The organism is Actinokineospora fastidiosa, from assembly GCF_014648415.1.
GTDB lineage: Bacteria > Actinomycetota > Actinomycetes > Mycobacteriales > Pseudonocardiaceae > Actinokineospora > Actinokineospora fastidiosa.
Window position 1 is genome coordinate 680,398 of record NZ_BMRB01000001.1, and the last position, 452,722, is coordinate 1,133,119.

Below are 452,722 nucleotides of genomic sequence, written 5' to 3' on the forward strand. Positions count from 1 at the left end.
CCCGGTCGCCGAAGTCGTTGAACGCGGTGATCCGGGGCCGCTTCTCCACGCCGGAGAAGATCCGCTCCAGGTCCTTGCGGGTCAGCGTCTCCTTGTCCAGCAGCTCGACCACCAGCTCGTCGAGCACGTCGCGGTAGGTGTTGAGCACGTCCCACGCCTCGGTGTGCGCTGCCTCGATCAGGCTGCGCACCTCCTCGTCGATCTCGTGCGCGACCTCCAGCGAGTAGTCCGGCGCGTGGCCCATCGACCGGCCGAGGAACGGGTCGCCCTGGTCCTGGCCGTAGCGGACCGCGCCGAGCCGCGCGCTCATGCCGTACTCGGTGACCATCGCCTTGGCGATCTTGGTGGCCTGGTCGATGTCGCTGGACGCGCCCGTGGTGGGCTCGTGGAACACCAGCTCCTCGGCCGCGCGCCCGCCCAGGGCGAACACCAGCCGGGCGATCATCTCCGAGCGGGTCATGAGCTGCTTGTCGTCCTCGGGGACGACGAGCGCGTGCCCGCCCGTGCGCCCGCGCGGCAGGATCGTCAGCTTGTAGACCGGCTCCAGGTCCGGCATCGCCCACGCGGCGAGCGCGTGCCCGCCCTCGTGGTAGGCGGTGATCTTCTTCTCCTTCTCGGAGATGATCCGGCTCTTGCGGGCCGGACCGCCGATCACCCGGTCGACCGACTCCTCCAGCGCGGCCCCGGTGATCGCGGTGCCGTTGGTGCGCGCGGTCAGCAGCGCGGCCTCGTTGATGACGTTGGCCAGGTCGGCACCGGACATGCCGACGGTGCGCTTGGCCAGGCCGTCGAGGTCGACGTCGCCTGCGAAGGGCTTGCCCTTGGCGTGCACCTGCAGGATCTTCTTGCGGCCGGACAGGTCCGGCGCGGACACCGGGATCTGCCGGTCGAAGCGGCCCGGGCGCAGCAGCGCCGGGTCCAGGATATCCGGGCGGTTGGTCGCGGCGATCAGGATGATGCCGCCGCGGGCGTCGAAGCCGTCCATCTCGACCAGCAGCTGGTTGAGTGTCTGCTCGCGCTCGTCGTGCCCGCCGCCGAGGCCCGCGCCGCGCTGGCGGCCGACCGCGTCGATCTCGTCGACGAAGATGATGCACGGCGCGTTCTGCTTGGCCTGCTCGAAGAGGTCGCGCACGCGGGAGGCGCCGACACCGACGAACATCTCGACGAAGTCCGAGCCGGAGATCGAGTAGAACGGCACGCCCGCCTCACCGGCGACCGCGCGGGCCAGCAGCGTCTTGCCGGTGCCCGGCGGGCCGTAGAGCAGCACGCCCTTCGGGATCTTCGCGCCCAGGGCCTGGTAGCGGCCCGGGTTCTGCAGGAAGTCCTTGATCTCGTAGAGCTCCTCGACCGCCTCGTCGGCGCCCGCCACGTCGGCGAAGGTGGTCTTGGGCATGTCCTTGGACAACTGCTTGGCCTTGGACTTGCCGAAGTTGAGGACCCGGTTCCCGCCGCCCTGGACGTTGTTCATCATCCACATGAGCAGCAGCAACAGCAGCGCGAACGGGATGAGGAAGATCAGGATCTGGGTGAGGAACGAGTCCTGCGTCACCGTGGTGCGGAACTCGATGCCCGGCTTGTCGATGATCGTCTCGTAGAGCTGTGACGTCGCCCCGGCCGGGTACTGGGCGATGAGCTGGGTGACCTGCTGGCCCTCGTGCTCGATCGGGTTGTTCAGGGTCAGCTTGAGCTGCTGTTCCTTGTCCCCCAGCTCGACGGCCTTGACGTTGTTGGCCTCGATCTGCGCGACGGCCTTCGACGTGGGCACCGAGGTGTAGCCACGCGTGTCGTCGAACAGCATGCTGAAGGCGAAGTAGATCAGCAACACCGCCAGGATCCACAGCAGCGGGTTGCGCAGCAGTCGCTTTCGGTCCATTACATACGGCCGTGGGGCGGCCTCGACCCTCCCTGGACGTGCACGTGAGGGCAATGACGACCATTACCCGGCCGGGCGGCGCTCCGGTCGCTCCAGAGTACCGCCCGCTTCGACACCCTCACCGATTGACAAGGGCGCCACCAAGCTCAACGGCGCACGGCCGCGTCCAGTTCCCCGGTCCGGGTCAGCGTGTGACCTCGGCCACAAGTTGACCCAGCCGGTGGCGCATCGTCTGGATGTCGGCCGGGGCGACCGTGACCCAGTCCCGCCCGTCCCGGCCGCGGCTGGTCGAGGCGAGGTAGCGGCCGTTGGGCTTGTCGAACCACGACAGCACCGGCCCCCGCGTGCGCGCGCCGTGCCGGTCGCGGGCGGTGACGCCGAACTGCCCGCCGCGCAGGTTGGGCTGCGCGACCAGCCGCGCGGCCGCCGCCCTGGGGTCGGAGTCGGCCAGGCCGCGCACCGCCCTCGGGTTCACCGCGGCGAACTCGTCGGCGGGCAGCGAGACCGAGGTCTCCGCCCCGCGCGGGGCGGCGGGCAGCAGGCCGATCACCTCGGCGACCAGGCCGTCGGCGCGGACGCGGCGCAGGTGCAGGTCGTCGCCGGACTGGGTGGCCACCACGCCCGTGCCGCCCGCGGCCGCGGCGAACACCGCGACCGCCTTGCCGGGCAGCTGGGGCATGAACAGCGCGTCGATCGCCACGTCCGGCCGGGCGAGCACGCCCAGCCAGTCCTCCACGTGCGGCTCGACGCGGCCGTACCGGTCGATCAGGCCGCGCGCGGCGAGCTCGGCGTGCATGCGGTGCCGCAGCGCGGTGCGCTCGTCGAGCGTCTCGCCGTGCGAGCGCACCTGCAGCGGGTACGGGAGGTCGCCCGCGTCCATGGCCTCCCAGAGGAAGTCGAGGGCGAGCTGGTCGAGGGTCTCCGCGGAAGGCACCGCGTCACTCCCCGATGACGGACGGCGCGGTGATCTGGTCGGTGCCGAAGGTGTCCTCCGGGTCCGGCTCGACCAGGTACGACGGCCGCTGGTGCTCCAGGTCCTCATCGCCCTGGCCGCCGCGACCGCCAGCACCGGCGCCCGCTCCGGCGCCAGCGCCGCGGCCAGCGCCGCCAGCACCCGCGCCCGCGCCGCCGGGCCGCCCGCCCGCGCCGGGGCCGCCCTGGCCCATGCCCGCGCCGAGCCCGGGCTTCGCGCCGGGTCCGCCCGCGCCCCCGGGACCGCCGGGCCCGCCGCCGAACGGGCCGCGCGGCCCGCCGGTGAGGGAACGGCCGCCGGTGGGGCCGGTCGGGCCGGTGCTGACCGGGCTGAACGGGCCGGGGCCCTGCGTCGGGCCGGGCTGCGGGCCGGGTCCGGGGGTCGGGTTGACCGTGACCGGCGGCTGCACGGGCGAGGTCTGCGGCGGGGTGTAGCCGGAGAGGTCGGTGCCGGTGTCGAGGCCGTCGTAGCCCGGGGCCGGGGGCACCGTGTGCGGGTTGGTGGCGTGGTGGCCGTCGATGAAGCCCGGCCTGCTGTCCCCGTCGCCGGTGCTGCCGCGCGGGGTGTAGGAGTCGGTGCTGCCCGTGCGGTCGTAGGTGACCCGGGTGCCGTCCTGGAAGCCGTCGCCGCCGCCGGTGTCGGTGCTGCGCGGGGGCGGCGGCACGAAGGTCGGCGTGCGCGAGTCGATCTCGGCCATCGTGTTGGTGTACTCGGTCATGTACTTGACCTGCTCGGCCTTGACCGCCCTGGCCTGCTCTTCCTTGGCCTGCATGTCGTTCATGCCCGCCACCGGGTTCGGGTTCGCGAGCGCCTTGGTCAGCTCGGCGTCGCGGTCGAACTCCATCGGCTCGGGCATGTTGCGCACGGTGGCGGCGGCGAGCGCCTGGTCGGACATGGCGGTCCCCATGTACTGCGCGGAGATCCCCGCCTGCCCGGTCCGCTGGGCCAGCGGCTTGAGCGCGTTGCGCGCGGCGTCGGCGGCCTCGCCCTGCCAGGCGTGCTCCAGCCGCGTCACCGCGTCCAACAGCCGGTTAGCCGCCTCGGCGAGTCGGTTGCCGCCCTCGGTGAAACCGCGCCCGAGCCCGTCCGCGCTGGTCGGCACGTTCTTCTCGGTGGCGGCGGCGTACAGCTCGGTGCTGGTGCGGCTCTCCCAGTTCTGCGGGACGACCACCCGGTCGTTGCCCATCTCGACGTCGGGCGCCAGCTGCTCCCGCTGGTACTCGGCGATGCTCTGCTGAAGCTCGGTGGTGGTCGACCGGTCTTCCTCAGGCATGTTCCGCATGGCGATCGAGACGTCGTCCGCCCGGTCGCCCGCGTAATCGTGCGTCTCGTAACGCGGCTGATCGCCGTTCGGCATGTCCTGCCCCCTAGCCCTTCACCTTCGGAATAACGATCTCGGCGACCTTTTTCGCCACATCACACGTTTCGTAGCCCTTGTCGCGCCCGCTGCTCAGCACACCCACACCGAAAGTCATTGCGGAACGGTCCTTGTTGAGCTTGATCCGCACCAAGCACAACCCGCTCTTCTCGGTGGTCTTGGTCAACACCGCCGGGGTTTCAGCCACCTCGATGTCCGACTTCGTGCCCTCCGCGGGGCGGACACCACTCGCATCCAACTTGAAGTCGATGGTGATCCCGAGGTCGCCGCTCCACTGGCACTGCTCGGAGCCGGTGGTGAAGCTGTTGCCCGGGCGGGGGTTCCTGGAGCCGAATTCGGCTGTCTCAGCCGCGGTCAGCAGCTCGCACAGCTCATCGCGCTGGTAATTGATCTCCCTATCGGCGGCCGTGGTGGAGGTGGCCGCGGTCGTGGGAGAGGCGGTCGTCGTGGTGACGGCCCCGGTTCCGCCGGTGGTCGGGGTGGTCGTCGGCGTCCCCGGCGCCGACCCGCACGCACTCAGCGACGCGAGCAGCGCACCGCAGGCGACCGTCACGGCGAGTGTGGAACGCACGAGCTCAGCCCCGCACCTTGGTCGCGTTGCCGTAGTCGGTGTCCTTGTAGTTGGCAATGGCCTGGTTGAGCGCGCGCTCGGCCTGGTCGGTCTGCTCCAGCAACTGGCGAACGAGGTGAAGGAAGGAGTCACCCGAGCCGTCGAAGCGCTCCATGGACTTCTTCGCCATCGCGGTGCCTACCGGGTTTGCGCCGATCTGCACCTCCGCACCGGCGGAATCCGCACCCTGCACCAGCAGCGAAAGCTCGTCCCGGACCGCGCCGATCTCCTTGATGGCCGCCTGGGCGGCGTCCGGGTCCACCGAGACCATGCCGCTGGCCGCGGCGCCCGCGAAGGCGCCGACGGCGCCGCCGATACCGGTTGCGTCGTACACGTCTGCTCTCCCCTGGTCCCCGTCGGCTGCTCCACCCGCAGCAGTTGATCTGGAGGCTAACGCACCGAGGTACACCCGGTCAGGGGATCACGACAATTCGTGCTACGAGGTATAGACCCGCGGGTCGAGGGTGCCGATGTACGGGAGGTCGCGGTAGCGCTCGGCGAAGTCGAGGCCGTAGCCGACGACGAACTCGTTCGGGATGTCGAAGCCGATGTACTTCACCGGCACCTCCACCTTCACGGCGTCGGGCTTGCGGAGCAGGGAGCAGACCTCCATCGACCGCGGGTTGCGGGAGGCGAGGTTCTTCAGCAGCCACGACAGGGTCAGGCCCGAGTCGATGATGTCCTCGACGATCAGCACGTCGCGGCCCGCGATGTCGCGGTCGAGGTCCTTGAGGATGCGCACGACGCCCGAGGACGACGTGGACGAGCCGTACGAGCTGACCGCCATGAACTCCAGCTGCACCGGGACGGGCAGCGCGCGGGCCAGGTCGGTCATGAACATGACCGCGCCCTTGAGGACGCCGACCAGCACGAGGTCGGACGGGGTGTCGGCGTAGTCGGCGGCCACCTGCTTGGCCAGTTCGGTGATCTTCTCGTCGATCTGGTCCTGACTGATCAGCACGGAGGCGATATCACCGTCGTACACAGTGGTCCCTTCAAATCCCTCGCAGGTCACGGCGCGTCACAGGTCAGCCTGCCATGCGCGCGCCGCGCCACAAAGCCGCCGGGCAGCGCGACGCCGCGTTGGCCGCGCCAGTCGCCGACGAGGCCGTCGCAGGCGCGCAGGTGCGCGTCCGTCAACTCCGGGACGCCTGCCCGCAACAACCACGTCCGCAGCACCCTGCGGCGCAGCGCGGGCGGGGCCGGGGTGAGTTCGGACACAACCAGATCACCGCGGTCGCCCGCGCGGGTGAGCAGGTCGGCGGCGAGGTCGTCGAGGGCGGCGAGGTCCTCGCGCAGTTGGGCGGCCGTGCGGGCCAGCGCGGCGGCGACCCCGCCCTGCAGGACCTCCTCCATCAGCGGCAGGACCTCGGTGCGCAGCCGCACGCGGGTGAAGCGCGGGTCGGCGTTGTGCGGGTCGTGCCACGGGGTGAGCCCGAGCGCGGCGCAGGCGGCGGCGGTGGTCGCGCGCGGCAGGTCGAGGAGCGGGCGGCCCCACGGCGGGTCGAGGGCGCGCATCCCGGCGATGGACCGGGGGCCGGAGCCCCGGCCGAGGCCGAGCAGCACGGTCTCGGCCTGGTCGTCGCGGGTGTGTCCGAGCAGGACCAGCGCGCCGTCGGCCGCCTCCCGCAGCGCGGCGTAGCGGGCGCGGCGGGCGGCGGCCTCGATCCCGCCCGAGCCGGACACCGTGACCGTGAGGACGCGCGCGGGCACGTCCAGCGCCGCCATCTGCTCCGCGACCCGGGCGGCGATCCGCGCGGACCCCGCCTGCAGGCCGTGGTCGACGATCAGCGCCTCCACCGGACGCACGTGCGCGGCCGCCGCGGCCAGCGCGAGCGAGTCCGCGCCGCCGGAGACGGCGACCGCGACCCGATCCGGCTCGACCCTGGACAGCAGCGCGCGAACGGCCCTGCGGACGTCGGCGACGGCCGGGTCGGGCCTGCTCACGCGACGCGGCGCAGCCAGGCGTCCGGGTCGCCCAGCTCGGCGCGCAGCGGCAGGGTGTCCGGGGACTCCCAGACGCGGTTGAACCGCTCCATGCCGATCGCGCCCACGATGTGGTTGGTGAACTTCGCGCCCACGGCGTACTGCTTCATCTTGGCGTCCACGCCCAGCAGCGAGCGCAGGACGCGGTCGAGCAGCCCGCCGCCGCGGCGGCGCGCAGTGAACCGCTGGCGGATGGTGGCGACGCTGGGCACCACGGCCGGGCCGACGGCGTCCATGACGTGGTCTGCGTGGCCTTCCAGCAGCGTCGACAGCGCGATCAGCCGGTCGAACGCGGCCCGCTGGGCGGGCGACTGCAGCATCTCGACGATCGCCAGCGGCCCGGTGGATGCGGTGGGGTCGGGCCGCGAGCGGGCCGCCTTGAGCACCTCGGGCAGCCGCGACAGCAGGCCGGTCGCCTCGTCCTCCAGCCCAGCGATGAACCCGGCGACCTGGCCGCGGAAGTACTCGGCCAGCCACGGCACCGCGGTGAACTGGAGGCGGTGGGTGCTCTCGTGCAGGGCGACCCACAGCTGGAAGTCCTCGGCGGGCACGTCGAGTGCCCGCTGGGCGGCGACGATGTTGGGCGCGACCATCATCAGCCTGCCGTCGGCGCCGCCGTAGGGGTCGTACTGGCCGAGCACGCGGCTGCCGAGGTAGGCCAGCACCATCCCGGCCTGCACGCCCGCGCTGCCGGCCAGCACGCCGCCGACCCGGCCAGACCGCGCGGGCAGCGCGCCGTCGGTGAGCGTTGCGATGCCCTGGGCTGCGGCCTCGATCCAGCCGTCGCGGTCGACGACGTCGCCCTCGCGCACCGGCAGGCCGTGCCCCATGCCGGTCAGCCCGCGCACGTGCTCCTCGGCGACGACGGTGGCCGCGCGCAGGTCGGCGACGATGCGCTCGGCCTCGGCCAGCGACACCACCGGCCCCGGCCGGACCAGCCGTTTGGCCGTCGACGTGGCGAGGTCCCAATCGACGGGTGCGGGCCCGGTCCGGGTAGCGGGGTTCACGCCCCGAACGCTACCCGCTCACTCACAGCCACACTTGTGCAAAGCGGCGGCCACGGCGTCGAGCGCGGGCCGGGCGTCCAGGGGATTGGTCCCGTTGGACATCAGGGCGAACACCAGCAGGCGGCCGTCGCTGTCGAGGACGACGCCTGCCAGCGAGTTCACCGCGGAGAGCGTGCCGGTCTTGGCCCTGACCCAGCCCTTGCCCGCCGCGGCCGGGCCGTCCAGGTACCGCTTGTCCAGCGTGCCGTTGCCGCCCGCGACGGGAAGCCCGGACAGCAGCGGCCGGAGCTTGGCGGTGCGCGGGTCGGCGCCGTCCGGGGCGGCGGCGGCCTTGAGCACCTCGCCGAGCAGCGCGGAGGTGACCCGGTTCTCCGTCGACATCCCGCTGCCGTCGCGCAGGACGAGGCCGTCGACGGCGAAGCCGTTCTCGCGCAGGACGTTGACCACCGCGGTGGTCGCGCCGGTGAAGGACGGCTCCTGCCCGGTGGCGATGGCCAGCTCGCGGATCAGCGTCTCGGCCAGCACGTTGTCGGAGCGCTGCACGGCGGTGTGGACCAGTTCGGCGATGGGCGCGGACTCGACCTCGCCGAGCACGCGGGCGTCCGGCTTCGCCGTGGTCTGCGCCTCAGACGGCACGGTCGCGCCTATGCGGCGGGCGAACTCCTCGGCCAGCGCGCGGCCGGGGTTGTTCGAGCGCGGGCTGACGGCGTCGGTCGGGTCCTGGCGGGCCGCGTCCATCATCGCCGGGACGATCGGGGTGATATGGCCAGCGGGGACGTCGGCGGGCAGCCAGCCGCGGGCGAGGCCGTCGCCGGTGTAGCGGCTCAGGTCGACCAGGACGGTGTCGACGGGGCCGGTGGCCTTGACCTGCGCGACCAGTTCGTCCAGGTGCGCCGCGCCGGGGAAGACGGAGTCCTTGCCCTCGGGCAGCGACGACAGCGTGGGGTCCCCGCCGCCGACGATGATCACCGTGCCCGGCTCGTCCCCCGCGACGACCTTGGTGACCAGCCGCTCGGTGTGCGGGAGGGTCAGCAGGACGGCGGCGGTGCTGAGCAGCTTGGTCGTCGACGCCGGGACCAGCGCGGTGTCCGGGTCGCGGCTGAACAGCGTCTGCCCGGTCACCGGGTCGATCACGACGCCGGTGAGCGTGCCGAGGTCGGGATCGTTCGCGGGCCCGGCCAGCGCGCTCGCTACCCCTTCGGCGCTCGGCGGCGTCACTCCCTCCCGGGGCCCCGCGAGCACCGGCTCGAACCGCACGGCCGCGGGCGGCGGCGCGATGGCCACCTCATCCCCGTCCACCAGCCCCAACCGCTCGGCGATCCCGGGCACGGCGAACACGACCCCGGCGGCGACCGCCACCACCACGGCCGCGGCGACGGCCACGATGAGCCCGGTCCGCCTGCGCCGCGGCCTGCCGCCGTCCGGCTGGGGCTCGCCCGGACCGTCGTCCACCGGCGGGTCGACGTGCCCCTTTCCACCAGAACGGTCGGCGGCGCCCGTCTCCTCGGCGAAGGGCGCGGCCTCCTCCGGACGCCGCTGCTCACCCCGGATGAACCGCGTCTCCTCAGCCGGATGCGCCCCCGACGCCCCCACCGGCCGCCGCCCGTGCGGCCCGGCCTCACCCGCGGAACGACCCCCTTGCCGCGCCTGCGCCCCGGGCCCATCGCCACGACGGGGCAACTCGGCCGAAACGAACCGCGTCTCCTCCGCCGAACGCTGCCCGTCGCCCTGCCCGAACCGCGCCCCCTCGCCCAAGCGCTGAGCCTCAACCTGGCCGAACCGCCTCTCGGCCGAAGGCTGCCCGTCACTCGGAACGAACCGCGTCTCCTCCGCCGAACGCTGCGCATCGCCCTGCCCGAACCGCCCCTCGCCCGAGCGCTGGCCATCGGCCTGCCCGAACCGCGCTCCCTCGGCCGGTTGTTGAGCGTCGCTTGGAACGAACCGCGTCTCCTCCGCCGAGCGCTGCGAGTCGCCCTGACCGAATCGCGGACCCTCGGCCGAGCGGTGGGCGTCGGCATGGCCGGGCCTCGTCCCCTCGTTCGAGCGCTGCGCGTCAGCTGGGACGAACCTCGTCTCCTCCGCCTGGGCATCAGCCGGGGCGGGCCTTGACTCCTCGTCGCCAGCGGGTCGGTCGGTCGCGACCGGGCGGACGAGCATGGTGCGCTCGGCCGGGTTCTCCGGGCGGGTGAGGCGCGTCGTCTCCGCGCCCTCGAACGACCGCGGGCGGGCGGTCGGCTGGGTGCGGTCGGCCGGGGCCATGCCCGGGTGGGTGTCCTCACCGGACGGTGCGGGGTCGACGGCGGGGATGCCGGGAGCGGTGTCCTCGGCCGGACGCTCCGTCCGCGCGACCGGGCGCATGACCCGGGTCGCCTCGGCGGGCGGGGTGGGCAGTTCGGTCGTCGGGCCCGGTTCCTCGTCGGGCCAGGCCGGTTCACCCGGGGGTGTGACGCGCGGCTCGCCGTCGGCGACGTGGGTCTCGTCACGTAACGGGGTGGCAACCGCTGGCGCGTCCTGGTCGTCGGTGTCGGTCCCCGGCCAGTCCTCGGCGTCGGCGCCGGGCCAGGCGATGTCCGTCGGCTCCGAGTTCTCGCGCTGGTCAGGACCGCTTTCGCGGGCTCTTCCCCGCTCCCCCGACGATGTCTCGCCCACCTGTCGCCCTCCCGAAGCCCCCGTCGTCGGCCGCCCACCGCAGGTGCGGGCCACCGGCATACCGTGGTCCACACTAAGGCCTCAACGAGGACAGCCGAGACGAGCGAGGAACGGCGTGGAGTTCGACGTCACGATCGAGATCCCCAAGGGGAGCCGGAACAAGTACGAAGTGGACCACGTCACCGGGCGGCTGCGGCTCGACCGGACGCTGTTCACCGCCACCCAGTACCCGGCGGACTACGGGTTCGTGGAGAACACCCTCGGCGAGGACGGCGACCCGCTGGACGCGCTGGTGCTGGTCCAGGAGCCCACCTTCCCCGGCTGCCTCATCAGCGCCAGGGCGATCGGCATGTTCCGCATGACCGACGAGAAGGGCGGCGACGACAAGGTGCTGTGCGTGCCCGCCAACGACCCGCGCAGCGAGCACCTGCGCGACATCCACCACCTCGCCGAGTTCCACCGCCTGGAGATCCAGCACTTCTTCGAGGTCTACAAGGACCTGGAGCCGGGCAAGAGCGTCGAGGGCGCCAACTGGGTCGGGCGCGCCGAGGCCGAGGCCGAGATCGTGCGCTCCTACGCCCGCCTGAAGGAAGCCGCCCCCGCGGAGCACTAGCGCAGGCGCCAGCTGAGCACGCCGTCCGCACCGATCGCCGGGAGATACGCGCCGGTGCGGCGGCCCTCCAGCACGTCCGCCGTCTGCTCGACCAGCAGCGCGAGCGAGTCCGCGGCGATGCCGCCCGCCGCGCCCGGCGAGTGCTCCCTGACCCGTCCGTCGGGGTCCAGGTAGAGGTACCAGCCGCCGTTGTCGCGGGCGAAGGGGATGCCGTCGCCGTCCCAGCCGCCGTCGGCGGCGCAGAGCTTGCCCACGTCGGCGGCGATCTCGCCGGTGGACATCGGCGCGTAGAACGGCGCGAAGGTGAAGCCCGCGGCCCGGACGCCGTTGTGCCTGCGCAGGCTGGCGACGAGCTCGGGCGGGAAGGCCATGCCCGCGGCCCGCTGGGCGCGCGCGATCGCGGCGTCGTCGGCTGGCGGGTTCCACACGACCGGGACCGGCACGCTCGCGGCCAGCCACTTCTCGACGCGCTCCCACGAGCGGTCCACGCCCGCCTGCACGTCGGCGGGCACCGGGGCGATCTCCTCGGGCCCCTCGCCGTCGGCGCAGTCCGGCTCGGGCGGCGGGGCGGTCGGCGCCGACGACGGCGCCGCGCTGGTCTCGGGTACGCCGAGGGCCGCGGGCGGGCCCGGCTGGTGCGAACGGCCGCCCACGACGTACGCCAAGGCGATCACCAGACCGCCCACCAGAAAGATGGCGAGGACGACGCGCACGGCACCCCCAAATGTCGGTGCCCACTATCCCAGATGGCGGCACGCTCGGTGCACGTCTGTTGCCTACGCGAGACCACCCGGAAGCGAAACCGTGGTCCCCCGACCGGATCGGGGGACCACGGTCACACGCTCAGTGCGCGATCGCGGGCACCTTGTCGGCGTCCTCGTCGGCGACCCGCTGGATGCCGGACTTGTCGGCCAGCGGCACCTCCTTGAGGAACCACACGGCGGCGAACGCCACGGCCATCACGATGCCGCCGACCAGGAACACCGTGCTCAGCGCGTCGGCGAAGCCGACCAGGATCGGGCGGGCCAGCGCCGGGTCGATCTGGGTCAGGAACGCGGTGTTGTTCAGGTCGATCTGCCCGGGCGTGAACTGCGGGTTCTGCTGCAGCGCCGCCAGGAACGCCGGGTCGGTGCGGGCGGCGTCGATGGAGCTCTGGATGCGCCCGCCGACCACGGTGAACAGGATCGACAGGAAGGTCGCCGTGCCGACCGTGCCGCCGATGGACCGGAAGAACGTGCCCGCCGAGGTGGCCACGCCCATGTCCCGGACCGGGACGTCGTTCTGGATGGCCAGGATCAGCGTCTGCATGCACAGGCCCAGCCCGGCGCCGATGACCACCATGATCAGCATGGTCGTCCAGAGCGGGGTGTCGACGCCGATCAGGGAGAACGCGATCAGCGACACCGTGGTCAGCCCGAGGCCGACGATCGGGAACACCCGGTAGCGGCCGGTGCGGGCGATGGCCTGCCCGCTGGCCATGGCCGAGACGATGATGCCGAAGGTCAGCGGCAGCGTCATCAGGCCGGACTCGGTCGGGCTGGCGCCCTTGACGATCTGCAGGTACAGCGGCAGCGACATCATGGCGCCGAACATGCCCATGCCCATGATGAAGTTGACCAGGTTGGCCACGGTGAACACCGACCGCCGGAACAGCCGCAGCGGCAGCAGCGCCGCGTCGCCCATGCGCCGCTCGACGGCGATGAACGCGGCGATCCCGACGACGCCGAGGGCGTAGGCGGTCAGCGCCGCGGGCGAGGCCCAGCCCCACTCGCGGCCCTGCTCGGCCACGATCAGCAGCGGGACGAGACCGATGGTCAGCGTGATCGCGCCCAGGTAGTCGACCTTCTGCGGGACCCGCTTGTGCGGGACGTTGAGGTTGCGGGCCACGACGAACAGGCCCACCAGCGCGATCGGCACGTTGATCAGGAACACCCAGCGCCACCCGTCGATCCCGGCGACGGTGTCGATGCCCGCGAAGAACCCGCCGACGACCGGGCCCGCCACGCTGGACAGGCCCCAGACGGCCATGAAGTAGCCCTGGTAGCGCCCGCGCTCGCGCGGCGAGGTGATGTCGGCGATGATCGCCAGCGCCAGCGACATCAGACCACCGGCGCCGAGGCCCTGGACCGCGCGGTAGGCGGCGAGCTCGTACATCGAGTCGGCTATGCCGCACAGCACCGAGCCGATCAGGAAGACCGTGATCGCGGTCAGGTACAGCGGCTTGCGGCCGAGGATGTCGGAGAGCTTGCCGTAGAGCGGGGTCGAGATGGTGGCGGTGATCAGATAGGCGGTGGTGGCCCACGCCTGGATCGTCTGGCCGTGCAGCTGGTCGGCGATCGTCTTCATCGCCGAGGACATGATGGTCTGGTCGAGCGCGGCGAGCAGCATGCCCAGCATCAGGCCCGACAGGATCACCAGGATCTGCCGGTGGCTGAGGTGGTTGCTCGGTGGCGCTTCGGCGTTGGTGGTCAAGGTTTCCCCCCACATTCAGCGATCAAGTTCGGCATGTACTTCTCGTGGTCGGCGATGAACCGCTCGAACAGCCCCACGAAGGTGTCGAGGTCGTCCGGGTCCCAGTCGCGGACCATCCGGGCGATGGAGTGGGCGAACCGGGCCCGCTGGCGTTCCAGCACGCCCAGGCCCTCCTCGGTCGGCACCAGCAGGCTGGCGCGGCCGTCGTCCGGGTCGGCCTGCCGGGTGACCAGGCCCTCTTTGACCAGGGCGGCCACCTGGCGGGAGACGGTCGAGGGGTCGGAGTGCACGGCCTCGGCCAGGGTGCCCAGCCGGGCGGGTCCGAGCGCGACCAGGTTCTTGAGCAGGACGATCGCCGAGCGGTCGACCCCCGCCCTGCTCAGCCGGGCGGCCACGGTCGCCTGCTGCTTGCCGAAGGCGAACAGCACGGACGCCAGCCGCTTGCCGTTCTCCAGCTCGGCCTCGGTCAGCTCCATCGCCCGACTCCCATTGCTTGCATCACCCAAGTAGTTGGTCCATACAAGGATGCACATCGAGCAAGATCGAAGACAACCGGATTAACTGTGAGTTGTGGCGCAGCGAAGTTACCGACGGGTAATGTGTGCGCCATGAGCGAGTACGACTGGGTCGCCGAGACGATCTCCGCGACCGTCCCCTGGGTCAAGACGGCCAGCGTCACGTTCGAGTCGGTCACCCCGTCGCGGGTCGTGTGCTCGCTGCCCGACCGACCTGACCAGCGCAATCACGCGGGCGGCCCGCACGCGGCGGTGATGTTCGGCCTGGCGGAGACCGCGTCAGGCGCGGTGGCGCTGGCGGCGTTCGCCGCGGAGATGGGACGCGCGACGCCGCTGGTGGTGCGGTCGGAGATCCGGTACCGGAAGCTGGCGCTCGGAGCCCTGACGGCGGAGGCGGTGCCGTCGCGGGAGGTGGCGGAGGTACTGGCGGAACTGGACGCGGGAACGCGGCCGGAGCTGCCGGTGGAGTGCGTCATTCGAAACGCTGACGGGGTGACCACGGCTGAGATGACTGTGGTGTGGACGCTGAAGGCTGTGCGCGCTTAGAACGCGACTTTCTTCGTGGGTGTCCGATGGGGTGAACTCACATTCGCGGGGCCCCTAAGCGAAGCGGCGCGGGCGTGAACAAAGGGCGGAGCGGCGAAGCCGTCCACGCCCGAGCGAGGGTAGCACCGCTTCGCTCCCCACGAATGCGAGTCCACACCATCGGACAGTCGGTCGAGGCGTGTTGCGTTTAGTGGGTGGTCGCTCTGCTTCCCCGACTGCTCTTGCCAATGCTTCCGCTGGCCGCAGGCCCTCTCGCCTTCCGTCCCGCCGGCTCCCCGGCTCTCTGGCCTCCTGCCCTACGGCCCCTCGCCCTCGGTCTTCTTGCCCTCCGGACCTCTGACTTCCGGCTCTCGCCCTTTCGTTTCTCGGTCCTTCTAGCCTTCGGACATCTGACTTCCGCTCTCCGGCCTCTCGCCCCTCGGCCCTTCTTGCCTCCGGACCTTTGGCTTCCGCTCTCCGGCCTCTCGCCTTCCGGCCCACTCACCTTCGGGCCCTTCGCTCTTCCCCCTTCTCCCCTACTTCGGCCGGCTGGGGCGGGGTAGGGCCAGGGCGGCGTCCAGGTCCGCATGGGATTCCGGGTGTTCGTCCCACCAGCGGGCGTATCGAGGGTTTCTGTTCACGATTGACCTATAAGCGTGAGCCACGCACGCGAAAACCTCGTGTTTCCTGCCCGCCAACAACCCATCCGAGCGGGTCACCAGGACGACCGGTAGGCGTAGGGGGCTGTCGCGTAGGGGGCGGATCACGAATCCTGGGCCGCCCAAAGAAGCGGGCTGGGCCAGGCATACCGCCCCAGCCGCGCAGAGGGCCATCGCTGTTCTGGCCTCGGTGACGTGATGGGTGATGCGCGGGGTGAACCCGACGGATTCGCAGACCTCTCGAAAGCGCAGGCGCATGGCGTCCTGGTCGGGAGGGGGGACCACCCAGTCCATGTCCGCCAAATCCGCCAGTTCGACCTGTTCACCCGCCGCCAAGGGGTGGTCGGCGGCCAGGGCGACGAATTGGGGTTCCTCGACGATCGTGCGGATCTCGACGTCCGGCAGGGAGCGTTGTTCGAGGCCCTCGAAGCGTTCGAAGACGGCGAGGTCGGCTTGTTTGGCGACCACCAGGTCCAGCAGCGCCGGGCCCGAGCTGTCGATCTGCGTGCGCAGCTCCGAGCAGCGGAACCACGCGCGCAGTTCGCCGATCAGGGCGCTGGTGAACAGCATGGGGCTCGACGCCAGGACCAGCGGCGACTCCCCCGGCACGGGCGCGTCGGTGCGGGCCGAGGCCATCAGGGCGGCCATGTCCTGCAGGACCACCTTCGCCGAGCGGACGACGCTGCGGCCGAGTTCGGTCGCCTCGCTGCCGTTGGGCGAACGGCGGAACAGCTCGCCGCCCAGGATGCGCTCGATGGAGCGCAGCTGGGCGGTCAGCGCTGGCTGGGTGACGCCCAGTCTGCTGGCCGCCTTGGAGACGCTGCCCTCCTCGGCGATGGCGCAGATCGCCCGGAGATGCCGCAGCTCAAGCTCTGCCATAAGGGCCATTGATACCCCGCTCGGATGTGATGCGGGTAATGCCAAGCGGCCATAGTGCGGATATCGGAGCCGACCGATAACGGATAGTCATCACCCTGCACTCACTCCCGCGCCCGGCGTCCCACGGGAGCACACGGGGGTGGAAAGGACACGCCAACCATGCGATTCGGCAAGATCGCACTGGGCCTGGCGGTCGCGGCGACCGTCGTTCTGGGACCGCCCGCCACCGCCGCCCCGCCACCCGATGACGGCGCCGTCGCCCCGATGATCATCGGGGGCCGCCCGGCCAGCCAGGTCTACTCCTTCATGGTCTCCCTGCAATCCAGCGGGGGACACACCTGCGGCGGCTCACTGATCACCAGCCAGTGGGTCGTCACCGCCCGCCACTGCGTCGGCAGCCTCGTCCGGGCGCGCGTCGGCACCACGACGTGGAGTTCCGGCGGCACGCTCGTCGGGATCGCCTCGCAGCACCACACGCCCTCAGACGGCAAGGACATCGCGCTGGTCAAGCTGGCCCAGCCGGTGACGCAGGCGCCGATCCCGATCTCGGCGTCCGCGGGCCCGACCGGCACCGTGACGCGGCTGATCGGGTGGGGCCAGACCTGCCCGACGCGCGGCTGCGGCGGACCGCCGAGCACGCTGCAGGAGATCGACGTCAAGGTGCTCGCCTCCGGCTGCACGGCGGGCTACGACCCGGCCAAGGAGCTGTGCCTCGGCGACCGCCAGGGCACCGGCGCCTGCTACGGCGACTCCGGCGGCCCGGCCGTGCGCAACGTCGGCGGCCGCTGGGAGCTGACCGGCGCCACCAGCCGGGCGGGCCAGGGCCAGCCGACCTGCGGCCAGGCCCCGGCGATCTACATGAACGTCCCCGCCTACAAGAGCTGGATCGACTCGGTCACCGGCGGCACGACCCCGCCGGACGACCCGCCGGACCCGCCGGAGGGGTGTGATGGCGTCCCCGCGTGGAACGCCGAGACGCTCTACAGCCCGGGCGACGAGGTTTCCCACAACGGGCACCGCTGGGAGGCCACCTGGTACGTCCGCGCCTGGGAGCCCGGCAACAGCGCCTACGCGTACTGGACCGACCTGGGCGCCTGCTGATCGACCCGTGAGCCCCCGGCCCCGCGCCGGGGGCTCACACCTGCTCGATGCCGCGCGCGTGCCTGCGGGCCAGCTCCTGGTAGATCGCGGCGTTGTGGTCGACCCACACCTTGGGCGTCCCCTCCAGCGGCACCTGGCGCTTGGCGGGCACGCCCATCGCCACGACCTCCGGCGGGATGATCGTCGCCGGTCCCACCATCGCGCCCGCCGCGATCAGCGCGCGCTCGCCGATGACCGCGCCGTCCTGGACGGTGGCGCCGTTGCCGATGAGCGCGCCCGCGCCGATCGTGCAGTCGTGGATCACGCACAGGTGCCCGATCGTGGCGCCCTCCCCGATGTCCACACCCTGCTGGACGTGGACGACGGTGTTGTCCTGGACGTTCGCGCCCTCGCGGATGAGCACCGGGCCGAAGTCGGCGCGCACGACCACGCCGTACCAGACCGAGGCGTTCGCCTCGACCGTCACGTCGCCGATCAGCGTCGCGGTCGGCGCGATCCACGCGGACGGGTGGACCACCGGCTTCTTGCCCTCAAAGGAATACAACGGCATTACCACACAGTAATGTCATCGGGCATGAAGCTGGACTCCGGTGGTTACGCCGAGACCGTGTCCGAGGCGGCCGCCGCCGTCGCCGCCGCGGAGACCGCGGGCTACGACGGCGCGTGGGTGGCCGAGACCAAGCTCGACCCGTTCGTGGCGCTGGCCGTTGCCGCCGAGCGGACCAGCCGGATCGACCTGGTCACCGGCATCGCCGTCGCCTTCGCCCGCAACCCGATGACGGTGGCCGTGGCCGCCAACGACCTGCAGCTGCACTCCGGCGGCCGGTTCGTGCTCGGGCTGGGCTCGCAGGTCAAGCCGCACATCACCAAGCGCTTCGGCATGCCGTGGTCGCGGCCAGCGCAGCGGATGCGCGAGTTCGTGCTGGCCGTGCGCGCGATCTGGGCGGCGTTCGAGACCGGCGAGCGGCCCGGCTTCACCGGCGAGTTCTACACGCACACGCTGATGACGCCGTTCTTCAACCCGGGCCCGAACCCGCACGGCAACCCCAGGATCTGGCTGGCCGCCGTCGGCCCGCTGATGGCCGAGGTGGCGGGCGAGGTCGCCGACGGGCTGCTGTGCCACAGCTTCAGCACCGAGCGGTATCTGCGCGAGGTCACCCTGCCCGCGGTCGAGCGCGGTCGGGCCAAGGCGGGCAAGACGCTCGACGGTTTCGAGATCAGCGGGCCGTCCTTTGTGGCCACGGGTTCGACCGACGCCGAACTCGAGGCCGCCATCGCCGAGACCAAGAGCCAGATCGCCTTCTACGGCTCCACCCCGTCCTACCGCCCGGTCCTCGACCTGCACGGCTGGGGCGGGCTGCAGGACGAGCTGAACGCGCTGGCCAAGCGCGGCCGGTGGGCCGAGATGCCCGGGCTGGTGACCGACGAGGTCCTGCACGCCTTCGCGGTGGTCGGCGACCCGGCGACCGCGGCGGCGGAGATCGGCCGCCGCTACGGCGACGTCGTCCAGCGCATGACGCTCACGACGTCCGGCCCGCCGGACCCGCAGCGCTGGGCGCCGGTCTTCGCCGCACTGCGCTAGGCGAAGCGGATCATCGCCGCGCCCGCGAGCACGAAGAACACGAGCACGACCAGCGCCGTCGAGCCGCCGCCGGTCGAGCTGGTGACGAGTTGGTCGACCGAGCCGGTGAGCACGACGCCGCACTCGGCGACCACCATGTGCCTGCCGGGCTCGACCCGGGTGAACTCGACGGCCGCGGTGAACGCGCCCTCGGCGTCGGCGGTGGTCTCGCCGACGGTCTCGCCCTTGGACGTGAGCCGCACCGTCGCGTAGGGCTCGCAGCCCTCCCCGCTGGCGGACAACGGGTCGCCGGGCTGGATGGTCTCGCGGTCCAGGGTGAGGCCGCCGTCGTCGGGCTCGTCGGCGGTGGTGGCCGTCGTGGTCGGTGTGTCCGTTGTGGTCGGTGGCGTGGTGGTCGTCGTCGGCGGCGCGGTGGTGGTGGTCGTCGTGACCGGCGGGGTCGTGGTGGTCACGGGCGGACGGGTCACGACGGGCGGGCGGGTCGTCGTGGTGACCGGCGGACGCGTTGTGGTCGTGACCGGTGGGTTGGTTGTCGTCGGGATGACGCCGCGGACGGTGAACCGGGTGCCGGACTTGGCGTTGTAGCAATGGAGGCTGATCGGGTGCGTGCCCTGCTCGGCCTCGCGGGGCACGGGCACGCTGAACGCGCCCGAGAGGTCCGTGCGCGGCTGCTCGTACTCGCCGTACGCCCAGGACAGGTACATCGTGGTGCACGCCCGGGCCGGATAGGCGATCGTCCACTCGACCTGGAACGTGCCGCCCGCGGGTCCAGACGACGGCACGGCGCGCGCGGACAGGGTCGTCTGCTGCTGCGCGGAGGCGGGTGTCACAACCGCCAGCGCCACCATCACGACGGCGGCGGCAACCGCGATGCCCACGATGCGTCCTAAAGCGCGCACAGTCCACATCCCTTGTCCGTTGTCCGGAAAGCGACGCCCGGCGGGTCCCGGCCCGCTGTAGCATTCCGCCTCGTTCGGGCCCGTACCTACCGGGGGTCACCCATGGGACGTCTCACCGTCGTCGCGGTTGCGCTTGTGGGGATCTCCCTGATGGGAACCCCCGCGGCGGCGGCGCCGAGCGCGCCGCTGGAGGTCATCGTCACCGTCGACGGCGGCACCGTCACCGGCCGCACCGTCACCCTCGACCCGGCCCGCCCTGCCGAGCTGCGCGTCACCGCCGTCAACCCGACCGGACAGGCCAGACAGGTGCGCGTCATCCGGGTCTCCGGTGTGGCGCTGGCGCTGACCTTCTTCGCCTACGACACCGCGATCCCGTTCGAGGTGCCCGCGCGCGGCGAGGCCACCCGCACCTTCCCGCTGGACGTGCGCCACCTCGACGGCCAGGCCATCGGCCTGCTCCCCGCCTCCGTCGAACTCCTCGACGACGACCGCGCGGTGCTCGGGAGCGTGGACACCGTGACCGACGTGCGCGGCTCGCTGTGGTCGGTCTACGGCGTGTTCGGCATCGCCATGGCCCTGCTGACCGCGCTGACCTGGGCGAGCGCGCTGCTGGCGCTGGCCAGGCACCGGCTGTCCCCCAACCGCTTCCGCCGCGCGCTGCGCTTCCTGCCCGCGGGCGTCGGCACCGGCCTCGTCGCCGTGGTCACGCTGTCCGTGCTGCGGCTGGTCCCGCCGGAACCGGCCGTCGAGATCCCGATCGTGCTCGGCGCGGCCGTCATCGCGATGCTGCTCGGGTTCCTCACCCCGCACCCGGCGCCCGCGCCCGCCGACCCGGTCGACGGGCCCACCGTCGGGCTGACGACCAGGCCGCTGGCATGACCGCGGACGTGGGCGCGGCGCTGCCGCAGTACGCCGTCGGGAACAAGATCGGCTCCGGCGGCATGGGCGTGGTGTTCGAGGGCGTGCACCGTTCGCTGGGGCGCGCGGTGGCGATCAAACGGCTGGTCGCGGGCGACCCGGACGTCAACGTCCGCTTCGACCGGGAGGCGCGGGTGCTGGCCAGCCTCGACCACCCGCACATCGTGCCGGTGTACGACTACGTGCAGACCGGGCAGGACAACCTGCTGGTGATGGAGAAGCTGGACGGCGGCACCGTCTACAGCCGCTTCCACGGCGCGGGGCTGACCGGCGAGCAGTCGTGCGCGATCGCGCTGGCGATGCTCGCCGGGCTGCACGCCGCGCACCAGGCTGGTGTGCTGCATCTGGACGTCAAGCCGAAGAACCTGCTGTTCACCTCGGCCGGGGTGATGAAGGTGGCCGACTTCGGCATCGCGCAGGTGGTCAGCGAGGGCGCGACGCTGGTGACGCACGGCGGCGAGGTGCTGGGCACCCCCGCCTACATCGCGCCGGAGCAGGCGATGGGCAACCCGCTCACCCCCGCCGCCGACATCTACGCGGCGGGCACCGTCCTCTATGAACTGCTGTCGGGCGATCTCCCGTTCGACCGGACCCGGGGCGCGGTCAGCATGATGCGCCAGCGCGTCTTCACCGATCCCCGCCCGCTGTCGGGCATTCCCGCACCGCTGTCCACTGTGGTCATGCGCAGCCTCGCCCGCGACCCCGCCGAGCGCTACCGCGACGCCGAGGCGTTCGCGGTGGACGTCGCCGGGGCGGCCACGGCGGTGTTCGGCCCCGGCTGGCTGGACCGCGCGGGCGTGCCGGTGCACCTGGCGCCGCGCGTGCTGACGGCCATCACCCGGCAGTCCCGGCCCGACGCGCCGACGGTGGCGACACCGCCGATCCGCGGCGCGGCGCCGGAGCCGACCCGCACCTTCGACCCGCACGCGCTCAAGGGCATGCGGCCCGCGCGTGACCTGCTGCGCACCGCGCCGTCGCCGCTGTGGCCGGGGCTGGTCGCCGCGTTGGCGCTGGTCGTCATGGCCGTCCTGCCGTTCCTGGCGGCCCCGACCGTCGACCATCCCACGACCCTCCGCGATGTGACCGTGAACGGCCAGGACGTCAGCGGTCCCGTCACCGTGGACCTCAGCGAGCCGGTGGCGATCACCGGGGCGCCGCCGTCGTTCACGCTGAACGCCGCGGGCATCCCGCTCGGGTCGGTCGAGGCGGGCGAGCCGGGGCCGCTGCTGCGCTGGCTGGTCGGCGGCGCGGTCACCGGCGAGATCACCGAGGACGGGCGCGTCCAAGCGTTCACCGTGCTGACCCGTCAGCACCCGATGGCGAGCGCGATGGGCGCGGGGAGCCTGTTGCTGGCGCTGTTCGCGTTGGCGTACATCGAGTCCCTGGCCCGCGCGCTGCGTCGCGGTCACCGCAGGCCCGCCGCGCCGGTCGCCGCGGTCCCGCTGGGGGCGCTGCTCGGGGCGTCGGTGTGGATGCTGGTGTCCGCGCTGACCGTCCGGGAGCCCGTCGCGGCGTACGGGATCGGGGCGGCGGCGGCGGGCGCGGTGGCGGCGGCGGCGCTGGTGCTGGCTACGGCGTGGGCGGCGCGCAGGCGCTGACCGCCGCGCGGACGAAGTCGACGACGACCGGGTCCGCGTCGACGGGCCACGCGACGGCGACCTGACTGGGGCTCACGCCGACGACCGGCCGGTAGACCACGCCCGGGCGCGCGTAGAACCGCGCCGCCGACGCCGGGGCGAGCGCGACGCCGTAGCCGTTGGCGACGGCCTGCAGCCAATCGTCGGGCTGGTCGGTGACCGCTCCGACGCGGGGCGGCCGGTCGCGTTCGTCGGTGGCGAGCCAGTAGTCGCGCCAGGGGCCCGTCTCGGCGGGGGCGGCGACGAACGGCTCGTCCCACAGGTCGCGGAAGGCGATCTCGGCGCGGTCGGCGAGCGGGTGTGCGGCGGGCAGCACGACCCAGCGCGGCTCGGTGAGCAGGACCTCGACGCGGAAGCCGTCCATGCCGGGGAACGGCAGGCGCACCAGGGCGGCGTCGACGTCGCCGCCCGCCAGCCCCGCCGTCGGGTCCGACCAGGCGGCCTGCCGCATGTCCACCCGCCAGCCCGGCCGCGCCTGGCCGAAGCGCTCGATGATCAGCGGCGTGGCCTCGTTCGCCGCGCTGGCGAGGAACCCGACCCGCAGCACGCGCGCCGCGCTCTTGGTCTCCCGCACCGCGTCGTCCCATGCGGCCAGCACCGTTGGCGCGCGGTCGGCGAGCGCGCGCCCGGCGTCGGTGAGGGTCATGCCGGTGCGGGTCCGGTGGAATAGGCCGACGCCGAGCTCGTCCTCCAGGCGTCTGACCTGTTTGGTCAGCGCGGGCTGGGACACGAACAGGCGCCGGGCGGCGCGGGTGAGGCTGCCCTCCTCGGCGACGGCCAGGAAGCAGCGCAGCAGCCGCGTGTCCATTCCGGCAGGTTATAGCCGCAGGTATTGGACGTCATCACCGCCCCTGGAGCAGAGTCGACAGCGTGTCCACCGCATACGTCGTCGTGGCGATCGTGACCGCCGCGGCCAACATCGCCGCCGCCGTCGCCGACTTCCTCCGTGCCGAGTGGATCGTCGGGAACCTGGCGAAGTACGGGCTGCCGGAGTCGTGGCTCGGTCCACTCGGGATCGCCAAGGCCGCGGGAGCGCTCGGGTTGGTGGCGGGTCTGGTCGTTCCGGCGCTGGGCATCGCGGCGGCGGCCTGCCTGACGCTCTACTTCGCCGGGGCCGTCATCACCGTCGTCAGGGCGCGCTGGTACTCGCACCTGGTGTTCCCGTCGGCGTTCCTCGCGCTCGCCGTCGCATCCCTCGTCACCGCCTGGTAGGACAGTCCGCGGAGCAGGTCTATCCTGCGAGGACCGCCCGCCGGGGCACTGCTCCATTAGAGTGATACTTGACGGTTCAAGTAACGGTGGGTCGTCGACCTGTCGACCTCCCCCACGAGTGCACCCGTGCGCGAGGGGACCACATGACGAGAGCGCGCCCGACCCGTTCGCGACTGACCACCGCGACGGCCGTCGTCGGCGCGTGCGCCGTGGTCTGGCTGGGCAGCGACCTGAGCCGGACACGGCCCACCTCCGCACAGCTCACCCCGGCGAGGCCCGCCACCACGATCACGTCCCCGACCCCCACCGCACCGTCCGCGCCGGCGAAAGCCACGGTGTCCCGGGTGGTCGACGCCCGAACCGTCCTGACCTCGGCGGGCGACCGGATCGTGGTGGCGGGCCTCGCCCCACCCGGCCCGTGCTGGGCGGCCGCCGCCACCGACTTCGCCACCGTCACCCTGCTGGGCACGGAGGTCACGATCGTCGACCCGACCCCGATCCTCGCCGCCCACCTACCTGCCGAACCCCCCACCGACACTGGCCGCTCCAGCACCCTGTCCGCCGACGACCCCGGCCGCTCCGCCACCCCGTCCGCCGACGACACCGCGCGCTCCGCCACCCTGTCCGCCGACACCGCCCACTCCGCCACCCCGTCCGCTGGCAACGCTGGCCGCTCTGCCACTCCGTCCGCCGACAACGCCGGCCGCGCCGCCACCTCGTCGGCCGACAACGCCAGCCGCGCCACCGCACTGTCCGCCGACGACGAAGTCAGCGCCGTCACCGCGGCCCTGACCCTCCCCGACGGCAGCGACTACGCCGCCACCGCCCTGCACCTGGGCCACGCCAAACCGACCCCGGACGCCGCCACCACCCACCACGCCGCCGCCACCGCCGCGGGCGCCGCCCTCCAGGGCCTCTGGGGCCAACCCTGCCTAGGCGACGACATCCTCCACGTCCAAGTCCCCCCACCCGCGCCGAACCCGACCACCGCCAACCGGACGCCCCCAGCCCCCAAGGGCGACCCCAAGAACTACTACCGCAACTGCGCCGCCGCCCGAGCCTCCGGCAACGCCCCCATCCCCCACGACGCCCCCGGCTACCGCCCGGCCCTCGACCGCGACCACAACGGCCTCGCCTGCGAGCGGTGAATCCCCCTGCGACGCAGAAGGCCCGTCCCCACGGGGAACGGGCCTTCGACCTGCGAGCCGCCTAAGGGAATCGAACCCTTGACCTGCTCATTACGAGTGAGCCGCTCTGGCCGACTGAGCTAAGGCGGCAGGTGGGGCCAAGTGTAGCGGGCTCACTCCATCGGGGGTGGGGGTGGGGTCGGGGGTGGGGGGTGCGTCACTCCGGCGGGGTAGCGTCGTTTACTTCTTGCGTGCGTCTGAACGCCGCGCACGTGGTGAGGGAGGGGCCCGAAGATGGATCGTCGTCTCCTGGCGGTGCCGATGTCGGTCGCGCTGCTGGTGCTGTGCGCCGGGCCGGTGGGCGCGCAGCCGACCACGCCGGTGCCCTCGCCCGCCAACCCGAGCGCGCCGCCGCCGAGTGCGCCGATCGGGCCGCAGCCGTTGGGGCACGCGGTGGGCGACGCCGGGACCGGGCTCGCGGTGATCCGGATCGCGCCGAACTCCCAGCCCACCGAGTCGATCATTCCGGGGGCCGAGGACAAGCTGCCGAAGCAGGCCGCCGTGGAGCTCGGGTTCGGGCTGGCCAGCGCGCAGGCCAACTCCGAGGCGTACCTGTCCTACGAGAAGGCGGTCGCGCAGGCGGCGCCCGGGGGCATCGCCGTGCAGGGCAGCAGCCCGCAGGCGCCCGGGTCGCTGGCGCAGACCGCGCCGCCGAACAACACCGAGCCGCGCGGCGGGGGCATCAACCCGCCGTCGACGCCGCTGGACACGCTTCTCAAGGTCGGTGTGCTCAACGGCAGGGTGCACGCCCAGTGGAGCGACACGCTCGGCCCCTGCGTGGACACCATCGCCGACGCCTCCACCGAGCTGGCGAGCCTGTCCGCGCTCAACGCCATCCCGACGCTGCCCAGCGCCCAGGACCTCTCCGGCGTGTTCGACGCGCCCAACCTCGACGCCGCGGGCGACAAGGCGCTCATCGAGGGGCTCAAGGAACTCGGGGGACCGCTGAGCACCCTCGGCGGCGTGCTGGGTGGGCCGGGGTCCACCGGGTCCGGGTCGCTGCTGAGCCTGCCGAACACGCTCTCCGCGCGGTCGGTCGTCAAGCTCGTCGACATCCCCGGCTCGAAGAACAAGGCCGTGCAGTCGACCTCGACGCTGCAGGTGGCGGCGGTGAAGCTGCTGGCGGGCACGCCGTTCGAGATCACCGTCAAGGTGGTCAGCCAGCCGACGCTGCAGGTCACGTCGACCGGTGACAAGGCGACCTCCACCGTCGCCTACACCGCGCCGGTGCTGGAGGTCACGCAAGGCGGCAAGAGCCTCGGCAGGCTGGACGCGGCCAACCCGAAGCTGGACATCCCGGTCGGCATCCCGCTGCCCGGCGCGGACGCGCTGCCCGGCCTCAAGGACCTGCCGATCATCGGCGGCGTCCTCGGCGACGGCAGCCCGCTGGCCGACGCGGTGTCCGACGGCCTCAAGAAGCTCGACCTCGGCGTCCTGCGCCTGTCGGTGGCCGGGCTGACCCAGAAGGGCGAGCAGGCCACGACGCCGTTCAAGGGCTACCAGCTCGGCGCGTCGGCCCGCATGCTCGACCTGCAGGTCCTGCCGACCGACGCGCTCGGCCTGCCGAACCTGCCCTCCGCGCTGGCCCAGATCTCCCTCGGCGAGCAGGTCGCCCGCGCCTACGCCCCGACCGGCGGCGTGGTCTGCGGGACGGCGACCCAGCAGCCGCAGGAGCCGCCCGCGCCCGCCCCACAGGGCAAGGCCCCGCCGCAGCTGGCCTACACCAACGCCGCCTACCACTCGGTCCCGATCTTCTGGACCGGCACCGCCCTGCTCCTGCTCGGCGTGATCATGGTGGCCGCACTGCCCGCCCGCAGGCGCACCCGCTGACGCGCTAGGCCCTCGGGTTCCGGCCTCGCACTGAGACCGCGCGCTGAGACCGCGGGCTGAGACCTCGCGCTCAGGCCCGCGGCTCCGACCTCGCACCTCGTGCTGAGGCCGCCCCCGGTGGCTCGCCCTGCGCCGGAGCCGCCCATTTTCAGATGACGGCATCATATGATCGCACCATCTGGATGATGCGATCATATGATCAGATCATCTGAACTCAGCCGCGGTAGAGGGCCGAGACCATCGCCTCCACCGCGATGCGCGGCTTGACGTTCTGCTCCAACGCGTCCCGGCAGGCCAGCACGGCCTCCAGCCGCCGCAGGATGGACTCCGGGGGCCAGGAGTTGGCCGCCTGGGCCGCCGCCTCCGCGTGGTCGGGGTGGTTCAGCGTCGCCTCCGACCGCGCCCCGACGACCAGCGCGTCCCGGTAGAAACCCGCCAGGTCCACCAGCGCCAGGTCCAGCGAGTCGCGCTGCGTACGAGTGGCGCGGGACCGCTGCCGCCTCTCCAGGTCCTTCAACGCCCCCGCGCTGCCCCGAGTCGCCGCCGCCGCGCCCTTGCCGGTGCCGCCGTGGCCCATCGCGGTCCGCAGGGCGTCGCGTTCGACCTCGTCGCGGCTGGCCGAGACCTCCGCCGCGTCGGCCTCCGCGGCCTTCACCAGGTCGTCGGCGCTGTCGAAGACGTGCGTCAGCGTCGGCAGGTGCAGGGGGATGCGCAGCACCCGCTCCCGGCGCTCCCGGGCCGCCGGGTCCGTCGCGAGCCTGCGCGCCCGCCCGACGTGCCCGCCGCAGACCGACGCCGCCCACCGGGCCGTCTCCTGGTCGACGCCGTCCCTGCGGTGCAGCACCTCGGCGATCGCGTCCGCGGCCGGGGTGCGCAGCGGGACAGCGCGGCAGCGGGACCGGATGGTGACCGACACGTCGTCGGGGTGGTCCGACGGCGCGCACAGCAGGAACACCGTGCGGGCTGGCGGCTCCTCGACGGCCTTGAGCAGGGCGTTCGCCGCGCCCTCCGTCAGCCGGTCGGCGTCGGTGATGATCACGACCTGCCAGCGGCCGCCGGTCGGGCGGCGCGCCGCGGTCTGCACGAGCGCGCGCATCTCGCTCACCGAGATCGACAGGCCCTCCGGCTCCACCACCCGCACGTCGGCGTGGGTGCCCGCCATGCTCGTCCGGCAGCCGGAGCACTCGCCGCAGCCCGCCTGGCCGGTCGTGCACTGCAGGCCAGCGGCGAACGCGCGCGCCGCCACCGAGCGCCCCGAGCCGGGCGGGCCGGTGAACAACCAGGCGTGCGTCATCCCGGCAGCGTCGCCGGTGCCGTCGACGAGCGCGGCGGCCGCCCGGGCCGCGGTGCTCAGCGTGGCCACGGCCTCCGGCTGGCCCACGAGCTCCGACCAGACCGTCATGCCGCGTCCGTCGGGACGGGGAGCAGGTCGCCCAGCTTGCGGTCGGCCAGCGCGGACCGCACGGCGACCCGCACGCGCTCGGCGACCGCGTCCTCCGGGCCGTCGCCGTCGACGACGATGTAGTGGTCGGGGTCGGCAGCGGCCATGTCGGTCAGCAGCTTCTGCACGTGCCAATGATGCTCGGTCGCGGGCGAGCGCGGCGGCAGGGTGCCCGGCTCGCGGTCCAGCAGCACCGTCAGGTCGGGGCGCAGTCGCGAGGTGGCCCAGTCGGCCAGCCCCTCCAGCTCTGCGGTGTCCAGGCCCGCCTTGGCCGACAGGTAGGCCAGCGGGCTGTCCACGAACCGCTCCAGCACGACCAGCGCGCCCCGCTCCAGCGCGGGCCGGATCTCGCGTTCCACCAGGTCGGCGCGCACGGCGGCGGCGACAAGGGCCTGGGCGCGGGCGCTGGAGAGCTGCGCGCCCGTCAGCACGGCCCGCAGCCTGCCGTCGTCCAGCGCGGGGTCCTCGGCGAGCAGGATCTCCTTGCGGCCGGGCTTGCGCAGCCAGTCGACCAGCAGCTGGGCCTGGGTGCTGGTGTCCAGTCCGGCGGCGCCCTCGACGGCGATGAGCAGCCCGGTCGTGCGCCGCGGCGACCGGCGCAGCGTCGCGAGCAGGTCGGTGAGGATCTTCTCCGAGCGGCGGTCGTCCATCTGCCGGTACGCCACCACGCCCACCAGCGTGGCGATCACGCCCGCGCCCAGCAGCACCGGACGCGTGCCGTCGATGAGCATGTCGCGCCCGAACAGGCTCACCTGCCGGGGGCTGACCAGGCCGACCAGCACCGGCGTCGCGGCCATCGCGCCAGCCAGGATGATCTTCATCAGGGACTGGTACACGGCGTTGATCCGGCCGCGGATGGCGTCCTCGACCTGCGTGCCGATGATGGTCACGCCGGTCAGGAACGCCGCGCCCGCGCCTGCGCCGAGGACCGACACCGCGATCAGGGACACGATCAGGTGCGGCGACAGCGCGATGACCGACAGCACGATGCCCGCGATCACGATCGCCACGCCGAAGAGCCGGTTGTGCGGCAGGGTGCGGGCCAGTTTCGGCGCGCCGCCCATGCCGGTGGCCAGGCCGATGAACAGCGCCACGAACAGCCAGCCGAACGCCGACTCGCCGCCGCCGAGGCTGTCGGCGTAGAGCTTGGCCGAGCCGATGAGGGCGCCCGCGGCGGCGAACGCGCCGATCATGCCGATGAGCAGGCCGCGCACCAGCGGCGTGGTGCGCACGAAGTGGGCGGCGTCGCCGATCATCGCGCGGAAGCCCGGCTTGGCCTCGGTCTCGGCCCGGACCGTGTCGTCCGCCCGCCGCGACAGCTCGGGGATCCGCGTCGCGATGATGATCGCGCTGGTCAGGTACAGCGCGCCGTTGAGCAGCAGGATGATCTTGGCGATGCCGAACCCGGACGGGTCGAGGTGGAACGCCGAACTGGTCCCGGTGATCAGCGCGTAGAGCCCGGCGCCGCTGATGACCGCGATGCCGTAGGTCATCACCATGCCCAGCTGGTTGGCCGTCTCCACCTGGTCGGGGCGGCGCAGCAGGTTGGGCACCGCGGCGTCCTTCGACGGGATCCACAGCAGCGCGCAGCAGCCGATGAGGAAGTTGCCGATGAACAGCCACAGCGGCGAGCCGACCACCGCGATCGAGACGAACAGCCCGCAGCGGGCGACGTCGGCCAGCGCCATCACCTTGCGCCGGTCGAACCGGTCGGCGAACAGCCCGCCCAGCGGCGCGAACAGCAGACCCGGCAGCAGCTGCGTCAGCACGACGCCCGCGAAGGCGAAGCTCTGCGCGCGGTAGTCGTCGAGGAACGTCGTGACGAGTCCGGTCAGCGCGAGCAGCGAGAGCCAGTCACCCGTGCTGCACAGGTAGGTGACGCCCCACAGCCTGCGGAAAGGCCGGATGGACAGCACGCTGCGCACGCGGTGGGCCATCGACGCCTCGGCGTCGGCGTGGCCCACCACCTGCCCGTTCAAGCCTGCGCTGATCGCCCTCCACCCCAATCCACACCGACGGCGTCCCAGCGTAACCACCTGGCCTGCGCCGTTCAGGTGACGCTGGCGTGGTTTGTCCAGGTTAGCCACCCGGCCGCAGGTCGGGGGTGACTTTCGGTAAAACCCGTCGCCCGGGCGCCTGACTGGGATTGTCCTGGACCGGCGCCCGGCGCACCGGGCGAATCAGGCCTTCGACTTCGCCGTGGACTTCTTCGCCGTCGACTTCGCCGCGGTCTTCGCGCCGGTCTTGGCCGTCGACTTCGCCGCCGTCTTGGCCGGGGTCCGCCGGGTCGGGGTCCGCTTCGGGGCCGGTCCCTTGGCCCGCTTCTCGGCCAGCAGCTCCGAGGCGCGGTCCACCGAGATCGTCTCGACGCTGTCGGACTTGCGCAGCGAGGCGTTGTGCTCGCCGTCGGTCACGTACGGGCCGAACCGACCGTCCTTGATCACCATCGGCTTGCCCGAGACCGGGTCGGGGCCCAGCTCGCGCAGCGGCGGCTGGGCGGCGGCGGCGCGCCTGCCGCGCTGCTTGGGCTCGGCGTAGATCTTCAGCGCCTCGTCCAGGGTGATCTCGAAGATCTGCTCCTCGCTGGTCAGCGAGCGCGAGTCGGTCCCCTTCTTCAGGTACGGCCCGTAGCGGCCGTTCTGGGCGGTGATCTCCTCGCCGCTGGCCGGGTCGGTGCCCACCACGCGCGGCAGCGACATCAGCCTGAGCGCGTCCTCCAGCGTCACCGTGTCCAGCGACATGGACTGGAACAGCGAGCCGGTGCGCGGCTTGGCCTTCGCCTTGGCCTTCTTCTTGCCCGGCTCGGGCTCCTCCTCCGGCAGCACCTCGGTGACGTACGGGCCGAAGCGGCCGTCCTTGGCCACGATCTCGTGCCCGGTCACCGGGTCGGTGCCCAGGGAGCGGCCCTCCATCGGCACCGAGAACAGCTGCTCGGCCACATCGGGGGTCAGCTCGTCCGGCGGCAGGTCCTCGGGCAGGTTGGCCCGCTGCGCCTCGCCGTCGACCTCGCGCTCCAGGTACGGCCCGTACCGGCCGACCCGGACCACGACCGGGCGGCCCTCGGTGTCGGTGAACACCGGGATGGAGTTGACCTCCTTGGGGTCGATCTCCTCCACGCCCGAGCCGACCAGCTTCTTGAGCCCGCCGGAGCGCCCGACCGAGCCCTCCGGGCCGACCGGGCCGCCGAAGTAGAAGCCGGACAGCCAGGTCGTGCGCTCCTGGTCGCCCACGGCGATGCGGTCGAGCTCGTCCTCCATCGCGGCGGTGAAGTCGTAGTCGACCAGCCGCTCGAAGTGCTGTTCCAGCAGCCCGACCACGGAGAACGCGATCCACGACGGGACCAGCGCCGAGCCCTTCTTCCACACGTAGCCGCGGTCCTGGATCGTCTTGATGATCGAGGTGTAGGTCGACGGGCGGCCGATGCCGAGGTCTTCCAGCTGCTTGATCAGGCTCGGCTCGGAGTAGCGCGGCGGCGGGCTGGTGGCGTGCCCGTCCGCGGCGAGCTCGGCCGCGGTCACCGGGTGGCCCTTGGCCAGCCGGGGCAGCCTGCGCTCGGCGTCGTCGGCCTCGCCGCCGGTCTCGGTGTCGACCGACTCGACGTAGGCGCGCAGGAAGCCCGCGAAGGTGATCGTGCGGCCGCTGGAGGAGAAGACGCACTCCTCGCCGGAGGCGGCGTTGCCGGTGATGCGCACGGTCATCGTGGTGCCGCGCACGTCGGCCATCTGGGAGGCGATGGTGCGCTGCCAGATCAGCTCGTAGATGCGGAACTCGTCGGCCTCCAGCTCGCGCGCGACCTCGCCCGGGGTGCGGAACACCTCGCCTGCCGGGCGGATGGCCTCGTGCGCCTCCTGGGCGTTCTTCACCTTGCGCGTGTACTGGCGCGGCTGCGGCGAGACGAACTCGCCGCCGTAGAGCTGGGTGGCCTGGGCGCGCGCGGCCTGGATCGCCGTCTCCGACAGTGTCGTGGAGTCGGTACGCATATAGGTGATGTAGCCGTTCTCGTACAGCCGCTGCGCCGCGCGCATCGTGCGGTCGGACGAGAAGCGCAGCTTGCGGCCCGCCTCCTGCTGCAGCGTGGAGGTCATGAACGGCGCGTATGGCTTCCGCGTGTAGGGCTTCTCCTCGACGCTGGTGACCGTCAGCGCCGCGCCGCGCAGGCCCTCGGCGAGGCGGCGGGCCTCGGCCTCCTCCAGCAGCAGGACTGCGCCGTCTCCCCTGGGGCTACCGCCCTTCAGCCGCCCGTCCGGACCGAAGTCCCGGCCGGTGGCCAGGCGGGTGCCGTCGACCGACAGCAGCCGGGAGCCGAACGGGCGCGGCTCGGCGTCGGCGCCCGCGTCCAGGGTCGCGGAGATGTCCCAGTACGAGGCGGACACGAACGCCATGCGCTCGCGCTCGCGCTGCACGACGATGCGGGTCGCCACCGACTGCACGCGGCCAGCCGACAGCCGCGGCATGACCTTCTTCCACAGCACGGGGCTGACCTCGTAGCCGTAGAGGCGGTCGAGGATGCGGCGGGTCTCCTGGGCGTCGACCAGGTCGCGGTCGAGCTCGCGGGTGCTCTCCGCCGCGGCGCGGATGGCCGACTCGGTGATCTCGTGGAACACCATCCTGCGGACCGGCACCTTCGGCTTGAGCGCCTCCAGCAGGTGCCAGGCGATGGCCTCGCCCTCGCGGTCGCCGTCTGTGGCCAGGTAGAGCTCGTCGACGTCCTTCAGCAGGCCCTTGAGCTCGGTGACCGTGGACTTCTTGTCCGGGGTGACGATGTAGATGGGCTCGAAGCCGTTGTCGACGTTGACGCCGAGGTTGGACCAGGCCTTGCCCTTGAACTTCTCCGGCACCTCGGCCGCCTTGCGGGGCAGGTCGCGGATGTGGCCGCGGGAGGACTCCACCACGAAGTCGCGCCCCAGATAGGAGGCGATCTTCTTGGCCTTGGCCGGGGACTCGACGATCACGAGCCGCCGCCGTCCACCCCCGGCGCTGCTGTTGGTCTTCGTTCCGGCCACGGATCCCGCTCTCTCTGTTACCGCTCGACAGCCTGAGTCCCTACCACCCTGCCATCGGCCACCAATACACGTTCATGACACCACACGCATCTCCGTGCCGGTGGGCCACTGTGCGTCGCACCCTAGTCCCGGAGAGCGACCCACGAGTTCCCCAAGCCGGGCGAGCCTACGCCGTCCCCGGATGCGCAGGCCGCCGGAATACGCCGACGCGGGCAGGCCGCACCGGCCGAGGGCGGCCACCAGAGCGTCCCGAGTATGCGGCGCGAGCCCGTCGGTGCCGAGCAGGTACCCCCCGTCCGTCCAGCGGCCTGCCGCCAGCGTCCACAGCCGCAGGGTGTTGCCGTCGGGGGTGAAGTCGTCCGGGACGCGCTTGCGCTGACCCCACTCCAGCGCGAGCGGCGCCAGGTCGGCGCGGAACGCGGTGCGCAGCTCAAGCTCGCCGGTGTACTCGCAGATGTGCCTGCTGACCGCGACCCCGCGCAAGCCCAGGGCGCTGACCAGCGCTTTCGCCCGCGCCTGACCGGCGACCGGGACGGTCAGCCGGGCGGTGCCCCTGGCGAAGAGGCGGATCCGGCCCGGCCCGCAGAGCAGCCCCGCCAGGTCGGCCATGGCAGGGGTCGACGCCTCGGCGGAGTAGAAGGACAGCTGCTCCACGGCGGCCAGGTTAGAACAGAAGTTCGACCAGCGGAAGCGTCGGCGACCACGGAGCGCGGTCGCCTCGTCACGTGGCGAACGTCACGAGGTCGTGGTCGGGGTCGGCGGCGCCGAGGGCGTCGGCGACCCGGTCACGCTCGGCGTCGTCGAGCCGGACGGGTCGGAGCCCGCGAGCGTGCGGCAGGACGGGGCCTTCTCGAACGCGGCGTCGAGCTCCTCGTTGCCGCGCAGCCCCGCCATCGGGTTCTCCAGCTCGGAGAGCCGCTGCAGGTCCTCGCCGACGTTGGTGAACGCTTTCTGGAACGCCGCCTGGTTGCTGACGTCGGCCGCGGCGAGCTCGGTGCGCGACTGCTCGACCTGCGTCTTGGCCTCCTGCAGGGTCTGCATGGCCCGGTCGGCGGCGACCTCGCCGTCGGGCACCGGCGGCGCGCCGGCGTCGCGGATGGCCGCTGTCATCCGATCGAGCGCGGCGACCAGCGTGTCGAGGTAGGCGACGAGGTTGGTCTTGGCCGCCTTCGGGTCGTTCGGGTCGATGTCCGGCCCGGCGCTGAGCTTCTTCACCTCGGGCGCGACCGACGAGCAGACCCGCTCGGCCCATGCGACCGCGTCGCCGGTCGTCGTGGTGGTGGTCGCCGGGGGCTGCGGGGCGGGCTCGGGCGCTGCGGGTTCGTCGTTGCCGCACCCCGCCAGGACCAGAGCGACGGCTGCGGCGATCAGGGGGCGGCGGACCATGGCGGGGCTCCTCGGGCTGCTCGGGTCGGCGTCGCCGATCCTTCCACGCGGCGCAGCCGCCCGCAGGCCGAATAGCGCAGGGCAGGCTCAGCCTTTCGGCTGAGCCTGCCCCGGCGAACAGCGTCAGGACACGCCGTTGGAGACGGGCGTCTCCACCGGGGTGTCGGCGATCGCCGTCGTGCGCCGCTTGGAGACGACGACCGCGACCACGATCAGCGCGGCCGCGACCAGCGCGATGGCCAGCCGGACGCCGGTGGAGGCGTCCGCGCCGACCGACAGGCCGACGATCGCGGGCGCGATCAGCACCGAGACCAGGTTCATGACCTTGATCAGCGGGTTGATCGCCGGGCCCGCGGTGTCCTTGAACGGGTCGCCGACGGTGTCGCCGATGACCGTCGCGGCGTGCGCGTCGGAGCCCTTGCCGCCGTGGTTGCCGTCCTCGACCAGCTTCTTCGCGTTGTCCCACGCGCCGCCGGAGTTCGCCAGGAACACCGCCATCAGCGTGCCCGCCGCGATCGCGCCGCCGAGGTACCCGGCCAGCGGGCCGACGCCGAGGCCGAAGCCGACGGCGATCGGGGCCAGCACGGCGAGCAGGCCGGGGGTGGCCAGCTCGCGCAGCGAGTCGCGGGTGCAGATGTCGACGACCCGGCCGTACTCGGGGCGGGTGGTGCCCTCCATGATCCCGGGGATCTCGCGGAACTGGCGTCGGACCTCGAAGACGATGGCACCCGCCGCCCGGGTGACCGCGTTGACCGCCAGGCCGGAGAACATGAAGACCACGGCGGCGCCGATGATCACGCCGACGAGCACGTTCGGGCTGAACACGGTGAAGATGTCGTTGGAGAACTCGTTCTGCGCCTTGGCGAACGCCGCCTTGATCGCGTCGAGGTAGGACCCGAACAGCGCCGTCGCGGCCAGGACCGCGGTGGCGATGGCGATGCCCTTGGTGATGGCCTTGGTGGTGTTGCCCACCGCGTCGAGCTCGGTCAGGATCGCCGCGCCCTCGCCGTGCACGTCGCCGGACATCTCCGCGATGCCCTGCGCGTTGTCCGACACCGGGCCGAAGGTGTCCATCGCGACGATGACGCCGACGGTCGTCAGCAGACCGGTGCCCGCCAGGGCGATGGCGAACAGCGCGACGGTGATCGAGCCGGAGAGCAGGAACGCGCCGTAGACCGCGCCGCCGATGACCAGCGCGGTGTAGACGGCGGACTCGAAGCCCACCGAGATGCCCGCGAGGACGACGGTGGCCGGGCCGGTGAGCGCGGTGCGGCCCACGTCCTTGACCGGCTTGTAGTCGGTGCCGGTGAAGTAGCCGGTGAGCCAGAGGATGATGCCGGCCAGCACGATGCCGATGATCACCGCGACTGCGGCGACCAGCGCAGGGCTGCCGGCGATGTTGGTCTCCGACGCGCCGGTCAGCTCCGAGAACGAGGTCGGCAGGAAGATGAACGCCGCCGCCGTGCACAGCACCGCCGAGACGAGCGCGGAGATGTAGAAGGAGCGGTTGATCGCGGTCAGGCCGCTCTCCCCCGCCTTCGCCTTGGTGATGTAGACGCCGAGCATCGCGGTCAGCACGCCGAGCGCGGGGACGATCAGCGGGAACAGCAGGCCCTGCACGCCGAACGCGGTGCTGCCCAGGATCAGGGCGGCGACGAGCATGACGGCGTAGGACTCGAACAGGTCCGCGGCCATGCCTGCGCAGTCACCGACGTTGTCGCCCACGTTGTCGGCGATGGTCGCGGCGTTGCGCGGGTCGTCCTCGGGGATGTTCTGCTCGACCTTGCCGACGAGGTCGGCGCCCACGTCGGCGGCCTTGGTGAAGATGCCGCCGCCGACCCGCATGAACATCGCGATCAGCGCGGCGCCGAAGCCGAAGCCCTCCAGCACCTTCGGGGCCATGCCGGTGTAGACGAGCACGACGACCGCGGCGCCGAACAGGCCGAGGCCGACGGTGGCCATGCCGACCACGCCGCCGGTGCGGAAGGCGATCCGCATGGCCTTCTCCCGGCCGCCGTCCTCGACGGACGCCGCGGCGACGCGCAGGTTGGCCTGGGTGGACAGCCACATGCCGAGGTAGCCGATCGCGAAGGAGAACGCCGCGCCGACCAGGAAGAACAGCGACCGCCCGATCAACTCCGCCGTACTGTCCGCGGGCAGTGCGAAAAGCAGCAGGAAGACGATGCTTCCGAAGATCAGCAGCGTGTTGCGCTGCCGCTTGAGATACGCCGCCGCGCCCTCCTGCACCGCCTTGGCGATGTCCTGCATCTTGGCGGTTCCCTGACCTGCGGCCAGAACCTCCTTGAGCAGCACATACCCGACGGCAAGAGCGGCGAGGGCGATCACGGCGACCACGACGACGACACCGCGATCAGCGCCGGTGAGCGTCAGGTCCGCCGCGAGGAAGTGCCCTTGCATCCGTCCTCCTGTTGATCTGCCTGTTCCGGAGCCGACGTCTGCTGGACCGACTCCGTTACCGACGTGTGCACCACCACATTCAGTGGGATGGGCGCGGAGTCTATTGGTAAAGCAGTTCCGACTCGCCAGCCGTCCCGCACCGTGCACGGTCTGTAGTGGTTCATCAAACTGATTGTGACCAACATCTCGCGGATTTCCGGGAGTGTCGGTCGGCTGTGCGAAGCTGCGGGGATGGGCGAGCACCGGGGCGATCTGCTGCTCAAGCGTGTCGTGGCGGGGCTGCCGCCGGGTGAGGACCCGATCACCCACGTCGCGTCCCTGCCCGCCCGGCCCGCCGGGGTCGCGCCCTGGCCGTCGTGGACGCCGCCGGAGCTGGTGGCGGCGTTCGGGTCGTGCGGGGTGCCCGCGCCGTGGGCGCACCAGGCGAAGGCGGCGTCGCTGGCGCACTCCGGGCGCCACGTGGTGCTCGCGACCGGGACGGGCTCGGGCAAGTCGCTGGCCTACCAGCTGCCGGTGATCACCGCCCTGCTGTCCGACCGGCGGGCGACGGCGCTGTACCTCTCGCCCACCAAGGCATTGGGCGCCGACCAGCTGCGCGCGGTGCAGGGCCTGGGCCTGGCGGACCTGCGCGCGGCGTCGTACGACGGCGACACGCCGATGGCCGAGCGCGACTGGGTGCGCGCCCACTCGCGCTGGGTGTTCACCAACCCCGACATGCTGCACAGAGGTGTGCTGCCGTCACACGCCCGATGGGCGCAGTTCTTCCGGCACCTGCGGTACGTGGTGATCGACGAGTGCCACTCGTACCGGGGGCTGTTCGGCTCGCACGTCGCGCTGCTGATGCGCCGCCTGCGCCGGGTGGCCGCGCGCTACGGGTCGTCCCCGGTGTTCGTGCTGGCCTCGGCGACGGTGTCCGACCCGGCGGTGTCGGCGTCGCGGCTGTGCGGGGCCGACTGCGTGGCGGTCACCGACGACCGCTCGCCTCGGGGCGCGCGGACGGTGGCGCTGTGGGAGCCGCCGCTGACCGAGCTGACCGGCGAGAACGGTGCGCCGATCCGGCGCTCGGCAGGCGCGGAGGCGTCGCGGATCATGGCCGACCTGGTCATCGAGGGCGCCCGCACGCTGGCGTTCGTCCGGTCCCGGCGGGGCGCGGAGCTGGCCGCGCTCGGGGCGCGCCGGATCCTGTCCGAAGTGGACCCGGAACTGGAGCCGAGGGTGGCCGCCTACCGGGCGGGCTACCTGCCCGAGGAGCGCCGCGAGCTGGAGGCCGCCCTGGCCACGGGCGAGCTGCTGGGCGTGGCGTCGACGAACGCCCTGGAACTCGGCGTCGACATCGCGGGCCTGGACGCGGTGGTGGTCGCGGGCTACCCGGGCACGCTGGCCTCGTTCTGGCAGCAGGCTGGCCGCGCGGGCCGCGGCGGCGACGGCGCGCTGGTGGTCTTCGTCGCCCGCGACGACCCGCTCGACACCTACCTGGTGCACCACCCGGCCGCGGTCCTGGACCGGCCGGTCGAGGCCACGGTGACCGATCCGGGGAACCCGTACGTGCTGGCCCCGCAGCTCGCGTGCGCGGCGGCCGAGCTGCCGCTGACCCCGGCGTGCCTGCCCGCCTTCGGCCCGACCGCCGAGGCCGTCCTCGCCGACCTCACCCGCGACGGCGTCCTCCGCAAGCGCCCGACGGGCTGGTACTGGACGTCCCCCGACCGCCCGCACGCCGACGTCGACATCCGCGGCTCCGGCGGCGAGCAGATCGCCCTGGTCGAGGCCGACTCGGGCCGCATGCTGGGCACCGTCGGCGCGGGCAGCGCGTGCGCCACGGTGCACCCCGGGGCGGTGTACCTGCACCAGGGCGTGTCCTTCGTGGTGGATGAGCTGGACCTGGACGCGTGCCTGGCCATGGTCCACCAGGAGACGCCGGACTGGTCGACGTCACCGCGCGAGGACGTCGACATCGTCGTGCTGAACGTGCTGTCCCGCGCGGACTTCCCCGGGGGTGTGACGGTGTGCTTCGGCGAGGTCGCGGTCACCTCCCAGGTGGTCGGCTACCTCCGCCGCCTGCCGTCCGGGGAGGTCCTGGACCAGATCCCGCTCGACCTCCCCCCGCAGACCCTCCACACCCGCGCGGTCTGGTACACCCTCCCCGAAGCCCTCCTGGCGAGCGCGGGCGTCCAGCCCCACCGCATCCCCGGAGCCCTCCACGCCGCCGAACACGCCGCGATCGGCCTGCTGCCCCTCTTCGCCACCTGCGACCGCTGGGACATCGGCGGCGTCTCCACCGACTGGCACCCCGACACGGGCCACCCCACGGTCTTCGTCCACGACGGCGCCCCCGGCGGCGCGGGCTTCGCCGAACGCGGCCACACCGCCCTCACCGCCTGGCTGAGCGCCACCCACGAGGCGATCACGTCGTGCGAATGCCTCCTGGGCTGCCCGTCGTGCGTCCAGTCCCCCAAGTGCGGCAACGGGAACGAGCCGCTGGACAAGGAGGCGGCCGTCGCGGTCCTCCACGCCGTCCTCACCGCCATCGCCGGTGATGCTCTCGACGCTTGATCGCTGGCCGGGAAAGGTGTCGCTCGTCCTGGTCCGCCGACCAGCCGGCCGTAGTCGCGGCACGCCGCGCTAGCGGCCCGGGCTACGGCGGCGATCACCGCACGGTGATCGCCTCGGCTGGATGTTGGTCCGACTTGCTGCTCCCGGGGATGGCGTTCCCGCCAGCTCCAGCCGAACGTCTCACCCATGCTGCTCGACTGGATGGCGATTCCTCGACTCCCGCCCAACCTCCCTCATCAGCCTTTGCTGGTCGGCTGGATGAGGTCCCACCTGTTGCCGTAGAGGTCGCGGAAGACGGCGACTGTGCCGTAGGGCTCGTGGCGGGGCGGTTCGTCGAAGCGGACCCCGGCGGCCTGGAAGCGGGCGTGGTCGCGGGCGAAGTCGTCGGTGGTGAGGAACCAGCCGACCCGGCCCGCGGTCTGGTCGCCGATGCGGTCCCGCTGCTCCGGGGTGGCGGCCCTGGCCAGGAGGAGGCCGGTGCCGCCGCCGGGCGGGTCGACGACCACCCACCGCTTGCCCGGCTGAGGCGTGTCCTCGCGGAGGGTGAAGCCCAAGGCGTTGACGTAGAAGTCGATCGCCTCGTCGTAGTCGCGGACGATGATCGCCACCAGGTCGAGCATGGGGACATCCTGCCGCACAGGGCGGCGCGCCGGGGCGCGTCGGGGTTCGGGTCCGACGCGCTTCCCGGCGCGCTGCGGTGCCGCCGAGGAGCTGGCGAGGCGCCTGCTACCTGGAGTCCACTGTGGTCTCTTCGGGCGAGTCGGCGTCGGGAGCCGCGCGCGCTTGCCGTCGTCGGGCAGCGGCGCGCGGTCCCGGGGCGGGTCGCCGACCGCGACCGGGCGGAGGCCGCGTCGTCGTCCGGTGGCCACGAGTGGTCTGGGAGGCGCATCCCCCAGCATGCTCTCGGCTGGCCGCCTGTCCCCGGCGCCGCCACCGAGGGCGGGAGTGTGGCGCGGCGCGAGCGGACAGGCTGGTTCTGCGGCCGGGCAGGGGAGTTACGGGAGGAGGCCTCACCCCACCCGGCCGCAGTGGTCCACTATGGAGTTGTCAGGTCCGTGACCGGTCAGTCGGCGGCGACGAGCGCGGCCGCCCGGCTGTCCACCGGCGCGTCGAGCGCTTCCAGCAGGGCGTCCTGGACGATGCGGGAGTCCGGGAGCACCCAGTTGCACACGTCCGGCTTGACCCGCCAGTGCACGACACCGTGCCTGCCAGGGCTCGGCGGTAGCGAGACCCACTCGCCGTCGGCGCGCAGCGTCACGTCGTGCTCCCCGAGGTCGCGGTGCAGCCGCCCGCCGGAGCGGGTCAGGAAGAACCAGCGGCTCTCCGGCGTCGCCACGATCGGCACCGGCAGGCCGAAGGTCCGCAGCACCCGGGCCGCGCGCCTGCCGAGGTCACCGTCGACCTCGATGGCGTCGACCCCGGCCCCGGTGGCCAGCAGCAGGCTGTAGGGCTGTCCCGCCCACCAGGTCGCGACCTGCGCCGCGTCGGTGCCCACGCGCTGCCGCCAGTCGGCGTGCACCGGCACCGGCCCGTCGGCCTCGACGCCGTCGCGACCGGCCCATCCCTGAGCCGTCGGGTAGGTGCCGGGCAGGACCGACCAGCCCTGGAACGCCAACCCGATGGCCTCGGCACGCAGTTCCGGCCGGAACGCCCGGCGCCAGGTATCGGACCTTTCGCTGCTGTCCAACATCTTTGGTGGAGCCTCCTCGCGATGCGGACCCGAAGTCTCGGCGTCCTGTGACCTACTCAACGGCATCACCCCACCCTCGGGAAACTTGCAGTCGACAACTGGTCGTTATGACGGGGTGAAGTGCGAGCAGGCCACCGGGCAGCCGAACACCCGACAACCGGTTACCGCGCCCACCCGGCTCACACGTCCGGGTAACCGCATTATCCGACCATTCTCGACTCCCCCCGCCCCGGAAACCCTGATGACCAGCACGAACGGCCCTCTACGCAGAGTGTGCCCACCCACACCCCACGACGAGGGGCACCCGACGCCCCTGCCGCTCACCGTGCGGCAGCAACCGCTTGCCCCCGCCGGAAGGCGATCAACGGCCGGATAACGGCCGAACCGCCCTTCGGCAGGGCCGAACGGCCACCTCCGCCCGACCGCTGGCAGCGGCACTCGCCTCCGCTGGCTCGCACGAACTCCGGCCAGCCTCCCGACACGGACTCCCGCCCGCACGGGATCTCGCGCGGCAGCCACCGCCCGGAGCATCCCTCGGCCGCGCCGGAATCCGGTTCGGCGCGATCGGGACAGTTCCTCGCCTCCCCCTGAACCTGCGATCGCAGCCCCGATTCGGAGTACCCGTCACCTCCACCCGAACCGTGACGGCAGCCAACCGCCTTGCGTCGTCTCCTCCCATTCCTGCGCACTGCCCCGGCGTCCGCCGAGCCAGCCCACGTCTCTCTCGGTCCTCTAGTGCCGCGATGCCGCCACGGCGTCCACTGGGCCTGCGCGCGCTGTTGCCTCAGCCCACCCGAATCCCGCGAACGGGCGCGCGACGCGGATGGTGATCTCCAGGCCCGTCAGCTCGCATGCGCGTACCTCGCTGCCCGTTCGGCTCGCGACGTCGGTCGCGGTCGCGCAGGCGACCTCCGGTCCAGACCACGCTTGGGCCGCTCCGGCGAGTGCGGCCAGGTCGGCGGCGGCGGCGGCCCGGTGGCGGGCGGCGACGGCCGCGCCGAACCCGACCACCGCCGCCAGCAGGGCGGCCAGCGCGGTGATTACGATGGCCGCCCAGACCGTGGCGACGCCGTCGTCACGGTGGCGCGGCATCGGTTTCCCCTTGCCGCGCCCCGGGTTCGAGCACTGCTCGCGCGTCCGCGACCAGCGTCAGACCCGGCAGTGGACCGGTCGACTCGACGTGAGCGTCGACCGTGTCCCCGGCGTAGCTGAGTCGGACGGTCGCGCCGGACGGCGCCAGCTCGGCTGCGGCCGCATGAGCGTCGGGATCGCCCCGCGCGGCCAGTCGGGCGGCTTCCCGCGCGGCGTCGACGCACCGGATCTGGTTGATCGCCGCCGAGCCGCCCAGCAGGACGAAGCCGAGGACGACCACCAGGCCGACGACCGCGACGGCGGCCTCCACGGTGACCGCGCCCCGGTCGTTCACGGCTCCTCCAGTGACCCGGAGATCAGCGAGGTCATCCGTTCGAGGATGTGGTCGCCGGTGAGGATGCCGTAGAGCAGCGCGGCGAACGCGGCGGCGGCGACCGTGCCGAGGGCGTACTCGGCGGTGGACATCCCGCTGTCGCGGCGGAGGAGTCGGTACAGGAACAGATACATGGGTTTGTCCTTTCAGAGGAGGGTTGTCGCCATGCCGATCACCACCGGGGCGATGCCCAGGCAGAGGAAGGCAGGCAGGAAACACAGGCCGAGCGGCCCGGCGATCAGCACCGCCGCCCGCTGCGCCCGCGCCTCGGCCGCGTCGACGGCCTGTTCGCGGGCACGGCGAGCCAGGCCGCGAGCCAGGTCGGCCAACGCCGTCCCGGACCGCGCGCTGCGGCTCGCCCCGCGGGCCAGTGGGGCGATCTCCGGACACGCGACGGCCGACCACGCGTCGCGCGGTGCCGCGCCGAGGGCGAGCAGATCGGCGGCACCGGTGAGCGCGGCGGCGACGTGCGGCGGGAAGTGCCCGGCGACCACGCGGACCGCCGTCGGCACCGGCATCCCGGCGGCGAGGCACGCGGCCAGCAGGTCGAACCCCGCGGCGGTGGTGAAGCCGAGCGTGGGTGCCCGCCCTCGGCGGAGCCGGTGGACGAGCAGCCAGGCGGCAGGCCCGGCCGCGAGTCCAGCCAGCGGGTGCGCGAGTGCGGAGGCGCTTGCGCCGGTCGCCACACCCACGGCCACCGCCCGCGTGATGCGCGGCGGGGACCGCTTGGGCATGTCGAACAGTCGTCTCAGGCGAGCCGCCGCCGGTCGGTGCGGTGTCCAGAGGAGGAGAGCGGCCGCGAGGGCGAGGAGAGGGGTGGTCATGTCGGCCTTTCCGTTATGCGGGTGATGTGTTCGGACCAACGCAGCCCGACGGCGGCGAAGGCGGCGCCGACGAGGAGCAGCAGCTGGCCGAGCGTGGTGTCGGCGAGCACGGCCAGCGGGTCGGCGCCTGCGGTCTGCCCGAGCAGGAGCGCGACCCCGGGAAGGCAGACGAGCACGCACGCACTCGCCCGCGTCCCCGACATCCGCGCGTCAACCTGCCGCGCGAACCGCGTCCGCTGCTCGAGGTCGACCCTGATCGCGTCGAGGACGTCTGCCAGCGGCAGACCGTGGTGGGTGGCCAGCTGCCAGACGCGGACGACCTGAGTGGCAGCGATGGAGGACTCCGGTAAGGGCGGTTGACCGCCCAGACGCGCGGCGGCCGCCGCCGACCGCAACATGACTGCGACCTCCCTCGGCGCGTCCTCGGCCGCCGACTCAGCCGCAGCGACCGGTGTCGCCCCCGCCCGCAGCTCCGCGACCATGGCGCGAAGGGATTCAGCCAACCCATCATCGGCGACGAGCGCTGCCCGCATCCGCCTGCGTCTGCGGGAGGCCCCGCGAACGAGCACGGCGAGGACGAGTGCGGAGACCGCCCCGGCGGGTCCGAGGACGGCCCAGGCCAGCAGCGCCAGCAGGACTGGGGCCAGAGCACCACTCTCGGGTAGGCGCAGAGTGCGAGGCGACGTACGGTCTCCTTGCAGAGCCCGGAGTCTGCTGCGAGCGACGTCCGCAGGCCATACGCCGATGGCGGCGGCGAGCAGTAGCGGCGCGACGGCGGCGGTCATTGGTCCTCCTGAGGATGGGGATGCGGGGAAGGCTTGGCGGAGCGAGGCAGGGCTGCGGCGTGCTTGGGGGAAGTGACGAGTAGCGGGAGAAGGGCGAGGGCGGGACAGGTGAGCGGATCGGGGGCAGACGCGGACAGAACAGAACGGTCGACCTAGCGGCGAGCGAGCTGTCGGTCCGCAAGCGGACCGTCGGTGCGCAAGCGAACGGTCGGCGCGCGGGCGGGCGAACGGCGGTGGACGGGCGGACGGTGGGTGGACGGGCGGAGGGCGGCGAGCAGACGGGCAGCGGACGGACGGTGAGTGCGCGGCGCTGGGTGTGCAGCGATGGGTGTGCAGGCGGACTGTCGGTGGGCGGGCGGACCGACGGTGCGCGGGCAGACCGACGGTGCGCGGGCAGACCGTCGGTGGGCGGGCGGACTGTCGGTGCGCGGCGGTGGGTGTGCGGGCAAGCGATGGGGTGGGATTGGTTGGGTTCATTGAGGGCCGCCGGGTTGGGGGTGGGGTGGTGACGGGTGTGGTCGGTTAGGTCATGGGTGCCAGCCGGGGTGGGGGTGGCGGTGGGATGAGTCTTGGTTGGTTGGTCGGGTCAGTAGGCGGTCTAGGAGGGGGTAGTGGGCCGTGGGGTGGCCGTTTTGCCAGACGGGGGTGGCCTGGACTGTCGTGGTGGGGCGGTGGAGGACTGCGATTTCGGTCAGGTGGCGTTGGGGGCCGGTTCTGGTCATGTGGAGTACTAAGTGGATTGCGGCGGCTAGTTGGGTGTGGAGGGCTTCTCGGGGGAGGGAGGTCAGAGCGGCTAGGGCCTCTAGGCGGGCGGGGACGTCGGTGGGGGTGTTGGCGTGGACGGTTCCTGCGCCGCCTTCGTGGCCGGTGTTGAGGGCGGTGAGGAGGTCTACTACCTCGGGGCCGCGGACTTCGCCTACGACGATTCGGTCGGGGCGCATCCGGAGGCTCTGGCGGACTAGGTCGCGTTGGGTTATCTCGCCTGCGCCCTCGATGTTGGGTGGGCGGGACAGGAGGCGGACGAATTGGGGGTGGTTGGGGTGGAGTTCGCCTGCGTCCTCGATGCAGATGATTCGTTCGGTGGCGGGGACGGCGGAGAGCAAGGCCGACAGGAGGGTGGTCTTGCCGCTGCCGGTGCTGCCGGAGACCAGGAAGGCCAGGCGGGCTTGGACGATTCTGGTCAGCAGGTCGGCGGTGGTGGGGCAGAAGGTGCCCCGGCGGACCAACTCGGGGAGGGAGTGGGTGGCGGGGCGGAGGACGCGGAGGGAGAGGTAGGTGGTGGTGGCGATGGGAGGGAGTACCGCGTGCAGGCGGACTCGGACCGGGGTGACGGATTCGGGAAGCCAGGCGTCGACGAAGGGCTGGGCGTCGTCCAGGCGGCGGCCAGCGGACAGGGCTAGACGTTGGGCCAGGCGACGGACGGCGTCGTCGTCGGGGAAGCGGGTGTCAGACCGGCGCAGGCCTCGCGGGCTGTCGGTCCAGACCTCATCGGGGGCGGTGACGAGGATGTCGGTGACGTCGGGGGTGGACAGCAGGGGGTCGAGCGGGCCTGCGCCGATGAACTCGCGGCGGAGTTCGGTGAGGGCGGTGTTCATGTCGTTCTGGCCAACGACACCGCCCGCGCATTCGCGCACTGCCTCGGCGACCATCGCCGGGGTGACGGCAGCGCTGTCGCGGCGCGCCAGCCGCAGGCGGACGCGGTCGGTGAGGTCGGGGATCATGGGTCGGCTCCGGAGGTTGTGGTTGTGGGTGGGAAACACGGCGGGAGTTGGGAAAGGCCCCACGGCTTGACGGACTTGGGTGCACGGACGGAGAGGAATCGTGCGGTGGAGGGATCGGGTTAGAGGTGGCGTAGGCGTGGCGGGAAAGCCGGGGTGGGTTCAGGAGTGACATGGGACGCGGGAGGGAGTAGCTCGAGAGGAGTGGGGCTGAGGCGAGGAAGGGGGAAGCTCGAGAGGCTGAGATCGGGGTCGTGTCGGGATACGGGAGGGACGCTCGATGGGCGGGGGGTGTGGGAAACGAGAGGGGAGCGGGCACGAGAGGACTGGGGCAGGAGTGGAGGTGAGGCGCGGAGGTGGACGCTGGCGGGGCTGGATCAGGAGTGGTGCGGGAAGGCGGGAAGGGAAGACTCGGGAGGACCCGGGGCAGAGGTGGAGTGGGACGGGAGGGAGGTCGAGGGGGCTGGGTCAGGGAGGTAGGACGCGGGGAGTTCTGGCGGGCTGCGTCGGGCGTAGGACTTGGGGACTTCGGGCTGGCTAGGTCAGGGGTAGGGCTGGGGAGTTTGGGGAGACGCGGTCAGGGGTGGCGTGGGGTGGGGGAAGCGCGGGGGGAGTTGGGGTTGAGTTCGCGGAGGACGGTTTTGGCGGCTCTGGTGAGGGAGGGGCGGGGGTGGAACAGGCCCTGGTCGATCAGGCGGGGGAGGTCGCGGTCGAAGGTGTATTTGGCGAGTAGGCGGGTGGAGAGGGTTTTGGCTATCTCCTGTGGAGTGAGGCGGGATGGGGAGGGGCCGCGGATGACCAGGGCTGGGTGGGCGCCGTGGTCGCGGAGGGTGGTCATGGTGCGGTGGGCGGCGGCGCAGGAGCGGATGTCGGCGGGGACGACCATGGCGACCAGGTCGGCGGAGGACAGTGCGGAGCGGGTGGCTTCGGTGGGGTGGCGGGGGAGGTCGCAGATGACCGTCTCGCCGGTGCGGCGGCCCGCGGCGACGACCGCGGACACCGCGTCGGCTGTGGGGCCCTCGCCTGCGCGGGCTCCGGACAGGATGGTCAGGCGGGCGTTGCCCTTGGTTCGGCCGGGGAGGGCGGCGTGCAGGCTCGCGGCGGACACGCGGCCTGACGACAGGCGGATATCCGGCCAACGGACGCCAGGTGTGGTCTCGGTGCCCAGCACCAGATCCAGGCCGCCGGAGAGAGGGTCGCAGTCGACCAGGAGGGTGGGCTCGCCCGCGTCGAGGGCGGTCAGGGCGAGGGCGGCGGCGAAGACGGACGCGCCCGCGCCGCCCGTCCCGCCGACGACCGCGAGCACCGGGCCTGCGCGGCCTGCCGGGGACTCCACGGCGTCGGCGAAGGCGCACTGGAGCCAGTCGGCGTCGTCGGGCAGGCAGACGACCCGGGTCGCGCCCGCGTCGTAGGCGGCGGAGAGGAACGCTGTCGGCGGCGGGCCTGCGTGGATCACCAGCAGGGATTCGCGTTTCGGCAGTCCGCGGCAGGACGCCGGGTCGTCGACGAGCACCAGGGGCGGGCCGCTCCAGCGGGCGCTCAGCTCGACCGGGTCGGCGACGCGGTCGAGCGGGCACTGCGCCACGGCGGCCAGGCGCAGCACCTCGTCGGCGAGGGATTCGTCGCGCAGGCAGGCGATGGGACGGGACATGGGGACCTCCTCGGATCGCGGGTTCTGACTCCACGATCCGCAGCGGCCCGCCCGGCCCGCCACCCCGATTCGCCGCCTGTGGACAGTTTGGCCGCCTGTGGACAACTCGGCGGAAACGTCGGCACCGCACGGCAAACTCGACAGACAGGGGACGACCCCCGCCAGGGGGGAGGGGCGGGGGTCGTCGACAGGTTCAGCCCCGGGGGGTCGGACTGAACCGTCCCGGCACGCGGCCGGGGTAGGAGTACTGTATCCCGTTCGCCGGGCCGGTACGCCAGATACGGTCGAAGACAGCATGATCCGCCCCCGGTCCTCGCCCATACGGCGCGCGGGTCCTGCGCCATCCGGATGAGCAGCCCGGGGTCTTTATGCTGACACCCGTGCACGAGCCCCGGATAGCGGCGTTCTTCGACCTCGACAAGACGGTCATTGCCCGCTCAAGCACGCTGGCGTTCAGCAGGCCCTTCTTCCAGGGCGGGCTGATCAACCGCCGGGGCGTGCTCAAGAGCGCCTACGCCCAGTTCGTGTTCGCCGCGTCCGGCGCGGACGCCGACCAGGTCGAGCGGATGCGGGCCCACCTGACGACGCTGTGCACCGGGTGGGACGTCGAGCAGGTGCGCGCGATCGTGGAGGAGACGCTGCACGACATCGTCGACCCGCTGGTCTACGCCGAGGCCGCCGAGCTGGTCGCCGAGCACCGGGCGAAGGGCCACGACGTGGTCGTCGTGTCCGCCTCCGGGGCGGAGATCGTCGCCCCGATCGGCCGGATGATCGGGGCGACGCACAGCGTCGGCACCCGCATGGTGGCCGTCGACGGCCGCTATACCGGTGAAATCGATTTCTACTGCTACGGCGAGAACAAGGCCGCCGCCATGCGCGAGCTGGCCGACGCGCACGGCTACGACCTCGCCGCCTGCCACGCCTACTCCGACTCCAGCACCGACCTGCCGATGCTGGAGGCCGTCGGCCACCCCAGCGTGGTGAACCCCGACCGGGCGCTGCGCCGGGTCGCGGCCGAGCGCGGCTGGCCGGTGCTCGCCTTCAGCAAGCCCATCTCGCTGCGCTCGCGGTTCACCGTCCCGTCCGGAACCGCGGTGGCCGTCACCGCCATCGGGTTGGGCGCCGTCGCGACCGCCGGAGCGGCCTGGTACGGCTACCACCGAAGGAAGAGACGCTGACCGTCCCAGACGGACAACCCCTCCGGCGGTACCACATCCAGCGGTGTTCACGGGGCGTCAGCCGTGTCTTGACCGGTGCACCCGAACGTGCCCTTGAAGTGACCTTCAGCACTGGGTAGAAAGGAGTTGCGGACTTCGGATCGGCCAGGGACGGAACGAAGAGAAGTTCCGATCCACCCCGATGGCGAACTCCGTGCGCGAGCACCAAGCACCCACGCGCAGCACGCCGCGGGAGGCATGTCGTCTAGGGACTGCGTACCGGGACGCCGGGCGCCGAGTCCAGGAATGTACGACACCGTTGCACGCTTGGTAACTTGAGTCGCTCGCGCTGCGGACTTGGGCGGTTCCACCGGTCGGTGGGGCCGCCCAATCCCTGTTCGGGGCCCGGTGGCGAGCGCGCGTTGACAACGCGCGCTTCGTGAGTAACTTCCAAGGGGAAGTCGTTCCTGGTGAACAACTTACCTCTCAGCCAGGAGGCACCGGTGCCCAGCTCCCGAACGGCGCTCGCCGCCGCGGTCACCCTGACGGCCGCCGCGATCGGCGCCGTCACGATCGCCCCGCAGCCCACGTCCGCAGCCAACTGGGTCGACGCCGCGCTCGACCGCCTGAGCCTGGAGCAGAAGGTCGGCCAGTTGTTCGTGGCGACCGTCTGGGGCAAGTCGGCGACCGAGGCGCACCCGAACAACCAGGCGCGATACGGCGTGGCCACGCCTGCGGAGGTGGTGAGCCGCTACCAGCTCGGCGGTGTCATCTACTTCAACAACAGCAGCACAGACAACGTCGACAACCCCGCGCAGCTCGCCGCCTTCTCCAACGGCCTGCAGCGCGCCGCGCTCGGCTCCGCGCCGCACATCCCGCTGGTGGTCGCCATCGACCAGGAGGGCGGCAACGTCACCCGGGTCGAGTCGCCCGCCACCGAGTACCCCAGCGCGATGGCGCTCGGCGCGGGCCGCAGCCAGGAGGACGCGCGCACGGCGGCGGCGATCAACGGGCGCGAGCTGCGCGCGATGGGCGTCAACCAGAACTTCGCGCCGGTCGCCGACGTGAACTCCAACCCGCTCAACCCGGTGATCGGGGCCCGGTCGTTCGCCGCCGACCCCGAGCTGGCCGCGCAGATGGTGGCCGCCCAGGTCCGCGGCTACCAGGACGGCGGACGCCGCACGGAGACGGTCTCGTCCTCGGCCAAGCACTTCCCCGGACACGGCGACGCCGCCACCGACAGCCACACCGGTCTGCCGAGGATCGACCGCAGCGCCGAGGACTGGCGGGCGGTGGACCTGCCGCCGTTCAAGGCCGCGGTCGACGCGGGCATCGACTCGATCATGACCGCGCACATCCAGTTCCCCAGCCTGGACCCCAGCGGCGTCCCGGCGACGCTGAGCAGGCCCATCCTGACCGGCCTGCTGCGCGACGAGCTCGGCTACGACGGCCTCATCGTCACCGACGCGCTGGGCATGCAGGGCGTGCGGGAGATGTTCGGCGACGCGGAGGTCCCGGTGCTCGCCCTGGAGGCGGGCGTCGACCAGCTGCTGATGCCGCCGGACCTGCCGCTGGCCCGCGACGCCGTCCTCGCCGCCGTGCGCAGCGGCCGGATCAGCGAGGCGCGCATCGATGAGAGCGTGCGGCGGATCCTCAAGCAGAAGTGGGAGCGCGGCATCATCACCCGTCCGCTCGTGGACGTGCGCCGCATCGGCGACCACGTGGGCACTCCCCAGAACCTGGCCGCCGTGCAGGCGCTCACCGACCGCACGGTCACCCTGCTCCGCGACGACGCCGACGCCCTGCCCCTGAGCGGGAACGTGCTGGTGGCAGGCGTGGGCGACACAGTGAACCCGACGAGGTCGCCGCAAGCGCTGGCCGCCGCGCTCGGCGGCACCGCGATGCCCACCGGCACCCGCCCGTCGGAGACCGTCATCGCCCAGGCCGAGGCCGCCGCGCGCGACGCGGACGCCGTGGTCGTGCTGACCAACAACCTCTCCGTGTTCACCCAGCAGCGGACCCTGCTGACCAGGCTCATCGCGACCGGCACCCCGGTCGTCGCCGTGGCGTCGCAGGTGCCCTACGACGCGGGCTTCGTCGACGCCCCCACCTGGCTGGCCACGTACTCCTGGCGCGGGGTCTCCATGAAGTCCCTGGCGAAGGTGCTGACCGGCGAGGTCTCCCCCAGCGGGAAGCTGCCGGTCGCGGTGCCCGACGGCGCCGACCCGACCGTGATCCGCTACCCGTACGGCCACGGGCTGGGCCGATGAGCATCCAACGCAGGCACTTCCTGGCCGCGACCGCCCTCTCCGCGCCCCTGCTGACCGCGTCGACCGCGAGCGCGGACCCGCGCCGCCAGGTCACCCCCGGCGCGGACGTGCTGGCGGGCCAGGGATGGCAGCTGCTCGACGGGCGGAAGGTCGGGGTGGTCTCCAACCCCACCGGTGTGCTGCGCGACGGCACGCACATAGTCGACGCCATGCCCCGCCCGGTGGCGGTGTTCGGGCCCGAGCACGGCTTCCGCGGCACGGCGCAGGCGGGCGGCTCGGAGGGCGACTACCTCGATCCGCGCACCGGCATCCCGGTCTACGACGCGTACGGCGCGGGCGCGGCCAAGCTCGCGGGCCAGTTCGCCAAGGCGGGCGTGGACACCGTCGTCTTCGACATCGCCGACGTGGGCGCGCGCTTCTACACCTACATCTGGACCATGTACACGGCCATGCACGCCGCCGTCATCGCGGACGCGGCGTTCATCGTGCTGGACCGCCCGAACCCGATCGGCGGCCACGCCCGCGGTCCCCGGCTCGACCCGGCGTACGCCTCGGGCGTGGGCCGCAAGCCGATCGTCCAGCAGCACGGCATGACGGTCGGCGAGCTGGCCCGGTTCTTCGACGCCGAGTACCTGCCCGCCGACGCTGGCAAGCGTTTGCGCGAGCTGACGGTCGTGCAGGTCAAGGGCTGGAAGCGCACGGACATCGACACCGACCTGCCCTGGGTCCTGCCCAGCCCGAACATGCCCACGCAGACGACCGCTCTGGTCTACCCGGGCACCTGCCTGTTCGAGGGCACGGTCTTCTCCGAGGGCCGGGGCACGACCCGCCCGTTCGAGATCATCGGCGCGCCGGGGCTCGACTGGCGTTGGGCCGAGGAGCTGAACGCGCTGAACCTGCCCGGGGCGCGGTTCCGGGAGCAGTACTTCGTCCCGACCTTCGGCAAGTTCACCCGGGTGGCCTGCGGCGGCGTGCAGGTCTACCCCGACCGCGGCTTCGAGGCGATCCGCACGGCCGTGGCGATGATCGTGACGGCCAGGCGCCTGTACCCGGACAAGTTCGCATGGCGTCCGGACAACTTCATCGATCTGCTGTCGGGCTCCGATCGCCTGCGGCGCATGGTGGACGCGGGCGCCGACACCGACGCCATCACCGGCGCGTGGGCGGACGAGCTCGCCGAGTTCAACCGGCTTCGACAACCGTATCTGCTGTACCGGTGAGGTGGAGATGCGCACAGCGGCCGTGGTCGCGACGGTGGTCCTGACGATGGCGTCCTCGGGCGCGGCGGCGGCCGAACCGGCGATGAGCCGGTTCGACCGACCACACCACGGCTTCGCCGACACGACCCTGCGCCCCGGCACACCCCAGCAGGCGGGCCTCGACCCGGCGCCGATCGACGCGGCGGCGGAGGCGATCGCCGCGTGGACGCGCCCGGCCCCGCAGCGGCCGCTGTTCTCCGGCGCGGTCGCGCTGATGGTCCACGACGGCGTGATCGTGCACCACTCCGCCCTCGGCCAGGCCCTGCGCTACGTCGACGCCGCGGGCACGGAACTACCCGCCGAGCAGCAGGTGCCCATGCGTCCGGACACGGTGTTCGACGTGGCCTCGGTGAGCAAGCTGTTCACGTCGCTGGCCGTGATGTGCCTGGTGGAGGACGGCGAGGTCGCCGTGACCGACCCGGTCGCCGAGCACGTACCGGAGTTCGCCGCGAACGGCAAGGCGGCGATCACCGTCGAGCAGTTGCTGACCCACACCTCCGGGATGGAGCCGTGGATCCCGCTGTGGCGGGACTGGCCGGACCGGGAGTCGCGGCTGCGCGCCGCGCTGGAGCGCGCGCCCCGGGACCAGCCGGGCACCCGCTACGTCTACTCCGACCTCAACCTGATCGCGCTCGGCGTGCTGGTCGAGCGGGTCTCCGGGGTCGGGCTGGACGAGTTCCTCGCGCAGCGGATCACCGGTCCGCTCGGGCTGGACGACACCGGATACAACCCCACCGACGTCGAGCGCACCGCCGCTACCGAGTACCAGGGGACCCCGCCGCGCGGGATGGTCCGGGGCCAGGTGCACGACGAGAACGCCTGGTCGCTCGGCGGCGTCGCCGGGCACGCAGGCGTGTTCTCCACCGCCCGCGACCTGGCCGTCCTCGCGCAGACGATCCTCAACGGCGGCCAGTACGGGGGCACGCGCGTGCTGAAGCCGGAGACGGTGCGCGCGATGCTGACCGACTACAACACCGAGTTCCCCGGCAACGCCCACGGGCTCGGGTTCGAGTTGAACCAGCGCTGGTACATGGGCGGTCTCAGCGGTCCGCGCACCGCGGGGCACACCGGGTTCACCGGGACCTCGCTGGTCATCGATCCGGCGTCGCGGTCGATCGCGATCCTGCTGACCAACCGGGTGCACCCGAGCCGGTCGTGGGGCTCGATCAACAAGGCGAGGGAGACCTGGGCGACCGGGCTCGCGCGCGCGATGGCCGTGCCGCCCAAGCACGGCCCGACGACGTGGTTCGCCGCGCAGGCGGACGCGAGCACCGCGACCCTGACCACGCCCGAACTGGCCCCGCGCGGACCGGTGCGGGTCGCGTTCGACGCCTTCGTCGACTCCGAGGGCACCGACCCGCTGACTGTGGAATACACCGTCGACGGCGCGGAGTGGCGGACCGCGGTCCTGCAGGCGGCGGGCCGGGGGGCGCCGCGCGGCGACCAGACCGGTTTGGCGGGCTCAGGCCACCGCAGTTGGTGGAGTGTCCACGCGGAGTTGCCGTACGCGGCAATGCTCACAATTCGGTGGCGGTCCACTACGGACGGTCGCTACACCGGACGTGGGATTCACCTCGACCGCATTCTGGTGACCGATAGTGACGGAATCCTGCTCAACGGTGAGAAACAACCTCACTTGATGCTGCCGGTCGGGTGGACGAGCGAAACTCGTTGACCTTGGAGTGCTAACAATCCGCGTTCGCGCAGCGATGCGGGTAGCAAGCCCCCGACCGGGGCGCCTGCCTCGGCGGGCACATTTCGGTAGCGTAGCTTCCGGATGTGATGCTTCGCCTTGTCCTACCCGTTAACTGTTAGTAAGTTTCCCACGTGAGTGCGAGTCACATGACGACAGAACACAGCGAGTCAAGTCCCCTGGTCCGCATTCGCTCTCTGCTGCCGGGTCTGGCCCGGGCCGAGCAGCGGGTGGCCAAGGTCGTGCTCGACAACCCCTCCAGCGTGGCGCGGCGCAGCATCACCGAGGTCGCCGAGGCGGCCGGGACCAGCGAGACCACGGTCACCCGGTTCTGCAAGGCCATCGGCGTCGGGGGCTACCCCGAGCTGCGGATCGCCCTGGCCGCCGACACCGCGCGCGCGTCGGTGCGGGCCGACCGCGATCTCGGCGGCGAGATCGCGCCGGAGGACGACCTGAAGACGGTCGTCGGCAAGGTCACCTTCGCCGACGCCCGCGCGGTCGAGGAGACCGCCGAGCAGCTCGACATCGACGTGCTGGCCCAGGTCGTGGACGCGATCGCGGGCGCCCGCCGGGTCGACGTCTACGGCGTGGGCGCGAGCGCCTTCGTCGCCGCCGACCTGCAGCAGAAGCTGCACCGCATCGGCCGGACCAGCTTCGCGTGGAGCGACACGCACATCATGCTGACGTCCGCGGCCGTGCTGACCGGCGACGACGTCGCGGTGGGCATCTCGCACACGGGCGCCACCACCGACACGGTCGAGGCCCTGCGCGTGGCCCGCACGCACGGCGCGACGACGGTGGCGCTGACGAACTACCCGACGTCGCCGATCGCCGACGTCGCCGACTTCGTGCTCACCACCGCCGCCCGGGAGACCACGTTCCGCTCGGGCGCGACGGCCAGCCGGATCGCCCAGCTCACCGTGGTCGACTGCCTGTTCATCGGCATCGCCCAGCGGCACATCGACCAATCGATCAGCGCGCTGGACGCCACCCGCGACGCGGTGTCCGGCCACCGTCTGGAGACCAGGCACGACGGCAGGCGCAAGCCCCGGGAGACCGGGAAGTGACCGGGGGTGCGCGGGAAGGGGTACCGAGATGACCGTCCCTCGACAGTCGGTGCACGTCGACTCCCCCACGGAGCGACGCAACCCGCGCACCGCCCGGATCGACACACTGCCCACAGTGGACGTCCTGCGCCTGATCAACGCCGAGGACCGGCTCGTGCCGGACGCGGTGCGCGACGCGCTGCCGCAGCTGGGCGTCGCCGTCGACCTCGCCGTCGCGGCGTTGTCATCGGGGCGCGGGGTGCACTACGTCGGCGCGGGCACCTCGGGGCGGCTGGCGACGCTGGACGCCGCCGAGCTGCGCCCGACCTTCGACGTCCCCGACGGCTGGTTCGCCGTGCACCACGCGGGCGGTGACCGGGCGCTGCGCGACGCGGTCGAGGACGCCGAGGACGACGAGGCGGCGGGCGCGGACGCCATGGCGACCGTGCGGCCCGGCGATTTCGTGCTGGGCCTGACCGCGTCCGGCCGCACGCCCTTCGTGCTGGGCGCCCTGGCCGCCGCCCACGACCGCGGCGCGAGCACCGCGCTGGTGTCGAACAACCCCAACACCTCCCAGCCCGGCTGGCTGGACGTGCTGGTCGTGGTGGACACCGGCCCGGAGGCGATCGCCGGGTCGACCCGGATGAAGGCGGGCACGGCGCAGAAGCTGGTGCTGACGTCGTTCTCCACCGCCGTCATGGTGCGGATGGGCCGGACGTACGAGAACCTGATGGTCAGCCTGCGGGCCACCAACGCCAAGCTGCGCGGCCGGACGCTGCGCATCCTGCGGGAGGCCACGGGGCTGACACAGCAGGAGTGCTCGACCGCGCTGACCGAGGCGCACGGCGACCTCAAGGTCGCGATGGTGCACCTGCTGTCCGGCGCGGAGATCCGCCGGGCCGCGGCCGCGCTCGACAGCAGCCACGGGCACGTGCGCGCGGCGCTGGGCCTGCTGAACGCCCACGCGGTCTAGCCGACGGCAGCGTCCGCGATGCTCGTCGCCTCGCGCGCGCCGTCCTGGATGCCCTCGCAGGCGAAGACGATCCAGTCCGCGAGCCGCTGCGGCTCCCCGGTCGCGAAGCCCTCGGCCAGCTCCCGGTACCGCTCGGCGCGGCGCAGGTAGAACACCTCGGGGACGCCGAGGCCCTTCGGGTCGAGGCCGGTGGCGATCATGGCCAGCCGGGCGGCCGCCCGCGCCACGACGCCGTCCGCGCTGCCGAACGGGGCCAGCGCGAGCAGTTCGCCGTGCACGACGGCCGTCACGACCGGGCCGGGCACGCGGGTGCCGCCCGCGACGAGGTCGGCGAGCAGTTCCAGCCGCTGGCCGGTGCCCGGTCGGGGCCGTCCGAGCGCGTCGGGCCCGGCGATGTCGGCCGCGGCGAGCACGTGCAGCCGGGCCAGCGCCTGCAGCGGGGCCCGTTCCCACGTCGGCAGCAGCGGACCCAGCGCCTCGGCGGCGCGCAGCGCGCCCGCCAGCACCGGGTCGGACACCTGGCCCTCGGCGGGGATGGCGGTGGGCCCGCCGTCGAGCGCGGCGGAGGCCCGGGCGGCGCGCACCGACGCCTCGGCGGCCGTCGCGGGCCAGCCGCGGCGGTTGGTCTGGTGCCGGTGCACCTGCGCGACGGCGTCCCGGGCGGCGGCGACGGCGTCCGTCACCCCGGGGAGGTCGAGCAGCGCGGCCAGGGGATCGCTCACGCCGCAGGACAGTACCGGCGCGTCAAGTGGCCTCTTGAAACTCACCAGAAGTGGACGGTGTCGGATAGCCACTTCGCTGGCTACCGTCACGGTCGTGATGGACCTGCAGCCCACCCTCGTCGGCGAGCACGTGCGCCTCGCCCCCACCACGATGGCCGACTCCCCCGGCCTCTACGCCGCGGGCGCGGACCGGTCGGTGTGGGCGTGGCTGGGCAAACGGTATCCGGAGTCCCAGGCCGATATGGACGCCCAGGTCGCCGAGGCGATCGCCGACCCGACGCGGTTCCCGTTCACCCAGTTCGCCGCGTCCGGCGAGATCGCGGGCACCACGTCCTACTACGAGGTCGACGCCAAGCACCGCGGCATCTACATCGGACACACCTGGATCGGCGCGCCGTGGCAGCGCACCGCGCTGAACACCGAGGCCAAGCTGCTGCTGATGACGCACGCGTTCGACACGCTCGGCGCGCTGCGCGTCGGCTGGCACACCGACATCCGCAACGAGCGCTCGCAGCGCGCGATCGAGCGGCTGGGCGCTCAGCGCGAGGGAGTCCTGCGCCACCACCGTTTCCGCCCCGACGGGACCATCCGCGACACCGTCGTCTACTCGGTGACGGCCGAGGAGTGGCCCGCGGTCCGCGACGGGCTCGCCGCGCGGCTCAGTGCGGGGAGTCCACTTCGGCGGGCGCGGGCGTGAGCCGGATCTGGTTGCGGCCGCCCGCTTTCGCCTCCGCCAGCGCGTCGTCGGCGTGCGTCTGCAGGGTGGCGAGGTCCGTGCCGTCGGTCGGGGACACCGCGATGCCGCCGGAGACGGTGAACTGACCGACCCGCTCGATGCCCGCGCCGCGCGTGGGCGTCAGCTCGACGGTCATGGCCTCGACCGCGCGCCGGATGCGCTCGGCGACCGCCCACGCGTCGCTGCGCCCGGTGCCGGGCAGCACGAGGGAGAACTCCTCGCCGCCCCACCGGCAGACGAGGTCGTCGCGGCGGACCATGCCGCGCAGCAGGGTCGCGAAGCTCTTGAGCACCTCGTTGGCGCCCAGGTGGCCCAGCCGGGCGTTGACCTGGCGGAAGCCGTCGAGGTCGAGCATCAGCACGGCCGTCGGCCTGCGCCTGGCCTGGTCGGCGACCAGGGCGAGGGCGGCGGCCGGGTTGAACCCGCGCTGGTTGGCCAGGCCGGTGAGCGGGTCGTGCAGCGCGTCGGCCTCGAAGCGGTCGCGTTCCCTGGCGAGTTCGGCGATGCGCTGGGTCCGCCGGGTGACCCCGGTGGCGACCGCGGCGACCGCGACCAGCGGCGCGCCGTGCCCGACGCCCGCCGACCACGCGGCGATGACCCCGAGGGCGAGCACCACGAGCAAGTCGCCGTCGCTGAGCACGCGTGTCCACGTCACGGTTCCGCGCAGCGCCCGGACCGCGCCCGGGATCACCCGCCAGACCAGCCAGAACGCCGCGACCGCTCCGGCGAGGCCCATCGCGGCGACGGCGAGCGTGGCAGGCGGCAGCGTGCCCTCGACCACCCACTCGCGGGCCGGGCTGGCGACCGCGACGGTGTGCGCGGCGACCGCGGCGGCGATGAGGGTGCAGGCGTCGACGACGTGCCGACCGCCCTCGCGGACGACCAGGCCGCGGCCGGTGACGACGATCGCGGGCACCAGCGCCAGCGCGGTGGGCAGCACCAGCGCGCCGCCGAGCACCCACGCCGCGCCGTGGTCGACCCGTTCGACCGCCAGGTGCGCGACCCTGCGGCGCTCCTGCGGCGGCCGGGTGGCCTCGGCGTGCATGAGGGCGACCGCGACCAGGACGAGGGCGAGCCACCAGGACTCGGCGTCGGGCAGCGGGCCACCGGCCGAGCGCAGTGCCCAGCCGAGGCCGACAACGGTGCAGCCCACCGCCCAGACCACCGCCGCGGATGGTCGGAAGCGGGGGCTGATCCGGCGGTCCATGGTCCCCCTTAAGCGGCGCCGACGACCCGGAGTGACCGGCGTGGCCGGATTGGCCCGCCCGGCTCCCCTCCCCAGGGAATCCGGGCGACCGCGTCCGGGCGACGGCGGACACGCGCTGTGCCCGCCGCTGCCGAACGCGGCCATACCGATCACCACGGTACGTCCTCGCCGCGTCACCGTCCGCTGATTCCGGCAAGGCCAACCGAACGGAGCACGCGGCCATATTGGTCCAAACCAATAGGGGGTCCGGGCTGTCCAGCGCCCCGGGTTGGGGCTAGATTCGCACCCGGCGTGCGAACCTGCCCCGACGAGGAGGTCACCCCATGACCGAGCTATCCGGCCCACGCCCGGCGCTGGACAACCTGTCGACCGAGACGCGGGCGTTCCCGCCGCCGGAGGCCGTGGCCGCCGCGGCGAACGTGCGGGCCGACGCCTACGAGCGCGCCGCGGCCGACCGGCTGGGCTACTGGGCCGAGCAGGCGCGGAGGCTGGCCTGGGACACCGAGTGGGACCAGGTGCTGGACTGGTCGGACGCCCCGTTCGCGAAGTGGTTCGTCGGCGGCAGGCTCAACGTCGCCTACAACTGCGTGGACCGGCACGTGGAGGCCGGGCTGGGCGAGCGGGTGGCGCTGCACTGGGAGGGCGAGCCGGGCGACACCCGCACGGTCACCTACGCCGATCTCCAGCGGCTGGTGTGCCAGGCGGCCAACGGGCTCTCGTCGCTGGGGCTGAAGGCGGGCGACCGCGTCGCCATCCAGATGCCGATGCTGGTCGAGGCCATCGTCGCGATGCTCGCCTGCGCCCGCCTGGGCCTGGTGCACAGCGTCGTCTTCGGCGGCTTCTCCCCCGCCGCGCTGCGCTCGCGCATCGAGGACGCGCAGGCCCGCGTGCTGATCACCAGCGACGGGCAGTACCGCCGCGGCGAGGCCGTCGCGATGAAGGACAACACCGACGAGGCCACCGCGCACACCCCCACGATCGAGCGCGTGATCGTGGTCAAGCGCACCGGCACCGACTGCGGCTGGACCGAGGGCCGCGACATCTGGTGGCACGACCTCATGGACGGGCAGTCCACCGAGCACACGCCGGAGGCGTTCGACTCCGAGCACCCGCTCTTCATCCTCTACACCTCCGGCACGACGGGGAAGCCGAAGGGCATCCTGCACACCAGCGGCGGCTACCTGACCCAGGTCGCCTACACCCACCACGCGGTCTTCGACCTCAAACCCGACACCGACGTCTACTGGTGCACCGCCGACATCGGCTGGGTCACCGGCCACTCCTACATCGTCTACGGCCCCCTCGCCAACGCCGCCACCCAGGTCGTCTACGAGGGCACCCCCAACACCCCCCACCAGGGCCGCCACTTCGAGATCATCGCCAAATACGGCGTCACCATCTACTACACCGCCCCCACCCTCATCCGCACCTTCATGAAGTGGGGGACGGACAACCCCGCCGCCCACGACCTGTCCTCCCTGCGCCTGCTGGGATCGGTGGGCGAGCCGATCAACCCGGAGGCGTGGGTGTGGTACCGCACCCACATCGGCGGTGAGCGCTGCCCGGTGGTGGACACGTGGTGGCAGACCGAGACCGGGGCGATCATGATCAGCCCGCTGCCCGGGGTGACCAGGACCAAGCCGGGGTCGGCGCAGGTCCCGCTGCCGGGGATCAGCGCCCAGGTGGTCGACGACGCCGGCGTGGAGGTCCCGCACGGCTCCGGTGGGTATCTGGTGTTGACCGAGCCGTGGCCGGGGATGTTGCGCGGCATCTGGGGCGACCCGGAGCGGTTCAAGGACACGTACTGGTCCCGGTATGCCGAGCAGGGCTACTACTTCGCCGGCGACGGCGCGAAGTACGACAACGACGGCCACATCTGGCTGCTCGGCCGCGTCGATGACGTGATGAACGTGTCGGGACACCGCATCTCCACCACTGAGGTCGAGTCGGCATTGGTGTCGCACCCGACGGTGGCGGAGGCGGCGGTGGTCGGGGCGAGCGACCCCACCACCGGACAGGGCATCGTCGCCTTCGTCATCCCCCGCGGCAAAGCCGCCGCCGACCGCGACAGCCACATCACCACGTTGCGCAACCACGTCGCACAAGAGATCGGCGCGATCGCCAAACCCCGCCAGATCCTCATCGTCGAGGAACTCCCCAAGACCCGCAGCGGCAAGATCATGCGCAGGCTCCTGCGCGACATCGCCGAGAACCGCGAACTCGGCGACACCACCACCCTCGCCGACCAGACCGTCATGAACCTCATCACCGAGGGTTTGAGCAACCAGAAGTCGCAAGAGGACTGATCACGTCGGGGCCCCGCGGCAGCGGGGCCCCGTCCGCGTCACCGGACCGGTGGTTCCTCGCCGCGCAGTTCGGCCAGCAGCTCGGTGATCGCGTGCATGATCCGCTTGGTCGCCTCGTTCAGCGTCTCCCGGTCGATCCCGGTCAGGTCCGACAGGTCGACCGGCGGACCGGCGACGATCTGGACCGTGCGGCGCGGGAACAGCCGGGGGAAGCGGGCGTGCGCGGGCAGCAGCTCGTGCGTGCCCCAGTTGACCACCGGGATCACCGGCGCGCCCGTCTCCATCGCCACCCGGGCGACGCCGTTCTTCACCCGGGTGGACGGCCAGTGCGAGACGTCGTCGGAGAATCCCGCCTCCGGGAAGAACATCACGCACTCCCCGCGCTTCACCGCCTCGACAGCGCCCACATAGGCCGCGCGCGCCTGGGCGGTGTCGCGGACGACGGGGATGTGCCCGCCGCCGTCGAGCACCTGCTTGATCCCCGGCACCTTCCACAGGCTGGCCTTCGCCAGGTACCGGGGGATGCGCCCGGCGGCCAGGGTGAAGGCGGTGACGGTCACCGGGTCGGCGAACGAGAGGTGGTTCGAGGCCAGCACCACCCCGCCGCGCTGAGGCAGCGAGCCCGCGAACCGCAGTCGGGCGCTGAGCGCCATCAGCGGCCAGATGAGGTCGATCGCCAGGCTGAACCAGAAGCCGCGGCCGCGCCGGGGCACGCGGAACATGAGCGTCAGGGCCCGCAGGGTGCCCATGGGTCGGTCGCTTCGCACACCCCCATCTTCGCGGCAGGAGATCGGCGGGATGCGCCCGACCGGGCGAGAATACGCAGGTGAGCACCGACAGTGAGCAGACCGGCACCCATCCGGCCGAGCCGCACCACGACAGCCTGAGCGCCCGGCTCAACTGGCTGCGGGCAGGCGTGCTCGGGGCCAACGACGGGATCATCTCGACCGCGGGCCTCGTCGTCGGCGTCGCGGGCGCGACGACCGACCGGATGGCGATCCTCGCCGCCGGGGTCGCCGGGCTGGTCGCGGGCTCGCTGTCGATGGCGGGCGGGGAGTACGTCTCGGTCAGCACCCAGCGCGACACCGAACGCGCCGCGCTGCGGACGGAGGCGCGCGAGCTGCGCGAGATGCCCGAGGCCGAGGAGCGCGAACTCGCGGGCATCTACCAGGCCAAGGGCCTCTCGCCCGAACTCGCCGCGCAGGTCGCCCGGGAGCTGACCGAGGCCGACGCGCTGGCCGCGCACGCCGACGCCGAACTGCAGATCGACCCGGACAACCTCACCAGCCCGTGGCAGGCGGCATGGGCGTCGCTGATCGCGTTCGCGGTGGGCGCGCTGCTGCCGCTGACCGCCATCGCGCTGCCCCCGGTCGAGTGGCGCGTGTGGACCTGCGTGGCGGCGGTGATCATCGGGCTCGTGCTCACCGGCACGATCAGCGCACGACTGGGCGACGCGCGCGTGGGTCGTGCTGTGCTAAGGAACGTCCTGGTAGGGACGTTGGCGATGACTGTGACGTACTTCGTCGGTGTCCTGTTCGGCGTGACCGTGGGTTAGGCTTCGAAACAGGTGTGCCGGGAAGTCTGGTCGGCGTACGGGAGACGTGTACGCCGAGCCGGGAGCAGCCCTTGACGAACCGACACACGCCGCGCCTCTCGGAGTTCGCCCGCTACCTGCGAACCGAGACCGTCGGCGGGCTCGTCCTGCTCGCCGCCACCGCGCTGGCCCTGATCTGGGCCAACTCCCCGCTCGGCGACTCCTACCGCGACCTGCGCGAGACCCGGGTCGGCACCGAGTTCCTGCACCTGAACCTGACCGTCGGCGACTGGGCCAAGGACGGGCTGCTGGCGCTGTTCTTCTTCGTCGTCGGCCTGGAGCTCAAGCGCGAGCTGGTGATCGGCGAGCTGTCCCGGTTCAAGGCCGCGCTGCTGCCGGTGATCGCCGCGCTCGGCGGCATGGTCGTGCCCGCCCTGCTGGCGCTGCTCATCGCCGCGGGCGATCCGCTGGCCGGGCAGGTCTGGCCGATCCCGGTCGCCACCGACATCGCCTTCGCCCTCGGCGTGCTCGCGCTGACCGCACGGCACATGCCCAGCAGCGCGCGGGTGTTCCTGCTCAGCCTGGCCGTGGTGGACGACCTGGGCGCCATCGCGCTGATCGCCACCCTGTTCACGTCCAAGTTCGACTTCATCGCGTTCGGCGTCTCCGTCGTGCTCCTGGCGCTGTACTGGTACCTGCAGCGCAAGCGGATCACCTCGCCGTGGCTCTACGTGCCGCTGGCGATCGGGGTGTGGATCGCGGTGCACACCAGCGGCATCCACGCGACCGTGGCGGGCGTCGCGCTCGGCCTGCTGACCCGGGTGCGGAAGGACCCGTACGAGAAGGAGGCCCCGGCGCTGCGCCTGGAGCACCGCCTCCAGCCGTGGTCGGCGGGCGTGGCCGTGCCGGTGTTCGCGCTGTTCGCCGCGGGCGTGCCGATCGGCGCTGACGCCCTCGGCGCGGTGTTCACCGAGCGGATCGGGCTGGCGATCATGATCGGGCTGGTCGCGGGCAAACTGCTCGGCATCGTGGGGTTCTCGCTGGTCGCGGTGAAGTTCAAGCTCGCGGCCATGCCCAGCGGCCTCGGCTGGCGCGACATGGGGGCGGTGGCGATGCTCGGCGGCGTCGGGTTCACCGTCAGCCTGTTGATCGCCGAGCTGTCGCTCGCCGAGGCCGACGCGGAGCTGGCGAAGGCGGCGGTGCTGATCGCCTCGGCCGCGGCCTCGCTGCTGGCGGCGGGAATGTTGGCGAAGCGGAGCAAGGCGCACGCGGATTCCTGATCCCGCCTGAGTGATCCGGTCACCTCCGGGACTTCCCGCGGTGGTCCGCTGCTCGGGTGCGGCGCGCGGGCTTGGGAGTCCGCAGGCGCTTGGCAGCTGCGGCATGGCACGATGACCCGGTGACCAGCGCACACGGAAACGGACAACGCGACGGCTTGCCCCCGGTGCCGTCCATCCCACTGGCCGACGACCGCACCATCGCCGCCGCCGACCCGTCGATCGGGAACCTGGTCAAGGACGCGACCACCCACCTGTCGACCCTGGTGCGGGCCGAGGTGGAGCTGGCCAAGACCGAGGTCGCCCGGGAGGTCAAGAAGGGCATCAAGGGCAGCGTCTTCGCGATCCTCGCCCTGGTCATCCTCCTCTACAGCTCGTTCTTCCTGTTCTTCGCGCTGGCCGAGCTGCTGGCCGACATCGGGCTGTGGCGCTCGGCGGCGTTCGGGATCGTGTTCTTCCTGATGCTGCTGATGGCGGGCTTCTTCGCCTTCATCGGCTACCGCAAGTTCCGCACCGTCCGCGCCCCGAAGCGCACCATCGACTCGGTCAAGGAGACCGCGGCGACCCTGCGCCAGCGCGGCTCCGACGAGCCCAGGGACTGAAGGCGCTGAGGCGCGCCCCGGACCCCGCCGCGGTCCGCATCGACGGGCCGTGGACGCACCGCGACGTCTACGCCAACGGCATCCGGCTGCACACCGCGGAGGCGGGCGACGGCCCGCTGGTCGTCCTGCTGCACGGGTTCGCCGGGTTCTGGTGGACCTGGCGCCACCAGCTGACCGCGCTCGGCGACGCCGGCTTCCGCGCCGTCGCCGTCGACCTGCGCGGCTACGGCGACTCCGACAAGCCCCCGCGCGGCTACGACGCCTGGACCCTCTCCGGTGACGTCGCGGGCCTGATCAGGGCGCTCGGCGCGCCCCGGGCGCACCTCGTCGGACACGGCTGGGGCGGCCTGCTCGCCTGGTCGGCCGCCGCGCTGCACCCGCGCCTGGTGGACTCGGTGAGCACCGTGTCCGCCCCCCACCCGATCGCCCTGCGCGACGAGGCCAGGCGGACCGTGCTCCGGCGACGGCCGCGCAACCAGGCACGCGCGCTGAGCCCGATGCTGCGCTCGCAGCTGCCCATCGCCCCCGAGCGCTGGCTTGTCCGCGAGGACACGCTTCCCCGGCTGTTCGGCCTGTGGTCGGGGCGGCGGTGGCGCGAGTCGCCGGACTTCGCCGACGCCGTCGCCCGGTACCAGGAGGCGATGCTGATCCCGGGCGTCGCGCACTGCGCGCTGGAGTACTACCGGTGGGCGGTGCGGTCCCAGTTCCGCAGCGAGGGCAGGCGCTACACCGAGGCGATGCAGCGCCGCATCCGCACGCCCGTCCTGCAGCTCTACGGCGCGGACGACCCCTGCGTGCTGCCGTACACGCGCACGGCGTCAGCGCCCTGGCTCAAGGGGCCTGCCGAGCACCTCGAACTGCCCGGGGTGGGCAACCTGCCCCCGGAGGAGGACCCGGCCGGGACCAGCGCGGCGATCACGGCGTTCCTCAAGTCGCACTAGCCCGCGCAGCGGCCCGTCGACACCGGCTCGGTCAGCCGGGGCGCGGCGTCGACCTCGTCGCGCACCTCCGCCCCGGTCAGCGCGAAGCCGGTCTCCGAGTCGTCCACGGCCGCGCCGAAGATCACGCCGAGCACGTCGCCGTTGGTGTCGACCAGCGGGCCGCCGGAGTTCCCGCTGAGCACCTTCGCGCGCAGCGTGTAGACGTCGCGGTCGACCGGGTTCGGTGAGTCGTAGATGTCCGGGCCGCGCAGCGGAATGCGGTCGCGCACGCGCGCGGCCTCCGCGGTGTACGGGCCGTCGAGCGGGTAGCCGAGCACGATGCCGTCCTGGCCGCTCTCGACCTCGTAGTCGGCGAACCCCAGCGGGTCGGCCGCCAGGCTCGGCACGCGCAGGACCGCCACGTCGGTGCGCGGGTCGTAGAGCACGACCTCGGCGCGCAGGGTCCGGTCGCCGGACTCGACGCTGACCTCCTCAGCGCCCGCGACGACGTGCGCGTTGGTCATGACGCGCTGCGGGGCGATGACGAACCCGCTGCCCTCCAGCGCCCGCTCGCAGGCCGTGGCCCGGGCGTTGATCTTGAGCACGCTCGGCCGCACGCGCTGCACGACCGCGCTGGCCTGCAGCGCCGGGTCCGGCGGGGCGACCTCGCGGTTGGGCGTGCGGTTGAACGGGTCGACCGCGGCCGGGAAGCCGGAGACGTCCAGCAGCTCGCGCAGCTCGTCCGGCAGGCCCCGCGCCGCCTGCGGCATGACGTCGTCGACGCCGCCGAGCACCACCGAGTTGTTGATCGCCGATGCCAGCCCAGGCAGCCCGCCGACCGTGGTCAGCGGCAGCGCGATCAGCCACGACACCAGGAACACGACCGCGCCCTGCACGACCGCGCCCAGCACGCTGTCCACCCCGGCCAGCTTCGGCGACGAGATGCGCTGGCGCAGCGTCCGCCCCGCCCACACGCCCAGGGTCTCGCCCAGGGCGACCAGCAGGACGAAGATCGCCACCGCGAACGCCACCCGGGTCGGGGTCGCCGAGATGCCCGCGACGACCAGCGGCGCGACCTTGATCCCGACGATGGCGCCCACCAGGACGCCGAGGAACGCGGGCAGCGCGGTGACCACGCCCTGCCGGGCGCCGGACACCGCGGCGAGCACGGCCAGCGCGACCACCAGAACGTCGACCCAGTTCACGCGCTGACCTCCGGACCCCGTGAGCGGACGGAGCGCCACGCTACGTCAAGATCGCGCACATCGCGCGCGTCCCACTCCCGGTGCCAGCCGCCCGCGGCCAGGACCATGGTCAGCAGACCGGCGGTGAAGCCCCAGACCAGCATGTCCGGGGCGGCGAACGCCGGGCCGACGTACCCGGACGGGTGCCTGACCCGGAACCGGTTCGCCGGGTCGGCCAGGTGCGCGATCGGGACCCGGGCCACGGCCTGGGTCTCCCGCTCCGACACCGCCCACACCCGGCTGGGCTTCTCCCAGTGCGCGACCACCGGGGTGACGTCGAAGGCCGAGACCGGGATGTGCAGGGCGGGCAGCAGCGCCACCGGCCGCACCCCGGCCGGGTCGACGCCGGTCTCCTCGACGGCCTCGCGCAGCGCGGTCGCCACCGGCCCGTCGTCCTCGGGCTCGGCCTTGCCGCCGGGGAAGCTGACCTGGTTGGCGTGGGCGTCGCCGGACGCGGCCCGCAGTTGCAGCAGCACGTCGGGCCCGTGGTGCTCGTCCTCGCCGAGCAGGATCAGCACGGCCGCCTCGCGCGCGCCCTCGCCGATCGCGGCGAAGCGGGTGAACAGGCCGACGTCGATGTCCCCGGTCGAGGCGACCAGCGTCCGCAGCCAGCCGGGCACGGTGTCGGGGTCGACCAGCGGGCCGTGGCTCATCCCAGCCCCCCGTCGACCGCCGCCCGGATCTCCTCGACGGACTCGAACACCCTGGGGTCGCTGATCAGCGTGATCGTGCCGTCGGCCCGCACCAGGTAGGACGCGGGCAGGCCGACGGGCAGCCGCAGCGCCCGGGCGACCGCGCCGTCGCCGTCGTGCAGGGTCGGCAGCTTCACCCCGACGCCGCCGAGGAAGACCAGCGCGTCGCCCTGCGGGCTCTGCACGGCGAGCGTGACCACGTCGACGGCGTCCGCGCCCGCGGCGTACTCAGCCAGCAGTGGCAGCTCGGCCCGGCAGGGCTCGCACCAGGTCGCCCAGACGTTGAGCAGCAGGTCGCGCCCGCCCAGCGCGGCGGCGGCGTCCACCGGCTCGCCGGTGCCCAGGCAGGTCGCGGTGACACCGCGCAGCGCTTCCGGCCCCGGCGTGCCGGTCGCGCAGTCGGCCAGCGCGGCCGCCGCTCGCGCGTCCGCGACGTCCGGGCCGGGCCGCGCGGTGCGGGTGGCGGGCCCGTCGTCCCTGGGCCACAGCGCGATGGCCGCGGCGACCACGAGGACCACCGCGACCACGACCCACCGCACGCGGGGGATCACCCGGTCGACCGGCCCGGCCGGTAGCCCTGGCGCACCCGCTCGGCGAGCTCCAGCAGGTGCTCGGCCTCCTCGCCCTTCACCAGCTTGGCGGCCGCCTCGTACTCGGTGGGGCCCGTGCCGTAGGAGGGGCAGTCCTTGGCCAGGAAGCAGGCCCCGCACGCGGGCTTCTTGGCGTGGCAGACCCGCCTACCGTGGAAGATCACGTAGTGCGACAGCATCGTCCAGTCCTTGCGCGGGACGAGTGCGCCGATCGCGTGCTCGACCTTGACCGGGTCCTCCAGGTCGGTCCACTGGAAGCGGCGGACGAGCCTGCCGAAGTGTGTGTCGACGGTGATCCCGGGTACCCCGAAGGCGTTGCCGAGGATGACGTTGGCGGTCTTGCGACCGATTCCCGGCAGCGTGACCAGGTCGTCGAGGTTGGCGGGCAGCTCGCCGTCGAAGCGCTCGACCAGCTCGGCGCCCAAGCCCATCAGCGACGCGGCCTTGTTGCGGTAGAAGCCGGTGGAGCGGATCAGCTCCTCCAGCTCGGCGCGGTCGGCGGCGGCGTAGTCGGCGGCGGTCTTGTACTTGGCGAACAGGGCGGGGGTGGTCAGGTTGACCCGGACGTCGGTCGACTGCGCGGACAGGATCGTGGCGACGGCCAGCTCCAGCGGGGTGGTGAAGTCCAGCTCGCAGTGGGCGTCGGGGTAGCCCTCCGCTAACGCCCTGGTCATCCGGCGAACACGCCGGGTGAGCGCGAGACTGGGTTCGGCATCCAGGGGCGGGCGTCGGGTGGTCGCGGGCACGTCGCTAGCCTACGGCCCGACGAACAACCCGAGATGTGCCCCGGACGTCCTAGCAAAGCGAGTCCATCGGAAAGTCGGACCGGGCGGGTCCGGCTGGGAGCGAGGATCTACGACACATGGCTGTCTGGTTCGTGTTCGCGGTGCCGCTGGTGATCATGTTCTTCGCGCTCTTCATGGAGCGGGTGGAGACCCGCATCCGGCACGCGGCGGTGCAGGAGACCGACGTCGAGGAGTTCCTCGAGCAGGCCAGGCCGGACGAGGTGCGGGCGCTCTACGGCCACGGCATCGGCCGTGCGCTGGAGCTTTTCCGGCTGCGCAGGCTGGGCGGACGCGCCGCCAAGCTGCGTGGTCGCAAGGGGGCCTGACTAGGCGTTATTGTTCTCCGGCTGGGCTTGGTTGAAGGATCCATAACCGACCTTGACGGCGCGCCGTGATGGCGTTAACGGGTCAGGCCCTACACTGAATGCGGTGATCGGCCGCACAGCGTCTGTGTGCGCCGGGTGGAAACGGAGGACCGAGGTGGATGAGACCCTTGCCCGCGCGGGCATTTTCCAAGGGGTCGAGCCGGCCGCGGCGGAGGCGCTCGCGCAGACGCTCGAGTCGGTGGAGTTCCCGCGGGGGCACGTGATCTTCGCCGAGGGTGAGCCGGGTGACCGGCTCTACATCATCCAGTCGGGCAAGGTGAAGCTCGGCCGCAAGTCGCCGGACGGCCGGGAGAACCTGCTGGGGATCTTCGGACCGTCGGACATGTTCGGCGAGCTCTCGATCTTCGACCCCGGGCCGCGCACGTCCACCGCCACCACGGTCACCGAGGTCCGCGCGGTCACCATGGACCGGCCCGCGCTGCGGCAGTGGATCAACAACCGGCCGGAGATCGCCGAGCAGCTGCTGCGGGTCATCGCGCGCAGGCTGCGCCGGACCAACGGCATGCTGGCCGACCTGATCTTCACCGACGTCCCCGGCCGGGTGGCCAAGGCGCTGCTGCAGCTCGCGCAGCGCTTCGGCAGCCAGGAGGCCGGGCTGCTGCGGGTGACCCACGACCTCACCCAGGAGGAGATCGCCCAGTACGTCGGCGCCTCCCGGGAGACCGTCAACAAGGCCCTCGCCGACTTCGCCCACCGCGGCTGGCTGCGCCTTGAGGGCAAGAGCGTGCTGATCCTGGACCCGGAGCGGCTGGCCCGCCGGGCCCGCTAGCCGGACGCAGAGCAAACGAAAGGCCGGGCGCCGCCCCCGACGCGGCGCACCGGCCTTTCGCCTGCGTGAACCATCCCCCGACGATCCACGCTCCCCGCCCTCCGGCCGCAGGCCCCGACCCGTTCGCCGGAGGGAGTCTCTTCAGTTGCGTTGGGCCACTCGCGGGTGACACGGAAACCATCGCACGGCACCCCACCTGCTTAACAAGCCCATTCACCCTCAAGGACTCGCTTCCCCAGGGTTCGTTGCGCGGGTTCACCGCGATTGCCGCATTCCGTTATCCGATCGAGACATACCACCGCGGCCGGTGGTTGAAACCACCCCGGTAATTACTGGTACGGACGTACCAGTCCCGGCATACTGGTACGCATGTCCCACTCCGCCGGTCTGGCCGACTACCGCGCTGCGCTCACCACCCCGGGCGCGCGCGGTCCGGTGCTGGCCTCCCTCGTGGGCAGGCTGCCGATCGCCATGGTGGGCCTGTCCCTGCTGCTGTACGTCCAGGACTCGACCGGGTCGTTCGCCACCGCGGGCATGGTCTCGGCGGGCACGCTCGTCGGCGTCGCCATCGGGTCCGTCGCCCAGGGCAGGCTGATGGACCGCGTCGGGCCGTCGCGCCCGCTGCTCGGCACGGTCGGGCTGTTCGCCCTGTTCGTGACGCTGGGCATCACCGCCGTCGAGCAGGCGGCGGCGACCTGGCTGCTGGTGGTGCTGGGCTTCGCCATCGGGTCGACCGAGCCGATGATCGGCTCCGCGTCGCGGGCGATGTGGACCCGGCTGGTCCCGCCCGGCCCGGTGCGCACGGCGGCGTACTCCTATGAGGCGATCAGCATGGAGGTCTTCTTCATCGTCGGCCCGGCGCTGTCCGGCGTGCTGGTGGCCGCGCCGTGGGCGGGCACCGGCGTGGTCCTCGGGGCGGCGTTCATGATCCTGGGCGGGGTGGCCTTCGCGCTCATGCCGACGATCCGGTCGTACCGTCCCCCGGTGCGGGCAGGCGGCGGCAGCCTGCTCGGCCCGCTGGCGTCGCCGGGGATGAAGACCGTGGCGCTCGCCGCGGCCGGGTTCGGCGTCACCATCGGGTTCGTCGAGGTCGCGGTGCCCGCGGCGGCGACGCAGGCGGGCAGCCCGCCCATGGGCGGGGTGCTGCTGGGCGTCTGGTCGGTGAGCTCGGTGCTGTTCGGCGTGTACTACGGGACGCGGCCATGGCCCCGCCCGCTGCACCTGCGGATACCGGTGCTGCTGGCCGGGTTCGCCCTGCTCCTGACGCTGCTGGCCATCCCGACGTCGCTGGTCTGGCTGGCGATCGCGCTGCTGGTCGCGGGCACGCTGGTCACGCCGCAGGCGACCGCGCACTCGGCGGCGCTGGAGCAGGTGGCCCCGCCGGGGACCATCACCGAGGCGTTCGGCTGGGTCATCACGGCGGTCACGCTGGGCCTGGCCCTCGGCCAGTCGGTCAGCGGCCAGCTGGTGGAGCACGTCGGCGTGTGGTCGGCGTACCTGGCGGCGGCGGGCGCGGGCCTGCTGATCGCGTTCGCGGTGTACCTGCGTCGGCACACGGTCCTCGCCGGTGTCCCCACCCAGCCGGTGCCCGCCCTCGTCTAGGGCTTGTCCACAGAATGTGGATAACTCCCAGACCTGTGGATAACTTTCTCGGGCTGTCGGCGGCCGGGGCTAATTTCGTGGCATGGACCTCAGCGCATCCACAGCCACCCTGGCCGCCGCCGCGGCCGACATCGTCCGCCTCGTCCCGGCCCGCTACACCGACCCGCTCCTCAGCGGCCTCCTGCTGACAGCGGGCCGGGACGGCGTCGTCCTGGCCGCCAGCGACCGGGAACGCACGGCCCGGGTGTCCTGCGACGCCCTCGTGCACACCGACGGCACGGTGCTCGTGCCAGCGAAACCCCTGGCCGAGACGCTGCGCGCGCTGGACGTCGACCGCGTCCGCCTGGTCGTCGAGGGCAGCCGCCTCGCCATCCGAGCCGACGGCGCCCGCTTCGCCCTCCCCCTCCTCGACGCCGCCCTCCACCCCGGCGTCCCCACCCCACCCCCACCCGGCGGCACGGTGTCGGGAGCGAAGCTGTCCACAGCACTGTCCACAGTGTCAGCGACGGCGTCCCGCGACGACACCCTCCCGGTCTTCGCGGGCGTCCGCCTCCGCGCCGAGGACGGCGCCCTCGTCCTGCGCGCCACCGACCGCTACCGCATGGCCATCGCCACCGTCCCCGCGACCGACCTGTCCCCCGACATCGACGTCCTGGTCCCCGCGGGCCTGCTGTCCGAAGTAGCCAAACAAGCCAGCGGTGAGGTCTCCCTGGCCACCGACCCCAACCGCTTCACCCTCTCCTGGGGCAACACCACAGTCACCACAGCGGTACTGGACGGCGTCTTCCTGTCGGAGTCGAGCCTCGTCCTGAACACAGTGGACACCTGGGTCGAAACCGACGCCGACACCCTCCTGGCCGCAGCCCGCCGAGTCGCCCTCTACACGGATGCCCGAGGCGTACTCCAGATCGAGGTAGGCGACCACGAACTCCGCCTCCGCGGCACCGACCCCCAGGCAGGCGAGGCCGAGGAGTCGGTAAAGGCCACAGTGGAGGGAGGCCGAACCAGCCCCGCCGTCCAGTCCCGCTACCTGATCGACGCCCTACGCCCCTACACCGGCACCCGCATCCGCCTCTCCATCCAACCCGGCATGCGCGCCACAGTGATCACGTCGGTGGACGAGCAGGAGGTCCCCATCAAATACCTCATGATGCCGCTCCTTCCACCACGCCAATAAACCCGCGCCGATCCCACCCACCAGCACCAGCCCCTCACGCCCCTCACCTACCGGGCGGTCACCGTGGCGTGGTCGGCCCGCGCCCACACCACCCCCTCACGCCCCCACCTACCGGCCTGGCGAACTCCCCAGCCCACCCGCAACCCACCGAACTCCGGGCCATCGCCAGCCACCGCCTCTCCCCTCCCACCGATCGACCTCACCCCCGCTGCCTGCCCCAGCCCGCTACCGGTCCCACACCTACCCCAGGCCCCGCTCTCGTCCCACACCTCCGCCAGCTGCCCACATACACCACCGCCGGTCCACAACCCACCTGTCCGAACCCATCACCTGCCCACCAACGCCCCACCTATCCACACTCCGCAGCCAGCCCCGCCCACCCAACCCACCCACGCGTTCACGGCCGCCACCCGCCCACCGCCACCTACATCAAGCCCACCGGCTGACATCACCCCACCGAATTCGGCCCGTCAGCCCGTCAGCCCGTCAGCCCGTCAGCCCGTCAGCCCGTCAGCCCGTCAGCCCGTCAGCCCGTCAGCCCGTCAGCCCGTCAGCCCGTCAGCCCGTCAGCCCGTCAGCCCGTCAGCCCGTCAGCGAAGGGAGCCAATCACGACCCCTGCCCCACAACTTCATATCTGGCCGAATCGAGTTCCGAGCTTCTCGGCATCTCGGCTCACCACCCGAAAGCGGCAATCAGCCGCGTTCCCTCAGCCAGCCACCGGCCGAGAAGCGAACTGGGCTGCCGCCCGAGAACTCGGCACGCCCAGGCCTCAGGAAGCCACCGGGCCAGACTTGATCGTCAGGCTGACTCGCGCAAGTACGCGAGTTGGGCGTGGACCGACCACTCGGCTGCCTCCCACAGGGACTGGTCGACGTCGGCGTAGACGACCTCGACTACCTGGCGGGCAGTGGCGTCCGGGCCTAGGTGCGTGAGGGCGGCGCGGATCTGGTCCAAGCGTTGTTCGCGGTGGGCCAGGTACATCGCGGCGGTCGTCGGGAGGTCGGGGAGGTCGGGGCCGTGGCCCGGGAGGACGACCGTCCCGGGCGGGCTGCCCGCGAGCAGGCGCAGGGAGTCCAGGTACTGGCCCAGGTGTCCGTCGGGTGGGGCGATGACCGTCGTGCCCCTGCCGAGCACCGTGTCACCGGTCAGGACGGCTGTCTGGTTCTCGTAAGCGATCGCCAGGCAGATGGAGTCCGCGGTGTGGCCGGGGGTGTGCCGAACCTCCAGGTCCAGGCCTGCCAGCGTCAGGACCTCGCCGTCCCGGAGCGGGCCTTCGCCCGCGCACAGGGCGGGGTCGAAGGCGCGGATCGGGGCGTTGGCGGCTCGGGCCAGCCAGGGGGCGCCTTGGACGTGGTCGTCGTGGTGGTGGGTGATGAGGATCGCCGCCACCTGACCGGCGGCCTCCAGGACGCGGCGCAGGTGGGGTTCGTCCTCGTAGCCGGGGTCGACGACCACGCACTCCGCGGACCCGGGGGCGCGCAGGAGCCACGTGTTGGTGCCGTCGAGGGTCATCGTGCCGGGGTTGTCCTCGAGCAGCACCGAGGCGAACGCGGTCACGGGGCGGACCACGCCGTAGGCGGGATGGGTCATGCCGGGTCCTCGGGCAGGACGACGCGGGTCACGCCGCCGTCGCGGACGATCTTGGGGATGATCTTGCCCAGGGTGCGGTCCGCGGCCATGGCGCTGGCGACCGTCGGGTGCTCGGCCAGGTCGGACAGGGTGACCCAGGTGGGCGGCATCAGGGCGCACTCGCCGTTGCCCCAGTCGGCAAGGGTGTCGGCGGGGCGCTGCCAGTGGGCGTGGTCGGCCTCGGTGGTCTCCCCGTCGGCGCGCTGGCCCTCGGGGAGGGCGGCGAGGAAGAAGCGGGTGTCGTAGCGGCGCGGCTCCTCGGCCGGGGTGACCCAGTTCGCCCACGGCCGCAGCAGGTCGGCCCGCAACACGAGTCCCGCGTCGGCGAGGAACCCCGCGAACGACACCTCGCGGGCGACCAACGCCGCCCGCGCCTCGTGGTACGGCCTGGCATCGGCCACCACACTGCCCGCGTCCGTCCCGGCGAGGAGAACACCGGACTCCTCGAACGTCTCGCGCACCGCCGCGCACACCAACGCACGCGCGAGCGCGGGCGAGCACCCGAACCGGTGCGCCCACCAGTCCGGGTCGGGCCCGTGCCACGCCACCGACGCGTCCACGTCCCGCTGGTCGACGCCGCCGCCGGGGAACACCGTCATGCCCCCGGCGAAGGCCATCCCGACCACCCGACGCTGCAGGAAGACCTCCAGCCCCTCGGCGGTGTCGCGCACCAACATCACGGTCGCCGCATCCCGAGGCACAGCAGGCGGCTCGGGCGGCGTCGGCGGCACGAAACCCTCGGGCAGCACCATCTCCGCAGGTAGCTCACGCACACCCCGACCCTATACGCGCCCGCCCACCACGAGGACCAGCAGGCGCAAGCCACCGACACCCACGCTGGCGCCAGCCCCTTGGCTGACGGCGAGGCAAGGGGTGGTGGCCCGGCGAGGGTGGTGAGGCGACAGTGGCCGTGAGGGCGGCGACCCAAACGACGGTGGTGGCCCGGCGAGGGCGGCCAGCGACAGCGGCGGGAAGGGAGCCAGCGGCGGCGGGCGGCGGTTCCGGGCGACGAGGGGGGTGTGGTGGCCCCGGGCAGCGACGGTGCCGCGCGGAACGGCGATCCCCGGGCGGTGGCGGCGGGTGGCGGCGACAGCTGGGTGCCGGTGGCGGGCTGCGGCAGGCGCGGAGGTGGTGGCGGCGCCGGGCGAGGCAGACGGCTGGAAGCGGTGGCCGTGGCGGGCCGGGATCACTCGGCACAGGTGGTTGCGAGGGTGAGGGCGCGGCGATGGGGCGGACCGGCGAAGGTGGTCCGACGAAGGGTACGGGTGGTCCGGCGAGGACGTCGTCGTGCGGGCGGTGGCGGCGAGGGTGTGGGGGCGGAGGGTGGCGGCGGGGCGTTGGGGTTGGTGGGGTTATTTAATGGCCGCATGGTGCGGGTTGGGTTGGTTGGGGCGGGGCCGTGGGCGCGGCGGGTTCATGGGCCGGGGTTGGTTGCGCACCCCCGTGTTGAGTTCGTGGGGGTGTGGGCTCGGCGGCCGGAGGGGGCGGTGGGGTTGGGGAGGGTGTTCGGGGACTTCGGCGAGTTGCTGTCCGAAGTGGATGCTGTGGCGTTCGCGGTGCCGCCGGGGGTGCAGGGTGGGCTTGCCGAGCGGGCGGTGCGGCGGGGGAAGCATGTGTTCTTGGAGAAGCCGGTCGCCAGCGATGTTCCAGGGGCTGAGCGGTTGGCGGGGGTGGTGGGGGATTCGGGGGTTGTGTCGCTCGTGAATCTGGTGCGGCGGTTCGCCCCGGAGACCATCGAGTGGCTTGGTGATCTGCACCGGCTCGGCGGGTGGGCCGGTGGGAATGCGCGGTGGCTGTCCGGCGCGCTGTTGGGTGGTGACTACTCCGGCTCCGCCTGGCGGCAGGAGGGCGGGGCGTTGGCGGACGTCGGGCCGCACGTGTTCGACCTGCTCGACGCCGCGCTCGGGACGGTCGTGGAGGTTCGGGGGGCGCACTTCGTCGAGCCTGATCTGTGGAACGTCGTGCTCGGTCACGACACTGGGGCGACCAGTACGGCCACGTTGTCGATGCGGTTGCCCATGCGGCCCACCATCACCGAGGTGTCGGTGTACGGCGAGCACGGGTACCGCGAGGTGGTCGGACGGGCCACCGACCCGTCCGACTCCTTCGCGATCGCGATGGACCGGTTCGTCGAGCTCATCGAGCGGAACCAGCCCGGGCACGACCTCGACGTGCGCCGGGGACTGCACCTCGCCCGGATCGTCGACGCCGTGTGGAAGGCCGGCTAGGAGCGCTGGTCCGGCGGCTGCAGCGGCACGCCGTTGACCATCGTGTTGGCCTCGTGCCAGTCGAACGGGTGGTTGCCGCCGGACAGGTCGCCCTGCCAGCCCGGCTGGGGCGCGGCGCCGTCGGCCTGCTCGCGGCGGGCGAGTTCCTCCTGCAGTTGGCGCAGCAGGTCCAGCTCGTTGTCGTTGAGCGAGTCCGACGGGCCGGTCTGCGGCGCCTCCTCCATCCAGGACGGGCCCGAGACGGGCTCCGGGTCGGGCTGGGGCGGCGCGGCCGGGGCGGCGGCGGGCTGCGCGGGCGCGGGCGAGCCGGTCGCGGGCGGCAGGGACGCGCGCTCGGCCATCACCTCGGTCGCGTACCGGACGGCGGCGTGGTGGTAGTCGCTGTGGTCGGCGCCCTCGCGGAGCACCTCGACCGACGCGGTCAGGCCCGCGCGGCGCAGCGCGTGCTGCACGCGGTACGCGGTGGCGGGCGCGAACCCGCCGGGACCGACGCCGATCAGCACGACCCGGTGCGGCACCGGGCCGGACACCGCGCCCGCGGGCGTGGTGCGCCAGACGGCCCACACCGCGCGGATGTCGGGCAGGACGTCGAGCACGCGCGCCGCGGCCTCGGCGACGCCGTCCTCGGGGGACACGCCGTCGACCCGGCCCGCGACGAAGCGGTGCCGCAGGGCGGCCGCGGTCTCCGAGACCGGGACGCGCGCGGCCACGGTGGGGTCGCAGTGGGCGGCGACCATCAGGTCGTGCAGTTCGGCCTGCTCGTCCTGGGTGAGCGCGATCGGGCCCGCCACCAGGCAGCCGACGACGAACTCCAGCGCGCGGTCGACCTCGGTGGCCGCGACCAGCTCGCGGGCCTCGGCCAGCGCGTCGTCGTCGAGTCTGCCCGCGAGCACCAGCAGCAGGTCGTGCACCCGGATCGGCAGCGCGGTCTGGGCCGACCCCTTCCCCGCGGTGACCTGTGTCACGGTCGTCCTCCCCTTGCGTCGGGACCAGTTCGGCGGCTGGTCGTGACTTGGCGGGTCTAGTGGTGGGCCAGGGCGATCAGCGGCTCGGACGCGGCCAGCGCCTCGCGGTGGTACTGCGGCACCTCGTGGCCGCGGACCAGCACCTCGACCGCGGGCTCGTCGCTGCCCAGGGCGCGCAGCACCCGCTGCAGCTCCCCGACCAGCCGCACGGGCCCCTCCGTCACGGTGACCAGCACGACGCGGGTGTCGCCGGAGCGGCCGCGGCGCCAGCTGGAGCGAGCCTCGACCACCTCGGGGCGGCCGCGCAGCAGCGCGCCCAGCACGACGGCGAGCGAGTCGCCCCGGCTGACCCATTCGGGTGATTCCGCGGTGAACGTGTAGCCGAGTTCGGGCACGTCGTCGACCCACGGCACGGCGTTGAGCCGCTCCGGGTCGGCCCCGGCGGGCACCAGGACGGCGCCGAGCGCGCGCGACTCCTCGGGGGTGATGCCGACCCGCTCGCGCAGCAGCATCAGCGGCAGCGCGCGGGCGACGGCGTCGACGGCGCCCGCGGCGACCCAGTCGCGCAGGCGCCACAGCTCGCGGTCGTCGATGCGGCCCGCGAAGCGCAGCAGCAGCTCGTGGCAGTCCTCCGCGGTGCTCATGCGACCTCGACGATCAGCTCGACCTCGACCGGCACGCCCAGCGGGAGCTCGGCGACCCCGACGGCCGAGCGGGCGTGCTTGCCGTTCTCGCCGAAGATCTCGGCGAGCACGTCCGACGCGCCGTTGATCACCCCGGGCTGCCCGGTGAACCCCGGCGCGGACGCGACGAACCCGACGACCTTGACCACCCGCACCACGGACTCCAGTCCGACCAGCGCGTCGATGGCGGCCAGGGCGTTGAGCGCGCAGATCCGCGCGAGCCCGGCGGCGTCCTCCGGCGTGACGTCGGCGCCGACCTTGCCGGTGGCGACGACCTTGCCGTCGACGACCGGGACCTGGCCCGCGGTGTAGACGAGGGAGCCGGTGCGCGCGGCGGGCACGTAGGAGCCCGCGGGCGCGGCGACCGACGGTAAGGAGATGCCCAGCTCGGCGAGGCGCTCGCGGATGGCCACGTCAGACCGCCTTCGGCCGCTTGAGGTAGGCGACGTGCTGCTCGCCGGTCGGGTTCGGCAGGACCGTGACCAGCTCCCAGCCGTCCTCGCCCCACTGGTCGAGGATCTGCTTGGTCGCGTGGATCAGCAGCGGGATGGTCGCGTACTCCCATCGAGTCATGCCCGCAGCCTAGGGCAGGCCGGATCACCCGCGGAGCTACGGTGGTCGAATGGAGGGCTGGCGGATCTTCGCGACCGTGCTGCTGGGGGCGGGCGGGCTGCTGCTCGTGCTGGTCACGATGGCGAAGGTCCGCGACCGCGCGCGCCGGTCGGGGCCGGTGGCGATGGCGGGTGCGATCGCCGTCACGATCCTGCTCCTGCTGTGCCTGCTGACCGCGACCGTGCTCGCGCCCGTGGTGGCCTGGGGCGCCGTCGTCGTCGTGTGCACCGCCGCGGCCGCGCTCACGCTCGTAGGGTGAAGCATCACAGGGCGGGACCGACAACCCGGCATTTACCCTGAACAGGTGACCTCTCCCGTCGTCGGCTGGACCGCCGAGATCGCCCGTGCGCGGCTGCACGTGGTCTCCGGCAAGGGCGGGACCGGCAAGACCACCGTGGCCGCCGCCCTCGCCCTGGCCCTGGCGCACGGCGGGCGGAAGGTGCTGCTGGTCGAGGTCGAGGGCCGCCAGGGCATCGCCCAGGTGTTCGACACCCAGCCGCTGCCGTACTCCGAGGAGAAGGTGGCCATCGCCCCTGGCGGGGGCGAGGTTCGCGCGCTGCACATCGACGTCGAGGCGGCGCTGCTGGAGTACCTGTCGATGTTCTACAACCTCGGCTTCGCGGGCCGCACGCTGCGCCGCATGGGGGCGATCGAGTTCGCCACCACGCTGGCGCCCGGCCTGCGCGACGTGCTGCTCACCGGGAAGATCAAGGAGTGCGCGCGGCGCACCGACACCCGGGGCAGGCACGTCTACGACGCGATCGTGGTCGACGCCCCGCCGACCGGGCGGATCGTGAAGTTCCTCGACGTCACCCGGGCCATGGCCGACCTGGCCAAGGTGGGCCCCATCCGCGGCCAGAGCGAGGGCGTCGTGCGGCTGCTGCACTCCGGGGACACCGCCGTCCACCTGGTCACGCTGCTCGAGGAGATGCCGGTGCGGGAGACCGTCGACGCGGTCGGCGAGCTCGACGGCGCCGACCTGCGCCCGGGCGCGATCGTGCTGAACCGGGTCCGCCCGCCGCGGCTGCCCGCCCGCTCGGTCACCCCGGCCGCCGACGGCCGGGTCGACGCGAGCCGGGTGCGCGACGGGCTGGCCGCCGCGGGCCTGGCGCTGGCCGACGACGTGCTGGACGGCCTGGTCGAGGAGACCGTGGAGCACGCCGTGCGGGTGCAGGCCGAGCAGCGGGCGCGCGCGCAGCTTGCCGAGGTGGACCTGCCCGCCGTCGAGCTGCCCGACCTGGTCGACGGCGTGGACACCGCCGCGCTCTACGAGCTGGCCGAGGCCCTGATCGATCAGGGGGTCCGATGACCACTCTCGACATGGACCGGCTGGTCGACGACCCGGCGACGCGGGTGATCGTGTGCTGCGGCTCCGGCGGGGTCGGCAAGACGACCACCGCGGCGGCGATCGCGGTGCGCGCCGCGGAGCGCGGCCGCAAGGCGGTCGTGCTGACCATCGACCCGGCGCGCAGGCTCGCCCAGTCGCTGGGCCTGCGCGAGCTCGACAACACCCCGCGCCAGGTCGAGGTCGACGGGTTCGCCCCGACGGGCGAGCTCAGCGCGATGATGCTCGACATGCGCCGCACCTTCGACGACATGGTGCTGGCGCACGCCGGGCCCGAGCGCGCCCGCGAGGTGCTGGCCAACCCCTTCTACAAGACGATCTCCTCGTCGTTCTCCGGCACGCAGGAGTACATGGCGATGGAGAAGCTGGGCCAGCTCGCCGCGGAGGGCGCCTACGACCTGATCGTGGTCGACACCCCGCCGTCGCGGTCGGCGCTGGACTTCCTCGACGCCCCGCAGCGGCTGTCCACCGCGCTCGACGGGCGCATGATCAAGCTCCTGATGGGTCCGGCCCGCGCGGGCGGGCGCGGCCTGCGCAAGGTGGTCAGCGCCGGGTTCGGCCTGTTCGCCAAGGCCGTGTCCACGGTGGTCGGCGGGCAGCTGCTGGCCGACGCGTCGGCGTTCGTGCAGGCGTTCGACAGCATGTTCGGCGGCTTCCGCGAGCGCGCCCGGCGCACGGCGGAGCTGCTGCGGTCGTCGGGCACGGCGTTCGTGGTGGTGGCCGCGCCGGAGCCGGACGCGCTGCGCGAGGCGAGCTACTTCGTCGAGCGGCTGGCGGCCGAGTCGATGCCGCTGGCCGGTCTGGTCGTCAACCGGACGCACCCGGTGCTGGCCGAGCTGCCCTCGGCGCAGGCGCTGGCCGCCGCGGAGAGCCTGGAGAGCGCGGGCACCGCGCCGCTGGCCGCGGCCGTGCTGCGCCTGCACGCCGACCGCGTTGCCCTCGACCGGCGCGAACGCAGGCTGGTCGCCCGGTTCACCAAGGCCCACCCGTCGGTCGCCCGCGCCGAGGTCCCCGCCATGCCCGCCGACGTGCACGACCTCGACGGGCTGCGGCTGATCGGGGAGCGGCTAGCCGACCTGTAGCTCGCGCGCGGTGTCGTGGCGGCGCGAGTCCTGCCGGGCGCTGTCGAGCAGGTCGCGCCAGGAATCGACCTCGGGCCTGCGGCGCAGCAGCGCGCGGCGCTCCCGCTCGGTCATCCCGCCCCAGACCCCGAACTCGATGCGGTTGTCCAGGGCCTCCGCCAGGCACTCGGTCCGCACCGGGCACGCGACGCAGACCAGCTTGGCCTTGCGCTGCTCGGCGCCTCGGACGAACAGGCCGTCCGGGTCCTCGTCCCGGCACGTCGCGCGGACTCGCCAGTCGACCTGTGCTTCGAGATACATGTATCCCCCACCCCTGTCGTCGTCGCGACCCATCAACCCGATACCCCCCGGTATCAGGTGCTTCCCGCCGGCGCGCAGATACACGGTCCGTCGAAGAAGCGCTGTCGTGAGACGTTGACGGACTCTAGCGACCGTCGGTTCCATCGAGAACACCAGGGCGCATAGACGTTACGCAATGTCAATATCGCGGCCGTGGTGATCAGGTGAGCCAACCGGGTGACGCGTACTCTGGTGCCCGTGCGTGTTGGAGACAGCCTGCTGAAGCTTCTCGGTCTCTGTCTGCTGGCCGGTGTGCTCGTCGCCGGCATGCTCTTCCCCGTGGTGGGGGCGTTGGGGGTGATGTCAAACCGAGCCAGCGACACGATCGACAGCGTGTCCGCCGACCTGGTCGCCACCGATCCGCCGCTGGTCACGCGCGTCACCGACGCGCAGGGCAAGACCATCGCGACCATCTACGACCAGTACCGGCTGCCGGTCACCCCTGACCAGATCTCGCCGACGATGACGGCCGCGCTGGTCGCCATCGAGGACCGGCGGTTCTACGACCACCACGGCGTGGACTGGAAGGGGACCATCCGCGCGGCGATCTCCAACCAGACCGGCGGCGACGTGCAGGGCGCGTCCACCCTCACGCAGCAGTACGTCAAGAACTACCTGATCAACGTCGTCAACCGGAACAACAAGACCGAGCAGAACAAGGCGCAGGAGCAGACCATCGCGCGCAAGCTGCGCGAGGCCCGCATCGCGATCCAGCTCGAGCAGAAGATGTCCAAGGAGGAGATCCTCACCGGATATCTCAACGTCGTCGAGTTCGCCTACGAGGTCTACGGCATCGGCGCGGCGTCCAACGCGTACTTCGGCACCACCCCGGACAAGCTGACCGTCGCGCAGTCGGCGCTGCTGGCGGGCGCGGTGAACAACCCCGTGCTCTACAACCCGTGGCGCAACCCGGCGGGCACGCTGGCCCGGCGCAACCTGGTGCTCGACAAGATGGTCGAGACGCAGAAGCTGTCGCCGGAGGCGGCCGAGGAGGCCAAGAAGGAGCCGCTGGGCATCCTGCCCGAGGTCCGCAAGCCCCCGGCCAACTGCGTCGGCGCGGGCCCGGAGATCGGCTTCTTCTGCCAGTACGTGTGGGTCTACCTGCAGGAGATCGGCTTCACGCCCGACCAGATCACCACCGGCGGCTACACGATCAAGACCACTCTGGACCGCCGCGCGACCGACCTGGCCAAGGCCGCGGCCGAGGCCCAGGTGCCCAAGTCGATCGAGGGCGTGGCCAACACGATGGCCATCGTCCGGCCCGGCAAGGAGCGGCACGAGGTCGTCGCGCTGGTGTCCAACCGGGACTACGGGCTCAACGGCGACAAGGGCCAGACCACCATCCCGTACCCGTACGGCGTGGAGAACAAGTTCGGCGCTGGCTCGGTCTTCAAGACGTTCACCGCCGCGGCGTACCTGGAGGCGGGCGGCGGCATCAACAACGTCATCAAGACGCCCAACCGCTACCAGTCCAGCAAGTTCCTCGGCGGTGGTGAGCGCTGTGGAGCCGCGCCCTACCCCAACACGCGCTACTACTGCCTGGGCAACTACAACGACAAGTACCCGCCGCAGATGACGCTGCAGCAGGCGCTCGCGACCTCGCCGAACACCGGCTTCGTGATCCTCGAGGAGCGCGTCGGCATGGACGCGGTCGTCGAGATGGCCAACCGGCTCGGCCTGCGCAAGACCCTGGCGTCGAACATCCTCGGCAGGACCCCGGACCCCAACGCCGAGAACAAGGACCTGCGGATCAGCCAGTCCCAGTTCTTCAAGCCCTCCGAGCACAACAAGCACGGCAACGCCTCCTTCACGCTCAGCCCCGCCCCGGTGAGCACGCTGGAGCTGGCGAACGTCGCCGCGACGATCATCAGCGGCGGTGTGTGGTGCCCGCCGACGCCGCTGATCGAGGTGCGCGACCGCAACGGCAAGAAGCTCGACTACACCGAGCAGCCGTGCGAGCAGGTCGTCGACGAGAAGCTGGCGAACAGCCTCGCGATCGGCATGAGCCACGACGACGAGGGCAGCGGCACCGCGGCGGGCGCGGCGCGGGCCTTCGGCTGGGACCGGCACTCGATCGGCAAGACCGGCACCACCCAGGCGTTCAAGTCCGCGGCGTTCATCGGGGCCACCCCGCAGCTGGCGGGGGCCGTGGCGACGTTCAACGACAGCCCGAGGCCCGAGGGCATCTGCCTCAACCCGGTGCGCCTGTGCGGGGATGACGGCATCATCACCGGCGGCTCGGTCCCCGCCAGAACGTTTTACCAGTCGATGTCCAAGATCCTGCAGGGCAAGCCGAACCTGCCGCTGCCACCGGCGACCGAGCGGTACCTGGAGGGCGGCCCCGAGGTGAAGGTGCCGAACGTCATCGGCAAGTCCCGGGAAGAGGCCACCGACATCCTGACCAGGGCGGGCTACAAGGTCGTCGCCCAGGACCTCAACTCCGAGCGCAAGCGCGGCACGGTCGTCGGGCAGTCCCCGCGCGGGGCCGCGCTGCCCGGCGAGACGATCACCATCCAGGTGAGCACCGGGTACGTGCCGCCGCCGAGGACCACGGATCCGACCGACGCGCCGCCGTCCGGGCCGAACCCGCCGCCCGGTGACCGCCCGCCGGGCGACCGGCCGCCCGGCGGACCCGGCGACAACCCCGGCGACCCGACCAACCCCGGGGGCCCGCCGGACGACGACGGACCGCCGATCACGATCGGCCCGATCCAGCCGTGAACGGCGAACGGGCGGCCACGGAACTCTCCGTGGCCGCCCGTTCGTCGTCTCGGGGTCAGCCGGTCAGGCGGGACTTGACCGCGGCGGAGAGGCGCTTGCCGTCGGCGCGGCCCGCGGCCCTGGCGGTGGCGGCCTTCATGACCTGGCCCATCTGGCGCGGGCCGGGGGTCTCGCCCAGGGCGGTCGTCACCTCGGCGATGGCCTCCTCGACCACGGTGGCCAGCTCGGCGTCGTTGAGCTGCTTGGGCAGGTAGTCGGCGAGGACGGCGGCCTCGGCCAGCTCCTGGTCGGCCTGCTCGACGCGGCCCGCGCCGCGGAAGGCGTCGGCGGCCTCCTTGCGCTTCTTGACCTCGCGGGTCAGCACGCGCTCGACCTCGTCGTCGGCCAGTTCGCGGGCGACGTCGCCCGCCACCTCCTCGGTGGTCAGGGCGGCGAGGGCCATGCGGAGGGTGGCCGTCCTCGTCTTGTCCCGGTCCTTCATCGCCGCGGTCAGGTCGGCCTGCAACCGCTCCTTGAGCTGTGCCATGGCACTCACGGTATCGCCTGGCGCACGTCAGTTTCCGACGGCGACGTACCCTCGAAGGTGTGAGCCACCACGTCCGGTCCATCGTCATCGGCGCCGCCGCGCTCGGCGCCGCCGCCCTCGCCTACGCGTCGGGGTACGAGCGCACCCGCTGGACGCTGCGCGAGGCCACCCTCCCGGTGCTGGCCGAGGGCGCCCGTCCGCTGCGCGTGCTGCACATCAGCGACCTGCACATGATGCCCGGGCAGAAGTCCAAGCAGGCCTGGGTCGCCGAGTTGGACCGACTCGACCCGGACCTGGTCGTGAACACCGGCGACAACCTGGCCCACCAGCAGGCCGTGCCCGCCGTGCTGCGCGCGCTGGGCCCGCTGCTGAACCGGCCGGGCGTGTTCGTCTTCGGCAGCAACGACTACTACGCGCCGAAGCCGAAGAACCCCGCGCGCTACCTGTTCCCGAGCGAGAAGCGCGTCCACGGCACCGCCCTCCCCTGGCGCGACCTGCGCGCCGCCTTCATCGAGCGCGGCTGGCACGACCTCACCCACACGCGCGCGCTGCTGACGGTCGACGGCCGCCCGATCGCCTTCGCGGGCGTCGACGACCCCCACCTGCGCCGCGACCGCTACGGCGACGTCGCGGGCAAGCCCGACCCGAAGGCGACCCTGCGGATGGGCGTCACCCACTCCCCGGAGCCGAGGGTGCTGGATTCCTTCGCCGAGGACGGCTACGACCTGGTCCTGGCCGGGCACACGCACGGCGGCCAGCTCCGCCTGCCGGGCTACGGCGCGATCGTGACGAACTGTGATCTCGATCGCAGCCGCGCCCGGGGCGCCTCCCGCTGGGGCGCCCACATGTGGCTGCACGTCTCGGCGGGTCTGGGCACGTCACCGTACGCGCCGGTCCGCTTCGCCTGCCCCCCGGAGGCCAGCCTGCTGACGCTGGTCCCCCGCCCGACGGGCGGCACGGCCGCGACAAGGGGTGCCCGATTCGGAGCCCGTGCGAGCGTCCGCTAGACTTCCTGACGTTCCACCGGGGTGTGGCGCAGTTTGGTAGCGTGCTTCGTTCGGGACGAAGAGGTCGCAGGTTCAAATCCTGTCACCCCGACCAGCTCAGGGCCGGTCCACAGTAGATGTGGACCGGCCCTGTGCCGTTGGTTGGGCCGATCAGCCGAGAAGGGGCGCCCGGTTGCCCGGGCGCCCCTTCGTCATCGGTGGTGCGGGTGGATCAGTTGTGGATCGACCAGATGATCAGCCGCCAGTTGCCGTACGGGGCGTAGTAGACGCACTCGGCGCCCACGTCGCCGCTGCGCCACTGGTTCGCCTCGTACTCGCAGGCGGACTGGGTGCTGTGCGTGGACACGACCCGGCGGTCGTGGTGGGCCGCCGCCGTGCCCGCGCTCGCGATCATGACACCCGCGGCGACCGACAGCCCCGCGAGAACCCCCATCGTCTTCTTCATGCCAAGATCCTCCCGCAGGGAACATGACACGTCAACCACTTGTCCTGGTTGTCCGAAAAGGACGCACCGCTAGGAGATCGCGCGCTGGTGGTCGACGTACGCCGTGGCCTGGGAGGCGAGCCAGGCGTCGAGTTTGGCCAGGTTGGTGTTGGCGGGGATGCGGTACGCGCGGGCGCGGCGGGCGTCGACGACCACGGGGATGGCGTCGGGGAGCAGGTCGAGCATGCAGACCTGCATCAGGCGGGCGGCGGCGATCGCGGTGTCGCGGGGCAGTTCCGCCTCCTTGAGGTGGAACAGGGCGACCTCGGCTCCCGTCTTCGTGCGGTACGCCAGGTGGGGGGTGACGTCGATCCGCAGGCCGCCGGTCTCCAGGACCGAGTCCCCCGCCGTCACGACGACGCCCCTGGCGCGGCGCCACCACTCCAGCAGGCCGTCGGTGGCCTCCTGGTACGCCCGCTCCTGCCCGCTCAGCTCCAGGCCCTGGGCGGCGACGGTGAGCACCGCCGTCGGGTCGGCCGAGGCCAGGGCGACCGGGATCGCCTCCAGCAGGGGCGCGTAGTACTGGGCGCCCACGTACTCGTCGGCCGGGATGCGCCGGGTCGCGACGATCTCCGTGCGCCGGGCGCGCGAGCCCGTCGCGTACTCGGCAAAGGTCAACGCGCTGAGCGTCACCAGCATGCCGTACTCCCCTCGATTTGGGCCTCCACCTGGGGAAACGTTACCGAGGGGGTACGACAGAAACAGCCGCTAAGCGAGTAGGTCCCGACCGTTCTCGGTGACCATGATGGCCAGCGCGGGACACGTCTCGGCGGCGTCGAGGACGTTCTCGTCCGGCTCGATCTCCTCGGCCGTGGGCACCGCGGCGGCGCCGTCCATGGCGAAGCGGTCGGGGGCGGTGGCGACGCACAGGCCCGATGCCATGCAGCGGTCTGCGCTCACTTCGATCTTCCAGGTCACACCGACACCGTATGCGCCGGGAACCACCCCGTCATCCTCTCCCTGGCTTTTGCGCACTCCTGGCAGGATCGGGGCGTGACCCACACTCATCCCGCCGCCGAGGTCCCCGACCGCCTCTTCGCCGACGACGCCGAGGAGGCGCGCTGGCGGGCCCGCTTCCGGGCGCCCAGGGTGACGCTGCCGGACTGGGCCCGCGAGGCCCCCGACCGCACCGTGTACGTCTCCAACGCCAGCGGCGTCTGGGAGGTCTACGCCTGGGACCGCTCGACCGACACCCACCGCCAGGTGACCGACCGCCCCAACGGCACGGTGCACGCGACCGTCTCCCCGGACGGTGAGCACGTGTGGTGGTTCGACGACACCGACGGCGACGAGTTCGGCGTGTGGCGGCGCGAGCCGTTCGCCGGGCGGCCGTCGGGCACGGCCGCCGAGATCGCCGTGCCGGGCGTGCCAGCCGGGTACCCCGCGGGCATGTCGCTGGGCGATCGCGTGTGCGCGGTCGGCGTCTCCGGCGACGAGGGCACCACGGTCTACCTCTCGCGTGACAACGGCGCGGGAGAGGTGGTCTACCGCAACGAGCACGACGCCGGGGTGACCGCGCTCTCCGAGGACGAGACGCTGCTGGCCATCACCCACTCCGAGCACGGCGACAACCGCCACCCCGCGCTGCGCGTGCTGTCGGTGGCCGACGGCTCGACCGTCGCGGAGAAGTGGGACGGCAAGGGCAAGGGGCTCGACGGCATCGCGTTCAGCCCGGTCGCGGGCGACCAGCGGCTGCTCGTCGCGCACGAGCGGCGCGGCCGCGAGGAGCTGCTGATCTGGGACGTCGTCGCCGACACCGAGACCGAGATCGTCCTCGACCTGCCCGGCGAGGTCACCGCCGACTGGTACATGGACGGGACCGCGCTGCTCATCGCGCACACGCACCAGGCGCGCAACACCCTGCACCGCTACGACATCGCCACCGGCTCACTGTCCACTCTCGACACCCCGGCAGGCACGATCAGCTCGGCCCACACGCGCCCGGACGACACCGTCGAGTACGCGTGGTCGTGCGCTGCGGAGGCCAGCGTGGTTCGCGCGCTGTTCACCGACTCCACCGACCGCGTGCTGCTCACCCCGCCCGGCGACCGCGCGCCCCGGTCCCAGCCGCTGGTGGACGCGTTCGTCGACACCCCGAACGGGCCCGTGCACGCGCTGATCGCCCGGCCGGACGGCGACGGCCCGCTGCCCACGGTGTTCAGCCTGCACGGCGGCCCGCACGCCGCCGACGAGGACCGCTTCTCGGCCTACCGGGCGATGTGGCTGGACGCCGGGTTCGCCGTGGTGCACGTGAACTACCGCGGCTCCACCGGCTACGGCTCGGCCTGGCGGGACGCCATCGAGGGCAGGCCGGGGCTCACCGAGCTGGCCGACGTCGCCGCCGTGCACGACTGGGCCGTCGCCGACGGCCTGGCCGACCCGGCGCGGTGCGTGGTCAACGGCGCGTCCTGGGGCGGCTACCTGACCCTGCTGGCCCTGGGCACCCAGCCCGAGCGCTGGGCCGCGGGCGTCGCCGCGGTGCCGGTGGCCGACTACCTGGCCGCCTACGAGGACGAGATGGAGCCGCTGCGCGCGTTTGACCGCGCGCTGTTCGGCGGTTCGCCGGACGAGGTGCGCGAGCGCTACGTCGAGTCGTCGCCGATCACCTACGTCGACCAGGTCCGCGCGCCGGTGCTGGTGCTGGCCGGGGAGAACGACCCGCGCTGCCCGATCCGGCAGATCGACAACTACCTCGACCGGCTGGCCGAGCGCGGGGTGCCGTACGAGACCTACCGCTACGACGCCGGGCACGGCTCGCTCGTGGTCGCGGAGACCATCAAGCAGTCGGCCATCGAGGTGTACTTCGCGCTGCGTGCCCTGAAGATGCGCTGAGCGCGAACTCGGCCACCTGCAGGCCGATGCGGCGCAGGGTGCTCGCGACCTTCGGGTCCGAGCACCCGCCCGCGCCGTCGAAGGTGACCTCGGCGCTGTTGACCGACGCCCCCAGCGGCGTCGGCCAGCCGCGCAGGGCGTGCACGATCGAGCGCAGGGCGGTCAGCGTGGTGACGCTGGCCTGCCAGCCGGACGCGGTGGCCACGCAGCCGACGGCGCGGCCGTCGAGGTAGGGGCGCTCGTCGGCGCGCAGGTCCTCGACGTAGTCCAGGGCGTTCTTGACCAGTCCGGAGACGGTGCCGTGGTAGCCGGGCGAGACCAGGACGACGCCGTCGGCCTCCCGCAGCTCCTCGATGAGCCTGCGGGCGGTGTCGGAGCGCTCGGGCAGCGTCGGGTCGTAGAACGGCAGGACGATGTCGGCGCCGGACAGCACGGTCGTCTTCGCCCCCGCCTCGGCCGCGCCCGCCAGGGCCAGTCGCAGGGCGCGCTCGGACTGCGAGTCCGCGCGCAGGGACCCGCCGATGCCCACCACCGTGACCGTCACTCCGCCATCCTTTCACCGCTCCCAGCACGGTACGACCTCCAGCGCGGTCGAGGTCCAGACGTGTGAGACTGGTTACCGATCGGCGCTACCGGCGGGTAACGTGCCGGTCATGTCGAAGCTGATGAGCCGCGTCCCCCTCGGCGTCCAGGCGGGCTTCGCGCGCGCCGTGTTCGCCCTGCCCGGTCCCGTCCGCCGCCTCATCGCGGGCCCGCCGATCCGCGTCGACGGGCAGGAGCTGGCGCTGGACGCGCAGTTGCTGCTGGTCCTCGACCGCCTCGGCGACCACGAGTTCGTCCGGGGCACGCCGGAGCAGGCCAGGGCCAACCTCGCCCGCACGGTGCCGCTGGTCGCGGGCCCGCCGATCGAGCCGGTCGCGGTGCGCGAGCTGAGCCTGGGCGGCGTCCCGGCGCGGCTCTACACCCCCGCCGAGGACACCGACGCGATGCTCGTCTACTACCACGGCGGCGGCTGGGTGCTGGGCACGCTCGACAGCCACGACAACACCTGCCGCTACTTCGCCCGCGAGGCGGGGGTGAAGGTGCTGTCGGTGGACTACCGGCTCGCGCCCGAGCACGCCTTCCCCGCGGCCGTGGACGACGCCGTCTCGGCGTTCCGGCACGCGCACGCCAAGGCGGCCGACTTCGGCGTCGACCCCGGCCGCATCGCCGTGGGCGGGGACAGCGCAGGCGGGAACCTGGCCGCGGTGACGTCGCTGCTGACCACGCGCGACGGCGGCCCGGCCCCGGCGTTCCAGCTGCTGCTGTACCCGGGCGCCGACTCCAGCGTGCGCAGGCCGTCGCGCGACCTGTTCGCCGAGGGCTTCTTCCTGACCAGCGCCAACATCGACTGGTTCTGCGACCACTACTGCCCGGACGTCGCCCAGCGCAGCGACCCGCGCTTCTCGGTGCTGCTGGCCGAGGACCTGACCGGGCTGCCGCCCGCCTACCTGGCCACCGCGGGCTTCGACCCGCTGCGCGACGAGGGCGAGGCCTTCGGCGCGAAGCTGGCCGATGCGGGCGTGCCGGTCACCGTCCGCCGCCAGCGCGACCTGATCCACGGCTACGCCAGCTTCCTCGGCCTGGGCACCCGGTTCCGGGAGGCGACCGCGGAGGCGGCGGGCGCGCTGCGCACCGGCCTGGCGCTGGCCCGCCCCTGAGCCGAACGGTCCACTTCGGACCAAACGCGGGGCCCGGCGATAATCGCTTGCTTTCCGCCGGGCCGCCCGGGTGGGATCGGGGGCATGCGGCAGTACCGGGCGATGTTCGCCCTTCCGGGAGTCCGCGCCCTCATGACCGTCATGTTCTTCGCGCGTGTGCCGGTGACCGCCGCTCCGATGGTGCTCACGCTGCACGTCGTCGAGGGGCTCGGCCGCGGCTACGGCGCCGCCGGTCTGGTGGGCGCGGCGGCGACCGTGGGCATCGCGATCGGGTCGCCGGTGGTGGGCCGGGTGGTCGACCGCTACGGGCTGCGCCGGATGCTGGTGGTCGTCACGGTCGGCGAGACGCTGTTCTGGGCCACCGCGCGCTTCCTGCCGTTCCCCGGCCTGCTGGCGTGCGCGTTCCTCGGCGGCATCGTGATGGTCCCGGTGATGTCGATCGGCCGCCAGGCGATCGCGGCGCTGGTCCGCGAGGAGCTGCGGCGCTCGGCGTACTCGGTGGACTCGGTGTCGGTCGAGCTGACCTACATGATCGGGCCCGCCGCAGCCGTCGCGCTGGTCACCCAGGTGTCGACGGTGGCGGCGCTGTCGGCGATGGCGGTGGCGGTCGGCGTGGTCGGGCTGGCGCTGTTCGCGATGAACCCGAGGATGCGCGCGGCCGACGAGGACGCCGAGCCGAAGGTGCCGAGGCGGGAGTGGCTGACGCCGCGCATGGTCGGGGTGCTGGCCATCGGCGCGGGCGCGGTGTTCGTGCTGGCCGGGATGGAGGTCACGGCGCTGGCCACGCTGCGCGAGAGCGGCCAGCTGAACTGGACCGGCGCGGTGTACGCCGCGATCTGCCTGGCCTCGGCGATCGGCGGGCTCGTGCACGGCGCGGTGCGCCGGTCGCTGCCGCAGCTGACCCTGATGGTGCTGCTGAGCGCGCTGGTGATCCCGGCGGGCCTCATCGGCGACGCCTGGTGGGTGCTGGCGCTGGCCCTGGTGCCGTCGAGCCTCGTCTGCGCCCCGACGGTCGCGGCGACCGGCGAGGAGGTGGCCCGGCTGGCGCCCGCGGGCAGCCGCGGCGAGGCCACCGGGCTGCAGAGCTCGGCGTTCACCCTCGGCGCGGCCGCGGGCGCGCCGGTCGCGGGCTTCGTGGTCGACCACACCGCCCCGGCCGCGGGCTTCGTGGTGGCCGGGATGGGCGGCCTGCTGGTCGCCGCGGTGGCCTTCGCGTTGTCCCGGTCGCGGTCGCTGGCCCCGGCGCCCGCCTGAGCCGACCCGGGGCGCCCGCGCGGGCGCCCCGGGTGGTTGCTCAGCTCACCAGGGCTTCGGCGATCTCGTAGGTGTTGAGGGCCGCGCCCTTGCGCAGGTTGTCGCCGCACACGAAGAAGTCCAGCGTGTTCGGGAAGTCCAGCGCCTGGCGCACGCGGCCGACGTAGGTCGGGTCGCCGCCCACCACGTCGGCCGGGGTCGGGAACCGGCCAGCCGCCGGGTCGTCCACGAGGACCACCGAGGGCTCGGCCTCGAACAGCTTGTGCGCCTCCGCCACCGTGACCGGCCGCTCGAACGTCGCGTGGACGGCCAGCGAGTGGGTGGTGACGACGGGGACGCGCACGCAGGTCGCCGAGACCTTGAGGTCCGGGATGCCGAGGATCTTGCGGGACTCGTTGCGGACCTTGAGCTCCTCGCTGGCCCAGCCGTCCTCCTTGAGCGAGCCCGCCCACGGGACGACGTTGAACGCCAGCGGCGCGGGGAACGGCGAGTCCCCGGACAGGCCCGCCGCCGCCAGCGCCTCGCGCACGTCGCCCGCGCGCTCGCCGACCTGCTTGCCCGCGACGGCGGCCGCCTCGGCGTAGAGCCGGTCGATGCCGTCCTGGCCCGCTCCCGACGCGGCCTGGTAGGAGGCCACGACCAGTTCGCGCAGGCCGTACTCGTGGTGCAGGGCGCCCAGCGCGGCCATCATCGACAGCGTCGTGCAGTTGGGGTTGGCGATGATGCCCCGGGGCCGGACGGCGATCTTGTCGCGGTTGACCTCCGGCACCACCAGCGGCACGTCGTCGTCCATCCGGAAGGCGCCGGAGTTGTCGACGGCCACCGCGCCGCGGGCGGCGGCGATCGGCGCCCACTCGGCCGAGACGGCGTCGGGGACGTCGAACATCGCCACGTCCACGCCGTCGAAGACCTCGGGGGCCAGGGCCTGGACCGTCAGCTCCTGGCCGCGGACGGTGATCTTCTTGCCCGCCGAGCGCGGGGAGGCGACCAGCCGGACCTCGCCCCACGGCCAGGTCGACCGTCCGTTGAGGATATCGATCATGACCGTGCCGACGGCTCCGGTCGCGCCCACCAGGGCCAGTGTGGGCGCCATCAGCGACCACTCCCCGCGTACACCACGGCCTGCTCGTCGCCACCGAGGTCGAAGGCGTCGTGGATCGCCTTGACCGCGTCGTCCAGCTGCGTGTCGCGGATGAGCACCGAGATGCGGATCTCGGAGGTATTGATGATCTCGATGTTCACCCCCGCCTTGGCCAGCGCCTCGCAGAACGTGGCCGTGACGCCCGGGTGCGAGCGCATGCCCGCGCCGACCAGGGACACCTTGCCGACGTGGTCGTCGTAGAGCACCGCGCCGAAGCCCAGCTCCGCGCGGATCTTCTCCAGCGCGGCCACCGCGGTCGGGCCGTTGGTCTTCGACAGGGTGAAGGTGATGTCGGTCTTGCCCGACTCGGTGCTGGAGACGTTCTGCAGCACCATGTCGATGTCGATCTCCGCGTCGGCGACGGTGCGGAAGATCCGCGCCGCGACGCCCGCGTGGTCGGGCACGGCGGTCACGGTGACCTTGGCCTCGGACCGGTCGTGCGCGACGCCGGTGATCATCGCCTGTTCCACGTTCAAGTCCTCCACTGAGCCGGACACGATGGTCCCGGGCTTGGTGCTGTACGACGAGCGGACGTGGATGCGCACGCCGTAGCGGCGCCCGTACTCCACGCAGCGCAGCATGAGCACCTTGGCCCCGCTGGCCGCCATCTCCAGCATCTCCTCGTAAGTGACCGAGTCGAGCTTGCGCGCGTCCGGCACGATCCGCGGATCGGCCGAGTACACGCCGTCGACGTCGGTGTAGATCTCGCACACGTCGGCCTTCAGGGCCGCGGCCAGCGCCACCGCGGTGGTGTCCGAGCCGCCCCTGCCGAGCGTGGTGATGTCCTTGGTGTCCTGGCTGACGCCCTGGAACCCGGCGACGAGCACGATGCGGCCCTCGTCCAGCGCGGCCTGCACGCGGCTCGGGGTCACGTCGATGATGCGCGCCTTGCCGTGCGCCGACGTGGTGATCACGCCCGCCTGCGAGCCGGAGAACGAGCGGGCCTCGGCGCCGAGGGCGCTGATGGCCATCGCGACCAGCGAGTTGGAGATGCGCTCACCCGCGGTGAGCAGCATGTCCATCTCCCGCTCCGGCGGCACCGGGTTCACCTGCTGGGCCAGGTCGAGCAGCTCGTCGGTGGTGTCGCCCATCGCGGAGCACACCACGACCACGTCGTGGCCCGCTTTGCGGGTCGCCACGATCCGCTCGGCCACCCGTTTGATGCGATCGGCGTTCTCCAGCGAGGAACCACCGTATTTCTGGACGACCAGCGCCACTGGCTGCACCCTCCTCAAGCCGCGCGGGGCGGGAGGCAGCACGTCGCTCTCGGGACGGCCGCCGTCCCTATCGAAGGGGAAGGGTACCGGTCGGCCCGTTTCCGACAGGTTGCGTCTGTGGTGTCCGCCACTGTCCGACCTGCGATGATCTGTCCGACTGCGCTCAATGGCCGAACAGGGAGGGGCACCGGGTGACAGCGACAGAGGTGGCGCCCGCGCCCGTCGCCGCCGCGCAGGCCGCCGGTTCCGGCAGGCGGCGGGTGCTGCACGCGCTGGCCCCGGCCGCGCTGTTCCTCGGCGTGCGCGAGGTCGGCCTGATCGTGCTGTCCATGATGGCCGGGCCCAACGGCACCACCGCGGGCGCGGCGCTGCGGTCCTGGGACGGGCAGTGGTTCCTCGCCATCGCAGCGGGCGGCTACGACAGCGTCCCGCCCGGCCTGGTCGACGCGTTCGGCAGGCGGACGGCCGACACCCCGCTGGCGTTCTTCCCCGGCTACCCCACCGTCGTCGGCTGGCTCTACGACCTGGGTTTCCCGCTGGTCGCCTCGGCGCTGGCGGTGACGATCCTGTCCGGGGTCGTCTGCGCGTACGGGCTGGTCAGGCTGGGCGAGCTGGTGCGCGGCGGGTCCCGGCGGACCGGGCTCGTCCTGGTGGCGCTGTTCGCCGCGGCGCCGATGTCGATCGTGCTGTCGATGGCCTACTCCGAGGCGATGTTCTGCGCGGCCGCGGTGTGGGCCCTGGTGTTCGTGCTCGAGCGGAACTGGGTCGCCGCGGGCCTGCTGACGGCCGCGGCCGGGCTGATCCGGCCGACGGCCGCGGCGCTGGTGCTGGCCGTCGGGCTGGCCGCGCTGGCCGCCGCGCTCCGGCGGCGCGAGGACTGGCGGCCGTGGCTGGGCGGCGCGCTGGCCCCGGTCGGGCTGTTCGGGTACCTGGCCTGGGTCGGGCTGCGCACCGGTGAGTGGAACGGCTGGTTCGCCCTGCAGAGCCAGGGCTGGGACTCCCGCTTCGACGGCGGCGCGGCCACCGTGCGGTTCAGCCTCCAGGTGCTCGCCGACAGCCGCTCGGTGCTGGAGGTGACCACGGTCTGGCTCATCGTCGGCGCGCTGGTCCTGCTCGCCGTCGGCTGGCGACGTCGGCTGGAGTGGCCGCTGCTGGTCTACGCCGCGGGCGTGCTGGCCATGGACCTGTGCTCCAACGGGCTGATGAACTCCAAGGCCCGGCTGATGGTCCCCGCGGTCACGCTGCTGGTCCCGGTGGCCATCGCGCTGGCGCGGCGGCGCACGTCGACGATGGTGGCCACCCTCTGCGGGGTCGGCCTGTTCGGGTCCTGGTTCGGGGCGTACGCGATCACGGCGTGGGGCTATGCGATCTGAGCCGCACCCGCTGATCGCCGCGCGGTGGAGCCCCCGCGCGCTCGACCCCGACGGCGTCGTGGCCCCGGACGCGCTGCGGCGGATGCTGGAGGCGGCCCGGTGGGCGCCGTCGTACGGCAACACCCAGCCCGCGCGCTACCTCGTCGGCCCGCGCGGGACCTCGACGTTCGACCGGATCCTGGCGCTGCTCAACACCGGCAACCGGGCGTGGGCGTTCCGGGCGGGGGCGCTGCTGGTCTCGTGCGCGCAGACGGCCAACGACAAGGGCGAGGTGCCCTACGCCGAGTACGGGGTCGGCCTGGCCACGGAGAACCTGGTGCTGCAGGCCGTAGCCGAGGGCCTGGTCGCCCACCAGATGGCGGGCTTCGACAAGGCCGGGGTCAGCGCGGAGTTCGGGCTGCCGGAGACCGTGCGGCCGCTGACCGCGATCGCCGTCGGCGTGCTCGGCCCGCCGGAGCTGCTGGCGCCGGAGAAGCGCGAGCGGGAGACCCGGCCGCGGCGGCGGGTCCCGGCGGCCGAGCTGTCGTTCACCGACGCGTGGGGGACGCCCTACCTCAGCCCAGACGCCGGATGAGCCGCGCGGCGACCGAGGAGACGACCAGCCAGAACACCGCGGCGATCCCGTAGTTCACCAGCACGGCGAGCTTGCGGTCCTCCGGGGTGAACAGGTCCTTGAACGCCAGCGCCAGCGGCTCGGCCGCGTCGGCGAAGAAGCCGGTGATCGGGTTGTCCGGGTTGGCGTTGCCCATCACCAGGACCACGTGCACGACCAGCACGAGCGCGATGAGCAGGCCCGCCCACCGCACGACCCCGGCCAGGGCGCCGACCACGCGTGCGCGGGTCGCGCCCCGGGCGGAGTCGGTGTCGGCCATACCGGGGAGTGTCGCATCAGCGGACGACGCGGGCGATCAGACCCGTCACGACGAGCCAGAAGACGGCCGCCAGACCGTAGTTGACCAGGATGTTGAGGTTGTCGTTCGCGATCGGGAACAGCCCGGGGAAGAACAGCGCCAGCGGCTTGGCGATCGAGGCCATGAACTGCACGAACGCGTTGGCCGAGTTCGCGCCGAGGAGGACCAGCAGGATGTAGACGACCTCGATGAGCGCGAACAGCGCGCCGATGCCGGTGATGATCCGGGCCGCGGACCCGCGATCGCGGTAAGCGTGCCATCGGTGAGTAGCCATGTCCGGAAAGTGCCCCCGACCTGCGAGTCCTTAACTGCTCCGAATGGCCCAACCTCCTTTCGCGGTCCAGCATGTGGACGCGCGTTTCCGAAATCGCGCCGGTCGTGACTACCCTGGCGGCGTGGCTCGCAGCCTCCTGCTTCGCTGCCGCGACGGGGCCTGATCCAGGCCGGCCCCCCGTCGCGGAGTTCGGCGTCGCCGCCGGTCGCCTTCCCGACCGCTCGCTGGGAGCCCCCGTCATGACCGACACCTTCTCCACCGGGTCGAGCCGCATCCGCAAGCCCGCCCGTGACGTGCCCTCCGACCAGCCCGCGTGGAACCGCCAACGCGGCAGCGCGATGCCCTACCACCGGTACAAGCCGTTCCACGAGTTGGTGGAGCCGGTGGTGCTGGAGGACCGCACCTGGCCGTCCAAGCGCATCGAGCGCGCGCCGCTGTGGTGCGCGGTCGACCTGCGCGACGGCAACCAGGCGCTGATCGACCCCATGTCGCCCGCGCGCAAGCGCCGGATGTTCGACCTGCTGGTGCGCATGGGCTACAAGGAGATCGAGGTCGGCTTCCCGGCGGCGAGCCAGACCGACTTCGACTTCGTGCGCGAGATCATCACCGAGGACGCCATCCCCGAGGACGTGCGCATCCAGGTGCTGACCCAGGCGCGGCCCGAGCTGATCGAGCGCACCTTCGAGTCGCTGGAAGGCGCGCACAGCGCCGTCGTGCACCTCTACAACTCCACGTCGATCCTGCAGCGCCGGGTGGTGTTCCGCCAGGACCGCGCGGGCATCAAGAAGATCGCCACCGACGGCGCGGAGACCGTGCTGGCCTTCGCCGAGAAGCACGGCGACACCGACTTCCGCTTCGAGTACTCGCCGGAGTCCTACACCGGCACCGAGCTGTCCTACGCCGCCGAGGTGTGCAACGCGGTGACGGCGATCTGGGGCGCGACCGCCGAGCGGCCGGTGATCATCAACCTGCCCGCGACGGTCGAGATGGCCACCCCGAACGTCTACGCCGACTCCATCGAGTGGATGGGCCGCAACCTGGACAACCGGGAGGCGATCATCCTGTCGCTGCACCCGCACAACGACCGCGGCACCGGCGTGGCCGCCGCCGAGCTGGGCTACCAGGCGGGCGCCGACCGCATCGAGGGCTGCCTGTTCGGCAACGGCGAGCGCACCGGCAACGTCGACCTGGTGACGCTGGGGATGAACCTGTTCAGCCAGGGCGTCGACCCGCAGATCGACTTCTCCGACATCGACGAGATCCGCCGCACGGTCGAGTACTGCAACCAGCTGCCCGTCGCCGAGCGCCACCCGTGGGGCGGCGACCTGGTGTTCACCGCGTTCTCCGGCAGCCACCAGGACGCGATCAACAAGGGCTTCGACGCGCTGCGCGCCGCCGCTGCCGACGCCGACGTGCCGGTGGACGACTTCCCGTGGGAGGTCCCGTACCTGCCGATCGACCCCAAGGACGTCGGCCGCACGTACGAGGCCGTCATCCGGGTCAACTCCCAGTCCGGCAAGGGCGGCGTGGCCTACGTGATGAAGACCGAGCACCACCTCGGCCTGCCCCGGCGGCTGCAGATCGAGTTCTCCCAGGTCGTGCAGGCCGTCACCGACAGCGAGGGCGGCGAGGTCACGCCGAAGGAGATGTGGGACATCTTCGCTGGCGAGTACCTCGACCGGGTCTCGCCGCTGCGCCTGCGCCGCAACCGCGTCTCCGACGACGGCGAGGGCCTGGACGAGATCACCGCGGTCATCGAGGTCGAGGGCGAGACGCACGACGTGGTCGGCACCGGCAACGGCCCGATCGCCGCGTTCGTCGACGGCCTGGCCAGCGTCGGCTACGACGTCCGCGTCCTCGACTACTCCGAGCACGCCATGACCTCCGGCGACGACGCCCGCGCCGCTGCCTACGTCGAGTGCGCCATCGGCAACCAGATCCTGTGGGGCGTCGGCATCGACAGCTCCATCGTCACCGCCTCCCTGCGCGCCGTGGTCTCCGCGGTGAACCGCGCGCACAAGTAAGCGGGAACGGCACAGGCCCACCGGCTTCGCGCCGGTGGGCCTGTCCGTTCTCTAGTGGTGGTCCATGACCTCGGTCATCGACGCCGGGCCGATGAGCGGGACGTCGGGGATGACGTCGGCGTCCGGGGGCTCGTACACCGGGCGCACCTCGTGCCTGGCGATGCGGCCCGCGGCGATGTCCTCCGCCCAGTGGCAGGCGACGCGGTGGCCCGCGTTGATCTCGCGCAGTTGCGGGCGCTCGGTGTCGCAGCGCGTCTCCTGCCGCCAGGGGCAGCGGGTGTGGAACCGGCAGCCGCTGGGCGGGTTGGCAGGCGACGGGAGGTCGCCGGTCAGCAGGATCTGCTCGCGCTCGTCCTCCACCAGCGGGTCCGGCACCGGGATCGCCGAGAGCAGCGCCTTGGTGTACGGGTGCAGCGGCTCCGCGTAGAGGCTGTCGGAGTCCGTCTCCTCCACCAGCGCGCCCAGGTACATCACGCCGATGCGATCGGAGATGTGCCGGACCACGGCGAGGTCGTGGGCGATCACCAGGTAGGTGAGGCCGAACTCCGCCTGCAGGTCCTCCAGCAGGTTGATCACCTGCGCCTGCACCGAGACGTCCAACGCGGACACCGGCTCGTCGGCCACGATCAGGTCCGGTTCCAGGGCAAGGGCCCTGGCGATCCCGATCCGCTGGCGCTGCCCGCCGGAGAACTCGTGCGGGTACTTGCGCAGCGCGGTCGACGGCAGGCCGACCGCGGTCAGCAGCTCCCGCAGGCGCTTCGCCGTGCTCTCCTTGCCCTTGTCCAGGTCGTGCGCGCGCATGCCCTCCACGAGCAGCGACTCGACCGACTGGCGCGGGTCCAAACTGGACAGCGGGTCCTGGAACACCATCTGCATGCGCCTGCGCATCCGCCGCAGCGGCTCGCCGCGCAGGCCGGACAGGTCCGTGCCGTCGAAGACGACCCGGCCTGCCGTGGGCTCGACCAGCTTGAGGATGCCGCGCCCGAGCGTGGTCTTGCCGCAGCCGGACTCGCCGACCAGGCCGTAGGTCTCGCCGCGCCTGACCTCGAGGCTCACCCCGTCGACGGCGTAGACGTAGCCGACCGTGCGGTCGAGCACGACGCCGCGCTTGATCGGGAAGTGCATCTTGAGGTCGTCGACGGTGAGCAGGGCATCGCCCCGCTCCGCTGGCTCGCTCACGCCCGCACCTCCTCTGCGCCCGCCCGCAGCGCGGGCTCCACGGGGTTGTGGCAGCGCAGCATCCCGCCCCGGTCGTCCACCAGCTCCGGCGTCACCTCGACGCACCGGTCCAGCGCGTTCGGGCAGCGCGGGGCGAACGCGCAGGCGTGCGTCCACGGGATGTTGTCGGCCACCGAGCCGCGGATCGGCACCAGCTTCTCCCCGCGCGGCGCGTCCAGCCGCGGGATCGAGGCCAGCAGGCCCGCGGTGTAGGGGTGCCGGGGCTCGGCGAAGAGCTCGTGCCGCTTCGCCCGCTCGACGATCCGCCCGCCGTACATCACGTTCACCTCGTCGCACAGACCCGCCACGACGCCGAGGTCGTGGGTGATCATGATGAGCGCGGTGTCGGTGCCGGTCACCATCTCCGAGAGCAGCTTGAGGATCTGCGCCTGGATCGTCACGTCGAGCGCCGTGGTGGGCTCGTCGGCGATCAGCAGCCGGGGGCGGCAGGCGAGCGCGATCGCGATCAGCGCCCGCTGCCGCATCCCGCCGGAGAGCTGGTGCGGGTACTCGTCGATGCGCCGCGTCGGGTCGGGGATGCCGACCCGGTCGAGCAGCTCGGCGCTCTCGGCCATGGCCTCCTTGCGGGAGCGGCCGCGGTGGCGCTGCAGCACCTCCGCGACCTGCAGCCCGACCGGGATGACCGGGTTGAGCGAGGACAGCGGGTCCTGGAACACCATGCCCAGGTCCCGGCCGCGCCGCTCGTCCATCGCCTTCTGCGAGAGCCCGAGCAGCTCGGTGCCCTCGAACCGCACCGACCCCGTGACCTGGTTGCCGCGCTGCGGCAGCAGGCCCATGATCGCCAGCGACGTGACGGACTTGCCGCAGCCGGACTCCCCCACCAGACCGACGGTCTGGCCGGGGTGCACGTCGAAGCTGATCCCGTCGACGGCGGCCGTGGGCTCCTCCCCCTTGCGGCGGAAGGAGACGGCCAGGTCGCGCACTTCCAGCAGCGCCATCCCCATCACCGCCGCTGCCGGGGGTCGAGCGCCTCGCGCATCGACTCGCCGACCAGGGTGAAGCCCAGCGCGACCACGACGATGCAGGCCGCTGGCCAGATGGCCAGGTGCGGCTGGCTGTCGAAGAAGTCCTGGGCGTTGCCGAGCATCTGTCCCCATTCCGGAGTCGCGTCGTCGGCGGCCCCCAGGCCCAGGAAGGACAGGGCGGCCGCGTCGAGGATGGCGATCGCCAGCACCAGGGTCGACTGCACGATCACCGGGCCGAGCGAGTTGGGCAGGATGTGCCGGAACACGATCGAGCGCCCCTTGACGCCCAGCGCGCGGGCGGCCAGCACGTGGTCGCTCTCCCGCACGCCGAGCATGGTGCCTCTCAGCAGCCGCGCGAAGATCGGGATCTGCACGATGGCCACCGCGAGGATCACGGTGAACTGGGTCTGCTGGCTGAACAGCGCCCCGATGGACACCGCCAGCAGCAGGGACGGGATGGACAGCATGACGTCCACGATCCGCATGACGAGCGTGTCCACCCAGCCGCCGAACGCGCCCGCGAGCGTGCCCAGCACGAGGCCGCCGCCGAGGCCGATCACCGTGGCGAGCACGGCGACCATCAGCGTCTGCTGCGAGCCCAGCAGCATCCGGGAGAAGAAGTCCCGGCCGAACTGGTCGCCGCCCATCGGGTGGCCCGGCTGGGCGGGCGGGATCTCGTTGCGGGCGCGGGAGACCTGGTCCTCCAGCAGCCGCAGCCCCGGGTCGTGCGGGGCGATGAGCGGGGCCAGCACCGCCAGGATCAGGAACAGCCCGATCACCACGGCGCCCACGATGAACACCGGGTTGCGCCGCAGCCTGCGCCACGCGGACGCGGCGAGGCTGAGCCCGCTGTCCGGCCCGGCGCCGTCGGGGTCCTGGTCGTCCGGGGACCGCACGGCCAGGCCGGCGAGCCTGTCAATCTTCGTCGCGCGTGCCGACGCCATGTCTCAGCTCCCCTTCTGCGCCGTGCGGATGCGCGGATCGATCACGGCGTACGACAGGTCGACCAGCAGGTTGACCAGCACGTAGGCCATCGCCGCCGCGATGATGACCACCTGGAGCACGGGGAAGTCCTTGCGCTCGAACCCGATGGCCAGCGCCTGCCCGATGCCCTGCCAGGCGAACACGGTCTCGGTGAGCACCGCGCCCGACAGCAGCGCGCCGGTCTGCAGGCCGACGGTGGTGACCACCGGCAGCATCGCGTTGCGCAGGATGTGCCGGTCGCGGATGACCCGGCCCGCCAGGCCCTTCGAGCGCGCCGTGCGCACGTAGTCCTCGTCCATGACGTCCAGCACCGACGCCCGGGTGATCCGGAAGATCACCGCGAACGGGATGGACGCCAGCGCCAGCGCGGGCAGGAACAGGTGCCGCAGCGCGTCCCACGCGGCGTCCCACTCCCTGGTGAGCAGCCCGTCGAGGACGAAGAAGCCGGTGACCCGGGTGGCGTCGATCGTCGCCGACTGCCTGCCGCCGGTGGGCAGCAGGCCGAGCTTGATCGAGATCAGGTACTTGAGCAGGAAGGCCAGGAAGAAGATCGGGATCGAGATGCCGATCATCGACCCGACGATCCCGGTGTTGTCCAGCCAACCGCCGCGGCGCCGGGCCGCGACGTAGCCGAGCGGGATGGCCGTGACCAGGGCGATCAGGACCGCCGCGATGCTCAGCTCGATGGTGGCCGGGAAGCGCTCCATGAACAGGTCCATGGCTGGCTTGCCCGGCGAGACGCCGGTGGATGTGCCGAAGTCCCCAGTCAGCGCGCGGCCGACGAATCGCAGGTACTGGACGAAGATGGGGTCGTCGAGTCCGAGCGCCTCGGTCAGTTGGGCGCGGGTCTCCGCGGTGCCCCGGTCCCCCAGGAGGGCCGAGACCGGCCCTCCTGGGAGCGAGCGCAACCACGCGAAGATCAGCACCGAGAGCACCCAGACCACGAGCACCAGTTGCAGCACCCGTCGAACGGTGTAACGCAGCACTGCTCGCCGATCAGCTCGTGACGCTGACCGGGCCGAACTCCTCCTGGGTCAGCGGGCTGGGGACCAGCCCCTGGACCTTGGAGGAGACCACGATCGCGGGCGGGGAGTGCGAGATCGGGATGGCGGGCAGGTACTCGGCCATCAGCTTGCGGTTGATGTCCTGGTACTTGGCGTCGCGCTCGCCGTTGTCGACGGTGGCGTCGGCGGCGTCGATGGCGGTGGCCAGGTCCTCGGCCCACGGGGAGCCGGAGGTCCAGAACTGGTTCTCGGTGGTGCCGAAGAAGGTGCCGATGAAGTTGTCCGGGGAGTTGTAGTCACCCGTCCAGCCCAGCAGGAACAGCTCGGCGCGCGCGACCTCGACGTCGTCGACGTAGCCACCGGCCCAGGGCTTGCTGACCGGCTCGACGGTGATGCCCGCGGCCTGCAGGTCCTCCTGGATGGCGCCGAAGATGCTCTGCGGGTTCGGCATGTACGGCCTGCTGACCTGCGTCGGCCACCAGAACTTGACCTTCAGGTTCTCGTAGCCCGCCTCGGCGAGCAGCTGCTTGGCCTTCGCCGGGTCGTGCGGGTACTCCATCACGTCGTTGGCGTAGCCGACGACGGTCGGCGGGTAGAACTGCTTGGCCACCTCGGCGCCCTCGGGGAGGACGGACTTGACCAGCGTCTCGCGGTCGATGGCGTAGGCGAGCGCCTGCCGGACCTTGAGTTCCTTCAGCGCGTCGTTGTTCTTCTGGGTGATGCCCAGGTACAGGATGTTGAACGGGTCGCGGATCATCAGGTTGTAGCCGCCCTCCTTGAGGGAGGCCCAGTCCGCGGGCGACGGCAGGTCGTAGCCGTCGATGTCACCGGCCTCGAGCGCCTGCTTGCGGGCGGTCTCGTCGGGGATGACCCGGAAGATCAGCTTGTCCAGCTTGGCCTTGTCGCCGTAGTAGGCGTCGTTGCGGGCCAGCTCGATGGTGCCGTTCGCCTCGTCGTAGGAGACGAACTTGAACGGCCCGGTGCCCGTCGGGTGGCTGCGGGCGTACTCGGAGAAGATGAAGCTGTCGCCCTGCGCCTTAACGTCGTCGGCCTTGTACTTCTCCATCGCGGTCGGGCTCTGGATGGCGAACGCCGACTGCGACAGCATGGTCGGGAACCGCGCGGTGAAGCGGGTGAGGGCGAGCTCGACCGTGCTCTCGTCCTTGGCCGTGCAGGACTTGTAGAGCGAGGGCTGCTTGCCGTCGCTGAAGCCGCCGAAGTTCTCGATCCAGTAGTAGGACAGCGCCGCCGTGGCGCCCGCGCCGGTCTGGTTGTACCAGCGCTCGAAGTTCTTGCAGACCGCGTCGGCGTTGAACGGCGTGCCGTCGTGGAAGGTGACGCCGGTGCGCAGCTTGAACGTCCAGTTCAGGCCGTCAGGGCTGGGGGTCCACTCGGTGGCCAGCTCCGGCTCGAGGTCCGCGGTCCCCGGCGTGATGCCGACCAGGCCCTCGTAGATCTGCCGCGTCACCCGGAAGGTCTCGCCGTCGGAGGCGAAGAACGGGTCGAAGTTCGACGGCGCGCCAGCCGCGCCGAACACCAGCGTGCCGCCGGTCTGGCCCTCGCCGCCGCCCGCGTCGGGACCGCGCTCGGATTCGGCACAGGCGGACAACGAGACCGCGACCGCGCCCGCCAGCCCGATCAGGGCTATGCGGCGTGGTCGGGTTACCCGCGTTTGGAGCATCTTGCCACCCCTTGAGACGTCGTCTGGTCGGTCCGCGGCCGTGTTGCGAGCGCGCGGCTATCCGGCGTGTGGTGGGGACCATAGCCGCTTATATCGGTCTGGCTTCACTACCGCAGGTCACGATCCGGCCAAGTGACATCCACAGAATTAGCTGAATGTGGTGATGCCGGTGCGATACGTGAGTTTTCGGGAGCATTCGTCCGGATAACGGACATCGATCATCCGGTGAGCGGCCGGTGTGTCGCGCGCTCGCGCGTGCCGTCCACGGCGAACCACCCGGCCTCGAACCGCTGCCACGCGATCAACTCCGGACGGCACGACTCACCGTCACGGGCGACCGCCCGTTCCAGCCGCACGGCGGGGTCGTCGACCTCGATCCACACCAAAGCGGACAACACCGGTGTTATGGCGCGGCGGCCCGCGGAGACGCCCTCGACGATGAGGACGTCCGGCGGCTCGACGTCCACCCAGGCGCCGGGGTGCGGGCGGCCTTCGGTCCATTCGGTGCGGCGATAGCGTCCGGGGCGGCCCTCGGCGAGCGGGAGGAGGACTCCGTCGCGGAGCCGGGGCCACCAGGCGACCGGGTCGTCCCAGGTGGCGAAGTCGTCGGTGCGCACGACGCGCACCCGCCCGGGCAGCTTCCGCGCCAGTTCGACGGCATACGTCGACTTCCCCGACCCCGACGGCCCGTCGACCGCCACGACCCGGACCGCCCCCAGCTTGGGCGGGCCCAGCCACGGGGTTTCAGATGATGCCGTCATATGATCGCACCATCCGGATGATGACATCATATGACGTCATCATCCGGAACTCACATGGTGCGGCGGCCGGAGAGGGCGCGGCCCAGGGTCAGCTCGTCGGCGAACTCCAGGTCGCCGCCCATCGGCAGGCCCGAGGCCAGGCGGGTGACGGTGAGCCCGGGGAAGTCGCGCAGCATGCGGACCAGGTAGGTGGCGGTGGCCTCGCCCTCGGTGTTGGGGTCCATCGCCAGGATCACCTCGGTGATCTCCTCGCCGCCGATGCGGGCCAGCAGCTGGCGGATGCGCAGCTGGTCGGGCCCGACGCCGGACAGCGGGTCCAGCGCGCCGCCGAGCACGTGGTAGCGGCCCTTGAACTCGCGGGTGCGCTCCACGGCCAGGACGTCCTTGGGCTCCTCCACCACGCACACCACCGTCGCGTCGCGGCGGGCGTCGCGGCAGATGCGGCAGGTCTGCTCGGCGGAGACGTTGCCGCAGACGTCGCAGAAGACGACGCCCTCCTTGACCTTCTGCAGTGCCTCCTGCAGCCGGGTCACGTCGGCGGGCTCGGCCGCCAGCAGGTGGAAGGCGATGCGCTGAGCGCTCTTCGGACCGACCCCGGGCAGCCGCCCCAGCTCGTCGATCAGGTCCTGGACCGGTCCCTCGTACACGGCTACATCCCGGGCAGGCCGAACCCGCCGCCCAATCCGCCCGCAAGCGGGCCCATCGTCTTCTCGGCGAGCTTCTGGGCGTTGGCGCCCGCGTCGCGGACCGCGGCGATCACGAGGTCGGAGAGCGTCTCCACGTCGTCGGGGTCGACCACCTTGGGGTCGATGACCAGGGCCTTGAGCTCGCCCGAGCCGGACACGGTCGCCTTGACCATGCCGCCGCCCGCGGAGCCCTCGACCTCGGCGTCGGCGAGTTCCTGCTGCGCGGCGAGCAGTTGCTCCTGCATCTTCTGCGCCTGCTCGAGGATCGCCTGCATGTCGGGTGTGCCGCCACCAGGGAACACTGCGACCCCTTCCAGGTCGGGAGCTGTCTCCCACCCAGCTTAGTCGGGCCATCCGCGCCCCGGTCACGGCGCTGTGACAGGGTGGAGATCATGTCCGGGATCCGGGTACTCGACGCCGCCGACCGCTTGCTGATCAGCACCGACGATGGCCTGGTCGAACTCGACACGACGGGCCGGGCGACGCCGCTCGGGCCCGCGGGCGGCGAGGCCCGCTACCTGCCCGGCACCCGCGATGTCGTCTACCAGGACGGCCCCGCGCTGATGCTGCGCGAGCGCGGCAGGACCAGGCGGTTGGTGAGCGCCGACCACGCTGTCGAGCTGCTCGGCGTGCTGCCCGGGCGGGTCGTCTACCGGGCCAACCCGCGCCACCGGCTGCTGTGGGACGTGATGATCCGCAACGTGTTCGTCGGCGAGGAGCAGGCGGTCTACACCCGAGGCGGCGACGTCCGGTCCGCGTCGGTCAGCCCGAACAGCCGCCACATCGCCATCCGCCTGCCCCGCAAGCTCGTCCTGGTCGACACGATGCCCGTCACCGAGGACGACCACGTCCGCCTGATCTGCCCGGAGCAGGCGGACGGCGGCCACCACCACCTGTCCTGGCTGCCCGACTCGGCCCGGATGATCGCCAACGCCGACGGCGAGGTCTCCCGCTACGACGTCGAGCGCGACACCTGGGAGCCCCTGGTCACCGGGCTGCCCCCGGACGCGGTCGCCGTCGCCGCCCCGGACGGCCGCCGCCTGGCGATCGTGGACGACGGCAGGGTCAGCTTCCACCACGCGGGCACCGGCGACTTCCTGCGCGCCGCCGAACTCGACGCCCACGGCGCTCCCGTGTGGACACCGGACTCGACGACGGTGGCCGTCGCCACCGCGGACGGCGCGGCCACCGTGGTCGCCCAGTCCGCCTTCGTCCGCACGATCCCGCTCTGAGTCCGGTGTGGACGGCTGACTACTTGTCGACCGGTTTCGCGCCGAGTTTGTCGGCCAGGAGTTGGAGCATGGCCTCTTCCGGGTCCTGACGGGCCTCGCCGTCGGCGGCCGGGTTCGGCGTGCGGGCGGCCTCGGCGAGCATCTCCTCCTCGTCCTCCGGCTCCGGCGGGGGCGGGTCGGGGTCCGGCGGGGGCTCGGGGGGCAGGTCGGCGGCCGGGACGTAGCGGCGCTGCGGCGGGTCGGGCCGCTGCGGCGGGGGCGCGGCCTGGCGGGCCGGGGCGGGCGGCGCCGCGGCGCCCGCGCCCGCGTGCACGCAGCGGACCTGCCAGCTGCCGCCCACGACGGAGCTGATCGCCTGGGCGATGGCCTCGGCGTTGCGCGGCTCGGTGAGGCGCACGGCCAGCGGCTGGGCCGGGTGGCCGATGACCACCGTGTTGCCCTCTACCGACTGCACGGCGGCGGGCAGCAGCATGGCGTGCGTGCTGCGGCTGGTCGCGGTCGTGCGGACGGCGGCGAGGATCTCCGGCCAGACCCGGCGGAACGCGGCGGCGTCCATCGCGCCCGCTGCGGCGGGCTCGGCGGGCGCCTGGGCCTCGGCAGGCCGGGGAGTCTGGCCCTCGGCGGGACGGGCGGCCTGGCCCTCGGCGGGCCGGGGTGCCTGGCCTTCGGCGGGCCGGGCTGCCGGGGAGCGGTCGGCCGGGGCGGTGTTCGGCCGGGCGGACTCGTCGGACGCGGCGCGCGCGGACGGGCGGGTGAACTGCTGACGGGACGCCGGGCGCTCGGCCGCCGGTTCGGCGGGCCGCTGCGGGCGGGCCGCCTCGGCGGGGCGTGGCTGCCGGGCCGCGGGTTCGGCGCTCGGCTGACGGGCCGGGGCGGCGACACCGGGCTGGCCCGCGGCCACCCGGGTCTCCAACTGCTCCAGCCGCTGCAGCACCGCCGAGTCGGCGACGGCGTCGGTCGGGACCGCGCCGGGCAGGAGCATGCGTGCGCAGAGCAGCTCCAGCAGCAGCCGGGGCGCGGTCGCCCCGCGCATGTCGATCAGGCCCGCGTGGACGATCTCGGCGTAGCGGGTCAGTGCGGCCGGGCCGAGGCGTTCCGCCTGGCCGGTCATCTTCTCCAGCTGGTCGGCTGGCGCGCTGACCAGACCGCGCGTGGCCGCGTCCGGGACCGCGCGCAGCAGGACGAGGTCGCGCAGGCGGTCGAGCAGGTCGGCGGCGAAGCGGCGCGGGTCGTGGCCCGCCTCGACCAGGGCGTCGACCGTGCCGTACACCGCCGCCGCGTCGCCGGTGGCCAGGGCGTCGACCATCTCGTCGATGAGCGCCGAGTCGGTGACGCCGAGCAGGGAGACCGCGCGCTCGTAGGTCACGCCCTCCGGGCCCGCGCCCGCCAGCAGCTGGTCCAGGACCGACTGGGTGTCCCGGGCCGAGCCGCCGCCCGCCCGGATGACCAGCGGGAACACCGCGGGCTCGACGACGGCGCCCTCGGCTGCGCAGTTGCGCTCCAGCAGCTCGCGCATCGCGCCCGGCGGGATGAGCCGGAACGGGTAGTGGTGCGTGCGCGACCGGATGGTCGGCAGCACCTTCTCCGGCTCGGTCGTGGCGAAGATGAAGACCAGGTGCTCCGGCGGCTCCTCCACGATCTTCAGCAGGGCGTTGAAGCCCTGCGTGGTGACCATGTGCGCCTCGTCGACGATGAACACCCGGTACCGGGACTGCGCTGGCGCGTAGAAGGCGCGGTCGCGCAGCTCGCGCGCGTCGTCGACGCCGCCGTGGCTGGCCGCGTCCAGCTCGACGACGTCGACGTTGCCCGGGCCGTTGGGGGCCAGCGACACGCACGAGTCGCAGGTGCCGCAGGGCTCGTCGGTGGGCCCCTGCTCGCAGTTCAGCGACCGGGCGAGGATGCGGGCGCTGGAGGTCTTGCCGCAGCCGCGCGGGCCGGAGAACAGGTAGGCGTGGTTGACCCGCCCGGCGGCCAGCGCCGTGCGCAGCGGGACGGTGACGTGTTCCTGCCCGACGACCTCGGCGAAGGTCGCCGGCCGGTACTTGCGGTAGAGGGCGAGCGCCACGCCACGACCCTACCGGGGACCACCGACGACCCCGACCGAGCGGGGCTAGCGCAGCGCGTCGAGCGCGAACGCGGCGTACGCGGCCACGCCGTGCGGGAACGCGGCCTCGTCGAACACCACCCGGTTCGAGTGGTTCGGCTGGGCGTCCACCGGGGTCGTCTCCGGCGGGCAGGCGCCCAGGAACGCCATCGCGCCGGGCACGCGCTCCAACACGTACGACCAGTCCTCCGCGCCCATGATCGGGTTCGGCATCCGGGTCGCGTGCTTCGGGCCGAGCACCGCGGCCGCGAGGTCCAGGACGCGGTCGGCCACGGCGTCGTCGTTGACCGTCACCGGGTAGCCGGGTTCGAATTGGAACGAGACGGTGCAGCTGTGCGCGGCCGCGATGTGCTCGCAGACCTTGGGGATCTCGTCCAGCATGATCTTGCGGGTCTGCTCGGACAGGGTGCGCAGGGTGCCCTTGAGCTGGGCGGTCTCCGGGATGATGTTGGTCGTCGTGCCCGCGACGATGCTGGCGATGGTGAGCACGGCGGGCTCGAACACGCTGATCCGCCGGGTCACGACGGTCTGCAGCGCGCCGACCATCTCCGCGGCGGCGGGCACGGGGTCGCAGGCGTCCGACGGCATCGAGGCGTGCCCGCCCCGGCCGGTGACGGTGATGGTGAACATGTTCGCGCTGGCCATCAGCGGGCCGGGGCGGCAGCGCACCACACCGGACTCCTCCTTGGACGTGATGTGCAGCGCGAACGCCTTCTCGACCGGCGCGTCGGCCACGTCGAGCAGGCCTTCGTCGAGCATGTGCTTGGCGCCGTGGTAGCCCTCCTCGCCGGGCTGGAACATGAACACGACCTGTCCGGCCAGCTCGGACCGGCGCTCGTGCAGCAGCCGCGCGGCGGAGGCGAGCATCGCGGTGTGGGTGTCGTGCCCGCACGCGTGCATCGAACCGTCCACTTCGGAGGCGAACTCCAGGCCGGTGTCCTCCTGCAGCGGGAGCGCGTCCATGTCGCCGCGCAGCAGCACGGCGGGCCCGGGCCTGCCGCCGTCGAGCACGGCGACGACCGAGCCGACGGACTCGCCCGTGGTGATCTTGAGGTCGAGGCCGTCGAGCGCCTCGATCACGGCCTGCTGGGTGCGGGGCAGCAGCAGCCCCTCCTCGGGGTGGCGGTGCAGGAGCCTGCGCAGCGCCACGGTGCGGGGCTGCAGGGCGTGGGCGGCTTCGCGCAGGCCGGTGAACCTGGGATCATCCGTCAACGGTGTGGTCATTCCCCGATACTGGCACCGATTCCCCGGGCGGAATACCGTGTGCCTCATGGCCGAGCAGGTGCCGGGGTTCGGGGTCGCCGTCATCCGCGAGGACGGGCGGTGGCGCTGCGCGGCGATGGACGACGCCGCCCTGCGCGAACTGGACGCGGCGATCACCGAGCTGCGCCGGATCCGGTCCACCGGGGCGGTCTTCGGACTGCTCGCCGTGGACGACGAGTTCTTCATCGTGCTGCGCCCGAGTCCCGGCGGGGTCGCCCTGCTGCTGTCGGACGCCGCCGCCGCGCTGGACTACGACATCGCCGCCGACACCCTCGACCTGCTGCGCGTCGAGCCGCCCGACGACGTCGACGACGTCTGGCCGGAGGGCTCCCTCGACCTGCTCGCCGACCTGGGCCTGCCCGCCGCGGAGATGCAGGTCATCGTGGACGAGATGGACCTCTACCCCGACGAGCAGCTGCAGATGATCGCCCAGCGGCTCGGCTTCGCCGACGAGTTCGCCAAGCACCTCGACACCATCCTGCAGTGAGGTCCGCCGACCTGGTCCGACTGGCGCTCGACGCGGCCAGGAAGGCCCCGCTGACCGGCGACGTCCCGATCGGCGCGGTCGTGGTGGACGCGGACGGCCGCGTCCTGTCCTCGGCCTGCAACGCCCGCGAGGCCACCGGCGACCCGACCGCCCACGCGGAGGTCCTCGCCCTGCGCGCGGCCGCCGCCCTCCACGGCGACGGCTGGCGGCTGACGGGCTGCACCCTCGCCGTGACCGTCGAGCCCTGCACGATGTGCGCGGGCGCGCTGGTCCTGGCCCGGGTCTCCCGAGTGGTCTTCGGCGCATGGGAGCCCAAGACGGGCGCCGTCGGCTCCCTCTGGGACGTCGTCCGCGACCGCCGCCTCCCCCACCGCCCCGAGGTCGAGGGCGGCGTCCTGGCGGAGGAGTGCGCGGCGCTGCTGATCGATTTCTTTGATGTGATTTGAGTCACAATGAAGTGGTCTGCGTGGCCGAGTTGGACACCCCTCAACCGAGGGAAGGAAGTGCACCATGAGCATGTTCGACAAGGCCAAGGACAAGGCCGAGCAGATGCTGGGCCACGCCAAGGAGAAGCTGGGCCACGCCACCGACAACCGCGACATGGAGGCCTCCGGCAAGGCCGACCAGACCAGCGGCGAGATCAAGGAAGCAGGCCACACCCTGCGCGACCGAGCCACCGGCGCGGTCCGGGACATGAAGGACCGGTTCCACCGGTAACCCACCCACGGCCCTCGAAACCCCGTTCGGTACCCTCATCGGCGGTGGCGTGTCCGAGCGGCCGAAGGAGCGCGCCTCGAAAGCGCGTGACGGGCAACCCCCGTCCGTGGGTTCAAATCCCACCGCCACCGCTCTGAACGACACGAACGCCGGTTGCCTACTTCAGGCAACCGGCGTTTTGTCTTTCCGCCCTGCCTGCGAGCCCTCGCCTTTCGTCGCTGACTCGGTCCGCACATCCGTAACTGATCCATCGCCCGTTGACGAGCCTTGCGCCCCCGTGTCCCAGACGCCACGGGCCGGGCAAACGCTGCCCGCTCCGCCTCGATCCACCCTTCGGCTCCAGGACTCCCCAGAGCCGACCCCTCGAAGCACCGCCTCTCGAGCGGCCCGCTCGACAGCAAGCGGGACAGCCCGCCGCCGCTACACAAGTGAACGAAAACCGCTGTGCCGCCGATAAGCTCGCAGGTCAGGAAGTGTCGTCCCCGCACGCGCAGGGCTGGTCCTCGAGGACCTGCTCCGCGACGAGCAACCACTGGTTGTCCCCGCACGTGCGGGGCTGGTCCCGTTTACGCGACGACCAATGCGGACCCGAATCTGTCGTCCCCGCACAAGCTGGGGCTGGTCCGGGCGCTGGCAAGAGCGAGGCGGCCGACCGCCCATCGTCCCCGTGCGCGGGGACGGTTCGGCGGGTGCGAGGGGTGGGGTTGGGCATCAGCCGCCGATCAGGTGTAGGGCGGTGAATTGCCAGCCCCTGGTGGTGTGTTCGAGGCGGGCGGCGAGGGCCTTGGCGCGGGTGGGGGTGTCGAGGGTGGCGGCCACCTCCACGGCGGTGGGGTGGACTTGGCAGACGTGGACTGAGCGGAGGCGGAGGGTTCGGGGTTGGCGGGGGAGGACGCGGAGGGCGGTTTGGGCGGGGTAGGTGAGGTGGGGGGCTAGTTGGTTGGGGCCACGGCGGCCTGCCATGGTCTCGACGAGGGCCGTCACCAGGCGGGTGAGGTAGTGGTGTGGGGGCGGGCAGCGGCGGAGGGGATGGGGGCGGCGCGCGGCGGGGGACGTGGGGCGGATCGGTGGCGGGGTGTGGTTGGGGAGCGCGGGGCTTTCGGGGTGTTGGGTGGGGGCTGGCAGTGGGGTGGGCTGGGGTCGCGCGGGCTGCTCCGACAGCGCGGTGCATTGCGGTCGCGCGGGCTCCGGCAGCGGGACGGGCTCAGGTTGGGCGGGCTGTGCGGGTCGGGTGGGGTGGTTGGCGTGTGAGGTGGGGGTGGGCAGAGTGGTGAGCATGGGGGCCTCCCTGAACGTTTCGGGTTCAGGGGGGAAGGGGCGGGTGGAGACACGGGGGGCGGTAAGTCCACCCGGGTTGGCGATCTTTCGTGAAAGGCGTGCGAGGCCGTCGGGGCTCGTGTATCGGGCCGCCTTCTACCCTGGGGGTCTACCGACCAGGTGAGGAGTGGGCATGAGCGACCGCCCGGCTCGACGTGATCCGTCGAATTTGGTGGCAGCACAGGGATTCAGGGACTTCGTGCGCGACGACTGGGGGCCTGCCGATCGGGCGGTTCGGGCGGTGGCGGGGGCGGCCGAGGCGGCGGCCGCGCATCGGGAGCGGTTGTCGCGGGCATTTCCGGGGAAGCGGATCGCCATCGCCGCGGGGCGGGCGCCCGTGCGGTCCAACGACACCGACTACCTCTTCCGCGCCGACAGCGACTTCGCGTGGTTGACCGGCTGTTACGCCGAGGGCGCGATCCTCGTCATGCACCCCGTCGGCGACGGCCACGACGCCGTGTTGCACCTGCGGGAACCCGCTGGGCCGGACGAGCCCGACTTCTTCGCCAACGCCCGGGACGGCGAGTTGTGGATCGGGGCCGCGCCCGGGCTGGCCGAGTGGTCGGCCGCGCTGGGCCTGGTCTGCCTGCCGCTGGAGGGGCTGGCGCGCTCGCTGCGCGGCCGCCTGCCCGCCGTGCTGGCCGCCAAGGGTGTCGACCCGCTGCTCGACGCCCACGTCGACGCGCACAGCGCCGAGTTGCGGACCACCCTGGCCGAGCTGCGCCGGATCAAGGACGACTGGGAGATCGGCCAGCTCAAGGCCGCCGTCGACGCCACCGTCCTGGGCTTCGCCGATGTCGCGCGCGAACTCGACACCGCCGTCCGCGGCGGTGGGGAGCGGTGGCTGCAGGGCACCTTCGACCGGCGGGCGCGCACCGCGGGCAACGGGCCGGGCTACGCCTCCATCGTCGCCGCGGGGCCGCACGCGCCCGTGCTGCACTGGACGCGCTGTGACGGGCCGGTGCCCGAGGACGGCCTGCTGCTGCTCGACGCGGGCGTGGAGCTGGACACCCTCTACACCGCCGACGTCACCCGCACCTTCCCGGTCAACGGCGAGTTCTCCGCCGCCCAGCGCCAGGTGTACGACCTCGTGCACGACGCCCACGTCAAGGCGATGGCGGAGGTCCGCCCCGGCGCGGACTACCGCGCGTTCCACCACACCGCCATGCGCGTGCTGGCCGAGGGGCTGCACGACTGGGGCCTGCTGCCCGCCTCCGTGGAGAAGGCGCTCGACCCCGACGGGCAGCACCACCGCCGCTACATCGTCTGCGGCGTCGGCCACTACCTCGGCCTGGACGTCCACGACTGCGCCGCGTCCCGGGCGGAGGCCTACCACGAGGCGAAGCTGGAGCCGGGCATGGCGCTGACCGTCGAACCGGGCCTCTACTTCCACCCGAACGACCTGACCGTGCCGCCGGAGCTGCGCGGCGTCGGCGTGCGCATCGAGGACGACCTGGTGGTCACCGCCGACGGGCACGAGGTGATCTCCGCCGCACTCCCCATCACCGCGGACGGCATCGAGAGGTGGGTGCGGGGTCACCGGGGGTAGCCTCCGGCTGACCGGGCTCGGGGGAGCCCGCTGGAGTGTGTGGAGGAAACACGTGTCGGACGACGACCGCCCGGGCAAGCACCGCGCGCCCGAGGGCGCCGAGGTGCACCCGCTGATCGACCTGTCCCGCGACCCGAACCCGGGCACGCCGGACCACGCGGCCGACGAGGACTGAGGCGTCCGCACCGCCCGCCGCCCCCGACCGGGGCGGCGGGCGGTCTTCGTTCGAACGGATGGTCGATAACTGTCGGGCCGACCCGGCATGATGTCCGCATGCGAACACATGATCGAGTCTCGGCTGCGGTGGTCGCCGCCCGGCTCATCGGGTCCGCCCAGGTCAGGGCGCGCGGCGGGGCGGCTGGGGTGCGCGAGCTCGCCGACCTCGGCCCGGCCGTCGTCGGGGCAGCGGCGGCCGCCGCGCTGACGAAGGCGCTGACCGAGCTGTGGGAGCGCGGCTGGACGCCCGCCGACGTCGCCGCCGCCGTCCCGCGCCATCTCGCCGACCTCGCGCTCGACGCCGTCGCCGCCGACACCGCCCGGCACCCGGCCGCGCACCTGCACCCGCGCTGGGCCGCCGAGTCGCGCGCCGCGGCCGAGGTGTGGTGGCGGCGCGGGGAGCCGCACCTGCCGCAGTGGGCCGAGCGCGCGGGCCTCTCCCTGGCCGACGCGCTCGACCGGCTGGTGGACGTGCTCGCCGAGTTCGCGGGCCTGCCCGCGCTGCCCGCCCTGCTGCCCCCGCCCGGCCGTCCCGGCCCGCTCGCCGAGGGCGGCGTGGACGCGCGCGTGCTCGCCAGGGTGAGGGCGTTGCTGGCCAAGGCCGAGTCCACCGCCTACCCCCAGGAGGCCGAGGCGCTCTCGGCCAAGGCGCAGGAGCTGATGGCGCGACACGCCTTCGAGGAGGCGGCGATGGACGCCCGCCCGCAGCGCGCCGCCGCGAGCCGCATCTGGCTCACCCGCCCGTATGTGACCGCGAAGGCCCAACTGGTCGACGCCGTCGCCGAGGCCAACCGCTGCCGCTCGGTGTTCTACCCCCGGCTGGGCTGCGTGGTGCTGGTCGGCCACGAGACCGACCTGGAGATCGTCGCCGTGCTGTCGGCGTCGCTGGGCGTGCAGGCCACCCGCGCGCTGTCCACCGCGCCGGGCCGCACCCGCGCCTACCGCAACGCTTTCCTCGCCGGGTACGCCCACCGCATCCGCACCCGGCTCGACCTGGCCACCGCCACGGCGACCGACGCGCGCGCCCTGCCCGTGCTGGCCCGCCGCCACCAGGTCGTCGAGGAGACCTACGCCGCGCTCTTCCCCGGCGTGCGCACCCGGCGCAGCGCGGTCAGCAGCCCGACCGGGTGGGGCGCGGGCCAGGCCGCGGCCGACCACGCCGACCTGCTGCCCGCCCGGCCGAGGGTGGCCGGGTAAACGCCGAGACGCCGGTCTGCTGACCGGCGTCTCGGTGGCGGAGGATGCGGGATTTGAACCCGCGAGGGCTTTAACACCCAACACGATTTCCAATCGTGCGCACTAGGCCACTATGCGAATCCTCCGCCGGAGAGGGTACCGGACGTCCGGGGGGCGGTTCACCACGGGTGGTCGGTGCGCGATGTTCCTGTCGTCGTCGTCACATCATGGAGAAACGGCGGAGATCCGGCCGCCGGATGGTCAAAGCTCTGGTCATCCCGGGCGTTGTCTTGCAGACTGTGGCCGGCTTCGCGGGGCGAGCAGTCGGGGGCTGCTCGAACCGCCCGTGAAATCGACTCTGGGGAAAGGAACCCGTGCACATCACTCCCACCCGACGCCCCCGCGTGGCCCGTGTCGGCATGGCCGTCCTGGCGGCCGCCCTGGTCTTCGGCGGCACGGCCGCGGGGACCGCCGTCGCGGAGACCGCGCCCACCGCCCCGAGCAAGGCCGAGCGCGCCGACGTCCTGGGGAAGACCGCCGACCGCGCGGCGCGCGTCGACGCGCGCCGCCTCGACACCCGTGCGGCCGCGGTCGCGCCGGAGAACTGCCGGACCCGCACCAACGGCGACGGGGTGACCATGCTCCGCTACGCCGGGGCGAACCGGTACGAGACCGCGGCCTGCGCCTCCTACTGGACCTGGTCGGACCACAACGACCCCACCGAGGGTGTGCTGAAGGCCAAGGCCGTGGTGCTCGCCCGCGGTGACGCCTTCCCCGACGCGCTCGCGGGCGGCCCGCTCGCCGGATACGTCGACGGCCCGCTGCTGCTGACCGTCCCGACCCGGCTGCTGCCCAACGTCAAGACCGAGATCTCGCGCGTGCTCGCCCCCGGCGGCACGGTGTACCTGCTCGGCAGCACGGCGTCGCTGTCCGACGGCATCAACAGCGAGCTCCGCGCCGCGGGCTACGCCACCAAGCGCCTCGCGGGCTCCGACCGCTTCGGCACGGCGATCCGCATCGCCCAGGAGATGCGCTCGACGAACCTGTTCTTCGTCACCACCGGCATGAACTTCCCGGACGCGCTGGCCGCGGGCACCTACGCCGCCAACTACACCCTCGGCGCGACCCAGGCCGGGCAGAAGCCGATCGCGATGCTGTTCACCGTCGACAGCAGGATGCCCACGAGCACGATGAACTTCATCGACGCGCGCGCGGCCGAGCACGGCAACGAGCTGCTGCTGATGACCGCGGGCCTCTCCGGCGACCAGGCGGTCCGCAGCGCGTACCCCCCGCAGGTCGTGGACTCCTTCGTCGGCAAGAACCGCTTCGAGACCGCGGCCGTCATCGCCGAGTCCCTGTTCCAGGACGCCGAGGGGCTGCGGGGCGCGGGCGTCGGCCTGGCCAACGGGATGAACTTCCCCGACGCCCTGGCGGGCACCAGCATGCTGATGAACTACTCGCAGCCGCTGCTGCTGTCGACCGACACCGCGCTGCCCTCGGCGACCAAGGTGTTCCTGCAGAGCCACGCCGGTGAGGTCGTCGACCCGGAGACCGGCCAGCCCGCCGCGTTCCTCGACGTGCTCGGCAGCGAGGCCGTCGTGTCCCGCTCCGTCGCGACCGAAGCGCTGATCGCCTTCTCGTAAACAACTGACGCACGACCAGTGGCGCCGGGTGAGTCGCGGACGACTCGCCCGGCGCTCCTGCTCTGAAGGGAAACAGGAACACCATGCGCTATCGACACTTCCGCGCGCTCGCGGCCTGCGCCGCCACCGCCGCGGTGCTCGCGGGCGGGGTCGCGGCGGGCGCGGGGACCGCGGCCGCGGCCGTCGACGACACCTGCCGGACCGCGGACAAGGTCGGCACGACCACGGCGCTGCGCTACGCGGGCCGGGACCGGTACACGACGGCCGTGTGCGTCTCGCGGGGCACGTGGGCGGACGCCGCGACGGCGGACGCCAAGGAGCCGTACCTGGCCAAGGCGGTCGTCCTCGCCCGAGGCGACGACTTCCCCGACGCGCTCGCGGGCGGCCCGCTGGCAGGCCACCTCGGCGCCCCGCTGCTGCTGACCACCCCGACCGCGCTGCGCACGGAGGTGCGCGAGGAGATCCTGCGCGTGCTGCCGTCCGGCGGCACCGTCTACCTGCTCGGCAGCACGGCGTCGCTGTCCGCCGGGGTCGAGAGCGCGATCAAGCAGCTGGGCTACGCGACCAAGCGGCTCGCGGGAGCCAACCGGTTCGAGACCGCGATCAAGATCGCCGACGAGCTGCCCGACACCAGCAGGTTCTTCGTCACCACCGGGATGGACTTCCCCGACGCGCTGGCCGCGGGCAGCCTGGCCGCCGCGATCAACCGCCAGGGCGACGAGACCTGGGCGCTCATGTTCACCAACGACTCGGTGATGCCCGCGGCGACCGCCACCTTCATGCGCCAGCGCAGGACCCAGTTCGGCGCATGGACCCTCGCGACCGCGGGCCGCGCCGCCGACACCGCCGCCGTCAACGCCTTCGGCGCGGGCAGCCTGACCGACCGGTTCGTCGGCCGGAACCGCTTCGAGACCGCCGCGCTGGTCGCCGGGCAGTACGTCGTCGACGGCGCGCTGCGCGGCGAGGGCGTCGGCATCGCCAACGGGATGAACTTCCCCGACGCGCTGGCGGGCACGCCCACGCTCGCGGTCTACGGCGAGCCGCTGCTGCTGGCCCAGGACACTGTGCTGCCCGCGGAGACCCGCGCCTTCCTGGAGCGGACCGCGGGCAAGGCGCCCGGCATGGACGGCGACCCGGCCACGGCGAACATCGACATCTTCGGCAGCGCCGCGGTGGTCTCCGACGCGGTGAAGAACGCGGCCGTCCAGGCGTTCACGCCGTGAGTTCCGCGTGGGCCTTCACCGCGGCCAGGGTGTGCTCGATCGACTCGGTGTTGAAGCCGGGCCGGTCCTGCCTCCCGGTCACCTTCGGGCCCATGACGCGGCGGATGAACCAGCTGCCCACGCGGAACCAGTGCTCGGTCAGCACGCACCCGTGCTCGGTCGGGGTGATCTCGTAGGACCAGCGGGAGACGCGGATCCCGAACGGGGTCCGCACGTCGAAGGTGAACCTGCGGGGCGGGTCGCACTCCACGACCCGCACGCGGGTCCACCACTCGCGGGCGCCGTTGCGGTTGGTGCCCCGGAACCGGGCGCCGACCGCGGGGCCCGGGTCGAGCCAGCGGCCGCCGACGTTCTCCGGGCTGAAGCGGTCCATCCTGGGCAGGTCGGTCACGAGCGCCCACACGGCGGCGGCGTCGGCGGCCACGGCGGTGCTGCGCGAGATCGTCGGCTCCACCCCGTCACGGTGGCGGCGCGCATGATCCCAGGGCAACTCCCGAGGCTGAATCCGGCACGGCCGGAGAACAAGTGTCAGAGTGTTCCCATAGTGTTGGCGGCGTCACTGCCGAAGCGAAGGAAGAGAACGTGGCAACTGGAACGGTCAAGTGGTTCAACGCCGAAAAGGGCTTCGGCTTCATCCAACAGGACAACGGCCCGGACGTGTTCGCGCACTTCTCCGCCATCCAGGCGACCGGGTACCGCAGCCTCGAGGAGAACCAGCGAGTGGAGTTCGAGGTCGTGCAGGGCCCCAAGGGCCCGCAGGCCGACCAGATCCGCGTCATCGGCTGACCCGGACGCGCATCACGTTGCGCGGGGACGGCGGGTGATGGACAGTTCGGGCACTTGCCGACAACCGTGGAGTGCCTGTGGCCGAGCTGGTCTACCCGCCCGTCGTCCTCGCCGCCAAGACCGCCTTCCGCCTGCTGGACCTGCGGCTCGACGTGCGCGGGGCGGAGCACATCCCGACTTCGGGCGGGGCGGTCATCGCCTGCAACCACGTCAGCTACCTGGACTTCCTGTTCTGCGGGCTGGGCGCGCAGCCTGCCCGCCGCCTGGTGCGGTTCATGGCCAAGCGGGAGATCTTCGCGAACCGGGTGGCCGGTCCGCTCATGCGCGGGATGCACCACATCTCCGTCGACCGGGCGGCGGGCGCGCAGTCCTATCAGGCCGCCGTTGACGCGCTGCGCGCGGGCGAGGTCGTCGGGGTGTTCCCCGAGGCGACGATCAGCCGCTCGTTCACCGTCAAGGACATCAAGTCCGGCGCCGTGCGGATGGCCGCGGAGGCGGGCGTCCCGCTGATCCCGATGGCGCTCTGGGGCACGCAGCGCATGTGGACCAAGGGCCGCAAGCGCGAGCTGACCAAGCGGCACGTGCCCATCACGATCCTGACGGGCGAGCCGACGCGCCCCACTGTGGACGACGACATGGACATCCTCACGAAGGACCTGCGGTCCCGGCTGACCGCCCTCCTGGACACGATCCAGCGCGACTACCCCGACCAGCCGTCCGGCGAGGACGACCGCTGGTGGCTGCCCGCCCACCTCGGCGGCACCGCGCCCACGCCCGAGCAGGCGGCCGAACTCGACCGCCGCAAGCCCGAGTAATCTTCCGGAAGCGCTCCCAGTCCGATATTATCCCCTTGGTTTCGACAATTAATCGCGAATTTTCGAAACTGTGGGATGGGACCAGCCGGCCAGGGCGATGGGCGGCTCCACGCTCCGCTTGACAATGTTGTTCGTGCGGAACTAGGAGAAACTCGTGTCTTTCCGGAAGTTCGTCGACAAGCGCTGGGCGGCCGCCACCGGTGCCGCCAGCGTCGCGGCCACCGCGGCCGCCCTGCTCACCCTGGCCGCGCCGGGTACCAGTGCCGCGGCGGCGGGCCTCGGCGGCGTCGCCGAGTCATCGGGCCGCTATGTGGGGACGGCCGTCGACCCGAATAGGTACACCGACGGCAGCTACGGCACGATCCTCGACACCGAATTCAATTCGGTGACCGCGGAAAACGCCATGAAGTGGGACGCGCTGCAGCCCTCGCGCGGGCAGTACAACTGGGCGCAGGCCGACCGGATCATGCAGCGCGCCGAGGCCACCGGTCAAATGGTGCGCGGGCACACGCTGGTCTGGCACAGCCAGACCCCGTCCTGGGTGCAGAACCTGTCCGCGACCGAGCTGCGCCAGGTGATGGTCGACCACATCACCACGGTGATGACCCGCTACAAGGGCCGCATTGCGCACTGGGACGTGGTGAACGAGGCGTTCAACGACGACGGCAGCCGACGCCAGTCGTTCTGGCAGCAGAAGCTGGGCGACTCCTACATCGCCGACGCCTTCCGCGCCGCCCGCGCGGCGGACCCGAGCGCCAAGCTCTACATCAACGACTACAGCACCGACGCGATCAACGCCAAGAGCACCGCGATCTACAACCTGGTGCGCCAGTTCAAGCAGCAGGGCGTGCCGATCGACGGCGTGGGCTTCCAGGCGCACCTGATCATCAACCAGGTGCCCGGCGACTTCCGGCAGAACCTGCAGCGCTTCGCCGACCTCGGCGTCGACGTGGCGATCACCGAGCTGGACATCCGCATGCAGACGCCGTCGGACGCCCAGAAGCTGGCCACCCAGAAGGCCGACTACCAGAAGTCGTTCGCGGCCTGCTGGGCCGTCACCCGCTGCAAGGGCGTGACGATCTGGGGCATCACCGACAAGTTCTCCTGGATCCCGGACGTCTTCCCCGGCCAGGGCGCCGCCCTGGTGTGGAACGAGAGCTACCAGAAGAAGCCCGCCTACGACGGCGCGGTCGCGGGCATGGGCGGCACCACGCCGACCACCACGACCACGACCACCACGACCGACGACGGCCCGCCGCCCGGCGACGGCTGCACCGCGACCTACCGGATCGTGAACCAGTGGGGCGGCGGCTTCCAGGCGGAGGTGCGGGTCACCGCGGACGGACCGATCAGCGGCTGGGCCGTGAGCTGGACGTTCACCGGCGGCGAGCGGATCTCCCAGATCTGGAACGCCACGGCCAGCGGCACCAGCGGCGCGATCACCGCCCGCAACGTCAGCTACAACGGCAATCTGGGCGCGGGCGCGTCCACCACGTTCGGCTTCGTCGGCTCCGGCGCCCCGGGCACGCCGACCGCCACGTGCAGTGCCGCATGAGGCTCCCGGTACACTGATGGCGGACCCCGCGCGGTGCGCATCCCATGAACCTCCCCAGGGCCGGAAGGCAGCAAGGATAAGTGGGCTCTGGCAGGTGCGCGGGGTCCCCTTTTGCCTCTAACGCAGCTTGGCGACGTGCTCGTAGCTGCGCAGCCGGTCGGCGTGGTCGAAGACGTTCGTGGTGATCATCAGCTCGTCGGCGGCCGTGCGCTCCAGCAGGTCGGCGATCCCGGCCCGCACGGTCTCCGGCCCGCCGATGATCTGGGTGGACATGCGGTCGTCGATGAACGCCAGGTCCAGGTCTGTGTACGGGTAGGCGGCGGTCTCCTCCGGGGTCGGCACGCGGCCCGGGGTGCCCTTGCGCAGCTGCAGGAACTGCAGGGCGGCCGGGCGGGCGAGTTCCCGGGCGGTGGCGTCGTCGTCGGCGCAGACCACGGACGCGGCCACCATCGCGTACGGCTCGCTGAGGACGGCCGACGGGCGGAAGCGCTCGCGGTAGAGGGCGAGCGCGGGCAGCGTGTTCTCCGCGCTGAAGTGGTGGGCGAAGGCGAACGGCAGGCCGAGCACGCCCGCGACCTGGGCGCTGTAGCCGCTGGAGCCGAGCAGCCACACGGCGGGCTGGTTGCCCTTGGCGGGCACGGCGGTGATCGGCCCGGTGCCGGTGAAGTACCCGACGAGCTCGGCGAGCTGCTCCGGGAAGTCGTCGGCGGACAGCGGCCCGGTCGTGCGGCGCAGGGCGCGGGCGGTCGCCTGGTCGGTGCCGGGCGCGCGGCCGATGCCGAGGTCGACGCGGCCGGGGTGCAGCGCCTCCAGCATCCCGAACTGCTCCGCGACGACGAGCGGGGCGTGGTTGGGAAGCATCACGCCGCCCGAGCCGATCCGCATGGTCGTGGTCACCATGGCGACGTGGGCGAGCAGCACGGCGGGGGCCGAGCTGGCGATCCCCGGCATGTTGTGGTGCTCGGCCACCCAGAACCGGTGGTAGCCGAGGTCCTCGGTCACCCGGGCGAGTTCGAGGCTGTCGCGCAGCGCGGCGGTCTCGGTGGACCCGCTGGGGACGGGGGCGAGGTCGAGCACGGACAGCGGCACGGAGATACCAGACACGCCTGTGGACAACGCCCGGACGCGCCCGGGTCTTCCCGATGCTGGAAGATCCTCAGACATGCGCGCGGTGTGTGTGATCGGGTTGGGCCTCATCGGCGGGTCGCTGCTGCGGGCGGTCGCGGCCACCGGACGGCGGGCCTGGGGGGCCACCGCGTCCGAGGCCGACGCGGCCGAGGCGGCCGCAGCCGGGTTCGAGGTCAGCGACGTCGCCACTGCTCTGCGCCGCGCGGGCGAGGAGAACGCGCTGATCGTGCTCGCGGTGCCGCTGCCCGCGGTCGAGTCGGTGGCGCGCCGGGTGGCCGAGCTGGCGCCGCACTGCCCGCTCACGGACGTCACCAGCGTGAAGGCCCCGGTCGCCGACCTGCTCTCCCGGCGCGCGCCCAACCCGTTCGTCGGCGGACACCCCATGGCGGGCAGCTCGGAGTCGGGCTGGTCCGCGGGGGCCGCCGACCTGTTCCACGGCGCCGCCTGGGTCGTCACCGTCGACGACGGCACCGACCCCTCGGTCTGGCGCGAGGTGGCCGGGCTGGCCCTGTCCTGCGGCGCCCACGTCGTCCCGGCGACGGCGGCCGCGCACGACGACGCCGTCGGGCGGATCTCGCACCTGCCGCACATCCTCGCCGCCGTGCTCGCCGCGTGCGGCGCCGACGGCGGCCCGCTGGCGCTGGCCCTGGCCGCGGGCAGCTTCACCGACGGCACCCGGGTCGCGGGCACCCGGCCCGAGCTGGTCGTGGCCATGTGCGAGGGCAACCGCGCCGCCCTCCTCGACGCCGTCGACGACGCCCTCGGCCGCCTCGGCGCCGCCCGCGGCGCCCTCGCCTCGACCGGCGGCCTCCGCGCCACCATCACCGCGGGCCACTCGGGCCGCACGGCCCTGGAGGCCCACCGCGCCCAGCCCACGAGCCCGGTCACCATCGATCTGGACGCGCCCGACGCCCTCGCCGACCTCCGCGACCTCGGCGCGGCGGGCGGCCGCGTCGTCCGCCTGGACGGCCACCACGCCGTCGGAGAGCTCCCGGACGGCGAATAACCTCGGAGGCAATACTCCGAAAAGAACCGGAGATTGCGGGTCGGCAACGAAACCGTGACACACGCCGCACGGGTCTTACCTTGACCCCGTGGATCACCAGCCGTCCCCGCCGAGTCGGGTCCGCCGGGTCGCGGCGGTCGCCGCGTCGCTGGTGGTCATCGGCGTGGCGGTGGTCGTGCTGCGGGAGCCGGAGGCCGCCGACGGCGGGCCGCGGCCCGTGCCGCCGCCGCAGACCACGGTCGCCTCCTACGCCAGCGAGGGCGTGCTCCTGCCCGCGCCGGAGGGCGCGCCGGTCCAGCCCGAGCGCGTCGAGGTGACGCCCGGGCCGGAGCGGCTCAAGCTCGCCTGGGCGCCGGTCGAGGACGCCGTCGGCTACGAGGTCCGCTGGGCGGACCGGACGCGGCTGGTGGGCCAGCCGACGACCCAGCTCGACGGGCTGGAGAACGGCCTGCCGTACACCGTTGAGGTGCGCAGCGTCGGCAAGCACGGCGAGCGGTCCCTGGCCACCATCGCCCAGGGCACCCCGGCGGCCGCCGACGAGACGGGCTGGACGTTCTCCGACGACTTCGACGAGTCCGCGCCGCACCCGGGCCGCTGGCGGTTCACCAGCGTCTCCCGCTGCGGGAGCGCCGTGCCCGGCACCGGGGACGACGCGCGCAGGCTGGTCATCACCGCCCAGTGCGGCAGCGAGCCGGTCTCGCTTGCGGCGCGCACCCCGCTTCGGCTCAGCGACGGCCCCGGCGAGCTGGGCCGGTTCGTCGTCGACACCGACCAGCCGGGACTCGCGGGCGAGCTGGTGCTCGACCTGGCCCCCGGCCCGGTCGACCAGATCGGTCCCACCACCAGCCGCCCGGGGCGGCCCGGCAAGGCGCAGGACGACAAGGCGCTGCCGCCGGGGGCCATCCGGGTGCGCATCGCGACCCACGCGGACGAGGCCACGACCGCGCAGGTGCTCGTCGCGCCCGGAACCCCCCGGAAGGGGGAGCCCGTGCGCATCTCGACAGTGCCGCGCGCCGGGATCGGGGTCACGGCGCGCTGGGAAGTCGTCCTGCACACCGACGGCGTGCGCGTGCTGCGCGACGGCCTGGTCGTGGGCGCTGGCGACGTCGTGCCGGACTGGCGCGAGGCTACGGCGCTGGTCAGCCTCACCGGCGGGCGCACAGGGGTGCGGGCGGCGGTCGACTTCGTCGGCTTCCGCGGCGCCCCCACCACGACCCCGGCGCTGGTGCCCGCGCCCGTGCTCGACCCCGGCCAGGTCGTCTCGACCAGCCGCTCGCCGCAGACCCCGTCCGGCGGCGCGCTCGTCAAGGGCGTCTCCGGCGGCAGGCTGCTGCTCACCCTGGTCCCGCAGAACGCCCCGGACGAGCGCGCCGACGACGTGTTCACCGTGGAGATCGGCGGGAAGGAGTTCCCGGCCCGGCCCGCGGTGCCCGGCCAGCCGCTGATCCGCGGCGTGCGCTACCCGGTCGTGGCCGACCTGCCCGCCGACGCGCTGATCCTGCGCGCCGACGGCGAGACGCTGCCGCTGCGGGTGCGCGGCCCGGCCCACCCCGGCCGCGCGGCCACCCGGGTCATCGCCGCGCACCTGGAGCTGACCCCGCGCCCCGGCGACCCGCCGCCGCTGGTCGCGCTGGACGTCGAGCCGCAGGAGCGCACCCGCCCCGCGCTGGCCCGCCCGGGCGCCGTCCTGCTGGACGCGGCGGGCGAGGCGCTGCCCGAGGGCGCGGTCGCCCCGCGCGGCAGGCTGGTGGTCGAGGTGACCCTGGACGCGGTGGGCGGCCAGCAGATCGGCGGCGAGCTCGCGGGCCTGGCGGGCGTGGAGGTCCGGCTGGACCGCACCCGCCTCGCGGGCATCCCGACGGTGGTCGACGGCCCGGGCATCGGCGGCACCTGGCGGATCGCCATCGACACCACGGCCCTGCCCGCGGGCAGGCACTCCATCGAGGTGCGCGCGGTCGGCGTGGACGCGCGCTCGGCGTTCGCCGTGGCGTACACGCCGTTCGAGCTGGCCTAGATCCGGGACGCGACGCCCGGGTAGTCCACGACGATCCCGTCGCGGTCGACGCGGATGCGGGAGGTCGCGCCGCCGCGGGTCAGCTCGATCGTGGCGGAGTCGTCGTCCAGCGAGACCGTGCGGTAGACGTGGCGGACCACCGACACCGACAGGTCGGGCAGGGACACCGACACCACGGGGATCTCGAACTCCCCCTCTTCGCGGTGCAGGCGCAGGTGGCGCACCGGCAGGGTGGTGAAGGTGACCGCGCCGACGACGTCCACGGTGACCGAGCCGTCGAAGTCGGCGCGCTGGGACGTGCCGTCGTGGTCGACCAGCCAGAGGCCGTCCTCGGTGCGGCTGATGGACAGCTGGCGCTCGTGCTCGGCGGTCGTGGTGCGCAGCAGCACCCGGCCCGCGGCGTCGCTCTTGTCGACGGAGGCCTCGAAGGAGGCGCTGTAGGGCTCGGTCCCGATGTGCGGGTCGGCGGCGGCGACCAGGCGGCCGTAGACGCGCAGCCGGTTCTCGCCCATGAGCACGCGCACGGACTCCAGGCGGGCCGGGTCGGCGCCCTGCCAGGTGTGGACGACGGGTTTGCCGGAGCGGGCGGCCTCGGCCGCCCGCTCCGCGGGGATCTGTTCTGGAGTCACGCCTTGTTACCTGGCTGGGGAGTGTCGGGGTTGTCGGGCCGGGGGTTCTCCGGCGTCCACTGCTGGATCCGGTCGACGGCCTGGTCGATCTGCTCGTCGTGGCCGAACTTGCGCTTGGCGAACTCGCCCGCCTTCTCGGCCGCGCTGTCGATCTTGTCGCCGTGCTGCTCCGCGAGGCCCTCGGCCCGCTTCTTCAGCTCGTTGAAGTCGATGCCCACTGCATCCTCCTCCACTTCGGCGAGCCCTTGGGCAGAGTACCCAAAGGGTCCCGCACAGCCCACTGCCGCAATGGCCGAACCTACTCAGTCCGGCCGATCCCGCGACTCGGCGAGACCGGGGCCCCGCAGGACCCCGCGCACGGCGCGGACCTCGGCGGACACCCGATCGAGCGGCGGCTCGGCAGGCAGGTCGCGGGCCGTGGTCACCCGCTGCTCGCGGACGGCGGCCGCGGCGTCGCGCACCGCGTCGGCCAGGGTGGCGACGTCCGCGGGGGCCGCGGGACCGACGCGGGCGGCGGCGAGCACGGCGCCGGTGACGGCGTCGGTCAGCCGTTCCATCGTCATGATCACCGGCCACCACGCGGCGGCCTGCCTGCCCGCGTGGAACGGCTCGACCAGCGCCTGCTGGAACGTCGTCCGCAGGTCGGCCAGCGCGCGGTAGGCGGAGCGGCGCAGGTCGGAGCGGCGCGTCGGCCGCGGGCCCAGGGCGTCGGCGAGGTAGTCGGCGAGCAGGTCGAGCGCGTCGGCCAGGTCGGAGCCGACCCTGGGCTTGCGCGCGCCCGGCCAGAGCAGGTAGCCGAAGACGAGCACGATCGCGCAGCCCAGCGCGGTGTCCAGCAGCCGCGCGCCGACCAGGCTCCACTCGCCCGCGTTGGCCAGGTCGAGCTGCACGATCACCAGCGGCGTGACGAACGTGCTGAACATGCCGTAGTTGCGCACCTGCCCGATCGGCAGGCACAGCGCGACCGCGGCCACGATGGGCACCAGCAGCCAGGCGGGCGGGTCCGCGGCCAGCAGCGCCGCGCCGAGCAGCACCCCGGCCGCGGTGCCCAGGCCGCGCAGCACCGCCCGGCCGAACACCGAGCCGAAGTCGGGCTTGAGCACGATGGCCACCGTCAGCGGCACCCAGAACGAGTGCTCCAACGGCAGCGCCTCCCCCGCGACGACGGCCAGGCCGACGCACAGGGCCAGCCGCGCCACATGCGACCAGGTGACCGCGCCGAGCGCGACGGTGTCCCACCACTCGCGGGCGCGCTCGCCGAGCGGGCGCTCCCGCTCCCGCCGGTCGGTGTCGTCGCCGCTGCGCCGGAACTCGGCGACCGCGCACAGGCCAGCGTGCAGCTGCCGCAGTGCGGGCCCGGCGTCCTCCGGCGGGTCGGGCGGCTCGGCCAGCGGCGTGCGCACGCGGATGCGCAGCGCGGCGTCGAACAGGTACGCGACCACGGTGGGCGGCGCGGGCCTTCCCGCGTTGACCAGGGCGACAGCCGCCTCGATGACCGGCGTCGTCTCCGTCAGCAGGACGAACAGCCTGCGGTAGGACCAGTCCCGGCCCGCGAGCCGCGACCGCGCCTCCAGGAGCGCGTCGTAGGCGCGGTCCAGGGCGGCGGTGAGCCTGCGGCGGGCCACCCTGGCCTGTTCGGTGCCGCTGGCCGCCAGCATCGCCGCCAGGTCCTCGTACACCTCGGCGACGGCCTCGCGCTCCACCGCCGCCCCGCGCACCGGCCACGCCGCCAGCGCCAGCAGCACCGCGAACAGCGCTCCCGCGGCGAAGCAGCCCGTGGCCAGCCACGGGTCCGCCTGCTGGCCGGTGCCCACGGTGGCGAAGACGAGCAGCTGCAGCCCGGCCACCGACGCCGTGCTGCCCGACGCGCTGATGAACGCCGACGCGGCCGCCACGAGCACCAGCCAGGCCGGATGGACGTGGGTGCCGATGAGATAGCCGATCGCGCCCAGCACGGCGGCGGCGACCATCCGCTGGGCGCGGTGGGCGTAGGGGCCGTCGGTGTCGGCGAAGGTGACGCACAGGGCGCCGATCGACACCAGCACGCCGATCTCGCCGTGCCCGAGCGCCAGGCCCACGGCGATGGGCCCGGCGAGCCCGACGGCCGCGCGCGCCGCGCGCTTCCACGGGATCGGGACCGGGTTCTGGCTGAGCAGTCCACGGAGCCAGTGCGGGGCGGCCAGGTCGGTCACGGTCTAGACCGTAAACGGCCGAGTCCCCCGCCCGGGGAACCGGACGGGGGACTCGGCGTGGAGTGCGGGTCAGGCGGTCTTGCGGCGGCGCTGCCAGATCAGCGCGCCCGCGCCCGCGCCCAGCAGGCCGACGCCCACCAGGACCGGGACCAGGATGTTGGCGCCGGTGTCGGGCAGGTCGTCACCGGGGACCGGCGGCGCGGGGGTGGTGCTCGGCACCGGGGCCTCGGTCGTCGTGGACGGCGCGGGCTCGGTGGTGGTGGTCGGCGTGGTCGTGGTGACCGGCGCCTCCGCCCACTTGACGGCGGCCTCGGCCACGAGCTCGGTCTCCTCGGACTCGGCCACGATCAGCGACTGCGCCGGGCCCCTGCCCTCGCCGTTCTCGTGGTAGCCGTCCACCACGAACAGCCGACCGATGTCCACCTTGGACAGCGTGGACAGCGCGAAGCCGCCCTCGCCCGCGGGCGCGTCCGCAGGGACGTTGACGAACAGCTCGGCGCCGTCGGCGACCTGGGCCGCGTCGGTGATCTTGGCGCGGTCCTTCGTGGTCAGCACCACGCCCTCGGGCAGGTCGGTGAGGACCTCGGCGATCTCGCCGTTGGTGGTCACCTTGAACGGGCCGATGGCCTCGCCCGCCTTGCCCTCGACCGCGTCGGGGTTGATCTCCAGCACCGGGGTCGGCTGCTCGCCCAGGTCCTCGGCGTTGGCGATCAGGTAGTCGTAGAGCGCCAGGATGTCCTGCTCGGCGTCGTCGCGGGCGGACGCGTCGTCGCGGTCGAGCTCGACGCCGTCGCTGAAGTGCCAGATGGCCGCCTGGGTGGCCGAGATGGCCTCGGTCTGCTCCAGGCCCGCCTCGCCCCACTCCAGGTCGAGCGCGTTCAGCTCCTGCAGCGACTTCGCCGGGAAGCCGTGGTGCAGGATCCACTTGATCTTGCCGCGGTTCGCGTGGAAGGGCGAGCCCGGGTTGGGGTAGGCGTCCCACGGGGTCTCGATCATGTCCCGCTGCTGGGTAGCGCCGACGTGGAACTCCACGCAGTAGACCTTGAGGTGGCCGCCACCGTTCAGGTCGAGGTGCAGCAGCGACGCCTGGTGCGGGTTCTTGTCGCTGCCCTTGATGTTGAGGCCTTCGCCCTCGATCTTCTTGCCCTCGCTGTTGTCCAGCCGCCCGCTCGCGGCCTCAGCGGCCGCGGGGAGCGCGGCGAAACCCATGAGAAGCGCGGTCGCCGCGACAGCGGCGCCAACACGACCCAGCTTGCCCATGACTGTCCTCTCGGTCTGAGTGCCCCGACTGGCCCGCCCAAATGATCAACTCACCCGAACTGGGGAATGATCAGCCGATCCGGCGATGGCGCACTCTACTGATCAGCCGAATTGGTCCGGACATCGGGGGGTGAATTCACACAAGACGGTCACTCGAACAGACCACGAGGCACTGAGGGCAACTTCGGGAAAGGGACTCTCGACCAGCGTCGCAAGGGCTAGGGTCACGGCGTGCACACGGTGCCGCAGGAGCCGGAACCGCCCGCCTGGCACCAGGATCCGGGCGCGGCGGATCGAGACCGAACCGTGACGGAGCCGCCGTCGCGGCTGCCCGCGACACTCGGCGTCCTGGCGATCATCGCAATTGTCGCCGCGGTTGTGGCAATTGTGATCGTGCACGGCGGTGGCGAACCCGGTGTCGCGGTTCCGGCGCCCTCGACGACGGCTACCAGCGCAGGCCCGGCGGGCGATTCAGTGGTGATCGACAATCCGGACGCCCGGCTGTCCTATCGGCTGCCGTCGGGCTGGGTCGCCGAGCCGGATTCGGCGCCGGAGATCCTGGGCGTGCGGTTCACCGGAGCGGCCGCGTACGGCGGCTACGACTGCGGCGGGAAGGCGTACAGCCGCGCCGTCGTCTTCAGCGCGGCTGTCCAGAGCAGATCGGACAAGCGGCTGGACCTGCGCGAGACCGGACACCGCTTCGCCGCCGAGATCGCCGCGCGGTTCCTCGCCGCCCCCGACACCGCGCCCACCGACGGCGAGATCACCGAATACGACGGCCACACAGGACTGGTGATGACGCTGCCGGTCACCATCCCCTCTGCCGACCCCGACTGCGAGGCCACCGAGGGAACGGTGACCGTCCTGGCGGTCGACCTGGACAACGCCACGGCGACCACCAAGCGCGGCATCGCGCTGCTGGTCCACGTCCAGGACACGGCGGGCGGCCCGGACGAGCCGGCCCCGCCGCCCGCCGCCGATGTCCAGGCGATCATCGACAGCCTCGCCGTCGACTAGCCCTGCCAGCCCCGCACGACCTCGTCGAGCACGGACAGCGGCAGCATCCCGTTGCCCAGCACGACGTCGTGGAAGCCGCGGATGTCGAACCGCTCGCCCAGCCGCGCCTCCGCCTCCCGCCGGATGCGCTGGATCTCCAGCCTGCCGACCATGTACGACAGCGCCTGGCCCGGGTAGGCGATGTAGCGGTCGACCTCGGCGTTGATGTCCACCGCCGAGAGCGGGGTGTTCTCCCGCAGGTAGGCCACCGCCTGCTCGCGGCTCCAGCCCTTGGCATGCAGGCCGGTGTCGACCACGAGCCTGCCCGCGCGCATGGAGTCCATGGCGAGCATGCCGATGCGCGCCACGTCGTCGGAGTACAGGCCCATCTCCTCGGCGAGGCGCTCGGTGTAGAGGCCCCAGCCCTCGGTGTAGGCGTTGACGTCGGCGATGCGCCGCAGCAGCGGCAGGTCCAGCTCCAGCGCGATGGTCAGCTGGAAGTGGTGCCCCGGCACGGCCTCGTGGAAGGCGGTCACCTCGGACAGGAACCGGTCGCGCTTCTCGGCCTCGTGGGTGTTGGCGTAGTAGACGCCCGGCCGCAGCCCGTCCATCGAGGGCTGCATGTAGTACGCGGCGGGCGCGCCCGCGGCCTCGTTGGCGGGGACCGCCTCGACCTGGCAGCGCTGGCTGGGCAGCCTGCCGAACCACTGCGGCGCCACCGCCTCGGCGCGCTCGATGCACGCGCGGGCGTGGTTGAGGAGTTCCTCCGCGCTGCTCCACCGCAGGGCCGGGTCCTCGATGAGCCTGCGGAAGATCTCGGCCTGGTCGCGCGTGCCGAAGACCTTCGCGCCCAGCTCGGCGTACTCCTCGCGCAGGCCCGCGATGATGTCGAGGCCGGTCTGGTGCAGTTCGTCCGGCGTGCGGTCGGTGGTGGTGTGCACGCGGACCATGCGCGCGTACGCGGCGTCGCCGTCGGGCAGCGCGCACAGGCCGGGTCGGTCGTCCGGGCGGCCGTGGGCGGCGATCTCGTCGACGAGCGCCTGCCGGTAGCGGGCGAACGCCGGGCGCACGACCTCGGCGACGACGCGCTCGCGCTCGGCCTCGAAGCCGCGGTCCTCGCCGGGCATGGCCTGGGTCAGCAGCGGGTCGGGCCCGTCGGCCAGGTACCGGTCCAGGTGCGCGACCGCGTTGTCCACCAGCCGCCGCACCGGGACCCGGCCTGCGGCGACGCCCTCGCGGTGGCGCTGGGCGTGCGCCTCGAGGTGGGCCGGGATGGCGCGGAGCCGGGCCAGGTACGACGTGGCGCGCTCGGCGTCGGGGAGCACGACCATCGGCAGGAACGACAGCAGGCGGGCGGCCGGGCCGACGAACAGGTCGGTGACGGTGTGCTCGGCGAGCCGCGCGTCGATGGCGTCGACGACAGCCTCGGCCTGCTGCGCGACGACCTTGACGGTGACGGCGTCCTGGCCGTCGACGTCGGTCACGGCGGCGGCGCGCTTGGCGATGTCGACGGCGGCGGCGCGGACGCGGGCCTCGGACTCGGCGCTGGGATCGGCCAGCCGCTCGTCGTAGCCGGGAACGCCGAGCAGTGTGGCGAACACCGGCTCGGCGCCGAACTTCAGGGTGGTCAGCTCGTCGGCCAGGGTGGCGGCCGTGTCGCCAGGGGTGGTCATGGCCCGACAGTACGACAGCCTCACCCGGCCCGGTCGCGCCGCTCCTGCGCCCGCCAGCGGTCCAGCATGGCCTCGATCTCGCGCTGCAGGAACTCGAAGAAGCGGCGGCTGGTGTCCAGCCGCTCGGCTGCCGGGCCGGAGCCGAGCGTCTCCACGCCCTCGCGCAGCGCGGTGGTCCAGTTGTCGAGCAGCTTGTCGCGGTTGGTGAACGCCTCCATCCAGCTGTTCTCGCTGACCATGTAGTGGTCGCGCCGCTCCCCCGGCTCGCGGCCCTTCGCCACCAGGCCGACCTGGTCGAGGTAGCGCACGGCGCCCGACACCGCGGCCGGGCTCACGCCCAGCGCCGTCCCCAGCTCCGCTGCCGTCATCCGGCCGGAGTCGGTGGTCATCAGGCAGGCGAACACGCGCGCGGGCATCCGCGCCATGCCGCCCTCGGCCAGCAGGAGCGCGAACCGCTCCACGAACCGGGCCACCGCCTGCGGGTCCTTCTCGGTCACTGCCCACCTCCGGCGGTGATATTAGCGGATTCCTAACGTTCACAAATTCGTGAATCCACTGTAGGTTGTGAACCATGAACACCGCAATCTCCGTGTCCGGCCTGGTCAAGACGTTCGGGCGGACCCGCGCGCTGGACGGCCTCGACCTGACGGTGCGGGCCGGGGAGGTGCACGGCTTCCTCGGCCCGAACGGCTCCGGGAAGTCCACGACCATCCGGGTGCTGCTGGGCCTGCTGCGCGCCGACTCCGGCCGGGCGAGCGTCCTCGGCGGCGACCCGTGGCGCGACGCCACGGCGCTGCACCGCCGCCTCGCCTACGTGCCCGGCGACGTCTCGCTGTGGCCGAACCTCTCCGGCGGCGAGGTCATCGACCTGCTCGGCAGGCTGCGCGGCGGGCTGGACAAGCGCCGCCGCGACGAGCTGCTGGAGCGCTTCGACCTCGATCCGCGCAAGAAGGGCCGCACCTACTCCAAGGGCAACCGGCAGAAGGTCGCGCTGGTCGCCGCGCTCGCCTCCGACGTCGAGCTGCTGGTGCTGGACGAGCCGACCTCCGGCCTGGACCCGCTGATGGAGGCGGTGTTCCAGGAATGCGTCGGCGAGGAGCGCGACCGCGGCCGCACCGTGCTGCTGTCCAGCCACATCCTCGCCGAGGTCGAGACCCTGTGCGACCGGGTGAGCATCATCCGGCAGGGCCGCACGGTGGAGACCGGCACGCTGGCCGAGCTGCGCCACCTGACCCGCACGACGATCAGCGCCGAGCTGACCGGCCCGCCCAACGGCCTCGCTGGCCTCGCAGGCGTGCACGACCTGCAGGTCCGCGGCAACCACGTCTCCTTCGACGTCGACACCGCCGCCCTCGACGAGGCCCTCCGCGCGCTGACCCACACCGGCGTGCGCGCGCTGACCAGCCAACCGCCCACCCTCGAGGAACTGTTCCTGCGGCACTACCAGGAGACTCGATGAGGATCTCCGCGCGCGGCCGCCAGCCGCACCCAAGGGGAACGGGACGCAAGCCAGCCACCGGCGCGCAGCCAACCGAGCTGTTCCGCCCCGAGGCGACCAACAGGGGAAAATCCGGGGAGGCGGGACAGTGACCGGAACCTGGAGCCTCATCCGGCTCGCGCTGCGCCGCGACCGCGTCATCCTGCCGATCTGGATCGTGCTGCTCGGGCTGATCCCCATGTCCGGCATCACCGCCTACGAGGAGTTGTTCCCCGACGAGGCGTCACGCGCGGCTTTGTCGGCGGGCGCGGGCAGCAACCCGGCCATCGCCGTCCTCTTCGGACCCGCCTACGACTTGACCACCGCGGGCGGCTTCACCGCGTGGCGCTTCGGCATGTTCACCGCGCTGTTCATCGCGCTCATGGCGATCTTCACGGTCACCCGGCACACCCGCGCCGAGGAGGACAGCGGGCGGCTTGAGCTGCTGGGCTCGGCGGTCGTCGGACGGCACGCGGCGCTGACCGCCGCGCTCGCCGTGACCTCGGGCGCCGCCCTGGTGATCGGCGTGCTGATCGGCGCGGGCCTGACCGGGGCCGGGGTGGCCGCGGGCCCGTCGTTCCTGTTCGGCATGAGCATCGCGGGCACGGGCATCGCGTTCGCGGCGGTCTCGGCGGTGACCGCGCAGTTCACCGAGTACGCGCGCTCGGCCAACGGCATGGCCACGGCCGTGCTCGGGCTGACGTTCCTGCTGCGCGGCGTCGGCGACTCGACGGTCTCGCTGACCTGGCTGTCCTGGCTCTCGCCGCTGGCGTGGCCGCAGCTGGCCAAGCCGTACGTCGAGGACCGCTGGTGGGTGCTCGTGCTGCCGGTGGCCACGGCGCTGGTGATCGGCGCCGTCGCCTACGCCCTGACGCCGCGCCGCGACCTCGGGGCGGGCCTGCTGCCGCAGCGGCTCGGCCCGCCGAGCGCGGCGGCGTCGCTGGGCGGCCCGCTCGGCCTGGCCGCGCGGCTGCAGCGCGGCGGGCTCATCGGCTGGGCGATCGGGTTCGCCGCGACCAGTGCGATCTTCGGCTCGATCGCCAACGGCATCACCGACCTGTTCGGGTCCAGCGGCCAGATGACCGAGATCCTGACCAGGATGGGCGGCGCGCAGGCGCTGGTCGACTCGTTCCTGGCGTCCATGGCGGGCATGTTCGGCATCCTCGCCGCCGTCTACGGCGTGCAGGCGGTGCTGCGGATGCGCGCGGAGGAGACGACCGTGCGGGCCGAGCCGGTGCTGGCCGCGGGCGCGAGCAGGCTCGGGTGGAGCGGCGCGCACCTGGTATTCGCCCTCGGCGGGCCCGCGCTGCTGCTGGTGCTGGCCGGGCTCGGCATGGGCGTCGGCCACGGGCTGCGCACCGACGACCTCGGCACCCAGGTGGGGCACGCGCTGGAGATCAGCCTGGCCCAGCTGCCCGCGGTGTGGATCGTCGCGGGGGCGGCGGCGCTGCTGTTCGGCGTGGCGCCCTCGGTCTCGGTGCCGGGCGCGTGGGCGGTGCTGGCGGTCGTGGTGCTGGTGACGATGTTCGGGCCGGTGCTGCAGGTCGACCAGTGGGTGATGGACATCTCACCGTTCAGCCACGTGCCCAAGAGCTGGGAGGCCGGGCCGCTGCTCGGGCTGACGGCGGTGGCGGCCGTGCTGCTGGCCGCGGCGCTCACCGGGTTCCGGCGGCGCGACATCGGCTGAGGTCAGGGGGCGTTCCCGCGGGGTCCTGGGGGCTCCGCGGGAATGCCGCGTCCGGGGCGGAGGTTGACCCGATCGGGTGGTCACGGCTTATAGTTCGCGTGGCTAACAATCTCTTCTCCTGGGGGTTTCTCGCGTGAGCGTGTCGACGTCGTCCAGACCGGCGACACTGCCCCGCGAGGTGTGGGTGATCATCTCGGCCAACTTCGTGATCGCGATCGGCTTCGGCCTGGTCGCGCCCGCGCTGCCGACCTTCGCCCGCGGCTTCGACGTCAGCGTCACCGCCGCCTCCGTCGTCATCAGCGCCTTCGCCGTGGCCCGGCTGGTGTTCGCGCCCGCGGCGGGCAGGCTGGTCACGGTCCTCGGCGAGCGCTGGGTGTACCTGGTCGGGCTGTCGGTCGTCGCGGTCACCACGGGCGCGTGCGCGTTCGCCACGGAGTACTGGCACCTGCTCGTGCTGCGCTGCCTGGCGGGCACCGGATCGACGATGTTCACCGTCTCCGGCGTCGCGCTGATGCTGCGGCTGACACCGCCGCTGCTGCGCGGGCGCGCGTCCGGGCACTGGGGCACGAGCTTCCTGCTGGGCAACGTCGCCGGTCCGATCATGGGCGGCGGGCTGATCGCGATCTCGCTGCGCACGCCGTTCCTGGTGTACGCCGGATCGCTGTTCCTCGCGGTGTTCATCGTCTGGTTCGCGCTGCGCAAGTCGACCCTGATGGCGCCCGCGGGCGACTCGGACGTGCCGACGCTGCCGCTGCGGGCGGCGTTGCGCGACAGCGGCTACCGGGCGTCGCTGGCGTCCAGCTTCGCCAACGGGTGGGCGGTGTTCGGCGTGCGCACCGCGCTGATCCCGCTGTTCATCACCGAGGTCCTGCGGCGCGACGAGTCGTTCGCGGGCACGGCGCTGGCGCTGTTCGCCGCGGGCAACGTGGCCATGCTGCTGGTGTCCGGACGGCTGTCGGACCGCATCGGCCGCAAGCCGATGCTCATCACCGGCCTGCTGGTGGCGGGCGCGTCGACGGTGTGGGTGGGCTTCACCGACTCGGTGTTCGAGTTCGTGGTGGCGACCATCGTCGCGGGGCTCGGGACGGGCGTGTACGCGCCGTCCCAGCAGGCCGCCGTGGGCGACGTGCTGGGCAAGGCGCGCGGCGGGCAGGTGCTGGCGGTGTTCCAGATGAGCGCGGACGTGGGCGCCATCCTCGGGCCGATCGTGGCGGGCGTGCTGGCCGACCGGCTGTCGTTCGTCGCCGCCTTCGGCGTCACCGGCGCCCTGCTGCTCGCGGCCGCGCTGGTGTGGCTCCCGGCCCGCGAGACCCTGCCCCGCCCCTGACGGTGCAACCCGCTACTCCGTTGGAGCGCATTCGGCGGCATGATCGGGTCAATCGCGCTGCGCCCCGCTGATTGTGGTGGGACCCTTCGGGGTACCTGTCTGGGACGGAGGCGGGTGATGACGACCTTCTGGATAGTGGCGGCCGCCCTGGTCGTCCTGTACGCCGCTTGGCGCCTGCGACGCGCCAACCACACCCTGCAGACGATCCTGCGCGAGGAACGCGACCGCGTGGAGCCCGCGCAGGGGGATGAGCCGGTAAGTCACCGGGACCGCGAGCGCTGGTGAGGGCCTGTGGATAACTTCCGCGGCGGTTTCGGGGATCGGCTTAGCGTTGGGGTATGGCATTCACTCTTGAGCACACAGCGACCCACCGGACCACGACCTACCGCCTGACCGTCACCGCCGACGCAGGCCAGCTCACCCTCGACCTCCACGGCAGCTCGGAGACGGAGGGCGTCGTCGCCGACGGCACCATCCGCCTCCCGGTGTCCGGCACAGCCGAGACCGCCCGCCTCCTCACCCGAGCCCTCACGGCGGCGGGCGCGTTCGACAGCACCCGAAAACGAGGCACAGCCCCGAACTCCCACGCCCCCTGGACCCAAGACCAGGACACGGCCCTGCGCGCCGACTGGCAGACCTACAAGGAGACCACCCCGGCCACCACAGCCATCCGCGAACTCGCCACCGCCCGCCAACGCTCCCCCGGCTCCATCCGAGCCCGCCTCTCCCGAATCGGCTGCGACCCCGACGTCCCCGGCCGCCTCCTCACCCCCGAAACCGCAGAACTGATCGGCCGAACGACACCCGCCCGGTAACCATCCCCAGGCGATCCACAGCCCCTGTGGATCGCCTGGGCCAACCCCCGCCCTGAGAGAAGGGAGCCTCCACAGAAGCAATAACCGATGACGACCCTCAATTCCCGCACCAAGAATGGGCCACACACACCCACTCGCCCACCGGCAGCACCTCACCTCACCAACCACGCCGGACCGAGATCGCCCGCTGCCCAGCCGCACCTCGCATCTGCCTCCCCCACCAGACATCCCCCACAGCAGGCCACCCCACCGACCTCACCCTCGCCAACGCGCCGCACCAAGAAACACCCGCTGCCCAACCGCATCCCCCCACCTGCCTCCACCTCCAGACACCCCACGGCGGGCCATCGCACCTAACTCACCCCCCGCACCTACCGCGCCCCCGGCCACCGCACCGACAGCACTCCGCACCTGGCCTCTTCCTTCACCCTGCTAGCCGACCTCCAAGCCCCGCCAACTCCGGCACCATCCCACTCACAACGCCTGAAGGACTGCCTCCCCGACCATCCGCGACCGGACCTTGCCGCTGAGCAGCCATCCCTTCCCAGCCACCACCCCTCGTCCCGGTCCTCCAGCCCAGCCAGCGCCGGCTGAGAGAGCCAGCTCTCAACCTGCCCCCGCTCTGCCTACCCCGCACGCAATCCCAGGAGCTCGCCCAACCGGACCGCGGAGGCCCCACCGCGCTGATCCGCGCGCCCGGCCGGTACCAAGCGAAGCTCAGCCATACCCCGCGCCGACTCAGCCGGAGCCGCGTCCCGCCTCCCCGCCGAACCGGAACCTCACCCCGCCTCTCCTCCTCCCGACCAACCCATCCGCTCCCCGCCTCCCCGCCTCCCCGCCTCCCCGCCTCCCCACCTCCCCACCTCCCCACCTCCCCGACCAACCCAACCGCACCCTGCCTCCCCGCCCAACCCAACCGCACCCCGACCCCACCCCCGCCTCCCCGACCAACCCAACTGCACCCTCACGTTCTGCCCATCCCCAACCGCACCCTCGGTGGCTTGGTGAGGTGCGGCTGGGGCTGGCGTGTGGGTCAGGGGCGGTCGAACTCCGGGATCAGTTCGCCGGTCAGGCGGATGCTCGTCATCACCTGCTCGTGGGTCAGGCCGCCGATCTGGTGGAGGCACATGAGGCGGTCGATGCCGAGGTCGGCGTAGGCGCGGAGTTTCTTCCGGCAGGTGTCGGGGGAGCCGACGATCAGGGACTGCTGGGCGCTGAGGACGTCGAAGATCTCCTCGTCCGGCACCGGTTCGCCCTGGATGATGCGGCCGATCAGGGTCTGGCCGGGGGTCGGGCCGGTGGTGGCCTCGGCGCGGAGGAACTCGCCTGCCAGGCCGCCGCCCGACGGGTCGGCCATGAGCTGCTGCTGGTGGGCCAGCAGCCGGACGAAGTCCTTGCTGGCCTCGAAGAAGTTCAGCGCGGTCACGGTGTACCACGCGGCCGCCGCGGCGGCGCCGTTGCGCATGGCCTGTTCGTCCGTCTCGGCGCAGTGGACGAAGGTGAAGAAGCCGATCTGGTTGTTCACGAACGCCCCCACCGGGTCGGTGCACGCGGCGGCGGCGTCGCGGTAGAGGCGGACCATGCGCTCGACGCGCTCGATCGACTCCCAGAACGTCGTCCCGAGCACGCCGACGCCCCGGCGACCGGCCTCCTCGAACGACGCCGGGCTCGCCGCCGCCTGCCACAGCGGCGGGTGCGGGCTCTGCACCGGCTTCGGCGTGATCGAGACGTCCCGCAGCCGATAGGTGTCGCTGTCGTGGCTCACCGCGTCCTCGGTCCACAGCCGCGGCACCAGCTCGAACGCCTCGCGCGTCTGCCCGCGCACGTCGTCCGGGTCGATGTTGAACAGCCGCCACTCCGGGACCGTCGACCGCGTCATCCCCAGCTCCACCCGCCCGCCGCTCAGGTGGTCCAGCGTCGCCGCCCGCTCGGCCACCCGCACCACGTGGTTGAACCGCGACGGCGCCAACACCGCGGCGTGCCCCAACCGGATCCGCGAGGTCACCTGCGACAACGCCGCGAGGAACACCTCCGGCGCCGACGAGAGGCTGAACTCCCCCGCGCCGTGGTGCTCCACCTGCCACCAGCAGCCGTACCCCAGCTCGTCGGCCAACCGGGCCTGCTCGATCGCCTGCCGGAACCGCTCCCCCTCCGATCCCCGCCCGCGGTTCTGGATCTCGTTGAACACATCGATCTTCACCTGGCACCCCTTCCATCCGAGTCACCGACAGGGTCAGCGGAAGGGCCGCCGGTGTTACCGGCCCGCCGATACCGGTCGGCGAGCACGCGCAGGTGGTCGACGAGCTCAGGCGGACCGTCGACGGTGAAGTCCGCGTCGAGCAGTCCGATGTGGACGGCAAGGCTCGCCACCGTGTCCGCACCCGTGTGCAGCACGCAGGTCTCGTCGTCCACCGCCTCGACCGTCCCCACGGCCGGGTTGATCCGCTCGGCCACCACCTCGGCGGGCGCCCGCACCGTCACGCTCGCCCGATACCGCCAGGCGGCGGAGGACACGCCGTGCCGGACCCGGGCGGTCAGGTCCTCGGGCACGTCCCGCGCGGCGAACCGCGGCCCGGTCGGCGTCCTCGGCGTCACCCGGTCGACCCGGAACGTGCGCCAGTCGCCGCGCTGGACGTCCCACGCGACGAGGTACCACCGCCTGCCCCAGTTGACCAGCCGGTACGGCTCGACGACCCGGCGGCTCTCGCTGTCGTCGTGGGCGCGGTAGTCGAACCGCAACTGCTCCCGGTCCCGACAAGCGGCCGCGATGACGGTCAAGACCTCCGCCGACACCCGTGGTCCAGCGTCGTCAGCGGGCACCCGCACGGCATAGGTGTGCAAGGTGTTCACCCGCCGCCGCAGCCGGGACGGCAGCACCTGCTCCAGCTTCGCCAGCGCCCGCAACGACGTCTCCTCCACCCCCGTGATCGACCCCGCCGCCGCCGTGCGCAGCCCGATCGCGACCGCGACAGCCTCCTCGTCGTCGAGCAGCAACGGCGGCAGCGCGGCGCCAGCGCCGAGGCGATACCCGCCCGTCGCCCCGCGGTTGGCGTTGACGGGATAGCCGAGGGCACGCAGCCGCTCGACGTCGTTGCGCACTGTCCGGGTGCTCACCGCGAGCCGGTCCGCCAGTTCCGCGCCGGTCCACTCGCGCGGGGTCTGCAGCAGGGAGAGCAGGCGGAGCAGCCGAGCCGAGGTCTCCAACATTCCTCGAACTCTGCCAGACATATAGGAACCAACTGTTCCTAATCACCTCCTAGATTGATCCCATGAGCACCGAGATCAAGCCCTTCCGGATCGACGTCCCCCAGGCCGACCTCGACGACCTCGCCGACCGGCTCGCCCGCGTCCGCTGGACCGAGGAACTGCCCGCCGACCAGGTCACCGACGGCGTGCGGCGCGGCCCGGTCGAGCCCGGATGGGAGTACGGCGTGCCGCTGTCGTACGTCAAGCGCCTCGTCGACCGCTGGCGCACCGGCTACGACTGGCGGGAGTGGGAGGCGGCGCTGAACGCCTACCCGCAGTTCACGACCGAGATCGACGGCCAGGACATCCACTTCCTGCACGTGCGCTCGCCCGAGCCGGACGCGACGCCGCTGATCCTCACCCACGGCTGGCCCAACACGATCGCCGAGTTCCTGGACGTCATCGGCCCGCTGACCGACCCGCGCGCCCACGGCGGCGACCCCGCGCAGGCGTTCCACGTCGTCATCCCGTCCCTGCCCGGCTTCGCCTTCAGTGGCCCGACACGGGAGAAGGGCTGGAACCGCCACCGCACCGCCCGCGCCTGGGCCGAGCTGATGCGGCGCCTCGGCTACGACCGCTACGGCGCGCACGGCAACGACGCGGGCGCCCTCGTCTCCCCGGAACTCGGCCGGATCGCGCAGGACCAGGTGATCGGGGTCCACGTCACCCAGCTGTTCTCGTTCCCGTCCGGCGACCCCGCCGAGTTCGAGGGCATGACCGCAGACGAGCTGGCGCACCTGCAGTTCCTGCAGAGCTTCAACGACGAGATGTCCGCCTTCGCCCAACTGCAGGCGACCAAGCCGCAGAACCTCGCGCACGCCCTCGCCGACTCCCCCTCGGGCCAGCTCGCCTGGACCGCGCAGCTGCTCGCGGGCACCAGCGACGACCACGTCCTGACCAACGCGACGATCTACTGGCTGACCAACACCGCCGCTTCATCGGCCCGCTTCTACTACGAGGACCGGCACACCACGCACCCCACCGAGCCGACGACCACCCCGACCGGCCTGGCCAGCTTCGCCCACGACTTCACCCCGCTGCGGCGCTTCGCCGAACGCGACCACGCGGCCATCGTGTCGTGGAACGAGTACGACCGCGGCGGCCACTGGTCCGCCCAGGACGCCCCGGACCTGCTGGTCCAGGACATCCGCGGGTTCTTCGCCGGACTCGGCTGACCGCCGGGGCCGTGCCGTGAACGACCACGGCACGGCCCGTCACGCGTTCTCGGCGAAGACCGCCCGGACGGCGTCGGTGTCGAACCCGCGGGCGAGCAGGTGGTGCAGCAGGATCCGGGCCTTGTAGGCGTCGAGGAACCCGGCGGAGATCAGTCCACGCCCCAGCAGATCGGACTCCGAACCGCGGAAGCCGTAGGTGGTCGCGAGCACCGAGCCACCCCCGGTGCGCGACGCCAGCACCACCGGCATCCGCGCCGCGAGCCCGCTCACCACCTCGACCACACCCTCGGGAACATGCCCCGCGCCGAACGCCGCCACCACGACCCCGTCGACGCGGTCGGCGATCGCCTCCAGCACCACGCCCGTGTCGCCCAACACCATGGGAACCACAGCCACGGTGACGTCCCGCGACTCGGCCGACCGCGGCACCGACGTCCGCCTGACGGGCCGGTTCACCACCCGCACCCGGCCTTCCACCACATACCCCAACGGCCCGCCGTTGACGGACTGGAACGTCGCACAACTCGACGTGTGCGTCTTCCGAACCCGCCGCGCCGCGTGGATCTCGTCGGCGAACACCACCACCGCCCCCAACCCCCGGGCGTCCTCACCGGCGGCGGTCTGGATGGCGGCCAGCAGATTCGCGGGCCCGTCGGCCCCCGCCAACGTCGGATTGCGCATAGCCCCCGTGACCACGACGGGCTCATCGCGCGAGAGCAGGAGGTCGAGCAGGAACGCGGTCTCCTCGATGGTGTCCGTCCCCTGCGTCACCACGACACCCGCGGAGCACTTCTCGATCTCGGCCGCCACCGCGTAGACGTCGGCGAGCGACACCGCCGCCCCCGGCACCCGCCGGAAGTCCCGCACCTCGACCGAGATCCCCGTCTCCGCCAAGCCAGGCACGGCCGCCACCAACTGCCGGGCCGACAACGCGGGCACCACCCCACCCGGCCCATCCGCCGTCATCGCGATGGTCCCGCCAAGCCCGAACACCACAACCCGTGAATCGCCAGCCACCACTGTCCTCCCGCCCGAAGGGATCCCCGTCACACCCCCAAGACGAGACCAGGGCCCGTTCCGTTTCCGGAACCGGGCCCTGACCTGGACTTGCTGTTGCGCGCCCGAAGGGATTCGAACCCCTAACCTTCTGATCCGTAGTCAGATGCTCTATCCGTTGAGCTACGGGCGCATGTTCAGTTGTCACCCGGCGAGCCGGGTGTCAGCGGAGGCTCCGGGATTTGAACCCGGGAGGGGCGATAAACCCCAACCGCATTAGCAGTGCGGCGCCATAGACCAGACTAGGCGAAGCCTCCCGGGGCCCCAGGCCGCTGGCGGTAAGACTACACAGGGGGTGTCCGCCAGGGCAAAACGCCCCCCTCCTCTTCGATTGTGCGCAGGTCAGGGGCCAGGTGGCGGGCACCATGGGCCGGGTGGGGGATATGGGGGTCGCGGACACTCCGGGAACCGGCTCCTCGGCACTAGAGTCGCGACTGCCACACCCAGAAGGAGGGGCAACGAGATGGACAAAGTCGTCCGCAGCGCTGCTGAGGCGGTCGCCGACATCGCGGACAACGCGAGCTTGGCGGTGGGCGGGTTCGGGTTGTGCGGGATACCCAGCGAGCTGATCAAAGCGCTGCTCGACAAGGGCGTCACGGGGCTGGACGTGACGTCCAACAACTGCGGCGTCGACGAGTGGGGGCTCGGACTGCTCCTGCGCGAGCGGCGGATCGCGCGGATGACCAGTTCCTACGTCGGGGAGAACAAGGAGTTCGCCCGGCAGTACCTCTCCGGGGAGCTGGAGGTGGAGCTGACGCCGCAGGGCACGCTGGCCGAGCGGCTGCGGGCGGGCGGCACCGGCATCCCCGCCTTCTTCACCCGCACCGGCGTCGGCACGCAGGTCGCCGACGGCGGGGTGCCGTGGAAGTACGACGGCGACGGCGGCGTCGCCGTGGCCTCCCCGCCGAAGGAGGTGCGGGAGTTCGACGGCCTGGAGTACGTCATGGAGCGGGCGATCGTCACCGACTTCGCCCTGGTCCGGGCGTGGAAGGGCGACCGGCACGGCAACCTGGTGTTCCACGCGTCCGCGCGGAACTTCAACCCGCTGTGCGCGATGGCGGGACGGATCAGCATCGCCGAGGTCGAGCACCTGGTCGAGCCGGGCGAGATCGAGCCGGACGAGGTGCACCTGCCGGGGATCTTCGTGCAGCGGGTGGTCCCGCTGACGCCCGAGCAGGCCGCCGACAAGCGCGTCGAGCGCCGGACCGTCCGCCAGAAGGGGGCATGACATGCCGCTGACCCGTGAGCAGATGGCGGCCCGCGCCGCCGCGGAGCTGACCGACGGCTCCTACGTCAACCTGGGCATCGGCCTGCCGACCCTGGTGCCGAACTACGTGCCCGACGACGTCGAGATCGTCCTGCAGTCCGAGAACGGCATCCTCGGCGTCGGCGCCTACCCGTACGAGGGCGAGGAGGACCCCGACGTCATCAACGCGGGCAAGGAGACGGTGACCCTGCGCAAGGGCGCCTCCTACTTCGACTCCGCCCTGTCCTTCGCGATGATCCGCAGCGGCAAGGTGGACGCGGCGATCCTGGGCTCGATGCAGGTCTCCAAGCACGGCGACATGGCCAACTGGATGATCCCGGGCAAGATGATCAAGGGCATGGGCGGCGCGATGGACCTGGTCCACGGCGCCAAGCTGCTCATCGTGCTGATGGAGCACGTGGCCAAGGACGGCACGTACAAGATCGTGAACGAGTGCTCGCTGCCCTACACCGGCAAGCGGGTGGCGCACAAGATCATCACCGATCTGGCGGTCATCGACATCACCGACCGCGGGCTGATTCTGCGCGAGCTCGCGCCCGGCGTCACCGAGGACGAGGTGCGGGAGAAGACCGAGCCCGAGCTGATTGTCGAGGGCCCGCTCAAGTCGATGGTGTGAGCGAGTGGGGCGGGCGGGTCCGCCCGCCCCCTCCTCAGCGCAGGTGGGCGTCGAACCAGTTCAGCGCCCGGTGCCAGGCCTCGGCCGCGCCGGTCTCGAACGGGAAGCGCACGACGTCGGTGGCCACCTGGGCCGAGCCCGCCGCGTCGCGGAGCTTCTCGACCTCCTCGGCGCTGGGGCTCTCGACGTCGGAGCGGTAGAGCCCCAGCCACGGCACGCGCAGCTCCCCCGCGACCTCGACGAGGGCGGGCAGGCCGTTCGACAGCGGCTCCAGGATGCCGCCGCCCGCGACCGTGACGGCCGCGCCGATGTCCCGCCGGGCGGCCACGACCAGCGCGACGGCGCCGCCGAGCTCGAAACCGATGACGCCGATGCGGTCGAGCGCCACCTCGCGGGCGGCCAGCCACGCGAAGCCGATGTCGGTCGCGGCCAGCACCGAGTCCCCGGACAGGGCGCTGACCTTGTCGCGGGCCTCCTCCTCGGCGACCTCGTGCGACCCCGACGGGTACAGGTGCGGCACGACCACCAGCCAGCCCTCGCTCGCCAGGCCCGCGACCATGCCGATGACGGTGTCGGTGATGCCGCGGGACTCGTGCAGCACGACCAGCCCGCCGCGCACCACCCCGTCCGGTTCGGCGTACGTCAGCCGCAGGGCGCGGCCGTCGTCGAGCCGGAAGTCCGCTGTGTGGGTCTGAGCCATACCCCACCCAACCATGCTGGGGTGAACACCAGTCAACGTGATCACCCGCTCACTCATTGTGGCGTACTAGTTTGCGGGTAGCGTCACCACGCGACGGACGAGGAGCTGTGTATGAGCGTGCGAACCCGCGCCGACCTGGCCGCACTGCCCGGCTACGTGCCCGGCCGCAGCATCCCCGGGGCGGTGAAACTGGCCAGCAACGAGGTCTCGCTCGGGCCGCTGCCCAGTGTCGTGGCGGCGGTGGCCGAGGCCGCGGGCCGGATCAACCGCTACCCGGACAGCGGGGCGGGCGAGCTGGTGGCGCGGCTGGCGGCGAAGCTGGGCGTGACTGAGGCCCAGGTCTCGGTGGGCTGCGGCTCGGTGACCCTGTGCCAGCAGCTGGTGCAGGCGACCTGCACCGCGGACGACGATGTGCTGTTCGGCTGGCGGTCGTTCGAGGCGTACCCGATCATCACCCAGGTCGTCGGCGCCGGTCAGACCCGGGTCCCGCTGACCGCCGACCAGGCGCTCGACATCGACGCGATGGCGGCGGCCGTCACCGGCAAGACGCGGCTGGCGTTCGTCTGCACGCCGAACAACCCCACCGGGACGGCGCTGACCAAGCCGGAGCTGGACCGCTTCTTCGACGCGGTGCCCGAGGACGTCCTCGTGGTCATCGACGAGGCGTACCGGGAGTTCGTGGACGACCCGTCCGTGCCCGACGGCGTCGAGGTGGCCAAGGAGCAGTGGGCGCGCGGGCGGGACAACGTCGCGGTGCTGCGCACGTTCTCCAAGGCGTACGGCCTCGCCGGGCTGCGGGTGGGCTACCTGGTGGCCCCGGACGCGGTGACCGACGCGGTGCGCAAGGTGTTCGTGCCGTTCGGGGTGAACGCGCTGGCGCAGGTGGCGGCCCTGGCGTCGCTGGACGCCGAGGACGAGCTGCTGGCCCGCTGCCGCGACATCGTCGCCGAGCGCGCCCGGGTGCGCGCGGCGCTGCTGGAGCTGGGCTACACCGTCCCGGTGTCGCAGGCCAACTTCGTGTGGCTGCCGCTGGGCGAGCGCACGGCGGCGTTCAACGAGCACTGCCTGGAGAACAAGGTCGTGGTGCGCGCGTTCGCGGGCGACGGCGCGCGGGTCACCATCGGCACGCCGGAGGAGAACGACCTGTTCCTGGCGGCGGCGAAGTCGTTCTGACCGGGGGGTGGAGCGTCCTTCGTGGACGCTCCACTCACGCCAGCAGTTGGACGATCGCGGCGATGCCGACGACGACGATCACGCCGCGCAGCACGGTCGGCGAGAGCCTGCGGCCCACCTTGGCCCCGATGAGCCCGCCGATGACCGCGCCGACGGCGATGAGCGCCACGGCGAGCCAGGCGACCTCGGCGACGAAGATGAACACGATGCCCGAGGCCAGGTTCACGATCGCGGCGAGCACGTTCTTGATGCCGTTGATCCGCTGCAGGCTCTCGTCCATCAGGATGCCCATGATGGCCAGCAGCAGAACCCCTTGCGCCGCCCCGAAATAGCCGCCGTAGATGCCCGTGGCGAAGACGGCGAACAACAGCCCGACCCCGCCGTGGACGTGCACTTCGGACTGCCGCTCGCCGAGCTTGCGCGCCAACCACGGCTGCGCGACGACGAGCACCAGCGCCACCACGATCAACACGGGCACGATCGCCTCGAACGCCGACGGCGGCAGCACGAGCAGCAACACCGCACCGACGAGCCCGCCGATCAGGGATGCCGTGCCCATCCGAAGCAGCCGCCCGCGCTGCCCGGCGAGCTCATGCCGATACCCGATCGCCCCGGTCACCGAGCCGGGCACGAGCCCCAACGAGTTCGACACGTTCGCCACCACCGGCGGATACCCGACCGCCAACAGCACCGGGAAGGTGACCAGCGTGCCGGAGCCGACGACGGTGTTGATGCCGCCAGCGAACACCCCGGCCAGCACCACACCCAGCGCTTCCCAGACGGTCACCGGTTTCGTCCCATCATCGGCCGACCTTATCCCGAGGCGGGCACCCAGCCCCGGTGAAACCGGTCACCGCCGGGAGCCTACCGCCGGTCGGGGGAACCACTCGAATCCGCGGCAACCTCGGGGCGGTGTCGCGCGTGTCCTCTGCGACATGGGCTTTGACGAGGGGGAGGAATGAAGTGGAGGACTTCGCGGAGTTCGTCAGAACCGCGATGCCCGGGCTGCTCCGCTACGGGCACGCGCTGACCGGGAACCCGCACGACGGCGCCGATCTGGTCCAGACCGTGCTGGAGAAGACCGGGGCGCGCTGGTCGTCGGTCGCACGGCGGACGGGGGACCCGCTCGCCTACGTGCGCCGGGCGATGGCCAACGCGCACGTCAGCCGGTGGCGGCGGATCCGCAGGGAGAACCTGGTCGCCGACATCCCGGAGACGCCCGCGGCGCGGGAGCGCTACGCGTTCGAGGACGAACCGCTCTGGGACGCGCTGCGGGCGCTGCCCGCCCGACAGCGGGCGGTGGTCGTGCTCCGGTTCTACGAGGGTCTGTCCGAGGCGGAGATCGCCCACACCCTCGGTGTGACGGCGGGAACGGTCAAAAGCCAGGCCAGCAAGGCCATGACGACACTGCGCGGCAGGCTCGCCGCGTTCGCTGAGGGGAGGGCGATGTGATTCTCGACGACGAGCTGCGGCGGCTGTTCAACGACGACCGGCTCGACGTGCCGGTCCAGCCGGGCGCGACCGATGCGGTGCTGGCAGGCGCGCGCCGCGTCCGCAGAAGGCGCACCGCGGCCGCGGTGGGCGGCGCGATGGCGGTGGCCGTGGTGATCGTGGGCGGCGTGGCGTTCGGGGCCGGGCGCCCCGAATCCATGGTCCCCGCGACCGAGACCACGGCGCCGATGACGACCACCTCGCAGGTGGCGCCCAGCACGACCACCGCGCCGACGGTCGACTCCACGACCGCGAAGGCGACGACGGGGACGGCCCCGACGAAGTCCACCGGAACGTCGGTGGTGCGGCAGACGGGGACGAAGACGGCTCCGCCCCCGGCGGCCCGCGTCCTCGGCCCGGACGGCCTCGGCGCGCTCAAGCTGGGCATGACCTACGAGCAGGCGATGGCCACAGGCGCCCTGGTCCAGGACGACCCACCCGTCGAGGGATGCGGCGGGTACAACCTCAGGAGCCACCCGAAGGAGAACGGCTTCAGCGTCGGAATCACCCCCGAGCTGGGCGTCGCGGCCATCTTCCTCACCCCGCAGGTCCGCACCCCCGAGGGCATCCGCCTCGGCTCCCCGGTCGAGGACTTCTTCACCGCCTACCCGGCGGCGGAAGCCCAGCGCGACTCCTACCGCGAGCACTACCAGATCGTCATCCCGGTCCCGGGCAACGACAGGGCGATCTACCACCTCGTGGGAACCGCGGACGGCAAGGTCGGCTCGCTGGCCCTGGCCCTGCGCGACCACGGCTGCTTCGGCTGACGATCACATCTGTTGGGCCGGTGTCCTCGCGGGCACCGGCCCACAGACGTATCGCAGTAGGCCGCGCATGCTTTGAGGAGATGTCGCCGCATTCCGAAGTGGACTGCAACCCCAAGTGCCACGGAGCGGCGCCAATGGCGAAACCCCGTGGCCGAACTGGCGGAGGCGGAGGGATTTGAACCCCCGGACGGTTGCCCGTCTTCCGCTTTCAAGGCGGATGCATTCGGCCGCTCTGCCACGCCTCCCGGTGTGGGTTCAGCCTAGAGGGCGGGGTCAGGACAGGTCGAGGTGGGCGATCACGCGCTCGAAGAGGGCGGCGACGACGGTCTGTTCGTCCTCGGTCATGAGGTCGACGAGGTGTTCGCGGACGCCCTCGACGTGGGTGGGGGCTGCGGTGCGGAGGATCTCCAGGCCGCGGGGGGTGATCTCGGCGATGACGCCGCGGGCGTCGTCGGGGCAGTTGAGGCGGGTGACCAGGCCGGACTTCTCCATGCGGGCGATCTGGTGGGACAGCCTGCTCTTCGACGACGCCACCTGGCCCGCCAGGTGGCTCATGCGCATCCGGCCCTCCGGCTGCTCGGAGAGGCGGACGAGGACCTCGTAGTCGGCCAGGGCGATCTGGTGACGCTCCTGGAGCTCGCGGTTGAGCTGCTGGCGCAGCAGTTCGCTGCCGATGACGTAGGCCCGCCACGCCCGCATCTCCGCCGGACTCAGCCAGCGTGGTTCGGTGCTCACGGAGGTCACCGGACCAGGTTACGGGGTGCGGACAGGGAAACGAGCAGTTCACGCAGCAGGTCGGTCAGGGCGTCGCGGCGGGCCGGGGGGATGTCGGCGACCAGGGCGTGTTCGAGGGCGAGGTGGGTGGCCACGGCCTCGTCCACCAGGGCCCGGCCCTCGTCGGTGAGGCGGACGCGAACTCCTCTGCGGTCCTGGGGGTCGGGGTCGCGGGCGACGAGGCCGCGGCGCTCCAGGCGGTCGATGCGGTGCGTGGTGGCGCCCGAGCTGATCATCATGGTGGCCTGGAGCCTGCCCACGGTCAGCGTGTGCGGCGCGCCCGCGCGGCGGAGGGTGGCGAGGACGTCGAAGTCGGCACCGGTGAGGCCGTGGCGGGCGAAGTTGGCCTCCAGCTCCCGGCTCACCACGGCGGCCAGGCGGGTGAGGCGCCCGAACAGGCCCATCGGGGCCACGTCGAGGTCCGGGCGCTCGCGGCGCCATTGTTCGAGGATGTCGTCCACCTGGTCGCGCATCGGATCAGTGTGCCGGCTGGCTTGACGGAGAGGTATCTTCAAATCGAGATACTTGACGTCGAGGGGATACACCATGGTGCTGCGGACGGCAATCGCGCCGGTGCTCTGGGGGTCCACGTACCTGGTGACGACCGAGTTCCTGCCGCCGTCGCCCATGTGGATCGCCGTGCTGCGGGCCCTGCCCGCAGGCCTGCTCCTGCTCGCGATCAGACCCGGCATGCCGAGCGGGCCGTGGCTGGGCCGCCTCTTCGCGCTCGGTGGGCTGAACATCGGCGTGTTCTTCGCGCTGCTGTTCGTCTCCGCCACGCGGCTGCCCGGCGGGGTGGCGGCGACGCTGGGCGCGGCGCAGGTGGTCGTGGTGCTCGGACTCGCCGCGCTGTGGCTGAAGGAGCCGGTGACGCTGCGCAAGGCGGCCGTCGCCGTCGCAGGCATCGCGGGCGTGAGCCTGCTGGTCCTGCGGGGCAGCCAGGCGCTCGACCCGATCGGGGTGCTGGCCGGGCTGGGAACCGCGGTCTCGCTCGGCGCCGGACTCGTCCTGACCCGCAAGTGGGGCGCGCCGCCCGGCATGACCGCGCTCACCGCCACCGGATGGCAACTGCTCGGCGGGTCGATTCTCCTTGTGCCGCTGGCCATCGCCACCGAGGGTGCGCCGCCGTCGCTCGACTGGGTGGCCGTCGGCGGGTTCGTGTGGCTCACGCTGATCAGCACGGCCCTGGCGTACGTGCTGTTCTTCTCCGGTCTCCGCAGGCTTTCCGCGGGCCAGGTGTCGCTGCTCGGCCTGGCCAGCCCGCTCACCGCGACGGTACTGGGCTGGGCGGTGCTCGACCAGACGCTCACCGGATGGCAGCTCGCCGGGGCCGCGCTGGTGCTCGGCGCGGTCGTCGTCGGCCAGCGACCGTCCCGGCCGAACGCAAGATCGTCCGATTCGGACAGTAGCGGCGAGGTTCACCGGTTCAGGACGCCGGAAAGGGTTGTGTGATCAGGCACACAGGCGCAAGATGGGTGATGGCTGGCCCGAGTGGACACGGACGCACCAGCCCAGCAGTGCGCCCGCCGCCGCGACCGGCCGAGAGAGGTCAGGTGGTGCCGTGCCGGAACGAGAGACACACCATCAGTAGCGGCATTCGGCTGCTGCGACCCCGCGGGCGGAACGAACCGCATCGGTCCGACCGTGATTGTGAGCAGTGACCGGACCGGTCGTCAGACCGACGCCCCGTGTGTGGCTGCGCGAGGCCCGGTCTCCCGACGCCGTTGAGCCTGACATTCGGATGCGGCCTCTGCGCCCTCCGGCCAGGCTCCGCGCCGGACCGGAACACCGCCGCTACGTCACCGTGGGAAACCTGGGCGCGGCCCCCGACGGCGGGCCGCGCCCAGGCATGTGTCCTAGGCTCGGACCCACGAGAGCCGACGGGAGACAACCGTGCAGTTCGATGACGATGTCGCGCTGGACACCTCGCAGGTCCAGGACGCGCGGGGCGGTGGGATCGGCGGCCGGGTCGCGCTGGGCGGCGGTGGACTCGGCATCGTCGGGTTCCTCATCTACTTCGTGCTCAACCAGCTCGGCGGCCTGCCCGCGGGCGTGCCGCTGAGCACCGGGGACGCGGCCCCTGGCCAGCCGGTCAGCAGCAGCGACCTGGCCTCGGAGTGCCGGACCGGCCGCGACGCCAACACCAAGCCCGACTGCGCGCGCGTCGCGATCATCAACTCGATCCAGGCCTACTGGGCCGACGAGTTCGCCCGCGCCGGGAGCACCTACCGGGAGGCGGACACCACCTTCTTCCGCGGCGCGGTGAACACCGGCTGCGGGAGCGCGACCGCCGACGTCGGCCCGTTCTACTGCCCCGCCGACCAGGGCGTCTACGTCGACCTGACGTTCTTCGACGAGCTCAAGACCCGCTTCGGCGCCCAGGGCGGCACGTTCGCCGAGGCCTACGTGCTCGCCCACGAGTACGGCCACCACGTGCAGAACCTGCTCGGCACGTCGGACCGGGTCGGCAGGGGCACCGGCCCGACCTCGGGCAGCGTCCGGCTGGAGCTGCAGGCCGACTGCTACGCGGGCGTCTGGGCCAACCACGCGACCACGACGCCCAGCGCGAGCGGCAAGCCGCTGATCACCAACATCACGCAGGACGACATCAACCGGGCGGTGGACGTGGCCGAGCGCATCGGCGACGACTTCATCCAGGAGAACCTCGGCGGCGGCCAGGTCGACGAGTCGCAGTTCAGCCACGGGACGTCGGCCCAGCGCGAGAAGTGGTTCCTGGCAGGGGTCAACGGCGGCCAGCCGACCCAGTGCGACACCTTCGGCGCCCGGGACCTCGGATAGCGCGAACGCCCCCGCCCTCGGTGGCGGGGGCGTTCGGTCCACTCGGTCAGGCGATGGCCTGGTCGACGTGGATGCAGCCGGGACCGGCGTTGCCGCTCGCCGCCGTCATCCGCGCGTCGTCCTGGGCCATCTGGGTGCGCATCACCGACTTCTGCGCCAGCCGGGCGTCGGCGCGCTCGGCCTTGGCCGCGGCGACCTGCTTGGCCGTGGCCCTCGGCGGGACGCCGTTGATGTCCTCGGTGCTGATGCCGTAGGAGGCGACGACCCACGCCATGGCGTCGGCGTTGCGGTCCAGCGCGACCCGGTCGATGTTGCCGAGGTTGTCGCACTTCAGGTGGTAGCACGGGTCGTAGGCGACACCGGCCTCGCCGCCCCACTTCGCCGCCTGCGCCTCGGTCTTGATCCCCTCGGCTCCGGTGAACAGCCCGCCCGCCGGGATGCCCTGGGCGATGAACTCGCCGTAGTCCGAGCGGCCGGTGAAGTCCGAGCCCTCGGTGGGCGTGCCGGTGGCTTCCAGGAAGTCGACGAACGCCGCCTCGATCTGCGCCGAGCCGTACGGGCCGGGACCCGCGCCGACGGCGTCGGAGTTGTCGCCGTCGTAGACGAAGTGCGCGGCGTTCGGCGAGCCGATCATGTCGAAGTTGAGGTACAGCGCGATGTCCAACTGTTCCTCGAAGCTCAGCGACCGCACGTAGCGCGTGGACCCGACCAGGCCCAGCTCCTCAGCGCCCCACCACGCGAAGCGCACGGCGTTGTTGACCCGAGGGGAGCCGCCCAGGCGCAGGGCGGTCTCCAGCAGCGCGGCGCTGCCGGTGCCGTTGTCGTTGATGCCGGGACCGGCGACGACGCTGTCGAGGTGGGCGCCCGCCATCACGACGTTGTCCTTGCGGCCGGTCGTGGTCTCGGCGAGCAGGTTGTAGGTCGTGCGCTCCTCGCGCAGCGCGCGCAGTTCCAAGGTGACGGTGCCGCCCGCGGCGGCCAGCGCCTCGCCGTCAGCCCTGGTGATGCCGCCGACGGGCAGCTTGGCGGCCTCGGCCGAACCGAGGGTGCCGTTCACCGGGCCGTCGGCGTTGTTGTAGACGATCGCGGCCACGGCGCCCGCGTCGAAGGCGGCCTGGTTCTTCTGGGCGAAGGTGCAGGCGCCGCGCTGGACCAGCGCGATCTTGCCAGCGGCGTCGGTGTAGTCGCTCGCCTCGCAGCCGGGGGTGTCGTCGACGGCGGCGACGGCCAGCGGGGCGGTCACGCCGCCGACCGGGGTCGACAGGCTGTAGGTCATGATGGTGATCGGGATGGTCCGGTCACCGGCCTTGAGCGTCTGCGCCAGGGTCTGGGTGAAGGTGAACGGGAAGGCCTCCCTGGTCACCTCGAACCCGGCCTCGGTCAGCTTCTCCTGGAGGTAGCCCACCGAGGCGTCGTAGCCCGGCGTGCCGGAGGCGCGGGTGCCGCCGTTGCGGTCGGCGAGGCGCTGGAAGGCGATGAGGTGCCGGTTCACGGCGGCCCCGGTCACCTTCGTGACGAGGTTCCTGGCCAGCGCGGGGCCGTCCGGCAGCGCGGACGCGGTCGGCGCGGCCACCGACGGGATCGTGGAGAACGCGAGCGCGCCCGCCGCCACCATGACGGCGGCGCTGACGCGGAGCGTGTGAGGTTTGGGCATGCAGGTCCCCTTACTCGGATGAGTGCCAGCCGGTGACCGCCCCGACGCGGTCCGTGCTCCGGCGAGAGCCACCCTCACGTGCTCCCGGCTACCGGTCAAGGGGTGTCCCTTACCAACGTCACATGCCGATATTCCGTCACCTGTCACCTCAGACAAAAAGAACTCCGTGCCGCCAGGTGGCGGCACGGAGTTCTTCCGGTTGGGTGATTCAGGAGGTCGCGGCGTGCGAGTGCGCGCCGTGGTGCTCGTGCGCCTGGCTGTCGATCACCGAGAGCCGGTAGGCGGCCCGGGCGTCGCGGTCGGACACCGCGGCCATGGTGGTGGTCTTGCCCGCGGTGGCCATGCGCGGCGGGACGCCGTTGATGTCCTCGGTGCTGATGCCGTAGGACGCGGTCACCCACGCCATGGCGTCGGCGTTGCGGTCCAGCGCCACGCGGTCGACGTTGCCCAGGTTGTCGCACGCCTGGTGGTAGCACGGGTCGTAGGCCACGCCCGCCTCGCCGCCCCAGCGGGCGGCCTGCGCCTCGGTCTTGACGCCCTCGGCCCCGGTGAACAGGCCACCGGCCGGGATGCCCTGGGCGATGAACTCGCCGTAGTCCGAGCGGCCGGAGAAGTCGGTGCCCTCGGTCTCGACGCCGGTGGCGCCGAGGAAGTCGACGAACGCCGCCTCGATCTGCGCCGAGCCGTACGGGCCCTCGCCCGCGCCGACGGCGTCGGAGTCGTCGCCGTCGTAGACGAAGTACGCCGCGTTCGGCGAGCCGATCATGTCGAAGTTCAGGTACAGCGCGATGTCCAGCTGCTGCTCGAAGGTCAGCGACTGCACGTACTTGGTCGAGCCGATCAGGCCCAGCTCCTCCGCGCCCCACCAGGCGAAGCGGACCGCGTTGTTGACCTTGGGCGAGCCGCCGAGGCGGATCGCGGTCTCCAGCAGCGCGGCGCTGCCGGTGCCGTTGTCGTTGATGCCGGGGCCGACCTCGACGCTGTCGAGGTGCGCGCCCGCCATGACCACGTTGTCCGTGCGTCCGGTCCTGGTCTGGGCGACGACGTTGCGCGACGGGCGCTCCTCGATGTGGAAGCGCATGTCGACCGTGGCGGAGGTGCCGCCGAGGCCGAACAGGGTGTCGCCGTCGGCCTTGCTCACGCCGCCGGTCGGGACCACGCCGTCGACGACGGTGACGCCGCTCAGCGGGCCGTCGACGTTGTTGGCGACCAGCACCGCGACCGCACCCGCGGCGTAAGCGTTCTTCGCCTTGGACTCGAAGGTGCAGGCGCCGCGGCGGATCAGCGCGACCGCGCCTGCCATCGGCAGGCCCGCGAAGTCCGAGGCCTCGCAGCCGGGGGTGGCGTCCTGCGGGACGGCGACCAGCGGGCCGGTCACGCCGCCCTCGGGGGTTTGCGGCGACTCCTCCATCGGGATCGCCTCGACGCGGGTGTCGCCCACCTGGGCGAAGGCCGCGTCGAGGACCTGCACCGGGTAGGTGAACTCCGGGGTGGTGACGTCGTAGCCCGCGTCGCGCAGCTTGTCGGCGATGTAGTCGACGCTGGCGTCGTAGCCGGGGGTGCCCGCCGCGCGCGAGCCGCCGTTGCGGTCGGCGAGGCGCTGGAAGGCGATGAGGTGGCGGTTGATGCCGCTGACGGTGACCTTCTTGACCAGGTTCCTGGCGAGCGCGGGGCCGTCGGGCAACTGCGTCTGCGCGCTCGCGGGCACCGAGGTGAACGCGAGGCCGGCGCAGGCCGCGAGCAGAAGCGCGCCCGCCTTGACCGGTGTCCGGGTGGACATAGGTGATCTTCCCTTCGTGGGGGTGGAACGTGCCGGCCAAGATCCCCGACATTTCCGGCGTGCGTGACTCTTACCTGTGATCCGCTCGTGGTCAAGAGTTCATCTGCGACTGTGACCCGACCGGGGTGCGATTACCGTTGTCGGCATGCAGGCGATCACGATTTCCGCCCCCGGCGGACCGGAAGCGCTGGTCTGGACGGCGGCACCGGATCCGACACCCGGCCCCGGCGAGGTGCTGGTGCGCGTCGCGGCGACGGCGGTGAACCGCGCCGACCTCTTGCAGCGCAAGGGTTTCTACCCGCCCCCGCCGGGGTCGTCGGAGATTGTCGGGTTGGAATGCTCGGGAACGGTGGTCGAAGCGGCCCCCGACGTCACCGGCTGGTCCATCGGCGACGAGGTGTGCGCGCTGCTCGCGGGCGGCGGCTACGCCGAACTGGTCGCGGTCCCCGCCGCGCAGCTCATGCCGGTGCCGTCCGGTGTGGACTTGGTGAGCGCGGCTGCGCTGCCGGAGGTCGCGTGCACGGTGTGGTCCAACGTGGTCCAGACCGCCCGGCTGGGCGTCGGCGAGACGCTGCTGGTGCACGGCGGCGCTGGCGGGATCGGCACGCACGCCATCCAGGTCGGGAAAGCGCTCGGCGCGACGGTCGCGGTGACCGCCGGTTCTGCCGAACGGCTCACCCGGTGCGCCGAATTGGGGGCGGACATAACGCTGGATTACCGGTCCACCGCTTTCGAGGACGAAGTCGCCGCCGATGTCATCCTCGACAACATGGGCGCGAAATACCTCTCCCGCAATATCGCCGCGCTGAAGCGGGGCGGGCGCCTGGTCGTGATCGGGATGCAGGGCGGCACCAAGGCCGAGTTTGACATCGGCGCCGTGCTGGCGAAGAACGCCATGGTGACCGCGACGAGCCTGCGCTACCGGCCGATCGCGGAGAAGGGCGCCATCTGCGCGGCGGTGGCGGAGCACGTCTGGCCGCTGATCGCGTCGGGCGCGGTGCGGCCGGTGGTCCACGAGGTGCTGCCCCTGCCCCGGGCCGCCGACGCCCACCGGATGCTGGAGGCGGGCGGCGTGTTCGGGAAGCTGGTGCTAGCGGCTGAGGGCTGAGACGAGCTGGTCCACCTCGACCGCGGTCGTGTAGTGGGCCAGCCCCACCCGGATCGCGCCGCCGACCTCGCCGACGCCGAGGGTGGCGAACACGCCGGTCGGGGTGTCGTCGGCGAAGGCGCAGATCCCGTGCTCGGCGAGGTCCTCGACCACCTCGGCGGCCTTGCGGTCGGCCACGGTGAAGGCCAGCGCGGGGATGCGGCGCATGGCGTCGCCGATGACCATGACGTGCCGCAGCTGGCGCAGGTCGCCGATCAGCCGCGACAGCAGGCCCGCCTGGTAGCTCTTGGCCGAGCTGATCGAGGTGGCGATGCGCTCGCGGCGGGTGCCGGTGGCGGCGTCGTCGAGCTCGGCGAGGTAGTCGACGGAGGCGACCAGGCCCGCCAGCATCGGGTAGGCGTGGCCGCCGAGTTCGAGCCTGCGCGGGCCGGTGGCGCGCGGGTCGAGCGAGCTGGCGGGCAGCCGGTCGATGGCGGCCGGGTCGGCGAAGACGAGCGCGGCCACCGCAGGCCCGCCCCACGCGCTCGCCGACACCGCGATCACGTCGGCGCCGAGCGCGGCGATGTCCATCGGGACGAAGGGGGCGGCCGACGAGGCGTCGACGACGACGAAGGCGCCCTGCTCCTTGGCCTGGGCGATGATCCTGGGCAGGTCGGGCCGGGTGCCGACCGCCCCGGACGCCGCGGTCACGGCGACGACCCTGGTGCGGTGCGAGATGAGGTTCTCGTACTGCCAGGCGGGCAGCTCGCAGGTCTCGATGTCGATCTCGGCCCAGCGCACGGTCGCGCCCGCCCGCTGGGCCACGCGCAGCCACGGGACGGTGTTGGCCTGGTGGTCCAGCCGGGAGAGGGCGACCTCGTCGCCGATCAGCCAGCGCTCGCCCAGCGCCTCGGCCAGCCGGTCGAGCAGCACGGCCGGGTTGGGGCCGAGCACGACCCCGTTGGCGTCGCCGTTGACCAGGTCGGCCACGGCGCGGCGGGCGGCGTCCTCGATGGCCTCGGCGCGCTGCGAGGCCGGGAACAGCCCGCCCGGGCCGGACACCGGGGCGCGCAGCGCGGTCGACACCGCGGTCGCTACCTGTTCGGGCACTTGCATTCCGGCGGGCGAGTCCAGGTGCACCCAGCCGTCACCCAGCGCGGGGAACAGCCCGCGAATTCGAGCGACGTCGAAGGCCATGCGCCACACCGTACGCAGGTCCGCCATCGGTCGTTTCCCGGGTCCGCGGGGCGGCTACCCTCGCACCCATGAGCGAGCCCGGACAGCGCGACGAGACCAACGAGCAGGCCCACCACGTGATGGTCGTGGGCCCGGACGGCTCCCCGCTCGGCGCCGCCCGCATCAACGAGGACGGCTCCGGCGAGTCGGTCGGCGACATGGTCGAGCAGCCCGCCAAGGTCATGCGGATCGGCACCATGATCAAGCAGCTGCTGGAGGAAGTGCGCGCCGCGCCGCTGGACGAGGCCAGCCGCAACCGCCTCCGCGAGATTCACACGCGCTCCATCAAGGAGCTCGAGGACGGGCTGGCGCCGGAGCTGGTGGAGGAGCTGGAGCGGCTGTCGCTGCCGTTCACCGAGGGCGGCACGCCGTCGGACGCGGAGCTGCGGATCGCCCAGGCGCAGCTGGTCGGCTGGCTCGAGGGGCTGTTCCACGGCATCCAGACGGCGCTGTTCGCCCAGCAGATGGCGGCCCGCGTCCAGCTGGAGCAGATGCGCCGCGGCCTGCCCGCCGGTCAGGGCGCGACGCCGGAGGGTCCGAACCTGCGCGGGACGGGTCAGTACCTGTAGGTGAGGAAGGGCCGGTCCTCGGTCACCAGGCGGTAGCCCGCGCTGGCGAACAGCCGCCGGGACGCCGTGTTGTCGGCGTGCACGCGGGCCAGCAGCCGGGTGCCGGGGATCGTGTCCTGGGCGGCTTGGAGGATCGGGCGCGCGAGGCCGCGACCGCGCGCTTCCGGCGCGATCGTGATGCTGACCTCGACACCGTCCGGGACGGGGTCGAACCGGACCACGCCGACGGGGACGCCCGCCTCCTCGGCGATGAGCAGGCGCCGGTCCTGGGCGAGCCAGCGGCGGTGGGTCTCGGGCGAGACCGGGTCGGGGTTGACGGACCAGCGCCGGGTGCCGGGGTCGTTGCGCCAGGCGAGAAGCCGGTCGGCGTCGGCTGGGGTGGCCCGGCGAACGGTGAGCTGAGCGGCGGCGTCGAGGATGCGGCGGGCGCCGTGCCCGTCGACCGCTCGGCTGGCGGCCCGCGCGAGGTCGTGGCGGGCGGTGGGGGTGATGAGCAGGTGGTGGAGGGTGTCGACGGCGGCTGGGTCGGTGAGGTCGCCGAGCCCCGCGGCGAGGCCCTGGGCGACGGCGGCGGTGTAGTTGGGGACCTGGTTGTCGGCGATGACGGCCACCGCGGTGGGGACGCCTAGGCAGCACAGCTCGAGCAGGGTGACGCCCGCGGCGCTGATGACGAGGTCGGCGGAGGCGAGCAGGGCGGGCAGGTCGGGGTGGGGGCGGACGACCTCGATCTCGACGGGGGCCGAGCGCGCGGAGGGCGGGGCGCTGGCCTCGGCGGCGGGGGCAGGGCGGTGCCCTGCGGGCAGGTTGCCGGTCTCGATGGAGGCAAGGCGGCCAGCGAGCAGGCCGCCGGCCTCGGCGGAGGCGAGGTGGTCAACGGGCAGTCCGCCGGTCTCGATGGGGGCAAGGCGGCCAGCGGGCAGGCCGCCGGTCTCGGCGGGGGCAAGGCGGTCAGCGGGCAGGCCGCCGGTCTCGGCGGAGGCGAGGCGGTCAGCGGGCAGGCCGCCGGCCTCGGCGGGGGCGAGGCGGTCGGCGGGCGGGCCGCCAGCCTCGGCGGGGGCGAGGCGATCAGCGGGCAGGTTGCTGGCCTCGGCGGAGGCAAGGCGATCAGCGGGCAGGCCGCCAGCCTCGGCGGAGGCAAGGCGGTCGGGTGGGTCGCCAGGCTCCACGGTGGTGGGTGCGGGGAAGCGGGGGAATCTGGTGGCGGTGGGGTTCAGGGGTGTGGTGGAGACGGCGGTGATGTGTAGGGGGAGGTTGGTGGCGTGGAGTGCTGCCACGGCTGCCGATACGGCCTGAGACGTTGTGCCGCCGCCCATTGAGACCACGACGCGGGGGTGGGGGGACGGGGTGGGGTGGGAGCGTCGGGTGCGGACGGCGGTGCGGATGGGGGCGTAGGTGGGGCCGCGGAGGATCAAGGGGGTGCCGTCGGCCGGGCGGGGGGTGGGGGCGAGGTTGCAGTCGACGGCCACGTCGGCCTTGCGGCGGCCGTGGGGGCCGTCTTCGAGGGAGACCAGGCGGGCTTCCGGCGGGGTGATGGCGCCGTAGTGGTCGATCAGGACGATGTCGGCGTCGGTCCAGTCCGGGCGGATCTCCACACCCAGGGTGGTCAGGTGGGTGGTGAGCCAGTCGACGCCGGTGAGGGTGCCGGTCAGGGTCACCGTCCAGCCTCGGGCCACCGCCTCCTCCGCGATCGCCACGCACCTGGCCAGGTGGCCCGCGCCGATGGTGGGGTTCGCGTCGGCGCGGAGGAGGAGTCTCACGGGCTTGCCTGCTCGACGTGCGCGTTCCTGGCCGCGACCGACGGGTGGGCCCGCAGGTACGCCACCACGTCCCGCATGCGGGGCTCGCCCAGGGCCGCGACCACCGTCTCGATGACCGCCGCGTCCTCCGGGGTGTCGAGGGTGACGCGCAGGTCGGACGCGTCGGGGCTGGCGACCACGCCCGCGCACCGGTACCGCGGATCGGTGTAGACGCCGCTGGTCACGTGTTCGCGGTGGGGTCCGTCGGGCACGGCGGCCTGGGCGAAGAGGACATCCGTGCGGACGACCTCGGCGTCGTAGCCGCGGGGCATCGTGCGGACCAGGGTGTTGCTGACGTAGTCCACCGACGGGTCGGCCCGCCAGAGCCCCACCACCTGGTCGAGCACGCCGGGGTCGAGCAGCGGGCAGTCGGCGGTCAGGCGCAGCACGGCGTCGCACGGGAACCGGTCGGCGGCCATGAGGAAGCGGGCGAGGACGTCGTCGAGCGGGCCGCGGACCACCTCGGCGTCGGCGGCGAGGGCGATCGGGTCGTCCGAGGGGTCGTCCGAGGTCGCGACGATGACGCGGTCGACGGCGGCGCGGTGGGCCGCGCGGACGACCCAGTCCAGCACCGGGCGGCCGCCGAGGTCGCGCAGGACCTTGCCGGGCAACCGGGTGGAGGACATGCGGGCCTGGATGACCGCGTTCACGCGCACGGATGCCATGATGGCGCACCCGGTAGTCAAACCGACGCGGAGGGTGAACATGCTCGACGGCGCCAGCATCCTGCTGACGGGCGGCACCGGCTCGTTCGGCCGCGCGTTCATCGCCCACGCCCTCGCCGAGCTGGACCCGGCGAAGGTGATCGTGCTCAGCCGTGACGAGCTCAAGCAGTACGAGGCGCGCAGGCAGTTCGGCGACGATCCCCGGCTGCGCTGGTTCATCGGCGACATCCGCGACAGACGCAGACTCGAACGGGCCATGCGCGGCGTCGACTACGTCGTCCACGCCGCCGCCCTCAAGCAGGTCGACACCGGCGAGTACAACGCCTTCGAGTTCGTGCGCACCAACGTGCACGGCTCCCAGAACGTCATCGAGGCCGCCATCGACTGCGGCGTGAAGCGGGTCGTGGCGCTGTCGACGGACAAGGCGTCGAGCCCGATCAACCTCTACGGCGCCACCAAGCTGTGCGCGGACCGGATGTTCATCAGCGCCAACCACTACGCCGCCGGGCACCCCACCCGGTTCGCGGTCGTGCGCTACGGCAACGTGATGGGCTCGCGGGGCAGCGTCATCCCGTACTTCCGAGGCCTGGCCGAGCGCGGGGAGACGCTGCCGATCACCGACAAGCGGATGACCCGCTTCTGGATCACGCTGCCGCAGGCCGTCCGGTTCGTCGTGGACACCTTCGCGCTGATGCGCGGCGGCGAGCTGTACGTGCCGCGCATCCCGAGCATGCGCCTGGTCGACCTCGCCCGCGCGATCGCCCCGCACTGCCCGACGCGCGAGATCGGCGTGCGGCCGGGCGAGAAGCTGCACGAGGAGATGATCGCGCCCGACGAGTCCCGCAGGACCCTGCTGCACGGCGACCGCTACATCGTCATGCCGCACATCGCGGGCTGGGGCTACGAGCCGCCCGCCGCGGGCGTGCCGGTGCCCGACGGGTTCGCCTACCGCTCCGACACCAACGACCTCTGGCTGGACGAGGACTCGCTGCGCACGCTGGTCGACGCGCATGGCTGAGGTGCTCCCCTACGGCCGCCAGTCCGTCGACGAGTCCGACGTCGCCGCCGTCACCGCCGTGCTGCGCGGCGACTGGCTCACCACCGGCCCCGCCGTCGAGCGGTTCGAGGCCGACCTGGCCGCGTGGACCGGCGCGCCCGCCGTCGCCGTCACCTCCGGCACGGCCGCGCTGCACGTCGCCTACGCGGCGGCGGGCGTCGGCCAGGGCGACGAGGTGGTGTGCTCGCCGATGACGTTCGTGGCCACCGCCGCCTGCGCCGCTCTGCGCGGCGCGCGAGTGGTGTTCGCCGACGTCGAGGACGAGACGCTGACCCTGGACCCGGCCGCGGTGGCCACCACCGCCCGCACGCGGGTCGTCGCCGCCGTGGACTACGCGGGCCACCCCGCCGACTACGACGCCCTGCGCCGCGTCCAGGGCGACGCCCTGCTGCTGGCCGACGCCGCGCACTCCGTCGGCGGGACGTGGCGGGGCCGCCCGGTCGGCTCGCTGGCCGACCTGACCACGTTCTCCTTCTTCCCCACCAAGAACCTCACCACCGGCGAGGGTGGCGCGGTGGTGTCGGCCGATCCCGCCCTGCTGGCGCGGGCCCGCCGCTTCCGCAACCACGGCCTGGTCCGCGACCGCGCCGAGCAGCGCTTCCCCGACGAGGGCGGCTGGCACCAGGAAGTGCACGAGTTCGGCCTCAACTACCGCCTGCCGGACGTGCTCTGCGCGCTCGGCAGCAGCCAGCTCCGCCGCCTGCCCGCCTTCAAGGCCCGCCGCGCCGCCGTCGCCGAGCGCTACCGCGACGGATTGGCCGACCTGCCCGGGCTGCGCCTGCCGACCCGGCGGCCGGAGGCCGACCCCGTGTGGCACCTGTACGCCGTGCGCGTCCTGGAGGGCCGCCGCAGGGCCCTGTACGACCACCTGCGGGCCGCGGGCATCGGGGTGCAGGTGAACTACATCCCCGCGTACTGGCACCCCGTCTTCGCCGACCTGGGCTACCGGCGCGGCCTGTGCCCGGTCGCCGAGCGGTTCTACGCCGAGCAGCTGTCCCTGCCGCTGTTCCCCGACCTCGTCGACGCCGACGTCGACCGCGTCATCGCGGCCGTCCGCGCCTTCTTCGCCTAGACCAGGTCCCAGCTCAGCGGCGTGCCCCGGGCGACGTCGGCGCGGAACGCGCGGCCGAGCACGGTCTCCAGCGCGGCGGGCGGCAGGCCCCCGGCCGGGCGGATGGACCGCACGTTGTCGCGGGACACCGCCTCCCCGGCCCGCACGTCGGCCACGACGTACAGCGACCGGCGGAACCGCAGCCCCTCCCGCTCGCTCGGCCGCGGCCCCACGCGGCCCTCCCCCAGCGCCGACCACGCCCGCTCGCTCTCCACGACCAGCGCGGCCAGCTCGGCGGGCTCCAGCGAGAACGCGCTGTCCACGCCGCCGTCGGCGCGGGAGAGCGTCACGTGCTTCTCGATCAGGCACGCGCCCAGCGCCACGGCCGCCAGCGGCACGCCGATCCCGGGCGTGTGGTCGGACAGCCCCACCAGCGCGCCGGTCGCGGCCAGCAGCGGCAGCCCGCGCAGGTCGGTCTCGCTCGGGTCGGCGGGGTAGGCCGCCGTGCATCCCAGGACGACGATCTGGTCGTTGCCCGCCGCCCTGGCCGTCTCCACGGCCGCGGACACCTCGGCGAGCGTCCCCATGCCGGTGGAGATGATCAGCGGCTTGCCCGTGCGCGCGCACAGCTCGATCAGCGGCAGGTCCACCAGCTCGGACGAGGCGATCTTGTACGCCGGGGCGTCCAGCGACTCCAGCAGTTCCACGGCGGTGGGGTCGAACGGGCTGGAGAACACCGTCAGCCCGCGCGACCGCGCCCGCGCGAACAGCGGCCCGTGCCACTCCCACGGGGTGTGCGCGCGGCGGTAGAGCGAGTACAGCGTCTCCCCGCCCCAGAGCGCGTGCCCGTCGGAGACGCGGAACTCCGGCCGGTCGACGTCGATGGTGATCGTGTCGGCGGTGTAGGTCTGCAGCTTGAGCGCCTGGGCCCCGGAGTCGGCCACGGCGTCGACGATCGCCAGCGCGCGCTCCAGCGAGCCGTTGTGGTTGCCCGACATCTCGGCCACGACGAACGGCCGGTGGCCGGGCCCGACCCGGTGGCCGCCGATGCGCACGCTCACGCGAGCCGCTCCTCCAGCCTGCCGAGCCGTTCCTCGTACTGGGCCACGCCGGTCAGCCGCACCCGGATCCGGGCGTGCTCGCGGCGGATCTCATCGATGAGCGAGCGGGCGGGCGCGGCCTCGGTGTCGCGCCACGCCGGGCCCGCCGCGATCAGGTCGTCGAGTTCGGCCAGCCGGGCCTCCAGGGCCGCGACCTGCGGGATGACCCGCTCCAGCTCGTTGGCCGTCCAGCCGTGCACGCGCTCGACCTCGGCCAGCCTGCGCTCGTGCTCGTCGATGCGGCGGTCGTGGTGGGCGCGCTCCTCGGCGAAGCGCCGCTCGTGCTCGGCGAGCCGGTGGCCGACGGCGAGGTCGATCCGGAAGTCGATCAGCCGGGCGACACGCTCGGCGAGGCGGCCGCGGACGGCGGCGACGGTTTCCCGCATGGGTCTCATCCCTCAGCGCAGCAGCCGGGTCCGGCTGGTCTTGGTCCACGAGTCGAGCAGCCTGCCCTCGGCGGCGATCCGGTGTTCCGGCCCGACGACGCAGGAGTCCCCCGCCGCGTGCTCCCACGCGGTCTGGTGCGGGTCGTCGATGAACGAGAAGCCGGTGAGCAGCAGGTCGGCGTCGGGGTAGCAGGTCCTGGCGATCCAGGCGGCCATGGTGCCGGTGGTCGCCCACGCCGCCTCCGTGCGGGTGGGGATGCCCACCGCGTCCGACAGCGGCAGCGTCACCTCCCGGTTGGCGACCGGGACCAGGCCGAGGTCCGGCGGCCACCAGTCGGGCAGGGCGTCGGGCTCCCAGTGCAGCCTGCCCGGCTCCACCATGAGGTAGAGCCTGCGGCGGTAGTCCCGGAACAGCCACTTGGTCGCCCGCACCGCGCGGTTGAACACCACCACGTGGCACTCGCTGCCGACGGTCGGCGCGTCGCCCGGGTCGTCCAGCACGAAGCCGTTGACCCGGACGACCAGGTCGCAGGCGTCGATGGCCTTGGCGCGGTCGTCGTCGGGGGGCATCGGCATGTTGCCGACCACGGCGACCGAGCGCGGGCCGGGGTGCTCGGCGTAGACGTCGATGAGGTTCCTGAGCAGGCTGGACTCGGCGGTGACGGGGACCACACGGCGGAAGTTACTACCCCCCGTCAGATCACGAACGGGTGACACGGACCGCGCGCACAACCGGGTGACTTCCCGCCGGTACGCTCGTATCCCGTGCAAGCAACCAGCGTGGTGGAGGAGCCGCCGGTGACCGTCGTCCACGCCGGACGCAACTTCCCGGCGGCCATCTCCGACATCCGCCGCGGCTTCGGCCAGCGCGAACTGTGGGCCTATCTGGGCTGGCAGGACATCAAGCAGCGGTACCGCCGCTCGGTCATCGGCCCGCTGTGGATCACCCTGAGCATGGCCGTCACCGCGGCGGGCCTCGGCCTGCTGTACTCGCAGCTGTTCGAGACGCCGATCGGCACGTTCCTGCCGTACCTGACGGTCGGGTTCATCGTCTGGAACTTCATGCTCGGCTGCATGACCGACGGGTCGGACACGTTCATCTCGAACGAGGGCCTGATCAAGCACCTGCCCGCGCCGCTGACGGTCTACGCGCTGCGCACGGTGTGGCGGCTGACGCTGATGTTCGCCCACAACATGCTCGTGTACTTCGCCGTCCTGGCGATCTTCTTCAGCGACCTCGTCCGGGACGGCTACATCCTGTCCTCGGGGGGCGCGCTGCAGCCGGGACTGGACTGGACCATCATCACCGCCGTCCCCGCGTTTGTCCTGATCGCGGTCAACGGCACCTGGGTGGCGCTGCTGTTCGGCATCATCAGCACCCGCTACCGCGACATCCCGCAGGTCGTGAACGCGCTGACGCAGCTGCTGTTCTTCGTCACCCCGATCGTGTGGCCGGTCGACATCCTGGCGCAGAAGTTCAAGGAGACCGGCAGCTGGCAGATGCTGGTGGCCGAGCTGAACCCGCTCTACCACTTCATCCAGATCCTGCGGGCGCCGCTCATCGGCAGCGAGCAGAGCTGGCACCACTGGGTTGTGGTCCTGGGCATCACCGTGGTGGGCTGGGCACTGGCGCTGCTGGCGATGCGCAACTACCGTGCGCGTGTTTCCTACTGGGTTTGAGTGAGGCTTGACGACATGGTCAACATCGAGGTCGCCAACGCCTCCGTCGACTTCCCCATCTTCGACGCCAAGACTCGGTCGCTGAAGAAGGCCGTGCTCGGCAAGGTCGGCGGGAAGATCGGCACCGAGGCGCGGGTGCCCATCATCGAGGCGCTGCACGACATCAGCCTGAGCCTGAAGGAGGGCGACCGGGTCGCCCTGGTCGGGCACAACGGCGCGGGCAAGTCGACCCTGCTGCGGCTGCTGTCGGGCATCTACGAGCCCACCAAGGGCACCGCCCGCATCAACGGCAAGATCGCGCCGGTGTTCGACCTCGCCGTCGGCATGGACCCGGAGATCTCCGGCCTGGAGAACATCATGATCCGGGGCCTGTTCCTGGGCATGACGCGCAAGGAGATGGAGGACCGGGTCGAGGACATCTCCCAGTTCACCGAGCTGGGCGACTACCTCCACCTGCCGCTGCGCACCTACTCCACCGGCATGCGGGTGCGCCTGGCGCTGGGCGTGGTGACCTCCATCGACCCGGAGATCCTGCTGCTCGACGAGGGCATCGGCGCCGTCGACGCGGCGTTCATGGCCAAGGCGCGGGACCGGCTGGTCGACCTGGTCCGCCGATCCGGCATGCTGGTGTTCGCCTCGCACTCCGACGATCTGCTGTTCGAGCTCTGCGACACCGCGATCTGGATGGACGAGGGCCGGGTGAAGATGCACGGCTCCCTGCGCGAGGTCCTCACGGCCTACAAGGGCCGCGACCCGTTCGAGCACATGAGCACGGAGACCCTGGAAAGGCTCGGCCAGACCGGATGAACAGCGACGCGCAGCTCCCCGCAGGTTCGGTCGTGGCCGTCGTGGTCACCAGGCACCGCCGGGCGCTGCTCGCCGACTCCCTGAAGATGGTGGCCGCCCAGACCCGTCCGCCGGACCACCTGATCGTGGTCGACAACGGCCCGGACGACCCGGCGCGCGACATCGTGGAGAGCTGCGGGGTCCCGGCCACCTACCTCCCCTCGCACCGCAACCTCGGCGGCGCGGGCGGCTTCGCCCTGGGCATGCTGCACGCGCTCGCCATGGGCGCGGAGTGGGTGTGGCTGGCCGACGACGACGGCCGCCCGGCCGACGAGAACGTCCTGTCGGTGCTGCTGGAGGTGGCCGAGCGCCGCGGCCTTGCCGCGGTGTCGCCGGTGGTCACCAACATCGACACCCCCGACCGGCTGGCCTTCCCGCTGCGCCGGGGGCTGACCTGGAAGCGCACGACCAGCGAGCTGGGCGCGGACTTCCTGCCGGGCATCGCCTCGCTGTTCAACGGCGCGCTGTTCCGGGCATCGACGCTGGACGTGGTGGGCGTGCCGGACTACCGGCTGTTCTTCCGCGGGGACGAGGTGGAGATCCACCGGCGGCTGGTGCGCTCGGGGCTGCCGTTCGGCACCTGCCTGCGGGTGGCCTACCTGCACCCGGACGGGTCGGACGAGTTCAAGCCGATGCTGTTCGGCAAGCTGCACGCCCAGGACCCGGAGAACGAGGTCAAGCGGTACTACACCTACCGCAACCGCGGGTACCTGATGGCGCAGCCGGGCATGCGGCGGATCGGGCTGCTGGAGGTCGTCCGCTTCGGCCTGTACTTCATCGGCACCAAGCGCGACCCGAAGGCGTTCCTCGACTGGCTGAAGCTGGTGCGCAGGGGGCGGCGGGAGCAGTTCTTCCGGATCTGAGGTTTTCCGCCCGCGGCGAATCCGCTTCCGGCGAACCCCGCTTGCCCCGGACGCGCGCACGTGGTCGAGTCGGGATCATGAGCAACCACGCGCTGATCCTGCACCTGACCGGCCGCCCCGAGCCGCTGGTGTTCGCCCTGTCCGACAAGTCCGCCAAGAGCCTGATGACCCGTCTGCCCGTGCTGATGGGCTCCGCCGGGGTGGACAGTCCCGAGCTGGCCGACGGCAGCACGGTCGCGATCAACTTCGGCCTGGTGGCCACGGCCCACATCGAGGAGCTGCCCCTCAACCAGCAGGCCTACGGCAGCCCGAAGCGCGGCACGGGCTTCGGCGGCTAGCGCCCGGTCAGGCCCTGAAGACGACGGTCCGCAGGAGCACGAAGTTGATGGCCGTGGCCAGGCCCTGGGCGATCGCCCAGGCCACGGCGTACTCCAGGCCGAAGTCGGGCAGCAGGGTGAGCATCAGCGCGTTCGCGCCGACGTTGACGAAGAACGTCGTCGTGTAGAGCAGGGCGAAGCCGCCGACCTGGGTCGCCGCGCCGGTGCGGGCGTCGGTGAAGGTGAAGCGGCGGTTGAGGAAGTACGCCGTGGTGGTGCCCGCGATGAAGCTGAGCGCCTTCGCCGCGTGCACCCACAGGCCGGTCTGCAGCAGCAGCCAGTACGCGCCGAAGTCCACCAGCGCGCAGAAGCCGCCGACCAGGACGAAGCGCACGAGCTGCTGGACGAGCCCCGGCCGGGTGCTGACCTCCGCCACTGTCGCCATCCCCTCCTCGACGCGCTCCAAGTCTAGGCGGGCCGCTTGGCTACCCTTGGAGCGGTGGACAGCTTCGAGACCCGCACGCTGACCGGCTGGGGGCGCACGGCGCCCTCCTCGGCGCTGGTCGCCGCGCCGCGCACCGCGGAGGACGTGATCGCCGCCGTGGCGCGCGCTGACGGGCGCGGCGTGATCGCCCGCGGCCTCGGCCGCTCCTACGGCGACCCGGCGCAGAACGCGGGCGGGCTGGTCCTGGACATGACCGGGCTGCGCCGCATCCACTCCATCGACGCCGACAGCGGCCTCGCGGTGGTGGACGCGGGCGTCGACCTCGACCGGCTGATGCGCGCCGCGCTGCCGTTCGGGCTGTGGGTGCCCGTGCTGCCCGGCACCCGGCAGGTCACCGTCGGCGGGGCGATCGGCTGCGACATCCACGGCAAGAACCACCACTCCGCGGGCAGCTTCGGCAACCACGTGCTGTCGATGGACCTGCTGACCGCCGACGGGCAGGTGCGCACGATCACCCCGGAGAACGACCCGGAGCTGTTCTGGGCCACCGTCGGCGGGATGGGCCTGACCGGCGTCATCCTGCGGGCCACGCTGCGGCTCAAGCACGTGGAGAGCGCGTACTTCGTCGTCGACACCGACCGGACGTCCGATTTGGACGAGACGCTGGCGCTGTTCTCCGACGGGTCCGACGCCGACTACGACTACTCGATGGCCTGGTTCGACTCCATCTCCACCGACGGCCGCCTCGGCCGCGCGGTGTTCTCCAGGGGCTCTCTGGCCACTGTGGACCAGCTGCCGGTGAAGAAGCGGCGCGACCCGCTGCGCTTCGACGCGCCGCAGCTGCTCACCCTGCCGGACGTGTTCCCCAACGGCCTGGCCAACAGGCTGACCTTCCGCGCGCTCGGCGAGGCCTGGTACCGCAAGGCGCCGAGGCGGGGGCGCGGGCAGATCCAGAACCTGACGGCTTTCTACCACCCGCTCGACCTCTTCGGGGAGTGGAACCGGGCCTACGGGACCAACGGGTTCCTGCAGTACCAGTTCATCATCCCGTTCGACGAGGACGTCGCGCTGCGCCACATCGTCCGGCGCATCGCCGAGTCCGGGCACGTGTCGTTCCTCAACGTGCTCAAGCGGATGGGCGAGGCCAACCCCGCGCCGCTGTCGTTCCCGCGTCCCGGGTGGACGATCACCGTCGACTTCCCGATCCGGGCGGGGCTGCGCGAGTTCTGCGACGAGCTCGACGAGCTGGTGCTGGCCGTCGGCGGGCGGCTGTACCTGGCCAAGGAGTCGCGCACCGCGCCGGAGACCTTCCACCGCATGTACCCGCGGCTCGACGAGTGGCGCAAGGTCCGCGCCTCGGTCGACCCGGACGGGCTGTTCACCTCCGACCAATCGCGAAGGCTGGGACTTTGATCAACGCAGTGGGCACCCCGCAGTCGATGCTGCTGCTCGGCGGCACCTCCGAGATCGGTTTGGCCATCGCCGAGCACTACCTCGCCCAGGCCCCCATCACCGTCGTGCTGGCCGCCCGCCCGTCGCCTCGGCTGGACGAGGCAGCCGAGCGGCTGCGCGGCCTCGGCGCGACGGTGCGCACCGTCGCCTTCGACGCGCTGGACACCGACTCGCACCCGAAGGTCGTCGACGAGGCGTTCGCCGACGGCGACATCGACCTCACCGTGGTCGCCTTCGGCCTGCTCGGCGACGCGGAGAAGGCCTGGCAGGACCACGCGACCGGGGTCGAGCTGGCCAAGGTGAACTACACCGCCCCGGTGTCGGTGGGCATCGCGCTGGCCGAGCGGCTGCGCAAGCAGGGCCACGGGGCGATCGTGGCGCTCTCCTCGGTCGCGGGCGAGCGGGTCCGCCGGTCCAACTTCGTCTACGGCTCCACCAAGGCGGGCTTCGACGGCTTCTTCCTCGGCCTCGGCGAGGCGCTGCGCCCGCACGGCGTCACCGTGACCGTGGTCCGCCCGGGGTTCGTGCACTCGAAGATGACCACCGGCCTCAAGCCCGCCCCGATGGCCACGACGCCCGCCAAGGTCGCCGAGGTCGTCGCCGCCGCCGTGCGCGGGCGCAAGGAGCTGGTGTGGGCCCCGGCCCCGTGGCGGTTCGTCATGTCCGCGCTGCGCCACGTGCCCCGGCCGATCTTCCGCAAGCTCCCGATCTGACCCCGAAGGCCCGAATCGGGTCGTGGTGACCTGCGGCGATCGCCGCGAGTGAGCCGTCGGTGACCCTTTGGTGTGACAGAATCGGGGTCGTGCGGATCCTGGTGCTGGGACCGGTGGCCGTCCTCGGCGACGGCGCCGAGGTGAACCTCGGGGGTCCCAAGCCCAAGGCGCTGCTGGTCGCGCTGCTGCAGCAGGCGGGCCGGGTGGTGGCCGTCGAGCGGCTCGTCGACCTGATCTGGGACGAGTCGCCGCCGCAGTCGGCCACCGCGCTCGTGCACACCTACATCTCGCTGCTCCGCCGCGGCCTGGCGGCGGCCGGGCGCAAGGACGCCCTGGCCACCCGCTCGCCGGGCTACCTGCTGCGGGTCGAGCCCGACGAGGTGGACCTCAGCGGGTTCGAGCGGCTGCTGGCCTCGGCCCGGGAGGCGGAGCGGTCCGGGGACGCCGCGGGCGCGGCGCTGCGCTACGGGCAGGCCATCGACCTGTGGCGGGGGCCCGCGTTCGGCGGGGTCGACGCCGGGTTCGCCGCGGACTGGCGGGACGCGCTCGGGGAAGACCGGCTCAGCGCCGAGGACGGGCTGGCGCGGTGCCTGCTGGACCTGGGCCGGACCGAGGAGGCCGCCGCGCGGCTGCAGCGGACGGTGGCCGCGCACCCGCTCCGCGAGGACACCCGGGCGCTGCTGATGCGCGCCCTGCACGAGGCGGGCAGGCAGGCCGACGCGCTGGAGGTGTACCGGGCCGGGCGGCGGCTGCTGCTCGACGAGCTGGGGATCGAGCCCGGTGAGCGGCTGCGCGCCCTGCACGCGGCCATCCTGGACGGCACGCTCGCCGCGCCCGCCCCCACGGCTCCCGCGCGTTCCGCCGTGCCGCGCGCGCTGCCGCCGGACATCGGGGACTTCACCGGGCGCGCCGACGCGCTGGCGCGGCTGCTCGCCATCGGCGGGTCCCGGGAGGGCGACCGCACGGCCACCCCGACCGTGGTGGTGTCCGGGTTCGGCGGGGCGGGCAAGTCGGCGCTGGCCGTGCACGCCGCGCACCTGCTGCGCCCCGCCTACCCCGACGGGCAGCTGTTCGCCGACCTGCGCGGGGCCGACCGCGACCTCGACGCCTTCGAGGTGCTGGGCCGGTTCCTGACCGCGCTGGGCGTCGAGGAGCTGCCCGAGTCGCTGGACGAGCGGGTCGAGCGCTACCGCCAGCGGGTCGCCGGTCGGCGGCTGATCGTGCTGCTGGACAACGCCCGCGGCGAGCACCAGGTCCGCGCGCTGCTGCCGGGCGCGCCGGAGTGCCTGGTGCTGATCACCAGCCGCTCGCGGCTGGCCGGGCTGGCGGGCACCGAGTCGATCGAGCTGGACTTCCTCGACCAGGACAGCGCCGTGGAGATGCTGGGCAAGATGATCGGCGCCGACCGGGTGGCCGCCCAGCCGGACGCCGCCGCCCGCATCGCCGAGCTGTGCGGCGGGGTGCCGCTGGCCATCCGGGCGGCCGGGGCCAAGCTGCGCGCGCGGCCGCACTGGCCGCTGCGGTCCCTGGCCGAGCGGCTCTCCGACGAGCGGCGCAGGCTCGACGAGCTGGCCGTCGGCGACCTGGCGATCCGGTCGAGCCTGGCGCTGAACTACGCCGACCTCGACGCCGTGCAGCGGCGGGCGTTCCACCTGCTGTGCCTGCTCGACCTGCCCGACTTCGGCTGGTGGGTGGCCGCGCCGCTGCTCGACGTCGCGCCTGCCGACGCCGAGGACGTGGTGGAGCGCTTGGTCGACCTGCGGCTGCTGGACGTCGCGGGCGTGGACAGCGTCGGCCGGGTCCGCTACCGCTTCCACGACCTGGTCCAGCTCTACGGCGCCGAGCAGGCGGCCCAGGAGCCGCCCGAGGTGGTGGCCGCGGCCCTGACCAGGACCCTGGGCACCTGGATGGCGCTGGTGGAGGCCGGGTCGCGGCGGCTGCCCCGGATGACGCTCGGCCTGCGGCCGCTGGTCACCGCCGAGGTCGACGTCGACCCCCGGCTGCTCGCCGAGGCCGAGGAGAACCCGGTCGAGTGGCTCAAGTCGGAGACCGGCGCGGTCGTGCGGGCCGTGGAGCGCGCCCACGAGCTGGGCATCGACGGCGTGACGACGCTGCTGATCACCTCGCTGCTGTCCTCGCCGTTCGCCGTGCGCAACGAGTTCGACGGCTGGCAGCGCACCCACGAGGTCGCGCTCGCCGCCGCCAGGGCGGGCGGCGACCGGCGGGCCGAGGCGATGGTGCTGGCGGGCCTGGGCCAGCTGCACTACGAGAAGGACGACTTCGCCGCTGCCGAGGCGCACTTCCGGATGGCGCACGAGCAGGCGGTGGCCGTCGCCGACGACCCGATCCGGGCGATCGCCCTCATCGGGCTCGGGACCGTGGCCCGCGACGTCGGCGAGTTCGCCCGCGCGGCCGCCGACCTGACCGCGGCGGCCGCGATCGGGGACGACTGCGTCGTGGCCGCCGCCCGCTACGGCCTGGGCGCGATCGAGCGCGACCACGGGGACATGGCCGCGGCCTTCGCGCACTTCGCCGCCTCGATCGAGCGGTACCGCTCCCTCGCGGACCGGCGCGGCGAGGCGCTGGCGCTGCGCGGGCTCAGCCTGTGCCACCGGGCGCTCGACGAGTACGAGCCCGCGGCGCGGCTGAGCGCGGACGCGGCGTCGATCCTGCTGGCCTCCGGCGACGACCTCGGCGCCACCTACGCCCACCAGTCCTGGGCCAAGGCGAGCCTGCGGCTCGGCGTCGTCGACGGCGTGGCCGAGGCGCTGGCGGGCTGCCTGGAGGTCTGCACCCGCAGGCGCGACCGCTTCGGCGCCGCGCTGATGACCCGGACGCTGGGCGAGTACCACCTGGCGACCGGCGACCAGGGGTTCGCCCGCGAGCTGCTGGCCGAGGCCCTGGACCGCTGGTCCGAGCTGGACCTGGCCCTCTGGCAGGCCCGGACGCTGCGCGACCTCGCTGCCGCCGACCCGGACAACGCGGACAAGCACTGGCTGCGGGCGACGGAGCTGTTCACCGCCGTGCCGACCAGGGAGCTGGCGGAACTGTCCGCGTCGAGCCCTGCCGAATGGCTCGCGCGCGTTCAGGCTCCCTACCGCCTATAGGCGTTTTATAGGTCAACTCCCCCGGGCTGAAGCGCGCCTGTAGGCCGCGGCGGCAGAGTCGTCGTGTCGGAAAGCAGTCCAGGGAAAGGAAGGGAGCAGGGGGATGTCCGCTCAGGTCGGCGACCTCGGACCGGAGATCAGCCGGGGGGAGATCGTCGAGCGGGCGGAGAGCTGGCTGCGGCCATCGGTGCCGTACGGCCTGCACAGGTTCCACCAGAACGAGTACGGGATCTACCGCACCGACTGTTCGGGCTATGTCTCGATGGCGTGGGGACTGCCGGGCGTGCCACCGTCCCGGCACGGCGGGCTCGACAACGCGGGGCTGGCCAGGGTGAGTGTCGCGGTCGCCAAGGGGGAACTGCGCGCGGGGGACGCGCTGCTCGCAACCGCGGGCACGGGCTCGGTCATCTTCCACGAGTGGGCCGACATCGAGCGGGAGCACTACTGGGGGTTCGAGCAGTCGCCGGAGGGGACCGTGCACCGGCGGTTGGCCTTCCCGGGGGACGGGGCGGGGCTGCGGCCCAGCCGCTACCTCCGGGTGGTCACACCGGGGGGAGAGCGGGTGGGGGGAGTCCTCGGGGAGGGGGCTCCCCTCACCCGGTCACAGGAAGACAGATAGCCCGAGGCAGCCGACCCAGGCGACGCCGAGGACCTGCAGGACGCGGTCCTTCAGCGCGATCTCCTCGGGCTCGCCCGCGTTGCCCTGGTCGACGTCGACGGCGTAGCGCAGCACGGCGATGACGAACGGGACGATCGAGATGACCGCCCAGACCGAGTTGGACTGGCTGCCCGCGCGCAGCTCGAAGGCCCACAGCGAGTACGTGGCGATCATGATGGCCGCCGACGTGGCCCACACGAACCGCAGGTAGCTGGCGCTGTACTTGCGCAGCGACGCGCGGATCTCCGCGCCGGTCTTCTCGAACAGCACGACCTCGGCGTAGCGCTTGCCGGAGACCATGAACAGCGAGCCGAACGCGGCCACCAGCAGGAACCACTGCGACAGGCGGATGTCGGCCGCGACGCCGCCCGCCATCGCCCGCAGCAGGAAGCCGGAGGCGACGATGCACAGGTCGACGACCGTCTGGTGCTTCAGCCCGAGGCAGTAGCCCAGCTGCACGGCCGCGTAGACGCCCAGGACGACCAGCAGCTGCCAGCCCGCGAGCAGGCCGACGACCATCGACGCGATGAACAGCACCGCCGCGCCGACGTAGGCCACCGGGACGGGCACCACGCCCGCGGCGATCGGCCGGTTGCGCTTGGTCGGGTGCGCCCGGTCGGCCTCGACGTCGATGGCGTCGTTGACCAGGTACACCGCCGAGGACACCAGGCAGAACGCGGCGAAGGCGATCGCGGCGTCGACCAGGACCGCGCTCTCCAGGATGCGGCCAGCGGCGAACGGCGCGGCCAGGACCAGGACGTTCTTCACCCACTGGCGCGGGCGGGCGGTGCGGACCAGCCCACCGGCCAGCCCGCCCCGCGCCGACGCCGAGGCGGGGGGCTTGCTCGTGGTGTCCTGGCTCATCCCCGGCCCCGCAGCCGCCGCCGGAGCAGGCCCCCGACGACCGCGCCGAGGGCGGAACCGGCGATGACGTCGCTCGGGTAGTGCACGCCGAGCACCAGCCGGGACACCAGCATGGGCGGGACCAGGACCGGCACCAGCGGCTTGCCGGTCAGCCCGGAGAACAGCACGGCGGCCGCGGTGGTGGACGTCGCGTGCGACGACGGGAAGCTGAGCCTGCTGGGCGTGCCCACCAGGACCCGCACCGACGGGTCCATCGGCCGCTGCCTGCGCACGACCCGCTTGACCGCGATGGACGCCGCGTGGGCGGCGACCACCCCCGCGGAGGCGGCGAGCCAGTCGCGGCGGCGGTCGCGGTCCAGCGCCGCCCCGACCAGGCCCATCGCGAACCAGCCCGCGCTGTGCTCGCCGAAGTGCGACAGCGCCCGCGCCGCCTTCACCACGGCCGGGCGCGCGATGGCGCCCTGCACGCGGCTCAGCGCGGCGGTCTCGCGGGACACCGGGGTCGCGCCGTCCAGCAGTTCCATCGCGGCCATGTCGTCCTCAGTCCAGGGAGCCGTCGAGCGGGGCGCCCGAGGTCAGGTGCGGGGCGACCTTGTTGTCGAACACCGACAGCGCCGACCCGATGGCCATGTGCATGTCGAGGTACTGGTAGGTGCCCAGGCGGCCGCCGAACAGCACGTTGCGCTCGGCGGCCTCGCGCTTGGCCAGCTCGCGGTAGCGGGCCAGCTTGTCCCGGTCCTCGGGGGTGTTGATCGGGTAGTACGGCTCGTCGCCGGACTCGGCGAAGCGGGAGTACTCCCGCACGATGACCGTCTTGTCCGTCGGGTAGTTCGTCCGCTCCGGGTGGAAGTGCCGGAACTCGTGGATGCGGGTGTAGGGCACGTCGCGGTCGTTGTAGTTCATGACCGAGGTCCCCTGGAAGTCGCCGGTGGGCACGACCTCCATCTCGAAGTCGAGGGTGCGCCAGCCCAGCTCGCCCTCGGCGTAGTCGAAGTAGCGGTCGACCGGTCCGGTGTAGATCGTCGGCGTGCCCGCCGGGATGTGCTCGCGCACGTCGAAGTAGTCGACGTTCAGCCGCACCTCGATGTTCGGGTGGTCGGCCATCTTCTCCAGCCAGGCGGTGTACCCGTCGACCGGCAGGCCCTCGTAGGTGTCGGTGAAGTACCGGTTGTCGAAGGTGTAGCGCACGGGCAGCCGGGTGATGATGGCCGCGCCGAGCTCCTTCGGGTCGGTCTGCCACTGCTTGGCGGTGTAGCCCTTGATGAACGCCTCGTAGAGGGGGCGGCCGATCAGCGAGATCGCCTTCTCCTCCAGGTTCTGCGCGTCCTCGGTCTTGATCTCCGAGGCCTGCTCGGCGATGAGCGCGCGGGCCTCGTCGGGGGTGTGGGACTTGCCGAAGAACTGGTTGATCAGCGCCAGGTTCATCGGGAAGGCGTAGACCTGGCCCTGGTACTTGGCGAAGACCCGGTGCTGGTAGTTGGTGAACTCGGTGAACTGGTTCACGTAGTCCCACACCCGCTTGTTCGAGGTGTGGAAGAGGTGGGCGCCGTACTTGTGGACCTCGATGCCGGTCTCCGGCTCGGGCTCGGAGTAGGCGTTGCCCCCGATGTGCGCGCGCCGCTCCAGGACAAGCACGCGCTTGCCCAGTTGGGTCGCGGTGCGCTCGGCGATCGTCAGGCCGAAGAAACCGGAGCCGACGATGACCAGGTCGTAGCCGTCGTAGTTAGTGCCGTTCGTGTCTGCCACCGCGTTCACGGTTCGTCAGGCTACCTTCGTCACATGTCGGGCCGGTGCCTGCCCTGTGATGCGGGCCCGGAACCGCTCCCCAACGGTCCGGGCCCGAGCCCCCTCTTGCGTTCCCCTCCGGCATCGCTGCCGTCACCTACATGGACGCACAACGCCGGAGGGGGTTGCTTTATTCCCCGGCCTTCTTCCCGGCCCGTCCGCCGAGGGTCGGCAGCACGTCGGCGGCCACCTGCTCCAGCACCGTCTCCCGGCCCGCGTAGTAGCCCTCCGACCTGGGCCAATGCGTCACCACGTCGGTGAAGCCCAGCTCGGCTGCGCGGCCCACCTGCTCGGCGAAGAACTCGGCGCTGTCCAGGGAGAACCGGGGCGCGGCGTCCAGGCTCAGGTAGCGGTCGACGCTCGCGCGGTCGCGGCCCTGCTCGGCGAGCACGCCGTCGAACCGCTCGGCCAGCTCGGCCACCCCGCGCCACCACTCGTCGAGGTCGTCCGCGCGGGGCCCGACGGTGACCCAGCCCTGCCCGTGCCGGGCGGCCACGCCCATCGTCCTGCGGCCGTTCGCGGCGACCAGGAACGGCACCCTCGGGCGCTGCACGCAGCCGGGGTACCCGCGGGCGGCGACGGCGGTGTAGTACTCCCCCGCGTAGTCGGTGGTGGGCCGCACGAGCAGGGCGTCGGTCAGCTCCACGAACTCGGCGAGCCGGTCGGCCGCCTGGCGGGGGGTGAGCCGGGTCCCGCCGAAGACGGCGAAGTCGTAGGCGTCCGGGGTGACCGTGCCCGCGCCGACGCCGAGGCAGAAGCGGCCGTCGGAGATGTCGTCGAGCGCCAGGACGCTGCGCGAGAACCGGACGGGCTCGCGCACGTACGGCGAGGCCACGAAGGTGCCCAGCCGCAGGGTGCTGGTCACGCAGGCGGCCGCGGTCAGGGTGGGCACGGCGTCGAACCACGGGCCGTCGACGAGGGTGCGCCACCCCAGGTGGTCATACGTCCAGGCGTGGTCGAAGCCGTACTCCTCGGCGGCCCGCCACTTCGGCTCGGCCGCCCACCAGCGGTACTCGGGCAGGATCACAATGCCAACGCGCACTCACCCGACCCTACCGACCGGGCGGGCTCGGGGAGGATGGGCGTGTGGACAAGCCCCAGCTCATCGCCTCCGACGTCGACGGCACGCTGCTCGACCCCTACGAGCGGGTGACCGACCGCACCGCCGCCGCGATCGGCCGCGTGCTCGCCCGGGAAGTGCCGTTCGTGCTGGTCAGCGGCCGCCCGCCGCGGTGGATCCCGCCGGTGGCCCGGCAGGCGGGCCTGAGCGGGTACGCCGTGTGCGCCAACGGCGCGATCGTCTACGACATCACCACCGAGCGCGTGCTGACGGTCCACGGACTGGACTCCATCACACTGTGGGATGTGACACACACGCTGGAGAAGGCGCTGCCCGGCATCAAGGTCGCCACCGAGCGCGCCGAGGTCGGCCCTGACCTCGGCGGCGAGGCGTTCGCCACCGAGCCCGGCTACTCCAACCCGTGGGGCGATGCGGAGAACAACGTGCGCCCGCGTGCGGAGGTGCTCGGCCACCCAGCGTCCAAGCTGCTGGTCCGCCACCAGGGCATGACCAGCGAGGAGATGGCGATGGCCGCGCACGAGCTGCTCGACGGCGCGGTGGACGTCACGTTCTCCACCAGCCGGGGCCTCATCGAGATCTCCGCGCCGGGGGTGACCAAGGCGCTCGGCCTCGCCGACGTGGCCGAGCTGACCGGCGTGGACCGCGAGGCCGTGGTGGCCTTCGGCGACATGCCCAACGACATCGAAATGCTGCGCTGGGCTGGGCACGGCGTGGCCATGGCGAACGCGCACGCCGACGTGCTCGCCGCCGCCGACGAGGTCACCGCGCCCAACTCCGAGGACGGGGTCGCGGCCGTGCTGGACCGCTGGTTCTGAGAGCGGCCGGTCGCCCACCGCGACGATGCGCGAATGCGACGGCCGGGGCGCGAGGTCTCCTCACGCCCGTCTCCATGTGGTTGACTAGATGGCGGTCGCAGTTTCTTGAGTACGTGTTTGATCACGCTCGCAAGAGAGTGTTGCGGGCGCGCGGTTTTCCCCGCCGTCTGGAACCGGCCAGGGCACGCGCGCCGCGCGGGCCCTAGTAGTACGTGTCGAGGAGACGACGTGGCACAGGGCACAGTGAAGTGGTTCAACTCCGAGAAGGGCTACGGGTTCATCACCCCGGACGGCAGCTCGTCCGACCTTTTCGTGCACTACTCGGAGATCCAGTCCAACGGCTTCCGGACGCTCGAGGAGAACCAGCGCGTGGAGTTCGAGGTGGGCCAGGGCCAGAAGGGTCCGCAGGCCACCGCGGTTCGCGTGATCTGATCACCGGACAGGACAGCGAACGGGCCCGCCCCCGGCAGGGGGCGGGCCCGTTCCGCGTCGATCAGGCCTTGAAGACCTTGCGCCAGGACTCCACCGAGGTCAGGTCGCCGAAGGCGGACCGGTACTCGGTCTTGAGCCGGGGCCAGTCGGCGATGAGCCTGCGGTAGGTGGCCGCGGCCCGCTTGGACAGCTCGCGGAACTGCGCCGGGTCCCGGCGGCGGAAGGCGACCCCGCTGCCGTCGGGGTTGGACACCGTCGCGCTGTCCAGGTTGCCCAGCAGGAACCACAGCGCCTTGCCCGCGGGCACGTTCACCTGCGGGCGGTCGGCCGCGTTCGGCTCGGGCGCGCGCAGGTTGTGCAGCACGGCCTTGGACGCGCGCGCGGCGATCTTCACCGGGTGCACCGGCGGGCGCAGCAGGTGCTCGGCGTGCAGGGCGTCCAGCGTGGGCGGCGGGAACGCGCCTGCCGAGGGCTCGGTCTGCGCGTCGGCGTACTTCTTGCGCAGCGCGTTCACCTCGGGCAGCGTCGTGCCGAGGGTGTCGAACATGCGGTCGGGCCCGGCCATGAAGTCCTCGATGGCCTTGAGCTCGACGGCGATCGTGGAGTACTCCATGGACAGCAGCCGCCGGATGGTGGCCCGCAGGCCCTGCTTGAGCAGCGTCTTGCGCAGGTCGTGGTCGGTGTAGAGCGCGGCGACGACCAGGCGGTTGCGCAGGTGGTAGTAGACGGTCCAGTCGGACAGGTCGTTCTTGTCCGTCCACGGCATGTGCCACACGGCCGAGCCGGGCAGGGTGACCGTCGGCACGCCGCGGTCCAGCGCGCGCATCGAGTACTCGGCGTCGTCCCACTTGATGAACAGCGGCAGCGGCAGCCCGTTGGCCTCGACGACCTCGCGCGGGAACAGGCACATCCACCAGCCGTTGTACGACGCGTCGATCCGCCGGTGCAGCTCGCGGGTGTCGCGCAGCGACTCGGCGCCGAAGTCGTGGTCGACGACCGCGCCGGGCGCGGGCCGCCAGGTCACCGAGCCGCGGTCGATGACCTCGCCCATGCTGTGCAGGCGGGCCTTGGCCTGCAGGTTCAGCATCTGGCTTCCCACGATGAGCGGGTTGGCAGCGGCCGAGGCGAACGCGCTGGCCCGCAGGATCGAGTCCGGCTCCAGGGCGATGTCGTCGTCCATGAGCATGATCTGGTCGGCGTCGGTGTGCTCAAGAGACTCGAACAGGCCCCGGCTGAACCCGCCGGAGCCGCCCAGGTTGCCCTGCTCGATGAGCTGCAGCCGCCCGCCCAGGCGCTCGCTGGCCTCGGCGAAGCGCGGGTGGTCCTTGACCCGCTTGCTCCCCTGGTCGGCGACGAAGACGTGCCCGACCAGGTCGAGCACCTTCGGGTCCTCGCTCAGCGCGAGCAGGGTGCCGATCAGGTCGTCGTTGCGGTTGAACGTCGTGGTGGCGATCGACAGCTTGCGCTGCGGCAGCACCAGCCCGGTCGTCCAGGCCGCGTCGGCGATCTCCAGCGTCTGGTCGTCGGTGAAGGCGTCGAACCAGATCCAGCCGCCGTCCTCGAACGGGGCCAGGTCCACCGGCAGCGCCAGCTCGGTCCACCCCGACCCGTCGCGCACGGCCTCGCCGCGCACGTGCACCTGGTCGCCGTTGGGCTTGGAGCGGTAGACGTCCACCCGGCCGCCGCCGCGCACGCGCATCCGCAGCGTGACCTCGGTGACCCGGGTCCAGCGCTTCCAGTAGCTGGCCGGGAAGGCGTTGAAGTAGCTGGCGAACGACACCCTGGCCGACGCGGGGACCGTCACGGCGACCCGCGAGGACACGTGGCTGTGCACGTTGTCCGGCTCGTCGAGGTACAGCGGGCGCACGTCCAGCGGGTCGGTGTCCCTGGGCATGATCACCCGCTGCAGCACGCTGTGCTGGTCGGTCACGTCGCTCCTTCGGTCTGGGGGCGGTGGGTCACAGGCCGTAGAGCCTGCGCCAGTTCTCCCGGCTGGTCACCTCGGGCACGGCGGCGCGGTACTCCGCGCGCAGCCGGGGGGTCTCGCTGACCAGCGCGCGGGCGACGCGGGCGACGCGCTTGGCCAGTTTGACGTCCATGGCGCGGTCGCGCCTGCGCACGCGCACGCCCTCCTGGGAGGCGTCGGTGACCACCACGGAGTCGAACCGCGAGGTGTGCCACCAGGCGGCGTCCTCGGCGGACACGATGCCCTTGGCGTAGGAGGTGCGCCCCATCGCCACGTAGATCAGCCGCTTGAGCAGGACGAGCCGGGTCAGGCTCGGCTCGCCTGCAGGCTTGACCATCGGCAGCACGCCCTCGATGTCCGCGGGCTTGTGCAGCACGGTGTCGGGGTACTCGGCGCGCTCCTTGCGGATCGCCGCGGCCGCGGCGGCCCCGCCGTCGTCGAAGATGCGCGGGCCGGTCAGGAAGTCCTCAGCGGCCCGGATGATGGTGGCGGCCAGGCCGTACTGCATGCCCAGCAGGTAGCGGACCACCCGGGACACCAGGGTCCGGGCGACCACCTTGGGGTCGGTCTCGGAGTGCATGGCGGAGACGACCATGGCGTTGCGGACCGCGAAGTACTCGTTCCACTTGTCCGCGTCCTTCCAGTCGAAGTCCGCGTGCCACACGCCCGCGCCGGGCAGCGTGACCGTGGGGATGCCGTGGGCGCGGGCGCGGTAGCCGTACTCGACGTCGTCCCACTGGAAGAACAGCGGCAGCGGCAGGCCGAGCCGGTCGACCACATCGGACGGGATCATGCAGGACCACCACGCGTTGTAGTCCGCGTCCACCCGCACGTCACCGCGGTTGGGCTTGCCCAGCGGCACGCCGTCCTCGTCCTCGGCCTCGCCGAGCAGGTCGACGTCGTCGAGGCCGCCCTTGACCACCTTGCCGGGCACGAGCTGGGCGAAGTCGGCGTACTCAGCGCCCGCGAGCAGCTTGGTCGGGTGCAGCAGCCGCAGCATCTGCCCGCCGACGATGGTCGGCTTGGCCGCGCTGTTGGCGAAGGCGGTGAGCCGCACGACGATCTCCGGCTCGCACAGGATGTCGTCGTCCATCAGGAACACGTTGGCGGGCCTGCCCGCCTCGGTGATCTCGTACATGCCCCGGCCGAAGCCGCCAGCGCCGCCGAGGTTGGGCTGGCGCAGGTAGCGCAGCCGCCCGTCGAGCGCCTTCTCCACGTCGGGGAACTGCGCGCGCGACTCGACGGTGTCGGTGCCCTGGTCGACGACGTAGACGTGCTCGATCAGGTCGAGCGCGCCCGGGTCCGACGCCAGCGCGCCCAGGGTGTTCACGCAGTCGTCGGCGCGGTTGAACGTGCAGATGACGATGGAGGTCATGCGCTCGTGCGCGGGCGCGGGGACGGTCCAGTTCAGGGCGTCCACGGCCAGCGAGCCGTCCTCGGTGGTCAGGTCGACCCAGAGGAAACCGCCGTCGAGGAACATCGTGAGCTTGGTGGTCAGCCGGATGGTCGCGCCCTGGGCGTCCTCGACGACCTCGGCGGCCACGGTGCGGGTCTCGCTGTTGGTGTCGGAGGCGACCAGCGAGACCTTGCCCGATCCGGTGACGGTCAGCTCGGCCACGACGTCGCCCGCGGTGGTCCAGCGCTGCCAGTAGCTGGCGGGGAAGCGGCCGAAGTAGGTGTCGGTGCTGACCAGCGAGTGCGGGTTGACCGTCAGCCGGGAGCGGGTGCGCGCGGCCGAACCGGTCAGGACCTGCGCGTAGAGCTCGTCGGGAACCACGGCGGCCGGTCCGGTGAACAGGCCGCGCTGGGCGGTCAGCCGACCCGCCCTGGCCGTGGTGTCCGCAGTGCTACCGGGCATGGGTCTTCCAGTCCTCCGCAGGCAGGCGATGCTCGATGTCGAGATGTCTTCTCTCGCGGGTCCGCCCGAGGCGCCGGGGCGGTCACCCACCACGACGGCGCCGATCACGTGCGGCCAGCACAGGCTACCCGTACCGGGCGCGAGCCGCCGTCAGCCCGGGTCGGGGGGCGGTCCCGCCCAGGTCAGAGCGGGGTGGGGCGGGGAGGCACGCGGCGCGCGCGGAAGGCTACCCTCAGCGGTGAAGTCCGGCCGGGTCGATCAGGCGCGGCCACCACCACGCGGAGGAATCGTGACCGACTGGTCCGACGTCTGGCTGGTCATCCCCGTCTACAACGAGGGACAGGTCATCGCCGACGTCGTGCGGAACGCCATGGCGACCTTCCCCAACATCGTGTGCGTCGACGACGGCAGCGCCGACGACTCCGCGGCGCGGATCCGCACGACCGGCGCGCACCTGGTGCGCCACCCGGTCAACCTGGGCCAGGGCGCGGCGATCCAGACCGGGGTGGAGTACGCCAGGGCCCAGCCCGGCGCGGAGCTGTTCGTCACCTTCGACGCCGACGGCCAGCACCAGGTCGATGACGTGGTGCGGATGCTGGAGCGGATGCGCGCCGAGGACGTCGACATCATCGTCGGCACCCGGTTCAAGAGCGGCGCCGACACCAGCCACATCCCGTGGATCAAGCGCCTGGTGCTGCGGACCGTGGTCATGCTCAGCCCGCGCACCCGCCGACTCGGCCTGACCGACGCGCACAACGGGCTGCGCGTGTTCAACCAGACCGTCGCCCAGCAGCTGAGCATCAAGCTCAACGGCATGGGGCACGCGTCGGAGATCGTGGAGATGATCGACCGCAGGAAGTGGCGGGTCGCCGAGGAGCCGGTGACGATCCTCTACACCGAGTACTCCATGTCGAAGGGCCAGTCGCTGATCAACGGCGTCAACATCCTGTTCGACTCCGCACTCCGCACCGGTTCGAGGCGCTGACATGCTGATCCAGATCCTGCTCATCCTGGCCGTCGTCGGCCTGCTGGTGTCCTTCCTGCGCCACCACGGCAAGAGCCGGACGGCGGCCGGGGTGAAGATCGGCTTCGCGCTGTTCATGGTGTTCGGCGTGATCGCGGTGCTGGTGCCGTCGGCGACGAGCGCGCTGGCCCAGCTGGTCGGCGTCGGCCGAGGCACCGACCTGCTGCTCTACGGCACGGTCGTGGCCTTCGGCTTCGCCACGATCAACACCTACCTGCGGTTCAAGGAGCTGGAGCACCGCTACGCCAAGCTGGTGCGGGCGATGGCGATCCAGGGCGCGGAGAAGCCCGAGGACCGGGCTACCGGGTCCTGAAGTAGTCGACCGTCCTGCGCACGCCCTCGGCGATGTCGACCTCGGGCTTCCAGCCCAGCTCGCGCTGGGCGCGGCCGGAGTCGAGCGCGGAGGCGCGCACGTCGCCGAGCCGCGCCGGGGCGAACTCCGGCTCGTCGGGCGCGCCCGCCGCGCGCGCTACCAGGGTGTGCAGCTCGCGGTCGGAGACCTGCATGCCGGTGCCGATGTTGTAGCGGGTGGCGCTGCCCTTGTCCCCGGACGCGGCGATGAACGCGGAGACGACGTCGTCGACGAAGACGTAGTCGCGGGTGTTGCCGCCGTCGCCGTAGACCCGGGTGGGGCGGCCCTCCAGCAGGGCGTTGGCGAAGATCGCCACCACGCCCGCCTCGCCGTGCGGGTCCTGGCGGGGGCCGTAGACGTTGGCCAGCGCGAGGTGGGTGCAGTCCAGGCCGTAGAGCTGCTGGTAGCCGTTGAGGTAGAGCTCGCAGCTGGCCTTGCTCGCCGCGTAGGGGGACTTGGGGTTGATCGGGGTGTCCTCGCCGACCGGCAGGTCCTCCGGGGTGCCGTAGATCGACCCGCCCGACGAGGCGAAGACGATCTTGCGGACGCCCGCGGCCCGGGCGGCCTCGGCGAGGTTGACCGTGCCCAGCACGTTCTGGCTGACGTCGAGCAGCGGGTCGGCGACGCTCACCCGGACGTCGATCTGGGCGGCGAGGTGGAACACCACCTCGGGGGCGACCTCGGCGACGGCGGCGGCGAGGTCGGGGGAGGTCACGTCGACCTCGTGCACCGAGCACCGGCCGCTGGCCAGCGCCCCGGCCAGGTTCTCCCGACGGCCGCGGGCGAAGGTGTCGACGACAGCGACCTCGTGGCCGTCCCGGACGAGGCGGTCGACCAGGGTGGAACCGATGAAGCCGGCACCGCCGGTCACGAGAGCGCGCATGGCGCCCATGATGCCAGGGGGCTCAGGCCGCCCCGGTGTGGAAGTAGCCGAGCAGGTCGACGGTGGCGTGCACGCGGCCCGCGTTGTTGTAGACGGTCACGAGGTCGCCGGGGGTCAGGCCGAGCACCACGGCGTTGGCGACCGTCCGGTTCTCCGGGACGCTGACCGCGGTGACCTCCGGGCGCGGGGCGCGCGCGTCGGCCCAGACGGTGAGGTAGGTGGTCTCGGTGGCCTCGATGCCGGTGACGCCGAGCAGGACGCCGGTCGTGTCGTCCGGGACCGAGCCCGCCACCGAGAGGCTGACCCGGGAGCGCGGCGGGATCGGCAGGCCGGGCATGCCGTTGGCGTAGTCGGCGCGGCTGTCGTACTCGCGCACGGGCGCCCTGGCGCGGAACGCCGCGCCGCCGGTCTCGGTGTAGTAGCCGACGAGGTCCACCTGGACGTGGGCGTACCCGGCCTGGTTGTAGAGGCTCACCGACTGGCGCTCGCCCAAGGCGACGGTGACGAGGTTCGTCCGGGCCTCGGACGCGGGCAGGTGGAGGGTGGCGGCCGCCGTCCTGGTCCGCCCGGCGGGCCAGGCCGTCAAGTGGGACGCGCTGGTGCCGGTCGCGGTGAGCAGGAAGGTCACCGCGGTGGCGCCCGCGGGAACGCGCGCGCTGAAGTCGACCGTGCGCGTGGCGCCCGCGGGGATGGACCTGCTGGAGCGCGTGTCGAGCACGCGCACGGGCGTGGCGCCGTGGAAACCGGCGCCGTTCCCGGCCTGGTAATAACCGACCAGGTCCGCGATGACGTGCGTCTCCCCCGAGCTGTTGTGGACGTCCACAGCGGACAGCGCGCCGATCCCGACGGTCACCTGCGCGGAGCGGATCTCGTTGGGACGCAGGTGCACCGTCGCGCCGGAGCGCTCGCCGCCCGCGGTGTGCGCGGTGAGCCGGGTCGTCGCCGTCGCGCCCAAGACGGTCAGGTTGAGCACGACCGCCGTCGCCTCGGACGGCAGCGCGGTGCCGAGCCCGATGCGCGCGGTCTGGCCCGACCCGACCGGCCCGCTGGACCGGGAGTCGTGCACCCGGACCGGCTGCGCGGCCACGAACCGGCCGCTCCGGTACTCCGTTCCCGCGCTCTCGGCGGCGGCCGTGCCGGGGAGCGCGACCGCCGTGACGAGTGCCGCGACGGCGATTCCGCAGGTCAGTGCGCGCATGTGCCATGCTCCTGGGACTAGAGCGGGCGAGGCCCTGGCCAAGGGGACCCCGCAGGATAACCCGCGCGGCCCGCGTCCGGAACGCATCTGGCAACGCCTCCTATTGCCAACTAGCGCGTAACCAGGTCCGCGCGGCCGGTGGCCTAAGGTTCCCCCGTGCGACATGTGCTGGTGATCGGCGGCGGGATCCTCGGGCTGGCGACGGCCCACGAGCTGGCCGCGCGGGGCGACCGGGTCACCGTGCTGGAGAAGGAGGACGGCTGGGCGCGCCACCAGACCGGGCACAACTCCAACGTCGTGCACGCCGGGCTGTACTACGCGCCCGGGTCGTTCAAGGCCCGGATGTCGGTCGCGGGCAACAAGTCCATTGTGGACTTCGCGCTGGCGAACGGGGTGCCGGTCGCGGTCTGCGGGAAGCTCGTCGTGGCCACCTCCGACGCCGAGGTGCCCGCGCTGCGGGTGCTGGCCGAGCGGGCCGCGGCGAACGGGGTCCCGGCGCGCCTTGTCACGCCGGAGGAGGCCCGCGAGTGGGAGCCCGAGGTCGCCTGCGTCGCCGCGCTGCGGGTGGAGACCACCGGGATCATCGACTTCCCCGCCGTCTGCGCCGCGCTGGTCCGGCTGCTGACCGACCAGGGCGCCGACCTGCGGCTGAACACCCCGGCCCTGGGCATCCGGACCCGCGGCGGACGGGTGGAGGTGGCCACCGGGAGCGAGGTGCTGCGGGCCGACGCGCTGGTGAACTGCGCGGGCCTGCACAGCGACCGCGTCGCGCGGATGGCCGGGCTGGCGCCGAAGGCCAGGATCGTGCCGTTCCGCGGCGAGTACTACGAGCTGCGCCCGCGGGCCGCGCACCTGGTCAGGGGCCTGATCTACCCGGTGCCGGACGCCACGCTGCCGTTCCTCGGCGTGCACCTCACCCGGATGCTGGACGGCAGCGTGCACGCCGGGCCGAACGCGGTGCTGGCGCTGCGGCGGGAGGGCTACCGCTGGGCCGACGTCTCGGCCGCCGACCTGCTGGACACCGTCCGCTTCCCCGGCACGTGGCGGCTCGCCCGCCGCTACGCCTACCCGGTGGGCCTCGACGAGGTGCGCCGCTCGCTGAGCCGCAGGCGGTTCGCCGCGAGCCTGGCCAAGCTGGTGCCCGCGGTCACCGAGGCCGACATCGTGGCGTCGGGCTCCGGCGTGCGGGCCCAGGCGCTGCTGCCGGACGGCACCCTGGTGCAGGACTTCCTGATCGAGTCCGCGCCCGGCCAGGTCCACGTGCTCAACGCGCCGTCACCGGCGGCGACGTGCGCCCTGGAGATCGGGCGGCACATCGCCTCTCTGGTGTGACGGCCTCTCTCGTGTGACGGCCTCCCTGGTGTGACCGCCGCGCCGGTGTGCGGGCCCCGGCTAGACCGGGCGCAGGACGTCCAGGCCGAGGAACGGGCGCATCGCCTCGGGGACCACCACGGAGCCGTCGGCCTGCTGGTGGTTCTCCAGGATCGCCACGATCCAGCGGGTGGTGGCCAGCGTCCCGTTCAGCGTCGCGGCGACCTGCGGCTTGTTGTTCTCGTCGCGGTAGCGCACCGACAGCCTGCGGGCCTGGAACGTGGTGCAGTTGGACGTCGAGGTCAGCTCGCGGTAGGCCTGCTGGGTCGGGACCCACGCCTCGCAGTCGAACTTGCGGGCCGCGCTGGAGCCGAGGTCGCCGGTCGCGGTGTCGATGACCCGGTACGGCACCTCGATCTTGGCCAGCATCTCCTTCTCCCAGGCCAGCAGCCGCTGGTGCTCGGCGGCGGCCTCCTCCGGCCTGCAGTAGGAGAACATCTCGACCTTGTCGAACTGGTGGACGCGGATGATGCCGCGGGTGTCCTTGCCGTAGGACCCGGCCTCCCTGCGGAAGCACGACGACCAGCCCGCGTACCGCTTGGGCGTCGACAGGTCGATGATCTCGTCGGAGTGGTACCCGGCCAGCGCGACCTCCGAGGTGCCGACCAGGTACAGGTCGTCCTCGGCGAGCCGGTAGACCTCGCTGGCGTGCGCGCCGAGGAACCCGGTGCCCGCCATGATCTCCGGGCGCACCAGCACCGGCGGCACGACCAGGGTGAACCCGGCCGCGGTCGCCTGGGCGGCGGCCATGTTCAGCAGGGCCAGCTGCAGCTGCGCGCCGATCCCGGTGAGGAAGTAGAACCGCGAGCCGGACACCTTCGCGCCGCGCTCCATGTCCAGCGCGCCCAGCCGCACCCCGAGGTCGAGGTGGTCGAGCGGGGTGAAGTCGAACTCGCGCGGCGTGCCGACGGTCTCCAGGACGGTGTAGTCGTCCTCGCCGCCGACCGGCGCGGCCGGGTCGACGATGTTGGACAGCGCGCGGTGGCACTCCTCGAAGGCCGACTCGGCGGCGGCCTGCTCGGCCTCGGCGGCCTTGACCTCGGCGGCGAGCTCCTTGCCCTTGGCGATCAGCGCGTCGCGCTCCTCGCCGCGGGCCTTGCCGACCTGCTTGCCGAACTGGCGCTGCTCGGCCCGCAGGGTGTCCGCGCGGGAGATCGCGGAGCGGCGCCGCTCGTCGGCGGACAGCAGGGCGTCGACGGCCGCCGGGTCGTCGCCGCGGGCGCGCTGGGAAGCGCGCACGGTCTCCGGGTCTTCGCGCAGAACCTTGAGGTCAATCACAGGGTGTGAGGGTAGTCGCCCGTGCTGACAGCGTGCATACGAGATACGCGACCGCCCGGACTAGGAGATGGCCACCGCCACGATCAGGCCGAGCGCGATGTGCACGGCGGCGACGACGACGCTGGCCGGGGCGAAGCGCTCGTCCTCGATGGTGCTGCCGACATCGAGCTTGGTCACCCACTCCAGGGTCCGCACGGCGAGCACCTGGGCGATGATGCCGAGCAGGCCGTAGACCACCGAGGTGATCAGACCGGCGGTGAGGTCGCTGGCCGAGAAGAAGATCGCCACGACGATGATCAGCGCCATGCTCAGCATGCCGGACGCGGTGACGATGACCGCGTTCGGCCGCCCCGCCCTGACCAGGTCGGACAGCTTGCCCGGGGTGGTGAAGTCGATGGCGTAGAAGCCGAGCAGCATGAGGACCAGGCCGACGATGGCGTACAGCGCGATGGCGCCCATGCCGCGGGCCAGGTCGGCGCCGAAGTTCTCCGGCAGCGCCATCACGGTCGCGGTGGCGAGGTTGGTGGTCAACTGGTCCTCCATGGTGGTTCCTCGGGGCTCACTCGACGGGGATTCGGTGCGGGACGAAGGCCGCCCCGTCGTCGGTCACCAGGCCCGCTGTCTCCCGGATGCCCAGGCCTGCCGCCTGGTCGCCGACGATCCAGGCGCCGAGCGCGGGCCGGTAGCCGTCGAACTCCGGCAGCGGGTCGAACGCCTGGTAGACGAAGCCCTCGGCGCCGTAGACGCCGCCGGTGGCCGTCTCGTAGCCGGGCGCGACGATCTGCACGTTGGCGCCCTCGCGGCCGAGCTTGGGCTTGCGCACGTACTCGGTGAGGATGCCGGGCTGGTCGAGGAAGGCGGGCAGCAGGTTGGGGTGGCCGGGGTACATCTCCCACAGCACCGCCAGGATCGCCTTGTTCGACAGCAGCATCTTCCACAGCGGCTCCACCCACAGCGTGGTGGGCAGCGACTCGACGACCTTGCGGCCGAACTCGTCGTTGACCGCCCACTCCCAGGGGTAGAGCTTCATGACGGTGGCCATCGGCGCCTCGGCCAGGTCGACGAAGCGGGCCAGCTCGGAGTCCCAGCCGATCTCCTCGATGGCCAGGCCGATGGTGTCCAGGCCCGCCTCGGCCGCGGTCTCCTGCAGGTAGGCGGTGGTGATGTGGTCCTCGCCGGTCGGGTCGGCCCCGGACCAGGTGAAGTGGACCTCGCGGGAGGGCAGCTTCGCCCCGACCTCGGTCCACCGCTCGACCAGCTTCTCGTGCAGCGAGTTCCACTGGTCGTCGTCGGGGAAGACCTCGGTCTTCCAGAACCACTGCACGACCGCTGCCTCCAGCAGGGAGGTCGGCGTGTCGGCGTTGTACTCCAGCAGCTTGGCCGGGCCGCTGGCGTCGTAGCGCAGGTCGAAGCGGCCGTAGACGTGCGGGTCGTGCCGCTTCCACGACTCGGCGACGTGCGGCCACGCCCACTCGGGGATGCCGAAGTCGCGGTAGCGCTCCATCAGCACCACGGTCTCGACGGCCTCGAGGCACATCGAGTGCAGCAGCTCCACATCGGCCTCGATGGACAGGATCTCGTCCATGTCGAACACATAGTGGACCGACTCGTCCCAGTAGGGGCGCGAGCCGCCGTCGCCGTAGCGCGCGGGCAGGCCGAAGACCAGGCCCTGCGACTCGACCTTGGCGCGCCAGTCCGGGCGGGGCCGCGAGCGCTCGCGGCGCACTCAGCTGCCCCCGCTCTTCCCGCCGCCGCCCACGCCGAGACCGCCGCGCTGGACGGTCTTGCCCTGGCCGGTCTTGACGGTCGTGCCCGACGGCGGGGCCACGAAGCTGCCGCCGCTGACCCGCTGGCCGACCGCGCCGGTGCCGCCGTAGTTGTAGCGGTAGGACGTCCCGCCGATGTAGATGAAGCCGCCGCTGACATAGCCGCCGTGACTGCGCGCGTAGTCGTCGTCACAGTAATCGTCGTCGACGATGACGCCCTCGGGGTTCACGCAGTGCGCGGTGACCTCGTCGGGCTGGGACGCGGCGTAGAGGATCGCGACCAGGCCGACGACACCCACGGTGACGCCCGCGCCGATCATGATGCGCTTGCGCTTCTTCCGCTGGTCCTCGGCCTCGGCCGCGGCGGCGTACTCCGCGTCGCGGGCGCGGCGCTGCGCCTCCTGGCGGGCCCGCTGCTCGGCCAGGGTCGGCGGCCGCGGGACGGTCGAGCGCGGGTCCTGGTAGCTGATGGACCCGGATCTGCGGTCGGGTGTGTCGTCCTCGGGCTCGGGGGCCTCGTAGGGCGGGGGCCTGTCGTTGTCAGTCATGAACCACTCCCAAGCGCGCAGACTAGTCAAAGACCAGCACGGACGTCGCGGGATTGGCCCGATCGCAACCTTGGGCGCTCCCGATTCACTCCCGCGGGCCGCTCCACTCCCGAGGACACGGCATCATGGAGTAGATGTCTGGACCCGGTGACTGGTTTCGTTCGGCCGACAGGCTGATGATGATCGCCGCCTGCGTGGGGGCGATCCTCGTGCTGGGCACGAGCATGGCGTTCTCCTGGCCGGTGACCGTGCGCGGGGACGTGCCGACCGCGGCGGACGAGCGCGAGCTGGCCTTCGACTCCCCCGCGGGCACCTGCCTGTTCTGGACGGCCCCCGACGGCGCGGACATGCGCAGGGTGGACTGCGCCGAGCCGCACCTGTTCGAGGTGACGGGGAACATAGACATCTCCGCGCAGTTCGCCGAGGACGCCCCGCCGCCGGAGCTGGAGCGCTGGCAGGAGCTCGCGGTGGAGAAGTGCACACCCAGCGTCACCGAGTACCTGGGCGGGACGCTCGACCCGCACGGCCGCTACAAGGTCAACGCGCTCAAGCCCAGCACGGTCCAGTGGGAGGACGGCGACCGCAAGCTGCGCTGCGGCGTGCAGACCGCCAGCCGCTCCGGGGCCCTGCTGCCCGCCACGGGCTCGGCCGCGGGCGCCGACCAGTCCGGCATCCACGAGCCGGGCACCTGCCTGGCCCTCGACGGCCAGGTCATCGGCGACCCGGTGCCCTGCACGGAGGCGCACGCGGTCGAGATCGTCGGCAACGTGGACCTCTCGAAGGCCTTCCCCGACGAGTACCCGTCGGAGGAGGCGCAGATCGAGAAGGCGATCGAGCTGTGCGACGCGGTCACCAAGGAGTACACCAACGGCGTCGACCTGGCGAAGAAGGGCCTCATCCCGTACCCGGACGCGCTCAAGGAGGAGAGCTGGGTGGCGGGCTCGCGCAAGGTGGACTGCAAGGTCGCGGCCAAGCTGCCCAACGGCAGCGGCCTCGCCCCGGTCACCGGCAGCGTGCGCGGCATCGAGCAGCCCACCACGACGACCAAGGCGGCCCCGACCACCACCACCGGCGGCTGACGTGCCGGTGGAGATGACCAGGGCCCGCTTCGAGGAACTGGTCGCCGACGCGCTGGACCTGATCCCCGAGCCGTTCGCCGCCGCGATGAGCAACGTCGTGGTGCTGGTCGAGGACCGCGACCCCGAGGAGCCCACCCTGCTGGGCCTCTACCACGGCATCGCCCTGACCGAGCGGACGACGATGTACGGCGGCGAGCTGCCCGACCGCATCTTCATCTACCGCGAGGCCATCCTGGACATCTGCGAGTCCGAAGAGGACGTGGTCGAGGAGGTGGCGATCACCGTGGTCCACGAGATCGCCCACCACTTCGGCGTCGACGACGAGCGCCTGCACGAGCTGGGCTGGGGCTGACGCCCTCAGCCCTTCACGCAGACGACCTGCTTCAGCTTGGCGACCACCTCGACCAGGTCGGACTGGTCGCGGATGACCTCGTCGATGTCCTTGTAGGCCGCCGGGATCTCGTCGACCACCCCGGAGTCCTTGCGGCACTCGACGCCCGCCGTCTGCGCGGCGAGGTCGTCCGCGGTGAAGCGCTTGCGCGCCTTGTTCCGCGACATCCTGCGGCCCGCGCCGTGCGACGCGGACTCGAAGGAGTCGGGGTTGCCCAGGCCGCGGACGATGTAGGAGCCGGTGCCCATCGATCCGGGGATGATGCCCAGGTCGCCGCGGCCCGCCCGGATCGCGCCCTTGCGGGTGACCAGGACCTCCTCGCCGAAGTGGACCTCCTCGGCGACGTAGTTGTGGTGCACCGAGATGGGCTCGTCGAACACCACGGTCGGGAAGTGGGCGCGCAGGACGTCGCTCACCAGCCGCAGCATGACCGCGCGGTTGCGGCGGGCGTAGTCCTGCGCCCAGTACAGGTCGTGGCGGTAGGCGGCCATCTGCGGGGTGCCCGCGAGGAACACCGCGAGGTCGGGGTCGGGCAGCTCGGCGTTGTGCGCCAGGCCGCGCGCGACCTCGATGTGGTGCTGGGCCAGCAGGTTCCCGACGCCGCGGGACCCCGAGTGCAGCATGACCCAGACCTGGCCGGTGGTGTCCAGGCAGACCTCGGTGAAGTGGTTGCCGCCGCCGAGCGTGCCCATCTGGTTCACCGCGCGCCCGCGGTCGAGCCGGGTCTTGTCGGTGAGGTCGTCGAACCGCGCCCAGAAGGCGTCCCAGTCGGCGAAGTCGCGGTCGTCGAAGGCGGCGTCGCGGTGCAGGCCGAAGCCGACCGGGACGGCAGCCTCGATCGCCGAGCGCAGCGGGGCCAGGCTCGCGGGCAGGTCGTCCGCGGTCAGCGAGGTGCGCACCGCGGTCATGCCGCAGCCGATGTCCACGCCGACCGCGGCCGGGGACACGGCGTCGCGCATGGCGATCACCGAGCCGACCGTGGCGCCCTTGCCGTAGTGCACGTCCGGCATGACCGCGACGTGCTTGAACGTCCACGGCAGCGCGGCGATGTTGTGCAGCTGCGCCATCGCCTGGTCCTCGACCGATTCGGGTCGGGTCCACAGGCGGATGTCGACGTGCTGCCCGGGGATCGTGGTTGCTGCCATGGGAGAAGGCTAGGCGCGCCAAGGCATTCCGGTCGATCGAATTACACCAGGTGCGCTGCCCGCAGGATGCTCTTCGACGGGCCGCCGACGAGGCCGGCGTCGGTCAGGAAGGCCATCACCTTCTCGGTCATCCAGCGGCGGGTCTCGTGGTGGTGCGGGTTGGCCATGGCCACGGCGCGCCCTCGGCGCGGCTCGATGCCGACGCTGCGGTAGACCCTCGGGTTGATCATGGCGTCCATGACGCCGTACGCGGTGAGGGCGAGGACCCAGCGGTGGGCCTCCAGCTGCGCGCGGTTGAGCTTGGGCACGTCGCGCAGGACCGCCTCGCGGGCGAAGCGGACGTGCCGGGCCTCCTCGACGACGTGGATGCGGTTCACCATGCGGATCAGCGGCTGCATGTCCGGGTTGTCCATGGTGGCGCGCTGGAGGCGGTCGGTGGCCTCCTCGGCGACCAGGACGGCGCCGAACATGGACGGGCCGCCCGCGAGGGCGCCGTACACCTTGCCCGCGGTGTGGATGAGCTTGACCGGGCCGTACGCGGGCGCGCCGAAGCGGGTGATGGCCTTGGCGAACATGATCGAGTGGCGGGTCTCGTCGCCGATCTCGGTCAGCGCGTACTGGGCGTGCGGCGAGCGCGGGTCCAGGTCGTAGACGTAGCGGACCAGCAGTTGCATGAGGACGATCTCGAACCACAGGCCGACGCTGGCGATGCTGGCGATCTCGTGCTTGGACAGCTCGATGCGCTGCTCGTCGGACAGCCCGCGCCACAGGTCGGTGCCGTAGAGGGACACCCGCTCCAGCGGCATGTACGCCTTGCCGTCTTCGAGCGGGGCGTCCCAGTCGATGTCGATGTGCGGGTCGTAACTGCCGCGGGCGGACGCGTCGAGAAGTCGGGACGCGACGGTGTCGGCGTCCTTCGGCTGCAGGGCTCGCGCCATCGCGACCCACCTCCTGTTACTAGCGGTAACACGAAACAGACTCGCGTGACCGCGACCACTTGTCAAGAGCAACAAGCGAGGGGGTGGTGGTGCCGCTAGCGTGCTCGCATGAGCCTGGGCACGAGGGTCCTCGACACCGCGCTCGACCGGGCGGTGGTGCCCGGGTACACCCGCATCGGCTACTCCGTCCGCAGCCGCTTCTGGCCCGCCGACCCGCCGTGCGGGGCGCTGGAGGGCAGCACCGTCGTGATCACCGGGGCGAACTCCGGCCTCGGCAAGGCCGCCATCGCCGGGCTGGCCAAGCTCGGCGCCACCGTGCACATGGTGGTGCGCGACCCGGAGAAGGGCGCCGCCGCCCGGGCGGAGGTCCAGGCCGTCGCGCCCGAGGCGCACCTGGAGCTCGAGACCTGCGACATCGCCGACCTGACGTCGGTGCGCCGGTTCGCCGAGGACTTCCTGGAGCGGCACGGCAGCCTCGACGTGCTCGTGCACAACGCGGGCACGCTCCCGCCGGAGCGCAGGGAGACCGCGGACGGCAACGAGATCACCCTGGCCACGCACGTCTTCGGCCCGTTCCTGCTCACCGCGCTGCTGCGGCCCGCGCTCGCCGCCGCGCACGGTCGCGTGATCTTCGTCACCTCCGGCGGGATGTATACCGCCGGACTGCACGTGGACGACCCGCAGTACGCCGAGGGCGGCTACTCCGGGACGCGGGCGTACGCGCGGACCAAGCGCATGCAGGTGGTGCTGGCCGAGCAGTGGGCCGCGCACCTGGACGCCGACGGCGTCGTGGTGCACAGCATGCACCCCGGCTGGGCCGACACCCCGGGCGTGGCCGCGTCGCTGCCCGGCTTCAACCGGATCATGGCCCCGCTGCTGCGCTCGCCCGACCAGGGCGCCGACACCGTCGTCTGGCTGGCCGCCGCCGACGAGCCCGCCAGGATGACCGGCCGGTTCTGGCACGACCGCCGCGACCGCCCGACCCACATCACGCCGTGGACCAGGGAGAAGCCCGAGCAGCGCGCGGCGCTGTGGGACCTGTGCGTGGCGCGGACGGGCGTCGACCCCTGAGGCTTCACGTGCCGCTCACCCGCTGGTCGTCGGAGGATGCCAAGGTGACGCGCCGACCTTGGAGGATGCCGTGAAGTCGCTCTTACTGGCCCCGGTGCTCGCGCTGGTCGCGGGCGCGGTGGCCGTCCCGCCCGCCCAGGCCCGCCCCGAGCCGGTGCGGTTCGCCACGTACAACGCCTCGCTGAACCGCGCCGCGGCCGGGCAGCTCGTCGCCGACCTGTCGACGCCGGACAACCCGCAGGCCCGCGAGATCGCCGAGGTCGTCCAGCGCACCCGGCCGGACGTGCTGCTGATCAACGAGTTCGACCACGCGCCCGAGGCCGTCGACCTGTTCCGGCGGAACTACCTGGAGCGCGGCCAGAACGGCGCGGCCCCGATCCACTACCCGCACGCCTTCATCGCGCCGTCGAACACCGGCGTGCCCAGCGGGTTCGACCTCAACCGCGACGGGCGCACCGGCACGGCCGACGACGCGTTCGGGTTCGGCTTCTTCCCGGGCCAGTACGGGATGCTCGTGCTCTCGAAGTACCCGATCGGCCCGGCGCGGACGTTCCAGGAGTTCCGCTGGGCCGACATGCCCGGCGCGATGCTGCCCGATGACCCGGCCACGGCCGCGCCCGGCGACTGGTACTCCCCGGAGATCCTCGCAGAGTTCCGGCTGTCCTCGAAGTCGCACTGGGACGTGCCGGTCCGCATCGGCCGCGACACCGTGCACTTCCTGGTGTCGCACCCGACGCCGCCGGTGTTCGACGGGCCGGAGGACCGCAACGGCGCCCGCAACCACGACGAGATCCGGTTCTGGGCGGACTACGTGCACCCCGGCAGGTCCCGGTACATCTACGACGACTCGGGCAGGCGCGGCGGCCTCAAGCCGGGCGCGCGGTTCGTCGTCGCGGGCGACCAGAACTCCGACGAGGTGGACGGCGACAGCGTGCCCGGGGCCATCCAGCAGCTGCTCACCGCGCCGCGGGTCACCGACGTGCGGCCCTCGTCGGCGGGCGGCGTCGAGGCGGCGTCCCGGCAGGGCGGGGCGAACCTGACCCACCTCGGCGACCCGCGCTACGACACCGGCGACTTCAACGACACCGCGCCCGGCAACCTGCGCGCGGACTACGTGCTGCCCTCCCGCGGCCTGCGGCCGCTGGGCGCGGGCGTGTTCTGGCCGCTGCCGGGCTCGGAGCACGACCGGCTCAACGACGCCACGGACCACAAGCTGGTCTGGGTGGACGTGGCGGTGTAACTCGACCAGGTGACCCCGGTTGCGGGCCTCCCGCGGCGCGCTGACGCTCGAACGGACGAGCGGAGGTCACGCTATGCGATGGTGTACTGCTGCCGGGGTCACCGGAGCGCTCCTGGTCGCCCTGGCCCAGCCCGCCGCGGCCGAGGTGGTCGTCGACCAGGAGGAGGTGCGGGCGGAGGCGATGGCCATGGCCCCCGACCCGGAGTACCTGGCCGACGCCGAGCCCGCCGCGCGGGCGGTCGCCGCCGAGTACGGCATCCCGGCCTCGGTGACCGCGGGCCAGTCGGTCCTGGAGTCCGGGTGGGGCCGCAGCGCGCTGGCGGTGAACCACCGCAACTACTTCGGCTTCAAGTGCACCTCCGCCGGGCCGGGGCCCATCGCGGTCGACTGCGCGGAGTACCCGACCACGGAGTGCCAGCCCGAGTGCGCGCCCACCGTCGCCACCTTCCGCGTGTACGAGTCGATGACCGACTCCTTCCGCGACTACGGCAGGTTGATCACGACCAGCCCGTACTACGCCGACGCCCTGCCCCACGCCGACGACCCGGACCGGTTCGTCACCGAGGTCGCCAAGCGGTACGCCACCGATCCGCGCTACGCGGAGAAGGTGATCGCCCTGATGGTCCAGCACGACCTCTACCGTTTGGACTCCCCGGAGTGAGCACTCGGTGGCCCGCCGTTTCGGTACCGAAAAAGTCGGGCCCGGTCGGGCACAAATAACGGGCCGTCGGTATTTCGTGCGGTCCTCCGCGCTCTGTTAGGGGTGAGGTCACCCTTCTGGCGTAGGAGGAACACATGACGTGCACGGCTCTGGAACCCGCCAGGCTCGCACCGAGCCGGATCCCGTTCCCCCGGGTGTCCCGGGAGAGCCTGGACGAGCACGTGGCCGCCGCGAGCACCGGTGATGTCCGCGCCATCGAGGCGCTGCTGCTGTTCCTCCGCCCGCTCGTGCTGCGGTACTGCCGGGCGAAGCTGGGCAGGCTGCCCAGATCCTTCAGCACCGCGGACGACGTCGCGCAGGAGGTCTGCGTGGCCATCTACCGGGCGCTGCCGACCTACCAGCACATGGGCAGGCCGTTCCTGTCGTTCGTGTACGGCATCGCCGCCCACAAGATCGCCGACGTCCACCGCGCCAACGCCCGCGACAAGTCCGACCCGATCGCCGACACCCCGGACATGGTGAGCGACGACGACGGCCCCGAACAGCTCACCCTCCGCCGCGAACTGGCCGACCAGACGGCCACCATGCTGGCGGTGCTGACCCCGAGGCAGCGCGACATCCTGCACCTGCGGATCGTCATGGGCCTGTCGGCCCACGAGACGGCCCAACTCCTGGGCACCACCGCCGAGGCCATCCGCGTGGCCCAGCACCGCGCCCTCAACCGCCTCCGCAAGACCGCGACCTTGCCCTGATCGGCGAGTTGGGCGGGGGTCCGGTGAGTCGGGTTGAGGGGGATGGGGCCCGGTCGATCGGTTGGCCGGGACGGGGGCCGCTCGACGGGGCGAGCGGGACAGGGGAACCCGGCCTGCCGGTGGAGGGGACAGGGGAACCGGCCGAGCGGGACAGGGGGAACCGGCCGCCGGTGGAGCGGGAGGGGGATCCGCTCCACCGGTTGGGCCGGGCGGGGGCCAGGCCAGTCGTTGAGCTGGACGGGTCAGCCGCTAGAGCGGCCTGGTCAAGCGCTTGCGCGGGGAGCGGTCAGCCGGTTAAGCGGGGCGGGGGCGAGGGCGGTTGCACGGGGGCTGGACGAGCCGTGCGGGGATCGGGCGGCCGGTGGAGCCGGGCGGCCGGTGGAGCCGGGCGGGCCAGCCAAGCGGATGAGCGGGTGGGGCGGCGGTTGAGCGGGACTGGCCAGCCATTGAGCGGGGCGGGGGGCGATTGGGGGCTGGGCGAGCTGGGCAGGGGGGCTGGCACCCGGGCGAGCCGGGCGGGGCCGAGCAACCGGTGGAGCCGGGCAGGAGGCTGCCAACCCGGCGAGCCGGGCGGGGCCGGTGGGGGTGGCGGGGCCGGCGGGCCAGCAAGCGGATGCGCGGGGCGGGCCGGGCTGGCGGTTGAGGGGGTGGACAGCCGCTAGGGCGGATCACGGTCAGGCGGTTGCGCGGGGGCTGGTCAGTCGGTCGAGCGGTGCGGGGGGCGGTGGAGCGGAGGCTGAGCGAGCCGGGCAGGGGCTGGCAGCCAGCGGGGGCCGGGCGACTGGTGGAATCGGACGGGCGCGAGCCAAGCGGTCGAGCGGAGCCGAGGGCTCGGCAACCGCGCGAGCCGGGGCGGGGGGCCGGGCGACCGGTGGAATCGGACGGGCGCGAGCCAAGCGGTTGAGCGGAGCCGAAGGCCCGCAACCGGGCCAGCCGGGCGGAGGCCAGGCGACCGGGGGAACCGGACACGCGCGAGCCAAGCGGTTGAGCGGGACCGGAGGCATGGCAACCGGGCCAGCCGGGGGCCAGGCGACCGGGGGAACCGGACGCGCGAGCAAGCGGTTGAGCGGAGCCGGAGGCATGGCAACCGGGCCAGCCGAGGGGCCAGGCGACCGGCGGAACCGGACGGGGGGCCAGCCGAGGGTTGAGCGGGGCCGGAGTCATGGCGGCCAGGCAAGCCGGGCGGGGGCTGGCCACGCGGATGAGCGGGGCGGGCAGGGCCAGCGTTGAGCGGGGGCTGGCAATCGGTTGGGCGGGGGCTGGCAGCCGGGTTGAGCGGGCGGGGCCCGGTCAACCGGCCAGGGGGCGAGTCTGGTCAGTCGGTCAGTGGGGCGGGTTTGGGGAAGCGGTGCTCGTTGCGGTCGATCTTGGCGTTGGCGGCGGCCAGCAGGTCGGCGCCGAGGACGTCGGCTAGGCGGACTAGGTAGAGCAGGACGTCGGCCAGTTCGTCGTCGATGCGGGCGCGGAGGTCGGGGTCGGCGTAGGCGGTCTCGGCCTGGTCCGGGGTCAGCCACTGGAAGATCTCGGTGAGCTCGCCCACCTCGCCGGAGAGGGCCATCACCAGGTTCTTCGGGGTGTGCCACCGCTCCCAGGCGCGGGCGGCGGCGAAGGCGCGCTGGCGGGCGCTGAGGTCTTCTATCGTCACGGGTCCGTCTTCTTCTTGGAGCGCAGCAGGATCCTGTCCGACGCCGGGACCACCGCGCCCGCAGGCGGGTCCTGCGAGACGACGACCCAGTTGCGGTCGGACACCAGCAGTCTCCCCTGCCCGGTGGCGTCCTCCTCGGCGAGGTGGAAGAACCCGGCTGCCTGCAGGGTGTCCTGGGCCCGCTGGTGCTCCATCCCCACGACGTCCGGCACCGGCAGGGCGTCGGCGGAGCCGCTGGGCGGGGCCACGGACGCCGGTGGGCTGGCCGGGTCGGCCGGGGCACAGGCGGTGAGGGCGATCGCGGCCAGCGCCGCGAGGGTCCGTCGCATGATCACCAGTCTCGCGGGCTACCGCCCGACGCGCACTCCGGCATCCCGGCGTCGCTTGCGCTCGTAGAGCTTGCTGTCGATCTGGACGATCGCCGGGCCGAGCGCCATGGTCAGCAGCAGGGCAAGGCCGAGGACAACGCCGATCCACACCAGAACCGCGGTCACCATCGTGAGCACCTCCGTCGTTGTTTTCGCTGCTCACAGCGTCTCTCCCGGCAGCGCCCCGGCGGATCGGCCGAGCGGGTGGGGTGCTTCGGCCGTCCGGGCATGCGCGGCGCGGTGTCCCCTGGCCGATCGGCCGATGCCTGCCCGCCGGTCGGCCGAGGCGGGTTCGTCCTGGGCGTTCTAGCGTTCTGCGGCATGGAGACCGTTGCGACCGTGCGCCGCTGGATGGCGGGCCTGCTGGCCGTCGCGTACCTGACCGACATCGCGGTGCTGGGGAGCCTGTGGGGCGGGGCCGCGCTGCTGGTCCCGCTGCCGATGGTCGCGACGGTCTTCCTCGCCCTGCGCAGGCCGGTTCTCGGGGGACTGGCCTGCGCGGGGGCCGTGCTCGCGATGTCGGTCGTGCTGCGCGAACGGGACCCGTACTCGTTCTTCGGGGTCCAGTCGCTGCTGTCGCTCTCGGCGACCGAGGCGCTGGCCGGGATGATGGTCATCGCGATCGTCATCTGGCGGACGCCGCGCGGGGTCGCCGCGGCGGCGACGCTCGGCCTGCTCGCCTCGGCCGTCTGCGCGGTCCTGATACGCAGGCCCTACTGGCACTACACCGATCTCGACCTCGCCTCCGTGGGCGCGGTGCTGGCCGTGGGCGCGGGCGTGGCGCTGCGCCTGGGCGGCGGCGACTCGCCGATGCGCACGTTCCTGCGCGGGCAGTGGCCGCTGGCGCTGGCCCTCACGCTGGCGCTGCTGGTCGACTCCAGCGCCACGCTGGACATCGACCGGCTCGGCCCCTACGCCGCCTTCCCGCTGCTGGCCGCGGTCGCGACGGCGGTGTGCGCGGTGCTCGGCCCGCGCGACGCCCTGCACTGGACGATCAACGCGGCCGTCATCGTGGCGGTGTCCGGGGTGGGTATCGCCGTCCTCGCCTACCTGCTCGACCACCCCATGTCCGGGCTGCGCCCGCCCGCGGCCATCGTCGCCGCGCAGATGGCGCTGGTCGCCTACGTGGTGCGCTACTGCGACCGGCAGAAGGCGACCTCGGCCGTCGTCGCGCTCGTCGGCGCCGACGCGCTCGCCACGATCGCGCTGGCCGCGGCGACCCGGGACCGGCCCGACACCGAGTTCTTCCTCGTGGCCGCCTTCCTCCTGCTGCTGTCGGTCGCCACCGGCCAGTACTTCGGCTCCCGCGACCGGGCCCGCAACCAGTCGATCCGGGTGGCGGTGTCCGGCGCGCAGCAGGCCGAGCGGATGGCCCTGGCCCGGGAGCTGCACGACGTCGTCGCCCACCACGTGACCGGGATCGTCGTGCAGGCGCAGGCCGCCCAGCTCGTCGCCGACCCGGCGAAGACCGCGCAGGCGCTGGCCAAGATCGAGCGCAGCGGCACCGAGGCGCTGGCCGCCATGCGGATGCTGGTCGGCAGCATGCGCGGGACGCAGGCGGGCGAGGCCGGGGCCGCCGACGCCGCGACCGCCGACCTCGCCGCCGACCTGCGCGCGGTCGCCGCGGGCTTCCCCGGCCCTGAGGTCCACATGGAACTGTCGCTGCCGGACACGCTGCCGCCGGAGGCCGGGCGGACCGTGCTGCGGATCGTCCAGGAGTCGCTGACCAACGTCAGCAAGCACGCCCAGGACGCCTCGCGGGTGTCGGTCACCGTCGAGCCCGCCGACGGCGAGCTGCGCGTGCGGGTGTCCGACGACGCGACGACGGCCCGGGTGCGACCGGCGGGCGGCTCCGGCGGCTACGGTCTGGTGGGCATGCGGGAACGCGTCGAGCTGCTCGGCGGCGCGTTCGCCGCGGGCCCGGGCGAGACGGCGGGGTGGACCGTCGACGCGCGCTTCCCGCTGCGAAAGGACGGCTCGTGATCCGGGTGCTGATCGCCGATGACCAGGAGATGGTCCGCGCCGGGTTCCGGATGATCCTGGAGACCCAGCCCGACATCGAGGTCGTCGCCGACGTGCCGGACGGCGTCAGCGCCGTGGCCAGGGCGCGCGAGCTGCGCCCGGACGTGTGCCTGCTCGACATCCGGATGCCCGGGATGGACGGCCTGGCCGTGACCAGGGCGCTGGCCGGGCCGGAGGTGGCCGACCCCATCAAGGTGGTGGTGGTGACCACGTTCGACCTCGACGAGTACGTGCACACGGCGCTGGCCAACGGCGCGTCCGGCTTCCTGCTCAAGGACGCGGGCCCGGCCCTGCTGATGGAGGCGGTGCGCGCGGCCGACCGCGGCGACGCGCTGGTCTCCCCGCAGATCACCGTGCGGCTGCTGCGCCACTTCGCCTCGCCGCGGTCGGTCGACCCGCAGGCCGCCTCCCTCACCGAGCGGGAGACCGACGTGGTGAAGGCCGCGGCCCGCGGGCTGACGAACACCGAGATCGGCGCCGAGCTGTTTTTGTCGCTGTCGACGGTGAAGACTCACCTGGCGGCGGTGCAGGCCAAGATCGGCGCGCGCAACCGCGTCGAGATCGCGGCCTGGGCGTGGCGCACCGGCCTCATGACCTCGTGATCGTCTTCACCACCAGCTGGTTGCCCGGCGGGTTGCCCGCGCAGCCGAGCCCGTCCAGCGCGACGAACATGGCGGCGGTCTCCTGCGGCGGGTACACCCGCAGCCCGCGCACCTCGGTCGGCTTGCACACGGCGGCGTCGTAGTTGCGGACGTTGACGAACCCGACCGGCGCGACCGCGGTGCCGTCCGGCTTCAGCGTGACCGGGGCGCCCTTCGTGCCCTCCCGGTAGGCGGCCGGCCCGACCTGCTCGCCGCCCTCACCGGACACATAGGACACGCCGGGGAAGCCGTGCATGACGCAGACCCGCGAACCGGTGTTCGTGAAGACGAGCTTCCGGTAGACCGTGCCCGCGCCCGCGGAGTCGTCCTCGATGGACAGGGACAGCTCGTCGGTCTTGCAGTCGGTCGCCACCGGCAGGCGCGACGCCGTGGTGGCGGGCGATGTGGCGCCGTTCGCCCCCGTCACCTCCGTGGACGTCCCGGTCGGCGGCTCGGCCAGCGACGGGCCCGCTCCCGCGTCGCCCGCCGGTGGTGGGCTCCCGCACGCCGCCACGGCCAGCAGTCCGATCAATCCGATCATCCGCGCGCGCATAAGACCCTCCGGCGAATGTTGCCCTCCCACTTTTCCTTTCCACGATGCGCGAATGATCAACCGCGCGCCACCCGAACACGCCCCCGATTCACAGTCGGGCCGCCCCGGTGTGAAGAATTGCCGCCCGTTCGGGGGTGGTGACGTCCTATGTGCAGACAGTAACGTCGCGACCATGGCGGGTGCTGGGGAAGCACGATTACGGATCGTGCTCACAAGGGCGGTGTGGTGACGAAGGATCGACGGCTGGCTTGGCTGCTTGGCTCAAGCGCCTTGTCCAACCTGGGGGACGGTATCGGGAAGGTCGCCTTCCCCCTGCTCGCGGTCAGCGTGACCCGCGACCCCGTGCTCATCGCCGGGCTGTCCGCGACGTCGTTCCTGCCCTGGCTGTTGTTCTCGCTGCTCACCGGCGTGCTCATCGATCGGGTCGACCGGCGCAAGGCCATGCTGCTCGCCAACGCGGCGCGCGCGCTGATCGTCGGCGGCCTCGCCGTGCTCGTGCTCGCCGACGCCACGACGATCTGGTTGCTCTACGCGTTCGCCCTCGCGCTGGGCACGGTCGAGACGGTTGCGGACAGTGCCGCCCAGGCGCTCATCCCGGCTGTCGTGGACCGGGCCGGACTGGAATCTGCGAACGGCAAGTTGCAGAGCGTAGAGATCGTCGGGCAGACGTTCCTCGGCGGACCGCTGGGCAGCCTCACTTTCGCCCTGTTCGCCGCGCTGCCCTTCCTGCTGAATTCCGTCGGGTTCGCCATCGCCGCCGTGCTGCTGGTGCTGCTGCACGGCAAGTACCGGCCCAAGGCCGTCGACCCCGAGCAGACCGCGCTGCGGGTGCAGCTCGCCGAGGGGTGGCGGTGGCTGCGCGGCCATGCGCTGATGGTCCAGCTGATGCTGTTCGCCGCGTCCGTCGCGCTCACCTCGGAGCTGGCGCAGGCGCTGCTGGTGCTCTACGCGATCGAGGACCTGGGCCTCAACGCGGCGACGTTCGGCGTGTTCGCCCTGGTCGGCGGCGTCGGCGGGTTGCTCGGCGCGTGGCTGGCGCCGCGGCTGACCAAGCGGCTGCCCCGGCGCACGGTGCTCACCCTGGCCACCGGGTTCTGCGGGCTCGGGTTCGGGCTGATGTCCCTCGTCGGCGACCCGATCTCGGCCAGCCTGCTGTTCGGCGTGTTCGCCGCCGCCGTCGTGGTCATCAACGTCATCCTGGGCGCCCTGCGCGGCGCGCTCGTGCCCGAGCACCTGTTCGGCCGGGTGCTCGGGGTCTGGCGCACGGCGGTGTGGGGCGCGATCCCGCTGGGCGCGCTGCTCGGCGGCCTGCTGGCCGACTGGCTGGGCACGCGCGCGGTGTTCGGGGTGTCCGGCGCGCTGCAGATCCTGCTCGGCGGGTTCGTCTGGATCTCGCTCGACCGGCACGCCGCCGAGGTGGACTCCCTCAACGGCGCACCGGCCTGAGCGCTACTTGCTGGCGACCTTGCGGTACTTGCCGACCGCGAGCGGCACGAAGATCGCCAGGATGATCAGCGAGCAGATCAGCGACCACAGCACCGGGTGCTGCGCGGGCCAGGCGTCCGAGGTGCCCAGGATGCCCGGGCGCGGGTTCTCGAACAGCGTCCTGGCCGCGTCGGCCGCCGCGGTGACCGGGTTCCACTCCGCGATCGTGCGCAGGAAGCCCGGCATGCTGGACGCGGAGACGAACGCCGAGGAGATGAAGGCGAACGGGAACATCCAGATGAAGCCCGCGCTCTGCGCGACCTGGACGTTGCCGGACACCATGCCGACCCACGCGCCGATCCACGACATCGCGAACGAGAACAGCAGCAGCAGCGCGAACGCGGCCACCGCGTCGAGGAGGCTGCCCCGGATGCGCCAGCCGACGATCAGCCCGCAGACGGCCATCACGACCAGGCCGAGCGCGGAGACCGCGAGGTCGGCGCTCGTGCGGCCGAGGAGCACGGCCGCGCGCGACATGGGCAGCGACCGGAACCGGTCGATGACGCCCTTGTCGAGGTCGGCCGCCATGCCGAGGGTGGTGTACGCGGAGTTGAACGCCACCGTCTGGGCGAAGATGCCGCCCATCAGGAACTCGCGGTAGGCGTCGGCGTCGCCGCCGATGCTGCCGCCGAAGACGTAGGCGAACAGCAGCACGAACATGATCGGCTGCAGGGTGGCGCCGAGCAGCAGGTCGGGCTGGCGGCGCACGTTCATCAGGTTGCGCCAGGCGACCACGCCGCTGTCGCGGGCGCCCGCGGTGATCACGGCCATCAGGAGTCCCCCTTCTTCCGGCGCTTCTTCTCCGGCTGAGGCGCGTCCTCCTCGGCCGCGTGCCCCGTCAGCGCGAGGAACACGTCGTCGAGCGTGGGCCGGTGCAGTCCGACGTCGAGCACGCCGACGCTGTCGCGGTCGAGCAGGCGCAGCGCCTCGACCAGCGCCTTGGGCCCGGTGTCGACCTTGATGGACAGCTTGCGCTGGTGCTCGTCGACGTCCGGCTCGCCGACCCCGACCGCGCTCAGCGCTGCCCGCGCCGCGGCCAGCTCGCCCGCGTCGGCGACGACGATGTCCAGCCGCTCGCCGCCGACCCCGGCCTTGAGCTGGTCGGCGGTGCCTGCGGCGATGACCCTGCCCCGGTCGATGACCAGGATCCGGTCGGCCAGCTGGTCGGCCTCCTCCAGGTACTGGGTGGTCAGCAGGACGGTGGTGCCGTCGGCGACGAGCTCGCCGATGACCTCCCAGGTGTCCATGCGCCCGCGCGGGTCCAGCCCGGTGGTCGGCTCGTCGAGCACGACGACGGCGGGCGCGGCGACCAGCGCCCCCGCCAGGTCCAGCCTGCGGCGCATGCCGCCGGAGTAGGTGCGCGCGGGCCGGTCGGCCGCGTCGACCAGGCGGAAGCGCCCGACCAGCTCGGCGGCGCGCGCCCGGGCGTCCGCCCGGCTGAGCCCGTAGAGCCGCCCGACCATGTACAGGTTCTCCGTGCCCGTCAGGTTCTCGTCGACGGCCGCGTACTGGCCGGACAGCCCGATGGACCGGCGGACCGCCTGCGGATCGGCGGCCACGTCGTGCCCCGCGACGAACGCCTTCCCCGCGTCCGGCCGCAGCAGTGTGGTGAGGATGCGCACGGTGGTCGTCTTGCCCGCCCCGTTCGGGCCCAGCAACCCCAGCACGGTCCCAGTGGGAATCTCCAGGTCGACGCCGTCGAGCGCGCGGGTGGACCCGAAGGTCTTCACCAGCCCCTCGGCGCGGACCGCTACCGATGACATGTCGCGCAGGGTAGCCCCGTCCCCCGACAACGCGCCCCCGAATTCCGGCACTCGCCGCTAGAGGCGGACTCCGGTCCACTCCAGACAGTGCCAACCGTCGCCCCGGGTTTCCAGGAGGACGTGGCCGGTGTTGGGGATCAGGCCCGCGTTGGCCAGTTGGGGACCGACGTTGTCGGCCAGGAGTTCGGCGCCGAGGCGGAGGATCCCGCCGTGGGTCACCAGGGCGACCGTCTCGTCGGGGTGGTCGGCGCGGAGTTTGGCGATGTCGGCGGCGAAGCGCTCCAGGACGGCGTGGCCGGTGTCGCCGCCGGGCATGGCGCGGTGCAGGTCGCCCTCGGTCCAGCCGCGGTAGACCTCGACGAACGCGGCGAGGGCCTCCGGGTCGTTGCGGCCTTCCAGTTCGCCCGCCTGCACCTCGTGCACTCCCGCGAGGACCGCGACGTCGAGACCGCGGCGGACCGCCATGGGGGCGGCGGTCTCCTGGGCGCGGATGGCGGTGCTGGCGTAGACGGCGGTGACCGGCTCGTGCTTGGTGCGCTCGGCGAACGCCTCGGCCTGGCGGCGGCCGAGCGCGGTCAGCGGCGGGCCGGGCGGGGCGGAGTCCAGGACGTGGTTGACGTTGGAGATGGTCTCGCCGTGGCGGACCAGCAACAGCCGGGTCATGCCTCGCCTCCCGTGCGCAGCGCCGCGAGCCAGGCGGCGGAGGCGGCGTGGTCGATGTCGCGGTGGCCGGGCGGGGCCAGGGACGCCGCGCCGTCGGCCTTGGGGTAGGAGCCGAGGAAGCGGACCTGCTGGCTGCGCCGGTGCAGCGCGGCCAGCGCCTCGCCGACGCGGTGCTCGGCGATGTGGCCGTCGAAGTCGAGGTAGAAGCGGTACTCGCCGAACCGGCCGCGCAGCGGGCGGGACTCGATGCGGGAGAGGTTGATGCCGCGCAGGGCCAGCTCGGTGAGCAGGTTCTGCAGCTCGCCGGGCTGGTGGGCGACGACGGCCAGCACCGACGTCCGGTCGGCCCCGGTCGGCGCGGGCGCGGTCGTCGGCCTGCTCAGCAGCAGGAACCGGGTGACCGCGTCGCGCTCGTCGGCCACGTCCGTGGCGCGCTCCTCCAGCGGGTAGTGCGTCGCGGCGACCGGCGCGGTGACGGCGGCGTCGTACTGGCCCTCGACCACGCCCACGGCCGCGCCCGCGGTGGAGGTCGCCGCGAGCTGGGTCGCCTCCGGCAGGTTCGCCGAGAGCCAGCCCTGGACCTGGGCCAGGGCGTGCGGGTGGCTGGCGACCGTGCGGATCTCGGTCGTGCCCGGCCGCACGAGCACCGAGAAGCGGATGGGCAGCACGTGCTCGGCGACGGCGACGACCGGCTCGTCGACGGCGAGGGCGTCCATGGTCGCCGAGACCGCGCCCTCGACGGAGTTCTCGACCGGCACGCACGCCAGGTCGGCCGCGCCCGTGCGGACCGCGGCGACGGCCTTCGGGATCGTCGGCAGGGGCACCAGGTCGGCCTGTCCGTCGAACGCGCGGGCGGCTTGTTCGGTGAACGTGCCCTGGGGTCCGAAGTAGGCGATACGCGGCACGCCGCCCACCCTACTGGGCAGCCGGTTGGACACCTGGGGTTGTGCTGCGGGTTACCAAATGGCGGTTACCGCGCCGCTCGCGGAGATGACATGCTGGTCGAGTGACCGCGGATTCGGAGACCGGGACGGTGCACGCGCAGGCAGACACGCTCGAACTGGTGTTGTGCGCGGTGGACGAACCGCTCGCCGAGGCGTGGCGGTCCGCGACCCGGCCGAACGTGCGGGTCCACCGCGGGTCCGTGCTGGACGTCGACGCGCAGGCCGTGGTCTCCCCCGCCAACTCCTACGGCTGGATGCGCGGCGGCATCGACGCGGTCTACGCGCGGTCGTTCCCCCGGGTCGAGGAGTCCGTCCGCAGCGCGGTGCTGGCCTACCACGGCGGCGAGCTGCCGGTGGGCGAGGCGCTGATCGTGCCGACCGGGGCGCGCACGCCCGCGTGGCTGATCAGCGCGCCGACGATGCGCGAGCCCGCCACCGTCCTCCCGCCGGACACCGTGCACCCCTACCTCGCCGCGCGTGCGGTGTTCCGCCTGTGGCGCGACGGGGTGTTCGACGACGGCGCGCCCATCCGCATGGGCGTGCGCACGGTGGCGATGCCGGGCCTGGGCACCGGGGTGGGCGGGGTGTCGCCGCAGACGTGCGCGCGGCAGGTCGCGGCGGCGTGGGACGAGGTCTTCGGCGCCTAGTGGTCGCGCGGACGTCATGTCCACGTTGCCTGCGCCACACCCGATCGGTGCAGTCCGTCACACCACAAATGCGCTCCGAGCGCTTACGTTGGCGCGGTAGGCCCACAATCCCGCCGCGAGGAGTCGGACATGGCACGGGTCCGCGAGCTGAGCCCGTACGTCGAACTCCGCCGCGAGCAATGGCGTGAGCTGCGCAAGAACACCCCGCTGCCGCTCACGCTGGAGGAACTGGTCCGGCTGCGCGGCCTGGGCGACCCGGTGGACCTCGCCGAGGTGGTCGACGTCTACCTGCCGCTGTCGCGGCTGATCTCGCTGCAGGTGGCGGCCCGCCAGCACCTCTACGAGACCACCACCGCGTTCCTGGGCGAGGACGGCGCGAAGGTGCCGTTCATCATCGGCATCGCGGGCAGCGTGGCGGTCGGCAAGTCGACCACGGCGCGGCTGCTGCGCACCCTGCTCGCCCGCTGGCCCGACCACCCGCACGTCGACCTGGTCACCACCGACGGCTTCCTGTACCCGCGCGCCGAGCTGATCCGGCGCGGGCTGATGAGCCGCAAGGGCTTCCCCGAGAGCTACGACCGCCGCGCCCTGCTGCGGTTCGTCTCGGAGGTCAAGTCGGGCTCGGACGAGGTGCGCGCGCCGGTGTACTCGCACCTGGCGTACGACATCGTGCCCGGCGAGGAGCAGGTGGTCCGCAAGCCGGACATCCTGATCGTCGAGGGGTTGAACGTCCTGCAGCCGGGGCCGAGGCTGGCGGTGTCGGACCTGTTCGACTTCTCGGTGTACGTCGACGCCCACCCCGAGGACATCGAGCGCTGGTACATCGAGCGGTTCCTGGCGCTGCGCTCGACGGCGTTCGCCGACCCGTCGTCGCACTTCCACCACTACGCGGCCCTCTCCGACGACGAGGCGCGGGCGGAGGCGGGGGTGCTGTGGAAGCGGATCAACGAGCCGAACCTGCTGTCGAACATCCTGCCGACCCGCCCGAGGGCGACGCTCGTGCTGCGCAAGGGCTCGGACCATCGGATCTCCCGGGTGCGGCTCCGTAAGCTGTGACGTGTGATCCGGGTGCTGCTGGTCGATGACCACGAGGTCGTGCGGCGCGGCCTGCGCGACCTGCTGGACGGCGAGCCGGACATCGAGGTGGTCGCCCAGGCGGGGTCGGTGGCCGAGGCGCTGGTGCGGGCGACGTCGTCCGCGCCGGACGTGGCCGTCGTGGACGTGCGGCTGCCGGACGGGGACGGCGTCTCGCTGTGCCGGTCCCTCCGCTCGCTGACGCCCGCGCCGCACTGCTTGGTGCTGACGGCGTTCGACGATGAGAACGCCCTGGTCGAGGCGATCATGGCGGGCGCTGCGGGGTATCTGCTGAAGCAGGTCAGGGGGCAGGACCTGATCACCGCCGTGCGCGAGGTGGCGGCCGGGCGGTCGCTGCTGGACCCGGTGACGACGGCCCGCGTGCTGGAGCGGATGCGGCGCTCGGCCTCCGACGAGCTCTCGGCGATGACCGAGCGGGAGCGGGAGGTCCTGGAGCTGATGGGCGAGGGGCTGTCCAACCGCCAGATCGCCGAGCGGCTGTTCCTGGCGGAGAAGACCGTGAAGAACTACGTGACGTCGGTGCTGGCGAAGCTGGGCATGCAGCGGCGGACGCAGGCGGTGGCCTGGTTCGCCCGCCGGGAGCGGTAGTCAGCCCGGCAGGGGCACTTCCCAGGTGACCGCCGTGCCACTTCTCGGTGACGAGCGGACCGTGCAGGTGCCGCCCAGGCGCTCGGCGCGGTCGTGGAGGTTGCGCAGCCCGCGCCTCGTCACGCCCTCCGGGATGCCGCAGCCGTCGTCGGCGACGGTCAGGCGCAGGTGCTTGTCGTCGCGCCGCAGGTGGACCGTCACGCGCAGGGCGCCCGCGTGGCGGACCACGTTCGACAGGGCTTCGCGGAGGGCGGCCCTGGTGTTGTCCGCCACCTCGGTGGGGAGGTCGCGGACGTCGCCGACGATCTCCAGCGACGGGGCGAAGCCCAGGAGCTCGCGGGCGGTGGCGACCTCGGCGGTGGCGGATTCGGCGAGGTCGGCCGCCGGTTCCTCGGGGTCGGGGTTGCGGAGCGTGCGCACCACCGCGCGGACGTCGGCGATGGCCGTGTCCAGCTGATCGATGACCTCGGCGATGCGGGCGGCGTCGGCCTTGGCGAGCTTGCGCGCCGGGCGGCGGGTCAGCAGGTCCAGCTGCATGCCCGCCGCGTAGAGCCGCTGGACGATGACGTCGTGCAGGTCGCGGGCGATGCGCTCGCGTTCCTCGTACACCCCGATCCGGCGGCGGGCGATCGCGCCTTCGGACAGGACCAGGACCAGGCCCGCCTGCGCGGCGAACGCGGTGAGGACCTCGACGCCCGCGGGCGTGAACGGGCGGGCGCCGCGCTTGCGGTACACGGTCAGCGCGCCCAGCCTGCGTTCGCGGGTGCCGAAGGGCGCGGCGGCGAACGGGCCGTAGACCTGCAGCTCGCGCGGGACGTAGGGCGCGGTGCGCGGGTCGGTGGTGACGTCGTCGGCGACGATCGGGACGCCGCCCCGGGCCACGCGGGCGGCCGATGACCTCGGCGAGAGCACCAGGCCGACCGGGCTCTGCGCGCCGTGGGCGGCCTCGACGGTGACGCCGCCGTCGTCGCTGAGGGCCATGACCAGGCCGAGGTCGGCCTCGGCGAGGGCGGCCGCGCTGCGCACGACCAGGCCGAGGACGGCGTCGGGGTCGTCGCCGGAGAGCGCGGCGGTGGCGATCTCGGTGGACGCGGTCAGGGTTCGGGCAGCCAGCGTGGGGTCCATGGTGAGGACCAAGGCTATGCCTTCTCCTTCGGCCGGGCTCGCTCCGGACGCGGGGCCGGGCGGGACCACAGCATCCACACCAGCGGCTGGCGGCACTCGCACGGCTTCGGTTTCATCAGACCCTGCTCAGCATCCGTGCGCGCCCGTCGACGACCTCGATGACGACGTCCGCCGCGGCCGCCTCGGCCGGGCGGTGGGTCACGTGGACGACGATGCTGTCGGCCAGCGCCGCGCGCAGGTCCGCCAGGACGGCGTCGGCGGTGGGCTCGTCGAGGTGGGCGGTCGGTTCGTCGAGCAGGACCACGTCCGCGTCGGCGAGCAGGGCGCGGGCGATGGCGATGCGCTGGGCCTCGCCGCCGGACACCGCGGTGGCCTGCGCGTCGAGGTCGAAGCCGGGCAGGCCCGCCCTGGCCAGCGCCGCGGCGAGCCTGCCGTCGTCGGCGTGCGGGTCGGCCAGGCGCAGGTTCTCCCGGACCGTGGTGGACACCAGCATCGGGTCCTGCGGCGCCCAGGCCACCGCCGACGGGCGGGCGAGCACCGGGACGGGCAGGAAGCCGAGGACGGCGGCGAGCAGCGTCGACTTCCCCGACCCCGACGGCCCCACCACGGCCACGAACGAGCCCGGGGTGATCCGCAGGTCGACATCGCGCAGCGCGGGCGCGGACGCCCCCGGCCAGCGCAGCTCCGGGGCGACCAGCCGGACGCCCGTGCACAGCTGCGGCGGCGCCACGACCGTGCCCCGGTCCGCGCGCAGCGCGCTGATCCGGCCGTACGCGGCGCGCAGCGGACCCAGGTGCGTCATCGCCCCGGTCAGCGGGATGACCGCCTCGGCGACCGCCAGCGGGACGAGCGCCACGATCGGCACCAGGACCGGGTCGAGCACGCCCGCCGCCAGCGGCACCGACAGCACGGCCGCCAGTCCCAGCACGAGCGTGATCAGCGCCTCGCCGAGCCCCGCGCCGAACGCCTGGCGGCGGGCGCGGGCCGTCAGCGACGCGTCCAGCCGGGCCAGCTCGGCGCGGCGGCCGGTGTCGCGGCCGAAGGCGACCAGGTCGGCCGCGCCCGCCAGCAGGGCGAACACGCGGTCGGCGACCGTGCGGGCCCCCTCGGCCAGAGCGGCGCTCGCCCGGCGCTCGGCGGCCAGGGTGACCAGCGGCGCGAGGACGCAGGCCACGACGAGCGCCGCAGCCAGCACCAGGCCAGCCGAGGGCGCCATCGCCGTCTGCACCGCGACCGCGGCCAGCGCCACGCCCAGGGCGACGACCGGCGGGGCCAGCACGCGCGGCGTCAGGTCGCGCACGGTGTCCACGTCGTCCACGAGCCGCCGCAAGCCCTCCCCGGCGCGCGGCGCGCGGGCGGGGCCGCGGCGGACCAGCGCCGACCACAGCTCGCCGCGCAGCCGGGTCGCGTCGCGGAAGGCCGCGTCGTGGCTGACCAGGCGTTCCAGGTAGCGCAGGCCCGCTCGCGCGAGACCGAACGTCCGCACACCCACGATCGCCACCGACAGCACCAGCAGCGCCGGTTGCTGCGACGCCCGCGCGATCAGCCATGCCGACAACGCCGTCAGCGCCACCCCGCACGCCAGCGCCACCGCCCCCAGCAGCGCGCCCCCGAGCGTCCGGCGGCTGATCAGCTCGCGCAGCCGCCCCGGAGCCTCCGCCTCGGCGACCGCTTCCTCCACAGTGGACGCGGCGGGCACGTCGCCCGAGCCGACCACCGACACGTGCGAGGCGATGCAGACCGCGACGCCGCGCGAGGCCAGCCGGGACACCGCGCGCATCACCAGCGCGGCGGTCGCGGAGTCCAGGTGCGCGGTCGGCTCGTCCAGCAACAGCAGCCGGACATCGCGGCGCACCAGCGCCCGCAGCACCGCCACGCGCTGCCTTTCCCCCGCGGAAAGGCTGTCCACCCGCCGGTCGAGCAGGTGCTCGGCGGCCACGGTCCGCGCCACCGCAGCCAGCTCGCCGCGCGGCAGCGGCCCCACCTCGTCGGCCACCACCTCCGCGGCGAACACCGGCCGCTGCGGCACCCAGGCCACCAGCCGCCGCCAGGTCGACATGTCGATATCGCTCAGCGGCACGCCGTCGACCAGCACGCGCCCCCGGTCGGGCGCGACGAAGCCGAGCAGCACCCCGAACAGCGTCGACTTGCCGCTGCCGCTGGGCGAGTCCAGCCGCACGACCGAGCCCGGCCGCAGCACCAGGGAAATCCCGTCCGGCGCCCAGCCGTCCCGCCTGCGCACGCCGACGCCCTCGACGCGGACGGTGTCGAACCCCTCGACCGGCACGGTCCCCGACGGCGGCACGGGCGGCAGCGCGGCCACCCGGCGCACGGCCTCCAACCCGTCCTCCGACGCGTGGTACGCCGCGCCCGCCGCGCGCAGCGGCAGGTAGCACTCGGGCACCACGATCAGCACGAACAGCCCGACCAGCAGCGTGAGGTCCCCCGACAGCATCCGCAGCCCGATGACCACCGCGACCAGTGCCACCGACAGCGTCGCCACCAGTTCCAGCGCCAGCGCGGACGAGAACGCCACCCGCAGCACGCCGACGGTCGTGCGGCGGTGCCCCTCCGACACCTCCCGGACCGTGCGCTCCTGCGCCCGGTCCCGGCCGAACGCCGCCAGCACCGGCAGCGCCCTGACCAGCTCCAGCAGCCGCCCCGACAGCCGCTCCGACACCTCGGCGGACTCACCCACCCGGTCCGCGGTGTGCTTGCCGATCAGGATGGCGAACAGCGGGATCAACGGCACCGTCAGCGCGACCACGACCGCAGAGGGCCAGTCGACGAACAAGATCACCGCGCCCACGCCGAGCGGCGTGGCCATCGCGGTCACCAGCGCGGGCAGGAACGTGCCGAAGTAGGCGTCCAGCGCGTCCAGGCCGCGGGTGGCCAGCGCGGTCAGCTCGGCGGCCCCGCGCCTGCCGATCCACTCCGGACCACCGGCCAGCGACCGGTCCAGCAGCACCGCGCGCAGCTCGGCCTTGGCCCCCGCCGCCGCCCGGGCGGCGACGACCCGCGTCGCCCACCCGAGCAGCGACCGGACGGCGACCGCGCCCCCCACCGCGATCAGCCATCCCACGGACGCCCCCGCGCCCGCGGCGACCTCGGCCAGCACCGTTGCCAGCGCCCACGCCTGCACCACCAGCGCGCCCGCCGTCAGCACGGCCAGCACGCCGCCGAGGATCAGCGCCCGGCGCGCCGACGGGGACAACCCCGGCAGCGCGCCGAGCGGACCCCTGCCCCGGGGGTGATCGGCGGGATTGGTTGGCACCCGGGGCAAGTCTCGGCTCCCGCTCACGGCACGTGCACCGGCGGGATGTGGGCGGCGCTGACCCGGCGGCGGAACACCCAGTAGGTCCAGCCCTGGTAGGCCAGCACCGCGGGCGTGCCGAACAGGGCCACCCAGCTCATCACTTCCAGCGTGTACGGGCTCGACGCGGCGCCCTCGACCGTCAGCGACCACGCGGGGTTCAGGGTGGACGGCAGCACGTCCGGGTACAGCGCCCCGAACAGGGCGGCCACCGACAGCGCGATCACCGCGCCCAGCGCCGCGAACGCCTGCCCCTCCCGGCCCGCCCGCAGCCGGGAGAAGGCCACCGACGCCGCCGCGAACACCAGCCCGGCCGCCGCCCACGTCCACAGCTCGCCGGACTCCCACTGCACGACCACCAGCAGCCCGCCCAGCGGCAGCAGCGCGAGCGGGCCCAGCCGCAGCGCCAGGGCGCGGGCGCGGTGGCGGATCGGGCCGTCGGTCTTCAGCGCGGTGAACACCGCGCCGTGCGTCAGGGCGAACCCGGCGATCGCCAGCGCGCCCAGCGCCGACTCGGGGGTGAACGCCGCGAACGCCGACCCGACCCGCTGCCCGCCCTCGTCCAGCGGCAGCCCGAGGAACGTGGTGGTCAGCAGCAGCCCGACCCCCAGCGCGGGCACCCACGACCCGACCACGATCACCCGGTCCCAGGTGCGCCGCCAGCGGTCGGAGTCCACCTTGCCGCGGTACTCGAACGCGACGCCGCGCCCGATCAGGCCCAGCAGCACCAGCAGCAGCGGCAGGTAGGCGGCGCTGAGCAGCGAGGCGTACCAGTCGGGGAACGCCGCGAACGTCGCGCCGACGGCCACGATCACCCACACCTCGTTGCCGTCCCACACCGGCCCGATCGTGTTGATCATGACGCGGCGGTCGGTGTCGTCGCGGCCGAGCACCGGCAGCAGCATGCCGACGCCGAAGTCGAAGCCCTCCAGGAATAGGTAGCCCAGCCACAGCAGGGCGATGACGACGAACCAGATCAGCGCGAGGTCCACGGCTGTCCCCTTAGTACGCGAAGGCGAGCGTGTCGTCGGGCTTGTCGGACTTCTTCCGCGGCATCACCCCGGCGACGCCGCCGCGCACGTAGCGGGCGATGAGGAACACCTCGACCGCGGCCAGCACGGCGTAGACCAGGGTGAGCCCGATCAGCGACGTCCACACCTCCCCCGTCGTCAGCCCCGACACCGCCCGCGCGGTGAACATCCACACGCCGTCCACACCGGACGGATTGGGGACCACGACGAACGGCTGCCTGCCCATCTCGGTGAAGATCCACCCGAAGCTGTTGCCCAGGAACGGCGTGGCGATGCCCGCCAGCGCCAGCCGGGGGAACCACCTGCTCTCCGGGATGCGGCCGCGCCGGGTCAGCCAGAGCACCAGCACCGAGATCCCGGTGCCGAGCGCGCCGAAGCCGATCATCAGGCGGAAGCCCCAGTAGGTCACCGGCAGGTTGGGCACGTAGTCGATCGGCTGCCCGGACAGCTCGCCCAGCCGCTCGTCGACCGGGTAGAACTCGCCGTAGCGCTCCCGGTACTCCACGACCAGGTCCTCGATCCCGCGCACCTCGGTGGTGAAGTCGTTGTGCGCCAGGAAGGACAGCAGCGCGGGCACCGTGATGGACTTGACGTTCTCGCAGTCCGGCCGGGTCACGTCACCGACGGCGAAGACCGAGAACGCCGCGGGCGACTCGGTGTGGCAGAGCGCCTCGGCGGCGGCCATCTTCATCGGCTGCTGCTCGAACATCAGCTTGCCCTGCAGGTCGCCGGTCACCGCCAGCGCGGCGAAGGCGGCCGCGGACACCCAGCCGCCGAACTTCACCGACGCCCGCCAGACGGGCCGGTCGGCGTCGTCCTCACGCCGCTTGCGCCAGAGGTGCCAGGCCGCGATGCCCACCAGGAACGACCCGGCCACGGCGAACGTCCCGGCGATGGTGTGCGGGATCGCGGCCAGCGCGGTGTTGTTGGTCAGCACGGCCCAGATCGAGGTCAGCACCGGCTTGCCGTCGACCATGGCCACGCCCACCGGGTGCTGCATCCACGAGTTCGCCGCCAGGATGAAGTACGCCGACGCGACCGTGGCCAGGCTGAACGCCCACACGCACGCCAGGTGCACCCGCTTGGGCAGCCGGTCCCAGCCGAAGATCCACAGGCCCAGGAAGGTCGACTCGACGAAGAACGCGACCAGGCCCTCCATGGCCAGCGGCGCGCCGAACACGTCGCCGACGAATCGCGAGTACTCGCTCCAGGCCATCCCGAACTGGAACTCCTGGACGATGCCGGTCACCACGCCCATGGCGAAGTTGACCAGCAGCAGCTTCCCCCAGAACTTGGTCATCCGCAGGTACTTCTCGTCACCCGTGCGCACCCACGCCGTCTGCATCCCGGCGACCAGGATGGACAGTCCGATGGTGAGCGGCACCATCAGGAAGTGGTAGACGGTGGTGATGCCGAACTGCCACCGCGCCAGGTCGAGAACGTCCACGCGTTCAGCCTGCTCCCGGCGCGGGCCCACCGGCAGGTGCCGCGGTCCTGTGCCAGCGGGACGTAGGTCCCGTGAGGCGGTTCACGTGGCCGGACGGGCCCCGGGCACTAGACTGGCCACGCCTGAGGGGAGTAGTTCCCGCGACCGCGGCCAGCGGTCCGGCGGGGCCGTCGACATACTGACTCGGCTTCGAGTCCGGCGCCCCACCCGCGTCCAGCGCGGGCGAACGAGACCTCCGGCCGGGTAGGAACGCCCGGTCGGAGTCGCCATCCCTCCGTCCGGGTTCGCATGTCGGACGAGAGGTGCACACGGTGGGAACCGCCCTGATCGCGCTGCTGAGCGCGTTCGCCCTGGTGTTCGTGGTCGAACTGCCGGACAAGACCATGGTCGCCACGCTCATCCTCACCACCCGCTATCGCGCGTGGCCGGTCTTCGTCGGCGTGACCGCCGCGTTCGCCGTGCAGGTAGTGATCGCCGCCGCGTTCGGCGGCGTGCTGACCCTGCTGCCCGACCGCGTGGTCGCGGGCGTCGTCGCCCTGCTGTTCGGCGTCGGCGCGTTCCTCCTGCTCAAGGAGGGGTTCAGCAAGGACGACGAGGACGAGGACACGGCCGCGACGAACGGGCCCGCGACCTTCACCCGGATCGCGCTGACCTCGTTCGGCGTCCTCTTCGCCGCCGAGTGGGGCGACGCGTCGCAGATCGCCACCGCGGGCCTGAGCGCGAAGTACGCCGCGCCCGTGTGGGTCGCCATCGGCTCGTTCCTGGCGCTGGTGACCGTCGCGGGCATCGCCGTGTTGGTCGGCCGCAAGATCGCCGACCGGCTGCGGCCGAAGCTGATCCAGCGGGTCGCGGGCGTGGTGTTCGCCGGGTTCGCGCTGTTCGCGCTCTACCAGGCGATCACCGCAGCGCCATAGCGATCGCGGCCGCCGCGGCCACCACGCGCGGGCCGACGAGGTCGGGGTCCAGCGGCTCGAAGGTCACCACGCCGACGCTGGCCCGCAGCCCGGGCACCCCGCGCACGGGCGCGGCCACGCCGTGCGCGCTGGGCTGCAGCTCGCCCACGGTGGTCACCCACTGCGGGCCCTCGTTGCGCAGGCCGATCGCCTTGCCCGCGGCGCCCTTGTGCAGGGCGTGGCGGGTCCCGACGCGGTAGGCGACGTGGTAGGCCGTCCACGACGGCTCCACCACCGCCACGGCCTGCGCCTCGTCGCCGTCGGCCACGGTCAGGTGCGCGGTCGCGCCGACGCCCTCGGCCAGCTCCCGCAGCGCGGGCAGCGCGGCCACCCGCAGCTGCGGGGCGACCTTCGCGGCGAGCTGGAGCAGGCCGAGGCCGAGGCGGACCCTGGAGCCCTCCCGGCGCACCAGGCCGCGGGTCTGCAGCGGCACCAGCAGCCGGTAGACCGCCGCCCGGCTGGCGCCGATGGCCATGGCGAGGTCGCTGATCGTCGGCGCCTCGGTGTCGGCGTCGGCCACGGCCTGCAGCAGCGCAAGGCCGCGGTCGAGCGTCAGCGAGCTCTCCTTGCCCGCCGGGTTCGACGGGCGCGGCGCCGACGACCGGATGCCGGGCACGTTAACCAGCCGCCACGACGGTGCCGGTGACCTCGGACAGGCCGACGACGGAGCCGTCGGGCCCGGGGGCGGTCGCCGTGATCGTCACCGTGTCGCCGTCCTCGAGGAACGTGCGCTTCTCCCCGCCCACCGCGACCGGCTCGGTGCCGTTCCAGCTGAGCTCCAGGAACGAGCCCCGCTGGTCCTTCTCCGGGCCGGAGACGGTGCCCGAGGCGAACAGGTCGCCCGGGCGCACGGTCGCGCCGTTGACGGTCATGTGGGCCAGCTGCTGGGCGAAGGAGTACGCCATCGTGCGGAACGGCGGCCGGGACACGACCGTGCCGTTCCAGACCACCTCGATGGCGATGTCCAGGCCCCACGGCTGGTCCTCGACCAGGTAGTCCAGCAGCTTCCCGGACGCGTTCACCGGCACCCGCGCCGCGGCGAAGGCCTCGAGCGGGGTGATCCACGCGCCGACGGACGTGGCGAACGACTTGCCGAGGAACGGGCCGAGCGGCACGTACTCCCAGGCCTGGATGTCGCGCGCGGACCAGTCGTTGACCGTGACCAGGCCGAAGACGTGGTCGGGCGCGGCGCTCGCGGACACCCGGCCCGCGACCGCGCCGCCGCAGACGAAGCCGATCTCGGCCTCGATGTCCAGCCGCACGCTGGGGCCGAACACCGGCCCGTCCTCCCCGGCGCGCTGGCCGTGCGGGCGCACGATGTCGGTGCCGGAGACGTAGACCGTGCCCGCGCGGCCGTGGTAGCCGACCGGCAGGTGCGTCCAGTTCGGCAGCAGCGGCTCGGCGTTCGGCCGGAACATCCGGCCGACGTTCTCGGCGTGGTCGCGCGAGGAGTAGAAGTCCACGTAGTCGGCGACGGTGAAGGGCATCCGCGCGGTGTCGACCGGCACCAGGGCGGCGCCCTCCGGCGCGGTCCCGGCCGTCACCAGCTCACGGACCCGGGCGCGCACGCGCTTCCACTCGGCCGGGCCCGCCGCCAGGAGGGCGTCGAGGTTCGGCGCGGTCAGCAGCGGGCGCAGGTCGTCGTCGAAGGCCGCGGCCAGCGGGCCGAGCGGCAGGGCGCGATCGCCCACCCGCACGGCGACGCCCTCGGCGACCACGCCGTAGGGCAGCGTCTGCGGGCCGAACGGCTTGTCGGCGGCGAACGCGGGGTCGTCGATCCAGCTCGTCACAGCAGGCCCAGCCCTTCCAGGTCCTCGATCGGCTCAGACAGCGAACACGAGCCGTACGAGCCGAACACCGCCCGCACCGCGTGCGCTGCCTGGTCGGACAGCGCGGCGGCCTCCTCGGCCAGCTTCGCGCCGTCGGTCTCGCTCAGCGCCTCCCGCACGTCGCCGCCGGAGAGCAGCCGGGCGGTGGCGATCAGCAGGTTGAGGAAGCCGTGATGGGTGAAGCCCGTGGCGTCCTCGGTGTGCCGCACGGCGTTGTGCAGGCCCGCCGTCGCCTTGAACGAGGCCTCGCCTGCGCCGATCACCGCCAGGAAGTCGGCGACCTCGTCCACGCTGGGGAACGCCTCGCGGCTCAGCCCGCCGCAGCGGATCTTCGGCCAGCTGCCGTGCTCCACCACCCTGCGGATGCCGTCGAGCCACTCCGGGCCGCCGCGGCGCGGCTCGACCACCCGGATGACGTCCTCGGGCACGAACTCGTTCACCCGCTCCAGCCACACGTCGTCGACGTCGGCGGGGGCGGGCATCTCGACCATGCGCAGCGCCAGCAGCTCGGCGCGCGACTCCACGATCGACAGGGCCTTGGGCACCCCGCCCAGACCGGTGTCGATGACCAGCGACAGCGCCACGGGCTTGACCGGCTTCGCCTTGATCAGCTCGGTGATCAGCTCGGGCAGTCGCGAGGCCGGGCAGAGGAACACGCCCATCAGCGCGGCGTGCTCGCCCTCCCGTCCTCCCAGGTGCAGGCGCACCGCGTCGGGCATCGCCGCGCTGCCCGGTGGGAACAGGGCGGCGTCGTCCACCAGCCGCGTGAACAGGGGCGGGATGCCACGAGGACCGGGCGCAGGGAGAGGAACGGCACTTGACACGCCTGACACGCTAATAGCGTACCGGCAACTGAACAAAGATGTCCGCACAACGGACACTGTGGGGACACCCGGAGGAGCCATGCCCTACTACCGCCAGGTCGGTGAGATTCCGCCGAAAAGGCACACCCAGTTCCGCTCTCCGGAGGGACGGCTCTACGCCGAGGAGCTGATGGGGGTGGAGGGCTTCTCATCGGACTCGGCGCTGCTCTACCACCGCCACCTGCCGACGGCGATCGTCGACGCGCAGGTCGTCGAGGACTTCCGCGGCCCGCTGACGCCGAACCACCCGCTCAAGCCCCGGCACTTCCGCACCCAGGACCTGAAGTTCACCGCCGACGCCGACGCCGTGTCCGGCAGGCGGACGCTGTTCGGCAACGCCGACGTGGTGATCGGCTTCGTCGTGGCGACCCAGCCGAGCCCGCTCTACCGCAACGCGGTCGGCGACGAGCTGTTCTACGTCCAGGGCGGCTCCGGCACGATCGAGACGATCTACGGCGCGCTGCGCGTCGCCGACGGCGACTACGTCGTCCTACCGACCTCCACGACCTACCGCGTGGTGCCGGACGGCGAGCTGCGGCTCTACATCATCGAGGCGTCCGGGCACGTGGGCCCGCCGCGGCGGTACCTGTCGACCAAGGGCCAGTTCCTGGAGCACGCGCCGTACTGCGAGCGCGACCTGCGGGGCCCGTCGGAGCCGATGCTGGCCGACGGCGAGGACGTCGACGTGCTGGTCCGCCACCGCGCGGGCCTGACCCGCTACACCTACGCCAACCACCCGTTCGACGTGGTCGGCTGGGACGGCTGCCTGTACCCGTGGGTGTTCAACATCCGCGACTTCGAGCCGATCACCGGGCGCGTGCACCAGCCGCCGCCGGTGCACCAGACGTTCGAGGGGCCGAACTTCGTGGTGTGCTCGTTCGTCCCGCGCAAGGTCGACTACCACCCGCTGGCCGTCCCGGTGCCGTACAACCACGCGAACGTCGACTCCGACGAGCTGATGTTCTACGTCGGCGGCGACTACGAGGCCCGCAAGGGCTCGGGCATCGGCATCGGCTCGCTGTCGCTGCACCCCGGCGGGTTCACCCACGGCCCGCAGCCGGGCGCGGCCGAGGCGTCGCTGGGCGCGGAGCGCTTCGACGAGACCGCGGTCATGGTCGACACTTTCCGCCCGCTCGACCTCGGCGAGGCCGCCGTGGACAGCGAGGACCCGCGCTACGCGTGGTCGTGGAGCCGCCGCGGACCCGATTGGTCGTGAGGGTCGTCATCCCGGCCTCCCCGGACGCATACTGTCGCGGTACCCGGGGAGGCCGAGATGTCCAGCCACGCACGCGCACTGGCCGATCCATGGGGCCTGCTCCTGGCCGGGTGCGCCGCCGCGGTGGGCGTCGCCATCCACCTGCCCGCGGTGGCGACGGTGCTGGTCGGGGTGGCGGTGTGGGTGGGCCGCGCACTGGTCCCGTACCTGCTGGGCCGGATGGCCGACGACCCGGCGCCCCCGGATGTCGAGGCGGGCTCGCCGGAGGCCCTCTGGCTGGACCGGGCCATCGACGCCGAGGCCGACTTCGACTCCCTGGTCCTGGAAGGCCCCCTCCTGGCCGCCCGCGCCGCCGTCGAGGAGACCGTCACCGCCCTCTACGCCATAGCCGAGACCGCCACCGCCCTCCGCCGAGGCGGCGCCGACCCCACCGACGACCTGACCGTCCTGGAATGGGCGACCCGCGAACTCCAGGACGTCGTCTCCCACATCGCGGGACTGCCCACCCTGGAAGACGCAGGCGGTGGGGAGATCGCGGAACTGATCGCCCGGTTGGAAGAAACCCGCCAGACGGTCGTCGAGCCGTCCCAGGTGCCCTGAGCCCGGCCTCACGCAGGCCGCCACTCCCCGCACCCGTCACTGGTGAAGGCGTAGTCACTGGCGCGAATGGTCACCTGCACCCGCTTGGCCGAACCGATGAAGTTGTTGTCGATGATCTCGCCATTGCGGTCCTGCCGCTCCCAGTAGCAGTTCGCGATGTCCCCCTCGATCGCGTAGGTACCGGGGGCGACCTCCTCCCCTACCCGATAGACGCCCGAGCCGAAGAGCCGCTTGGCCGCCCGCAGATCGGCGTCCTCCTTGCTCTTCTTGATCGCGGCCGTCACTTGTTTCGCGGCCGGGTGGTTCGGGCACAGCAGCAGCGCACCAGAGATCTCGGCCATCTCCTCGGGGGTGAAGGAGTCGTACGAGGACGAGTACTCGTAGTCCTCGCTCAGGGCGACGCACCGCTCATACAGCAAGTCCAAGTCTTCCGGCTGGTCGTAGCCCGCGGTCTTCAATGCCTTCTGCTCGGCGGCACCGAGAGGCGCCTCGTTCCGGCTCGCCGAACAGTCACTCCACCCCTGTTCCCAGATCGGCACGAAGTCCTTGGCGGTCGAGACCGTGTACAGGTTCTGGGTGCCACCCGCCAAGCACACGATCTGCACGGTCGGCTTCGAAGGGACCGTCGTGGTTGTGGTGGTCGTCGTGACCAGACTCGTCGTTGTCGTCGTGCTGGTTGTCGTCACCGGCACAAGCCCTTGCGCCGCGTCAGGGTCTGACGAGCAGCCGGAAACCGCGATGGACAGAAAGCAACCTGTCGTCAGGATCGTTCGCACGGATTTGTCCACTGGGATTCCTCTCGCCCGGCGCTGGCACGAGAGTGAGTCGAGCGGACTTGGCGCGCGTTACGCGTGAGCTCGATTGCGGAATCAGCGCTGGGCGGCGAGGAAGGGGCAGCCGACTAGTTTGCGGAGTTCCAGGCCCAGTTCCTCGTTCGTGCGCACCGGCCGGGTGAAGGCGAGGCGGACGTCGTGGTCGGCGTGGGGGGATTCGACGCGGAGGCGGAGGCCGTAGCGGTCCAGACCGAGGGGGCGGACGTGGCCGCCGCGGAGTTCGTCGGGGAGGTGGCGGGTGAGGGCGCCGACGACGTCGGTGTGGGAGAGCTCGAGGTGGCGGAGCCAGGCGGCCTCGTGGGCGGCGAACGGGTCCGGGGTGGCGGTGGTGAAGGCAGGCACCGGGATGGGGTGGGTGCCCTCGGCGTCGGCCAGGACCAGGGCGGCGGGGGCCAGGTGCAGGAGGGCGGCGCCGTGGCCGACGTCCAGCAGGCGCGGGTCGGGGCGCTGTTCGGCGATCGTCAAGGCGAGGGCGCGGGCCTCGTCGTCGCTGATCGCGCGGAGCCAGCCGCTGATCCACAGCAGGCCGCGGACCGGCTCGCGGAGGGGGACGGGGGCGGCGTCGGTCAGTTCGACCATCGTGGCGAGCTCGCCGCGCGGGGCCTGCCAGGCGGTGGCGACGACGGGGTGGTCGGCGGCGAGCAGCACGGAGACGCCGCCGTCGGGGTGGACGTGGTGCAGGACGGGGGTGATCCGCTCGTCGGACACCGACGGGGACAGCGTGGCGCGGCCGCCGATGGCGGCGATGGTGCGGGCCCGCTCCGCCGGGGACGGGGCGGGCGGACGCGGCGCGGTGGGGTCGGTCACCTGTCCACCTCCTACTTAGGTCACCCTAACTTGCTCGCGGGTCGGGTGGAAGACCGCTCCCCCGAAGTGGTTACGCTGCCGATCTGTTCGAGGGAGGACTTGTGAGCGAACCACCCGCGCGGCGGCCCCGCAAGCGCCGTCCCGGAACCCGCGAGGAGGGGCTGTGAGCGAGGTCCCCGCCGCCGAGCCGCCCACCGACGGCGTCGCGCTGGACGACCCGGCGACCGCGCGGGCCCTGCGCGGGCTGCGGTTGCCGCTGGTCACGCTGCCGGTGGCGGCCGCGGTGTTCGGGGTCCCGGCGATCCTGCTCAGCGGGCTCGCCAGCGCCCTGCTGACGATCGCGGCGCTGGCGTTCGTGATCGGCACGCTGATCGTCATCGCCACGACCGGGTTCTGGATCGGCCCCGCGACCAAGCTGCTGCGCACGCGGCCGTGGCGCCCCGCGCGCGTCCGCGTGTACCGGGCGCTCAAGGGCCTGCCGCGCACGCCGCTGCGGCTGCGGGAGCCGGACGGCACTACCGTCGACCTGCTCGCCCCCGCCCTGTCCTGGTCGGCCCAGCAGGTGCTCGCGCGCACCGGGGCGGTCTGGATCGTCGGCCCGGACGAGCGCGGCTGGGCGGCCATCCGCTCCCCCGGGCTCGCGCTGCCCCTGGGCCAGGCCCGCGTCGCCGACATCGACGTCGGCGCGGGCTACCAGATCAGCCCCGTGCAGGCCAGCCCCAGGAGCGCGACCACCGCCGCGGAGGACGCCGTGCTCGCCCGGGCGATCGCCGGGCCGCGCAGGCGCTCGCGGACCGACCTGGTGGCGCCAGCGCTGCTCTTGGCGTTCGCGGTGTTCGTGCTGGTCGACCTGCTGCGCCGGGGTGTGGCGGGACGCGCGGAGCTGCTGGTCGGCCTCATCGCGGCGACCGCGCTGATCGTGGGGCTGCTGGCCTGGCGCGTCCACCGGCTGCGGCACTGGGGCACCGTCCAGCGCCTGCTGTCCGCTGGCCCGTGGACGCGCGTGCCCGCCACGCTCGCCGAGGACAGGGCGACAGCCGAGGTCAAGCTCCCCGACGGCCGCACCGCCACCGTCCGGTTCCACCGGCCGAGCCAGGCGCTGCTGGCCAACATCGCCGCGACCGGCCAGCTGTGGACGGCGGGCCCGCCCGCCGAGGGCCCGGTCGCGGTCGGCCTGCCGGGCTACCCCTTCCTGGCCGTGGCGCGGATCGGATGAGCGCTCCGTCCGAGCGCGCGGTGATCCGGCTCGAGCTCGTCGTCGTCTTCGCGATGACGCTCGGGCTCGCCGGGCTGAGCAGCCTGCTGACCCTGATCGACGCCCTGCTGGCGCCCACCCCGATCAGCGACCAGACGATCGCCATCAACGTGCCGCTGGCCCGCGCGGGCGTCATCGACTTCCTCAAGCAGCTCATCGCCGTGATCAGGCTGCTGGCGTGGGGCGCGCTCGGCGCGTACCTGCTCTACCGGGCGGGCATGAAGCTGGCCGCCGTCGGCCTCGACGGCACGCGCAAGGGCCGCGACACCGCGCTCGGCGTGGGCCTCGCCGCGCTCATCGGGATCCCCGGGCTGGCGTTCTACCTGGCCGCGCACGCCGCGGGCATGAACCTGGCGGTGGCGCCGTCCACGCTGGACGACACCTGGTGGCGGCCGATCGCGCTGGTGCTGCTGGCCGTCGGCAACGCCTGGGCCGAGGAGGTCCTGGTCGTCGGCTACCTGATCACCCGGCTGCGGCACCTCGGCATGTCCGAGACCGCCGCGCTGCTGGTCTCGGCGGTGGTGCGCGGGTCGTACCACCTCTACCAGGGGTTCGGCGGCTTCGTGGGCAACGTCGTCATGGGGCTGGTGTTCGGGCGCGTGTGGCAGCGCACCAACCGGCTGTGGCCGCTGGTCATCGCGCACACGCTGCTGGACGTGGTCGCCTTCGTCGGTTACGCGCTGCTGCGCGACCGGGTCAGCTGGCTGCCCTAGTCGGGTCGGTGACCAGCATCGGGTCGCCGAGGTCGGCCAGCGACCACCCGCCGTCGTGCAGCGCGGCCAGCTCGCCCGCGGTGATGCCCACGGCGGTCAGGAAGTCGACCCGGCCGTTGACGGTGTCCATCGGGTCCAGCTCGGGGTCGGGGGCGAAGGCGACGGCGGTCAGCCCGGTGCTCTCGGTCAGCGGCTGGCGCAGGTCGACGATGTGGCCGTCGGCGAGCAGGGCGCGCTGCTCGCGGACGAACCGGGCCAGGTGCTCCAGCAGGGAGAACGGCCAGCCGGGGGCGAGGTCCTGGCCGGGAAGGCGGCGCACGCGCATGGTCAGCTCGAAGCCCCAGCCGCTCCACCGCGGGTCGGAGTCGGCGTCCTTGGCCCACAGCTCGGTCAGGCCGTAGCTGACGTAGTGCCAGAAATCGTCGGTCGGGTACGCGCTGCACCCCTGTAACCCGCTGCCGAAGTGGACGCCGGGGGTGAAGCCGACGTGGCGGGGCTCGATCCCCGGGTAGAGGTCGGCCAGCGCCGCATCGATCGCGTCCCAGCCGGGCGCTTCATCGAGGTCGGTCATCCCCGCATTCTGCCCAATGCCGTTCCCGGCGTGTTCGCGCCCGTAGTGTGGCGTTTTGTCGCAGGTCGCGGTACCAATGGGGGCATGGCAGGCCTCGGCGAGTACCGCCGGAAGCGCAACGTCGGGCGCACCCCGGAGCCGATTCCCGCCGAGGACGCGCTGCCGAGGGGCCGCGACGACACGTTCGTCATCCAGGAGCACCACGCCCGCAGCCTGCACTGGGACGTCCGCTTGGAGCGCGACGGCGTGCTGGCCAGCTGGGCGGTGCCCAAGGGCCTGCCGCTCGACCCCGGCGACATCCGGCTCGCGGTGCGCACCGAGGACCACCCGATGGAGTACGCGACCTTCGAGGGCGAGATCCCCAAGGGCGAGTACGGCGGCGGGACCATGACCATCTGGGACCGCGGCCGCTACGAGACGCTCAAGTGGAGCGAGCGCGAGGTGGCCGTCGTCTTCCACGGCGCCCGCGCCCAGGGCCGGTACACGTTCTTCCGGGGCGGCAAGTCCGACAAGAACTGGATGGTCAAGCGCTCCGAGCCCGCGCCGCCCGGCTGGACCCCGCTGCCCGAGGCGATCGAGCCCATGCTGGCCACCGCGGGCCCGCTGCCGCCGACGGACGACGACGACCTGTGGGCGTACGAGTTCAAATGGGACGGTGTGCGCGGGCTGGCCCGGTGCGAGGGCGGCAGGCTGACGCTGCTCTCCCGGCTCGGCAACGACATCACCTCGCACTACCCCGAGCTGCGGGTGATGGCCGAGGAGATGGGCTCGACCGAGGTGTGGCTCGACGGCGAGATCGTCGTGCTGGACAACGGCCGCCCGTCCTTCCACGCCCTGCAGAAGCGCATGCACATCAGCGACGAGCGCATGGCGCGCCGGTGGGCGGCCGAGCTGCCCGCGACCTACATCGTGTTCGACGTGCTGCACCTCGACGGCCACTCGACGCTGACGCTGCCCTTCCACGAGCGGCGCGCGCTGCTGGAGGCCATGGAGCTGCGCGGGCCGAGCTGGCTGACCTCGCCGAGCTACCCCGGCGAGGGCGCCGCGGTGGTGGAGGCGGCGAGCGAGCGGGGGCTGGAGGGCGTGGTCGCCAAGCGGCTCACCTCGCGGTACCTGCCGGGGCGGCGGTCCCCGGACTGGATCAAGATCGCGAACGTGCGGGCGCTGGAGGTCATCGTCGGCGGCTGGCGCCCGGGCGAGGGCAAGCGGTCGGACGTGTTCGGCTCGCTCATGCTGGGCGTGCCCAGCGACGACGGCCTGCGCTACGTCGGCCAGGTCGGCACGGGGTTCAGCGAGGAGATCCTGCGCCTGATCATGGACCGGCTGCGGCAGACGGCGCGCAGGAAGTCCCCCTTCTGCAACGAGGTGCCCAGGGACAAGGCCAAGGGCGCCCACTGGGTGGAGCCGACGATGGTCGGCGAGATCGTGTTCCGGAACTGGACCGGAGACGGCAAGCTGCGCGCCGCGGCCTGGCGCGGCCTGCGCGACGACAAGCGCCCCGACGACGTCGAGAGGTGGGCCCCGGATGCCCCGTGAGGTGCTGGTCGACGTGCAGGGACGGCGGATGCGGCTGTCCAACCTGGAGAAGGTGCTCTACCCGGAGGACGGCTTCACCAAGGGCGAGGTGATCAACTACTACAGCCGGGTCGCGCCGGTGCTGCTGCCGCACCTTGCCGAGCGCCCGGTCACCTTCCGCCGCTTTCCCGACGGGGTGGGCAGACCCGGGTTCTTCGACAAGAACGCCTCCCGGCACGCCCCGGACTGGATCCGCACGGTGACGATCGCGACGCCGGGCAGCAGCACGGGCGCGGAGACGCTGGACTTCGCCGTGCTGGGCGACCTGCCGTCGGTGGTGTGGGCGGCGAACATGGCGGGCCTGGAGCTGCACATTCCACAGTGGAAGGTCCAGGACGACGGCGCCAAGCGCTGTCCGGACCGCCTGGTGTTCGACCTCGACCCCGGCGAGCCCGCGACCGTCGTCGAGTGCTGCGCGGTGGCGCTGCGGCTGCGCGACGTGCTGACCGAGGCAGGCATGACGCCGGTCGCGAAGACCAGCGGCAACAAGGGGATGCAGGTCTACGCCGCGATCCGCACCGACGACGCCGAGCGCCCGTCGGAGTACGCCAAGGCGCTGGCCGAGGAGTTCGAGCGGGAGACGCCCCGGCTCGTGGTCTCCCGGATGGCGCGGAACCTGCGGCCGGGCAAGGTGTTCATCGACTGGAGCCAGAACAACCCGCAGAAGACGACGGTCGCGCCGTACTCGCTGCGCGCCCGCCGCGACCCGACCGTGTCCACGCCGCTGACCTGGGACGAGGTCGCCGCGTGCCGGAAGCCCTCCGACCTGGTCTTCACCGCGGGCGACGTGCTCGACCGCGTCGACGAGCATGGCGACCTCTTCGCGCCGCTGCTCACGGCGGGGCCCGCGTTATAGCTCCAGGGGCGCCGAGCCGAAGGCGACGTTGAACCGGTCGCACCAGACGACGACGCTGCGCAGGCCGGTCAGGTCGGCGTCGGCGGGGATGACGTAGTTCTGGTTGCCGTCGGTGGCCTTCATCGTGCCGAGCCTGACGTAGCGGCCGTCGTCGTACTTGCCCCACTCGCCGCCCGCGGTGGCGTCGCTGAGCCAGATGTGCACGTCCGGGCCGTCGGAGGTGGAGAAGCCCTCCAGGCGCAGCAGGCGGGTCCCGTCCTGCTCCAGCACCCGCGCGGTCCCCCTGGTCTCGTGCTCCTGGCTGACGAACGCGCCCTCGGCCAGCACGACGGGACCGAGCTTCGGGGCGGTCGTGCTGGTCGGGTCCGCGGCCGTGCCGGTCGTCTCCACGGGCGCGAATCCCGCGGGCAGGGCCTCGTCGACCTGGCTGCGGGTGAACACCTTCCACGGCTGGAAAGCCCACAATCCGACGGCCGCGACCACCACGACGAACGCCAGCGCCGCCCAGGTCACCTTCTTGCGCAACAAACCGCGCATGGATCTCGCCTTCCGCTTAACGAACCCGCCACGACCGTGGCTGTTTCCGGCTTCTTTCTCCAGTTTGCCCGGTCGGCAGCAGCATTTCCCTTACCGACTGGTTACGCTGCCGAACGTGACCGACCTTCCCGTGCCCGACGCCGAGCAGGCCGCTCCCGCCCCCCGCGTGGACAGCGAGGTGGGCCAGCTGCGCACCGTCCTGCTGCACCGGCCCGGCAACGAGCTCAAGCGGCTCACGCCGCGCAACAACGACCAGCTGCTGTTCGACAGCATCCCGTGGGTCGACCGCGCCCAGGACGAGCACGACGCGTTCGCCGAGGTGCTGACCGGGCGCGGGGTCGAGGTCATGCTGCTCTCCGACGCGCTGGTCGCCGCGCTGGCCGACGAGCGCGCGCACGCGGCGGCGTCGGCGACGGCGGTCGACCGCAGGCGCATCGGCAACGAGCTGGCCGACGCGCTCGCCGGGTACCTCGCCACGGTCGACGCCAAGGGCCTGGCCGACGTGCTCATGGCCGGGATGACCTTCGAGGAGCTGCCCGCCGCCGAGGGCGCGTCGCTGGTGCGCAAGATGCACCACCCGCACGACTTCGTCGTCGACCCGCTGCCCAACCTGCTGTTCACCCGCGACTCGTCGGTGTGGATCGGCGACCGGGTGGCCATCGCGTCGCTGGCGCTGCCCGCGCGCTCGCGGGAGACCGCGCTGCTGGACCTGGTCTACGCCTACCACCCGCGCTTCCGGGCAGCGGGCCGCGCCTACGGGGCCAGCTCCGCCCCGGTCGAGGGCGGCGACGTGCTGCTGCTCGCGCCGGGCGTGATCGCCATCGGCGTCGGCGAGCGCACCACGCCCGCGGGCGCGGAGTCGCTGGCCCGCTCCGCGTTCGCCGACGGGCTCGCGCACACCGTGCTGGCGGTGCCGATCGCACAGGACCGGGCGACCATGCACCTGGACACTGTCTGCACGATGGTCGACCGCGACGCCGTGGTGATGTACCCGGCCGTGCGGGACACCCTGACCGCGTACACGATGCGGATGGTCGACGGCGCGGTGGCCGTGGACGGGCCCGCGCCGTTCCTGGACGCGGCGGCCGCGGCGATGGGGATCGACCGGCTGCGGGTCATCGACACCGGACTCGACCCCGTCACCGCCGAGCGCGAGCAGTGGGACGACGGCAACAACACCCTGGCCGTCGCGCCCGGGGTGGTCGTCGCCTACGAGCGCAACGTGGAGACCAACTCCCGGCTGGAGGACGCGGGCATCGAGGTCCTGCGGATCAGCGGCTCGGAGCTGGGCACCGGCCGCGGCGGCCCGCGGTGCATGTCCTGCCCGATCCACCGCGACGTCCTCTAGGCCAGCAGCCACCGCACGGCCAGGAACGCGACCGTGCCGAACACGACGAGCAGGGCGACCAGCACACCGGCCGCCCACCGATCACGCGGCGTCATGGGACACCGCACGCGTGAGCCGCACACCAACCTCCCGGGAAACCGGCCTGATCTTGTCACCGCGCTTCGGCGAGCGGGAACCGACCCCGGTTCCCGCGCCGGGAATCGGGGCAGGCCGCACCCGGATAGGAATTAGGGATGCCTTGCCTCAATAGGCGTTCACATAGGCTTCCCTAATGTGACACACAATTCCCGGAAATGCGACGGCGATGATCGCGGAAACGTCGATTCGGACGTATTCTGGATGACATGACCACGAAGTTCCATCGGCTGCTGCAGGCCCAGATCCGCAACGAGTTCACCGCCTCCCAGCAGTACGTGGCGCTGGCCGTCTGGTTCGACAGCCAGGACCTGCCCCGACTGGCCCGGCACTTCTACCGCCAGTCGCTGGAGGAGCGCAATCACGCGATGATGATCGTGCAGTACCTCATCGACCAGGACATCCCGGTGACCATTCCGGGGGTGGACGAGGTGCGCAACGAGTTCAGCGAGCCCGCCGAGTTGGTCGCGCTGGCGCTGCAGCAGGAGCGCGGCGTCACCGACGACGTCATCGCCCTGGCCAAGGTCGCCCGCGACGAGGACGACTACGCGGGCGAGCAGTTCATGCAGTGGTTCCTCAAGGAGCAGGTCGAGGAAGTCGCGCAGATGACCACGCTGCTCAACGTCGTCAAGCGCGCCGAGGGCAACCTCTTCCACGTGGAGGACTACCTCGCCCGTGAGCACGTCGGCGACGCGGGCGACGACCCGCTGGCGCCGCGTGCCGCCGGTGGCGCGGTCTGAGACCGGGAGACGAAGCGGGCGGCCCCATGAAGGGGTCGCCCGCTTCCGTCATCGATCCGCGAGCGCGGCGGGCAGGGTGAAGGTGCCGTCCGGGTTGGGCGGGAAGTCGTGCGCCGCGACGACGGCGGCCGCCGGGATCGGGCCGTACACGTGCGGGAACCACGGACCGCCCGGAACCGGCGGCGATCCCGGCTCCCAGCGCACCGCGGCGCCGACCCGCGTGGGGTCGATCTCCAGCAGCACGAGGTCCGTCCTGCCCGCGAACAGCCGGTTCGCGGGCATGTGCACGGTGCCGGGGTCGGAGCAGTGGACGAAGCCCTCGGTCGCCAGGCTCGCGGGCCGCACCTCCGGCGCGGGCCACTCGGCGCGCGGCAGGATGTGCAGGATCATCGGATCGTGATCTGCCTGCCGAGCAGGCCGTCGCGGGCCCGCCGCTCGTTACCGGTCAGCGGCTCGTCGTCCAGGGAGGCCAGCGCGGCGTCCACGCGGGCACCGAGTTCGGCGGCCGGGGCGGTCCACTCGCGAGCGTGCTGCTCCGGGTCGAGGTCCCACACCGGCACCAGCAGCCCGTGCGCCCGGAACGACCCGGCGTAGCGGGAGCCCTCGCCCAGCGTCAGCTCGCCGCGCGCGTGCAGGCGGGCCATGGCGGCCAGCAGCCGCTCCTCGGGCTCGGGCCGGACCCAGCGCAGGTGCGCCTTCTCGCCAGCGTCGACCCAGTAGGCCGCCGGGCCGATCCGCTCCGTGGGCATGATCGCCTGGTTGGCCCGCTCCAGCGACAGCGCGACGTCGCCGCTGGGCTCGCTGCCCTCCGGCAGCCACCAGCCGAAGTCGGCGTGCACCTCGACGGGCAGCTCCGCCGCGGTGTCGACGAGGTCCTGCAGCCGCTCCGGGTCGGGACCGGGGTCGGACTCCGGGCCGACCACCGGGAGCACGTCGCCCGCCTTGGCCTCGAGCAGCCAGGTCAGGGCCCTGGCCAGGTCGCGGCTGATGTCGTTGGACCGGGTCTGCACCTGCAGGCCGAGGAATGCCACGCCGTCGGCGCGGACCAGGGCGGCCGCGGCCATGGGCAGCACGGTCGCCAGGGTGACCTCGCGGTCGTCCTTGAGCGCCAGCCTGGCCGTGCCCGACGGGACGAACTCGCGCAGCGCCACCAGCTCGCACTCGAACGCCAGGCCGTCGAACGGCCGCGCGACCGGCACGTCGACCACGCCGCCGGACGAGCCGTGGCAGGCCTTGTAGCGCTTGCCGGAGCCGCAGGGGCAGGGCTGCCTCGGGTTGACGCCCGAGGAGTCGGAATCCTTGACCTTGCGCGTGTTCTTCACCGCGGATCGCCTGGACACAGGGCACTCCTCGTCGAGACCGGGACAGCTGCGCGGCCGACGCTACCGAATCAGCCCGCGCCGAGGACGGCTCGGGTGGCGGCGGGGGCGTTGGTGGCCAGCCACCGGACCCCGATGTTGGCGCACAGCATCACGTCGTCCGGCTCGTCGACGGTCCAGCAGTAGGTGGCGTGGCCGTGGTCGGCGGCCCTGGCGACGTAGTCGGGATCGCGGCGCAGCAGGCCGATGCCGGGCCCGGTGTGGTCGGCCCACGGCGGCAGCGTGCCGTCGCGCAGGGTCGGCCAGAGCTGGGTCACCAGCAGGACGGTGGGCAGCCGGGGCGCGGCGGCGCGCACCCGCCGCACGGCCAGCGTGGAGAACGACATCACCACGACCGGCGAGTCCTCCTTGGCCGCGGGCTCGGCCAGGCCGTGCCGCGCCAGCAGCGCCACCAGCTTCGTCTCGACCAGTCCGCCGTAGCGCACCGGGTGCTTGGTCTCGATGAACAGCCGCGAGCCGTGGTCCTTGGCCAGGCCGAGCAGCGCGTCGAGGGTGAGCACGCCTATCTCGCCGCCGTAGTCCAGCATCGCCAGGTCGGCGAGGGACAGGGTGCTGACGACACCGCGGGAGTTGGTGGTGCGGTCGACGCGGCGGTCGTGCACGCAGACGAGGTGGCCGTCGCGGGTCAGGCGGACGTCGCACTCCAGCGCGTCGGCCCCCTGGGCGAGCGCGAGGTCGTAGGCGGCGAGGGTGTGCTCGGCCGCGTGCGCGGACGCCCCTCGGTGGGCGACGACGGCGGGCTGCACGGGCGGAGATTAGCGTGGCCCCATGACGTTCGACCCCACCGACGCCGCCTTCATCGCCGACCCCTACCCGGTGTTCGCCCGGCTGCGGACCGTCGCGGACGTGCACGAGAACCCGGCGCTCGGCCTGCCCGTCGCGGTCTCACACGCGGCGTGCTCGGCCATCCTGCGCCACCGCGGCCTGGGTCGGGTGTGGACGGACGCGGGGCCGGTCGAGGCGTTCGCGGACTTCAACCTGCTGCACCGCAACTCGCTGCTGGAGAACGAGCCGCCCACGCACACCCGGCTGCGGCGGCTGGTGTCGGCGGCGTTCGGGCGCGGGCACACCGAGCGGCTGCGGCCGTGGGTGGAGTCGGTGGCCGGGGAGCTGGTGGCGCGCCTGGCGTCGGCGATCGCCGCCGACGGCTCGGCCGATCTGCTGGCGCACGTTGCCGGGCCGCTGCCGGTGGAGGTGATCGCCGAACTGCTGGGCGTGCCCGCCGCCGATCGCGGCCTGTTGCAGCCGTGGTCGAACGCGATCGTGAAGATGTACGAGTACGGCCTGCCCGAGGAGAGCGCGGCGGCCGCCGAGCGGGCGGCGGGCGAGTTCGTCGCCTACCTGCGCGATCTGGCCGCCCACCGCCGCCGCAACCCCGGCGATGACCTCATCACCGACCTGGTGGCGGTGCGCGACGGCTCGGACCGGCTGAGCGAGGACGAACTCGTGGCCACCGCCGTCCTGCTGCTCATGGCGGGGCACGAGGCGACGGTCAACGTGATCGGCAACGGCGTGCACGCGCTGCTGACCCAGCGCTCGGAGTGGGAGCGCCTGACACCGGAACTGCTGCCCACCGCCGTCGAGGAGCTGATCCGCTACGACGCGCCGCTGCAACTGTTCGAGCGGACCGCCGCCGAACCGGTGGAGATCGCCGGACACCGCGTCGAGCCGGGTACCAAGATCGCCGCGCTGCTGGGCGCGGCGGCCCGCGATCCCGAGGTGTTCGCCGACCCGGACCGGCTGGACATCGGCCGCACGCCGAACGCGCACCTGGGCTTCGGGGCGGGCATCCACTACTGCGTGGGCGCGCCGCTGGCCCGCGTGGAGATCGCCGCCGCCCTGCGCGCGCTCGCCGAGCGGCTGCCCGGCCTGCGGCTCGCGGGCGAGCCCGTCCGGCGGCCGGAGTTCGTCATCCGAGGCTGGGCGAGCCTGCCGGTCACCGTCGACTGAGATCTCGCCACTGCATGCAGCGGATGGGCCCGCTTCGCCGTTGAGGGGTGCAATCACAGGCGCGGATCGGAGTGGCCTATGGAGTTCGCCGAGTACGTGGTCCTGCAGCGCCCCGCGTTGATGCGGTTCGCGACAGTGCTGACCGGACAGCCGTGGCTCGCCGACGACGTGGTGAGCGACGTGCTGGGCCGGGCGTACGAGCGGTGGGACCGGATCTCGCGGCTGGCCGAGCCGCACGCCTACGTCCGCAGGATGGTCGTCAACGACTACCTGTCCTGGCGGCGTCGGCTCACGCGGACGATCCCGCGGGCCGACGTGGAGCCGCACCTGACCGGGATGGGCGACGGCGCGCAGGAGCGCGCCGAGCGGGACGCGATGATCCAGCGCCTCGCGGGACTGCCGCGCAAGCAGCGCACGGCGGTGGTGCTGCGCTACTACGCGGGCCTGCCCGACGCCGAGATCGCCGAGCAGCTCGGGTGCCGGGAGTCCACCGTGCGCAGCCAGATCGCCCGGGCCTTGGCGGCCCTGCGGATCACCATGACCAATCCCCCTCTCGTGGAGATGCGATGACCGACCTCCGTGCCCTCACCGACGCCTTCGCCGAACTGGAGCGGCGCGCCGACGCCGCCGTGCCCGCCGAGTCGCGCCTGCGTCCGTCGGAGCGGCCTCGGTCGCGGCTGATGCCGGTGGCCGCCGGTGTCGCCGTGCTGGCGGGCGTCGCGGTCGCCGCCGCGGTGCTGCTGCCGGGCCGCGCCGCCGAGCCGGTCGCCCCCGCGCAGGCCCCGACCACGACCACCACCGAGGCGCAGGCGCCCGCCCCGCTGCCGACCAGCCACGAGGAGCTGTCCGACCGGTTCCGCGCGGTGCTCGCCGGGTCCGCCACCTTCACGGTGACCGACACCGGCGCGGCGAAGACGATCACCGCCCCGGACAAGTCCGGCGGGGAGCCCGTGGTGACCGACAACGGGGCCGCCATCGTCGGCACGCTGACCGCCGGCGGCGTCACCGGCGGCTTCGACCTGGGGATGTACCGGGACGCACAGGCCGCCGACGTCGACTGGTGCGCCTCGCACGAGGCGTGCGCCGTGACCGTCCTCCCCGACGGCTCGAAGCTGACCATGGGCGAGTTCCACCACGGCGGCGCCACCCCGGAGGGCGTCACCTACATGGCCCTGCGCGTCCGCCCGGACGGCGTCGTCATCGACATGCACGTCAGCAACGCGGAGTCGCCCAAGGGCAACAGCGGTCTGCTCGGCGCGACTCCCCCGCTCACGCGCGACCAGCTGCGGGAGATCATCTCCTCCGACCTTTGGTGAACGCGGGCACGACATCGGCGGAAGCCTCGGCTTCCGCCGATTCCGCGTGCCTACCGGCGGGCGGTCGCGGGCCGCTCGCGCCTGCCCGGGTCCGGGGCGCCCGCGACGCGGATCAGCCGCAGGCGGGGAACCGCGGCCGGGTCGACCGGCACGAGCAGGCCGGTCAGCCGGGCCACCACCAGCGCCGTCATGACCGCCGTCGCGGCCGCGGCCAGGTCGGAGGCCGCCGTCAGCAGCACGCCGTCGGCCTGGGCCTGCACGCCGGAGCGGAAGCGCCACAGGATCGCCGCGGCGAACAGCACGCCGCTCAGGGTCAGCACGATCCACCACGCGCGCAGCAGCGGGGTGGGACGCGGTCGGTCGCCGGCGGGCCGGGACAGGGCCGCGTGTTCCAGCTCGGCCATCACCGCGCCCGCGACGGCCAGGTTGACGCCCGGGACCACCAGGCTGGGCAGCAGCTGCCAGTCCGGGCGGGCGGGGAGGTACCCGGCCTGCTCGCCCGCGGCGCGGCGGGCGGCGAAGGCCCACCACAGCGTCGTCGCCACGGCCCACAGGCCGCAGATCACGGCCAGCGTCGCGCTCGTCACGACCAGCGTGTCCGACAGGACGACCGTGTCCCGGTCCAGCGCGCTCGTGCGCGCCCGCACCAGCAGCGCGTACCGGAACACCTCCGCGCCCGCGGCCAGCAGCGACAGCAGCCCCAGCGTCCACAGCGCGGTCATGGCGAGAGTGGCCCGGGTGCGGACGCGGACCGGCGGCGACGGCGCGTCGCCGACGCCCGGGATCAGCGTCGGGCGGCGCCAGGCCAGCGCGGGGAAGCCCCAGCGGGGGGCCGAGCGGTAGGCGGGCGGGCCCAGGTAGCGCACCCGGCGCGGCGGGCGCGGGACGGGATAGGCGCCGGGCGGCGGGGTGGCCTCCCAGCGCAGCGGCGGCAGCGGGCGCCGCACCTAGACGACCTCGGGCGGGGCCCCGGTCTCGGCCGCCATCGGCCTGCCGCCCGCGGCCCAGGACTGCATGCCGCCCTCGACGTTGACGGCGTCCCAGCCGTTGGCGTTGAGGTAGGCCGTCACCCGGGCCGAGCGGCCGCCGGAGCGGCAGATGACGTGCAGCGGGGCGTCCGGCAGCTCGTCCAGCCTGCCCGCCAGCTCGCCCATCGGGATGTGGAGGGCGCCCGGGGCGTGCCCGGCGTCCCACTCGTCCTGCTCGCGGACGTCGAGCAGGGTGGCGTCCGACGGGATCTCCGAGGCTGCGACACCTGGCACGTTCATCACGCATCGATGCTGCCACGCCGCCCTGTAGCGCGCGGGTGAAGGGGGACGGTCGGGGCGTCCCCCTTCACGTCAGTGCGCCGCGGTGGCCTTCTCCGCGCCCACTCCGGTCAGCGCGCGGACCTCCATCTCGGCGTACTTGCCGCCGTCGCCCGGCCTGCCGAGCACGGTGCCGAGCCAGCCGAGCAGGAACGACGCCGGGATCGACACCAGGCCGGGGTTGGCCAGCGGGAAGACGGCGAAGTCGGCGTCGGGGAACATCGCCTTGGGCCCGCCGGAGACTGCCGGGGACAGCACGATCAGCAGCACGCACACCGCCAGGCCGCCGTAAATGCTCCACAACGCTCCAGTGGTGTTGAACCGCTTCCAGAACAGCGAGTACAGGATCGTGGGCAGGTTCGCCGACGCCGCCACGGCGAACGCCAGGGCGACCAGGAACGCCACGTTCTGCCCGTTGGCCGCGATGCCGCCGACGATGGCCAGCCCGCCGATCACCACCGCGGTGATCCGGGCGACGCGCACCTCGGACACCTTGTCGTCGGCCTGCCCGCGCTTGATCACGTTGGCGTAGATGTCGTGGGCGAACGACGCCGACGCGGTGATCGTCAGGCCCGCGACCACCGCCAGGATCGTGGCGAAGGCGACCGCGGCGATGAAGCCGAGCAGGACCGGCCCGCCGAGGGCCTCGGCCAGCAGCGGAGCCGCCGAGTTCGGCCCGCCGGGCGCCGCGCGGATGGCCTCCGGCCCGACCAGCGCCGCCGCGCCGTAGCCCAGCACCAGCGTGAACAGGTAGAACAGCCCGATCAGCGCGATCGCCCACACGACCGACCGACGCGCCTCCTTGGCGCTCGGGACGGTGTAGAAGCGCATGAGGATGTGCGGCAGGCCCGCCGTGCCCAGCACCAGGGCGATCGCCAGCGACAGGAAGTCCAGCTTGCTGGTCTCCGACGCGCCGTACTGCAGGCCCGGCTCCAGCACCCGCTCGCCCTGCGGGCTGGCCTCGACGGCCGCGCCGAGCAGGCTGGACAGGTTCAGCCCGTACTTCGACAGCACCCACACCGTCATCACGGCGGCGCCGGTGACGAGCAGCGCGGCCTTGATGATCTGCACCCAGGTCGTGCCCTTCATGCCGCCGATGAGCACGTACACGATCATCAGCGCGCCGACGACAGCGATGACCAGCGCCTGGCCGCCCTTGTCCTCGATGCCCAGCAGCAGCGCGACCAAGCCGCCCGCGCCCGCCATCTGCGCGAGCAGGTAGAAGAACGACACCGCCAGCGTGGACGTCGCCGCCGCGGCCCGGATCGGCCGCTGGCGCATGCGGAAGGCCAGGACGTCGCCCATCGTGTACTTGCCGGTGTTGCGCAGCAGCTCGGCGACGAGCAGCAGGGCCACGAGCCAGGCCACCAGGAAGCCGATGGAGTACAGGAAGCCGTCGTAGCCGTTGAGCGCGATCGCGCCCGCGATGCCCAGGAACGACGCGGCGGACAGGTAGTCCCCGGAGATGGCGATGCCGTTCTGCGGCCCGGTGAAGGCCCGGCCCGCGGCGTAGTAGTCGGCCGCGGTGCGCGAGTTGCGGCTGGCCCGCAGGACGACGACGAGCGTCACGGCGACGAACGCGGCGAAGATCGCGATGTTGAGCGTGGTGTTGGAGCCCTCCGCCTGGGCGAGGGGCGCCGTCTGCGCGAGGGTCATCAGGCCTCCAGGTCGGTCCGGATCCGGTCGGCCAGCGGGTCGAGTCTGCGGTCGGCGTGGCGCACGTACAGGAACGTGATGAGGAATGTGGACACGAACTGGCCGAGCCCGAGGAGCAGGCCGACGGTGATGTTGCCGACCACCCGGGTGGACATGAATTCCGGCGCGTAATCGGCGAGCAGGACGAACAGCAGGTACCAGATCAGGAACGCAGCCGTCATCGGGAAGACGAATCCGCGCAGCCTGCGCCGCAGTTCGGTGAACTCAGGCCCGGCCTGCACCCGCTCCCACTGGGATTCCTCCGAGGTGACAGTCACTTTCACATCCTTCGCGATCGGCGATGGGGCAGTCGATCGGCAACCCTAGGGGCGACCAGCGGGAACTGTATGCCTCCGATCAGGGCGAAATCGTTCAAACCGCCGGGTGATGCGCCGAGCGGCATTATCGTGAAGCGGGTCACAAATACCGCATAAGACGCCATTGGTACCGCATTCGAGTGATCACATTCTCACCCGATCGGGAATGGCGTCACTAAATGTCGATGGCGATAGCAGAGCGACCCGAACGGGTCAGCGGCGGTGTCGGCCGAGCGCGTGCCGGGCCGCGCCGCCGCCGCCCAGACCGCTCGCCCGGTCGCGGATCAGGCCGAGCCGATCAGGCGCGTGCATCCGCATCCGGATGTGCTTGGTCTCCGGTGGGATGTGCCGCTGGGTCGCCTTGCTCATCACGATCACCGCGAGGAAGGCCAGCGGCACGGTGACCAGCCCGGGCTGCTGCACGAACCACGGCGCCCAGCCGCCGGTGTAGCCGCTGACGGTGGTCAGCGCCAACGCGGTCAGCACGAGCGTGCCGCCGGTCAGCATGCCTGCCGCCGCGCCCACCCAGGTGATCTTTCGCCACCAGATACCCAGCACCAGCACCGGGCAGAACGTGGACGCGGCCAGCGCGAACGACATGCCCACGCTCAGCGAGAGGTCGGCGGGGCGCAGCAGCAGCGCCGCGACCAGCGGCAGCACGCCCGCGAGCGCGGTCGCCAGGCGGAAATCGCGCACCCGCGACTTGAACACGTCCGTCGACAGCACCCCGGCCACGCTCACCAGCAGCCCGGACGAGGTCGACAGGAACGCGGCGAACGCGCCCGCGGCGATCACCGCGCCGAGGATCTCGCCTGCGACGTTGTCCACCACCGCCATCGGCAGCTGCAACATCGCCCGGTCGGTCTGCCCGGTCACCAGCAGCTCGGGCAGGTAGATCCGCGACAGCGCGCCCATCACGGTCGGGAAGAGGTAGAACAGGCCCAGCAGCAGCATCACGTGCAGCGTGGTGCGGCGCGCGGCCTGGCCGTCGGGGTTGGTGTAGAAGCGGACGAGCACGTGCGGCAGGCCCATCGTGCCCAGGAACAGCGCGAAGATCAGCGAGTACGTGGTCAGCAGGTCGTCGGTGTCCGACGCCGGGCTGAGCCAGTCGGCGTTGTCGCCGACGGCCCCGCGCACCACCGGCACCGGGTCGCCCGCCGCGAAGGTCAGCCGGGTGCCCGCGGCCACCTGGTGCGTCCCGGGGCTCCAGTACGTCTCGCCCGCGGCGGGCATGCCGTCCACGGTGCCCTCGGCTATCAGCCGGACCGGCGCCTCGACGGAGAGCACGACGGGCGTCTCCACGCTGATCGTCGCGCCGTGGGCGAACCGCGGCGGCAGCGGCTCCGACAGCCCGGTCGCGCCCAGACCGCGCGCGCCACCGTCCCCGATGAACACAGCGCACAGCACGAACGCGGGCGCGGCGATGGCGAACAGCTTGACCCAGTACTGGAACGCCTGCACCAGCGTGATCGCGCGCATGCCGCCGCTGACCACGTTGACCGTCACCAGCACCGCGACCAGCGCGGCCCCGAGCTGGGTCGGGACGCCGGGGATGATGTGCTGCAGCGTCAGCCCCGCGCCCTGCAGCTGCGGGACCATGTAGAGCATCCCGATGAAGATCACGAAGATCGCGGCCAGCCTGCGCAGCCCGGCGGAGCGCAGCCGGAACTCGCAGAAGTCGGGCAGCGTGTACGCCCCGGACCGGCGCAGCGGCGCGGCCACGAACAGCATCAGCGCCAGGTACCCCGCGGTGAAGCCGATCGGGTACCACAGCGCGTCCGTGCCGTCCTTGAGGATGAGGCCGGCGACGCCGAGGAACGACGCCGCGGACAGGTACTCCCCCGACACCGCCGCCGCGTTGCGCCGCGAGCGCACGGTCCGGCGCGCCACCAGGAAGTCCTGTGTGGTGTTGGCCTGCCGCGAACTGCGGAACCCCAGCGAGAAGGTGGCGACGCTGATCAACGCGATGCTGCCGGTCGCCCAGTAGTTGAAGTCCATCCGCCACGTCCGCCGGGGAAGGCTACTTCTCGACCATGCCGACGAACGCCTTCTCGTGTTCCTCGGCCAGCACGTTGTACCAGTAGCCGATGCCGAACAGCAGGGGGAACGGCAGGATCCCGAGCAATAACCACGGCAGCGCCATGCCCGCGACGGTCACCTGGGACAGCGCGGGGACCAGGAAGAACAGCGCGGGCAGCACGCCGAGCACGCCGACGGCCAGCCCCGCGAGCAGGCACGCCGAGCGGATCTTGGTCCGGATGAACTCGCTGACGACCTCCTCGGCCCAGCTGGTCTGCTCCTCCAGCTCGTCGACCGTGCGCAGCAGCGTGACCGGCGCGCCGGAGTCGGCGAGGATGACCCGCTTGCGGCGCGGCCGGGCGGACGGGCCGGGCGTCGCGCCCTGGCCGTCACCCGCCGCGTGCTTGCTCACGACACCCCCTCGCCCGTCCCGCTCATCGGCCCTGGCCCCGCACCAGGCGGTCCTTCAGCTCGCGGGTGTGCCTGCGGCTGACCGGCAGCACCTTCTCCTCGTGGCCGATGACCACCGAGTAGCCGGAGCCGCCCATGCGCAGCTCGGTGATCAGGCTCAGCGGGACGAGGTAGCTGCGGTGGATGCGCACGAAGCCCGCCTTCTCCCAGCGCTCCTCCAGCTGCGCGAGCGGGATGCGCACCAGGTGCGAGCCGTCGGAGGTGTGCAGGCGGGCGTAGTCGCCCTGGGCCTCCACCCAGCGCACCGACGCGCGGGAGACGAGCTTGGTGGTGCCCGCCAGCTCGACCGGGATCACCTCGTCGTCGCGCTGCTCGGGGACGACGGCCTGCTTGCCCGCGCCGTCGCGGTCGATCTTGGCGAGGACGCGCTCGACGGCCTTGTTGATGCGGTCCTGCTCGGCGGGCTTGAGCAGGTAGTCGACCGCGCCGAGGTCGAAGGCGTTGACCGCCTCGTGGGCGTGCGCGGTCACGAAGACCAGGACCGGGGCCGGGGAGAACCCGGCCAGCACCTTGGCCAGCTCCATCCCGGTGAGGCCGGGCATGTCCAGGTCGGCGAAGACGGCGTCGACCACGGGCATGCCCGCCTGCTTGCGGGCGGCCAGCTCGCTGTCGTCGCCCGCCAGGGTCAGCAGGGCCTCGGTCGCGTCGAACGCCCTGATGACCCGGCGCACGTGCCGGTTGCCGTTGAGACGTTCCTCCAGCAGGTCCATGCCCGCAGGCTCGTCGTCGACGGCCAGAACGACGAGGCCGGAGGTGGGGTTCGCGGTACTCACGGTGATCCGCATCTTGCCGAGTGTGGACCGCGCCTGTCTACGGCCAAACCTCCGGTCCGCCCAGCGGGTGAACGATGACGACCAATCGTGACGCTGTGTTTACGGTTTCGTGGCGTCCTACAGCCCGAACCGGGACCAGGTGGCCTTCGCCTCGACCGCCTCGATCGCGGCGAGTATCCGGTCCGCAGTGGACATCCCCGGTCCGCCGACGCCGATGCGGGCCAGCAGCGGCCGCTTGGGCGCGGCGACGGCGATCTCGGCGTCCGGGTAGCGCTCGCCGATCACCGCGCGCAGCGTCCCGATGCCGTCGACCAGGCCCAGCTCCTTCGCCCTGAGCCCGGTCCAGACCTCGCCGGAGAACAGCTCGTCGTCGGTGCCGGTCAGCTTGCCGCCGCGGCGCTGGCGCACCCAGCCCACGAACTGCTCGTGCAACTGGCCCTGCAGGTCCTTGAGCCAGGCGATGTCCTCGGGGTTCTCCGGCTGGAACGGGTCGAGGCGGACCTTGCGCGTGCCCGCGGTGTGCACCCGCCGCTCGACGCCGTAGCGCTCCAGCAGCCCGGCCAGCCCGAACCCCGCCGAGACCACGCCGATGGACCCGACCATCGACGAGCTGTGCGCGTAGATCTCGTCGCCCGCGCACGCCAGCCAGTACCCGCCGGACGCGGCGACGTCCTCGCAGAAGGCCAGCACGGGCACGCCCCGCTTGTCGGCCAGCTCCCTGATCCGCTCGGCGACCATCGCCGACTGCGTGGGGGCGCCGCCGGGGGAGTTGACCGCCAGCGCGACGGCGACCAGGCGGTCGTGGTCGAAGGCCCGGGTCAGCGGCGTCTCCGCGGTGGTCGCGTTGATCACCCCTCGGGCGGCGAGCGGGGTCGGCGTCGGGCTGATGACCCCGTGCAGCCGCACGACGGCGACGACGGGTCCGCGGTCGGACCGGTCGCCGATGCGGGGCAGGCGGGCAACCAACTTCTCCGTCACGCTCGCACGCTCGCTCATACCGACCCACATTACGTCGGGCCGCGTGAACGCGGTGTCTCAGCGGATCGCGGTCTGCGGGCCGGTGTGCTCGGCGTCCTGGACGGCGAAGGGCGTCTCCCCGATGCTGACGCCGGGGAAGAACTTCGGCACCCGCACGGTGATCTTGGTGCCCTGCCCGGGGGCGGTGTCGACCATGAGCGCGTGCGTGTCGCCGAAGATCTGGCGCATCCGCTGGTTGATGTTGCCGACGCCGACGTGCGAGCCGGTCTTGTGGGCGTCGCGCAGGTCGCGCTGCAGCCGCTCGGCGTCCATGCCGACGCCGTCGTCCTCGATGGTGATCAGCGCCTCGGAGCCGTTGTCGTCGGCGAACACGCTCACCGTGCCGCCGCCGGGCTTCTTGGCGATGCCGTGCCGCACGGCGTTCTCCACCAGCGGCTGCAGCACCAGGAACGGCACGACGACGGACTGCACCTCCGGCGCGATCCGGAACCGCACGCTCAGCCGGTCGCCGTAGCGGGCGCACTCGATGGTCAGGTAGCGCTCGACGTTGGCCAGCTCGTCGGCCAGCGTCGCGTACATGCCGGAGGTGCGGAACGAGTAGCGGGTGAAGTCGGCGAAGTCCTGCAGCAGCTCGCGCGCCTGCTCGGGGTCGGAGCGGATCAAGGCGGAGATCGTGTTCAGGGCGTTGTAGATGAAGTGCGGGGAGATCTGCGCGCGCAGCGCCCGGATCTCGGCCTGGACCAGCTGCTGCTTCTGCTCGTCGAGCTTGGCCAGCTCCAGCTGCACCTGCAGGAAGGTCGCCACCTCGTCGGCCGCGCGGATCAGCCGCCTGCTGTCGACGCCGCCGACCAGGATCAGCGCGCCCTCGATCTGGCCGTCGACGATCAGCGGGACGATCACCGCCGCGCGCATCGGGCAGCTCCCGCGGTTGCGGCACTGCAGGTTCTCGTGCTTCACGTGCGCCCGCGTGCCGTGCTGCACGACCTCCATGATCGCCGCGGACAGGTCCTCGTAGTGGTCGTTGGCCTGCCCGTCCCACGACATCAGCCTGCCGTCGGCGTCGCACACGCCCACGGCGACGTTGTTCAGCAGCTCCAGCAGGTGCTTGCTCGCCTGGTCGGCGGCCTGCTCGGTCAGCCCGCCGCGCAGGCCGGGGGCGGCCTTGGACAGCCGCTGGACGGCGTCGAGCACGGCGTCCTGCACGGAGCCGGACTTGCGGGGTCTGCACAGCACCACGAACAGGCCCAGGACGAGCAGCGTGGCGGCCACGCCGATGAAGGCGCGCTCGGTCAGCAGTTCGGCCACGTGGTCATGCTCCCGTTCCGCCCCGGGTGTGACAAGGCCAGGCTATTTGAGCAACCGGGACATCCGTCGGTCGGCCAGCGGCTTTCCGCCGGTCTGGCACTTCGGGCAGTACTGGAACGACTTGTCGGCGAACGACACCTCGCGCACGGTGTCCCCGCAGACCGGGCAGGGCAGACCGGTGCGGGCGTGCACCCGCAGGCCGGAGCGCTTCTCCCCCTTGAGCCGGGCGGCGGCCTGGCCGACCGACCGCTCGACCGCGCTGGTCAACACGCCGCGCATAGCCTCGTAGAGCTCGTCGATCGCGGCATCGTCGAGCCTCCCCGCCGTCGCGTAGGGCGACAGCCGGGCGGTGTGCAGGATCTCGTCGCTGTAGGCGTTGCCGATGCCCGCCATGACGCGCTGGCTGGTGAGCACCGTCTTCAGCCGCTCGGAGCGGCCGCTGAGCAGCTCGGCGAACTCGTCGCGGGTCAGGCCCATGACGTCCGGGCCGAGGGTGGCGATCTGCTCGATCGACGCCGGGTCCTCGGTGATCCACACGGCAAGGCCCTTCTTCGTGCCCGCCTCCGTCAGGTCGAACCCGGGCCCCTCGCCGGGCGGGCCCAGGTGCACGCGCAGCGCGAGCGGGCCCTTGCCGGGCTTCGGCGGGGCCGCCGAGAGGGTGTCCGACCAGCGCAGCCAGCCCGCCCTGGCCAGGTGCACGACGAGGTGGACGCCGTCGCAGTCCAGGTCGAGGTACTTGCCCTGCCTGCCCGCCCCGGTGACGGTGCGCCCGTGCAGCGCCGTCCACGGCGGCGACGCGGTCTTGAGCACGCTCAGCGAGGCGACGTCGACGCGCGCGACGGTGCGTTCCACGGCGTGTTCGCGCAGGTGGTGGGCGAGGGCTTCGACCTCGGGCAGCTCGGGCACGCGACCAGTCTCACCCGAGATCGCCGGTCTGTCACTCGACGGGCTTGAGCACGCTCTCCCAGCCGGGCATCGCGTCGCGCTGGAGGTTCTTGGCGATCTGCGCGATCTCGCCGCGGGCGTTGAAGTAGCCGCGGACCGTGCCGACCCAGCGCTCGACGGGCTCGCCGTCGCCGTCGTCGCCGGTCTCGGCGGTGAGCGTCCACGGCCTGCGCAGCGCCCAGCGGGCGGGGAAGAACAGGGCGACGAGCAGCAGGAGCAGCACCAGCCAGCCGGGGACGACGACGTCGGCGGGCATCCAGGTGACCAGCACGATGGCCAGCACGGCGATCAGGACGAGCATGAAGACCCCGGGCAGGTAGCCCGCCGCCACATCGTGCTCGAAGTCGTCCTCGGTGGCGGGGGTCCGCCATTCGAGCGTGCCGTCCAGGGTCCAGAGCCTGCCGTTCGCGTCGCGTACCTGGCGCGTCATGTTCAGCCCTTCGGCGCGGTAACCGGAACACCACTATCCGTGACACCGAAAGGCCACGTTACCCCCTCGGCGGCGGTCTGCCACCGATTGTCGCACCGAGGAGTTACTTGATCAACGTGGCGCGGGCGCGGACGTGCTCATCAGCTGGGCGTCCGACGTGGGCCGCATGCTGGTGTAAGCCGTCGTCGTCGTGGCCACGGTCGTCTGGTCGGCCGTGTTCACCCGGGTGTGCTTGGTCGTGAGCGTGTAGACCTCGCGGTCGTCGTAGATCCGCCACGTCCGGTGGGTGGAGGTGTACTCGTAGACGACCGGCAGGCTCTCGTCGTAGGGCTCGGTCTCGGACCGGGCGCCGAGGGCGGGCGTGCCCGAGGTGGTGCCGCCCGCGGCGAGGGGCGGGACGTCGGAGGACGAGGACGACCGGGCGACGCCCTCCCGCCGGGTGGCGGGCGAGTCGGTGGTCGTCACGTCCGCGGCGGGGACGTCGACGGCGATCGTGTCCGTGCGCTGCTGCGGGAGCCGCTGGCCGGTCGTCGGGACGATCGCGGGCGCGGTGGGGGCGGAGCTGTCGTCGGTGAGGACGATGCCCTCGTCGGCGTCGAGGTCGTCGAAGGCCAGCGGACCCGAGTCCGACTCGCCCCAGGGCAGCAGGGCCAGCCCGAGCGCGCCGACGGCCGCCGCGCCCGCCAGCGCCACCTGGGTCTTCGCGCCCGCGAGGAAGCCCTTGACCTGCTGCCAGAGGCCGATGCCCGCGACGGGGACGACGAGGTGGGCGGCGTGGGCGCGCAGTCCGGAGCAGACGTCGCGGAGTTCGTCGTACATCGAGGTGCAGGACGGGCAGACGGACAGGTGCGTGCTGACCCGGTGCCGCTCGGCGCCCTTGATCGCGCCCGCGGTGTAGGCGCCCAGCTTCTCCAGCACCGGGCGGCAGCCGATCGGCCGCGTCTCGGTGGTGAGGTGGGCCTGCAAGTAGGCAGCGCGCAGCCCCTGCCGCGCGCGGCGGGCGAGCGCTGCGGTGGCGTTCGGGCTGAGCCCGAACTTGCCCGCGACCACGGCGGGCCGCTCGCCCTCGACCTCGACCTTCCACAGCACGCTGCGCCAGCGCTCGGGCAGGCTCGTGAACGCCCGGGTGATCAGGTTGCGCTCGGTGGACTGCCCGGTGTTGTCCGGGTCCGCGCCCACCCGCACGTCCAGCTCCTCGTCGGAGACCGGCACGTCCCGCCGGCGCCCGTTCCACTCCCAGGCGACGCGGCGGGCGACGATCAGCAGGTAGCCCCGCACATTGTCGACCGGCCCGGAGCCGCGGCGGATGGCCTGCAGGACCCGGAAGAACGCCTCGGCGACCAGGTCCTCCGCCTCGGCGCGGTCGGAGACCAGCCCCAGCGCCATCCGCCGGACGGCGTCGCAGTGGCGGGAGAACAACTCGCCGAAGGCGGCGTCCTCACCGGCCCGCAGCCGCGCCAGCAGGGCGCTGTCCTGCGGACATCCGGTGGTCCCCGGCTCCTCGGCGGGCCGGTCGCTCCAACTCATCCGGCCCGGTACCTCCTCGCACGCCGCCCCGTGGCAATCCCGAACAACATGCCACATTCGGGTGACCCACGACCCATAACCGTGAATAACGGTAAGGGATCACCGACGATCGACCTCACCCGATCGGACTAGTGAGCGCTCCCACAGCAGGAGGGACCCACCACCCCGAAGGGACGCCACCGGCACCCCCGCGTCACGACCGGTTCGACAGCGGTTATAGTTCTCCTCGCTACGCGGACGTAGCGCAGCTGGTAGCGCATCACCTTGCCAAGGTGAGGGTCGCGGGTTCGAATCCCGTCGTCCGCTCCACCCGATGGCCGGACCTGACACAGGTCCGGCCATCGGCGTTCACGGCCGAGGTGCGGCAGGCCCGGCCCTACGAAGCGCCCCACTCGCCGACGAAGAAGTACTCCACCTGACGGCTGGCCGCCGCGTCCGCCAACCCGACGCCTTCGGTCATCGACACCAGCTTGTGCACGCACCTCACCAGTCGGTAGAGGTCCACCCCCACCAGACCGTCAAGCCCGCGGATGATCACTGCCACGCCCGGCTTGTCGTGCTCGCACAGAAGGTCCCACAGCCGATCCTCGAAGGCCGCCCAGCTACCCGCGCCCAGCTCGTTGAACTCGAGAAGGCGGGTCAGCTCGACCAGCAGGTCCTCCTCCACCGTCTCCGGATCGGCGCGGACATCCGCCTCGATCACCTTGAACCCCATGCGGGCGACGGTCGCCGTCAGTTCCGCCTCCCTTCGCCGATCGACGAAGTACGGCCGCGGCCTCAGCCAGGGCAACTCAAGCCCCACGTCCAACCACACCGGGATGCCTGACGAGCGCTCGGACCGAGCAGGGCGATCAGCATCCACAGTCCGCTCCTCGGATTTGCACGAAAAGAATAGGGTCGTACTCGTACCGCCAGACATCACCACCTGGATCGGGGAACACGGCCAACTGGCCCGCCGGCGCACTCGAAGGTCGCCCCGTCGTAGGCACCGCTGTGGTCTGGGGTGTGGTGCTTCCGCACCTCGGTGACCCGGCCGTGCGCTTCGACCAGCGACGGGTGTGCGGTCCCCCGTGCGGCGGGGTGAATGCGGCTACACGCGAAAAGCTGACTCCACGGCCTCGTCGACATCGGCACGGTCCCCATCACCCGCCATGAGGGCGCGGGCCTCGGTGATGACCCGCCTGCCCGCGGGGCTTTCCGGGTCCGGGAGTGGCAGGCGGGAGACGTACTGGGTGATCCAGCGGCGGCGGCCCGCGTAGAGGCGGTTGCCGCAGACCTCGTCGTAGAAGCGGACGCCGAAGGGGGAGTTGGCGACGCCGAGGATGAGGTGGGCGACGTCCTCGCCGGTGTCGGTGACGCTGATCCAGTAGCAGTCGCCGTTGACGATGGCGCCGGTGCGGTCGAGGGTGAAGCGGGGCTCGGGGCTGATGTCGGGGAACACGATCTTGGGCTCGCGCCAGCGGGCCGGGCGGTGGGGGACCCAGATCTCGAACCACGCGCGGCCTGCTTTGCGCAGGTAGGCGCGGCCCTCGAGGCGGTCGCGGTGGGCGGCGAGGTAGGCGGCGGCGCGCGGGTAGTCGGCGAGGTCGACCACCTGGCGGCTCGGGCGGTCGAGGTACGGGTAGAGGACCCGCAGCGTCGGCGGCGCGGGCGGGGTCCAGGCCTGGAGGTCGCCGTGGCAGAGCAGGGGGCGCAGGAGTTCGTCCTCCGGCCGGTGCTCGACGGTGTCCCAGTCGGCGATGAAGACGCTGTCGGCGGTCGTCTTGATGCCGACGCGGATGTTGGCTACATCGCCGACCGTGCGCCAGGTCCGTTCGGCGATCCGGCTGCGGCGGTCGTCTCTATCCGGTGTGGACAGTCTCCAGTTGTCGAACGTGCCTACCGAAACCGCGAACCGCCGCCCTTGAACCGCGACGACACTGTCACGTTCCGCTTGCAGCGCGGCGAAAAGGTCACTTCCGTCAGCAGGTGAGTCCGTTGTGTACGCCGTGGCGTACCGGGCAGGCGCGCTCGCTTCCCCCTTCACCGCCACCACCACGGCAGGCAGGACCGCAGCGGTGAACAACCGCGTGTCCCCGAGATCGAACACCTCGCGCACGGTCAGATCGCGCGTCAGCACCGTGCGCACGTTCTCCCCCGCGCGCGTGCTGAGAAAACGGTTGGAGCACAACAGGGCTAGCACGCCACCGTCGTCGAGCAGACCGGGTGCCACGGCGACGAACGGGTGCGCCAGGTCGACCCGGCCGCGCAGCCCGAACCGCTTGACCAGCTCGGCCGCCCGCCCGTCCAGCAACTGCGTCCGCACATACGGCGGATTGGTCACCACCAGGTCGAACCGCTCGGGCGGCGGGCTCTCCAGGAAGTCCTTGTGGGCGATGGCCGCGTTCGGCAGACGCCGCTGGGCGGTGGCGACGGCGGTCTCGTCCACGTCGTACCCGGTGAGGACGGCGTCCGGCGCGAGCGCGGCGACCGCGGCCAGCAGCTCCCCGTCCCCGCACGCCGGGTCCAGCACGCGCAGCGGCCGGTCGGGGGCGGCCGCCAGCGCGCGCTCGGCGACGAACGCCGCCAGCGCGGGCGGGGTGTAGTGCAGTCCGTGCCGCTTGCGGTCCACCGCCGCATCGGATCACGGCGTCCCGTGCGCGTCCAGTCGCCCCGCCCGCACGGCGGCGGCCAGCTCGGCGTGGTCGGCCTCGGTGCGGTCGGCGTACTCCACCGCGTATCCGCCGATGGCCTCGTCCAGCGCGGGGCCGCAGTAGCCGGAGAGCAGGCGCGGGTCGACCGAGCGGGTGTGCGCGCGGGCCAGCAGGGCGCCCGCGAACCGGCCGTAGTCGTCGAGGTGATCGGCGGCGAGCGTCGTCGCGTCGATCTCGCCCTTGCGGTTGCGGAACTGGCGGACGATGAAGTGCCTGCCGTCGACGGTCGTCCAGCCCAGCAGGATGTCGCTCTCGGCCTGCACCAGCCGCGCGCCGTGCACGATCCGCTTGCCCTCGTGCTTGGCCCGGTGCCCGACGTACGGCGCCAGCGCGGACGGCCGCGCCTCCTTGACCTGGAGCACCAGCGCCTCGTCGCCGTTGCCGTGCATGAGGACCAGGTAGTTGCGCAGCCCCACGCTGCCGGTGCCGACGACGCGGAACGCCACGTCGGACACCCCGTAGCGCATGATCAGGTTCCGCCGCGACTCGCGGAGGGTGTCGACGTAGTCCGGGAGCCCGTCGACGACGGCCTGCCACGTGCCGGGCGTCACCTCGGTGAGCACCGGCGGGTCCGGGACGAACCGCCAGCGCTCGTCCTCGCCGCGCTGGGTCCACCGCGCGGCGACCTTGGCGCTGGTGTTCTTGCGGGCCTTCTTCGCGGCCTTGGCGAAATCGTCGGTGAGCGCGTCGGCGTCAACCCTGCTGAGCACCGACTCGTCGCCGAGCGCGGTCCACGACTCCAGGAAGGGCAGCTCGGCGAGGTGGTCGATGGTCCTGCGGTAGGACTTGACGACGTCCTCGGCCGCGGTCCGGCACGCCTTCTCCTCGACCCCGCCCGCGCGCCCGGCGAGGACGATGCTGGTGGCCAGCCGCTTGAGGTCCCACTCCCACGGGCCCGGCACGGTCTCGTCGAAGTCGTTCACGTCCATCACGATCCGCCCCTCGGGCGTGCCGTACAGCCCGAAGTTGGCAGCGTGCGCGTCCCCGCACAGCTGCGCGTCGACACCGCTGCGCACACCGGCGGCGAGGTCGGCGGCCATCAGCCCGGCGCTCCCCCGGAAGAACGCGAACGGCGAGGCGAGCATCCGCCCCACCCGCAGCGGCACCAACCCGGGGATGCGCCCCTCGTTCGACGCGTGCATGAAGTCGACGACGGACGGCCGGTCAGCGGCGAGCAGCACCTTCCGGTGCGCGTCGAGCCCGACGGCCTCCCGCAGGGCCCGACCGCGGCCGAAGACCTCCTCCGGCTCCACCCACCGACCCAACTGCCTGGCGACCCGTCTGTCCATAAGCGCGCATCATGCGCGCTGGGCAGGCGTGATCCAAGAGGCGGCGGTCACTCCGCAGGCGCGATGCCCACCGGGCAGGACACGCCGGTGCCGCCGATGCCGCAGTAGCCGTGCGGCACCTTGTGGAGGTACTGCTGGTGGTACTCCTCGGCGTAGTAGAACGGGCCTGCGTCGGCGAACTCGGTGGTGATCTCGCCGTAGCCGCGCTCGGCCAGCGCCCGCTGGTAGGCGTCGCGGCTCCGCTCGGCGACCGGCCGCTGCGCGGGGTCGGTGAAGTACACCGCGGAGCGGTATTGGGTGCCGACGTCGTTGCCCTGGCGCATGCCCTGCGTCGGGTCGTGGGACTCCCAGAAGACCTTCAGCAGGTCCGCGTACGACACCGCGTCGGGGTCGTAGACCACCAGGACGGCCTCGGTGTGCCCGGTCCGACCGCTGCAGACCTCTTCATAGGTGGGGTTCGGCGTGTACCCGCCCGCGTACCCGACCGCGGTCGAGTAGACGCCCGGGGTCTGCCAGAACTTGCGCTCGGCGCCCCAGAAGCAGCCCATCCCGAACACGGCGGTCGCCATGCCGTCGGGGAACGGCGCCTGGACCCGGTTCCCGCTCACCGCGTGCGTCTCGGGCACCCCCGGCAGCGGGTCCGGCCTGCCCGCAAGGGCCTGACCCGGCTCGACCATGTGGCTCTTGGCACGCCCGAACAGCATCATTCCTCCACGATAGGCCGATCGACCGGATCGCTCACCCGGTGCGGACCCTTCGGATAACGTGCACGCGTGGTCATGGATTCCCCCGAGCTGCCCGCCGTCCACGAGGCGTGGCTGCCCCGGGAGCACTCGCTCCACCGACCCCGCCACGGCGGCAAGCAGACCCTGGCCCTGGTGTGCGCGCTGGTGTTCTTCGCCGCCCCGACGGTCATGTGGATCGGCGGCATGCGGGCCACCGAGATCGAGAACCGCAAGCTCGCGGACTTCCCGACCCCCGCCGACGGGTGGGGCATGGTCACCGGGCTGCCCGCCTGGGCGACCGACCACCTGGTCTTCCGCTCCGGCGCCGTGCACGCCGTCGACTGGGTCAGCCGCACCTTCTTCGGCGAGTCGGCGACCTTCGACCGCGGCACCACCGGACCGCTGCCGAGCGAGCCGGAGCCGCAGGCGCCCATCGTGGACGACGGGCCCGGCAGCACCGAGTGGCCGGACCAGCAGTACCCCGGCTACCTGCGGGTGTTGGAGGGCAACGAGGGCTGGCTGTACTTCGGCTACGACGTGGTCGCCAAGTGCGAGCCCGCCCAGCCGCTGGTCGACACGATCCGCCAGCTCAACCTCATCCGCGACGTGGTGGAGCGCTCCGGCCGGGAGTTCGTGCTGGTCGTGCCGCCGGACAAGTCGACGATGGTGCCGCAGTTCCTCCCCGGCGACTACCCCGGCAAGGACTGCGCGGACACCGAGTCCGAGCAGTTCTGGCGCGAGGTCACCCTGCTCGCCGGGGCGATGGACCTGCGGCCCCTGCTGCGGACTGCCGCCGACCGCCGCGGGCACCCGCTCTACTACCGCGAGGACTCGCACTGGACCCACGACGGCGCGCTGGAGATGGTGCGGGCGCTCGCCGAGCGGGTGGAACCGGGCGTCACCCGGGACTGGCAGGTGACCCCCAACGCCGACAAGCTCGTCTTCCCCGCCGACCTGCCCGCGCTGCTGGGCCGCACCGGCGAGAACATCTCGGCCACCTACCAGGTGCGGCCCGACGGCGGCGCCGACCGGACCGAGTTCCGGGCATGGGACCTGCGCAAACCGATCCGCACGACGGAGATGCCGACCAACGGCATGATCACCAGGCCGACGGTGGTGCTGGGCGACTCGTTCGGCCTCGGCGCCGCGCCCTACCTGCCCGCGGCGTTCTCCGACGTGACCCAGCTCTCCTACAGCACCGCGCGGCCGGACCCCGGACTCGTGGCGCGCACGGTGGCCGACCACGAGGTCGTGGTGCTGGAGATCGTGGAGCGGAACCTGGCGGGCGGCATCCCGTCGCTGCTCGACCAGGCGTTCGTCGACACCCTCACGGCGGAGCTGGCGAAGCGTCCGATTAGATAGCCGACCGGTTCTGGTCGAGAGGGGCGACGAGTGGACTGGCAGGACAGGCTGCGCGAGCTGGACGCCCAGCTCGCCAGCGGCGAGCTGACCCGGGGCGAGTACCGCTCCCGCCGCGACGAGCTGCTCGCCGAGGCCTCATCGGCGCCGGTGCTGCGCCACCACCGCGACACCCGTCCGCCGACCGGGTCGTTCCCGGCAGCGCCGCCGCCCCCGCGCGACCTGTTCGCCTCGGCCCCGCAGGCGCCACCCGCCGCGCTTGCGGGCACCGAGGTCTTCAGCACCGCGGGGACACCGTCGAAAGGGCCCCGCGCCGCGCTGATCGCGGTCGCCGTGCTGGCGGTCGTCGCGGTCGCGCTCTGGGTGGTGCTGCTCAAGCCGTTCTCCGGCGATGAGACGGCCGCGGCGCCCCCTGCGCCCCGGTCCCTCGCCGAGATGGTCCCGACCCCCGAGGGCAGGCCCAACCCGAAGAACGGCGTGCTCACCGTCCCCGAGGCCGCCGAGGCCAACGTCATCAGCGCCGCGGGCGCCAAGGCGCTGTCGACCAACGGCGTGCTGGAGGTCGTGTTCCGTTCCACCGTCGACGGCGACCTGGGCACGGCGGTGATCGCAGGCCGCGCCGCGTCGGTGGACGCCGCGACGGCCGCCGTCGGACAGCTGCACGAGAACATGCGCGCACGCGGGTTCCAGGACGTGGACGAGCCGCTGGTGGAAGGCCCGACGACGGTCAAGGAGAACGCGGACAACCGGTTCGTCAACGCCGTGTTCGCCGTCGACGACGTGGTGGTGCAGATCAGCCTGTCCCAGCCGGTGACCGGGGACGAAAGCCTCCTGAACGCCGCCCTCCGCAACACGGCGGCCGCGATCACCAACGCCCTGCGTACGGGGTGACCGGCGCGGCAGGTGTACGGCTGGTCACGGAATACCCCTACCGTCCCGAAGATCCGCACGGGCCGTGCACAATGACCGAGTTCCGGCAGACCCCACTCGTTTATCACACCAAAGGAGGACCGCCGTGTCCTGGCAGGAGGAACTCCGGGTCCTGGACGAGGAACTCGCCACGGGACGGATCTCCGCGGACGAGTACCGGGTCCGCCGTGACAAGGTGATGTCTTCGGCGATCTCCCCCCAGCATCCCCAGCAGCACGATCAGCAGTCGGAGAAGACGCAGTACGTCGCTCCGGTGCAACCGCCGCAGCAGGCGGCCGAGGGCGACCGCACCCAGGTCGTGCCGGGTGGGAGCGGCGACCGCACGCAGGCGGTGACCGGCGGCTGGCAGGCCGCCCGGCCGGGCGCGGACGCCGACCGGACGCAGGTGGTGCCCGGCGCGAACATGCCGATGGGCGGTCACATGCCCCCGCACGCGATGCCCGGTCCCCCGCCCCCGCCGTGGGGGCACCAGCCCCAGCACGAGGAGATGGCCCCTCCGTGGGCCGGGTCGGACTTCCCGCCGCTGGCCGCGAGCAGCCCGGACTGGATCAAGCAGGGCCCCGAGGTCTTCGACAGCCAGGGCGGCGGCAAGGGCAAGGTCGTCGCGCTGGTCGTGGTGATCCTGCTGGTGCTGGGCGGCCTCGGCGTCGGCGCGTACTTCATGTTCTTCAAGGAGAGCTCCCCGTCCGCGGGCCCGTCGACGACCGACCAGGCGCCGACCACCACGACGACCCCGCCCCCGCCGCCGGACCCGCTGCCGGTGGGCACCATGCCGGGCAAGGTGACGGTCAACCGGGCGGTCACGACCTTCGCCGACATGCCCGGCCAGCGCTACCTCACCGACGGTGAGATCGCCGCCTACACCGCGGGCAAGCCGACCGACACCAAGCTGGTGATCTGCGACCTCGGCAGCGGCAACCGCCTGGTGGTCATGCTGGTGCAGATGCCGTCGGCGGCGGCGGCGCAGAAGGCCGCGAAGGACCTGCACAAGGTGCAGACCGGCAACGGCATGGAGACGCAGTCCGGCAGCCCGGCGGGCGTGCAGGTGGCCACCCGCGAGGCCAAGGACGGCAAGGCGGGCCGGTTCCGGGCGCACTTCGCCAGCGGCGACATCGTCGTCCGGCTCGACCTGAGCACCAAGGACACCTCCGACGGGCAGGTGACCTTCAACGACAGCCTCGCAGGCCAGCTGGAGAAGACCCCCGCCGATGGCTGATGTCACCGCGTGCACGATCGTCGCCGCGAACTACCTCCCGGCCGCCCGCGTGCTGGCGGCCTCCTACCTGGAGCACCACCCCGGTCACCGCTTCGTGATCGGGGTGGTCGACGCCGACTGGGACAGCGTCGACGACGACGGTGACCTCTCGGTCGTCGGGCCCGCCCGCTTCGGCGTCGACAGCGCCGACTACCCGCGCATGGCCACGGCCTACTCGGTCACCGAGATGGCCACCGCCGTGAAGCCGTACCTGCTGCGGGAACTGCGCGCGGCCAGCCAGGTGGTCATCTACCTCGACCCCGACATCCGGGTGTTCGCGCCGATGCCGGAGCTGGCCGAGCTGGCCACCGCGCACGGGATCGTCCTGACCCCGCACTTCCTCGAGCCGCTGCCGCGCGACGGACTGGAGCCGACCGAGGCGATGGTCATGGGCTCGGGCATCTTCAACCTCGGCTTCGTGGCGACCGGGCCGGGGTCCGAGCCGTTCCTGGACTTCTGGGCCGAACGGCTGCGCCAGGACGCGATCGTCGCCCCGGACCGGCAGCTGTTCACCGACCAGCGCTGGGTCGACCAGGTGCCCGCGCTGTTCGGCAACCACGTGCTGCGCGACCCGGGGTTCAACGTCGCCTACTGGAACGCCCACGAGCGGCCGGTCACCGTTGAGGACGGGATCCTGCACGCCGGTGGCCACGTGCTGCGGTTCTTCCACTTCAGCGGATACCGCCCGGAGAAGCCCTGGCTGCTCAGCCACCACACGCCGCTGCGGCCGCGGGTCCGGCTCTCCGACAACCCGACGCTGCGCGCGCTCTGCGACGAATACGCCGAACTGCTGCGCGCGGAGGGCTACGGCGAGACGCTGGAGGCCATCCGCTACGGCTTCGCCGCCCTCCCCGACGGCACCAAGCTGACCCCGACGATGCGCCGCATGTTCCGCGACGCCTGGATCGCCGCGGAGAAGAAGGGGAAGCCGCTGCCGCCCGCTGCCTTCGGCGAGACGGCCGAGGCGTTCGTCAAGTGGCTGGGCGAGCCCGCGGACGACCAGCCCGCCGACTCGGCGAGCAGGCTCGCCGCCGCGATCTGGGCCGCCCGCGCCGACCTGCGCGCCGCGTTCCCGCAGCCGTTCGGCCGCGACGCGGAGTCGTTCCGCACCTGGTGCCGCGCCTCCGGCCGGGTCGAGGAGAACCTGCCGGACTGGGCGGTGCCCGCCGAGCAGCCGCCGCCTGCGCCCCCGGTCGACGCGCCGGGCGTGAACGTCCTGGGCTACCTGACCGCCGAGCTGGGGGTCGGCGAGATGGGCCGGATCGTGCACGACGCCATCCGAGCCGCGGGGATGCCGGTCGCCGCCGTGGTGGAGGACCGGCTGGTCCTCAACCGCACCGGGCTCGACGCGCCGGAGACCGCGGGCACCCCGCGCTATCCGGTGAGCCTGCTGTGCGTGAACGCCGACCAGACGGAGCCGGTGCTGGCCGCGCACCCGGAGGTCGGCCACCAGCGCTACCGGATCGGGCTGTGGGCCTGGGAGCTCGACCACTTCCCGTCCGAGCTGCACCGGGCGTTCGACCTGGTGGACGAGGTCTGGACGATCAGCGAGTTCTGCCGCGCGGCCATCGCTGCGCACGCCCCGGTGCCGGTGCACGCGATCCCGGTGCCGATCCGCGATCCCGGACCGGCGCGGACGCACGCGCGCAGCGGCCCGGTGACGTTCCTGTTCGCCTTCGACTACTACAGCATCGCCAAGCGCAAGAACCCCTACGCGCTGGTCGAGGCGTTCCGCCGGGCGTTCCCCGGGGACGCCGACGTCCGGCTGGTGATCAAGACGCTGAACGCGGAGGACCACCCGGACCCGGCCGAGCGCCTGCGCGTGATGGCCGCGGATGACCCGCGCATCGAGATCGTGGACCGCTACCTCAGCGTCGAGGAGCTGCACGAGCTGTACGCCTCGGCTGACTGCTACGTCTCCCTGCACCGCTCCGAGGGATTCGGGCTCACCGTCGCCGAGGCGATGGTGCGCGGTCTCCCGGTCATCGCCACCGATTACTCGGGCACGGCGGAGTTCCTGACCGCCGAGACCGGCTGGCCGATCCCGTGGACGAAGGTGGCGGTCGGCAAGGAGGCCGGTCCGTACCCGCCGTCGGCGCGGTGGGCCGAACCGGACGTCGACGCGGCCGCCGCGGCGATGCGCGCGGTGGCCGACGACCCGGCCGAGGCCGCCCGGCGCGGCGCCGCCGCCCGCGAGCACATCCTGCGGACCCGGTCGATGGACGCCGCGGCCGCCTGGATGCGGACCCGGCTGACCGCGGCGCACGCCGCGTGGCGCGACCGGCAGACCGGCGCCCGCCCGGTGGACAGCGACCCGCTGAGCCCGATGCGCGACGCCCGCCAGGCGCTGCTGTGGCGGCCGGACACCAACACCACGTCACGGCTGCCGTTGGCGCCCGCGCTGCGCAAGGCCGTGCTGCGCGCTATCGACCATTACGACGTGCATCAGCGCACGGTGTTGGGCGAGCTGATGGGCGGCGTCGAGTCGACCGCCGCGACCCTGCACGCCCGACTGAGCAGGGCGGAGGCCGAACTCGCCGCGGCACGGGAGACCTCGGCGCGGGCCGAGCGGATGATCGGCGAGGTCGACGAGCTGCGCGCCATGGTGACCGCGCTGGCCGAGCAGGACCCGAAGACCCGCGCGGCCCTGGGCGCCCTGTCCGCCGACGTGGCCTCCCTGCGCGAGGCCGCGGACCGCGATCACCGCGGCACGTACGAGATGTTCGCCGAGCGCGACGTCCGCTTCGACGGCGCGGAGGCCCGGCTGGTCGTGCGCGAGCGCGAGGTGGGCGCGCTGCTGGACGCGGCGCGCGTGCGCCACGCGCCGATCCCGTCCGGCACGGACGTGGTGGTGTGCGACGCGGGCGCGCTGCTCGTGCCGAACGACACCGTGGTGCGGCCCTGGCTCGTGCACAACCGCTCGTGGGAGAGCGCTGAGGGCAGGCTCCTGGCGAGTCTGGCCGGGCGCGGGGTGTTCCTCGACATCGGCGCGCACGTCGGCTACCACACGCTGCGGGTGCTGGGCCATGCGGAGAACGTGGCTGGCGCGATCGCGGTGGAGGCCAACCCGGACACCGCGGAGCTGCTGCGCCGCAACGTGGCCGTCAACACCGATCCCGCCCTGGTGACCGTCCTGGCGTGCGCCGCGTGGGACTCGACCGGCGAGGCCGTGCTGGTGCAGGCGGACGCGGGCAACAGCGGCGACCACCGGGTCCGGGCCGACGGCGCGGGTGTGCGCGTGCCCGCGGTGCGCCTCGGCGACCTGCCGGAGGTGCGCGACGCGGTGATCGGCCTGGTGAAGGTCGACCTACAGGGGCGCGATCACCGGGCGTTGGCCGGTCTGGCCGACGTGCTGCGCCGCGACCGGCCGGACGTGCTGTGCGAGTACTGCCCGGAGGCCATCGAGGAACTGGGCGATGACCCGATCGAGGTGCTGGCGGGTTATCGTGCTCTCGGCTTCCGCCCCGTCGTGGTGGACGAGTCCGGACCGGGGCAGGTCGCCGTGCGCGGCGACGCTGATCTGGTCGCGCTGGCGCGGGAGGCGGAATCGGGGTTCGTGACGCTGTGGCTGCGGCCGGTGTCGACCTGATGTGACCGAGGGACGGGGGGCGCATGACCGGCGTGCTGGGCGAGGGGGCGAGCACGCGTCCCCGGTCGGCGGTCCGCGCCCTGACCACCGTGGCGGTGATCGCCGCGCTCGTCGCCGTGTGCGCGGTCGCCTGGTCGCTGATGGGCCACCGGGTGCCCGACCCCGAGGACCGGACCGTTCCGCCCGTGGGCCTGGACGGCCGCTACGCCCGTGACAGCCTGGTGCTGGTGGCCTACGGCAGCGGCCGGGAGAACTACGGCAGCGTCCGCACGTTCGACCAGGTGGTCGACATGAAGTTCCTCGGCGAGCGGGAGATCGCGGTGTTCCGCTCGCACGGCGCCCGGGCGGCCCGCGCCGCGGTGGCCTCCACCCTGCCCGAGGGCAAGATCGTGGGCGTCGCGGTGCGGATGTCCGACCGAGGGGCCGCCGTCACCGCCGCCGACGAGCTGAACGCCATGTGGGTCGGGGCCGGGTTCGCCCAGACGCCCGACCGTCCGTGGGTGCGGCGCAGCGAGCTGACCGGCCGGGAACGCCCCATCGCCCGAGCCGTGTACGCGCACGGGGACCTGCTGGTGCGCGTCGAGCTGACCGGCAAGTCCGAGGCCGCGCTGTCCGCCGACTTCACCAGGCTGCTCACCCCGCAGCTCGACCTGCTGCCCGCCGATGGCTGAGCGCGCGCGGGTCATGGACGAGCTGGACCGCGAGCGGGCCCAGCCGATGCCGCCCGGCCTGGTGCTGGCCGCGGCCCTGGCGGTGCCGTTCGTGCTCTACAGCTACCTGGGCGGGCTGTGGCTCAACCAGCACGGGTACTCGCCGCGAGTCCTGGTCGCGGTGCGCGAGTGGGTCAACCGGCCGCTGGGCGTCGGTGAGGACTTCGGGGTCCTGGCGCTGTGCGTGCTGCTGCTGGTGGCGGGGTACGCCGGGGCGGCCGACCGGAGTCCGGTGCGCGCGGCCTGGAGCGTCGGCCTCCCCGCCGTCGTCGCGGTCGGCGCGGCTGCCCTCGGGGCGCCCGCGCTGGTGTGGCCGTTCGCCGTGGTGGCCGTCCACGCGGTGTTGCTGCTGGTCACGACACCCCTTCGAGCGCGGCCGCTCATCGCGGTCGTGGTGCAGCTCGTGGTGGTGGCAGGCGGCGCGGTGCTCGTCGGCGCGCACGACCAGGAGGTCGTGGACAAGCTCGCTTTCGCGGTTCTGCCGATCATGGGCCAGGCGCTGTGGCTGGTGCGGGTCAAGGCGCTCACGGCGCTGACCGGCGGGACGCTGGTGGTCGCTGGATGGGCGCTGATCGCCGCGGTCGAGTCGCGCCATCCGGCCTGGGAAGGCCAGTGGTTCCCGATCACCGTCTGCTACGCCGTGCTCGTCGTCCTCGTCGCGCTTCCGTCGGGCGAGCTGCTGGGTCGACACGCGTTCGTGCGCGCTGTCACCGCCCGCGCCGCGTGGATCGTCGCGCTGATCGGCCCGGTGGGACTGACCGTGCAGGACCTGTTGTACCCGGCCACCCCGTGGCTGCTCATCGTGCTCGCGGGGGCCGCGGCCACCGCGGCCTCGGCTGAGATCCTCTACCGCCTGCCGAGACCGGGAGGTGCGCGATGAGGGCACCGGCGGGTTCCCTGGGCAGGCTCGACGGTCTCGACCTGCTGCGCGGCGTGGCCTGCGTGGCGGTCGTGTTCGGCCACCTGATGGCCTGGTTCGCCATCGAGCGGCAGGACTGGTGGCTCTCCCAGGCCGCCGACACCGCGCTGGGCAGGCCGCTGCACCTCAACCCGCAGCTGGCGTTCATCGGCGTCGGCTCGTTCTTCCTGATCACCGGCGTCGTGATCACCGCGTCCGCGTTCCGGGAGAAGCCGGGGCAGTTCCTGTTCCGGCGGGTCAGCAGGCTCGTCCCGCTGCTGTGGGCGGTCACGGTCCTGGCCTGGATCATGATCAACCTCGGGCAGCGCATCACTCCCCGCCTCGACCAGCGGCTGGACGTGGTGGACCTGCTGATCGGGATGGTGCTGGGCAACTTCTTCCAGGTACCGCAGGTTGCGTTCGTGGGGGTCACCTGGACGCTGGTCATCCAGATCGTGTTCTACGTGTGGGTCACGGTGACGATCCCGGTCCTGCGCCGCAGGCCGTGGATCGCCCCCGCGCTGGCCGCCGCGGTCTGCTTCGTCGGGATCCTGGGCTCGGTGGCCGCGCGCGGGAACCCGAGCGTCGATGTGCGCGTGTGGGCCCATCACGCTGGCATCTGGGCGGCGTACATCCCGCTGCTCGTGATCGGCCAGATCGTCGCGCTGGCGTACCTGGGCCGCATCCACCGCTACACCGCCGTGGCCTTGGGCGCCGTGCACTTCCTGCTGTGGGTGTGGGTCGACCGCATCAGCGGCTTCACCTTCCAGGGCGACGCCCTGCCCCGCACGGTCATGATCATGCTGCTGGTGCTGCTGGTCCTGATGCGCGTCCGCGGCCCGGTCAGCAGTTCGCGCTTCGTCCGCGCGTTCGCGGCGCGGACTTACGCGATCTACCTCGTCCACGTGGGCTGCCTCTACCCCGTGATGGACGCCTTGGTTCCACGCATAGGTGTTGAACTGGCGGTGCTCACCGGACTGATCACGGTCGGCGTGGTCGCCGAGATCCTGCACCGGTTCGTCGAGATGCCCGCCGACCGGTGGTTGCGGGCACGCCGGAGGAAGCGGCCCGCCGAGCCCGCCGCGGCGGAACGGGCCAAGGAGCCCACGCCCGCCTAGTCGGCTCCCACGGCGTCCAGGTCCCTGTCGCGGTGACCCTCATCGGCGGCATTCGCACTGGTCAGTACGCGTCCGGCACCCATGGGGAAATGGGACGACCCCCTACCCCGGAAACCTACTATGAAGTAGCCTCACTCGGCATGGACGCAAGGGTGCGGTTTCGGGACGTCCTGGGGGCGGTGCCGTCGTTGGTGGTGGACGGGCCGGGGATGGTGCGGGGGCTGGTGGGGCTCGCGACGCTGAAGCCGTCGGCCACCAAGTCGATCGGGCTGGTGTTCCAGGAGGCCGCCGCCAGGCATCCGGATCGGCCGTTCCTGCGCTTCGAGGACGTCGAGCTCAGCTACGGCGAGGCGAACGCGCAGGTCAACCGGATGGCCGAGACATTGGCCCGGCACGGCGTCAAGCCCGGCACGACCGTCGGGATCATGGCGCCGAACCGGCCCGAGACCGTGCTGGCGGCGTTGGCCGTGGTCAAGCTCGGGGCCGCCGCCGGGATGCTCAACACCAACCAGCGCGGCGAGGTCCTGGAGCACAGCGTCGGCCTGCTGAACGCGACCGCGCTCGTCGCCCACGGCGACTACCGCGAACTGCTGCCCGACGCGCTCGACCTGGACACCCTGCCCGGAACCAATGACGCCAACCCCGACGAGTGCGCGCGCGTCCCGGCGAAGGCGACCGCGTTCCTGATCTTCACCTCGGGCACGACCGGCCTGCCGAAGGCCAGCGCGATGTCGCACTTCCGCTGGCTCAAGAGCATGACCGGGCTCGGCAGGCTCGGTGTGCGCCTGCGCGGCGACGATACGCTCTACTGCTGTCTCCCGCTGTACCACAACAACGCGCTGACGGTCTCCCTCTCGTCCGTCCTCGCCGCGGGCGCGACCCTCGCGTTGGGACGGTCCTTCTCCGCGTCCCGCTTCTGGGACGACGTCGTCCGCACGCGGTCCACGGCGTTCTGCTACATCGGCGAGCTGTGCCGCTACCTGCTCAACCAGCCGGAACGGCCCATCGAGCGCGAGCACGGCGTCCGCGTCGTCGTCGGCAACGGCCTGCGCCCGGAACTCTGGGACGAGTTCACCGCGCGCTTCGGCATCAAGCGCGTCGCGGAGTTCTACGGGGCCAGCGAGTGCAACCTCGCCTTCATCAACGCCCTCAACATCCCGCGCACCGCGGGCACCTGTCCCCTGCCGTACGCCGTCGTCGAGTTCGACGGGGACTCCGCGAAGCGCACCGACGGCAGGCTGCGCAAGGTCAGGACGGGCGAGGTCGGCCTGCTGATCACCAAGATCACCGACCGGGCGCCGTTCGACGGCTACACCGACGCCGAGGCCACCGAGCGCAAGCTGCTCCGCGACGCCTTCAAGGACGGCGACTGCTGGTTCGACACCGGCGACCTGGTGCGCGCCCAGGGCTTCCGGCACGTCGCCTTCGTCGACCGGCTCGGCGACACCTTCCGCTGGAAGGGCGAGAACGTGGCGACGACCGAGGTCGAGGCCGCCGTCGACGAACACCCCGACGTCGACCAGTCCGTCGTGTACGGCGTGGCGGTCCCCGGCGCCGACGGCAAGGCGGGCATGGCCGCGGTCAAGCTCCGCGACGGCGTCGCATTCGACGGCGCGTCCCTGGCCAAGCACCTGGCCGCCAAGCTGCCCGGGTACGCCGTCCCGCTGTTCGTCCGCCTGGTCGGCGCGGTCGAGCAGACCTCCACCTTCAAGTCCCGCAAGGTGGACCTCCGCGCCGAGGGGTACACAGTGGACGACGACGTGCACGTGCTCCGCGACGGCGAGTACGTGCCGTTCTACGCCGAGTACCCCGCCGAGGTCGCCGAGGGCAGAATCCGGTCGTGACCGGATACGTCCTCCTGCTGCGCGGCGTCAACGTCGGCGGCCGCACGAAGCTCGCCATGGCCGACCTGCGCGCGGTCCTCGAGGACCTCGGCTTCGGCGACGTGCGCACAGTCCTGCAGTCGGGCAACGCCGTCTTCACCGCCGACACCGAGCCGGACGAGCGCGAGATCCAGGCGGCGCTCGCCGAGCGGACCGGCCTCGACACCCGCTGCCTGGTCGTCACCGCCCCACGGCTGCGCGCCGTGGTCGACGGCCACCCCTTCCGCGACATCGCCCACGACGGCTCGCGGATGGTCGCGATCTTCCTGGAGGCCGACCCGGACCCGGCGGTCGCGGCCGCGCACGACCCGGTCGCGCTCGATCCCGAGCGCATCCGGGTCGGCGACCGCGTCGTCTACCAGTGGTGCCCGGACGGCATCTCCAAGGCGCCGCCCGTCGTGCCATTCCTCGACCGAAGGTGGAAGGTCGTCGGGACGGCGCGCAACTGGAACACCGTCACCAAGCTCCACGACCTGGTTCAGCGGCCCACGGCGTAGCCCTGCATCCCCCTCGGGTTGGCGGCCGCGCGCAGCAGCCCGTTGTGGCGCGACACCGCCGAGAGCCTGCCCAGCGTCCACGGGCCGAGGTCGACCAGCTTGTGGCCGCGGTCGGCCAGCGCGGCGAGCGCCGCCGGGCCGAGCCGGGACTCGACGTGCGCCTCGCCGGGCACGTAGTCACGCGGGTAGAAGCTGCTGGGGACGGCGTTGCTGTGCCACGCGGGCGCGTCGATGGCGGCCTGCAGGTTCAGCCCGGCCTCGACATGGGCCAGCCAGAAGCAGAGCTGCCACTGGTCCTGCCCGTCGCCGCCGGGGGTGCCGAAGGCGAGCGTGGGCACGCCGTCGCGCAGCGCGAGGCTCGGGGTGAGGGTGATCCTCGGCCGCTTGCCGGGGGCCAGGGAGTTGGGCAGGCCGTCCTCCAGCCAGAACATCTGCGCCCGCGTGCCCAGGCAGAAGCCCAGCTCGGGGATGGCGGGCGAGGACTGGAGCCAGCCGCCGGACGGCGTCGCGGAGATGATGTTGCCCCACCGGTCCACGACGTCCACGTGCACAGTGTCGCCCTTGGTGGTGCCGTCCGGGCGGACGGTGGGCTCGCCGAGGGCGCCGCTGACCGACACCGGGGCCGTGCCGGACACCAGGTACTCGGGCAGGCGCGGGGCGCGCCCGTCCGGGCTGCCGGGCCGCAGCTCCAGCGACGCGGTGTCGGTGATGAGCGCGCGGCGCTCGGCGGCGTACGCGCGGGAGAGCAGGGCCTCCAGCGGCACGTCTGCGTCGCCGTACCACGCCTCGCGGTCGGCGAAGGCGAGCTTGGTCGCCTCCAGCGCGTAGTGGACGGTGTCTGCGGTCGGCACGCCATCCACATAGGACACCGGGAGTCCTTCGAGGATCAGCAACTGCTGCAGCAGCACCGGCCCCTGGGTCCACGGACCGCACTTGGCCAGCGTCCAGTCGCCGAAGTCGACGGAGACCGGGTCCTCATAGGACGCCTCCCAGGACGCCATGTCCTCGCCGGTCAACAGGCCCGCGTGGTCGCGTCCGGAGTCGTCGCGGAAGGACTTGCGGCAGAAGGCGTCCACGGCCTCGGCGACGAACCCCGACGACCAGGCGCGCCGCGCGGCGTCGATGCGCGCCTCCCTGGTCGGCCCGACGGCCTCGCGGAGCAGCCGCTCCCACGTGCTGGCGAGCACCGGGTTGGCGAAGCGCTCCCCCACCGCGGGCAGCCACAGCTGCGCCGAGGTCGGCCAGTGGTCGGTGAACAGGTCGCGCACGGTGTTGACGACCGCGGGGACCCGTTCGAGCAGCGGGAAGCCGTCGCGCGCGTAGCCGATCGCGTACGACAGGACCTCGGACAGCTCCTTGGTGCCGTGGTCGCGCAACAGCGTCAACCAGGCGTCCCACGCGCCGGGGACGGTCGCGGGGAGCAGGCCGCTGCCGGGGATCAGGTCGAGCCCGAGTTCGGCGAACCGCTCCGGCGTCGCCGCGGCGGGCGCGACGCCCTGCCCGCAGAGGACGCGCGGCTCCGGGTCGGCCGCGGTCGCGAAGAGCGCGGGCACCTCGCCGCCGGGGCCGTTGAGGTGCGGCTCGACGACCTGCAGCACGAACCCCGCGGCCACCGCCGCGTCGAAGGCGTTGCCGCCGTCCTCCAGCACGGCCATGCCCGCCGCCGACGCCAACCAGTGCGTGGAGGCGACCATGCCGTGCGTGCCCGCCAGCTCTGGTCTCGTCGTGAACACCCGGCCAAGCTACCTCACTAGTTACCGTTGCTAAAGAACTTCTTGTTCCCATCGAACACTTGTGCACATGTGGATAAGTTCTGTGGATAACTAGCGGCGGCCCGGCGGGCAGATCTCGTCGAGGACGGCCAGGTCGTCGGCGGTGGGGCGCCAGGTGCCCGCCGCGGCGTTGGCCGCCACCTGGTCGGGTGTGGTCGCGCCCGCGATGACGGAGGCGACCACGGGCTGGGCGGCCAGCCAGCCGATGGCCAGCGCGGTCATCGCGATGCCGCGCTCCCCGGCGAAGGCGCGCAGCTTCTCGATGCGGTCCCAGGGGGCCTCTGCGAGCATGCGCTGGCGGCCTGCGAGGCGGCTGCCCTCCGGCGGCTCGGCTCCGCGCGCGTACTTGCCGGTGAGCAGGCCGTTGGCCAGCGGGAAGTACGGCAGCAGGCCGATGCCGAAGCGGGCGCACGCGGGCACGACCTCGCGCTCGACCTCGCGTTCGAGCAGCGAGTAGTGGCCCTGCGCGGACACCGGGCCGCGCACGCGCGCGTCGCGGGCCGTCCAGGCCGTGTCGGCGATCTGCCAGGCCGCCAGGTTGCAGACGCCGACGTAGCGCACGACGCCGTCGCGGACGAGTTCGTCGAGGGCGCTCAGGGTCTCCTCGATCGGGGTGCCCGGGTCAGGGCGGTGGAGCTGGTAGAGGTCGATCCAGTCGGTGTTGAGCCTGCGCAGGGACGCCTCGACGGCGCGGCGGATGTAGCGGCGGGAGCCGCGGGCGCCGAAGTCCGGGCCGTTCGCGCCCTGCATGTCGACGCCGAACTTGGTGGCGATGACCGCGTGGGCGCGGCGGCCGGACAGGGCCAGGCCCAGCAGCTCCTCGCTGCGCCCGCGCGGCGCGCCGTAGACGTCGGCGACGTCGAAGAGGGTGATCCCCGCCTCCAGCGCGGCCCCGACCAGGGCGCGCGCGCCGGTCAGCGACTCCGCGGCGGTGCCCGGCCTGCCCAGGTTGTTGCAGCCCAGGCCCACCGCGCTCACCACGAGCCCGGACTCGCCGAGGTGCCGGAGTTCCACAACCCGACAGTAAGGGCGCGCGGTCGTGTGATCCAGACGTTGGGTGGGCCGGGCGCGCGGGTGAGATTCTTAGCCCCATGAGCACACCCGCGGGTGATTCGCCTGGCTGGACCGCCGCCGACATCCCGAGCCTCGTCGGCCGGTCCTACATCGTGACCGGGGCCAACAGCGGCCTCGGGTACCAGACGTCGCTGGCGCTGGCCCAGCACGGCGCGCACGTCGTGCTGGCCGTGCGCGACCTGGAGAAGGGCGCGGCCGCCGTCGAGTCGATCCGGGCCGCCGACGCCGAGGCCAACGTCGAGGCCCGGCACCTGGACCTGGCCGACCTGGACTCGGTGCGCGAGTTCTCCGCGGGCGTCGACCGGGTCGACGTCCTGATCAACAACGCTGGCGTGATGTGGACGCCGCGCACGCTGAGCGCGCAGGGCTACGAGCTGCAGTTCGCGGTCAACCACCTGGCGCACTTCGCGCTGACCGGCCTGCTGATCGACGTCCTCGCCGCCGGGCGGGACGCGCGCGTGGTCACGGTCACCTCGTTCCTGCACAAGCAGGGCTTCATGCACTTCGACGACCTCAACGGCGAGCACAAGTACAGCCGCCGCGGGTTCTACGCCCAGTCGAAGCTGGCCAACGTCGTGTTCGGCCTGGAACTGCACCGGCGGCTGCGGGCCAACGGCGTGCCGGTGTCCAGCGTGCTGGCGCACCCGGGCTACTCGGCGACGAACCTGCAGTCGGCCGGGCCCAAGGGCATGCAGAAGCTGGGCCTGAAGATCGGCAACCGGCTGCTCGCCCAGGACGCGCAGATGGGCGCGCTGCCCCAGCTCTACGCCGCCACCCACCCCGAGGTGGAGAGCGGGCAGTTCATCGGCCCGAACGGCCGCCGCGAGCAGAAGGGCTACCCGGCGCTGGTGGAGCCGCTGGACGCCGCCCGCGACCGCGGCACCGCGCGCAGGCTCTGGGACCTGAGCGAGGAGATGAGCGGTGTCTACTACTCGCTGCCGCGTTAGGCCCGGTGAACGTCAGGCCCGTTAGACACAGCACACCGGCCGCACCCGGGCTGAACGACCGTTAACCTTTCCGCCGACTGTCTCGGGCGAAAGGACGACCATGCAGATCGACGGTATCGCGGCCCTCGTCACCGGCGGCGCCTCCGGCCTCGGCGCGGCGACGGCGCAGGCGCTGGCCAAGCAGGGCGCCTCGGTGTTCGCGCTGGACCTGCCGTCGGCCGTGGACTCCGCGCCCGAGGTGGCCGGGGTGACCTACGTCGGCGCGGACGTGACCGACCCCGAGCAGGTGGAGGCGGCCGTCGCGCAGGCGGCCGGGAGCGGGGCCCCGCTGCGCGTGGTGGTGAACTGCGCGGGCATCGGCCCGTCGGCGCGGATCCTGTCCAAGAAGGGCCCGCACGACCTGGGCCTGTTCCGCAAGGTCGTCGAGATCAACCTGATCGGCACGTTCAACGTCGTCACCCTGGCCGCGGCCGCGATGGCCGCGACCGAGCCGCTGGAGCACGACGCCCGCGGCGTGATCATCAACACCGCGTCGATCGCGGCGTACGACGGCCAGATCGGGCAGGCGGCCTACGCCGCGTCCAAGGGCGGCGTCGTGGGCCTCACCCTGCCCGCGGCCCGCGACCTGTCCTCCTCCGGCATCCGCGTGGTGACCATCGCGCCGGGCATCATCGACACCCCGATGCTGGCCACGGTCAGCGAGGAGTTCCGCGCCGCGCTGGCCGCGGGCGTCCCCTTCCCGAAGCGCCTCGGCCTGCCCGCCGAGTACGCCCGCCTCGCCCTGTCGATCATCGACCAGGACTACCTCAACGGCGAGGTCATCCGCCTCGACGGCGCCCTGCGCATGGCCCCGCGCTAGACCCACCGCAGGCGGGCGCGCCGCCTGCCGGTCAGGACCTGGTCGTGGAGCCGCCTGCCGGTCTCGACCTGGGCAGCGAAGGCGGCCACGGGATCGGCGGGCGGCGGCTCGGGCTCCGGCTCGGCGGCGGGCTCCGGGACCCCGACGCGGTCGAGGTCGGCGGCGGCGTTGATGAGCTCGGCCGCCAGGCGGTCGGCCGCGCCGCGCCAGAGGTCGGTCAGGCGGGCCTGCTCGGCGCCGTCCGCGCCCGCCCACAGGTGGGGCAGCTCGTGGACGAACGTGCTGTAGCCCTCCACGCGGTCGGACACGGTCTCGTGGATGTCCAGCGCCGCCCGCCACGACGCCGAGAGGGCCAGCCGGGTCTCGGTGTAGCCGTCGGCGGCCGCGCCGGTCCAATGGGCGGCGTCGAGGGCGGCGACGTCGTCCGCGCCTGCTGCCAGCGGTTCCCGCTGGGCCTTGACCAGCTCGGCCAGGTTGCGGACCCACAGCGGGTTGCCGGGGGCCGTCATCCGGCCAGCTCCGTGAGGCGGCGGGCCAGGTCCTCGTCGGTCTCCCGGTAGCGCGCCGCGATGGCGCGCAGGGCGTCGGACAGCCCGGCCGCGCCGCCGCAGAGGCGTTCCATGGCCGCGCGCAGGCTGCGCTGGTAGGCGATCACCGCCACGCGCAGCGGGTCGTCGTCCGGCCAGCGGTCGGTGTCGACGCCGTAGCGCCAGGCCGTGTCCTCGCGGACCGTGTCGGCGATGGCGACGGCCTTGCGGGCGAGCGCGTCGAGTTCGTCGAGGTCGACGCCGAAGCCGGTCACAGGGCGGCCACTCGGGCGGGCGACCAGTGCCGTCCCCGGCCCAGCGGGTTGAGGGCCAGGCCGACGGCGCCGTCGGAGCGCAGCACCTCGATGAGCCGGTGGCCCGGCGCGGCGGCCGGGACGTCCGAGCTGCCCACCGCGGCCTGGTACTCCGCCAGCAGCTCCGCGCTGGTGAACGCGCACAGGCACTCGCCGAAGTCGCGCGTCTCGACCGTGACGAGCGCGCCGTCGGCCGACATGGCGAAGTGCAGCTCACCCTTGGGGACGAACTCGTCGAGCACCGACCCGGTGGTCTCGGCCACCAGCCTGGTCAGCAGCGACGCGGCCACCGGGGGTTCCGGGGCCTTGGCGTACTCGGCCTCCAGCCAGGTCAGCGCCTCGATCTCGGCGGCGGGCGGGACCGGGAGCGGCCCGGCCAGCTCGGCGCTCACCCGCTCGACCAGCAGGCTCGCCGCCGCGTGGACGCTGTCGGACAGCGAGCGGGCCAGGACAGCCAGCCGCTCCGCGTAGCCCAGGGACGTCAGCTCCGGGTCGCGGCGCAGGTTGTAGGCGGCGGCCAGGACGCGCCTGCCCACCGGGTTCGCCGTGACCCGCTCACCGGCGGCCGCGACCTGCCAGCTCACGACCGCGAGGACGGCGGCGGGCGAGTCGCCGCGCCGCACGCCCAACCGGGCACCGATGGGGCCCGCGACGGCCAAGGCCAGATCGGCCCGCCGCACGCCCAGCCCGCGGTGGAGTTCGACCATTCGCGCTCCCGAACGCCATGGGAGGCGAATCCTAGCCGATCATGATCCCCGGGTGATCCACTCCTGCCGGTGCGGGGCCTCCGCGCCGATCGTGGTCGAGTCGCCGTGGCCGGTGTGCACCACCGTCTCCGGCGGCAGCGCCAGCAGGCGCTCGGTGATCGAGTCGATGATCGTGTCGAAGTCGCTGTACGAGCGGCCGGTCGCGCCGGGGCCGCCCGCGAACAGGGTGTCGCCGGTGAAGACGACGCCCAGGTCGGGCGCGTGGAAGCAGACCGCGCCCGGCGCGTGGCCCGGGGTGTGCATCACGACGAGGGTCCCGCCGCCGACGGTGAACGTGTCCCCCTCGTGGAGGGGGTCGAACTCGGCGTCGGGGTAGACCATCCGCCACAGCACCTCGTCGGCCGGGTGCAGGTAGACGCGCGCGTCGGTGGCGTTGGCCAGGTCCTCGGCCGCGCTGATGTGGTCGTCGTGGGCGTGCGTGCAGAGGATCGCGCGCACCGCCCGGTCGCCGATCCCGCCCAGGATCTCGTCGGCGTCGTGCGCCGGGTCGATCACCACGACCTCGCGGTCGTCGCCGACGATCCAGACGTTGTTCTCGACCTCCCAGGTCCCGCCGTCGAGGCTGAACGTGCCGGAGGTGACGACGTGGTCGACGCGCATCAGAGGACCACCACCGAGCGCAGGACGTCGCCGTGGTGCATCCGCTCGAACGCGCCCTCGACGCCGTCGAGCGGGATGGTCTCGGTGACGAAGGCGTCCAGGTCGAGGCGGCCCTGCCGGTAGAGGTCGACCAGGTAGGGGAAGTCCCGGCTGGGCAGGCAGTCGCCGTACCAGCTGGACTTGAGCGAGCCGCCGCGGGAGAACAGGTCGATCAGCGGCATCTCGACGCGCATGTCCGGCGTCGGCACGCCCACCAGCACGACGGTGCCCGCCAGGTCGCGGGCGTAGAACGCCTGCTTCCAGGTCTCCGGCCTGCCCACGGCGTCGATCACGACGTCGGCGCCGAACCCGCCGGTCAGCTCGCGGATCGTCTCGACCGCGTCGGCCTCGCGGGAGTTGACCGTGTGCGTCGCGCCGAACTTCCGCGCCCACTCCAGCTTGCGGTCGTCGACGTCGACGCCGATGACCGTGGTCGCGCCCGCCAGCCGCGCGCCCGCGATGGCCGCGTCGCCGACGCCGCCGCAGCCGATCACCGCGACCGAGTCGCCTCGACCGACCCCGCCGGTGTTGATGGCCGCGCCCAGGCCCGCCATGACGCCGCAGCCGAGCAGGCCGACGGCCGCTGGCGAGGCGTCCGGGTCGACTTTCGTGCACTGTCCGCTGTGGACGAGCGTCTTCTCGGCGAACGCGCCGATGCCCAGCGCGGGCGAGAGCGGCGTCCCGTCGACGAGGGTCATGGGCTGGGCGGCGTTGTGGGTGTTGAAGCAGTACCAGGGCTTGCCCTTCAGGCACGCCCGGCAGCGCCCGCACACCGCGCGCCAGTTGAGGATGACGAAGTCGCCGGGCGCGACGTCGTCCACGCCCTCGCCGACGGCCTCGACCACGCCCGCGGCCTCGTGCCCGAGCAGGAAGGGGAACTCGTCGTTGATCCCGCCCTCGCGGTAGTGCAGGTCGGTGTGGCAGACCCCGCACGTCCGGACGGCGACGACGGCCTCACCCGGACCGGGGTCGGGCACGACGATGGTCTCGACGGACACCGGCTGGTTCCTGGCCTTGGCCACGACCGCCTGCACCTGTTGCGACATGCGCACACCGTAACCCGATTCACAGATCCCCGACGTAGGGAATCCGTCCCACCTCTGGTGAGGACATCCACCGGCGCAGGGCGGCGGTGGCCCGCACGTCGTCCTCGTTGTACTCCAGCAGCCGCACGCGCTGGGCCGGGTCGGGGTCGTCACCGTCGAGGCCGACGGCGGCGCGGTACCAGCGCATGGAATTCTCGCCGCCGGCGTCCGGGTCGCGCCAGGTGAAGCCCGCGACCGGGGCGATCGTCTTGAGGCCCTTGCCGTGCGAGCACAGGAACTGGTCGCGGACGCTGGCGAACAGGTCGAACCAGGCGTCGGACTCGATGAAGGCGAGCACCTCGGCGCGGCGCGGGATGCCGGGGCGACCGGCGAACCGCTTGGCCGAGGCGAGCAGCCAGCGGTTCTCGGCCAGCTCGTTGTAGCAGTAGGCGCGGAAGGTGAGGCCCCGGTCGTGAGCGGCCTGCCGCACCCCCATCAGCCAGGACCAGAACTCGGCGAAGGAGCGGGCCTCGTCGTCGGTGGGCAGCGGCTCCCAGCTGACGAACGCCCGGTACCCCGGCGACACGCCCACGTCGGCGCCGGTCAGCAGCGCGCCCCACAGGTACGCGCCCGCGTCGCCGAAGCTCTCCATGTCGACGTCGACCTCGACGTCCGCGCGCGGCACGCCGACCCGCTCGACCCGCCGAACCAGGGTGAGGTCGGCAAGCCAGGCGCGGGCCAGGCCGACCGCGTCCTCCACGGGCATGCCGACCAGCGCGGGCACGTCCTCGTCGGCGGGGTCGACCAGGGCGAGCTCGTCGACCGTGCGCACGCCCGCGGCGCGCAGCAGGCCCGCGTCCTCGCCGCGGACGACCAGGCTCACGTCGCGCGTGGCCACCAGCTGCCCCTCGCACACCGGCCACCAGGGGCAGCTGCGGCACTCCACGATCCGCGACGGCTCGGCCAGCGGGTCCGCGCCCGCGGCGGCCGCCGCGGCCACGGAGAGCCGGTCGGCGAAGCGGGTGTCGTACTCCTCCAGCGCGCTGCGCCCGCCGGGCCAGGTGGGCGCGTGCAGGTCGTGCCAGACGACGACGTCGCCGTCGAGGCCGATGACGCCCGCGAACGCGTGCCGGGGGTCGGCCAGGCCCGCGCTCTCCAGCAGCCTGCGCACGTGGGCGAGGCGGAGCTGGTCGCGCGGCTGCGGGCGCACCTTGCGGGCGCTGTCCGGCGTGCCGCCGACCATGGGCAGGTCGTCGAGGCCGCTGGTGCGCGCGCCCGTGCCGGGGTCGGTGACCTTGTGGCGGACGACGAGCACGGGCACGTAGCCCTGCTCGGTGCGCACGAGCAGGTCGATCGTGCCGCGCCTGCCGCCGTCAGGGTCGCGCGGGAGCTGCGCCGACCAGACGAAGGGGGCGTCGGCGGCGAGCGCGGCCATGGTGGCGGTCTCGCGCTCGGAGGCCGGGCCGGGCGGGATCTCGGTCCAGGCAGCGCCCAGCTGCGCGGCCAGCCGGTCCGCGATCGCCCTGCGGTGCGCGGCAGCGTCGGCTTTGCGCAGCTCAGCGGTGGGATCGGGGGCCGCGCGCCTGGCCTCCCGCATCGACGGGTCGTGCTCGAGGTGCACGCGACGCCTGCAGCGGCTCACCACGCCGGCGTCGAGGAGCACCGTAGTAGTCACGTACGCAGTTTAGTTGCCATGTGCGACACATCGGGCGGGTCGGTAGGTTGCTGACCATCGAGCGCGGGAGGCAGCGGATGGCGCGGATCACGCCGAGCAGGGCCCGGAACGCGATCGCGGTCGCCAAGGTGATCGCGCCCGCGTTGATTCCGGTGGTCACGCCCTATCTGATCAAGGCGACCGGCACGGCGCGCGAGCGCTGGGACCGGCACCGGGCGCGCAGGCTCGGCGTCGCCGTCGGCGACCTCGCCCAGTACAGCGGCCACGGCGGCGCGCTGCACGCGCGCATCTCCGGCGTGGCGACCGCGCTGGCCGAGCAGCAGTCCCCCGACCGGGAGACCGAGACCCGGCTGCGCCAGCTCGCCGCCGCCGTCCGCGCTGCCGAGCGCATGCCCGCCAGCCGCAGGCGAGCGGCGCACCGGGCCGTCGACAGCGAGCTGGACGCCATCGAGGAGCGCCTGCTGCAGCGGCTCGGGGTGCGGCAACCTGGGAGAACGAGGGGCCTGGACAGGGCCAACTAGGCTCTAGGACATGACGTCCCGCCTGACCCGTGGCGCCCTCCTGGGCGCGTGCACGGGCGCTCTGGCGGTGGCGGCCCACGGGCTCGCGGGCGGCGGCATGCCCGACACCGCGCCGACCGTGGCGATCGTCGCGCTGGTGGCGTGGGCGGGCTCGGCGCTGGCCGACAAGGGCCCGTGGGTGACGCTCGGCCTGCTGGCGGGCAGCCAGTCGGCCCTGCACCTGCTGCTGACCCAGGTCGCGCACCCGGGATCGGTCGCCGACCCGGTGGCGATGACCGTCGCCCACGTCGCGGCGACGCTGCTCACGGGCTGGCTTTTCGCGCACGCGGGCTACGCGCTCGACGCCCTGGCCGCCGCTCTGCGCGGTCTGGTGCGCGCGGTCGTGGCGCCACTCTTCGGTCTGGTGACCACGTTCGTGCTGGTCACGTCGTCGCGGGCGGACGCGCTGCTCGCGGTGGTGCTGCGCGTGGTGTGCGGGCGCCGCGGTCCGCCGGTTCTCTCCTGAATCCCCCTTCACCCCTTTCCCTTTCAGGAGAAACGCAATGAAACGCTTCGCGGTTGTTCTGGGCTGCGCGAGTGCCGCCCTGCTGTTCTCGGCCGGGACCGCCTCGGCCCACGTGACGGCGAAGGTCATCGGCGAGTCCGCCACGCAGGGCGGCTACACGAAGATCACCTTCCGGGTCCCCAACGAGGACGAGACGGCGGGCACGGTGAAGCTCGAACTGCGGCTGCCGCAGGACACACCCATCACATCGCTGCGCACCAAGCCCGTCCCCGGCTGGAAGGCCGAGGTCACCAAGACCAAGCTCGCCCAGCCGATCACCGTCCACGGCCGCGAGATCACCGAGGCGGTCAGCACGGTGACCTGGACCGCCGAGTCCGGCACCCGCATCGGCCCCGGCGAGTTCGGCGAGTTCGAGGTCAGCGGCGGCCCGATGCCCGAGACCGACCAGCTGGTCATCCCGGCCATCCAGACCTACGACAACGAGAAGGTCGTCGCCTGGGACGCCCCGCCGACCGACGGCGACGAGCCCGAGCGCCCGGCCCCGGTGGTCAAGCTCGCCCCGAAGGGCGAAGGCGACAACCACCACGCCGCCACCCCGGCGTCGTCCCCGACGGCCCCGGCGGCCGCCGAGTCCACTGAGGACACCACAGCCCGCTGGCTCGGTGGCGCTGGCCTCGCCGTCGGCGCCCTCGGCCTGGGCATCGGCGCGGGCGCCACCCTCCGCGCCCGCCGCATGACCCGCACGGAGGCATAGCACGATGCCCCCCTTCCTCGCCCCCACTGTCCACACCCCGCCCGGTTATCCACAGCCCGCACCACACACCCCCTCCAGCGCCCCCCGCGCCGGTAGACTGGACAAGGGCCGACCCCCCAGGGTGGGTGGGGGCTGCGCAAGTGGTGTTCGGCGGGTTCTTGCGGTTGTGTTGGCTGTCTTGTTCGGACTGATCGGGTCGGCTGGGACGGCGTTCGCGCACAATCAGTTGGTCAGCAGCAATCCGGCGGACAAGGCGTCGGTGGAGACCGGGCCCGCGACGGTCGAGTTGACGTTCGACCAGGCGGTGCAGGGCAGCAAGGACCTCAACACCGTCGTCATCGTGGGGCCCGGGGACACGCAGTGGCAGGGCGGGGAGCCGACGGTCAGCGACAACAAGGTGACGGTGCCGGTCCGCGAGCTGGGCCCCGCCGGTGAGTACCGGGTGGGCTACCAGATCCTCTCCGCCGACGGCCACCCCGTCCGCGGCGAGATCCGGTTCACCCTGACCAAGGCGGGCAACGGCACGCCAGCCGAGGTGACCACCCCGGCCCCGGACACGACCACGCCCGAGAGCGGCGGCGGTGTCCCGGTGTGGGTGTGGATCGTCGGCGCGGTCGTCCTCCTGGGCGTCGGCGTCGTCACGGCGATGCGCCTCGGCGGCGGATCCACGCGCTGAGGTGGGGGCGCTCGGCCGGGTCCTTCCCGGCCGAGCGCTCCGGGGCGCCGGGACGGGAGGTCGCTCCGCGGCCGCCGGGCCGTTGGAGCGGGTGGTTGAGGTTCGACAGGAGCAGTCGCCGAGGTGAGGGTTGTGACAGGCCGGGTCGGCTGGTTGGTGGTCCTGCTCGGCCTCGCCGGGCTCGTCGGCGTCGCCGCCGGATCGGCGGTGACCGCGGTCGAGCCCATCCCCGGTCTGCCCGACGCCGGGGTCGTCGTGCGGGCGGGGCTGCCGGTGGCGCGGCTGCTGCTCGACCTCGCCGCCGTCGCCACGGTCGGGTTGTGCCTGCTGCCGATGCTGGTCGGGTTCGATCGGCCGCGGAACGCGGAGCCGACGATGGCGCTGGCCCGGCGGGCGGCGGTGGCCGCCTCGGTGGTGTGGGCCGTCGCCGCGGTGGTCGCGCTCGTGTTGCAGACCGCGGAGTTGCGGGCGAGCGCGGACGTCTCCTTCGGCGCGGTCGCGGACTACGTCGCCACGGTCGGGGCGGGCAAGGCCCTGGTGTTCGTCGCCTGCTTAGCACTGGTCAGCGCGGTGTTGTGCGGGTTGGCGGTGCGGAAAGGCGACGCCGTGCCCGCGGAGCTGCGGGCCGCGGTGGCGTTGTTCGCCTTGTTGCCGCTGCCGGTGACCGGGCACGCGACCGGGTGGCGGTGGCACGACGTCACGATGATCTCGATGGAGCTGCACGTCATGGCGGCCGCGGCGTGGACAGGGGGCCTGGGCGCGGTCGTCGTGTTGCTGGCGGCCAACCGGTCGTTGCTGGCCAGGGCGGTGCCGAGGTTCTCGCGGCTGGCAACCGTCTGCGTGCTGGTCGTCGGCCTGTCCGGGGTGTTCAACGCGGTGATCGAGCTGGCGCCGCGGTTCGACCTGTTCGCCACCGGCTACGGGATCGTCGTGCTGCTCAAGCTCGGGTGCCTGGTCGCGCTCGGCGCGCTGGGCGCGCACATCCGGTTCCGGCTGCTGCCCGGCATCCGGTCGCACCGGCGAACGGCGCTGGTCACCTGGGCGGGAGCGGAGCTGGCCGTGATGGGGCTGGCGTTCGGCCTCGCCGTCGTGCTGACCCGGGTCCCGGCCGCCTGACCTTTTGTCCACAGGGCTGTCCACAGGGGCTGTGGACAACTCCTTTCATCGACCACTCGTGCCGTTCAGCGGTCTGAAGGCATACCGATGCAACCCGCAGGACCCCGAACGGCGCAACGGTGAATGGTCAGTCCGGTTCGGTGAGATGCACTCGGATCGGGTTCGGCCTGCGCATGAGGACCAGCTTGTCGGCGGCGGCGCGGGCGCGGCGGTCGAGTTCGCGGCGATCGATCCAGCCCTGCGCGTAGTGCCGGTAGGCCTGCGCGAGCAAGACCATCTCGGCAAGATGCTCGGCGGCCCGCTTCCTGGCCTCCTCGGGCAGCCGGGCCACCAGGGCCAGCTGGCTCTCCACCACGTCATCCAGGACGCGGGCGGCCGCCAGGGCCTGCCGGGCGCGCCGCGCCTTCCCGAACACCTGAGAACCGCCCCCTCGTGGCCGACCCCGTCGCCAGTGCTGTCGTTCACACAACGCAGCTTGTTAACAGCCCACAACCGCTGATCGGGCTAACCCGGTGGTCAGGTGTAGCGGGACCAGGTCGTGGAAGTGTTACCGAGACGGAAGTCGCGCAGCCGCCGCAGCAGCTCAGGGCGCACTTCCGGACTACTGGCCATGATCGGCAGCACGCTGGTGGTGAGCTTCAGCTCACGCACCTCGCGCAGCACCGCGAACCCCGGCCAGGCCATCACGTCGAAGCCGTAGGCGTCGGCCAGCTCGGCGTACCGGGCGACCGGCTCGCCGAAGCGCCGCACCCCGACGGCCAGCGGGGTCAGGTCCCACTCGGGCGGGCCGACGCAGCTGGAGTCGAAGTCGCAGAGCACCGGACCGGCCGGGCTCGGGATGAGGTTGCCCAGGTGGGCGTCGCCGTGCACGAACCCGCTGGGCAGCGCGTACTCGACCGCGGTCAGCCGCTCGGCGACCTCGGCGCAGCGCTCGCGGAGGAAGGCCAGCTCGCCGTCGTCGACGCCGTCGGCCTCGCCGATGCGCCTGCGCACGTCGTCGAGCGGGTCCCACTCGGGCAGACCGGCGGGCGGCGGCAGGGCGTGCACGGTGCGCAGCAGCCGCGCCAGGTCGGCGGGCGCAGGCGGGCAGTCGTGCGGCTTGACCTCGTGCCACAGGGTCGCGGTGTAGTGCCCGACGACGACCGGCTGGGTGATGTCGCCGACCAGCCGGACCGCGGGGACGCCGTGCTTGGCGAACCAGCGGGCCACGTCGACGACCTTGCGCACCCGGTGCCGCAGCGCGACCGAGCCCACGATGCGCACCACGACCGGCGCGGTGGCCAGCAGGAAGACGGCGTTGTTGGTGAACCTCAGCAGCCGCGCGCCGAGCGGGTCGAGGCCCACGTGCTCGCAGACCGCCGCCAGGGCGGACCGGAGGTTCTCCCTGGTGAACAGGCCCTCGCTGACCGCTGGCACGACGGGGCCGGGCCGCTCACGCCACGCTGTGCAGCTTGGAGATCTGCTCGGCCAGATCACGCGCGTCGGAGTTGTTGACGCGCTTGAGCGCCTCGTCGCGCAGCGGCTCCAGCCGGTCGATGACCCGGCTGGACTTGAGGTTCTCGGCCAGCTCCACGGCCTGGCGGCCGATCCTGGCCCCGTGGTCGACGTCGCCCTCCAGCAGGTGGTTGACCGCCAGCGCGCTCAGGTTGAACGCCTTGCTGCGGGTCATCTCGTCGCCGTAGCCCTCGATGGCCCGCGACAGCGCCGGGATGGCGAACTTGGTGTGGCTGGGGTCCACCGTGCTGGCCAGCACCGTGTGCACGGTGCCGATCATGGCGTGGACGTCGGTCTCGTTGAAGAACTTGACCCAGTCGTCGGCCTCGGCGAGGTTCGCCCGGCTGAACTCGTCGCGGGTGCGGTTGATGAGCTTCATCGTCTGGTCCTTGCGGCCCAGCATCGCGTAGGCCCACGCCTGGTTGGCGCAGATGACCGCGACCGCGAGCTCGGAGCCGGACTCCTGGGCGGCGATCTGGCCGAGCTGGAACATCTTCAGCGCGTCGTCCGGGGCCTTCTTGTGCAGGTAGACGCGGCCCATCCGGTAGAGGATGTTGGCCACCAGCGGCTCGCTGCCGCCCTCCTTCGCCAGCACGAGCGCCTTGCCGAAGTGGCTGCGGGCGGAGTCGGTGAGTCCGATGTCGAAGGACGTCCAGCCCGCCAGGTTGTGCAGATCCGCGAGCGCGACGTGCAGACGCCGCTTCACGTGCTCGGTGCCCGACGCGGTCAGCATCTGCTGCCCCCACGACAGCTGCGCGACCACGGCGTCCCGACAGAAACCGCCGCCGTACTGGTAGTCCAGGGATCGCAGCGCTCTCGTCGCCGCCTCCACCTGACGCACGTCGGTGATGCCGATGCGACCCGGCCCTGGGGTGTGCTCGGGACTGGCCACCCAGGAGCCGGAGTTGGTGCCCAGCACGTTCGCGCCCACCGTCACGGCGGCGGCGTGTGCCAGGAACTCCCGACGCTTCACCTCTTCGCTCTCCTCAGAGTCTGCGGCCTCGCGACTCACCGCGACTCGCACCGCGGTGACCTCGTCGTACGCGAGGCCCATGTATCCCCTCGGGACACCCAGACCGTCGGCGATCCTGGCGAGCACGTCATAGGCCATGACCTGCCGACCCTTGAGGATCTCCGACACCTCGGACTGCGACTGGCCGGTCATCGCGGCGATCTGGCGCTGTGAGACTCCGGTGCGCCTGAGCAGCCGGTAGACGGAGCTGATCTCCCGCGCGGCCAGCGCGGCGCGCATCTCCGGGTCTTCCCACGTGTCACTTGAAATGGGAGAACCCTGTGCGCCGATCGAGTTCATTCCGCCCCCTCACAGTCCATCGGGCGTCAAGCGCAGAGTAAGCGCACTTCACGAACCGCGAGAAGTGCGCTTCGGCGAACCTGATCGGTCCGACCGAAGACCGGTGACCGCTTACCGTGGAACAGCCGCCGATCAGCGCTGCGTCTCTCCAATCCCGTCTTCCGCACCTCAATGTAGTTCCTGGTAAGCGCAAGAGCACGGAGGGAAACCAAAGTCGTGGAACTGCTCCGGTCGGCACCGAACGCGGTCCGCGACGTGTCCGCCGACGGACGCCGGGTCTGGCGGGTCTCCTGCGGCGACGTGGTCAACCGCGACCGCTGCCTCACCGTGCTCGTCGAGAAAGACACGGTCGTCCTCGTCGGACCTCCCGGCGAGACGGCGGTTCTGACCACCGGCCAGCTCGGCCAGTTGCGGACCGCCCTCAAGGAAGCCGCCGAACAGGCGGAAAGGTGACGGTGACGTTAGGTGGACGAAATACTCGGCCAGGTCCTGCGCAGCGCCGTGTGGGAGCGCCTGGACATGCTCACCGAACTGGCCAACCGGGCCGATGCCCCCTCCCTGCTGTCCGTCGCGCGATCCGAGCTGCCCCGGCTCACCGAGGGCTGGCGCGCGATGCTGAGCGCCCACGAGCCGGACGAGAAGGGCAACTGCCCGGTCTGCTCCAGCCGGTGGCGCCAGCAGAAGGCGCCGTGCCCGGTCTGGCGCGCGGCGTACGAACACCTGGTCGCGGGCGGTCTCGCACCGCAGCAGCCCCCGCGCCACGCGCTGCGGCGCGCCACGGCGGGCGCCCGATAGCCCGGCGGCCCGCCGCGTCGCCACCCCGGACACGAGCGGCGCGGCGGGCCGTCGCCCAGGCAGGCGGGTCGGTGCATCCGTGCCCCCGAACGTGGTGGACCGGCCTGCCGCCTGACCCGCCCCGCGATCCCCGCGGACCGGTGCTGCTGTACTCCCTCCCCCGACCAGCACCGGTCCGCGGTACCACTCGCTTTCGGCCCACAGCGGCGCTCCGAGCGGGCAAAATGGAAGGCCACCGATCCGGGAGGAGACGCGGTGGCGAGCCCGACCCCGCTACGCAGGCAGCCGGTCCAGCAGCGCAGCGCCCAGCGCGTGCAGCGCATGCTCGACGCGTGCGCGAATCTGATCGATGAACTGGGATACGACGGCGTCACGACCACGCTGATCGCCGAGCGCGCCGGGGTCGCCGTCGGCTCGCTGTACCAGTTCTTCCCCGACAAGCGGGCCGTCGTGCAGGCGCTGACCCAGCGCAACCTCGCGCACTTCATGGCCGAGGTCGCCCGCCGCTTCGACGAGACGCCGGTCGAGCACTGGTCGCTCGGCGCCGACCTCATCTTCGACCTCTACGTGGAGATGTACCGGGAGATCCCGGGCTTCCGGCGGATCCGCTTCGGCGACGTCGTCGACCTGCGGCTCATCGACAGCGAGCGGGACAACAACACCGTCATCGCCGACGACATCGCCGCGTTCCTCGCCGAGCGCTTCGGCGTCCCGCTCGCCGAGATCCGGCTGCCGGTCGCGGTCGCGCACGAGATCGCCGACAGCATCCTCAACCTCGCGTTCCGGCGCAGCCTCTTCCCCGAGGACACGGTCATCTCGGAGGCGAAGATGGTGGTGCGGGCGTATCTGTCCGGGCAGCTGGAGAGCTGGCGCGGCTAGCCGAAGTTCCGTCCCTCGCCCCGGTAGGTCGGCACGGCGGTGGTCCGGTCGCCGTCGACCAGGTGGTACTCGGTGAAGCGCTCGGCGGGCTCGCCCGCCTTGGCGTGCCGCAGCCAGACCCGGTCGCCGACGGCGAGGCGGTCGGCCGCCGCGCCCAGCAGCGGGGTCTGGACCTCGCCCGCGCCCTCCATCGGCGACAGCCGCAGCCCCTTCGGCAGGTGCGGGCGGGGAAGGCGGGCCTTGTCGGCCGGGCCGGACGCCGGGAACCCGCCGGAGAACACGGTCGCCACCCCGCGACCCGGCCTGCGCACGACGGAGACCGCGTAGAGCAGCGCGGGATCCGGCGCGAACGAGCGGTAGTCGTCGAAGAGCGCCGGTCCGATGAGGCCTGACCCGGCCGCGATCTCGGTGACCGACGGGTCGTCCCTGGTCAGCTCGACGCTGCCGGTGCCGCCGCCGTTGACGAACTCCAGCGGGGCCACCGACTCCACCGCGCGCACAGCGGCCGTCCTGCGGCGCACGAGTTCGGCGCCGGACCGCCGCTGCATCCAGCGGAGGACGGCGGCACGGGCCCTGCTCGGGGGCTTGTCACCCAAACCCGCGATTTGCCCTTCGTAGGCCATCACACCAATGAGTGAAATTCCTGGCCGTCGAACAATCTCCCGGGCTAGCGCGCGGGCCGCGTTCGGGGTGAACACCGGGGAACGCAGCGCGCCGACATGAACCCGGGAACTGCCGAACAGCGGCCGCCAGGAGACGTCGAACTCCAGGCACACGCGAATGGGCGGATGATCGGACCCAAGGGTGTCGGCGAGGAAATCCAGGTGCGCCACCGAATCCACGATCACGCTGACGCGCTCGCGCGCGTTCTCGTCGGCCGCGAGCGCGCGCAGCGCTGCCCGGTCGGCGGTGGGATAGGCGACCAGGATGTCGGTGTCGGCGAATTCCGTGCCCGCCCAGGTCCGGTTCAGCCACAGCGCCTCGCGGAGGGAGTAGGCCATGATGCCCCGGTATCCGGGCATCCTCAGCACCCGTTCCAGCAGCGGGCGGCAGCGCACCGACTTGCTCGCCACCCGGATCGGCCTGCCGGACGCGCGGCGGACGAGGTCGGCGGCGTTGCGGTCGAACGCCGCGAGGTCGACCACGGCGAACGGCGGGTCGAGGTGAGCGGTGGCGGCGTCGAGCGTGCGCTGGTCCACGGCGCCACCGTACGACAGGAACCCTTGAAATGTGAAGTCGTTTCACATACTCTCCGGCCATGACCAGGGCCTGGCGGAACTGGGCGGACACCGAGCGCGCCGTGGCCGCCGAGGTGCGGCTGCCGCGCTCGGTCGCCGAGGTCGCGGCGGCGGTGACCGCCGCGGCGGAGTCCGGACTGACGGTCCGCGCCCGCGGCAGCGGCCACTCGTTCACCGCCGTCGGCGCGGCGCACGGGATCGCCGTCGACCTGTCGCGGTGGACCGGGATCATCGCCGCCGACCGGGAGACCGGGCTGGTCACCGTCCGGTCGGGAACGACCCTGGGCGCGCTGAACGCCGACCTTGACCGGCTCGGCCTGGCCATGACCAACCTCGGCGACATCGACGCGCAGACGGTCTCGGGCGCGATCTCGACCGGCACGCACGGGACGGGCGCGCGCTTCGGCGGCCTGGCCACCCAGGTCGCCGGGCTGGAACTGGTGCTGGCCGACGGCTCGGTCGTCACCTGCTCGGCCGACGAGCGCCCCGACCTGTTCGCCGCCGCCCGGCTCGGCCTGGGCGCGCTCGGCGTCATCACGGCGGTGACCCTGCGCGCCGAGCCCGCCTTCACGCTGTCGGCCGTCGAGCGCCCGGAACCGCTCGACGACGTGATCGACGGCCTCGACGAGCACTGCGCCGCCAACGACCACTTCGAGTTCTACTGGTTCCCCTACGCCGCCAAGGCGCTGACCAAGCGCAACAACCGCATGCCCGCCGGGAGCGCCCCGAGGCCGCTGGGGCCGGTGCGCAGGTTCGTCGAGTACGAGGTCATGGAGAACGCGGCGTTCGGCGCGCTCTGCCGGATCGGGCGGGCCGTGCCCCGGCTCGTGCGGCCCATCAACCGCTTCTCCGCGTCCGCGCTCTCCGAACGGTCCTATCAGGACGTTTCGCACCGGGTCTTCGTCACCACCCGCAAGGTCCGGTTCGTCGAGTCGGAGTACGCCATCCCGCGCGAGGCGCTCAAGGACGTGCTGGCCGAACTGCGGCGCAGGGTGCCCGCGCTCGCCGACCCCGTGATGTTCCCGGTGGAGGTCCGGGTCGCCGCGGCCGACGACGTCTGGCTGTCGACGGCCTACGGGCGGGACTCGGCCTACCTCGCCGCGCACCAGTTCGTCGGCATGCCCTACCGGGAGTACTTCGCGTTGTTCGAGGCGATCGCGCGCGCCGCGGGCGGGCGGCCGCACTGGGGCAAGATGCACACGATGGACGCCGACGCGCTCGCCGAGCGGTACCCGCGCTTCGCCGACTTCCGCCGCGTGCGGTCCGATGTGGACCCCGGCGGGCTGTTCCGCAACCCCTACACCGACCGCGTGTTGGGCCCCATCGCCGACTGAACCGCCTCGGCGATCGGGGTCGGCCCACCGACCAGCTCCAGCGTCATGCCCGCGCTCGCAGGCTCGTCCAGCAGCGCCAGGAGCACGGCGGCGACATCGGCCCGGCTGATGTCGCCGGGCGGCACGGACTCGCCGAGGGTGACCCGACCGCTCGGCGCCTCGTCGGTGAGCCTGCCCGGCCGCAGGATCGTCCAGTCGAAGTCGCGGGAGCGCAGATCGTCCTCGGCCGCGGCCTTGGCGCGCAGATAGGCGCCGAACACCGGCTCGACGTCGGTGCGGTCCAGGCCCATCGCGCTGATCTGGAGGAAGCGGACCACGCCCGCGATCCGGGCCGCGTCGGCGACCAGGACGGCGGCGTCGCGGTCGACGGTCTCCTTGCGCGCCGCCCCGCTGCCCGGACCGGCGCCCGCGGCGAACACCACGGCGTCCGCGCCCGCGAGCACCGCGGCGACCTGTTCGGCGGTCGCCTGTTCGAGGTCGGCCACGACGGCGTCCCCGCCGAGGTCGCGCACGTCGGCGACGTGGTCGGGATTGCGGACGATGCCCACGACGTCGTCGCCGCGGCCCGCGGCGAGCGCGGTCAGCAGGAGGGCGATCTTGCCGTGGCCACCGGCGATGGCGATGCGCATGGGACCGAATCTACGGTCAGCCGGACGTGACCACCGACTCGAGCACCTGCTCGTAGGCCAGTTCGCACACCCACCGGTAGAGCGCGTCGACCTCGGGGAAGGCGCGGTCGGTGCGGCCGGGGAGGTCGACCTGCACGGTGCCGCAGGCGTCGCCGTCGGGCTCGGCGGCCAGCACGGCCACGCCGTACGCGCGGGCGCGGGGCAGGCAGTTGGCCAGGTAGTCGTGCGAGAGGACGGCCGTGGTCGGGAGCACGACGGCGGCGTCGCCGTAGCGCAGGAACGGCACGGCGTTGGCCAGGCCGGTGCGCCAGTGCCGGGCAACCGCGATGGCCCCGACGACGCGCACGGCGGGCTCGGGGACCCGACCGGCCAATTCGGGCCACGCCCACGTGGAGACGGTTGTGCGATCCGTCACGGGCTCCTGGCCGAGGCAGATCCGCTCGGCGTGCACGTCGGGCAGCAGCTCGGCCACGAGGCAGACGCGCCTGCCCAGCAGGATGGTCTCCGGCAGCACCGTCCCGGCCCAGCCCAGCGCCGCGGCGGCGCCCTCGGCGAGCTCGGTCACCGTGCCGGGCAGCTCCACCGGCGGCGCCAGCTGCGCGGGCAGCGCGTTGAGGTGCTCGCTGACCGCCGTGCGCCCTGGGGTGCCGCTCACGAAATCCACCCTTCATCTGCCACCCGTCGCCGACCGGGGGTCCGGTCGACAGGGGGGTCGATTGGTACCTCACTGGAGTACCAGCCGGGACGGGGTGAATCAGAGACCACGACGCGGGCGCTGCGACCGGCGGCGGAAAGCGGGCGATAACCGGTCGATGAGCGACATCCGGACTTCACCCCGACTGTGCGACCAACCGGGTGACCGGGCACCCACCTGCAGCAATACGCCAACCGAGGGTGTAGCGCGGCTCACGCGGCGCCACTCGGCAGGCTGCCGACAGCCCGCGTTCGACCCAATACTGCCAGTCACTGTCCGCGTGCGGAAGGCAAAGAAAAAACGCCCCGCTGCCGCGAGGCGCTTTATCGTGTGGGCGAGGGGGGAGTTGAACCCCCACGTCCTTTCGGACACACGGACCTGAACCGTGCGCGTCTGCCATTCCGCCACTCGCCCGAGTGGTGTCCTTGGCGGGACGTGCAGAACTCTAGCACGGCTTCGAAGGTGGGTCGCACATACCCGTGTCCGGGGTCGCCTACCCGGATACGATCGGGTCAGGAGCCCGCTCGGGAAGGAGGTGCCATGAACATCGGACAGCGGCTTAACCGCAGGCTGGAGGATGTCGTCGGCAACACCTTCGCGCGCGTGTTCGGTGGCAACGTCGTGCCGCAGGAGCTGGCGCAGGCGCTGCAGCGCGAAGGTGAGGCCAACATCCGCGAACTGGCGGGTGGACGGCTCCTCGCCCCCAACCACTACGTGGTTGTGCTCGGGCCCGACGACCACCGGAACTTCTCCGGTGACGAGGGTCGGATGACGACGCTGCTCGCGGACTGCGTGGCCGAGCATCTCGCCGAGAACGGGTGGGAAACGTACGGCGAGGTCGTAGTCTCCCTGGAGCGCTCCGACGGGCTGCACACCGGACAGTTCCGAACCCGCTCTACCGTCGACCCCGACGTGCAGCGTCAGTCCGAGGGAGCGTCAGCTTCGGACGGAAGACGGCAGGCATCCCCCCGCAACGCAGGAGACCGATCCATGAGCCAGCCTCCCGGCTACGGCCACCAGCCCGAGGGCGATCCCTACGGCCAGCAGAACCAGCAGTACGGGTACGGGCAGCAAGGCCAGTACGGCAACGATCAGTACGGCCAGCAGGGCTACGGCCAGCAAGGCGGCGGTTACGACCAGGGTTACGGCCAGCAGCAGCAGGGCGGCTACGACCAGGGCTACGGCGGCCAGCAGGGCTACGGCCAGCAGGGCTACGAGCAGGGCTACGGACAGCAAGGCGGCGGTTACGACCAGGGGTATGGCCAGCAGGGCTACGGCCAGCAGGGCTATGACCAGGGTTACGGCCAGCAGGGTTATGGCCAGCAGGGCTACGACCAGGGCTACGGGCAGCAGGCGGGCTACGGCCAGCAGGGCGGCTACGACCAGGGTTACGGCCAGCAGGGCTACGGGCAGCCCGGTTACGCGCCGCCCGCCGTGCAGACCGGCCCGCGCCAGCTCTCCGCGTCGCTGCAGCTCGACGACGGGTCCAACCGCAACTACAGCCTGAAGCAGGGCGGCAACGTGGTCGGCCGCGGCCAGGACGCCGATTTCCGCCTGCCCGACACCGGCGTGTCGCGCCGCCACCTGGAGATCACCTGGGATGGTCAGAGCGCCACGCTCGCCGACCTGGGCTCCACCAACGGCACCACGGTGAACGGCACCCCGGTGCAGACGTGGCAGCTGGCCGACGGCGACGTCGTCCGGATCGGCCACTCGTCGCTGGTGTTCCGGACCCAGGGCTGATCGCGGCCGAGGTCCGAGCGCAACGCATCGGGCTGGCCGCACGTCTATCCGACCGGCGGGGCCACCAGGGCCCCGGTGGTCGCCAAGCCATGTCCACCACAAGCAGGAGCGGTCGCGACAAGTGCCGGAGTTGGTGATGCAGCTGACCAGAGCGGGCTTCCTGGCCTTGCTCTGGCTGTTCGTGCTGGCCGCGCTGCGGGTGGTGCGCTCGGACATCTACGCCGCCTCCGGGCTGCGCGTGGCGATGCCGGGATTCCGCAAGTCGGGTCAGAAGACCCGGGGCAAGGCGCCCCGTCAGCTGGTCGTCACGCACGGCGCGCTCGCGGGCACCAGGATCTCCCTGGACGGCAGGCCGATCATGATAGGCCGGGCGGACGACTCGACGCTCGTCCTCGACGACGACTACGCCTCCACCCGGCACGCCCGGCTGTCGATGCGCGGGACGGACTGGTACGTGGAAGACCTGGGCTCCACTAACGGGACGTATCTGGACCGGGCTAAGGTCACCGCACCCCTTCGGGTTCCCCTGGGAGTCCCGATCCGTATTGGCAAGACGGTGATCGAGCTGCGCTCATGACGCTTGTGCTTCGCTACGCGGCCCGCAGCGACCGGGGCCTGGTCCGTTCGAACAACCAGGACTCCGTGTACGCGGGTCCACGCCTGCTTTCCCTGGCCGACGGCATGGGCGGCCACGTCGCGGGCGAGGTGGCCAGCAAGGTCGTCATAGCCGCGCTCGCCCCGCTCGACGACGACGAGCCCGGCGAGGACCTGCTCGGCCAGCTGCGCGAGGCGGTGCTGGCGGGCAACAGCGCCATCGCCGAGCTCGTGGCGGGCGACCCCGACCTCGACGGCATGGGCACGACCCTGTCGGCGATCCTGTTCGCGGGGACCAGGATCGGCCTCGTCCACGTCGGGGACTCGCGCGTCTACCTGCGCCGCAACGGCCAGTTCAGCCAGATCACCCACGACGACACGTTCGTGCAGTCGCTCATCGACGAGGGCCGGATCACCGAGGAGGAGGCGGCCACCCACCCGCAGCGCTCGCTGCTGCTCAAGGCGCTGACCGGCCACGAGGTCGAGCCGAGCCTGACCATCCGCGAGGCCCGCGCAGGCGACCGCTACCTGCTGTGCTCCGACGGGCTGTCCGGCCCGGTCAGCCACGAGACGCTGGCCGAGGCGATCCAGATCCCGGACCCGCAGGAGTGCGCCGACCGGCTCATCGAGCTGGCGCTCAAGAGCGGCGGCCCGGACAACGTCACCGTGATCGTCGCCGACGTGCTCGACGTCGACTACGGCGACAACGACCCGATCGTCGGCGGGGCGGCGGGCAACGGCCAGGACGCCACCCCGCCGCCGGACTCGGCGGCCTCCCGGGCCAGCGCGCTGAACCCGCCCCGGCCGCAGGAGCCGCGCCGCGACCCGCTGGCGCCGCCGCCGCCGGACCCCCGGCTCAAGCGCCGCAAGCGCGTGCGCGCGGTGGTGATCTCCGTCATCGTGCTGATCCTGCTCGTCGCGGGCGCGGTCGCCGCGCGGCTGTGGGTCAACAACCAGTACTTCGTCGGCGAGGGCGCCGACGGCGAGGTCGCGGTCTTCCAGGGCGTGCGCGGCAGCGTGCTCGGCCTGTCGCTGAACAGCCAGCTGGAGGGCTCGTGCGGCGTGGAGCCGCAGTGCGACCGGCTGTTCGTCGACGACATGGAGCAGTTCGGCAAGGACGAGGTCCGCAACGGCTCCAACTCCTTCGACAGCGTGGCCGCCGCGCGCGGGTTCCTCAGCGAGCTGCGGCACAAGTTCTGGCTGCCCACCTGCGCCGACTTCACCGCCCAGCAGACGCCCGAGCAACCTGCCACCGGGCCAGCGGGCGGATCGGCGCAGCCGACCGGCCAGGCCACCACGACCACCGCGGCCGCGCCGACCACGACCGCGGGCACGGCGACGACCCAGGCCCCCGGCACCACGGCCCAGTCGACGGTCGAGCGCACGCCCCAGCCGGGCGTGAACTGCCGCGAACCCCGGGACGGCGGCGGCTGATGGCGCTTCCGGTCCAGGGCAAAGCGGGTCCGGCGACCGGGCAGGGCGCGGACCAGGACAAGGCGCCGACCCGGCGCGGCACCGAGCTGGTGCTGCTCGGGTTCGCCGCCTTCATCGTGTCCGTCGCGTTGATGCTGGTCGAGGCGAACCAGGAGCAGCAGCTCACCTTCCGCATCGTCTGGTACGGGCTGGCCTACCTGGCGCTCTTCGGCGTCGCGCACGCCGCGGTGCGGCACTGGGCGCCGTACGCCGATCCGCTGATCCTGCCGTGCGTCGCCGTGCTCAACGGCCTCGGCCTGGTGATGATCTACCGGATCGACCTGGCCCTGGCCGAACGCGCGCTGCAGGCGGGCCGGGAGTTCAACAACGACGTGCCCAAGCAGATCGCCTGGACCGCGCTCGCCCTGGTGCTGTTCCTCGTGGTGCTGCGCGTCGTGCGCGACCACCGGACGCTGACCAAGTACAGCTACATGGTCGGCGCGGCAGGCCTGTTCCTGCTGGCCCTGCCCGCGGTGCTGCCCAGCGCGATCGCCCCGCCGATCAACGGCGCCAAGATCTGGCTGCGCGTCGCGGGCCTGTCCATCCAGCCCGGCGAGTTCGCCAAGATCCTGCTGCTGATCTTCTTCGCTGGCTTCCTGGTCTCCAAGCGCGACCTGTTCATGGCCGCGGGCCGCCGGGTGCTCGGCGTCGACCTGCCGCGCGCCCGCGACCTCGGGCCGATCCTGTTCGCCTGGGGCGTCTCGGTCGGCGTCCTGGTGTTCCAGAAGGACCTGGGCACCTCGCTGCTGTTCTTCGGCACGATCCTGGTGATGCTCTACGTCGCCACCGAGCGCGCCGTGTGGGTGGTCACCGGGCTGAGCCTGTTCGTCGCGGGCTGCCTCATCGCCTACCAGCTGTTCGGGCACGTCCAGCAGCGCGTGGCCAACTGGCTGGACCCGCTGGCGACCTACGACCAGGACGGCGGCGGCTTCCAGATCGCCCAGGCGCTGTTCGGGCAGGGCACCGGCGGCATGGGCGGCACCGGCCTCGGCGCCGGCCGACCGGACCTGGTCCCGCTGGCCAACTCCGACTTCATCATCGCCGCGATCGCCGAGGAGCTGGGCTTCATCGGCCTCGCCGCGCTGCTGCTGGTCTACACGCTGCTGGCCATGCGCGGCATGCGCAGCGCGCTGGCCGTGCGCGACTCGTTCGGCAAGCTGCTCGGCGGCGGCCTGTCGTTCCTGCTGATCATGCAGGTGTTCGTGGTCGTCGGCGGCGTCACCAAGCTGATCCCGATGACCGGTCTGACCTCGCCGTTCCTGTCCCTGGGCGGCTCGTCGCTGCTGGCCAACTACATCCTGGTCGCGCTGCTGCTGCGCATCTCCGACGCGGCCCGGCGGCCGCAGACCCCGGCGCCGCGCAAGCCGGTTCCGCAGACCCCGATCGCCGAGGCGGGCACCGTGCTGGTGGAGCGTCCGAAATGAACACCCCGCTCCGCCGCGTCGGCATGGCCATGCTCGCCATGATCGTGCTGCTGCTCCTGAACTCCACCTACATCCAGGTGATCAAGGCCGACGACTACCGCGAGGACCCGCGCAACCGCCGCGTCCTGCTGGAGGAGTACGCCCGCGAGCGCGGCAAGATCCTGGTGCTCAACGCCGACGAGAAGTGGGTGGCGCTGGCCACGTCGCTGCCCACCGACAACCGCTACCGGTTCCTGCGCCAGTACCCCAACGGCCCGATGTACAGCCACATCACCGGCCACTACTCGATCAACTACGGCACCGCTGGCCTGGAGCGCTACCAGGACGAGATCCTCAACGGCTCCGACGACCGGCTGTTCGTGCGGCGGCTGTCGGACCTGATCACCGGCCGGGACCCGCGCGGCGGCAACGTCGTCACCACGATCAACCCGGCCGCGCAGAAGGCCGCCTACGAGGCCATGGAGAAGAACGGGTTCGCCGGGTCCGTGGTGGCGCTCAACCCCAAGACCGGGCAGATCCTGGCCATGGTCAGCACGCCGTCCTACGACCCGAACCCGCTGGCAGCGCACTCGCGCGACACGCAGGTGGAGGCGTGGAACTCCTACCAGACCAAGAGCAAGCCGATGCTCAACCGGGCGATCAGCGAGACCTACGCGCCCGGGTCGACGTTCAAGCTGGTCGTCGCCGCCGCGGCGCTGGAGGACGGGCTGACCAGGGAGGACCAGGTCACCGCCACCGACAAGATCCAGGTCGGCGGTTCCGAGCTGCGCAACTACAACCGCGGGTTCTGCGCGGGCAGCCGGACCACGGTGACGCTGGAGACCGCGCTCGCGCACTCGTGCAACACCGCGTTCGCCCAGATCGCCCACGACCTCGGCGAGGAGCGGCTGGTCGAGCAGGCAGCGGCGTTCGGCGTCGGGGAGAGCGAGCTGACCGTGCCGATGCCGGTCGTGCAGTCCTGCCTCGGGCCGCGCGTCGAGGGCGGCTGCATGACCGTCGCCGACGAGAACGCGCTGTACCAGAGCGGCATCGGCCAGCGCGACGTGCGGCTGAGCCCGCTGCAGAACGCGATGATCGTCGCCGCCATCGCCAACGACGGCGAGGTCATGAAGCCGCAGCTGGTCCAGCAGGTGCTCGCCCCCGACCTGCAGGAGATCGGCAACTTCGACGAGGAGAGCCTGGGCTCGGCCATGTCCGGCGACAGCGCCGACCAGCTGACCCAGATGATGATCGCCTCCGAGGAGCGCACCGGGGGCGGCGGCAAGATCGACGGGCTGACCATCGCGTCCAAGACCGGCACCGCCGAGACCGGCAACGACCCGAAGAACACCCCGCCGTTCGCCTGGTACGTCGCGTTCGCCCCGGCCGAGGACCCGCAGATCGCGGTGGCGGTCGTGGTGGAGAGCAAGGACGTGGCCGCGACCGGCGGCAAGCTGTCCGCGCAGATCGGCAGGGCCACGATCGGCGCCGCCCTCGGGAGGCGCTGACATGCTCACCTCGGGGCAGTTGCTGGCCGACCGCTACCGGCTCAGCCGCCGGATCGCGGTCGGCGGCATGGGCGAGGTGTGGGAGGCCGCCGACACCCGGCTGGACCGGGCCGTCGCGGTGAAGGTGCTCAAGCCGGAACTGTGCGGCGACGCGGAGTTCCTGCACCGCTTCCGCACCGAGGCGCGCACCACCGCGTCGCTGAACCACCCGGGCATCGCCGCCGTGCACGACTACGGCGAGACCGCGGCCGTCGTCGACGGGCCCAAGGACACCGCCTACCTGGTGATGGAGCTGGTCGAGGGCGAGCCGCTGGCCGCGATCGTGGCCCGCGAGGGCCGGATGAACGCCGACCGCGTGCTCGACATCCTGGAGCAGGCCGGGTTCGCGCTGCAGGCCGCGCACGAGCGCGGGTACGTCCACCGCGACGTCAAGCCGGGCAACATCCTGATCACCCCGTCCGGCGTGGTGAAGCTGACCGACTTCGGCATCGCCAAGGCGGCCGACGCCGCGCCGGTGACCCGCTCGGGCATGGTCATGGGCACCGCCCACTACATCGCCCCCGAGCAGGCGCTGGGCCACGAGGCCGAGCCCGCCAGCGACGTGTACTCCCTGGCCGTGGTCGGCTACGAGTGCCTGACCGGCCACCGCCCGTTCCTCTCGGAGAACGCGGTGACGGTGGCGATGATGCACATCCGGGACGCGCCGCCGCCGCTGCCGCCGGACGTGCCGCCGGGCGCGCGCGCGGTCATCGAGGCCACGCTGGTGAAGGACCCGCGCCGCCGCTACGGCAGCGGCGGGGAGTTCGCCGCCGCGGTCGCCGCCGTGCGCGCGGGCCGCCCGCTGCCCGCGCCGTCCGGCTACGCCATGCCCAGGGCCGGGCACACCCATCCGGGCATGATGCCCGTGCAGGGCACCGGCGCGTTCGCGCCGCCACCGCCCGCGCCGCCCCGGCAGCGCGGCCGCACCGGGCTGTGGGTGACGATCGTGGTGCTGGCCGTCGCGCTGATCGCGGCGCTGGCGATCGGCCTGCCCGCGATCCTCGACGGCGACGACGGCGGCTCGCCGGGCATGACCTCGCCCAGCCGCGACGTCGAGACGACCACCGCCGTCCCCCAGGACTCCGAGACCGAGGACACCGAGCCCGGCGGCCCGCCCGGCATGGCCGACCCGCCGGTCGCGTTCGTGCCCGCGCCGTACCTGGGCAAGAGCGCGCTCACCGTGGCGGAGGACCTGATCGCGCTGGGGGTCGACGTCGAGGTGCGCACCGAGGAGGGCACGCCGCCGCGCAACCGGGCGGCCTGCCTCGTCGTAGGGTCGTCGCCGGAGGGCGCGGTCTACCGCGGCGATACGGTCACAATCTTCTGCAGGCCCCAAGCCGGGTCGCGGTGATCGCCGATGCAACGTCAGGATCTGGACATGACTAGGAGCGGGACGACGCACCAATGACCACACCGCGTTTGCTCTCCAACCGCTACGAGATCGGTGAGACTCTCGGTTACGGCGGCATGTCCGAGGTCCACCGGGGCCGCGACGTCCGGCTCGGGCGGGAGGTCGCGGTCAAGGTGCTGCGCGCCGACCTCGCCCGCGACCCGCAGTTCCAGGAGCGGTTCCGCCGCGAGGCGCAGAACGCCGCCGCGCTGAACCACCCGGCCATCGTCGCGGTCTACGACACCGGCGAGACGCTCACCGAGCAGGGCCCGCTGCCCTACATCGTGATGGAGTACGTCGACGGCCGGACGCTGCGCGACATCGTCAAGACCGAGGGGCCGCTGTCCGGGCAGAGAGCCATGGAGATCATGGCCGACGTCTGCGCCGCCCTGGACTTCAGCCACCGGCACGGCATCGTGCACCGCGACGTCAAGCCCGCCAACGTCATGATCAATCGCTCGGGCGCGGTCAAGGTCATGGACTTCGGCATCGCCCGCGCGGTCGCCGACGGGCAGGCCGCGGTCACCCAGACCGCCGCGGTCATCGGCACCGCGCAGTACCTCTCCCCCGAGCAGGCGCGCGGCGAGGCCGTCGACGCCCGCTCCGACGTCTACGCCACCGGCTGCGTCCTCTTCGAGCTGCTGACCGGCGAGCCGCCGTTCACCGGGGACTCCCCGGTGGCGGTGGCCTACCAGCACGTGCGGGAGGACCCGAGGCCGCCGTCGCAGCTCAACCCCCGGGTGAGCCCGCAGCTGGACGCGATCGTGCTCAAGGCGATGTCCAAGGGCGCGGCCAACCGCTACCAGTCGGCCGCCGAGATGCGCACCGACATCGTGCGCGTGCTGTCGGGCCAGCGCCCGTCCGCGCCGATGGTGATGACCGAGGACGACCGCACTGCCGTGCTCGGCGCGGGCAGGCCGATGCCGACCTCCGGCGGCGGGCGGCACCGTCCCGAGGCGCTGGTCGACGACTACGACGACTACTACGACGACGAGGACGAGCGCCGCCGCAAGCAGCGCAAGACCTGGGCGGTCGTCCTGGCCGCGCTGCTGGTCGCCGCCCTGGTCGGCCTGCTGTTCTGGCTGCTGAACCAGGAGGACGCGCCCACCACGCCGCAGACCGTCGCGGTGCCCGACGTGGTGAGCCAGCTGGAGGCCGACGCCCGCAGGCAGCTCGAGGCCGCCGGGCTGAAGGTCGAGCGGGTCGAGGTCAAGTGCGAGCAGACCGCCGACGGCCAGCCCGGCGAGTGCGGCGCGAACGACATCGGCCGGGTCATCGGCACCACGCCCGCCGCGGGCACCGAGGTGAGCCCGGGCGACACGGTCACCTACCGGGTCGGCGTGAAGCCGGGCAAGGTCGCCGTTCCCGACGTGATCGGCAAGACCCAGGAAGAGGCCACCACCGCGCTGGAAGAGGCGAAGCTGCAGGTCTCGCCGACCGTCGCCGAGGAAGAGGTCGACGACGAGAGCAAGGTCGGCAAGGTCGTCAAGACCAACCCGGCCGCCAACCAGCAGGTCGACGTCGGCACCTCGGTCACGCTGACGATCGGCAAGGCCAAGGCGAAGGTCTCCGTCCCGAACGTGATCGGCCAGGACTACGAGACCGCGGCCCGCAACCTCAAGGAGGCCGGTCTCGAGCCGCAGCGCCGCGACGTCTCCTCCGACCAGCCCGCGGGCACGGTCGTCAACCAGGCGCCCAAGGACGGCGAGGTCGCGCCCGGCTTCACCGTCGTGCTCGACGTCTCCAACGGCGACCAGGTCGACCAGCCCCTGGAGATGCCCGACCTCTCCGGCATGACCGTGGACGAGGCCGAGCAGGCCCTGCGGGGCGGCGGCTGGACCGGCCGGTTCAACGTCAACAAGGTGCGCGACACCTGTGACGAGGAGGAGATCGGCAAGATCTTCAACCAGAGCCCGAACCCGGGCGAGGAGATCGACAAGGACCGCACGATCCAGGTGTTCGTCCACGAGGAGCAGCAGTTCGGCTGCCTGCCCGGCGGCGGCAACGGCAACTAGCCCCTGACGACCTGTGGCCCCCCGTCCTCGGACGGGGGGCCACAGTCTTTGTTCGGGGAAGGTGTGCGCTCAGGACAGCGCTGCGGTGAGGGCGCGCATCTGCTTCTCCAGCTCCACGATCCGGTGCTCCGGCACCGGGAAGCCCGCCGCCGCCATCCAGTTGGCGAGCATGCGGTGGCCGCCGTCGGTCAGCACCGACTCCGGGTGGAACTGGACGCCCTCGACCGGCAGCGTGCGGTGGCGCATGGCCATGACGATGCCCGTCGCGGTGCGGCCGGTGACCTCGAACTCCGCGTCCGGGATCGTCTCCGGCAGCACCGTCAGCGAGTGGTAGCGGGTGGCGGTGAACGGGCTGGGCAGCCCGGCCAGCACGCCGCCGCCGGTGTGCTCGACCTGGCTGGTCTTGCCGTGCAGCAGCTCCGGGGCGCGGTCGACGGTGGCGCCCCACGCCACGCCGATGGCCTGGTGGCCGAGGCAGACGCCGAGGACCGGCAGCGCGCGCTCGGCGCAGCGGCGGACGGTGTCGATGCTGTGGCCCGCGCGCTCCGGCGTGCTCGGGCCGGGGCTGACGAGCACGGCGTCGAAGCCGTCGAGGGCGCCGGGGGCGGCGAGTTCGGGCGCGTCGTTGCGCCAGACCGTGCAGTCGGCGCCGAGCTGGGCCAGGTACTGGACCAGGTTGTAGACGAAGCTGTCGTAGTTGTCGACCACGAGGACGCGCATGCCGTCAACCTACCGGCCACATGCGGATGGAAGCATCCTCGTATGCGCCGCGAACTGGGGGTTATGGACGCCACCGCCATCGGGCTCGGCTCGATGCTGGGCGCGGGCGTCTTCGCGGTGTTCGCCCCGGCCGCAGCGGCGGCGGGCGGTCTGCTGCTCGTCGCGCTCGGGATCGCCGGGTTCGTCGCGTACTGCAACGCGAACGCGTCCGCGCGCCTGGCGGCCGTCTATCCCGCGTCGGGCGGCACCTACCTGTATGGGCGCGAGGTGCTCGGGCCGTGGTGGGGGTTCGTCGCGGGCTGGGGTTTCGTGGTCGGGAAGACGGCCAGCTGCGCGGCCATGGCGATGACGTTCGCCGCGTACGCCGCGCCCGGGTTCGAGCGGCCCGCCGCGGTGGGCGCGGTCGTCGTGCTGACGGCGGTGACCTGCCTCGGCATCACCCGCACGGCCGCGGTCACCAAGGTGCTGTTGGCGATCGTGCTGGTGGTCCTGCTGGGCGCCGTCGCGGTGTCCGTGCCCGCCGTCGGCGCGATCGCGTGGGCGCCCTCGGGTCCGCTCGGCGTGCTCCAGGCCGCCGGGCTGCTGTTCTTCGCCTTCGCCGGGTACGCCCGGATCGCCACCCTCGGCGAGGAGGTCCGCGACCCCGCCCGCACCATCCCGCGCGCGGTGCTGGCCGCGTTGAGCGCGGCCGTGATCATCTACCTCATCGTCGGGTCGACCCTGCTGCTGGTGCTCGGCCCGGCCCGGCTGGCGGCGTCGGCCGCGCCGCTGGTGGACCTGGTCGGCGCGGCCGGGCTGCCGGGGTGGGCCGCGGTCGTCCGGGTCGGCGCGGCGGCTGCCTGCCTGGGCGCACTGGTCGGGCTCATCGCGGGGATCGGCCGCACGACGCTGGCCATGGCCCGCGAGCGGGACCTGCCGGGCGGACTGGCCGCCGTCCACGGCTCGGTGCCCAGGGTGGCGCAGGTCGCCGTCGGCGCGGTGGTGTGCGGGCTCGTGCTCGTCGCGGACCTGCGCGGGGTGGTCGGCTTCTCGTCGTTCGGCGTGCTCGTCTACTACGCGGTCGCCAACGCCTGCGCGTACCGGAAGTGGCGCGGCCCGCTGCCCGCGGCCGGGCTGGCGGGCTGCGTCCTGCTGGTGGTCACCCTGCCGACCTGGTCGGTGGTCACGGGCGTCGCCGTGTTCGCCGTGGGTCTGCTCGGGCGGCTGGCTATTCGGTCGTCACCTCGTTGAACGGCAGCTTCGGCTCGATCCACGGGAACACCACGAACATCAGCAGCGCCACCACGCCCGCGATCAGCAGCACCGCGGTCAGGACCCGGACCGCGAACGGGCCGGGCAGGTGCCGCCAGATCCAGCCGTACATCAGACGGTCTCCTTCAGCTCCGGCGGCAGCGCCCCCGGGTTGTTCGGGTCCTTCTCCCACTGCTTGACCATCACCGCGTGCACGATGAGCCGCTCGCGGTCGGAGAAGCGCGGGTGGCAGGTGGTCAGCGTCATCAGGGTGACCTGCTCGCCGACGCTGTTCTCCGCGCCCGGCAGCCCGGGCACGGGGGCCACGACCTCGCCCTGCCCCGGGCTGACGATTCGCTGGCCGACGACCTTGTCGTACGGCGCGCCCAGCGGCGAGACGCCCACGCACCTCGGGTCGGCCGCGCGCGTGCCCGCCCAGTCGGCGACCTCGTCGGCCTTGGGCAGCACGCGGTAGACGAACCAGTTGTAGCGGGTCTCCACGACGATGGCGTCACAGGAGTTCAGCAGGTCGATGTCGTTGAACGGCGCGCCCTTGCCCACCCGGTGGCCCGCGACGGCGAAGTTGCCGGGCTCGCCGGGGTAGGCGGTGTCCGGGTAGTGGCCGGGGCCGATCTCCAGGGTCTTCTCGGTGATGCCTTCCAGGATCGTGAAGGAGTAGTCCGCGCCGAAGGTGGGGATGAACATCTTCGCGAAGCCCGCGCCCTCGTCGAGGCCGTCGAACCGCTCGACCCGCTCGGGGTCGGCCGGGGTGCCCCAGCGGTCGTCCAGCGCGGAGGTGGCCTCGCGCTGCTTGGCCGCGGAGAAGATGTCGGTGACGTAGACCTCGTAGACCACGAACAGCAGGATCACCAGGCCGAGTGTGATGAACACCTCGCCGACCCCGCGCACGACCGAGCGCGCACCGCCGCCCTCCGGCGCCGTGGGCGCGACCGTGCTCATCCGAAATCCTCCGCAGGATTGTTGGCGACTGGTGATCCGGCCACCTGCTCCGTTACGTTAACGTGTTGCATCGGCGCGAGTTGCGCCCATGCCGCGCGCACCCGAAGTTCCCAGCCAGGCGAGGACAGCATGCCGAAGTCGAAGGTCCGCAAGAAGGCCGCCTACACCCCTCCGGCCGACCGCCGGACAGCGGTGAAGGTCAAGCCCGCCGGACCGTCCCACCCGCTCTACATCACCATCATGCTGGGCATCATGGTGCTCGGCCTGGCGTGGCTGGTCGTGAATTACATCGCCGGGGAGAAGATCCCCTTCATGGCCGACCTCGGCAACTGGAACTTCGCCATCGGGTTCGCGCTGATGATCGCGGGCCTGCTGATGACGATGCGCTGGCGGTAGGCGGCCATCCACAGTCCGTCGCCCCGTACCCCCGTTCGGGGTCTCAAGGACTGCGCCGTTCGGCCCCTACCGGCTGAACCACATGGATGTAAGTCATCCCCAGTGTGGATAACTGCTGTGGACAACCATGAATGAGCACCGGTCGTCCTGGGCCCCGGACCCCGCCGCGGTGGCGGTGGGCTGGGCGCTGTGCGCCGGGGCGGTGGCAGCCGCGCTGCTGGTCGACGACCGGCGCGGCGGACTCATGCTGCTCGTCGCCGCCGTCATGCTGGGCCTGATCGCCCTGTTCGGCACGGTGGCGCGGCCGCGGCTGTCGGCAGACCGCGACGGCATCACCGTGCGCGGGCTGACGGGCAGCAGGCACTGGCGGTGGGCCGAGGTGAACGTGCGGCTCGTCCGGACGCGCAGGCTCGGGCGCGTGTCGACCGCGGTGGAGCTGGACGCCGACAACGCCGAGCCGCCCGCCCTGGTCCTGCTCGGGCGGCTCGACCTCGGCGCGGACCCGGAGGACGTCGCCGACGCCCTGGTCCGCCTGCGCACCTGACGTCGTCTAGCGCGTGATGTAGCAGATCATGGCGGTCGGGTCGGTGCAGAACACCAGCTCGGCCAGCTGGCCCTGGCGCAGCACGTACAGGCTCGCGAGCGCCACGACCACCAGCGCGCACGCCCCGATGTGCAGCGCGAGCCGGTTCGCGGGCGGGGCGTAGACGAACGCGACCGCCAGCGCCGCGCCGACGACGAGCCCGCCGAGGTGCCCGAGCAGCGAGACGTTCGGGATCACCCACCAGGTGATGAGGGTCAGCGCCAGCACGTAGACGATGAGCTGCGTCGCCTGTCCGCGCCGGAGCCGGATGACCAGCACCACCAGCGCGCCCAGCACGCCGTAGACAGCGCCGGAGGCACCCGCGAGCTGGCCGCCGATGTCGCCGAAGACGTACTCGGCCACGCTGCCGCCCAGCAGCGCCAGCAGGTACAGCGCCAGGAAGCGCGCCCTGCCCAGCACGAGCTCGGTGTCGCGCAGGAACCACAGCGACATCATGTTGACCAGCACGTGGAACGGCCCGAAGTGCAGGAACCCCGCCGTGAGCAGCCGCCACGGCTGGCCATCGGTGATCGACGGGTCGAACCCGACGAGCGCGCGGAAGAAGGGCGAGTCGCCGTTCTCGGTGACGCTCTGCGCCAGGACCGCGGTCAGCAGGAAGACCGCGACGTTGACCGCGATGAGGATCGGGACCAGCACGACCTTGCCGTCGGTGCGCGCGCCAGCGACCGTGGTGGCCTGCCGGGTGGTCCGGCGGCCCTGCTCAACGCAGTCCACGCACTGGTAGCCGACCGACGCGTCCACCAGGCACTCCGGGCAGGCCGGTCGGCCGCAGCGGGTGCAGGACAGGCCGGTCGGCCGGTCGCGGTGCCGGGCGCAGACGGGCAGGCCCGCCTGCGCCCCGTGCGGGGTCGCCACGAGGCTAGGCGCGCTCGATGGTGATGCTGTTGATCACGATGTCCTCGACCGGGCGGTCGCCGGGGCCGGTGGTGGTCCGGCCGATCGCGTCGATGACGTCGCGGGACTGCTGGTCGGCGGCCTCGCCGAAGATCGTGTGCTTGAAGTTCAGCCAGGTGGTCGGGCCCACCGTGAGGAAGAACTGCGAGCCGTTGGTGTTCGGGCCCGCGTTGGCCATCGCCAGCAGGTAGGGCCGGTTGAACTGCAGCTCGGGGTGGAACTCGTCGGCGAACTTGTAGCCGGGGCCGCCTCGGCCGGTGCCGGTCGGGTCACCGCCCTGGATCATGAAGCCGGAGATCACCCGGTGGAAGATGGACCCGTCGTAGAACGGGCCGGACGTGCCCCCCTTGGCGTTCTTGTCCGTGTACTGCTTGGTGCCCTCCGCGAGGCCGACGAAGTTGGCCACGGTCTTGGGGGCGTGGTCGGGGAAAAGGTTGACCCGGATGTCACCCAGCGAGGTGTGCAGGGTGGCGGTCACTTTGGTCCCGACGAGCGATTCGTTGCTGTCTGCCACCGCCCCATCGTGCCATCTTCAGCGGGATCGGTCGGTTAGGGGCAGGATTGAGCGCGTCACTTATCCGTTACCGACCCTTCTTGACAGATGAGGTGAAGCGATGACCCGGGCCGGAGAGACGGTGGGCAAGGCCGTCGGCACCGGCTGGCGCGCTGTGCGCCAGGGTGCCGCCCAGGCCCGCGCGGCGGGTGCCGAGGCGGCGCAGGCCGCCGAGCACAGGCTGGCGGCCAGGGGCCTGGCCCCGCAGCAGGTGGCCGAGGCGCTCGCCGAGAGCGCCCTGGTCGCCCGCGAGGAGCTGCAGGAGTCCGGGAAGCGGGCCCGCAAGCGCCTGGCGAAGACGGCCGCGCGCACCCGCAAGGACCTGGCCAAGGCCGCGAAGCAGGCCCGCAAGAACGCCGGGAACAGCCGGGCGGGACGTGGCGCGGCAGGCGCGGTGAAGCCGCTGCGCGCCCAGGCCAAGCAGTTGAAGAAGGACCTGAAGCCGCAGGTCGAGGCCTACCGCGCGGAACTGCGCGAGCAGGTCAAGGCGGCGCGGGCCGCTGCCAAGGCCGCGGCGAAGGAGAACCGAGGGCCCCGGCGCTGGCCGTGGCTGATCGCCGCCGTCGCGATGGCGGCGGGCGCCGTCGTGGCGCTGCGCGGGAAGAAGCGGACCGAGGAGGAGGTCGTCACGCCGGTCGTCCCGACGCCGATGCCCGAGCAGACCTCGGCCGAGCGCAACGGGCAGGCCAAGCCCGAGGTGCGGATCACGGCGGAGAAGCAGAACTAGCCGATCACGGAAACGGGCCGCGCTCCCCCAGTGGGGGGCGCGGCCCGTTTTGCGTCAGAGGCCCAGATTCTTGATGACCGTCTCGGTGATCCGGCGCGCCTTGATCGTCTGCTCCTGGTTGGTGCTGACGACGACGGCGGTGCCGTCCTTGGCGACCGCGTACAGCGCGCCGTCGTCCCCGGCGAGCGAGCCGCCCTTCCACCCGGCGGGGGCGTTGGCCGGGTTGGAGCTGTCCACCGGCGCGGCCTCGTCGACGACGGCCTTGGCGGCCGCCTCGTCACCGCTGTAGATCCGCACGGTGAGCTGCACGCTGCCGTCGGGGCGGTAGAAGAAGCAGCTCGGCGGGTCGCCGTCGGAGGTCTTCACGCTCCCGACCCGCTGGCCGTTGGCGTTCGCCACCTCCTCGGTCTCCAGGTACGGGCACGGTCCGTCGGCCGACGGCTCCGGCGCGGGCGGCGCCTCGGCGGGCGGGCTCGCGGTGGTCGTGGTCTCCGGCGGGGTCGTGGGCGCGGGTCCCGGCGCCGGGTTCGCCGTGCAGGCGGCGACCGCGACCAGCGGGAGCACGAGGAGGACTCGGTTCATGGCGGGTGCAGTCAACCAGACCCAGTCGAGTGTGATCCACGCCACTCATTGAACCGCACGATCGCGATAGGCATTACTCCAAGTGTGGCCTACGCCACCAGAAAGTGAGCACCCTGCCGATTGACCAGAGAGGGCAACCGACAATGGACCTGATCGAGCGATCGAAACCCCACGTGCTGGAGATGTTCCGGATCGTCATCGCGCTGCTGTTCACGTTCCACGGCACCGCGACCCTGTTCAGCTTCATGGGCACGCCGCGCAGCGGTGTCACCCCGGAGATCGGGCAGTGGCCCACCTGGTGGGCGGCGGTGATCCAGCTGGTGGCGGGCGCGCTCGTGCTCGTCGGCCTCACCACCCGAATCGCGGCGCTGCTGTGCTCGGGCTCGATGGCCTACGCGTACTTCGTCGCGCACCAGCCGAAGGACCTCTCCCCGCTGACCAACGGCGGTGAGCTCTCGGCGCTGTTCTGCTGGGCGTTCCTGGTCATCGCCGTCATCGGCCCCGGCCGCTGGGCGCTGGACACGGCGCTGGCGAAGATCCGGACGGCGTCGTCGGCGGAGCAGGCCAACGACGGCTTCCTCATCCCCGCGTGACCGTCAGGCGGCCTGCGCGGGGACCGGCGCAGGCCGCCTTGGTTCCACGTGGAACCAGCACTAGCCGATGGCGCGGTCGAGGAAGTCGGCAACGACCCGGCGGTTCCACTCGACGAGCCCGTGCGGGTCGCCCCGCAGCAGCGCCTCCGCGTCGGTGAACGACGCGTGCGTGGCGTGCGGCGCGCTGAGGGCGCTGTGCGGGCCCTCCGAGTGCGCCATGAGCGCCCGCCACGACGGCTTGGGCGGTCCGGCGCCGACGAGGAGGAACGGGCGGCAGAGGCCAGCCTGGGCGACCTGGATGAGGTCGCTGCCGTCGTCGGTGAACGCGTAGGACAGCTGCCCGTCGAAGTTGACCGCCGCCTGGATGCGCGCGTCCTCGTACATGGCCTGCAGTCCGGCGGCCCCACCCGCCGAGTGCCCGACCACGGCGACCCGCCGCAGATCCATCCGGAACCGCGCCGCCACGTGCGGCAGCTGGTCGAGCACGAACCGCAGGTCGGCCACCCGGGTGTCGAGCACGGTCTTGATCAGCTCGCGGGACGGCTCCGCGTCGAACAACACGCTCCGCACGACCCGCCCGCCCGGGAACTGCACGCCGGAGGAGTCGTAGGTGTGGTCGATGGTGATGACGACGTGGCCTCGGCTGACCAGGTCGTCCACCAACCCGGTGTTCCAGGCCCGCGCGTCCCCCAACCCCGGCGAGTAGATGACGACCGGCCACCGCCCCTCCCTGACCGGCACGTCCCGGTAGGCGTGCGTGCGCGTCGCGGCCCAGTCGAAACCCCCCGGCTCGACCCCGTAGTTGAACCGCCCGGCCAACTCCCCGAACGCCGCCGCCTCCCCCGCCCCGAACTGCGCCGCCGCCTCCCCCGCCTCCCACCGCGCCGGATACCGGATGTCGACCATCAGCTCCCGATAGTCCACACCCCCCAACGGATCCCCGCGCTCCCGATCGACGACCCGTAGCGAGCCGACCCCCACCGGCAGCTCCCCGGACGGAGCGGGCAACCCGGCGGTCAACCCAAGAACGGCCACAGTAGACACAATCGCGTTCTGCATACACCCCAACGTAAGCGCGCGACCGCCGCGCGGAATCGGGGTTTACCCCGAAGACGACCCGGAAGCGGGCCACGAGATTCCCTGCCTTCATCGGCACCGCGATCGGCCGTACCGTGGACCCATCCGACTGGAGGTGATGGCCTCTTGACCAGCAACGACGTGAGCCTGGGCGCGCGCGTCAAGCGGGCGCGGACCCGCCGCCTGCTCACCCAGGAGCAGTTGGCCGAGAAAGCGCAGGTCAGCGTCGACCTGGTGCGGAAGCTGGAGCAGGAGGTGCGGCACACGGCGAGCATGAGTTCGCTGACCCGCCTGGCACGGGCGTTGGACATCGAGCTTCCCAGGCTCCTCGGGCAGGCAGGCACGATCCAGGCGACGGTCGACGAGGCAGCGGTGGGCATCCTCGCCATCCGCGACGAGCTGAGCGCCCTCGACCACTTCCCCGGACTCGGCGACGACAACGTCTTCGACGATGAGCCGCCCACCATCGAGCACCTGCACAGCGCGCTCAAGGAAGCCGAGCACATCCGCCAGCACGGCAGCTTCGCGCAGCTCGGGGCCATGCTGCCCGGTCTGATGGCCGAAGCCCGGGCCGCCACCCGGGCGCTCTCCGGTCAGGACCAGGTGGCGGCATACGGCTTGTTGTCCGAAGCCCTCCAGATCGCCTCGACCATGATGACCGGGCTCGGCAAGGCGGACATCGGCTATATCGGCCTCATCCGCGCTCAGGAAGCAGCCGAGAAGTCCGACGACGAGTTGCTCCACGCCATGAACGTCTCGGCCCTGTCTTGGGTCTTCTTCAAGCAAGGTCGGCTCGCCGACGCCGAGAACGCGGCACTGCGCCAAGCCGAGCGGATGGGTCCGGACTTCGTCCGCGACCCACCCGAACGCCTGGCCGTCTGGGGCATTCTCCTGCTGCGCGCCGCCAGCGCCGCCGTGCGCGACAAGCGGGTCGGGCGCAGCGACGAACACCTGAGCCTGGCACGCGCCGCGGCCGCCCGGATCGGCAGCGACCTCAACCTCTACGCCACCCCGTTCGGTCCGACCAACGCCAGCATCGCGGCGGTCAACGCCGCGGTGGAGAGCGAACAGTTCGACAAGGCGCTGACCCTCGCCGAGGAGCTGCCGCGACAGGGCTGGGTCTCGCCGACCTGGCGAGCCCGCCACCTGCTCGACCTCGCCATCGCCCACAGCGAACTCGACCACGACGAAGCCGCGGTCGACCAACTCCTGGCAGCCGAGCGAACCGCCCCGGAGTGGCTGCGCTACCACACCTTGGGCCGACAAACAGTCCGCGAACTGGCAGAACGCGCCAAGCGCCGCCAAACACCCGTGCAACACCTCGCCGACCGCCTGGCCGTCGACGTGTGATCCCGCCCCGGGCCAGTTGGTGGGCTCAGGATCGGCGACCGACCGCCCTCGAACGACTGATCATCCTCGGCAGTCGGGCGCTGCAGGACGTCGAGCAGGCGGCCCGGTGATCGACGAAGGCCCAGCAGGCGGGGCGATCCCGGCTACTGGGCCTTCGGTCGTTCAGGTGTGGAGACGAGGGGAATCGAACCCCTAACCCCTGCCTTGCAAAGGCAGTGCTCTGCCAATTGAGCTACGTCCCCGAATCGGACACGAGGGGTCGTGTCCGACAAGCCTCACTTGGCGGGCGCGGTGGCCTCACGCCACAGGTTGGCCTCTGCCTTGGCCGCGCTCTTGCGACGCACGACGAACAGCACCCCACCGACGATGGCGGCCAGCGCGAGAACCTTCTTCACGACCCCTGCCTCCTCATAACCTCTGGACCGCCCGGGAAGGGCGCTCGCCCCAGTCTAGCCACCGGCCCGGTCACCTGGTCGGGCGATGCCGGGAATGATGAAGGGCGACCCGTGTGCTCGGATCGCCCTCATCCCGGGTGGGCCTAGGAGGACTTGAACCTCCGACCCCTTCGTTATCAGCGAAGTGCTCTAACCGCCTGAGCTATAGGCCCGTGGGAACGAACGAAAGGCTACAGCAGCCCGCCGCCCGGCCCCAAACCGGGTGGTCACTCGCGCTCGGCGAGGGTGACCTCCAGGCCGCCCGCCAGGTCGGCGGACACGTTGTAGACGAACGCGCCGACCGTCGCCAGGGCGCTGAACAGCACGATGTTGATCGCGCCGATGATCGCCGCGATGCCGAACACGCGGCCCGCGCTGATCAGCGGGTCGCCGCCGCCCGCGGTGTTGGCGTTGAGCAGTTCGTCGGAGATGCCGTTGACCTTGTCCCAGACGCCCATGCCGTCGAGCACCGCGTACAGCGCGCCGACGGCGACCAGCCAGACGAAGAACAGGGCCACGCCCAGGACCAGCGACAGCTTGAGCACCGACCACGGGTCGAAGCGCTTGATCTGCAGGTTGGCCCGGCGCGGGCCGCGGCCGGGCCTGCGCAGGGCCGAGGGGGGACTGCTGCTCGCGCCGAGGCCGCTGAGGCCGCCGGTGCCGAAGCCGCCCGTGCGCACGCCGCTGTCGTGCACCTCGTTCGGCGCCGGTGCGCCCCCGAAAAGCCGGGGCGCCGCGGAGCCGCTGACCACGGGGCGCTGCACCGTGACGGTGGCCGCGTCGTGGTTGTCGCCCGCCGTGGGCCAGCTCGGGGAGTCGCCGTTGACCGGCAGGTGCTGGGTGGCGTCCTGCGCCGTCCCGGCCTGCTCGTCGGCGTTGACCCGCTGCCAGGGCGGTGGGGTGGCCACCGCCGCCTGGTCGTCGGCGCGGTCGTCGGCCTCGTTGTCCGTCTGCCCGGCGGCGATGACCGAGGTGCGCTCTGCGGGGCCCTCCGGCTCGGTGCCTTCCGGCTTGTCGGGTGCTGTCACCTGCGAAATCCCCTACGTCTCGCTGCCTGCGTCGGTCTGCGCCTCTGTGCCATCGGTCTCGACACCGCCATCGATCTCGCCGCCGCCTTCGACGACACCGCCCTCGGCGCCCTCCACGACACCGCCGTCGGCGATGGCGTCGTCGGGCTCCTCGGCGCTGCGGGCGATGGCTACCAGGGTGGTCCCCTCTCCCAGGTTCATCAACCGCACGCCCTTCGTCTGGCGGCCCGCCTTGCGCACCTCGCGGGCGCTGGTCCGGATGACGCCGCCCGAGGACGTGATCGCGTACAGCTCGTCGCTCTCGTCGACGATCAGCGCTCCCACCAGCCTCCCACGCCGCTCGTCGTGCTGGATGGTGAGCACGCCCTTGCCGCCGCGACCCTGGGCCGTGTAGTCCCCGATCGGCGTGCGCTTGGCGTACCCACCCCGGGTCGCGACCAAAACAAACGTGTCCTCGCGGACCACGCCGACGGTGAGCAGCTCGTCGCCGGAGTTGAACCGCATGCCGGTGACGCCGGAGGTCGCCCGGCCCATCGGGCGCAGCGCGTCGTCGTCGGCGTGGAAGCGGATGGACTGGCCGCCCGCGGAGATGAGCAGCAGGTCGTCGTCGGCCGCGCACAGCACCGCGCCGACCAGCTCGTCGTCCTCACGCAGGTTGATACCGATGAGACCACCCGATCGGTTGCTGTCGAAGTCGGCCAGGCGCGACTTCTTCACCAGGCCGTTCTTCGTGGCCAGCACCAGGTACGGCGCGACCTGGTAGTCCTTGATCTGGATGACCTGGGCGATGGTCTCGTCGGGCTGGAACGCCAGCAGGTTCGCCACGTGCTGCCCGCGCGCGGCCCGGTTGGCCTCGGGCAGCTCGTACGCCTTCGCGCGATAGACACGACCCTGATTGGTGAAGAACAGGATCCAGTCGTGGGTGGAGCACACGAAGAAGTGCGCCACGATGTCGTCCTGCTTGAGCCCCGCGCCCTGCACGCCCTTGCCGCCGCGCTTCTGCGCCCGGTACAGGTCGGTCTTGGTGCGCTTGGCGTACCCGGTCCGGGTGATGGTGACGACGACGTCCTCGACCGCGATCAGGTCCTCGACCGACACGTCGCCGTCGAACGGCACGATCCGGGTGCGCCGGTCGTCGCCGTGCTTCTCGACGATCTCCATCAGCTCGTCGCGCACGATGTGGCGCTGGCGCTCGTCGCTGGCCAGGATCGCGTTCAGCTCGCCGATGTAGCGCTCGATCTCGCCGAGCTCGTCGATGATCCGCTGCCGCTCCAGGGCGGCGAGGCGGCGCAGCTGCAGCTCCAGGATCGCGGTCGCCTGGATCTCGTCGACCTCGAGCAGCGACATCAGGCCCACGCGCGCCTCGTCGGCCGACGGCGACCGGCGGATCAGGGCGATGACCTCGTCGAGCTGGTCGAGCGCCTTGTGGTAGCCGCGCAGGATGTGGGCGCGCTCCTCGGCCTTGCGCAGCCGGTAGCGCGTGCGCCGGACGATGACCTCGATCTGGTGCTTCACGTAGTGGCGCACGATCTGGTCCAGCCGCAGCGTGCGCGGCACGCCGTCGACCAGGGCCAGCATGTTGACGCCGAACGTGTGCTGCAGCTGGGTGTGCTTGTAGAGGTTGTTCAGCACGACCTTGGCGACCGCGTCGCGCTTGAGCCCGATGACGATGCGCATGCCGCTGCGCCGGTTGGACTCGTCGGCGATCTCGGAGATGCCGGTGAGCTTGCCGTCGCGCACCAGCTGCGCCATGTTCTCGATCAGGTTGTCCGGGTTGACCTGGTAGGGCAGCTCGGTGACGACGAGGATCGTGCGCCCCTTGGCGTCCTCCTCGACCTCGACGACCGCCCGCATCCGCACCGACCCCCGGCCGGTCCGGTAGGCCTCCTCGATGCCCGCGGTCCCCAGGATCAGCCCGTGCGTCGGGAAGTCCGGCCCCTTGACCCGCAGCATGAGCTGCGCCAGCGTCTCCTCGTCGTCGGCGTCGGGGTTGTCCAGCGCCCAGACGACACCGTCGGCGACCTCGCGCAGGTTGTGCGGCGGGATGTTGGTCGCCATGCCGACGGCGATGCCGCTGCCGCCGTTGACCAGCAGGTTCGGGATGCGCGCGGGCAGGACCTTGGGCTCACTGGTCTTGCCGTCGTAGTTCGGCGCGAAGTCGACGGTGTCCTCGCCGATGTCGCGCAGCATGTCCATGGCCAGCGGCATGAGCCTGGCCTCGGTGTACCTCATGGCGGCTGCCGGGTCGTTGCCCGGGGAGCCGAAGTTGCCCTGGCCGTCGACCAGGGGGTAGCGCATGGACCACGGCTGGGCCAGGCGGACGAGGGTGTCGTAGATCGACGAGTCGCCGTGGGGGTGGTAGTTGCCCATGACGTCGCCGACGACGCGGGAGCACTTGACGTAGCTGCGTTCGGGGCGCAGGCCCGTGTCGTACATGGAGTACAGGACGCGGCGGTGGACCGGCTTGAGGCCGTCGCGGACGTCCGGCAGGGCCCGGGACACGATCACGCTCATCGCGTAGTCGATGTACGAGCTCTGCATCTGCTGCTGGATGTCGACCGGCTCGATGCGATCGCCTGGCGGCGGCAAGGTCTCGGTCACGGCAGGTGAATCCCTTCGAGCGGTGTGTCGGCGCGGCGTGCGGACGCCGGATCAGCCATCGATCGATCAGACATCGAGGAAGCGGACGTCCTTGGCGTTGCGGGTGATGAAGGAGCGCCGGGCGTCGACGTCCTCGCCCATGAGCACGCTGAACAGCTCGTCGGCCTGGGCGGCGTCCTCGAGGTTGACCCGCAGGAACAGCCGGTTGGCCGGGTCCATCGTGGTCTCCCACAGCTCCTCGGCGTTCATCTCGCCGAGACCCTTGTAGCGCTGGATGCCGTCCTCTTTGTTGATCTTCTTGCCCGCGGCGATGCCCGCCTCGAGCAGGCCGTCGCGCTCGGGGTCGGAGTAGGCGTACTCGGGCTCGGAGCGCTGCCACTTGATCTTGTAGAGGGGCGGCTGCGACAGGTACACGTGCCCGTGCTCGATGAGCGGGCGCATGAACCGGAACAGCAGGGTGAGCAGCAGGGTGGTGATGTGCTTGCCGTCGACGTCGGCGTCGGCCATCAGCACGATCTTGTGGTAGCGCAGCTTGGCGAGGTCGAAGTCCTCCTGGATGCCCGTGCCCAGCGCGGTGATCAGGCTCTGCACCTCGGTGTTCTTCAGCACGCGGTCGATGCGCGCCTTCTCCACGTTGATGATCTTCCCGCGGATCGGCAGGATCGCCTGGAACCGCGAGTCGCGCCCGTCCTTGGCCGAGCCGCCCGCCGAGTCGCCCTCGACGATGTAGAGCTCGCACTCCTCGGGGTTGGTCGAGCGGCAGTCGCGCAGCTTGCCGGGCAGGCCGCCGATGTCCAGCGCGCCCTTGCGGCGGACCAGCTCGCGGGCCTTGCGCGCGGCCATCCTGGCCTGCGCGGAGGACACCGCCTTGGTGACGATCAGCTTGGCCTCGGTCGGGTTGCGCTCGAACCAGTCGGCCAGCCACTCGTTGCAGGTGGCCTGGACGAACGTCTTGGCCTCGCTGTTGCCCAGCTTCTGCTTGGTCTGGCCCTCGAACTGCGGCTCGGACAGCTTCACCGACACGATCGCGGCCAGGCCCTCGCGCACGTCGTCGCCGCCGAGGTTGGCGTCCTTCTCCTTGAGCAGCTTCTTGTCGCGCGCGTAGAGGTTGACCACGCGGGTCAGCGCCGCGCGGAAGCCCTCCTCGTGCGTGCCGCCCTCGGGGGTGTTGATCGTGTTGGCGAAGGTGTGCACCGACTCGCTGTAGCCGGTGTTCCACTGCATCGCGACCTCGACCTGGATGCCCTTGTCCTTGTCCTCGGCCTCGAAGGCGATGACGTTGCGGTGCAGGGGCTCGCGGGCGTGGTTGATGTGCTTGACGAAGTCCTCGAGCCCGCCCGGGTAGTGGAACGTGCGCTCCTTGACCCGCGCGGCCTGGCCGACCACGTCCTCGGCCGCCTCCTCGTCGGAGACGCGCTCGTCGCGCAGGGAGATCGTCAGGCCCTTGTTGAGGAAGGCCATCTCCTGCAGGCGCCGGGCGACGGTCTCGGCGTTGAAGGTGGTGGTCTCGAAGATCTTGCCGTCCGGCCAGAAGCTGATCGAGGTGCCGGTCTCCTCGGTCTCCTCGCCGCGCTGCACGGGGGTGACCGGCTCGGAGTCGCGGTACTCCTGGCGCCACACGTGGCCCTGGCGCTTGACCTCGGCGTACAGCCGGGTGGACAGCGCGTTGACCACGGAGATGCCGACACCGTGCAGACCGCCGGAGACGGCGTAGCTGTCGCTGTCGAACTTGCCGCCCGCGTGCAGGACGGTCATGACGACCTCGAGCGCGGAGCGCTTCTCCTCGGGGTGCTCGTCGACGGGGATGCCGCGGCCGTCGTCGTCGACCCGGACGCCGCCGTCGGCCAGCAGCGTGACCTCGACCCTGGTCGCGTGGCCTGCCATGGCCTCGTCGACGCTGTTGTCGACGACCTCCCAGATCAGGTGGTGCAGGCCTGGCTCTGCCGTGGAACCGATGTACATGCCGGGGCGGAGTCGGACGGCCTCCAGACCCTTGAGGACCCCGATGGAACCGGCACCGTAGGTGTTCTCCTGCTTGTCAGCCACGTGGCGGTGTCTCCTCAGGCGATCGGTCTGCTTCGTGGGCGGCGGCCGTTGGTCTGGGGGCCCGCGCGTGCCTGTCGCCCATACTACTGGTGCGCCGTTTCAGAAGCGGCCCAAGGACCCGCCTGTTTTGCTCACAGACGCCCCGATCGAGAGTGGCGCGGGTCCGGACGCCGGTCACGGCACTTCAAGCCGCGATTTTCAACCGTAGGTATCGCGAGGCCCGCGCCCGGGGACGTGCCGGGGGCCGTAGCGCCAACTCGGCGCCGCGGGGCCCTGCACCTTCAGCCTGCGGACCACGCCAGCGCCCACGCCCGCGGCGATCCGGGCGAGCAGCTGGCGCTGGAGCAGCCGCAGCTGCGTGGCCCACGCGGTGCTCTCCGCCTGCACGGTCAGCTCGCCGTCCTTGAGCGACAGCGGCTTGGCGTGCTCGGCGACCTCCGCGCCGACCAGGGCGGCCCACCTGCCGAACACGCGGCCGCCCGCGAGCTGGTCGGACCAGCCGCGGTCGGCGGCCAGCCTGGAGGCAAGTCTGCCCAACGGCTGCGGATCGCGCTCGTCGGCGCCGGGCCCCGACCAGCGGCGACGCCTGCGCGCGCCGGTCGCTGTTCCACGTGGAACACCGCGCCTCGGCTTGGCGCGGGCCTGCTTGCGGGCCGCCTCGAGGGCGGCGCGGGCGAGGTCCGGTCCGCGCAACGCCTCGTCACGCTCTGTACCGGGTTCACGCCCGGGTGTGGATGACTCACCGGATCCGGTCGCGCCCGCTAGGCCGAACGCTCGCTCGGTGACCGTGTTATCCACACTATCCACAGGGTTGTCCCCAGATGTGGGGTTCTTCCGGCCGGATCTGGTCACCGGTTGTGGTCCAGCGCTAGTCCGATCGGGTTCGGCGAACAGCGCGCCGCCGAAGAGGTCATCGGACACGCTGCACCTCCCCGTCGGCCACCCGGTACCGCGCGCCGTCCAGCTCCTCGGGCACGTCCTCGGCGACCGCGGCGGTGACGATCACCTGCTCGGCGGCGAGCGCGGTCTCGGCGAGGCGCTCCCGCCGGGCCCGGTCGAGCTCGGCGAAGACGTCGTCGAGGATGAGCACCGGCTCGCTGCCCTCGGCGCGCAGCAGTTCGTAGGAGCCTAGGCGCAGGGCGAGCGCGAAGGACCAGGACTCGCCGTGGCTGGCGTACCCCTTCGCCGGGAGGTCGCCGAGCGCGAGCTCCAGCTCGTCGCGGTGCGGGCCGACCAGGCTGACGCCGCGCTCCAGCTCGGCGTCGCGGCGCTCGGCCATGGCGGTGAGCAGCGCGTCGGACACGACGGCGAGGTCCGCGGGCACGTCGTCGCCGTATCCCGAGGGCAGCCCGACACCGGCGCGGTAGGCGATGCGGGCGGGCGCTGACTCCGGCGCGACCCCGGCGTAGGCCTCGGCGACCCTCGGCCGCAGCGCGGCGACGAGGTCGAGCCGGGCCGCGAGCAGCTGCGCGCCGTGCGCGGCGAGGTGGCCGTCCCACACGTCGAGGGTGGACAGCGCCTCCGGGTCGGCGCGGCGGGCGCGCCGGTTCGCGGCCGCGCTCTTGAGCAGGGCGTTGCGCTGGCGCAGCACCTTGTCGTAGTCGGCGCGCACCCCGGCGTAGCGCGGGGCGCGCTGGACGAGCAGGTCGTCGAGGAACCGGCGCCGCTCGCCCGGGTCGCCGCGGACGAGGGCCAGGTCCTCGGGCGCGAACAGCACCGTGCGCAGGATGCCCAGGACGTCGCGGGGCCTGCCGACCGCGCCCCGGTTGACCCGCGCCCGGTTGGCCTTGCCCGGGGTGATCTCCAGTTCCACGGTCAGCTCGCGGTCGTCGTTGACCACGGCCAGCCGCACGATGGCGCGCTGCGCGCCGTGCCGGACCAGCGGCGCGTCGGCGGCGACCCGGTGCGATGACAGGGTCGCCACATAGCCGACCGCCTCGACCAGGTTGGTCTTGCCCTGGCCGTTGCGGCCGACGAGCACCGAGGGGCCCGGCTCCAGGTCCAGGTCGGCGCGCTCCCACGAGCGGAAGTCGGCCACCTGTAAGTGCCGGACGTGCATCTAGTGTGTTTCGCCTGCCCCCGAGGTGGGGCCCGCCTTGTGCACCGCGTGGCCGCCGAACTGGTTGCGCAGCGCGGACACCGCCTTCATCGCGGGCGAGTCGGGCTGGCGGGAGCCGAACCGGGCGAACAGCGCCGCGGAGATCACCGGGGCGGGGACGGCGTGGCGCACCGCCTCCTCGACGGTCCACCGGCCCTCGCCGGAGTCCTCGACGTACCCGCTGATCCCACTGAGCCTCGGGTCCTCGTCCAGCGCCTTGACCAGCAGGTCGAGCAGCCACGACCGGACCACGGTGCCGCGCGTCCACGCCTTGAGCACGCCGCGCACGTCGGTGACCTCGCTGGCCGCGTCGAGCAGCTCGTAGCCCTCGGCGTAGGCCTGCATCAGGCCGTACTCGATGCCGTTGTGCACCATCTTCGCGTAGTGGCCCGCGCCGGTGGCCCCGGCGTGCACGAAGCCCTCCTCGCGGGGACCCTCCGGGCGCAGCGCGTCGAAGATCGGCATGGCCCGCTCGACGAACTTCGCGTCGCCGCCGACCATCAGGCCGTAGCCGTTCTCCCGGCCCCAGACCCCGCCGGACACGCCGACGTCGAGGTAGCCGACGCCGTCGGCGGCGAGCAGGTCGGCGTTGCCGCGGTCGTCGGTGTAGCGGGAGTTGCCGCCGTCGATGACGAGGTCGTCCTCGCTGAGCAGGTCGCCCAGCTCGGCGACGACGGTGCGGGTCGGCTGGCCCGCGGGGACCATGACCCACACCGTCCGCGGCGCTTCCAGCTTGCCGACCATGTCGGCCAGCGACTCGGCGTCGCTGACCTCGGGGTTGCGGTCGTAGCCGACGACCTCGTGCCCGGCGGCGCGCAGCCGCTCGCGCATGTTGAAGCCCATCTTGCCGAGGCCGACGAGTCCGAGCTGCACGGTGCTCCTCTCGGTTGGAGCCGGGTCAGCCGGGAAGGCGGACCGGCATGAGCAGGTAGAGGTACCCGGGGGTGACCTCCCCATCCTCCCCGACCGGCTTGATCAACGCAGGCCGGTTCGGCGTGGTGAACGACAGCTCCGCGCGGTCGGCGTGCAGGGCGGCCAGGCCGTCCTGCAGGTAGGCCGGGTTGAACGCGATGGTGACCGGGTCGCCGGTGAACTCCACCGGCAGCTCCTCCTCCGCGCTGCCCTCGTCGTCGCCGCCCGCGGACAGGCGCAGGCCGCCGTCGGCGAACTCCAGCCGGACCTGGGTGCCGCGCTCGGCCACCAGCGACACGCGCTTGATCGCCTCGACCAGCGGGGCGACGGCGATGATCGCGCTGGAGCTCTGCTCGTTGGGCAGCAGCTGGCGGTAGCGCGGGAACTCCGCGTCGAGCAGCCGGGTGGTCGCGCGGCGGCCGGAGCCGGACAGGCCGAGCAGGCCGTCGCCGGAGGACAGCGCCAGCTCGACGGTGCGCCCGGAGGAGCCGAGCGCCTTGGCGGCGTCGGCCAGGGTGCGGGCCGGGACGAGCACGGCGGCGTCCTCGACGTCGCCGCTGGGCTTCCACTCGAACTCGCGCATGGCGAGGCGGAAGCGGTCGGTGGCGACCAGGGTGAGCTTGTCGCCCGCGATCTCCACCCGCACGCCGGTCAGCATCGGGAGCGTGTCGTCCTTGCCCGCGGCCACGGCGACCTGGCTGACGGCCTGGCCGAAGACCTCGCCCGCGGCCTCACCGGCGTGCTGGGGCATGGCGGGCAGCGACGGGTAGTCCTCGACGGGCATGGTCGGCAGGCTGAACTTGGCGCTGCCGCAGGTGATGGCGACGCGCGCGCCGTCGACGGAGATCTCCACCGGCTGGGCGGGCAGCGCCTTGGTGATGTCGGCGAGCAGCCGCCCGGAGACGAGGGTGCGGCCCTCGTCGGCGATCGTGGCGGGCACGTTGACCGTCGCGGAGACCTCGTAGTCGAAGCCGGAGACGGTCAGGCCGGACGCGCTGTCGGCGCCGTCGGCCGCCGTGGCGTCCAGCAGCACACCGCCGAGGACGGGCACCGGAGGCCGAGAAGGAAGGCTGCGCGCCACCCAGGCGACAGCGTCGGCGAGGCTGTCGCGCTCGACGCGGATCTTCATGGGAGTCCTTTCCACCGCCCGTGCGGGTCGACCACGCCGGGGGCGTGACCCGGGTGGGCTGTCCACGCTGTAGGGCCCAACCGTAGAGCGTTCACGGCGTGGTCGTCATGTCGGGGCGGGCGAGCGGGAGGGGCGGTCCCGGCCCGCTGTCCCCAGATTCGGCGATCCCCTGTTTCTTCTTTTTGTTCTTGTGGAGGAAGAGCAAAGACAGCAGTAGTAGTAAGGGCTGTGGGTTGTGTGGACAACGCCCGTCCTCGCAGGTCACCCGGCGCGGATCGATGTGGACGACCGGGGCATGGAGCCCGTGGACAACTCGGCCCGCCCGTGGACAGCTCGAGCCTGTGGACGAGCGCTCCACAGACCGGCCCGGTTGTCCACAGCGCGATCCCCAGTTGTGCACCGAGTAGCCCCCAGGCTGTCCCGACGCCACCCACAGGGCTGTGGATGGCCGAACCGCACCCGATCGGTGACACAGATCTCCGCTCCGGCCCTCCACGGCCGCAATAAAACCTCCGGCCATCCAGTGAAGCTATGGCCAAGTGTGATTGTTCCCGCCGCGTCGCGTGACCGCATAGTGACGGTGCGCCTCGCGCAACCCTGCGCGCGGGGCGATCCCTGCATATGGAAGGAGAAGCCGGAATGCGGCTTCGGAAGATCGCGGCGGCCTTCGCCGCGGCGGCGACCTGTACCGGCGGGTTGATCGCACTGACAGGCCCGGCCCAGGCCGCGCCGCCGAGCTCGACAACAGGTGATGTGCAGCCGTACATCATCGGCGGCGACCCCGCGTCGGAGAACTACCCCTTCTACACCAAGCTGCTGTCCAACGGCCGCTTCGGCTGCGGCGGCTCGCTGATCGCGCCGCTGTGGGTCGTCACCGCCGACCACTGCATCGGCAGCGTCACCTCCGTGCGCATCGGCGGGACCACCCTGTCCTCGGGCGAGTCGCGCACGGTCGTGCAGCAGATTGGCGGCCCGAGCGGCTACGACATCGCCCTGCTGAAGCTCGGCAGCGCGTCGACGCAGACCCCCATCAAGATCACCGACACCGCGCTGACCGCGGGCACCGCGGTGCGGATCATGGGCCACGGGCAGACCTGCCCGACCCGCGGCTGCGGCAGCGCCCCGAACCAGCTGATGCAGCTCGACACCACGCTGCTCTCCAGCGGCTGCACCGCGGGCTACCAGCCGAACTACGAGCTGTGCGTCGGCGACTCCTACGGCGCGGGCGCCTGCTACGGCGACTCCGGCGGCCCGCTGGTCGTGCGGGCGAACAACCGCTGGGAGCTCGGCGGCGCCACCAGCCGCGCGGGCCAGGGCCAGCCGACCTGCGCCGAGGCGCCGTCCATCTACATGAAGGTCCCGGCGTTCAAGTCGTGGATCGAGGGCTACACCGGCGACCTCGACGGCGGCGGCCCCGACCCCGACCCGGAGCCGGGCAACTGCTCCGAGGAGACCTTCACCGGCTCGCTGAACGCGGGCGGCTCGGTCTACCAGCCCAACGGCAGCTACTACTACAGCAGCGCCTCCGGCACCCACCGCGGCTGCCTCGCGGGCCCCTCGGGCGCCGACTACGACCTGTACCTGCAGAAGTGGAACGGGTCGACCTGGGCCAACGTGCAGTCGGGCACCACGCCCGCTGCCAGTGAAGAGGTCGAGTACAACGGCACGGCCGGTTACTACCGCTGGCGCGTGCACGCCTACAGCGGCTCGGGCAGCTACACGCTGAAGACCGACAAGCCGTAACCCCTGACCGACGGCCCCCGAGCGGATGGACGGATCCGCTCGGGGGCCGTCGCTCGTGTCGGGGGTCAGCCGCGCGCGCGCTGCTTGATGCGGGTGGTGAGCTCCTGCACCTGGTCGTAGACCCGGCGGCGCTCGGCCATTTCCTTGCGGATCTTCTTGTCGGCGTGCATGACCGTGGTGTGGTCGCGGCCGCCGAAGGTCTGGCCGATTTTGGGGAGTGACAGGTCGGTCAGCTCACGGCACAGGTACATGGAGATCTGCCGGGCGGCCGCAAGCGCTTTCGTCTTGCCGGGGCCGCAGAGGTCGTCGATGGAGACGCCGAAGTACTCGGCAGTGACGGCCATGATCGTGGCCGCGGAGATCTCCGGGGCCTGGGAGTCCGGGATGAGGTCGCGCAGCACGATCTCGGCCAGGCCGACCTCGACCGGCTGCCGGTTGAGCGAGGCGAACGCGGTCACCCGGATCAGGGCGCCCTCCAGCTCGCGGATGTTGGCCTCGACCCGGGCGGCGATGAACTCCAGCACCTCGCCGGGGACGGCCAGGCGGTCCTGGGCCGCCTTCTTCCGCAGGATGGCGATGCGGGTCTCCAGCTCCGGCGGCTGGATGTCGGTGATCAGGCCCCACTCGAACCGCGTGCGCAGCCGGTCCTCCAGGGTCTCCAGCCGCTTGGGCGGCCGATCGGAGGACACCACGATCTGCTTGTTGGCGTTGTGCAGCGTGTTGAAGGTGTGGAAGAACTCCTCCTGGGTGCCTTCCTTGCCCTCCAGGAACTGGATGTCGTCCACCAGCAGCACGTCGATGTCGCGGTAGCGGCGCTGGAAGGCCACCTTGCGGTCGTCGCGCAGCGAGTTGATGAAGTCGTTGGTGAACTCCTCGGTGGACACGTACCGCACGCGCATCCCCGGGAACAGGCGCTGCGCGTAGTGGCCCACGGCGTGCAGCAGGTGCGTCTTGCCCAGCCCGGACTCGCCCCAGATGAACAGCGGGTTGTACGCGCGGGCGGGCGCCTCGGCCACCGCGACCGACGCCGCGTGCGCGAAGCGGTTGGACGCGCCGATGACGAACGTGTCGAAGGTGTACTTCTCGTTCAGCCGGGTCTTGGACGTCTGCGGCTGCGCGGGCGCGGTGTAGGGCTGGCCGGTCGCCGGGCGGCTGCCGTTGAACGTCGGCCAGATCTCGTGGACGGCGGCGAGCGCGTCGCCCTCCTCGTCCACCTCCTCGCCGTCGTCGTCGGCCGCGGCGCCCGGAGGGGCCACGACGGGCGCGTCGACCGGCAGCGCGACCGGCTCGGCGACGGGGACCTCGATCGGGGCGGGCACCGGCTGCGGGACGGGGGCGGGCGCGGTGTCGACCTTGACGGCCAGCGACACGACCCGGCCGAGCCTGCGGGAGAGCGCGGAGGTGATCGGCTCGCGCAGCGCGCGCTCGATCGCCTCCTTGGCGAACTCGCTGGGCGCTGACAGCAGCGCCGTCTCGTCGAGCAGGCCGATGGGGCGGGTCATCCGCATCCAGGCGCGCTGTGAGGGAGACAGTGTTCCGGCGGACAGCTCGCGCACGACCTGCTCCCAGACCACGCCCAGATTCATCTGGTGGTCGGACATCGACGCCGCTCCCCTCCCCTCCGACGGCCCCCGCACGCCGGGTGTCCGGCGCTCATCCACAACAGTTGTCCACAACTGTGCACGAAGGTACGGCGAACCGCGGCGACACCCCGTGGCGGGTCAACGGTACTCAGTGGTCCGGCACGGTCGGCCCGGCAGGGGCTCCCATCGGCGTCCGGCAAGCCAAGAGCCCGCACGCTAACAAGGACGGCCGGTCGCCACAAGACGCGATCCCCGGGTACCCGGATTTGTCCCCGCCAGAGCGGGTGCGTACTCTCATAAGGTCTCCCGCTTGCGGCGGGCGAGTTCTGCGTGCCCGCACCGTGAGCGGCTTGCGCGCGATCCGCCTGGGCCGTGCCCGCGCGAGACCCGACCTACGGCCAGAACGACTGGCAGGGCTAGTACCCGGGAGATAGAGCTGTGAGCAAGCGCACCTTCCAGCCGAACAACCGTCGCCGCGCCAAGACGCACGGCTTCCGCCTGCGGATGCGCACCCGTGCGGGTCGCGCGATCCTCGCCGCCCGTCGGCGCAAGGGCCGCGACAAGCTGTCGGCCTGAGCCCAACCGCCGCCGTGCTCCCCGCGGCCGCCCGGCTGACCAGCAGCGCGGACTTCCGGCTGGTGACCCGCGGGGGTCGCCGGGCGGGCCGCACCCGGCTGGTGGTGCACGCGGTGGCGGGCCCAGCGGACCCCGAAGCCGACCCCGGTTCGCCGAGGGTCGGTTTCGTCGTGAGTAAGGCCGTGGGCAACTCGGTGGTCCGCCACCGGGTGTCCCGGCGGCTGCGCCACCTCGTGCGCGACCGGCTCGGAACTCTGCCGCCGGGCAGCGCGTTGGTCGTGCGGGCGTTGCCGCGCGCCGCCGAGGCGACCAGCGCCGAGCTCGGCGCGGACCTCGACGCCGCGCTTCGCAAGCTCCGGCTGTCGAGTGGTGATGAGTCGTGACGGTAGGGACCGCGCCGAGCCTTGGTGCCCGGGTGCTGCTGGCTCCCGTGCGCGCCTACCGCAGGTGGATCTCGCCGCTGCTGCCGCCCGCGTGCCGCTTCTACCCCAGTTGCAGCGCCTACGCCGCCGAGGCCCTCACCGAGCACGGTGCGCTGCGCGGCTCGTGGCTCGCGCTGCGCCGCCTGCTGCGCTGCGGCCCGTGGCACCCCGGCGGACTGGACCCGGTGCCGCCGCGGCACCCCGAGAACCTGACCGGGACCGGCCCGGCTGACGTGAGAGCTGCCGAGGAGTAGTTCGTGCTCGATTTCATCTACTACCCGGTGTCCTTCATCCTGTGGTGCTGGCACTGGGTCTTCGGTCACATCTTCGGTGAGTCCAGCGCGGTCTCGTGGGCGCTGGGCATCGTCTTCCTCGTCTTCACCCTGCGCGCGATCATGTTCAAGCCCATGGTCAAGCAGGTGCGCTCCATGCGGAAGATGCAGGAGTTCGCCCCCGAGATCAAGAAGCTGCAGAAGAAGTACGCCAACGACCGGCAGAAGCTCGCGCAGGAGATGCAGAAGCTGCAGTCCCAGCACGGGGTCAACCCGCTGGGCGGCTGCCTGCCGATGCTGCTGCAGATCCCGGTCTTCATCGGCCTGTTCCACGTCCTGCGCGAGTTCGAGCCGGGCAAGACCGAGAACTACTTCTTCGACGCCCAGGGCGTGCAGTCCTACCTCGACGCCAACCTGTTCGGCGCGCGGCTGAGCAACTGGATCACCCAGCCCGGCGCCGAGCTCGCCGCCTACGGCGTCGACCGGACCTCGGTCATCCTGGTCGCGATCCCGCTGATGATCCTCGCCAGCGTGCTGACCCACCTGACCGCGCGGCACTCGGTGGCCCGGCAGAACCCGGACGCGGCCACCCAGCAGACCGCGATCATGAACAAGCTGACGCTCTGGATCTTCCCGCTGGGCGTCCTCGTCGGTGGCTTCTTCTTCCCCATCGGTCTGCTGATGTACTGGCTGAGCAACAACAGCTGGACGCTCATGCAGCAGCACGTCGTCTACCAGAAGATCGACAAGGAGGAGGCGGCCGCGAAGGCCGCCGCGATCGAGAAGCGCTCGGCCGCCGCGCCCAAGCCCGGGCAGAAGCCCGCCCAGGCGAAGAAGGCCGCCCCGCCGCGCAAGCCCGCCGACGACGTGAACGCCAAGCCGGACGCCAAGCCGGACGCCAAGCCCGCGACCGGCGGCGCCAAGCCCGCCGCGGCCAGCAAGCCGCGTCCCGGCGCGAAGCCGCAGACCGGCAAGCCGTCGGGCGGCACCCAGGTTCCCGGTCCGAGCGCGGACCGTTCCCGTAAGAAGTCAGGTCGCAAGAACCGCTGAGGCGTCGCTCGACCTGGAGAGGAGTTACCGTGCCGGAGACGGTGCAGGAGCCTGAGACCACCACCGCCGAGGAGGTGCCGGTCGAGAAGGCGGCCGCCACCGAGGACCTGTTGGTCAAGGAGGGCGACATCGCGGGCGACTACCTGGAGCGCCTGCTCGACATCCTGGACTACGACGGGGACATCGACCTCGACGTCGAGGCCAGCCGCGCGGTCGTGAGCATCGACGGCGGCGAGGACCTGGACAAGCTCGTCGGTCCTCGGGGCAGCGTCCTCGAGTCGCTGCAGGAGCTGACCCGGCTGGCGGTGCAGCAGGAGACCGGCACCCGCAGCAGGCTGATGCTCGACATCGCCGGGTGGCGCGCCGCCCGCCGCGAGGAGCTGGCCGACCTGGGCCGGGCGACCGCCGAGAAGGCGCTGTCGACCGGCGAGCGGATCCGGCTGCAGCCGATGACGCCGTTCGAGCGCAAGGTCGTGCACGACGCGGTCGCCACCGTGAAGGGCGTGCACAGCGAGAGCGAGGGCGAGGACCCCCGACGCCGGGTGGTCGTCTTCCCGCAGTAGGCGTGGTTCAGGAAGAGGCGCGGTCCGCTCCAGCGGGCCGCGCCTCTTTCGTGTTTCACGTGAAACACCGGGGAGTCTGCTGCGGCGGTCGCGGGGGCATCGGCGACAATCTCTGCAACGCACTGTTTCACGTGGAACATCGGAAGGCATATGACGAACCTTGATCGGGACCGGGTGTCGTCGGTCTTCGGAGACCGGACCGGGCTCGCGGAGCGGTTCGTCGAACTGCTGGCCGTGCACGGCGTCGCCCGCGGCCTGATCGGGCCGCGCGAGGTGGACCGGCTGTGGGACCGGCACGTGCTCAACTCCGCCGTCATCGCCGAGGTGCTGCCCGAGCGGGGCCGCGTGGTGGACGTCGGGTCCGGTGCCGGGCTGCCCGGCATCCCGCTGGCGATCGCCCGGCCCGACCTGAGCATCACGCTCGTGGAACCGATGGCGCGACGGGTGGCGTGGCTGGACGAGGTGGTAGAGACTCTGGGCTTGTCGTCCGTCGCCGTGGTGCGCGGGCGGGCCGAGGAGCCCGCCGTGCGTGACCGGGTCACCGGGGCCGATGTGGTCACCGCCCGCGCGGTCGCTCCCCTGGGCAAGCTCAGTGCATGGTGCCTGCCGCTGCTGCGGACGGGTGGCCGGATGGTCGCGCTCAAGGGGGCCAGCGCGGCCGAGGAGATCGAGCGGGACCGCGCGGAGATCCGGCGCGCGGGCGGGGGCGACCCCAGGATCGAGCGGTGCGGCGCCACCGTGGTGGATCCGCCGACCACCGTGGTGGTGGTCGAACGGCTGCCGCGGCGGACCGGGAAGGACCAGCGTGCACGTCGAGGCTGAGAACGGAGCGAGGATGTTCCACGTGAAACACCGGCGGTCGGAGGGGGACCGATGAGCCAGCCGACCGCGGCGTCCGTCGCCGGATGGACGCCCATCGAGGAGGAAGCCGCCCGGGCGACCCGGATCAAGCACCCGGACCGGATGTTCCCCCGGCCGCTGAGCCGTCGCGTGCTGACCGTGGCCAACCAGAAGGGCGGCGTCGGCAAGACGACGAGCACGGTGAACCTGGCCGCCGCGCTGGCGATGCATGGACTGCGCGTGCTCGTCATCGACCTCGACCCTCAGGGCAACGCGAGCACGGCGCTCGGCGTCGACCACCGCTCGGGCACGCCGTCGGTCTACGAGGTGCTGCTGGGCGAGCTGTCCCTGGCCGAGGCCGCGCAGCTGAGCGACCAGTCGGACCGGCTGTTCTGCGTGCCCGCCACGATCGACCTCGCGGGCTCGGAGATCGAGCTGGTGTCGATGCAGGGCCGGGAGTCCCGGCTCAAGGAGGCGCTCTCCGACGAGGCGCTCGACCAGATCGACCCCGACTACGTGTTCATCGACTGCCCGCCGTCGCTGGGGCTGCTGACCGTCAACGCGATGGTCGCCGCCCAGGAGGTGCTCATCCCGATCCAGTGCGAGTACTACGCGCTGGAGGGGCTGAGCCAGCTGCTGCGCAACATCGAGCTCGTGCAGACGCACCTCAACCGCGCGCTGTCGGTGTCGACGATCCTGCTGACGATGTACGACGGCCGCACCAAGCTGGCCGACCAGGTGACCAACGAGGTGCGCACCCACTTCGGCGAGACCGTGCTGCGGACCGTCATCCCGCGCAGCGTGAAGGTGTCCGAGGCGCCGGGCTACGGCCAGACGGTCCTCGCGTACGACCCCGGTTCCCGGGGCGCGATGAGCTACCTCGACGCCGCGCGGGAGATCGCCGAACGCGGAGCGGCCCAGTGAGCGCGGCCGGTGGCGGCCGCAAGGGTGGACTGGGCCGCGGCCTCGCGGCCCTCATCCCGCAGGGCCCGCCCGCCGCGCCGGTGTCCAACGGGCTGAAGCTGCCCACTCCCCCGGCCGAGGCGCCCGCGGCCGAGCCGGTCGCGGGCGCGGTCTACCGCGAGGTGCCGACCGCGGCGGTCACGGCGAACCCGAAGCAGCCCCGGCAGGTCTTCGACGAGGACGCGCTCGCCGAGCTGGAGCACTCGATCCGCGAGTTCGGCCTCATGCAGCCGATCGTGGTGCGGGAGCTGAACGATGCCTACGAACTGGTGATGGGCGAGCGGCGGCTGCGCGCCGCCCAGCGCGCGGGCCTGGAGCACATCCCCGCGATCGTCCGCCAGACCGCCGACGACGCCATGCTGCGCGACGCGCTGCTGGAGAACATCCACCGGGTGCAGCTCAACCCGCTGGAGGAGGCGGCGGCGTACCAGCAGCTGCTGGACGAGTTCGAGGTGACCCACGAGGAGCTGGCAGGCCGCATCGGCCGCAGCCGCCCGGTCATCACGAACACCATCCGGCTGCTGCGCCTGCCCCTGCCGGTCCAACGCCGCGTCGCGGCGGGCGTGCTGTCGGCCGGTCACGCCCGCGCGCTCCTCGGGCTCGACGACCCGGGCGCGCAGGAGGACCTGGCGACCCGCATCGTGGCCGAGGGCCTGTCGGTGCGGGCGACCGAGGAGGCGGTGACGCTCGCCAAGGGCGCTCCCCCGCCGAAGGCCAAGCCCGCCCCGCGCAAGCCGATGCACGCCCCCGGCCTCCAGGACGTCGCCGACCGCCTGTCCGACCGGTTCGACACCCGCGTCAAGGTCGAACTCGGCAAGCGGAAGGGTCGGATCGTGGTCGAGTTCGGCTCGGTGGACGACCTCGAGCGGATCGTCGAGCTGATGGCGGAAAAAGGGATAAATCAGACATGAAACGGTCGTAGGGAACCATACCGGCCGCTTTCGTCACGGTGACGATGACCGTTGGTGGTCGTCGTCGTGGCTCGCCGTAGCCGACCCGGGAAGGCGCTCCGCGAACTCCGCGGGCGCGACCACACCCGCGAAATCCGGCGGTTCGGCGAACGTGGCCCGCTGGAACAGCGCCTTGGCGCGGAAGGTCGAGTTGTGGAAGCGGGCGGGCCCGGTGAAGGTCGCGTCGTAGAAGCGGGCGTCCCCCGCGAAGGTCACGCCGTTGAACCACGCGGCGCCGACGAAGGTCGCGTTGGCGAACCGCGCGCCGCGCACCCGGGTGTTGGTCATGTTGAACTCGACCAGCACCGCACCGCTGAGGTCGAGATCGATGTCCGGCCAGAACGACTCGCTCGGGACGTTCTGGTGGCGTAGGTGCGCGGACAGGATCCGCTGGGCGGTCACCCGGACCTGCCGCTCCTGGGCCGAGGCCAGGTCGTCCGGGTCGTCGGTGAACGGCATCCGCAGGTACGCGCAGAGGACGTTGACGATGGTCTGGCGTTGGGACGGGTTGTCCTGGGCCAGGCGCTCCATCGCGTACAGCCCCGCCAGGCGCACCGGCGCCTTGTCCGAGCCGAGCTGCTCGGCCGCCTTGGTGTAGAGGTCGGTGATCCGCCGGGCGGCGGCGTCGGCCTCGGTCGCCGCGGCGACGCGCTCCTGCAGCGCGTACGCCTTCGCCACGTCCGCCTGGTCGCGCTCCTTCTGCCGCAGGCCGATCTCGGTGGACCGCTGCCGCCGCCAGGCGAGGTAGAGGGCGAACACGCCGCCACCGCCGAGCCCGACGCTCAGCCCGGTCCGCAGGGCGTCGAAGCGGGCGGTGACGAGCTCCGGTCCGCTGAGCCCGCTGGTGCCCGCCCACCAGAGGGCGACGACCAGGGCTGCGGTCGCGAGCGCGATCGCGGCGGCCACCGCGGCGATCAGCCTGCCGGACAGCGGCTTCAGGGGCGGGTCGGGACGGGTCGGCTGCGGGACGGGAGCACTGGCCACGACGTGATCATGGCAGCCGGGCGGGGTCAGCCGTGGCGGGTGATCGCGCGGTCGACCAGACCGGCGTAGATCTCGCCGAGGGAGCGGCCTGCCGCCTCGACGGCCATCGGGACCAACGAGGTCTCGGTCAGCCCGGGCGAGAGGTTGACCTCGAGGAAGTGCACGTCGCCGTCGCGGTCCACCACGGCGTCGGTGCGGGAGATGTCGCGCAGGCCCAGCAGGCGGTGGGCGGACACCGCGAGGTCGGCGACCTTCGCCGCGGTCTCCTCGGGCAGTCGGGCCGGGGCGTGGAACTCGGTGAGGCCCGCGGTGTACCGGGCGGTGTAGTCGTAGACGCCGTTGTGGGCGGTGATCTCCACCGCGGGCAGGGCCAGCGGGCCGTCCGGGGTGTCGATGACCGTGACGGCGACCTCGGTGCCCTCGACGTAGCGCTCGGCCAGGACGGTGTCGCTGTAGGCGAGGCAGCCGACCATCGCCGTGGGCAGGTCCGCGGCGTCGCGCACCACCTGGGCGCCGAGCGCGGAGCCGCCCTGGTCGGGCTTGAGCATCATCGGCAGGCCCAGGCGCTCGACCATCGCGTCGAGCACCGGCTGGGCGCCCAGCTCGCGGAACGTGCTGTGCGGGAGGACGACCCAGTCCGGGGTGAGCAGCCCGGCGCGGGCCAGCTCGGCCTTGGCGGTCGGCTTGTCCCACGCCCGGCGGCAGGCGTCGGCGTCGGTGCCGACGTACGGGATGTCCAGCAGCTCCAGGATCGTCTGGATGGAGCCGTTCTCGCCCTCGCCGCCGTGCAGGGCGACCACCACCGCGTCGGGGCGGTGCTCGCGCAGGCGCGGCAGCAGGGCGGCGTCGGCGTCCCACTCCTCCACCGTCACGCCGGTCGAGCGCAGGGCAGCCGAGACGCGCCTGCCGGACCGCAGCGACACGTCGCGCTCGTGGGACAGCCCACCGGCCAGGACGGTCACCCAGCGATCGGACACGACAGGACTCCTCAGCACGGCTGTTCCTCGGCACACGAAATCAGTGCCGACGGTACACCGGCACGATTCAGCGACCGCCGATCAGGCGGTGTCGGGCGAGGGGGCCTGCGCCCCGGACATCGCGCGCCTGGCCGTCGGGCCGAAGGTGCGCAGCAGCTCCAGCTCCTCGGCCAGCACCGACGCCAGCCTGCGGACGCCCTCGGTGATGCGCTCCGGCGGCGGGTAGCAGAACGACAGGCGCATCTGCCTGCTGCCGAACCCGTCGGCGTAGAAGCCGGTCCCGGGCACGTACGCCACCCGCGCGGTCACCGCGCGCGGCTGCATCGCCTTGGTGTCCACGCCCTCGGGCACGGTCAGCCAGACGAAGAAGCCGCCGTCGGGGCGGGTCCACGTGCAGCCCGGCGGCATGTGCTGCTCCAGCCCGGCCAGCAGCGCGTCCCTGCGCTCCCGGTACATCGTCTGGAACGACTTGATCTGGCCCTTCCAGTCGTGGGTGGCCAGGTAGCGCGACACCACGAGCTGGTTCAGCGTGGGCGGGCACAGCGCGGCCGACTCGGCGGCCAGCACCAGCTTCTCGCGCACGGCGTGCGGGGCCAGCGCCCAGCCCACGCGCAGGCCGGAGGCGAACGTCTTGGAGAACGACCCCAGGTAGATGACGTTGTCGCGGTCCATCGACCGCAGCGCGGGGTAGATCTGGCCGTCGAAGCCGAGCAGGCCGTACGGGTTGTCCTCGATGACCAGCACGTCGTGGCGCAGGCAGATGTCGAGGATCTCCGCGCGCCTGGGCACGGCCAGGGTCACGCCCGCGGGGTTCTGGAAGTTCGGGATCGTGTAGAGGAACTTGACCCGCTTGCCCGCAGCGCGGACGGCGGCGATGGCCTCCTCCAGCGCGGCCGGGACCAGGCCCTGCTCGTCCATGGCCACGTGGCGCACGTCGGCCTGGTAGGAGGCGAAGGTGCCCAGCGCGCCCACGTAGGACGGGCCCTCGGCGAGCACCACGTCGCCCGGGTCGCAGAAGATGCGGGTGACCAGGTCGAGCGCCATCTGCGAGCCGACGGTGACCACCAGGTCGTCCGGGTGCCCGTGCACGCCCTCCAGCGCCATGACCTCGCAGATCTGCTCACGCAGCTGCGGGACGCCGTGCGCGGAGCCGTACTGCAGGGCGGTCATGCCCTCCTCGGCGACGATGCTCGCCATCTGCTGGGACAGCGAGTCCAGCGGCAGCGCGGCCAGGTTCGGCATGCCGCCCGCCAGCGACACCACCTCCGGCCTGCTCGCCACCGCGAACAGCGCTCGCACCTCGGATGCGGTCATGCCCTCCGCCCGGGCCGCGTAGCGGCTCAGGTGGGGGTCGAGGCTGCGCGCCCCGCTTCGGTCCGGCGGCTGGTGCAAGCTGCTCACGACGCCTCCTCGCATGCGTTGTTCGAGTGTAACCGGAGGGGTGACGTCGGCCGGATAATCGCGTCTGCGGTTCCGACGCAGGTCACATCGCCCTATCCTGTCCCGGTAAGGGAACTCGGGCGGGGGAGGTTGGGTGTCGCGACGCGTCGTCGGCGTCACGCTGGACAACCTGGAGCATCTGCCTAAGCAGTGCCGGTCCTGCGTGTACTGGGAGCTCGCGCCGCACCTGAAGGAGCAGGCCGAGGAGTTCGGCACCACCGAGCTGGAGAAAGAGGCCTGGGTCTCCAGCGTCCTGCTCGAGTGGGGGTCCTGCGGCCGGATCGTCTACAGCGACAAACTGCCGGTCGGATTCGTCCTCTACGCCCCGCCCAACGCCGTTCCCCGCGCCTCGGCGTTCCCGACCTCGCCGATCAGCGCCGACGCCGTCGTGCTCACCGGCTTCCACGTGCTCCCCGAGTTCCGCAAGGGCGGGCTCGGCAGGCTGCTGGTGCAGTCGGTGGCCAAGGACCTCACCCGCCGCGGCGTGCGGGCCATCGAGACCTTCGGCGACATGGACCCCGACGAGGACCACAGCTGCGTGGTGCCCGCGGCGTTCCTGACCAGCGTCGGCTTCAAGACCGTGCGGCCGCACCCGCGCTGGCCCCGGCTGCGGCTGGAGCTGCGCTCGGCCATCACCTGGAAGGAAGACGTCGAGGCCGCCCTCGAACGCCTGCTGGGCACGGTCACGATCAGCACCGTCGGCACGCCGGCCATGCAGCGCTGAGGCCGCTACTCCGCCTTGGCCAGCTCGTGCGCGAGCACGTCGGCGAAGGTGAAGGTGCCGGTGGGCTGGTCGTTCTGCCCGAGCAGGTAGAGGCGCTTGACCGCGACCAGGATCCCCTCGGCCACAACGTCGCGGAACGCGGGCTCGCTCAGCCTGCGCCGGTCCTCCTCGTTGGTCAGGTAGCCGATCTCGATGCGCACCGCGGGGCAGCGGGTCAGCCGCAGCATGTCCCAGGTCTTGGGGTGCGCGCCGCAGTCGCGCATGCCGGTGCGCATGACCAGCTCGCGCTGGATCAGGCCCGCCATCGCCTCGCCGAGGGTGGAGGTGGCGCCGTTGCCGGTGCCGAAGTGGAAGGCCGCCACGCCCTGCGCGTGCGGGGAGCGGTTGCCGTCGGTGTGCAGCGACAGCACCAGGTCGGCGCCGGTGTCGTTGGCGAAGTGGGCGCGGTCGGCGTCGTCGGGGCACTGGTCGGGGCCGCGGGAGAGCAGCGCCTCCATGCCGGTGGCGACCATCTTGCCCTCCAGCCGGGTCGCCAGGTCCCACATCAGGTCCGCCTCGCAGACCCCGCCGATGGACAGGCCCGGGTCGTCGCCGCCGTGGCCGGGGTCGATGACGATGCGCTTGCCGCGCAGCCGGGGCCCGGCCCTGCGGACGCGCTCCTGCTCGCGCAGCAGCACCGGGCGGCCGCCGCGGGCGCGCGGGGACAGCTGGCGCAGGGCGCGCACGGTCTGCGGGCCGCAGATGCCGTCCACGGTGAGGCCGTAGTCGCGCTGGAAGTTGCGCAGCGCGGCCTCGGTCTGCGCGCCGAAGACGCCGTTGGAGCGGCCCGCGTCGTAGCCGAGCTCCAGCAGCCGCTCCTGCAGCGTGAGGACGTCGTCGCCGGTCAGGGGGGCGGAGACGAGGAAGGCCAGCGGACGGCCGCCGAGGGAGTAGGTCGCGTCGCGCAGGGCCCGGTAGGTGGCGGGGCCGACGACGCCGTCGGTGATCAGGCCGCGCCGTTGCTGGAACGCCCGCACGGCGTGTTCCAGTTGGGCGTCGAAGACGTCCGCTTCCTGGGCCGGGGTGGCCATGCCCAGTGCGACGAGCGTGGAGCGGACCTCGGCCACAGCCTGGCCCGTGTCGCCGCGGCGGAGTACCCGCATGGACCCTCGCTCTCGAGTCGGTTGTGCGAATCCTGACAGTCGACCATTGTGCCTTGCCGCTCCGGTCCGGACGCGATCGGTCACAGGGACGAGCGAACCCGGGGTCCGCCGTCTGACAACGAGACGGGCGGGGCCCCGGGTTCGTGACGCGGGTCAGGCCAGGTCGAGGTCGCTCAGCAGCGCCGCCTTCGGCTTCGCGCCGACGATGGTCTTCACCGGCTTGCCGTCCTCGAACAGGATCATGGTCGGCACGGACATCACCTGGTAGTCGCGGGCGATGGTCGGGTGCTGGTCGATGTCGAGCTTGGCGACGGTGATCTTGTCGGCGTGGTCGCGGGCGATCTCCTCCAGCACCGGGGCGACCATGCGGCACGGTCCGCACCAGGTCGCCCAGAAGTCGACCAGGACGCGCTTGCCGCTGTTGATGACGTCCGCGTCGAACGAGTCCGCGGTGACGGTGACTGTGTTGCCGGCCATCTCTTTCTCCTTGTTCAGTTGCTCTTGCCGTAGCCGCCGCCGACCAGTTCGGTGGCCATCTCGGCTTCCTCGGTGCCGTGCTCGGCCAGCCAGCGCTCGGCGTCGATGGCCGCGGCGCAGCCCGAGCCCGCCGCCGTGATGGCCTGCCGGTAGGTGTGGTCGACCAGGTCGCCCGCGGCGAACACGCCGTCGAGGTTGGTGTAGGTGGTCTGGCCCTTGGTGATCACATAGCCCTCGTCGTCGAGGTCCACCTGGCCCTTGACCAGGGCGCTGCGCGGGTCGTGGCCGATCGCCACGAAGAAGCCGGTGACGTCGAGCTCGTCCGCCTCGCCGGTCACGGTGTCGCGCACCTTCAGCCCGGTGACCTTCTGCTCGCCGAGCACCGCGTCGATCGCGGTGTTGAGCCGCCACCTGATCTTCTCGTTGGACCGGGCGCGCTCCAGCATGATCTTCGAGGCGCGGAACTCCTCGCGCCGGTGCACGATCGTCACCGACCGGGCGAACCGGGTGAGGAAGGTCGCCTCCTCCATCGCCGAGTCGCCGCCGCCGACCACGGCGATGTCCTGGTCGCGGAAGAAGAAGCCGTCGCAGGTCGCGCACGCCGAGACCCCGCGCCCGAGCAGTTCCTGCTCACCGGGGACGTTCAGGTAGCGGGCGGCCGCGCCCATCGCGAGCACGACGGCCTTGGCCTCGTACCGCACGCCGTTGGCCTCGACGACCTTCACCGGGCCGGTCAGGTCCACCGACTCGACGTCCTCGGGCCGCAGCTCGGCGCCGAAGCGCTCGGCCTGCGCGCGCATCTGCTCCATCAGGTCCGGGCCCATGATGCCGTCGCGGAAGCCGGGGAAGTTCTCCACCTCGGTGGTCGTCATCAGCGCGCCGCCGAACTGGGACCCCTCGAACACCAGCGGGTTCAGCTGCGCGCGCGCGGCGTACACGGCCGCGGTGTAGCCGGCCGGTCCGGACCCGATGATGATCAGGTTGCGGATCTGCGCAGACATTCGCCCTCCATCGCTTCCGCCGGACGTGCTCGTCCGGACGCACACATGTCAACGCGATGGTATGGCGCTCTTGTTCCGCCGCCTTCTGCCACTCACCTATGCCGGCCCACGAAGTGGGATCAGTTGATGAGCCCGTTGTAGAGGGCGGAGCAGTCCGGCGTGACGACGAGCACCCGGAACTGGGCGGCCTTCTCGCCGAGCATGATGGCCATCACGCCCGACTTGCCGTCCAGGGTCACCGGGCGCACCCCGACGACCTGGGCGCTCGCCGGGTCGATGGCGTTGGCGTCCAGGCAGCGGTCCAGGCCCGCCCGGTCGCCGAGCGGCCCGTAGTCCTCGGCGTCGACGACGTCGTTCACCGACTCGCCGATGTTCTCCCGGCCCACGCTCAGCGGCGGCTCGGCGTTCGTCCCGCCGTCGGAGACGGTGGGGCTCGGCGCGGCCACCCCGGTGCCGGGGGTGTCCTGCGGCAGCGCGACGAAGGCCACCGCGACGGCGGCGGCAGCGGCGGTCAGCAGGCCGCCGCCCCAGGCCGCCATCCGGCCGCGCTTGCGGCGCGCGGTCGCCAGGTCGATCACCGGGGCGCCCGCGGGCGGGGTGTTCGTGGCGAAGGCCCTGCGGGCCTCCTCGGCCAGCGCGGCGTCGATCCGCGCGGCGAAGTGCTCGGGCATCGGCGGGGCGGGGGCCTCACGCAGCGCGCCGAGGTCGGCACGCACGGAGTCCAGCGCGGCGAGCACCGCGCGGGCGTCGGGGTCGGCGGCCACCCGGGCGCCCACCTCGGCGGCGCGACCCGGCTCCAGCACGCCGGCGTGCAGGTCGGCCAGCAGGTCGACGGGCCATGGCGGGCCGTCGGGGCCGATACTGCCCCGAATCTTGTCCGTCATCGTCCCTCCCCGTGGCGCCCGTCGGGCACACCTCGCCAATCGCCAGCGCCACCTGGGACGTTCGCATCTGCACCGGGGTTCCGCAGATGTCCGAGCGATTTCGCGAGCTTCGCCCGACCCCGGGCGCAGCGGCTCTTGACGGTGCCCTCGGCGATGCCGAGCAGCTGGGCGGTCTCGGCGACCGAGTACCCCTCGACGTCGACCAGGATGATCGGCATCCGCTGGTCCTCGGACAGCTCCGACAGCGCGCGCTGCACCACCAGCTGGGTCTCCCGGTCGGCCATCGCGTCGCGCGGGCTGACCGGCTCGCCCGGCCCGGTCTCCGGCAGCGGCACTGTCGGGCGGGCGTTGCGCCTGCGGACGCGGTCGAGGCAGGCGTTGACGACGATGCGGTGCAGCCAGGTCGTCACCTGGGACTCCGCGCGGAAGGACCCGGCGGCGCGGAAGGCGGAGATGAACGCCTCCTGCAGCGCGTCCGCGGCCTCCTCGGGGTCGCGCAGGGTGCGCAGCGCCACCGCCCACAGGCGGTCGCGGTGCCTGCGGACCAGTTCGGAGAACGCGCGCGGATCACCGGCGGCATGCGCCGCGATGAGGTCGGCGTCCGAGCTGGCTGGGGCGGTCACGCGGACAATGTAACGGGGGTGGTCAACCACCCCGTCACTGCGCCCGGATGAACCCGATCTCGCTCAGCTCGGACCGGTTGCCCTGGCCGAGCGTGGTGATCCAGACCAGCACGTGCTGGGTCGGCTCGGCCCGGTCGAGCTGCAGTTTCGTCTGCCCGGCCCGCAGCGTCGCCCGGCCGATGACCTTGGTATCGCCCAGCTCGGGGTCGGCCGACGGCGCGCTGCGGATCTCGACCACGGTGCCGTCGCTCGGCGAGTCGACGGCGACCTCGGCCAGGGACACCGGCTCGGCGAACGAGGCCATCAGGCCGACGCCGGGCTTGAGCGCGGGGAACTGGTCCTTGTAGGTGTCGGTCCGCCACGCGGTGCCCGGGTCGCCGTCGACGGCCCGGTTCGCGCGGCGCGGGTTGTCGGGGGTGCCGCCGACGTTGAAGACCTTGATGTCCGCTGGCCGGATGGGCCCGGCGGGCACGACCGGCTTCGGCGTGGGCGCCCCGCCCGCCGCGGTGGTGTCGCCGGGCGCGGTCGCGGTGATCGTCGGCCCGCCCGACGGGCCGCCGTCGTCGAAGAAGCTGATCAGCTGCATGCCCACCCAGGCCAGCACGCCGACGGTGGCCACGGCCAGCGCGGTGACGCCGATGGCCAGCTTGCGCCGCTGCGCCTTGTCGTTGCTCGGCGGCCGCGTGGTCCACACGGCGCCGTCGTCCTCGTACTCCTCCTCCAGCGCGACCAGCCGCTGGGTCTGGTCGTCGGCCAGGCGGGCCCGCTCCAGCACCTGCAGCAGGGCCGCGCCCGTGCGGATGCCGCCGTGGGCGTCCTCGGCGAGGCAGCGCACCGCGGCGACGGACAGCTCCAGCGGGATGTACGGGAACAGCGCGGCCGGGGGCAGGACCGTGCCGTCGTGGCCGCGCGGGGCGGGCGGCACGCCCTCCGGGCCGTCCGGCAGCGGCCAGCGGCCGGTGAGCAGCAGGTACAGGACCGCGCCGAGGCCGCGCACGTCGTCGCGCATGCCCGCGTGCGCCAGCGGCCCGGGGAAGGCCAGCCGCAGCTGCCCGTCCGGGGTGACCCGCACCCGCTGCGGGTGGTCGATGCCGAGCACGAGCCCGGTGTGGTTGGCCTGGTCGACGGCGGCGGCGAGCGGTTCGAGCAGCCGGGCGGCGGTGCCCGGCGGCAGCGGGTGCTCGGCGATCACGTCGAGCAGGTCCGTGCCCGCAGACCAGTCGGCGATGACGAGCCCGAGCACGCCCTCCTGCGGCCCGATGCCCGCGCCGGGGGCGACCACGTCGAGGACCCGGGCGGTGCCGGGGTGGTCGAGCCGGGCGGTGTGCGCGGCGCGCTCCAGCACCCGCCGGGCGCGCTCGACGGCGGCCGCGTCCGCGGGGGAGCCGGTGAGCAGGGTCAGGGCGACGTCGCGGCGCAGCTGGCCGTCGCGGGCCCGCCAGAACTGCACGCCAGCGCGCGGCTCGGCGCCGCACTGGGCCAGCAGCCGGTAGCGGCCCTCCCCGACGAGCCCACCCGGGACGAGCGAGCCCGCAGGCGGCCGATAGCCTGCCTGCTCCCCGCCCGTGGGCACCTCGGATCGCCTCGTCGTCACCGTGCTCTCGCTTCTGCCGTCGCTCCCGCGCCCGAGAGTACGGGAATCCGGCATGCCCTTGGAGAGTGCGCTGATCAGCCCCGGCGGACCAGACGGGTGATTCGCGTGGTCGCGGGCCGCAGTTCCGGCACCCGCAACAGCGCCAGCCCGCCGAAGGCGACACCGCCCGCCACGAGGCTCTGCAGGATGAGCGTCGCCCACGCCGACCCGGCGCCCTGGACGCCGTCGGGCACCAGCACCTCGGCGGCCAGCCAGGCGGCGGCCATGCCCGCGGCGCTGGCGAGCACGGTCTTGGCGATCAGCGAGACGATCTTCTTGTTGCGCAGGTGGCCGAGCCGCACCCACAGCCACATCTGGCCTGCGACGGCGCCGAGGACGTAGGTCAGCGAGTTGACCAGCATCACACCGACGACCACGTTCGCGGGCTCGAGCAGCCAGCCGCACAGGTACAGCATCGGGATCTTGGCGACCGTCATCCCGACCATGATCAGGGTGGGCGTCCTGGCGTCCTTCATCGCGTAGAACACCCGCAGCTGCAGCATCACGAGCGCGTAGGGCAGCAGCCCGAACGCGGAGAACGCCAGCGCGACGCCGAGCCGGTGGCCGTCGGCCACGGTGGACTCGCCCAGGCTGAAGAGGGCGACGCCGACGGCCGCCCCCGCGATGGTGAGCACCGCGCTGATCGGCACCAGCAGGACCGTGGAGAGCCTGCTGCCGGTGGAGAGGTCGTCGATCACGGCCTTGGTGTCGCCGCGCGCGGCCGACTTGCTCATCCTCGGCAGGATCGCGGTCAGCAGCGAGACGCCGATGACGCCGTAGGGCAGCTGGAACAGCAGCCAGGCGTTCGCGTAGATGGAGACGCTGCCCTTCTCGGCCGCGGTCAGCACCCGCTGGGTGATCACCAGGCCGACCTGGCTGACGGCGACGTAGCCCAGCACCCACAGGCCCAGGCCCGCGAACTCCTTGAGCCGCGAGTCCAGCCCCCACGTCCAGCGGTACTTGAAGCCGATCCGGCGCAGCGCCGGGATCAGCACGACCGACTGCACGACGATGCCCATGGTCACGCCGATGCCGAGCACCAGGACCTTCGGCTCGCTCATGTCGACCGGGTTGAGCGTGATCTCACCGGGGACGACGAGGTAGAGCAGCAGCGTTGCCACGATGACCACGTTGTTGAGCACCGGCGCCCACGCCGTCGGGCCGAACACGTGCCGGGCCTGCAGGATCGCGCTCAGCAGCGCGAACAGGCCGTAGAAGAAGATCTCCGGCAGCAGCAGGTAGGCGAAGGCGGTCGTCAGCTCCGGGTTGGCCTTGCCGGTGGAGTCGTCGACGTAGAGCCAGGTGAACAGCGGGGCCGCGGCGACCGCGAGCACGGTGCCGACGGCCAGGCCGGTCATGGCGACGGTGAGCAGCCGGTTCATGTAGTCCTGGCCGCCGTCGGGGTCGTCCTGCGAGCGGACCAGGAGCGGGACGACGACGCTGGCCAGCACGCCGCCGAGCAGCAGCTCGAACACCATGTTCGGCAGGGTGTTGGCGACGGTGAACGAGTCCTGGATGACGCTGAGGCCGACGATGGCGGTGAGCAGGAGCTTCCAGCCGAAGCCGGTGATCCGGCTGATCAGCGTCGCCACCGCCATCCCGCCGCTGGCACGCGCCAGCGACGGCACCTTCGGCTGATCGCCGCCCTGCTGCACGCCCGCTCCCGCTCGGGTCAAAGGTCGGCCCCGGCGGAGTCCGCGGCCTTGGCCTTGCGCAGCCTACGCACCACCCGCAGCCCCACCATCAGCACCAGCGCCCCCGCCGCGGTGCCGGTGACGATCAGGATGATGCTGCCGAACGAGGTCGAGTTCAGCTCCACCCGCGACGTCCCGCCCAGCTCCGTGCCGCTCTGCGTAGTCAGCCAGACGTTGACCACGAAACGACCGGAGCGGGTCACCTCGGTCGGCAGGTAGCGCGGGATCGCGGCGTTGGCCGGGATCCGGACCAGCGTGTCCTCCTGTGGCCGCAGCCCGGGCGTCGTCCCGACGTTGATCTTCGCGAGGACCGCGACCGGCAGCTTGTTGGTGATGTAGACCGGCAGCGGGCTGTCCTTGGACGCCAGCGCCAGCGGCCTGCCCGGGTCGTTGACCGACACCTGGTCCAGCATGGTCTCCAGCCCGTCGGCGACCTGGGCGGCCGCCCGCCTTGCCTGCTCGGGGTCGACGCGCCACGCCGTGGACGCCGCGCGCGTCAGGCCGCGGCGCAGCGGGGCCATCAGGGCCTCCGGGGTGACCTGCTTGGCGTCGTCCTCGAACAGCACCCGGTCGATCAGCTCGCGCTGGACCCGGTCGGCCGCGCCGATGCGCGCGGTCACGGGCGCGGGGATCTCCTGGGCGGCGTCCTGGGCGGTGTACTCCAGCTCCGACGCGGTGCCGTTGGCCTCGCCCGCCACGAGCGCTGGCAGGGCGAGCGCGGTGGTGAAGCGCTGGGCGGAGAGCGCGCGGACGGTGCCGAGGAAGTCGGCCAGGTCCTCCGCGCTCGCCGCCCACCGGCGCGGCGGGACGGCCAGCACCGGCTCCGGCGTGGCCGCCAGGCCGCCGCGGAAGACCAGGGCGGCCAGGCCGTTCTGCACCGACGAGGTGGCCACGGCCGGGTCGGCGACCCGCAGCCGGGGTTCGAGCGACTGGGCGATCAGGCCGTCGTAGGGGATCGCGCGCAGGTTGGGGTCGAGGTCGAAGGGGGCGGAGCCGGTGGCGCCGGTCAGCCGGGTGTTGTCGACGAGCAGCGTGGTCGGGCGGATGGCGGCCAGGGCGGCGCGCGCCCGCTTGTCGAGCGTGCCGCCCGCTGGCCAGACCGCGCCGTCGACCGGGGTGGCGCCCAGCACCGACTCGACGATGTCGGTCGTGGTCCGGGGCCTGCCGCGCTCGTCGAAGGTGATGCCCGGCGCGTCGACGGCGAGCGCCTGCAGGGCGGTGGTGTCGGCGCGGGAGAGCGCGGCCAGGTCGGCGTCGGCGTAGGGCAGGGCGATGACGCACTGGCCCTGGGCGAGCTCGCGCAGCGTGGTCAGCCACAGGTCGGCGGTGGTGGCGCCGCGGCCGTCCACGAAACCGTCGCCGCTGCGGACCCGGTAGCCCTCCGTCATGGCCGAGACGGTGGCCAGCAGGTCGGGGTCGACGGCGAAGCACAGCGAGCGCAGGATCGCCGGGTCGCTCTCCGCCGCGGTGCGGACGGCGTCGAGCAGCGTGTAGAGCCGCCCGCCGACGGCCAGCGACGTCGCGAGGTCGTCGTCGACCAGCACGGCGGACCCGCCGCCGAGCGCGGTCTCGACCATGCGCGGCTCGTCGACCAGCGGCCAGACGACGGTCAGCGGCGTGGCCTTGGCAGGCGGTTCGACCCGGCCGCCGCCGGGCACGGACAGCACCGGGAGCAGCGTGCTCAGCGAGCCCAGCCGCTCGGTGGTGCCGAAGTCGGGCACGCCGTTGAGGTTCAGCGCGAGCGGGTACACGCCCGGCCGGTCGATCCCCAGGTCGCCGACGAGGTCGACGGTGACGTGGAAGTCCACGCTCGCCCCGCGCTCCAGCCTCGGGGTGACCTCCTCGAAGTCGGAGGTCTCGGCGGGCCGGTTGAGCGCCGAGGTCAGCGAGGGGTCGGTGATCGCCTCCCGCAGGCCGGTCTCGGTGCCGAGCACGTCGCCGCGCTGCACCCGCAGGTCGACCTCGGAGATGGCGCGGTCGCCGGTGTTGGTGAGCGTGCCGGTGACCGTCAGCGTCGACGCGGACGCCTGGACCACGCGCGGGGACAGCGTGTCGATCTCCACGCGCAGTCTGCTCGACTGCGCCTGGGCGGACGCCTCCACCGGGAACACGATCGCGGCCAGGGTCGCCAGTGCGGCCGCCACCGCGGCGGGGCCGCGGCGCAGGCGTGCGGTCACGGGGACTCTCCATGCGGGGACAGGTCCCGGTCGGGACCGAAGACGAGGGGCTGCTCGGAGAGTAGTTGGCGGGCTTTGCGGACCAAACGCCGCTCATCGGCGTACGCCAGGCGCGCGTCGAGGTCGGCGAGGTCCACCCAGGCCACCTCGCTCACCTCCACGTCCTCGTCCGACAGCTCGTAGGACCGCGCGAGCAGCAGGAAGTGGTGCACGGTCTTGTGCACGCGCTTCCTGCCGTCGGCGATGAACCAGTAGTCGATCGTGCCCAGCGGCCGGACGACCTCGCCGTCGATGCCGGTCTCCTCGGCGATCTCGCGGACCGCTGTCTGCTCGGGGGTCTCCCCCGCCTCGATGTGGCCCTTGGGCAGCGACCACAGCAGCCGTCCGCGCCGGTCCAGCCTGCCGATCAGGGCGACGCGGTCGCGGTCGGCGTCGAGGACCATGCCGCCCGCGGAGGTCTCGTCCACGGTGCGCAGCCTGCGCCCCCGGGACCGGCGCCCGGACCGGGCACCGCGAGACCTGCCGGACGACGGGGGCACCTCACCGATGGTAATGCGAATGGCGCAGTGCCGAGCCGGGCTTGGGACCGGTCCCGCGAGGCGCGCCTGCCAGGCCGGATACCCTCGACCCTTGTGTCAAGTTCCCCGGTCGCCCACTCCGAGCCCCTGATGGACCTGCTGCGCGCCAATCCCGTCGCCGACGACCTCGCGGCCCGCTTCGCCGCCGCGGGGCACCGGCTGTACCTGGTCGGCGGGAGCGTGCGCGACGCGCTGCTCGGGAGGCTGGGCACAGACCTGGACTTCACCACCGACGCGCGCCCCGAACAGGTGATGGCGCTGGTCAAGGGGTGGGCGGAGGCGGTCTGGGACACCGGCATCGCCTTCGGCACGGTCGGGGCGGCCAAGGCGGGCCAGACCTGCGAGATCACCACGTTCCGCGCCGACGCCTACGACCGCGTCTCGCGCAACCCCGAGGTCCGCTTCGGCGACACCATCGAGGGCGACCTGGTGCGCCGCGACTTCACGGTCAACGCGATGGCCGTCGACTTGTCGACAAAGGAACTCATCGACCCGCACCACGGTCGGGCCGCCCTGGAGAACCGGGTGCTGGACACCCCGGCCACGCCGGAGGAGTCCTTCGCCGACGACCCGCTGCGCATGCTGCGGGCGGCGCGGTTCATCAGCCAGCTGTGCTTCGTCCCCGCGCCGCGCGTGGTGGCCGCGATGACGCAGATGAGCGCCGAGATCACCCGGATCACCGCCGAGCGGGTCCAGGTCGAGATCTCCAAGCTGCTCTGCGGCGACGACCCGCGCGGCGGCATCGAGCTGCTGGTCGACACCGGCCTCGCCGCGCACGTGCTGCCCGAGGTCCCGGCGCTGCGGCTGGAGATCGACGAGCACCACCAGCACAAGGACGTCTACGAGCACTCGCTCGTGGTGCTGGAGCAGGCAGTCGACCTCGAGGACGACGGCCCGGACCTGGTCCTGCGGCTGGCCGCGCTGCTGCACGACATCGGCAAGCCCGACACCCGCAGGCACCTGCCCGGCGGCGGGGTCAGCTTCCACCACCACGAGGTCGTGGGCGCCAAGATGGTCCGCAAGCGCTTGCGCGCCCTGCGGTACTCGAAGGAGATCATCGAGGACGTCGCCCGGCTGGTGTTCCTCCACCTGCGCTTCCACGGCTACGGCAAGGGCGAGTGGACCGACTCGGCCGTGCGCCGCTACGTCACCGACGCTGGCGACCTGCTGCCCCGGCTGCACAAGCTGGTCCGCGCCGACTGCACGACCCGCAACAAGCGCAAGGCCAACATGCTCCAGCGCACGTACGACGGCCTGGAGGAGCGCATCGCCCGGATCGCCGCCGAGGAGGACCTGGCGCGGGTGCGCCCGGACATCGACGGCAACGAGATCATGCGCCTGCTCGGCCTGCCCCCCGGCCCGCTGGTCGGCAAGGCGTGGCGGCACCTCAAGGAGCTGCGCCTCGACCAGGGCCCGCTCGACCACGACGACGCGATCGCCGCGCTGTACGCCTGGGCTGCCGAGCAGGGGCTAGAGGTGCCCGCGGCTGGCCAGGGCGAACCCGCCGAGGCCGAGCAGGTAGACGACGGCGGCGGCGACGACCAGTCCCGGTGAGCCGCCGTCCGGGGCGACCACCAGCGCGGCCAGCGCCAGCGAGACGACCTGGGTGACGTTGAACAGCGTGTCGTAGAGCGCGAACACCCGCCCTCGGCTCTCGTCGCCGATGTCGCGCTGCACGGCGGCGTCCACGCACAGCTTGACGACCTGCCCGACGAACGACACCGCGAACGCCGCGGCGAGCGTGGTCCACATCGTCATCGGCAGGCCGAGGGCGAGGACGGCGGCCGCGCCGACGACCATGCCCGCGCCCATCGTGCGGCGCCTGCCGACGGCGGCCACGATGCGCGCCGTGGTCATGCCCGCGACCAGCACGCCGAGGCCGAACAGCCCGGCGACCTGGCCGAGCCCGGCCATCCCGGCGTCGAACTCGAACCGGATGAGCAGCACGGTCAGCAGCAGGAGCACGCCGAACACCGCGCGGTGGGCCAGCAGGGCGACGAACCCGGCCAGCACGGTCGGGGTGCGCACGGCGACCCGTCCGCCGTCGAAGAGGCCCCTGGCGACCGCCACCAGGGTCTGCGCTGGCTCGTCCACCGCGTCCGGCCCCAGCGCGTTGCGCGGGAACCGGCCCGCCACGACGGCGGCCACGACCGACCCGACGACGGCGACGGCAGTGGTCAGGCCGGAGCCGGTGTCGTCGTCGCCCAGCACGGCGCGCACGCCGACCGCGCACCCGGCGCCGATCACCGCGATCACCGCGCCGAGCGTGGTGGCGATGGCGTTGGCCTCGACGAGGTTGCGCACCGGCACGACGTGCGGCAGCGACGCCGAGAGCCCGGAGCCGACGAACCGGCTGATCCCGACCACGACCAGGGCGAGGGTGAACAGCACCGTTCCGCTGCCGCCGCCGATCACGCAGACCGCGGTGACGAGGATCATCAGCCCGCGAAGCAGGTTGGCCGCGACCAGCACGCGGCGGCGGTCCCAGCGGTCCAGCAGCGCCCCGGCGAAGGGCCCGACGACCGAGTACGGCAGCAGCAGCGCGGCGAACCCGGCGGCGATGGTCAGCGGGTCGGCCTCGCGCTCGGGGTTGAACAGCACCGCGCCTGCCAGGCCCGCCTGGAACAGCCCGTCGCCCCACTGCGCGGCGAACCGGCTGAGCAGCAGCCTGCGGAACCCGGGGAAGCCGAGCATCCGCCGCGGACCGATGCGGTCGTGGTGGTGCTCATGGCCCTTGGGCGCGGCCTCCGTGCTCACAGGAAGCCAGCCTACGGGCAGGAACGGGCGGGCGGCTCCCAGCTGGGTAGCCGCCCGCCCGGCCGGCCGACGCCCGGTCGCCTCACGGCGGTTTGCGCAGAGTGGCTCCAGCCGAGCGGTATTCCACTAAGGCAGTTGTGGTTGAGCCCGGGGGACACGGTGGCGCCGACCGTCTTCTACAACGACCGAGGTGGTCGAGTTGTTCCCCGGCTCGGTCATGACGATTCGGCAACGGATGGGATCATGTCGGTCGTGTCGTCCGAGGTGTCCGTCGAGCCGGGAACGCTGCTGGTGGCCGCGCCGAGCCTGCTCGACCAGAACTTCCGCCGCACGGTGGTGTTCGTCATCGACCACCGCGGCGAGGGCACGCTGGGCGTCGTCCTCAACCGGCCCAGCGAGGTGCCCGTCGGCGAGGTGCTCCCGTCGTGGGGGCCACACGTGACCGATCCCGGATCGGTCTTCGTCGGCGGCCCGGTGGAGCAGAAGACCGCGCTGTGCCTGGCGGCCATGCGCACGGGCGAGTCGGTGGACGGGGTGCACGGCCTGATCGGCGTGCGCGGCCCGGTGGCGCTGGTCGACCTCGACGCCGACCCCGAGCCGCTGGTGCCGAAGCTGCGCGGCGTGCGGGTGTTCGCGGGCTACGCGGGCTGGGAGGTCGGCCAGCTCGCGGGCGAGATCGACCGCGGCGACTGGATCGTGGTCCCGGCCCTGCCCGCCGACGTCCTGGCCCCGCCCGGGCAGGACCTGTGGGGCCGCGTGCTGCGCCGCCAGGGCATGCCGCTGGCGCTGCTGGCCACCCATCCGGGTGACGTTCGGCAGAACTAGGCCTTCTGGAAGACGCCGCAGCCGCCGCACTGGCAGCCCTTGCAGCCCGCGGGCAGCTCCGGCTCCGGCTCGGGCACCGCCGCGGCGGCCCGGTGGCCGAGCACCCCGCCGCCCGCGGTCAGCACGACCAGGCCGACCAGGGCGAGCACGCAGGCCAGGACCGGGTTCGGCATGAGCCAGCCCGCGACCGCGCCGAGCACGCCGACGCCGCCAGCGACCGCGGTCGGCAGCCCGGCGACCTTGTTGCCGACCCGGAAGGTGTCCTCGTCGCGCAGCGTCGCCGCGGTCCGCACGCCCGCGAACCGGTTGCGCGGCAGCCGCTCGGTCAGACCGAGGAACCCGACGACGAGCAGGGCGAGGCCGGCCACCAGGGGCGCGAGCGGCAACAGAGTCACGGCACCGATGGTAGGTCGTGGGCCCGGTCACGTCGCAGGCCGCTGGACAGGCTGCGCTACCCTAGGGCCATGAGCACGGGTTACCTGCTCCTTAGTGGGCCGTGCTGACCGAACGTCTTCGGTGAGCACGGCGACCCTCCATGCCCGCGGGCTGGGGGGTTTTCGTTTGTCCAGAGCAGGACCCCACCTCGGGAGGATCTTCTGATGAGCGACGAGCCCGCCCACCGGTACACCGCGGCCATGGCTGGGGAGATCGAGCGCCGCTGGCAGGACCACTGGACCGAGCGCGGCACGTTCCACGCGCCGAACCCGGTCGGGAAGCTGGCCGGGCCCGTGCCCGAGGACAAGCTGTTCGTGCAGGACATGTTCCCGTACCCGTCCGGGGCGGGCCTGCACGTCGGGCACCCGCTGGGCTTCATCGGCACTGACGTCTACGCCCGCTACCACCGGATGAACGGGCGCAACGTCCTGCACACGATGGGCTTCGACGCCTTCGGCCTGCCCGCCGAGCAGTACGCCGTGCAGACCGGGCAGCACCCGCGCAAGACCACCGAGGACAACATCGAGACCTACCTGCGGCAGATCCGCAGGCTGGGCCTGGGCCACGACGACCGGCGGCGGATCTCCACGATCGACCCGGAGTACTACCGCTGGACCCAGTGGATCTTCCTGCAGATCTTCAACTCCTGGTACGACGACACCGTCGGCCGCGCCCGCCCGATCGCCGAGCTGGTCGCGCAGTTCGAGTCCGGCGAGCGCGCCACGCCGGACGGGCGGGCGTGGGCCGAGCTGTCGCACGCCGACCGGCAGGCGGTGCTGAACGAGCACCGGCTGGTGTACCTGTCGGACGCGCCGGTCAACTGGGTGCCCGGCCTGGGCACGGTGATCTCCAACGAGGAGGTCACCGCGGACGGGCGCTCCGAGCGCGGCAACTTCCCCGTGTTCCGCAAGAACCTGCGCCAGTGGATGATGCGGATCACCGCCTACTCCGACCGGCTGATCGACGACCTGGAGCGGCTGGACTGGCCGGAGAAGGTCAAGGCCATGCAGCGCAACTGGATCGGCCGCTCGCACGGCGCCCGCGTCCGGTTCGCCTGCGGCGGCGAGTCGATCGAGGTCTTCACCACCCGCCCGGACACGCTGTTCGGGGCCACCTACATGGTGCTGGCCCCGGAGCACCCGCTGGTCGACGTGATCGCCGCGCCCGCGTGGCCGTCCGAGGTGGACGGCCGGTGGACCGGCGGGGCGGACACCCCGGGCGAGGCGATCGCTGCCTACCGGCGCGCGGCGTCGATGAAGTCGGACCTGGACCGGCAGGAGAACAAGGACAAGACCGGCGTGTTCACCGGCGCGTACGCGGTGAACCCGGTCAACGGCGCGAGCATCCCGGTCTTCATCGCCGACTACGTGCTGATGGGCTACGGCACCGGCGCGATCATGGCGGTGCCCGGCCAGGACCAGCGCGACTGGGACTTCGCCACCGCGTTCGGCCTGCCGATCATCCGCACGGTGGCGCCGTCGGAGGGCTTCGACGGCGAGGCCTACACCGGCGACGGCCCGGCGATCAACTCCGGCTTCCTGGACGGCATGGACATCGCCGAGGCCAAGAAGGCGGTCATCGGCTGGCTGGAAGAGCACGGCCACGGCCGCGGCACCGTCCAGTACAAGCTGCGCGACTGGCTGTTCTCCCGCCAGCGCTACTGGGGCGAGCCGTTCCCGATCGTCTACGACGAGGCGGGCACGCCGATCGCGGTGCCCGAGTCGATGCTGCCGGTCGAGCTGCCCGAGGTCGACGACTACTCCCCCACGACCTACGACCCGGAGGACGCCGACACCGAGCCGTCGCCGCCGCTGTCGAAGGCGAACGGCTGGGTCGAGGTCGAGCTGGACCTGGGCGACGGCGTGCGGACCTACCGCCGCGACACCAACACGATGCCCAACTGGGCCGGTTCGTGCTGGTACCAGCTGCGGTACGTCGACCCGGCCGACGACGAGCGCTTCTGCGCGCCGGAGAACGAGCGCTACTGGCTGGGCCCGCGCCCGGAGCAGCACGGCGCCACGGACCCGGGCGGCGTCGACCTGTACGTCGGCGGCGTCGAGCACGCGGTGCTGCACCTGCTGTACGCGCGGTTCTGGCAGAAGGTCCTGTTCGACCTGGGCCACGTCTCCGGCGACGAGCCGTACCGGCGGCTGTTCAACCAGGGCTACATCCAGGCCTACGCCTACGCCGACGCGCGCGGGGTCTACGTCAACGCCGCCGAGGTCGAGGAGCGCGAAGGCAGGTTCTTCCACGGGGACACCGAGGTGTTCCAGGAGTACGGGAAGATGGGCAAGAGCCTGAAGAACGTCGTCACCCCGGACGAGATGTGCGAGCTGTACGGCGCGGACACCTTCCGGCTGTACGAGATGTCCATGGGCCCGATGGACGTCTCCCGCCCCTGGGCGACCAAGGACGTCGTGGGCGCCCAGCGCTTCCTGCAGCGCCTGTGGCGCGCGATCATCGACGAGACGACGGGCGAGGTCCGCGTCGTCGACGGTGATGTCGACGAGCCCACCCTGCGCCTGCTGCACAAGACGATCGCGGGCGTGCACGAGGACTACTCGAACCTGCGCTACAACACCGCGGGCGCCAAGCTGATCGAGCTGACCAACCACATCACCAAGCACCACGGCGACGGCTGCCCCCGGCCGGTCGCCGAGGCGATGGTGCAGCTGCTGGCCCCGATGTGCCCGCACATCGCCGAGGAGCTGTGGTCGCGGCTGGGCCACCCCGAGTCCCTGGCCCACGGCCCGTTCCCCACGGCCGACCCGAGGTACCTGGTCGAGGACACCGCCGAGTACCCGATCCAGGTCAACGGCAAGGTCCGCGCCCGCGTCACCGTCCCGGCCTCGGCCACCCAGGAGGAGATCAAGTCCGCGGCCCTGTCCGAGGAGAAGGTCGCCGCCCTGGTCGCCGACAAGACCCCCAAGAAGGTGATCGTCGTCCCGGGCAGGCTGGTCAACGTGGTGCTGTAGGTATTCAGCAGGACGGGACCACCGGCTGTTCGCTCGACTCGCATCAGCCGAACGGGTGACGCATTTGCGCAGGTCACACCGGTAGACTCGAACTTGTGTTCGGTTCTGGGGAACGATGATCGTGCAAAGCTCGCCGAATTGGGTTGGGAGATGTCACGCTGTGGACAACGGTCTGGGCCGCGAGAGGAAGGGGTGACGGCGTGGCGAAGGTGCTCGATGTGGCTGCGTACATCCTGTCCCGCCGGGGACCTATGACGGCGATGAAGCTCCAAAAGCTGGTGTACTACAGCCAGGCTTGGCATCTGGTGTGGGACGAACAGCCGCTGTTCGACGAGGACATCGAGGCATGGGCCAACGGTCCGGTGGTGCGCGAGCTTTACAAGCACCACCGGCAGCGGTGGCAGCTGGACCGCGGGGAGACTCTTGGCGGCGACCCCGACAAACTCGATGACAGCGAGCGCGAGACGATCGACATCGTCCTGAACGCCTATGGGGACAAGCCTGCCAACTGGCTCAGCGAACTCACCCACCGCGAAGACCCGTGGAGGAACGCGCGCAAGCGGGAGCGACTGGCCGATGGAGAGCGCGGGAGCGCGATCATCTACCAGAGCGACATGTTCGAGTACTACGACGGTCTGACCAGTTCCTCCGCGGAGGATGTCTGAGCCCGTGGGCCGCAAGGGGCAGCCGAAGGCGAAGCAGAAGGTCCTCCCAGACCACACACGGCAACGCCCGCGGTCAACGGTGGCACGCGATATCCCCACCGAGAAGCGACCACGGCGGGCGTTGACGCCCTCGGAGCCAGAGGGCAAGCTCGTTGTGCTGTTCAGCCGAATAGACCTGGACGGTCCCTGGTGCCTCACGAAGATCAGCCAGACCGACCACCGCAACCTGCTCAGCCGGATCCAGTCGTTCGAGACCATGACGGTTCGCGAAGCCTTCAACCACGGTGAGGAACCCGGCAAGGATTACGCGATCGAGGACCTTCCGAGCAAGGCTGCTCGCAAGCGTCTGGAGGAGTTGACCTTCGACGATCGCGATCACATCAGCAGGCTGAGGATCGGCAATCTGGGGCGGCTGTACGGCTTCCGTGAAGGCGCGCGGTTCTACGCGCTGTGGTGGGATCCGGAACACGAGATCTGGCCCACCAAGAAGTAGGCGGGCCTGATGCCTAGGGCTTGAGGACGAGCCCCAGCACGGCGGCGGCCACCATCACCACGAGCGCGAGCGCGATGAGGGTGGTGGCCCTGCGGACCAGGCGGAACTTGCGGGAGGCCAGGCGGGAGACGGCGGCGAGGCGTTCGCCGTGCCAGGTCTCCTGGTCGCGGGCGCGGTCGGCGATGTGCTGCTTGACCTGCTTCGCCGTCATCGCGCCGTAGATGAGCAGCGGGCTGCCGTCCATGTGCGGGCGGATCGTCCACAGGAGCAGGAGGACCGCCGTGCCGAACAGGGCGGCGGCGACGGCCAGCGCGACGACGACGACCGGGTGCAGGCTGGTCTTGGCCAGCAGCGTGAGCCCGGCGGTGATCGTGCTGAACACCGCGAGCAGCAGGCCCGCCTTGGTGTCTGTGCGGACCATCGCGCCGTCGGCGCGGTTGATCTCCTCCTGCATCAGCTCCGCGGGTGTCATCGTCGGTCCCCTCGCAGTTCGGCCGTTGTGGGGTAGGACGGCTGGGCGCCCGCGCGGGTTACCGAGATCGACGCCACACGGCAGGCGAACTCCGCGGCCGCGGCCAGGGTGTCGCCCTCGGCGAGGCGGTGGGCGAGCGCGCCCGCGAACGCGTCGCCCGCGCCGGTCGTGTCGAGCGGAGTGACGCGTGGGGCGGGGACGCGCCGCACGCCGTCGGCGGTGATCACGTCCGCGCCGTCGGCTCCGCGGGTGACCACCGCGCTGCGGACGCCGAGATCGAGCAGGGGGCCGAGGGCGGCGGCCTCGTGCTGGTTGACGATCAGCGGGTCCAGCCTGGCGAGCGTCGCCGGGGACAGCGCGGCGACGGGCGAGAGGTTGACCACCGCCCGGACGCCGGAGGCCGCCGCCAGCGCGACGGCGTGCTCCACGACCGGGATCGGCACCTCCAGCGAGGCCACCAGGACGGCGGCCCCGGAGAGGTCGACATCGGCGGGCGTGAGGGCGGCGTTGGCGCCCGGGGAGACGACGATCGCGTTCTCGCCATCCCCCGTGACGGTGATGAACGCCGCCCCCGTCGGGCGGTCCGCGGTCCGCAGACGGCCGACGTCGACACCGGCCGTTGTCAACGACTCGCGCACCAGCGCGCCGTGCGCGTCGTCCCCGACGGCTCCGACGAAGATCACCGAGGCGGCCAGCCGCGCCGCGGCGACGGCGGTGTTCGCGCCCTTGCCGCCGGGCAGAACGCGCACGTCAGAGCCCAGGACCGTCTCCCCGCCGCCGGGCCGCCTCGGCACCGCGACGACGAGATCGGCGTTGGCCGAACCCAGGACGGCGACCACTGAACCCACCGCGACCTCCAGCCGTATACGGAAGTGAACGTGCGCAAGTGTGAACGAATGCGTAGTCGGATGGCTCCTGAGTGCCACAATTGACGTCACATGTCTCGCGGGCGGTGGAGATCGCCGTCCGTGCTCGACCCCAGGGCCGCAACCCTGGGCGCCGGTCAGGGCCAGGGGGCCACGGCCGGCACTGGTCACCGGCGTCGGTCGCGTAGCCCCCCGAGCGATCGGCGCCGGTGGCGCCTCTACACCCGTTCCAGCTCCCTGGGCGCCTCCACCTCGGACAGTCCGGCCCGCTCCTGCAGCCTGCGCAGGCCGCGCGGCGCCCACCAGGACGCGTCGCCGAGCAGCCGGAGCACGGCCGGGACCAGCAGCATCCGCACGACGGTGGCGTCGAGCAGCAGCGCCACGATCATGCCCGTGCCGATGAACCGCATGCTCGCCAGCGACGACATCGCGAACGCCCCGGTCACCACGCCCAGGAGCAGCGCGGCCGCGGTGATCATCCGACCGGTGCGCACGAGCCCGGTCCGCACGGCGTCCGGTGTGGACATCCCGTGCGCGCGGGCCTCGACCATGCGGGAGAGCAGGAACGTCTCGTAGTCGGTGGACAGCCCGAACACGACCGCGCCGATGAGCACCATCATCCCGGCCTGCGCCGGTTGCGGCGTGACGCCGAGGGCGTCGGCGAAGTGGCCCTGCTGGAAGACGAACACCAGCACGCCGAAGGTCGCCGACAGGCTCAGCGCGCTCATCACCACGGCCTTCACCGGCAGCAGGATCGAGCCGAACGCCAGGAACATCAGCACCAGCGTCGCGCCGACCAGGATCGCGATCATCCACGGCACCTGGGCGACGATGGCGTCGACGCTGTCGGCGACCATCGCCGGGAATCCGCCGACCAGCACCTCCGCGTCCGAAGCGACCGCGCGCAGCCCGTCGACGGCGTCGCGCGCCTCGTCGGAGGACGACTCGCCCGCCAGTGGCGCGGAGAAGGCGAAGACGTCGCCGTTCGCGCCCGTGGGCACGACGTCGAGCACGCCGGGGACCTGCTTGCCCGCGGCGACGAACGCGGCGGCGTCGGCCTGGTCCGCCCCGCGCAGCACGATCTCGGCGGTGTTGTCGCCCGCGCCGGGGAAGTTGTCGGCGATCACCTCGGCGGTGACGCGGTTCGGGTCGCCGGGCGGGAGCTGCTTGACGTCGTAGCCGCCGAAGCGGACGTCGCCGAAGGGCAGCGCGAGCACGACGAGCACGGCGATGATCGGCGCGGCGAACCAGACCGGCCGCCGCATCACCGCGTCGGCGACGCGGCCTAGCCAGCGGGGCTCGCCGGTGGGCGCGCGGCGCACGGCGAGCCTGTCGACGTTGCGGCCGAGGATCGCCAGCAGCGCGGGCAGCAGGGTCAGCGAGACGATCGCGGCGATCGCGACCGCGGACATGCCGCCGTAGGCCATGGACTTGAGGAAGTCCATCGGGAACACCAGCAGCCCGGACAGGGCGATGACCAGCAGCGTCGCCGAGAACGCGACCGTGCGCCCGGCCGTGGCGACGGTCCGGCGCACCGCTTCGCGCGGCTCGGCCCCGCCCGCGAGCTCCTCGCGGAACCGGCCGACGATGAACAGGCCGTAGTCGATCGCCATGCCGAGGCCGAGCAGCGTGGCGACGTTGACGGCGAAGTTGTTGACCTCCAGGCCCAGGCTCAGCGCGCGCAGCACGCCCAGCGCGCCGAAGATCGACAGGCCGCCGACGAGCACCGGCAGGGCTGCGGCGACCGCGCTGCCGAAGATGAACAGGAGCAGGACCAGGGTCACCGGCAGCGAGATCGCCTCGGCGATGACGAGATCGGCGTTGGACCGGTCGGTCATCGCCTGCTCGGTCGGCGCCTGGCCGCCGACGCGGGTCTCGATGCCCTCGACGGTGAGCTGGTCCGCGATGGCCTGGTAGTTGACCTGGCGGGTGTCGTAGTCCTCGCCCGCCAAGGTGATCGTGGCGAGGGCGAGCGTGCGGTCGCCGCTGATCAGCGTGGGGGCCTGGGTGCTCCAGTAGTCGACGCGCTGGGCGACCCGCTCCGGCGGGAGGCCGCTGAGCGCCTGCGTGACCCGGGCGGCCATGTCCGGGTCGTCGACCGTCCGGCCCGCTGGCGCGGTGTAGACCACGACGACATCGGCCGGGCGCTGGCCGAGCGCGTCCTGCATGATCCGGCTCACCTGCGCCGACTGGCTGCCGGGGTCCTCGTAGCCGCCCTGGGTGAGCTTGTCGAAGACGCCCAGACCCCATAAGCCGCCCGTCACCGTGACCACGAGGACGGCGACCAGCACCACCCACCGCCGCCGGTGCACCAGCGCGCCCCACCTCGCGAACATCTCCGCCGTCCTCCCGCCAGTGGTCATCCCGCGCGCCACCGACTACGGTGCGATAAACACGGGAATTGCCGTAAACGCCGTTTACTTGGTAACCACCGTACGGGTGAGTAAACGGTGTTCACAAGAGCTCGGAGTGACGCATGACGCAGGCCACACGCCGCGCGGACACCGATCGGGCGATCCGCGCCCAGGCCCGTGCGCTCCTCGTGCGCGACGGCCCGCAAGCGGTCACCCTGCGGGCGATCGCCCGCGAGATGGGCATCACCGCGCCCGCGCTGTACCGGTACTACGCCTCCCACGACGACCTCATCGAGCACCTGCGCGCCGACGTCTGCGAGGACCTGGCCGCGGAGCTGGCGCGGGACCTGGCCGAGCTGTCCGAGGACGACCGCACGGGCCAGGTCATGGCCGTCTGCCGCGGCTTCCGCCGCTGGGCGCTGGCCCACCCGCAGGAGTTCGTCCTGGTCTTCGCCTCGCCGTCGGAGGCGACGTCGAACTGCCCGGCCGGGCCCAACGGCGCCGACGTGCCGATGGACTCCTTCGGCCGGATCTTCCTGTCCGTCGCGGGCGGCGTGCTCGCCTCCGGCCCGCTGGTCGTGCCCCAGGACCGCGACGTGCCGCCGTCGCTGGCTGCCGACCTGACCGCGTTCCGGGGCGAGCTGCTGCGGGTGATCGCCGAGTCCGGGGTCGAGGTCCCGGAGGAGCGGCTGGGCCTGGGGACGGCCTACGTGATGCTGCAGGCGTGGGTCCGGCTGTACGGGCAGGTCGCGCTGGAGGTCTTCGGCCAGTTCCCGTTCCCGGTGACCGACCCGGAACCGCTGTTCGAGTCGATGCTCGCCGACCTGCTGCGCGAGGTCGGCCTAGGCGAGGACGGCCTTCACGAATAGGTCGGCGACCGCCCGCCCGTAGTCGGCCATGTCCAGGCCCTCCGCGGACCGCTCGGTAGCCCCGTCGATCGCCGAGCGGACGCACTGCGCGGTGACGGTCACGTCGATGTCGCCGAACACGCCCTCGGCCTTGCCCTGGGCCAGCTGGCGCTCCAGCCTGCCCACGCGGAAGTCGCGCAGCACCGGCGCGAAGTCGGCGACGTGCCTGCCGACCTCGACGATGGTCCTGGCGTAGGCCGGGTGCAGGCGCAGCAGGTCCACCTGGGACTCGATGTACCCGCGCAGCATCGCCACCCGGTCCGTCGTGCCCGCCAGCCGGGCGGCCATCAGCTCGTCGGCCCGGCCGATGGTCGTGGTCAGCAGCGTCATGAGCAGTTCGTTCTTGTCCTTGAAGTGGTAGGACACCAGCCGGGTGCTGCTCAGCCCGGCCTCCTCGGTGATCCGCTTGAAGGTGCACTGCGCGAACCCGTGCTCGCCGATGATCGCGATCGCCGTCTGGGCGATCTGCTCCCTGCGGGCTGTTACCTGCATGAGTAACAGAGTAACTCGGCTGAGTAAATCAGGCCAGGGTCGCGGCCTCGCGCAGCGCCTGGCGGACCGCGGCGATCAGCGGGTGGTTCTCCCGGCCCCGCCGCACGGCCGCGAAGACGCGGCGGGTGGGCGGGTCCCCCGCGACCGGAACGCCCCCGCGCGCTGCCGTCCTCGGGATCAGCGCGACGCCCACCCCGGCCGCGACCAGCGCGGCCTCGGCGGCGAAGTCGTCGGAGGTGTGGGTGATCCGGGGCGCGAACCCGGCGTGCTCGCAGGCCAGCAGGACCACGTCGCGGCACGGGTTCCCGGCCGACGGCGCGACCCAGTCGTCCTCGGCGAGGTCGGGCAGCGCCACCGCCCGCCCGGCCAGCCGGTGCCCCGGCGGCAGCACGGCGTCGAACGGCTCGGCGTAGAGCCGGTCCCTGGCGATCCGGCTGTCGTCGGCGGGCGCGCGGTACTCCTCGGTGACCGCGATGTCGATCTCCCCGTCGAGCACCATCGGCAGGCTCTCCTGCCCCTCGGCGTCGCAGACCACGACGGTGATCCCCGGCGCCCGCTCCCGCAGCAGGGCCAGCGCGGGCGCCACCACCTGCACGATCGCCGAGGCGAACGCGGCCACGCGCACCTTGCCCAGCTGGCCGGAGGCGTGCTCGGCCAGCCGGGCCTCGGCCCGGTCCAGCTCGGCGAGCACGGCGTTGGCGTGCTCGACCAGCAGCTCCCCGGCCGCGGTCAGCCAGACCCTGCGGCCCTTGCGCCGCAGCAGCTCCTGGCCAGCCTCGGCCTCCAGGGCGGCCAACTGCTGCGACACGGCGGAGGGCGTCAGGTGCAACGCCCTCCCGGCCGCGGTCACGGTCCCGTGATCGGCCAGCGCCCGCAGCACCCGCAGCCTGCGGGGGTCGATCATCTGCTGGTCCGCTGGTCGGGCATAGCGCCAGAACCTAGCCCAGCTTCTCCCGGGCCGCGACGAAGGCGTCGACGGCGCGGTTGACGTCCTCGGTGGAGTGGGCGGCCGACATCTGGGTGCGGATGCGCGCCTTGCCGTGCGGGACGACCGGGTAGGAGAAGCCGATCACGTAGACGCCCTGCTCCAGCAGCAGGTCGGCCAGCCGCGCGGCGCGGGCGGCGTCGCCGATCATCACCGGGATGATCGGGTGCTCGCCGGGCAGCAGGTCGAAGCCCGCCTCGGTCATGCGGGAGCGGAACAGGGCGGCGTTGGCGCGCAGCCGGGTCAGCAGCTCGGCGGAGGAGTCGAGCATGTCCAGGCAGGCCAGGCTCGCCGCGGTGATCGAGGGCGCCAGCGAGTTGGAGAACAGGTACGGGCGCGAGCGCTGCCGCAGGATCTCCACGATCTCCGCGCGCGCGGAGACGTAGCCGCCGCTCGCGCCACCGAGCGCCTTGCCGAGGGTGCCGGTGTAGATGTCGACGCGGTCGCCGACGCCGAAGTGCTCGGGGGTGCCCCGGCCGGTGGCGCCCATGAAGCCGACGGCGTGCGAGTCGTCGACCATGACCAGGGCGTCGTGGCGCTCGGCGAGGTCGCAGATCTCGTCCAGCGGCGCGAGGTAGCCGTCCATGGAGAACACGCCGTCGGTGGCGATGAGGCGGTAGCGGGCGTCCTTGGCCTCGACCAGGCGCGCCTCCAGGTCGGCCATGTCGCGGTTGCGGTAGCGCAGGCGGCGGGCCTTGGACAGCCGGATGCCGTCGATGATCGACGCGTGGTTGAGCTCGTCGGAGATGACGGCGTCCTCCGCGCCCAGCAGGGTCTCGAACAGCCCGCCGTTGGCGTCGAAGCAGGAGCTGTAGAGGATCGTGTCGTCGGTGCCGAGGAACTCCGAGACGCGCGCCTCCAGCTTCTTGTGCGGGGCCTGGGTGCCGCAGATGAAGCGGACCGACGCCATGCCGAAGCCCCACTCGTCCAGGGCGTTCTTGGCGGCCTCGATGAGCGTCGGGTGGTCGGCGAGGCCGAGGTAGTTGTTGGCGCAGAAGTTCAGCACCGGCTCGTCGCCCGCGACGGTCACCGAGGCGCGCTGGGGGCTGGTGATCACGCGCTCGGCCTTGTAGAGGCCGTCTGCCCGGATCTGGTCGAGGGTCGTGCGGAGGTTCTCGCGCATCGCGCCGAACATTCAGCTCTCCCAATCCATGATGACCTTGCCGCTGTGCCCGCCGCGGGCGGTGTCGAACGCGGCGGCGTGCTCGGTGTAGTGGTAGCGGTGGGTGATGACGGGGGTGAGGTCCAGCCCGGCCTGCAGCAGGACGGACATGGCGTACCAGGTCTCGAACATCTCGCGGCCGTAGATGCCCTTGATCGTCAGCATCTTGAGCACGACGGTGCTGAAGTCGACGGAGATCTCCCGCGAGGGCAGGCCGAGCATGGCGATGCGGCCGCCGTGGGTCATGTTCGCGATCATCTCGCGCAGCGCGGAGGGCTGCCCGCTCATCTCCATGCCGACGTCGAAGCCCTCGGTCATCTCCAGCCGGTCGTACACGTCGGCGATGGCGGAGTGGCTGACGTCGAGGGCGACGTCCACGCCGAGCTTGGCGGCCAGCGCCAGCCGGGGCTCGCTGACGTCGGTGATGACGACGTGCCGCGCGCCCGCGTGCTTGGCCACCGCGGCGGCCATCAGCCCGATCGGGCCTGCGCCGGTGATCAGCACGTCCTCCCCGAGCACCGGGAACGACAGCGCGGTGTGCACGGCGTTGCCGAACGGGTCGAAGATCGCCGCGACGTCGAGGTCGACCGGATGGCCGTGCACCCAGGCGTTCTGCTCGGGCAGGACGACGTACTCGGCGAACGCGCCGTCGACGTGCACGCCGAGCCCGATGGTGTTGGCGCAGAGGTGGCGGCGGCCAGCGCGGCAGTTGCGGCACGTGCCGCAGACGATGTGCCCCTCGCCGCTGACCAGGTCGCCGGGTTTGACCCGGGTGACCGCCGCGCCGACCTCGACCACCTCGCCGACGAACTCGTGCCCGACGACCAGCGGGGCCTTGATGGTCCGCGCCGCCCAGTCGTCCCAGGTGTCGATGTGCAGGTCGGTGCCGCAGATGCCGGTGCGCTTGACGCGCAGCAGCACCTCGCCGGGGCCGGGCCGGGGGTCCGGCACGTCGGCCAGTTCGAGCCCGGGGCCCGGGGCGCCTTTGACCAGAGCCTTCACGCTTGTCCTCCACGGGGTGTCTACCCGCGGAGTGTGGACCCGTGGCGCTGTGCGGTCCATCTGGAGTTTCTGCAGTGCTTGTTCAGCGTTCCTGCACAGGCGGCACGACCAGCCGGACCGTCCGGCCCGCGAAGTCGACGACGGTGCGCGGCGGGCCGTTGTCGCCGATCTCGTCGCGCATCATCAGGGAGTGCTGCTTGCGGTCCTGGTCGACCCGGCGGCTGGCCTGCAGCACCCCGGCGAAGTCCTCCAGCGCGGCCGCCGAGACCGGCAGACCGGCGCGCTTGCGCCGCCAGGGCAGCGCCTTCCCGAACGCCTCGACGGAGACGACGATGACGAGCAGGACGACGAGCCCGGGGATCGTCAGCGCCAGCAGCCAGCCCATGACCGGACAACGGCGGGCGCGGTCGCCCGGTTCCCGGCTAGCTCTCCCAGCTGACCTTCCACGGCCTGCGGACCACCATGTTCCCGATCCGCACGTACTTCGGCTTGCGCAGCGTCAGCGAGCCCGCCGTCACCGAGCCGGTCACCACGAACCGGGGCGTGCCCGCGCCCGCTGCCGTCTTGTTCGTGACGCTGCCCGCGATCACGTTCACCTCGTCGGCCAGCACCGACGCCCCGTCCGGCAGCAGCAGCTCGACCGCCCCGCCCGCGAGGTCGACCTCGACGTGCACCTCGGCGTGCGGGATCACCGCGTCGGTGAAGTCCAGCTCGGTCGAGCCCATCCGGTTGTAGATCCGCATGGACCGCGGGACCACCCACCGCCCGTCGCGCTTGGTCGAGGACATCGTGTTGCGGAACTCCACCGGCCTGGTCGATGCCGGACCGGAGTCCGTGTGCGTGATGCCCGGGAGGTCCACGAGCACCGCGTTCAGCTCCGCGCGCGTGCGCGAGGCCAGCGCCGTGTCGGTCCGCCGGGTGAACTCGTCGAGGTCGAGCAGCCCCCGGCCGATGGCCTTCTGCAGCACGGTGACGACGTGTTCGCGCTCGGCGTCCGACACGCGGAGGTCGCGGGGGTTGATGGGCGCTGGGTGCATAAGCCCAGGCTACTGCGGAGGCTCCTGGTCAAGCCCGTGTTCGATCGCATAGCGCGCCAGCTCGACGCGGTTGTGCAGCTGCAGTTTCCGCAGCGTCGACTGGACGTGGTTCTCCACCGTCCGGTGCGACAGCACCAGCCGCTCGGCGATCTTGCGCGCGGTCAGCCCCTTGGCCACCAGGCGCAGGACCTCGGTCTCGCGGTCGGTCAGGCGCGGGCTGTCGTCCGGCGGCCCGGCCGCCATCCGCCGGTACTCGCCCAGCACGAGCCCGGCCAGTCCCGGGGTGAAGACGGCGTCGCCCGCCGCCGTGCGCCGGACGGCGTCGACCAGCTCCTCCGCCGACGCCGACTTCACCAGGTACCCCGACGCCCCGGCCTTCACCGCCTCCAGGACGTCGCTGTGCTCGCCGCTGGCCGAGAGCACCAGCACCCGCACCTCCGGGGCCTCCGCGGTGATCCGCGCGATGGCGGGCACCCCGGACTCGCCCGCCAGGTTGAGGTCCATCAGCACGACCTGCGGCCGGACCGTCGCCGCGATCCGCACCGCGGAGTCCGCGTCGCGCGCGGTGGCGCGCACGTCGAAGCCGCGCTCGGTCAGATCGCGGGCCACGCCGTCGCGCCACATCGGATGGTCGTCGACGACCATGACGGTGATGCTCACCCGCTCCCCCGCTTCCCGGTCCGGCGCGGCACCCGCACCTCCCACTCGGTGCCCTCGTCGGGCGCGGTGTCCAGTGTGACGGTTCCGCCCAGTTCGGCCACGCGCCCCCGGATCGAGCGGGCCACGCCCATCCGGCCCTGCGCGGCCGCCTCGGCCAGCCGCGCCGCCGGGATGCCCACGCCGTCGTCGCGGATGCTCAGCACCACCTCGCCGCCCAGGTCCTCCAGCAGCACCCAGGCCCGCGCGGCCGCGCCCGCGTGCCGCTCGACGTTGGCCAGCGCCTCCCGCACCAGGTTGCTCAACTCGGCGGCGACCTCGCCGGAGACCACCACCGGCGTCGCGGGCACCGACACCTGCACCCGGTCGGTGGCCAGCACCTGCAGCATGCCCCGCAGGTCGACCTCCTCAGCGCCGGAGTCCAGCGGCGCGGCGGCCACCAGCGCGCGCAGCGCGATCTCCTGCCTGCCCGCCAGCTCGGCCAGCTCGGCGGCCTCCCCGCCCAGCTCGCGGCCCCGCTTGCCGACCCTGGCCAGCACCTGCAGCACGCCGTCGTGGATGGACCGCGCCAGCCGCTCGCGCTCCGCGGTCGCCGCCTCCACGCGCAACGCGCGCTCCAGCCGCTCCGCCGAACGCCGCGACGTCGTGGCTGCCAGGCCCAGCACGAACCCGACGCCGACGAGCAGCACCATGTCCCTGGTCAGGTCGGTGTCCACATAGCCGCGGACCGCGTAGTTGAGCAGCCCGACCACCGCGCCGAACGCGGTTCCGCCGACCGTCCCGCCGCGGACCGCGCCCACCGCCACCACAGCCGTCACCCACACCGTCGTCACCAGCGGCACGACCTCGACGCGCAACTGGTGGGCGGTCAGCACCAGCGGCGACAGCGCCATGATCCCGCAGCACACCGCGAGATCGACGGCGGTGAACCAGGCCGACGGCCGGGGCCGCAGGTAGTACCACGACGTCGCCGCCGTCCAGCAGGCCATCAGCCCGATCGTCGCCCAGGCCAGCGCCGTGTCCGCGTACTCGCCGTGGTGGGCGGCCACCACGCCCGCGGCGAAGCCGAGCGTGATGATCCGCAGCAGGACCGCCGCCCGCCACAGCGGGGTGAGGGGGTCCTTGCGGCTCATGTCCCGGGCACCACGCCGTCCTCGGCCCCGGGCACCGATCCGGTGTCGTCGAGGACGTCGACCTCGTCGGGCTCGGTCTCGTCGTGCGCCAGCAGCGAGCGGATGCCCGCGTTGAGCACGGCCAGCAGCGGCACCGACAGCAGCGCGCCCGCGATCCCGGCGGCCACCAGGCCCACCGCGATGGCCAGCACGACCGCCAGCGGGTGCAGCTTGACCGCCCGGCCGAGCAGCCACGGCTGCAGCACGTGGCTCTCGATCTGCATCACGCCCACCACGATCGCCAGCACCACCAGCGCGGGCACGAAGCCCTGCGCGACCAACGCGACCAGCACCGCGACCGTGCCCGCGATGAGCGCGCCGATGATCGGGATGAACGCGGTGAGGAACACCAGCGCGGCCAGCGGCACGAACAGCGGCACGTCCATGATCCACAGGCCGATGCCGATGCCGACCGCGTCGAAGATCGCCACGGCGGCCGTCGCGCGCACGTAGCTCACCAGCGAGGAGAACCCGCGCCGCCCGGCCACGTCGACCCGGTCGCGCACCGGGGCGGGCACGCCGCGCACGGTGAAGCGCCAGATCGCCTCGCCGTCGTAGAGGAAGAAGATCAGCACGAACACGGTCAGCAGCAGTCCGGTGAGGACCTCGCCGATGGTGGCCGCCGTCGTGATCGCCCCCGAGGTGATCTGCGTCTGGTTGGCCTTGATCGTGTCGATGACCGTGTCGAGGTAGCCCTGCAGTTGGTCCTGGCGCAGGTGCAGCGGCCCGTGGACCAGCCAGTCCTTGATCGTCTCCAGGCTCTCGTTCACCTGCTGCTGAAGGTCGGGCAGGCCGGTGGTGAACTCGGTGATCACGAACGTCAGCACGCCGCCGACGACGGCGATGCCGCCGACCAGCACGATCGCCGTGGCCAGCCCGCGCGGCACCCGGTACTCCACCAGCTTCGCCACGCCCGGGGCCATCAGCGCGGCCAGCAGCAGCGCGATCGCGATCGGGATCACCACGTGGCCGAAGTAGCCCATCAGCCAGATCACCACGTACAGCGCGCCGATGACCACCAGGAAGCGCCAGGAGAGCGCGGCCCCCACGCGCAGGCCCTGCGGGACGAGCGGGGTGACGTCAGGGAGCGGTTTCCTCGGGAGGTTCCTGCGGCCCGCGACGCGGTGACGGTTCATCGGTGTTCCCCAATCATCGCCGACACGGTATCGGCCGAATCACGTCGGACGCGACGAATTCTCTGATCTCATGGGACCCGTGTCCGAGTATGTGTCGTACGTCCCCCTCAGCGGTCTGACCGAGACCGAGCGCGAGGTCCTCGACGCCTTCGGCACCGGCTTCCGGCTCGACCTCGGCGGCCGCCGCGTCCGGGGGCAGGTCCTGGCCGGGATGCTGACCGGCGCCTACCCGCTCGGCGAGGGCGCGATGCCCGCGCTGCGCCTCGACGACGCCCGCGTCACCGGCCGGTTCGACCTGGAGGGGCGCACGGTCGAGACGGTGATCACACTGCGCGGCTGCGTCTTCGAGCGCACCCCCGCACTGCGCATGGCCCGGCTGGTCTCGCTGCACCTGCGCGGCTGCCAGGCGCCCGGGCTGCGCGCCCGCAATCTGCGCGTGGCCAGCGACCTCGTCCTGGAGGACGGCTTCACCTGCAAGGGCGCGCTCGACCTGACCGACGCCACCGTCGACGGCTCGCTGCGCATGATCGGCGCGACTCTGCGCCACCCCGGCGCGGGCGCGCTCCTCGGCGCCCGGCTGCGCGTGTCCGGCTCGGTCCAGGCGACCTCGCTGCGCGCCGAGGGCGAGGTCCGGCTGCGCGGCGCGCACATCGGCGGCAGCGTGCACCTGACCGGCGCGCGGCTCTCCCACCCCGATGGCGATGCGCTGGAGGCGTCCGGCCTGGTCGTCGAGGGCAACCTCTTCTGCGACAGCACGGCCCGCACCCACTTCGACAGCGCGGGTGTGGTCCGGCTGACCGGCGCGCGCATCGGCGGCGACGCCGTGTTCTCCGGCGCGCAGCTGCATGACGGCGTGCGCGACAAGGCAGTTCTCGTGGTCCCGCACGGCAAGGCCGCCGACCGCACCGTCCTCGACGGCGACCGGCTGCGCGTGGAGGGCGACGTCAAGCTCGACGCCGGGTTCACCGCGCTGGGCTCGGTCGCTGTCCGGGGCGCGCGCATCGGCGGCCATCTGCTGCTCTCCGGGGCGCGCATCGGGGACCCGTCGGTGGTCGCCGAGTTGTCAGCGTGCTTCAGCGCGGCGCGCGCCGTGGAGCGGGTGCCGGTCGCGCTGCTGGCCGACGGCATCGAGATCGGCGGCGACGTCGACGCGCGCGGCGGCGACTGGTTGGGCCGTGACACCGACGGTGATCCGCACGGCGCGCTGCGCGCGTACGGGCAGGTGCGGCTGGTGGACGCCACCGTGCACGGCAGCGCGAGCCTGTCCCGCGCCCGGCTCTACGGTCCCGCGATCGACGTCCTGTTCGCCGACCGGCTGCGCGTCGGCGGCACGCTGTTCCTGCGCAAGGTGCGCGTCAGCGGGTCGGTGCGGCTGCAGAACGCCACCATCGGGTCCAGTTTGGACTGCTCGGGCGCGCGCCTGCACAAGCCGAGGCTGCGGCCCAACGGCACGGTCAAGCCGTCGCTGGACGCGCGCGTGGCGACCATCGGCAAGGACCTGTTGTGCAGCCGGGGGTTCCAGGCCATCGGCGGCGTGCGGGTGCGGCTGGTCGAGGTCGAGAAGATGGTCAGCTTCGCGGGCGCCCGCCTGGGCGGGCGCACCCATCCCGACCACCACCGCACGGACAAGGCGCTGTCTGCCTACGGCCTCACCGCGCATGAGCTGGTGCTCGTGTTCCCGGAGCGTTGTCCGCCGAGGGGAGCGGTGATCCTGACCCGGGCGCGGGTCGTGTCCGTGACCGACGGCCCGGCGCTGTGGGCGGCGACCGGCGGCGTGGACATCGAGGACTTCGCGTTCGAGGCCATCTCCGCGCAGCCGGAGGTGCCCGTGCGCACGCGGTTGGCGTGGCTGCGCGCGGTGCAGCCGGACTTCGCGCCGGGACCGTACGAACAGCTCGCCGCCGTGTACTCCGACGGCGGCGAGGAGGAGCTGGCGCAGAAGGTCCTCCTTGAGCGCCAACGCCGCCGCTACGCCGAACTGCACATCGCCGGACGGATCTGGGGCAAGCTCCAGCACGTCACCGTCGGCTTCGGATACCGGCCGTGGCTGGCGATGCTGTGGCTGCTGCTGTTCTGGCTGGTGGGCACGTTCTGGTTCTCCTTCAACGTGATGGAGCGCCTGGACTCCGACCAGAACCCGGTGTGGAACCCGCCGCTGCTGGCCACCGACCTGCTGCTGCCCATCATCGATCTGGGGCAGGACAACAAGTGGCGCATGGTCGGGCCGTCGCAGTGGGTCTCCGGCGGGCTGATCGCCGCGGGCTGGATCCTGGCCACCACCGCCGCGACGGGCGCGACCCGCGTGCTGAAGCGGAACTGAGCCGCCCACCTGCGCCGTGCGCGGAACGTGATCTGTGGAAACACGCTGTGTTGGTCACACGATCAGGTGGGCATTCCCGATCACACGTGCATAACGGCCCGCCCGGATGAAAGTGTCTGCCCTGCACGGCGTTTCGCCGCGCGCCGCATGGCCGACAATCGCGAAGGAATCCCACCGTGGACCCAGTGCGCACCGGACGGACCGCCACCCGGCGGCTGTTCGCCCGCGCGCTGCTCGTCCTCGGCGGCGCGGCGGCGGCCTGGGCGCTCGGCACGGCCACCGCGGCCGCCGACACCGGTGTGGACCTCGTCGCAGACCTCGGCGCGGTCGTCGAGTCCGCTCCCGAGCGCGTGCTCACCCACGACGGCGTGGCCGTCGTCGAGAGCGCGCTCACCCACCTGCACGTGGAAGACGGCGCCAAGGCCGCCGTCGACCGCTTCGACGAGGTCGGCGAGACGGTCGCCGAGCACTTCGGCCACGCCGCGCCCGGGCAGCAGGTCGACGACCTGCTGCCCAGCCTCCCCGATCTCTCCCCGCTGCCCGGCTCCGCCGCGGCGGACGGCCCCCTCGCCGTCGCGCCGGAGCCCGGGCGGCCGGTCGCCGTGCCCGCTGCCGGAGGGCAGCGGCACGGCGAGCCCGGCGCGTCGGCGGACACCTCCGCCGACGCGCGGTCCGTCACCCGGCGGGGTCCGCCGGAATCCTCGGTCGAGAAGCCCATCACCCAGCACGGCAACGGCACCCCGCTGGCTCCGCTGACGCTGCCCGCCCCCGCCCACTCCGGGCACACCGGGGCGAGCACGGGCGACGCGCCGCAGTCCGGCCTGCTGTCCACGGCTCCCCTGGCGACCGAGCCCGCCCTCGCGCACACCCCGAGCGCCGCCCGGGCCGACGAGCCCGCCGCCGTTCCCGCGCAGCCCGGCGTCACCCCCGACTGAACTCCCGCGCGGCCGCACCAGCAGCAGGCGCACTCCCCTTCCTGCCCAGGCCGCGCGTTTTCCCCCCGGCGGGCAATTCCGCACTCCCTGTTCCGGGCGCGATATCCGGGCGCTTTCCCCGGCGTCCGTTCCGCCCCACTACCGCGAACTCGCGGAAACCGATGAAGGAGATCACCAGAATGCAAACCTGGGCGAAGCGCGGCATACAGACCGTGCTGGTCACGGGTGGCGTCATGATGCTGGGCACCGGCATCGCGGCGGCCGACGACACCATCGATCCGGACGCGCCGCCCTCGGCGCTGGACGCGACGGTCAAGGTGCCGGTCCGCATCGACCGCAACGCGATCGGGACGCCCATGGGCAGCAGGCACCTGCCCTCGGTGCGCCGCGACGTCAGCGTCGCGCCCGGCATGGCGACGAGGAAGCTCCCCGTGTCGCGCGACGCGCACGACGACGACCTGTTCAAGGACAACCAGGCCGTGGGCACCGTGATCCTCCCCGCCAAGGCGACCGGCAACGCCGTCGCGCTCGGCGGCGACGTCAGCGTGGCGGACACCTCCAGCCAGCACGTCTCCCACCACCAGGACGTGTACGCCGACGGCAGCGACGAGACCCTGGCAGGCAACGTCGTGCGCCTGGCCTACAGCCTGCCGATCGACGTCAGCGGCAACGCCTTCGCCGTGGCCGACGACGCCGCGGTGGTCAGCTCCAGCCAGCAGAGCGCGGTCAACGAGGGCGACGTCACCACCAACGGCGACGACGGCGTCATCTCCGGCAACGTCTTCGCCGCGCACGGCGCGACCCCGGTGCAGGCCACCGGCAACGCCGTCTCGCTGGCGGGCACCGCGAGTGCCGCGGCCGCGGCGGAGTCGACCGCCAGCGCGGGCGGCGCCATCGAGACCAGCGGCGTCGACAGCCTCGCCTCGGGCGACGCGGGCGGCGTCCCGGTCGCCGTGCCGGTGCGCGCGTCCGGCAACACCATCACCAAGCTCGGCATCGCCGAGTCGCTGTCGTCGAGCAGCAGCCAGGCACACGCGGGCGACGAGAAGCCCGACCTGTTCCGCGTGCCGACCTACATCCAGACCGACGGCAAGCAGGGCGCGACCGCCTCCGGCAACGGCGTGCAGACGCCCGTGTCCGGCCCGGTCGCGCTGGACTGCAACGGCGTGGGCGACGTGGGCAACACCGCGTCCCAGTGCGAGACCACCAGCGCCACCACGGCGGGCGGCGGCACGCGCACCTTCGGCGACGACTCGGTGGTGTCCGGCATCGTCGGCGGCACGCCGGTCGCGCTTCCCGTGCAGGGACAGGACAACTGCGGCGCGCTCGTGGGCAACTGCGACACCGCGGGCGTCAACGAGGTCAGCTCCGCCGCGGGCGGCGACACCTACACCCGCGGGCACGACAGCGTGCTCGGCGGCACCAGCCTCAGCGTCCCCGTCGCCGGTCCCGTCGACGCGTGCGGCAACGTCGCGGGCGCGGGCGGGCTCGCCACCGCGGTGTGCGGCAACACCTCCACCACCGAGGCCGGCGGCAACACCGGGACCACCGGCGACGACTCCGTCTTCGGCGGCAACAACGGCTCGGTCCCGGTCGCCTTCCCCGTCGAGGGGCTGGGCAACGTGGTCGGCGCGCTCGGCGACGCCGAGTCGGTCGTCAAGGAACACAAGGTGTCCTCGGCCGGCGGCGGCAACAACACCAACGACGAGGCCGCGACCGGCGGGGCGAACCTGGTGACCGTGCCGGTCGCCGGGCCGCTGCAGGCGTTCAGCAACGGCGCGGGCGTCGGCGGCAACACCCAGTCCCAAACGGACGGTTACAGCGATGTCACCGCGGGCGGCCCCTCGCGGGCCAAGGGCACGCTCGGCACGCTGTCGGGCAACATCGCGCAGACGCCGCTCGCGGTGCCGACGCAGCTGTTCGGCTCCGGCGCCTCGCTGGTCGGCAACGGCAAGCACGTCGCGGCGAACGACACGTCGTCGACCTCCGGCGGGAACGCGGTGACCGACGGCACCGACGGCAACATCTCCGGCAACCTGATCACCGCGCCGGTCGCCGCCGCCCTGCAGGGCTTCGGCGTCGCGGGCGCGGTCGCGGGCGACGAGGAGGCCGTGGGCGCCAACCAGACCGACACCACCGCAGGCGGCGACGGCGCCACCAGCGGCGCGGACGGCAACATCGCGGGCAACATCGTCGGCCTGGAGGCCCTGCCGATCGTGCAGGCCTTCGGCGACGGCGTCGCCGCGGTCGCCGCCGACGCGATGGGCGTGGGCGCCAACAAGACCGAGGGCCACTCCGGCGGCGACCTCACCACCAGCGGCGAGGGCGGCTACCTCGCGGGCAACGTGCTCGACGTGCCCGCCGCCACCCTGGCCCAGGTCCACGGCAACGCCGTGGCCGCGGCCGCGGCCGACGCCGTGGGCGCGTCCGACAACGTCACCACCGGCTCGGCGGGAGGCGACTCGAACACCGACGGCGACACCAACGACCTGTCCGGCAACGACGGCCAGCTCCCGCTCGGCCTCGAGCTGCCGATCTACGACGTGCCGATCGAGGTCCTGGCCGACGCGATCGCCGACGGCAACCAGTTCACCGACGTCACCGTCGGCGAGGAGGAGCCGCTCGGCGTCACCCTGCCGAAGGCCGGGGCGCTGGAGGCCACCAAGCCGCCCGCGCTGCCGAACCTGTCCGCCCTGCCCTACCCGGGCGGCCACGGCACGTCCCGCTTCGACCGCCCCGACCCGCTGAGCGCCCTGCTCGGCGACGGCGTCGCGGGCAGCCTCGGCGAGCTGACCTCCCTGTTCAACCCGGGCATGGCCCGCAGCAACCACAACCCGCTGGACGGCCTGCTGGGCGGCGCCAACCCGCTGAGCGGCCTGCTGGGCGGCGCCAACCCGCTGAGCGGCCTGCTGGGCCAGGACCCGCTGGGCGGCGTGCTCGGCCAGAACCCGCTGGGCGACGTGGCGAGCCTGGACGGCATCCCCGGCCGCACCGGCCTGCCGCTGGCCGACGGCCTGCCCGGCCGGGTCACCGCCGACATCCAGAACCCGCTGGCCACCTCGGGCGGCCTCGCGGCCGTGGACAACGTGCCCGCCATCGCAGGCGGCCTGCTCGGCGGCACGGGCGCCGCCCGCGCCGACGAGCCCGGCAGCCCGCTCGACGGCCTGACCGACGCCCTCCCGCTGACCGGCCTGTCGGCCCCGACCGGCCGCGCGGACCTGCCCACCGGCGGCAGCCCCCTCGACGGCCTGACCGGTGGCCTGGGCAACCCCTTGGACGCCCTGTCCGGCCTGACCGGCGGAGTCGGCCGCACGGACCTGCCCACCGGCGGCAACCCGGTGGACGCCCTGACCGACACCCTGCCGCTCAACGCCATCCCCACCGGCAGCAGCCGCGCCGACCTCCCGACCGGCGGCAGCCCCCTCGACGGCCTGACCGGCGGCCTGGGCAACCCCTTGGACGCCCTGTCCGGCCTGACCGGCGGTGTCAGCCGTTCCGACCTGCCGACCGGCGGGAGCCCGCTGGAGGGGCTGACCGGTGGTCTGGACGCCCTGTCCGGCCTGACCGGTGGCGTCAGCCGCACGGACCTGCCGACCGGCGGGAGCCCGCTGGAGGGGCTGACCGGCGGCCTCGACGCCCTGTCCGGCCTGACCGGCGGTGTCAGCCGCACCGACCTGCCGACCAGCGGCAACCCGCTGGAGGGCCTGACCGGTGGTCTGGACGCCCTGTCCGGCCTGACCGGCGGTGTCAGCCGCACCGACCTGCCGACCAGCGGCAACCCGGTCGAGGGCCTGACCGGCGGCCTCGACGCCGTGACCGGGGGCCTCGCCCGGGCGGACCTGCCCATCGGCACCACCCCGCTCGACGGGCTGGCCGGCGGCGTCTCCCGCGCGGACTCGCCCCTCGCGGGCAACCCCCTCGCCGGGCTGCTCGGCGGCGAGCAGAACCCGCTGGCGGGCCTCGGCGGGGTGACCGGCGGGGTCGGGCAGACCGACAACCCGCTGGGCGCCGCCCTCGCGGGCACCTCCGTGCTGGGCGAGATCCTGGGCATGGGCAGCGTCACCGGCCGTGCCGACCTCCCCGGTGGCGGCAACCCGCTGGAGAGCGTGACCGACGCCGTGAAGAACCCGCTGGGTGACCTCGCGGGTCTGGGCGCGGGCCGGGAGCGGTCCGGGCTGCCGCTGCCGGGCAGCCCCGTCGACGGCGTCAACACCCAGGTGAGCAACCCGCTGTCCGACGCTGGCGAGCTGCTCGGCCTCACCGGCCCCGGCTCGGAGATCCCGCCGACCGGCGGCGTCGTGGAGAGCGTCCTCGACGGCAGCTCGCCGCTGGGCGACCTCGGCGACCTGCTCTCCCTGGGCGGCCTGACCGGCGGCGCGCCGCGTGCCGACGTGCCGACCGACAACCCGCTGTCCACCCTGCTCGGCGGCGACTCCCCGCTGGGCGACCTGGGCGACCTGCTCGGCTTGGGCGGCCTGACCGGCGGCGGCACCGGCCGCGCCGACCTGCCGACCGCGGGCGACCCGCTCGGCGGCGTGTTCGGCGGCGACCCGCTCGGCAGCCTGCTGGGCGGCTCCGGCTCGGAGTCCCCGCTCGGCGACCTGGCCGACCTGCTCGGCCTGGGCGCGCTCACCGACGCGAGCCAGGCAGGCCTGCCGATGGCCACCGACGCCCTCGGCGGCCTGACCGGCGGCGGCACCGGCCGCGCCGACCTCCCGTCGGTCGACAACCCGCTCGACGGCGTCACCGGCGACCTGGGCGAGCCCCTGTCCGAGGTCGACGACCTGGTCAACCCCAACGGCCTCACCGGTAAGAACCCGGTGTCGGCCACGTTCCCGCAGACGGCCGACCTCGTGGGGCCCGTCGAGCAGTCGCTGAACCTGTTCGAGGCCATCGACAGCGTCACCAGCACCGTCGGGGTCTCCGGCGCCGCGCCGAGGCACTACCGCCCCGCGCACCGGGCCGACGACCCGCAGCACCTCGACCCGAAGCAGTACCCCGACTCGCTGCCCAGCGGGATCGACTTCGCCCTCGACACCATGACGGGGAACGGTGTGGACCTGCAGCGCACCCCGGTGGGCGGCCTCGGCGCCCTGACCGGCACCACCTCGCCCCGCTCCGGCAACCCCATGTCGACCCTGGTTGACGGCGTGCTGACCAGCACGACCATGGGCGTCATGCGGAACCCGCTGGAGGGGAACTCCCTCGACGGCATGAGCGTCGCGCAGCACACGCTGGGTGACACGACCCTCACCATGCCGCGCCTCGACGACGCGATGACCGACGTGCTGTACCTGCTCGGCTCGCACGACTCGCCCGCCGACCAGTTCACCAAGGGCGTCCACCTCGGCGGCCTGAGCGGCAACCACTCCTACGGCGTCAACGGGCTCTCCAACCCGACCGACCCGCTGGCCGACACCGCGATCCTGCCCGCACCCCGCGTCGCCGCCCCGGCCATGCCCGGCCTGGACGACGCGCCCGGTCTGGACAACCTGGAGGGGGCCTTCTCCGGCCACCTCGTCCAGACCCCGTCCGTGGACCGCCTCCCGGTCCAGACCCCCGCGCTGTCGGGTCTGGACACCAGGGCGGCCCTCCCGGCTGCGCCCGGCTCCTCCCTGGCCGACACGCAGTCGAGGCTGACCGGACTGGTCGGCCGCAACCCGATCGGCTGACCACCGATCCACCCAGTGGACGGGCCCGGGAGCAACGCTCCCGGGCCCGTCCCGTGTCCGGCCCCTGATGACGCCCTGACGCCGCGCTGACGCGCGATCGACTCGACACGGAGGGTGCCGGCAAGGTGGACCCCAAGTTGCGGCCGCGACGGACTCCACACAGTTCTCAACGAAGGGGAAGCGCGTGAGCGACCTGAAGGAACTCGTCGACCGCTACATCCAGCTCTGGAACACCACCGACGCCGAGACCCGCGCCGCCCAGGCCGCCGAGGTCCTGACCGACGACGTCGTCTTCGTGGACCCGGTCATGGAGGTCCAGGGCCCGGCGGCGATCAGCGCGGGCATCGGCGCGGTGCTCGAGCAGGTCCCCGGCCACGAGCTGACCCTGCTCGGCGCCGTTGACGCCCACCACGGCATCGCCCGCTTCCGCTGGCAGATCGCCCCCGCGGGCGGCGGCGAGTCCGTCATCGAGGGCTTCGACGTCGTCGTCGCCGAGGAGGGCAGGCTCAAGGGCATCTACGGCTTCATCGACAAGATGCCCGCCGCCTGAGCGCGTCGTCCAGTTCGGACACCAGCTTCAGCTTCGGCCGCGCGCCGACGAGTGCGGTGAGGGGTTCGCCCGCGTCGAAGAGGATCAGGGTGGGCAGCGACATCACCTGGTAGGTCCGTGCGGTCAGCGGGTTCTCGTCGGTGTCGAGCTTGAGCACCGCCAGGTCGCCCGCGCGTTCGCGGGCGATCTCGGCGAGCACGGGAGCGATCATGTGGCAGGGCGGGCACCAGCGCGCCCAGAAGTCCACGAGGACGGGGATCCCGCTGCGCAGGACGTCGCGCTCGAAGGTCGCGTCGGTGACGGCGGTCAGCACGACGGCTCCGCGTGGCAGGGACCGGGCTGGCGGGCCAGCGCGCCCGCCAGCTTCCGCACCAGGTCGGCGCGGACGGCGGTGAGCCGGTCGAGGCACGCGTCGACCTCGGCGAGCTTGCGCCGGTAGACGTCGATGGACGCCGGACACGCGTCCCCCGCCGTGTTGCCCGCGCGCAGGCACTCGACGAACGGCCGCGTGTCGTCGAGGCTCAGCCCCACGGCCTGCAGCGTCCGGATCTCGGTGACGAGCCGGACGTGGTCCTCGCCGTACTCCCGGTACCCGTTCGCCGAGCGCTGGGCGGGCAGCAGGCCCTGGGACTCGTAGAAGCGCAGAGCGCGGACGGTCGTGCCCGCCCGCCGCGCCAACTCGCCGATTCGCATGCGCCCGACGCTAAACCCTGCCGCGGGCGTCAGGGCAAGCCCGACGATCAGCCGAAGATCGCGACGGGATCGCCGGTGAACCAGACGTTGTCGATGACGACCCGGCGCATGACCCAGCGGTCGCCGTCGCGGACGAGGTCCACGTCGTAGCGGTTCTTCAGCAGGGCGAACGTGCCGTGGTCGGCGGTGAGCAGGTGCTGGGCCTCCACCAGCGCGGTGAGGCGCGCGGTGTCGCCCTCCACCGCGACGCGCGGGTTGGCGACCTGGTGGGTGGTCGTCACCCGGCCCGCGAACAGGGCGAGGATCGTGTCGACGATCGCGTCCCTGCCGGTCATCGGCGGCGGCGCCGCGCCCCACTTCGCCGCCGCGGGCCGGAAGTCCAGCTCGGCGTCGGGCGCGAACGACGAGGCGAACAGGTCCCGGTCCGGGAGGTCCTGGCCGAGCCCGAAGCGGTACAGCGCGTCGATGATCTCGACGCGGTCCCCCAGGTCCGAGGGGCGGCGGGCGGCTTGGTGCTCGACCACGTACATGAACGCTCCTTATTAGACGGTGCCCTCAACTCTCGCCGCGCGCCTCGGCGTGATCAATCACGACCGGTGGAAGGATCGTCAACCCGGACTTAACGATCGGGGTGGTCATGCTGGAGCGGCACGAGCTGGACGCGTTCCTGACCCTCGCCGAGGAACTGCACTTCGGCAGCACCGCCGAGCGCCTGCGCGTCTCGACGGCCCGGATCAGCCAGACGATCGCCCGCCTGGAGCGGCGCGTCGGGGTCCCCCTGTTCACCAGGACCAGCCGCCGGGTCGAGCTGACCGCGACCGGACGGCGGCTGGCAGAAGAAGTCGGACCGGAGTGGGCGCGCATCCGCGCCGCGGTCGAGCGCGCGATCGAGCACGGCCGAGGCACCACCGGCACGCTGACCGTCGCCTTCGTCGGCGCGGCGTCCGGCCAACTGCTCGTCGGCGTGGCCGAGGTCTTCGGCGAGCGCCTGCCGGGCTGCCGGGTCGTGATCCGGGAGGCGCGGGCGGGCGAGGTCCTGCCCTGGCTGCGCGGCGGCGAGGTCGACCTTGCCTTGTCCACTCTTCCCGCCCCTGACGCCGACATCGCCGCTGGCCCAGTGCTGGTGAGGGAGGCGCGGATGCTGGCGGTGCCCGCGAACCACCCGTACGCCCGCCGCGATTCCGTCTCCGCGGCCGACCTGGCGCGGGTTCCCCTGCTGACCGAGCCGATCCAGGAGGCCCTCACCCTCGTCGGCGCGGGCCAGGGCGTCCTGCCCGTCGGCGCGCACGCCCGCCGCTACCACCCCCGTCCCGACGTCGTCTACGTCCTGATCGACGACGCCGAACCCGTGGAATGGGCCCTGCTGTGGCGCGCGGACGGCGCGACCGCCCGCGTGCGCGCCTTCGCCGAAGCCGCGGTCGACCTGCTCGGTCAGCCCTGAGCGAGGTCGGCGAAGCGGCTGTAGTGGAGTTGGTGGGCGACGACCACGGTGGCCGTCGGACCGGCGCGGTGCTTGGCGATGATCAGGTCGGCCTCGCCCGCGCGCGGGTCGTCGCGTTCCCAGGCGTCGGGGCGGTTGATGAGGAGCACGATGTCGGCGTCCTGCTCCAGGGAGCCGGACTCGCGCAGGTCGGACAGCATCGGGCGCTTGTCGGTGCGTTGCTCGGGGCCGCGGTTCAGCTGGCTGATGGCCACCACCGGCACCTCCAGCTCCTTGGCCAGCAGCTTGAGCTGCCGGGAGAACTCCGACACCTCCTGCTGCCGCGACTCGACGCGCTTGCCCGAGGTCATCAGCTGCATGTAGTCGACCACGACCAGCCGCAGGTCGTGCCGCTGCTTGAGCCGCCGCGCCTTGGCCCGGATCTCCATCATCGTCATGTTCGGCGAGTCGTCCACGAACAGCGGCGCCTCGCTGATCTCGCTCATCCGCCGCGCCAGCTTGGTCCAGTCCTCGTCGCTCATCCGCCCACCGCGCATATCGGCCAACCGAATCCGCGCCTCGGCCGACAACATACGCATGACGATCTCCGTCTTGCTCATCTCCAGACTGAAGATGACGCTCGTCATGTGGTGCTTGATGCTGCACGACCTGGCGAAATCCAGACCCAGCGTCGAGTTGTGCGTCGGCACCATCGACCGGCTCGCCAGGTAGAGGTGATCGGCGTTGTCCACTTCCACACAGCGGACCGGGACGCTGGGGACCGGGCGCACGTCGGTGATGAAACGGGAGCCGGTTCGCACCGGCGCCTTCCCGCGACGGCGTTCCTTCAGCAGCAGACGCTTGCGTTCCAGGCGGAAGACGTCATCGTCGGTGCCGAAGGTCAGCGTGTAGGCCGTCGATGTCTCCTCGGACCGACCCCGCACTCGTTTGGTGGTCATCCCGCACCGATAACCCAAGCCGACGATGAGTTCGCGCACGTCTTCGGCCAAGCGCTTGTTGGTGACCGAGAACTGCACCGAACCGCCGGTGGTGACCGTTCCGTCGGTGTCCAGGAGACCCGCCAGCAGCGCACGCCGTTGGGCGACCGACCCCCGCAGGTAATCCGCGGGAATGTGCTTCGCGTTGAGCACGCCGATCGTCCGCAGCCGCGCCTGCACCGTTCCGTGGCGATCGTGGCAGCGCTGGCAACGACGCAGGCCTACCGCTGGACCACCGCAGTCCGGGCAGCTCGGGGCCGCGACGGGAGCGGAGACGAAGCGCGCCCTTCCACCACAGGACCGGCCACACGTGCGCACTTGGCTGGTCTGCGGGACGAAGCTCGCCCCGCAGACGACACAGGCGCGCGGCTCGACCGGCTCGTCCTCGGCCATCCGGATTCCGTAGTGCAACTTCCCATGCGGTACGACGCGGTAGCCCTCGGCCTCGACGTGGCAGACGATCTCCGGGTCCGCGGTGGTGAACCGGGCGCACGCGGAGTGGCCGTCGCCCAGCCAGACCCCGAGCACGTACGGGGACACCAGGTACTCGCGCTCCGGCAGGTCGAGCGGCGCCGCGTTGACGACGGAGTGGTTCAGCCTGCGGTCGGCCGTCCGGCAGCGCAGCGTCTCGGCGATCTGTCGCGTCGTGCGGACCTCGGCGAAGGTCTGCTGGTTGCGCAGGCGGGAGGCAGCCTCCCGGGCGGATCGCCGGGAGGCGCGGGTCTCCGTCAGCCACTGGTGCTCGGCGTCGGCCACGATCACGGTGCCGTCGGAGAACTCGACCTCGTAGCAGGGGCGGCCCACCATCACCTCGGTCGCCGCGACGACCGTCGTCGGACGGCCGTCGGCGCCCATGAGCCGGTCTCCGACCTGGACATCGCCCATGGTGGTCCAGCCGGTGGGGGTGGGCAGCGGGGTGTCGAGCGCCAGTGCCTTCCCGACACCCGGACGGGCCGCGACGATGATCATCTGGCCGGGGTGGAGGCCGTTGGTGATCTCGTCGAGGTCGGCGAAGCCGGTGGGGATGCCGAGGGACTGGCCGCCTCGGGAGGCGATGGCGTCGATCTCGTCCATCGTGGGCTGGAGGAGTTCCTCCAGGGCCACGTAGTCCTCGCTCATGCTGCGCTCGGTGACCTCGTAGATCGAGGCCTGGGCGCGGTCGACGACCTCGGTGACGTCCGCGCCCTCTGCGCCCTGGTAGCCGAGTTGGACGATGCGGGTGCCCGCCTCGACCAGCCTGCGCAGGATCGCCTTCTCGGCGACGATCTCGGCGTAGTAGCCCGCGTTGGCCGCCGTCGGCACCGTGGCGATCAGCGTGTGCAGGTACGGCGCGCCGCCCACGCGGCGCAGTTCGCCGCGGCGTTCGAGCTCGGCGGAGACCATGATCGGGTCGGCGGGCTCGCCGCGGCCGTAGAGGTCGAGGATGCAGTCGTAGATGACCTGGTGCGCCGGGCGGTAGAAGTCGCCGGGGCGCAGGGCCTCGATCACGTCGGCGATGGCGTCCTTGGACAGCATCATCCCGCCGAGGACGCTCTGCTCCGCGGCGAGGTCCTGCGGTGGCTGCCGGTCCATCCCGTGGTCCGGGGGTGTGGGCAATCGGTCGTCGGTCAGTGCCACAAGGTCCCCCTCACTCGCCCGGCAACGGTACGTCCGCGGGCCGACAAGATCCGTCGGCGAGGCGACGCTAGGGCCCCGGACCGGGCATGACAAATCAGCCTGTGCACGCCCCTGTGGATAACTTGGGGATGCTTCCCACACCCCGGCCGAGGGCTGTGGACAGACTGGGGACAACTTCGGTGGTGTTCACCGAATACGCAGGTCAGGGCCTGTGAACAGTCTGGGGACAAACTCGTTCGGCGTGTCGCGCGGAGTGCTCCGTTCGGCGTGTCGCCAGCCCCCGTCACCCGACCGGGTACACCCAGCCTGTGGACAGAATGTGGACAAGCGAAGCGCCCCTTCCACACGGCGGGAAGGGGCGCTTTCGCGAGTGGGTCAGCTCGCGGCGGTCACCTGGATGGTGAACGCGGCGGACACCTCGGGGTGCAGGCGAACGCTCACCGAGTGCTTGCCGACGGTCTTGATGTGGCCGGACACCTCGAGCGCGCGCTTGTCGAGCACGGGGCCGCCCGCGCTCTTGACCGCGGCGACGATGTCGGCGGTGGTGATGGAGCCGAACAGCTTGCCCGAGCCCGCGGCGGCCTTGGCCTTCAGCGGAACCGTGCCGAGGTCGGCCAGCTTCGCCTTGACCTCCTTGGCGTGGTCGAGGTCGCGGATCCGGCTGGCCTCCTGGGCCCGGCGGATGACCTGGACCTGCTTCTCGGCGCCCTTGGTGGCGACGATCGCGTAGCCGCGGGGCAGCAGGTAGTTGCGGCCGTAGCCGTCCTTGACCTCGACGATGTCGCCGGGGCCGCCCAGGCCGCTCACGTCGGTGGTGAGGATGAGCTTCATGTCGTCCCCTCCTTAGCGCGCGGTCGAGGTGTAGGGCAGCAGAGCCACCTCACGGGCGTTCTTCACCGCGGTCGCGATGTCGCGCTGGTGCTGGGAGCAGTTCCCGGTCACCCGGCGCGCGCGGATCTTGCCGCGGTCGGAGATGTACTTGCGCAGCAGCGTGGTGTCCTTGTAGTCGATGTTGACCGGACGCTGCTTCTTCTCGTCCTTGCAGAACACGCAAACCTTCTTCTTCGGCTTGCGAATGGGTGGCTTGGCCACGTCAGTACTCCTGGATAGCTAGCTCGTGGGAAGTTAGAAGGGCGGCTCGTCGTTGAAGCCCCCGCCGCCACCGCCGGATGAGGCGGGCGGCGCGGAGCCCCACGGGTCGTCGGCGGGCGGGCCCGACGGTCCCCCGCCGAAGCCGCCGCCGCCGGAACCGCGGCTGACCTTGTTCACCTTGGCCGTGGCGTAGCGCAGCGAGGGGCCGATCTCGTCGACCTCCAGCTCCATGACGGTGCGCTTCTCGCCCTCGCGGGTCTCGAACGAGCGCTGCTTGAGCCGCCCGCTCACGATGACCCGCGCGCCCCTGGTGAGGGACTCGGCCACGTTCTCCGCCGCCTGGCGCCAGATGTTGCAGCGCAGGAACAGCGCCTCGCCGTCCTTCCACTCGCCGCTCTGGCGGTCGAAGGTGCGCGGGGTGGACGCGACGGTGAAGCTGGCCACGGCCGCCCCGGAGGGGGTGAACCGCAGCTCGGGGTCAGCGGTCAGGTTGCCGATGACGGTGATCGTCGTGTCGCCAGCCATAGCCCGGGCCTCAGGCGGTCTCGCGCCGCAGGACCTTGGTCCGCAGCACGGACTCCTGCAGCGAGAGCTGGCGGTCCAGCTCCTTGACGGCGTCCGGGTCGGCGTTGACGTCCAGGACCGCGTAGATGCCCTCGGCGTGCTTCTTGATCTCGAAGGCGAGGCGGCGCTTGCCCCAGATGTCGACCTTCTCCACGTTGCCGCCCGACGTCCGGATCACGTTGAGGAACGTTTCCAGCGACGGGGCGACGGTGCGCTCATCGAGTGTGGGGTCGAGGATGACCATGACCTCGTAATGACGCATGAAGACCACTCACCTCCTGTGGACTCGGCGGCCACGGACGTTCCGTGGCAGGAGGGTCTGCGCCGGACAGCGTAACAGCGTCCCCGCGTCAGCCCCGACGCAGGACCCAGGTGCGCACCAGCGCGCCGGTGACCACCGACAGGAGCAGCACCGCCAGCAGCACCGGGAGGGCCACCTGGCCGCCGCCGACGGGCAGCGCCCTGGCCTCGCCCGCGGTGTCGACCACGCCCTCCCGGCCGAGCAGCCCGAACTCGGGGCTGTAGCCGGGGACGCTGCCGTAGCGGTCGTCGGGGCTGGGCGCGAACACGCCCGCGTGGGCGACCGGGATGCCGCCGTAGTCACGCGGCGCGGACCGGGCGAACTGCGCCGGGTCGTACAGCTCGACCTCGGCCGGGGCCGCGTCCGCGCCGCCGACCGGCTGGGCGTTGGGCGTCGTGGCCGGGTCGTCGGCAGCGGGCGGGCGCGGGGCCTCGCCGGGTTCGGCGTCGGTCTTGTCCAGGGCGTGTACGGTCATCCCGCACGCCTCGGCGACCCGCGTCCGAACGCCGTCGGTGACGGCGGCCGCGGCGGGGGCGATCTCGGGCAGAGGGGCGACCGCCTCGGCCACCGCGTCAGCGATGACCGCGCCGGGGATCTCCGCCGAGCCGTTCGGCACGACGCCCACCGGGATCGCCGGGCCGAGCGGGAAGGCGAGGTTCACCGCAGCCGCGCGCAGCCCGCCCAGCTCCGCGCGGGTGGCGTCGGTCACCAGCCGGGAGACGGCGATGCGGGACAGCCGCACGGGCTGGCCGCGGAAGGCGTGGACGGTCTGCTCGCAGTCCACGGCCAGGAAGGGCGGCGGGGCGGCGCTGGCCGAAGCGGGGATCAGGGCCGTGGCGGCGCTGGCCAGGATGGCGGCGGTGATGCCGAGCAGCCTGCGCACCGGCGCGTCCCTTCATCCGATCGGGTGACTGAGCAGAACCCTAGATCGTCAGACGGCCGTGCGCCGAAGGACCCACGTGCGCACCAGCGCCGCGGTGACGCCGGAGAGGACGAGCACGGCCAGCAGGACGGGGAACGCGATCCGGTTGCCGCCGGGCGCGCCGATCGCCTCCGCGTGGCCCGCGGCCTGCACGCCGTCGCCCAGGCCCTCGCCGCCGAGGATGCCGAACTCGGGCGTGTAGCCGGGCACCGCGCCGCCGTAGCGGACCGCGGGCGACGGGCTGAACAGGCCGGGCGCGAACGCCGGGATGTCGCCGTAGTAGTCGCGGGGGACGCGGCCGAGGCCGTTGTAGAGCGGCAGGCCGCCCACGCCGACGCCGCCGCCGACGACCGGGTTGCTCACGCCGGGCGGCGACGGCGAGCCGCCGCCACCGCCGCCGGGGTTCGTGCCGGGCGTCGAGCCGCCGCCACCGGGGTTGGTGCCCGGCTGGCCGGGGGTGTCGGGGTCGCCCGGGGTGGCGCCGGGCAGCGGCAGGGCGCCGACGCCCTGCTCGATGGCGCCGCCGACCGCCTCGCCGCCCTCCTGGATGGGCGCGGCCGCGCCGTTGACCACGTCGGTGGTCACCTTGCACAGGCCGGTGAGCATGTCGGTGACCGGCGAGAGGAGCTTGCCGAGCGGGAGCTTGTCGGTCACCAGCTTGGCGATGGTGCCGCCGCTGATGACGCCGTCGGCGGTCTGGATCGCGCCGATGGGGATCGGCCCGATGGTGTCCAGGGTCCGCTGCACCGGGCCGCTGATGAGCCCGAGCAGGTCGAGCGGGCGCAGGACGTCGAGGATCGGCTTGGCCACCGCGGACGGGGCGAGCGAGATGGGGGTGCCGGGCGCGCCCGAGACCGTGGTCGAGCAACTGCCGATGACGACGGGCTCGGCCGCGGCGGCGGTGGAGGTGCCCACCACGAGGCCCGCGGTCGCGCCGCCGAGCAGCAACGCCATCCCGGCCGCGATAGTCCCGACGCGCCGTCGCATCCCTAGTCCTCCCGGGTACCCGCGAGTAGCTTTTATGTAGAGAACGACGGTAACCCGTGCGCGTGACGCCCACCAGTGCGGATTCCCTACCTTGAGCTACGAGTGCCCCAGTCGGAGCAGAGCGTCACCGGCACAGGTGAGGGCTACCGCCGACGCCCCCGGCGACTACGCTCGCTGGCCATGAGCATCGGCGCCCACGTCCGCGATGACGACCCGATCGGCGCGGCGCGCGAGCGCGGCGCCGATGTCGTCCAGTTCTTCCTGTCCGACCCGCAGGGGTGGGCGGCGCCGAAGCCGCACCCGCAGACCGATGAGCTGCTGGCCGCGGACCTGACGGTGTTCATCCACTCCCCCTATCGGGTCAACCTGGCGAGCACGAACAACCGCATCCGCATCCCGTCGCGAAAGCTCGTCGTGCAGCACGCGGAGGGCGCCGCGGCGGTCGGCGCGAAGGGCCTGGTCGTGCACGGCGGCCACGTCACCAAGGACGCCGACCCGGCCGAGGGCCTGGTCAACTGGCGCAAGTTCTTCGAGCGGCAGAGCAAGGAGGGCGGCTTCGCCGTCCCCATCCTGATCGAGAACACCGCGGGCGGCGACAACGCCATGGCCCGCCGCTTCGACATGCTCGCCCGGCTCTGGGACGAGGTGGGCGAGTTCGGCGCCGGGTTCTGCCTGGACACCTGCCACGCCTGGGCGGCTGGCGAGGACCTCGTCGACGTCGTCGACCGGGTCAAGGCGATCACCGGGCGCATCGACCTGGTCCACCTGAACAGCTCGCGCGACGAGTTCGACTCCGCCCGCGACCGGCACGACAACATCCGCACTGGCACGATCGATGCGGACCAACTCGTGGCGGTCGTGGCCGCGGCGGGCGCGCCGGTCGTCGTCGAGACACCCAGTGAGGGTCAGGCGGAGGACATCGCGTTCCTGCGCGCCGCGCTCGGGCGGTGACCCGGTGCCCCCCGGCGTGACCGCATCAGGGAAGGCGGACACCGGCGTGCCCGACGGCTCCCCGGACCGGCAGCGGGCGGGCGTCGGGCTCGGGCGGGTGGCGCTGGCCGTGATCGTGCTGGCGTGCGGGGTCACGATGCTGCTGGGGTTCGCCAACAAGGACCGCTGCACCGGGCCCCTGTTCGACGAGTGGGGCCGCAGCGCGCCGGGCTTCGACGAGCGCAAGTACGCCGACGCCTGCTACTCCGACATCCAGTACCTGTGGATCGGCCGGTCGATCGACCAGCACGTCTTCCCGTACGTCCACGGCGGCATCAACGAGCGCGGGGAGCTGACCGGGGGCTCGGTCGAGTACCCGGTGCTGACCGGCCTGCTGATCTGGGCGGGCGCGCTGTTCGTCCACACCGACGCGGGCTTCCTGCTCGCGTCCGCGCTGATCATGGCCCCGTTCGGCCTGGTCACGGCGTGGCTGTTGGGCAGGCTGTCGCGGTGGCGGGCGCTGATCTGGGCGCTGTCGCCGCCCCTGGTGCTCTACGCCTTCCACAACTGGGAGCTGCCGGTCGTCGCGTGCGCGGTCGCGGCCGTGTACGTCGTGCACCGGGGTTGGGGCAAGCGCGGGGTGGACCGGCCGCTGCGCCAGCGGGCGGCGGTGGCGGCGGTGCTGCTCGGACTGGGGTTCGCGTTCAAGATCTACCCGGCGATCTTCGTCCTGCCGCTGATGCTCTACGTGCTGACCGGCGGCCGCGACGGCAAGGAGCTGCCCGAGGGCAGGACCCGCGACGTCGTCGGCATGGTCCGCACGGCGCTGATCGCCATGGGCACCGCGATCGCGGTGAACGTGCCGTTCGCCGTCATCGGGTTCGACGGCTGGCTGGCCTCGTTCGCCTTCCAGGGCCAGCGCAAGGCCGACATCACCGCGAACTCCATCTGGTTCTGGGCGCTGCGCCCCGACTCCGACCCGGACAACGGCATGGTCCACGCGATGATCGGGGTCGCGTCGCCGGTGCTGATGTTCGCCGCGTTCGGCGCGGCCTGCGTCTACGGCTGGTCGCGCTACCTGCGGGAGGGCACCTTCCCCTGGGTCGCGGTGTCGGCGGCGATGCTGTGCGGGTTCCTGCTGCTGCACAAGGTCCACTCGCCGCAGTACGCGCTGTGGCTGGTGCCGTTCTTCGTGCTGATGCGGGTCAAGTGGGGGTGGATCACCGCGTACTTCGTCGCCGACCTGGCGATGGGGATCGGCATCTTCCTGTGGTTCGCCACCATCGCCGCCGACCAGCCCGCGGGCATCTACGACGGCTTCGCCGCCCAGGCGGTCATGATCGGCGTCTGGGGCCGGGCGGCGCTGCTGGTCGGGCTGTTCTTCGCGTTCCTCGTCAACCGGTCCACGGTCGACGACCTGCCTAGACCAGCGCGGGTTCCCTGACCGCCACCCGCCTGCGGTGCGCGAGCGACTCGCTGGTGATGAGCAGCAGGGCCGCCCACACCATCGCGAACCCGATCCAACGCGCGGTGGTCATCTGCTCGCGGAAGACGACCAGGCCCAGGATGAACTGCAGGGTCGGGGTGACGTACTGCAGCAGGCCCAGGGTGGCCATCGGCACCCGGGTGGCCGCGCCGCCGAACAGCAGCAGCGGGACCACGGTGATCAGCCCGGTCCCGGCGAGCAGCAGGGCGTGCGGCCAGCCGTTCCCGCCGAAGGTGCCGCCGCCGGTGGTGTGCAGGAAGACCAGGTAGCCGCCCGCCAGCGGGACCAGCAGCGCCGTCTCCAGCGCCAGCCCCTCGACGGCGCCGATGTCGGCCTTCTTCTTCATCAGCCCGTAGGTGGCGAACGACGCCGCGAGCGCCAACGCGAGCCAGGGCAGGGTGCCGTAGTCGAGGGTCAGCTGCACGACCGCGACGAGCGCGATCGCCAGCGCCGCCCACTGCACCGGCCGCAGCCGCTCGCCGAGCAGCAGCACGCCCATGAGGATGGTGACCAGCGGGTTGATGAAGTAGCCGAGGGAGACCTCGACGACGTGCCCGTTGTTGACCCCCCAGATGAAGATCACCCAGTTCGCCCCGATGACGACCGCCCCGATCGCCACGTAGGCGAGCGTCCGCGGACTGCGCAGGACGTTCCGCAACGCCCGCCAGCGACGGGCGGCCAGCAGCAGCGCCCCCACGGCGGCCAACGACCACGCCACCCGATGCGCCAGCACCTCGATGGGGCCGGAGGGCTCCAGGAGGGGCCAGTAGAGCGGGAAGAACCCCCAGATCACGTACGCGCCCAGGCCGAGGAGGAAACCGTTCTCCCGAGTGCCCACCGCTTCCTCCGATCATCCGACCGATGGTCTACCCCATGGCAGCGTGGGGGCGCGAGCGGGATATTCCTGGAGGTGACGGAGGTCGCTTGGCGGGGTGGGTCGGCTCTTGCTGCCGGTCCTTCCGCTGGGGGGCTTCCTGTGGGTGCTCCTGTCGCGCGCCTTCCCGCCGTGCGCCAACCCACTGCGCGCCGATCCGCCGTGCACGCGCTGGTCGACCGCGCGTTATCCCGCCGGGCGTGGGTTGCGTTGTCGGTGGCAGTGGGGTGAGGGTTTCGCGATTTGCTTTGGTGGTCCGATGGGTCCACTCCATTGGACAGTGCTGGTGGGGCGTGTTGCGTTGGGTGGGGGGTTGCGCTGCTTTTTCTTGTTCTTACTCGTATCCTTGTTCTGCTATTAAGCTGTGACTAGTTGTGCTGGTTCTTCTTTTGGTTGTTCCTTGCGGCGGAGGGTGAAGCGGTCGGGGGCGCCGTCCAGGACTCCGCCTATGGGGTCGTCGTCGCCGTGGGCTCGGACCAGGTCTCGGTGGGGGCGGTAGATCTCGATGATCACCATGACGCAGAGGGCGATTACTGCCAGGTCGCGGGCCACGACGAAGCCGAGGAACCAGTCCTGGGGTAGGCCCTTGTTGTCGGTGCCCAGGTAGAAGAACATCCGGGGGGCCCACAGGGCGGCGTCGATGGCCATCCAGGCCAGGAGGGGTTTCCAGCGGGGGATGGCCAGGATGGCCAGCGGCACCAGCCACAGCGAGTACTGCGGGCTCCACACCTTGTTCGTCAGCAGGAAAGCCGCCACGACCAGGAAGCACAGTTGGGCCACCCGCGGTTTCGTCGGGGCGTGCCAGGCGACGAAGGCGATGGCGGCGCAGGCGGCCAGGAAAAGGACCGCTGTGACCGTGTTGAGGACTGTCGGGGGTTCCTTGAAACCGAGGGGGCCGTCGAATCCTGGCCAATTCAGCCACTGCATGAAGACGTTGTAGAGCGAGTCCGGGTCGGCGCCTCGGGTGGAATTGAGGCGGAAGAACTCGCCCCAGCCGCGGGCGGTGTCCGGGTGCAGGTAGAACGGGGCGTTGACCGCGGCCCAGGTGGCGGCCGCCGCTCCTGCCGTCCGCCACCAGTCCCGCGTCTTGCCCGAGCGGATGCACAGCACCAGGAGTGGGCCGAGGAAGAACAGCGGGTACAGCTTCGCCGCGCCGCCAAGTCCGAGCAGGACGCCTGCGAGGACCGGGCGTTTGCGGGCCCAGGCGAGCAGGCCCACGGCGGCGAACGCGGTGGCGAGGGTGTCGAAGTTGGTGAACGCGTGGACGATCACCAGTGGCGAGAGCGCGATGAACGCGGCGTCCCATTTGCGGCGTTTGGCGCAGAGGGCGACCGCCCAGATGGTCACCAGCCAGGCCAGGGCGAGCCAGAGCGCGGTGATGTCGAAGTAGACGACCACGTCGAGGCCGGTGGGCAGCCAGCCCTGTTTGGCCAGCTCCACCCAGCCCTGCGCCATCTGGGCGTTCGCCCACATGAACATCCCGGTCAGCACCGGGTACTCCATGTACCGCTCGTGCTGGGTCGGCTTGCCCTCGTCGTCGTACCACATCGTGGCGTAGGGGAAGCCGCCCCTGTCCAGGCGTTCGGCGCCGTAGAGCGGGACGATGTCGGAGTAGCACATGGCGGTGAACTGCCTGCTGCCGCTCCAGTCCAGCCCGAGCGAGCCGTCCGGCCCGGCGTTCTGCTGGATGCACGCGGCCTTGCCGAACCAGCTCAGCGCCAGCGCGACCACGGCGAGCAGCAGGCCGACGCGCAGCGGCGTCCAGAACCAGTGCCTGCCGACGACCGCGTGCTCGCCGATCGGCCCGCCGAAGGGGATGCTGGCGTCGCGCGCCAGCGACTCCGTCAGCGTCGGCCGGACCCGTTCGTCCGCGCCGAGCGAGGCGGTGTCGGCCACCCCGCCCGACCCGCGGGACCCGCCCACGGGCGACTCGTCACGCCCCTGCTCGCTGCGACCTGGATCACCTGGCACGGCGCGATGCTACGGCCTGCCGTGCCTGGCCGGGATAAAGCCTCACGCAGACACCCCCGAAACGGCGATTCCCCAGGGGCCGGACGGCCTCCTGGGGAATCGCGCGGTCAGCCGCCTGGCAGCAGACCGGGGTTCGGATCGTCGTCGTCACCCGGCGGCTTGCCCGGCCAGCCCGGCCGGTCCGGGGTGGTGGTCGTCTCGTCGGGCTCGGTGGTCGTCTCGGTGTCCGAGGTCTGCCCGGTGGTGGTCGTGGGCTGCTCGGAGCTGGAGGTCGGCGGCTGCGCGCTGGTCACGTCGGTCGTGTCGTCCGTCGTCACCGGCGGCTGGGTCACGACCTCCTCGCGGCCGATCGGGTCGAACGGGCCGAACTCCAGCTTCTCCTCGCCCGCGAGGTAGCGGTCCATGAACCGCTGCCAGATCTCGCCGGGCAGGCCGCTGCCGTAGATGGTCGTGCGGTCCTTGTCGAACAGCCTGCGCTCGGTCTCGTCACCGGTCATGGACACCGCCGTGGAGATCTGCGGGGTGTAGCCGACCATCCACGCCTTGGCGTTGTACTTCGTCTCGACGCCGTTGGAGTCGACGTACTGGTGCGTGCCGGTCTTGCCTGCGCACAGCCTGCCGTCCGCGCACGGGATGTCGGAGTACTCCGGGATCGGCAGCAGCGACTCGGTGACGTTGCGCGCGATCTTGGCGTTGAGCTCGCGGTCCTGGTCGAACGCCAGCTTGTCCTGGTGGTCGGGGTGGATCGAGGCGTCGTAGAAGATCTCGCCCGACGGGGTGAGGACCTTGCTGACGATGTGCGGCGGCCGGTACGTGCCGTTCGCCGCGAAGGTCGCGTAGGACGACGCCATGTCGACGGTGCTGACCATCGTGTCGCCACCGCCGATGGCGATGTTGATGCTGCGGTCCTTGATCGGGGTGCGGATGCCCGCCTGCTTCGCCGCCTCGGCCACGCCGGTGGGCTTGACGTCGTTGTAGACCATGTCGCTGAACACCACGTTCAGCGACTCCTTCATCGCCTCGGCGACGGTGCACTGCTGGCCGCACCGGGGGGTCGAGGCGTTGCGGACGATCTTGCTCTCGCCGAAGGACTTCGCCGTGCTGTCGTAGGACTCGCCCAGGCCCTTGCCCATCTTGAGGAGGGCGACGAGGTCGAAGGGCTTGAACGACGAGCCGGGCTGCTGGAGCGCGGCGGCGTAGTCGAACTCGTAGCCCTTCTCGCCGCCGTAGTAGGCGCGGATCTCGCCGGTGCCCGGGTCGACGGCGACCAGGGCGGGGTGCAGGTTCTTCGGCTGACCCTTCATGACCTCCCGGACCGAGTCCTCGGCGATCTTCTGCGCCTTCGGGTCGATCGTCATGACGACGGTGTACCCGCGGGCCTTGATCTCCTCCTCCGGGATCCCCTTCTTGGCGAGCTCCTCGAAGGCGAGGTCGGTCAGGCCCTTGCGCGGGCCGGGCAGGCTGGTCTTGGTGTCCGCGGCGTCGACGGGGGTCGGGAACTCGCCCTTCTCCGCCTCGGTCATCCAGTTGAGGGCGATCATCCGCTTCGTGACGTAGCTCCAGCGCTCCTGCTGGTAGGCCTCGTTGTTGGCCCGGCCGGGGGACTGGATCACGCCCGCGAGCAGCGCCGCCTGGCTCTTGGTGATCTTGGAGATGTCGTCGAGGTTGAAGAACGCCTTCGCCGCCGCCGCCACGCCGTAGGCGCCGCGCCCGAAGTAGATCGTGTTCAGGTAGGCGGTGATGATCTCTTCTTTTTCGTACGTCTCGCTCATCTTGTACGCCTTGACCATCTCCACCCACTTGCGGGAGAGGGTCGCGTCGTCCTGACCGCTCGACTTCTTGATGTACTGCTGGGTGATGGTCGAGCCACCGCCCGCCTTGCCCTGGAGCTGGTTCCACACCGCGCGGGCGATGCCGCTGAGGTCGAAGCCCGCGTTGGTCTCGAAGGTGTCGTCCTCGGCGGCGTAGACGGCCTTCTTGATCTGGTCGGGGATCTGATTGTGGGTGAGCATGATCCGGTTGCCGCCGTCGTCGGCGACCTTGGTCATCTCCGAGCCGTCGGCGTACTGGAACGTGACGACCTTGCTCTGCTCCTTCGCCACCTCGGCCGGGTCCTTGACGTCGACCATCTGGTAGGTGATGAAGAACGCCACGATGGGCAGGATGATGCCCAGCGCGGTGCAGACGTACGCGGTGCGCCGCACCCGCCGCCAGATCCTCTTGCGGCGGGCGAGCTTGGTGTCGGTCACCGGCTCGTCGTCGTAGTCGTCGTAGCCGTCGTCGTAAAACTCGGCCTCGTCGTCGGGCTCGCGGTGGGTGAGCAGCGCGGGCTCGGGCACCGGGCGCTCGGGCGGCTGGCGCATCATCACCGTCGGGTCCTCCGACGGGTCGCGCCGAGGCGGCATGGCCGGCGGCGGCCGGAAGCCGGGCGGCGGGGTGCCGGGACCGCCCGGGGGACCCATCGGCGGCCTGCCCGGACCGGGCCTGCCGGGACCGGGAGGACCAGGGGGGCCACCCGCCGGGCCCATGGGCCTGCCGGGCGGCAGGGGCGGGCGCATCCCGGGACCGGGCCGCTGCGGGCCGTGCGGGCCCCGGGGACCGTCGGCGTGCGCGCCGGGGACACCCGGCTGCGGACCGGGACCGCCTGCCTGGGGCCCGGGGCCACCTGCCTGGGGACCGGGACCGCCTGCCTGGGGACCGGGGCCGCCTGCCTGCGGGCCGGGGCCGCCTGCCTGGGGGCCGGGGCCCGCCGGGCGCGGCGGACCGCCCGCGGGCGGGCGCGGCGCGGGGCGGGACGGCTGGCTGCCGGGCGCGTCGTCGTCCTCCCACATCGGGCTCCAGAACCCGGTGCGCTCCTCCCGGCGGTGGCCCGTGTCCGGGTCGTCCCCGGATGGCCAGTCGGGCTCGTCGCGCCTGCGGTGGTCAGGGTGGTCGTTCACGCAAAGCCTCCAGATCGGCGCCCCGGCTCGGGGGCGTCGTCGTGCCCGGCGGGGACCCGCACAGCCGTGCCGGTCACTCGGCCGCCGTCTTCCTGCGGTTGCCGGGCGCGCGGACGCCCCCGGTCCCCAGGACGTATGACTGCACCAGGTGGTTCCACGAACAGGTCCGGCAGACCTCGACGACGTGCACGGTGAACTCCGCGAACACGGCCGCCATCCTGGTCAGCTCGTCCGGGGTGCGGGCCGAGCCCGCCAGGTGCTTGATCTCGTCGCCGTAGACCCAGCTCACCCTGGTGAGCTGCTCCCTGCGGCAGACGGGGCAGGCCACCTCCGTCGGCTCACCGTGGAACTTGGCCGCCCGCAGCAGGTAGGGGTTGGCGTCGCACACCTCGTTGGTGCCGACCCGGCCCGCGTGGACGTCCGCGAGCAGCGTCCGTCGCTGCAACGCGTAGTCGACCACCTGCCGCTGCGTTCGCACCCCGACAGCGTACGCGCGCCCAATATCACGGTGCCGCCCCGTTCGGCCCAACCGACATGCGCGGGGTAGCCGAATCGACCTCCGAATACCGCCTGACCGGCGCAATCGCCGATGTGGACCGGCGGCGTGGCCATGACCACAGGAGATCAAGTTGTCCGTACGCGGATGTATCGGCACGATATAGTCAGTCGGTAGGTCATGGTCGAACATGAGCGAGTCGACAGGAGGTGGCCCGTGCTCGACTTCGCGATTCTCGGGCTGCTCCACGAAGCCCCGATGCACGGGTACGAGCTGCGCAAACGCCTGCACGATGTGCTGGGCGCCTGGCGGACGTTCTCGTACGGGTCGCTTTACCCGACGCTGCGGCGGCTGCTGCGGTCCGGACTGATCGTCGAGGAGGCGCCCGAACCCGGGCAGTGGGGCAGGCGCGCGAAGCGCGTCTACAAGCTCACCGCCGAGGGCAAGGAGCACTTCGCCGGGATGCTGGCCGACGCGGGCCCGCAGACCTGGGACGACGAGAGCTTCGGCGTCCACATGGCGTTCTTCTCGCGGACACCGGCCGAGATCAGGATGCGGATCCTGGAGGGCAGGCGCCGCCGCGTGGAGGAGCGCAGGGAGGGCTTCCGCAGTTCGATGCAGCGCGCAGGCGAGCAGATCGACCGCTACACGCGGGAGCTGCACCGCCTCGGGCTGGAAGCAAGCGAGCGCGAAGTGCGTTGGCTCAATGAGCTGATCGCGCACGAACAGCGCGAGCAGCGCGACACCACCGACTGAAGACCGGGAACAGGCAGATCGACAAGGCACGTCGCCTGGGAACACCCCGCGCACCGCGCGGGTAAAACACGAGAAGGGAATCCGACAATGGGCGGTAACCGCCGGAGTGTGCGGGTGGCCATCGTCGGCGTCGGTAACTGCGCGGCGTCGCTCGTCCAGGGTGTGCACTACTACCGCGACGCCGATCCGGCCGCGCGGGTGCCGGGTCTGATGCACGTCCAGTTCGGCGACTACCACGTCGGCGACGTGGAGTTCGTCGCGGCGTTCGACGTCGACGCCAAGAAGGTCGGCCGGGACCTGTCCGAGGCGATCGTGGCCAGCGAGAACAACACGATCAAGATCTGCGACGTGCCGCCGCTGGGCGTCACCGTGCAGCGCGGGCACACCCTCGACGGGCTGGGCGAGTTCTACCGGCAGATCATCACCGAGTCCGACGAGGAGCCGGTCGACGTGGTGGCCGCGCTGCGCGAGGCCGAGGTCGACGTGCTGGTGTCGTACCTGCCGGTGGGCTCGGAGGACGCCGACCGCTTCTACGCCCAGTGCGCCATCGACGCGGGTGTGGCCTTCGTCAACGCGCTGCCGGTGTTCATCGCCTCGGACCCGGAGTGGGCGGCGAAGTTCACCGAGGCGGGCGTGCCGATCGTCGGCGACGACATCAAGTCGCAGGTGGGCGCCACGATCACCCACCGGGTGATGGCCAAGCTGTTCGAGGACCGCGGGGTCGAGCTGCAGCGCACGTACCAGCTCAACTTCGGCGGCAACATGGACTTCATGAACATGCTGGAGCGCAGCCGCCTGCAGTCGAAGAAGATCTCCAAGACGCAGTCGGTGACCTCCCAGATCCCGCACGAGATGGCCAAGGCCGACGTGCACATCGGTCCGTCGGACCACGTGCCGTGGCTGGACGACCGCAAGTGGGCCTACGTGCGCCTGGAGGGCCGCTCCTTCGGCGACACCCCGCTGAACCTGGAGTACAAGCTGGAGGTCTGGGACTCCCCCAACTCAGCAGGCGTGATCATCGACGCGGTGCGCGCCGCCAAGATCGCGCTCGACCGCGGCATCGGCGGGCCGATCCTGTCGGCGTCGTCCTACTTCATGAAGTCGCCGCCGGAGCAGTACGCCGACGACGACGCGTTCGAGGCCGTGGAGGCGTTCATCCGCGGCGACGTCGAGCGGTAACTGCGCGCGTCCGGGTCGCCACCTGGGGTTTCCCGGGTGGCGGCCCGCGGAGTGTTCGCCGCCCGTTCACCTCGATGCCCGCTGCGCATGGTCTTCGGCTCCTAGGTTCGCGCCGTTCCCGACTGAACCGCGTGGCCGCCCGGAACCCGGGGTGGCCTGCAAGGAGGCACCGTGTCCGACGGCCGGATCGATCTACCGCTGCTGCCGCCCCACCACCCGCTCGGCCGCGCGGCGGTGACCTGCGAGTACCGCTGCGGCAACGCCTGTTCCCACGAGGCGCCCAACACCTCGGACAACGAGTACTTCGGCGACGTCGTCCGCTCGATGGTCTCCCGCAGGGGGATGCTCAAGGCGGGCGCCGTGCTCGGCATCGCGGGCGCGGGCGTCGCGGCGACCGGCGGCGTCGCCGCGGCCCACCGCGGCCCCGGCGGCCACCGCCCGCCGCGCGGCCTGGACTTCGCGCCGGTCGCGCCCAACACCGAGGACCGGATCGTCGCGCCCGCTGGCTACCGCACCGACGTGGTGATCCGCTGGGGCGACCCGGTGCTGCCGGGCGCGCCCGCGTTCGACTTCGACAACCAGACCCCGGAGTCGGCGGCCGCGCAGTTCGGGTTCAACAACGACTTCTGCGGGCTGGTGCCGCTGCGCCGCGACCAGTGGCTCATGGTGAGCAACCACGAGTACAGCAGCGAGCCGTTCATGTTCAAGGGCTACAGCGCGTCGGCCCCGACCGAGGAGCAGGTCCGCATCGCGTGGGCCAACCACGGCATGTCGGTGGTCGTCGTCGAGCGCGACCGGCGCTCGGGCGCGCTGAAGGCGAAGGTGGACCGGCACTACAACCGCAGGATCACCGCGACGTCGGAGTTCGAGGTCAGCGGCCCGGTCGCCGGGCACGACCTGCTCAAGACCACCGCCGACCCGTCGGGGCGCAAGGTGCTGGGCACGCTCAACAACTGCGCGGGCGGCGTGACCCCGTGGGGCACGATCCTGTCCGGCGAGGAGAACTTCAACCAGTACTTCGCCAACGGCAACAAGGTCACCGACCCGGTGGTGAAGGCCCGTCTGGCCCGTTACGGCCTGGTCGGCGGCGCGAGCGGCCGCAAGTGGGAGAACTTCGACGACCGCTTCGACCTGTCGAAGGAGCCCAACGAGGCCAACCGGTTCGGCTGGATCGTCGAGATCGACCCGTACGAGCCCGACGCCAAGCCGGTCAAGCACACCGCGCTCGGCCGCTTCAAGCACGAGGGCGCCAACGTGCACGTGGCCCGCGACGGCCGCGTGGTCGCGTACATGGGCGACGACGAGCGCTTCGACTACATCTACAAGTTCGTGTCGAAGGAGCGCGTGCGCCCGGGCAACAGCCGCTGGGCCCGCGCGCACAACAAGAAGCTGCTCACCGAGGGCACGCTGTACGTCGCCAAGTTCACCGGCGACTCCCCGGCCGCGGAGATCGACGGCTCGGGCAAGCTGCCCGCCGACGGCCAGTTCGACGGCGTCGGCCACTGGATCCCGCTGGCCAGCGGCCGCAAGTCGTTCGTCGAGGGGATGAGCGCCGAGGAGGTCTACACCTTCACCCGCCTGGCGGCGGACAAGGTCGGCGCGACGAAGATGGACCGGCCCGAGGACGTCGAGGCCAACCCGCGCGACGGCCGGGTGTACGCGGCGCTGACCAACAACACCGACCGGGGCAAGCCGGGCAAGGAAGGCCCGACCGAGATCAACCCGCGCAACGGCAACCGGCACGGGCACGTGCTGGAGTGGGAGGAGCACCGCGGCGACAACACCGCGACCACCTTCCGCTGGCGGCTGCTGCTGGTCTGCGGCGACCCGGCGGCGTCGGACACCTACTTCGGCGGCTACGACAAGAGCCAGGTCAGCCCGATCTCCTGCCCGGACAACCTGGCCTTCGACAAGCACGGCAACCTGTGGATCTCCACCGACGGCAATGCGCTGGGCTCCAACGACGGCATCTTCGCCACCGCGACCACCGGCCGCGAGCGCGGCCACCTCAAGCAGTTCCTCACCGTGCCGAACGGCGCGGAGGCCTGCGGCCCGGTGATCGAGGAGGACTTCGTGCTGGTGTCGGTGCAGCACCCGGGCGAGATCGACGGCGCGTCCGCGGACAACCCCGCATCGCACTGGCCCGACGGCGGCGCGACCCAGCCGCGGCCGTCGGTGGCCGTGGTGTGGAAGCCCGGTCGCGCGATCGGCTCCTGAGTGGACGGACGCCCGCGGCGCGCGCCGCCGCGGGCGTCCCGTTTAGGGTTGGGCCATGCCCATCGCGCTCATCACCGGTGCCTCCCGGGGCATCGGCGCCGCCGTGGCCCGCTCGCTGGCCGACAGCCACACGCTCCTGCTGGGCGGCCGCGACGCCGACGCCCTGGGCGCGGTGGCCGCCGGGCTGCCCGACGCCCGCCCGTGGCCGGTCGAGCTGACCGACCCGGCGGCCGTGGCCGACGCCGTCGCCGGGATCGACCGGCTCGACGTGCTGGTGCACTCCGCGGGCATGGCCAGGGTCGGCCCGCTCACCGAGGCCCCCGCCGAGCTGTGGCGGCGGATGTACGAGGTCAACGTGGTCGCCGTCGCCGAGCTGACCCGGCTGCTGCTGCCCGCCCTGCGCGCGGCCCGCGGCCGGGTGGTGCTCATCAACTCCGGCGCGGGCCGGGTCGCCAACGCCGGGTGGGGCCCGTACGCGGCCAGCAAGTTCGCCCTGCGCGCCTACGCCGACATCCTGCGCGATGAGGAGCCGGACCTGCGGGTCACCACGGTCTACCCCGGCCGCACCGCGACGGACATGCAGAAGGTGGTCCGCGCCGACGAGGGCGGGGCGTACGAGCCGCACCGCTACCTGCGCCCGGAGTCCGTCGCCGCCGCCGTCCACCACGCGGCCACCGCGCCGGACGACGCGCACCTGACCGAGATCGTCGTGCGCTCGCGCGGCTGATCGGGAAGACGCGCCGCCCGCCTGGTCCGGGGTCGTGGCGGGCTCGGGCGGCAGAGGCCGATCAGTACGTCACGGTGACGTAGCGCCGTCCGTCGGCGCCGACGACCGCGATCGACGCCAGGTCGTCGCGGGGGACCGCGGCCGTGCCGTCCACGGAGACGCCGTCCAGCTCGTGCTCGGGCGAGCCGATCCAGGCCGCCACCGTGATCTCCGCGCCGGAGCGGGTGCGGAGCACGATGTCGTACCGCTGCCCCGGCGGCGCGCCGAGCACCGCGGCCCGCACGCGGATCCAGCCCGGCTCCGGGGTGACCGCGGCCGTGAGCCGCACGCTGCTGCCGGTGTCGGTGGCCGCGTCGACCTCGGCGGGCGCCGCCGGTGTGGTCGGCGGCGGCGACGGCAGCGGGTGCGGCGGCACGTCCGGGGCGAGCGCCCGCCCGACCGCCAGGCCGCCGAGCACCGCCCCGAGGACCGCGGCGGCCACCGCCGCCCGCTTCCACCACGTCGCGTGGCCGCCGCGCGTCATCGGAACTCCAATCCCCCCGGATCGTCCCTAGTCGACTTCGTGGTAGAGGTCGGCGAAGGAATCGTCGAGATACGGGCTGAGCGAATAGTCGAAGTCGATCCCCGCCCGCGAGGTCACGCCGATGACGTACCCGAGGGACAGGTTGTAGTCGTAGCCTTCCAGCCACGGTCCGCCGCTGGCCCCGCCGGTGAGGATGCACCCGACGTAGACGTAGGAGTCGAACCAGCTGCCGTCGTAGGTCGTGACCTTGTCGCAGTAGTACGGGACGTCGCCGGGATAGCCGTCGTTGGCGGGGTAGCCCCAGACCACGACGGTGTGGCCGTAGCCCATGTTGATCTTGATCCCGTTGCCGCCCACGACGTCGACGACGTTGAGGCCGTCGCGCGCGTAGAGGTTCACGAAGCCGTAGTCGTAGTCGTCGTCGGAGTCGTCGGTCCACGCCGACCAGACCGTCCACCGCTGCGCCCAGAAGATGCCGTGCGGACGCGAGTCGCCGTGCAGGCCGGGCACGAAGAACGCCTCGGTGAACAGCCAGTCGCCGCCCTCGCCGCCGTGCAGGCAGTGCGCGGAGGTGGAGATCAGGTTCCGCGAGCCGCTGTTCACCACCGACGCCGAGCACCAGCCGGTGCTCGACCCGTCGGCGTTGGCGATGTACATCCGGCCGTGCGCGCCCGGCGCGGGCAGGTTGGCCTGCTGCCGGACCGTGGCGGCCGCGGGCTCGGCGACCGACCGCGGCAGCGCCGCCGGGTCCACCGCCTTCGGTGTCCCGTCGGACTCCGGCGCGGCGATCGGCTTGGCCGTCCTGATCACCTCGTCGATGCGCTCATCGGTCCACCGCGCGGCCCGCGTCTCGGCGAGGTCGGCGGCGGCGGTCCCGGAGACCGGCGCCAGCGCCTCCTCCGCCGAGGCCGTCGAGCCGACGGTCAGCCCGGACAGGGCGAGCACCGCGCAGACCAAAGGTCTTCCCCAGTTCATGATTCCGCTCCTTGTGATGGCAGGTCGAAGGAGCGCGCCAGGAATCGATCGAACGCCGGATGCCGAGATTTCCCCCATGTGTCACTCCCCCGCCATTGACGGTCCCACTGGAGGATGCAACGCCATACCGCCGAACGGGTGTATCGAGCTGATCCTTTCGGCCCGGTATGAGCGGTTTCCGCTACGCGGTGAGGCGATGGGTGATTTCCCTGGTGGCGGCCTGCGCCGCGGCCCGGTCCACCTTCGTGGGCTCCCGGTCGGCGACGACCTGCTCGCCCGCGACCCACACGTCGTTGACCGTCCGCGAGCCCGCCGCCCAGACCAGGTTGGCGAGCAACTGCTCGTCGGAGACGTCCAGCCCGCCCGCGAAGGCCGGGTCGTCGACGCCGACGTGCACCATGTCCGCCCAAGCGCCCTCGGCCAGCGTGCCGATGTCGTCGCGGTGCAGCGCGGCCGCGCCGCCCCGGGTGGCGAGCAGCAGGACATCGACCGCGCCGAGCACCGTGGAGTCCATCGTGGACACGCGGGCGATCATCGCGGTCCAGCGCATCTCCTCCCACAGGTCCAGGTCGTCGTTGCTCGCCGGGCCGTCCGTGCCCAGGCCGAGCGGGACGCCCGCGCGCAGCAGGTCGGGCACGCGCGCGATGCCGGAGGCCAGCTTCGAGTTCGACCCCGCGCAGTGCGCCACGGACACCCCGTGCCGGGCGAACAGCGCGATGTCCGAATCGGACAGGTGCACGGCGTGCGCGGCCAGCACCCGGCCGCCCACCAATCCCGCGGACTCCAACAGGGCGGGCACCGACCCGTGCGCCGCGCGCTGCTTGACGTCCTCGGGAAGGGACTCGGCGACGTGGATCTGCACCAGCGCCCCGCGGGCGCGCGCCGACTCGCCGACGGCGGTCAGCGCCTCCGGCGGGAGCATGTACGCCGAGTGCGGTCCGTAGCCCAGCTCGACCCGCTCGCCGGGGCCCAGGCGCAGCCCGTCGGTGTCGATCCAGGCGTCGATCTCGGCCAGCAGCGCCCGCCAGTCCCAGCCGGGGGCGTCGATGATCGCGGGCGCCAGCACCATGCGCGCCCCGGTCTCCAGGACGGCGGAGGCGACCTCGGCGCCGTGGAAGTACATCTCCGCGCTCGTGGTCACGCCAGCGCGCAGCATCTCCACCGAGCCGAGCACCATGCCCGCGCGCACGTCCGCCGGGGTCATCCGCGCCTCGGCAGGCCAGATGACCTCGGTCAGCCAGCGCATCAGCGGGAGGTCGCCGCCCATGCCGCGCAGCACGGTCATCGGGCTGTGCGCGTGGGTGTTGACCAGGCCGGGCATGAGGATGCCGGTCAGCGACCGGGTCGGGAGGTCCACCTCGGGCGCGGTCGCGGCGGGGCCGACGTGGCTGATCCGCCCGTCCACCACGTCGACGACGGCATCGCGCAGGACCGAGCAGGCGGGGTCGCAGGGCAGGACGATCGGGGCACGCAGACGCATGCCGACGATCCTGCCATTCTCAGCGCCGCCGGAACGCGGGCCTGCCCAGGGAGTCCACCGCGGGGACGTAGGCGTCGGGCGAGTGCTCGACGGTCACCCCGGCGGCGTCGAAGGAGTGCAGCACGGCGCGGTTCAGCTCGACGGCGACCCGGTCGCGCCACAGCGTCCGGTCGGACGAGGTGTCCAAGCCGAGCCGTTCGGCGACCACGGCGGCCATGCCGTAGGCGGCGTCGTCGGCCAGGACGTCCTCGCCGATCGCGCGGCACAGGTACACCCCGTTGTACGGCGCGGCCGGGTACTCGATGCCGCCGATCGCCAGGCGCATGTTGCTGATGACCGGGACCGCGTGCCAGCGCAGCCCCAGCTCGGCGAACCAGGCCAGCTCCGGGTGCGTCAGCGCGACCTCCAGCACCGCGTCCCTCGGCAGCTGGTGCACCTGCACGCCCTCGTGGTCGGTCTCCACCACCAGCGGCAGCTGGTCGAACGCGCCCCGGGTGCTGGGCGGGCGCCAGCCCAGCCTGCACACGCCCGTGGTGAAGTCGGCGTACCTGCGGTCGCCGACGAACCCGTCCGCCATCCGGTAGCCCGCGTACCGCACGAGCTGGTCGTTGCGGATGCGGGGCCCGGCGCGCCAGGGCGTGTCGGGGGCGAACACGGTGACCATCGGCCGCACGGCGCCGTCGCCCGCGGCCATCACCAGGTGCTGGGCGCAGTGCTCGGCCACCGAGGTGGCGTCGCGGACCTGGCGCAGGTCGCGCACCAGGATGCCGCGCCACGGCACGCCCTCCGGGCACCAGCCGCTCTCCCGCAGCGCGACCCGCGCGCCGAAGGCCAGCTCGGCCGGGGTGTGCCGGTAGGTGCCGGTGGCCGCGATCTCCGCGCGGACCTTGGCCATGCGGGCGTCGAGGTCGCCCGCTCTCGGCCGCGCGGTGTGGAAGTCCCGCAGGAACGCGGCGGCCTCGGCGAACAGCGGGACGGTCGCCGAGCGGGTCGTGTCGTCGCGCAGAGCGGTCACGTCACTGATATCGGTGCCCTGGCCGCGCGACTCGACTACTCGACAGTGTGGTGTCGCGCCGATTCGCGTCACGCAGGGTTAGTCGGTCACCCGGACGAACATCAGATCGCGGGAGATCCGGCCCTCCTCGTCGGCCCGCGACTCGAACTTCGTCACCGGCCGCCAGTCCGGCCGGGGCGCCCAGCCGTCGTGCTGGTTGCGCAGCCGGGGCTCGGCGGAGAGCACCTCCAGCATCTGGTCGGCGTAGTCCGCCCAGTCGGTGGCGAGGTGGATGACCGCGCCCGGGGCGAGCCGGGACGCGGCCAGCGCGATGAAGTCCGGCTGGACCAGCCTGCGCTTGTGGTGGCGCTTCTTCGGCCACGGGTCCGGGAAGAAGATCCGCATCCCGGCCAGCGTGCCCGGCTCGATGTGCCGGGTGAGCAGGTCGACGGCGTCCCCGCGCAGCAGCCGCAGGTTCGCCAGGCCCAGCGCCTCCGCGCGCAGCAGCAGCTGGGCCAGCCCCGGCTGGTAGACCTCGACGGCCAGGTAGTTCAGCTCCGGCGCGGCCGCGGCCAGCCGCGCGGTCGTCTCGCCCATGCCGGAGCCGATCTCCAGCAGCACGGGCGCCTCGCGGCCGAACCAGCCCGCGAGGTCGAGCGGGCCGTCGGGCAGCTCGCCGATGAGGCGGCCCAGCTCGGGCCAGCGCCGCTCCCACGCGCGGGCCTGGCCGACGGTCATCCGGCCGCCGCGGTGCACGAAGCTGACGACGGAGCGCCGGTGTTCGTCGGTGGGTGTCACACGGGCAAGCGTGCCAGGTCAGGCCCGGATGGACTCCAATCGGGCCAGGTTCGCGCGCAGGTCGGCCGGTCCGGCGACGGCGATGGGCGGCGGGGCCGTGCTGGCGTGCGCGCCGACCACGTCGATCCAGCCCGCGTGGCGGTGGGTGTGCGCCAGGGTGGTCGGCACGCCGGGCGCGTCCAGCGTGCGCTCGGACGGCATGAACTCCCAGTATCCGGTGTCGCCGTCCATGCCCCAGGGCACGAACACCCACCCGGGGCGGGCGGAGAGCAGCTTGGCGACGCGGTCCTCCACCACGAAGCCCTCCCGCCGCGAGGCGAGCGAGCCCTCGGCGACGGCCCGCACCCACCACGGCGCGGGCAGGTTCGGGTCGGCGGCCGACGCTGCCCGGTAGAGGGCGACGACCTGCTGCTCGGGCGCGCGGTGCACCCACGATCTGCGCGCGTCGGCAGGCACGGCGGCCATGCGGCCGTGCGGCTGTTCCAGCGCGTCGGACCATTCCAGTCCGATGAGGGGTTCGACGTGCAGGCCGCGGCTCTGCGGCTCGGACGAGGTCGGCCGGGGACGTCCGGCGTTGATCACCGTCAAGGTTCACCTCCGGGGGCTCCTGACGGGGGTCTCCATCCAATACGAACAGTGCCTTATCCCCATTGTCCGCATTGTGTGCGCGACCTCACCACCGCTTAACGTGTATTTAATCGACCTGCCCGGAGTTGGAAACCGGGTTATCTCCGCGCGCGCCCGCAATTTGCCACTGAACCTGGAAAGATGCAGCTAGACGGCGCGAAGCCCGGGCCGCCCCCCGAAAGGCGACCCGGGCTCCGTCATTTCCCCGGTGTGGTCCGACAACCCCCGAATGCGTGCCGGACCGAAGGCTCAGGCGTCCCGCCTGCGGGCCACGGCGAGCGCGGCGATCAGCAGGGCGACACCGACGCCCGCGAAATACGCCAGCGATCCCCACGGCCCCAGCGGCCGCTCGTCGAACGGGCCGAGCAGGAACTGCTCCGACATCGCGAACGGCATCCAGTTGCGGATGTCCTGCCCGACGTCGGGGATCAGCGTGACGAGGTTCTCCACCAGCATCGACCAGATCAGCAGCACCGCGATCGCGCCCGCCGACTGGCGGAGCAGCACGCCCACCGCGACCGCGATGACCGCGGCCACGCCGAACACCAGCGGCACGCCGATCACGGCCCGCCACTCCGCGGCGGAGTCCAGCGCCAGCGGGGCGTCGGGCAGCACGAGCATCGACACGCCCAGCGAGCCGAACGCGGCGACCAGGCCGATGAGGACGGACAGCGCGGTGACGACGCCCGTCTTGGCCAGCAGTGCCGCCGCCCGGTTGGGCACGGCGAGGAAGGTGGCGCGGATGGTGGAGAAGCGGTACTCGGTGGTGACGGCCAGCGCGGCCATCACGAGCACCACCATGAGGCCGAACTGGTAGCCGAACTGGGTCTGGGAGACCTCGAACTCGGCGGGGCGGCTGGCGTTCAGCGCGATGATCAGCGCGAAGCCGATGGTCAGTCCGAGCGCGGCCAGCGTGGACCACCACGGCGAGCGGGTGGTGAGCAGCTTGATGCGCTCGGTGGCGAGCAGCGTGGTCATCAGGCGTCCCTCTTGTTGGCCGAGACGATGGACAGGATCAGCAGGACCAGGGCGAACCCGGCGAAGTAGGCCAGCGACCACCACGGGCTCAGCTCGGCGGTCGACGGCGGCGGGCCGAACTCGACCGGCCGCGCGCTCGGGTCCGGGTCGCCGGTGACGAAGTTGTTGGCCACGTTGAACGGCAGCCACTTGTAGATGTCGTCGCCGACGTTCGGGATGAGCTGCACCAGGCTCTCGACGAGCTGGGAGTAGATCAGCAGCGCGGAGATGGCGCCCGCGGAGTGGCGGATGAACGTGCCCACCGCGACGGCGATCACCGCGGAGAAGAAGTAGACCAGCGCGACGCCCGCGACCGCGCGCCAGGCGTAGGGCGAGTCGAGCGCGAGGTCAGCCTCCGGGGTGATGAGCGTGGCGATCCCCCACGAGCCGAAGGCGGCGACCGCGCCGATGAGCGCGCCGAGGGTGGCGACGACGGCGGTCTTGGCCAGCAGCGCGGCCGTGCGGTTGGGCACGGCGAGGAAGGTGGCGCGGATGGTGGAGAAGCGGTACTCGGTGGTGACGGCCAGCGCGGCCATCACCATGACCACCACGACGCCGAAGTTGTAGCCGAACTGGGTGGCGGCCAGGTCCATCGGCGCGGTGTCGTCCGATGTGCCTGCCATGAGCGCGGCGAAGCCGATGGTCACGACGAGCGCGGCGAGCATGGACCACCACGGCGAGCGCGTGGTGAACAGCTTGAGCCGCTCGACGGCGAGCAGGGTCATGTCGTCACTTCCCCGCGGCGATCAGGTCGGCGGCGGCCGGGGCGTCGAGGTCGGTGTGGTACTCCACGGAGTCGCCGGTCAGCTGCATGAACGCCTCCTCGAGCGAGCCGCGCTGCGGGCTGAGCTCGTGCAGCACGACGCCGTTGGCCGCGGCCAGCTCGCCGATGTCGGCGCTCTCCATGCCGGACACGACCAGGCTGTCGCCCTCGTCGCGCAGGGAGACGCCGGTGCGGCCCAGCGCGCCGCGGAGCACCGCGAGCTGCGGGCTGCGCACGCGCACGGTGTTCTCGGTGGCGGCGGCCACGAACTCCTCGGTGCTGCTGTGCGCGATCAGCCTGCCGCGGCCGATGACGATCAGGTCCTGCGCGGTGAGCGCCATCTCCGAGAGCAGGTGGCTGGAGACGAACACCGTGCGGCCCTCGTCGGCCAGCCGGTGCATGAACTTGCGGATCCAGAGGATGCCCTCGGGGTCGAGGCCGTTGACCGGCTCGTCGAACAGCAGCACCTGCGGGTCGCCCAGCAGCGCGCCCGCGATGCCGAGGCGCTGCGACATGCCCAGCGAGAAGCCGCCCGCGCGCTTGTTGGCGACCCCGCTCAGGCCCACCAGGTCCAGCACCTCGTCGACGCGCTTGGCGGGGAGCTGGTTGGACCGGGCCAGCCACCGCAGGTGCCCCCGGGCGCTGCGGTTGGGGTGCACCCACTTGGCGTCCAGCAGCGCGCCCACCGTGCGCAGCGGGTGCTTGAGGTCGGCGTAGGGCTTGCCGCCGATCAGCGCCGAGCCGCCGGTGGGGGTGTCCAGGCCGAGGATCATCCGCATGGTGGTCGACTTCCCGGCGCCGTTCGGGCCCAGGAACCCGGTGACCCTGCCGGGTGTCACGGAGAAGGACAGGTTGTCGACGGCCAGCGTCTTGCCGTACCGCTTGCTGAGGCCCCTTGCCTCGATCATGGTGTGGCTCCTCGTTCGATGCCTGTGGTGCCGCGCGTCCCCGGCGCGGTCGTCCCCCGCTTGACACCATCGTCCCCATCCCCGGGTCGGAGGGCGTCGTCCTGCGGTAGCTACTTGGGGTCAGCTTCCGGGAGTAGCCTCGCTCAGCCGAACGAGTGGATGAATCGGTGACGACCCTGAGCGGACCCTGAAACCCGGTGACGGGGAGTAGGGGTGGCACCAGTTATTGAATGGTGGTTCAATAATGGTGTGCCCCGCCCCAAGACCATCTCCGACCAGCGGTTGATCGAGGCGACGTCGCTGGTCATCGGCCGGGCGGGGCCCGGGTTCACCCTGGCCATGGTGGCCGAGGAGGCGGGCGTGTCGGTGGGCACGGTCGCGGGCCGGTTCGGCTCCAAGGCCGGTCTGCTGCGCGCGCTCACCGAGCGGGGAATCGACCAGGCGGCGCCGGTCATCCGGGCGGCATGGGACGCGGAGCCGGACCCGGTGGCGGGCCTGCGCGCCGCGGCCACCGTGCTGCACGCGGCCCTGGGCGACGCCAGGGAGGCGGCCAACCACCTCGGCCAGCTGGGCGTGGACCTGCAAGACCCGGTCCTGCGCGAACTGCTGGGCCGGTACTACGCGGCGATGGAGGCCGAGCTCGCCGCGTGCTGCGCGGCCGCGCGCGAGGGCCTGCCCGGCATGCCCGCCCCGCCGGTGGCGGCGCGGGTGCTGCTGGGCCTGGCCAACGGCGCGGCCCTCGACTGGTCGATCCGACCACTGGGGACCCTGGCCGACCGGCTGGGCGAGGACGTCGACGCGGTGCTGGCCTGCTGGCGCCGAGGATGAGGAGCGGACGTGACTCTGCGGGAGAAGATCGCCGTGGTCACCGGGGCGACCCGGGGCTGCGGCCGGGGAATCGCGGTCGAACTGGGCGCCGCGGGCGCGACGGTGTACGTCACCGGTCGCACCACGCGGGAGTCCCAGTCGCCGATGGGACGGAAGGAGACGATCGAGGAGACGGCGGAACTGGTCGACGCCGCGGGCGGGCGCGGCATCCCGGTGCGGTGCGACTTCACCGCGGTAGACGACGTCCGCGCGTTGCGTGACCGGATCGCCGAAGAGCACGGCCGCATCGACATCCTGGTGGACGACGTCTGGGGCGGCGACCCCTTCGTCGAGTTCGACAAGCCGCTGTGGGACACCGACCTGGAGAAGGCCCTGGGCGTGGTGCACAACGGCCTGGACACCCACCTGATCGCCCTGCACACCCTGCTCCCGCTGGTGGTGTCCGCGCGCGGCCTGGTCATCGAGGTCACCGACGGCGACGACGACAACTACAGCTACCCGGGCGTCGGCGCGCCGTACTTCCTGGTGAAGTCCGGCATCCGCGCGCTGGCCCGCGTCATGGGCAAGGACCTGGAGCCCCACGGCGTCGTCGCCATGGGCGTCACCCCCGGCTTCCTCCGCTCGGAGATGATGCTGGAGCACTTCGGCGTCACCGAGGCCAACTGGCGCGACGCCCCCGACCCGCACTACGCCCTGTCGGAAACCCCCCGCTACCTCGGCCGCGCCGTCGCCCACCTGGCCGCTGACCCGAACGTCTCCCGGTACGCGGGCAAGACCCTGGCCAGCTGGACCCTCATGCGCGAGTACGGCTTCACCGACGTCGACGGCAGCAAGCCCGACTGGGGCCGCTGGTTCGCCGATGTCGTCAAGCCGGGCGTCGACCCGGCCACAGTGGACCCGGAGAAGTACCGGTAGGGGCGCTCAGAGGTCCCCCGGGCGGACCAGGCCGGTCTCATAGGCCAGGACCACCGCCTGGACGCGGTCGCGCAGGTCCAGTTTGGACAGCACGCGCCCCACGTGGGTCTTCACCGTCGCCTCGGACAGGAAGAGCTTGCGGGCGATCTCGGTGTTCGACAGGCCCTGCGCGACCAGGACCAGGACCTCGCGCTCGCGTTCGGTGAGGGCGTCGAGGACCTTCGCGTCGCGGAGCTCGCCGCCGCTCTGGCCGAGGAAGCGGTCGAGGAGGCGGCGGGTCACGCTCGGGGAGACGACCGCGTCGCCGCTGGCGACCGAGCGCAGGGCCGAGACCAGGTGCGCTGGCGGGGTGTCCTTCAGCAGGAACCCGCTCGCGCCCGAGCGCAGCGCCGACAGGGCGTACTCGTCGAGGTCGAAGGTCGTCATCACGAGCACCTTCGACGTCCCCGCCGCGGTGATCGCCTTGGTGGCCTCCACGCCGTCGAGCACCGGCATGCGGACGTCCATCAGCACCACGTCCGGCCGCAGCTGCTCGGCCATGGCGATGGCCGCGCGGCCGTCGCCCGCCTCGCCGACGACCTCCATGTCGTCCTGGGCCCCGAGCACCATGCGGAACCCGACGCGCATCAGCTCCTGGTCATCGACCACCACTACCCGGATCACGCGGGCCAACGTAGCGCGCCCAAGCTGAACGTGTCCTAAGCAGCGGTCACCGGGAGCACCGCGTGCACCCGCCAGCCGCCGGTCGGCAGCGGCCCCGCCTCCAGCGAACCGCCGAAGACGTGGGCGCGCTCGCGCATCCCGATCAGCCCGTTGCCCCCGGACGCCAGTCCGCGTTTCGCGCCCCGGCCCCGGTCGGTGATGTCCAGCTCGACCTGGTCCCCGTCGCGCTTGACCCGCACCGCGGCCGACGCGCCCGGGCCCGCGTGCTTGATCGTGTTGGTCAGCGCCTCCTGGACGATCCGGTACACCCCCAGGCCCACGCCCGCGGGCAGGTCGTCCAGCTCGCCGGTCAGCTCGAGCACCACCGGCACGCCGACCGCGCGCACCCGCTCGGCCAGCTCGGAGATCGACTGCGCGCCCGGCTGCGGCGCCCTGCCGGTCTCGGCCGCGTCGCTGCGCAGCACGCCCAGCAGCCGCCGCAGCTCGGTGAGCGCGTCGCGGCCGGTCTGGGCCACCGTGCGGATCGCCTGCTCGGCCATGTCCGGGTCGGTGCGCACCGCGTACGCGGCGCCCTCGGACTGCACGACCATGACGCTCACCGCGTGCGCGACGACGTCGTGCAGCTCACGGGCGATCCGCGCGCGTTCCTCGCCGACGGCGATGCGGGCCTGGTGGTCGCGCTCGGTCTCCAGCAGCGCCAGCCGCCGCTCCACCTCGACGTGGTAGGCCCGCCGCGCGCCCGCGAACTCCCCCAGCACCCAGCACAGGGCGAAGATGATCGCGGCGAACGTGACCATGATCAGCGGCTCCATGCCGGAGAACCGCCAGAACGCCCACGCGCCGGTCCCGATCGCCAGCCCCACCGCGTACAGCGCGGCCTGGCGGCGCCCGACGTAGGCGACGAGCGTGTAGAGCGAGATGCCCAGCGCCATGTCCGCGACCCGCAGCCGCAGGTCGGGGGTGTCGTCGGAGCCCTCGCCGTGGGTGAACAGCTGCACCGCCCCCGCCGCCAGCACCAGGTACGCCGACAGCAGCGGGTTGCGCCTGCGGATCACCAGCGGCGCGGTCAGCCCGATGCCGACGAGGATCAGGATCGCCGTGTGCCAGCCCGAGGCCATCGCCGCGATCAGGGGCAGCTCGAACAGCGCGATCGCCACCGCGATGTGGGCGTCGCCCGCCATCGGGTGGGCCTTGAACCACAGGCTCAGCCTCCGCACCCCGAAAGCGTAGGCATGCTCACCACCCGCGCGCGTCACCCTGGCGTCGCACCCGCGATGAGCCCTGCGGCGGATGTCCGGGGAACGCCTCCGGCCCCCACCCCGGGCATGGCACGATCTCACCCGTATTCGAGGGGAGAAGCGTGTCGACCGAGCAGCCCAACTTCGCCGGTCCGCTGTCGGCGGCGGTGGCGCACCTGTGCACCCGGCTGCAGCCGCAGGTGTCCCCGCGCACCGCGGCCGGGTTCCGCGAGGTGCTGCGCAGGCTGGGCGCCCCACTGCAGGTCGCCGTCGCTGGCCGGATCAAGTCCGGCAAGTCCACCCTGGTCAACGCCCTCATCGGCCGCCGGGTCGCGCCGACCGACGTCGGCGAGTGCACCCGGCTGGTGACCCGCTTCCAGTACGGCACCGTCGACCGCGTCGAGCTGGTGTTCTTCGACGGCCGCAAGCAGGTGCTGCCCTTCGACGCCGCGGGCATGATCCCCAAGGACCTCGACGTCGACTTCGACAAGGTCTCGCACCTGGAGGCGTACCTGACCAACGCCGTCCTGCGCGACCTGACCGTCATCGACACCCCGGGCCTCGGCTCCCTCGACCTCGCCTCGGTCAAGCGCACCGAGCAGCTGCTCGGCGCGGCCAAGCACCGCAAGGACGACGACTCCGAGGAGACCGACGACGACGAGCTCGACGAGACCTCCCGCAACGCGGTCGCGGGCGCGGAGGCCGTGCTCTACGTCGTCACCCAGGGCGTGCGCGCCGACGACCAGCAGGCCCTGGCCGCCTTCACCGCGGCGACCGCGAGCCGCGAGGCCGGGCCGGTCAACGCCATCGCCGTGCTGAACAAGGCCGACACGATCACCCCGGAGTCGGTCGCGGGCAGCGACGGCGACGTGTGGAAGGCAGCGTCGATCATCGCCGAGAAGCAGGCGGCCACGCTCAAGCCGAGGGTCGCCGACGTCATCCCGGTGATCGGCCTGCTCGCCGAGTCCGCCGAGTCCGGCGGCTTCACCTCAGCCGACGCCGACGCGCTGAAGACGCTGTCCCAACTGGACGACGTGACGTGGGAGACCATGCTCATGTCGGCCGACATCTTCACCACCTGGGACTGCGACGTCCCGGTCGGCACCCGCGTGCGGCTGCTGGAGAAGCTGGACCTCTACGGCATCCGCAGCGCCGTCGACGCCCTGCGCGCCGACCCGGAGCTGACCGCGGGCGCGCTGCGCCGCAGGCTGCTGGAGTCCTCCGGCCTGGCCCGCGTCCGCGCCCGGCTCGACGGCGTCTTCCGCGCCCGCGCCGACGGCATCAAGGCCGCGGCCGCGCTGGCCTCGGTGACCGCGCTCGCGCAGGCCTCCGGCGACGCGGGCGAGCGCCAGCGCGTCCACGACGCCATCGAGGTCCTGCTGCAGAAGCCCGAGGCCCACCAGCTGCGCCTGCTGGAGGCGCTGACCCTGGTCGCCTCCGGCGCGGTCGACATGCCCGAGGACCTCGCCGACGAGGTGCTGCGGGTCGGCTCGACCGCCGACGTCGGCGAGCAGCTCGGCCTCAAGGGCCGCCCGCACAAGGAGCTGTCGGCCTACGCGCTGGAGCGCGCGGGCTGGTGGCGCTCGTTCGCCTCCTTCGGCGCCACCCCGGCGCAGAGCCGCGTGGCCCACGTGGTGCACCGGTCGTACTTCCTCATTTGGCAGCAGTTGAAGGCGACGGGCGGCGCATGAGGCCGTCCCGGATCCGGCAGCGACTCACGGCACAGTCTGGGTGATGACGAATGGCGACCTGGTTCAAAGGCAAGCGCAGGGATGAGGCCGAGTCGACCCAGCAGGTCGACGCCGAGGTGATCACCGAGGCCATCGCCCACCCGATGGCGCCGTCGGTCGACCTGGCGGCGTTCGAGCGGCTCGCCGCCGAGCGCAAGGCGATGGTGGCGCTGTGCCTCTACGCCCACGACCGCGCCCGCAGCTCCGGGGTGGCCGAGCGGCTGGAGGAGGGGCTGGCGGGCGTCGGCGTCGAGGCCCTGCGCCCGGACGGGCAGCGCTTCGACCCGGCCGTGCACGAGGCGGGCGGCACCGCCGACACCGACGACCCCGCGCTGGACGGCGTCGTCGCCGAGACCGAGGTGGTCGGGTTCAGCGACCGGGGCCACGTGCTGCGCCCGCCGATCGTCACCGTCTACAAGGTCCACTCCTGATGACCAAGCCCCAGCCGCCGTCCCTGCCCAAGCAGGTCGCGCACGCCCGCGAGACGCTGCTCGCCCTGCTCAAGGACATCGAGCCGGAGACCGCGCAGTGGGTCGAGGAGGCCCGCGCCAAGCGGAGCAAGAAGCCGTCGGTCGTCGTGGTCGGCGAGACCAACCGGGGCAAGTCCTCGCTGGTCAACGCCCTGCTGGAGACACCGGGGCTGTCCCCGGTCGACGCCGAGGTCGCCACCGCGACGTACCTGATGTTCGACCACGCCCCCGAGTGGAAGGCCCGCGCCTGCTACCCGGGCCAGCACCCGGACGTGCCCATCGACCTCGACCTGCTCATCAACTGGGTCTCCGCGGCGCACGACCTGCCCGACGGCGAGATCCCGCCGCGCTACGTCGAGATCGACGGCCCGGCCGAGGTGCTGGAGAAGCTCGTCATCGTCGACACCCCGGGCGTCGGCGGGCTGGACTCCATGCACGGCGAGCTGGCGATCGAGGCCGCGTCCAGCGCCACCGCGCTGCTGTTCGTCGTGGACGCGTCGGCGCCGTTCACCATCGGCGAGCTGACCTTCCTCGCGGGCATCGGCGACAAGGTCGAGACCGTCGTGTTCGCGCTGTCCAAGGTGGACCAGTTCCGCGGCTGGCGGCAGGTGCTCGACGCCAACCAGGCGCTGCTGGCCGAGCACGCCCCCCGGTTCGCGGGCGCCAAGTTCTACCCCGTCTCCTCGCGGATGCACGAGATGGCGGGCAAGGCGCCCAGCGCGGAGGCCGCGGCGCTGCTCAAGGAGCGCTCCGGCATCGTCGAGCTGCGCGACGCGCTGCAGTCGCTGCTCGTCGGCCGCTCGGTGATGCTGTCGGAGGCGAACACGCTGCGCGCGCTGTCCTCCGCGCTCGCCGAGCTGACGGTCAGGCTGGAGGCCGAGAAGCGGGTGCTGACCACCGGCGAGGCCGAGGCCGAGGCGCTGCGCGCCCGCAAGGAGGAGCTGACCGCCGAGCGGCGCTCGTCCACCCGGGGCTGGCAGGTGCGGCTGCGCAGCGAGGTGCAGCGCGCGCGGCTGGAGAACGCGCACGAGGTCAGCCGCGAGATGCGCGACCTGCAGACGTGGTTCCGCGCGGCCATCGACGCCGCCGACCGGGAGAAGATCAAGACCCTGCCCGGCCAGGTCGACGCCGCGCTGCAGATGGTCACCGCGCGCATCGGCAACAAGGTGGGCAACCGGCTCAACCAGGTCGCCGACCTGGTCCTCGCCGACCTGTTCACCGCGGACGAGCTGGCGGTGATCCGCTCGCAGTTCGCGCGCGCGGGCGGCGCCCAGGTCGTCCTGCGGGCCGCGGAGAAGCGCACGCCGACCGCGGAGGACAAGCTGCTCGTCTTCATGGGCGTCTCCGGCGGCTTCGGCGCAGGCAAGATGGCCGTGCTGCCGCTGGCGGGCGCGGTCGCCGCGCCCATCCTGCTGGTGCCCACGATCGTCATCGGCCTGGGCGCGGGCTGGTGGATCGCCCGCACCCGCAAGCACACCGCCGACAAGCAGCACATGAAGCAGTGGCTGTCCGACGCCATCGCCGACTCCCGCTCCACATTGGACCAGCTCGTGTCCGAGCAGCTGATCGACGCGGAGTCGCAGCTGTCGCTGGCCCTCGACGAGGCGCTGGGCAAGCGGATCGCGGGCATCGAGGAGCAGCTGCGCGAGGTCGACAAGGCGTTGCGACTGGACGTCAGCGAGCGGCAGAAGCGGGTCACCGTGGTAAACAAGCGCCTGACCGACGTCGTCGCGGGCCGGGAGCGCGCCGAGAAGCTGCTCGCGAGCATCCGCACCCTGCGTGACAAGTCCTGACCAGTAAGAACGCGCCGAGGAATCTCCGTAACGCCGGGAACCGCCGCGGCGAAGGGTCAGTCATATCCGCAACAGCACAACATCCCGAGAGGGACCAGTAAGAGGGGGCACCACGTGTACGTGGACGAGACCGGTAGCGACGTCGACACCACCGACACCGCCGACGCGGGCCAGGACGAGCTGACCGTCGAGGTGGGTGGCGACGAGTACGAGGTCACCGAGAACTACGACTACGACCAGGACGGCGAGAACGACTCGGCCGTGGTCCAGACCGAAGACGGCTACATGGCCTTCCACGACACCGACGGCGACGGCACCGCCGACACGATGGTGGAGCTCGACGCCGACGGCAACGTGACCGGCGCGGCGGAGTACGACGAGGCCAGCGGCGAGTGGACCGCGGCGGACCCGAACTCCGTGGAGGCCCCCTCCGGCGGCGGCGCCGACGACGCGGGCACCGACACCACCACCGGCGACGACCCGACCCAGACCACCGAGACGACGACCGACACCGGCTCGGGCGAGGGCATGACGGTCGACACCGCCGAGGGCGAGATGGAGGTCGGCCCGGCGCAGTACGACTCCGACGGCGACGGCACCAACGACACCGCGGTCGTCACCGACGAGCAGGGCAACACCTACGCCTTCGTCGACACCGACGCCGACGGCGAGGCCGACGAGGCCGTCGTGATCGAGGCCGACGGCGACGTGACCGTGGCCCAGCACACCGCCGAGGACGAGTGGACCACCGTCGAGACCGGCCACATCAACGCCGACGGCTCCTACACCTCCGACAGCGCCTCCGACGCCGCCTGGCAGGGCTGAGTTCGCCGACCGGAAAGAGTCCCGTCGCACTCCGGTGCGGCGGGACTTCTTCTTTGGTAATCCGGCTCACGTGGGCGGAATCACGGTTAACGCGCCGACACTCGCAAACCGGACGTCCGTTCTGATCCGCAATCGGGTACTGAATCGATCCCCTTATCGTTCCTGTGAGAGAACCGACAGGTCAGCTATCGGTGGCCTGCCGTTTACTTCGCTAGCCTCAGTGCATTCCTTCCGGCGCCACCCGCTCCCACCAAGGGCGGGTGTCAGCCGTTCGATGAGGACGTCGACGTCCCCGGTCCGGGTGCGATGGCGTCCTGATCGGCGTTTCGGCGTTCAGTCAGGAGACGAGGCGAGATGACGGCAGTGACCATCCCAGGTCTTGACCAGGCACCGACCACGCACAAACGGCTCCTGGCGTGGGTGCGAGAGGTCGCCGAGCTGACCGCGCCCGACCAGGTCGTGTGGGTCGACGGCTCCGAGGAGGAGTGGACCCGGCTGACCGACAGGCTGGTGGCCGCGGGCACCTTCACCCGGCTGGACAAGAAGCCGAACTCGTTCTACGCCGCGTCCGACCCCAATGACGTCGCGCGCGTCGAGGAGCGCACGTTCATCTGCTCGGTCGACGAGGCCGATTCCGGGCCCACCAACAACTGGATGGCCCCGGACGAGATGAAAGCGATCATGACCGAGCTGTACCGCGGCTCGATGCGCGGTCGCACGATGTACGTGATCCCGTTCTGCATGGGCCCGCTCGACGCCGAGAAGCCGATGCTGGGCGTGGAGATCACCGATTCCGAGTACGTCGTGGTCTCGATGAGGATCATGACCCGGATGGGCGCGCAGGCCCTGGCGCGCTTCACCGACGCCGACGGCAACGAGCGCGACTTCGTCCCCGCGCTGCACTCCCTCGGTGCGCCGCTGGCCCCCGGCCAGTCCGACGTGCCGTGGCCGTGCAGCGACACGAAGTACATCGTGCACTTCCCGGAGGAGCGGCTGATCTGGAGCTACGGCTCCGGCTACGGCGGCAACGCCCTGCTGGGCAAGAAGTGCTACTCGCTGCGCATCGCCTCGGTCATCGGCCGCGACGAGGGCTGGCTGGCCGAGCACATGCTGATCCTCAAGCTGATCTCCCCGGAGAACAAGGTCTACTACATCGCCGCTGCCTTCCCCAGCGCCTGCGGCAAGACCAACCTCGCCATGCTGGAGCCGACCATCCCGGGCTGGAAGGTCGAGACCCTGGGCGACGACATCGCCTGGATGCGCTTCGGCGAGGACGGCCGCCTCTACGCGGTCAACCCGGAGAACGGCTTCTTCGGTGTCGCTCCCGGCACCAACTGGAAGACCAACCCGAACGCGATGCGCACCATCGACAAGGGCAACTCGCTGTTCACCAACGTCGCGCTGACCGACGACGGCGACATCTGGTGGGAGGGCATGGAGAACCCGCCCGCCCACGCCACCTCGTGGAAGGGCGAGGACTGGACGCCGGAGTCCGACGAGCTGTCCTCGCACGCCAACTCGCGGTACTGCACGCCGATGGCGCAGTGCCCGGTGCTGGCCCCCGAGTGGGACGACCCGCAGGGCGTGCCGATCTCGGCCATCTTCTTCGGCGGCCGCCGCGCCACCACGATCCCGCTGGTCAGCGAGTCCTTCGACTGGCAGCACGGCACCTTCATGGGCGCCACGCTGTCCTCGGAGAAGACCGCGGCGGCCACCGGCAACCTTGGCGAGGTCCGCCGCGACCCGATGGCGATGCTGCCGTTCATCGGCTACCACGCGGGCGACTACTTCCGGCACTGGATCGAGACCGGCAAGCGCGCCGACGCCGACAAGCTGCCGAAGATCTTCTACGTCAACTGGTTCCGCCGCGGCGACGACGGCCGGTTCCTGTGGCCGGGCTTCGGCGAGAACTCCCGCGTCCTCAAGTGGGCCATCGAGCGCCTGGAGGGCAAGGCCGCCGCGCACGAGTCCCCGATCGGCTGGGTGCCCACCGCCGCCGACCTCGACCTGTCGGGCCTGGACGCCGACCCGGCCGACATCGACGCCGCCCTCGCCGTCGACCTCGACGAGTGGCGCGCCGAGCTCCCGCTGATCGAGGCCTGGTTCGACAAGATCGGCGACAAGCTCCCGACCTCCCTGCGCGACGAGCTCGCCGCACTCAAGCAGCGGCTCGCCGGGTAACAGGTGCTTTGATGAGGGCCACCGCGGACACCCCGCGGTGGCCCTCATCGTTCCTCGGGAGGACGGGATGGAAGCGGCGAGATGGACCTGGCGCCTCTCGGCCTACGACGAGCGCGTCCACGCCTTCCCCTCGGACGAACGGGCCAGCCTCATCGAGGCCGTCTGCACCCACACCGTCCCCTACGCCAAGGCGCCCCGCACCCACTCCGGCCCCCGCTGCGTGTCGTGCCTGTTGATCGTGGGTGACGTCCTGACGGCTGTGGACAACCCCGGGGACAAGTCCCGCTAGTCCCACGCGTCCCCTGGTCCACACCTGCATCCGGGTTGTCCACAGACTGTGGATGGACTTGTGCACAGCTTGTGGGCAACTCGCCTGCGGCGCGGGCCGGGCGGGAGGCGGGCGGCCGGGGCCTGGGGGCACTTCGGGTCCGTGGACAGTCGGGGCTGTGGACAAATCGGGTGCGGCGGCCAGCGGTGGTCGGAGTTCGGCCGGTTACCAAACTGATCAGTGACTATCCCGCCGACGCGTTCTAGTGTTTCGCCGCAACACCGTCGTGAGGGGAGTGCCCATGGCACCACCAGGCAAGACCGGGCTGCGCTGGAGCCCATGGAACCTGCTGCTCGTGGTCCCGCTGCTGTGGCTGATCACGCCCGTCTTCAACCGCACCGGGCCCGAGCTGTTCGGGATGCCGTTCTACTACTGGTTCCAGTTCCTCGGCATCGCCGTGGGCGTGCTGTGCACGTCCATCGTCTACGTCAAGACCAAGGACAAGCCGACCACGTCCGCGCCCGGTGAGCCGCTCGACGTCGACGACCTGGACGAGGGGGCCCGATGAACGAGCTGCAGTGGCCGGAACTGGTCATCTTCGCCCTGCTGTTCGGCCTGGTCACGGTGCTGGGCTTCGCCGCGGCGAAGTGGAGGGCCGGCGGGACCCTCGACCACCTCGACGAGTGGGGGCTCGGCGGGCGCAAGTTCGGCTCGTGGATCACCTGGTTCCTCATCGGCGGCGACCTCTACACCGCCTACACGTTCGTCGCCGTGCCCGCGCTGATGTTCTCCGCGGGGGCGATGGGCTTCTTCGCGCTTCCCTACACCGTCGTCGTGTACCCGCTGGTGTTCATGCCGCTGCTGCGCATGTGGTCGGTGTCGCGCACGCACGGCTACGTCACCCCCGCCGACTTCGTGCGCGGGCGGTACGGCTCGCCCACGCTCGCGCTGCTCATCGCGATCACCGGCATCGTCGCCACCATGCCCTACATCGCGCTGCAGTTGGTCGGGCTGGAGGCGGTGCTGCGGACGCTGGGCTTCAACGGCGCCGGGATCGTCGGGCACCTGCCGCTGCTGATCGCGTTCATCATCCTGGCCGTCTACACCTACCAGTCGGGCCTGCGCGCGCCCGCGCTGATCGCGTTCGTCAAGGACATCCTGATCTACGTCGTGATCGTGGTCGCGGTCATCTACCTGCCGATCAAGCTCGGCGGCTGGACGGAGATCTTCGGCGCGGCCGACGCCAAGTTCGAGGCGAGCCCGGCCAAGGGCGACGGGACCCTCCTCAACGGCAACAACCAGCTCCAGTACGCCACGCTGGCGCTGGGCTCCGCGCTGGCGCTGTTCCTGTACCCGCACTCGCTGACCGGCGTGCTCGCCTCGCGCGGGCGCAACGTCATCAAGCGGAACATGTCGGCGCTGCCCGCGTACTCGCTGCTGCTGGGCCTGCTGGCGCTGCTGGGCTACATGGCGATCGCGGCGGGCACGAAGCCGCTGGTCAACCAGGCGACCGGGCGGCCGGACACGAACACCATCGTGCCCAACCTGTTCGACCAGATGTTCCCGTCGTGGTTCGCGGGCATCGCCTTCGCCGCCATCGGCATCGGCGCGCTCGTGCCCGCGGCGATCATGTCGATCGCGGCGGCGAACCTGTGGACGCGCAACGTCTACAAGGAGTACGTCAACAAGGGCGCGACCCCGGCGCAGGAGGCCAAGCAGGCCAAGCTCGCCTCGCTGGTGGTCAAGTTCGGCGCGGTCGCGTTCATCCTGTTCATCGACCCGCAGTTCTCCATCGACCTGCAGCTCATCGGCGGCGTGATGATCCTGCAGACGCTGCCCGCGGTGGCCATCGCGCTCTACACGCGCTGGTTCCACGTGCGCGGGCTCGTCGCGGGCTGGGTCGCGGGCATGGCGTGGGGCATGTGGCTGCTCTACACCATCCCCAGCGCCGACGGCAGCCGCGCGCACTTCGGCGGCTCCGCGCTGGTGCTGGACAAGCTGAGCCTGTTCGGCTGGCACCCGTTCGCCGGGTCGACGATGACGATCTACGTCGGCTTCGTCTCGCTGATCGCGAACCTGGTGGTCGCCGTCCTGGTGACCGTCCTGGCCCGCAGGCTCAGGTGGCCCAACGGCCTGGACAAGACCAGCCCGGCCGACTACCACGCCGACGAGGGCGACAAGAAGCTGCGCGCCATCGGCGCGCACTGACGGGGAACCGGCTGGGGGCGCTGTCCGCTCCCAGCCGGTCTCATCTGCGCAGCAGCGCGATGACGACGAGCACGAGCGTGCTGAAGAGGGCGGCGACGGGGCCCGCGATGGCCGCGATCATGCCCAGCCCGGCGAGCGCGCACAGCAGCATCAGCAGGGCCGCGCGCAGCGTGGGGGCCAGCCCGCCGACCGCGCGCTCGGCGACCAGCAGCAGCCGTTCCCGCGCCGAGCGCGGCGGGGCGCTCGGCGGACGCCACGTCATCGGGATGGGCGGCTCTCCGGGCGACACGGTGAGGTGCACGACGGGCCGGAGGTTCGGGCGGGTCTGTGATCCGGTCGCGGTCACGGGCGCTGGCTTCCTTCTCGGCTGGCGCTGACGGTGATCAGTCTGCTCCAGCCCGCGACGAAGATCGCCGATTTCGCCGAGGAAGACGGTGAACGGAGTGTGTTCATCGCCGAGCGGCTGTCTGTGGCCCTGATCACTCATGAGTGTGACAGATGCACCGGCGGTTACCGCGATTGGCCGAGCCAGACAGCCTCGGGCGGCCTAGTCGGTTCGGGTGATGCCGTTCGGCGCTCGACGTCGACCGGGGGCGGCAGTAACTGCCAGTGAGCGGTCGCGGAGAAATGGAAACCCCGTAGTGCTGCCAGGTCGGGGGTCCGCCAGCACTACGGGGTCAACCGGAACATCGCCATGGAGTCCGGCGGTGTTACACGGACGCGAGGATGTGCCCTGCATCACATCCTCGCGTCACGATCGGGCTCAGCGCCAGTTCACCTGCTGGGTCTGCGCGAGCGTGATGAGTTCGTGGCGCATCGACGGCGTGGCCGCCTGCTCGATGGCCCGGGTGACCGCCCTGCGAGTACGGGCCTCGGCGCGGCGGGCACGAATCTTCGCGGTGACGTTCATGTGAGTCAGACTTCCCCTCGGTGTTGCCTTGCGTTCGCTGTGCCTCTAGTATGCACCGCCCGCGCGACGGAAGCCAGTGATTAGCCGGTGAGGTGGCGCACAGGCCGGACAATCGTCGGCAGCAACCCGGAAGTAGGTGACGATCCGCCTGTCTAGGTGACGGCGTAGAAACGCTGATACGTCAGTCGTCCATCCCCAGGACGAACTTTCCGAAGTGCGGCACGGTGAACGCGATCCAGCCGCGCTCGGCGCTGTAGACCAAGCCCTTCTTGATGAGGCTGTCCCGGGCCGGGGACAGCGACGACGGCTTGCGGCCCAGCGAGACGGCCACGTCGGCGGTGCTCGCGCCCTCGTCGCGGCCCTCGGTCAGCTCGGCCATCGCCCGCAGGTACTCCCGCTCCGCGGGCGTGGCGCGCTCGTAGCGCGAGCCGAAGAAGCCGACGGCCAGCTCGGACTCGGCCTCCGGGGCGGCGACCGCCACGTCCTCCGCGGTGATCGGGTCCGCTGGCGCGGCGTCCCACGCGGCCTTGGCGTAGGCCTGGATGAAGTACGGGTAGCCGCCGGAGCGGTCGAACAGCGCGTCGAGGGCGTCCGGGGTGATGCCCGCCTCCTCGCGCTCGACCGGCGCCAGGATCGCCCGGTCGGCGTCCTCGCGGGCGAGGCGGTCGATGCGGACGTAGCGGAAGAGGCGCTCGGAGTAGGACTTGCTCGCCGACAGCAGCGTCGGCAGGTGCGGCAGCCCGGCGCCGACCACGACCAGCGGCGCGCCCGACTGCGACAGCTCGTGGCAGGCGGCGCAGAGCGCGGAGACGTCGTCCGCGCCGACGTCCTGCATCTCGTCGATGAGCACGGCGACCCCGGTCCCGACGTCGGCGGCCAGCTCGGCGACGTCGGTGAACAGCTCGACGAGGTCGATCTCGATGTCGCCGGAGTCGGCCCGCCCGCTCGCCGCGGGCACGTCGATGCCCGGCTGCCAGCGGTCGCGCAGCTTCGCGTCCCCGGGGTTGGACTTGAGCGCAAACGCTTTCAGCACGCCCAGCACCGCCTCGACCCGGTCCGGCGCGCGGTGGCGCACGGCGAGGTCCCGGACGGCCCGGTGCAGCGCGGCGGACAGCGGCCTGCGCAGGTCGGCCTCCGGCCGCGCCTCGATCTTCCCCGCGCCCCACCCCCGGCGCAGCGCCATCGACCGCAGCTCGCCGAGCAGCACGGTCTTGCCGACGCCGCGCAGCCCGGTGAGCACGAGGCTGCGCTCCGGCCGTCCCCGCGCCACGCGCTCCAGCACGACCTCGAAGGCCGCCAGCTCCTTCTCCCGGCCCGCCAGCTCGGGCGGCCGCTGCCCGGCGCCGGGCGCGAACGGATTGCGGATGGGGTCCATCCTCGGACGGTATCGGCGTATCTAGCCTCTGTCCGATACGAGCGCAGAAAGCTCTACGGCGTGTCGTCGGTAGAAACGACTACGGCTCTCTAGCCCGAAAGCTAGGGAGCCGTAGAAGAGGACAGATCAGCGCTCGACGATGGCCGTGACGCCCTGGCCGCCCGCCGCGCAGATGGAGATCAGGCCGCGGCCGGAGCCCTTCTCGGCGAGCAGCTTCGCCAGCGTGGCGACGATGCGCCCGCCGGTGGCGGCGAACGGGTGGCCCGCGGCCAGCGAGGAGCCGTTGACGTTGAGCTTGGCCCGGTCGATCGAGCCGAGCGGCTCGGTCAGGCCCAGCTTCTCCTTGGCGAAGGCCACGTCCTCCCACGCGGCCAGGGTGGCCAGCACCTGGGAGGCGAACGCCTCGTGGATCTCGTAGAAGTCGAAGTCCTGCAGGCCCAGGCCCGCGCGGGCGAGCATCCTCGGCACGGCGTACGCCGGGGCCATGAGCAGGCCCTCGCCGCCCTGCACGTAGTCGACGGCGGCGGTCTCGGTGAAGGTCAGGTACGCCAGCACCGGCAGCTTCCGCTCCTTGGCCCACTGCTCGGTGGCCAGCAGCACGGCCGAGGCGCCGTCGCTCAGCGGCGTGGAGTTGCCCGCGGTCATGGTGCCCTCGGGCCCGCCGAAGACCGGCTTGAGCTTGCCCAGCTTCTCCGCGGTGGAGTCCGCGCGCAGGTTCTGGTCGCGGGTCAGGCCCTGGAACGGGGTGACCAGGTCGTCGAAGAAGCCGCGGTCGTACGCGGCGGCGAGGCGCTGGTGGCTGGTCGCGGCCAGCTCGTCCTGCGCCGCCCTGCTGATGCCCCACTCCTTGGCCGTGACGGCCGCGTGCTCGCCCATCGACAGGCCGGTGCGCGGCTCGGCGTTGCGCGGGATGTCGGGCACCAGGTGGCCGGGGCGGACGCGGGAGAGCAGCGCGAGCCGCTGGCCGACCGTCTTGGCGTTGTTGAGCGCGATGAGGATGCGCCGCAGCTTGTCGTTGACCTGCAGCGGCGCGTCGCTGGTGGTGTCGACCCCGCCCGCGATGGCCGAGTCGATCTGGCCGAGGGCGATCTTGTTCGCCACCTGCGCGATCGCCTGCAGGCCGGTGCCGCAGGCCTGCTGCACGTCGTACGCGGGCGTCTCCGCGGAGAGCCTGCTGCCCAGCACGCACTCGCGGGCCAGGTTGAAGTCCCGGCTGTGCTTGAGCACCGCGCCCGCGGCGACCTCGCCGACGCGCTCGCCTGCGAGCCCGAAGCGGGCGACGAGACCGTCCAGGGCGGCCGTGAACATGTCCTGGTTCGACGCTTGGGCGTAGGGGCCGTTCGAGCGGGCGAACGGGATCCGGTTCCCGCCGATGATCGCCACCCGCCGCACGCGACTCGGGGCCATGCCAACCTCCTGAGCACAGGTCTGATTCTGCGGTACCATCCTAACCTACTCGCGAGTAAGATTACTATGGAGTAGGGAGGATGCGTAGATGACGGACCGCTACCAGCAGTTCAGCACAACCGGCATCGGCAAGGCATTGGTGAAGCGGCTCGGGCTGCCGAACCCGACGCCGCTGCGCCGCCACCGCCCCGGCCAGCCGCCGCTGCCCGGCCCCGCGCTGCTGGGCGCCGCCCCGGGCGGCAGGCTGCTGGAGCCGGTCGGCGCGGTGCTCAAGGCCACGGGCGTCGAGGTGCTCTCCGATCCACCACCAGTGCCCGCGGGCGAGGAACGCGGACCCGCCTACGGCGCGCTCGTGTTCGACGCCAGCGGCATCGACTCCCCCGAGGGCCTGCGGGCCCTCTACGACTTCTTCCACCCGGTGATCCGCTCGGTCGTGGCCTCCGGCCGCGTCGTCGTGCTCGGGACCCCGCCGGAGCGGGCGGGCGAGCCGGGCGCCGTCATCGCCCAGCGCGCGTTGGAGGGCTTCGTGCGCTCCATGGGCAAGGAGCTCAAGCGGGGCGCGACCGCGCAGCTGGTCTATGTAGAGCCCGGCGCCGAGGACAAGGCCGAGTCGACCCTGCGGTTCCTGCTGAGCGCCAAGTCCGCCTACGTCGACGCGCAGGTCATCCGCATCGGCACGCACGGCGGCGACGCGCCCGACCCGGAGGACTGGGCGGCCCCGCTCGCGGGCAAGGTCGCGCTGGTGACCGGCGCGTCCCGCGGCATCGGCGCGGCCATCGCCGAGGTGCTGGCCCGCGACGGCGCCAAGGTCGTCGTGCTCGACATCCCCGCGCAGGGCGCTGACCTGTCGAAGGTGGCCAACAAGGTCGGCGGCTCCGCGCTGCAGCTGGATATCACCGCGGCCGACGCGCCCGCGAAGCTGGTCGACTTCCTCAAGACCCGCCACGGCGGGGTCGACATCGTCGTGCACAACGCGGGCATCACCCGCGACAAGACGCTGGCGAAGATGAAGGACAGCGCCTGGGACTCGGTCATCCAGGTCAACCTCGCCAGCCAGCTGCGCGCCAACGCGGCGCTGCTGGAGTCCGGCGTGCTCGGCGCGGGCGGGCGGATCATCGGCGTGTCCTCGATCGCCGGTATCGCGGGCAACCTGGGCCAGACCAACTACGCGGCCAGCAAGGCGGGCGTGATCGGGATGGTCAACGCCTACGCGCCGGTGTACGCGGAGAAGGGCATCACGATCAACGCGGTCGCGCCCGGCTTCATCGAGACGCAGATGACCGCGGCGGTGCCGCTGTTCATCCGCGAGGCAGGCCGCAGGATGAACAGCATGTCCCAGGGCGGCCTGCCGGTCGACGTGGCCGAGACGATCGCCTGGTTTGCCGCGCCCGCCTCGGGGGCAGTCAACGGCAACATCGTCCGGGTGTGCGGGCAGAGCCTGTTGGGGGCGTGATGCAGGTGGTGGACCTCCACGAGTCCCCGAGCCTCGGCCTGCTCTTCCCCAAGGCCGTGGTCGCCGGTTTCACCAAGAAGGGCGGCTCGGCGCTGCCGTCCCGCGCGTACCGGCGCGCGGGCGTGCGGGTCGATCCGGCGCACCTGGCCGCGTACAACCAGGTGTGCGAGTTCCGGCTGACCGACGAGCTGCCGATCACCTACCCGCACGTGCTGACCTTCCCCATGCAGGTGAAGCTGATGACGGACGGGGACTTCCCGTTCCCGCTGGTCGGCTCGGTGCACGTGGCCAACCGCATCACCCAGACCCGGGCGCTGCGCGTGGGCGAGGAGTTCGACCTGCGGGTGCACGTGGAGAACCTGCGGCCGCATCCCAAGGGCAGGCAGTTCGACATGGTCAGCGAGGCGTTCGTCGACGGGGAGCTGGTCTGGCACGACACCAGCACGTACCTGCGCCGCGGCGGCGGCTCGGGCTCGTCGGGCGCGTCGGAGCCCGCCGAGCAGGCCGGGCCGCCCGCGCCGTCGGCGGTGTGGAAGGTGCCCGAGGACATCGGCCGCCGCTACGGCGAGGCCTCCGGCGACCGCAACCCGATCCACCTGCACCCGCTCACCGCGAAGCTGTTCGGCTTCCCTCGGGCGATCGCGCACGGCATGTGGACGAAGGCCCGCTGCCTGGCGGCCTTCGAGGGACGCCTGCCGGAGGCGTACACGGTGGACGTCCGGTTCAAGCTGCCGGTCCTGCTGCCCGCCAAGGTCGCGTTCGCGACCGCGCGGACCCAGGACGGCCACCGCTTCGACCTGGTCGACGCCCGCAGGGGCAAGCCGCACCTGGAAGGCGCCATCACGCTCTGACCTGGCTTCTCGATCGGCGGGCGCCTCCCGGGGCGCCCGCCGATCGGCGTTCAACAAGGAACCTTGCTAAGGGACTCTTTAGCAAGGTATCTTGAGATGCATGGCCGACCGCAAGATGATCACCGACCCACAGCGCCTCAAGGCGCTGGCGCACCCCATCCGGTGGAAGCTCCTCGACGCGCTGTCGATCGCCGAGACCGCCACCGCCACCCAGTGCGCCGCCGCGATCGGCGAGAGCGTCGCCAGCTGCTCGTACCACCTGAACATGCTCGCCAAGTACGGCTTCGTCGAGCAGGCCGAGGGCGGCCAGGGCCGCGAGAAGCCGTGGCGGCTGGCCGAGCGCGAGCGCAGTTACGACCACGAGGGCCTGGACGAGGAAGGCGTGCTGGCCGCCGAGGCGGCCACGGACGCGTTCCTGGAGCACGAGTTCGACCGCGTCCGGACCTATCTGCGCGGCCACGGGCGGGAATCGGAGGAGTGGCGGCGGGCCTTCAGCCTCATGGGCATGCACGCCCACCTCACGCCCGATGAGGCAATTGGTTTGCAGGCCGAGGTCCAATCGTTGTTTGATCGATACCGCGATCGTTCCGACAACCCGGCGCTGCGCCCGAGCGGATCCCGGCCGGTCCGCTTCCTGCTGACGAACTTCGTCATCCCCGACACCCCGGAAACCCCCTGACCTTCACCAGGGCCAGGCCACGCATGGGGGCGTGGCCCGATGGCGCCTGCCCACACCAAGGAGACCCGCATGTACCCGGACGCCCTCTACCTGCTCGCCACCCAGCGCAACGCCGAGGACATCGCCGACGCCGCCCGCGCCCGACTCGCCAAGGAGGCCGACCGAGCCGAGTCGAGAGTCAACGACCCGCATCTCCAACCGGTTCCCCGCCCGCGTTACGCCTAGCGGTTCAGGTCCTCTGTGGACAGCCCGGGTGGCGGGGCCGCGGTCAGCGCCTGCCGTGCAGGAAGGTGATCAGCTTCGCCACCTGGGCGTCCACTTTGGGCGTTCGCGCGAAGGTCGTCATGGTGATCGGCGCGCGGAAGCGCTGGGTGGTGATGGCCTTGGCCCTGGCGAACTCGCGCAGGCCCTCGGGGCCGTGGATGCGGCCGAAGCCGGACTCGCCGACGCCGCCGAAGGGCAGAGACGGAACGCCAGCGAAGCTGATCACCGAGTTGACCGACACCATCCCGGCGCGCAGGCGGCGGGCGAGTTCCAGGCCGCGGGCGCGGGCGAAGACGGTGCCGCCCAGGCCGTAGGCGGTGGCGTTGGCCAGGTCGACGGCCTGGTCCATGTCGCGGACCCTGGTGACCGTCATCGTGGGGCCGAAGGTCTCCTCGCGGACGGCGGCGGAGTCCTCCGGGACGTCGACCAGGACCGTCGGCTCGACGTACCGGGAGCCCTCCGGCACCGGGCCGCCGGTCAGGGCGCGGGCGCCCCGGGAGAGGGCGTCGGCGATGTGGCGGCGGATGATGTCGATCTGGCCGGGCATGGTGATCGGGCCGACCTGGGCGTCGGCGTCGAAGCCGACCTTCAGCGGGCGGGCCTGGGCGGTCACCTTGGCCACGAAGTCGTCGTAGACACGTTCGTGCACGTAGACGCGCTCCACGCCGGTGCAGGTCTGGCCCGCGTTGGACATGGCGCCCCAGACGGCGGCCTCCGCGGCGGCGTCGAGGTCGGCGTCGGCGTCGACCAGCAGCGCGTCCTTGCCGCCCGCCTCGATGAGGACGGGGGTGAGGGTCTCCGCGCACGCGGCCATGATCTTGCGGCCGGTGCCGGGCGAGCCGGTGAAGGCGATCTTGGCGACGCCGGAGCGGCACAGGGCGGCCCCGGTCTCCCCGAAGCCGGTGACGACCCGGAACACCGGGTGCTCGGGCACCGCGTCGGCGAACGACTCGGCCAGCCAGCGGCCGACGCCGGGGGTGTACTCGCTGGGCTTGAACACCACGGCGTTGCCCGCGGCCAGGGCGTAGGCGATCGAGCCCATCGGGGTGAAGACCGGGTAGTTCCACGGCCCGATGACGCCGACGACGCCCAGCGGCTGGTACTCCACCGTCGCCTTCTGGTTGGCCATCAGCAGCCCGGCCGGACGCCGCTTCGGCCCCAGCACCTTGCGCGCGTTCTTCGCCGCCCATGCTGTGTGGTCGATGGCCAGGACGATCTCCAGCATGGCGTCGCCGTGCGGCTTGCCGGTCTCGGCGTGGACGACGTCGGCCAGCTCGTGCGCCCGCCGGGTCAGGGCGGCCTTCCAGCGGTTGAGCCGTTCCAGACGACCGGCGAAGCCCAGCGCGCCCCACCACGCCGCGGCCGCGCGGGCGGACTCCACCGCCGCGCGCACCTCCTCGGCGGAGTTCACGGGGTGGACGCCGACAACCTCATCCGTCGCCGGGTTGAGCGACTCGAACGTCTTCGCCTGAACGGTCGTCATGCCCGCCAAGCTACCCGCCGGTACCGGGTGCCGGCGATACCCTGTGCCGGTGCGGATCACCCACTTCGGCCACTCGTGCGTCCTGCTGGAGACCGGCACCGCCCGGCTGCTGCTGGACCCCGGTGTGTGGTCGCACGGCTTCGAGGACCTGCGCGACCTCGACGCCGTCCTCATCACCCACCGCCACGGCGACCACCTCGACCCCGACCGGCTCGGCCCGCTGCTGGCCGCCAACCCCGACGCCGAGCTGATCACGGACCCGGGGTCGGCCGACGAGGTGGCCCGGTTCGACCTGCACGCCTCGGTGATGCGGCCGGGCGACGCGCGCGAGGTGGCGGGGACGGCCCTGCACGCCGTCGGCGGCGTGCACGCCGAGATCCACCCCGAGGTCGAGGTGCCGCCCAACGTCGGCTACCTCGTCGACCACGGCGCCTTCTACCACCCCGGCGACTCGCTGCACGTCCCCGAGCAGGCCGTCGACGTGCTCGGGCTGCCGACGGGCGCGCCGTGGTTGAAGGTGTCCGAGGCCGTGGAGTTCTTCCGCGCGGTCGCGCCGAGGGTCGCCGTGCCCATCCACGAGCTGACGCTGAGCCGCGAGGGCATCGACAGCGCGCTGCACCGGTTCGACTCGCTGGCCCCGGCCGGGGCGCGGCTCGTCGTCCTGCCGCTGGCCGACACCACCGAGGTCTGACCCCGGCCGCGCGGAGCATTTTCCGCTCCCGGCGTCCCGAACGGGCCGCGGCTGCCTCCTAGCCCATGACGGGGACCCTGCGGCCCGCGCAGCAGAGCACGGGCCACCCCCGCGGAACGTTCGGAGGAAATCGTGTTCCTGCGTTCACGATCGCGCCTTCGCGCCACGGCCACCGCCGTGGCCGTGGGCGCCGGACTGCTGGTGGCGGCGACCCCGGCCACCGCCGCCCCGGCGGCGGGGCTGCGCGCCTACCTGGTGATCACCGCGCCCAACGACACCGCGGGCGCCAAGACGGCCATCGGCGGCAACGGCGGCGCCGTGTGGTCGTCCTACGACGCCATCGGCGTCATCGTCGCCCACTCCAGCGCGGGCGACTTCGCCACCAGGATGCGCGCGGTGGCGGGGGTGCAGAAGGTCGGGGCCACCCGCACCTCCGACGTCCCGTCCGCCGCGGCCAACCCGGCCATCCCCGCCGCGCCGTCGCAGGTCACCCCGTCGACGGGCGAGCCGGTCCGCTCGGACATGAGCCAGATCGGCGCCGACCGCGCGTGGGCGGTCAACCAGGGCTCGTCGCAGGTCACCGTCGGCATCCTGGACACCGGCGTCGACGACCAGCACTACGACCTCAAGGCCAACTTCGACGCCGCGAACTCCGCGTCCTGCGCCTACGGCAAGCTCGACACCCGCGCGGGCTCGTGGCGCGACACCGGCAGCCACGGCACGCACGTGGCGGGCACCGTCGCGGCGGCCAAGAACGGCCGGGGCGCGGTCGGCGTCGCGCCCGGGGTGAAGATCGCCTCCGTGCGCATCGCCGAGGAGCCGAGCGGGCTCTTCTTCCCGGAGAACACCATCTGCGCCTTCGTGTTCGCCGGTGACCGCGGCTTCGAGGTGACCAACAACAGCTACTACACCGATCCGTGGATGTTCAACTGCCCGGACAACCTCGACCAGGACGCCATCCTGGAGGGCGTGCGCCGCTCGATCGCCTACGCCGAGGGCAAGGGCGTGCTCAACGTCGCCGCGGCGGGCAACGAGAACTACAACCTGGCCAACAAGACCAGCGACTCGACCAGCCCGAACGACTCCACCCCGGTCAACCGCAGCGTGTCGAACTCCTGCCTGAAGGTGCCGGGCGAGGTGTCCGGGGTCGTGAACGTCTCCTCGATCACCTCGTCGAACAGCAAGTCCTCGTTCTCCAACTACGGCACCGAGAAGATCGCGGTGGGCGCGCCCGGTGACAGCGTCTACTCGACCGTGCCCGGCGGCCGCTACTCCAGCATGTCCGGCACGTCCATGGCGTCCCCGCACGTCGCGGGCGTCGCCGCGCTGCTCAAGAGCGTGCACCCGACGGCCACCCCGGCCCAGCTGCGGGAGATGCTGGCGACCCAGGCCGACGACCTCGCCTGCACCGACAGCCGCTGCACGGGCACCACGGCGCGGAACAACTTCTTCGGCGAGGGCCGGGTCGACGCCTACCAGGCCGTCAGCGGCTCGCAGCCGCCCGGAGACAAGGTCTTCGAGAACACCGCCGACGTGGCGATCCCGGACGCGGGCTCGGCGATCACCAGCCCGATCAGCGTCACCGGAGTCGACGGCAACGCGCCCGCGACGCTGAAGGTCGACGTCAACATCGTGCACACCTACCGCGGCGACCTGGTCATCGACCTGGTCGCGCCGGACGGCACGGCGTACCGGCTGAAGAACTCCAGCGGCAGCGACGGCGCGGACAACGTCATCGCGACCTACACGGTCAACGCCTCGTCGGAGGTGGCCAACGGGACGTGGAAGCTGCAGGTCAGGGACGTCTACCGGACCGACACCGGGTACATCAACTCCTGGAAGCTGACCTTCTGACGCTGCACCGGCACCAGGACGGCCCTCGCCTCGGCGGGGGCCGTCCGCAGTCCGGGGTAGGTCAGCGGCTCGGCGCCGAGGTGCACCGCGATGTCGACGGCGTCCAGCAGGGCCTGCCTCGGCCCGGGGCGGGCCAGGTCGGCGGCGTCGGCGGCCACGCGCACCAGCCCGCCGCGGCGGGCCGTGCGGGCGGCGACCTGGACCAGCGCGTAGCACCACCACGGCTCGGCGCGCTGGCCGACGGCGAGCGCGCGGCCCCGGTGCACGACGCCGGTGTCCAGCTCGCGGACCCCGATGAGGTCGGCGCAGAGGGTGAAGCCCCCGCGCCGGAGCGCGACCAGGGTGCCCGGGGAGGCGAACCAGCGCGGCGGGGCGAAGGCGTCGGTGGCCAGGCCCGCGCGGTCGAGCGCGGCGGTCGCCGCGGTCAGCCGCAGCCCGGCCTCGTGCGCGGGCAGCGCGGCGAACTCGGCCCGCCTGCCCAGGGCGACCCTGCGGCCGCGCGGCTCGGCAGCGTGGTCGAAGCCGTGGGCCAGCACGGGCCGCTCGCGCACCCAGGCCACGACCTCGGCGTCGAGCCTGCGCGGGGCGACCAGCGCCGACAGCGGGACCCCGCGCCGGTCGAGCTCGGCGGCGAAGTCGGCGCAGGCGTCCAGGCTCCGGGCGGTGATCCCGGAGAGGGAGACCACGAGTCGGGCCGTCATACCGCACAGCACACTCGACGCGCATGACACGTGGGTGTCCCCGACCCTGACTCAGCCGATCCAGTCGGCGAACTTCCGGCCGGTGAGCTGCTCGTACGCCTGCACGTAGCGGGCGCGGGTGTTGGCCACGACGGCGTCGGGCAGCGGCGGCGGGGGCGTGTCGGACGCGCGGTCCCAGCCCGACTCCGAGGAGGTGAGCCAGTCGCGCACGTACTGCTTGTCGAAGGACGGCTGGGCCTGTCCCGGCGCCCAGGTCTCCACCGGCCAGTAGCGGGAGGAGTCCGGGGTCAGCACCTCGTCGCCGAGCACGAGCCCGCCGTCGCGCAGCCCCAGCTCGATCTTGGTGTCGGCCAGGATGATGCCGTTGGCCAGGGCGTGCTCGGCGCCGCGCCGGTAGATGCGCAGCGTCAGCTCGCGCACCCGCTCGGCCTGCTCAGCGCCCAGCAGCTCGACCACGGCGGCGAAGTCGATGTTCTCGTCGTGCGCGCCGAGCTCGGCCTTGGTGGCCGGGGTGAAGATCGGCTCGGGCAGCCGGGAGCCCTCGGTCAGGCCGTCGGGCAGCGCGATGCCGCAGACGGCGCCGGTGGCCCGGTAGTCGGCGGTGCCGCTGCCCGCGAGGTAGCCGCGCGCGACGGCCTCCACCGGCAGCATCTCCAGCCTGCGGACCAGCAGCGCCCGGCCGCGGACCTCGGCGGGGATCCTCGGGTCGTCGTAGGCGACCATGTGGTGGTCGACGATGTCGGCGAGCAGGTCGAACCAGAACACGCTCATCGCCGTCAGCACCCGGCCCTTGTCGGGGATGGGGGTCGCGAGCACGTGGTCGTACGCCGAGATGCGGTCGGAGGCGACCATCAGCAGGTGGTCGTCGTCGACGGCGTAGAGCTCCCGCACCTTGCCTGCGGCGATCTTGTCGTAATCAGCGAGCGTGGGCACGTTTGCGCAGCTTACGTGGCCGCTCAGCTGCCCCTGCGCAGCAGGCGGGTCAGACCGGTGGCGACGGTCGTGGCCAAGATCCAGCCCAGGGCGATGAACACCGCCGATATCCACTGCGAGACCCCGCCGATGGTCCACTTGTTCTTGTGTCCGAAGTCGACGATGGGCACGAGCAGGTCCAATGTGTACAGCAGCGGGTTCCACACCAGCTGGTCGTCGGTGTTGGCCTCGCGCGGCTCGGGGATCATGAAGAACCAGACCGTGCCCGCGACCAGGAAGCCGAGCAGCCAGGTCAGCGCCCGCGTCGGCCGGTAGCCGTAGCCGACGGTGGCGCGCTGCAGCCAGCTCCACAGCCGGATCCCCGGCGCGGTGAGGCCCGCGCCGTCGGCGAGCGCGGCGTAGCGCAGCCGCTGCTTCTCCACCAGGACGGTGTCGGCGTGCTCCTCGTTGCCCGCGGCGCGCAGCATCGCGGCGAACTGCTCGTAGGGGCCGGGGCTGTAGGTCTCGCGCAGGCCGTGGCGCAGCCAGGCCAGCCGGGTCAGCACCCGGTCGTCGTCGTCGAGGTCGATCGGGTCGGCGAGGGTCTCGTAGCGGAAGTCCTCCACCTCGATGCGGCCCTTGGCGCTCCAGAACGCCGCGTTGTCCGACAGCGACGCGCACCGGGCGTGCCCGAGGTCGACCCGGCCGCGGGGCGCGGCGGCCACGGTCAGCCGCAGCTCCTGGGTCTGGAAGCCGAAGGCGTTGATCGTCATCGCGTTGTGGCTGTTGCCCAGCTCGGCGCCGTGGAAGTCGGTGACCTGGCCGACCTCGGCGCGGCGCAGCCGGATCTCCCCGTGCGCGGAGAACGGCTCGTCGCCCGCCGCGCAGATGAGGTCGCGGCCGATGCGCGCGACCCGCAGGTCGAGCGAGGGCTTGACCGCGCCGTCGCGGTGGTAGACGCCGGGGGCGAGCAGCCTGCTGCCGCGCAGGTCCAGGTTGGCCTCGATCTTGGTCCCGGTCAGCAGCACCGAGCCGAAGACGAGCACGGCGCGGGCGTCGAGGTTGCCGCCGACGGTGAAGCGGCGGCCCTCGACCGCGTCCCCGCCGCGGTTGCTGATCACCGCGCGGTCCAGCAGCGCGCTGCCCCGCACAATGACCTCGACCAGCCGGATCTGCCCGGCGATCCGCGCGTCGCGGGCGTCGATGTTGCCGCCGACGGCGGTGCCGTCCAGGTGCAGGGAGCGGTCGGAGTACGGGCCCGCCTTGGCGCCCATCTCGACGAACTCCTCCTGCCCGCCGGACAGGTCGACCCTGGCCTGCGACAGCCGCAGCGAGCCCCCGATCGCGGCGTTGACGATGCGCACCGTGCCCGTGCTGACGAAGCCGCGGTCGAGGTTGACGTTGCCGTCTACTTTGGACCGGTCGGCGACCAGGGTGGCGTTGGGGTCGAAGAACGGGTCGTCCGGCGGCACTGCCCGCGAGTGCTCGGTGCGCGGGGCCAGCCGCGCTCCCCGCATGGACAGGTCGCTCTCCACCCGCGCGGTCGGCAGGAAGATCTGCCCGACGGCGCGGAAGGGGGTGCCCTGCGGGTCCACGGTGAAGTACAGGTTGCCGCCGACCTGCATGCCGTTGCCGTTGAGCGCGAACCCGCGCGGGTTGTCCAGCTCGGCGCCCGCGAAGTTGACGTTGCCCCCGGTGCGCAGGCCGGGCAGGCGGATCTCCCCCTTGCTCGCCACCCGCGCGGCCAGCAGCGCGCCCGCGAGCTGCAGCCGGTCGCCGTGCAGCGCGGGCCTGCCGTCGCGGCCGATGAGCGTGCTGTCGCGCAGCACGAGCGTGCCCCTGACCTCGGCGTCGGTCAGGTCGACGGTCCCGTTGACCACGGTGCGGTACAGCGTGAGGTCGTTGTCCGTGCGCAGGTTGCGCGCCTCCAGGCCGGGGAGCGCGCAGTCGCGGAAGTCGATGCCCGCCAGCTTGCCCTGCCGCAGGTCCGGCGGCTGCTCGAACCGGCAGCGCTCGAACTCCAGCAGCGCGAACTCGATGTTGCGCAGGTCGAGCGTGCCGGTGATGTAGCGGTCCGACCAGCGCTGCACGGCGGGCGTGGCCAGCTTCCGCCTGCGCAGCACGCCGCCGCTCTCCTGCTCGGCCGCGCGGCGCAGGACCTCGGCCGCGCTGATGTGCGCCCAGGCCGGGGGGTTCTCGTCGTGCGGGTCCAGCCGCCGCTCGTCGTCGCTGGTCGTCATGGCGATACCACCCCCCGTGATCGCTCCTGCGGTCGATCATAGAGACGGACCGGGGTGGTGGGGCGTTCCGCGGAAGTCCGGCCCCCCGCGATCGCGCGGGGGGCCGGACTCGTCAGCGACTCACAGGACCTTGCTCAGGAACGCCTGCGTGCGCTCCTCCTGGGGGTTGCCCAGCACGTCGCGGGGGTTGCCGTGTTCGACGACCACGCCCTCGTCCATGAACACCAGGGAGTCGCCGACCTCGCGGGCGAAGCCCATCTCGTGGGTGACGACGACCATGGTCATGCCCTGCTCGGCCAGCTTCCGCATGACCTCCAGGACGTCGCCCACCAGCTCCGGGTCCAGCGCGGAGGTCGGCTCGTCGAACAGCATCAGCTTGGGCTCCATCGCCAGCGCGCGGGCGATGGCGACGCGCTGCTGCTGGCCGCCGGAGAGCTGGTTCGGGTACGCGGCGGCCTTGTCGCCCAGCCCGACCTGGTCGAGCAGGTCCAGGGCGTGCGCGCGGGCCGACGCCTTCGGCCTGCCGAGGACGCCGACCGGCGCCTCGGTGATGTTCTCCAGCGCGGTCATGTGCGGGAACAGGTTGAACCGCTGGAAGACCATGCCGATCGAGCGCCGCTTGTGGGCGACCTCGTCCTCCCGCAGTTCGTGCAGCCGGTCGCCGCGCTGGCGGTAGCCCACCAGGTCGCCGTCGACGTAGAGCCTGCCCGCGTCGACCTTCTCCAGGTGGTTGATGCACCGCAGGAAGGTCGACTTGCCGGAGCCGGACGGGCCGATGACGCACATGACCTCGCCGTGCGCGACCTCGAGGTCGATGCCGCGCAGCACCTCCAGCCTGCCGTAGCTCTTGCAGACGCCCTCGGCGCGCACCATCGGTTCGGTCATACCTGATCACTCCCGCTGGTCAGCAGCCGGTTCACCAGGCCGCGCGACGCCTTCGACGAGCGCGACATGCCGCGGGAGTACCGGCGTTCGATCTGGGTCTGGACCAGCGTCAGCACCGAGGTCAGCGCCAGATACCACAGCGCGGCGGTGATGAGCAGCGGGATGGTCTGGAAGTTGCGCGCGTAGATCTGCCCCGCGGCGACCATCAGCTCGTAGTACCCGATGACGATGACCAGCGAGGTCGTCTTCAGCATCGAGATCGTCTGGTTGCCCGTCGGCGGGATGATCACCCGCATGGCCTGCGGCAGCACGATCCGGCGCAGGATGCGGCCGCGGGTCATGCCCAGCGCGCTCGCCGCCTCGGTCTGGCCCTCGTCGACGGACTGGATGCCGCTGCGCACGATCTCGGCCATGTAGGCGGCCTCGTTCAGGCCGAGCCCCAGCAGGGCGGCGCTGAACTGGGTGATCAGCGTGTTCGTGTCCCACGAGACGAACTCCGGCCCGCCGAACGGGACGCCGAGGCCGATGCGCGGGTACAGCGCGGCGATGTAGAACCAGAAGATCAGCTGCGTGATCAGCGGCGTGCCGCGGAAGAGCCAGATGTAGGCGCTGGCCAGCCCGGCGGCGATCGGGTTCCCGGACAGCCGCATGACCGCGAGCAGGATGCCGCCGACCACGCCGATGACCATCGACAGCACGGTCAGGATCAGCGTGTTCTGCAGGCCCTGCAGCACCCGGGGGTCGAACAGGTAGTCCCAGACGACCGGCCAGCCGAAGTTGTCGTTGGTGACGACGCTGGTGGCGGCCTGTGCGATGAGGACCGCGAGGATCGCGCCGGTGACCCACCGCCAGGGGTGGCGCACCGGCACGACCTTCTGCGGGGCGTGGCCCTGCGTCATCAGCCAGCCGGTTCGGGGTTGATCTCGGCGGTGGGGATGCCGCCCGCCTGCACGCCCCACTTCTCGAGGATCTTGGTGTAGGCGCCGTCGTCGATCAGCGCCTGCAGCGCGCCCTGGACGGCCTTGGCGTAGTCGCCCTTGTCCTTGGGCACGATGATCCCGTAGGGCGCGGTGTCGTACGGCGCGCCCGCGGTCTCCAGCTGGCCCTCGGTCTGCTTGACGGCGTAGTCGACGACCGGGGAGTCGGCCAGCATCGCCTGCGCGCGCTTGGCGGTGAGCGCCAGCGTCACGTCGGTCTGGTTCTGGAACTGGCTCACGGTGATCTCGGGCTTGCCCGCCGTCTTGCACTCGGCGTTGGCCTTCTCCAGGTCCTCGACCTGGACGGTGCCCTTCTGCACGGCGACGGTCTTGCCGCACAGGTCGTCGATGGCGACGGCGTCCGGGTTGCCCTTCAGCACGGCCATCGAGGTGCCCGCGCTGAAGTAGGACACCATGTCGACCTGCTGGAGCCGCTCGGCGTTGATCGTGAACGACGACATGGCCAGCTCGTACTTGCCCGAGGTCAGGCCGGGGATGATGCCGTCGAAGGCGCTGTTCTGGTACTCCATGGTCAGGCCGAGTTTCGCGGCGATCGCGTTGCCGAGGTCGATGTCCATGCCGACGGCCTGGTTCTGCTCGTCGACGAACTCGTTCGGCGGGTAGCTCTGGTCCTGCCCGACGATGATCTTCCCATCGGCGGCGATGTCGGTCGGGACCATCGCGGCCAGCGCCGGGTCCTTGGCGACCGAGGGGACCTCCGCGGTCGGGGTGCTCTGGCCCGCACCGGGGTCTTGCGGGGCGCCGCTGCCGCCCGAGCCGCACGCGGTCACGGTCAGCGCGACGGCCGCGATCCCCGTGGTCACCTGGCTCAGCCTGCGGAACTGTCGTCGGGACACCATCTACTCCTCGGGTCTGGGTACCGGAGTGCTGGGGATACTGCCACCCGCCGGTCGGTCAGCACAGCACGGCCTTGGTTACGGACACATCACCATCGTTCGGCCGACGGCGCCGGGTTATTTCCCGCTGGTACCCGGCCAGCCCGCAATAAGTACGGCGACCAGGGCGGTCCACCCGGTCTGGTGAGAGGCGCCGAGGCCCTCGCCGGTGTCGCCGTCGAAGTACTCACTGAAGGTGACGTGCTCGCGCCACCGCGCGCTGTCGGACGCCTCGATCCGGTGGCCGTCGGCGGGCCTGCGCCCGTCCGGACCGGGCAGGAACAGCGCCGCGAGGCGGTGCTGCAGCTCCCGGGCGGCGTCACCGGCGGTGACCCTGGTCCCCGACCCGGTCGGCAGCTCCAGCTGCAGGTCCTTGCCGTGGAACGCGTCGAGCACGTGCAGCGCCTGCACCAGCAGCGCGTTGGTGGGGAACCAGATCGGGCCGCGCCAGTTGGAGTTGCCGCCGAACATCGGGGTGCGGGACTCGCCCGGCTCGTACTGGATGCGGTGCGGCCAGCCGTCGATGTGCACGTCGACGCCGTCGCGGTGGGCCGCGGACAGCGAGCGGATGCCGTGCGGGGCGAGGAACTCGTCCTCGTCGAACATGCGCTTGAGCACCCGCTGGAGCTTGCGGACGTCCAGCAGCGACAGCAGCGCGCTGCGCTCGCCGTCGGTGTGCCAGGTGAGGAACTGCCCGAACGCGGGCGCGTGGCGCAGCAGGTAGTTCAGCCGCTCGGCGAAGTGCGGCAGCTCGGTGAACACCCACGCGGGCAGCGGCGCGACGGCCAGCAGCGGGATCAGGCCCACCATCGAGCGCACGCGCACCGGCTGGGCCTCGACCCCGCCGTCCGGGCGGTGGCGGGAGAGCAGGTCGTAGCAGAAGCCGTCCTCGTCGTCCCAGATCGGCCGGTCGGCGGAGCCGAAGTGGGTCGAGGCCTGGGCGATCGACAGGAAGTGCTCGACGAACTTGGTGGCCACGTCCTCGTAGGCCTCGTCGTCGCGGGCGAGTTCGAGGGCCATCTGCATGAGGTGCAGGGCGTAGGTCGCCATCCACGACGTGGCGTCGGACTGCTCCAGCCGCCACCCGCCGGGCAGCGGCTCGGACCGGTTGACCGGGCCGATGTTGTCCATGCCGAGGAACCCGCCCTCGAACAGGTAGTTGCCCTCGGGGTCCTTGCGGTTGACCCACCAGGAGAAGTTGAGCAGCAGCTTGTGGAAGACGCGGGCGAGGAACACCCGGTCGCCCCTGCCGGTCGCGGCCTCCTCGGCCTTGTAGACCTGCAGCGCCGCCCAGGCGTGCACGGGCGGGTTGACGTCGCCGAACGCCCATTCGTACGCGGGCAGCTGCCCGTCGGGGTGCATCAGCCACTCCCGGCACAGCAGCAGGATCTGGTCCTTGGCGAACGCCGGGTCGACGACGGCGAACGGGACCATGTGGAAGGCCAGGTCCCACGCGGCGAACCAGGGGTACTCCCACTCGTCCGGCATGGACAGCACGTCGGCGACGTCCACGTGCTTCCAGTGCGCGTTGCGCCCGCGCAGCCGCTCGGCGGGCGCTGGCGGGTGGGCCGGGTCGCCGTCGAGCCAGTCGCGCACGCGGAACCGGTAGTGCTGCTTCGTCCACAGCAGACCCGCGTAGGCGCGGCGCACGACGGTGCGCTCCGGCTCGGCGATGTGGCCCGCGACCTCGTCGTAGAAGTCGTCGGCCTCCTGCTCGCGGTCCATCATGGCGCCGGTGAACGAGCGGCCGAACGCCGCGCCGTGGCCGCTGCCCGCGACCAGGCGCAGCTTCACCCGGACGGTCTCGCCCGGGGCGACGGCCGGGAAGTGGTACCAGCCCGCGGCCTTCGTGCCCGGCTGCGATGCCTTGCCGTCGGCGACGACCTGGCAGGCGTCGGAGATCTTGCTGACTATGTGGTCGCCGATCCCGGCCTTGGTGTAGCGGCTGGGGTTGACGGGTCGGTCGAAGAGGTTGGCCTCGTCGGTCTCGTTGTCGGTGACCAGGAGCGTGGGCGCGCCGTCGAACTGCAGCGTGTAGCGGCCGAGGAGGGCGTGCTCGGCGAGCACCCGCGACCACCCGTCTGCGGTCGAGGCGATGAGCGCGGGCCTGCGCGCGTCGCGGCCCCACGACCAGGTGTTGCGGAACCACAGCTGCGGGACCAGGTGCAGCGGGGCGGTGTCGGGGCCGTGGTTGGTGGCCGCGATCTCGATGCAGACGTCGTCCGGGGCGGCCTTGGCGTAGGTGACGCGGACGTCGAAGAAGCGGTCGTCGTCGAGGATGCCGGTGTCGGCCAGCTCGGGCTCGCGCGCGTCGCGGCCCGCCCTGGCGGCCATCTCGCGCAGCTCGGCGTAGGGGTAGGCGGCCTGCGGGTAGCGGTAGACCATCCGCATCCAGGAGTGGGTGGGCGTGCCGTCGGTGACCCACCAGTACTCCTTGGCGTCCTCGCCGTGGTTGCCCTCGGTGTTGGACAGCCCGAAGTACCGCTCCTTGAGGATCTCGTCGTGCCCGTTCCACAGCGCGACGGCGAAGTTGAGGAACCCGTGGCGGTCGCAGATGCCCGCGATGCCGTCCTCGCCCCAGCGGTACGCGCGCGAGCGGGCCTGCTCGAACGGGAAGTACCCCCAGGCGTCGCCATGAGGTGAGTAATCCTCACGGACGGTGCCCCACTGCCGGGCGGCCAGATACGGCCCCCACAGCCGCCACGGCGACTGCGCGGACCCGGACGTCTCCAGTCGTTCGCGCTCGCTCATCCGGTCAAGTGTGACCGAGCCTGCTGATATCCCGTAAACACCCGGCGGGTCGTCACTCGCTCCGCACGGTCCGTGCCGGAGGGTGATGTCGGTCGCGCGCACTAGGCTGGCCGGGTGCGGGAAGCCTGGTTGGGATGTGTGCTGGCGGGCGCGGTGGGTGACGCGCTCGGCGGGCCGGTGGAGTTCATGGGACTGGCCGACATCCGGTCGCGGTTCCCCGACGGCGTGCGCGAGTACGGCACGGCCTACGGCGGCACCGGCCGCGTCACCGACGACACCCAGATGACGCTGTTCACGCTGGAGGCGATGATCCGCGCCCAGATGGCGCGCGGGCTCGGCCTCGCCGAGCACCCCATCTCGGTGCTCCAGCACGCCTACCAGCGCTGGTACCACACCCAGGGCACGCCCTGGCACCGCGCGGGCGGGACCTACGCGCTGGAGGAGCGGCCCGACGGCTGGCTGGTCGCCGAGCCGGAGCTGCACAGCCGCCGCGCCCCGGGCGCGACCGTGCTCGCGTCCCTGCGGGGCTTCGCGGGCGGCGTCCCGTCGGCATCGCCGGAGAAGCGGATCAACGACTCCAAGGGCTGCGGCGCGGTCATGCGCGCCGCGCCGATCGCGCTGTGGTCGGCCGACGCCGCCGAGGTGTTCGAGCTGGCCGCCCGCTCCGGCGCGCTGACCCACGGCCACCCCAGCGGCTACCTCAGCGCGGGCGCGCTCGCCTTCCTGGTCCGCAGGCTCCTCGACGGGGTCGCCCTGCCGACCGCCGTCGACGAGGTCCGCGCCGAGCTGGCCGAGTGGGACGGCAACGAGGAGACCGTCGCCGCGCTCGGCGCCGCCATGGTCCTGGCCGAGAAGGGCAGGCCGAGCGCGGAGGCGCTGGAGACCCTGGGCGGCGGCTGGGTCGGCGAGGAGGCGCTGGCCATCGCCGTCTGCGCCGCCCTGCACGCCGACGACCTCGTCGACGGCCTGGCGCTGGCCGCCGAGCACTCCGGCGACAGCGACTCCACCGCGGCCATCTGCGGCAACCTGCTCGGCGTCACGCTGGGCGTCGAGGCCATCCCCGCGCACCTGCTGGACGGCCTGGAGCTGCGCGACGTCATGGTCCAGTTGGTCGACGACGCCCTGCTCGTCTTCCGCGCCGAGCGGGTCGACCCGGCCTGGCAGGAGCGCTACCCGGCCTGGTGAGTCAGCAGACCGGGCGGTGACCGATGTCCGGGATGTGCTGGTCCCACTCCTCCTCGGTGAGCGACCCGCCCGCCTGGGCGCAGAGGGCCGCGGCGGGGTCGACCGTGTGGCCGACGTCCCACAGCCGCACCGCCCGGTCCAGGCCCGCGCTGGCCAGGGTCCGGCCGTCCGGGCTGAACGCGACCGACCGCACCGGCAGGGCGTGCCCCCAGAACCGCTCGTTGACCTGCCTGCGGGACGCCACCTCCCACAGCCGCACCGAGTTGTCGCCGCCGCCGCTGGCCAGCAGCGTCCCGTCGGGGCTGAACGCGACCGAGAACACCGTGCCGCCGTGCCCGCGCAAGGGCACGCCCACCTGCTCCCCGGTCTCGCTGTCCCACAGCCGGATCGTGCCGTCGGCGCCCGCGGTCGCGACCGTCGCGCCGTCGGGGGCGTAGGCCACGGCCCCGGCCGGTCCGCTGTGCCCGGCCAGCTCGCCCGTCCTGGTCCGCGACCGCACGTCCCACAGCCCGACCGCGCCCGTCTCGGTCGCCGCGGCCAGGGTGCGGCCGTCGGGGCTGAACGCGACCGCGTAGACCGCGCCCGCCTCGGGGAACGACGCGACCCGGCGGCCGTCGACCGGGTCGATCAGGACGACCGGGTCCGTCCTCGGCCCGTCCGCCGTGCCCGTGTTGTCCCCACCGACGGCCAGCAGCCGCCCGTCGGGGCTCAGCGCGGACGCCCACGCGGGCCCGCTCAGCTCGACCGACGCGATCCCGATGGGGACCTGCTGGGCGGCGCTCCAGCGGGTCACCGTGCCCCGGGTGTCGAGGTCGGCGCCCACCCCGGTGGCGAACACGACCCGCCCGTCGAGGCCGAAGACCACCGAGTTCGCGATGGCCGACCTGCCCTCGGCGGGGTTGGGCAGCCGCCGCCGGGTGGCCGCGTCCCACAGCAGCAGCGTCCCGTCGTGCCCGCCCGGGTCGCTCCACCTGGTGTAGGGGTGGGCCGAGGTCCCGCCGCCCACCATCACCGACCGGCCCTCCAGCGCCAGGCACAGCGCCCACCCGTCGATCCGGCACGAGACTGGCGCGCCGCGCGCCCCCAGCCCGGCAGCGCCGTGGCCGCCCGCGGCGATCGTGGCGCCGTCCGGGGACCACGCCACGGAGTACAGCGGGCCGGTGTCGGCCGGCAGCGGGGTGACCCGGCGCAGCCGCGCGTCGACGTCCCAGAGCCGGACCGTGCCGTCCGCCCCGGCGCTGACCAGCAGCCCGCCCGGGCCGAACGCCACCGCCCCGACCACGCCGCCGTGCCCGGCCAGCGGGTCGCCCACCGGCTCCAGCGTGTCGCCGCGCCACAGCGACACGGTGCCGTCGGCGTTGCCCGCGGCCAGCAGCGCGCCGTCCGCGCTGAAGGCGACCGACGGCAGCTCCTTCTCCTGCCGGGTGCGGCCGCCGCCGGTCAGCGGCGCGCCGACCGATTTGCCCGTGGCCGGGTCCCACACCCGCACGACGCCGTCGACGCCTGCGGTCGCGATCCGCATGCCGTCGGGCCGGTAGGCCAGGGACGGCCAGGCCAGCGCGGTCGTCTGGCGCGGGTACGCCGCGACCGGCGCGCCGCGCGGGCGGCCGGTCGCCAGGTCCCAGAACCGGAGCTTGCCGTCGTGCGGGTTCAGCGCCGCCAGGGTCTTCCCGTCGGGGCTGAACGCCGCCACCGGCGCCGCCGAGGGGATGTGCGGCGGTACGGTCTCGAACGGCGCGAACAGCCGCGTCCCGGTCTCGACGTCCCACAGCCCGAGGTCGCCGAACGTCTCGCCGACGGCGATGGTGGCGCCGTCCGGGCTGATCGCCACCGTGCGCAGAGTCCCCACCCCGGGCAGCCCCTCGGGGAGAGGCGCCGGGCTGCCGACGGCGGTCCGGGTCGCGACGTCGTACACCCGCACCTCGTCGCTGCCCACGACGAGCCTGCCGCCGTCGGCGCTGAACCCGAGCGTCCGCACGTCCCCGGCCGCGAACGGCTCGCCCACCGGCCGCCGCGTCGCGGTGTCCCACAGCCGGACCGACCCGCCGCCCACGGCGATCAGCCTCCCGTCCGGGCTGACGGCGACCGCGGTCGCGCCCGGGCTCTCGATCACGGCGCGTCCCGGCCTGCCCGCCGCTGCCAGCAGGCCCGCGCGGGTCTCCGGCAGCGGCGCGATCCGCCAGGCGGCCAGGCTCAGCAGGCGGGCGAGCCGGGGGTCCCGGTCGCCCAGCTCGGCGGCGCGGGTGGCGAGCTCGCGGGCGACGGCCTGGTCGCGCTGGCGCTCGGTGGTGTTCTGCTGCCGCCAGGCGAGCAGGCCGAGCAGGGTGGTGAGCACGGTGAGCAGCGCCAGGCCGCTCACCGCGGCGCGCCGCAGCCGCACGGACCTGCGGTGCCTGCGGACGTCCTCGCCGTCGAAGACGTCCTTGGGCAGGCCGTGGACGGCGGCGGCCAGCGTGGCGACCTCGTCCCGGAACCGGCCGTTGAGCAGGGACAACTGGGTGTCCGCCCGGGCCCACCCCAGGTTGACCCACTGCGGCTCCGCGGCGAACCAGCCGCGCAGGCCCGGCGGCAGCGCGGTCGTGCGCTCCCAGTCGAAGTCGCCGTCGCCCCAGACGATCTCCCCGCTGGTCAGCACGATGTGGAACGTCTCGCGCGTCCCCTCGGCCTGCCAGTGCGCCACCTCTCGCCGCACCCACGGCGACGCGGCGGCCTCCGGCGAGGCCATCAGGATGAAGTGGCGGGACGCGCGCAGCGCGGTCTCGATGGAGTCCCACAGGTCCGGGTTGGCGGACAGGCTCGTCTGGTCGCGGAACACGCGCAGCGCGCGGGCCTGGTACCAGTGCCGGGCCAGCGTGTGCAGGCCGCGCTGGACGGCGGCGGCCAGCGGGCGGTCGACCGCGTAGCTGTAGGACAGGAACGCGTCGTAGTCCGCAGGCCGCCGCATCCTCAGGCGCGGGCTTGGGCGTCCAGCACGTGCGCGACGGTCTCGGTCACCCGCATGGCCTGCGGGACGTGCAGCCACTCGTCCGGGACGTGGGCGTTGCTGTCGGGTCCCAGCGCCCCGGTGATGACGAACTGGGCGGCCGGGTAGCGCTCGGCCAGCAGGCCCATGAACGGGATCGACCCGCCCAGCCCGACCGTGCGCCACGGGCTGCCGAAGACCTCGTGGGAGGCGCGGTCGAGCGCGTCGCGCAGCCAGGGGGCCAGCGCAGGGGCGTTCCAGCCGTTGGCGATGTCGACGCGGCTGAACTCGATGGTCGCGTCGTTCGGCACGTCGGTGGTGAGGGCCTTCTGGATCGCCTCCAGCGCGGCCTTGGCGTCGGCGGTCGGGGGCAGGCGGAAGCTCAGCGACAGCGTGGTGAACGGCCGCAGCACGTTGCCAGCGTCCGCGGGCTCGGGCATGCCGCTGGCGCCGACGACGCTCAGCGTCGGCCGCCAGCTGTTGTTGAGGATCAGCTCCAGCTCGTCGTCGGCCATCGGCCGGGTCGAGCCGTGCAGCGGGAAGGTCGCGCGCATCGTGCCCGGCGCCGCCTCCGCGGTGGCCTTGGCCTCGGCGACCCGCTCGGCCGGGATCTCGACGGTGAGCTCGGGGATCAGCAGCTCGCCCGTCGCGGAGTCCTCAAGGCGGTCCAGCAGCGCGCGCAGCACGCGGAACGAGCTGGGCGCGACGCCGCCCGCCAGGCCGGAGTGCTGGCCCGCGTCGAGCACGCGGGCGGTCACGTCGATGGAGATGAGGCCGCGCAGCGAGGTGGTCAGCCAGAGCCGCTGGTAGTCCTGCCCGCCGGAGTCCAGGCAGACGACCAGGGCGACCTCGCCGAGCCGGTCGGCCAGGTGCTCCAGGTACGCGGGCAGGTCGGGGCTGCCGGACTCCTCCCCCGTCTCCAGCAGGATCACGCACCGCGAGTGCTCGCCGCCGTTGGCGCGCACGGCCTCGATGGCCGCGGTCGCGGCGTACCCGGCGTAGCCGTCGTCGGCGCTGCCCCGGCCGTACAGGCGCTCGTCGCGCTGCACGGGCGTCCACGGCCCGAGGCCCTCCGACCAGCCGCCGACCGGCGGCTGCTTGTCGAGGTGGCCGTAGAGCAGGACGGTCCCGGCGTCGACCGTGCCGGGCACGTCCACGACCAACAGGGGCGAGCGGTCGGGCAGGCGCACGACCTCCAGCGTCGCGCCGGGCAGGCCGCGGCCGGCGATCCAGGCCCGCAGGTGCTCGGCGGCGGCGTCGAGGTGGCCGTTGGCCGCCCAGTCGGCGTCGAAGGTCGGGGAGAGCGCGGGGATGGCGATGAAGTCGCGCAGGCTGGGCAGGATCGCTGCCTCCCACACCTCGCGCACGCCCTGCTTCACGGCTGCGGTGTCCACGCCGCCGATCCTGCCACCTCCGGCGCTGAGATCGTCTCAGGCGGCGTCGGCCAGGCTCGGTGGTGAGCCCGCGGCCCCGTCCTTCCCGCCCGTGGCCGCGGGCTCGCCCCCGCGGTGACGCAGCTCACTGTCGATCACCGGCTCGATCACCGCCGGTCCGCGCGGGCCCCGCCACGCTGCGCCGATCGCGCGCCGCTATGACCCCCTAACGTCGGTAGTCCAATGGTTTTCCCAGGTCAGAGGGTCGTTGTTGGTAACGAACGGGCTGAGCGGACTCACCGGATCGGGGTGCGCCGTGCCAGGATGTGGGAACGAACCGTCAGCGTCGACGGGGCCGTGGCCGATGACAACGGCGGCGGCGACCAGCGGCGCGGCCGTGCCGTCCCGTCACGAGCGGGGGTGCGGACCAGACACCTAGAGGAGAACCACATGTCCTCTGCCGAACAGTGGACGCACCCGGAGCCCCGGGAGGGCCCCGCCGCCACCGCAGCCGCTCCGACAGCAGAGCAGGTGATCGCGGGTTTGCGTGCGACCAGCGAAGGCGGGCCGGAGCTGGTGCAGCTCCTGACCCCGGAGGGCGAGCGCGTCGAGAATCCCGAATTCGACCGCTACGTCGCCGACATCACCGACGAGGACCTGCGCGGGCTCTACCGCGACATGGTGCTGGTGCGCAGGGCGGACCGCGAGTCCAACGCCCTGCAGCGGCAGGGCCAGCTGGGCATCTGGGTGCCGCTGCTGGGCCAGGAGGCCGCGCAGGTGGGCGCCGGGCGCGCGCTGCGGCCGACCGACATGGTGTTCCCCTCGTACCGGGAGCACGGCGTCGCGTGGTGCAGGGGCATCAAGCCAGAGGAGCTGCTGGGCATCTTCCGCGGCACCGACAACGGCACCTGGGACTCGGTAGCGCACCGCTTCCACCCGTACACCATCGTGATCGGCAACCAGGTGCTCAACGCCGCCGGGTACGCGATGGGCCAGCGCTTCGAGGGCAAGGTCGGCGACGACGACGGAGAGGCCACCATGTGCTTCTTCGGCGACGGCGCGACCAGCCAGGGCGACGTGCACGAGGGCTTCGTCTGGGCCGCGGTCTACGACGCGCCGCTGGTGTTCTTCTGCCAGAACAACCAGTGGGCGATCTCCGAGCCGACCGAGCGCCAGTCGCGCCTGCCGCTGTACCAGCGGGCGCGCGGCTACGGCTTCCCCGGCATCCGGGTGGACGGCAACGACGTGCTCGCCTCGCTGGCGGTCTCCCGCTGGGCGCTGGACGAGTGCCGCCACGGCAACGGGCCGGTGCTGATCGAGGCGTTCACCTACCGCATGGACGCCCACACCACCACCGACGACCCGACCCGCTACCGGCTCTCCGACGAGCTGGAGGCGTGGAAGCTCAAGGACCCGATCGAGCGGGTCCGCGTCCACCTGGTCCGCCACGGCATGGCCGACCAGGACTATCTGGACTCCGTGCAGGCCGACGCCGACAAGATGGCCGCCGAGCTGCGCGAATACTGCTTCAACATGCCCGACCCCCCGGTGCGGCAGATGTTCGACAACGTCTACGCCGAGCCCAGCCCGGTCCTCGACGCCCAGCGCGACGAGTTCCTGGCGTACCTGTCCGCCTTCGGAGGTGAGCACTGATGGCCGCGCCCGCGATCAACAAGCCCCAGACCGCACCGGCCGTGCAGTCGCTGACCATGGGCAAGGCCCTCAACCTCGGCCTGCGCGCCGCCATGGAGGCCGACCCCAAGGTGCTGGTGATGGGCGAGGACGTCGGCAAGCTCGGCGGCGTCTTCCGGATCACCGACGGCCTGCAGAAGGACTTCGGCGAGCACCGCGTGCTCGACACCCCGCTGGCCGAGTCCGGGATCATCGGCGCCGCGGTCGGCCTGGCCGTGCGCGGCTTCCGCCCGGTCTGCGAGATCCAGTTCGACGGGTTCGTCTTCCCCGGCTTCGACCAGATCGTCTCCCAGGTCGCCAAGCTGCACACCCGCACCCAGGGCCGGGTGAAGGTGCCGATGGTCATCCGCATCCCGTTCGGCGGCGGCATCGGCGCGGTCGAGCACCACTCGGAGTCGCCGGAGTCCTACTTCGCGCACACCGCCGGGCTCAAGGTCGTCGCCTGCTCCAACGCCGTGGACGCCTACTGGATGATCCAGCAGGCCATCCGCTGCGACGACCCGGTGCTGTTCTTCGAGCCCAAGCGCTACTACCACTCCGCGGCGATGAAGGCCGAGATCGACCCGGCCGCCACCCCGGACCCGCTGTTCGCCTCCCGCGTCGTGCGGACGGGCACCACGGCGACGCTGGTCGCCTACGGCCCGTCGGTGAAGGTCGCCATGGACGCGGCCACCGCGGCCGAGGAGGACGGGCACTCGCTGGAGGTCATCGACCTGCGCACGCTGTCCCCGCTGGACCTGGGCCCGGTGTTCGAGTCGGTGCGCAAGACCGGCCGCATGGTCGTGGTGAGCGAGTCGCCGTCGGAGTCGTCGATCGGCTCGGAGCTGGCCGCCCGCGTGCAGCAGGAGTGCTTCTACTCGCTGGAGGCGCCGGTGCTGCGCGTGCACGGCTTCGACGTGCCGTACCCGCCCGCCAAGCTCGAGGAGCACTTCCTGCCGGACCTCGACCGGGTGCTCGACGCCGTCGACCGCTCGCTGGCCTGGTGATCCGCTGATGCCGCAGTACAAGAGCTTCCCCCTGCCCGACACCGCCGAGGGCCTGACCGAGGCGGAGATCCTGTCCTGGCACGTCCAGCCGGGCGACGAGGTCACGGTCAACCAGATCATCGTGGAGATCGAGACCGCGAAGGCCGCCGTGGAGCTGCCCTGCCCGTGGGCGGGCGTCGTCACCGAGCTGCACGTGCGGCCCGGCGACACGGTCACGGTCGGCACGCCGATCCTGACCATCGACACCGACCCGGGCGGCGCGGCCGCCCCGGCGCCCGCGCCCGCCGCGGCCGCGCCCGCCGAGGAGGAGATGAAGCCGCTCGTCGGCTACGGCTCCAAGACGGTCACCGCCAAGCGCCGGGCGCGCAAGGGACCGGCCGTCCCGGCCGAGCCCGCCGCCGCCGCGGTGCAGGAGCAGGTGGGCCAGGCGTTCACCAGCACCAACGGCTCCGCGCCTGCCGCGGTCCAGCCCGAGCCCGCCGCCACCGGCGGGTACGTGCCGCTGGCCAAGCCGCCGGTCCGCAAGCTGGCCAAGGACCTCGGCGTCGACCTGCGCTCGCTGACCGGGACGGGCGCCGACGGCGTCATCACCCGGGAGGACGTGCAGCAGGCCGCGTCCGCCCCCGAGCAGGCCGCGGCCCCGGTCGCTACCCGCGGCGGCGAGCGCCGGGTGCCGATCAAGGGCGTCCGCAAGATGACCGCCCAGGCGATGGTCAGCAGCGCCTTCACCGCACCGCACGTCACCGAGTTCCTGACGGTCGACGTGACACCGATGATGGAGCTGCGGGCCCGGCTGAAGAACCACCGCGAGTTCCGCGACGTCCGCCTGACCCCGCTGGCGTTCTGCGCCCGCGCGGTCACGATGGCGATCAAGCGGACCCCGGAGGTCAACGCCGCCTGGGACGAGGCCGCCCAGGAGATCGTCTACAAGGACTACGTGCACCTGGGCATCGCCGCGGCCACCCCGCGCGGGCTGATCGTGCCGAAGGTCCGCGACGCCGAGCGGATGTCGCTGCGCGAGCTGGCCGTCGCGCTCGACGAGCTGACGACCACCGCCCGCGAGGGCAAGACGCCGCCCGGCGACATGGTCAACGGCACCTTCACCATCACCAACGTCGGCGTCTTCGGCGTCGACACCGGCACGCCCATCATCAACCCGGGCGAGTCCGCGATCCTCGCCTTCGGCGCGATCCGGGACATGCCGTGGGTGGTGGACGGCGACATCAAGGTCCGCAAGGTCTGCCAGCTCGCGCTGAGCTTCGACCACCGCCTGGTCGACGGCCAGCAGGGCTCGGAGTTCCTCGCCGACGTCGGCGCGCTGCTGGCCGACCCCGGCATGGCGATGACCTTCTGACGGTTACCTGACACGCGCGGGGGTGGGGACGACTCGTCCCCACCCCCGCGTCGTCTCACCGGGGCAGGTCGAAGTACCCGATCAGGGTCGCCGCGAAGGCGATGTCGCCCTTCACCTTGACCTTGCCCGACAGGAACAGCATCGGGACGTTCACCGAGCCCGTGATCACGCGCAGGAAGTCGACCGGGTCCACGGTGAGCGTGACCCGGGGGTCGGCGGTGGGCTCGTCGCCGGTCACGCAGCGGCCCTCGCGGATGCGGGTCTCGAACCGGTCGATCCCGTCGTCGTGGGGGCCGCCGGGGAACTGCCAGTGCACGACGGCGCGCAGCCCGGCCGACTTGGTCCGGTCGAGATGCGCGGACATGCGCTGGAACAGCTCGTCGAACACGACATAACGCAGGTGCGGGTGAGCCATCAGCGCCTCGATTTGCTCACGCGACGCTTTGTCGAGGAATCGGACGAAGGTTTCCGTCCGCAGCCCGCTCAGCCGCACCGCCGTGCCCGCGGCGCCCAGCATGTCCAACACGGACACCAGGTCGACGAACTGCGCCGGGGTGAGCCTCGCCGGGTCGATCAGCTCGGCGAAGGCGTCGAGGTCGGCGACCGGCGGCCGGGCCAGCCGGTGCCACTTGCGGGTTCGGCGCATCCGGGAAGACAACCAGACCCTCAGCCGCGCGGCAGGTCGAACAGGCCCGACAGGCTCGCGGCGAACGCCAGGTCCCCGCGCACCTTGAGCTTGCCGGTGAGGAACAGCACGGGTGCCGACGCGTTCTGCGTGATGAGCTTGAGGAAGTCCGCGGGCGTCAGGGTGATGGTGACCTTCGGCTTGTGCGCCATGTCGCGGCTGACCGTGCAGGCCGCGTCGGCGAAGACGGTCTCCCAGCGGTCGTAGCCGCCCGCCCCGGTGCCGTCGGTGAGCCGCCAGTGCACGACCGCGTCGAGGTCGCGCACGCGCTCGGGCCGCACGTGCTCGCCCGCGCGCCGGAAGATCTCGTCGATGACGCGGGTGCGCAGCCGGGGGTCGGCCATGACGGCCTGGATCTGCTCGCGGGAGGCGTGGGTGATGATCCGGGCGAAGGTGCCCGGCCGCATCCGGGAGAGGTCGACGTCCGCGCCCGCCTCGGCCAACCGGGTGATCGCCGACAGCAGCGCGGACAGCTCGTTTTTGCGCAGCTTCCGTGGATCGATCGCCCGCCCGATAGCATCCACGTCGATGTTCCGTGCGGCGATGTCCTCGGGGTTCATCCGATCGAGCAGCTCGACCAGTTCACGCGGCTTGAGGGCGTCCAGCTTTACCTCGGCGCCCTGCGGCTCGGACATGGCCACCTCCCTGTACCTACTCACGAGTAGGCTACGGGCGGGTAGCTTGGACTGGCAAGTTGAAATCCGGCGAAGGGGAGGAGCACGGCGTGAGCGTCGACGAACGCCGTCCGACGAAGGTCAAGCGGCTGCCGCGGGAGGTCCGCGAGCGGCAGATCCTCGACGCCGCCGTCCGGGTCTTCTCCGAGCACGGCTACCACAACGCGTCGATGGACGAGATCTCCGACGTCGCGGGCGTGTCCAAGCCGATGATCTACGCCTACCTCGGGCACAAGGAGGACCTGTTCGCCGCCTGCATCCGCCGCGAGGCGTCGATGCTGATCGAGGCGATCGCGGCGGGCGTCGAGGCCGAGCTGCCCCCGGACATGCAGCTCTGGCACGGCCTGCGCGCGTTCTTCCGGTTCGTCGGCGCGCAGAAGGAGAGCTGGCGCGTCCTGCACCGCCAGGCGACCTCCCAGGGCGGCCCGTTCAGCGAGGAGCTGCTGGCCATGCGCGACCGGGCCATCGCCCTGGTCGACGCCCTGCTGGTGCGCTCGGCGACCAGCCGGGGCATGGACGAGGCCGCCACCAAGTCGACCGAGGCCCTCGCCGCCGCGCTCGTCGGCGCGAGCGAGTCGCTGGCCGACTGGTGGCTCGACCACCCCGAGGTGCCGGACAAGGTCGTCGCGGGCTGGCTGATGAACCTGGTCTGGATGGGCTTCGGCGACCTCGTCGACGGCCACGTCTGGACGCCGGCTACCCCGACGGCCGGTTGAGCACGCCCGCCAGCAGGGCGTGGACGGCGGCATGGTCGGCAGGGTCGGCCAACTTGCACTGGCCGCCCCGCAGCCGGTACCACTCCTCCGCGCCCGCGTAGCGGACCTTCGCGGTCACCACGTTGTCCGGGCCGCAGGTGGTGCGCAGTTCCAGGTCGCCGGTGACGACGCCGACCTCCTCGGTCATCACGCCGGGGCCCGCGCTGAACGGGGTGGAGTAGTCAGCCATGCCGCCGATCCTGCCCCGTCAGCAGTAGTTCAGCATGGAGGACAGCGCCGACTTCTCCGCGGACTGCACCGAGAGGTTGTAGGCGTACTTTGTCCGCACCCACATCTTCGCGTAGGTGCACCAGTACGCGGTCCGCGACGGCTTCCACGTGCTCGGGTCCTGGTCGCCCTTGCTCTGGTTGACGTTGTCCGTCACCGCGATGAGCTGCGGGTTGCTCAGGTCGTTGGCGAAGGCCTGTCGCCGCGACGTGGTCCACGAGGACGCGCCGGAGCGCCACGCCTCGGCCAGCGGCACGATGTGATCGATGTCCACATCGGACGGGTTGTACCAGGTGGCGCCGTCGTACGGGCTGAACCAGCTGCCGGAGGTCGCGTAGCAGGACGAGTCCGTGCGCACGTTCGAGCCGTCCCGCTTGAGCACCGTCTCGCGGGTGTTGCACGTGCCCGAGATCGTGATCCAGTGCGGGAACTTGTCGCGCGAGTAGCCGGTCATCGACCCCTCGCTCGCCACGCGCAGCGCCGACAGCTCGGCGCGGGCGGTGGACTCGCTGGGGATGTTGGGCGGCGTCGCGCTCGCCGAGCCCGCGAGCCCGACGGTGACGGCGGCCGATAAGAGCAGGGAACCGAGGAGCGCCCGAGTCTTCGTCATCGTTTCCTCCGTGAGTGGGGACACACGTGGAGCGGGTCAACCGTGACGAATCGAGGTGGAATGCCTCACACCAAAGGGTGACCTGATGACGACGCTCAGGGGAAGATCGTCGTGGTTTTCACACCGATCAGAGCAGTCCGCGGACCAGCCGGAGATCGGCGGTGTGCCGGTACCAGGTCCAGCGGCCCGCCTCCCTGGGGTGGTCGACCCCGTCGCTGCGCGGGATGACCGGCAGGCAGCCCGCCTGCACCGCGCGCCCGTGGAAGGTCTGCACGCGCTTGCCCAGCAGCCCGATGCGGATGACCCGCACCTCCAGCCCGGCACCGCGCGCGGGATTGACCTCGATGCGGCTGGCCCGGCCGCGCAGGGCAACCGTGTCGTCGCAGTAGACGACGCCGCGGATCTGCGGCAGGACCCCCAGGCCGACCAGCACGCCGCCGGTGTCGTCACGCACCAGCGGGACCGGGTCGACCTCGCCGCGCAGCGCCAGCTCGGCCGCGCGGCGCGGGTCGGCGGGCAGGTCCCACAGCGCCCGGACGACGGAATCCGCCTTAGTGGGCACGTAGCCGACCGACACCGTTTCCAACCGCTCCTTGCGCATGAGGCGCAACGCGACCGCCGCGAGGTCGGCGTCCGTGCCGTGCACGATCACCCGCTCGACCCCGGTGAGCAGGGGATCGATGGCCGCCCGGTCGGGTCGTGCAGGCACTGCACGGACGTCACTGTCCGTGAACAGGTCGGTGGTGTCGGCCACCCGGTCGTTTCCGCAGGCCAGCACGAGTGCGCTCACGCTTGTCTCCTGGTCTAGGCTGAGTCACCGGCATTCGCCCGAGCGTTCCGGGTCCGGGTGTCACAGCACTCCACTTGACGAACACCTGGAGTTTCACATGCCGGCAATCGTGCTGATCGGCGCCCAGTGGGGCGACGAGGGCAAGGGCAAGGCGACCGACCTGCTCGGCGACCGGGTCCAGTGGGTCGTGCGCTACCAGGGCGGCAACAACGCGGGCCACACCGTCGTGCTGCCCGACGGGCAGAAGTTCGCCCTGCACCTGATCCCCTCTGGCATCCTCACCCCCGATGTGACCTGCGTCATCGGCAACGGCGTCGTGGTCGACCCGGCCGTGCTGCTGCGCGAGCTGGCGGGCCTCGAGGAGCGCGGCGTGGACACCTCCCGCCTGCTGGTCTCCGCCGACGCGCACCTGATCATGCCGTACCACGTGGCCATCGATAAGGTCACCGAGCGGTACCTGGGCAAGGCCAAGATCGGCACGACCGGGCGCGGCATCGGCCCGGCGTACCAGGACAAGGTCGCCCGGGTCGGCGTGCGCGTGCAGGACCTGCTGGACGAGAAGATCCTGCGGCAGAAGGTCGAGGCCGCGCTCGACACCAAGAACCAGGTGCTGGTCAAGGTCTACAACCGCAAGGGCCTCGACGTCGACCAGGTCGTCGACGAGGTGCTGGGCGCTGGCGAGAAGTTCGCCCACCGCATCGCCGACACCCGGCTGCTGCTCAACCAGGCGCTCGACCGCGGCGAGACCGTCCTGCTGGAGGGCTCCCAGGGCACGCTGCTCGACGTCGACCACGGCACCTACCCGTTCGTGACCTCGTCGAACCCGACCTCGGGCGGCGCGTGCGCAGGCTCGGGACTGGGCCCGACCCGGATCACCAGCGTGATCGGCATCCTCAAGGCCTACACCACCCGCGTGGGCTCGGGCCCGTTCCCGACCGAGCTGCACGACGAGATGGGCGAGCGGCTGCGCAAGGTCGGCGGCGAGTTCGGCGTGACCACGGGCCGCCAGCGCCGCACGGGCTGGTTCGACGCGGTGATCGCCCGCTACGCCGCGCGCGTCAACGGCATCACCGACTTCTTCCTGACCAAGCTGGACGTGCTGTCCGGCCTGGACCAGGTGCCGGTGTGCGTGGCCTACGAGGTCGACGGCCGCCGGGTCGACGAGATGCCGATGACCCAGACCGACGTCCACCACGCCGTCCCGGTGTACGAGACGCTGCCGGGCTGGTTCGAGGACATCAGCCACTGCCGGACCTGGGAGGAGCTGCCGGAGAACGCCCGCGCCTACGTCGAGCACCTGGAGCGGATCTCCGGGGCCCGGGTGTCGGCCGTCGGCGTGGGACCCGGCCGCGACCAGACGATCGTGCGGCACGAGCTGGCCTGACGGCGCGGGCCCGCCCCCGGTCGGCGGCGGGCCCGTCCGGTCGTCAGCGGCGGGCGAACGCCTCGTCGCGGGAGACCACGGCGATGTCGGGGTTGTCGGCGAACACGCCGTCGACCCCGGCCCGCCAGAAGGCGTCCAGCTCGGCGAAGAGGTCGCCGTAGTCGGCCGGGTTCGTCGACGAGCGCAGGTTCGCCGGGAGGAACTGGTTCTCCGCCCGGAAGGTGTACGGGTGCACCTTGAGCCCGACGGCGTGGGCGTCGCGGACCAGCGAGGTCGGCTGCCCGAGGTTGCCCGCGGCGTCGCGCGGGATGACCGAGTCCTTGGCCGGGCCGAGGCCGTCGGCGTAGGTCGCGACCTCGCGCAGGCCCGCGGGCGTCATCAGGTCGCGGTAGGTGCGCGGGTCGCCGGAGACGGTGAAGTCGTACGGGCGGCCGGACGCGCTGGTGAGCTGGACCAGCGGGACGCGCAGCTGCCGGTCCAGCTGCTTGAGGTTGGCGACCTCGAAGGACTGCACGAACACCTTGGCCTTCGGGTGGTTGAGGCCGTTGCGGTTGAGCACGCGCACCAGCTCCGGCTCCAGCGGCAGGCCGAGCTGCTGGAAGTACGTCGGGTGCTTCGTCTCCGGGTAGATGCCGATGTCGCGGCGCAGCTCGCGGGAGAGGCGCCGGGCGAGGTCGATGACCTCCTGCAGGGTCGGCACCTCGTAGCGGCCGTCGTAGACGGTGTTCTGCTGGCGCAGCTCGGGGATGCGCTCGACCGCCCGCAGCGTCTTCAGCTCAGCCAGGGTGAAGTCCTCGGTCCACCAGCCGGTCACCCGCACGCCGTCGAGCACCTTCGTCCGCTTGCGGTCGGCGAACTCGGGCCGCTCGGCGACGTCGGTGGTGCCCCCGATCTCCGGCTCGTGCCGGGCGACCAGCACACCGTCCTTGGTGGACACCAGGTCGGGCTCGATGAAGTCCGCGCCCATCCGCGCGGCCAGCTCGTAGGCAGCCAGCGTGTGCTCCGGCCGGTACCCCGACGCGCCCCGGTGCCCGATGACCAGCGGCTCGACCTGCTGCCCCCGCCCCTCGGGCGCCGCGCTCGCCGGGCTGAGCGTCACCACGCCCAACACCGACACCGCGGACAGCACTAACGCGCTCAACGCTCGCATAACGCAACCTCCTAGTAGAGACGCCCACCCTGATCGGCCCCCGCGACGCCCCATTGACCGCCGCTTGACGCCCCGGTGAACGCCTGGCTGCCGTCGCCTCCGGCGGGGGCGCGCGGGCACGCGGCGACTGGGCCATCTAGGCTCCCGTGCCGTGCGAGTCCTGGTAATCGGCTCCGGCGCCCGTGAGCATGCCCTCGTCCTTGCCCTCTCGCAGGACCCGGCGGTGACGGCGCTGGCCTGCGCGCCCGGCAACGCCGGGACCGCCGCGCTCGCCGAGGCCCTCCCGGTCGACGCCGCCGACCGGGCCGCCGTCGCCGACCTGGCCACCCGCTGGTCGGCGGACCTGGTCGTGATCGGCCCGGAGGTGCCGCTGGTCGCGGGCGCCGCCGACGTCGTGCGCGCCGCCGGGATCGCCTGCTTCGGCCCGGGCGCCGCGGCCGCGCGGATCGAGGGCTCCAAGGCGTTCGCCAAGGACGTCATGACCGCGGCGGGGGTGGCGA

430 protein-coding genes, 11 tRNA genes, 1 other RNA gene and 2 pseudogenes (2 of these 444 running past the window's edge) are annotated in these 452,722 nt (G+C 72.4%); 194 read left to right on the forward strand and 250 right to left on the reverse strand.

Annotation, left to right across the window (positions count from 1 at the left end):
* The 9 genes from ftsH to dacB form a co-directional block, all read right to left on the reverse strand.
* Positions 1-1,873, reverse strand: the 5' portion of a protein-coding gene (gene ftsH / locus IEY98_RS03140) for an ATP-dependent zinc metalloprotease FtsH (RefSeq protein WP_189208747.1). The gene continues 407 nt to the left of window position 1, outside the view; the window shows 1,873 of its 2,280 coding nt (coding positions 1-1,873); the start codon lies at positions 1,871-1,873; the stop codon falls past the left edge of the window.
* Positions 1,874-2,057: 184 nt separating this feature from the next.
* Entirely contained in the window at positions 2,058-2,807 is a 750-nt protein-coding gene (locus IEY98_RS03145) for an ESX secretion-associated protein EspG (protein WP_229786520.1), read from the reverse strand.
* A 4-nt stretch (positions 2,808-2,811) separates the two neighbouring features.
* Positions 2,812-4,203, reverse strand: coding sequence for a hypothetical protein (locus IEY98_RS03150; protein ID WP_189208749.1), 1,392 nt, complete (start codon positions 4,201-4,203; stop codon positions 2,812-2,814).
* A 10-nt stretch (positions 4,204-4,213) separates the two neighbouring features.
* Positions 4,214-4,795 carry a DUF3558 family protein gene (locus IEY98_RS03155; RefSeq protein WP_189208750.1) on the reverse strand — a complete coding sequence of 194 codons (582 nt, stop codon included), beginning with the start codon at positions 4,793-4,795 and terminating at the stop codon, positions 4,214-4,216.
* 4 nt (positions 4,796-4,799) lie between these two features.
* Positions 4,800-5,168 (reverse strand): PE domain-containing protein, encoded by a 369-nt coding sequence (locus tag IEY98_RS03160; RefSeq protein WP_189208751.1) that lies wholly within the window; start codon positions 5,166-5,168, stop codon positions 4,800-4,802.
* A 102-nt stretch (positions 5,169-5,270) separates the two neighbouring features.
* A complete protein-coding gene (gene hpt / locus IEY98_RS03165; RefSeq protein ID WP_189208752.1) occupies positions 5,271-5,819 on the reverse strand; it encodes a hypoxanthine phosphoribosyltransferase in 549 nt (182 codons plus the stop codon).
* A gap of 26 nt (positions 5,820-5,845) precedes the next feature.
* On the reverse strand, positions 5,846-6,781 hold the full coding sequence (tilS, locus tag IEY98_RS03170; protein WP_189208753.1) for a tRNA lysidine(34) synthetase TilS: 936 nt from the start codon (positions 6,779-6,781) through the stop codon (positions 5,846-5,848).
* Entirely contained in the window at positions 6,778-7,827 is a 1,050-nt protein-coding gene (locus IEY98_RS03175; RefSeq protein ID WP_189208754.1) for an Rv3626c family coenzyme F420 biosynthesis-associated protein, read from the reverse strand. Before IEY98_RS03175 ends, tilS begins: the two co-directional genes overlap by 4 nt.
* 18 nt (positions 7,828-7,845) lie before the next feature.
* On the reverse strand, positions 7,846-10,476 hold the full coding sequence (gene dacB, locus IEY98_RS32385) for a D-alanyl-D-alanine carboxypeptidase/D-alanyl-D-alanine endopeptidase (protein WP_229786522.1): 2,631 nt from the start codon (positions 10,474-10,476) through the stop codon (positions 7,846-7,848).
* A 115-nt stretch (positions 10,477-10,591) separates the two neighbouring features.
* Here dacB and IEY98_RS03185 point away from each other — a divergent pair, with 115 nt between their 5' ends.
* A complete protein-coding gene (locus IEY98_RS03185) occupies positions 10,592-11,089 on the forward strand; it encodes an inorganic diphosphatase (protein ID WP_189208755.1) in 498 nt (165 codons plus the stop codon).
* Here the strand turns inward: IEY98_RS03185 and IEY98_RS03190 are convergent.
* The 3 genes from IEY98_RS03190 to IEY98_RS03200 form a co-directional block, all read right to left on the reverse strand.
* On the reverse strand, positions 11,086-11,802 hold the full coding sequence (locus tag IEY98_RS03190; RefSeq protein WP_189208756.1) for an SMI1/KNR4 family protein: 717 nt from the start codon (positions 11,800-11,802) through the stop codon (positions 11,086-11,088). The two genes, IEY98_RS03185 and IEY98_RS03190, sit on opposite strands and share 4 nt — an antisense overlap.
* A gap of 130 nt (positions 11,803-11,932) precedes the next feature.
* The gene (locus tag IEY98_RS03195; protein ID WP_189208757.1) at positions 11,933-13,576 is read right to left on the reverse strand and encodes an MDR family MFS transporter; all 1,644 of its coding nucleotides are present in this window, start codon (positions 13,574-13,576) and stop codon (positions 11,933-11,935) included.
* Positions 13,558-14,037, reverse strand: coding sequence for a MarR family winged helix-turn-helix transcriptional regulator (locus IEY98_RS03200; RefSeq protein ID WP_189208758.1), 480 nt, complete (start codon positions 14,035-14,037; stop codon positions 13,558-13,560). The genes IEY98_RS03195 and IEY98_RS03200 overlap by 19 nt, the downstream gene beginning before the upstream one ends.
* 132 nt (positions 14,038-14,169) lie before the next feature.
* Here IEY98_RS03200 and IEY98_RS03205 point away from each other — a divergent pair, with 132 nt between their 5' ends.
* Complete coding sequence (locus IEY98_RS03205) at positions 14,170-14,622, forward strand: DUF4442 domain-containing protein (RefSeq protein ID WP_189208759.1); 453 nt, start codon at positions 14,170-14,172, stop codon at positions 14,620-14,622.
* A 515-nt stretch (positions 14,623-15,137) separates the two neighbouring features.
* On the opposite strand, the gene IEY98_RS03210 is transcribed toward IEY98_RS03205, so the two are convergent.
* On the reverse strand, positions 15,138-16,139 hold the full coding sequence (locus IEY98_RS03210) for a LysR family transcriptional regulator (protein ID WP_189208760.1): 1,002 nt from the start codon (positions 16,137-16,139) through the stop codon (positions 15,138-15,140).
* Positions 16,140-16,298: 159 nt separating this feature from the next.
* Here IEY98_RS03210 and IEY98_RS03215 point away from each other — a divergent pair, with 159 nt between their 5' ends.
* Positions 16,299-17,240 (forward strand): trypsin-like serine protease, encoded by a 942-nt coding sequence (locus IEY98_RS03215; protein ID WP_189208761.1) that lies wholly within the window; start codon positions 16,299-16,301, stop codon positions 17,238-17,240.
* 34 nt (positions 17,241-17,274) lie between these two features.
* On the opposite strand, the gene IEY98_RS03220 is transcribed toward IEY98_RS03215, so the two are convergent.
* Positions 17,275-17,790 carry a gamma carbonic anhydrase family protein gene (locus IEY98_RS03220; RefSeq protein WP_189208762.1) on the reverse strand — a complete coding sequence of 172 codons (516 nt, stop codon included), beginning with the start codon at positions 17,788-17,790 and terminating at the stop codon, positions 17,275-17,277.
* A gap of 24 nt (positions 17,791-17,814) precedes the next feature.
* On the opposite strand from IEY98_RS03220, the gene IEY98_RS03225 reads away from it, so the two are divergent.
* Positions 17,815-18,822, forward strand: a complete 1,008-nt coding sequence (locus IEY98_RS03225) for an LLM class F420-dependent oxidoreductase (RefSeq protein WP_189208763.1) — start codon at positions 17,815-17,817, stop codon at positions 18,820-18,822.
* Here the strand turns inward: IEY98_RS03225 and IEY98_RS32390 are convergent.
* A complete protein-coding gene (locus IEY98_RS32390; RefSeq protein ID WP_229786525.1) occupies positions 18,819-19,700 on the reverse strand; it encodes a hypothetical protein in 882 nt (293 codons plus the stop codon). The genes IEY98_RS03225 and IEY98_RS32390 overlap by 4 nt on opposite strands.
* 123 nt (positions 19,701-19,823) lie before the next feature.
* On the opposite strand from IEY98_RS32390, the gene IEY98_RS03235 reads away from it, so the two are divergent.
* Together IEY98_RS03235 and IEY98_RS03240 are read left to right on the forward strand one after the other, a co-directional pair.
* Entirely contained in the window at positions 19,824-20,600 is a 777-nt protein-coding gene (locus IEY98_RS03235) for a hypothetical protein (RefSeq protein ID WP_189208764.1), read from the forward strand.
* Positions 20,597-22,237 (forward strand): serine/threonine-protein kinase, encoded by a 1,641-nt coding sequence (locus tag IEY98_RS03240; RefSeq protein WP_189208765.1) that lies wholly within the window; start codon positions 20,597-20,599, stop codon positions 22,235-22,237. The genes IEY98_RS03235 and IEY98_RS03240 overlap by 4 nt, the downstream gene beginning before the upstream one ends.
* Here the strand turns inward: IEY98_RS03240 and IEY98_RS03245 are convergent.
* Entirely contained in the window at positions 22,209-23,084 is an 876-nt protein-coding gene (locus tag IEY98_RS03245; protein ID WP_189208766.1) for a LysR family transcriptional regulator, read from the reverse strand. The two genes, IEY98_RS03240 and IEY98_RS03245, sit on opposite strands and share 29 nt — an antisense overlap.
* Positions 23,085-23,146: 62 nt before the next feature.
* On the opposite strand from IEY98_RS03245, the gene IEY98_RS03250 reads away from it, so the two are divergent.
* A complete protein-coding gene (locus tag IEY98_RS03250) occupies positions 23,147-23,488 on the forward strand; it encodes a DoxX family protein (RefSeq protein ID WP_189208767.1) in 342 nt (113 codons plus the stop codon).
* Between the two features lie 143 nt (positions 23,489-23,631).
* Positions 23,632-24,636: an excalibur calcium-binding domain-containing protein gene (locus IEY98_RS03255; protein WP_189208768.1), complete on the forward strand. Its 1,005-nt coding sequence runs from the start codon at positions 23,632-23,634 to the stop codon at positions 24,634-24,636.
* A 55-nt stretch (positions 24,637-24,691) separates the two neighbouring features.
* Here the strand turns inward: IEY98_RS03255 and IEY98_RS03260 are convergent.
* A tRNA-Thr gene (locus tag IEY98_RS03260) sits at positions 24,692-24,765 on the reverse strand.
* A gap of 144 nt (positions 24,766-24,909) precedes the next feature.
* Here IEY98_RS03260 and IEY98_RS03265 point away from each other — a divergent pair.
* A complete protein-coding gene (locus IEY98_RS03265; protein WP_229786529.1) occupies positions 24,910-26,505 on the forward strand; it encodes a hypothetical protein in 1,596 nt (531 codons plus the stop codon).
* Between the two features lie 214 nt (positions 26,506-26,719).
* Here IEY98_RS03265 and IEY98_RS03270 read toward each other — a convergent pair whose 3' ends face one another.
* The 6 genes from IEY98_RS03270 to IEY98_RS03295 all read right to left on the reverse strand — a co-directional run bounded on the left by IEY98_RS03270 (position 26,720) and on the right by IEY98_RS03295 (position 36,753).
* A complete protein-coding gene (locus IEY98_RS03270) occupies positions 26,720-27,907 on the reverse strand; it encodes a DNA polymerase III subunit delta' (RefSeq protein ID WP_189208769.1) in 1,188 nt (395 codons plus the stop codon).
* Positions 27,904-29,883, reverse strand: a complete 1,980-nt coding sequence (locus tag IEY98_RS03275; protein ID WP_189210020.1) for a bifunctional MFS transporter/dTMP kinase — start codon at positions 29,881-29,883, stop codon at positions 27,904-27,906. The genes IEY98_RS03270 and IEY98_RS03275 overlap by 4 nt, the downstream gene beginning before the upstream one ends.
* Positions 29,884-30,126: 243 nt before the next feature.
* Positions 30,127-32,949, reverse strand: coding sequence for a type I DNA topoisomerase (gene topA / locus IEY98_RS03280; RefSeq protein ID WP_189208770.1), 2,823 nt, complete (start codon positions 32,947-32,949; stop codon positions 30,127-30,129).
* 72 nt (positions 32,950-33,021) lie between these two features.
* Complete coding sequence (locus tag IEY98_RS03285; RefSeq protein ID WP_189208771.1) at positions 33,022-33,603, reverse strand: hypothetical protein; 582 nt, start codon at positions 33,601-33,603, stop codon at positions 33,022-33,024.
* A gap of 81 nt (positions 33,604-33,684) precedes the next feature.
* Positions 33,685-34,335, reverse strand: coding sequence for a hypothetical protein (locus IEY98_RS03290; protein ID WP_189208772.1), 651 nt, complete (start codon positions 34,333-34,335; stop codon positions 33,685-33,687).
* A gap of 123 nt (positions 34,336-34,458) precedes the next feature.
* Complete coding sequence (locus IEY98_RS03295) at positions 34,459-36,753, reverse strand: sodium-translocating pyrophosphatase (RefSeq protein ID WP_189208773.1); 2,295 nt, start codon at positions 36,751-36,753, stop codon at positions 34,459-34,461.
* A 231-nt stretch (positions 36,754-36,984) separates the two neighbouring features.
* On the opposite strand from IEY98_RS03295, the gene sftH reads away from it, so the two are divergent.
* Positions 36,985-39,303, forward strand: coding sequence for a DEAD/DEAH box helicase (gene sftH / locus IEY98_RS03300; RefSeq protein WP_189208774.1), 2,319 nt, complete (start codon positions 36,985-36,987; stop codon positions 39,301-39,303).
* A gap of 236 nt (positions 39,304-39,539) precedes the next feature.
* On the opposite strand, the gene IEY98_RS03305 is transcribed toward sftH, so the two are convergent.
* The 9 genes from IEY98_RS03305 to ssd form a co-directional block, all read right to left on the reverse strand.
* Positions 39,540-39,923, reverse strand: coding sequence for a VOC family protein (locus tag IEY98_RS03305; RefSeq protein ID WP_189208775.1), 384 nt, complete (start codon positions 39,921-39,923; stop codon positions 39,540-39,542).
* A 443-nt stretch (positions 39,924-40,366) separates the two neighbouring features.
* A complete protein-coding gene (locus IEY98_RS03310) occupies positions 40,367-40,993 on the reverse strand; it encodes a bifunctional DNA primase/polymerase (RefSeq protein WP_189208776.1) in 627 nt (208 codons plus the stop codon).
* A 732-nt stretch (positions 40,994-41,725) separates the two neighbouring features.
* Entirely contained in the window at positions 41,726-42,085 is a 360-nt protein-coding gene (locus tag IEY98_RS03315; protein ID WP_189208777.1) for an Rv3654c family TadE-like protein, read from the reverse strand.
* Positions 42,069-42,419 (reverse strand): TadE family type IV pilus minor pilin, encoded by a 351-nt coding sequence (locus tag IEY98_RS03320; RefSeq protein WP_189208778.1) that lies wholly within the window; start codon positions 42,417-42,419, stop codon positions 42,069-42,071. Before IEY98_RS03320 ends, IEY98_RS03315 begins: the two co-directional genes overlap by 17 nt.
* Positions 42,416-42,592 (reverse strand): DUF4244 domain-containing protein, encoded by a 177-nt coding sequence (locus IEY98_RS03325; RefSeq protein WP_189208779.1) that lies wholly within the window; start codon positions 42,590-42,592, stop codon positions 42,416-42,418. The genes IEY98_RS03320 and IEY98_RS03325 overlap by 4 nt, the downstream gene beginning before the upstream one ends.
* 12 nt (positions 42,593-42,604) lie before the next feature.
* Positions 42,605-43,282: a type II secretion system F family protein gene (locus IEY98_RS03330; RefSeq protein WP_229786531.1), complete on the reverse strand. Its 678-nt coding sequence runs from the start codon at positions 43,280-43,282 to the stop codon at positions 42,605-42,607.
* Complete coding sequence (locus IEY98_RS03335) at positions 43,279-43,764, reverse strand: type II secretion system F family protein (protein ID WP_189208780.1); 486 nt, start codon at positions 43,762-43,764, stop codon at positions 43,279-43,281. The genes IEY98_RS03330 and IEY98_RS03335 overlap by 4 nt, the downstream gene beginning before the upstream one ends.
* Positions 43,765-44,594: 830 nt before the next feature.
* Positions 44,595-45,788, reverse strand: a complete 1,194-nt coding sequence (locus IEY98_RS03340) for a TadA family conjugal transfer-associated ATPase (RefSeq protein WP_189208781.1) — start codon at positions 45,786-45,788, stop codon at positions 44,595-44,597.
* A 574-nt stretch (positions 45,789-46,362) separates the two neighbouring features.
* Positions 46,363-47,436, reverse strand: a complete 1,074-nt coding sequence (gene ssd / locus IEY98_RS03345) for a septum site-determining protein Ssd (RefSeq protein ID WP_189208782.1) — start codon at positions 47,434-47,436, stop codon at positions 46,363-46,365.
* 380 nt (positions 47,437-47,816) lie between these two features.
* Here ssd and IEY98_RS03350 point away from each other — a divergent pair, with 380 nt between their 5' ends.
* From IEY98_RS03350 to IEY98_RS03375, 6 genes are all read left to right on the forward strand, one after another.
* A complete protein-coding gene (locus IEY98_RS03350; protein WP_373292307.1) occupies positions 47,817-48,614 on the forward strand; it encodes an HAD family hydrolase in 798 nt (265 codons plus the stop codon).
* A gap of 482 nt (positions 48,615-49,096) precedes the next feature.
* Positions 49,097-50,863: a glycoside hydrolase family 3 protein gene (locus tag IEY98_RS03355; protein ID WP_373292308.1), complete on the forward strand. Its 1,767-nt coding sequence runs from the start codon at positions 49,097-49,099 to the stop codon at positions 50,861-50,863.
* On the forward strand, positions 50,860-52,083 hold the full coding sequence (locus IEY98_RS03360) for an exo-beta-N-acetylmuramidase NamZ family protein (protein WP_189208784.1): 1,224 nt from the start codon (positions 50,860-50,862) through the stop codon (positions 52,081-52,083). The genes IEY98_RS03355 and IEY98_RS03360 overlap by 4 nt, the downstream gene beginning before the upstream one ends.
* Positions 52,084-52,090: 7 nt before the next feature.
* On the forward strand, positions 52,091-53,797 hold the full coding sequence (locus tag IEY98_RS03365) for a serine hydrolase domain-containing protein (RefSeq protein WP_189208785.1): 1,707 nt from the start codon (positions 52,091-52,093) through the stop codon (positions 53,795-53,797).
* A gap of 167 nt (positions 53,798-53,964) precedes the next feature.
* A complete protein-coding gene (locus IEY98_RS03370) occupies positions 53,965-54,882 on the forward strand; it encodes a MurR/RpiR family transcriptional regulator (RefSeq protein ID WP_189210023.1) in 918 nt (305 codons plus the stop codon).
* A gap of 28 nt (positions 54,883-54,910) precedes the next feature.
* On the forward strand, positions 54,911-55,834 hold the full coding sequence (locus tag IEY98_RS03375; RefSeq protein WP_189208786.1) for an N-acetylmuramic acid 6-phosphate etherase: 924 nt from the start codon (positions 54,911-54,913) through the stop codon (positions 55,832-55,834).
* On the opposite strand, the gene IEY98_RS03380 is transcribed toward IEY98_RS03375, so the two are convergent.
* Complete coding sequence (locus IEY98_RS03380) at positions 55,831-56,556, reverse strand: oxidoreductase (RefSeq protein ID WP_189208787.1); 726 nt, start codon at positions 56,554-56,556, stop codon at positions 55,831-55,833. The genes IEY98_RS03375 and IEY98_RS03380 overlap by 4 nt on opposite strands.
* Before the next feature lie 97 nt (positions 56,557-56,653).
* Between IEY98_RS03380 and IEY98_RS03385 the strand changes: the two genes are divergently transcribed.
* Positions 56,654-57,253 carry a GNAT family N-acetyltransferase gene (locus tag IEY98_RS03385; protein WP_189210024.1) on the forward strand — a complete coding sequence of 200 codons (600 nt, stop codon included), beginning with the start codon at positions 56,654-56,656 and terminating at the stop codon, positions 57,251-57,253.
* Here the strand turns inward: IEY98_RS03385 and IEY98_RS03390 are convergent.
* The gene (locus IEY98_RS03390) at positions 57,216-58,499 is read right to left on the reverse strand and encodes a GGDEF domain-containing protein (protein ID WP_189208788.1); all 1,284 of its coding nucleotides are present in this window, start codon (positions 58,497-58,499) and stop codon (positions 57,216-57,218) included. The two genes, IEY98_RS03385 and IEY98_RS03390, sit on opposite strands and share 38 nt — an antisense overlap.
* Positions 58,500-58,822: 323 nt before the next feature.
* Here IEY98_RS03390 and acs point away from each other — a divergent pair, with 323 nt between their 5' ends.
* Positions 58,823-60,805, forward strand: a complete 1,983-nt coding sequence (gene acs, locus IEY98_RS03395) for an acetate--CoA ligase (protein WP_189208789.1) — start codon at positions 58,823-58,825, stop codon at positions 60,803-60,805.
* Positions 60,806-60,843: 38 nt separating this feature from the next.
* Here acs and IEY98_RS03400 read toward each other — a convergent pair whose 3' ends face one another.
* Positions 60,844-61,554, reverse strand: a complete 711-nt coding sequence (locus tag IEY98_RS03400) for a lysophospholipid acyltransferase family protein (RefSeq protein ID WP_189210025.1) — start codon at positions 61,552-61,554, stop codon at positions 60,844-60,846.
* Between the two features lie 77 nt (positions 61,555-61,631).
* Between IEY98_RS03400 and IEY98_RS03405 the strand changes: the two genes are divergently transcribed.
* The 4 genes from IEY98_RS03405 (at position 61,632) to IEY98_RS03420 (ending at position 65,159) form a co-directional block, all read left to right on the forward strand.
* Positions 61,632-62,360, forward strand: a complete 729-nt coding sequence (locus IEY98_RS03405) for a VIT1/CCC1 transporter family protein (protein ID WP_189208790.1) — start codon at positions 61,632-61,634, stop codon at positions 62,358-62,360.
* Positions 62,361-62,431: 71 nt separating this feature from the next.
* Positions 62,432-63,619: a Na+/H+ antiporter NhaA gene (gene nhaA, locus IEY98_RS03410; RefSeq protein WP_189208791.1), complete on the forward strand. Its 1,188-nt coding sequence runs from the start codon at positions 62,432-62,434 to the stop codon at positions 63,617-63,619.
* Positions 63,620-63,738: 119 nt separating this feature from the next.
* Positions 63,739-64,218: a phage holin family protein gene (locus tag IEY98_RS03415; RefSeq protein WP_189208792.1), complete on the forward strand. Its 480-nt coding sequence runs from the start codon at positions 63,739-63,741 to the stop codon at positions 64,216-64,218.
* Positions 64,219-64,223: 5 nt separating this feature from the next.
* The gene (locus IEY98_RS03420) at positions 64,224-65,159 is read left to right on the forward strand and encodes an alpha/beta fold hydrolase (protein ID WP_189210026.1); all 936 of its coding nucleotides are present in this window, start codon (positions 64,224-64,226) and stop codon (positions 65,157-65,159) included.
* Here the strand turns inward: IEY98_RS03420 and IEY98_RS03425 are convergent.
* Genes IEY98_RS03425 through nth form a run of 4 tightly spaced genes read right to left on the reverse strand, consistent with a single transcriptional unit; the run spans position 65,156 to position 68,338 of the window.
* Positions 65,156-66,343, reverse strand: a complete 1,188-nt coding sequence (locus IEY98_RS03425) for a MarP family serine protease (RefSeq protein WP_189208793.1) — start codon at positions 66,341-66,343, stop codon at positions 65,156-65,158. The two genes, IEY98_RS03420 and IEY98_RS03425, sit on opposite strands and share 4 nt — an antisense overlap.
* Entirely contained in the window at positions 66,340-67,035 is a 696-nt protein-coding gene (locus IEY98_RS03430; protein WP_189208794.1) for an NUDIX hydrolase, read from the reverse strand. The genes IEY98_RS03425 and IEY98_RS03430 overlap by 4 nt, the downstream gene beginning before the upstream one ends.
* On the reverse strand, positions 67,032-67,613 hold the full coding sequence (locus IEY98_RS03435) for a TlpA family protein disulfide reductase (protein WP_308425829.1): 582 nt from the start codon (positions 67,611-67,613) through the stop codon (positions 67,032-67,034). Before IEY98_RS03435 ends, IEY98_RS03430 begins: the two co-directional genes overlap by 4 nt.
* Positions 67,614-67,621: 8 nt before the next feature.
* Complete coding sequence (nth, locus tag IEY98_RS03440) at positions 67,622-68,338, reverse strand: endonuclease III (RefSeq protein ID WP_189208795.1); 717 nt, start codon at positions 68,336-68,338, stop codon at positions 67,622-67,624.
* 188 nt (positions 68,339-68,526) lie between these two features.
* Here nth and IEY98_RS03445 point away from each other — a divergent pair, with 188 nt between their 5' ends.
* The 4 genes from IEY98_RS03445 to dnaN (IEY98_RS03460) all read left to right on the forward strand — a co-directional run bounded on the left by IEY98_RS03445 (position 68,527) and on the right by dnaN (IEY98_RS03460) (position 72,383).
* Entirely contained in the window at positions 68,527-68,775 is a 249-nt protein-coding gene (locus IEY98_RS03445) for a hypothetical protein (RefSeq protein WP_189208796.1), read from the forward strand.
* A 154-nt stretch (positions 68,776-68,929) separates the two neighbouring features.
* Complete coding sequence (locus tag IEY98_RS03450) at positions 68,930-69,604, forward strand: Crp/Fnr family transcriptional regulator (RefSeq protein ID WP_189208797.1); 675 nt, start codon at positions 68,930-68,932, stop codon at positions 69,602-69,604.
* Between the two features lie 369 nt (positions 69,605-69,973).
* On the forward strand, positions 69,974-71,206 hold the full coding sequence (locus IEY98_RS03455) for an MFS transporter (protein WP_189208798.1): 1,233 nt from the start codon (positions 69,974-69,976) through the stop codon (positions 71,204-71,206).
* Positions 71,207-71,288: 82 nt separating this feature from the next.
* Positions 71,289-72,383 carry a DNA polymerase III subunit beta gene (dnaN, locus tag IEY98_RS03460; protein WP_189208799.1) on the forward strand — a complete coding sequence of 365 codons (1,095 nt, stop codon included), beginning with the start codon at positions 71,289-71,291 and terminating at the stop codon, positions 72,381-72,383.
* 799 nt (positions 72,384-73,182) lie between these two features.
* On the opposite strand, the gene IEY98_RS03465 is transcribed toward dnaN (IEY98_RS03460), so the two are convergent.
* Both IEY98_RS03465 and IEY98_RS03470 read right to left on the reverse strand, forming a co-directional pair.
* Complete coding sequence (locus tag IEY98_RS03465; RefSeq protein WP_189208800.1) at positions 73,183-73,974, reverse strand: MBL fold metallo-hydrolase; 792 nt, start codon at positions 73,972-73,974, stop codon at positions 73,183-73,185.
* Positions 73,971-74,765, reverse strand: a complete 795-nt coding sequence (locus IEY98_RS03470; protein WP_189210028.1) for an NUDIX hydrolase — start codon at positions 74,763-74,765, stop codon at positions 73,971-73,973. The genes IEY98_RS03465 and IEY98_RS03470 overlap by 4 nt, the downstream gene beginning before the upstream one ends.
* A 615-nt stretch (positions 74,766-75,380) precedes the next feature.
* Here IEY98_RS03470 and IEY98_RS33520 point away from each other — a divergent pair.
* Entirely contained in the window at positions 75,381-76,241 is an 861-nt protein-coding gene (locus IEY98_RS33520; RefSeq protein ID WP_189210029.1) for a Gfo/Idh/MocA family protein, read from the forward strand.
* Here the strand turns inward: IEY98_RS33520 and IEY98_RS03480 are convergent.
* Genes IEY98_RS03480 through sp36 form a run of 4 tightly spaced genes read right to left on the reverse strand, consistent with a single transcriptional unit; the run spans position 76,238 to position 78,462 of the window.
* The gene (locus IEY98_RS03480) at positions 76,238-77,206 is read right to left on the reverse strand and encodes a hypothetical protein (RefSeq protein ID WP_189208801.1); all 969 of its coding nucleotides are present in this window, start codon (positions 77,204-77,206) and stop codon (positions 76,238-76,240) included. The two genes, IEY98_RS33520 and IEY98_RS03480, sit on opposite strands and share 4 nt — an antisense overlap.
* Positions 77,207-77,262: 56 nt before the next feature.
* Positions 77,263-77,850, reverse strand: a complete 588-nt coding sequence (locus tag IEY98_RS03485) for a hypothetical protein (RefSeq protein WP_189208802.1) — start codon at positions 77,848-77,850, stop codon at positions 77,263-77,265.
* Positions 77,847-78,302, reverse strand: a complete 456-nt coding sequence (locus tag IEY98_RS03490) for a RidA family protein (RefSeq protein ID WP_189208803.1) — start codon at positions 78,300-78,302, stop codon at positions 77,847-77,849. Before IEY98_RS03490 ends, IEY98_RS03485 begins: the two co-directional genes overlap by 4 nt.
* Position 78,303: 1 nt before the next feature.
* Positions 78,304-78,462 carry a Sp36 family protein gene (gene sp36, locus IEY98_RS03495; protein WP_189208804.1) on the reverse strand — a complete coding sequence of 53 codons (159 nt, stop codon included), beginning with the start codon at positions 78,460-78,462 and terminating at the stop codon, positions 78,304-78,306.
* Between the two features lie 49 nt (positions 78,463-78,511).
* On the opposite strand from sp36, the gene IEY98_RS03500 reads away from it, so the two are divergent.
* Genes IEY98_RS03500 through bagB form a run of 3 tightly spaced genes read left to right on the forward strand, consistent with a single transcriptional unit; the run spans position 78,512 to position 80,928 of the window.
* Positions 78,512-78,760 (forward strand): hypothetical protein, encoded by a 249-nt coding sequence (locus IEY98_RS03500; protein ID WP_189208805.1) that lies wholly within the window; start codon positions 78,512-78,514, stop codon positions 78,758-78,760.
* Positions 78,761-78,805: 45 nt separating this feature from the next.
* Positions 78,806-79,810, forward strand: a complete 1,005-nt coding sequence (gene bagA / locus IEY98_RS03505) for an ATPase BagA (protein ID WP_189208806.1) — start codon at positions 78,806-78,808, stop codon at positions 79,808-79,810.
* Positions 79,807-80,928 carry an ATPase BagB gene (bagB, locus tag IEY98_RS03510; RefSeq protein ID WP_189208807.1) on the forward strand — a complete coding sequence of 374 codons (1,122 nt, stop codon included), beginning with the start codon at positions 79,807-79,809 and terminating at the stop codon, positions 80,926-80,928. The genes bagA and bagB overlap by 4 nt, the downstream gene beginning before the upstream one ends.
* Here bagB and IEY98_RS03515 read toward each other — a convergent pair.
* A complete protein-coding gene (locus IEY98_RS03515) occupies positions 80,914-81,228 on the reverse strand; it encodes a WhiB family transcriptional regulator (RefSeq protein ID WP_189208808.1) in 315 nt (104 codons plus the stop codon). The two genes, bagB and IEY98_RS03515, sit on opposite strands and share 15 nt — an antisense overlap.
* Positions 81,229-81,465: 237 nt before the next feature.
* On the opposite strand from IEY98_RS03515, the gene IEY98_RS03520 reads away from it, so the two are divergent.
* Positions 81,466-83,988 carry a transglycosylase domain-containing protein gene (locus IEY98_RS03520; RefSeq protein ID WP_189208809.1) on the forward strand — a complete coding sequence of 841 codons (2,523 nt, stop codon included), beginning with the start codon at positions 81,466-81,468 and terminating at the stop codon, positions 83,986-83,988.
* 55 nt (positions 83,989-84,043) lie between these two features.
* On the opposite strand, the gene IEY98_RS03525 is transcribed toward IEY98_RS03520, so the two are convergent.
* Positions 84,044-84,514 (reverse strand): GatB/YqeY domain-containing protein, encoded by a 471-nt coding sequence (locus tag IEY98_RS03525; RefSeq protein WP_189208810.1) that lies wholly within the window; start codon positions 84,512-84,514, stop codon positions 84,044-84,046.
* Positions 84,515-84,573: 59 nt separating this feature from the next.
* On the opposite strand from IEY98_RS03525, the gene IEY98_RS03530 reads away from it, so the two are divergent.
* Together IEY98_RS03530 and IEY98_RS03535 are read left to right on the forward strand one after the other, a co-directional pair.
* Positions 84,574-85,521: a metallophosphoesterase gene (locus IEY98_RS03530; protein ID WP_229786532.1), complete on the forward strand. Its 948-nt coding sequence runs from the start codon at positions 84,574-84,576 to the stop codon at positions 85,519-85,521.
* A gap of 17 nt (positions 85,522-85,538) precedes the next feature.
* Positions 85,539-85,615, forward strand: a tRNA-Pro gene (locus IEY98_RS03535).
* Between the two features lie 117 nt (positions 85,616-85,732).
* On the opposite strand, the gene IEY98_RS03540 is transcribed toward IEY98_RS03535, so the two are convergent.
* The 3 genes from IEY98_RS03540 to IEY98_RS03550 form a co-directional block, all read right to left on the reverse strand.
* Positions 85,733-85,966: a hypothetical protein gene (locus tag IEY98_RS03540; RefSeq protein WP_189208811.1), complete on the reverse strand. Its 234-nt coding sequence runs from the start codon at positions 85,964-85,966 to the stop codon at positions 85,733-85,735.
* 69 nt (positions 85,967-86,035) lie between these two features.
* On the reverse strand, positions 86,036-86,644 hold the full coding sequence (locus tag IEY98_RS03545; protein WP_189208812.1) for a hypothetical protein: 609 nt from the start codon (positions 86,642-86,644) through the stop codon (positions 86,036-86,038).
* A 69-nt stretch (positions 86,645-86,713) separates the two neighbouring features.
* Positions 86,714-86,923 (reverse strand): ferredoxin, encoded by a 210-nt coding sequence (locus tag IEY98_RS03550; RefSeq protein ID WP_189208813.1) that lies wholly within the window; start codon positions 86,921-86,923, stop codon positions 86,714-86,716.
* 75 nt (positions 86,924-86,998) lie between these two features.
* Here IEY98_RS03550 and IEY98_RS03555 point away from each other — a divergent pair, with 75 nt between their 5' ends.
* Entirely contained in the window at positions 86,999-88,837 is a 1,839-nt protein-coding gene (locus IEY98_RS03555; protein WP_189208814.1) for a S9 family peptidase, read from the forward strand.
* Here IEY98_RS03555 and IEY98_RS03560 read toward each other — a convergent pair.
* Positions 88,782-89,381, reverse strand: a complete 600-nt coding sequence (locus tag IEY98_RS03560; RefSeq protein ID WP_189208815.1) for an NADPH-dependent FMN reductase — start codon at positions 89,379-89,381, stop codon at positions 88,782-88,784. The two genes, IEY98_RS03555 and IEY98_RS03560, sit on opposite strands and share 56 nt — an antisense overlap.
* Before the next feature lie 109 nt (positions 89,382-89,490).
* Here IEY98_RS03560 and IEY98_RS03565 point away from each other — a divergent pair, with 109 nt between their 5' ends.
* Complete coding sequence (locus IEY98_RS03565; protein ID WP_229786533.1) at positions 89,491-90,537, forward strand: alpha/beta hydrolase; 1,047 nt, start codon at positions 89,491-89,493, stop codon at positions 90,535-90,537.
* 84 nt (positions 90,538-90,621) lie between these two features.
* Positions 90,622-91,791, forward strand: coding sequence for an MFS transporter (locus IEY98_RS03570; RefSeq protein ID WP_189208816.1), 1,170 nt, complete (start codon positions 90,622-90,624; stop codon positions 91,789-91,791).
* A 40-nt stretch (positions 91,792-91,831) separates the two neighbouring features.
* Here IEY98_RS03570 and IEY98_RS03575 read toward each other — a convergent pair whose 3' ends face one another.
* Positions 91,832-92,884, reverse strand: coding sequence for an aspartate-semialdehyde dehydrogenase (locus IEY98_RS03575; RefSeq protein ID WP_189208817.1), 1,053 nt, complete (start codon positions 92,882-92,884; stop codon positions 91,832-91,834).
* Entirely contained in the window at positions 92,884-94,149 is a 1,266-nt protein-coding gene (locus IEY98_RS03580) for an aspartate kinase (protein WP_189208818.1), read from the reverse strand. The genes IEY98_RS03575 and IEY98_RS03580 overlap by 1 nt, the downstream gene beginning before the upstream one ends.
* A gap of 191 nt (positions 94,150-94,340) precedes the next feature.
* Between IEY98_RS03580 and IEY98_RS03585 the strand changes: the two genes are divergently transcribed.
* A complete protein-coding gene (locus IEY98_RS03585; RefSeq protein ID WP_189208819.1) occupies positions 94,341-95,522 on the forward strand; it encodes a hypothetical protein in 1,182 nt (393 codons plus the stop codon).
* A complete protein-coding gene (locus IEY98_RS03590) occupies positions 95,512-96,096 on the forward strand; it encodes a nitroreductase family protein (protein WP_189208820.1) in 585 nt (194 codons plus the stop codon). The genes IEY98_RS03585 and IEY98_RS03590 overlap by 11 nt, the downstream gene beginning before the upstream one ends.
* On the opposite strand, the gene IEY98_RS03595 is transcribed toward IEY98_RS03590, so the two are convergent.
* Entirely contained in the window at positions 96,077-96,394 is a 318-nt protein-coding gene (locus IEY98_RS03595; RefSeq protein ID WP_189208821.1) for a hypothetical protein, read from the reverse strand. The two genes, IEY98_RS03590 and IEY98_RS03595, sit on opposite strands and share 20 nt — an antisense overlap.
* 16 nt (positions 96,395-96,410) lie before the next feature.
* Entirely contained in the window at positions 96,411-96,707 is a 297-nt protein-coding gene (locus IEY98_RS03600) for a hypothetical protein (RefSeq protein ID WP_189208822.1), read from the reverse strand.
* A gap of 239 nt (positions 96,708-96,946) precedes the next feature.
* Here IEY98_RS03600 and leuA point away from each other — a divergent pair, with 239 nt between their 5' ends.
* Positions 96,947-98,731: a 2-isopropylmalate synthase gene (gene leuA / locus IEY98_RS03605; RefSeq protein WP_189208823.1), complete on the forward strand. Its 1,785-nt coding sequence runs from the start codon at positions 96,947-96,949 to the stop codon at positions 98,729-98,731.
* A gap of 51 nt (positions 98,732-98,782) precedes the next feature.
* On the opposite strand, the gene IEY98_RS03610 is transcribed toward leuA, so the two are convergent.
* From IEY98_RS03610 to IEY98_RS03645, 8 genes are all read right to left on the reverse strand, one after another.
* Positions 98,783-99,856: an ABC transporter ATP-binding protein gene (locus tag IEY98_RS03610; protein ID WP_189210032.1), complete on the reverse strand. Its 1,074-nt coding sequence runs from the start codon at positions 99,854-99,856 to the stop codon at positions 98,783-98,785.
* A gap of 50 nt (positions 99,857-99,906) precedes the next feature.
* Positions 99,907-100,908, reverse strand: a complete 1,002-nt coding sequence (locus IEY98_RS03615; RefSeq protein ID WP_189208824.1) for an ABC transporter ATP-binding protein — start codon at positions 100,906-100,908, stop codon at positions 99,907-99,909.
* A 5-nt stretch (positions 100,909-100,913) separates the two neighbouring features.
* Complete coding sequence (locus tag IEY98_RS03620; protein ID WP_189208825.1) at positions 100,914-101,879, reverse strand: ABC transporter permease; 966 nt, start codon at positions 101,877-101,879, stop codon at positions 100,914-100,916.
* A 3-nt stretch (positions 101,880-101,882) separates the two neighbouring features.
* Positions 101,883-102,905, reverse strand: a complete 1,023-nt coding sequence (locus tag IEY98_RS03625) for an ABC transporter permease (RefSeq protein ID WP_189208826.1) — start codon at positions 102,903-102,905, stop codon at positions 101,883-101,885.
* Between the two features lie 10 nt (positions 102,906-102,915).
* Positions 102,916-104,604, reverse strand: a complete 1,689-nt coding sequence (locus IEY98_RS03630) for an ABC transporter substrate-binding protein (RefSeq protein ID WP_189208827.1) — start codon at positions 104,602-104,604, stop codon at positions 102,916-102,918.
* Between the two features lie 218 nt (positions 104,605-104,822).
* The gene (locus IEY98_RS03635; protein ID WP_189208828.1) at positions 104,823-105,365 is read right to left on the reverse strand and encodes a uridine kinase family protein; all 543 of its coding nucleotides are present in this window, start codon (positions 105,363-105,365) and stop codon (positions 104,823-104,825) included.
* Positions 105,366-105,415: 50 nt separating this feature from the next.
* Positions 105,416-106,012 (reverse strand): recombination mediator RecR, encoded by a 597-nt coding sequence (gene recR / locus IEY98_RS03640; RefSeq protein WP_189208829.1) that lies wholly within the window; start codon positions 106,010-106,012, stop codon positions 105,416-105,418.
* A gap of 2 nt (positions 106,013-106,014) precedes the next feature.
* Entirely contained in the window at positions 106,015-106,326 is a 312-nt protein-coding gene (locus IEY98_RS03645) for a YbaB/EbfC family nucleoid-associated protein (RefSeq protein ID WP_229786536.1), read from the reverse strand.
* Between the two features lie 117 nt (positions 106,327-106,443).
* On the opposite strand from IEY98_RS03645, the gene IEY98_RS03650 reads away from it, so the two are divergent.
* Positions 106,444-107,283, forward strand: a complete 840-nt coding sequence (locus tag IEY98_RS03650; RefSeq protein WP_189208831.1) for a WD40 repeat domain-containing protein — start codon at positions 106,444-106,446, stop codon at positions 107,281-107,283.
* Between the two features lie 19 nt (positions 107,284-107,302).
* On the opposite strand, the gene IEY98_RS03655 is transcribed toward IEY98_RS03650, so the two are convergent.
* Positions 107,303-109,348 (reverse strand): DNA polymerase III subunit gamma and tau, encoded by a 2,046-nt coding sequence (locus IEY98_RS03655; RefSeq protein WP_189208832.1) that lies wholly within the window; start codon positions 109,346-109,348, stop codon positions 107,303-107,305.
* A 45-nt stretch (positions 109,349-109,393) separates the two neighbouring features.
* Positions 109,394-110,611, reverse strand: a complete 1,218-nt coding sequence (locus IEY98_RS03660) for a M20 metallopeptidase family protein (protein WP_189208833.1) — start codon at positions 110,609-110,611, stop codon at positions 109,394-109,396.
* Between the two features lie 46 nt (positions 110,612-110,657).
* On the opposite strand from IEY98_RS03660, the gene IEY98_RS03665 reads away from it, so the two are divergent.
* The 4 genes from IEY98_RS03665 (at position 110,658) to IEY98_RS03680 (ending at position 111,985) form a co-directional block, all read left to right on the forward strand.
* Positions 110,658-111,137 (forward strand): tRNA adenosine deaminase-associated protein, encoded by a 480-nt coding sequence (locus IEY98_RS03665; protein ID WP_189208834.1) that lies wholly within the window; start codon positions 110,658-110,660, stop codon positions 111,135-111,137.
* Positions 111,134-111,583, forward strand: coding sequence for a nucleoside deaminase (locus IEY98_RS03670; protein ID WP_189208835.1), 450 nt, complete (start codon positions 111,134-111,136; stop codon positions 111,581-111,583). Before IEY98_RS03665 ends, IEY98_RS03670 begins: the two co-directional genes overlap by 4 nt.
* A gap of 64 nt (positions 111,584-111,647) precedes the next feature.
* Positions 111,648-111,854: a CsbD family protein gene (locus tag IEY98_RS03675; RefSeq protein WP_189208836.1), complete on the forward strand. Its 207-nt coding sequence runs from the start codon at positions 111,648-111,650 to the stop codon at positions 111,852-111,854.
* 43 nt (positions 111,855-111,897) lie between these two features.
* Positions 111,898-111,985, forward strand: a tRNA-Ser gene (locus IEY98_RS03680).
* A 580-nt stretch (positions 111,986-112,565) separates the two neighbouring features.
* Here the strand turns inward: IEY98_RS03680 and IEY98_RS32395 are convergent.
* A complete protein-coding gene (locus IEY98_RS32395) occupies positions 112,566-113,132 on the reverse strand; it encodes an Rv3235 family protein (RefSeq protein WP_229786537.1) in 567 nt (188 codons plus the stop codon).
* Positions 113,133-113,370: 238 nt separating this feature from the next.
* On the opposite strand from IEY98_RS32395, the gene IEY98_RS03685 reads away from it, so the two are divergent.
* The 3 genes from IEY98_RS03685 to IEY98_RS03690 all read left to right on the forward strand — a co-directional run bounded on the left by IEY98_RS03685 (position 113,371) and on the right by IEY98_RS03690 (position 116,133).
* The gene (locus IEY98_RS03685) at positions 113,371-114,720 is read left to right on the forward strand and encodes an aminopeptidase P family protein (protein WP_373292310.1); all 1,350 of its coding nucleotides are present in this window, start codon (positions 113,371-113,373) and stop codon (positions 114,718-114,720) included.
* A gap of 52 nt (positions 114,721-114,772) precedes the next feature.
* Positions 114,773-114,895 carry a hypothetical protein gene (locus IEY98_RS33025; protein ID WP_258905526.1) on the forward strand — a complete coding sequence of 41 codons (123 nt, stop codon included), beginning with the start codon at positions 114,773-114,775 and terminating at the stop codon, positions 114,893-114,895.
* Positions 114,896-114,993: 98 nt separating this feature from the next.
* Positions 114,994-116,133, forward strand: coding sequence for a DUF2786 domain-containing protein (locus tag IEY98_RS03690; RefSeq protein ID WP_189208838.1), 1,140 nt, complete (start codon positions 114,994-114,996; stop codon positions 116,131-116,133).
* 35 nt (positions 116,134-116,168) lie between these two features.
* On the opposite strand, the gene IEY98_RS03695 is transcribed toward IEY98_RS03690, so the two are convergent.
* Positions 116,169-116,258: transfer RNA gene (locus IEY98_RS03695), tRNA-Ser, on the reverse strand.
* Between the two features lie 273 nt (positions 116,259-116,531).
* Here IEY98_RS03695 and IEY98_RS03700 point away from each other — a divergent pair.
* A complete protein-coding gene (locus IEY98_RS03700; protein WP_189208839.1) occupies positions 116,532-117,755 on the forward strand; it encodes a cell wall-binding repeat-containing protein in 1,224 nt (407 codons plus the stop codon).
* An 83-nt stretch (positions 117,756-117,838) separates the two neighbouring features.
* The gene (locus tag IEY98_RS03705) at positions 117,839-118,978 is read left to right on the forward strand and encodes a cell wall-binding repeat-containing protein (protein WP_189208840.1); all 1,140 of its coding nucleotides are present in this window, start codon (positions 117,839-117,841) and stop codon (positions 118,976-118,978) included.
* Here the strand turns inward: IEY98_RS03705 and IEY98_RS03710 are convergent.
* Entirely contained in the window at positions 118,968-119,432 is a 465-nt protein-coding gene (locus tag IEY98_RS03710) for an SRPBCC family protein (RefSeq protein ID WP_189208841.1), read from the reverse strand. The two genes, IEY98_RS03705 and IEY98_RS03710, sit on opposite strands and share 11 nt — an antisense overlap.
* 128 nt (positions 119,433-119,560) lie before the next feature.
* On the opposite strand from IEY98_RS03710, the gene IEY98_RS03715 reads away from it, so the two are divergent.
* The 4 genes from IEY98_RS03715 (at position 119,561) to ffs (ending at position 122,247) form a co-directional block, all read left to right on the forward strand.
* Complete coding sequence (locus IEY98_RS03715; RefSeq protein ID WP_189208842.1) at positions 119,561-119,764, forward strand: cold-shock protein; 204 nt, start codon at positions 119,561-119,563, stop codon at positions 119,762-119,764.
* Positions 119,765-119,841: 77 nt separating this feature from the next.
* The gene (locus IEY98_RS03720; RefSeq protein ID WP_189208843.1) at positions 119,842-120,579 is read left to right on the forward strand and encodes a lysophospholipid acyltransferase family protein; all 738 of its coding nucleotides are present in this window, start codon (positions 119,842-119,844) and stop codon (positions 120,577-120,579) included.
* Positions 120,580-120,733: 154 nt separating this feature from the next.
* Positions 120,734-122,134 carry a glycoside hydrolase family 10 protein gene (locus tag IEY98_RS03725; protein ID WP_189208844.1) on the forward strand — a complete coding sequence of 467 codons (1,401 nt, stop codon included), beginning with the start codon at positions 120,734-120,736 and terminating at the stop codon, positions 122,132-122,134.
* Positions 122,135-122,152: 18 nt separating this feature from the next.
* An RNA gene (gene ffs, locus IEY98_RS03730) (signal recognition particle sRNA small type) lies at positions 122,153-122,247 on the forward strand.
* Between the two features lie 4 nt (positions 122,248-122,251).
* Here ffs and IEY98_RS03735 read toward each other — a convergent pair.
* Positions 122,252-123,238 (reverse strand): LLM class flavin-dependent oxidoreductase, encoded by a 987-nt coding sequence (locus IEY98_RS03735; protein WP_229786538.1) that lies wholly within the window; start codon positions 123,236-123,238, stop codon positions 122,252-122,254.
* 58 nt (positions 123,239-123,296) lie between these two features.
* Between IEY98_RS03735 and IEY98_RS03740 the strand changes: the two genes are divergently transcribed.
* Both IEY98_RS03740 and IEY98_RS03745 read left to right on the forward strand, forming a co-directional pair.
* Complete coding sequence (locus IEY98_RS03740; protein ID WP_189208846.1) at positions 123,297-124,268, forward strand: prephenate dehydrogenase; 972 nt, start codon at positions 123,297-123,299, stop codon at positions 124,266-124,268.
* A gap of 88 nt (positions 124,269-124,356) precedes the next feature.
* Complete coding sequence (locus IEY98_RS03745) at positions 124,357-126,282, forward strand: fibronectin type III domain-containing protein (RefSeq protein ID WP_189208847.1); 1,926 nt, start codon at positions 124,357-124,359, stop codon at positions 126,280-126,282.
* Here the strand turns inward: IEY98_RS03745 and IEY98_RS03750 are convergent.
* The 4 genes from IEY98_RS03750 to IEY98_RS03765 all read right to left on the reverse strand — a co-directional run bounded on the left by IEY98_RS03750 (position 126,279) and on the right by IEY98_RS03765 (position 130,363).
* The gene (locus IEY98_RS03750; RefSeq protein WP_229786540.1) at positions 126,279-126,911 is read right to left on the reverse strand and encodes a putative glycolipid-binding domain-containing protein; all 633 of its coding nucleotides are present in this window, start codon (positions 126,909-126,911) and stop codon (positions 126,279-126,281) included. The two genes, IEY98_RS03745 and IEY98_RS03750, sit on opposite strands and share 4 nt — an antisense overlap.
* Positions 126,908-127,129, reverse strand: a complete 222-nt coding sequence (locus tag IEY98_RS03755; protein ID WP_189208848.1) for an antitoxin — start codon at positions 127,127-127,129, stop codon at positions 126,908-126,910. The genes IEY98_RS03750 and IEY98_RS03755 overlap by 4 nt, the downstream gene beginning before the upstream one ends.
* A gap of 84 nt (positions 127,130-127,213) precedes the next feature.
* Positions 127,214-129,103 carry an FUSC family protein gene (locus IEY98_RS03760; protein WP_189208849.1) on the reverse strand — a complete coding sequence of 630 codons (1,890 nt, stop codon included), beginning with the start codon at positions 129,101-129,103 and terminating at the stop codon, positions 127,214-127,216.
* 69 nt (positions 129,104-129,172) lie between these two features.
* Positions 129,173-130,363: a thioester domain-containing protein gene (locus IEY98_RS03765; protein WP_189208850.1), complete on the reverse strand. Its 1,191-nt coding sequence runs from the start codon at positions 130,361-130,363 to the stop codon at positions 129,173-129,175.
* 477 nt (positions 130,364-130,840) lie between these two features.
* Here IEY98_RS03765 and IEY98_RS03770 point away from each other — a divergent pair, with 477 nt between their 5' ends.
* Positions 130,841-131,380, forward strand: coding sequence for a DUF8017 domain-containing protein (locus IEY98_RS03770; protein WP_189208851.1), 540 nt, complete (start codon positions 130,841-130,843; stop codon positions 131,378-131,380).
* Here the strand turns inward: IEY98_RS03770 and IEY98_RS03775 are convergent.
* Positions 131,377-133,032: a DUF885 domain-containing protein gene (locus IEY98_RS03775; protein ID WP_189208852.1), complete on the reverse strand. Its 1,656-nt coding sequence runs from the start codon at positions 133,030-133,032 to the stop codon at positions 131,377-131,379. The two genes, IEY98_RS03770 and IEY98_RS03775, sit on opposite strands and share 4 nt — an antisense overlap.
* A 20-nt stretch (positions 133,033-133,052) precedes the next feature.
* Positions 133,053-133,529: a GbsR/MarR family transcriptional regulator gene (locus IEY98_RS03780; protein WP_229786543.1), complete on the reverse strand. Its 477-nt coding sequence runs from the start codon at positions 133,527-133,529 to the stop codon at positions 133,053-133,055.
* Positions 133,530-133,603: 74 nt separating this feature from the next.
* On the opposite strand from IEY98_RS03780, the gene IEY98_RS03785 reads away from it, so the two are divergent.
* The 5 genes from IEY98_RS03785 to IEY98_RS03805 all read left to right on the forward strand — a co-directional run bounded on the left by IEY98_RS03785 (position 133,604) and on the right by IEY98_RS03805 (position 138,338).
* Positions 133,604-134,491 (forward strand): ABC transporter ATP-binding protein, encoded by an 888-nt coding sequence (locus IEY98_RS03785; protein ID WP_189208853.1) that lies wholly within the window; start codon positions 133,604-133,606, stop codon positions 134,489-134,491.
* 127 nt (positions 134,492-134,618) lie between these two features.
* Positions 134,619-136,196 (forward strand): ABC transporter permease, encoded by a 1,578-nt coding sequence (locus IEY98_RS03790; protein WP_229786544.1) that lies wholly within the window; start codon positions 134,619-134,621, stop codon positions 136,194-136,196.
* Positions 136,197-136,329: 133 nt separating this feature from the next.
* Positions 136,330-137,523 (forward strand): MFS transporter, encoded by a 1,194-nt coding sequence (locus tag IEY98_RS03795; RefSeq protein ID WP_308425831.1) that lies wholly within the window; start codon positions 136,330-136,332, stop codon positions 137,521-137,523.
* Positions 137,524-137,640: 117 nt separating this feature from the next.
* Positions 137,641-137,808, forward strand: a complete 168-nt coding sequence (locus IEY98_RS03800) for a hypothetical protein (protein ID WP_189208854.1) — start codon at positions 137,641-137,643, stop codon at positions 137,806-137,808.
* 53 nt (positions 137,809-137,861) lie between these two features.
* Positions 137,862-138,338, forward strand: a complete 477-nt coding sequence (locus IEY98_RS03805; RefSeq protein WP_189208855.1) for a hypothetical protein — start codon at positions 137,862-137,864, stop codon at positions 138,336-138,338.
* A 1,033-nt stretch (positions 138,339-139,371) separates the two neighbouring features.
* On the opposite strand, the gene IEY98_RS03810 is transcribed toward IEY98_RS03805, so the two are convergent.
* Both IEY98_RS03810 and IEY98_RS03815 read right to left on the reverse strand, forming a co-directional pair.
* Positions 139,372-140,538 carry an LLM class flavin-dependent oxidoreductase gene (locus IEY98_RS03810; RefSeq protein ID WP_189208856.1) on the reverse strand — a complete coding sequence of 389 codons (1,167 nt, stop codon included), beginning with the start codon at positions 140,536-140,538 and terminating at the stop codon, positions 139,372-139,374.
* Complete coding sequence (locus tag IEY98_RS03815; protein ID WP_189208857.1) at positions 140,535-141,545, reverse strand: helix-turn-helix transcriptional regulator; 1,011 nt, start codon at positions 141,543-141,545, stop codon at positions 140,535-140,537. The genes IEY98_RS03810 and IEY98_RS03815 overlap by 4 nt, the downstream gene beginning before the upstream one ends.
* Positions 141,546-141,607: 62 nt before the next feature.
* Between IEY98_RS03815 and IEY98_RS03820 the strand changes: the two genes are divergently transcribed.
* Entirely contained in the window at positions 141,608-142,759 is a 1,152-nt protein-coding gene (locus IEY98_RS03820) for an epoxide hydrolase family protein (protein ID WP_189208858.1), read from the forward strand.
* Positions 142,760-142,798: 39 nt separating this feature from the next.
* Here the strand turns inward: IEY98_RS03820 and IEY98_RS03825 are convergent, their stop codons facing one another.
* The 3 genes from IEY98_RS03825 to IEY98_RS03835 form a co-directional block, all read right to left on the reverse strand.
* Positions 142,799-143,809, reverse strand: coding sequence for an asparaginase (locus IEY98_RS03825; RefSeq protein WP_308425832.1), 1,011 nt, complete (start codon positions 143,807-143,809; stop codon positions 142,799-142,801).
* Positions 143,810-143,875: 66 nt separating this feature from the next.
* Positions 143,876-143,948, reverse strand: a tRNA-Arg gene (locus IEY98_RS03830).
* Positions 143,949-143,982: 34 nt separating this feature from the next.
* Positions 143,983-144,072, reverse strand: a tRNA-Ser gene (locus IEY98_RS03835).
* A 206-nt stretch (positions 144,073-144,278) separates the two neighbouring features.
* On the opposite strand from IEY98_RS03835, the gene IEY98_RS03840 reads away from it, so the two are divergent.
* Positions 144,279-145,043: a CoA transferase subunit A gene (locus IEY98_RS03840; protein WP_189208860.1), complete on the forward strand. Its 765-nt coding sequence runs from the start codon at positions 144,279-144,281 to the stop codon at positions 145,041-145,043.
* 1 nt (position 145,044) lies between these two features.
* On the forward strand, positions 145,045-145,698 hold the full coding sequence (locus IEY98_RS03845; protein WP_189208861.1) for a CoA transferase subunit B: 654 nt from the start codon (positions 145,045-145,047) through the stop codon (positions 145,696-145,698).
* 34 nt (positions 145,699-145,732) lie between these two features.
* On the opposite strand, the gene IEY98_RS03850 is transcribed toward IEY98_RS03845, so the two are convergent.
* Positions 145,733-146,398 (reverse strand): dienelactone hydrolase family protein, encoded by a 666-nt coding sequence (locus IEY98_RS03850; protein ID WP_189208862.1) that lies wholly within the window; start codon positions 146,396-146,398, stop codon positions 145,733-145,735.
* A gap of 111 nt (positions 146,399-146,509) precedes the next feature.
* Between IEY98_RS03850 and hisC the strand changes: the two genes are divergently transcribed.
* Positions 146,510-147,571 (forward strand): histidinol-phosphate transaminase, encoded by a 1,062-nt coding sequence (hisC, locus tag IEY98_RS03855; RefSeq protein ID WP_189208863.1) that lies wholly within the window; start codon positions 146,510-146,512, stop codon positions 147,569-147,571.
* 34 nt (positions 147,572-147,605) lie between these two features.
* Here the strand turns inward: hisC and IEY98_RS03860 are convergent, their stop codons facing one another.
* Entirely contained in the window at positions 147,606-148,358 is a 753-nt protein-coding gene (locus IEY98_RS03860; protein ID WP_189208864.1) for a sulfite exporter TauE/SafE family protein, read from the reverse strand.
* Positions 148,359-148,483: 125 nt separating this feature from the next.
* On the opposite strand from IEY98_RS03860, the gene IEY98_RS03865 reads away from it, so the two are divergent.
* Positions 148,484-149,023, forward strand: a complete 540-nt coding sequence (locus IEY98_RS03865; RefSeq protein WP_268244558.1) for a SigE family RNA polymerase sigma factor — start codon at positions 148,484-148,486, stop codon at positions 149,021-149,023.
* Positions 149,020-149,829 carry a hypothetical protein gene (locus tag IEY98_RS03870; RefSeq protein WP_189208865.1) on the forward strand — a complete coding sequence of 270 codons (810 nt, stop codon included), beginning with the start codon at positions 149,020-149,022 and terminating at the stop codon, positions 149,827-149,829. Before IEY98_RS03865 ends, IEY98_RS03870 begins: the two co-directional genes overlap by 4 nt.
* A gap of 157 nt (positions 149,830-149,986) precedes the next feature.
* Here IEY98_RS03870 and IEY98_RS03875 read toward each other — a convergent pair.
* The 3 genes from IEY98_RS03875 to IEY98_RS03885 all read right to left on the reverse strand — a co-directional run bounded on the left by IEY98_RS03875 (position 149,987) and on the right by IEY98_RS03885 (position 151,076).
* Positions 149,987-150,074 (reverse strand) — tRNA-Ser (locus tag IEY98_RS03875).
* A gap of 28 nt (positions 150,075-150,102) precedes the next feature.
* Positions 150,103-150,528 carry a MarR family winged helix-turn-helix transcriptional regulator gene (locus tag IEY98_RS03880; RefSeq protein ID WP_189210038.1) on the reverse strand — a complete coding sequence of 142 codons (426 nt, stop codon included), beginning with the start codon at positions 150,526-150,528 and terminating at the stop codon, positions 150,103-150,105.
* Positions 150,529-150,569: 41 nt separating this feature from the next.
* On the reverse strand, positions 150,570-151,076 hold the full coding sequence (locus tag IEY98_RS03885) for a MarR family winged helix-turn-helix transcriptional regulator (protein WP_189208866.1): 507 nt from the start codon (positions 151,074-151,076) through the stop codon (positions 150,570-150,572).
* A gap of 73 nt (positions 151,077-151,149) precedes the next feature.
* Here IEY98_RS03885 and IEY98_RS03890 point away from each other — a divergent pair, with 73 nt between their 5' ends.
* Positions 151,150-152,055, forward strand: a complete 906-nt coding sequence (locus IEY98_RS03890) for an EamA family transporter (protein ID WP_189208867.1) — start codon at positions 151,150-151,152, stop codon at positions 152,053-152,055.
* Positions 152,056-152,496: 441 nt separating this feature from the next.
* A complete protein-coding gene (gene ypfJ / locus IEY98_RS03895; RefSeq protein WP_189208868.1) occupies positions 152,497-153,402 on the forward strand; it encodes a KPN_02809 family neutral zinc metallopeptidase in 906 nt (301 codons plus the stop codon).
* 46 nt (positions 153,403-153,448) lie between these two features.
* On the opposite strand, the gene IEY98_RS03900 is transcribed toward ypfJ, so the two are convergent.
* On the reverse strand, positions 153,449-155,056 hold the full coding sequence (locus IEY98_RS03900) for a M28 family metallopeptidase (protein ID WP_229786546.1): 1,608 nt from the start codon (positions 155,054-155,056) through the stop codon (positions 153,449-153,451).
* A 208-nt stretch (positions 155,057-155,264) separates the two neighbouring features.
* Entirely contained in the window at positions 155,265-156,836 is a 1,572-nt protein-coding gene (locus IEY98_RS03905) for a M28 family metallopeptidase (RefSeq protein ID WP_189208869.1), read from the reverse strand.
* 145 nt (positions 156,837-156,981) lie between these two features.
* Between IEY98_RS03905 and IEY98_RS03910 the strand changes: the two genes are divergently transcribed.
* Positions 156,982-157,944, forward strand: a complete 963-nt coding sequence (locus tag IEY98_RS03910; protein ID WP_189208870.1) for an NAD(P)H-quinone oxidoreductase — start codon at positions 156,982-156,984, stop codon at positions 157,942-157,944.
* On the opposite strand, the gene IEY98_RS03915 is transcribed toward IEY98_RS03910, so the two are convergent.
* Positions 157,927-159,120, reverse strand: coding sequence for a cysteine desulfurase-like protein (locus IEY98_RS03915; protein ID WP_189208871.1), 1,194 nt, complete (start codon positions 159,118-159,120; stop codon positions 157,927-157,929). The genes IEY98_RS03910 and IEY98_RS03915 overlap by 18 nt on opposite strands.
* A gap of 68 nt (positions 159,121-159,188) precedes the next feature.
* On the opposite strand from IEY98_RS03915, the gene IEY98_RS03920 reads away from it, so the two are divergent.
* Positions 159,189-159,728 (forward strand): bacterial proteasome activator family protein, encoded by a 540-nt coding sequence (locus tag IEY98_RS03920; RefSeq protein ID WP_189208872.1) that lies wholly within the window; start codon positions 159,189-159,191, stop codon positions 159,726-159,728.
* Here the strand turns inward: IEY98_RS03920 and IEY98_RS03925 are convergent.
* Both IEY98_RS03925 and IEY98_RS03930 read right to left on the reverse strand, forming a co-directional pair.
* Positions 159,716-161,485 carry a GNAT family N-acetyltransferase gene (locus IEY98_RS03925; protein ID WP_268244559.1) on the reverse strand — a complete coding sequence of 590 codons (1,770 nt, stop codon included), beginning with the start codon at positions 161,483-161,485 and terminating at the stop codon, positions 159,716-159,718. The genes IEY98_RS03920 and IEY98_RS03925 overlap by 13 nt on opposite strands.
* Positions 161,482-162,189, reverse strand: coding sequence for a cytidylyltransferase domain-containing protein (locus tag IEY98_RS03930; RefSeq protein WP_229786547.1), 708 nt, complete (start codon positions 162,187-162,189; stop codon positions 161,482-161,484). Before IEY98_RS03930 ends, IEY98_RS03925 begins: the two co-directional genes overlap by 4 nt.
* 40 nt (positions 162,190-162,229) lie before the next feature.
* Between IEY98_RS03930 and pseB the strand changes: the two genes are divergently transcribed.
* Positions 162,230-163,207 carry a UDP-N-acetylglucosamine 4,6-dehydratase (inverting) gene (gene pseB, locus IEY98_RS03935; RefSeq protein ID WP_189208874.1) on the forward strand — a complete coding sequence of 326 codons (978 nt, stop codon included), beginning with the start codon at positions 162,230-162,232 and terminating at the stop codon, positions 163,205-163,207.
* Positions 163,200-164,318 (forward strand): DegT/DnrJ/EryC1/StrS family aminotransferase, encoded by a 1,119-nt coding sequence (locus IEY98_RS03940; protein WP_189208875.1) that lies wholly within the window; start codon positions 163,200-163,202, stop codon positions 164,316-164,318. The genes pseB and IEY98_RS03940 overlap by 8 nt, the downstream gene beginning before the upstream one ends.
* Here the strand turns inward: IEY98_RS03940 and pseI are convergent.
* Genes pseI through IEY98_RS03955 form a run of 3 tightly spaced genes read right to left on the reverse strand, consistent with a single transcriptional unit; the run spans position 164,315 to position 166,455 of the window.
* Positions 164,315-165,358: a pseudaminic acid synthase gene (gene pseI / locus IEY98_RS03945; RefSeq protein WP_229786548.1), complete on the reverse strand. Its 1,044-nt coding sequence runs from the start codon at positions 165,356-165,358 to the stop codon at positions 164,315-164,317. The genes IEY98_RS03940 and pseI overlap by 4 nt on opposite strands.
* On the reverse strand, positions 165,355-165,783 hold the full coding sequence (locus IEY98_RS03950) for a hypothetical protein (protein ID WP_189208876.1): 429 nt from the start codon (positions 165,781-165,783) through the stop codon (positions 165,355-165,357). The genes pseI and IEY98_RS03950 overlap by 4 nt, the downstream gene beginning before the upstream one ends.
* Before the next feature lie 12 nt (positions 165,784-165,795).
* Positions 165,796-166,455, reverse strand: a complete 660-nt coding sequence (locus IEY98_RS03955; RefSeq protein ID WP_189208877.1) for a glycosyltransferase family 29 protein — start codon at positions 166,453-166,455, stop codon at positions 165,796-165,798.
* Positions 166,456-166,548: 93 nt separating this feature from the next.
* Here IEY98_RS03955 and wzm point away from each other — a divergent pair, with 93 nt between their 5' ends.
* The 4 genes from wzm (at position 166,549) to IEY98_RS03975 (ending at position 169,510) form a co-directional block, all read left to right on the forward strand.
* Entirely contained in the window at positions 166,549-167,463 is a 915-nt protein-coding gene (gene wzm / locus IEY98_RS03960; protein WP_373292312.1) for a galactan export ABC transporter permease subunit Wzm/RfbD, read from the forward strand.
* A 15-nt stretch (positions 167,464-167,478) separates the two neighbouring features.
* A complete protein-coding gene (wzt, locus tag IEY98_RS03965; RefSeq protein WP_189210043.1) occupies positions 167,479-168,270 on the forward strand; it encodes a galactan export ABC transporter ATP-binding subunit Wzt/RfbE in 792 nt (263 codons plus the stop codon).
* Positions 168,267-169,172, forward strand: coding sequence for a galactofuranosyltransferase GlfT1 (gene glfT1 / locus IEY98_RS03970; RefSeq protein WP_189208878.1), 906 nt, complete (start codon positions 168,267-168,269; stop codon positions 169,170-169,172). The genes wzt and glfT1 overlap by 4 nt, the downstream gene beginning before the upstream one ends.
* Positions 169,173-169,249: 77 nt before the next feature.
* Positions 169,250-169,510, forward strand: coding sequence for a hypothetical protein (locus IEY98_RS03975; RefSeq protein WP_189208879.1), 261 nt, complete (start codon positions 169,250-169,252; stop codon positions 169,508-169,510).
* A 7-nt stretch (positions 169,511-169,517) separates the two neighbouring features.
* On the opposite strand, the gene IEY98_RS03980 is transcribed toward IEY98_RS03975, so the two are convergent.
* Positions 169,518-169,934, reverse strand: coding sequence for a GtrA family protein (locus tag IEY98_RS03980; RefSeq protein ID WP_308425833.1), 417 nt, complete (start codon positions 169,932-169,934; stop codon positions 169,518-169,520).
* Positions 169,935-169,988: 54 nt separating this feature from the next.
* Here IEY98_RS03980 and dprE1 point away from each other — a divergent pair, with 54 nt between their 5' ends.
* The 4 genes from dprE1 (at position 169,989) to IEY98_RS04000 (ending at position 175,825) form a co-directional block, all read left to right on the forward strand.
* Positions 169,989-171,347 (forward strand): decaprenylphosphoryl-beta-D-ribose oxidase, encoded by a 1,359-nt coding sequence (dprE1, locus tag IEY98_RS03985; protein WP_308425834.1) that lies wholly within the window; start codon positions 169,989-169,991, stop codon positions 171,345-171,347.
* On the forward strand, positions 171,344-172,099 hold the full coding sequence (gene dprE2 / locus IEY98_RS03990; protein WP_189208881.1) for a decaprenylphospho-beta-D-erythro-pentofuranosid-2-ulose 2-reductase: 756 nt from the start codon (positions 171,344-171,346) through the stop codon (positions 172,097-172,099). The genes dprE1 and dprE2 overlap by 4 nt, the downstream gene beginning before the upstream one ends.
* An 89-nt stretch (positions 172,100-172,188) precedes the next feature.
* On the forward strand, positions 172,189-175,206 hold the full coding sequence (locus IEY98_RS03995) for an AfsR/SARP family transcriptional regulator (RefSeq protein WP_189208882.1): 3,018 nt from the start codon (positions 172,189-172,191) through the stop codon (positions 175,204-175,206).
* A 103-nt stretch (positions 175,207-175,309) separates the two neighbouring features.
* The gene (locus IEY98_RS04000; RefSeq protein ID WP_189208883.1) at positions 175,310-175,825 is read left to right on the forward strand and encodes an NlpC/P60 family protein; all 516 of its coding nucleotides are present in this window, start codon (positions 175,310-175,312) and stop codon (positions 175,823-175,825) included.
* Here the strand turns inward: IEY98_RS04000 and IEY98_RS04005 are convergent.
* The 4 genes from IEY98_RS04005 to IEY98_RS04020 form a co-directional block, all read right to left on the reverse strand.
* A complete protein-coding gene (locus IEY98_RS04005; protein ID WP_189208884.1) occupies positions 175,808-176,728 on the reverse strand; it encodes a decaprenyl-phosphate phosphoribosyltransferase in 921 nt (306 codons plus the stop codon). The two genes, IEY98_RS04000 and IEY98_RS04005, sit on opposite strands and share 18 nt — an antisense overlap.
* The gene (locus tag IEY98_RS04010; RefSeq protein ID WP_189208885.1) at positions 176,725-177,261 is read right to left on the reverse strand and encodes a phosphatase PAP2 family protein; all 537 of its coding nucleotides are present in this window, start codon (positions 177,259-177,261) and stop codon (positions 176,725-176,727) included. Before IEY98_RS04010 ends, IEY98_RS04005 begins: the two co-directional genes overlap by 4 nt.
* Before the next feature lie 7 nt (positions 177,262-177,268).
* Entirely contained in the window at positions 177,269-178,483 is a 1,215-nt protein-coding gene (glf, locus tag IEY98_RS04015; protein ID WP_189208886.1) for a UDP-galactopyranose mutase, read from the reverse strand.
* A 160-nt stretch (positions 178,484-178,643) separates the two neighbouring features.
* Positions 178,644-179,555, reverse strand: coding sequence for an LLM class flavin-dependent oxidoreductase (locus tag IEY98_RS04020; protein ID WP_189208887.1), 912 nt, complete (start codon positions 179,553-179,555; stop codon positions 178,644-178,646).
* A gap of 44 nt (positions 179,556-179,599) precedes the next feature.
* On the opposite strand from IEY98_RS04020, the gene IEY98_RS04025 reads away from it, so the two are divergent.
* Complete coding sequence (locus IEY98_RS04025) at positions 179,600-180,409, forward strand: HAD family hydrolase (protein ID WP_189208888.1); 810 nt, start codon at positions 179,600-179,602, stop codon at positions 180,407-180,409.
* A 228-nt stretch (positions 180,410-180,637) separates the two neighbouring features.
* Positions 180,638-180,841: a cold-shock protein gene (locus IEY98_RS04030; protein WP_189208889.1), complete on the forward strand. Its 204-nt coding sequence runs from the start codon at positions 180,638-180,640 to the stop codon at positions 180,839-180,841.
* A gap of 61 nt (positions 180,842-180,902) precedes the next feature.
* Here IEY98_RS04030 and IEY98_RS04035 read toward each other — a convergent pair whose 3' ends face one another.
* Together IEY98_RS04035 and IEY98_RS04040 are read right to left on the reverse strand one after the other, a co-directional pair.
* Positions 180,903-182,771, reverse strand: a complete 1,869-nt coding sequence (locus tag IEY98_RS04035) for a glycosyltransferase (RefSeq protein WP_229786550.1) — start codon at positions 182,769-182,771, stop codon at positions 180,903-180,905.
* Between the two features lie 28 nt (positions 182,772-182,799).
* Positions 182,800-184,665: a glycosyltransferase gene (locus IEY98_RS04040; RefSeq protein ID WP_189208890.1), complete on the reverse strand. Its 1,866-nt coding sequence runs from the start codon at positions 184,663-184,665 to the stop codon at positions 182,800-182,802.
* A gap of 289 nt (positions 184,666-184,954) precedes the next feature.
* Between IEY98_RS04040 and ppgS the strand changes: the two genes are divergently transcribed.
* Together ppgS and IEY98_RS04050 are read left to right on the forward strand one after the other, a co-directional pair.
* On the forward strand, positions 184,955-185,650 hold the full coding sequence (gene ppgS / locus IEY98_RS04045; protein ID WP_229786551.1) for a polyprenyl-phospho-N-acetylgalactosaminyl synthase PpgS: 696 nt from the start codon (positions 184,955-184,957) through the stop codon (positions 185,648-185,650).
* A 1-nt stretch (position 185,651) separates the two neighbouring features.
* The gene (locus IEY98_RS04050; RefSeq protein WP_189208891.1) at positions 185,652-186,002 is read left to right on the forward strand and encodes a DUF2304 domain-containing protein; all 351 of its coding nucleotides are present in this window, start codon (positions 185,652-185,654) and stop codon (positions 186,000-186,002) included.
* Here the strand turns inward: IEY98_RS04050 and IEY98_RS04055 are convergent.
* On the reverse strand, positions 185,989-186,924 hold the full coding sequence (locus tag IEY98_RS04055; RefSeq protein WP_189208892.1) for an NAD-dependent epimerase/dehydratase family protein: 936 nt from the start codon (positions 186,922-186,924) through the stop codon (positions 185,989-185,991). The two genes, IEY98_RS04050 and IEY98_RS04055, sit on opposite strands and share 14 nt — an antisense overlap.
* A 22-nt stretch (positions 186,925-186,946) precedes the next feature.
* Positions 186,947-188,122 carry a hypothetical protein gene (locus tag IEY98_RS04060; RefSeq protein WP_189208893.1) on the reverse strand — a complete coding sequence of 392 codons (1,176 nt, stop codon included), beginning with the start codon at positions 188,120-188,122 and terminating at the stop codon, positions 186,947-186,949.
* Positions 188,123-188,278: 156 nt separating this feature from the next.
* Here IEY98_RS04060 and lhgD point away from each other — a divergent pair, with 156 nt between their 5' ends.
* Positions 188,279-189,454 carry an L-2-hydroxyglutarate dehydrogenase gene (lhgD, locus tag IEY98_RS04065; protein ID WP_189208894.1) on the forward strand — a complete coding sequence of 392 codons (1,176 nt, stop codon included), beginning with the start codon at positions 188,279-188,281 and terminating at the stop codon, positions 189,452-189,454.
* 60 nt (positions 189,455-189,514) lie between these two features.
* Here the strand turns inward: lhgD and serS are convergent, their stop codons facing one another.
* From serS to IEY98_RS04085, 4 genes are read right to left on the reverse strand one after another with little or no spacing between them, the layout of a single operon-like run.
* Positions 189,515-190,771: a serine--tRNA ligase gene (serS, locus tag IEY98_RS04070; RefSeq protein ID WP_189208895.1), complete on the reverse strand. Its 1,257-nt coding sequence runs from the start codon at positions 190,769-190,771 to the stop codon at positions 189,515-189,517.
* Between the two features lie 60 nt (positions 190,772-190,831).
* The gene (locus IEY98_RS04075) at positions 190,832-191,314 is read right to left on the reverse strand and encodes a DUF350 domain-containing protein (RefSeq protein WP_189208896.1); all 483 of its coding nucleotides are present in this window, start codon (positions 191,312-191,314) and stop codon (positions 190,832-190,834) included.
* Between the two features lie 16 nt (positions 191,315-191,330).
* Positions 191,331-192,497: a glutathionylspermidine synthase family protein gene (locus IEY98_RS04080; protein ID WP_189208897.1), complete on the reverse strand. Its 1,167-nt coding sequence runs from the start codon at positions 192,495-192,497 to the stop codon at positions 191,331-191,333.
* On the reverse strand, positions 192,498-193,085 hold the full coding sequence (locus IEY98_RS04085; RefSeq protein WP_189208898.1) for a hypothetical protein: 588 nt from the start codon (positions 193,083-193,085) through the stop codon (positions 192,498-192,500).
* A gap of 134 nt (positions 193,086-193,219) precedes the next feature.
* Between IEY98_RS04085 and IEY98_RS04090 the strand changes: the two genes are divergently transcribed.
* Together IEY98_RS04090 and IEY98_RS04095 are read left to right on the forward strand one after the other, a co-directional pair.
* Entirely contained in the window at positions 193,220-194,164 is a 945-nt protein-coding gene (locus IEY98_RS04090) for a septum formation family protein (RefSeq protein ID WP_189208899.1), read from the forward strand.
* A 1-nt stretch (position 194,165) separates the two neighbouring features.
* A complete protein-coding gene (locus tag IEY98_RS04095; protein WP_189208900.1) occupies positions 194,166-194,516 on the forward strand; it encodes a metallopeptidase family protein in 351 nt (116 codons plus the stop codon).
* 5 nt (positions 194,517-194,521) lie between these two features.
* Here the strand turns inward: IEY98_RS04095 and IEY98_RS04100 are convergent, their stop codons facing one another.
* Both IEY98_RS04100 and IEY98_RS04105 read right to left on the reverse strand, forming a co-directional pair.
* The gene (locus IEY98_RS04100; RefSeq protein WP_189208901.1) at positions 194,522-195,700 is read right to left on the reverse strand and encodes an RtcB family protein; all 1,179 of its coding nucleotides are present in this window, start codon (positions 195,698-195,700) and stop codon (positions 194,522-194,524) included.
* Positions 195,701-195,741: 41 nt separating this feature from the next.
* A complete protein-coding gene (locus tag IEY98_RS04105) occupies positions 195,742-196,638 on the reverse strand; it encodes an AurF N-oxygenase family protein (RefSeq protein WP_189208902.1) in 897 nt (298 codons plus the stop codon).
* Between the two features lie 108 nt (positions 196,639-196,746).
* On the opposite strand from IEY98_RS04105, the gene IEY98_RS04110 reads away from it, so the two are divergent.
* The 4 genes from IEY98_RS04110 (at position 196,747) to shbA (ending at position 200,362) form a co-directional block, all read left to right on the forward strand.
* Entirely contained in the window at positions 196,747-197,709 is a 963-nt protein-coding gene (locus IEY98_RS04110) for an SDR family NAD(P)-dependent oxidoreductase (RefSeq protein WP_189208903.1), read from the forward strand.
* Between the two features lie 70 nt (positions 197,710-197,779).
* Complete coding sequence (locus IEY98_RS04115; RefSeq protein WP_373292313.1) at positions 197,780-198,949, forward strand: endonuclease/exonuclease/phosphatase family protein; 1,170 nt, start codon at positions 197,780-197,782, stop codon at positions 198,947-198,949.
* Between the two features lie 73 nt (positions 198,950-199,022).
* Positions 199,023-199,610 carry a glucosaminidase domain-containing protein gene (locus IEY98_RS04120; RefSeq protein ID WP_189208905.1) on the forward strand — a complete coding sequence of 196 codons (588 nt, stop codon included), beginning with the start codon at positions 199,023-199,025 and terminating at the stop codon, positions 199,608-199,610.
* A 134-nt stretch (positions 199,611-199,744) separates the two neighbouring features.
* Positions 199,745-200,362, forward strand: coding sequence for an RNA polymerase sigma factor ShbA (shbA, locus tag IEY98_RS04125; RefSeq protein ID WP_189208906.1), 618 nt, complete (start codon positions 199,745-199,747; stop codon positions 200,360-200,362).
* Between the two features lie 1,315 nt (positions 200,363-201,677).
* Here the strand turns inward: shbA and IEY98_RS04130 are convergent.
* Genes IEY98_RS04130 through IEY98_RS04140 form a run of 3 tightly spaced genes read right to left on the reverse strand, consistent with a single transcriptional unit; the run spans position 201,678 to position 202,504 of the window.
* Positions 201,678-202,007: a nucleotide pyrophosphohydrolase gene (locus IEY98_RS04130; RefSeq protein WP_189208907.1), complete on the reverse strand. Its 330-nt coding sequence runs from the start codon at positions 202,005-202,007 to the stop codon at positions 201,678-201,680.
* Complete coding sequence (locus tag IEY98_RS04135) at positions 202,004-202,336, reverse strand: PASTA domain-containing protein (protein ID WP_189208908.1); 333 nt, start codon at positions 202,334-202,336, stop codon at positions 202,004-202,006. Before IEY98_RS04135 ends, IEY98_RS04130 begins: the two co-directional genes overlap by 4 nt.
* Positions 202,337-202,354: 18 nt before the next feature.
* Positions 202,355-202,504: a hypothetical protein gene (locus tag IEY98_RS04140; RefSeq protein WP_189208909.1), complete on the reverse strand. Its 150-nt coding sequence runs from the start codon at positions 202,502-202,504 to the stop codon at positions 202,355-202,357.
* Positions 202,505-202,696: 192 nt separating this feature from the next.
* On the opposite strand from IEY98_RS04140, the gene IEY98_RS04145 reads away from it, so the two are divergent.
* Both IEY98_RS04145 and IEY98_RS04150 read left to right on the forward strand, forming a co-directional pair.
* Complete coding sequence (locus IEY98_RS04145) at positions 202,697-204,358, forward strand: sensor histidine kinase (protein WP_189208910.1); 1,662 nt, start codon at positions 202,697-202,699, stop codon at positions 204,356-204,358.
* Positions 204,355-204,999: a response regulator gene (locus tag IEY98_RS04150; RefSeq protein ID WP_189208911.1), complete on the forward strand. Its 645-nt coding sequence runs from the start codon at positions 204,355-204,357 to the stop codon at positions 204,997-204,999. The genes IEY98_RS04145 and IEY98_RS04150 overlap by 4 nt, the downstream gene beginning before the upstream one ends.
* On the opposite strand, the gene IEY98_RS04155 is transcribed toward IEY98_RS04150, so the two are convergent.
* Positions 204,986-205,579, reverse strand: coding sequence for a DUF4232 domain-containing protein (locus IEY98_RS04155; RefSeq protein ID WP_229786553.1), 594 nt, complete (start codon positions 205,577-205,579; stop codon positions 204,986-204,988). The genes IEY98_RS04150 and IEY98_RS04155 overlap by 14 nt on opposite strands.
* Positions 205,580-205,816: 237 nt before the next feature.
* Here IEY98_RS04155 and IEY98_RS04160 point away from each other — a divergent pair, with 237 nt between their 5' ends.
* Entirely contained in the window at positions 205,817-207,037 is a 1,221-nt protein-coding gene (locus tag IEY98_RS04160) for an MFS transporter (protein WP_189208913.1), read from the forward strand.
* Positions 207,038-207,040: 3 nt separating this feature from the next.
* Here the strand turns inward: IEY98_RS04160 and IEY98_RS04165 are convergent, their stop codons facing one another.
* From IEY98_RS04165 to pheA, 4 genes are read right to left on the reverse strand one after another with little or no spacing between them, the layout of a single operon-like run.
* Positions 207,041-207,847, reverse strand: a complete 807-nt coding sequence (locus IEY98_RS04165) for an ABC transporter permease (RefSeq protein WP_189208914.1) — start codon at positions 207,845-207,847, stop codon at positions 207,041-207,043.
* Complete coding sequence (locus tag IEY98_RS04170; protein ID WP_308425837.1) at positions 207,847-208,839, reverse strand: ATP-binding cassette domain-containing protein; 993 nt, start codon at positions 208,837-208,839, stop codon at positions 207,847-207,849. Before IEY98_RS04170 ends, IEY98_RS04165 begins: the two co-directional genes overlap by 1 nt.
* Positions 208,840-208,896: 57 nt before the next feature.
* Positions 208,897-209,502, reverse strand: coding sequence for a histidine phosphatase family protein (locus IEY98_RS04175; RefSeq protein WP_189208915.1), 606 nt, complete (start codon positions 209,500-209,502; stop codon positions 208,897-208,899).
* On the reverse strand, positions 209,499-210,407 hold the full coding sequence (gene pheA / locus IEY98_RS04180) for a prephenate dehydratase (protein ID WP_189208916.1): 909 nt from the start codon (positions 210,405-210,407) through the stop codon (positions 209,499-209,501). Before pheA ends, IEY98_RS04175 begins: the two co-directional genes overlap by 4 nt.
* Positions 210,408-210,508: 101 nt before the next feature.
* On the opposite strand from pheA, the gene IEY98_RS04185 reads away from it, so the two are divergent.
* From IEY98_RS04185 to IEY98_RS04195, 3 genes are all read left to right on the forward strand, one after another.
* Entirely contained in the window at positions 210,509-211,093 is a 585-nt protein-coding gene (locus IEY98_RS04185) for a macro domain-containing protein (RefSeq protein ID WP_229786558.1), read from the forward strand.
* Positions 211,094-211,222: 129 nt separating this feature from the next.
* Positions 211,223-212,149: a type I pantothenate kinase gene (coaA, locus tag IEY98_RS04190; RefSeq protein WP_189208917.1), complete on the forward strand. Its 927-nt coding sequence runs from the start codon at positions 211,223-211,225 to the stop codon at positions 212,147-212,149.
* A 6-nt stretch (positions 212,150-212,155) separates the two neighbouring features.
* Positions 212,156-212,776 carry a response regulator gene (locus IEY98_RS04195; RefSeq protein ID WP_308425867.1) on the forward strand — a complete coding sequence of 207 codons (621 nt, stop codon included), beginning with the start codon at positions 212,156-212,158 and terminating at the stop codon, positions 212,774-212,776.
* On the opposite strand, the gene IEY98_RS04200 is transcribed toward IEY98_RS04195, so the two are convergent.
* The 4 genes from IEY98_RS04200 to IEY98_RS04215 form a co-directional block, all read right to left on the reverse strand.
* Positions 212,777-213,901: a GAF domain-containing sensor histidine kinase gene (locus IEY98_RS04200; RefSeq protein WP_189208919.1), complete on the reverse strand. Its 1,125-nt coding sequence runs from the start codon at positions 213,899-213,901 to the stop codon at positions 212,777-212,779.
* A 115-nt stretch (positions 213,902-214,016) separates the two neighbouring features.
* Entirely contained in the window at positions 214,017-217,175 is a 3,159-nt protein-coding gene (cydD, locus tag IEY98_RS04205) for a thiol reductant ABC exporter subunit CydD (protein WP_229786563.1), read from the reverse strand.
* A 23-nt stretch (positions 217,176-217,198) separates the two neighbouring features.
* Positions 217,199-218,206, reverse strand: a complete 1,008-nt coding sequence (gene cydB / locus IEY98_RS04210) for a cytochrome d ubiquinol oxidase subunit II (RefSeq protein ID WP_189208920.1) — start codon at positions 218,204-218,206, stop codon at positions 217,199-217,201.
* Positions 218,207-218,216: 10 nt separating this feature from the next.
* Positions 218,217-219,692 (reverse strand): cytochrome ubiquinol oxidase subunit I, encoded by a 1,476-nt coding sequence (locus IEY98_RS04215; protein ID WP_189208921.1) that lies wholly within the window; start codon positions 219,690-219,692, stop codon positions 218,217-218,219.
* A 323-nt stretch (positions 219,693-220,015) separates the two neighbouring features.
* Between IEY98_RS04215 and IEY98_RS04220 the strand changes: the two genes are divergently transcribed.
* A complete protein-coding gene (locus IEY98_RS04220; protein WP_189210050.1) occupies positions 220,016-220,606 on the forward strand; it encodes a TMEM165/GDT1 family protein in 591 nt (196 codons plus the stop codon).
* Here IEY98_RS04220 and IEY98_RS04225 read toward each other — a convergent pair.
* Genes IEY98_RS04225 through IEY98_RS04235 form a run of 3 tightly spaced genes read right to left on the reverse strand, consistent with a single transcriptional unit; the run spans position 220,590 to position 223,298 of the window.
* Positions 220,590-221,261 (reverse strand): helix-turn-helix domain-containing protein, encoded by a 672-nt coding sequence (locus tag IEY98_RS04225; protein WP_189208922.1) that lies wholly within the window; start codon positions 221,259-221,261, stop codon positions 220,590-220,592. The genes IEY98_RS04220 and IEY98_RS04225 overlap by 17 nt on opposite strands.
* A gap of 1 nt (position 221,262) precedes the next feature.
* Positions 221,263-222,435 (reverse strand): fumarylacetoacetate hydrolase family protein, encoded by a 1,173-nt coding sequence (locus IEY98_RS04230; RefSeq protein WP_189208923.1) that lies wholly within the window; start codon positions 222,433-222,435, stop codon positions 221,263-221,265.
* Positions 222,432-223,298 carry a hypothetical protein gene (locus IEY98_RS04235; protein WP_373292314.1) on the reverse strand — a complete coding sequence of 289 codons (867 nt, stop codon included), beginning with the start codon at positions 223,296-223,298 and terminating at the stop codon, positions 222,432-222,434. Before IEY98_RS04235 ends, IEY98_RS04230 begins: the two co-directional genes overlap by 4 nt.
* A 79-nt stretch (positions 223,299-223,377) precedes the next feature.
* Between IEY98_RS04235 and IEY98_RS04240 the strand changes: the two genes are divergently transcribed.
* Together IEY98_RS04240 and IEY98_RS04245 are read left to right on the forward strand one after the other, a co-directional pair.
* Positions 223,378-224,553 carry a homogentisate 1,2-dioxygenase gene (locus IEY98_RS04240; protein ID WP_189208924.1) on the forward strand — a complete coding sequence of 392 codons (1,176 nt, stop codon included), beginning with the start codon at positions 223,378-223,380 and terminating at the stop codon, positions 224,551-224,553.
* 57 nt (positions 224,554-224,610) lie between these two features.
* Entirely contained in the window at positions 224,611-225,153 is a 543-nt protein-coding gene (locus tag IEY98_RS04245; protein ID WP_189208925.1) for a hypothetical protein, read from the forward strand.
* An 8-nt stretch (positions 225,154-225,161) separates the two neighbouring features.
* On the opposite strand, the gene IEY98_RS04250 is transcribed toward IEY98_RS04245, so the two are convergent.
* Together IEY98_RS04250 and IEY98_RS04255 are read right to left on the reverse strand one after the other, a co-directional pair.
* Positions 225,162-225,941 carry an Rv1352/Rv1906c domain-containing protein gene (locus IEY98_RS04250; RefSeq protein ID WP_189208926.1) on the reverse strand — a complete coding sequence of 260 codons (780 nt, stop codon included), beginning with the start codon at positions 225,939-225,941 and terminating at the stop codon, positions 225,162-225,164.
* An 81-nt stretch (positions 225,942-226,022) separates the two neighbouring features.
* Entirely contained in the window at positions 226,023-226,793 is a 771-nt protein-coding gene (locus IEY98_RS04255) for a DUF2470 domain-containing protein (RefSeq protein WP_189208927.1), read from the reverse strand.
* Between the two features lie 163 nt (positions 226,794-226,956).
* On the opposite strand from IEY98_RS04255, the gene IEY98_RS04260 reads away from it, so the two are divergent.
* Positions 226,957-228,009, forward strand: coding sequence for a hypothetical protein (locus tag IEY98_RS04260; protein WP_189208928.1), 1,053 nt, complete (start codon positions 226,957-226,959; stop codon positions 228,007-228,009).
* Entirely contained in the window at positions 228,006-228,761 is a 756-nt protein-coding gene (locus IEY98_RS04265; RefSeq protein WP_189208929.1) for a CPBP family intramembrane glutamic endopeptidase, read from the forward strand. The genes IEY98_RS04260 and IEY98_RS04265 overlap by 4 nt, the downstream gene beginning before the upstream one ends.
* On the opposite strand, the gene IEY98_RS04270 is transcribed toward IEY98_RS04265, so the two are convergent.
* Positions 228,745-229,332: a suppressor of fused domain protein gene (locus IEY98_RS04270; protein WP_189208930.1), complete on the reverse strand. Its 588-nt coding sequence runs from the start codon at positions 229,330-229,332 to the stop codon at positions 228,745-228,747. The two genes, IEY98_RS04265 and IEY98_RS04270, sit on opposite strands and share 17 nt — an antisense overlap.
* Positions 229,333-229,416: 84 nt before the next feature.
* Here IEY98_RS04270 and ligD (IEY98_RS04275) point away from each other — a divergent pair, with 84 nt between their 5' ends.
* Together ligD (IEY98_RS04275) and ligD (IEY98_RS04280) are read left to right on the forward strand one after the other, a co-directional pair.
* A complete protein-coding gene (gene ligD / locus IEY98_RS04275; RefSeq protein ID WP_189208931.1) occupies positions 229,417-230,868 on the forward strand; it encodes a non-homologous end-joining DNA ligase in 1,452 nt (483 codons plus the stop codon).
* Positions 230,858-231,763, forward strand: a complete 906-nt coding sequence (gene ligD / locus IEY98_RS04280) for a non-homologous end-joining DNA ligase (RefSeq protein ID WP_189208932.1) — start codon at positions 230,858-230,860, stop codon at positions 231,761-231,763. Before ligD (IEY98_RS04275) ends, ligD (IEY98_RS04280) begins: the two co-directional genes overlap by 11 nt.
* Here the strand turns inward: ligD (IEY98_RS04280) and IEY98_RS04285 are convergent.
* On the reverse strand, positions 231,758-232,300 hold the full coding sequence (locus tag IEY98_RS04285; RefSeq protein WP_189208933.1) for a DM13 domain-containing protein: 543 nt from the start codon (positions 232,298-232,300) through the stop codon (positions 231,758-231,760). The two genes, ligD (IEY98_RS04280) and IEY98_RS04285, sit on opposite strands and share 6 nt — an antisense overlap.
* Before the next feature lie 166 nt (positions 232,301-232,466).
* On the opposite strand from IEY98_RS04285, the gene IEY98_RS04290 reads away from it, so the two are divergent.
* Together IEY98_RS04290 and IEY98_RS04295 are read left to right on the forward strand one after the other, a co-directional pair.
* Complete coding sequence (locus tag IEY98_RS04290) at positions 232,467-233,648, forward strand: arginine deiminase (protein ID WP_189210052.1); 1,182 nt, start codon at positions 232,467-232,469, stop codon at positions 233,646-233,648.
* A 344-nt stretch (positions 233,649-233,992) separates the two neighbouring features.
* A complete protein-coding gene (locus IEY98_RS04295) occupies positions 233,993-234,523 on the forward strand; it encodes a ferritin (RefSeq protein WP_189208934.1) in 531 nt (176 codons plus the stop codon).
* Positions 234,524-234,571: 48 nt separating this feature from the next.
* Here IEY98_RS04295 and IEY98_RS04300 read toward each other — a convergent pair whose 3' ends face one another.
* Genes IEY98_RS04300 through IEY98_RS04310 form a run of 3 tightly spaced genes read right to left on the reverse strand, consistent with a single transcriptional unit; the run spans position 234,572 to position 236,648 of the window.
* Complete coding sequence (locus IEY98_RS04300) at positions 234,572-234,913, reverse strand: DUF952 domain-containing protein (RefSeq protein ID WP_189208935.1); 342 nt, start codon at positions 234,911-234,913, stop codon at positions 234,572-234,574.
* A complete protein-coding gene (locus IEY98_RS04305; protein ID WP_189208936.1) occupies positions 234,910-235,863 on the reverse strand; it encodes a DUF5926 family protein in 954 nt (317 codons plus the stop codon). Before IEY98_RS04305 ends, IEY98_RS04300 begins: the two co-directional genes overlap by 4 nt.
* Before the next feature lie 50 nt (positions 235,864-235,913).
* A complete protein-coding gene (locus IEY98_RS04310) occupies positions 235,914-236,648 on the reverse strand; it encodes a glycerophosphodiester phosphodiesterase (RefSeq protein ID WP_189208937.1) in 735 nt (244 codons plus the stop codon).
* 22 nt (positions 236,649-236,670) lie between these two features.
* Between IEY98_RS04310 and IEY98_RS04315 the strand changes: the two genes are divergently transcribed.
* The 3 genes from IEY98_RS04315 to IEY98_RS04325 all read left to right on the forward strand — a co-directional run bounded on the left by IEY98_RS04315 (position 236,671) and on the right by IEY98_RS04325 (position 239,168).
* The gene (locus IEY98_RS04315; protein ID WP_189208938.1) at positions 236,671-237,852 is read left to right on the forward strand and encodes a cytochrome P450; all 1,182 of its coding nucleotides are present in this window, start codon (positions 236,671-236,673) and stop codon (positions 237,850-237,852) included.
* 78 nt (positions 237,853-237,930) lie between these two features.
* A complete protein-coding gene (locus tag IEY98_RS04320) occupies positions 237,931-238,422 on the forward strand; it encodes a SigE family RNA polymerase sigma factor (RefSeq protein WP_189208939.1) in 492 nt (163 codons plus the stop codon).
* Entirely contained in the window at positions 238,419-239,168 is a 750-nt protein-coding gene (locus tag IEY98_RS04325) for a hypothetical protein (protein WP_189208940.1), read from the forward strand. Before IEY98_RS04320 ends, IEY98_RS04325 begins: the two co-directional genes overlap by 4 nt.
* A 50-nt stretch (positions 239,169-239,218) precedes the next feature.
* On the opposite strand, the gene IEY98_RS04330 is transcribed toward IEY98_RS04325, so the two are convergent.
* The 12 genes from IEY98_RS04330 to IEY98_RS32405 all read right to left on the reverse strand — a co-directional run bounded on the left by IEY98_RS04330 (position 239,219) and on the right by IEY98_RS32405 (position 250,935).
* On the reverse strand, positions 239,219-240,115 hold the full coding sequence (locus IEY98_RS04330) for a DUF4328 domain-containing protein (RefSeq protein ID WP_189208941.1): 897 nt from the start codon (positions 240,113-240,115) through the stop codon (positions 239,219-239,221).
* Positions 240,116-240,436, reverse strand: a complete 321-nt coding sequence (locus tag IEY98_RS04335; protein ID WP_189208942.1) for a rhodanese-like domain-containing protein — start codon at positions 240,434-240,436, stop codon at positions 240,116-240,118.
* A gap of 72 nt (positions 240,437-240,508) precedes the next feature.
* Positions 240,509-242,131, reverse strand: coding sequence for a monocarboxylic acid transporter (locus IEY98_RS04340; RefSeq protein ID WP_189208943.1), 1,623 nt, complete (start codon positions 242,129-242,131; stop codon positions 240,509-240,511).
* Positions 242,131-242,448, reverse strand: coding sequence for a DUF485 domain-containing protein (locus IEY98_RS04345; protein ID WP_229786569.1), 318 nt, complete (start codon positions 242,446-242,448; stop codon positions 242,131-242,133). The genes IEY98_RS04340 and IEY98_RS04345 overlap by 1 nt, the downstream gene beginning before the upstream one ends.
* A gap of 252 nt (positions 242,449-242,700) precedes the next feature.
* On the reverse strand, positions 242,701-244,485 hold the full coding sequence (locus IEY98_RS04350) for a sodium/solute symporter (protein ID WP_189208945.1): 1,785 nt from the start codon (positions 244,483-244,485) through the stop codon (positions 242,701-242,703).
* A 22-nt stretch (positions 244,486-244,507) separates the two neighbouring features.
* On the reverse strand, positions 244,508-244,918 hold the full coding sequence (locus tag IEY98_RS04355) for a hypothetical protein (protein WP_189208946.1): 411 nt from the start codon (positions 244,916-244,918) through the stop codon (positions 244,508-244,510).
* A 22-nt stretch (positions 244,919-244,940) separates the two neighbouring features.
* The gene (locus IEY98_RS04360) at positions 244,941-245,762 is read right to left on the reverse strand and encodes a LytR/AlgR family response regulator transcription factor (RefSeq protein WP_189208947.1); all 822 of its coding nucleotides are present in this window, start codon (positions 245,760-245,762) and stop codon (positions 244,941-244,943) included.
* Positions 245,763-245,867: 105 nt separating this feature from the next.
* A complete protein-coding gene (locus tag IEY98_RS04365) occupies positions 245,868-246,746 on the reverse strand; it encodes a S49 family peptidase (protein ID WP_189208948.1) in 879 nt (292 codons plus the stop codon).
* Between the two features lie 39 nt (positions 246,747-246,785).
* On the reverse strand, positions 246,786-248,033 hold the full coding sequence (locus IEY98_RS04370) for a sensor histidine kinase (RefSeq protein WP_189208949.1): 1,248 nt from the start codon (positions 248,031-248,033) through the stop codon (positions 246,786-246,788).
* A gap of 42 nt (positions 248,034-248,075) precedes the next feature.
* Positions 248,076-248,939, reverse strand: coding sequence for an Fpg/Nei family DNA glycosylase (locus IEY98_RS04375; protein ID WP_189208950.1), 864 nt, complete (start codon positions 248,937-248,939; stop codon positions 248,076-248,078).
* 31 nt (positions 248,940-248,970) lie between these two features.
* Positions 248,971-249,408, reverse strand: coding sequence for a DUF983 domain-containing protein (locus tag IEY98_RS04380; protein ID WP_189208951.1), 438 nt, complete (start codon positions 249,406-249,408; stop codon positions 248,971-248,973).
* Positions 249,409-249,519: 111 nt separating this feature from the next.
* Positions 249,520-250,935: a sigma-70 family RNA polymerase sigma factor gene (locus IEY98_RS32405; RefSeq protein ID WP_229786570.1), complete on the reverse strand. Its 1,416-nt coding sequence runs from the start codon at positions 250,933-250,935 to the stop codon at positions 249,520-249,522.
* Positions 250,936-251,168: 233 nt separating this feature from the next.
* Between IEY98_RS32405 and IEY98_RS04390 the strand changes: the two genes are divergently transcribed.
* A tRNA-Gly gene (locus tag IEY98_RS04390) sits at positions 251,169-251,244 on the forward strand.
* A gap of 67 nt (positions 251,245-251,311) precedes the next feature.
* Here the strand turns inward: IEY98_RS04390 and IEY98_RS04395 are convergent.
* From IEY98_RS04395 to msrA, 4 genes are all read right to left on the reverse strand, one after another.
* Positions 251,312-251,797 (reverse strand): hypothetical protein, encoded by a 486-nt coding sequence (locus IEY98_RS04395; protein WP_189208952.1) that lies wholly within the window; start codon positions 251,795-251,797, stop codon positions 251,312-251,314.
* Positions 251,798-252,025: 228 nt separating this feature from the next.
* Entirely contained in the window at positions 252,026-253,546 is a 1,521-nt protein-coding gene (locus IEY98_RS04400) for an Eco57I restriction-modification methylase domain-containing protein (protein ID WP_189208953.1), read from the reverse strand.
* Positions 253,547-253,558: 12 nt separating this feature from the next.
* The gene (locus IEY98_RS04405) at positions 253,559-254,917 is read right to left on the reverse strand and encodes a DUF2252 domain-containing protein (RefSeq protein ID WP_189208954.1); all 1,359 of its coding nucleotides are present in this window, start codon (positions 254,915-254,917) and stop codon (positions 253,559-253,561) included.
* Between the two features lie 47 nt (positions 254,918-254,964).
* Positions 254,965-255,624 (reverse strand): peptide-methionine (S)-S-oxide reductase MsrA, encoded by a 660-nt coding sequence (gene msrA / locus IEY98_RS04410; protein ID WP_189208955.1) that lies wholly within the window; start codon positions 255,622-255,624, stop codon positions 254,965-254,967.
* Between the two features lie 72 nt (positions 255,625-255,696).
* Between msrA and IEY98_RS04415 the strand changes: the two genes are divergently transcribed.
* The 9 genes from IEY98_RS04415 to IEY98_RS04455 all read left to right on the forward strand — a co-directional run bounded on the left by IEY98_RS04415 (position 255,697) and on the right by IEY98_RS04455 (position 267,881).
* Positions 255,697-257,004 carry an alginate O-acetyltransferase AlgX-related protein gene (locus IEY98_RS04415; RefSeq protein ID WP_229786749.1) on the forward strand — a complete coding sequence of 436 codons (1,308 nt, stop codon included), beginning with the start codon at positions 255,697-255,699 and terminating at the stop codon, positions 257,002-257,004.
* Between the two features lie 30 nt (positions 257,005-257,034).
* Entirely contained in the window at positions 257,035-257,892 is an 858-nt protein-coding gene (locus tag IEY98_RS04420; RefSeq protein ID WP_189208957.1) for an SHOCT domain-containing protein, read from the forward strand.
* Between the two features lie 124 nt (positions 257,893-258,016).
* Positions 258,017-259,147, forward strand: coding sequence for a hypothetical protein (locus IEY98_RS04425; protein ID WP_189210181.1), 1,131 nt, complete (start codon positions 258,017-258,019; stop codon positions 259,145-259,147).
* Complete coding sequence (locus IEY98_RS04430) at positions 259,140-262,775, forward strand: FkbM family methyltransferase (RefSeq protein ID WP_189208958.1); 3,636 nt, start codon at positions 259,140-259,142, stop codon at positions 262,773-262,775. The genes IEY98_RS04425 and IEY98_RS04430 overlap by 8 nt, the downstream gene beginning before the upstream one ends.
* A 23-nt stretch (positions 262,776-262,798) precedes the next feature.
* Entirely contained in the window at positions 262,799-263,446 is a 648-nt protein-coding gene (locus tag IEY98_RS04435; RefSeq protein WP_189208959.1) for a hypothetical protein, read from the forward strand.
* Positions 263,439-264,365, forward strand: a complete 927-nt coding sequence (locus IEY98_RS04440) for a hypothetical protein (protein ID WP_189208960.1) — start codon at positions 263,439-263,441, stop codon at positions 264,363-264,365. Before IEY98_RS04435 ends, IEY98_RS04440 begins: the two co-directional genes overlap by 8 nt.
* Entirely contained in the window at positions 264,362-265,501 is a 1,140-nt protein-coding gene (locus IEY98_RS04445) for an acyltransferase family protein (protein WP_189208961.1), read from the forward strand. Before IEY98_RS04440 ends, IEY98_RS04445 begins: the two co-directional genes overlap by 4 nt.
* Before the next feature lie 140 nt (positions 265,502-265,641).
* Positions 265,642-267,345, forward strand: coding sequence for a long-chain-acyl-CoA synthetase (locus IEY98_RS04450; RefSeq protein WP_189208962.1), 1,704 nt, complete (start codon positions 265,642-265,644; stop codon positions 267,343-267,345).
* Positions 267,342-267,881, forward strand: a complete 540-nt coding sequence (locus IEY98_RS04455; RefSeq protein WP_189208963.1) for a DUF1697 domain-containing protein — start codon at positions 267,342-267,344, stop codon at positions 267,879-267,881. Before IEY98_RS04450 ends, IEY98_RS04455 begins: the two co-directional genes overlap by 4 nt.
* Here IEY98_RS04455 and IEY98_RS04460 read toward each other — a convergent pair.
* Both IEY98_RS04460 and IEY98_RS04465 read right to left on the reverse strand, forming a co-directional pair.
* Positions 267,863-269,614, reverse strand: a complete 1,752-nt coding sequence (locus IEY98_RS04460; protein ID WP_189208964.1) for a gamma-glutamyltransferase family protein — start codon at positions 269,612-269,614, stop codon at positions 267,863-267,865. The two genes, IEY98_RS04455 and IEY98_RS04460, sit on opposite strands and share 19 nt — an antisense overlap.
* A gap of 90 nt (positions 269,615-269,704) precedes the next feature.
* Positions 269,705-270,667, reverse strand: a complete 963-nt coding sequence (locus tag IEY98_RS04465; RefSeq protein WP_189208965.1) for an aldo/keto reductase — start codon at positions 270,665-270,667, stop codon at positions 269,705-269,707.
* Positions 270,668-270,744: 77 nt separating this feature from the next.
* Between IEY98_RS04465 and IEY98_RS04470 the strand changes: the two genes are divergently transcribed.
* Together IEY98_RS04470 and IEY98_RS04475 are read left to right on the forward strand one after the other, a co-directional pair.
* A complete protein-coding gene (locus tag IEY98_RS04470; RefSeq protein ID WP_189208966.1) occupies positions 270,745-271,674 on the forward strand; it encodes an oxidoreductase in 930 nt (309 codons plus the stop codon).
* A 100-nt stretch (positions 271,675-271,774) separates the two neighbouring features.
* Entirely contained in the window at positions 271,775-272,533 is a 759-nt protein-coding gene (locus IEY98_RS04475) for an SDR family NAD(P)-dependent oxidoreductase (RefSeq protein ID WP_189208967.1), read from the forward strand.
* Here the strand turns inward: IEY98_RS04475 and IEY98_RS04480 are convergent.
* Genes IEY98_RS04480 through IEY98_RS04505 form a run of 6 tightly spaced genes read right to left on the reverse strand, consistent with a single transcriptional unit; the run spans position 272,530 to position 277,480 of the window.
* Complete coding sequence (locus tag IEY98_RS04480) at positions 272,530-273,042, reverse strand: hypothetical protein (protein ID WP_189208968.1); 513 nt, start codon at positions 273,040-273,042, stop codon at positions 272,530-272,532. The two genes, IEY98_RS04475 and IEY98_RS04480, sit on opposite strands and share 4 nt — an antisense overlap.
* Complete coding sequence (locus IEY98_RS04485; protein ID WP_189208969.1) at positions 273,039-273,335, reverse strand: type VII secretion target; 297 nt, start codon at positions 273,333-273,335, stop codon at positions 273,039-273,041. The genes IEY98_RS04480 and IEY98_RS04485 overlap by 4 nt, the downstream gene beginning before the upstream one ends.
* On the reverse strand, positions 273,332-274,081 hold the full coding sequence (locus IEY98_RS04490) for an SseB family protein (protein ID WP_189208970.1): 750 nt from the start codon (positions 274,079-274,081) through the stop codon (positions 273,332-273,334). Before IEY98_RS04490 ends, IEY98_RS04485 begins: the two co-directional genes overlap by 4 nt.
* Before the next feature lie 39 nt (positions 274,082-274,120).
* Positions 274,121-274,741 (reverse strand): MBL fold metallo-hydrolase, encoded by a 621-nt coding sequence (locus IEY98_RS04495; RefSeq protein ID WP_189208971.1) that lies wholly within the window; start codon positions 274,739-274,741, stop codon positions 274,121-274,123.
* A complete protein-coding gene (locus tag IEY98_RS04500; protein ID WP_189208972.1) occupies positions 274,741-275,826 on the reverse strand; it encodes an S-(hydroxymethyl)mycothiol dehydrogenase in 1,086 nt (361 codons plus the stop codon). Before IEY98_RS04500 ends, IEY98_RS04495 begins: the two co-directional genes overlap by 1 nt.
* A gap of 19 nt (positions 275,827-275,845) precedes the next feature.
* A complete protein-coding gene (locus IEY98_RS04505; protein WP_189208973.1) occupies positions 275,846-277,480 on the reverse strand; it encodes a TM0106 family RecB-like putative nuclease in 1,635 nt (544 codons plus the stop codon).
* Positions 277,481-277,557: 77 nt separating this feature from the next.
* Between IEY98_RS04505 and IEY98_RS04510 the strand changes: the two genes are divergently transcribed.
* The 5 genes from IEY98_RS04510 to IEY98_RS04530 all read left to right on the forward strand — a co-directional run bounded on the left by IEY98_RS04510 (position 277,558) and on the right by IEY98_RS04530 (position 281,052).
* On the forward strand, positions 277,558-278,001 hold the full coding sequence (locus IEY98_RS04510) for a DUF6474 family protein (protein ID WP_189208974.1): 444 nt from the start codon (positions 277,558-277,560) through the stop codon (positions 277,999-278,001).
* A 10-nt stretch (positions 278,002-278,011) separates the two neighbouring features.
* The gene (locus IEY98_RS04515) at positions 278,012-278,506 is read left to right on the forward strand and encodes a hypothetical protein (RefSeq protein WP_189208975.1); all 495 of its coding nucleotides are present in this window, start codon (positions 278,012-278,014) and stop codon (positions 278,504-278,506) included.
* Positions 278,507-278,543: 37 nt separating this feature from the next.
* Positions 278,544-279,260, forward strand: a complete 717-nt coding sequence (locus tag IEY98_RS04520; RefSeq protein WP_189208976.1) for a YcnI family copper-binding membrane protein — start codon at positions 278,544-278,546, stop codon at positions 279,258-279,260.
* 121 nt (positions 279,261-279,381) lie between these two features.
* Positions 279,382-279,936 carry a copper resistance CopC family protein gene (locus tag IEY98_RS04525; protein WP_373292319.1) on the forward strand — a complete coding sequence of 185 codons (555 nt, stop codon included), beginning with the start codon at positions 279,382-279,384 and terminating at the stop codon, positions 279,934-279,936.
* Positions 279,937-280,059: 123 nt separating this feature from the next.
* A complete protein-coding gene (locus IEY98_RS04530) occupies positions 280,060-281,052 on the forward strand; it encodes a CopD family protein (RefSeq protein WP_189208978.1) in 993 nt (330 codons plus the stop codon).
* A 127-nt stretch (positions 281,053-281,179) separates the two neighbouring features.
* On the opposite strand, the gene IEY98_RS04535 is transcribed toward IEY98_RS04530, so the two are convergent.
* From IEY98_RS04535 to IEY98_RS04545, 3 genes are all read right to left on the reverse strand, one after another.
* Positions 281,180-281,467, reverse strand: a complete 288-nt coding sequence (locus IEY98_RS04535; RefSeq protein ID WP_189208979.1) for a hypothetical protein — start codon at positions 281,465-281,467, stop codon at positions 281,180-281,182.
* A gap of 101 nt (positions 281,468-281,568) precedes the next feature.
* Positions 281,569-282,468 (reverse strand): phosphotransferase enzyme family protein, encoded by a 900-nt coding sequence (locus IEY98_RS04540; protein WP_189208980.1) that lies wholly within the window; start codon positions 282,466-282,468, stop codon positions 281,569-281,571.
* A 16-nt stretch (positions 282,469-282,484) separates the two neighbouring features.
* On the reverse strand, positions 282,485-283,858 hold the full coding sequence (locus tag IEY98_RS04545; protein ID WP_189208981.1) for an NsdA family TPR-like regulatory protein: 1,374 nt from the start codon (positions 283,856-283,858) through the stop codon (positions 282,485-282,487).
* Positions 283,859-284,125: 267 nt separating this feature from the next.
* Here IEY98_RS04545 and IEY98_RS04550 point away from each other — a divergent pair.
* From IEY98_RS04550 to IEY98_RS04560, 3 genes and pseudogenes are all read left to right on the forward strand, one after another.
* Positions 284,126-284,311, forward strand: a pseudogene (locus IEY98_RS04550) (hypothetical protein); the annotation flags it as partial.
* Positions 284,312-284,323: 12 nt separating this feature from the next.
* Entirely contained in the window at positions 284,324-284,653 is a 330-nt protein-coding gene (locus IEY98_RS04555) for a hypothetical protein (protein ID WP_189208982.1), read from the forward strand.
* 255 nt (positions 284,654-284,908) lie between these two features.
* Entirely contained in the window at positions 284,909-285,532 is a 624-nt protein-coding gene (locus IEY98_RS04560; protein WP_373292320.1) for a TetR/AcrR family transcriptional regulator, read from the forward strand.
* On the opposite strand, the gene IEY98_RS04565 is transcribed toward IEY98_RS04560, so the two are convergent.
* Positions 285,529-286,731, reverse strand: coding sequence for an alanine racemase (locus IEY98_RS04565; protein ID WP_229786577.1), 1,203 nt, complete (start codon positions 286,729-286,731; stop codon positions 285,529-285,531). The genes IEY98_RS04560 and IEY98_RS04565 overlap by 4 nt on opposite strands.
* 59 nt (positions 286,732-286,790) lie before the next feature.
* Here IEY98_RS04565 and IEY98_RS04570 point away from each other — a divergent pair, with 59 nt between their 5' ends.
* Positions 286,791-288,104: a D-arabinono-1,4-lactone oxidase gene (locus IEY98_RS04570; protein WP_189208983.1), complete on the forward strand. Its 1,314-nt coding sequence runs from the start codon at positions 286,791-286,793 to the stop codon at positions 288,102-288,104.
* On the opposite strand, the gene IEY98_RS04575 is transcribed toward IEY98_RS04570, so the two are convergent.
* The 3 genes from IEY98_RS04575 to IEY98_RS04585 all read right to left on the reverse strand — a co-directional run bounded on the left by IEY98_RS04575 (position 288,068) and on the right by IEY98_RS04585 (position 289,841).
* Complete coding sequence (locus IEY98_RS04575) at positions 288,068-288,733, reverse strand: NAD(P)H-binding protein (protein ID WP_189208984.1); 666 nt, start codon at positions 288,731-288,733, stop codon at positions 288,068-288,070. The two genes, IEY98_RS04570 and IEY98_RS04575, sit on opposite strands and share 37 nt — an antisense overlap.
* Positions 288,734-288,749: 16 nt before the next feature.
* Positions 288,750-289,388, reverse strand: coding sequence for a hypothetical protein (locus IEY98_RS04580; RefSeq protein WP_189208985.1), 639 nt, complete (start codon positions 289,386-289,388; stop codon positions 288,750-288,752).
* Positions 289,389-289,758: 370 nt separating this feature from the next.
* Positions 289,759-289,841: transfer RNA gene (locus tag IEY98_RS04585), tRNA-Leu, on the reverse strand.
* Positions 289,842-289,967: 126 nt separating this feature from the next.
* Between IEY98_RS04585 and IEY98_RS04590 the strand changes: the two genes are divergently transcribed.
* The 7 genes from IEY98_RS04590 to pknB all read left to right on the forward strand — a co-directional run bounded on the left by IEY98_RS04590 (position 289,968) and on the right by pknB (position 299,592).
* Positions 289,968-291,170, forward strand: a complete 1,203-nt coding sequence (locus IEY98_RS04590) for an FHA domain-containing protein (protein WP_189208986.1) — start codon at positions 289,968-289,970, stop codon at positions 291,168-291,170.
* A gap of 121 nt (positions 291,171-291,291) precedes the next feature.
* Positions 291,292-291,747 (forward strand): FHA domain-containing protein FhaB/FipA, encoded by a 456-nt coding sequence (locus tag IEY98_RS04595; protein ID WP_189208987.1) that lies wholly within the window; start codon positions 291,292-291,294, stop codon positions 291,745-291,747.
* Positions 291,744-293,198 (forward strand): PP2C family protein-serine/threonine phosphatase, encoded by a 1,455-nt coding sequence (locus IEY98_RS04600; RefSeq protein ID WP_189208988.1) that lies wholly within the window; start codon positions 291,744-291,746, stop codon positions 293,196-293,198. Before IEY98_RS04595 ends, IEY98_RS04600 begins: the two co-directional genes overlap by 4 nt.
* The gene (locus IEY98_RS04605) at positions 293,198-294,661 is read left to right on the forward strand and encodes an FtsW/RodA/SpoVE family cell cycle protein (RefSeq protein ID WP_189208989.1); all 1,464 of its coding nucleotides are present in this window, start codon (positions 293,198-293,200) and stop codon (positions 294,659-294,661) included. The genes IEY98_RS04600 and IEY98_RS04605 overlap by 1 nt, the downstream gene beginning before the upstream one ends.
* Complete coding sequence (locus tag IEY98_RS04610; protein WP_189208990.1) at positions 294,658-296,148, forward strand: peptidoglycan D,D-transpeptidase FtsI family protein; 1,491 nt, start codon at positions 294,658-294,660, stop codon at positions 296,146-296,148. Before IEY98_RS04605 ends, IEY98_RS04610 begins: the two co-directional genes overlap by 4 nt.
* A gap of 1 nt (position 296,149) precedes the next feature.
* Positions 296,150-297,538, forward strand: a complete 1,389-nt coding sequence (locus IEY98_RS04615) for a serine/threonine-protein kinase (protein WP_189208991.1) — start codon at positions 296,150-296,152, stop codon at positions 297,536-297,538.
* Positions 297,539-297,591: 53 nt separating this feature from the next.
* On the forward strand, positions 297,592-299,592 hold the full coding sequence (gene pknB, locus IEY98_RS04620) for a Stk1 family PASTA domain-containing Ser/Thr kinase (RefSeq protein ID WP_189208992.1): 2,001 nt from the start codon (positions 297,592-297,594) through the stop codon (positions 299,590-299,592).
* Positions 299,593-299,661: 69 nt separating this feature from the next.
* Here the strand turns inward: pknB and IEY98_RS04625 are convergent, their stop codons facing one another.
* Positions 299,662-300,312, reverse strand: a complete 651-nt coding sequence (locus IEY98_RS04625; protein ID WP_189208993.1) for an aminodeoxychorismate/anthranilate synthase component II — start codon at positions 300,310-300,312, stop codon at positions 299,662-299,664.
* Between the two features lie 42 nt (positions 300,313-300,354).
* On the opposite strand from IEY98_RS04625, the gene IEY98_RS04630 reads away from it, so the two are divergent.
* Complete coding sequence (locus IEY98_RS04630) at positions 300,355-301,542, forward strand: APC family permease (protein WP_189208994.1); 1,188 nt, start codon at positions 300,355-300,357, stop codon at positions 301,540-301,542.
* Here IEY98_RS04630 and IEY98_RS04635 read toward each other — a convergent pair.
* Together IEY98_RS04635 and IEY98_RS04640 are read right to left on the reverse strand one after the other, a co-directional pair.
* Entirely contained in the window at positions 301,520-301,675 is a 156-nt protein-coding gene (locus IEY98_RS04635; protein WP_189208995.1) for a hypothetical protein, read from the reverse strand. The genes IEY98_RS04630 and IEY98_RS04635 overlap by 23 nt on opposite strands.
* Positions 301,675-302,502: a class E sortase gene (locus IEY98_RS04640; protein ID WP_189208996.1), complete on the reverse strand. Its 828-nt coding sequence runs from the start codon at positions 302,500-302,502 to the stop codon at positions 301,675-301,677. The genes IEY98_RS04635 and IEY98_RS04640 overlap by 1 nt, the downstream gene beginning before the upstream one ends.
* A gap of 129 nt (positions 302,503-302,631) precedes the next feature.
* Between IEY98_RS04640 and crgA the strand changes: the two genes are divergently transcribed.
* Positions 302,632-302,898, forward strand: a complete 267-nt coding sequence (crgA, locus tag IEY98_RS04645) for a cell division protein CrgA (protein WP_189208997.1) — start codon at positions 302,632-302,634, stop codon at positions 302,896-302,898.
* 127 nt (positions 302,899-303,025) lie between these two features.
* Positions 303,026-303,442 carry a PH domain-containing protein gene (locus IEY98_RS04650; RefSeq protein ID WP_189208998.1) on the forward strand — a complete coding sequence of 139 codons (417 nt, stop codon included), beginning with the start codon at positions 303,026-303,028 and terminating at the stop codon, positions 303,440-303,442.
* Between the two features lie 6 nt (positions 303,443-303,448).
* Here IEY98_RS04650 and IEY98_RS04655 read toward each other — a convergent pair whose 3' ends face one another.
* Positions 303,449-304,357, reverse strand: coding sequence for a rhomboid family intramembrane serine protease (locus tag IEY98_RS04655; RefSeq protein ID WP_189208999.1), 909 nt, complete (start codon positions 304,355-304,357; stop codon positions 303,449-303,451).
* A gap of 4 nt (positions 304,358-304,361) precedes the next feature.
* Positions 304,362-304,910 carry a peptidylprolyl isomerase gene (locus IEY98_RS04660; RefSeq protein ID WP_189209000.1) on the reverse strand — a complete coding sequence of 183 codons (549 nt, stop codon included), beginning with the start codon at positions 304,908-304,910 and terminating at the stop codon, positions 304,362-304,364.
* A gap of 100 nt (positions 304,911-305,010) precedes the next feature.
* On the opposite strand from IEY98_RS04660, the gene IEY98_RS04665 reads away from it, so the two are divergent.
* A complete protein-coding gene (locus IEY98_RS04665) occupies positions 305,011-305,676 on the forward strand; it encodes a hypothetical protein (RefSeq protein ID WP_189209001.1) in 666 nt (221 codons plus the stop codon).
* 54 nt (positions 305,677-305,730) lie between these two features.
* On the opposite strand, the gene IEY98_RS04670 is transcribed toward IEY98_RS04665, so the two are convergent.
* Positions 305,731-306,258, reverse strand: coding sequence for a DUF2020 domain-containing protein (locus tag IEY98_RS04670; protein ID WP_189209002.1), 528 nt, complete (start codon positions 306,256-306,258; stop codon positions 305,731-305,733).
* A gap of 143 nt (positions 306,259-306,401) precedes the next feature.
* Here IEY98_RS04670 and IEY98_RS04675 point away from each other — a divergent pair, with 143 nt between their 5' ends.
* Positions 306,402-306,851: a DoxX family protein gene (locus IEY98_RS04675; protein ID WP_189209003.1), complete on the forward strand. Its 450-nt coding sequence runs from the start codon at positions 306,402-306,404 to the stop codon at positions 306,849-306,851.
* A 60-nt stretch (positions 306,852-306,911) separates the two neighbouring features.
* On the opposite strand, the gene IEY98_RS04680 is transcribed toward IEY98_RS04675, so the two are convergent.
* A complete protein-coding gene (locus IEY98_RS04680; protein WP_189209004.1) occupies positions 306,912-307,775 on the reverse strand; it encodes an alpha/beta hydrolase family protein in 864 nt (287 codons plus the stop codon).
* Positions 307,776-308,054: 279 nt separating this feature from the next.
* On the opposite strand from IEY98_RS04680, the gene IEY98_RS04685 reads away from it, so the two are divergent.
* On the forward strand, positions 308,055-309,278 hold the full coding sequence (locus IEY98_RS04685) for a helix-turn-helix domain-containing protein (RefSeq protein ID WP_229786579.1): 1,224 nt from the start codon (positions 308,055-308,057) through the stop codon (positions 309,276-309,278).
* A 169-nt stretch (positions 309,279-309,447) separates the two neighbouring features.
* Here IEY98_RS04685 and IEY98_RS04690 read toward each other — a convergent pair.
* The 10 genes and pseudogenes from IEY98_RS04690 to dnaN (IEY98_RS04730) all read right to left on the reverse strand — a co-directional run bounded on the left by IEY98_RS04690 (position 309,448) and on the right by dnaN (IEY98_RS04730) (position 319,526).
* Positions 309,448-309,520 (reverse strand) — tRNA-Ala (locus IEY98_RS04690).
* 36 nt (positions 309,521-309,556) lie between these two features.
* Positions 309,557-309,673, reverse strand: a pseudogene (locus IEY98_RS32410) (DLW-39 family protein); the annotation flags it as partial.
* 138 nt (positions 309,674-309,811) lie between these two features.
* Positions 309,812-309,885, reverse strand: a tRNA-Ile gene (locus IEY98_RS04695).
* 54 nt (positions 309,886-309,939) lie between these two features.
* A complete protein-coding gene (locus IEY98_RS04700) occupies positions 309,940-310,740 on the reverse strand; it encodes a DUF3566 domain-containing protein (protein WP_189209005.1) in 801 nt (266 codons plus the stop codon).
* Between the two features lie 12 nt (positions 310,741-310,752).
* Positions 310,753-313,341, reverse strand: a complete 2,589-nt coding sequence (gene gyrA / locus IEY98_RS04705) for a DNA gyrase subunit A (RefSeq protein ID WP_189209006.1) — start codon at positions 313,339-313,341, stop codon at positions 310,753-310,755.
* A gap of 66 nt (positions 313,342-313,407) precedes the next feature.
* Complete coding sequence (gene gyrB / locus IEY98_RS04710; protein WP_189209007.1) at positions 313,408-315,387, reverse strand: DNA topoisomerase (ATP-hydrolyzing) subunit B; 1,980 nt, start codon at positions 315,385-315,387, stop codon at positions 313,408-313,410.
* Positions 315,388-315,585: 198 nt separating this feature from the next.
* Complete coding sequence (locus IEY98_RS04715) at positions 315,586-316,080, reverse strand: DciA family protein (protein ID WP_189209008.1); 495 nt, start codon at positions 316,078-316,080, stop codon at positions 315,586-315,588.
* A gap of 217 nt (positions 316,081-316,297) precedes the next feature.
* Positions 316,298-317,446: a DNA replication/repair protein RecF gene (gene recF, locus IEY98_RS04720; RefSeq protein ID WP_189209009.1), complete on the reverse strand. Its 1,149-nt coding sequence runs from the start codon at positions 317,444-317,446 to the stop codon at positions 316,298-316,300.
* Positions 317,447-318,358 (reverse strand): phosphogluconate dehydrogenase (NAD(+)-dependent, decarboxylating), encoded by a 912-nt coding sequence (gnd, locus tag IEY98_RS04725; protein ID WP_258905373.1) that lies wholly within the window; start codon positions 318,356-318,358, stop codon positions 317,447-317,449.
* Positions 318,359-318,383: 25 nt separating this feature from the next.
* Positions 318,384-319,526: a DNA polymerase III subunit beta gene (gene dnaN, locus IEY98_RS04730; protein WP_189209011.1), complete on the reverse strand. Its 1,143-nt coding sequence runs from the start codon at positions 319,524-319,526 to the stop codon at positions 318,384-318,386.
* Between the two features lie 639 nt (positions 319,527-320,165).
* On the opposite strand from dnaN (IEY98_RS04730), the gene IEY98_RS04735 reads away from it, so the two are divergent.
* Positions 320,166-321,269, forward strand: coding sequence for a S1 family peptidase (locus IEY98_RS04735; RefSeq protein ID WP_229786584.1), 1,104 nt, complete (start codon positions 320,166-320,168; stop codon positions 321,267-321,269).
* Between the two features lie 65 nt (positions 321,270-321,334).
* Here IEY98_RS04735 and dnaA read toward each other — a convergent pair whose 3' ends face one another.
* The gene (gene dnaA / locus IEY98_RS04740) at positions 321,335-322,870 is read right to left on the reverse strand and encodes a chromosomal replication initiator protein DnaA (RefSeq protein WP_189209012.1); all 1,536 of its coding nucleotides are present in this window, start codon (positions 322,868-322,870) and stop codon (positions 321,335-321,337) included.
* 420 nt (positions 322,871-323,290) lie between these two features.
* Between dnaA and rpmH the strand changes: the two genes are divergently transcribed.
* The 8 genes from rpmH (at position 323,291) to IEY98_RS04780 (ending at position 328,449) form a co-directional block, all read left to right on the forward strand.
* A complete protein-coding gene (gene rpmH / locus IEY98_RS04745; protein ID WP_189209013.1) occupies positions 323,291-323,428 on the forward strand; it encodes a 50S ribosomal protein L34 in 138 nt (45 codons plus the stop codon).
* Positions 323,429-323,442: 14 nt separating this feature from the next.
* Positions 323,443-323,811: a ribonuclease P protein component gene (gene rnpA / locus IEY98_RS04750; protein WP_189209014.1), complete on the forward strand. Its 369-nt coding sequence runs from the start codon at positions 323,443-323,445 to the stop codon at positions 323,809-323,811.
* Entirely contained in the window at positions 323,808-324,104 is a 297-nt protein-coding gene (gene yidD, locus IEY98_RS04755) for a membrane protein insertion efficiency factor YidD (RefSeq protein ID WP_189209015.1), read from the forward strand. Before rnpA ends, yidD begins: the two co-directional genes overlap by 4 nt.
* Before the next feature lie 3 nt (positions 324,105-324,107).
* Positions 324,108-325,172, forward strand: coding sequence for a membrane protein insertase YidC (gene yidC, locus IEY98_RS04760; protein ID WP_189209016.1), 1,065 nt, complete (start codon positions 324,108-324,110; stop codon positions 325,170-325,172).
* Positions 325,173-325,246: 74 nt separating this feature from the next.
* Positions 325,247-325,735, forward strand: a complete 489-nt coding sequence (locus IEY98_RS04765) for a Jag family protein (protein WP_373292350.1) — start codon at positions 325,247-325,249, stop codon at positions 325,733-325,735.
* A 150-nt stretch (positions 325,736-325,885) separates the two neighbouring features.
* Positions 325,886-326,557 (forward strand): 16S rRNA (guanine(527)-N(7))-methyltransferase RsmG, encoded by a 672-nt coding sequence (rsmG, locus tag IEY98_RS04770; protein ID WP_189209018.1) that lies wholly within the window; start codon positions 325,886-325,888, stop codon positions 326,555-326,557.
* A gap of 51 nt (positions 326,558-326,608) precedes the next feature.
* A complete protein-coding gene (locus tag IEY98_RS04775) occupies positions 326,609-327,499 on the forward strand; it encodes a ParA family protein (RefSeq protein ID WP_189209019.1) in 891 nt (296 codons plus the stop codon).
* Positions 327,496-328,449, forward strand: a complete 954-nt coding sequence (locus IEY98_RS04780; RefSeq protein ID WP_189209020.1) for a ParB/RepB/Spo0J family partition protein — start codon at positions 327,496-327,498, stop codon at positions 328,447-328,449. Before IEY98_RS04775 ends, IEY98_RS04780 begins: the two co-directional genes overlap by 4 nt.
* 33 nt (positions 328,450-328,482) lie before the next feature.
* Here IEY98_RS04780 and IEY98_RS04785 read toward each other — a convergent pair whose 3' ends face one another.
* The 3 genes from IEY98_RS04785 to IEY98_RS04795 all read right to left on the reverse strand — a co-directional run bounded on the left by IEY98_RS04785 (position 328,483) and on the right by IEY98_RS04795 (position 331,850).
* Positions 328,483-329,472, reverse strand: coding sequence for a pentapeptide repeat-containing protein (locus IEY98_RS04785; RefSeq protein ID WP_189209021.1), 990 nt, complete (start codon positions 329,470-329,472; stop codon positions 328,483-328,485).
* A 26-nt stretch (positions 329,473-329,498) separates the two neighbouring features.
* Positions 329,499-330,449, reverse strand: coding sequence for a D-alanine--D-alanine ligase family protein (locus tag IEY98_RS04790; RefSeq protein WP_189209022.1), 951 nt, complete (start codon positions 330,447-330,449; stop codon positions 329,499-329,501).
* Positions 330,450-330,530: 81 nt separating this feature from the next.
* A complete protein-coding gene (locus IEY98_RS04795; protein WP_229786586.1) occupies positions 330,531-331,850 on the reverse strand; it encodes an aminotransferase-like domain-containing protein in 1,320 nt (439 codons plus the stop codon).
* A gap of 133 nt (positions 331,851-331,983) precedes the next feature.
* On the opposite strand from IEY98_RS04795, the gene IEY98_RS04800 reads away from it, so the two are divergent.
* Positions 331,984-332,613, forward strand: coding sequence for a GNAT family N-acetyltransferase (locus IEY98_RS04800; protein WP_189209024.1), 630 nt, complete (start codon positions 331,984-331,986; stop codon positions 332,611-332,613).
* Between the two features lie 5 nt (positions 332,614-332,618).
* Here IEY98_RS04800 and IEY98_RS04805 read toward each other — a convergent pair whose 3' ends face one another.
* The 9 genes from IEY98_RS04805 to IEY98_RS04845 all read right to left on the reverse strand — a co-directional run bounded on the left by IEY98_RS04805 (position 332,619) and on the right by IEY98_RS04845 (position 342,783).
* Positions 332,619-333,755 carry an N-acetylmuramoyl-L-alanine amidase gene (locus tag IEY98_RS04805; RefSeq protein ID WP_189209025.1) on the reverse strand — a complete coding sequence of 379 codons (1,137 nt, stop codon included), beginning with the start codon at positions 333,753-333,755 and terminating at the stop codon, positions 332,619-332,621.
* A 153-nt stretch (positions 333,756-333,908) separates the two neighbouring features.
* On the reverse strand, positions 333,909-334,232 hold the full coding sequence (trxA, locus tag IEY98_RS04810) for a thioredoxin (RefSeq protein ID WP_189209026.1): 324 nt from the start codon (positions 334,230-334,232) through the stop codon (positions 333,909-333,911).
* 14 nt (positions 334,233-334,246) lie between these two features.
* Complete coding sequence (trxB, locus tag IEY98_RS04815) at positions 334,247-335,233, reverse strand: thioredoxin-disulfide reductase (protein WP_189209027.1); 987 nt, start codon at positions 335,231-335,233, stop codon at positions 334,247-334,249.
* 119 nt (positions 335,234-335,352) lie between these two features.
* Positions 335,353-336,117 (reverse strand): anti-sigma factor family protein, encoded by a 765-nt coding sequence (locus IEY98_RS04820; protein WP_189209028.1) that lies wholly within the window; start codon positions 336,115-336,117, stop codon positions 335,353-335,355.
* Positions 336,114-336,740, reverse strand: coding sequence for an RNA polymerase sigma factor SigM (gene sigM / locus IEY98_RS04825; protein ID WP_189209029.1), 627 nt, complete (start codon positions 336,738-336,740; stop codon positions 336,114-336,116). The genes IEY98_RS04820 and sigM overlap by 4 nt, the downstream gene beginning before the upstream one ends.
* Before the next feature lie 34 nt (positions 336,741-336,774).
* Positions 336,775-338,334, reverse strand: coding sequence for a protein kinase family protein (locus IEY98_RS04830; RefSeq protein ID WP_229786587.1), 1,560 nt, complete (start codon positions 338,332-338,334; stop codon positions 336,775-336,777).
* Between the two features lie 74 nt (positions 338,335-338,408).
* On the reverse strand, positions 338,409-340,028 hold the full coding sequence (murJ, locus tag IEY98_RS04835) for a murein biosynthesis integral membrane protein MurJ (RefSeq protein ID WP_258905365.1): 1,620 nt from the start codon (positions 340,026-340,028) through the stop codon (positions 338,409-338,411).
* A gap of 17 nt (positions 340,029-340,045) precedes the next feature.
* Complete coding sequence (locus tag IEY98_RS04840; RefSeq protein ID WP_189209030.1) at positions 340,046-342,244, reverse strand: DUF6049 family protein; 2,199 nt, start codon at positions 342,242-342,244, stop codon at positions 340,046-340,048.
* Entirely contained in the window at positions 342,241-342,783 is a 543-nt protein-coding gene (locus IEY98_RS04845; RefSeq protein WP_189209031.1) for an NUDIX hydrolase, read from the reverse strand. Before IEY98_RS04845 ends, IEY98_RS04840 begins: the two co-directional genes overlap by 4 nt.
* A gap of 129 nt (positions 342,784-342,912) precedes the next feature.
* Here IEY98_RS04845 and IEY98_RS04850 point away from each other — a divergent pair, with 129 nt between their 5' ends.
* The gene (locus IEY98_RS04850; protein ID WP_189210059.1) at positions 342,913-344,376 is read left to right on the forward strand and encodes a CCA tRNA nucleotidyltransferase; all 1,464 of its coding nucleotides are present in this window, start codon (positions 342,913-342,915) and stop codon (positions 344,374-344,376) included.
* On the opposite strand, the gene IEY98_RS04855 is transcribed toward IEY98_RS04850, so the two are convergent.
* Positions 344,293-345,516 carry an MFS transporter gene (locus IEY98_RS04855; protein WP_189210060.1) on the reverse strand — a complete coding sequence of 408 codons (1,224 nt, stop codon included), beginning with the start codon at positions 345,514-345,516 and terminating at the stop codon, positions 344,293-344,295. The genes IEY98_RS04850 and IEY98_RS04855 overlap by 84 nt on opposite strands.
* Before the next feature lie 306 nt (positions 345,517-345,822).
* Between IEY98_RS04855 and IEY98_RS04860 the strand changes: the two genes are divergently transcribed.
* Positions 345,823-346,404, forward strand: coding sequence for a YqgE/AlgH family protein (locus IEY98_RS04860; RefSeq protein WP_189209032.1), 582 nt, complete (start codon positions 345,823-345,825; stop codon positions 346,402-346,404).
* Here IEY98_RS04860 and IEY98_RS04865 read toward each other — a convergent pair.
* The gene (locus IEY98_RS04865) at positions 346,401-346,799 is read right to left on the reverse strand and encodes an SdpI family protein (RefSeq protein WP_189209033.1); all 399 of its coding nucleotides are present in this window, start codon (positions 346,797-346,799) and stop codon (positions 346,401-346,403) included. The two genes, IEY98_RS04860 and IEY98_RS04865, sit on opposite strands and share 4 nt — an antisense overlap.
* A 204-nt stretch (positions 346,800-347,003) precedes the next feature.
* Between IEY98_RS04865 and leuS the strand changes: the two genes are divergently transcribed.
* The 3 genes from leuS (at position 347,004) to IEY98_RS04880 (ending at position 350,972) form a co-directional block, all read left to right on the forward strand.
* Positions 347,004-349,814 (forward strand): leucine--tRNA ligase, encoded by a 2,811-nt coding sequence (gene leuS / locus IEY98_RS04870; RefSeq protein ID WP_189209034.1) that lies wholly within the window; start codon positions 347,004-347,006, stop codon positions 349,812-349,814.
* 200 nt (positions 349,815-350,014) lie between these two features.
* A complete protein-coding gene (locus tag IEY98_RS04875; protein WP_189209035.1) occupies positions 350,015-350,479 on the forward strand; it encodes a Panacea domain-containing protein in 465 nt (154 codons plus the stop codon).
* Between the two features lie 79 nt (positions 350,480-350,558).
* On the forward strand, positions 350,559-350,972 hold the full coding sequence (locus IEY98_RS04880) for a hypothetical protein (protein ID WP_189209036.1): 414 nt from the start codon (positions 350,559-350,561) through the stop codon (positions 350,970-350,972).
* A 13-nt stretch (positions 350,973-350,985) separates the two neighbouring features.
* On the opposite strand, the gene IEY98_RS04885 is transcribed toward IEY98_RS04880, so the two are convergent.
* The 3 genes from IEY98_RS04885 to IEY98_RS04895 form a co-directional block, all read right to left on the reverse strand.
* Entirely contained in the window at positions 350,986-351,444 is a 459-nt protein-coding gene (locus IEY98_RS04885; protein ID WP_189209037.1) for a Pycsar system effector family protein, read from the reverse strand.
* Entirely contained in the window at positions 351,441-352,292 is an 852-nt protein-coding gene (locus tag IEY98_RS04890; protein WP_189209038.1) for a ribokinase, read from the reverse strand. The genes IEY98_RS04885 and IEY98_RS04890 overlap by 4 nt, the downstream gene beginning before the upstream one ends.
* Positions 352,293-352,528: 236 nt before the next feature.
* A complete protein-coding gene (locus IEY98_RS04895) occupies positions 352,529-354,646 on the reverse strand; it encodes an MMPL family transporter (RefSeq protein WP_189209039.1) in 2,118 nt (705 codons plus the stop codon).
* Positions 354,647-354,786: 140 nt separating this feature from the next.
* Between IEY98_RS04895 and IEY98_RS04900 the strand changes: the two genes are divergently transcribed.
* Positions 354,787-355,533 carry a TetR/AcrR family transcriptional regulator gene (locus IEY98_RS04900; RefSeq protein WP_189209040.1) on the forward strand — a complete coding sequence of 249 codons (747 nt, stop codon included), beginning with the start codon at positions 354,787-354,789 and terminating at the stop codon, positions 355,531-355,533.
* On the opposite strand, the gene IEY98_RS04905 is transcribed toward IEY98_RS04900, so the two are convergent.
* From IEY98_RS04905 to IEY98_RS04945, 9 genes are all read right to left on the reverse strand, one after another.
* A complete protein-coding gene (locus IEY98_RS04905; RefSeq protein ID WP_189209041.1) occupies positions 355,507-356,064 on the reverse strand; it encodes a TetR/AcrR family transcriptional regulator in 558 nt (185 codons plus the stop codon). The genes IEY98_RS04900 and IEY98_RS04905 overlap by 27 nt on opposite strands.
* Before the next feature lie 28 nt (positions 356,065-356,092).
* Entirely contained in the window at positions 356,093-356,968 is an 876-nt protein-coding gene (locus tag IEY98_RS04910) for a LysR family transcriptional regulator (RefSeq protein WP_189209042.1), read from the reverse strand.
* A gap of 34 nt (positions 356,969-357,002) precedes the next feature.
* Positions 357,003-358,184, reverse strand: coding sequence for a glycine C-acetyltransferase (locus tag IEY98_RS04915; RefSeq protein WP_189209043.1), 1,182 nt, complete (start codon positions 358,182-358,184; stop codon positions 357,003-357,005).
* Positions 358,185-359,213, reverse strand: a complete 1,029-nt coding sequence (gene tdh, locus IEY98_RS04920; protein ID WP_189209044.1) for an L-threonine 3-dehydrogenase — start codon at positions 359,211-359,213, stop codon at positions 358,185-358,187.
* Between the two features lie 82 nt (positions 359,214-359,295).
* Complete coding sequence (locus IEY98_RS04925) at positions 359,296-359,598, reverse strand: DUF6191 domain-containing protein (protein ID WP_189209045.1); 303 nt, start codon at positions 359,596-359,598, stop codon at positions 359,296-359,298.
* A gap of 37 nt (positions 359,599-359,635) precedes the next feature.
* Positions 359,636-360,250: a DUF1707 SHOCT-like domain-containing protein gene (locus tag IEY98_RS04930; RefSeq protein ID WP_189209046.1), complete on the reverse strand. Its 615-nt coding sequence runs from the start codon at positions 360,248-360,250 to the stop codon at positions 359,636-359,638.
* 9 nt (positions 360,251-360,259) lie between these two features.
* On the reverse strand, positions 360,260-360,895 hold the full coding sequence (locus IEY98_RS04935; protein WP_189210061.1) for a response regulator: 636 nt from the start codon (positions 360,893-360,895) through the stop codon (positions 360,260-360,262).
* 11 nt (positions 360,896-360,906) lie between these two features.
* On the reverse strand, positions 360,907-362,040 hold the full coding sequence (gene macS / locus IEY98_RS04940) for a MacS family sensor histidine kinase (RefSeq protein WP_189209047.1): 1,134 nt from the start codon (positions 362,038-362,040) through the stop codon (positions 360,907-360,909).
* Complete coding sequence (locus tag IEY98_RS04945) at positions 362,037-363,215, reverse strand: AI-2E family transporter (protein ID WP_189209048.1); 1,179 nt, start codon at positions 363,213-363,215, stop codon at positions 362,037-362,039. Before IEY98_RS04945 ends, macS begins: the two co-directional genes overlap by 4 nt.
* A gap of 79 nt (positions 363,216-363,294) precedes the next feature.
* Here IEY98_RS04945 and IEY98_RS04950 point away from each other — a divergent pair, with 79 nt between their 5' ends.
* The 4 genes from IEY98_RS04950 to IEY98_RS04965 all read left to right on the forward strand — a co-directional run bounded on the left by IEY98_RS04950 (position 363,295) and on the right by IEY98_RS04965 (position 372,692).
* Positions 363,295-365,535, forward strand: a complete 2,241-nt coding sequence (locus tag IEY98_RS04950) for a translocation/assembly module TamB domain-containing protein (protein WP_373292321.1) — start codon at positions 363,295-363,297, stop codon at positions 365,533-365,535.
* Between the two features lie 176 nt (positions 365,536-365,711).
* Positions 365,712-366,470, forward strand: a complete 759-nt coding sequence (locus IEY98_RS04955; protein ID WP_189209050.1) for a hypothetical protein — start codon at positions 365,712-365,714, stop codon at positions 366,468-366,470.
* 179 nt (positions 366,471-366,649) lie between these two features.
* Positions 366,650-372,142 (forward strand): beta strand repeat-containing protein, encoded by a 5,493-nt coding sequence (locus IEY98_RS04960; RefSeq protein WP_189209051.1) that lies wholly within the window; start codon positions 366,650-366,652, stop codon positions 372,140-372,142.
* A 184-nt stretch (positions 372,143-372,326) separates the two neighbouring features.
* The gene (locus tag IEY98_RS04965) at positions 372,327-372,692 is read left to right on the forward strand and encodes a nuclear transport factor 2 family protein (RefSeq protein ID WP_189209052.1); all 366 of its coding nucleotides are present in this window, start codon (positions 372,327-372,329) and stop codon (positions 372,690-372,692) included.
* Here IEY98_RS04965 and trxA (IEY98_RS04970) read toward each other — a convergent pair.
* The 3 genes from trxA (IEY98_RS04970) to IEY98_RS04980 are packed head-to-tail and all read right to left on the reverse strand — an operon-like array spanning position 372,667 to position 373,915.
* Positions 372,667-373,005: a thioredoxin gene (gene trxA, locus IEY98_RS04970; RefSeq protein WP_229786590.1), complete on the reverse strand. Its 339-nt coding sequence runs from the start codon at positions 373,003-373,005 to the stop codon at positions 372,667-372,669. The two genes, IEY98_RS04965 and trxA (IEY98_RS04970), sit on opposite strands and share 26 nt — an antisense overlap.
* On the reverse strand, positions 372,999-373,385 hold the full coding sequence (locus tag IEY98_RS04975) for a MerR family transcriptional regulator (RefSeq protein WP_189209053.1): 387 nt from the start codon (positions 373,383-373,385) through the stop codon (positions 372,999-373,001). Before IEY98_RS04975 ends, trxA (IEY98_RS04970) begins: the two co-directional genes overlap by 7 nt.
* Positions 373,386-373,432: 47 nt before the next feature.
* A complete protein-coding gene (locus tag IEY98_RS04980) occupies positions 373,433-373,915 on the reverse strand; it encodes a nuclear transport factor 2 family protein (RefSeq protein ID WP_189209054.1) in 483 nt (160 codons plus the stop codon).
* Positions 373,916-374,022: 107 nt separating this feature from the next.
* On the opposite strand from IEY98_RS04980, the gene IEY98_RS04985 reads away from it, so the two are divergent.
* A complete protein-coding gene (locus tag IEY98_RS04985; protein ID WP_189209055.1) occupies positions 374,023-374,826 on the forward strand; it encodes a LysR family transcriptional regulator in 804 nt (267 codons plus the stop codon).
* Here the strand turns inward: IEY98_RS04985 and dnaB are convergent.
* The 7 genes from dnaB to IEY98_RS05020 form a co-directional block, all read right to left on the reverse strand.
* The gene (gene dnaB / locus IEY98_RS04990; RefSeq protein WP_229786593.1) at positions 374,817-377,420 is read right to left on the reverse strand and encodes a replicative DNA helicase; all 2,604 of its coding nucleotides are present in this window, start codon (positions 377,418-377,420) and stop codon (positions 374,817-374,819) included. The two genes, IEY98_RS04985 and dnaB, sit on opposite strands and share 10 nt — an antisense overlap.
* A gap of 375 nt (positions 377,421-377,795) precedes the next feature.
* The gene (rplI, locus tag IEY98_RS04995; RefSeq protein WP_189209057.1) at positions 377,796-378,251 is read right to left on the reverse strand and encodes a 50S ribosomal protein L9; all 456 of its coding nucleotides are present in this window, start codon (positions 378,249-378,251) and stop codon (positions 377,796-377,798) included.
* Positions 378,252-378,263: 12 nt separating this feature from the next.
* On the reverse strand, positions 378,264-378,512 hold the full coding sequence (gene rpsR / locus IEY98_RS05000) for a 30S ribosomal protein S18 (RefSeq protein ID WP_189209058.1): 249 nt from the start codon (positions 378,510-378,512) through the stop codon (positions 378,264-378,266).
* 33 nt (positions 378,513-378,545) lie between these two features.
* Positions 378,546-379,037: a single-stranded DNA-binding protein gene (locus IEY98_RS05005; RefSeq protein ID WP_189209059.1), complete on the reverse strand. Its 492-nt coding sequence runs from the start codon at positions 379,035-379,037 to the stop codon at positions 378,546-378,548.
* A gap of 10 nt (positions 379,038-379,047) precedes the next feature.
* Positions 379,048-379,338, reverse strand: coding sequence for a 30S ribosomal protein S6 (gene rpsF, locus IEY98_RS05010; protein WP_189209060.1), 291 nt, complete (start codon positions 379,336-379,338; stop codon positions 379,048-379,050).
* 88 nt (positions 379,339-379,426) lie between these two features.
* Positions 379,427-380,260: a hypothetical protein gene (locus tag IEY98_RS05015; RefSeq protein ID WP_189209061.1), complete on the reverse strand. Its 834-nt coding sequence runs from the start codon at positions 380,258-380,260 to the stop codon at positions 379,427-379,429.
* Positions 380,261-380,308: 48 nt separating this feature from the next.
* Positions 380,309-381,286, reverse strand: a complete 978-nt coding sequence (locus IEY98_RS05020; protein ID WP_189209062.1) for a hypothetical protein — start codon at positions 381,284-381,286, stop codon at positions 380,309-380,311.
* A gap of 180 nt (positions 381,287-381,466) precedes the next feature.
* Between IEY98_RS05020 and IEY98_RS05025 the strand changes: the two genes are divergently transcribed.
* Positions 381,467-382,237 (forward strand): deoxyribonuclease IV, encoded by a 771-nt coding sequence (locus IEY98_RS05025; RefSeq protein WP_189209063.1) that lies wholly within the window; start codon positions 381,467-381,469, stop codon positions 382,235-382,237.
* Between the two features lie 136 nt (positions 382,238-382,373).
* On the forward strand, positions 382,374-383,660 hold the full coding sequence (locus tag IEY98_RS05030) for a glycosyltransferase family 87 protein (protein ID WP_229786754.1): 1,287 nt from the start codon (positions 382,374-382,376) through the stop codon (positions 383,658-383,660).
* Here IEY98_RS05030 and rarD read toward each other — a convergent pair.
* From rarD to IEY98_RS05050, 4 genes are all read right to left on the reverse strand, one after another.
* Entirely contained in the window at positions 383,638-384,540 is a 903-nt protein-coding gene (gene rarD / locus IEY98_RS05035) for an EamA family transporter RarD (protein WP_189209065.1), read from the reverse strand. The two genes, IEY98_RS05030 and rarD, sit on opposite strands and share 23 nt — an antisense overlap.
* 393 nt (positions 384,541-384,933) lie before the next feature.
* Positions 384,934-386,499 carry a glycosyltransferase family 87 protein gene (locus IEY98_RS05040; protein ID WP_189209066.1) on the reverse strand — a complete coding sequence of 522 codons (1,566 nt, stop codon included), beginning with the start codon at positions 386,497-386,499 and terminating at the stop codon, positions 384,934-384,936.
* 155 nt (positions 386,500-386,654) lie between these two features.
* The gene (locus tag IEY98_RS05045) at positions 386,655-389,486 is read right to left on the reverse strand and encodes a transglycosylase domain-containing protein (RefSeq protein WP_229786595.1); all 2,832 of its coding nucleotides are present in this window, start codon (positions 389,484-389,486) and stop codon (positions 386,655-386,657) included.
* Between the two features lie 73 nt (positions 389,487-389,559).
* Complete coding sequence (locus IEY98_RS05050; RefSeq protein WP_189209067.1) at positions 389,560-389,964, reverse strand: DUF5318 domain-containing protein; 405 nt, start codon at positions 389,962-389,964, stop codon at positions 389,560-389,562.
* Between the two features lie 234 nt (positions 389,965-390,198).
* On the opposite strand from IEY98_RS05050, the gene IEY98_RS05055 reads away from it, so the two are divergent.
* The 4 genes from IEY98_RS05055 to IEY98_RS05070 all read left to right on the forward strand — a co-directional run bounded on the left by IEY98_RS05055 (position 390,199) and on the right by IEY98_RS05070 (position 394,861).
* The gene (locus IEY98_RS05055) at positions 390,199-390,738 is read left to right on the forward strand and encodes a PadR family transcriptional regulator (RefSeq protein WP_189209068.1); all 540 of its coding nucleotides are present in this window, start codon (positions 390,199-390,201) and stop codon (positions 390,736-390,738) included.
* A gap of 87 nt (positions 390,739-390,825) precedes the next feature.
* On the forward strand, positions 390,826-391,917 hold the full coding sequence (locus IEY98_RS05060; RefSeq protein ID WP_189209069.1) for an inositol-3-phosphate synthase: 1,092 nt from the start codon (positions 390,826-390,828) through the stop codon (positions 391,915-391,917).
* A gap of 171 nt (positions 391,918-392,088) precedes the next feature.
* Complete coding sequence (locus tag IEY98_RS05065; RefSeq protein ID WP_189209070.1) at positions 392,089-394,134, forward strand: PhoX family protein; 2,046 nt, start codon at positions 392,089-392,091, stop codon at positions 394,132-394,134.
* 55 nt (positions 394,135-394,189) lie between these two features.
* Positions 394,190-394,861, forward strand: coding sequence for an SDR family oxidoreductase (locus IEY98_RS05070; RefSeq protein WP_189209071.1), 672 nt, complete (start codon positions 394,190-394,192; stop codon positions 394,859-394,861).
* A 61-nt stretch (positions 394,862-394,922) separates the two neighbouring features.
* Here the strand turns inward: IEY98_RS05070 and IEY98_RS05075 are convergent, their stop codons facing one another.
* The 9 genes from IEY98_RS05075 to IEY98_RS05115 all read right to left on the reverse strand — a co-directional run bounded on the left by IEY98_RS05075 (position 394,923) and on the right by IEY98_RS05115 (position 402,946).
* Positions 394,923-395,384, reverse strand: a complete 462-nt coding sequence (locus IEY98_RS05075; protein ID WP_189209072.1) for a hypothetical protein — start codon at positions 395,382-395,384, stop codon at positions 394,923-394,925.
* Between the two features lie 27 nt (positions 395,385-395,411).
* Positions 395,412-396,359 (reverse strand): hypothetical protein, encoded by a 948-nt coding sequence (locus IEY98_RS05080; protein WP_189209073.1) that lies wholly within the window; start codon positions 396,357-396,359, stop codon positions 395,412-395,414.
* A 181-nt stretch (positions 396,360-396,540) separates the two neighbouring features.
* Positions 396,541-397,839, reverse strand: coding sequence for an amidohydrolase family protein (locus tag IEY98_RS05085; RefSeq protein WP_189209074.1), 1,299 nt, complete (start codon positions 397,837-397,839; stop codon positions 396,541-396,543).
* Positions 397,840-397,858: 19 nt separating this feature from the next.
* Entirely contained in the window at positions 397,859-398,854 is a 996-nt protein-coding gene (locus tag IEY98_RS05090) for a nitric oxide synthase oxygenase (protein WP_229786597.1), read from the reverse strand.
* A gap of 78 nt (positions 398,855-398,932) precedes the next feature.
* The gene (gene trmB / locus IEY98_RS05095) at positions 398,933-399,571 is read right to left on the reverse strand and encodes a tRNA (guanosine(46)-N7)-methyltransferase TrmB (RefSeq protein WP_229786755.1); all 639 of its coding nucleotides are present in this window, start codon (positions 399,569-399,571) and stop codon (positions 398,933-398,935) included.
* 78 nt (positions 399,572-399,649) lie between these two features.
* Entirely contained in the window at positions 399,650-400,219 is a 570-nt protein-coding gene (locus tag IEY98_RS05100; RefSeq protein WP_229786600.1) for a hypothetical protein, read from the reverse strand.
* A gap of 288 nt (positions 400,220-400,507) precedes the next feature.
* On the reverse strand, positions 400,508-401,236 hold the full coding sequence (locus IEY98_RS05105) for a hypothetical protein (RefSeq protein ID WP_189209076.1): 729 nt from the start codon (positions 401,234-401,236) through the stop codon (positions 400,508-400,510).
* Positions 401,236-402,000: an ABC transporter permease gene (locus IEY98_RS05110; RefSeq protein WP_189209077.1), complete on the reverse strand. Its 765-nt coding sequence runs from the start codon at positions 401,998-402,000 to the stop codon at positions 401,236-401,238. Before IEY98_RS05110 ends, IEY98_RS05105 begins: the two co-directional genes overlap by 1 nt.
* A gap of 4 nt (positions 402,001-402,004) precedes the next feature.
* Positions 402,005-402,946 carry an ABC transporter ATP-binding protein gene (locus IEY98_RS05115; RefSeq protein ID WP_189209078.1) on the reverse strand — a complete coding sequence of 314 codons (942 nt, stop codon included), beginning with the start codon at positions 402,944-402,946 and terminating at the stop codon, positions 402,005-402,007.
* A 249-nt stretch (positions 402,947-403,195) separates the two neighbouring features.
* Here IEY98_RS05115 and IEY98_RS05120 point away from each other — a divergent pair, with 249 nt between their 5' ends.
* Positions 403,196-403,774 (forward strand): TetR/AcrR family transcriptional regulator, encoded by a 579-nt coding sequence (locus IEY98_RS05120; protein WP_189209079.1) that lies wholly within the window; start codon positions 403,196-403,198, stop codon positions 403,772-403,774.
* Between the two features lie 15 nt (positions 403,775-403,789).
* The gene (locus IEY98_RS05125; protein ID WP_189210066.1) at positions 403,790-404,689 is read left to right on the forward strand and encodes an SDR family oxidoreductase; all 900 of its coding nucleotides are present in this window, start codon (positions 403,790-403,792) and stop codon (positions 404,687-404,689) included.
* A 6-nt stretch (positions 404,690-404,695) separates the two neighbouring features.
* On the opposite strand, the gene IEY98_RS05130 is transcribed toward IEY98_RS05125, so the two are convergent.
* Positions 404,696-405,352 carry a response regulator gene (locus IEY98_RS05130; RefSeq protein ID WP_189209080.1) on the reverse strand — a complete coding sequence of 219 codons (657 nt, stop codon included), beginning with the start codon at positions 405,350-405,352 and terminating at the stop codon, positions 404,696-404,698.
* A gap of 35 nt (positions 405,353-405,387) precedes the next feature.
* On the reverse strand, positions 405,388-406,569 hold the full coding sequence (locus IEY98_RS05135; RefSeq protein WP_444541823.1) for a sensor histidine kinase: 1,182 nt from the start codon (positions 406,567-406,569) through the stop codon (positions 405,388-405,390).
* 143 nt (positions 406,570-406,712) lie between these two features.
* Between IEY98_RS05135 and IEY98_RS05140 the strand changes: the two genes are divergently transcribed.
* The 8 genes from IEY98_RS05140 (at position 406,713) to mctP (ending at position 416,065) form a co-directional block, all read left to right on the forward strand.
* A complete protein-coding gene (locus IEY98_RS05140) occupies positions 406,713-408,281 on the forward strand; it encodes a dynamin family protein (protein ID WP_189209081.1) in 1,569 nt (522 codons plus the stop codon).
* A 50-nt stretch (positions 408,282-408,331) separates the two neighbouring features.
* Entirely contained in the window at positions 408,332-408,751 is a 420-nt protein-coding gene (gene grpE, locus IEY98_RS05145; protein WP_189209082.1) for a nucleotide exchange factor GrpE, read from the forward strand.
* Positions 408,751-410,583 carry a dynamin family protein gene (locus IEY98_RS05150; protein ID WP_189209083.1) on the forward strand — a complete coding sequence of 611 codons (1,833 nt, stop codon included), beginning with the start codon at positions 408,751-408,753 and terminating at the stop codon, positions 410,581-410,583. The genes grpE and IEY98_RS05150 overlap by 1 nt, the downstream gene beginning before the upstream one ends.
* 120 nt (positions 410,584-410,703) lie before the next feature.
* On the forward strand, positions 410,704-411,408 hold the full coding sequence (locus IEY98_RS05155; RefSeq protein WP_189209084.1) for a hypothetical protein: 705 nt from the start codon (positions 410,704-410,706) through the stop codon (positions 411,406-411,408).
* Between the two features lie 354 nt (positions 411,409-411,762).
* On the forward strand, positions 411,763-413,589 hold the full coding sequence (locus IEY98_RS05160; RefSeq protein WP_189209085.1) for a phosphoenolpyruvate carboxykinase (GTP): 1,827 nt from the start codon (positions 411,763-411,765) through the stop codon (positions 413,587-413,589).
* A 67-nt stretch (positions 413,590-413,656) separates the two neighbouring features.
* Positions 413,657-413,878 (forward strand): hypothetical protein, encoded by a 222-nt coding sequence (locus IEY98_RS05165; RefSeq protein ID WP_189209086.1) that lies wholly within the window; start codon positions 413,657-413,659, stop codon positions 413,876-413,878.
* A gap of 280 nt (positions 413,879-414,158) precedes the next feature.
* Complete coding sequence (locus tag IEY98_RS05170; protein WP_189209087.1) at positions 414,159-414,425, forward strand: DUF3311 domain-containing protein; 267 nt, start codon at positions 414,159-414,161, stop codon at positions 414,423-414,425.
* A complete protein-coding gene (gene mctP / locus IEY98_RS05175) occupies positions 414,422-416,065 on the forward strand; it encodes a monocarboxylate uptake permease MctP (protein ID WP_189209088.1) in 1,644 nt (547 codons plus the stop codon). The genes IEY98_RS05170 and mctP overlap by 4 nt, the downstream gene beginning before the upstream one ends.
* Positions 416,066-416,105: 40 nt before the next feature.
* On the opposite strand, the gene IEY98_RS05180 is transcribed toward mctP, so the two are convergent.
* The 4 genes from IEY98_RS05180 to IEY98_RS05195 all read right to left on the reverse strand — a co-directional run bounded on the left by IEY98_RS05180 (position 416,106) and on the right by IEY98_RS05195 (position 419,757).
* Positions 416,106-416,411: a hypothetical protein gene (locus tag IEY98_RS05180; protein WP_189209089.1), complete on the reverse strand. Its 306-nt coding sequence runs from the start codon at positions 416,409-416,411 to the stop codon at positions 416,106-416,108.
* Positions 416,412-416,828: 417 nt separating this feature from the next.
* A complete protein-coding gene (locus tag IEY98_RS05185) occupies positions 416,829-416,975 on the reverse strand; it encodes a hypothetical protein (protein WP_189209090.1) in 147 nt (48 codons plus the stop codon).
* 181 nt (positions 416,976-417,156) lie between these two features.
* Complete coding sequence (locus IEY98_RS05190) at positions 417,157-418,350, reverse strand: ATP-binding protein (protein ID WP_189209091.1); 1,194 nt, start codon at positions 418,348-418,350, stop codon at positions 417,157-417,159.
* Between the two features lie 126 nt (positions 418,351-418,476).
* Positions 418,477-419,757, reverse strand: a complete 1,281-nt coding sequence (locus IEY98_RS05195; RefSeq protein WP_189209092.1) for an acetyl-CoA C-acetyltransferase — start codon at positions 419,755-419,757, stop codon at positions 418,477-418,479.
* Between the two features lie 88 nt (positions 419,758-419,845).
* Between IEY98_RS05195 and IEY98_RS05200 the strand changes: the two genes are divergently transcribed.
* The 4 genes from IEY98_RS05200 (at position 419,846) to IEY98_RS05215 (ending at position 422,965) form a co-directional block, all read left to right on the forward strand.
* Complete coding sequence (locus tag IEY98_RS05200; protein WP_189209093.1) at positions 419,846-421,210, forward strand: 3-oxoacyl-ACP reductase; 1,365 nt, start codon at positions 419,846-419,848, stop codon at positions 421,208-421,210.
* A complete protein-coding gene (locus IEY98_RS05205) occupies positions 421,210-422,061 on the forward strand; it encodes a MaoC family dehydratase (protein WP_189209094.1) in 852 nt (283 codons plus the stop codon). The genes IEY98_RS05200 and IEY98_RS05205 overlap by 1 nt, the downstream gene beginning before the upstream one ends.
* 100 nt (positions 422,062-422,161) lie before the next feature.
* Positions 422,162-422,740 carry a winged helix-turn-helix domain-containing protein gene (locus tag IEY98_RS05210; RefSeq protein WP_189209095.1) on the forward strand — a complete coding sequence of 193 codons (579 nt, stop codon included), beginning with the start codon at positions 422,162-422,164 and terminating at the stop codon, positions 422,738-422,740.
* A 39-nt stretch (positions 422,741-422,779) separates the two neighbouring features.
* Complete coding sequence (locus IEY98_RS05215) at positions 422,780-422,965, forward strand: hypothetical protein (protein WP_189209096.1); 186 nt, start codon at positions 422,780-422,782, stop codon at positions 422,963-422,965.
* Between the two features lie 43 nt (positions 422,966-423,008).
* Here IEY98_RS05215 and IEY98_RS05220 read toward each other — a convergent pair whose 3' ends face one another.
* Positions 423,009-424,487, reverse strand: a complete 1,479-nt coding sequence (locus IEY98_RS05220; RefSeq protein ID WP_189209097.1) for an aldehyde dehydrogenase family protein — start codon at positions 424,485-424,487, stop codon at positions 423,009-423,011.
* 49 nt (positions 424,488-424,536) lie between these two features.
* Here IEY98_RS05220 and IEY98_RS05225 point away from each other — a divergent pair, with 49 nt between their 5' ends.
* Both IEY98_RS05225 and IEY98_RS05230 read left to right on the forward strand, forming a co-directional pair.
* Positions 424,537-425,178 (forward strand): MBL fold metallo-hydrolase, encoded by a 642-nt coding sequence (locus IEY98_RS05225; RefSeq protein ID WP_189209098.1) that lies wholly within the window; start codon positions 424,537-424,539, stop codon positions 425,176-425,178.
* Positions 425,179-425,361: 183 nt separating this feature from the next.
* The gene (locus tag IEY98_RS05230) at positions 425,362-427,032 is read left to right on the forward strand and encodes a S8 family peptidase (protein ID WP_229786601.1); all 1,671 of its coding nucleotides are present in this window, start codon (positions 425,362-425,364) and stop codon (positions 427,030-427,032) included.
* Here the strand turns inward: IEY98_RS05230 and IEY98_RS05235 are convergent.
* The 7 genes from IEY98_RS05235 to IEY98_RS05265 form a co-directional block, all read right to left on the reverse strand.
* Positions 426,984-427,733 (reverse strand): DUF2334 domain-containing protein, encoded by a 750-nt coding sequence (locus IEY98_RS05235; RefSeq protein ID WP_189209100.1) that lies wholly within the window; start codon positions 427,731-427,733, stop codon positions 426,984-426,986. The two genes, IEY98_RS05230 and IEY98_RS05235, sit on opposite strands and share 49 nt — an antisense overlap.
* Before the next feature lie 51 nt (positions 427,734-427,784).
* Positions 427,785-428,666, reverse strand: coding sequence for a phosphoribosylaminoimidazolesuccinocarboxamide synthase (locus IEY98_RS05240; protein ID WP_189209101.1), 882 nt, complete (start codon positions 428,664-428,666; stop codon positions 427,785-427,787).
* A gap of 23 nt (positions 428,667-428,689) precedes the next feature.
* Positions 428,690-430,885 carry a translocation/assembly module TamB domain-containing protein gene (locus tag IEY98_RS05245; RefSeq protein ID WP_189209102.1) on the reverse strand — a complete coding sequence of 732 codons (2,196 nt, stop codon included), beginning with the start codon at positions 430,883-430,885 and terminating at the stop codon, positions 428,690-428,692.
* Between the two features lie 120 nt (positions 430,886-431,005).
* Positions 431,006-431,770 carry an amino acid ABC transporter ATP-binding protein gene (locus IEY98_RS05250; RefSeq protein ID WP_308425842.1) on the reverse strand — a complete coding sequence of 255 codons (765 nt, stop codon included), beginning with the start codon at positions 431,768-431,770 and terminating at the stop codon, positions 431,006-431,008.
* Positions 431,767-432,669 carry an amino acid ABC transporter permease gene (locus tag IEY98_RS05255; protein WP_189209103.1) on the reverse strand — a complete coding sequence of 301 codons (903 nt, stop codon included), beginning with the start codon at positions 432,667-432,669 and terminating at the stop codon, positions 431,767-431,769. The genes IEY98_RS05250 and IEY98_RS05255 overlap by 4 nt, the downstream gene beginning before the upstream one ends.
* On the reverse strand, positions 432,669-433,604 hold the full coding sequence (locus IEY98_RS05260; protein WP_229786602.1) for an ABC transporter substrate-binding protein: 936 nt from the start codon (positions 433,602-433,604) through the stop codon (positions 432,669-432,671). Before IEY98_RS05260 ends, IEY98_RS05255 begins: the two co-directional genes overlap by 1 nt.
* 117 nt (positions 433,605-433,721) lie before the next feature.
* Entirely contained in the window at positions 433,722-436,394 is a 2,673-nt protein-coding gene (locus tag IEY98_RS05265) for an MGH1-like glycoside hydrolase domain-containing protein (RefSeq protein WP_189209105.1), read from the reverse strand.
* Between the two features lie 114 nt (positions 436,395-436,508).
* Here IEY98_RS05265 and IEY98_RS05270 point away from each other — a divergent pair, with 114 nt between their 5' ends.
* On the forward strand, positions 436,509-437,579 hold the full coding sequence (locus tag IEY98_RS05270) for an ADP-ribosylglycohydrolase family protein (protein WP_189209106.1): 1,071 nt from the start codon (positions 436,509-436,511) through the stop codon (positions 437,577-437,579).
* 1 nt (position 437,580) lies between these two features.
* Here IEY98_RS05270 and IEY98_RS05275 read toward each other — a convergent pair whose 3' ends face one another.
* Entirely contained in the window at positions 437,581-440,523 is a 2,943-nt protein-coding gene (locus IEY98_RS05275; protein ID WP_189209107.1) for a TIR domain-containing protein, read from the reverse strand.
* A 2-nt stretch (positions 440,524-440,525) separates the two neighbouring features.
* Positions 440,526-441,935, reverse strand: coding sequence for a M20/M25/M40 family metallo-hydrolase (locus IEY98_RS05280; protein ID WP_373292323.1), 1,410 nt, complete (start codon positions 441,933-441,935; stop codon positions 440,526-440,528).
* Between the two features lie 429 nt (positions 441,936-442,364).
* Between IEY98_RS05280 and pdhA the strand changes: the two genes are divergently transcribed.
* From pdhA to IEY98_RS05295, 3 genes are read left to right on the forward strand one after another with little or no spacing between them, the layout of a single operon-like run.
* Positions 442,365-443,567, forward strand: a complete 1,203-nt coding sequence (gene pdhA, locus IEY98_RS05285; RefSeq protein WP_189209108.1) for a pyruvate dehydrogenase (acetyl-transferring) E1 component subunit alpha — start codon at positions 442,365-442,367, stop codon at positions 443,565-443,567.
* The gene (locus tag IEY98_RS05290) at positions 443,567-444,592 is read left to right on the forward strand and encodes an alpha-ketoacid dehydrogenase subunit beta (RefSeq protein ID WP_189209109.1); all 1,026 of its coding nucleotides are present in this window, start codon (positions 443,567-443,569) and stop codon (positions 444,590-444,592) included. The genes pdhA and IEY98_RS05290 overlap by 1 nt, the downstream gene beginning before the upstream one ends.
* Before the next feature lie 7 nt (positions 444,593-444,599).
* On the forward strand, positions 444,600-445,946 hold the full coding sequence (locus IEY98_RS05295) for a dihydrolipoamide acetyltransferase family protein (RefSeq protein WP_189209110.1): 1,347 nt from the start codon (positions 444,600-444,602) through the stop codon (positions 445,944-445,946).
* 55 nt (positions 445,947-446,001) lie between these two features.
* On the opposite strand, the gene IEY98_RS05300 is transcribed toward IEY98_RS05295, so the two are convergent.
* Both IEY98_RS05300 and IEY98_RS05305 read right to left on the reverse strand, forming a co-directional pair.
* Entirely contained in the window at positions 446,002-446,592 is a 591-nt protein-coding gene (locus IEY98_RS05300) for an SCP2 sterol-binding domain-containing protein (RefSeq protein WP_189209111.1), read from the reverse strand.
* A 20-nt stretch (positions 446,593-446,612) separates the two neighbouring features.
* Positions 446,613-447,266, reverse strand: a complete 654-nt coding sequence (locus IEY98_RS05305) for an SCP2 sterol-binding domain-containing protein (RefSeq protein ID WP_189209112.1) — start codon at positions 447,264-447,266, stop codon at positions 446,613-446,615.
* Between the two features lie 89 nt (positions 447,267-447,355).
* On the opposite strand from IEY98_RS05305, the gene IEY98_RS05310 reads away from it, so the two are divergent.
* Complete coding sequence (locus tag IEY98_RS05310; protein WP_189209113.1) at positions 447,356-448,021, forward strand: TetR/AcrR family transcriptional regulator; 666 nt, start codon at positions 447,356-447,358, stop codon at positions 448,019-448,021.
* Here the strand turns inward: IEY98_RS05310 and IEY98_RS05315 are convergent.
* The 3 genes from IEY98_RS05315 to IEY98_RS05325 form a co-directional block, all read right to left on the reverse strand.
* On the reverse strand, positions 448,002-448,250 hold the full coding sequence (locus tag IEY98_RS05315; protein WP_189209114.1) for a hypothetical protein: 249 nt from the start codon (positions 448,248-448,250) through the stop codon (positions 448,002-448,004). The two genes, IEY98_RS05310 and IEY98_RS05315, sit on opposite strands and share 20 nt — an antisense overlap.
* Positions 448,251-448,268: 18 nt before the next feature.
* Positions 448,269-448,898, reverse strand: coding sequence for an HNH endonuclease family protein (locus tag IEY98_RS05320; protein ID WP_189209115.1), 630 nt, complete (start codon positions 448,896-448,898; stop codon positions 448,269-448,271).
* A 127-nt stretch (positions 448,899-449,025) separates the two neighbouring features.
* The gene (locus IEY98_RS05325) at positions 449,026-449,688 is read right to left on the reverse strand and encodes a hypothetical protein (RefSeq protein WP_373292324.1); all 663 of its coding nucleotides are present in this window, start codon (positions 449,686-449,688) and stop codon (positions 449,026-449,028) included.
* 97 nt (positions 449,689-449,785) lie between these two features.
* Between IEY98_RS05325 and IEY98_RS05330 the strand changes: the two genes are divergently transcribed.
* Positions 449,786-451,072 carry an adenylosuccinate synthase gene (locus IEY98_RS05330; protein WP_189209116.1) on the forward strand — a complete coding sequence of 429 codons (1,287 nt, stop codon included), beginning with the start codon at positions 449,786-449,788 and terminating at the stop codon, positions 451,070-451,072.
* Between the two features lie 43 nt (positions 451,073-451,115).
* Here the strand turns inward: IEY98_RS05330 and IEY98_RS05335 are convergent, their stop codons facing one another.
* Positions 451,116-452,222: a glycerophosphodiester phosphodiesterase gene (locus tag IEY98_RS05335; RefSeq protein WP_189209117.1), complete on the reverse strand. Its 1,107-nt coding sequence runs from the start codon at positions 452,220-452,222 to the stop codon at positions 451,116-451,118.
* 151 nt (positions 452,223-452,373) lie between these two features.
* Here IEY98_RS05335 and purD point away from each other — a divergent pair, with 151 nt between their 5' ends.
* Positions 452,374-452,722 carry the 5' end (the start) of a phosphoribosylamine--glycine ligase gene (purD, locus tag IEY98_RS05340; RefSeq protein WP_189209118.1) on the forward strand. It continues 920 nt past the right edge of the window, so 349 of the gene's 1,269 nt are visible here — the first part of the coding sequence; its start codon is at positions 452,374-452,376; its stop codon lies off the right edge, out of view.

Excerpts from the sequence above, each read along its gene's own strand:
- IEY98_RS04085 (WP_189208898.1), bottom strand. The coding sequence starts at position 193,085 with ATGACTGACAACGACAGGCCCCCGCCCTACGAGGCCCCCGAGCCCGAG.
- IEY98_RS03295 (WP_189208773.1), bottom strand. The coding sequence starts at position 36,753 with ATGCAAGGGCACTTCCTCGCGGCGGACCTGACGCTCACCGGCGCTGAT.
- IEY98_RS04590 (WP_189208986.1), top strand. The coding sequence starts at position 289,968 with ATGAACATCGGACAGCGGCTTAACCGCAGGCTGGAGGATGTCGTCGGC.
- IEY98_RS05185 (WP_189209090.1), bottom strand. The coding sequence starts at position 416,975 with ATGAACGTCACCGCGAAGATTCGTGCCCGCCGCGCCGAGGCCCGTACT.
- IEY98_RS04985 (WP_189209055.1), top strand. The coding sequence starts at position 374,023 with ATGCTGGAGCGGCACGAGCTGGACGCGTTCCTGACCCTCGCCGAGGAA.
- IEY98_RS05320 (WP_189209115.1), bottom strand. The coding sequence starts at position 448,898 with ATGACGAAGACTCGGGCGCTCCTCGGTTCCCTGCTCTTATCGGCCGCC.
- IEY98_RS04075 (WP_189208896.1), bottom strand. The coding sequence starts at position 191,314 with ATGGAGGACCAGTTGACCACCAACCTCGCCACCGCGACCGTGATGGCG.
- IEY98_RS03330 (WP_229786531.1), bottom strand. The coding sequence starts at position 43,282 with ATGACCACCCCTCTCCTCGCCCTCGCGGCCGCTCTCCTCCTCTGGACA.
- IEY98_RS03360 (WP_189208784.1), top strand. The coding sequence starts at position 50,860 with ATGAGCATCCAACGCAGGCACTTCCTGGCCGCGACCGCCCTCTCCGCG.
- IEY98_RS04435 (WP_189208959.1), top strand. The coding sequence starts at position 262,799 with ATGACCGGCGTGCTGGGCGAGGGGGCGAGCACGCGTCCCCGGTCGGCG.
- IEY98_RS04510 (WP_189208974.1), top strand. The coding sequence starts at position 277,558 with ATGGCGCGGATCACGCCGAGCAGGGCCCGGAACGCGATCGCGGTCGCC.
- IEY98_RS04445 (WP_189208961.1), top strand. The coding sequence starts at position 264,362 with ATGAGGGCACCGGCGGGTTCCCTGGGCAGGCTCGACGGTCTCGACCTG.
- IEY98_RS03950 (WP_189208876.1), bottom strand. The coding sequence starts at position 165,783 with ATGCGGGAAACCGTCGCCGCCGTCCGCGGCCGCCTCGCCGAGCGTGTC.
- IEY98_RS33520 (WP_189210029.1), top strand. The coding sequence starts at position 75,381 with ATGGTGCGGGTTGGGTTGGTTGGGGCGGGGCCGTGGGCGCGGCGGGTT.
- IEY98_RS03765 (WP_189208850.1), bottom strand. The coding sequence starts at position 130,363 with ATGGGCAAGCTGGGTCGTGTTGGCGCCGCTGTCGCGGCGACCGCGCTT.
- IEY98_RS04155 (WP_229786553.1), bottom strand. The coding sequence starts at position 205,579 with ATGATCGGATTGATCGGACTGCTGGCCGTGGCGGCGTGCGGGAGCCCA.
- IEY98_RS04805 (WP_189209025.1), bottom strand. The coding sequence starts at position 333,755 with ATGCGGGTACTCCGCCGCGGCGACACGGGCCAGGCTGTGGCCGAGGTC.
- IEY98_RS04635 (WP_189208995.1), bottom strand. The coding sequence starts at position 301,675 with ATGTACGGCTGGATCTGGCGGCACCTGCCCGGCCCGTTCGCGGTCCGG.
- IEY98_RS04520 (WP_189208976.1), top strand. The coding sequence starts at position 278,544 with ATGAAACGCTTCGCGGTTGTTCTGGGCTGCGCGAGTGCCGCCCTGCTG.
- IEY98_RS04650 (WP_189208998.1), top strand. The coding sequence starts at position 303,026 with ATGAATGAGCACCGGTCGTCCTGGGCCCCGGACCCCGCCGCGGTGGCG.
- IEY98_RS03315 (WP_189208777.1), bottom strand. The coding sequence starts at position 42,085 with ATGCCGCGCCACCGTGACGACGGCGTCGCCACGGTCTGGGCGGCCATC.
- IEY98_RS04675 (WP_189209003.1), top strand. The coding sequence starts at position 306,402 with ATGGACCTGATCGAGCGATCGAAACCCCACGTGCTGGAGATGTTCCGG.
- IEY98_RS03850 (WP_189208862.1), bottom strand. The coding sequence starts at position 146,398 with ATGGCTCAGACCCACACAGCGGACTTCCGGCTCGACGACGGCCGCGCC.
- IEY98_RS04775 (WP_189209019.1), top strand. The coding sequence starts at position 326,609 with ATGAGCCAGCCGACCGCGGCGTCCGTCGCCGGATGGACGCCCATCGAG.
- IEY98_RS03570 (WP_189208816.1), top strand. The coding sequence starts at position 90,622 with ATGCGGCAGTACCGGGCGATGTTCGCCCTTCCGGGAGTCCGCGCCCTC.
- IEY98_RS04605 (WP_189208989.1), top strand. The coding sequence starts at position 293,198 with ATGGCGCTTCCGGTCCAGGGCAAAGCGGGTCCGGCGACCGGGCAGGGC.
- IEY98_RS03545 (WP_189208812.1), bottom strand. The coding sequence starts at position 86,644 with ATGCTGGTGACGCTCAGCGCGTTGACCTTTGCCGAGTACGCGACGGGC.
- IEY98_RS03365 (WP_189208785.1), top strand. The coding sequence starts at position 52,091 with ATGCGCACAGCGGCCGTGGTCGCGACGGTGGTCCTGACGATGGCGTCC.
- IEY98_RS03845 (WP_189208861.1), top strand. The coding sequence starts at position 145,045 with ATGCCGCTGACCCGTGAGCAGATGGCGGCCCGCGCCGCCGCGGAGCTG.
- IEY98_RS05295 (WP_189209110.1), top strand. The coding sequence starts at position 444,600 with ATGCCGCAGTACAAGAGCTTCCCCCTGCCCGACACCGCCGAGGGCCTG.
- IEY98_RS04100 (WP_189208901.1), bottom strand. The coding sequence starts at position 195,700 with ATGGCAGCAACCACGATCCCCGGGCAGCACGTCGACATCCGCCTGTGG.
- IEY98_RS05255 (WP_189209103.1), bottom strand. The coding sequence starts at position 432,669 with ATGACGCAGGGCCACGCCCCGCAGAAGGTCGTGCCGGTGCGCCACCCC.
- IEY98_RS05290 (WP_189209109.1), top strand. The coding sequence starts at position 443,567 with ATGGCCGCGCCCGCGATCAACAAGCCCCAGACCGCACCGGCCGTGCAG.
- IEY98_RS04665 (WP_189209001.1), top strand. The coding sequence starts at position 305,011 with ATGACCCGGGCCGGAGAGACGGTGGGCAAGGCCGTCGGCACCGGCTGG.
- IEY98_RS05115 (WP_189209078.1), bottom strand. The coding sequence starts at position 402,946 with ATGATCGAGGCAAGGGGCCTCAGCAAGCGGTACGGCAAGACGCTGGCC.
- IEY98_RS03370 (WP_189210023.1), top strand. The coding sequence starts at position 53,965 with ATGACGACAGAACACAGCGAGTCAAGTCCCCTGGTCCGCATTCGCTCT.
- IEY98_RS03650 (WP_189208831.1), top strand. The coding sequence starts at position 106,444 with ATGTCCGGGATCCGGGTACTCGACGCCGCCGACCGCTTGCTGATCAGC.
- IEY98_RS04405 (WP_189208954.1), bottom strand. The coding sequence starts at position 254,917 with ATGGACAGACGGGTCGCCAGGCAGTTGGGTCGGTGGGTGGAGCCGGAG.
- IEY98_RS05335 (WP_189209117.1), bottom strand. The coding sequence starts at position 452,222 with ATGCGAGCGTTGAGCGCGTTAGTGCTGTCCGCGGTGTCGGTGTTGGGC.
- grpE (WP_189209082.1), top strand. The coding sequence starts at position 408,332 with ATGGCGACCTGGTTCAAAGGCAAGCGCAGGGATGAGGCCGAGTCGACC.
- IEY98_RS04850 (WP_189210059.1), top strand. The coding sequence starts at position 342,913 with ATGGACCTGCTGCGCGCCAATCCCGTCGCCGACGACCTCGCGGCCCGC.
- trmB (WP_229786755.1), bottom strand. The coding sequence starts at position 399,571 with ATGACCGTCGGCCAGGCCCGCGCGTGGGAGCGGCGCTGGCCCGAGCTG.
- IEY98_RS03430 (WP_189208794.1), bottom strand. The coding sequence starts at position 67,035 with ATGAGCCACGGCCCGCTGGTCGACCCCGACACCGTGCCCGGCTGGCTG.
- IEY98_RS05170 (WP_189209087.1), top strand. The coding sequence starts at position 414,159 with ATGGCACCACCAGGCAAGACCGGGCTGCGCTGGAGCCCATGGAACCTG.
- IEY98_RS03975 (WP_189208879.1), top strand. The coding sequence starts at position 169,250 with ATGAGCAACCACGCGCTGATCCTGCACCTGACCGGCCGCCCCGAGCCG.
- IEY98_RS04060 (WP_189208893.1), bottom strand. The coding sequence starts at position 188,122 with ATGCGCGCACTGACCTGCGGAATCGCCGTCGCGGCACTCGTCACGGCG.
- IEY98_RS03890 (WP_189208867.1), top strand. The coding sequence starts at position 151,150 with ATGGTGCTGCGGACGGCAATCGCGCCGGTGCTCTGGGGGTCCACGTAC.
- IEY98_RS04360 (WP_189208947.1), bottom strand. The coding sequence starts at position 245,762 with ATGCGGATCACCGTGAGTACCGCGAACCCCACCTCCGGCCTCGTCGTT.
- recF (WP_189209009.1), bottom strand. The coding sequence starts at position 317,446 with ATGCACGTCCGGCACTTACAGGTGGCCGACTTCCGCTCGTGGGAGCGC.
- IEY98_RS04145 (WP_189208910.1), top strand. The coding sequence starts at position 202,697 with ATGGAGACCGTTGCGACCGTGCGCCGCTGGATGGCGGGCCTGCTGGCC.
- IEY98_RS05215 (WP_189209096.1), top strand. The coding sequence starts at position 422,780 with ATGGCGCCTGCCCACACCAAGGAGACCCGCATGTACCCGGACGCCCTC.
- leuA (WP_189208823.1), top strand. The coding sequence starts at position 96,947 with ATGACCGACACCTTCTCCACCGGGTCGAGCCGCATCCGCAAGCCCGCC.
- IEY98_RS04945 (WP_189209048.1), bottom strand. The coding sequence starts at position 363,215 with ATGAACCGTCACCGCGTCGCGGGCCGCAGGAACCTCCCGAGGAAACCG.
- IEY98_RS03210 (WP_189208760.1), bottom strand. The coding sequence starts at position 16,139 with ATGGCAGAGCTTGAGCTGCGGCATCTCCGGGCGATCTGCGCCATCGCC.
- IEY98_RS03225 (WP_189208763.1), top strand. The coding sequence starts at position 17,815 with ATGAAGCTGGACTCCGGTGGTTACGCCGAGACCGTGTCCGAGGCGGCC.
- IEY98_RS03615 (WP_189208824.1), bottom strand. The coding sequence starts at position 100,908 with ATGGCGCTGCTGGAAGTGCGCGACCTGGCCGTCTCCTTCCGCCGCAAG.
- IEY98_RS04980 (WP_189209054.1), bottom strand. The coding sequence starts at position 373,915 with ATGTACGTGGTCGAGCACCAAGCCGCCCGCCGCCCCTCGGACCTGGGG.
- IEY98_RS03920 (WP_189208872.1), top strand. The coding sequence starts at position 159,189 with ATGAGCGAGCCCGGACAGCGCGACGAGACCAACGAGCAGGCCCACCAC.
- IEY98_RS32395 (WP_229786537.1), bottom strand. The coding sequence starts at position 113,132 with ATGCTCACCACTCTGCCCACCCCCACCTCACACGCCAACCACCCCACC.
- wzt (WP_189210043.1), top strand. The coding sequence starts at position 167,479 with ATGGTCAACATCGAGGTCGCCAACGCCTCCGTCGACTTCCCCATCTTC.
- ssd (WP_189208782.1), bottom strand. The coding sequence starts at position 47,436 with ATGTCCCGTCCCATCGCCTGCCTGCGCGACGAATCCCTCGCCGACGAG.
- IEY98_RS04380 (WP_189208951.1), bottom strand. The coding sequence starts at position 249,408 with ATGACGCGCCAGGTACGCGACGCGAACGGCAGGCTCTGGACCCTGGAC.
- IEY98_RS03150 (WP_189208749.1), bottom strand. The coding sequence starts at position 4,203 with ATGCCGAACGGCGATCAGCCGCGTTACGAGACGCACGATTACGCGGGC.
- IEY98_RS04170 (WP_308425837.1), bottom strand. The coding sequence starts at position 208,839 with ATGTCATCGGTAGCGGTCCGCGCCGAGGGGCTGGTGAAGACCTTCGGG.
- IEY98_RS03600 (WP_189208822.1), bottom strand. The coding sequence starts at position 96,707 with ATGGCTACTCACCGATGGCACGCTTACCGCGATCGCGGGTCCGCGGCC.
- IEY98_RS04515 (WP_189208975.1), top strand. The coding sequence starts at position 278,012 with ATGACGTCCCGCCTGACCCGTGGCGCCCTCCTGGGCGCGTGCACGGGC.
- IEY98_RS03400 (WP_189210025.1), bottom strand. The coding sequence starts at position 61,554 with ATGGGCACCCTGCGGGCCCTGACGCTCATGTTCCGCGTGCCCCGGCGC.
- IEY98_RS04475 (WP_189208967.1), top strand. The coding sequence starts at position 271,775 with ATGCAGATCGACGGTATCGCGGCCCTCGTCACCGGCGGCGCCTCCGGC.
- IEY98_RS03820 (WP_189208858.1), top strand. The coding sequence starts at position 141,608 with ATGAGCACCGAGATCAAGCCCTTCCGGATCGACGTCCCCCAGGCCGAC.
- macS (WP_189209047.1), bottom strand. The coding sequence starts at position 362,040 with ATGAGCCGCAAGGACCCCCTCACCCCGCTGTGGCGGGCGGCGGTCCTG.
- IEY98_RS04350 (WP_189208945.1), bottom strand. The coding sequence starts at position 244,485 with ATGGACTTCAACTACTGGGCGACCGGCAGCATCGCGTTGATCAGCGTC.
- IEY98_RS04110 (WP_189208903.1), top strand. The coding sequence starts at position 196,747 with ATGAGCCTGGGCACGAGGGTCCTCGACACCGCGCTCGACCGGGCGGTG.
- rplI (WP_189209057.1), bottom strand. The coding sequence starts at position 378,251 with ATGAAGCTCATCCTCACCACCGACGTGAGCGGCCTGGGCGGCCCCGGC.
- IEY98_RS03245 (WP_189208766.1), bottom strand. The coding sequence starts at position 23,084 with ATGGACACGCGGCTGCTGCGCTGCTTCCTGGCCGTCGCCGAGGAGGGC.
- IEY98_RS04340 (WP_189208943.1), bottom strand. The coding sequence starts at position 242,131 with ATGACCCTCGCGCAGACGGCGCCCCTCGCCCAGGCGGAGGGCTCCAAC.
- IEY98_RS04365 (WP_189208948.1), bottom strand. The coding sequence starts at position 246,746 with ATGAGCGAGCGTGCGAGCGTGACGGAGAAGTTGGTTGCCCGCCTGCCC.
- IEY98_RS03930 (WP_229786547.1), bottom strand. The coding sequence starts at position 162,189 with ATGGCATCCGTGCGCGTGAACGCGGTCATCCAGGCCCGCATGTCCTCC.
- IEY98_RS05315 (WP_189209114.1), bottom strand. The coding sequence starts at position 448,250 with ATGGCTGACTACTCCACCCCGTTCAGCGCGGGCCCCGGCGTGATGACC.
- rpsF (WP_189209060.1), bottom strand. The coding sequence starts at position 379,338 with ATGCGTCATTACGAGGTCATGGTCATCCTCGACCCCACACTCGATGAG.
- IEY98_RS05195 (WP_189209092.1), bottom strand. The coding sequence starts at position 419,757 with ATGGCCCCGAGTCGCGTGCGGCGGGTGGCGATCATCGGCGGGAACCGG.
- msrA (WP_189208955.1), bottom strand. The coding sequence starts at position 255,624 with ATGATGCTGTTCGGGCGTGCCAAGAGCCACATGGTCGAGCCGGGTCAG.
- IEY98_RS04055 (WP_189208892.1), bottom strand. The coding sequence starts at position 186,924 with ATGCGCGCTCTCGTGACCGGCGGTGCCGGCTTCATCGGTTCCACCCTG.
- IEY98_RS04610 (WP_189208990.1), top strand. The coding sequence starts at position 294,658 with ATGAACACCCCGCTCCGCCGCGTCGGCATGGCCATGCTCGCCATGATC.
- IEY98_RS03690 (WP_189208838.1), top strand. The coding sequence starts at position 114,994 with ATGCGAACACATGATCGAGTCTCGGCTGCGGTGGTCGCCGCCCGGCTC.
- IEY98_RS04735 (WP_229786584.1), top strand. The coding sequence starts at position 320,166 with ATGCGGCTTCGGAAGATCGCGGCGGCCTTCGCCGCGGCGGCGACCTGT.
- IEY98_RS04860 (WP_189209032.1), top strand. The coding sequence starts at position 345,823 with ATGTCGGTCGTGTCGTCCGAGGTGTCCGTCGAGCCGGGAACGCTGCTG.
- IEY98_RS03240 (WP_189208765.1), top strand. The coding sequence starts at position 20,597 with ATGACCGCGGACGTGGGCGCGGCGCTGCCGCAGTACGCCGTCGGGAAC.
- IEY98_RS04245 (WP_189208925.1), top strand. The coding sequence starts at position 224,611 with ATGTCCAGCCACGCACGCGCACTGGCCGATCCATGGGGCCTGCTCCTG.
- IEY98_RS03200 (WP_189208758.1), bottom strand. The coding sequence starts at position 14,037 with ATGGAGCTGACCGAGGCCGAGCTGGAGAACGGCAAGCGGCTGGCGTCC.
- IEY98_RS04470 (WP_189208966.1), top strand. The coding sequence starts at position 270,745 with ATGAGCACACCCGCGGGTGATTCGCCTGGCTGGACCGCCGCCGACATC.
- mctP (WP_189209088.1), top strand. The coding sequence starts at position 414,422 with ATGAACGAGCTGCAGTGGCCGGAACTGGTCATCTTCGCCCTGCTGTTC.
- glfT1 (WP_189208878.1), top strand. The coding sequence starts at position 168,267 with ATGAACAGCGACGCGCAGCTCCCCGCAGGTTCGGTCGTGGCCGTCGTG.
- dnaN (WP_189209011.1), bottom strand. The coding sequence starts at position 319,526 with ATGAAGATCCGCGTCGAGCGCGACAGCCTCGCCGACGCTGTCGCCTGG.
- IEY98_RS05190 (WP_189209091.1), bottom strand. The coding sequence starts at position 418,350 with ATGGACCCCATCCGCAATCCGTTCGCGCCCGGCGCCGGGCAGCGGCCG.
- bagB (WP_189208807.1), top strand. The coding sequence starts at position 79,807 with ATGACCACTCTCGACATGGACCGGCTGGTCGACGACCCGGCGACGCGG.
- IEY98_RS04320 (WP_189208939.1), top strand. The coding sequence starts at position 237,931 with ATGGAGTTCGCCGAGTACGTGGTCCTGCAGCGCCCCGCGTTGATGCGG.
- IEY98_RS03455 (WP_189208798.1), top strand. The coding sequence starts at position 69,974 with ATGTCCCACTCCGCCGGTCTGGCCGACTACCGCGCTGCGCTCACCACC.
- ligD (WP_189208932.1), top strand. The coding sequence starts at position 230,858 with ATGCCCCGTGAGGTGCTGGTCGACGTGCAGGGACGGCGGATGCGGCTG.
- IEY98_RS03565 (WP_229786533.1), top strand. The coding sequence starts at position 89,491 with ATGTCGAAGCTGATGAGCCGCGTCCCCCTCGGCGTCCAGGCGGGCTTC.
- IEY98_RS04570 (WP_189208983.1), top strand. The coding sequence starts at position 286,791 with ATGACCAGGGCCTGGCGGAACTGGGCGGACACCGAGCGCGCCGTGGCC.
- nth (WP_189208795.1), bottom strand. The coding sequence starts at position 68,338 with ATGACCAGGGCGTTAGCGGAGGGCTACCCCGACGCCCACTGCGAGCTG.
- IEY98_RS05080 (WP_189209073.1), bottom strand. The coding sequence starts at position 396,359 with ATGAACTGGGGAAGACCTTTGGTCTGCGCGGTGCTCGCCCTGTCCGGG.
- IEY98_RS05005 (WP_189209059.1), bottom strand. The coding sequence starts at position 379,037 with ATGGCTGGCGACACGACGATCACCGTCATCGGCAACCTGACCGCTGAC.
- IEY98_RS03375 (WP_189208786.1), top strand. The coding sequence starts at position 54,911 with ATGACCGTCCCTCGACAGTCGGTGCACGTCGACTCCCCCACGGAGCGA.
- IEY98_RS05105 (WP_189209076.1), bottom strand. The coding sequence starts at position 401,236 with ATGACCACGCTGCTCGCCACCGAGCGCATCAAGCTGCTCACCACCCGC.
- IEY98_RS04925 (WP_189209045.1), bottom strand. The coding sequence starts at position 359,598 with ATGGGCTGGCTGCTGGCGCTGACGATCCCCGGGCTCGTCGTCCTGCTC.
- IEY98_RS04090 (WP_189208899.1), top strand. The coding sequence starts at position 193,220 with ATGTCTGGACCCGGTGACTGGTTTCGTTCGGCCGACAGGCTGATGATG.
- IEY98_RS04415 (WP_229786749.1), top strand. The coding sequence starts at position 255,697 with ATGGATTCCCCCGAGCTGCCCGCCGTCCACGAGGCGTGGCTGCCCCGG.
- IEY98_RS03635 (WP_189208828.1), bottom strand. The coding sequence starts at position 105,365 with ATGACGGCATCATCTGAAACCCCGTGGCTGGGCCCGCCCAAGCTGGGG.
- IEY98_RS03815 (WP_189208857.1), bottom strand. The coding sequence starts at position 141,545 with ATGTTGGAGACCTCGGCTCGGCTGCTCCGCCTGCTCTCCCTGCTGCAG.
- IEY98_RS03255 (WP_189208768.1), top strand. The coding sequence starts at position 23,632 with ATGACGAGAGCGCGCCCGACCCGTTCGCGACTGACCACCGCGACGGCC.
- IEY98_RS03705 (WP_189208840.1), top strand. The coding sequence starts at position 117,839 with ATGCGCTATCGACACTTCCGCGCGCTCGCGGCCTGCGCCGCCACCGCC.
- IEY98_RS05110 (WP_189209077.1), bottom strand. The coding sequence starts at position 402,000 with ATGACCCTGCTCGCCGTCGAGCGGCTCAAGCTGTTCACCACGCGCTCG.
- hisC (WP_189208863.1), top strand. The coding sequence starts at position 146,510 with ATGAGCGTGCGAACCCGCGCCGACCTGGCCGCACTGCCCGGCTACGTG.
- IEY98_RS04200 (WP_189208919.1), bottom strand. The coding sequence starts at position 213,901 with ATGGACCCCACGCTGGCTGCCCGAACCCTGACCGCGTCCACCGAGATC.
- IEY98_RS04140 (WP_189208909.1), bottom strand. The coding sequence starts at position 202,504 with ATGGTGACCGCGGTTCTGGTGTGGATCGGCGTTGTCCTCGGCCTTGCC.
- IEY98_RS05235 (WP_189209100.1), bottom strand. The coding sequence starts at position 427,733 with ATGACGGCCCGACTCGTGGTCTCCCTCTCCGGGATCACCGCCCGGAGC.
- IEY98_RS03515 (WP_189208808.1), bottom strand. The coding sequence starts at position 81,228 with ATGTATCTCGAAGCACAGGTCGACTGGCGAGTCCGCGCGACGTGCCGG.
- IEY98_RS04000 (WP_189208883.1), top strand. The coding sequence starts at position 175,310 with ATGTCCGCTCAGGTCGGCGACCTCGGACCGGAGATCAGCCGGGGGGAG.
- IEY98_RS04315 (WP_189208938.1), top strand. The coding sequence starts at position 236,671 with ATGACGTTCGACCCCACCGACGCCGCCTTCATCGCCGACCCCTACCCG.
- IEY98_RS04325 (WP_189208940.1), top strand. The coding sequence starts at position 238,419 with ATGACCGACCTCCGTGCCCTCACCGACGCCTTCGCCGAACTGGAGCGG.
- IEY98_RS04900 (WP_189209040.1), top strand. The coding sequence starts at position 354,787 with ATGACGCAGGCCACACGCCGCGCGGACACCGATCGGGCGATCCGCGCC.
- IEY98_RS04615 (WP_189208991.1), top strand. The coding sequence starts at position 296,150 with ATGCTCACCTCGGGGCAGTTGCTGGCCGACCGCTACCGGCTCAGCCGC.
- IEY98_RS05070 (WP_189209071.1), top strand. The coding sequence starts at position 394,190 with ATGCCCATCGCGCTCATCACCGGTGCCTCCCGGGGCATCGGCGCCGCC.
- IEY98_RS05330 (WP_189209116.1), top strand. The coding sequence starts at position 449,786 with ATGCCGGCAATCGTGCTGATCGGCGCCCAGTGGGGCGACGAGGGCAAG.
- IEY98_RS04165 (WP_189208914.1), bottom strand. The coding sequence starts at position 207,847 with ATGGCCGTGATCACCGCGGGCGCCCGCGACAGCGGCGTGGTCGCCTGG.
- IEY98_RS03310 (WP_189208776.1), bottom strand. The coding sequence starts at position 40,993 with ATGTTGGACAGCAGCGAAAGGTCCGATACCTGGCGCCGGGCGTTCCGG.
- IEY98_RS03620 (WP_189208825.1), bottom strand. The coding sequence starts at position 101,879 with ATGGCGTCGGCACGCGCGACGAAGATTGACAGGCTCGCCGGCCTGGCC.
- IEY98_RS05020 (WP_189209062.1), bottom strand. The coding sequence starts at position 381,286 with ATGCGACGGCGCGTCGGGACTATCGCGGCCGGGATGGCGTTGCTGCTC.
- IEY98_RS04490 (WP_189208970.1), bottom strand. The coding sequence starts at position 274,081 with ATGGTCGAACTCCACCGCGGGCTGGGCGTGCGGCGGGCCGATCTGGCC.
- IEY98_RS05025 (WP_189209063.1), top strand. The coding sequence starts at position 381,467 with ATGAGCATCGGCGCCCACGTCCGCGATGACGACCCGATCGGCGCGGCG.
- IEY98_RS03340 (WP_189208781.1), bottom strand. The coding sequence starts at position 45,788 with ATGATCCCCGACCTCACCGACCGCGTCCGCCTGCGGCTGGCGCGCCGC.
- IEY98_RS04175 (WP_189208915.1), bottom strand. The coding sequence starts at position 209,502 with ATGACCCGGCTGTTGCTGGTCCGCCACGGCGAGACCATCTCCAACGTC.
- IEY98_RS05305 (WP_189209112.1), bottom strand. The coding sequence starts at position 447,266 with ATGTCCGAGCCGCAGGGCGCCGAGGTAAAGCTGGACGCCCTCAAGCCG.
- IEY98_RS03610 (WP_189210032.1), bottom strand. The coding sequence starts at position 99,856 with ATGCACTTCCCGATCAAGCGCGGCGTCGTGCTCGACCGCACGGTCGGC.
- IEY98_RS03445 (WP_189208796.1), top strand. The coding sequence starts at position 68,527 with ATGGCTGTCTGGTTCGTGTTCGCGGTGCCGCTGGTGATCATGTTCTTC.
- acs (WP_189208789.1), top strand. The coding sequence starts at position 58,823 with ATGACCGAGCTATCCGGCCCACGCCCGGCGCTGGACAACCTGTCGACC.
- IEY98_RS04270 (WP_189208930.1), bottom strand. The coding sequence starts at position 229,332 with ATGACCGACCTCGATGAAGCGCCCGGCTGGGACGCGATCGATGCGGCG.
- IEY98_RS04050 (WP_189208891.1), top strand. The coding sequence starts at position 185,652 with ATGCTGATCCAGATCCTGCTCATCCTGGCCGTCGTCGGCCTGCTGGTG.
- IEY98_RS04935 (WP_189210061.1), bottom strand. The coding sequence starts at position 360,895 with ATGGTCGTCGACGACCATCCGATGTGGCGCGACGGCGTGGCCCGCGAT.
- IEY98_RS05210 (WP_189209095.1), top strand. The coding sequence starts at position 422,162 with ATGGCCGACCGCAAGATGATCACCGACCCACAGCGCCTCAAGGCGCTG.
- leuS (WP_189209034.1), top strand. The coding sequence starts at position 347,004 with ATGAGCGACGAGCCCGCCCACCGGTACACCGCGGCCATGGCTGGGGAG.
- IEY98_RS04265 (WP_189208929.1), top strand. The coding sequence starts at position 228,006 with ATGAGCGCTCCGTCCGAGCGCGCGGTGATCCGGCTCGAGCTCGTCGTC.
- IEY98_RS04905 (WP_189209041.1), bottom strand. The coding sequence starts at position 356,064 with ATGCAGGTAACAGCCCGCAGGGAGCAGATCGCCCAGACGGCGATCGCG.
- IEY98_RS05160 (WP_189209085.1), top strand. The coding sequence starts at position 411,763 with ATGACGGCAGTGACCATCCCAGGTCTTGACCAGGCACCGACCACGCAC.
- IEY98_RS05300 (WP_189209111.1), bottom strand. The coding sequence starts at position 446,592 with ATGCGCCGAACCCGCAAGTGGCACCGGCTGGCCCGGCCGCCGGTCGCC.
- IEY98_RS03885 (WP_189208866.1), bottom strand. The coding sequence starts at position 151,076 with ATGCGCGACCAGGTGGACGACATCCTCGAACAATGGCGCCGCGAGCGC.
- IEY98_RS03195 (WP_189208757.1), bottom strand. The coding sequence starts at position 13,576 with ATGTGGGGGGAAACCTTGACCACCAACGCCGAAGCGCCACCGAGCAAC.
- IEY98_RS03915 (WP_189208871.1), bottom strand. The coding sequence starts at position 159,120 with ATGGCCTTCGACGTCGCTCGAATTCGCGGGCTGTTCCCCGCGCTGGGT.
- IEY98_RS03385 (WP_189210024.1), top strand. The coding sequence starts at position 56,654 with ATGGACCTGCAGCCCACCCTCGTCGGCGAGCACGTGCGCCTCGCCCCC.
- IEY98_RS03325 (WP_189208779.1), bottom strand. The coding sequence starts at position 42,592 with ATGTATCTGTTCCTGTACCGACTCCTCCGCCGCGACAGCGGGATGTCC.
- IEY98_RS03215 (WP_189208761.1), top strand. The coding sequence starts at position 16,299 with ATGCGATTCGGCAAGATCGCACTGGGCCTGGCGGTCGCGGCGACCGTC.
- IEY98_RS03485 (WP_189208802.1), bottom strand. The coding sequence starts at position 77,850 with ATGAGCACCGCGGAGGACTGCCACGAGCTGCTGCTGCGCTTCGCGGGC.
- IEY98_RS03840 (WP_189208860.1), top strand. The coding sequence starts at position 144,279 with ATGGACAAAGTCGTCCGCAGCGCTGCTGAGGCGGTCGCCGACATCGCG.
- IEY98_RS05085 (WP_189209074.1), bottom strand. The coding sequence starts at position 397,839 with ATGCGTCTGCGTGCCCCGATCGTCCTGCCCTGCGACCCCGCCTGCTCG.
- IEY98_RS03465 (WP_189208800.1), bottom strand. The coding sequence starts at position 73,974 with ATGACCCATCCCGCCTACGGCGTGGTCCGCCCCGTGACCGCGTTCGCC.
- IEY98_RS03390 (WP_189208788.1), bottom strand. The coding sequence starts at position 58,499 with ATGGACCGCCGGATCAGCCCCCGCTTCCGACCATCCGCGGCGGTGGTC.
- IEY98_RS03805 (WP_189208855.1), top strand. The coding sequence starts at position 137,862 with ATGGCATTCACTCTTGAGCACACAGCGACCCACCGGACCACGACCTAC.
- IEY98_RS04820 (WP_189209028.1), bottom strand. The coding sequence starts at position 336,117 with ATGACGGACAAGATTCGGGGCAGTATCGGCCCCGACGGCCCGCCATGG.
- IEY98_RS04105 (WP_189208902.1), bottom strand. The coding sequence starts at position 196,638 with ATGGCGCGAGCCCTGCAGCCGAAGGACGCCGACACCGTCGCGTCCCGA.
- pdhA (WP_189209108.1), top strand. The coding sequence starts at position 442,365 with ATGTCCTCTGCCGAACAGTGGACGCACCCGGAGCCCCGGGAGGGCCCC.
- IEY98_RS03575 (WP_189208817.1), bottom strand. The coding sequence starts at position 92,884 with ATGGCGCCCACACTGGCCCTGGTGGGCGCGACCGGAGCCGTCGGCACG.
- IEY98_RS03900 (WP_229786546.1), bottom strand. The coding sequence starts at position 155,056 with ATGCCCAAACCTCACACGCTCCGCGTCAGCGCCGCCGTCATGGTGGCG.
- IEY98_RS04450 (WP_189208962.1), top strand. The coding sequence starts at position 265,642 with ATGGACGCAAGGGTGCGGTTTCGGGACGTCCTGGGGGCGGTGCCGTCG.
- IEY98_RS04910 (WP_189209042.1), bottom strand. The coding sequence starts at position 356,968 with ATGATCGACCCCCGCAGGCTGCGGGTGCTGCGGGCGCTGGCCGATCAC.
- IEY98_RS03675 (WP_189208836.1), top strand. The coding sequence starts at position 111,648 with ATGAGCATGTTCGACAAGGCCAAGGACAAGGCCGAGCAGATGCTGGGC.
- pseB (WP_189208874.1), top strand. The coding sequence starts at position 162,230 with ATGCTCGACGGCGCCAGCATCCTGCTGACGGGCGGCACCGGCTCGTTC.
- IEY98_RS03800 (WP_189208854.1), top strand. The coding sequence starts at position 137,641 with ATGACGACCTTCTGGATAGTGGCGGCCGCCCTGGTCGTCCTGTACGCC.
- IEY98_RS05150 (WP_189209083.1), top strand. The coding sequence starts at position 408,751 with ATGACCAAGCCCCAGCCGCCGTCCCTGCCCAAGCAGGTCGCGCACGCC.
- IEY98_RS03220 (WP_189208762.1), bottom strand. The coding sequence starts at position 17,790 with ATGCCGTTGTATTCCTTTGAGGGCAAGAAGCCGGTGGTCCACCCGTCC.
- IEY98_RS05205 (WP_189209094.1), top strand. The coding sequence starts at position 421,210 with ATGCAGGTGGTGGACCTCCACGAGTCCCCGAGCCTCGGCCTGCTCTTC.
- sp36 (WP_189208804.1), bottom strand. The coding sequence starts at position 78,462 with ATGACTCGATGGGAGTACGCGACCATCCCGCTGCTGATCCACGCGACC.
- IEY98_RS03630 (WP_189208827.1), bottom strand. The coding sequence starts at position 104,604 with ATGCTCCAAACGCGGGTAACCCGACCACGCCGCATAGCCCTGATCGGG.
- IEY98_RS03645 (WP_229786536.1), bottom strand. The coding sequence starts at position 106,326 with ATGCAGGCGATCCTCGAGCAGGCGCAGAAGATGCAGGAGCAACTGCTC.
- crgA (WP_189208997.1), top strand. The coding sequence starts at position 302,632 with ATGCCGAAGTCGAAGGTCCGCAAGAAGGCCGCCTACACCCCTCCGGCC.
- IEY98_RS04285 (WP_189208933.1), bottom strand. The coding sequence starts at position 232,300 with ATGCGCGGTTTGTTGCGCAAGAAGGTGACCTGGGCGGCGCTGGCGTTC.
- IEY98_RS05060 (WP_189209069.1), top strand. The coding sequence starts at position 390,826 with ATGGGCGGTAACCGCCGGAGTGTGCGGGTGGCCATCGTCGGCGTCGGT.
- pknB (WP_189208992.1), top strand. The coding sequence starts at position 297,592 with ATGACCACACCGCGTTTGCTCTCCAACCGCTACGAGATCGGTGAGACT.
- IEY98_RS03525 (WP_189208810.1), bottom strand. The coding sequence starts at position 84,514 with ATGGCACAGCTCAAGGAGCGGTTGCAGGCCGACCTGACCGCGGCGATG.
- IEY98_RS05200 (WP_189209093.1), top strand. The coding sequence starts at position 419,846 with ATGACGGACCGCTACCAGCAGTTCAGCACAACCGGCATCGGCAAGGCA.
- IEY98_RS04670 (WP_189209002.1), bottom strand. The coding sequence starts at position 306,258 with ATGAACCGAGTCCTCCTCGTGCTCCCGCTGGTCGCGGTCGCCGCCTGC.
- IEY98_RS03665 (WP_189208834.1), top strand. The coding sequence starts at position 110,658 with ATGGCCGAGCAGGTGCCGGGGTTCGGGGTCGCCGTCATCCGCGAGGAC.
- IEY98_RS04895 (WP_189209039.1), bottom strand. The coding sequence starts at position 354,646 with ATGTTCGCGAGGTGGGGCGCGCTGGTGCACCGGCGGCGGTGGGTGGTG.
- IEY98_RS03235 (WP_189208764.1), top strand. The coding sequence starts at position 19,824 with ATGGGACGTCTCACCGTCGTCGCGGTTGCGCTTGTGGGGATCTCCCTG.
- sftH (WP_189208774.1), top strand. The coding sequence starts at position 36,985 with ATGGGCGAGCACCGGGGCGATCTGCTGCTCAAGCGTGTCGTGGCGGGG.
- IEY98_RS03775 (WP_189208852.1), bottom strand. The coding sequence starts at position 133,032 with ATGACCACCCCTGGCGACACGGCCGCCACCCTGGCCGACGAGCTGACC.
- IEY98_RS04010 (WP_189208885.1), bottom strand. The coding sequence starts at position 177,261 with ATGGCCGCGATGGAACTGCTGGACGGCGCGACCCCGGTGTCCCGCGAG.
- IEY98_RS03540 (WP_189208811.1), bottom strand. The coding sequence starts at position 85,966 with ATGAAGAAGACGATGGGGGTTCTCGCGGGGCTGTCGGTCGCCGCGGGT.
- IEY98_RS04240 (WP_189208924.1), top strand. The coding sequence starts at position 223,378 with ATGCCCTACTACCGCCAGGTCGGTGAGATTCCGCCGAAAAGGCACACC.
- IEY98_RS03305 (WP_189208775.1), bottom strand. The coding sequence starts at position 39,923 with ATGCTCGACCTGGTGGCGATCATCGTCCGCGACTACGACGAGGCGATC.
- IEY98_RS03660 (WP_189208833.1), bottom strand. The coding sequence starts at position 110,611 with ATGACCACACCGTTGACGGATGATCCCAGGTTCACCGGCCTGCGCGAA.
- IEY98_RS04960 (WP_189209051.1), top strand. The coding sequence starts at position 366,650 with ATGCAAACCTGGGCGAAGCGCGGCATACAGACCGTGCTGGTCACGGGT.
- IEY98_RS04335 (WP_189208942.1), bottom strand. The coding sequence starts at position 240,436 with ATGAACGTGCCAGGTGTCGCAGCCTCGGAGATCCCGTCGGACGCCACC.
- IEY98_RS03700 (WP_189208839.1), top strand. The coding sequence starts at position 116,532 with ATGGCCGTCCTGGCGGCCGCCCTGGTCTTCGGCGGCACGGCCGCGGGG.
- IEY98_RS04600 (WP_189208988.1), top strand. The coding sequence starts at position 291,744 with ATGACGCTTGTGCTTCGCTACGCGGCCCGCAGCGACCGGGGCCTGGTC.
- IEY98_RS05220 (WP_189209097.1), bottom strand. The coding sequence starts at position 424,487 with ATGACGACCGTTCAGGCGAAGACGTTCGAGTCGCTCAACCCGGCGACG.
- IEY98_RS03290 (WP_189208772.1), bottom strand. The coding sequence starts at position 34,335 with ATGGTCCGCCGCCCCCTGATCGCCGCAGCCGTCGCTCTGGTCCTGGCG.
- IEY98_RS03880 (WP_189210038.1), bottom strand. The coding sequence starts at position 150,528 with ATGCGGGCGTGGCGGGCCTACGTCATCGGCAGCGAACTGCTGCGCCAG.
- IEY98_RS04930 (WP_189209046.1), bottom strand. The coding sequence starts at position 360,250 with ATGCACCCAGCGCCCATCAACCCCCGCGACCTCCGCGTGTCGGACGCC.
- rsmG (WP_189209018.1), top strand. The coding sequence starts at position 325,886 with ATGACGAACCTTGATCGGGACCGGGTGTCGTCGGTCTTCGGAGACCGG.
- IEY98_RS03205 (WP_189208759.1), top strand. The coding sequence starts at position 14,170 with ATGAGCGAGTACGACTGGGTCGCCGAGACGATCTCCGCGACCGTCCCC.
- IEY98_RS05245 (WP_189209102.1), bottom strand. The coding sequence starts at position 430,885 with ATGACGACCAGCGACGACGAGCGGCGGCTGGACCCGCACGACGAGAAC.
- IEY98_RS03980 (WP_308425833.1), bottom strand. The coding sequence starts at position 169,934 with ATGGCGACAGTGGCGGAGGTCAGCACCCGGCCGGGGCTCGTCCAGCAG.
- IEY98_RS03590 (WP_189208820.1), top strand. The coding sequence starts at position 95,512 with ATGCGATCTGAGCCGCACCCGCTGATCGCCGCGCGGTGGAGCCCCCGC.
- IEY98_RS03470 (WP_189210028.1), bottom strand. The coding sequence starts at position 74,765 with ATGGTGCTGCCCGAGGGTTTCGTGCCGCCGACGCCGCCCGAGCCGCCT.
- IEY98_RS04915 (WP_189209043.1), bottom strand. The coding sequence starts at position 358,184 with ATGTTCGGCGCGATGCGCGAGAACCTCCGCACGACCCTCGACCAGATC.
- IEY98_RS04135 (WP_189208908.1), bottom strand. The coding sequence starts at position 202,336 with ATGCGACGGACCCTCGCGGCGCTGGCCGCGATCGCCCTCACCGCCTGT.
- IEY98_RS03740 (WP_189208846.1), top strand. The coding sequence starts at position 123,297 with ATGCGCGCGGTGTGTGTGATCGGGTTGGGCCTCATCGGCGGGTCGCTG.
- IEY98_RS04120 (WP_189208905.1), top strand. The coding sequence starts at position 199,023 with ATGCGATGGTGTACTGCTGCCGGGGTCACCGGAGCGCTCCTGGTCGCC.
- IEY98_RS03275 (WP_189210020.1), bottom strand. The coding sequence starts at position 29,883 with ATGGCCCACCGCGTGCGCAGCGTGCTGTCCATCCGGCCTTTCCGCAGG.
- IEY98_RS03940 (WP_189208875.1), top strand. The coding sequence starts at position 163,200 with ATGGCTGAGGTGCTCCCCTACGGCCGCCAGTCCGTCGACGAGTCCGAC.
- IEY98_RS05030 (WP_229786754.1), top strand. The coding sequence starts at position 382,374 with ATGCTGCTGGGGTTCGCCAACAAGGACCGCTGCACCGGGCCCCTGTTC.
- IEY98_RS04575 (WP_189208984.1), bottom strand. The coding sequence starts at position 288,733 with ATGCGCATCGCCATCGCCGGTGGCCACGGCAAGATCGCCCTCCTGCTG.
- IEY98_RS04855 (WP_189210060.1), bottom strand. The coding sequence starts at position 345,516 with ATGCTCGGCTTCCCCGGGTTCCGCAGGCTGCTGCTCAGCCGGTTCGCC.
- IEY98_RS04480 (WP_189208968.1), bottom strand. The coding sequence starts at position 273,042 with ATGACGGCCCCCGGCAACCCGCTGTGGGTCCGCAACCTGGCCGAGCTG.
- IEY98_RS04440 (WP_189208960.1), top strand. The coding sequence starts at position 263,439 with ATGGCTGAGCGCGCGCGGGTCATGGACGAGCTGGACCGCGAGCGGGCC.
- trxB (WP_189209027.1), bottom strand. The coding sequence starts at position 335,233 with ATGTCTGCGCAGATCCGCAACCTGATCATCATCGGGTCCGGACCGGCC.
- IEY98_RS03500 (WP_189208805.1), top strand. The coding sequence starts at position 78,512 with ATGGAGGGCTGGCGGATCTTCGCGACCGTGCTGCTGGGGGCGGGCGGG.
- IEY98_RS04975 (WP_189209053.1), bottom strand. The coding sequence starts at position 373,385 with ATGCGAATCGGCGAGTTGGCGCGGCGGGCGGGCACGACCGTCCGCGCT.
- IEY98_RS04300 (WP_189208935.1), bottom strand. The coding sequence starts at position 234,913 with ATGATCCTGCACATCCTGCCGCGCGCCGAGTGGCCCGCGCCGGAGGTG.
- IEY98_RS04640 (WP_189208996.1), bottom strand. The coding sequence starts at position 302,502 with ATGAGCACGGTCGCGCCCACGGCGCCGGAGGGCGGCGGTGCGCGCTCG.
- IEY98_RS04040 (WP_189208890.1), bottom strand. The coding sequence starts at position 184,665 with ATGCCCGGTAGCACTGCGGACACCACGGCCAGGGCGGGTCGGCTGACC.
- IEY98_RS05165 (WP_189209086.1), top strand. The coding sequence starts at position 413,657 with ATGGAAGCGGCGAGATGGACCTGGCGCCTCTCGGCCTACGACGAGCGC.
- IEY98_RS03265 (WP_229786529.1), top strand. The coding sequence starts at position 24,910 with ATGGATCGTCGTCTCCTGGCGGTGCCGATGTCGGTCGCGCTGCTGGTG.
- IEY98_RS05250 (WP_308425842.1), bottom strand. The coding sequence starts at position 431,770 with ATGACCGAACCGATGGTGCGCGCCGAGGGCGTCTGCAAGAGCTACGGC.
- IEY98_RS05265 (WP_189209105.1), bottom strand. The coding sequence starts at position 436,394 with ATGAGCGAGCGCGAACGACTGGAGACGTCCGGGTCCGCGCAGTCGCCG.
- trxA (WP_189209026.1), bottom strand. The coding sequence starts at position 334,232 with ATGGCCGGCAACACAGTCACCGTCACCGCGGACTCGTTCGACGCGGAC.
- IEY98_RS04625 (WP_189208993.1), bottom strand. The coding sequence starts at position 300,312 with ATGCGCGTCCTCGTGGTCGACAACTACGACAGCTTCGTCTACAACCTG.
- IEY98_RS03785 (WP_189208853.1), top strand. The coding sequence starts at position 133,604 with ATGAACACCGCAATCTCCGTGTCCGGCCTGGTCAAGACGTTCGGGCGG.
- IEY98_RS04885 (WP_189209037.1), bottom strand. The coding sequence starts at position 351,444 with ATGACACCCGCGGAGCTGATGCAGGAGGAGATCAACCGCGCCGACGGC.
- IEY98_RS03335 (WP_189208780.1), bottom strand. The coding sequence starts at position 43,764 with ATGGTCGCGGAGCTGCGGGCGGGGGCGACACCGGTCGCTGCGGCTGAG.
- IEY98_RS04430 (WP_189208958.1), top strand. The coding sequence starts at position 259,140 with ATGGCTGATGTCACCGCGTGCACGATCGTCGCCGCGAACTACCTCCCG.
- dnaA (WP_189209012.1), bottom strand. The coding sequence starts at position 322,870 with ATGTCCGACCACCAGATGAATCTGGGCGTGGTCTGGGAGCAGGTCGTG.
- IEY98_RS05275 (WP_189209107.1), bottom strand. The coding sequence starts at position 440,523 with ATGCGGCGGCCTGCGGACTACGACGCGTTCCTGTCCTACAGCTACGCG.
- IEY98_RS03905 (WP_189208869.1), bottom strand. The coding sequence starts at position 156,836 with ATGTCCACCCGGACACCGGTCAAGGCGGGCGCGCTTCTGCTCGCGGCC.
- IEY98_RS04630 (WP_189208994.1), top strand. The coding sequence starts at position 300,355 with ATGCGCCGCGAACTGGGGGTTATGGACGCCACCGCCATCGGGCTCGGC.
- shbA (WP_189208906.1), top strand. The coding sequence starts at position 199,745 with ATGACGTGCACGGCTCTGGAACCCGCCAGGCTCGCACCGAGCCGGATC.
- IEY98_RS03910 (WP_189208870.1), top strand. The coding sequence starts at position 156,982 with ATGCAGGCGATCACGATTTCCGCCCCCGGCGGACCGGAAGCGCTGGTC.
- IEY98_RS32405 (WP_229786570.1), bottom strand. The coding sequence starts at position 250,935 with ATGAGTTGGAGCGACCGGCCCGCCGAGGAGCCGGGGACCACCGGATGT.
- ligD (WP_189208931.1), top strand. The coding sequence starts at position 229,417 with ATGGCAGGCCTCGGCGAGTACCGCCGGAAGCGCAACGTCGGGCGCACC.
- dnaN (WP_189208799.1), top strand. The coding sequence starts at position 71,289 with ATGGACCTCAGCGCATCCACAGCCACCCTGGCCGCCGCCGCGGCCGAC.
- coaA (WP_189208917.1), top strand. The coding sequence starts at position 211,223 with ATGGCACGGGTCCGCGAGCTGAGCCCGTACGTCGAACTCCGCCGCGAG.
- IEY98_RS03595 (WP_189208821.1), bottom strand. The coding sequence starts at position 96,394 with ATGGCCGACACCGACTCCGCCCGGGGCGCGACCCGCGCACGCGTGGTC.
- IEY98_RS04005 (WP_189208884.1), bottom strand. The coding sequence starts at position 176,728 with ATGAGCCAGGACACCACGAGCAAGCCCCCCGCCTCGGCGTCGGCGCGG.
- IEY98_RS04495 (WP_189208971.1), bottom strand. The coding sequence starts at position 274,741 with ATGCGCGTCGACCACGTCGTCACCTCCGGCACGTTCAGCCTCGACGGC.
- IEY98_RS04295 (WP_189208934.1), top strand. The coding sequence starts at position 233,993 with ATGACCACGAAGTTCCATCGGCTGCTGCAGGCCCAGATCCGCAACGAG.
- IEY98_RS04545 (WP_189208981.1), bottom strand. The coding sequence starts at position 283,858 with ATGAACTCGATCGGCGCACAGGGTTCTCCCATTTCAAGTGACACGTGG.
- IEY98_RS03270 (WP_189208769.1), bottom strand. The coding sequence starts at position 27,907 with ATGACGGTCTGGTCGGAGCTCGTGGGCCAGCCGGAGGCCGTGGCCACG.
- IEY98_RS04500 (WP_189208972.1), bottom strand. The coding sequence starts at position 275,826 with ATGTCGCAACAGGTGCAGGCGGTCGTGGCCAAGGCCAGGAACCAGCCG.
- IEY98_RS05075 (WP_189209072.1), bottom strand. The coding sequence starts at position 395,384 with ATGACGCGCGGCGGCCACGCGACGTGGTGGAAGCGGGCGGCGGTGGCC.